This is a genomic window from Emticicia aquatica (genome assembly GCF_923079645.1).
Taxonomy (GTDB): domain Bacteria; phylum Bacteroidota; class Bacteroidia; order Cytophagales; family Spirosomataceae; genus Emticicia; species Emticicia aquatica.
Genome location: NZ_CAKLPY010000001.1, coordinates 1 through 461,373 on the forward strand (window position 1 = coordinate 1; position 461,373 = coordinate 461,373).

The following is a 461,373-nucleotide window of genomic DNA, read 5'->3' on the forward strand; positions in this document are numbered from 1 at the left end:
ATTCAGTAGTAATCACGACAGGTAGCAGTCCAGCAGCCCCAGTTATTAGCAGCAACAAGAACAGCTTGTGTAATGGCGAGACAGCGACCTTAAGTGCGACAGGATGTGCAGGTACAGTTAAGTGGAGCAACACCTCAACAGGTACAAGCATCACAGTAAGTACATCAGGCACATACACAGCAAGTTGTTTGAATAGTTGTGGCGAGAGTGGCAACAGCAATTCAGTAGTAATCACGACAGGTAGCAGTCCAGCAGCCCCAGTTATCAGCAGCAACAAGAATAGCTTGTGTAATGGCGAGATAGCGACATTAAGTGCTACAGGATGTGCAGGAACGGTTAAGTGGAGTAATACTTCAACAGGTACAAGCATCACAGTAAGTGTAGCAGGCACATATACAGCAAGTTGTATGAATAATTGTGGCGAGAGTGGCAACAGCAATTCAGTAGTGATCACGACAGGCAACAGCCCAGCAGCCCCAGTTATCAGCAGCAACAAGAACAGCTTGTGTAATGGCGAGACAGCGACGTTGAGTGCAACAGGTTGCAATGGCACAGTTAAGTGGAGCAATACTTCGACAGGTACAAGCATCACAGTAAGCACCGCAGGCACATACACAGCAAGTTGTATGAATAGTTGTGGCGAAAGTGGCAACAGCAATTCAGTAGTGATCACGACAGGCAACAGCCCAGCGGCCCCAGTTATCAGCAGCAACAAGAATAGCTTGTGTAATGGCGAGACAGCGACCTTGAGTGCAACAGGATGTGCAGGGACAGTTAAGTGGAGTAATACTTCAACAGGTACAAGCATCACAGTAAGTGTAGCAGGCACATACACAGCAAGTTGTATGAATAGTTGTGGCGAGAGTGGCAACAGCAATTCAGTAGTGATCACGACAGGTAGCAGTCCAGCAGCCCCAGTTATTAGCAGCAACAAGAATAGCTTGTGTAATGGCGAGACAGCGACCTTAAGTGCGACAGGATGTGCAGGTACAGTTAAGTGGAGCAACACCTCAACAGGTACAAGCATCACGGTAAGTACATCAGGCACATACACAGCAAGTTGTATGAATAGTTGTGGCGAAAGTGGCAACAGTAATTCAGTAGTGATCACGACAGGCAACAGTCCAGCAGCCCCAGTTATCAGCAGCAACAAGAATAGCTTGTGTAATGGAGAAAGTGCGACCTTGAGTGCAACAGGATGTGCAGGGACAGTTAAGTGGAGTAATACTTCGACAGGCACAAGCATCACGGTAAGCACCGCAGGCACATATACAGCAAGTTGTTTGAATAGTTGTGGCGAGAGTGGCAACAGCAATTCAGTAGTGATCACAACAGGTAGCAGTCCAGCGGCCCCAGTTATCAGCAGCAACAAGAATAGTTTGTGTAATGGAGAAAGTGCGACCTTGAGTGCAACAGGATGTGCAGGCACAGTTAAGTGGAGTAATACTTCAACAGGTACAAGCATCACAGTAAGTACATCAGGCACATACACAGCAAGTTGTATGAATAGTTGTGGCGAGAGTGGCAACAGCAATTCAGTAGTAATCACGACAGGCAGCAGTCCAGCGGCCCCAGTTATCAGCAGCAACAAGAACAGTTTGTGTAATGGCGAGACAGCGACCTTGAGTGCAACAGGATGTGCAGGGACAGTTAAGTGGAGTAATACTTCGACAGGCACAAGCATCACGGTAAGCACCGCAGGCACATACACAGCAAGTTGTATGAATAGTTGTGGCGAGAGTGGCAACAGCAATTCAGTAGTAATCACGACAGGCACTAGCTCAAATCCGCCATCAATTAGTACAAATAAAACTAGTTTGTGTGGAACAGAGACTGCGACATTAAGTGCAACAGGCTGTACAGGAATTATTGTTTGGAGCAATGCATCAACAGGAACAAGTATTACTGTAAACTCTGCGGGAACATATACTGCAAAATGTACAGGAGTTGGTTGTGGTGAAAGCGTTGCATCAAATCAAGTAATTATTACAATAGGTACACCGCCAACCGCACCAGTTATTAGTACAAACAAAGTTGACCTTTGTGGTTCAGAAATAGCAACATTAACCGCATCTGGCTGTGCAGGAACAATTAAATGGAGCAACACCTCAACAGGCACAAGTATCACAGTAAGTGTTGCAGGAACATATACTGCCAAATGTGTTAATAGTTGTGGCGAAAGTGGAAACAGCAATGCAGTAATTATTAAGAAAACAGAATTACCTTCAGTACCAACTGTAACAACTAATACTACAAGTATTTGTGGAACAGAAAAAGCTACTTTAACCGCTTCAGGCTGTTTAGGTACAGTCACTTGGAGTACTGGTTCAACAGGTACAAGTTTATTAGTAAGCACTGCAGGAACTTATTCAGTCACTTGTAAAAATGTTTGCGGCGAAAGTAATGCAAGCCAAGGTGTTGTAATCAAATCGGGAACTTTACCTGCTGCACCTATGATTTCATCAAATAAAATAGGTGTTTGCGGAACAGAAAAAGCAACATTGATTGCAACCGAATGTAGCGGAACAATTACTTGGAGTAATGCTGCAACAGGCACAAGTATTCAAGTAGGAGCAGGAACATATACCGCAAAATGTGTAAATAGTTGTGGTACAAGTGGCAACTCAAATGCACTTACAATTACGACAGGCGGTAATCCAACAGCACCAACTGTAGTTGCAGATAAAACAAGTTTATGTGGAACAGAAGCTGCAAAATTAACGGCATCGAATTGTTCAGGAACAATCACTTGGAGTACTGGAGCAACAGGTAGCACATTGTCAGTAACAACAGCAGGAACTTATTCAGCTATTTGTAAAAATGATTGTGGAACAAGTCTTTCATCTGAAAAAGTTACAATAACGACAGGAGGCAATCCATCAGCACCAACTGTAACAAGTAGTAAAACTGAAATTTGTACGAATGAATCAGCAATATTAACAGCAGCAGGTTGTTCAGGAATCATCACTTGGAGTACAGGAGCAACAGGCAGTACTCTAACTGTAACAACAGTAGGAACTTATACAGCAACTTGTAAAAATGATTGTGGAACAAGTACAACATCAACGCCTGTTATAATCAAAGCAAAAGCAGATTGTGGTTGTATAACTCCATCAGCACCAACGGTGGTTACCAACAAAACAAGTTTATGTGGAACAGAAACTGCAACATTGACAGCATCAAATTGTTCTGCAACCATCACATGGAGTACAGGAGCAACAGGTAGCACATTGTCAGTAACAACGGCAGGAACTTATACAGCAACATGTAAAAATGATTGCGGAACAAGTCCAGCATCGTCAGTGATAACAATTACGATAGGCGGTAACCCAACAGCACCAACTGTAGTTGCAGATAAAACAAGTTTATGTGGAACAGAAACGGCAAAATTAACGGCATCGAACTGTTCAGGAACCATCACATGGAGTACAGGAGCAACAGGTAGTACCTTGTCAGTAACAACAGCAGGAACTTACACAGCAATCTGTAAAAATGATTGTGGAACAAGTGGTAACTCAAATGCAGTCATAATAACGACAGGTGGTAATCCATCAGCACCAACTGTAACAAGTAGTAAAGCTGAAATTTGTACAAATGAATCAGCAGTATTGACAGCAGCAGGTTGTTCTGGAACCATCACATGGAGTACAGGAGCAACAGGTACTACTTTAGCTGTAACAACAGTCGGTACTTATACAGCAACATGTAAAAATGATTGTGGAACAAGTACAACATCAACGCCTGTTATAATCAAAGCAAAAGCAAATTGTGGAGATGATTGTAACGTAACAGCTCCAGTGATAACTGCTTCTAAAGCAATTATCTGTAAAGCAGAAAATGTGACATTAACAGCGACTGGTTGTATCACTGGCACAGTAGTTTGGTCAACTGGTCAAACGGGTACTTCTGTAACAGTAAAACCAACGGCAACATCAACCTACTCAGCAGTTTGTAATGTCTCAAGCACTTGTTCGAGTCCATTATCAAATCAAGTAGCTGTGAAAGTCGGAAGTGTTGAAACACCAATTCTTGCTTGTAGCACTGAATTAGTTTGTGCAGGAGAATCTGTAACAATCAAAGCTTCAGGATGTGAAGGCACAATCGTTTGGTCGAATGGAAGTACAGGTAGTACAATCACAGTTACACCAGACGGAACAAGCACTTATACTGCAAAATGTAAAATAGGTGATTGTGAAAGTCTAAATGCTGAACATATCGAAATAGCCGTTGGAACACCAAACAAACCATTCATTTCTTGTAAAAATAGTGTGATTTGTTACGGTGGTACAGCAACTTTAACAGCATCAGGTTGTACAGGAAAAATCGTTTGGTCGAATGGAGAAACAACAGCAGTAATCAATGTTTCACCTCAAATTGAAAAATCAACTTATACAGCCATTTGTAAATCTGTTGGAGGTAAATGCGAAAGCGAGAAATCGAACGAAATTGTGGTGACAGTTGGTAAGAAAGTAGATGCTCCGAAAGTAGTAGCCGAAATCAAGAATGTTTGTCCATTCAATACAGCCGACCTTAACACAGCAATTCTAAGCGAACCATCAACAGTTGGCGGTCAGTTTGAATTCCATACCACGAGTTCACCAAACTCGCCACTTGTAACTAACCCAGGAGCAGTTGGAGCAGGAACTTACTACGTATTTGAACGTAGCACAGTAGGTTGTTACTGCGATGGTGCATCTGTAAAAGTGGCAATCACGGTTTGTGAAGGCGGCGTAACACCATCAAATCCAGAAGTTGATATTGCAATCAAGAAAGTAGCTTCGGCAAAAATCGTTGCACTGAATGAATCGCTGGATTATAAAGTTGTGGTGAAAAACGTAGGAACAATTACCGCATCGGGTATCGAAGTAAGAGATATTCTTCCAAGTGGATTAACTTTTGAAAGTGTAAGTAACAACGGAACTTTCGCCAATGGTATTATTTCAATGAAAATTGATTCCTTGAAAAAAGGCGATAGTACAACATTTACTTACAAAACGAAAGTAACAAGCGTTGGTAAAATTGTAAACAAAGCAGAGTTATTCAGAGTAAAAGAAAGCGACACCGTATTGTCGAATAACTCAAGCGAAGCAATCATCAATGACCCAGCTTCTGGTAAGTTAATTGGTTTGAGCAAAGTAAGCGAAACACCTGTTTTAGTGAGCGACAAAATTTACAATGTACCATTCGTAATTTATGTCACAAACTTAGGTGGTGAAGATGTAAGCAAAATTCAAGTAAAAGATGACCTTAACCGTGCATTTGGTAATGGAGCAAAAATCCTAAACGATACAATCAAAGTTGTAGCAGATGCAGGATTAGTAGTAAATCCGAAATTTACAGGTCGTGGCTCAAATACTGAATTGCTTGTTGATTCATTGAGTAGCATTAAGAAAGGACAAAAATTAGCATTGAAATTTACAGTAAAAGTAGATTTGAAAGATGCCACAGTTACTAACTTCTTTAATATTGCTCAGGTTATATCGAACGGTAAAACAGACCAATCAACGGATGGCGTAATTGCTGACCCAGATGGTGACGGTGACCCAACAAACAACGATCAACCAACGCCAATTGAGTTTAAAATTGATATTACACCAAATACTCCAGCCATCGGTATCGCATTGTCAGTAGCTGATTCGGCAAAAATTGATGAAACATCTTACAATGTAACTTACCTAGCTTTAGTGAAAAACTTTGGTAATGCTAAGTTGACAAATGTTCAAGTTTCAGATAGTTTAACCAAAACATTTGCAGACAGCGTATCATACAAAGTTGTTGGTTCAACAATAGGAAGTAACAGTACCTTGAAATTGAATCCAAACTTTGATGGAAAAGATGATGTAAATCTCTTAATCGCAGATTCAACAAGTAAATTGGAAATAAATCAATTAGATTCATTATTCTTTACTGTAAAAGTTTATCACAATGGTTACAAAGGGCCATACAATAACAACGCTTATGCAAAAGCAATTGGCAGTGGCAAAATTGTAACTGATATATCAAATGCAGGCACTGAAATCAAAATTAACGAATCGACTCCAACGCCGATAACGTTACCTTTGACCGATGAACTTATCATTCCAGAAGCATTCTCGCCAAACGGTGATGGTAAAAATGATAACTTTATCATTAAACTACCAGCAGGTGCTAAATTGATTACTTGTGATATTTATAACAGATGGGGACACGTTGTCTTCAAAGATAAAGAAGGAATCTTGACCGATAAAGCCAAAGGTTGGGATGGAACCTCAAATCAAGGTATTCGATTCGGTTCGGATGGTGTGCCAGATGGTACTTACTATTATGCACTCGATTACGAATTAGACGGAAAACGAGTACATCTTGTTAATTATCTCACACTTGCGAGATAATTCTTAAAACAAAACGTTCACTAAGTGCCACTGCTCAAAGCGTTTAAAACGCAATGAAAAGTGGCACTTTTCTTATTAATAACCTTTTAAATAGCTCAATAATGTGAGTTCAAAGCTATCTTTTACTTAAAATCTATTCGCCCCGTACAATCTTAATCGTTAAAGGCATGATTTTTGTAAATCGTTCGTTATTATTTATATCAAGAAGCAGCTATTCAGTGAAAATGCTATTAAAGAGATTCATCATATTTATTTATCTCGCAACAGCTAATTTTGTTTTATTTGCCCAAAATCCCTCAAAAGTGTTTCAAAAAGCAAACACTCAGTTTGAGACTTTAGGGTACGCAAAAGCAATTGAGCTGTATGAATCTGCCTTGAAAAAAACGAAGGGAGCAACCGATGACGAAATAGTAAAAGCAAAAATTAATCTCGCTCTGAGTTATAAATTGGTGAAAGATTATGCTAATGCCGAAAGAGCTTTTCGAGATGTGTTGAGTGCAAACCCAATCTTAAAAGGTGATGATATTAAAGCTTATCGTCATTTTGCTCAAGTTTTATCAAGTAACGGAAAATACCCCGAAGCGAATATTTACTGGCAAAAATTTAACGAATTACAAGAACAAGATAAACGTGGGGTTGAATTTATAAAACTCAATAGTAACCGTGAAGCTTTAGAACGAAATGCAGGAAGTTATAAAATCGAATATGTTGGAATCAATTCGAGTAGTGCCGATTTTAGTCCCGTTTATTATAAAAAAGGTTTAGTTTTTGTTTCAGGAAGAAGTGCAAATTCGGCCATCAGAAGAGTTTTTAATTGGGATGCGTCTTCTTTTCTTGATTTATTTTATCTCGATGATTTAAAAGCACTTGGTACTGATAATGGCGGAGCTTCTGCCATTGGCTCTAGTTCGCAATCAGCAGCAAAAACGCCATCAACATCCAAAAAACTCGGCAATGACTATTATACACCGCCGACCGCCAACGATACCAAAACAGTCGGTCGTAAAGGCAATGAATATATCACAGGCAGTAAAGATTTAGACTACGAAGAAAATCCAACTATTCCGACCGAAAAATTTAGCAAATCAATCAATTCAAAATACCATGAAGGGCCATGTGCCTTTTTTCATGATGGGTCAAAAATTGTCTTTACTCGCAATAGTCAAAGTGGTGGTGGAGGAATTTTTGGAAAAAAAAATAATGCTGCAATCAATCGACTAAAACTTTATATCGCTGAATATGAAGACAATGATTGGCGAAAAATCAAAGAAATCCCTTTTAATAGCAATGATTATTCGTGCGGGCATCCGACGCTAACCATTGATGATAAAATAATGTATTTTGTGTCTGATATGCCAGGAGGATATGGCGGTACTGATATTTGGATGACTCGCTACAACAATGGGCAATGGACTAAACCACAAAATTTGGGCGGAACTGTTAATACACGTGGCAATGAAATGTTTCCATTTATCGATGAACGAGGAAATCTCTATTTTTCGTCCGATGGTCATCCTGGACTAGGAGATTTGGATATTTTCTTTATCCCTATGAATACCGCAACGGCTATGCCAAGTGGTAAAGTTCGTAATATTGGAGCTCCACTTAATTCAAACAAAGACGATTTTGGCATCATAACTGACAGCGAACGCCAAACAGGATTCATCAGTAGCAACAGAAAACGTGGTGGAACAGATGATGATATTTATAAATTCACTCGATTAGGTACGCTTTATGGTTGTCGAGAATTGGTGGTAAATATCTATGACAACGAAACCAAAAAACCTTTTGACCGCATTAGATTTGAATACGAAATCAAAGGAAATACATCTTCTCGTGAAAGTGCCATTACCAGTAATTTGGGAACAATAAAACTTTGTTTGGAAGCCGATAATGATTTTAATTTTTTGGTCAAACAAAATGGTTATCAACCTGAAACGGTGAATTTTTCAAACAAAGAAGCTTCAGATTATGAGTCCTCGAAATTAGATATTTACCTAAAAAAAGAAATAATTGTTGTTGATAAAAACAAGAAAAACAAAGTCGTCGAAACCCAGAAAGAAGCGGATGTTTTGGTCTCACGACGCAATGGAAATGCTGTTTCAACTATTTTTAGAGGTATCGTTACGGCAGGAAAAGACAGTACCCCAATTGCTGGCGTTCTAATCAAGTTTACTAACCAATGTACAGGAGTTACACAAGAAATGACTACGGGAGCAGATGGTTCGTATGAATTTAAACGTGAACTGAACTGTGACTATATCTTGGAATCATTCAAAGAAAATTTTGGAAAATCAACCGAATTAGTAGCCAAAGTTGAAGAAAAACGAAGCATAATTAATATTTTTCGCAAGAAAACGCCTGTCATCAACACTGGGTCATTGTTTGATACTAAGCTCTATAAAGTTGGTGATGTGGTTAAGTTGGATAATATTTACTATGATTCGGAAAGTTATAAGATAAGGAAAGATGCTGCAAGGGAGCTTGAAAAATTAGTGCTAACGATGCAGAAAAACCCCAATATGATTATCGAAATTCGTTCACACACCGATACAAGAGGCAACGCACTTGATAACCTAAGTTTATCGCAACGCCGAGCTAACGAAGTAGTAGATTTCTTGGCACAAAAAGGCGTAGCAAAAAACCGAATGAGGGGCGTTGGTAAAGGGGAATCAGAACCTGTAAATGGTTGTGGTGATGGGATGCAATGTACCGAAGCTGAGCATCAGCGTAACCGCCGAACCGAATTCAAAATTCTTTCGATTGAAAGAAAATAATGTAACTGTAGTATTTTTGATAGAAGCTATTTCGATAATTCGGAATGGTTTTTTTATTGTTTAAGGAAAAAAAAGATAGGATGAAAAAGCCATTCATCCTATACTATAATAGCCATGAAAACTAGTTTTACCTAGATTGTAACAAACTTACCAAATAATGGCATTGCCCAATTTTTTTTTCTACGAAATGTATTTATTAATCGTTGAATAGTCAAAAATTAGGTTTTATTGATTTTGATTATCGTAAAAAAAGGCTGGATGATAGCATCAACCAACCTTTAAACACACTTTACCCAATTCGAAATATTTATTTCAAACTCAGTAATTCAAAAACAACAGCTACTAGAACTTAGTTAGGGTTAGGGTTTATATTTTGTATAAAAGGATTCTGCACAATATTCGTCACGGCAAATTCTTTGTATAATTCTATCGCCTTTAAATCATAAACAACAGCGGCTTCTTCTTCGCTTTTAAATTGACCTAAATAATTCGTCAGTCCATCGTAAGTAATCTTTGAAACATAAAAACCATGCCTGATGTACACACCACGATATATCGAAGATTTGCTGGTTAAATGCCATTCATTAATATGACTTTTCGTGAAAAATGGAATTTGAACAAGGTTTTCACGTTTAAGATTAAGTGTATCTCCATCAAGAAACAAAATCGCATGGCCACGTTTGGGTTTGCCCATGATTAAATGATGCAAATATACATCGTGTTTTTTAGGGTGATAGATTGTAGTTCTGGCGTATTTTTTGCCTTTAGAATTACAAATATTCCACCTATAGCTTGAAACTAAATCAAAGTCTTCCTCATCAAATTGGATTTCCAAATTGTTTTTGGTATGAATTTTTGGCATTTTTACGTCATTTATTTTTGATAATCTAAGGTAAGAAGGATGTAGATTGGAGACAAAAAAACTCTATAAGTAGCACTCAATATTCGATGAATTGCATAGCCATTGAATAAAAGAAAATTCAATTTATTTGATTAAAATTAAGCATGCTTTTCACAGTTGATTTCAATATTTTTTTTGACTTTAAATACTTGTTATTAACTGATTATAAAAGATAAAAGACAGATAAAATCTGTCTTTTATACTAGAAATTATACTGTTATTTACTTAAAATTAATGCTTTACCATGGACTTTAGTTATTTTAGCAGTTTTTGAATTTTATTAATTTAGTGTAGTAATATAAATGTGCTAATACGTAAATACGCACGAGAACGCATCTTTTTTCTGACTTAAACGAGAATTATTTAGAATGAAAAACCTTAACATCAACGCTTCTACTAGCTCCATTATTTATAGCGATAAGTTTGTCAATTAGAGAAAAAAACGCTATAAGTAACACTCAATATTCGATTAATTGCTCAACAATGAAATAAAATTTGCTAGAGAATACTTTGCATGGTCAATTTTTAAAAGTTTTTGCTCATATTTTAACTGATTATAAAAGATAAAAGACAGATAAAACCTGTCTTTTATACCGAAATTTTTGCTGTGAATAATATATTTATGCTATAAAATTGCTTCTAAAAGTCTTCTTTATTTTCAAATAAATATGTTTTTAATTGATTTAAGTCAATAAAAATTAATATAACTATATTGTATATACGTATAAAAAATTTATAAGACCGACTGCATAAGTTTCTCAGATAAATTTTTTGTGTATTTAGAAATTACATCTTTCACTTGAAAAGTTTTGTATGGCTTTTCAACTACATCAGTAAAACCACTCATTCTAGGCGACTTAATGATTTTTTCAATAACTGATGCTGATTGTAAAATAATGGGTGTGTTTTTGTTGATACAATTTACACTTCTGATAGCCGTTGTTGCATCTAAACCATTAAGAATTGGCATCTCAAAATCCATAAAAATAAGGTCGTATTTTTCATAAGCCGAAAACTCAACTGCCTCTTGACCATTATTAGCAAAGAAAGAATTGAAACCCATAGAAGTAACAATAGCTGATAAAAACTTCTGATTCATAGGTAAATCATCAACAATCAAGATATTTCCTTTTACATGATAATCTTTTTTATTATTCGAAATAAGGTTAGTGATATTTGCTTTTTTTGTATCTAAAACCTGAAAGTCACATACCATATTTATGGCAAAATTATTTCCTTCTTTTGACTGCGATATAAATGAATTTTGACCCATCATGTTAGTTAAAATATCTATTAAAATTAAACTTGATTCCTGAATATTTGAAAGTGAATCTTTTCTTTCATCGAGAAAATTATCAATATTTTTGAACGAATCATTAAAGTATTGACTCGTACTAAATTGATTATTGGTCACGCAAAATCCGATTCTTACTGTATTTTCAACTGATGAAATCAACGAGAACTTTAGGAATAGCTCCGAGTTGATTTTTTGACTTTTACTAAAGATAAAATAATATAACGCATTCTTGATTGCAAACCTTAATAAATGAGCCTTCCCAACAAATTGCTTATCTGATAATGTGCCCAATGAAAAAACTACATTGAGCGGTTGACTATAATTAAGTTCTGCTCGTAAATCAGTTTGTAATTCATTAATAATATCTGTGAGTGTGAAAATTCGTTCTTTATTCGATTCCTCACATTTACAGAAATCTTTTAGCATAAATACATTAGTGAAATACTGCTCAATGGCACTAAAAGAATATTCTAATTTCTCAATATATTTACTCTGAAAGGTTGTTTGTTGTGAAAGTTTCAATGAATCAACACTACCTTTTAAGTTTGAATTGTATAGTTCAAACGTTTCTTTGAGCAATTCTGCAAAATTTAACTTCGACAAAGTCTCAGATTCGTTGGGTAAAATTTCAAATGGCCGTAAAGTGATAGGTTTCATGTTTTAGCGTCGTTAGAATAGAATTTACTTACTAACTAATAAATTAGTGATAATTTATTTTGTCGATATTCAAACTTACTAAAGAAACTTGTCGAGTGGTTGTGTTTTCAATCTGTTTTCTATGAATGGTATTCGATTATCTTTGAATGACATTGTTGGTGAAATAAATGTTTTTAAAATTTCTTCTTAAGAGGCTATTTTTTTAAAATTAATTAAAATGAAATGTTTAAAAGGGGAATTAATAAACGAGAACAAATGAACTAAGTCTTAAAAATAGACCGCCAAATAATAGGAAAGATTGATGTTCTAAAATGATAATTTTTTATGAGTATAATTGACTAGGTTTATGTTAAAATAGGTAATTATGATATAAATAAGGCAAATAAATTAGTCATTTTTTTAGGAAAGAAGAGCCATTATTTTAAGAAAAATACCATTCACCGATTATTGAATACTATTCGTAGATTTTGAAAGAGTTCCTTGAGATTTAGGTTCAAAAAACTACGTTAATCAATGTTACATTAGACAAATTTCAATTTTGTAGCTTTATTCAATCAATTTATTAATTATTATTAAACGGTTAAATTTAGTAATTATGGAGTGATTTTTTTCAAATGTATCCATTAAATAATTTTCTCTAAAATTTATGAAAAACTTTACAACAAGCTTACTCAATAATCGTGCCAAATTTATTAAAAAATTTAGTCTCCTAATCCATTGCTTAGGCATAAAATCAAGCAAAGATTTCATTACTGACTGTGAAACACTCAAGGCGAATGTTAAAGACCTTTTTATGGTGGTTGACACAAACGGAAACATTCTCTATGTGAAAGAGAATATCCAAAAATTGTTAGGACACAACATAAATGTGTTTTCTAAACTATATCTCTTTCGTACTTACTCAAGTTTTATTGCCGAAATATTTAGAAAAGCCATAAATGAGAACGAATGGACTTATCCATACATTGAGTTTCCCTTCAAAAATTCAAACGGACAATATATTTGGATTCGAGTAAGCTTTTCATTGACCAAAATTCATGATGCACTTTTCATTATTGCAACGGCAAAAGATGTAAGTATTAAGAGAAATACTTTTAATCAACTTGAATTAACGCATTCCTGGTCAAAGATTCTCATCGAAAACCTGAAAGAAGGGATTATTATGGAAGACCAAAATCGCCGATTACTCATAACGAATAAGGCCTTATTGGATATTTTTGATATGAATTTAGATCCAATAAATTTGGTTGGAGCGGATTGTGAAAATGTTGCACAGCAGCTGAAAAATGTTTTCATTTCTTCAGAAGAGTTTATTGAGAAAATTCATTTGAATATTGTGAATAAGACGAATGTAATTGCGGAAATTTTGAAAATGAAAAATGGAAAAATTCTCGAAAGAGATTATTATCCAATTTTAAACAGTAATGGCCAATATAGCCATATTTGGAAATATCGAGATATTACGCAAGAGTTTACAGTTACTGAAAGAATCATGCAAAGTGAAGAAAAGTATCGAGGTATCATTGAAAACATGGAGCTCGGTATTTTAGAAGTTGATAACAACGATACTATTGTTAATGCCTATGAAAAGTTTTGTAAAATGGTTGGTTACGAAAAAGAAGAATTGATAGGCCAAAAAGCACATGATGTATTTTTAAGTAAAGAATATTTTCATAGTTTCTCCGAAACTCAAAAAAAACGCGAAAGTGGTGAAAGTAGCACTTATGAACTGCCTTTATTGAAAAAAGATGGTTCTATCGTATGGATGTTAATTTCGGGTACGCCAGTAATTGAATTTAACGGCAAAAGTATTGGCTCAATAGGTATACATTATGATATTACAGAGAGAAAAAGATTAGAAGAAGATCTAAGATTGGCGAACAGAATAGCTATTGAAGCCAAAGAAAGTGAACAATTGTTTTTAGCCAATATGACCCACGAATTAAAAACACCAATCAATGCGATTGTCGGCATGGGAGATTTATTAAAATTGAGTAAACTTGATACCGAACAAAAAGATTATGTAGAGGTTTTGGATACTTCAACCAAATTTTTACAAAAATTGGTTTCAGATATTCTTGATACCTCAAAAATTGAGACAGGTAACGTTTATATTAAAAATGAAATATTTGACTTAAATAAGTTATTATATAATGTAACTCAGGTTTTTGAATATAGCCTTCTCAAGAAAAATGTAAAATTAGAATACGACTTTGATTGTCAAAAAGTTTTGTTGCTTTCAGGCGACAGTATGTTGATGCAGCAAATAATAACAAATCTATTGTCTAATGCAGAAAAATTTACAAACGAAGGAAAAGTAGTTCTAAGCGTAAAAACAACCGAATTAGATACGAAAAAAATTAAAGTTAAAATAAGCGTTCAAGATACAGGAATTGGCTTTGATAATTCTCAAAAAGAAATAATTTTTGATAAATTCAAACAACTTCCATCAGTTAACATGCACAAATCGCAAGGAACTGGTTTGGGACTTAGCATCGTCAAAAAACTTATTGAACTACAAGGAGGCGAAATACAAGTGGAAAGTTTGGTAGGAAAAGGTTCGACGTTTTCGTTTGAACTCATTTTTGAAAAAGTAATACCGTCTAAAAACCAAGTTGAAGTCTTCAATAAATTTTCAAATGCTGTAAGTTTACGAAATATCAAAATTTTGGTAATCGAAGACAACGAACTGAATCAACAATACATCGAAAGGGTACTTAATAAGTGGTCTGTTCAGTTCGAAATGGCGAAGTCAGGCGAAGAAGGCATAGTGAAATTTGCCAATAATCATTTTGATTTAGTTTTATTAGATTTACAATTACCAGGAATTGATGGTTTTCAGACTGCTACTAGACTAAGAATTGATAATCAAGAAAAGTTTTTTGTCATTATTGCCATGACAGCGGTAGTTTCGCCAAATATAGAACGAGATGTCCTAAAATTTGGTATGGATGATATTGTAAAGAAACCATTTACGATCAATGAACTTCATGATAAAATTACATATTATTTTCCAGAAGATAATAAAAGTGATGTCAGTCATGAAACCATTCCTTTTTTTGGTGAATTAGATGCTAGTTTCCTAGCAAAGTTTTATGGAAATGACAAAAACTATGCAATTGAAGTTTTTGATACTTTTCAACAACGATATTTTACTGATTTTAAAAAAATTCTGAAAACCATTGATGAAACCCCAATTATAGAAGCTAAAAAGAAACTACATTCCATAAAACCTTCTTTTAGAATGGTTGGTTTGACGATGGTTGAAGATGAAATTGACAAATTTCTGAAACAAAAAAAGAATGATACTGACAAATTTAAAAATCATTTCTCGGAAGAAGAACTTGATAATATGCAACGTAAAATAGCAATACAAATTAACATGCTGAAGTAATAAATTAGGCCTTTATCAACTATTTTAAAATAAATGAATCTTAAATAACTCAATTAGCATTAAAAATAGCAGCCACAAGAAACAATTATTGTTTTTTGTGGTTAACATATTTATGTAATAATTTTGAAACTCATTATACCTTAAATAGTGTTTACTTGAATCCTTTCAAAAACATTTTAATATAGTGTTTCTTCTCTCAAAAAGTAATTTATAAATTTTAATTATTGCTCAATTACTTATTTTTTATATTAAAAAAATAGGTGAGTAATATGTCTTTCATCGGGTTAGCTGCTCAACTGATAGATTTTTGCTTGCACTTCATCGACTTTAAATGTTTTTTTTTTATTAAATTATGATATTCGCTAAAATATTATTCAGAAAAAATGCTATCCTATAAACTTGTAACTTATGAATTGTATAATAATAGAAGATGATTATCTGTCACAGCAAACGATTCTGAAGTGTTGTCAATCATTTGGAAAGGAAATTAATGTTTTAAGAGTTTTTAATAATGTGGAGGATGCAGAAGAATATATCAAAAATAGTACAAAAAAAATTGATTTGATATTTTTGGATATAATTTTACCGGGCAAGAGTGGAATTGATTTTATTTCAGATTTACTGATAATGCCTTATATAATTATGACCACAGCCTATGAGAATTATGCAGTAAAAGCTTTTGATTTGAACGTTGTAGATTACTTAAAGAAACCAATTATTTTCCGTCGATTTGCACAATCAGTAGAAAAAGTAAAGAAATTAATCAAACTAGACGAAGAAAAGGGAGAAAGTGAAACAATTGTTCTTAAAAATAAAGGAACAATACTGAGATTTCATACCCATGATATAGATTATATTGAGTCTTATTCAGACTATATCAAGCTATTTATTAAGCAACAACCATTTCTACACCTTACTTCGCTAAAATCAATTAAGGAAAAACTTCATTCTGAAAAATTTATACAAATCCACCGACGGTTTATCGTAAATAGTGAAAAGATAAGTTATATCAATCAAAATAAAGTCTCAATCATTGGATATCCTAATTTAGAGCTACCAATAAGCAGAGCATTAAGAAAAGATTTTTATAAAAACTTTTTGGGCGATGAAGAAGCAATGAAAGAAAGTGTTTCGTAAGAAACTCTTTTGCGACAAAAACCTTAAAAAAATGGCATATCTCGAAAGGATGTGCCATTTTTGTTGTGTTTAAATACGAATATGAAAATACTACATACCGCCGATTGGCATTTGGGCAAAAAACTACATAAACACGACCTCTCGAAAGACCACCAAATGTTTTTGGATTGGTTGATAAATCTTATTCAAGAAAAAAGCATTGATTTATTACTCATTTCGGGCGATATTTTCGACTTGGCAAATCCACCCATCGAAGCTCGCACGATGTATTATTGGTTTTTACGCCAGATGATTCAACTCAAATGTAAAATCATTGTCACAGGCGGAAATCACGACTCGGCTTTGATGCTCGACGCTCCAAAAGAAATTCTTCAACTGCTTGATATAAAGGTAGTTGGCGGTGCAACAAACCCAATAGTAAACGAAATTGTAGCACTTGAAAACCTAGTGGTTTGTGCCGTTCCGTACCTACGTGATGCTGATTTAAGACAGGCAATTGAGGGCGAAAGTGGTACGTCAAGGATTGAAAATGTGCGTTTGGGAATTAAAAAACATTACGACGAATTGGCTGAAATTTGTCAAAAAAAGTACCTTAATGTTCCAATAATTGCAATGGGACATTTGTATGCGAATGGCTCAATAAGTTCGGAATCGGAACGAGAAATTCAGATTGGAAATTTGGCTTCGGTTGATGGCAATGATTTTTCAAAAACGTTCAATTATGTAGCTTTAGGGCATATTCATCGGCCACAAATCATTGGCGGAAACGAGCGAATTCGTTATTCTGGTTCACCAATCCCGTTGAGTTTTAGCGAGAAAAACGACCAAAAAATTGTAATAATTCTTGAAGTTTCAGAAAACAAAATCCAGCAAATAAGCGAAGTACAAGTGCCAAAATTTAGAGAATTAAAATTGATTTCGGGAACAATCGAAAACGTAAAATCAAAATTAATTGCTTTTCAAAACGAAGCTCCTTTAAAATCATTTCTGGAAGTTGAAGTAATTGAAGATAATTTTAATCCGTTGATTATCAAAGAATTAAATGATTTAATTGGTGTTTTTGATGATGAAAATGCCATCGTTTTAAAACATAAAATTAGTTTCAAAAATGAAGTAAAAAGTAGCGAAGAACTTTTCGTTGAAGGACAAAACCTAGAAGATATTTCAGAAAAAGAAATGCTACAAAAACGCTTAGAACGAGAAAATGCACTTTCAGAAATACACAAAGAAATGATGATGGAAGCCTTCACCGAATTATTACTTATGGTTGAACAAGACGATGAAAATTAATAAAATATACCTCAAAAATATCAATTCATTCAAAGGTGAACATCGGATTGATTTTACCGATAATCCGTTGGCTTCTGCAGGACTTTTTGCCATCGTTGGCCCAACAGGTGCTGGGAAATCCACACTTTTGGATGCCATTACACTGGCACTTTTTAACCAAATTCCAAGATTTGACAAAAAAATATCCAAAGATTTTGTCGCTTCGGCAGGGTCAATTCTAACCAAAGGTGAGCGAGAATGTGCCGTAGAAGTGGAATATTCGTGTAAATCAGGCAATTTTGTGTCAAAATGGTGGATTGAAATGAACCGCAATCAAAATCTCAATGATTACGGAATGGAAATTACTGACTTGCAATCTGGGCAACTATTGCCACTCAAAAAAAGCGAAGTCCCAAAGCGAAATGAAGATTTAATAGGGCTTTCGTATGACCAATTTATCAAGTCGATTTTGCTTTCTCAAGGTGAATTTGCTAAGTTTTTAAAATCAGGAAAGGACGAACGAGGAAAACTTCTTGAAGACATAACAGGCACACAAATTTACCGAAAATTAGGAAAAAAAGCCTTTGAAATTGCCAAAGAAAAAGGACAAATACTTAAAGATTTACGCACCAATATCGAAACTGAAAACCGAAAACTAAGTAGCCCCGAACAAGAGCAAACTTGGCTCAATCGTAAAACCGAAATTGAGCAGTTTCTGAAAGATTTGGACAGTCAATTACAGGTGTTAAAAACCAAAATTGAAATCAAAAATCAGATTCAAAGTATTCAGAAAAGTATTTTAGAGAAAAACGGAAAACTATTAAAAGAACGTCAAAATCTTCAAGAATTTGAAAGTTTTGACGCAAAAAAACTTCAAAATCACGAAAAAGCAGAACCTTTTCAAGCAAAAATATTCCAATTTGAAAGTCAACAAAAAGACCTAAAAAACCTTCAAGAGCGTTTCATAAATGAAGAAAAAAGTTTAGCCGATAATAATGCTTTACTAAACAGAATTCTGATTAAAATTGGTGTTTTGACGAAAGAGAATAATACGATTAATTTTGAAAATGCTTTAGAAATACTCCAAAATTTCAGAGAAAAACTGAGCGAACTCGAAAACCAAAGAAGTGGACAAGGTGCAACTAAAAAGGCTAATGAAAATCAAATTGGCGAATTACTTAATAAAATTTCTGAGACAACGTTGCGGTTTGATTACCAACAAATTACTGATGATATCATCGAAAATATCAAAAATGTTGGTGTTCGACACAAAACCATGCTGGATGAAAATTATGCATTAGCTAAAATTAATAATTTGGATGAAGTACAAGCCAAAAGAGAAAATTTAGCTACCGAAATCCGAAATTATAGTGATTTAAAACAGCTTGTATGGGAATATCTGAAAATTACTGATGATATAAAAAAGGAACAAGAACAAGAAAATCAACAAAATGCTTTTATTAAAAATCAGAAACCAGAACTTGGAAAAATACAAAATTTTGTTTTGGAAATTGGACTAAAAATCAAGCAATTTGAAGCTGAAAAAGAGATTTTAGGTAAATCATTTAATTTTGAAAAAGACCGCCAATCTTTACTGAAAAAAGATGAACCCTGTCCACTTTGTGGCTCATTGGAACATCCATTTCTGAGCCATTATGCCAATAATTATGTTGAAATTGATTTGAAATTAAACGAAGCCAAAAAGGAAGAAAAAGCCTTGGTTGAAGCCTTTCAAGAACTGAATTCAAAATTGGCTTCAGCAGAAATTTTACTAAAAAATGCTGTTGAAAAAACAAAGGTTTTTAATGAGCAAATCGTAACAATAAAAGATAAAATAGAAGAAAAAAAGCAAACTTTAAATCTAGAAAAAGTAGGAGGGAATACCGATATTATTGACGCTCAAATCAAAGCCATTGAAGTACAACAAAATGCACTCAACGGAATTGAAAACAAGGCCGAAAAACTCAAAGATTTGCAGCATTTATATCGACTTTGCGTAGCAACTAAAATTTTGCAAAATGAATGTAAATTGCTGCTCATCAAAGTAAAAGGCTTGTACAATGGAGTTAATTTTGAAAAAGAGTATAATGAAATTCAGACTTGGTTTGTGAAAACTCAAGCCAATATTCAGTCTTCTAAAAAAATCATTTCTGAACTTAAAGAGGAAATTTTACCTAAACAAAAAATACATGAAAACGAGAAAATTAATCTAGAAAATCAAATAAAAAATATTGGATTTGAAGACTTGAAAACTTGCCAATTAGCCATTTTAAGTAGCGAAAATGCCAAGATATTAAGAGATAAGAAACAAGCCCTACTTTTGGCGATTCAGACTTTAGTTGAACAAATAAAAGAACACCAAATAGAACTAAGTAAGGCTCAAGAAAATGACGATACCAACGTAGATTTGGATGTAATTATAGCCCAACAAAATGAAACCATCACAAAGCAAGAAGAGATTAAAAAAGAACAAGTTCAAATATCGGTTAATTTGGTAACTCAGACTAAAATAAAGGAAGCCATTAATGGACTGCAAATACAATTGGTAAGCTTAGAAAAAGACAATTTGAAATGGGAACTATTAGATAAATATATTGGCAATGCGGATGGTAAAAAATTCGCTACTTTTGCTCAAGGACTTACTTTATCTCGATTGATGGCTTTGGCAAATCGTCGATTAATCGATTTGTCGGACAGGTATTTATTAGACAAACCAAGCGAACAAGAGGAAGATGAATTGATGATTGTTGACCTTTATATGGGCAATGAACGACGGTCGGTAAAGACGCTTTCGGGTGGAGAAACTTTTATGATAAGTTTATCTTTGGCTTTGGCTTTGTCGGATTTGGCTTCTAAAAATATTAAACTTGATAGCTTATTTATTGATGAAGGTTTTGGTACGCTCGACCCAGAAACGCTAGATTTAGCACTGAATACGCTAGAAAAATTACAGCAAGAAGCTCAAAAAAATATTGGAATTATTTCACACGTTGAGTCGATTAAAGAGCGAATTGCAACGCAAATTCGTCTTGAAAGAAATAATCGAGGTTTTAGTCAAATTGTGATTTCGTAGATTTTTTCTATTAAAAAAAGCTTGTTTTGTAGTCGAAAGACTACAAAACGCTTCTGAAAGCTCTCAATACTTCAGGCACTGAAATAAGCCCAGTATGACGCCATAGTTGTTTGCTTTTTTGGAAAAGTATTAATGTTGGTACTGCTTCAATTTTATATTTTTTACGAAGGGCAGCATTTTTATCGACATCAATTTTCATTACTAAAACATCGTCGTCTAATTCTTCGACTAATTGATTAAGCATTGAATCAATTTTTCTACAAGGTTTGCACCATTCTGCTGTGAAATCTATTAAAACGGGTTCGTCAGACCCAACTAATTCTTCAAATGTACCTGTCATTTCGTTTTTTGTTTACTGAATTTATATTACATTTTTTTAGCTGTTTTGGTTCTATTATGAGGTTTAAAACCATTATCAACGCTCTTATGAAATCATTTTAACAGATTTTCTGCCTACCTTTGGGTAAATAATGGAGATTTTAAGCAAAATATTACTGTTGAAATGAGAGAAAATAATAATAGAACCAAACCCCAATCTACCAATCGTGTTACGAAACCAGAATCTACCCAATTTAAAGTGACATCAGAAACTGAACTTTTGGTGTTTTTGTTGGCCAAAATTACACAGAAAAGTAGAAATGATGTCAAGGTTTTGTTGAGAGACAAACAGATTTTTGTTGATGGAAAACCAATTACACAGTTCAACCATCCATTAAAACCTGAACAAATTGTTGAGGTAAAGTGGAAAAAAGGACCTGAAGAACAAAAATATCGGGGATTAAATATTGTTTTTGAAGACCAGTATATTATCGTTATCGAAAAGCAAGCAGGCGTTCTTTCGATTGCCACCGAAAAGCAAAAAGACAATACTGCTTATAGTATTTTGAGTGGTCATGTAAAAAAACAAAGCCCAAGTAATCGTATTTTTGTGGTGCATCGCCTTGACCGTGAAACATCGGGTTTGATGATGTTTGCAAAAAGTGAAAAAGTACAAAAATTATTACAAGAATCATGGAATGCAACCATCGAAGAACGTACTTATTTGGCTGTTGTAGAAGGTTATGTACAGAAAAAAGAAGATACAATTATTTCATATTTGGTTGAAAGTAAAGCTTTAATCGTTTATTCAAACAAAAATTCAGAAGTTGGACAAAAAGCAATTACGCATTATGAAGTCCTAAAAAGCAATAAAAACTACTCCTTATTGAAGGTAAATCTTGAAACGGGTCGAAAAAATCAGATTAGGGTTCACGCCAAAGATATTGGTCATCCAGTTGTTGGCGATAATAAATATGGAGCAACACAAGACCCAATAAAGCGTTTGGGGCTTCATGCTTGGATTTTGTCATTTAAGCATCCAATTACAGGAAAACAGTTAAGTTTTGAAACAGAAATGCCTACAAAGTTTGTCAATTTGTTTGGATGAAAATATATTTGGCGAACGTATTTTTCAAAAAATTACGCTCGCCAAATGAATATTCTTCTAGTTAGAACCAATAAGTCGAGTTTTGATTTTTGAGTAAAACTTCAGCTTTAAAGTGAATTTTACTGGAGCTTGATTGACTGTTCCGTTATAATAAACGGTTACTTTATTTGGAGCTTGAATCAAAAAATTTTCCAATTTTGATGCTGCATTTGAATCATAAACCAAATCGGTTTCTTTGTCCTCAATCGACGCAAGATTGATGTTACTAAAACTTCCAAGATTTACTTTATTACCACCATTGCTATCTGCAATATCGAATGTCGCATTGGCGATTTGAGTATTTGGCCCATCAAAGTTGCTAATCGTGTAAGTTACCCTTGAAATATTTATGTCGCTGAGTTTCTTCAAGTATTTATTGAATGTTTCATCTGTTGTTGGGTCTAATAATTTCGTGCCGCTATACTGAGTACCTGTTTTATTTACATCGATTGTCATTTCGTTTGATGTATTTACAGATAAGGTCGGAAAATCCTTACAAGATGCCAAAACTAGCATTGAGGCGATAAAAATGTACTTTTTCATGGTGTTTTGTTTAGTTTTATTGAAATCTACTTGTCTGTTAGGACAGCTATTTTATTGCTATCTTATATCATAAAAATAGATGACAATTATCTTCAAAAAAATGATAAATGAGCGGGTAGATTTATGATAGAAATCAGCTAAATGATTAAGATTAGCATAAAAGCAAAAGGTGTTTCTGACAAATTCAGAAACACCTTTTGCTTATTTTTACAAAAAATTAGATAATGGTCAATCGGGCAGGTTTCTCAAGAAAAAATCTCTGATATTTCCACCCATAATTTGTTCTATTTCTGATTTTGTAAAACCTTCTTTTTGTAAGGCAGTTACAATCAGCGGTAAACCTGTCACATCGAAGTGCGTACCAATTGCTCCGTCAAAATCTGAGCCTAAACCAACTTTATCAACGCCTATTTTATCAGCAACGTAACGAATACTTTTTGCTGTTGCGGCAGCGTCTGTGCCGCAAACGGCAGTTTCCCACAAGCCGATTCCGACTAAACCGTTGTGTTTGCCAATGGCAATTAATTGCTCATCGGTTAAGTTTCGATTATTGTCACAAACACCTTTTACCCTAGTATGTGAAACTAAAACAGGACCATTATGTAACCTCAAAACATCACTGATAGTCTTTTGGGAAGCGTGTGCAAGGTCAATTGTGATATGAAGGTCGGTCATTTTTTTTATCAATTGTTTGCCTTTTTCAGTCAAACCTTCTTTTTTCATGCCATGAGCCGAACCCGCCCATTCGTTATCAAAAAAATGGGTTAATCCAATATATCGAACGCCAGCTTTGCTAAATTCATCCAAATTATTTAACTCAGTTTCTAAGCAATGAGCACCTTCAATGCCCAACATTCCAGCAGCCAAATTATGGTTTTTTTGACGGTCATCAATGTATTGTTGTAGTTCCTTTTTGTTGGTAATTACTCTAAATTTTCCATTTGAATTTTGAGCAAAATCGTGTAAATCGTTACATTGATTCAAAGCACGGGTTTTAATGCTAAACCAGTTTGCAGGAGCTTTTAATTGGGCAAAATTCAGTAATGCAACTTGGTCGGTATGGTCATCGTTTTTTTCGATATTGATGCCTCTCGGCGTTTTGCTAACGATTGTGAAAACCTGAAATGCCAAATTTGCTTGTAACATCCTTGGCAAATCAACATGTCCATAATCGTGTTGATTCAAGAAGTTTCTATCCCAAAGTAAGGCATCACAATGTAAATCAGCAATAAAGGAAATAGAATTATAAAAACTGTTTTTCGGAAAAGTTTCTCTCAAAACCACTTTATTCATTGACTTGTCGAGGTATTGAGGAGCAAAGGAAAAAAATATAATGGCAATCAGAAGAACAATTGCTGAAGCAATTTTAATTAATTTTTTCATCGGTTGGTTTTTTAGAAGGTTGATTTAAAAGTAATTTTACAGAATTAATCTAAAACATCCAAGAGGCATAAAACAAAAGCCTTCTGCTCAACAGAAGGCTTTTGTTGAAAGCGTGCGTGTTGTTCTAAACTTCTTCGAGCAACGAACTAAACAATACGTATTTTCCTCTGAAAAGCATATTATGTCTGTCTAAAAGTTGTTCTTTATAGTTCATCTCAAAACTCATATAATCTTCCATTTCATCGAAATAAAATTGAAAGGTATAGGTATTTCCGCCATTTTCTACTTCGGTCAATAATTTTAAAATTTTGCAGCTCTTGGGAAGCTTTGTGGCAATAACGGCTGGCATAAAATTGGCCTTCATCCACTTTAGCCATTGGTCATGAATTCGACTTTCGATATTGAAAGTTATGTTAAAAAGGAGCATTACGACATCAGTTTTGTTGATATTAGCACAAAGTTCGTAAAGATTTTTGGTCTTGTTCCTACTTAAATTAATTTTCTTTGCGTTCTTTGTAATATAATTGTAGCACAATTTTGATAATTGTGTTGGCAAGTCGGAAACTTGCTATACAAAGTAAAAGATTATTATCCATCCTATTTTTTTAAACAATGTTCAAAAAATATTTCCCTCATCTCATCGCAGTTGTTGGTTTTGTGGTTGTCAGCTTTATGTATGCTTCTCCACTTTTGCAAGGAAAAAGACTTGCGATGCACGATACTCAAATGGCAGCTGCATCGGCAAAAGAATTAAATGATTTTCATAAGCAAACGGGCGAGTGGGCTTGGTGGACGAATTCAATGTTTGGAGGGATGCCAGGTTTCATGGTTGCTGGTGAATATGAGAATAGTTTGCCAACAAAAATAGGGTCTTTCTACATGAATAGCATTCCGTCGCCAGCCAATGTTTTGATACTGCTGATGCTCGGGTTTTTTGTTTTAATGCGAGTGCTTAAGGTAAACAATTGGCTTGGTTTTTTCGGGTCAATTGCCTACGCATTAAATACTTATAATCTATTATTTTTGGAAGCGGGTCATGTTTCTAAAATTATTGCCATTGCTTTCGCTCCTGCTGTTTTAGCATCATTTATTGCAGTTTTCAGAGGAAGATATTTGCTAGGATTAGCATTGACGACTTTTTTTATGTCAATGGAGTTTTACGGAAATCACCCACAAATAACTTATTATCTATTCTTTTTATTAGGAATTTACGTGCTTTTTGAAAGTTATTTGCATGTTAAAAAAGGCAATTTTGGCGGATTATTAAAGGCTTACGTTATTGTGTTTGTAGGCTCGTTAATTGGCATGAGTACGCATGGAATGCACCTTTGGAACAACTTCGTTTATTCAAAAGAAACCACTCGTGGTAAATCAGATTTGACTTTAGGAAATCTTAATCAATCAGCCGATGGCTTGGGTCGAGATTATGCTTTTTCATACAGTCCAGGCAAAATAGAAAGCTTAACTTTATTAGCTCCGAATTTTGTGGGAGGGGCGTCGAGAGAGAATTTAGGTGAAAAGTCTGAAACATATAAAATGCTCATCAATAAGGGTGTTGACCAAGCTGCGGCATCGCAATTTAGTTCTAATCTGCCCTTGTATTTTGGTCCGCAATCTTTCGTTTCAGGCTCTAATTATTCGGGAATAATCATTTTGTTTTTGTTTATTTTGGGAATGATTATCCTGCGAGATGGCCTTCGATATGTGTTATTATTGACTTCTATTTTATATTTATTTATCAGTTGGGGAGCTAGTTTTAGTGGTTTCAATTTCTTCATGTTCGACTATTTTCCTTATTTTAATAAATTTAGAGATAGTAAAATGGTTGTTACGCTCATGCATTTGTGTTTTGTTTTAGGAGCAATGCTTGGCATTAAAAAAATCATGGATGATAAAATGACATTTGCTGAATTGAAAAAGCCACTGATATACAGCTTAGGTGGACTCTTTTTGGCAATGATTGTTGGCTATTTATCGCTTGATTTTGTTGCAGCAGGTGATGCTGAAATGTTGAAAGGAATGGCTCAAGCAAATGGACAAGACTTTGCCAATTCGTTTTCAACTTCGCTCATTGCTGACCGTCAATCGATGGTAATGAGCGATCTGCTTCGCTCTATTTTTCTGTTAATTATTTCGGCTGGATTACTTTGGGCATTTACAACCGAAAAAATTAAAACTACGGTTTTTGTAGTTGTTTTGGGTGTTTTATTGGCATTAGACCTTGCTTTGGTTGATAAAAGATATTTTAATAATGATGATTTTCAACCAAAATCACGAATTGCTGAGGTGTTTAATCCTTCTCCTGCCGATGAACAAATTATGCAAGACAAAGACCCTGATTTTAGAGTGGTTGATATGGCCACAAATCAAGGCTTTTTTGCAGATGCAACAGCGTCATATTTTCATAAATCGGTGGGTGGGTATCATGGTGCAAAATTGAAGCGAATCCAAGAGTTATACGACAATGCCATTACAAAAGATGGTAAATATAATTTGTCGATTTTTGATATGCTCAACACAAAATATTTTATAACACCAGGGCAAGACGGAAATCCAGTGGCTCAACTTAATCCGAATGCTTTAGGAAATGCGTGGTTTGTAGGGGAAATTAAAATAGTTAAAAATGCAGATGAAGAAATCAAAGCAGTTGGTAATTTTAACCCTCGCTCAGTTGCTTTTGTAGATGAAAGATTTAAGCAATATCTTACTGAAAAAACTTTGAAACAAGATTCTACGGCAATAATTAAATTGACAGAATATAAACCCAATCATTTAACCTACGAATCAAACTCTGCTTCCAGCCAAGTAGCTATTTTCTCTGAAATTTATTATCGTGGCAATGAAGATTGGAAATCTTTCGTAGATGGTAAAGAAACGCCACATTTTAGAGCGAACTATGTGCTTCGTGCAATGGTTGTGCCTGCAGGAAAGCATAAGGTAGAGTTTAAGTTTCAGCCAAAATCGGTGGCTATTGGAGCTAAAATTGACTTAATTGCTTCAATTCTTATGGTTTTGTTGATTGTTGGGGCAGTAGTTATTGAAATTCGTTCAAAAAAAGAAGCTTGATTATTAATTTAAAAATGTGACCCAAATTGTGGTTACAAATAAAATAAAGATGAATTGTATCCTGTGCAATAGTAGCGATGTAAAGGTTTTAGAAGAAATAGAACCGTCTATTTTGAAAGAAATATATGAACAAAAAGGTATAAAAGTTAAGCAGTTTTTTACTTCCAAAGACTTAAATCTTTGCGAGTGTGGCTCGTGCCAATTACTTTATTTTACTCCACCCGCTGTCGGTGATGGAGCTTTTTATGGTGAATTACAACAGAAAATAAATGGTTATTATCTGAAAGAAAAAGAAGATTTCGTAATGGCCGCTCGACACATTAATAGTGGAGAAAGTGTGTTGGAGATTGGTTGTGGTGAAGGAAATTTTACGAATTATATTACAACTGATAATTATGTTGGACTTGAATTTAACGAAGATGCCATTGCCATTGCACAAAAGAAAGGCCTAAATGTCATCAATCAATCAATCGAGGATTTTGCCAAACAAAACCCCGAAAAATATGATGTAGCATGTTATTTTCAAGTGCTCGAACACGTACCTGAACCAAGCCAATTTATTACAGAATCGTTGAAATGCCTTAAAAAAGGAGGTAAATTGATATTTGCAGTTCCGAGTGAAGATACTTTTTTACGCTTCGGAGTAAATCTATTTTTGAATGCTCCACCGCATCATATTACTCGTTGGCGAGATGCAGTTTTCACTGAAATGCAAAAAAGTTTTCCAATAAAATTAAAGGCTGTTATTCACGAAAAATTACATAGAATTCACCATGTATTTTATTTGCAATGTACGATTTATGAATCTCTCCGTAAAATACTAGGGATACCCTTTAAAAATTTCGTGCGAAATGACGATAAATCTTATTCACTTTTCAAAATAAGTTTCTTATTGAGTAAAATTCTTTCACCAGTTTATTTCCTTTTCAAAAAAGATGCTATTGGGCAGTCGGTGATTGTAGTTTACGAAAAAGAGTAGGGTATGATTTAAAAAGTTCATCTAAAATGGATATTAGCTCCAAACGCCCATCTTATTTTTTATTGGTTTTGATTTTTGCTCAGTTTGCTGGAACAACACTTTGGCTTTCTGGAAATGCTGTTGTGGGGCAAATTGAGTCAGAATTAGGCGTAAAACTGGGCGGTTGGCTCACGTCGTCGGTACAATTAGGATTTATTATTGGTACGTTGATGAATGCTATTTTTGCCGTACCCGAACGAGTTTTAAGTTCAAGACTTTTCTTGGCTTCTGCTCTTTTAGGAGCGTTAGCGAATTTGAGTGTAACCGTTATTCCTCTCAATGTTTCTACGGTTTTATTGAGTCGCTTTTTGACAGGTCTTTTTCTCGCAGGAATTTATCCAATCGGAATGAAAATAGCGGCCGATTGGTACGGCAAAGATTTAGGTCGAGCGATGGGATATTTGGTAGGTGCTTTGGTTTTAGGAAAAGCTTTTCCGTATCTGTTGAAAGGTATTAGTTTTGAACTTCCATGGAAAGAGTTTTTATTTTGTATTAGTGTTATTTCATTCGTTGGTGGACTTTTACTTTGGACGCTTTTACCAGATAAATCATTGCCATCACAAAGAAATAAATTTTCTGTGAAAGCATTATCTGTGCTATTTAAAGTCCCCAAACTACGTGCTGCGGCTTTCGGTTATTTTGGTCACATGTGGGAATTATATACTTTTTGGACTTTTTTGCCCATAATTTGGAAAATTTATGCTGCATCCCATTCCGAGTATCAAATAAATATTCCAATGGCTACTTTCAGTATTATTGCCATAGGATTTTTGGGTTGTTGGCTTGGAGGATTACTTTCGCTCAAATTTGGCAGTGGAAAAATAGCGTTGATTCAACTGATACTTTCGGCAGTTTGTTGCGTTATATTACCATTTTGTATTGATTCTTCTTTTGTTTTGTTTACTATTTTGATGTTCATTTGGGGGGTAACCGTTGTGGGGGATTCTCCGCAGTTTTCTACGCTTGTTTCTCGATTTGCTTTGCCAGAGCGTCGTGGAAGTATCATTACTTTGGTTACTAGTATCGGCTTTGCTATAACGATAGTTTCGATTCAATTGATTGATTTTCTTTTGTCAAAATTTCCCTCTAACTTAAGTGTATTTTTTATTTTATGTCTTGGACCATTGGTTGGTTTTTGGGCAAGTGCGAAGCAAATTTATAAGGAATAAACAAACGAAATTAGTAGGTTATTTCAATAAGTAAAATATGCTTCCTATTTTTGAATAAAGTAAAAAATTACTATTCAGATAAAGAATAGTTTAATTTTTCATATTTTTATTAGCTCTACACAAAATTGACTATCAAAATACTCCACTAAACTTTGTGCTTGTTTTTTGACAAATCATTTTTTATGAAACTTTCCTAAATAAATCTCTATGAAAAATCTCATCATTTTTCTTCTACAAATCAGTTGTTGTTATAGCCAAATTCCTGCATTTCCAGGGGCGGAGGGTTTTGGAGCAAATGCCACAGGCGGTCGTGGCGGGAGCGTATATTATGTTACAAACCTAAATTGTTCGGGTGCAGGCTCGTTGCAATTTGGACTAAATCAGTCGGGAGCGAAGTATATTTTATTCAAAGTGAGCGGGGTGATTCCGTGTGCGGCGGAGGTTTTCAAGGGTGATGTAACGATTGCTGGACAGACGTCACCAGGTGGAATTATTGTTCGAGGGATAGTATTGGATGAAATTTATGAAGAAAACACCGTTTCTCGGAACGTAATCATTCGCCATTTACGTTCGAGACCAAAGCCAACCCAAGTTTTGCCCAATCAAGGATATGTTTTGGATGATGGTCTAAGGCTTGATGGTGCATCAAATGTCATTGTTGACCATTGTTCGTTTGCAAATGCGATTGATGAAAGTGTACAGATTTCAAATTCTCGTAATATTTCTGTTCAAAATTGTATGCTTGCTGAAACTTTGGGTGAGCATTTTTATTTGGGCGGAATGCTACTGAATTATTCAACGGCAACGCATCAACAAGATAATATCAGTATTCATCATAATGTTTGGAACAGAATAGGTGGGCGTTTTCCTGAGATTTCTTGCGAATCGCCTTTTTGTAGCTCAAATCCATTAAATATTGAGGTTTCTTCTAATCTTTTATGGGACCAACAGATTCAGACTTGGTATAATTCATGTACAACGGGTGGAAGTGATTGCCAAAATTTTCGTTTAAATATGAATTATACGAATAATTTTTCGGTTGCCAGAAACAACTATAATGGTCCTTTGGCAACCTCTGATTTTATAAATAACCCAAATAATAATCTGTTCGTTTCGGGAAATAAAATGAGAAATTATGCACAATATGCTGATTATCAGTTGTTTTATTGTTGCAATGATTTTAACGTAAATGCTCCTAATACTGATTTAGGTTCGGCAGTAAGATTGGGTACTAGAAATGCTTTTCCACTCATTTCAACAACTTTAGCGGCTGATTTGCAACAATATGTAATCAAAAATGTGGGAGCGTTCCCCCGTGACCCAATGGATAGACGTTTGATAAATCCAATTTCTCAAAACGTAATTGCTTCACAAATTATTGATGGAGTTGATTATTTCAACGATGCGTTTCAGCTAGATTTTATAACAGCACCAACGGCTCCAATTGATAGTGATAACGATGGAATGCCTAACGAATGGGAAACCGCTAATGGATTAAACCCAAATCTTGAAGACCATAATGGTACACAACTTTCTAAAAAGTTTACGGGAGTGAATGGTTACACGAATCTTGAATGTTATTTGAATGAACTTTCGGATAAAAAAATTGGGAATACAAGTATAATTATTAATCCACCAAGTACGACGATAACGAGTTTAGAATTAAATACGACCGAAAGAGTTTCTGCAACCATAAGTCCAAATCCGAGCGAAGTCGGTATTTTGATAAAAGTGAATGGGCAAGCAGGTAGTGCATGGCGATTTGAGATGATTGATACTTTGGGCAGAATATTAACCGAGGAAAGCAATATTGTAACGGCGGAAAAGACTTTTTTACTACCAAGGCTGATTCAAAACGGCACTTATTTTATTAAAATTTATTTAGATGGGTCAACGATTGAACAACGAATTGTTGTTTTAAAATGAGCTAAATATTACCATACAAGTATTTTGGAAATGTATAATTGCGTCTAATTTAGTTTGTTTTTACTAAATTTGACTAAAAATCACCATCTTTGTGGAAACAACGATATACTTTTCCTTGAAACGCATCATTAAATTTCTTCAAAGTATCTATCTGTGGGATACCACGGTTTCGCTTTATCATGTTCTTAAAATACTCTGGAAAAAAATTATAACATTCGATATTGACCAGCGTGCGGCATCTGTTTCGTATAGCTTTTTATTGGCTGTTTTTCCTGGGGTAATATTTTTATTTACGCTCATTCCGTACATTCCTATCGAGCATCTTGACCGCCTTATTATGGAGTTTTTGCGTGATGCAATGCCCCAAGGAATCTATGAAAATACATCGTTTACAATTCAAGACATTGTGAGCCGTCGTCGAAGCGATGTGTTATCATTTGGTTTCTTTTTTACTGTTTTTGCTGCAACCAACGGAATGATGGCCTTGATGAGAGCATTCAATATGGCTTTACAAGTACGAGAAAAAAGGTCTTATTTGAAAGCTCGAATGATGGCTTTATTTCTTACGGTCTTATTGATTGTTGTGTTGATTTGTGCAATTTTGGTATTGGTTGTTGGAACAATTGTGATTGATTTTTTATTCGATAAAGGTCTTCTCAATGAAGATTTTAACTTTTATTTGCTTCAAATTGTGCGTTATGGAGGGATTTTCCTGATTTTTTATCTGGGTATTTGTGCTATTTATTATTTTGCCCCAGCTGTGCATAAACGCCTTAGTTTTTTTAATTTTGGAGCGTTAATTTCTTCTGTTTTAGGTATTTTAGTAACTAATTTATTTTCATTTTATTTAGCTAATTTTAACTCTTACAACAAATTATATGGTTCAATCGGAACATTGATTGCTCTTATGGTTTGGATTTATTTGGTTGCCTTGATTTTGATTTTAGGCTTTGAAATTAACATTTCTGTGCGTGATGCTTTGATGGTTCACGGAATAAAAATAAAAAGTGAGGAAACCGAATAGTAAGTAACATTTTAGATACAAAAAAACCGTAAGTGTTGCTTACGGTTTTTTATATGAATAAGAAAAATATTATTTCCAGAAATTCTCAGCGTTCATTGCTTTGGTGAGTTTTGCACCTAATTCTTCGGAAGCTTTTACTAATGGCAAACGAACTTCAGAGCTACAAATTCCTTTTATTTCACAACATTTCTTGATTCCCACAGGATTAGATTCTGCATAAAGCAAAGTATCAAAATCTAAGAATCGGTGCTGAAGAGCGGCAGCTTCATCAAAATTGCCTTTTAATGCTGCCCAAGTCATTTCTCCAAATTCTTTTGGGAAAGCATTAGCAATTACAGAAATCACTCCACTAAAACCAATACTTACGGCTGCTGTTACCAAATTATCATCGCCCGATAATAAAAGAAAATCTTTTGGACATCGTTTGGCTAATTCAATGGCATTTTCAATACTACTGGCATCTTTTATTCCAATAATATTCGGATGTTTTGCTAACTCTAAAACAGTCGGAATCTGTAAATGCGTAACTGTTCGCCCTGGCACATTATATAATAAAACAGGAACTGGCGAAGCATCCGCAATGGCTGTGAAATGAGCAATCAGACCCGCTTGAGATGGTTTATTATAATAAGGACAAACGGATAAGATAGCCGAAACTCCGCTCAAATCGGTGTTCTTAATAGTTTCAAGAACTACTTTTGTATTATTTCCACCTAGGCCATATACGATTGGCAGATTCTTGGCATTATGTTCTTTCGTGAATTTCAATAAATCGGCTTTTTCTTGGGCAGTAGTAGTAGAGGTTTCGCCCGTAGTGCCTTGAACAACGAGGTAGTCAACGCCACCTTCACTCGTAAATTCGAGTAAGCGACGAAACCCATCGTAATCAATTTCATGATTTTGGTCAAATGGTGTAATTAGAGCAACACCGACGCCCATCAATGGATGTTCCATTATATTCGTATTGTTTTTTTCGAGCTGTAAAATAAGCCAGAAAATTGTATTAAAGAAAGATTTTTACTTGAAAAGTTTCTATAAAATATAAATTTAGCTATTTTAAAGCATTGCCTGATACGCCAAAATCCTGAATTTTCTTACGATGTCCGAATAATAAGCATATGGATGAACATTGGTGAAAACTAGCATTATTGTCTTCTCTTTTTGGTCAATTGTATATTCTGAGCAATACATCCCACCCCAAGTTAGCGAGCTAGGTGTTGCGTTATCACCATAACGAGATTCGGGCGTAATAATCTGTAAACCCAAACCAAATTTGTCTTGCCTGTCCCACACGAAACTTTCACCTATTTGGTTTCGTCCCATCATATCAACGGTTGAACGACTCAATAATCTTTTACCATTAAATTCGCCTTTGTTTAACAAAAATTGACAAAATTTTGCATAATCTTCAATGGTACTCAAAAGTCCAGCACCGCCAGATAAATAAGTTTTTGCTCCTGAAACAGCGAATTTTCGATAAGTATCATTGTCATGAACCGTCAAATCATCATTTCTATTTTCTTTTGAATAAAGTTCTACCAAACGAGGTGCTTTACTATTAGGAAGGTAAAAATAAGTGTCATTCATGCCTAAAGGTGTAAGCACTTTTTTACGTAAATATTCATCAAAAGGCATTCCTGAAAGTATTTCGATTAATCGACCGAGTACATCGGTATTGAGTCCGTAAACAAACTTTGTTCCAGGGTCAGCAACGAGCGGACGAGCAGCAATTTTATCGACAACATCTTTAAGCAATTCTTTTTCGGTTGAGCAATAGAAAGGAACTTTGAATTCGGGCAAATTTTGCAAAGCGTGTTCATAAGGAATGCCTGCCGAATGGCTTAATAATTGTCGAATGGTAATTTCTGATTTAGCTGGGCGAGTGATATATTTTTGAGGGTCTTTTTCGTCATAACTAACCAAAACTTTTGGGTTTTTGAATGCAGGAATATACTTTGAAATAGGTTCATCAAGAAAGAACTTTCCTTCTTCAAAAAGCATTAAAAGACCAACTGTTGTAATGGCTTTTGATTGTGAGGCAATTCGAAAAATATCGTCTTTTTTGAGAGCAGTTTTTGTTTCAAGATTACTGTATCCAAAAGCTTTAAAATGTACAATTTTACCTTTTTTTGCAATGAAAGTAACAATATTTGGGGCAATTCCTTTATCAATAACTTCTTGAAAGTGAGCATCTAATTTCTTTAAACCTTCGCTCGAAAAACCAGCTTCTTCAGGGTTTTTAGCAGCCGTTAGTGTTTGTGGTAATTGGGCATTTACGCCAGTTAAAAAGAATAAAAATAGGAAGGAAAAAAGAATAGAAAGGTTTTTCATAGCAATTTTAGTTTTTTTTCAAAAATAAGGAAAAACTATGAAAATCGAGATATTAGACACAAGATTATAAGATTGGAAAAACTTTTTTTTATTCCTAAAATCCTATATCTAATATCACGTTAATCAATCAATTAATTGGCTAATTTTAGCGACTGCCAAGTATTCAGTTGCCAGCCTTTTTTGCCATTTTTTGCATAGACAACTACATAGCGTAAATGAAGCAAAACTGTTTTTCCATCGGCAGAAGGTTGTTCAATCATGATTTTTCCATTCACAACGGCCATTTTACCGTAATCTCTTACGACGATTTCTTCTACATCAATTTTATTATAGACACTTTTACCTTCTTTTATTGAAGCAATATAAGTGGTTTTGTTATCTTGTTTTCCACTCGAATGCGTATATACTAGGTCGTCAGCAAAGATTTTTTCAAGAAAATCGTAGTCTTTCGATACCTGTGCTGCAAATCGTTGTCTTTCGAGTGCTTCTACATCGGCTTTGGTATTTTGTGCAAAAGCTGTTTGACCAAAGATTAGCAATAAAGCGATGATTAATGTTTTTTTCATAGTTAAAAAGAATATCAAAGCAGTAAGTTTTTTTACCTTACTGCTTTTTAGTTAAATATCGACTTTATTCATTTTCGGTACTAAAAGGTGCATAATGAGCCAAGCTAATAAATAAGCTCCTGCACAGATAGCAAACATAATATAATAAGCTGTTTCGATTTGATTGATGCTACGGTAATAAACAAACATATTTTTTTGTACAGCCCATGTGAGTAAAATACCACCTAAACCGCCTGCCATTCCACCAATACCAACAACAGAAGCAGTAGCTTTTTTAGGAAACATATCTGATACCGTAGTGAAAATATTGGCACTCCAAGCTTGGTGAGCCGCTGCTGCAATTCCTATCACGAGAACTGCCAACCACATATTTGTTTTTCCAGCTAATTGTGAAAAAATAACAGGAATAACAAATAGTGCAAAAATCAACATTGATGTTTTGCGAGCTTTGAAAACAGGCATATTTTTGTTGATAAAGGCCATTGGCAAATAGCCGCCACCAATACTTCCAATCGTAGAAATAATATATACAACCGCAACTGGAACAGAAATTTCAATCAAAGTGAGTTTGTATTCGCTTTGCAAAAAATCTGGTAACCAAAAAAGATAAAACCACCAAACGGGGTCAGTCAAAAATTTACCTAAAGCAAACGCCCAAGTTTGGCGAAACCCTAAAAGTTTAATCCAAGGTACTTTTTCTTCATTTTTGATATTTTCTTCCTCTTCTTTATCAGAATGAATATAGTCAAACTCGGCTTTGCTTAATTTTTTAGAATCCTTCGGTGAAGTGTAATAAATTTGCCATAAAACTAGCCAGATGAAGCCAATCAAACCTGTAATGATAAATGCCCATTGCCATCCCCAAACAACGGCAATCAACGGTACGGTCAGCGGTGCTACAATCGCTCCGATATTAGTGCCAGAGTTAAAAATACCTGTTGCTAAAGCTCTTTCTTTTTTAGGAAACCATTCGGCAGTTGATTTGATAGCCGCAGGAAAATTTCCCGCTTCAGTAAGGCCCAAAGCTGCTCGGGCAATCATAAAACCAAAGGCTGAGTTGGCAAATGCGTGTCCGATTGCTGCTAAACTCCAAAGTCCAGTAGCCCACCCATAGCCTTTTTTTGTGCCGAGTTTGTCAACAATGCTTCCAGCCACGAGCATACCGAACGAATAGAAAATTTTGAATGTAATTTCGATATTGGCGTAGTCGCCGTCGTCCCATTTTAGGTCTTGTGATAAAACCGATTTTAAAAGACTGATTACTTGTCTGTCAAGGTAGTTGACTGTGGTGGCAAAAAAGACCAGACTACAAATAGTCCAGCGGTACTTTCCGATTTTTTCCATATTTTTTTAGGGTTGAATATTTTTGCTGTTTACTATTGGCGACTCTCTTTGCGAAAGGTTGTTCTTTGAGCTAATCGCCAATAGTTTTTATCAAAATCCAAAATAATCTTTGGCGTTGTTGTAACAAATATTTTGTACGATTTGCCCCGTCCATTTAATATCGTTCGGAATTTCGCCATTTTCGATATCATTTCCTAGAATATTACACAAAATTCGGCGGAAATATTCATGTCGAGGGAACGACAAAAAGCTTCTTGAATCAGTCAACATTCCGATAAAACGGCTCAATAAACCCATATTTGAAAGGGCGTTGATTTGTTTTTCCATACCATCTTTTTGGTCGAGAAACCACCAGCCTGAGCCAAATTGTACTTTTCCTGCAATTGAACCATCATTGAAATTGCCAATCATGGTTGCAATGATTTCATTATCGGCAGGATTAAGGTTATAAATAATGGTTTTGGCTAATTGGTCATTTTCGTCTAATCGACCTAAAAATTTGGAAAGGGCTATCGCTTGAGAATAATCACCGATTGAATCCCAACCCGTATCAGGGCCTAAAACTCTCAAAGCACGGGTATTATTGTTACGCAAAGCACCTAAGTGAAATTGTTGCGTCCAACCCAAATCATGGTACATTACACCCAAAGCATGTAAGATGGCCGATTTAAAAACAAGGGCATCTTCTGCACTAAGTGTTTTTCCTGAAATTGCTTTTTGGAAAGCGGCATTGGCCAATTCTGGAGTAAAATCAGCGGCATATAATTGCTCTAAACCGTGGTCGCATATTTGACATCCAACACTAACAAAGAAATCTGCACGCATACGAAGAGCTTTCAATAAATCTTCATAAGTATTGATTTCAAAGTTGACGATTAAGCCTAATTTTTGAATGTATGTAGAAAAATTCGGGTTTTCAATCAAGATAAATTTATCAGGACGGAAAGCTGGTAACATTTTTACTCCTGCACCTTCAATTTTATGGTATTGTTGGTGAAATTCAAGCGAATCAAGCGGGTCATCGGTCGTACAAACGATTTCGACGTTCATTTTCCCCAAAAGATTTCTTACAGAATAATCGGGTGTTTGGATTTTTGCTGTACAATCGTCGTAAATTCTTTTCGAACTCGCTGGATTTAATACTTCATGCACATCAAAATAGCGTTGTAATTCCAAATGAGTCCAGTGATACAATGGATTACGAAGTGTATAAGGCACTGTTTCTGCCCATTTTTCAAACTTTTCGTAATCAGAAGCTGCACCTGTACAATATTTTTCATTGATGCCATTGGTTCGCATGGCTCTCCATTTATAATGGTCGCCATAGAGCCAAACTTGCGTGATATTATCAAAAACCTTATCGCCCAAAATTTGGTCTGGCGGAAGGTGATTGTGGTAATCAATGATGGGCATATTCTTCGCATACTCATGGTAAAGTGTGCGAGCAGTTTTGGTTTGTAGTAAAAAATCTTCGTCTAAAAACGGCTTCATATCTCTAAGTCTGTTAGCTTTTAGCGGTTAACTATTGGCTTTTTTTAATTGAATTTTATTCAGAAAACATCATTGTCTGATTAATTTAGCAAAACTATTGAGTTTATTTTATTTATTCTGCAATAATATTTCTTTTTTTAATACTATTTTGACAAAGAAACTTGTTGACTGTGCTGTTTTTGTTATTTCTCGTCAATTGTGAGGGTAAATATTCTATATTTACTATTAAAGAAATGGAAGCGTATATATTTTAAAATAATAAAATATGAAAAAGCTATTCGTATTTATACTTATTATTTCGAATCCAGTAATTGCACAAACAATCGTTCGTTTTACGGCGAATAAGTTACAAATTGATAGAAATAATCAAGAAATTGGTCAAATAGAACAAACGGGAGAGAATTTTATTGGAAAAGCAATTCTTCAATTTGATGATAAAAAAATCAACTTATCACTCACAAAAAGCCCAATAAAAAACTATAAAAGCCTAATTTATGTAGCGGGCGAAGCAGTAAGCGAGGTTGAAATATTTGTAGATTGTTCGCAAACAACTAAGTATTTTATTGCCACAATCAATAAACAATTTTATAGTTTATTGATGCTTGAAAATGGTAATCTGAGTAGGCTTGAAAGTGTAAAAAACGAAAATTATGTTTATAAAAAACACGCCATTATAGAGGAACAAATCAAAGAAATTATTGATATAGATTTATCTTCAAAATCAGATTTGACAAAGCTTAAACCTAACAATGTGAGTGGCTGCGTTGAGTTTCCAATTGCTTTCATTATAGATTTTGCTCAATATCAAAAATATGAAAATATAGAAAATGGTAGAGCCAAATTAGAAGCTGATAATCTGCTACAAATAGCTGCCGTACAAGAACTTTATGCTCCTTATGCGTTTAATGCTAGAATTAGTTTTAAGGTTATCGGGCAAATGATTTTTGATAAACCAGGAATAGCACCTTGGCCAGAAGATGACAAGAAAATTAATTTAGGACAATTGATAAGTTATGCAGCAACCGCTATAAAAAAACCAGTAGAATGGCAAAATAGTAAGCTACTTATCACAATCTTGATAACTGGTGTGGATTATGAATCACCTTATATTTATGGGAGAGGAGGAAGCAATCCAAAAGAACATGAGTTGGGTCAAGCTGTCGTTAAAGGCTTTCTGGATAAAGACAAGACTTTATGGATTACTGCTCATGAATTAGGTCATGTTTTTGGTGCATCGCATGATGATGGCTCTATAATGGCACCACTATATGAAGGTCGAGGGTATAATTTTAGTATAAAAAGCAAGGCTGAAATCAATGCAGTATTAAATATTTTGGATACTAATAAATGGCTGAAAGTATGTCCAGAAATATTATTAAGTTGGGATACTAAAAGTGATAGTTTATTGCTTTTTTGTCAAACAAATTATGATAAGCTGGGTGATATTTTTACGCTTGAATATAGTGAAGATAAAGCCCAAACTTGGACTAAAATAGTAGAAATTAAATCAAACGAAAAATTCAAATATCAATTTACTTTACCACAAAAGAAAGAATATATTTCTGGTTTGTATTACAGGGTTAGTCAGCGAGGAATAAATAATATTACTTCAGATAAAACCTATATTCTGTTGACTCCTACTGAAGAAAAAGAAACAATTGTAAAACCAGTTGTCTTTTTAGATAATATAAATAACAAGCTGATTATTAGGTCTTTACAAAATGAGGATGTGAAGTTATATGATATTTATGGAAGACAATTATTGTATGAAAATATGATGAACCATGAACAAACGATAGACGTAAGTATGCTAATTTCTGGAATTTATATCGTCAGATTAGAAGGAAAATCGGTGTTTACATACAAGATTTTCAAGATATTGTAAGCAATTCTTGTTTAGCTAAACTGATGATATTCTATCTTTTTAGAAAAGATAGAATATCATGAAATTTCATTAAGTTTTAAAAACTATTTAACTCCCAAAGCCCACTTAGCTAAATCTTTTGCGGCACTAAAATTCTCATAAATAACAGGTATTCTTCGTCCGTCTGTATATTCGTTATAAAGCCATGGGTCGCCAACCACGAAAACTGTTCCTTTTCCTACCTTTGCCGTTGCAATAATATTATCTCCACCTTCCTTAAGAATTGCTTTTGCAGGCGTTTTTACATGCAATGTAACCAACTCTTTTATATAAACTGTTTTGGTGTTTTTGAATACAGGATTGCCCGCAGGAATATCCAAACGTCCTTGTTCCCATTGTGTTCCTTGTACCATATTACGGCTTTTGTTGGTAAACTCAATGCCAAATGCTTTTGCTAATTCGTTGAAATGTGGAATTTCACAATTAGAGGTGTCATTGGCCATCAAAATTAATGTACCACCTGCTTTTACCCAATTGTTAATCGCTTGAATATCAGGTTTTTGCACGAAATTTGGACTTACAGTCTCTTTTTTTGTATCGGGGTCAACGATGATATATACATCCACTCCTTTAAGGTTTTGAGCAGTTGGAGCAGCCGAAATAGTTGTAGTTTTTGCTCCTAATTCATTGAAAATTTGCCCCCAAACCCAAAAACCAGAATGCTGACGGTCTTCCCAAGTATAATGAAAAGCTTCTTGATTTCCATTTAGATCTTTTCTGAATTCATGGTTGAAAAAATTATCAACGGCAACGCTTTTTCCTTTTCCCAAACTATTTTCAGCCGCAATTTCCATTTCTACGCTTGCAAAAATAAACGGGCCAACGCCTTTCAAATCATTTTTTCGGATTGGCTCACTCAAGTAATATTCGTAGCTGCCATCACGGTAAGGCGTTCCACCCAAACCACCAACACTCACTGTTTTATTGAGGCTTATTGAGCCATTTGCTTCTTTTTCAACAAATTCTTTCAAGATTCCTGCGTAGCCTTTCTTGGCAGCAGTCAAATAAATTTGAGATAAATAACCTTTACGGACACCTTTTGCGAGCGTGTAAACAAACATACATGAGCCAGAAGCTTCAAAATAATTTCCTTTGCGGGTGCCTTGTGTAGTCATTTGGTACCAAACACCCGATTTTGAATCTTGGTATTTGACCAATGCAGGTGCTAAACGTTGTAAATATTTGATAAGATTGGCTCTTTCAGGGTGATTTTCAGGAAAATAATCTAACACATCAACCAACGCCATGGCGTACCAACCAATGGCTCGACTCCAGAAATGTGGTGAAAGTCCAGTTTTTTTATCAGCCCATTTTTGTTCTTTTCTTTCATCATATCCGTGATAAACCAAGCCAGTTTTTGCATCAACGGCGTGTTTTTCAATCAAAGCAAATTGGTGAGCAATGTCATTGAAATGTTCTGGTTTATTAAAAATCTTGCTATATTCGGCTGCAAAAGGCTCACACATAAAAAGTCCATCAAGCCACATTTGGAATGGATAACGTTTTTTGTGCCAATAACCGCCTTCATTGGTTTTTGGTTGATTTTCTATTTGATTCCAAAGTAAATCTGCTGCTTTTTTGTACTTTTCTTTTTCTGGTTGCGACTGTTGAGCCAACATCAATAATGCTCGTCCCGTAGGTACATTATCTAAGTTAAAATCATCGTATTTGTAGGTACGAATGCTGCCATCTTTTTGAACATAACGGTCTAAATCTTTACGTATATATTCAAAATATTTTCCATCACCAGTGCGATACCAAACTTTTTCTAATGCTTTGTGCATCAATCCTTGTTCATAATCCCAGCCTGCGGGTTTGCCTTCTTTTACCGCAATCGAATCTTTGTGCCAAGTCATAAAAGACTCAGCCATTTGGATAGAATAAGGCTTCGTTTGGGCAAAACTTATTTGATTGATGAAAAATAAAAGGACAAGGAATATTTTTTTAGGGTTCATATTTGAATAGATTTTTTGGTAATAAATAGTGTGCTATTTCGCTAATAAAAATGTTATTTACTTAACATAATTGCACTGTCGTTAAGAGCAAATTTTTTATTTTTCAAGAGGTTAATGACTTCTGCCCCCGCAAATAATACAGGCCCATAACCATGAGCAGCATAAACATTAACTGGACGATAATAATAAAAAGCTGGTTCAAAACCCATGCCTGTACCTACGCAAACACCTTCAACTTGACCTTTTTCGGTTACTTTGGTAGCAACTGCATTCCAAGCTAATAAAGTCATTGGCCCATAAGTTGCAGCATCTAGCCATCCTTCGTTAATACCTTTGGCGATGCAATATGTATAAATTGCAGTTGCAGATGTTTCTAAATAAGAATCATTTTTATCGAGTAATTGATGCCAAAAACCCGTACCTGTTTGTTGAGCGGCTAATCCTTTGGCATGAGCCTTATACAACGCCAAAATTTCTGCACGTCCTTTATAGTCTTTTGGTAAAACATCCAATACTTCAACCATCGTCAAAATTGCCCAGCCGTTGGCTCTTCCCCAGTGAAATTCGGGATGTGTTTCCATACTTTCAACCCAACCGTGCATAAATAATCCTAAATCTTTGTTAAACATCCGTTTAGAAAATTGCAGGATTTGCTTGACAGCTTCATCGTAATATTTTTTATCACCTGTAAGTTTGCCCATTTGAGCCAAAGCAGGTACGCCCATAAACATATCATCAAGCCAAATGGTATTAGGCAATGGTCGATTACGAGCCAAAGTGCCATCTGTTAAGCGGTATTCTTTGGTGTAAATATAATTGATATAATTATCAATCAACGGACGAACGGAATTCTTTACGAGCCCATCACGAGAGGCTTTAATCATGGCTGTACAAACCGCACCGCAATCATCTAAGGCATGTGGAGATAAAACCTGACGCAAAGGCATTGTTGGAGCAATTTTGAATTTTGACTTGATAATTGGAGCTAAATCAGCCAAAAAATTCATTCGTTGCGTAGCATATTGCGTAAAAAGCGGATCGCCAGTTGCTTTTCCAGCAGCTAACATAGCGGCATAAGTTACACCCCATTCGTAACTTGTCAGACTAAAATCACCTCTATAAACGGTTGCGTTTGTATCAATTTTTGAGAAATCTGTGATTTCTTCTTGTGTAATTTTATTAATAACTTTTGTAGGTGTTACAGCATCTAAATAGCCACGAACTTTTCCTAAAACCTGTTTAACTTCTTCAATTTTTGGACTACCATAAGGTGTCGGATAATCAGGTTTGGCTGTATGCAATGATTCTGAATGCAAAGTTGAAGCAGGTGCCTGAACTTGGGAAAAGACTTGATTTGAAACACAAAAAGCTAGTAAAATGAGCGATTTTTTGAATAAATTAATCATTAAAGTAATATTTTAAGCTAAATAAAAAACATCTTTTAAATCCATACTTACAGGCGAATTATCGGAGTTTGTCTCCATGATATCTGCCATATATTCCCACCATCTTTTTATGACTGGATGCGATGGTATTTGGGCGAATTTATCTAAATCTTTGACCTTCAAAGTTGCGAAGAGAATATGTGTTTCTTCATCCAAAAAAATGGAATAATCGCTTACAGTCGAGTCTTTTAATAATTGTTTTACATCGTCCCATAATTCGTCGTGGCGACGTTTGTATTCTGCTGCTTTTCCAGCATGAAGCTTCATTTTTAGTGCTAATCGGTGCATATTTTTATGGTTGAAATTTATCCTAAAAAAACTTTTCTAAACCTTCCCATTTTACTTTCCAAGAGCCATCTTTCGGAAAACCAGGATTTGAGTTTTTACAATCGTCATAACCCGCACACATGAGTGCAACGGCAGTTAATAAACCACCATTTCCTGGTAAATAAATGCGTAATCTTGCATCTTGATAGTTATGACCATTATTCAAATAGGTATTGGTTCTGATTTTCATCATCAATCCATCAATGGCTTTTTCTGGTAAATCCAAGCGAGTGGCGGTCATAGCTACCATTGGGAAATCCCAACCCCATGTGTCTTGCCAATCCCAAACTTCCCAAACTTTCTCGAATGTTCGCTTCATGGTCGGTTTATCAAGCATTGAGGTTTCGGGTAGCATTCCGAGCGTACACAAAACCGCTGGATGGTCGGTCAAATAAACAGGGTTTAAGTACGAATCTTGTGCATTTTCAGTCGCTAAGTAAACACCATCTTTGATAGGTAGAGGCGAAAGATTATCAATTACTTTTTGCCAATTTTCATTAGGTTTTAAACCTAATCTTTTACGCCAGTTTTGGGCAATTGTAAGTGCTTGATACCAATAGTTTAACTCATAAGTTGGATTAAAAGTATCTTCAGGTTTGAAACGTTCTTGGGCTGAAATAATACCTTTTCCTAGAATATATTTGCCTTTTTGTTGGTCGAAATAAGCAAAAGAAGCCATAAAATCGGCAGTTTCAAAAACTACTTCTTTGTACTTTTCTAAGGTTTGTTTGGTTGGTTTTTGGCGGTAAACTAATTCTGAAAATGTAATTATATGCGGTTGTTGCCAGAGCAAATAAGAACCAACTGACGACGATGTTTCACCTCCTTCATTATCAGTCATTTTTGGCCACCTTGCCCCAGTGAAACCTTGTCTTTGTGCAATAATTCTGGCAGTTGGCAATGCTTTTTTATACCAACCTAAACTTTTTTCTAATAGCTCAACTCGTCCCCATAAGGCAAAATGTACCGCATGCCACCAGTGCATTTCGAGGTGGGGTTTACCAAACCAAGAGTTATATATCAAGCCCGTTTCTTGCGGAGGAGCAGAACCAGCACATTGTATTTTAGTAAGATACTCTGAAAGAATAATTTGTCGTTCAAGTTCGTTGGCTCGTGGGTCAGTGCTTCCTGCAAAATCAATCGCTCCGCCTGAATGCCAAAATTTTTGCCAATGTAAAATGCTACTGTTTTGAATAGCGACAAAAGTGTTTTTTGACGAAATATTTTGTGGCGAAAACTGACAATTAAAGGTCAAGTTTCCAGTAGAATTTGATGGTTCAAATAAGAAATAATGTGGTTCAATTTCTTTCAGTTTTCCGTTGTTGCTCCATGTTAAATGAATGAAATATTGGTCTTGGTCTAACGTGTGTTTGACAGTAGCTTGATTTGATGTTGACGTAATAATTTTCGACGAATGTCGCTCGATTTTTGACCAATTATTTCCTGCATCAATAAACTTATCGGTAGGGTAGGGAAGTCTTAATCTAATTTTTAAACGCCCACTTTTTATTAAATTAGATTGTACTTTTACTGCAATAATATCGTGCTGTTGATGGCAAAAAGTTTGTACATCAACTGTTTCTCCATCAAAAACAAAATGACTTTTTATTTCACCCGTATAAGGGTTAAGTGTTTGTTTAATATCTTGAATATCAGTTGTTTGTGTTTTAGATTGGTCTTTTTTGAATAACTCAAAACCAATATTTCCTAACTGCAAACGATGTGGGTTTTGGCGAACAAAATCCGATGCATCTTTCTTGCGTTTTGGTTCATTCCATTGAGCGGCATAAGGAACTTTTCGCCCGTGAGAATTAAGTTCTTTAAGTGTTTCTTCAATTTTGTAGTTTTCAATATTGGGAAAACTGTGCCAACCCCATTCTGACTGTGCTCCGAGCGGAACGCCATTGGCATAAAAGTCAGGAAATGTCTGTAAACCAGTTGCATCAACAGTAAAAGCAAAATGCCCATTTCCTACCGAAAGAGACGATAAAGTATCAATTTTAGTGACATTTACTTGATGTCGCTCGACTACGGTTTTACGGTCAATTTTCTGAGAAAAGACAGAAAATTGATAAAATAATAGTGTAAATATGAAAATATAATACTTAATCATCGGTTTGTTTTTTTCAAAAATAGGCCTTAAAAACAAAATAGCTATCATGTACTTACAGGCTATTTAACATCAAATTGTGCTATTTTACTGCCAGTTTTACCTTCTTTTGTAATTCCTTGAAGTATTATCACGAATTTTCCTGTTAAATCTGAACTATAAAAATTGACTTCTTGCTTTCCATTTTGGTCAGTTTTTAAAATTGGCGACCAATACAAAACATTTCTAAAGTCGGGCATTCGGCTGGCGACTTGTTGCTGATTTTGATAAATTGGTGAATAAAAATCTCGTTGTTTTTGCAAACCTTCATAGTCAATGACGGTTGTGTTTGGGTCAAGCTCAAAATTGGCTAGATTTCCTTGATAAGTTGTGAAATTTAGGATACCACTAAACGATTTTTTGCCCAAATAATATTGTCGAGAGACAATTTCTAACTTCTTGATTTTACTCGGATTATGGGTAATAAATTTATCAATATCGAAAATCGGAACGCCATCTAATAATACGAGTGGGTCATCTTCAAAAAACTTATTTTTCAATAAATCATAGACAAGAAAATGCGATTTACCATTTCTTTTTCTCACAATAACTGGTTTTACATATTCTCTTAAAACTTCGTCAACAGTTGCGAAACGTACATAATTATCTAGAAGGTAGGTTTCATCAGGTTTTGAATAAAAAGCTGACGTGTCAATGATTGGAGCGATAAATTGTTTGAGCTTATTATTAGCATAAACACTTTGAACTTGCACGCCCACATGATGATTGATTAATTCTCTAAGATTTATTTGATTTTGAGAAAAATTTGGAAGTAAATTAGTGGTGTATTTTTCAGAAAATGGGTTCATTATTTCCACATCATACAGACTATCTGTTTGCAAAATGATTTCGTTATTGGTATAAAAATCTTTGATTTCAAATTTCACAATACCATTAGTATCACTTTTGGCAGGGCGAAAGAGCGTTCGATTACTTGCTACTGAAAGAAAAGCTTCAATGTTTTGTGCAGGAATATCAGTTCGTGGGTGGGTGATTTTACCAGTAATTACATGACCGACATATTCTGGCATGAACTCAAAACTTGATTTTTTGATTGAAATGATGTTTTCCCATCGGAATCTTCGCCAGCCATGCGTCAGCATCAAATTATCAATGGCTTCATGCGTTCCGTTTTCAGCACTAAAATAATAGGTTGGAGACTCAATTTTTCCAACCAAATCAGAGGATAGCCAAAAATAACTATTTATATCTTCATCGCAAATTGTTTGTAAAGAGTCAATTTTATAAACCGACATTGATAAATTTGCCTGTATTGGTTTTTCATCTTGATTGGTTGCACGAATATTAAGCGAGATTTTTTTTCTCGTTTCGTATATTGATTTCTCAGAAGATAAAATCAAATTTAAAGGTTCGGGATATTTGAAATATAACCTCTCACAAAGTGGGTGTTTTTGGTCATTAAAAATTGTAAAATGTGAAATTCCATCACCAATTTTGGCTTTTTCAATCAAGAATGTAGCATTTCCATGTTGAATCTTAGCATTTTGCACCGATTTAATAATACCTCTTGTATGTACAAAAAGATAAACGTTTGATAGATTAGTGGTCTCTACTCTTACTTTTAATTGTTGGTTATTAGCTTCTTCAAGGTGCATGACAGTGCCATTGACATAGGCAATTGGCAGATTTTGTTTGATTTTTGTGCTGTCATTAAGCCAAATAATTGCCTGATAGGCTTGTCCAGATTCTGGTGTTAAAGTAAAATTTCCAATACCAAATTTATGGGTTGAAAATTTTACGACCGTATCAGATTTTGTGTTTATTATAACTCCATTACATGATTGTCCCGTATTGTTTTTTAGCACATGAAAAGCAATTTTACTTGAAAGTCCATTAACAAGATTGCCACCTTCAGGGAAAAAAGCGACTTCAATTTGGTTTTTTTGATGCAAAGAATCACCTTCATAAGCTTTTTTGGAATTAATAATGGTAAGTTTTTTCTCAAAAAAATAATTTGCATTAAAGTTTTTCATCCAATGCGTATAAGCTCGTATTTTATAATTGCCCGAACCGATAAAATGAGGCAATTGTAATGAACCATTGCCAAAACCATCTTTCAAAGCAAGCTTTGTTTTTAAAACAGATTTATTATTTTTATCAAGCAATTCTACATAAGCTACTTTGCTGATATTGAGCGGTTTATGAAAAAAAGCATCGACATTGTATATTTTAAACCATAAGATTTCATCGCACAGATAAAATTCTTTATTAGTATGCAGAAAGATTTTTTCTTGTAGATTGTTTTGATGATAAGCTGTAAACTGGTTTTGTAACGAATCTTGCAGCGAATTTTGAGCAAAACAAGCATTTGTCATCCATACAAAAGCAATGATGATAACTTTAATAAGCGTCTTTTGAGCTTGAATTATATTTAATAAATTGTTTTTTAGCATTATTTATATCAGTTGGGCCAAAAAGAAGGTTTAACATTCGTGCCACTTAATCGACAATCAACACATTCGGGCGGAGCTGCAAAAAATGAAACTATTGTTGGAAATGGAGCTAATAATGGAACAACATTGGTTGGCATAAATCCCAAAGATTTATCTCGAATGGTATTACTATTATTGCTAAACATCGTTTCTTTACAATTAGAATTATAATCCCAGTTTGGTACTTGTTTATGGTCAATAAAAATTCTTTTTTCTTGAATTGGGCAAATAGAAAGATAGCCAATGACGGGTTCGTTAGGGTCGGTTACACCATGAATATTGCCGTATAAAACAGCGGGTTGAGCATCAAAAATTGTTCCTGTCATTTCTGAGTTTTTTTTCATTATTTCCAAAAACTCAAAGGCTTCTTTGGTCAAACTTTTTTGTTTCACTTGAATGCTATAAAGGGCATTTAGTTTGGCTGAAGTGGAAGGAATAAATGTCAGTGGTAGATTGATTTCATCTTTACTTAATTTGACCGAAGTACCAATCAAGATTTGCGTAGAAACCTGCGATTGCCAACAAAAATACATGCTACTATCAAAATAATTGTTGTTGTTGGGGTCACGATAAACAACTTTATACGTATTTCCTCGCTGACCGCCAGTGATAACTTCGTATTTGAGGTATGACTTAAAATCCGCAGGATGCTCCCAGGTTTCAGTAAACTCCCAAAGATAATAACGTGTATTCCCTTCAGAATCGTGGGTGTTTACATATAATTGAACGCCGTTTGTTTCACGTTGCCAATAAATACTATCAATCGGTGGATTGTTTTTTATTGTCAGAAAATCTGATAGGTATTCTTTGCCTGCTTTGGTTTTGATGTTAAGTCGGTATTTTTTTTGCGTGTTCAAATTTAAATTATTGGCAATATAATGACCTGCTGTCTTTTCTGTCAATACATTAAAAGTATTGTCGTCTGCTTCAACTCTCACGCTTGCACCGAGTTCAAAAACAGTTTTTCGACTGTCTAATTTTGTAGTTCGACTTAACGTAATATCAGTAATTCCTTGACCGCTATTGATTGCTCCTTCGACCACCAAATAGCCAGTTTCGGGTGTGATAACAGGCGAGTCGTATTTTTCTTTACAACCCGTTATTATCCACAAAAAGATTAAGTAAAAATATATTTTATTCATTGAGCTAAAATCTGATATTAAAGTTGATAAATGGTATTGCACTACCAAAAATGGAAAGTTTATAACCATTGGTTTGTCCATTTTCCGAAATGTAATAGACCGAATACGGGTTTTTCCGCCCCGTAATATTATAGACGCCAAGTGTCCAAGAATTATGCGTTTTTTGAAAAACCTTATGATTACCCTCAATATTCATAGAAAAATCCGAGCGAAAATAATCTGGAATCCTATAACCGTTTCTTTCTAAATATAATGTACGCACCGAGCCACCATAGTTATATGCCCCCGACGGCAAAGTTATGGGGCGACCTGTGCTATATGTTACATTTAATGAAGTACTGAAACGATGACTAAAATGATAGTTTGTAATCACAGACACATCGTGTGGTTTGTCATAATTAGCAGGGTAAAACATGCCTTTATTGATGAGTTCGCCAGCCTGTGGGTCATCCATTTTCAAAAGAATTCGAGACCAAGTGTAGCTTACCCAGCCATTTAATTTGCCTTTAAGTTTTTTTACAAGAAACTCAACACCATAAGCTTTGCCCTTTGTTGCAATCACGTCTGTTTCGATGTGATGATTCATTATCAATTGAGCACCACTTTTATAATCTAAATAATTTTTGATGTTTTTATAATAAACCTCGACCGATGTTTCGATGCTATTTGATTTAAAATTATTATAAACACCCAAAGAAACTTGGCTACCATGTTGAGGTTTTATATTCGTATCGCTTAATTTCCATACATCAGTTGGGGCAATTGAAGCAGTATTTGAAATCGAATGAATGTATTGTTGTTGGGTATTATAGCCTGCTTTTAACGAAAAATTATCAGTAAAAGCATACCGTAAAGATGCTCTGTATTCGGGAGCGGCGTAGGTTTTGATAATACCATTTTGAGAAACACTATTGAGCATATTGTTCAATGTTTTCGGCAAATTTGCAGGGTAAATATTTACTTCGTGCGGCCCTAAATAGTTGAAAACAGAAAATCTAATCCCCGCATCGAGGGTAAATAAACTCGAAATTGTATAAGTATCACTAAAATAAATAGCACTTTCTAAGGCTTTTTCGGTAGCAATTTGGTCAGGCTTTACCAAAGATTCATTGCTCAATGGTAAATATGAGCCAGGATGTAATTGATAATGAAGCGTATTTATACCAAAATCGAATGTATGTTTTTTGTCTAAATAATAATTGAAATGTGCCTTGAAAAAAGCTTGATTGATGTCAAAACCCAATTGATAGGCTGTTGCTGGAAATTTTTGGCTAGAAATTTTATAATGATAATTTGTCAAACCACTTGTGAAAACACTTTGGAGTTTGTCATTGTAGAGATGTTTCCATTTTATCGAAACATTCTTGTTTCTGTAGCCAAAAAGGGTATCGCTATTGAGATTAAAATGGTCTTGACTTAAATAAGCAGTCAGATAAACATTGTTTTTCTTATTGATTTCGTGGCTAATATTGAGATTTAAGTCATAAAATGTGGCTTTACTTCCTTTATATGGCTCTGGTAAAAGATTCAAAAGCCAATTCGCATAAGTGGTACGCCCGCCAACAATAAATGAAGTTTTACTGTTGATTGGCCCTTCGATATTCAAACGGCTAGTGAGTAGGCCAATACCTGCTGAACCCGTAAATTTTTCTTTGTTTCCTTCGCGTGTATTAATATTTAAAACTGAGGATAAGCGTCCGCCATAACGTGCTGGAATGCTACTTTTGAAAAGTTCAACATCCTTAATAATTTCAGGATTAAAAGCCGAAAACATTCCAAAAAAATGTGAAGGATTATAGATTGGAGAATCATTGAATAAAATAAGGTTTTGGTCAGCCGAACCGCCCCTAACATTCAAACCTGTACTGGCTTCACCCGTTGTTTTTACCCCTGGCAAAGTGCTTATTACTTTCAAAATATCAGTTTCTCCAAATACAACTGGCACTTGTTTTATTGCCTTAATATCAACTTTCTGAACTCCCATTTGGGCGTTTTTGATGTTACTTTCTTTTTGAGCAGTGATGATAACATCGTTCAACGCAACAACGGTTTCTTTCAAATCAATATTAAATTTGCCATTATTATAAATATAAATTTGCCTTTTAGTATCTTTCATTCCTACGCTTCTGATGTGTAAAGTATGCCGACCTTTCGGTAACAAAAGCGAATAATAACCATTGGCATCGGTCGAAATTCCGACGCGAGGTTGCTCAATAAAAACCGAAGCACCTACTATTGCTTCGCCACTGATGGCGTCTTTTAAATATCCAGAAATACTAAAGTTTTTTTGTAAACTTTTGATTGATTTATCACCAATTTCGTAGAGCTTATTTTCCCAAACAGCTTTTTGTTCTGGTTCTTCAGCGTAATTAATGTTTGTTTGTGTTTTTCTTCTATTATTTTGATTGGAATTGGCAAAAAAATCTGTTGCAATAAACAAGTTTAAGGTTTTACCTTTTGTAAGAAAAACATGAAAATTATTGTCAAAAGCAAAGTTAAAATCGGTCTTATTGAATAGCTGATTAAGGGCATTTGCCAATGGTTGTTGTTTAATAGAAATTGTTACCAAAAGACTATCAAACTCAGACGCATCATAGTAAAAATGATAATTTGTTTGTTTTTCTAACTCAGTAATTATTTCGTTAATTTTTGCATTTTTTAAGTCTAAAGAAACAAATGACAGAGAATCCTGTTGCCCAAAAGCTTTTGAAAAAAACAAGAAACCCATTATAAAAAGTAAAAAAATAAAGCGTTGTTTCATGCTTATTTGGTTAGCTGGTCATGGAAATTACTCACATTTACGAGAAATATATCTCTGTCATTTTTGAAATTCAAAGAATTGTTTTTTAAGTATTTTTGAATATCTTTTTTATAGTCTTTATAAACCCGAAACACGTCTGTTTTTTGCCTTATTGGATAATAAATGTTGTTGTTTTTGATATAAAAAAACCTTTCAATTTTTATGTATCGAAGCACTCCTTCAACCGTCGAACCTAATGTTTCATTAACAGTTTTTGTTTCTCGCTTTAGTACATTTACTTTTCCATCGTAAAGGACTTGATAGAACCCTGAAGTCAAATTATTCAAACTGTCTTTTTGAATGCGAATAAAAAAAGCATTTTCAAGGGTAAACTGTGAAATTTTATCATTGATTAATTGGATAAAATGAGAAGAATCTTGAAAAATAATTACCTCGGCTACTTCATCATAAAGCAACTTAACGTTTGGATAAAGTACATTTTCGTACACAATTGAGCCTTTACAAAAGGTATTTTTATTAAAGTAAGGATGACCATTTTCTTGAAATACAAATTGATAAGTTGGATATTGACTTCCATTGTAAAGCCCCGATTGTTCTCCCATTTTTTGATGATACAAAGCCACCGAATTATCAATGGCTTTTTGATAAAAAACACTGTTACTGACCGATGTTTGTGCAACCGTTCTGTGGGTTTTACCAATGAAAATAATGAATAAAATTGATACTAAAAATGGTTTCATGCGTACATAAATAAATGAGTCAATTAGAGCAAAATTTGTACATCATTTGTTGTCTAAATAAAATTTTACCAATCTAATTTTAGTAAAGAAACGCCTTGTCGAGGTAAAGAAATGTTAAGTTTTAGCTCACCATTCGTAGTTTTTAAATAAATCGGTGATGTCAACAAGGTCAATTGTCCTGCTTTTTCTAACACAGCGATTTGCTCATTCGTTGGATTTTCGGGAGAACCCATTTTTTTCCAAACTTCGTACGCATTACTATTTTCATTATCAATGCGATAATGGAATAAATTGACTGTTTTTGCTGGTAAACCTTTCAAATTTAGGTCAATAATAGCATTTTTCGCCTGCACATCGTCGTCATGATAATGCCAAAGCATAATCGCTGCCGAGCGATTATCTTTGCTTGCAAGGGCATCAATGTCAGCATTTTTGCCTCGAACACTCGAATCTCGCACCATCGAAAAAGTATAATTTTGATTGCCTTTTACTTCTGCTCGTGAGCCACTCATCAGACCAAACATTCGGAAAACATTCAATACTGGTTTATCAATGCCATTGGTTGCCAAATCTCTAAAACCGTAGAAATAAGGTTGGTTTTCAAATTCAAAAGACCAGCTTACGGCTCCCAAAAGATTGGCGTTGAAATAATCTGCGAGGGCATATTTTCGAGCAAAAGATGCGGCTGTATAACTCGAATACATAGTGCCATTTCGGTAGGCGTTTTGTGGATTGGTTTTCATGCCACAAGCGGCACAGCCTTCGGGGTCAGACTCGCCAATAATGATGGGAAGCTTTTTTAGCGTTGGAAAAGAAGTAACTATTTTAAAGCCTTCCGAAATATCTCGCAGCTGAGTTCCCATATTCATTTGCACATGTCCATCAACTATTTTCGGTGAACCTTTGGCATGAAAGCTAATAAAATCAAGTGGAGAACCAATTTTCCCAGTTACATAATTGGTGTCAGCTACGCAATGTTTTAAAAATATTTTCAAAAACTCAGAAGCTTTGCTCCAACTTGGGCCTGTTGTTTCGGGGCCACCCATTTTGATTGTAGGCAAAGCTCGTTTGGCGGCATCAGCAGTATAATCGTATAATTTGCAGTATTCCTGCACAGTTCCGCTCCAATAGCCGATATTCGGCTCATTCCAAAGTTCCCAATACCAACTTTCCACTTCTGTTTTGCCGTATCTTGTTACTGAGTGTTTTACCCATTCATATACCAAATCAGCCCATTTTTTATAGTCTTTGGGCGGGTAAGTCCAGCCTGTATAAACTTTGTCGTAGGGCATTCCTGGCTGCCAATGATGTTCGTACGGCTGTGGTTTTGTAGAAAGTGCTTCTGGCATAAAGCTAAATTGAGCCAAAGGTTTTACGCCACGTTGCAGATAAGTATCAAAAATTTTATCTACAATTGTCCAATCATAAACAGGGTTTCCTTTTGCATCTTCGGTATAAACATTGGTCGAACCCCATTTTAAATTAAGTGTATCATGGCCAGAAGTCAATAAGTTATGAGCCCGAAAATAAACAGGAACTGGACTCATTGCCGACAACTCGGAAAGAAGTTTTTTCCCATCTTTCATGTACGCATAATTTGGTTCATCAGCACCAAAAAATGCCCAAAATGGATACATTTTTCCAATGTTTTTATTGAAATCTACGTCTATTTTTGTCGTTTCAATTGTTTGTTTTTGAGCAGAACTTAACAATGAAACCAACAATATGATAGCAGAAATGGAGATTTTTTTCAATATAAATTTAGTTAAATGGTGGTTTAAAATTTCTTTTTCAAATCGTTAAAAAATATTTCTGTAACCTTAAAAACTGTTCCGTGTCGTAAGCCTTTCGGGAAGTTTACTTGGCTAGAAATATCTTCCCAATTTTTGAAGTCATTTGAGCGAATGGCACCATATTGATGGTCAATATATTTATCAAAATAAACGTAAACATATTCACCAATACGAATAGAAGTTGGGCCTTCTGCCCAATAATTTCCAGTAATTGGCGGAGAAACTTCGGTAGAAAATGAATTGACTTGATTAGATTTTATAATACGAATGTTTTTTTGTGGAGGATTTGGGTTTTCATTTTTAACAAACATATAATAGCTTTTTCCATCATCGAGTATTGTGGCATCAATGGCACTGAAATTAGGATTAAAGAATATTTTTGTTGGACTAAAAGTTTTAAAATCAGTAGTTTCGGTGTAGTAAATTCGATGGTTCAACCCTTTTTCTTTTTCAGAATCGGCAATATCCGAATGCCTTCCTGGAATTGTTGTTGCCCAAAAAATGAGGTAGTTTTTCTTTTTTTCATCGTAAAAAACTTCAGGAGCCCAAGCGTTTTTGGCGGTTGGCTCGTGTTCCATTACAGGAATTGCTTTTTGTTCTGACCAATGTACTAAGTCATTTGAAGATGCATAACCAATGATTTGGTCGTGCCAACCCGAAGTCCAAACCATTTGAAAAGTACCTTCGGGAGATTGAATAATGCAGGGGTCTCGCATTAATTTATCTTTACCTATTTCGGGTTTCAAAAATGATTTTCCAGCGTTGAGTGTTTCCCAAGAAAGGCCATCCTTACTATAAGCTAAGTGTAAACCGTCTTGACCATTATCAGTGAAATATGAGAATAAATAAACGTCTTTTTGGGCGAATACGATGGTTGGAAGAAATAGTAAAATGAGTTTTACTAAAACTGGTATTTTCATTTTCGGTTGAATAGTTTAAGGTCTATTGACCTTAAATTTAACCTAATTATTGCAGTAAATCAATTAATAAAGAAGGTTATTTTACGCAAACGTTATCGGGAACGTTCCCGCCATTTGTTTTCAGAATAAAATTTTTGAAATAGCTGTGACCTACTTTGACAATCGAATAACAGATTGTCAAAGTAGGTCACAAAGTACTACCAATTAACCTCTATTTTTTGGCCAGCAGTGAGCGAAATTTGTTTAGTTTTTTTGCCAAAAATCAAAGTGGTTTTGCCACCCTTTTTTGAAGAAATAACTGTTTTTTTGAGGTTTTTATTTTGCCAATCTATCGCAATTTCAAAACCTCCTCTTGCACAAATACCTTTTGCTGAGCCACTTTCCCATGCATCAGGTAAAGCAGGAAGTAACCTTATTTCTTTCTCATCAGATTGTACGAGCATTTCGGCTACGGCCGCAGCTCCACCAAAATTTCCATCAATCTGGAAAGGTGGATGAGCATCAAATAAGTTTGGATAAGTGCCACCACCACGTGCATAATTGGTTTTTACTTCATCGGGTTCAACATAATGCAATAACTCACGGTACATTTTATACGCATGATTGCCGTCCCAAAGTCTTGCCCAAAGATTAATTCTCCAACCTTTGCTCCAACCTGTGGTTTCATCGCCTTTAATTTCAAGTGTTTTCCTGCAAGCATCGGCTAAAGCGGGCGATTTTATTGGTGTAATATGGTTTCCTGGGAAAAGCCCAAACAAATGCGATTGATGACGGTGTTGCGGTTCGGCATCTTCCCAATCGAAGTACCATTCTTGTAAATTACCTTTTTTCCCAATTTGATAGGGATATAATTTTGCTAAAGCATCTTCCAATTTTGCTCTGAATGCAGCATCTATATTTAATATTTTTGAAGCTTTAATTGTTTTGTCAAAACACTCACGAATCATGGCTAAATCGGCACTTCCACCATACATTGTTGCTCCTTTATATCCATCAGAGGCAATGTAAATATTCTCTGGAGAAGTTGATGGTGAGGTAATTAGCTTACCGTTTTTGTCTAATACTAACCATTCCAAACAAAACTGTGCAGCACCATGCATGATGTCGTATGCTTCATTTTTTAGGAAGTTTTTGTCTTGAGTGAAAACATAATGTTCCCATAAATGTGTACTTAACCAGGCTCCAGCCATGTTCCAGTTTGCCCAACATGGGTCGCCTTGACCAAATTCACCAACAGGATTACTCATCGCCCAAATATCAGAATTATGGGCTGCTGTCCAGCCGTTTACGCCATAAAAAGTTTTAGCTGTAATTTTACCAGTTTTTGATATATTTTTAATGAAACTGAGCATTGGCGAGTGCATTTCACTCAAATTGGTATTTTCAGCCAACCAATAATTTTCTTCAGCATTGATATTTGTGGTATAATTACTGCTCCAAGGTGGACGCATATAAGGGTTCCAAATTCCTTGTAAATTAGCAGGAACACCTTCAGTTCGTGAACTGCTAATGAGCAAATAACGTCCATATTGGAAATACAAAATTTCTAAATTTTTATCTTCTTCTCCTTTGGCATAACGTCGCAAGCGTTCGTCAGTTGGAAGATTTGGGGCAGTGGTTTTGCCTAAATTTAAACTTACACGATTGAAATAATTTTGGTAGTTTTTTAGGTGAGCGAGTTTAATTTGGGCGAAAGTTTTGGCAAAAGCTTTTTGTAAGTTTTGGTTCGCAATGGCATTATTATTCAAGCCTTCGGTTGCTGGATTTTTATCAAAACCGTTAAAACTACTTGCAATTGATACATAAATCAACGCTTCGCTAGCATTTTTTATACCTAACGTACTGTCTGTTGTTATGATTTTGCCATCCGTATTTTTGATTTTTGCCAAAGTTGTAAATCGTGTGCCTTGGTTTTCATCAAAAATGATTGGATTATCACTTTTTCTATAACTTGGCTCTGCATGAATAGGAGCGTAGCCGTTTATTTGTAGTGTATTTTTGGTAGTTATAGTTTTGTATTTTAACAAACTATTAAATTTCACATCGAAAGACAAAGCCCCTTTTTGACTACTCGTAAGTTTAATAACCATGATTTGGTCTGGATACGAAACAAAATATTCACGCGTAAATTTTACGCCTTTCACTTCATAACTTACCTTAGAAATAGCTTCTGAAATATTCAATTCACGGTAATAATTTGTATATTCTTTGGGTTCATCGGAGTTGATATACATTGTTCCGAGCGGAGCAAATGATTCCGAAAATTTCCCTTGCAATTTTTTGTTGAGTTTATCTGCCAGTTTATAATCTTCATTTTGCAAAGCCTCCCTAATTGCAGGAAGATTTTTGTATGCCTCTGGATTCATATTGGCATTTACAGGGCCACCTGACCAAAGAGTGGCATCATTGAGGTAAATTTTATCCGAATTTACGCCACCAAAAACTGTTGCTCCTATTTTTCCATTGCCCAAAACTAAGCTTTCTTCAAAATATTGGGCGGGTTGTTTGTACCAAAGCGTATTGGTCGATTGGCCAAAAACACCAATAAAAGTAAATAAAAGTAAAATAATGCTGAAGTTGTATTTTTTCATTGAATATGATAGGGAAGGGTTGAATTGATTTTACAAATATAAGAAACGATTTTCAAACAATGGACATGGCTTTGTTGATTTGATATTTAGTAGATTTCCAAAAAAAATGCTTGACATTTCCAACTTTTGAAGTCGAAATATCAAGCATTTTTTACGTTTTAATTGAATCAAGTAAAATTAAAACTTCAACGTACTTGGTAAATATTTGGCTACCAAATCTTCGTAATATGGTCGAAGTGCTTTTGCATCAGGCGGAACAGGCACTTTTGAATATAAATCATAAGGATTAAACTTATCTACCCATTTAAACATTTTGTAGTCGTGTGCCGACATCAAATGGCTATATGCGTCGTCACGGTGTTGTGGATAAAATGAGTGATAGCGAATCGGATATAACGCTTCTTCAGGCAAATAATTTTTCATCATTTGGTAAAGATATTCGTCATGTCCCCAAGACATTTTTACATTTTCAAGACCGCAATTAGGTGAATAAACACCATATTTTGTATTGTATCTTTCGTCTTTTGAATCAGGATTTGCCTCAAAGAATTCTGGATAAACAATTTTGTCGGAGTGTTTGCAACCAACAGGGAAAGTATCGCCTACAACTGCCCATTGAGGTTCGCCGAATAGACATAAAACTTTGCCCAAGTCGTGCATAAAACCCATTAATACAAACCAATCTGGATGACCATCAGCTCTGATTGCTTCCGAAGTTTGTAATAAATGTTGGAATTGGTCAAGATTTGTATCAGGGTCAGAATCATCAACTAATGTATTCAAGAAATCAATGGCATCCCAAACTGACATTTCTCGTTTGTCGAATTTCAAGAATTCTTTTTCTTTCTCCAACACAAAATCGTAAGTTTGGTAAGTATGATTCAAACGATAAAATTCTCTTACAGTATTTACTCGCTCAGAATCTACGTAATTACGGTATTCTTCTTTGGCTTTTTTCTCAGCATTTTTTGGCTCTGGGTATCTTTGAAGTAAATCATCTTCCCATTCATCCATGCTTGCCAAAGGCGAAATTTCTTTTTCGGTGAAGCTCATTTGTATTTTCTTTTGAATTTTCTAAAGATTTTGCTTAAAAACTAACAAATATTGTGCAATAAAGTTATAAAATCTATAATATTTCAAATAAAATTTACGCAAACGTTTGAAATCGTTGTAGAAGAGACGTTGCCAAACAACGCCTCTTCTATCGAAATTTTGAATAATATTAATACCCTTGGTTTTGTTTCAAATAACCAGGAAGATTTGATGCACCATCAATGGCAGTTTGTGGAATTGGGAAAATTCTCTTCAACTTATCGCTGTTAGTTTTTTCAGTCCAAGTTCCTTCATATTTACCAAAACGAATCATATCTGTACGTCTTTGGTGTTCCCAATAAAACTCAAATCCACGCTCTTTGAATAAAATATCCAACGACATTGATGTCAATGCAGGTGGTGCAGATGTTCTGGCAGCTCTAACAATATTTACGTCGGCTAAAGCACCTGCAGCATCATTACTTTTACGCAATTTTGCTTCGGCACGCATCATAAAAACATCAGCCAAACGAAGTATCACGATATCGGCTTCACCGAAGTTTCGTCCACTAACCGACTTCTTGCTAAATTCATATTTTTCAACTCTGTAACCCGAACTATAATCACTTCCTGCAGTAGTGAAGTCAACATTTTCAGTAAAAAATACCGGTGCGGTTGGGCGGTTACGTGTATCATTGAAAAGCTTACCTACTTTGAAGTTTTTACCATCTGGACACTTCAAGAAAACACCATTTTTTCTAATTAAGCCATATTGTTGGCCACGTAAAATACCACGATTGATATTGAAATCTGCTTCAGCAACACAAGAATCGGCTGGATTAGAATAAATAGACAAGTTTTGCTTGTGAAATCTTGGGTCAACTGCTGCTGGATCTTTTGGTGCGTATTCGTTTGCCCAAGTTCTATAAAAATCAGGGGTAATGGCTGGGCCATCAGTTCCGTTGGCATTCGGATAATTTGGAAGCGGAAATTGGTCACCCGATAACGAGAAATATGCCATACGGTTATGTCCATTCAATTCTGCTCTTTGGTCAATCGCAAAAATTAATTCTGGATTTGTGTGATTATCCGACCCAAAAATTGAGAAATAGTCAGCAGATAACTTGTATTGTCCTGAGTTAATAATTTTATCGCAATACTCTGTTACTTTGTCCATTTCTTCTGGTTTGAAATTAGGCGTACCATAAATATCACGGTAAACTGCGGCGTTTAAATACAAACGAGCGAGTAAACCCCAAACTGCACCTTTTGAAAGGCGACCAGGCCCGACGGTAGCATCTAAATTTGGCTCAATTGCAAGAAGTTCATTTTTGATGTATTGAAAAGCTTCTTCTCCACGAATAATTTTTGATGTTTCGCCGATGTCCTCTTTCACGAAAACCAAACCAAAAAGGTCTAAAGTTAACATTGAGTAGTAGGCACGCATACCTCTTGCTTCTGCAAGATACACTTTTGCACTTGGGTCATTGAGGGTTGGCAAAGTATTGATTGCCGTAATTGCTCTTGACATTCCTTGCAAAATAAAGTTCCAAGTATTACGCAAATTTGGGTCAGTACTTTGGTAGGTATGTTGGTGCATAGCCATATAAATTCCGTTATCGCCCCAATCGGTACCGCCACGATATGGTAAAATAGCTTCGTCGGTAGAGATTTCTTGAATGGCAAAATAGTTAGTATGCAAGAAAATATCGGGAAGACGAGCATAAACGGGAGCAATGATTCCGTCGGCTGCTTGTTTGTCGGTTAATTTAGCTGCAGAAAGCGTTTCATCCAAGATTTCTTCTTTCAAGTCGGTACAGCTTTCAAAAAATATGATACTAAAAAGCATCAGTACTGAATATATTTTCTTTTTCATTTGAGTAATATTTTTATGATTTCAACTATTTATGCCTTTTTTAGTTAGACATAATTTCTAAAAATTAGAATGAAACATTTAGTCCAAAAATGATTGATTTAGCTTTTGGATAACTTAAATAATCAATACCGTATGACGATATTCCGTTGATAGTTCGGTCAGTGTTAACTTCTGGGTCGTAACCGTTATATTTCGTGATAACGAAAAGGTTTTGGCCCGTTACTGACAGACGTAATGTTGGAATATATTTGTCAATTCCTAATGCTCTCGTATTGAAATTATAGCCTAAAGCCAAGTTGTTTAGACGAAGGAATGCACCATCTTTTAAGAATCTAGTCGAAACAGGAGCGGCATTATTTGTTGATTCATTGGCATTTTTTACGGCTTCAGGAGTTGTATTAATTCCTTTCGATAATCTCAATTTATAGAAATTCGAGTTGGCAGTATTATCATAAATTTTATTACCACGCACACCATTGAAATTGACAATCAAATCGAAACCTTTGTAACCGATATTTCCAAAAAAGTTATATTGCATGGTTGGCAATGCACTTCCTGCTGCAATTCTATCTTTGTCAGTCACAAGTCCGTCTCCATCAACATCTCGGTAAGTACTCAAACCTTTGTCGTCAAATCCTGTAAATTCTTTTAAGAAAAACGTACCGATTGGCTGACCGCTGATGTAACCATTAATTGTAGCCGAGGTTAAACCAGAACCTGATGCACTTCCTGAAGGAATAACCGAATAGGGTGAATTATTAACAACATTTTTGATGAAAGTAACATTTCCACCAATTCCATAGTTAAGTCCACTTTTAGTTTTTTGACGGTAAGCTAAATCAATTTCCAAACCTTTATTGACAATTTTCATGTCGTGAACATTTGTCCAGAAAGTACCCGCAGGCTGCACTGGGTCAGAAGGAATAACTTCCAATAAAATATCGTTTGAAACTTTATTGAAATAGTCAACCGAGCCCGATAACGCACCATTCAAAAAGCCAAAATCAACTCCAATATTACTTTGTGATGAAACTTCCCACTGAATATCAGGGTTTGCCAAGCGAGTGTAGGTAGTTCCTGCTGGATAAACATTTGATGAATTAAGAGGATAACTCGTTGAAGCCGCAACTTGTGAAGTAAACAAAGCTTGGGTAATTTTTGAAGGAATTTCTTGATTACCTGTTTGTCCCCAACCAGCTCTTAATTTTAGATTACTTACTGGCGAAGATTTCATGAATTCTTCTTCCGAAATTCTCCAACCTGCTGCAAATGAAGGGAAAATACCGTATTTATTGTTTGCACCGAATTTTGATGAACCATCAGCACGAACAGTTGCGGTTAATAAGTACTTATTTTTGTATTGATAATTTACTCTTGAAAAAAATGATTGAAGTTCATTTTTAAGAGCATAACCCGATGGTTTGTTGTTGGCAAGGGTTAATTCTTGACCTAAACCTGGGTTATAAATTGGCTCAATATCAGAAATTGGAAATTTATTGATACTAGATGAACGTCCTTGTAAGAAAAACTTTTGATAAGAATGACCTGCTAATGCCGTTAGGCTATGGTCTTTCCAATCGTGCGAATAAGTAAGGTAGTTTTCGATGAGACTGTTACTGTTCGTATTGTAAATGGTTTCGAGGCGACCGTCTTGTAAAGGCACTGCATTAGGCAAAGACTCTAAATCACGAACTGAGTTTGAATTATCAATGCCATAATTTAAACGGTATGTTAAATCTTTAGTAATTTTGAAAGATGGAGAAATGTTTCCAATCAAACGGTTTGTTTTAGTGATGTCTTTTTCCAACTTTAAACTAACCAAAGGATTCACTAAGTTTGGATAAACTGCTGGATTTCCATTAGAATCATACGCTGGGTATGTTGGGTTGGTAGAAATGGCATTTCCAAGCATGCTTCCAATTGGTGGACGAGCATTTGTTGTAGAAGTTACATTTAAGTTGGCATCAACTATTAAGCGGTCATCCCAAAACTTTTGGCTAACGTTGATTCTTCCTGTATATCGGTCTAAATCATTGTTTTTCAGAATACCTTCTTGTTTTTGAGCACCAAACGAAGCATAATAAGTCAATTTTCCTGCTCCGCCACCCAAAGTTAAGTTATGGTTTTGTGTGTATGCGGTTCGTGTAATTTCTTTTTGCCAGTCGGTATTTCCTTTCAAATCTTCTAAAACACCGCCTACACTTGGTACGGCTTTACGGTATTCGTCGGCCGTGTAAATAGGCAACGCACGTGCGATTTCTGAAATACCTAAACTTGCCGAATAGTTAAGCGATGAGCTGCCTGCTTTCCCTTTTTTTGTTGTAATCAAAATAACACCATTTGCTCCACGTGACCCATAAATGGCAGTTGCGGAAGCATCTTTCAATACATCAATTGTTTCAATATCTTGTGGATTCAAGAATGTTAGCGGATTCATTGCTCCGCCTGTTCCCGAATTATCTAAAGCTAAACCATCCACTACAAATAGTGGTGTACTTCCTGTACGAACACCACCAGGGCCTCTAATCGTAATTCCTTGTGCTGAACCTGGCTCTCCACTTGCCGACGTAACATTTACACCTGCAACTTTACCTTGTAATAATTGCTCAGGCGAGTTGATAATTCCTTTGTTAAATTCTTCACTTCTGACTGATTTCACCGCACCAGTAATATCAGTTTTTTTAGCTGTACCATAGCCAACCACCACTACTTCACTCAATGTTTTGCTATCAGATTTTAATTGAATATTCAACTGTGTTTGACTACCAATTACTACTTCTTGGGCAGTGTATCCTACGTAACTAAATACTAAAACAGATTTATTATCAGGAACAGCAATTGAAAAATCACCATTGACATCTGTAATAGCTCCTTTTGAGCTACCTTTGATGGTTACACTTACACCAGGAAGTCCATCGCCTGATTCTGAATCGCTTACTTTTCCTTTAATCGTAATATCTACAGGCTGGATGATTGTTTTTGTTTGAGATGGATTTATCTCTTTCGCAAAGCCAATATCAACACACAAAAATGTGAAGAATAACTGAATAGCGGCAATTCTCATAACTGAGGAGACATTGCTTGTTTGTAATTTTTGATTCATTGTCGTTGATTGGTTTCTTTAAATTTTGATGACTTAGGAGGAAGGATATTCTCAATGACGATAAAATTGTATTGTGAGAATACCATGAAACTTGTTTTGGTTTTACTATTTTGTCATTAGTTACGCTTTGTTTTAAATGGTTAAGAAAATTGATTAAACTCTTGTATTTTGCTACAATGTGACTGAAATAATGCGTTGATTTTTGATAGATGTTTCAAATTTCTTATCATAGAAAGCACAAAAATAGTGTCCTATGCCGAATGAAAAGTTAAGATAGTATTACCTTTAAGTTAGCTTATTAATTTTGTTTGGAGAAAAATGATTCGTATTGGTGTTTAAATGAAATTTTGTCGATAAACTTAATTTCTAGTGCATTTTAGCAATAAAAAATAAGACTTTTCTCATAAAAAGCCACGCAAACGTTTGAAATCGTTATGCAAACGTTTGAAATTGATACAAGGATGTCTGAAAGGAGTTTGAGTGAAGAATTCGAAGAAACAATGTATAAAACAATCAATGCTCTTCGAGAGAAGAGCATTGATGAGCAGCTTATAAAATCATTTTATCTCCAACAATGTAGGATTATTGACCATTTTCTTTAAATATCTGAATAATTTGCCACCATGAGAAGCGTCAATAACTCGGTGGTCGAGGGCGGCTCCAAGTGTCAAAATTGTTCGGGGAACAATCTCATCATTAACAACCCAAGGTTTTTTGTTAATACCTCCCAAGATCAATACAAATGAAATATTAGCTGACGGCATCAATGCTGGGTAGCCAATATCTAAGCCAATACTGCCAATATTGGACAAAATAAATGAACCAAAATTATTAGCAGAAAGCCCCAAAGGCGGAATCGAAATGCCTAATGTTGTGGTAATATATTTAATCGTTTGATAAACCCAACCTCGCAATGGCCAAGGAATACGAGCGAGTTTTTCTTTCATTTGCATGGTTGCATTTTCATCGCCTCGGTACGATTTGCTGATTTCGTCTCGCAATTTAATAGACGATTCTTGCAGAGTCAATGTATCAACATTTTGCATCTTTACCGAACCCATTTCACCATTTTGAAGCAATACACTTACGGTTGCGTCAATTTGTTGGTACGAATAAATGTTACCTCGTTTTACATAAGTATTGAGTTCGGGAACTTGCTCTTTGATGGCTCGAGCTGTTGCCAAAAGAAAAAAATGTGTAAGTGTAATTTTTATGCCTTTTTTTCGTTGTTCATTGATATATTTTTCTAAATCCGTAATATCAATTTCGACTGACCCGAAAATTTTAGAATCGACTGGTTTTTTATAAATAGTTGAGGCTGTTTTTCGCCAAGAAGTATTCAATAAATTGCTTGCTTTCATTCGCTCGTTTTTAGGTTCTTTCTCAAATTCTCAAATGTTTGAAAATGAGCTTTTGTCAAAATTGATGCAAAATAAGCAATTAATAAACCATTTCCTTTTAATTCGATTCGCTCGATAACATTAATAGGGCTTTCTGCATGGTTTTCAGGAAAAATAAAATTGATATTTAATCGCACTGCATTTTTGATAAAACTATAATATCGGATATGTTTTTGGGGTTCGAGTTCAATTATTTCGGCTTCATAATTTGGTTTTATTTTCAAGAAACCAAATAAAACAACCTCTTCATTTACTTGATATTTAATACAATTCGGTTCAATTTTAGAAAGTTCGGTTACATTTTTCATGTAGGGATGAAATTTGCCAAATTTTGTAAAATCCAAAATATGCTCATAAATTTCCTCAAATTTTCCATCGAAAGCGTGTGTTAAAAGGATTGTTTTATCCGCCATTTTATTTTTTTTCTAAAAGTTTCATCACTTCATTATTACCAATGACGGCATTACTAGGGCGAGAATGACGTTCATCAAAAACTTGTAATTCGGTACGTGTCAGTATTTTGTTGGAATCTTCGTCAATTTTACCATCAATCATTACTTTTTGGAGGTCTAGCTTTAAATATTTTGCCAAAAATGGATAAACGGCCAAGCGTTTAGAAATGCCATAATCGTGTTTTTCTGTGGCGAGATGAACGTTTTCTACCTTATTTGCCGCCCCATAAAAAGAATAAACATTTTTAATGTAAGGATATTCCATTGTTGGTGTATTTGCAGTCCAATCATCACCATCAGAAACCAAAATCATTGGTTTTGGAGCAAAAGTTGCGGCAATTTCTACATTGGTAGTTTGATGAGTTGGGCGTTTATGAATGGCCATTCCGCTTTCACAAACGCATCCGCCAAAAAAGTAGCCAGAAACCATGACAACTGGTGCAGAAACTTTGATTCGGTCGTCAATGGCTGATAAAATAAAAGTCTGTGTGCCACCACCAGACTCGCCCGTCATTGCGATGCGATTTTTATCAATATTAGGCAAATCTAGTAAAAAATCTAAAGCAGTTTTGCTATTTATAATTTGGAGTTTTAATGCTTTCTCAATCTTGTGGTCGCTTTGCTGCGAGTCGCCCATACCAATCATATCATAAGCAAAAACAACGGCTCCCATGCGGGCAAGAGTTGCACAACGTTGCTGGGTATAAGCTGCAAAACGAGGGTCTGTTCCGTGTCCATGCGGACAAAGAATGCCTGCCAATTTTCCTTCGGTTTTCAAAGGTCGATACAAATTTCCTGTAACATAAATACCCTCTAAACTTTGAAACGAAACATTTTCTACCGAGTATCCATTCAATTCTTTTTTGCTATGAATAGTAATATTTGTTGGTTTTTTGAATATAAAGTTACTTAATTCAGCTCCTTCCAAAATTCCTTGACGGATTTCTTGAGCGTGTTTTTCCCAACTTTTTTTGTTTGAGTATCGTTTGGCAAAATCATCATGAAGCGTTTTGGCATCTTCAACGGTGAAAAATTTACCTTGACAAAGGTCTGGTTTTTCAGGATTATACTGCCCGAAAACTATTTGGCATAGCAATGTTAAAGCTAAAATTAACGAGACGGTTTTCATAGAGTTTGATAAGTTAGGCTTTGATAAAATCTTCACGCATCGGATTAAAAACATCAATTAACACGCCATCAGCTATACAAACTGCTCCATGAAGCACATCTGACGGAACGAAATATACGTCGCCTTCCTTCAAAATTTTGGTTTCACCAGCAATCGTGATTTCAAAAATACCGCTGGCGATGTAGCTGATTTGTAAATGTGGATGTTTGTGCGTAGCTCCAACGCCACCTTCTTGAAAAGCTACTTTTACGAGCATCAAATCATTGTTATAGGACATGATTTTACGCTTGATTTTGGGTTCGACAACTTCCCAAGGAAGTTCATCATCAGTTACTAATGTTTTGTTGAATTGAATCATGGGTTTTGTATTAAATCTTAGCCAAAGATAAAGGTTCTCCAAATATCTTGCTATGAAAATATTAGAAGAACCTTCTTATTGTTGAGTTTCAAATTAAAATAGAAAAACACTGCTGTTTATCAGCAATGTTTTCTAGGGAAAAGTGTTATTTTACTACTTTCATAATTCCGTTCATGATACTCCAATGCCCTGGGAAAGTACACACAAATGGATAATCTCCAACTTGGGCTGGGGCAGTAAATTTCAAACGATAGGTTTCGCCAGGATTTACTAATGGTGTTGAAGCAATGATTTGTGGTATGGCAGGAACATAGTTTTTCTCAACTGCATCTTTTTGAGTAATCATTTTGTTAGCTGCATTCCCAATGATTTGTAACGATTTTGGTTTCCCAATGACCAAATTATGTTGCATTGCATCAGGGTTTTCGAGTACTATGATAATGGTTTTTCCTGCAGGAACTGAAAACTCTTTTTTATCAAATTTCATCGCTTCCGTAACAGTTTTGATGTTGATAATAATAGCATCTTTCTCGGCATCAGTCGTTGAGTTTTTCAAGTTCCAAGCTTGCATCAGTTTATTGATTCTTGTCAGGTTATCATCAGTCAATTTTTTGCTTAAACTCGCCATAAATTGCTCATTTGAAGCACTTATTATTGCTTTTTTACGAGGATTCCAACCGTTAGAAAGTCCTTTTAATAAAGCCGCATTTTCAGTATTTGGCAATTTATCCCACAATTTCAATAAAGCAACCACCGAGTCGGCTTGCGAAACTGACGCATAACTGCGAGCAGCTCTTTCAAGGGCAAACGTGCTTAGTTTCTGTGCTTGTTGGTAAGTGACTTTTTTAACGAATACATTATTTTTTTCGTTACCTTCTACTATTTTGTTTTCATCATCAACCAAAACCGTGAAAGTGTATTCTCCAGCCAAATCCGTCGAATAACCTAAATCTCCAGACCAAGGCCCATTGGTGTTTTTGCTAATCGTAACGGTTTCGTTTGGAGCAATTCCTGTTGTATGAACTTTGCTATAAACCGTTGATTTTTGCCCCATTCCAGTAATCTCAATTTTCAAAGAAGTTACGTTGCCATTTTTTAATGAATCTTTTCCAATATTTTTTACTTCAACAAAATATCTCATGCCTTCACGCACGAAAGGTGAAGCTGGTTCGATACGAATGTTTGAAATGATAAGGTCAGGAGCGTTTTGTGTGCTTTGGGTTTCGGCTACTTTTGGAGCAACAGCAACATCTTTTTTTACTTCTTTTGCATGTTGCATCGCCGAATGGTCGTGGTGCATATCCATTGCCCCTGATTTTGTTGTCAAGCTGTTCAAGTATTTTTTCAAAAGTACCGAATTATGACTCGTCAGAGCTGTGGCAAAAGCATCAGGCAACCAACGGTCGTTGCTTTCAGTTGCTTGTTCGAGGCGAGCAAGAATAGCTTTTTCAGCAGTAGGAGTTAATGGTAAATGATTCAAGGCCAAAACACTATTAAGTACAACCAAAGGTTCTTTGTCATTCAATAAATCATTTTGTAAAATGACATTTACCGAATTTTCGTTGTTTGGTAAAACCTGAATGGCATTTTTACGAACCGCCCAAGAAGGATGTTTCAAAGCACCAACAACAGCTTTTAAAGCATCAGCGTTTGTTTCGATTGCCCCCAAACCATGTAAAACCCAAAGTGAATGAATGGCCGCAGGGTTTAACCCAAGTTCATCAACCGATTCGTTTTTGATATAAGTAATTAATTGAGGAATCACGTCAGCTTTGCCACGCTCAACCAATAAACGTTGGGCATGATTTCTCCAAAACATATTATCGTTTGACAATGCTTGCAATAATTCATTAGGATGATTGATGCTAAGTTGAATTGGTTGATAATCGGGAGCATTTTTATATCCAACTCGATAAATACGACCGTGTGTAAAATCTCGCAAGTCGGTATCATAGGCATTTCCAAGTCCGTTTTTGAAACCTTGTGGCGTTGGATTATGCTGAATAATATAACTGTACCAGTCGGCAACCCAAACGGCTCCATCAGGGCCAACTTCCGCAAAAACTGGCGAAAACCATTCGTCAGCACCTGCCATTAAGTTAAATGATTCTTTATCTTCGTAGTTTGTGCCTTTTTTTACCATCATATTTTGGTGTAAAATATGGCCAGTTGGCTCGGCTACAAAAGCAATTTGATTCCAATAATTTTTCGGGAAAGCCCTTGCTGTATAAAAATTATGGCCCGCTGCTGCTGTAAAACCACCAAAAACATCAACTTGACGCACTTTTGGTGTAATCGGTTTCATATCTTTATGGGTATCTGTTCCACGACTTCCATTATCATTATTGAAACCAGGGTTCAAAAAATTACTGTGTGGAATGGCCATATACCAACCGTGTGAATTGTTGGCAGTTGAACCGAAAACATCACCTGCTTCGTTAAAGCCCATTCCCCATGTATTATTTGAAGTACTTGTAGTCCATTCAAGTTTCGAACCATCTGGTTTGAACCTAAAAAATGCTTGACCAAATTTCAAACTGTCGCCATTAATTTGTCCCGAAAAACCAGAGTAACCAACACAACCCCAAACCCAGTTATCAAAACCATAATGTAAGTTTGAAGGGCCAGCGTGTGTATCACCCGTTCCGAAACCTGTAAATAAAACTTGTTTTTGATCAGCTTTGTCATCACCATCAGTATCTTTCAAGAAAAGCATGTGCGGAGCTTGCGAAACGAGAAGTCCGCCATTAGCAAAAACCATTCCTGTCGGAATACTTAAACCATCTGCAAAATGGGTAAATTTATCAGCTTTGCCGTCTTTATCGGTATCTTCACAAATCAAAATATAATCGCTACCGCCAGTTTCTTTGCGTTCGTTTGGATAATCTTTGGTTATCAAAACGTACAATCTTCCACGTTCATCCCAAGAAATAGCAATCGGATGTTGCACATTTGGTTCAGCAGCAAAAAGGCTTAACGTAAAGTCGGCTGGCACTTGTATATGCTTCATCGATTCTTCTGGTGAAAGTGCTAATTGCTGCAATTGGTCGCCAGGGCGTTTTTCGTAGTTAGGCAATTTTGCTTGACGATATTCAAATGGTTTCGGGTTAAGTGCCGCATGAGCTGCTCTAGCTTCATCGTTTACAGCCCAAAGAATACCATTTTCGAGTAATTTCTGAAAATTCTCGTTCGTCCAAGTATTTTCATCATGTCCATAAGCTGTATAAAAAACTCGACCTTTTCCGTAGCTGCGTGTCCAAGTATAAGGTTCAGTTTTTGCTTCTGGACGGTCTTTTGTTTGGTCAGCTTTTATTTCACGCGTCATCAAAACATTATTATCAGCTTGTAATTGGCTGTGCAAATACGTTTCATCAAAAGTTTTAATCGTACCCAAATCCTTCATAATTATATGATTTGGTTGCACGATATTGGCTTGAATTGTATCCATTCGATGACGCCAAAACTGCCCACCAACGAGTTTTACGTATTCGGGCGAATTTCTGAAGCAATAAGAAGCACAGTGAATGGGCAAAATGCCTTTTCCTGCAGCAACATAATCAAGCAAGGCTTTTTCAGCTGTCGGCGTGATGTCGTCCCAATTGGCAAAAATCATCAAAGCATCATATTTTGCTAGATTTTGCGTGTTAATGTCTTCTAATTTATCAGTATAAGTAAAATTAATACCTTTACTACCTAAGGCCGCCATGATTGATGGCACTCGTTCGATGGGTTTATGATGTCCATTGTCGCCGAGGAAAAGTATTTCCAATCTTCGTCCTTTTTGGGCAAAAAGTGTGGAAAACGAGAGCATTAGGGTTAGAAATAAAATGAGTTTTTTCATTTGTTTTTTTTGTATAATGTTCAAAATGTTGCTTTTGAGTTAATCAGAATTTCAGTTCACACAAACACTGATATGTGTGCAAGAACTAGAAAACTAACATTTAGAACTCTGGTAAATAGATAATTTCTCCGCCTTTCATTGCTGATTCATGGGCTAAAATTCCAACAGATGTCCAATTGGCAGATTGAGCGGCATTCGGGAACGGGTCACGGTCTTCAATCAATGCTGAAATAAATTCGTGAGCCAAATGCGGGTGTGAGCCACCATGTCCGCCACCTTGGGCAAAACTCAAATGTGTATTTTCATCCGAATCATAAACGCCTTTTCCTGTAAAAGATTGAATCTCTTTTGGTAATAAATGTGCGTAGTCTGGGGTTTGTACTTTTTCTGGAATCTCATGTTCAGGCTTCTTCGCCGTATGAATTACGTTTGGCTCATTTTCAATCAAAGCCCATTCGAACGATTTTTTAGAACCATACACTTCAAAACTCTCACGGTATTGACGTGCTACATCAAATAATGAGCGATAAACATAAGCACTTAAATCGCTGTTTTTAAACTTAATATGAGCAGACTCAACTGCAAAAGGTGAATTATGGATTTTTACTAAATCTTCACTGATTCTTCCCGAACCAAAACATGAAACATATTCGGCATCTAATTTCAACAAACCTGCCACTGGACCAACGCAATGTGTTGCGTAGTGCATCGGTGGAAGCCCAGGCCAATAGTCTGGCCAACCTTCCATATCTTGTTGATGTGAAGCTTTCAAGAATTGTACTTTTCCGAGTTCTCCATTTTCATAAAGTTCTTTTACAAACAAAAATTCACGGGCGTAAACAACCGTTTCCATCATCATGTATTTTTTGCCAGTTTCTCTACAAGCATTCACTATTGCCTTGCAATCTTCAACCGAAGTAGCCATCGGAACGGTACAAGCCACGTGTTTTCCTGCATAAAGTGCTTTTAAGGTTTGCTCAGCGTGGTTCGGAATCGGCGAATTGATATGCACCGCGTCAATATTTGGGTCTTTAAGTAATTCGTCGTAATCTGAATAGCGAACTTCAACACCGAAAGTATCGCCAATAGCATTAAGTTTTTCAACATTTCTTTGGCAAATAGCATACATATTTGCTTGTGGATGACGTTGGTAAATTGGAATAAATTCTGCCCCGAAACCAAGTCCGACGATGGCGATGTTTATTTGTTTTGACATGATTATTTATACGTGAGTTTTTAAAAACAATAGACTTTCTTTCATTAATTGTTCTTCCGAATCGAACATTTTTCTCCAAATATTGGCAACTGCCAGTTTTTCACTGAATGCTTCGATTGACAACCAACCGTCGTAGTTGATGTCTTTCAATGCCTTGAAAACATCTTCCCAATTAACATTTCCTTTGCCAACAGTACTGCGGTCGTTTTCCGAAACTTGTACGTGAACTAAGTGCTTTGAGAGTTTACGAATGGCGTCACCTAAACTTTTTTCTTCAATATTGGCATGAAAAGTATCAAACATAATTTTACAAGCAGGATGATTGATGTCTTCTACCAATTTCAATAATTCGTCTGAACATGACACCAAATAACTTTCAAAACGATTGAGGTATTCAAGTCCAAGCGTAATTCCTAAATCGTCGGCGTATTGGGCCAATTCTTGCAAATTTTCAACTGCCCATTGCCATTCTTGTTGCGTAGCGGGTTTTCCTGTAAAATGGCAAAGTGCCGAATGGTATGGACCAGTGAGCAAATCTGCCCCTAAAACCATGGCACAATCAACTGCTCGTTTATTGCGTTCGAGGGTTGCTTTTCGCATAGATTCGTCAGGACTGATTTGGTTAAAATCTGCCCCACAAATTGTAACTGCGATGCGTTTTAGGTTTAATTCATCTAATTTTTTTCTCCACGCGTACCAATTTTCTGGGTTGGTATCAAAAATAGGTACTTCGACGCCATCAAAACCCATCGCTTTGATTTGCTCCAAAATAGGAAAAAGGTCTTCATTTATTTCCGTTCCCCATAAAAGGAGATTCATTCCGTAGGTCATACTTTTTATAAAACAGGAATTTTTATAGTTTTAATTAATATGCAATTTTATCATAAAAAAATTATATAAAATATGCTTTGTTTTACTATTTATGACTGTATTTTGATATTTATAAATATATTTACTGAAAAATAAGCAAAAATACGTATATACTTATTTTGCCAATGGAGGATTTTTATGAAATTATTAAAAAAGACATTAGAAAGTCAGGTTTATTCTTTTGAAGTGCAGGAATTGCGTGAATCACATTTTGATTCGAGTTGGCATTTTCATCCGCATTATCAATTGTTTACTGTTTTTGAGGGAAATGGAACTCGATTTATTGGAGATGATATTCAGCATTTTGAAGCGGGTGATACAGTTTTTTTAGGGCCAAATATTCCGCATCTTTGGCGGAATGATAAAGCCTATTTTGAACAAAATACAGATTTGAGAACACACGGAATTGTCGTTTATTTTACAGAGGATTTTCTCGGAAATAGTTTCTTTGAAAAATCAGAAATGTATCGACTTAAACAACTTTTGTTGAATGGTCAACGTGGAATGGATATTGTAGAATCAATGCGTGACAACATCAGGAATGGTTTACAAGAGTTGACTAAACTAGAAGGTTTTGACCGAGTTTTGAAATTATTATCAATGCTTCATGAGTTGTCTCAAACAGTTGATTATAAGTATATTACGAGTCTTGGTTATGTAAATATGCACAAAGTTTCTGAAACCGAACGTATGCAAAAAGTACATGATTATGTGATGAAACATTTCAAAGAAGAAGTTCGTTTGAGCGAATTAGCATCGTTGGTTAGTATGAGCGATGCTGCATTTTGTAGGTATTTTAAGAGCCGTACCAACAAATCATTTTTTGACTTTATTGCTGAGATTCGTATTGGTTATGCTTGTAAATTGCTGCACGAAGGTACGCTCAATGTCACTCAAATTGCTTATGAAAGTGGTTATAATACAATCTCAAATTTTAATCGCCAGTTTAAAACTTTAGTTGGGAAATCGCCGCTCGTTTATCAGAAAGAATACCGAAGAGGCTGAAAAGATAATTGATTATTTAAAAAAAATATTTTTAAATAGTTTAATTTTAAAAATATTTTTTTTAAATAGATTTGAAATTACCTGTCGCAAGGTTAATATTGTACTTTAATTCAACCCATTAATCAACAAAACTCTTCAATGAACTCTATGAAAAAAGTTCTTTTTTCGGTACTTAGTTTTGCTTTTTTGAACCTAAATGCCCAAAATACGCCATTAAATTTGATTCCACAACCTGTTGAAATACAGCAAACAAGTGGCATTTTTACGCTTACAAAAGCAACAACAATAACATATAACAAAGCCGAAGCAAGTGCAACTGCCGAAATGTTATTGCAAAAAATCAGCGTTCCAACAGGTTTAATCTTAAAAGCACAAGAAGGAAAAACAGGTATTATTCAACTAAATTTGAATGATTCACCTATTGCTGAGTTGGGCAGAGAAGGCTATACTTTTGAGGTAACACCGAAAACGATAATCATTTCGGCCAATCAAACGGCGGGTTTATTTTACGGTATTCAAACTTTATTGCAACTTTTACCAAAAGAGATTGAAAGTAAGATGCTCGCAAAGGCGGTTTGGTCGATCCCAGCAGTGAAAATCAAAGATTATCCCCGTTTTTCGTGGAGAGGAATCATGCTTGATGTAAGCCGTAATTTCTTTACAAAAGCTGAAGTGAAAAAGTATATTGACGACATCGCTCGCTTGAAATACAACACTTTTCACTGGCATTTAACTGATGACGAAGGTTGGAGAATCGAGATAAAATCTTTGCCAAAATTAACTGAAGTTGGTGCGTGGCGAGTGCCTAGAGCAGGTCATTTTGGTGACCGTGAAGTGCCAAAAGCAGGTGAAAAAGCAACTGTTGGTGGTTTTTATACACAAGAAGATATCAAAGAAATTGTGAAATATGCCCAAGAACGCAATGTTACGATTGTTCCCGAAATTGATGTTCCAGGTCATAGTATGGCTGCTATTGCGTCGTACCCTGAGTTGAGTACAAAAAAAGACCCTAATACGTTCGTAAATCCAGGGTCAAATATTGCTGATTGGTATGGTAATGGTACTTTCAAAATGCGTTTTGAAAATGCCTTGAATCCTTCTGATGAAAAGGTTTATGAATTTTTGGATAAAGTAATGACAGAAGTAGCAGCACTTTTCCCTAATCCATATATTCATGTTGGTGGCGATGAATGTTATAAAGGTTTTTGGGCGGCTGATGCGGGTTGTCAGGCTTTGATGAAACAACTAAATATTCGCCACGTAGAAGATTTACAAGGATATTTTATGAATCGTTTGGAGAAAATTTTGGAAGCAAAAGGAAAGAAATTAATCGGTTGGGATGAGATTTTGGAAGGTGGAATTTCACCCAAAGCAACCGTGATGAGCTGGAGAGGAGTGAAAGGTGGCATTGAAGCAGCACATTTAGGCCATGATGTAGTGATGACACCAACAACTTTTGCATACATTGATTATAATCAAGGTGATAATAGCATTGACCCACCAATTTATGCTGGGCTACGCGTGAGCAAATCGTATAGTTATGAGCCTATTCCTGATGGTGTTGACGCAAAATATATTTTGGGTGGACAAGGGAATCTTTGGAGTGAACAAACGCCAACATTACGTCATGCTGAATACATGACTTATCCACGTGCATGGGCTTTGTCAGAAGTTTTTTGGTCGCAAAAATCTGCTAAAAATTGGGATAATTTTAGCAAACGCATGGAAAATCATTTTGACCGTGCTGAGGTTGCTGAAATAGGCTTTTCAAAAGCTGTGTATGATGCTGTTATTTCACCAACCTATAAAAATGGTAAATTAATCCTTGAAATGAGCAGCGAAATAGCTGATTTAGATATTTTCTATTCAATTGATGACACTATGCCTGATAAATATTCAAGCAAATATTCACAGCCAATAGAGTTGCCAGATGGCCCAATTACACTCCGAGTAATTACCTATCGTGCTGGAAAACCAATCGGTCATTTAATTACACTTAAACGTGCCGAAATAGAGCGTAGGGCTGGGAAGTAAGCAATATCGAAACACAAATTTCGTTTATTATAACACAATAAATTTATAGCAATAGAACGCAGTTTTTATCAGCTGCGTTCTATTATTTTTTCTATCAAATGACACAAAACCCACCCACCAATCAAAACCCTGATGTTGTACTAATAGGAGCTGGAATTATGAGTGCAACGCTTGGGCTTATGCTCAAACAAATGCAACCAGACCTAACAATCGAGATTTTTGAACGACTCGATATGATTGCGGGAGAAAGTTCGGATGCGTGGAATAATGCAGGTACTGGACATTCGGCTTTATGTGAGCTAAATTATACGCCCGAACTCGAAGATGGCTCAATTGATTGCAAAAAAGCGATTACAATTGATGAATCTTTTGAAGTTTCAAGGCAATTTTGGGCATATTTGGTCGAACAAAAAATTATTGCTTCGCCCGAAAACTTCATCAGAAGTATTCCACACATGAGTTTTGTTTGGGGCGAAGAAAATGTAGAATATCTAAGAAAAAGATACGCTGCTTTGACTAAATATCACCCATTCAAAGATATGCAATATTCGGAAGAACATGCTCAATTGCGAGAATGGATGCCGATTGTAATGGAAGGACGAGAGATTAATCAAAAAGTGGCAGCTACTAAAATGGACATCGGAACAGATGTAAATTTTGGTGCTTTAACCCGTTCTTTACTTGATTATTTAGATACTTTGTCGGGAGTAAATATTCATTTACACCATGAGGTTGAAACGATAAATAGAAAAGATACTAAACTTTGGACAATTGGTGTAAAAAATCTGAATGACGAGCAAGAATTTGATGTAAATGCAAAGTTTGTATTTATTGGAGCAGGTGGAGGTTCGTTACATTTACTCGAAAAATCAGATATTCCTGAAGGAAAAGGTTTTGGTGGATTTCCCGTAAGTGGGCAATGGCTCAAATGTATCAATACAGCAGTAATTGAGCAACATCATGCAAAAGTATATGGAAAAGCTTCTGTTGGAGCTCCACCGATGTCAGTTCCACACCTTGATTCTCGTATGATTGATGGCAAAAAAGCTTTGTTATTTGGGCCTTACGCAGGTTTTTCGACTAAGTTTTTGAAAAATGGGTCTTATTTTGATTTGCCAGCGTCTATCAAATGGACAAACCTAATTCCGATGATTTCAGCAGGCTTAGATAATATTCCGCTTACAAAATATCTGATTCATGAAGTCATGCAATCAGAAGAAGCAAAATTAGAAGCATTACAAAACTTTATGCCTACTGCCAAAATGCAAGATTGGGAGCTAGAAATTGCGGGGCAGCGTGTGCAAGTAATCAAGAAAGATGAAGAACAAGGAGGTGTCTTAGAGTTTGGAACTGAAATTGTGAGTTCCGCTGATGGTTCATTAGCTGCTTTATTGGGTGCTTCGCCTGGGGCTTCAACATCGGTTTCGATAATGTTGAACGTGATTAAAAAGTGTTTTCCTGAAAAAATGAACTCGGAAAATTGGCAGAATAAAATCAAAGAAATGATTCCTTCTTTTGGACAACCTTTGGTAAATAATCCTGCTTTGTGCGATGAAGTTCGAGCTTGGACAAGCCGTGTTTTGGAACTAAAAGGTTGAGATTTGTAGAATAATAAAAAGCGATGCAATCAAGTATAATTTTGATTGCATCGCTTTTTTATGTTATTGATTACTTATTTACAAGATTGCTCAAAAAATGCTCTTTTTGCTCGCACCATTTTCAATAAATCAGTTATTTCTTTTACATCCGAACCAGTGGGAAATAAAATTCTGTAACTGTCTGAATCTTGCTTTATTTCAATGTATTCATAGCCAACATCACCTAATGCTGGGCCACTTGTTCCATTAAATGCAGGAAGAGATTTGAATTTTTCAAAATCAATTTTTGCTGAAATTTGATTCCAATCCGAAGCAGACTCTGAAGTACTACATTCTTTCAAAACTTTATCTTCTCGGTCTTGGATTTGATAATTCAAAGATGTTTCCGATAATGCCACCTCGTGCCGATAAGCACTCAGATTGATGTTCCCAATGACAGTTCCATTCTTTATCGAAATGGTTTGATTATTTGCTGTTAATTCAGTTTTTTCGCATGAAATAAGACTAAATAATAGCAGCGAGATTGTCGTTTTGAAAATAGTGTTCATTTGTTTTTATTGTTTTAATTAAATGTGAGTTAAACAAATGATTCAAACTAATGCTAAAAGGTTGTAATGTAATTGAAGTAAGTAACATTCAAGTCACTTATTTATGTTATATTTTAACCTATTTTCTAACTTTAATGATTGAAATAGGTGTGCATTGCAGACTTTTTTCAATGATATTGATTGCGTTACTTGATAAACTTATTCCACAAATTGTCTCACATTTTGCTGTATAAATACCACCGTTTGTCACTGTGATTTGACTTCCTGTTTTTGCATTGCTCCATGCAATATTTCCTAAGCAATTGCTTGCCGAAAGTGTCGAAGCTTCTTGATTACAAATCAATGTTTTGGTTGAAGTAATGTTTGGAATGGTTGGAGTATTTCCCATTTTTAAGATAATTTGGTTCGATTCAACGCTTTTTCCGCAAATATTTTGACAATTAGCGGTGTAAGTTCCTGCGAAAGATAACTGAATTGAACTTATCGTAGCTCCGTTACTCCATTGTAAAGTTCCGTTACAACCTGTTGCTGTTAAAGTTGCTTTTTCTCCATCACACATAATAATTTTATTTGTTGTAATTAGGGGTGTTGTTGGGATAATGGATGACCTAATAATAATTTGGTTGGAGGCATTGCTGCTTCCGCAAAGATTTTGACATAGAGCCGAATAAGTGCCTTGTAAAGAAATGACTATCGAATTGGTTGTCATTCCATTGTTCCAAACTAAAGTTCCGTTACAGCCTGTTGCTGTTAATGTGGCTGTTTCACCATTACAAATGATGGTTTTATTAGAATTAATTAGCGGTGTAGAAGGAAGGGGAGAAGTGGTAATAATAATAAGATTCGATTGCGGGCTACTACCGCATTGGTTATGACAAGTAGCCGAATAAGTACCAGATTGTGTTATTTGGATAGTACTTGATGTCATATTATTGTTCCAAATGAGGTTTCCTACACAGCCTGTTGCTGTTAATGTGGCTGCTTCACCATCGCAGAGTATCATTTTTGTTGAGCTTATTACTGGGCCCATTGGCACGCTTCCGGCTGCTGCAATAGTCATAACATTTGAAGGTAAACTTAGCCCACAAATATTTTGGCATTGAGCCGAATAAGTACCTGCTACTGCCACTTCAATTGAGGTGGCAGTAATGCCATTATTCCAAATAATTGTACCTTCATTACAACCTGACGCTAACAAAGTTACACTCGGATTTAAACATAGCTGACCATTTGAACTCGCAATTGTGGGCGGTAAAATATCAATACTTGAAATTATAATATTTTCAGAATTAAGACTTTGATGTCCATCGGCAGAACAATAAGCAGAATACGTTCCTGCAAAACTTACCTGAATAGAGCTGCCAGTCAAGCCACCAGTCCAGGTAATTGTGCCTGTACAGCCAGTTGCTGTTAGAATAGCAGATTCAGCAGAGCAGATTTGTGTTTTGTTAGTTGAAACTAGGGGCGTAGGAACTACATTTGTATTAAATGAGTTTGATGGTGGACTTTCGCACAATGTTCCTCTACAAAAGGCATAATAAACACCATTTTCGGTAACGGTTATAGATGTTCCAACCGAGCCATTATTCCAATAAATTTCACCACTACAAGGGCTTGCCGTAAGTACATTTTGAAAATCAACTACACTAAGGCTTACTGTTGGTTTTGGATGTGTTGGCTTTATCGTAACAGTAATTGCATTTGATGTTTCGTTGGTTGCTTCGCAAAAAGCTGTATAACTACCAGCTTGATTGACAAAATTGTAGTTGGTAGTTTCTCCATCACTCCAAACTATTCTACCCGCACATGGTGAGGCCGCTAAATACACCGAGTCGTTTCCACAAATAGTAGTGGGCGTATAAGCAATAATTGAAAATGTTGTGTCGGCAATAATATTATTACTGAAAGCAAAAAAAGAATGAGTAAACAGCAAAAGGCTCAATACAAAACGCATAGTTCAAAGTTTTTGGTTTTTAAGGAAAGATTACCCAAAAACCATTCCAATCTATTCAAAGAACAAAGGATGTATTCGGAAAATAATTATTATCTAGAAAATAGATAAAAGTGTATTCTTAAATTTTTTTATTAATTTCTTTTTAAAATGATATTTAATTGAAATTATAGGTTATTTTTATGGGTAGAAAGGCAATTGCCTTCAAATCAACCTCAATCTATAAAAACTTAATGTACAAAATCTTAACTTTTTTAAGCTTTTTGTTGGTAAATCTGTGCATAAATAATGCATCAGGACAAGCCAAAAAGCCACTTGTGGTGTTCGTAACAGGCGACCACGAATATAGCGGTGAATTTACGCTTCCATTGATTGCCGCGGAATTAGAAAAAAACTACGGTTTCCGAACCAAAGTTTTGAAAGCTTATCCGAATCAAAATGCTGAAAAGGATATTCCTGGTTTAGAGGTTTTGCAAGAAGCCGATTTAGTAGTTTTTTATCTTCGTTGGCGGCAGCTTCCCCCCGAACAGCTCGAACACATTGACAAATATTTAAAATCTGGTAAACCAGTAATGGGCTTTCGCACAACAACACATGCCTTTAATTTTCCAAAAGGTGATGTTTCAGAAAAATGGAATGCCTTTGGCGAATTTGCCCTCAACGCTCCTCCAGGTTGGGGTGGAAAAGCTGCACACACGCATTACGGACACGAAAGTAGCACTGATGTTTCCGTTATCGGAGCAGCAAAAAAACACCCAATTTTGATAGGCGTTGCCCCAAATTTTCATGTGCGTTCGTGGCTTTATCGCGTTTTACCTGATTATCCAACTAAAGGTTCAGAATGGTTATTGATGGGCAAATCGGTAAATCCAGATAAAGCTGCAATCGAAAATCCAGTTGCATGGACTGGTACAAATTCGTTTGGTGCGAAGATTTTTACTACAACGATGGGTCATCCAGAAGATTTTCAAGTGGAAGCTTTTCAACACCTTGTTATTAACGCTATTCATTGGGCATTAGGCAAAAAAGTACCTAAAAAATGGAAAGGTAAAATCGATATTAATGTACCTTATCGAGGAATGGTCAAATAAAACTAGACTGATAGGCTTCATTTAGTTACAAGCAAAAACTAACACTTATGAAAATAAATATCAAAATATTACTTACCATTTTTGTTCTTACAATATTTTTGGTTAGCTCATTTCAACCAATTCCGCCTGAAATAATTAAAATTAAAAAAGGAAGTCACATTTCTATGATTGGCGGAAATCTTGGCTCAAGAATGATAAACTACGATTATTTTGAAACCGAAATGCACGTACGTTACCCCGACAGTTCGCTATTTATTAGGAATATGTGTGACGGCGGCGACACGCCAGGTTTTAGACCGCATGCAAGTCGAAATCTACCTTGGGCATTTGCTGGAGCAGAGAAATTTCAAACCGAATATGCCACAAACTCTAATAGTGAAGGACATTTTGATTCGCCTGACCAATGGCTTTCAAGGTTGAAAACAGATGTAATTATAGCTTTTTTCGGTTATAGCGAATCATTTCGAGGCAAAACTGGCGTGGTAAATTTTAAGGCCGAATTAAATGCTTTTATCAAATATTCATTAAGTCAAAAATATAATGGTGTAAATGCTCCACAATTAGCAATCGTTTCTCCCATTGCATTTGAAGACTTGACCAGTAAGTATGATTTGCCAAATGGCGTAAAAGAAAATGCAAATCTACAGCTTTATACAAACGCCATGAGAGAAGTGGTTGCACAATACAATCGACATACCGAAACGGTTATTTTTGTTGATGCTTTCACTCCTTCAAAAAATTGGTATGAAACCACCAAAGAGTTTTTGACAATTGATGGCTCGCAACTCAATGAAGAAGGCTATAAAAAATTGGGTGTGTTGCTTTCAGATAAGATTTTTGGAAAAGCCGTCGCTAAAGCCGAAGCAAGAAAAAAGATGATTTTTGATGCGGTCATGGAAAAAAACTGGATGTGGCACAATGATTTCAAAGTTCCAAATGGCGTGCATGTTTATGGCCGCCGATACAACCCATTTGGACCTGATAATTATCCTGCTGAAATTGAGAAAATTCGACAAATGACTGACATCCGTGATAAAGCTATTTGGTTAGCTGCATCGAAAGGTGAAGTGTTTGACATAGCAGCGGCAGATAAAAATACCCGAACACTACCACCTGTAAAAACCAATTTTAATCCTGAAAAAAATGGTAGTTTGGAATATCTCTATGGACAAGATGCTTTGAGTAAATTGAAAGTGCCAACGGGTTATAAAATTGAGCTTTTTGCTTCCGAACAAGAGTTTCCAGACCTGTCAAAACCTGTACAAATGTCGTTTGATAATAAAGGGCGACTTTGGGTGGCGGTCATGCCAAGTTATCCTCATTACAAACCAGGTGAATCGAAACCAAATGATAAAATTTTGATTTTGGAAGATACCAATAATGACGGAAAAGCCGACAAACAAACCGTTTTTGTGGATGGGTTACACTTGCCACTAGGATTTGAAATTACGCACGAAGGTGTATTTGTTTCGCAAGGAACAAACCTTAAACTTTATACAGATACCAACGGCGATGATAAGGCAGACAAAGTAGAAATCATGTTGAGCGGATACGACGACCACGACACCCATCACAATAGTCATGCTTTTTGTGTTGACCCATCTGGTGCGATTTATTCGGGGGAAGGTGTGTTTTTACATACAAATGTTGAAACTTCTTATGGAACAGTCAGAGCAACCAATGGCGGATTTTATAGATATAGTCCACAATTACGTAAGTTAGAGCGTACTGCTCAATTATCTATTCCAAATCCATGGGGAATTGCATTTGATTATTGGGGACAACCATTTTTTGCAGAAACATCAAGCCCCGATGTACGTTGGATGATGCCAGGAACTGTTTTACCAAGATACGGCGAGGCTACGCACAAAGGGGTACAATTGATTGAAAAAGACCAAATGGTTCGTCCTACTTCGGGATTAGAATTTATTTCGAGCCGTCATTTTCCAGATGAAGTGCAAGGCGATATGCTCATCAATAACACAATTGGTTTTTTAGGAACAAAACAACACGCTGTAAGTGACGACGGCACAGGTTATAAAACCAAACATCGCCAAGATTTAGTGGTGAGTGAAGACCGAAATTTCCGTCCTGTAGATATGGAAATTGCTCCAGATGGCTCACTTTATATCATTGATTGGCACAATATTCTTATCGGCCACATGCAACACAACGCCCGTGACCCCTTGCGTGACCACTCGCATGGACGAGTTTACCGAGTAACATATCCGTCAAGACCATTGGTAATTCCTGCCAAAATAGCAGGTGCGAGCGTTGAAACCCTTTTGGATAATTTGAAATTACCCGAATACCGCACTCGTTACCGTACTCGTCGAGAGTTAAGAGGACGAAATGCAGCAGAGGTTTTGCCAAAAATCACTAAATGGGTTGCTAATTTAGATAAAACCGATCCAAATTATGAGCATCATGTTTTAGAGGCTCTTTGGGTAAGTTGGGGGCTGAATAAAGTTGACCAGAAACTTTTGCGTCAAATGCTGAGAGCCAAAGATTATCATGCAAGAGCAGCAGCCGTTGAAGTTTTGCGTTTTACGGGACATCAAGTGCCTGACCAAGCCGCTTTATTAATGCAAGCCGCCCGTGACGAAAATAGCCGAGTTCGACTTGATGCCATCGTTGCTGCTTCGTGGATTGGCAAAGAAAAAGGTTTACCGATTTTGGCAGAAGCTAAAAAGAAACCTTTAGACGATTGGATGATTTATGCTCACGAAACTGCTGTTGCTCATCTAAAAGGAGAATCCGTTAGAAAGGAAAAAGAGATAGCCGTAACTTCAACATTAAAAGGAGAAGAATTGACACTTTTTAAATTAGGAAAAACAATTTATGCCAAAGAAGGCTATTGTTCAACTTGCCACCAAGCAGATGGAAATGGACTTTCTGCGTCAGGTTTTCCTCCACTTGCTGGTACAAAATGGGTACAAGGAAATGAAGAACGAGCAATAAAAATTATTCTGAAAGGCTTAATGGGACAAATTGATGTAAACGGAAAAATTTATCCTGGACAAGTACCAATGACACCTTTTGAAGGATTGCTCAATGATAAAGAAGTAGCAGCGGTATTGACTTATGTAAGAAATTCATTTGGGAATAGAGCGTCAGCCATTTCACCAGAAAAGGTGAAAGTTGTACGAGCGTCGGTGGTTAATCAAAAAGACATATATAATGTGTCAAAACTTCTTTCAGAGCATCCGATGGAAAAGTAAGACTTGAACTACTCGACAAAAATTTTGGTTATTTAAACGCAATAATTAAACCTTTCAACCATGAAGAAAACAATTTTATGCCTATTTTTTGCCTTAATTGGCATGTCAAATGTCACTTTTGCCCAAGATAAAGACCAAATGCTTGCCGATTGGCAACGTGCAAAAGAATATACTAAAGAATATTTGGATGCGATGCCTGAAGATGGCTATGGTTTTAAACCTTCGCCCGAAATGCGTTCATTTGCCGAGCAAATGCTCCATTTGACTGATGCTAATTTTGGTTTTGCCTCTGCAGCAAGTGGTATTAAAAGTCCAATTGAAAGAGGTGCAGCCGAAAAATCGGCGGACAAATCAAAAGCTGCTACTGTAAAATTAGTAATGGAAAGTTATGATTTTGTGATTAGTGCTATTACGGCTATCAAACCAGAAGATTTAAGCGGAAAAGTTCCGTTTTTTAGGGGAGAAATGGCAAGAGGATTGATAATCAATAAATGCTTTGAGCATCAAACGCATCATCGAGGACAAACCACCGTTTATATTCGCTTGAAGGGTGCTAAACCACCACAAGAGAAACTGTTTTAACAAAAAAAGAAAGGCAAGCCCAATAAAGCTTGCCTTTCTTTTTTTAATTATTTTCCAAAAATCAAAGTTTTAGTACCACCATTGCCACCACTTGATTTGGTGAGTTTCATTGTAGTATCAGTTTTTTCGCTCATAATCCAGTCTTCACTGATTTCTGATATTGTATCGTCATTTGCTGCAATCACGATATTAAACTTTTGTTGACCGCTATCTGTAATAGTAGCGTAAGTTCCGTTGTATTTAAGACTGCTACTCGTCACAATTATTTCGCCAGTCGTTTTAAATTCAAAACTATAAGGAGCATAATTTGCTGTACGGTCACGGCTTTTATTATCAATAAATGATTTTACTTTCCAAATACCACTTACTTTTGTACTGTCTGTACTCACATCATCAGACGACGTACAGCTTGTAAATAAAACTACGAATGAAAAAAGAAGAAAGAAACTTTTCATGAATACTTAATTTGAGGTTAATAAATAATAGATACGGCCTAATAATCTAAGAGGTTGCGTTGCTATCAATTGCTACAATTTTGACACCAAATCAGTAAACGGTTTTTATTGGATTTATGATATTTATCAAAAAAGGATTTTTTTCAAGAAGTCATTGATTTTTTCCATTAATTCAGTTTTTGCATAAGCAGGGTCTGAGTGTCCTGCATTAGGAATAAATTCAATCTGAACCTTTAAATTATTGCTTTTGTAAACACTCATCAACTCAATAGATTGATTGATAGGAACTTGAATATCTTGCTCACCATGAACAATAAAAAGAGGAGGGTCAGCGGCATCAACTTGATAAACAGGACTCGCCAATTTTGCTAATTCGTTTGCTTGTTCTAAAGGTTTTCCGAGTAAAATTGCTAAAGCAGGTAAACGAACATTTAAGCCATGTGGAGTTGATTGATTGAGAATTGTTAAAAAATTGGTTGGCCCAAAAAAATCAATACAAACCTGCACCGAAGAAGAAGTATGAGTGAAATCTCCCAAATTGCCTTCTAAAGCCATGTTATTGTTAGTTGTAGCAACCAAAGCGGCTAAATGTCCGCCTGACGAACTTCCCCAAATAATAATTTTATCAGCGTTATAACCATATTTGTTGGCATTTGCTCTCAGAAAACGAATGGCGGCTTTGATGTCATGGATATTGGCAGGAAAAGGTTTTTCGGTGCTTGCTCGAAAATCGACACTTGCCAAAGCATATCCAAAAGGCAGTAACCCCAAAGGAGGGTTTTCTTTGCTGCCCGAATGCCACGCTCCACCATGTACCCAAACAATCAGATAAGGTTCTTTTTGAACTTTTGGTTGATAAATATCCAGTTTGAGTTTCTTGCCGTCGGCTTCTGCATAGACAATATCTTTTGAGATTTTAATGTCGTTTTGGGCATTTATTTGTAAAAAACAACATACAAATAGCGTAAAAAAAACAGTTGTTTTCATATTATTTTACTTTTTTAAAATCAATAAAATCATAGTTCATATTGCCTTTTTCGACGGTTTTGAGTGTTAGAATATGCTTGCCTTTAGTTAGTTTTAGCGAACTAAAAATCACTTGTTTATTCCAATGATGCCACTGTCTCCAAGCGATTGGGTCTTTTTCATTGAATGTTGATTTGATTAAAACAGGGTCAAGCCAAGGTTTTTCGTCAATATCAATTGCTATTTTTGCATCAGCATTGGCGGTGTACATGAGTGTTCCTTCGTACTCGCCAGTTTCATTTACCTCAATCGAATATTTAATCCACTCGCCAGCTTCTGTCCAACCCACGTATAATTGTTCCATTTGAGGTTCAACAAAATTATAGGGATTATTATCAATGTCTCGTGCTTTGGTGTACGAAATATCTACGCCTTCTTTAATACGAAAAGTATTGTAAAACGTGCCATCATTGGGGTTAAGTTTTCCGCTACCATTATTGAGGCTATCTTTATCATGATACGCAATATTTTCACCGCCTAAATCATATTTCTCACATTCCAATTTGCCAGGAATTATTTGAAAAGTATCATTCCAAGGTTTTCCTTTGTAATTGTTTTGAGCCAATAAATTAAGATTTATTAGGCAAATTGATAGAAAAAATAGCTTATTTTTCATGGAATATTTTTGTGCTTAATACTATTTCAATTTTACTTTTTTCACTCCTTCAAAAGTCATTTTTATATCTTTGATAGAATCATCTTCGTTGAAATACATTCGGTCGATGCACACCACACGATGGTCACGGTCGAGATTCGGAATTGGGCGACGGTGATAAACAATGTACCATTCATCAGTATTTGGAATATTAATCACCGAGTGATGCCCCGCACCAGTAGCCACCGCTTCGTCGGCCACCAAAATAGTAGATTTTTTCTCGAAAGGCCCAAAAACATTGTCCGAAACCCCGTAGGCAACTTTATACGTGCCATTTGTCCAACCACCTTCCGACCACATCAAATAGTATTTTCCTTTGCGAATAAACATCGTGGGGCCTTCTACGTAGCCTTTTGGCGTGATTTCTTTCACTAAATCGCCATTTTCGTAAGGTACTAAAGCCGTGAAATCTTTGTTGAGTTTGGCGATATTGCAGCGTCCCCAACCACCATACATGATATAATATTGCTTGTCTTTGTCTTGAAAAACGTATTGGTCAATCGGTTGGGCTTTGTTGTAAAACTGATTGATAAGCGGCTTGCCCAAATAATCTTTGTAAGGCCCTTCGGGACGAGATGCCACGCCAATACCGATGCCCCCGATTTTATCATCTTTGTCGGGATTATTCGCTCCGAAGCCTTTACGCTCAGAACTCTGAATATCATTGGCCGAGAAAAACAGAAAATATTTATTATCTTTTTTAACGATACTTGGAGCCCACATTGCCTTATTTGCCCATTTTACGGCCGAAGTATCAATGATTCGTGGGTATTTTGTCCAATTTACCATGTCTTTCGATGAAAAAGCATCTAAAAAAACTTGATCTTTGTATTTGGCCGAGAATGTCGGGAACACCCAAAATTCTTTGTTCAAAATCACACCTTCGGGGTCAGCGTACCAACCCTCAACAATCGGATTTCCTGATGTGGTTTTTGTGGTTTGGGCGGTCAGGGATTTTGAGAAAAGTAAGGAAATTAAGACAATTAACAATTTGGTGTTGGTTTGCATTTTTTAACTTGGCTGAGGATTGAAAATGAACACTAATTTATGGGATATTTCTGCCTAAACCTACAATGCTTCTAAAATATGATTTGGGTATTTGTAAGTATGTTTTTGTATTTGAGCATTTTTTGATAAATAAGTAAAGCAAAATTTTGAAATTCTATTTTTATTGACAATTTTTGTCCAAAATATAATCTCCAAAATTTATGGATGCCATAAAAAAGACGTTTGGCGAAGTAATACGGCAGCACCGTGAGCAGCAAAATCTACCTTTGCGAAAAGTAGCGGCTCAGTTAGATATTGATACCAGTACGCTTGCCAAATTTGAGAAAAACCTCCGCCATCCCAACCGTGAGCATATTACGAAATTGGCCGAGATGTTTGCCTTAGATGAGCAAGACCTCTTGGTGCTGTATCTCTCCGACCGAGTTGCCTACGACCTCGTTGGCGAAACCAACTCTGAGCAAGTGCTAAGAGTTGCCGAAGAAAAAATTAAATACATACGCTCTAAAAATACCGTGCAGGGAGTTTTAGGGTTTTAAAAAATAAGCTTATGTACACGGCTATTAATGGTATTTACGAAAACGGACAATTTGTTTTGACCGAAACTCCTCCAACCAGCAAAAAAACGAAAGTAGTAATTATGTTTATGGAGGAAGTAGAAACTTTGCCCAAAAAGAAGAAAAAAGGTGTAAAATTGGGAAGTTTAGCAGGAAAAGGCTACAATATACCCGATGATTTTAATGAGCCTATAGATGATTTAAAAGACTATATGTGATGGACTTTATTATTGATACTCAAATTCTCATTTGGTCGGTTATATCTCCAAATAAGTTATCTTCTAAAGTACGAGAGATTTTAGAAAACAATAATATTGGTGTTAGTCAGATAAGTCTTTACGAAATTGCCATTAAACAAAAAATTGGAAAACTTTCAGAATTAGATTTATCAATGAGTGATTTGATAAATCTAATTCTGAAAGATGGTTTTGAGATTTTAAGTTTGAAAAATGCTCATATTGAAGCTTATGAAAGAATACAATTAGTAGATACCCACCGAGACCCATTTGACCGTTTATTGCTCGCAACTTCATTGAGCGAGAATATCCCAATCATTTCTGCCGATGAAAAATTTAAAGAATATTCTTCTCAGGTTCAGTTGATTGAAAATTGATTATGTAACTTTTAACTAAATATTTAGACTCTAAAAATATGAAACATGTTTTAGAGGTTTAAATGAAAACTTATAATGAAACTTCGTTATCAATTATTCCCGAGGTCATTTGGGATTTCAGATAGAGTAAGAGATGTTATCACTTGTTTTGAGTTGAAACACTCTCTGATAGACTCTCATAAATTTAATTTGAGTAGTAATGAAGTATTAGAGATTGTAAGAGAAGATTTAGAAAAAATTAACTTTAAAATTGAAAAGAGTAAAAGTAGAGATGATAAAATCAAAGTCCCTGTGCTTTTTGGATTAAATAATAGAATTGATAAATTTTTTGATGCTGATGGAATAAGTGATGATTTTAAAATAATACTCGAAGTTGAAGCAGGAAGAGCATATCGAAATAATCAGTTTTTGAAAGATATTTTTCAAGCTTGTATGATGCCTACGGTAGAGTACCTTATTCTTGCAGTAAGAAATACGTATGCGGGTACAGATGATTTTGAGAGCATATTTGCATTTATAGAAACACTATATATCAATGGTAGATTACAGTTACCATTGAAGGGTATTGTATTAATTGGCTATTGAAAAAACTATACACTAAACTGTTTTAAAACTATGGTCGAAGAAGTAAAATTAAGTTTTAAAGGTCTGCCAAATCGTTTTATGATAGGTGGATTGGTTGAATTTATTATATCATACGATAATCTCTATCAGGCCTTATGTTACAAATCCAAAACAACTCAAATGAACGAGAGTTTTAATGAAGATGACTATTTTTGGTTTAAAGATACTTTGAAAAAACTTGATTATCATTTTCAAGGGTATAGCTTTACAAATTACTTATTTGAGTTAAATAGCATAGATAAAAATACTTATTCATGTGAAGTTGTATTACCATTTTCTAAGCTGAGTATTACGGATATAATGGTCAAAGATGTATCAAAATTACAGATTGAAAAAAATGATTTAAATGAGAATTGTCTTAAAATCCTAAATTGAACGGAACAACTGTGAGATATGTGAAATAAGTTAAGATAAAGAAATTGTGCCTCAGTTTTTGGCGATATTTTTCAGTGTTTAGATAGAGGTGATGAAGGGTATTCTGTCTATGAGAGTGAAGCCGATGCAGAATTGGGCAAGTATCTCGAATCGGTAGATTTAGCAAATAAAATCAAACTTCCACCTAATTTGCTTATCTACGCCACCATGAACACCTCCGACCAATCGCTTTTTCCGATGGATGCGGCTTTCAAACGTAGATGGGAGTGGGAATATGTGCCAATTGATATGAGCGATGCCGCACAAATAACCGTACAAATTGATGAAGAAATCAGCTTTCTTTGGAGCGATTTTATTTCAAAAATTAATAAGCAAATACACGAAGCCACAAAATCGGATGATAAAAAACTGGGGAATCGTTTTGTGAGTCCGAAAGATATGAGTCCTGAAAAAGATGGTAGTCAATTGATTATCAGCAAAGAGCAATTTGTAAACAAAGTACTATTTTATTTATGGACAGAGGTTTACAAAGATGAACACGAGTCGGGCAATACGATTTTCAAAAGCAAAGAAGGTGATGTGGATACTATTTTTTCATACAACGAACTTTTCATCAAGGCAGGCGAGTATGATTTAGTAAAACTGAAAGGCTTTTTGGAATTTAATGGCATCATTGCATGATAATACTTTTTGAAGAATATCATTACGAAATCTCACAACTTGAGCCGATTCTAAGCGAACGCTATTATTTGCCTTTGGCTGATGGTTTTCGTTGTAAAATCAATTATGTGGGCTATTATTTTGATGCCAGCCGCCAAGCACAGCCAGTAATGATTTTACCAAAAGTTTTTCTTGATGATTCGGGAAAAGTATTTGGTAATTTCGACCCTACCGATTTTTTAGATTTAGCATCTAATGAAAAAACACGTAATGCTCTAAAAGCAGAAAATAAACTGGGTTTTCTGTATGAAATGACTACTTGGCTGTTTTTATCAATCAAAAAATTTAAAGAACGCAATATACAGAGCAGCATCAGCGAAACCTCTGACCTCGCTCAAGTGGTTTCAAATATTGGTCAGCAGGCTATTTCCGAACTCGAAATCATGCGGAGTCTGATTCGCTTCAACCAAGAGCATCAACAACTTTTTACATTTATCAAGAAAACCAATAGTTCGCAAAACCACAAGACCGATTGGACGAAAACCATCAGTCGAAAAACAGCCTATTTTCAGAATGGTTCGCCCCACTATCTCGATACGCTCAATAAACAGAAAACGGTTCATTATGATGAAGAGTTGATTGTGCTTTTTATGAGTGTGCTTCAATCATTCAACCAAAAATATTTTCTAAAAATACCCATCAATTCGCTTTATAAAACCCTTTCGGTTGCTGAGTTTAAGCATTTTATCAATAATGGCACTCGTACCCTCAAACGCATCAAATACAAGTATTTTAATGATAAACTGCTGAAATTGTGGCATTTGTTATACGTTTTTTGTGAGCGAAACGAAAAAATTAAAGCTCAAAAATCGTTTAAAGAAGTCTTGCTAGTCAGAGATTTTAATATCGTGTTTGAAGACATGATTGATAGTCTTTTGGCAGAAGAAAACCTACCCAAAGGCTTGAAAAAACAAGACGATAGAAAGGTTTTAGACCATATTTATGAGTATCAAGATTTGCTGTCTAATCAAGATACAATTTATCATATAGCAGACAGTAAATATTACGGAGCAAATGCCAAATTGAGCAAATATGACCGTGAAAAGCAATATACGTATGCCAAAAACGTGATTCAGTATAATATCAATTGGCTCAATGCGGGTGAAAACACTATGCAAGTTCGTTACCGTGACGAACTCACCGAAGGCTATAATATCACACCTAATTTCTTCATTAGTGCCTTTGTGAATGATAATCTTGATTTTCGGAATAATGGTTTAGATTTTAAAGAAAATTTCAAGCGAAATAAACATTTTATCAACCGACTTTTTGATAGAGATACCTTGATACTGCAAGCCTATAATATCAATTTTTTGTTTGTAGTAGCGGCTTATATTCAGAGTGGTACAGCACAAAAAGAAATCTTTAAGAAAAACACAAGAACTATTTTTAGAAGCAAACTAATTTCTTATCTGAATAAGAATTTTGAATTCAAAAAAATCATTGTAGAATCTGATATTGAGCACTTTGTAGAGCAGAATTTCAGAAAACTGCAAGGAAAAATCTATCGCCCCTCGGGTTGGGAAAATGAACTGATTTTGGCAACTGAAAAAGGAACTTTTGCTTTTGAAGATTTACAAAATTGTGAGATTGAAGCTTATGATTTAAGTATTTGAATTATAGTTGAATGAGAGTAGTTAAGTTTATAGTATTTTTTCCTTAATTTTGGTCTCTTTATTTCAAAAACACCTAACACTAAAGGAAGCTTTATGTTTAAATTCAATTTATTTTTTGTAATTATAATTTCAATAATGATGGCAGCATGTCAAAAAGATGGCTTTTCTGGTACTGAAGATGAGCAAATAGAAAGTTATATCAAAAGTAAAAACTTGATTATTACCGAAAAAACCGCTTCGGGTTTACGTTTTATTCTTACTTCGCCTAATGCCAATGGTGCAGTATTGAAAACTCGCCAAACTGTTACGGTAAAGTATGCTGGCCGATTGCTAACTGATAAACAATTTGATGCAGGTACTTTCAGCTTCACTTTGGGTGTTGGTCAAGTTGTTGGTGGTTTCGACGAAGGTATTGCCAAATTGAAAGTAGGCGAAAAAGGTACAATTATTTTTCCTTCTTCGTTGGGTTATGGCTCGGCTGGTGCAGGTAGAGATATTCCAGGAAATTCTCCTTTGATTTTTGACATCGAAATCGTTTCGGCAAGATAAAAGAAGCTTTTTAATGCTAAAAACGGTCTGAACAAACATTTGTTCAGACCGTTTTTTTATTGCAAAGAAACCTATTTTTTATAAGTAATTCTATAAACAGTTCCACCTAAATCATCGCTTACGTACAAAGCACCGTCGGGGCCTTGTGCCAATCCACATGGGCGATGTTGTACTGGGCCAGTCGGTTTTACGAGGTCGATTCCTGCAAAATTATCAGCAAAAATCTCCCATTTCCCCGAAGGTTTATTATTAACAAAAGGTACAAATGCAACTAAATAGCCTTTTTTGAGTTCGGGCGATTGTCCATGAAAAGCAATAAATGCACCGTTGCGGTATTTGGCAGGAAACATTTTTCCTGTATAAAAAAGTAAGTCATTTGGGCCCAAATGAGCTGGGAAAGCTACAATTGGATTAATTGCTTTTTCGCCCCCAGTTTTTTTTCCATCACCACCATATTCGGGAGCAACGATTTTCTTTTTCTGAAATTGGTCATAATAAATATACGGCCAACCAGCATCATCACCTTGATGAAGTTCATACAATGTTTCGGCGGGCATTTCGGCACTTTGTTGTGGCGTATAATATTGCGGATAAAAATCATGAAATTGTCCACGACCATGTACAGTGGCAAAAAGCGTATTAGTTTTTGAGTTCCAAGCTGTACCGACTGCATTTTTTAAGCCAGTTGCATAGCGAATGCCATCCGAAAAAGTCTGATTCAATTTTTCGGCATTGAATTTCCAAATGCCGCCTGCCGAATCCAAAATTGAGCAAGGCATGATTCCTTTTCCAGTGCCTTTTTCTCGACATGGGTCATTGTAAGAGCCAACGGTTACATAGATTTGATTGTTGTTGTCAAGCACAAATGGTTTGGCATTGTCACGACCTTTATCAACCAAACCGTCAACAATTTTTTCGGGATTTTCGGTATCAATAATTTCTTCTTTTTCATTGAGTTTATAGCGAAGCACACCTGTATTTGAAGAAGCATACAAATAGCCATTTTTGATGGTAACGCCCGTTCCAGGATAATTTCCGAAGTATTTTGTTTCATCAATTACACCGTCTTTGTTGGTGTCACGCATGAGCAAAATGCCTTTTCCATCTTTTAATTTTGATAATTTGGCGTAAATATCACCGTTTTTTGAAACAGTAAGGTGTCGAGTTGCTCCTAAATCAGTACCGAGAATGGTTGCCGAAAAACCTGCTGGAAGCTTGATTGCTTCTGCAATCGTTGTTTTTTTTATAGGTGGTTTGTAGGCAAATAAACCTGCTGTTCCTACCAATGTAGCAAGAATGAAGGTTGAACGGATCAATGTTTTTTTCATGTAAATGATTGATTAGGTTGAATAAATGGCTTAAAACTGATTTTAAAATTGTATAAATACAAGAAAAATAAGTTTTTTTTGTAGAATAATTATATTTCCATCAAATATAATTATCTTTAATAAATTTTTTTAATAAAGATTGTTTTAATAAATTTTATTAAAAATCATCATTGATTCAACCAGCTATAACCCTATTAAAAAAAATGACAAGAAGTAAAGTTGTCGAAGCTAAACCTTATCTTTTTTTGCTGCTTACGAGCATAAGTTTGGCGACAATTTCGTGGAATTGTACGAGTTCTTCAGCCAAAACGGGTGCTATTCCCGATGAAGTTGATTACAATTTTCATATTCGCCCAATTTTATCTGACCGATGTTTCAAATGTCACGGGCCAGATGTCAGTAAACAAGAAGCCAATTTACGTTTGGATACGCCCGAAGGTGCGTATGCTGCTTTAAAAGAACACCCAAACAACCATGCAATTGTGCCAGGAGATTTGGATGCTTCGGAGGTTTATCGACGAATAATTTCTAAAGATTCGACATTACGAATGCCACCGCCTGAGTCGAATCTAAAATTGACTCAACATGAAATCGAACTCATTGGGAAATGGATAAAACAAGGGGCAAAATATAAACCTCATTGGGCTTTTATTGCTCCTAAAAAAGCAAAACTGCCCGAAGCAGACAATGACTGGGTGAAAAATGAAATTGATAATTTCGTTTACAGCAAAATGGACGAAAAAGGTCTGAAACCTAACGATGAAGCAGATAAAGAACATTTGTTAAAAAGAGTTAGTTTCGATCTAATTGGCTTACCACCAAGCATTGAAATGCAGGAGCGTTTCTTGAAAGATAATTCACCCAACGCTTATGAAAAAATTGTTGACGAACTCCTGAAAAACAAGCATTTTGGTGAAAAAATGGCAATTTCTTGGCTAGATGTTGCTCGTTATGCCGATTCACATGGTTATCAAGATGATGGTCTTCGTACGATGTGGCCATGGCGAGATTGGGTGATTCATGCCTTTAATGCTAATTATCCGTACAGCAAATTTCTGACTTGGCAATTGGCGGGAGATTTATTGCCGAATTCGTCGAAAGAAATGTTGTTGGCAACAGGCTTTAACCGAAACCATAAAATTACGCAGGAAGGTGGTGTAATTGATGAAGAATACCGTATCGAATACGTAACTGACCGCACTAATACTTTTGGGAAATCATTTTTGGCATTAACTTTTGAATGTGCCCATTGCCACGACCATAAGTATGACCCAATTTCACAAAAAGATTATTATCGAACCTTCGCTTTTTTTAATCAAGTGCCAGAAAAAGGGCTTTTTGGAACAATTGACGCTTCGTTTGCCGACCCTCCAAACATGAAAATCACAACTGAAGATGTAAAGTCTATCTTGAAATTTATCAATAAAAAGGATACGGCTAAAGTAATGGTAATGGTGATGAAAGATAGCTCAAAAGTACGTCCAACGTATGTGCTGAATCGAGGGAATTATGATTCGCATGGTGAAGTTGTTGGCGTTGGAATTCCGAAAAGTATCTTACCATTTGATACCACAAAACTAGAGAAAAACCGATTGGGTTTAGCAAAATGGATGCTAGATGAAAAAAATCCGTTGACAGCAAGAGTATATGTCAATCGAATTTGGGCGTCATTTTTTGGTAGAGGAATCGTAAAAACATTAGGCGATTTTGGTATGCAAGGAGATTTGCCTTCTCACCCTGAATTGCTCGATTGGTTAGCGGTAGATTTTCGTGAAAATGGATGGAATGTAAAGCGTTTGGTGAAGCAAATCGTTATGTCGGCAACTTACCGCCAATCATCAAACATAACGGATAAACACTTAAAAATCGACCCAGAAAATATATTTTTGGCTCGAGCAACTCGTTTGCGTTTTCCTGCTGAAAATGTACGTGACCATGTTTTGGCAAGTACTGGCGTTTTGAACGATGAAATTGGTGGCCCGAGCGTAAAACCATACCAGCCAAAAGGTCTTTGGGAAGTGGCTACGTCAGGGCGTGGAACTTTGGCAAGATATGTTCAAGACCATGATTCCGAACTCTACCGTAGAGGAATGTACGTATTCATTAAGCGAACTGTTCCACCTCCTTCAATGCTAATTTTTGATGCCAGTAATCGTGACCAATGCGAGGTTCAACGCAGCCGAACAAATACACCTTTACAGGCTTTGGTGATGATGAACGACCCCCAAACAATGGAAGGTTCGAGGGTTTTGGCTGAAAATCTGATGTTAGAAAATATTCCCTTGGAAAGTAAGCTAGAAAAAGCTTTCCGAAAAATCATTTGCCGAAAACCAAAAGCTAAAGAATTAGATATTTTGACACAGTATTTTGAATCAGAAAAAGAGTTTTTTGCCAAAAATACCAAAAAAACTGACAAAATGCTTAGCATTGGTGAGTATAAACGCAAAGAAGTAAAAGATAAAAATGCAACTGCGGCTCTGATGCAAACCATTCAAATGATTTTTAATATGGAAGAAGCGATTGTTAGGAGTTAAGAATGCGAATGAGTAGCCGATTATAAAGATTAATTTCAATTCATTGAATTATATGCAAAACGAATTTTTCAAAAATAGATTGAATATCACCCGAAGACACTTTTTGGGTAAAACCGCTGCTGGAATCGGTAGTATGGCTTTGGGTTCATTATTGATGCCAAGTTTATTTAAAGGTGAAGAAAACCTCGACGAATTGCCTTTAGGTTTGCCACATTTTGCCCCAAAAGCCAAGCGTGTTATTTACTTGTTTCAGAATGGAGCACCATCGCAACTTGAAACTTTTGATTATAAGCCAACGCTTACAAAAATGATGGGTCAAGATTTGCCTACTTCAATCAGAAATGGACAAAGATTGACAGGCATGACTTCCAATCAAACCAAATTTCCGTTGATGGGTTCAATTTTTGACTTTCATCAATATGGTCAATCTGGGGCTTGGGTGAGTGATTTATTTCCCAATATGGCAAAAATCGTTGACGACCTTTGTATCGTCAAAACAATGAATACCGATGCCATCAATCATGACCCCGCTCTGACTTTCTTGCAAACAGGAGCCCAAGTTGGTAACCGTCCAAGTATGGGTGCATGGGCAAGTTATGGTTTGGGAAGTGAAAACAAAAACCTTCCAGCTTTTTGCGTTTTACTTTCTCGTGGGCGTGGTAATGGCCAAGGCGTTTACTCAAAATTATGGACAAACGGTTTCTTGGATTCTACGCATCAAGGTGTGGTTTTTAGTAGTGGCGAAGACCCAATTTTGTATTTGAATGACCCTGAAGGCACTGATAAAATTGCTCGTCGCAGAATGCTAGATAAATTGGCCGAATTGAATCATTTGGGTTTTGAAGAAAACGGTGACCCAGAAGTGCAAGCGAAAGTGCAGCAGTATGAAATGGCGTACCGAATGCAAACAGCCGTACCAGAACTCACCGATTTATCAAAAGAACCTGACCATATTATAAAAATGTATGGCCCCGAATGTTTAGTGCCAGGAACTTACGCAGCTAATGCTCTTTTAGCTAGAAAATTGTCTGAATCTGGTGTAAGATTTGTACAATTGTACCACCAAGGTTGGGACCAACACGGAAATCTTCCTGGAGAAATGCCTCTACAAGCCCAAGATGTTGACCGTGCGTCGGCAGCTTTGATTACGGATTTAAAACAACGTGGACTTTTAGATGAAACTTTAGTGATTTGGGGTGGCGAATTTGGTCGAACTAATTATTGTCAAGGAACATTCACGAAAGATAATTATGGCCGAGACCATCATCCAAGAGCGTACAGTATTTGGATGGCAGGAGGCGGTGTAAAACCAGGAACAGTTTATGGCGAAACCGATGAATTTGGCTATAATATTGTGCGTGACCCTGTACATATTCACGATTTCCATGCAACGGTTATGCACCTCATGGGCCTCAACCACGAGCAATTGACGTTCAAGCATTTAGGTAGAAGATACCGATTGACTGATGTGGCGGGAAAAGTAATTTCGGGATTAATGGCGTAAATGTGTCAATGTTTTAGGCATTGATACATTAATTATTCATTATTTATAATTAATTAGATGGTTCGTTTTTATAAAATCTCATCCTACTTATTATTTTGTTTCAATCTATTATTGCTTTTCTTTTTGCTATTTGAAGCACAAGTTAGCCTACCTTTTTGGATGAGTCCAATTGGACGAATGCACCCTTTATTGCTGCATTTACCCATTGGTTTTTCAGTTATTTTGCTTGTTTTTCTATTATTGAAAAATGAATTTGAAGCAAAAACTTACGAGGTTATTGTAAAATTATTACTCACACTAACAGCACTTACTGCTTCAATTGTGGCATTAATGGGCTTTTTTCTGTCAAAAGAAGGTGGCTATGACGCAGATTCATTGCAAATTCATAAATGGACAGGAACAGCCGTGAGTATTTTGAGTTATGCTATTTCGCTTTTTTCTGAACAAATACAATTCACATCAAAAAATTATGGTGCTTGGGGTTTGCTGGCATCAATAGCTATTGCTGGGCATTTTGGAGCAGATATTACACATGGAGAAAACTATCTTTTTGAAGCTTTTCAAACCCAAAAAGAAATACCGCAGTTTTCCGAAAACAACACACTCTACGAAGCTGCAATTTTTCCGATTTTTGAAACAAAATGCCTAAACTGCCATAATGACCAAAAAGTAAAAGGTGAACTGAATATGAGCAGTATTCAAAAAATAATGAAAGGTGGTAAAAATGGAGCTATTTGGAAAGTTGGAGATGTCCTCAACAGTCATATAATACAGCGGGCAAATTTACCATTAGATGAAAAAGAACACATGCCTCCGAAAGGAAAACCACAACTGAGAACTGATGAAATTGATTTGTTGAAGGCATGGATAAATGAAGGGGCGGATGTTAAAAAGACCATTAAAGCGTATTTAGCAAGTTCGGAAACCAAAAAATTAGCCTTGAAATTTATTAACATGAAAGCTTCAAAAAGCGAAACCAAAGTTTATGCTTTTTCGATGCCATCAGAATCAAATTTAAAAGAAGTAAATACACCTTTTTGTTCTGTTTTTCAATTTTCAAATGGCTCGCCAGCTTTGCAAGCTGATTTTTTTGTGAGTAAAAAATACGACCGCAAAAATTTAGAAAATCTATCCAAAGTTAGCGAACAATTGGTGATTTTGAACCTTGCAAAAATGCCTGTTAAAGATGAAGACCTTGCGTTGATTGCCAATTTTCAGCATCTCGAAAGATTAAATTTGAATCAAACGGATATTACAGGAAAAACTTTAGAACAATTAAAAAAATGCAAAAACTTGGAATCAATTGCATTGGCTGGAACAAAAGTTTCTAAGGATAATCTTCAAACACTACTAGATTTACCAAATTTGAAAGAAGTTTTTGTATGGAATACAGCGATTGATGAAGCTGCTGTAATTGATTTATCTAAAAAATATACAAAAATTAGATTTGATAGGGGATGCCTTGATAACCCAAATGAGGTCTTAAAATTGAACCCGCCAATATTGGTAAATGAAGAGTTTATCATCAAAACTAATACTCCAATAACCTTAAAACACACACTCAAAAACGTCAAGATTCGATACACGCTTGACGGTTCTGAGCCAGATTCGACGACAGTAAATATTTATGAAAAACCCATCATTATTGACAATTATACGAAACTCAAAGCGATTGCTACCAAAGAAAACTGGTATGCTAGCAAAAAAATAGAGTATAGTTTTTTCAAATCAAATTTTGTACCTGATAGCGTTTATATGACTAATTTGCCTGACCCAAAATATTCGGGTAAAGGGGGCGTTTCACTGTATGATTTGAAAAAAGGGCCAATTGATAATTTTTCTGATAAAGCATGGCTTGGATTTAGGGAAAAAGAATTTGCTACTTTGTTTGAGTTCAAGAATGCAAAGCCAATGAAAGGTTTGATAATCAGTTGTTTACAGAAAATGGATTCATTTATTATGATTCCTGCGATGGTTGAAGTTTGGGGAGGAAATTCAAAAAAAGATTTAAAAATTATTCAAAAAATTGTATCAAAATTGCCTACTAAAATGGAAGGTAATGCCAATTTGGGGATTCAAATTCCTGTAAATAAAGGTACATTTAAAATGATAAAATTAGTGGTAAAACCGATTCAAAAGCTACCTTCTTGGCATCCTGGGAAAGGCCAAAAAGCATGGTTTTTTGTTGATGAAGTGTTTTTTTACTAATATTGACGAGTTGTAGCGTAGTTAATTATTCAATAGATTTAATGCCAAATAAATGTTTTTGTGGTTCAAATAATTCGTTTTCAGATTGTTGTGAACCAATTATTAAAAGAGAAAAATCAGCTATAACGGCTGAGCAATTGATGCGTTCGAGATATTCGGCTTATGTAGTTGTTGAAACTAAATATTTACTCGCAAGTACTTACCCGTCGCAACAAAAAAACTTTGATGAAGCTGATATAAAAGCTTGGGCAATTGCTAATAAATGGCAAAAATTAGAAATTATTTCGACTAAAAAAGGGCAAATCAATGATGAAGTTGGCGAAGTTGAATTCAAAGCATTTTACATTGATTCTGATGGAACACCACAAATGCATCACGAAAATTCTACATTTGTAAAAGAAGCTGGAAAATGGTTTTATTTAAGCGGAATTTTCAATCCAAAAAATACTGCACAGACACAAAACAGAAATGATTTTTGTGCCTGTGGAAGTGGTAAAAAATATAAAAAATGTTGTGGAAAGTAAACTTTGGAATGAAGGGATATTCAAAATTTAAACATTTCTTCAAGAGTTTTACAGACCTTTGCACAAGTCAATGTATCAAGTATACCTAATTTTTCTACTAATCTGATTGTTTTATCAACAGCCCGAATTTGGTCTAAAGCTACCTGACCATTTTGATTGTCAAATTGACAGTCTACACGAGTTGGAAAACCCTTTTGACTATGAGTCAGTGGAGCAACAAGTACAGTTTTTAGGTTTTTGTTGACCTCATTAGGTGAAATAACTAGGCAGGGGCGGGTTTTAGTGATTTCACCTCCTTGTGTTGGGTCAAGAGTAACACGCCAAACTTCAAAACGTTTAACTACAATGTTTGTAGCCTTCATAGAATCCATTCATTTTCAGCCTCATCTAATAATTTACTAGTGATGACATCAATTGGCTCTATTTCTTCAAATATATCTCCTTCTGGTTCATCGCCATTAGCAATAGCGTGTTTAAATGCTTCATCCCAGCCTTGTCGTGGTTTATTTTTAGTTGAGCGTAACAAAATAAAATCACCTAAAACTTCCACATCTACTTCGTCAGTAATACCACAGCTAGCTAATATGGCTTTAGGAATCAAAACCCCATTTGGATTTCCTATTTTTTTGACTGTATGAATCATATTATTTGTATTGATGTTGTAGCAAATGTAATAACATAGCTTAAAATTTCAAAGAGATATTTACAGTACCTTCAACAATCCAAAAGCATCGGGGCGATGGAATCGTGGGGTTGCTCCACTCATAGTTGGACTCCAACATAAATATGCACACGTATTGGGTGTACCTTTCCAATCGGAATTTGTATGCGATTTTAAAGAAATAATTCGGTAAAAATTGATGCGATAATTTTCACTTTTTCCTCCTAATAAATCCCAAGGAATTTGCATTTTTCCTGACCAACTGTCTTTAGTTTTCGTTATGGAATGAATAATTTTAGCTTCTTTGTGCGACACAAATTGACAACTTTTTGGAGCTTCTTTTGTTGGGTTTTCTATCCATCCTGCAAAAATAACATTATTCGGATTGATTTCTAATTCTAAATAACGCGTTGGAGTTTTGCTGCCTTCTGCCACGAAAAGTTCAAAAACCTCTTGGTTATACATTTCGCTATTGTGTTGATTATAAGTATTTTGATTCACAAATGGATTTTGTTTACAATCAAATTCAACCCATAAAAAATGCTCGTCGGCTTTTAGTTTTACTGTTGTTTCTTGTGTAGCTTCTTTTCCATCTGTTGCATTGCTGAAATGGTTTTCAGGAATTTTTTTCCATTCATTTTTTGATAAGTTTATGGTTGGTGTAATCATTGCAGAAAGAAAAAGGTATAAAAGTGTTAACATGTGTTTATTTATTTCAAATCATTAGGTATTTCTTGACAAAATTTATTGATGTTTGGCGAGAATAAAATTACCAAAACCCAAAAAGTTGGAATCAAAACTGTCCAAATATATTGGTATTCACTCACCATTAAATACGGATTTGTAGTCGAATTTCCATCATCTACGAGTAATTGCCGTTGTAAGCCTCTGTAAATCTGAATGAAAAGTGGAGCAACAATTCCCCATCTTACAGAAATATTATAATTAAGTTTTTTTCTGCTATAAATTAATGAAAAAATAAAATACAGCCCAAACATATAACCCATTGCAGGTAACCAACCTGTATATTTAATCGTTTTTGCCCAAGTATCTTTTGCTAATATTGTTGGTAAAAAATAACTCAAAAAAGTTGTTAGTAATGAAAAAATTGTAAAAGCCTTTAATTCAAAAGGTGCGAGGTCGAATTTTTTTAAAATCATTTGAGTGAAGTAAAAAAAATTTACCAAACATAAGTTGCTACCGAACCTGCATCAAGTTTGGTTGTAATTTGCTTATTATGGTAGCGAATATTAAATTCTTGTGGATTATTGCTTTCATTTTGTACAATCAAAACTGTTTTTCCATTAGGAGTTTTGAACGCAACATTGGGCAAAGACATTGTAATATTGGATGCAATTCTGGTGGAATTTGGGCGTACAAATTTTGATGCATGAGCAACAATATAATAAGCAGGATTACGAATAAAGTTTTCTCCAATCGTGATAGCTCCCAAACAAGCTGTACAACCGCCAATAGTATGTGGATTTTGCTGTGGGTCGGCTGCCAAATTCCATTCTAAAACTGTTTTGCACCAATTGCGAGATGCACCAATAATTAGGTTTTTGGTATGCCACGAAAAATCTCCTGCAAAGTCTCCAGGAGCTCCAATCCATTGTTCCGTAAAATACAAATTTTTATCGGGATGAGCCTCGTGTACGCTACGGATATTTTCTACATTTCCACCATATAAATGAAAGGCCGAACCATCAATATATTTGCGAGCTTCGGGGTCGTTCAGAACGCTGATTGGATAATCTGGACGGTCGGCGTTATGGTCATAAATAATGATTTTTGTCGTTATTTTTGCTTGCTGAAAAATTGGTCCAAGACTTTTCTTGATAAAATTTGCCTGCTCGTCTTGTGGCATTAATAAACTAGGATTATTACCTGGATGCAAAGGCTCATTTTGAATCGTAATCGCATCAATAGCGATACCTTCTTTTTTCATTGCCAAAATATATTTTACCAAATATCGGGCATAAACATCATAAAATGCTGGTTTTAAACTTCCTCCTTTTGAATTATTATTGGTTTTCATCCAAGCAGGTGGCGACCACGGTGAACCCAATATTTTGATTTTTGGATTAATTGTCAAAATTTGTTTTAAAACAGGAATTAAATGTTTTTGGTCTTCAGCCAAGCTAAATTTAGTGAGTTTTGGGTCAGTTTCGCCCGAAGGAAGGTCATCATAAGAAAACACATCGCCATCAAGGTCAGACGCACCAACGCTGATACGCAGGTAACTCACGCCAATATTATTGGCATCGGTGGCAAACAACTCTTGTAAAAGTTTGGCTCTTTGCTCTGGTTTCATTCTACTAATCAGCATGGTGCTTCCGCCAGTCAAAGTATATCCAAAACCATCCATTTTTTGAAAAGTCTTGCTATCATCAACGTAAATACTTGGAGCAGTATTTGTTATTTTTTCAAAAGTCAGCGTTTCATTTTGTTTCTGAAATAAAACAGATTTATCAGTTTTAGTAAGCCATTTTTCGACTACTTGAGCGTTGATTTGAATGGCTGAAAAACAAAAAAGCAGGGAAAATATTTTTTTCATTGTATTTTGGTTGAATAAAGTTTTGCAAGATACAAAACAGGGTCATTATTTTTTAGAATAATGACCCTGTTTTCTTGAAAAAATGATTTTACTATTTATTATTGCCGAATAGAAGCAACATACCTTCGAGGGAGCATATTTCGAGTACGTGTTTTTACTACTTTTACTTCCGTTGGTAAGGTTTTTTCTACTGGCTCAACTTTAAGATTTGAGGCTTCTTCAGTTTTTGTGTTTGCCACGGCTGGCTCAAGTGTTGTAGTTGGCGTTATTTCTACTTTGGGCTGAATATCAGTCAATTTAGGCAAATTTTCAACTATGCCACTTTCCATTTTTGAAGCCTCACATAGTTTAATTGCATCATCAATTTCTTTGTACTTCCAACCGTCAGTTTGCCCTTGTTGGTATAATGCAATGGCTTTTTCAAGCATCATGTTGGTTTCTATTGCCGAATTTTGTTTTAGAGCCAAGCGATGCCAATAAATTGCTTCTTCGATGGACATTTGCGGTAAAATCGGAGCATGAAAATCGTCAGGATTAATTTCGAGTAATTCCCGAAGTTTGGTTTTTGCATCATAATATTGTTTGGCCGCTCGAAGGTCTAAAAACTGTTTGGTAAGCACCATTGCTTGCTTGCATCGTTGAGCAAATTGGTTTTCGTTTAAATCTGTTCCATAAAGGTTTCGATACAAAAAGAATGCGTGGTAATAGTCTGCTTTTTTGAATAACTCATCGGCATAAGCACGATGGGTTTGTGCAAAACTAACAAACGGGATTAGTATTCCTGCAAGAAGAATACGATTCAAGGATTTAATAAATCTTTTCATTGTCTTTGATAATATGGGATAGTATTGACAAGTCAAGATGTAATCATGGTATTTCAGTTTTTAAGATTGAAGGAAAGTACACATATATTTAAAGTAAAAACGGCAAAAAAACAGGTTTATTGTTTTTTTGCCGTTTTTACAAAATGATTGTTTTAAGTAAAAGACCAAGTTTTTATTTTTTACTAACTACATTACTTTTTACGCCAATACCCAATTCGACAGCATTTTTTGCATTCTTCGTATCAGTATTTAGTAAACGTACGCCAGCCGATTTTTCACCCATAACTTTTAATAATACGTCTTTTTCAGTACCATATTTTATGTTTTCTAAAACCACATTTTTGCTGTTTTGTACTTGCAAAACGGTTTTATCTTTGGTGAAAAGCATTATATTTTTCAATGAAATATTTTCTGCCTCTACACAAATCAATCCTTTATTTGACTCAATCATCGCATTTTCGATATTGATGTTTTTGATTGACATTTCGGGTAAACCTCTTATCAAAATTGCGGTTTCTGCTCCTTTACACACAACATTTTTAATATAAAAACTATTAAATTGTGGCGTGCCTTCATTCAATGGTTCAGCTTTGATGACTGGCAATTCGTTCGATTCTCTATTGGCAGGAACAGGGTCTTTTGCGGCATAATACATATCAAAAAGTATTGCTTCGCCTGGAATTTCGGTCATATTGATATTATTCACGAAAATATTCTCTACTACGCCACCTCTTCCGCGAGCAGTTTTGAAGCGTAAACCTACATCAGAACCCATAAAAGTACAGTCTGAAATGAACATATTTTTAACTCCACCAGACATTTCAGACCCAATTACGAAACCACCATGTGCATGATAAACGATACAATCTTTGATAATAAAATTTTCGGTTGGAACGCCACGTTTTCTACCTTGCTCGTCTCGACCTGATTTTATCGTAATTCCGTCGTCTCCCGTATCGAAAGTACAGCCTTCAACAATGCCAACTCGGCAGGATTCTAAATCTAAGGCATCGCTATTTTGGGCATACCAATAATTTTTTACAGTTACATTTTTGATTGAAATATGCTCGCATAAAAGCGGGTGCATTGTCCACGCTGGAGAATTTTGTAAAGTAATTCCCTCAATAACAACGTTTTTACAACGAGTCAAACTTACCATATTTGGCCTTAAAAAGTCTTTATAAGAAGCCAATTCTTCAGGTGTAGGTTTTAGGCCATTTAATATTCGACCTGCATTTGGAATCATATTCCCTTTCAGAGATTTTTCGGATGGATACCAATTTGCTTGTTTTTCGTCTAAAACGCCACCTGATTTTATCAAACTTGACCATTGACCAGCCGTTTGTTTGTCTTTTTTTATTGCTCGCCAAACATCACCACCACCATCAATTACGCCTTCACCCGTAATAGCAATGTTTTCTAAATCAACTCCCCAAATCGGAGCTTGACAGCGGTAAGAATCTTGCCCTTCCCAAGTGGTCAAAACGATTGGATAATCGTCGTAATTTTTACTAAATTGCAATAAAGCTCCTTTTTCAAGGTGTAAATTTACGTTACTTTTAATCACGACTGGCCCAGTTATCCAAAGCCCTTTTGGGATGAAAACCGTGCCACCACCTGCTGCACTACAAAGTTCAATGGCTTGATTGATTGATTTTGTATTGACAGTCAAACCATCAGATTTTGCTCCATAGCGAACGATATTAAATGTGTCTTTTCTGAAATATGGACGATACGTAATTGGCAATTCGTAAGCATATTTATCGTTAAAATCAGTTTTTTTAAGAAAATTTCTCAAAGGATGACCAATATTTACGAGTCCATCAGCAACCAGATTTGCCATTAATCTTGCTCCATAAGGAGAAAAATGTGTATTATCTTCAATTCCTTTCGGGAATTTCGAGAAAATACCACCGCCATAATGCATAAATATTTTTTTAGAACCATCAACGCCGTGTTGCTCAATTACTTTTTGACTGCTTGCATGAATGTCAATCAAACTAATATTGTATTGTTTGGCAATTTCTCGCACAACCGAAGGATATTCTCCATGCTGGTCAATAAATTTCCCATTTTCATCAAACTTCCTACGCATGACGGGCGTGAACAAAACAGGCGTAGCCCCTTTAGCTTGGGTTTCTTCAATGAATCGAATAAGATTTTTGCGATAATCGGTTTGAGGTGCGGCATAGCGAGTAGAATCCGACTCTTTTTGGTCATTATGTCCAAATTGAATAAAAACATAATCGCCTTTATGTAATTGGTCGTGTACTTTTTTCCAATGCCCTAAAGTTCGGAAACTTTTAGTACTTCGTCCGTTGACAGCATGATTTTGAATTTCTACGGCATCAGTAAATAAGTCTGGAAAAACTTGTCCCCAGCCAGTTTCTGGAATGTCATAAGGGTTTTTATTGGCACAAGTCGAGTCTCCAATTAAGAAAATTCGAGGTTTTTCATCAGCAAAAAAATCAGTTATAAAGGCTGAATTTCCCCAAAAAAGGGACGTAAAAACTATTATTCTGTAAATGTTATTGGTTTTCATAAGTGATATTATTTTTACAGTTTTGGCTTCCATTTTTGAGCAAATGTCCAACCTACTGTAATCGATTTTGGGTCAATTTTGAGGTTATCAGCGTGCCAAATATAATCGCCTCCTTTGCGATGACAATTATAATAGTTTACTCGCTTGCCCCATTTGAGTTGCGTTGTTGAGGCTTGGTAAATATCGGCGTCGGCCATGTTTTCATCAAATTTACAATCAATCAAGTAAAATTGAGCTTCTCTGTGAAAACGCCCAAGTTTATATCCTTTATCGCCTTCAAAAGTACAATTCTTGATAACAGTTTTGGACGATTCGTTATTTGAACCATCATGCCAAATAGCAGCGTTGAGGTTGTGACAAATAAATCGACAGTTTTCCGCCCAAGCCGAACCTCTCGGACAATAAAAGTCAACATGGCCTTCCATTGTACAATTCTTGAAATAATACAAACCACCTTCAACGTCCCACGGACTGACAGTATCACCACCGCCCGCTTTGAAAGTACAATTATTGAAACTCAAGCGAGTTGCACCAGGCATCGACCGAAAAGCAAATTGATGCCCATCTTTCCGAACCATTTTAGTGCCAGCAATTTCATCTTTTTCTCTAGGCAAAGCATATCGGTCTTTTGATGTAGCATTGGCTTGTCCACCCGACTCGTTGGTACAAATGATGGTTGTGTCATTGTGAGCAACATAACCGTAATCATTGATAATGGTTAGGTTTTCAAAAGCTAAATCATGTCCTTTTACATTGATGGTAGCTGCTCCAAAATCATCAGGATTTTCACAACGCCAAACATCTCTTGGCAAAGTAATACTGATAATTACGCCTTTTTCTGATTCGCCTTTTAATTTTAAAAATGACTTAGTAATCATTAATTTTTCACGATAAATGCCATTTTTGATGAAAATAGTACGAAAAGCGTGTGTATTTTTCATGGCATTTGTATCCAAACTATTGATGGCTTCTTGAATCGTTTTGTAGTTACCTGAGCCATCTTGAGCGACGGTTATTTTTTGAGCAAATAGACCATTGCTTACCAATAAAATCAAGAATAAAAGTGCTTGTTTTTTCATGATTGAAATTATCTCAATTCGTTGATTGACACAAAATCCATGTCAGCAAAAGATTGATTTTCACCTGCCATTCCCCAAATAAATGAGTAATTAGTTGTGCCACAACCCGAATGAATAGACCAAGGTGGAGAAATAATAGCTTGGTGATTACTTACCCACAAATGACGTGTTTCTTGAGGTTGTCCCATCAGATGGAGAACACCTTGCCCTTGTTGAATATCAAAATAACAATATACTTCCATGCGGCGGTCGTGCGTGTGCGATGGCATGGTATTCCAAACACTACCGTTTTGGAGTACTGTAAGTCCCATGACCAATTGACAACTTTTGATGCCATCAAGGTGAATATATTTATAGATAGTTCGCTGATTAGCGGTTTCTACTGCACCCATTTGGGCAGGTGAAGCTGCTTCTTTGGTCATTAATTGTGTTGGATATTCTTTGTGAGCGGGAGCAGAAAGTACAAAATATTTTGCAGGATTTTCTGCATCTACGCTTTCAAAAGTAATGTTTTTAGCTCCTCTGCCGATGTACAAACAATCCAATTTATTGATAGAAAAAGGCTGCCCATCAACCATGATTTTACCATCGCCCGAAACGTTGATGATGCCCATTTCTCTTCTTTCAAGAAAATACGTTGACTTTAAATCTTCGTAAGTCGGAAGAGTTAAGACTTCATTGGTTGGCATGATTCCGCCTAAAATCATTCTGTCATAATGCGAGTAAGTCAGATGAATTTGATTGGTAGAAAATAGCGTTTCTACTAGAAAATTATTGCGTAATTCGGTGGTATTCATTCCCGCCGTTTCTTTTGGACTACTTTCGTATCGTGTTTGCATATTTCAAAATAATCGTAATTTTATTTAATATTTTTAACTTAGTACCTTAATCTATATTCTAATTATCTTCCCATCCATCCACCGTCAACGGTCAATATTGTGCCATGAACGTAGTCAGAAGCGGAAGATGCCAAAAACACAGCAGGACCTTTAAAATCTTGAGGTTGTCCCCATCGACCTGCTGGAATTCTACCCAAAATTGAGGCACTTCGTTCGGGGTCGTTTCTGAGAGCCTCGGTATTATCTGTGGCAATGTAGCCTGGTGCAATGGCATTTACGTTAACACCTTTTCCTGCCCACTCGTTGGCCAGAGCTTTAACTAAGCTACCAATTGCTCCTTTACTGGCAGCATAACTTGGCACGTTGATTCCACCCTGAAAAGTCAATAGCGAAGCAGTAAAAATGATTTTTCCTGAGCCTCGTGCTATCATTTCTCGTCCAATTTCTCTCGCTAAAATAAATTGAGAATCCAGATTGATGGCCATTACTCTGTCCCAATATTCATCAGGATGCTCAGCGGCGGGCATTCGCATGATAGTTCCTGCGTTATTTATTAAAATATCAATAACAGGAAAATCAACTTTTACTTGGGCAATAAATGAGTTTAGACTTGCCCTATCGCTAAAATCAGCTTGATAAGCTTTGAAGTTTTGGTTGAGAGCCAGCACTTCTTTTTCAACTTCACTACCAGTCAGCTCAATACTTGCCGAAACACCAATGATGTCGGCCCCCGCCTCGGCCAATCCAATGGCAATTCCTTTTCCGATTCCTTTATTACAGCCTGTGACGAGTGCTATTTTTCCCTTTAAACTAAACATGTGTTGTCAATTAAATTAATAAGCTTTTATAAACGAAAATGTAAAATTCCATGAAATGAAATCTTTAGCATTTAATAATGTTTCTATTTGATTTTTCTAAGATGCAACCTAAATATTTTAAGACCAAACATTTAGGTCATAATCTTTATGCAATCGTTATCGGTAACGTTGCCAAAAAGCGTTTTAAGGAAATGGGGTAAAATAAAATTTGTTCTTTTTTCTAAAAATACTACTTTTATAGTCGAACAATATTTTTTCTATCAACGAGAAAATTGTATTTTAACAAGATTGTAGATTGGAAACGGTAACGATAAAAGATATTGCAAAAGCCCTAAATATATCAACCTCGACGGTGTCGAGAGCTTTGAGGGGGAGTTATGAAATCAATGCAGAAACCAAAAGATTGGTGATGGAATATGCCGAAAAAGTGCATTATTCACCAAACCCGATTGCTTTGAGTTTGAAAGAAAATAAAAGCAGGGCAATTGGTGTAATTGTTCCTGAAATTGCCAATCATTTTTTCTCACAAGCTATCAATAGTATTGAAGAAGTTGCCAATTCGAGAGGCTATCATGTCGTGATTTTTCAAAGCCATGAATCTTACGAACGTGAAGTGACCAATATTCAACATATTATTGCTCGAAAAGTGGATGGCTTGCTGATTTCTTTGTCAGGACAAACCAGCGATGTTTCTCATTTGCACGAAATTCAACGAAAAAAACTCCCTTTAGTTCTTTTTGATAGAATTTCTCATAAGATTGACGCCCATAAAGTGGTAGCAGACAATTTTGATGGAGCATTCAAAGCAACCGAACATTTGATTCTTTCAGGACGAAAACGTATTGCTCATATTACAAGCCCATCTTTATTGTCTATCACGCAAGAACGTTTGGCGGGCTACCGAGCCGCACTTGAAAAACATGGATTTCAGTACGATGAATCATTGGTTAAATATTGTGGCTTTAGTGCCGAAGAACCAAAAAGGATAATTGAAGAACTGATTGAAAGCCAAAATCCTGATGCAATTTTTACAACGAGCGATAGACTCGCTTTGGATTGTTTTTCGGCATTGAGAGAAAAAAACATTTTGATGCCAAATGATGTGGCTTTTATTGGATTTACAAACCTAAAAGTAGCCCATTTGTTAGAGCCTTCGCTCAGTACAGTTGTGCAACCTGCATTTGAAATTGGTCAAGCCGCCGCCGAATTACTTTTAGATTCTATCGAAAGAAAAACGACAAATATTGAACAGTTTCGCACTATCAAAATTCCAACTGAAATGATTGTTAGAAAGAGTTCGGAGTCATAGAAAAATTAAGAAATTCAATAGCCATACCATTCCGCCCACCAAGATTGTAATTGTTTTCTGATTTCGTTCTCACGGGCATTATTGCTTGGTTCGTAAATTTTTGTGCCTTTCAATTCGTCGGGTAAAAAGTTTTGTTTCGCAAAATTTCCTTCATAATTATGCGAATATTGGTAGTTTTTACCATAACCAATTTGTTTCATCAATTTAGTCGGAGCATTGCGTAAAGCCAAAGGAACTTGTAGGTGAGAAGTTTTTTCAGCCAAAGCAATTGCGGCTTCAATCGCAACATAAGAAGCGTTTGATTTCGGAGAAGTTGCCAAATAAATAGCTGTTTGAGATAGAATAATTCGACATTCGGGGTAACCGATAACTTTCACCGCTTGCATACAATTATTGGCCATAATTACAGCCGTTGGATTGGCATTGCCGATGTCTTCTGAGGCAAGAATGAGCATTCTTCGGGCGATAAATTCGGGGTCTTCGCCAGCCACAATCATGCGTGCCATCCAATAAAGAGCGGCATTTGGGTCAGAACCACGAATAGATTTGATAAAGGCCGAAATAATATCATAATGTTGTTCGCCCGATTTATCATAACGAGCGATATTTCGTTGGGCCACTTCTTCCACCAAATCATCATTAATAATTATGGAGGCATCGGGTGGAAAAGAAAATGTAATCAATTCTAAAAGATTCAATAGTTTTCGACCATCACCGCCCGAAACTCTCATTAAAGCATCGTAAGATTCGATTTGTATATTCTTTTCTTTCAAAATTACGTCTTCACGTAAAGCTCTGTCGGTCAATTCTTTGAGTTCTTTTTCACCAAAGGCTTCTAAAATATACACTTGACAACGAGAAAGAACAGCACTGTTTAGCTCAAAAGATGGATTTTCAGTTGTTGCTCCAATAAGGGTAATTTGACCTTTTTCAACAGCTGCCAAAAGCGAATCTTGTTGCGATTTATTATAGCGATGAATTTCGTCAATAAAAACGATTGGCGGGAAAAGTCCTGAAGCTCGAGCAATCACTTCTCTTAATTCTTTTACCCCCGAACTCACCGCATTTAGTTGGTGAAATTGCCGTTTAGTAGCCTCAGCAATGAGCAATGCAAGTGTAGTTTTTCCTGTGCCAGGTGGCCCCCACAAAATCATTGACGGCACAAGATTCGCCTCAATTGCAGTACGAAGAGGCTTGTTTTTGCCCAAAATATGCTCTTGCCCGATGTATTCATCTAGTTTTTTAGGGCGTAATCTTTCGGCTAATGGGGCTGACATATTTTTTTGTTAGAATATTTGAGTAAAAGTATAATTTTGATACATTTGTTGTTAATAAAAGATTTGCAAAGATATACGTTTGTTATATATTTGACGTAGAGATATAAAGTTTTATGACGTTATCACTGAGTGGCTAGATTCAATTCTAAGCTCATTTATTTAATGAAATAAAACTGTATGTTCCCAATTAACCTTATTCTTCCAATACTTTAACCTATGGCAAAGAAAACAGTTTCCACTAAAAAGGAACAAACAGCGAGTACAGAACAACAAACAGTAAAAAATGAGGTGCAAGTAGTAAGCACAATTCCTACCTTCAAAAATGTTGAGCCTTTTAGTCTATTAACTGACTTCGATATTGCTCTTTTTCGCTCAGGAAAACATTATAGATTGTACGAAAAATTAGGCTCGCATGTTGTTGAAAATCAAGGAGTTACGGGAACACTTTTTGCAGTTTGGGCTCCCAATGCCAAGTATGTTTCTGTAATTGGTAGTTTTAATGGCTGGAATCGTGGTGACCACCCGCTGAACCCTCGTTGGGATGGCTCAGGTATTTGGGAAGGTTGGATTCCAAACATTGGCAATGGTGAAGTGTATAAATATTTTATTGCTTCAAACACAGGTGCTGACATCGAAAAAGGTGACCCTTATGCCCTTCGTTGGGAACATCCTCCAAAAACTGCTTCAATCGTTTGGGATACTTGGTACGAATGGAAAGACCAAGATTGGATGAAAACGCGTCGTGCAGCTAATAACTTAAACGCTCCAACTTCTGTGTATGAATTACACTTTGGCTCATGGAAACGTGACCCTTCAAATCCAGAAAGAGCTCTTAGTTATCGTGAGGTAGCCGAAACACTCGTGCCGTATGTGAAAGAACTCGGTTTTACGCACGTAGAATTCATGCCTATCATGGAGCATCCTTATGAGCCATCATGGGGTTATCAAATTACAGGATATTTTGCTGCAAGCAGCCGATTCGGTACGCCTCAAGATTTTATGTATTTGATTGAGCAATTACACATTAATGGTATCGGTGTGATTCTTGACTGGGTTCCGTCTCATTACCCTGGTGATGCTCATGGTATTTATAGATTTGATGGCACTGCTCTTTATGAACACGAAGACCCTCGTGAAGGCTATCATCCTGACTGGAAAAGTTATATTTTTAACTATGGCCGCTACGAAGTACGTTCATTTTTGATAAGTAATGCCATATTTTGGTTAGATAGATTCCATGCTGATGGCTTGCGGGTTGATGCAGTGGCTTCGATGCTTTATCGTGATTATTCTCGTAATGCAGGCGAATGGATTCCGAATGTTTTTGGTGGAAGAGAAAACCTTGAAGTAATTTCTTTATTCAAAGAATTAAATGAAGAAATCTACCGCAGTTTCCCTGATACACAAACCATTGCTGAAGAATCAACAGCATTTCCTGGCGTTTCTCGTCCAGTTTATACAGGTGGACTCGGCTTCGGTATGAAGTGGATGATGGGTTGGATGAATGATACACTTCGTTATTTTTCAAAAGACCCAATGTACCGTAAATGGCATCAAAATGACATCACTTTTAGCTTAGTTTATGCTTTTTCCGAAAACTTCATGTTGCCTTTTTCACACGATGAAGTTGTTTATGGAAAAGGCTCATTAATTGAGAAAATGCCTGGCGACGAATGGCGTAAGTTTGCCAATTTGCGTTTGATGTACACTTATATGTTTACGCATCCTGGTACGAAATTACTCTTTATGGGTGGCGAGTTTGCTCAATATGCTGAATGGAATTTTGAGAAAAGCCTCGACTGGCATTTGTTAAATTACGAGCCAAACAACGGCATGAAAGAGTGTGTAAAAGGTTTAAATAATCTTTATCGCTCGGAAGCTGCTCTTTTTGACAAGCAATTTAGCCCTGAAGGTTTTGAGTGGATTGACACCAGCGACCGTGAAAATGCAGTGATTGTGTATGCAAGAAAAGGATTCAACGAAAAAGAAAACCTTATTGTAGTGCTAAATTTTACACCTGTTCCTCGTTCAAATTATCGTATCGGTGTGCCTCATGCAGGTACATATACAGAGGTTTTCAATAGTGATAATCGTCAATATTGGGGAAGTGGAACATTGAATGGTGAAGTATATACGCAAGCAATTGCTTCTCATGGGAAAGATAATTCTATGGAATTAACACTTCCGCCTTTAGGTGCAATTATATTTAAGTTGAAGTAAGTAATAAATTCTTGAATACAAAAAGAGTGAATGATAACCCTATCATTCACTCTTTTTATTTTAATACCGAATTGCCCAATAAGGATTTCGTTGAGATTTGATGCTGTCTTTGATATGGTTGCGAAGTAAATTATCGTAATCTATATCTTTGATTTTCTTTCCTTTACTTTTTGGTAAAATAAGCTCTTTTTCCAGTTTTTTGAACTCAACTTTTGTTGCCGTAATCACCACGTCTCCATCATTAACATCCAATTCTAGAATTGCTCCTGGAAGACCAAAATAGCGTTCTGGCCCCGCCGAAACAGGAATATCTCCTGCAAACCAAGCTGTAATTTTTTGTTTTTTAATGGTATCTTCAGTTACTGCTTTCATGCAAATATAGCCAGCTACATCTTTTATTTGATTCATCACTTTCCAACTTGGGGTGTGTAATGAATCGTCCACGATATAAGTTTTGCCGAGCATTTCTATCACTTCAGTTTTCTTTTCTTTCTCAAAATCCCTTGTGATAATTAAGTCATCATTTCGCCAAGCCCATGTGCCGTCTTCGCTTTCACCTTGCTCGTTTAGGTAAGTATATAAACTTTTATTTGGACTAAAAGCAAGTTTCATTTTCTCTTTCCATTCATCGTCACTTCCCCATGTGAGTTTTACACGGTCTTTTTCTTCCTGACTCAAGTAAGGTAAGCGAGCAATAATTTTTGGATAATGCACCACTCGCTCAAAAGAAATAATTCCTTCGTCTTTTTGAGCAAATATTGGTAAAGTAATCAATGAGAAAATGATTGAATATATAAATTGGTATTTTTTCATGTTTTTAAAATTTAATTTCAGATACTTTTAAAATACTCACTGACTGGAATTAATCCCACGAATTTCGTTTACGCATTTGTGCTTTTACACCTCTCATATTATACGTAAAACTTAGCATGAAATACCGTGAAAGTGTCTGAATTTGTTCTTGTGAAACGTAGTTTTGACTAGCCGACTGAGTAACGCCAAGGTTACGTTTGAAAATGTCATACGCAGTAAAACGTATCTCAGCTTTTTGGGCTTTTCCAACAATTTTATAAACCGACATATTCATCAAAGGGATTTTTTGGTCGAAACCAAATCTGTCATTTTTATAAACTCGATAATTAAATTTAGTATTGAAATAAATTCCTTTCGGGAATTTCACGTTCATTTCTCCACCAAAGTTATTATTGAAAACTTGTTGATTCTGAGCCGTATTAATTGAATATTTCGTGTTGCTAATACCAAAACTTGCACTGCCATAAAATGTAAATACATCGCTCGGTGTTAAGTCTAATCGCATACTAATGTTATAATTGTCGTTGTTAGTATTATTCAATACGCTATTGATATATGTTAAATTTTTGCTAAAAAACATATTTCCGTTCAGATTCATGGTTGCTTTTGTCTTTTTCAACGGAAATCCGAAACCAAAATAAGGACCAGTTGACCAACCGCCTGTAATATTGACAGGCTTGGTGCGGGTAATTAAGTTTTCGTCAATAGTTTGATTATAAATCACTTGATTTTTGTAAGTATCGTACGAAAATCCTGTGTAAAGATTAATAAAAGTTGCTGGGTCAAATTTATTAAAACCAAAACTTACGCTATTTGTAACTTGTGGTAATAAATTGGGATTTCCTTCTGAAATATAGCGAGGATTGCTATTATCAACAATTGGCTGCAAATCTCTCACTGAAGGCTCTTGAATACTTACGTTGTATTCGCTATATAAATAACGATTATTTTTTAGGTCATAATTAAGCGAAACGTTTGGTGCAAATGCCGAAAAGTTTCTGCTCACGATTCCTTTTGCCTGCGTGAGTTTGTTGTTAATAAATTCGCCTTTTAAAAGATAATGTTGCCAAGCCAAACCTCCTGCTAAATTGAGGCCTTTATAGCTATATCGGAGACTTGTTCCGATACGATTATAACGGATTTCATTATTGTATGCTCGGCTTAATTCGTTCACAACTCCATAAGTTTCTTTTTCATCTTTCACAAAAATACTGTCCACATTACGATTTACGGTGCTGATTTGTAAACTAGTATTATAGAACGTTTCCAAGAAAAACTTTTTACTGAGTGGTTCTACAAACAAGGCACTGGCTTTGTATTGATTGGTTATGCTATTGGTGTTATTAAGTTGGCGGATGTTTTTAATAGCTTCATTTACGGTAGTAGAATTATAAAAATTATTTAAAGAAATCTGTCTTGCATTTGCATCAGCTTGGTTCATGTTATAACCTGCACTCAGAGCAAAACTTCTGCCTTTTTTCTTGAATTTATGTCGATAAATTGCTGAATTTACAGTTCCGAAAGAATTTTTAGCTCCATTATTATCAATATCTGTTGTGCTTGATAAAAGACTATTTCTTAGATAATTTTGTGTACTTCCATAACTATTGTTGGCATCAGTGAAGCGACTGTTACTAATAACGATTAAAGTATTGAGCGAATCAAGTTCTTTTTGGAATCGTAGATTTACTCGATGGTTGCCACTGAAATTCACTCTATTACTCGAATCACGGGTATCGAAAGACTCGTTATTTTGTAAGAATGTTTTCCGAAAAGCATAAGAATCAAGCACCGTACGAGACTGATTATAATAATAACTCGAAGTAAATTTAGTCTTTTTTGTGTCATAATTATAGTTAAGGCCAGCCGAACCATTAGTTGAAAAGCCTCGATTTCGATTACCGCCACCACTTGGAGAAATACTTACGCCTTCGTCTTCTTCGCCAAAATAAATAAATCTTCGTCCGCTACTAAAGCCAAAGTCGGCATCGTCGCCCCAGTTGAAGGCACTACTTCCTTTAAAATCTTGGTAATCATCCCACGAAATTCCTCCTTGATTGGTATTATTTAGGTTTCCGATGAAAGCAAATTGCTGTTTTGAGTCAAATTTATTATAATTTCCTTTAAACTCGCCACGTTGGTCGGTTCCGCCTGCAACGGTTACTTTCCCAAAACCTCCTTTTTTGAAACTTTCTTTCAGCTCCAAATTCATCGTTTTTTCTTTTTTTCCATCGTCAATTCCTGTTACTTTCGATTGCTCGGTTTTGTCATTGAAAACCTGAATTTTAGTGATTGCTTCTGCAGGAAGGTTTTTAGTAGCTAGTTTTGGGTCAGTTCCAAAAAACTGTTTGCCGTCAACGGTTACTTTTTTTACATCTTGTCCTTGAGCTTTGATATTTCCTTCTTGGTCAATTTGAACGCCTGGTAATTTACGTAATAAATCCTCCACAGTTGAGCCAGGCGGAACCTTAAATGAAGCAGCATTATATTCAATCGTGTCTCCTTTGATACTCAAGGGAGCTTTGGCAGTTCGGATTACAACTTCCATTAATTCTTGGGCAATTGGCTTGAGTTTCAAGTTTCCCAAATCATTGATTGCTTTATCAGAAGGTTTTACATCTTGTTGCAATGGTAAATAACCAACGGATGAAATTTTTAGTAAATAACCAATGTTTTTTACGTTTCTAAACTCGAAAGCACCTTTTTCATCGGTTCTTCCAAAATTGACAAGGGTAGAATCTTTCGGCGTGAGAAGCATAACCGTAGCAAAAGGCATGACGGAATTGCTTGAATCAATGGCTGTTCCTTTGATGTTAATACGGGTCGGGACTTGGGCAAAAACAACCCCGTAGCCAAGCAGGCATAAAAATAGTGTAATAGCTTTTTTCATAAAAGTATGTTAATTAGAAATTTTGGTGGTGGAAACAAATTATTGATAAGTCGTTTTTTATATTAAAATGTTGCAGGATTCACTAACCGAAATTGTTAACTCCTTGATTCAAATCAACGTTTTAGCATAATCATTTCATTAGAAAAGCAAAATTTGCAAATACAATAAAATCGTACTATTCGGTAAAACTAATCAGAAAAGAAAATCAAGAAACAAATTTGTTGTGAAAGGCTGAAAGTTTGTGCTGAAATGGTATTTAACAACCAAAAGCACTTTTTGAAAGGATAGGAGGTCGGTGGTTTACCGAGCGTAAATTTTTCGTGAATGAGTGTAAATGCTTTTTCATAAATGTGTTTGACGATTATAGATTGTGTAAAGGAAAAGTAACTAACTATTTAGTTGATAACGAGAGTGAAGGTATCAATATTTTAAATGTGAATATATTTTTTAAGAAAATTTAAGAAATAAGCCAATAAAACAAAAAAAGCAGGTAATGCCTGCTTTTTAAAATTTATAAAAGACATAATAACGCTTTATTCGCTTGCTTATCAGTATTTTATGAATGACTTATTTGATTCATTACTTTGTCTGTTCGGTTTTGGGCTGCTCAGTTTCGGATGAATTGGGTTGTTTAACCAATAGTAAAAAAAGACCAATGATAATTAAATTGACAATTGGTATGAGACTTACCTTAAACGCAAAATCATAATTTTGTCTAAAAAAAGCAATCCAAGAAATAATTTGACAAATAACTATGACGATAGGCAAAGCTATAATTGCCATAAATACACGCCAAATAGTTGGGTTTTCGCCCGCATCGAAAACCATAAATGAGCCAAGAACAGCATAAATTGCTGGAATTAGTCCAATCAGAAGTACAATGTTGAGAATAATAACGACTATTTTCATATAATTCAATTTATAGGGTTTAGGTGAATTCAAAGATAAAAAACTTTTTTCTAATTCAGTATTCTAAGTCCCAAATCTTGATAAGACTTTAATAAATCGGTCGCCTGATTGGTAACCAAAACATCAATAATTGTTAGTGGTGCAAACTTCAAATATTTATCTTTTCCAAGTTTACTTGAGTCACAAAGTAAATAAGTTGATTGTGCATTAGCCGCCATTGCAGTTGTAATTTCGGCTTCTTTTTCGCTGGCAGCACTTAACCCATTTTCGATTGAAATGCCATCAACTCCTAAAAAAGCTTTATCAACTTTATATCTTTCGATATGTTCGACAGCTATTTTTCCATGAATTGCTTGACGATTTCCATCCAATTCTCCACCAATTAAATTAATAGAAACTTCAGTATTTAATAGTTCGTAAACTACTGGTAGCGAATTAGTTATAACTTTTATGCGTTTGTTTTTGATAAATTGACAAAGCCTAAAAACTGTACTTCCACAGTCCATAAAAATAATATCGTTATCTAATATTTCTTGAGCAGCCAATCGGCAGATATAATCTTTTTGCTCAATATTTGTAGATGTTTTTTGTTGAAAACTTACAGGAATACTGGCTAAACTCATTTTCATTGCTCCACCATGTGTCCGAAAAATTAATCCATCAGCAGCCATAAGTGCTAAATCTCGCCTAATTGTTATTTCAGAAGTTTCGAGTTTTTGAGCTAGTTCTTTTACCTCAACTTCACCATGTTGTTCAACAATTTTTAATAATTTTTGCTTTCTATTTTGATAACTCATTGCTTTTATCTTAAATTTGTTCAAATATAATCATAAATAATCAAATATAATCATTATGAATCCAAATGTTAAAGTAATTGAAGAAAAAATACTTTCCAATAATTGGTATGTTTTGAAGAAAATAACATTCGATTACCGTAATAAAAATGGAGAATGGCAAACACAGTCGAGAGAGGCATACGACCGAGGAAATGGAGCTGTAATTTTGCTTTATAATACTGATAATAAGACGATTGTGTTAACAGAGCAATTTCGTATGCCTACATATATCAATGGTAACGACACAGGAATGTTGATTGAAGCCTGTGCGGGTTTACTCGATAAAGATAATGCAGAAGATTGTATTCGTCGAGAAACAGAAGAAGAAACAGGTTATCGAATCGGAGAAGTAAAAAAAGTGTTTGAAGCCTATATGTCGCCAGGTTCTGTAACTGAAATGCTTTATTTTTTTGTGGCTGAATACAGTAAAGCGATGAAAATAAATGAAGGTGGAGGAGCAGAAGATGAACAAGAAAATATTGATGTACTAGAAATACCATTTAAGAAAGCTTTAGAAATGGTAGCCAATGGTGAAATAAAAGATGGAAAAACAATTATGTTGTTACAATATGCTCAAATTAATGGTTTGCTTTAGGTAAGGCCAAGCCTTTAGCTATTTTTGGATGAGTAATTGAAAAAAATAATCTTTTCAATGTTGATAGATAAACGGTTGAAAAACAATGAGTTAGTGATGTTTAAGAAAAAAGTTTAATTTTTTTTTAGAAATTTTGGTATCAGAGTTGTAAAAAATTAAAAACAGTGTTTTATATTTGCACTCCCAAAGGGGAAAAGGAGAGATGACTGAGAGGCCGAAAGTAGCCGTTTGCTAAACTGCCGTACCTCATAAGGGTACCGAGGGTTCGAATCCCTCTCTCTCCGCAAAAAAAGTTTTGGTGTAAAGTTTTGAATTATAAAAATTAATTTCTACCTTTGCACTCCCAAATACAAAGTAACACCTCGGGGTGTAGCGTAGCCCGGTATCGCGTCTGCTTTGGGAGCAGAAGGTCGTCAGTTCGAATCTGGCCACCCCGACAAAAGCCTTAGAGAAATCTAAGGCTTTTTTGTTGATTAATATCGCTACTTTTAATATTAAAAGTTTAACTGATTGACCCCTTCTTTGAGTGCAATTGTTTTTCCATTCCAAATTAGGCTACCTGTAATGGTTTTGGGTAATTCAATTTGAATTTTCCATTTTCCATTTTCTAACTTATAGTTAGCAGATATATTACCTTTTGGATGTGGAATATTACCACCAATGTCAGTAAGTTGTCCAAGATAAGGTGTGATTTTTACTTTTGAAAAACCCAAACCGTCGCTGTCGATTCCGAGAATAGTGCGGTAAAACTCAATATTTGGACTTGAACCCCACGCATGACAATCGGAGCGGGTTTTATCTACATCCGAAATTTCTGCCCACGTTGTAAGACCTAGATTAATGTTTTCACGCCATTTATCCAGCCACTTTAAATAATCGTTTCCTAGTCCTGCCTTGATTAAAGCCTGATGTAAATAATATTTGAAATAAATAGAGGCAGGTGCTAAGTTTTTATTATTGATTAATTGCTGAGCAATTTCTTTGGATTCTATGGGTGAAGTGATTCCTGTAAGAATAGCCAAAGAATTGGTATGCTGAGAGAATGTATCTTTTTCTTCACGGTCAGCAAATAGCTTTTTAGTCGGGTCGTAATATTTGACTCTAATTGTTTTTTTGAGTTGTACTATGGCTTTTTGGTACTGTGTGGCAAAGGCCGTATTGCCTAGTTTCAACTCTAAGTCGGCCGCCACTTGATAAGCCCAAAGCAGTTGGAAGTCAAGCAATGCCGATGTGCCATTTGCACTCATTGGGCCAATACCCGCCCGCCATTCTTTTGTATTATCAACCCAATCAGTAAACATCCATTGAGGCACATTTTTCAAAGAACCATCTGCTTGTTGGTAGGTTTTGAAATAATCTAAAATTTGGCGAGTACCACCAACTTTTAACTTTACAAAATCAATATCGCTACCATATCGGCTATAATCGTGCAGCATACCAATATACCATAATGAAAATGTAGGTATAAATTGCGGTGTATAAGAGGGATGACGACTCAATGTAACACCTTCGGGTTGTCTTGAAAAATCCATAAGATTGAGTGCATTTTTTACTAATCGGTCATCTCCGCTATTATAAAGCGATACCAAAGCCTGAATTCGGCCATCACCAATGTATTGAAGTTGTTCATAATATGGGCAGTCCATATAAGTTTCTGTGGCACAAAGGCGAGCTGTTCGCCAACCGATGGTTAGAATATTACTAATTTCTTGGTCTTTGCTGGTAATATTTGCTTTTAGCTGAAAAGGATAACCTGTAAATGTTCCATAAAAATCATTCAGCACGAGTGGTTCATCTTTAGTGGTGATTTTTAATTGAACGTAACGGTAGGTTCTATAGGTAAGCGTTGTAAATTTTTGGAGATTACTACCATCTGAAATCAAGCTATCGGTTCGCCCTAAAAAGTCTTTACTTTGGGTTTCGTTTCGATTTCCCTTTGCGGGAAATTTGGTGTACATACTTTCAGCATACTTTATACTTATTGAAGCGTTTTTTCCGCCACTAAATATTGCATTCGGATAGGCGTTGGTCAAATAACTTTGGTCTAAAATAATCTTTGTAGAAGTATTTGCAGGAATGCTAATTTCTTTCTTTTCTGATGGAAAACCTGTTGGTATTGTTATTCTACCATCAAAAAACACCACTTTATTAAGGCGTTCGTCTTTCATTTCCATTTGTGGAATAACTGATGGCACGAGCATCCAACCGCTCATTGTTCCGAATGCTCCTAAAATATTTTTCGGAACACCCAAGTCGATTTGTTTTGCTTTCTGCCAGCCGCTGTCCTCAAATATTTCGCTTTGCCAATTTTTTATTTGGTTATTAAAATTCCGAATTTCACCAGCTCCAGCAACATAATAAGCTCGAACGTTAAATTGAATAGGGGCGAAACTATTATCTTTTTCGCATAGCCATGAGTTATTGGTATTTATGGTTGATTCGGCCGAAGTTGCTCCCTGTAAAATTAAGCCAGTTCTATAAGTAATCTGTGCTTCTGGCCTGAACTCGCCTTCATTCCAAACTTGAGCAGCTACGATATTTTTTCCTGCTTTTAAATACGGAGCAATATCAACTGTTTCATAATTCCAGTGTGTCAAATCGCCTCTTGCTGGCCCTAAAGAAACAAATTTCTCGTTGACAAAAAGTTTATACCGATTGTCGGCCGAAACGTGTATTACAAATTTATTAGGCTTAGTGGCTAAATTAATAGATTTTCTAAATAAATATACGCCATAACCATCGTTTGTTGCACTTGGTACAGTAATCCAGTAGGCGTGCCATCTTTTGTTAATTACGTCTGTTTCACTTGCAGAACTGCCAAACTGAGCCTTTGCAAAAATTGATGTTAGCATGAACATCAATAAGGCGATTATATTTATTTTTTTCATGTTTATTAAGGTTGAATAATTGTTTTATAAAGTAACATATATTTTACAATGTTTTATTCCAAAATAATATGAAAAAAACGTCATTACTCTACTGTACTCTACTGATTGAAATTCTCTTTTATATTACTCGCAGTTAAAGTAATAATGTTTTGAAGATGGCTCTTAGTTAAAATACGATTTGTTTTGAGCAGATTTAAGTTTTTCGCTAAAAAAATATAAGATTCAAACTGCTCAATGATTGGTATTTTCACGAGCAATAAACTGATGGACGTAGAAACGAGAATAATACTTCAAGAGTAATTTAAGATCTGTGTTTTTTCTATGACAGTCAATGTTTTGATTGATTTCTCTTTCTGATAAATGCAAAGAACAACCAATGAGGTTATTCCAATATTTGGAAAGAAATGGTTTGCAAAAACACAGCTCGCTAATTATACAAGTATTGTTTCTAATTGCAGGTATTAATAATGTTGGATTGGGCAAAAATCATTAGAATAGTTATATTTATTACGACGTTATTACTTCTTAATCCTGACAACGCTTGTGTATTGTCCTTTGATAAATATTTCATTGCCATCAACCACAAGTTTTACGGTTTTGTTAGCAGGGTTATGCCCCCAGTAAGCTGTGTAAAGAACGTCTTTACTGTTATCGTCTCGTTTTTTCATTACCAACGGAAACCCTCTAATGTATGCTTCAGTTGGTAGTTTATTATCGCCCGTTACGGTTCGGCCATCTGGCAAAATTACCTCAGGGTATTCGAGGGGCGTATCTGCTTCGAGAATATCTTTGTTCATACTCATTGCCCACACGCCAGCCATTAGCCAATCAATATTTTTTTGCGATTGAAAAGGATAACTCGTAAGCTTTTCTCCAAAGCGATTTTCTTTAAATTTATCACCTTCAAGTTCCATCGCTTTGCTTCCCCATAAATCAGGATTATCAATTTTTGTATTTGGGTCACTCCACAAATCTAAGCCGTCGAGCCACATACTCCATACACCCCAACTTTGCATCAAATCAGGTGGAACGATGGGTTTTACTTTAATTCTGAAAACTTCACCACTTGACGTTTTGTGCATTTGCTCGCCTAATTCCCAATCGAAAGTCTCTATTTCATGCCAAATATTGGCCAGTGCTTTTTTAGAAGGCTCGATTTTTTTAGAAATAAGTCCTTCGGTCATTAAATGATAAATTGTACCAACATTGCGTAGGTCATTGCAATAATTACCGACTTGAGAAATCGTTACAGCATCTCGTACATTTCCCCAAAGATTTCTTGTTCCCATCATCGGAAATGCTTGGTTATAGGCTTCAAAACCACTGCCTTGCCATTTTAAAACTTTGGTCATGCCTTGTGCGTCTCGTTCTCCTTCAAATTTTGCTCGACTCATGCCAAGTGGATTTAAACTCCAAATAGCAAATTCGCCTTCAGCTTTTTGTGTTTTTAATTCTTGTAGAGCAAATCCAATTTTACGCAAACTTTTACTGCCATTCCAAACGCCAATTGGCTCAAAATTTAAACTTAAATAACCAGTTTTGATGTTTGGCCCAACAACTTCAGAGAAATTTTTCTTCAAAACATTCGCATCAACAGCATCGAGCCACTTATTTACAACTTCTTCCGTAACAGAGTATGCTTTCGGGCAACCAGCGTTGTAGAGCCAACCGTCGTAATCCATCCAAGATTTTTGTGTAATATTTTTGGCATTATGTACAAAACTCACACCTCTTTTTGTGGCTTTTTCACCGCTAAAATCGCTTGTTGAAGCATACGAAAATTTAACTATTTTGCCTTTAGGAAGCGTAAATTCTGGAAAAGAATCATAGAAATCTGGTAGAATACTTTCGCTAACTTGTTTTCCTGGATTCCAGAAATAAACAGCTTTGTCAACCGTATCAGTAACCATTCTTTTCCCTGGAATCGTAATGTATTGTTGAATCCAATTATGAGCGTTCCAATATTTACCTTTTTCGGTATAAACTTCAATAACGCTCAAATCAAAACCAGCCATTGATGACACATCTACCTCTCTTAATGCAGCAGTATTGGACTTTTCTCCAAGCCCGATATAATACCCTTTTTCGTATTGATTATTGCTATTAAACGATTTGTCCCATTGTTCTTCACTCAGTTTTCCATTATCTAATTTTAGTTTTGAAAGAATTTCTTTCACCGAACCATCGGCTTTTAAATAACTGAATCCCTCACTTATTTTAGGATAACCCGAAAATTTCAAATCGATATTTTCGCCTCTTCTGACGGTTGACAATGGCTTTTCTTGGGAAATTATTGCTGTATTTGTTTGTGGCAAAACCGAAGGTTTAGGAGCGGAAGTTACTTCAATGGCTTTCTGACCACACAGAATAAACATAGAACCATCGGAAGATTTTTGTTGAATACAGCCGTTTGGAACTACAAAACTCTTTGGATTTTCTAAGCCATTATTGTTGGTGTTTTCTGTAAAATATTGATAATATCTTTTATAGTCACTTTCAACGTCGTTGCGGGTGAGCATATTTGCCCCACGGACGACAAAATTTTGCATATCGCCTTGAATGACAAATATTTTATTGCCATCAATCCAAGCCCTGAGCGGTTGGTTTGTTGGAATCCATCGACCAATAATCTGACCGTGTTTTGGTCGTAAAACTATTTTTCGGAATTGAGCAGCACCATCCAAAAAAATTAAACAAAGGACAAACACTACAAATATTTTTCTCATGTAATATGAAGTTTAAGGCTCTAATTTAGCTTGTTTTAATTAAAAAATGACTTTATAAAACAACAGCTTTCTTGAAACATTATTTTGATAAAATTGAAAATTGACTTTGAAAACCCGATGTGAAGTATATTTATTCATTTTTGAGTATCTTTGAAGTCCCATTTAACTATTCAACCAAAATGAAAAAAATCTTCTTATTTGTATTTCTATTCGTCGAAATTAACAAAATAAATGCCCAAAGAATCACAATTCCGATTGAAACAAGCCAAAATGCCTTAGTGCTTCAAACGGATAAAGATAACCGTTTAGGAACAATTCATTTTGGAAAAAAATTGAGCCAAACATCCGAATATTCAGCCATTGGAAAAGCCTATAAATATGACGATAACAATGCGGGAATTTATAATTCAATTTATACACCAAGTGGTTCTTGGAATTTGGTTGAACCTGCATTTGAAGTACTGCATACCGATGGAAATACTTCTTCTGAATTGAAATATATAAGTCACCAAACGCAGAAAATTGATGAAAATGTAACTCAAACAAGCATTTTATTGAAAGATCCACTTTATCCTGTTGAAGTTACTTTGTATTTTAAAACTTACGCCAAAGAAAATGTTATGGAGCAATGGAGCGTAATAAAAAACCAAGAAAAAGGAAATCTGATTTTGAAAAAATATGCTTCTGCAAATCTTTATTTTATTGCAAAAGACTATTATTTGCATCATTATCATGGTGGATGGGCCAAAGAAATGAAGCCCGAAGACACTAAATTGACGGCAGGAATCAAGACACTTGACTCGAAACTTGGCACACGAGCCAATTTGTTTCAACCACCAACTTTTATGTTGTCATTCGACCGCCAAGCAACCGAAGATGATGGAAAAGTGCTACTCGGAACTTTGGCTTGGTCAGGCAACTTCAAAATTGATTTTGAGAAGGATTCTTATCAAAACCTTCGCTTAATTGCGGGAATCAATCCGTTTGCTTCTGAATATATTTTAGCTACCAACGAGGAGTTTAAAACACCGTCTTTTATTCAAACGTATTCTGAAAATGGTAAAGGTGAGGCGAGCCGAAATATGCACAATTGGGCAAGAAAATACCGAATATTAGATGGAGAAGGCACACGTTTGACACTTTTAAATAATTGGGAAGCGACGTATTTTGATTTTGACGAAAACAAATTGACGAGTCTTTTTAAAGGTGCAAAAGAATTGGGCGTTGATATGTTTTTGTTGGATGATGGTTGGTTTGCCAACAAATATCCTCGAAATGGTGATGTTGCTGGTTTAGGAGATTGGCAAGAAAACAAGAAAAAATTGCCCAATGGAATCGGTTATTTAGTGAAGGAAGCAACCAAAGCAGGCGTAAAATTTGGTATTTGGGTTGAGCCAGAAATGGTCAATCCGAAATCAGAATTGTACGAAAAACACCTTGATTGGGTTATTCGTGAACCAAATCGCCCCGAAACATATTTCAGAAATCAATTACCTTTAGATTTATCAAATCCTGAAGTTCAAGATTTTGTTTATGGTGTTTTGGATAATTTATTTACCAAAAATCCTGAAATCGCTTTTATCAAATGGGATTGTAACGCTGTCACTTATAATGCACATTCGATGTATTTGGAACGAACAAAAAAGCCACAAACGCAACTGTATGTTGATTATGTGAAAGGATTGTACAAAGTTTTGGAGCGAATTCGTGCCAAATATCCAAAAGTACCGATGATGCTTTGTTCGGGCGGAGGCGGTCGAGTAGATTATGAAGCTTTGAAATATTTTACAGAATTTTGGGTTTCAGACAATACTGACCCGCTCGAAAGAATTTTCATGCAATGGGAATATTCATACTATTATCCTGCCATCGCTCAATGTAATCATATTACTGACTGGAGCAATGTCGGTATAAAATTTCGTACTGACGTAGCCATGATGGGGAAAATGGGTTACGACATTGTTGTAGGAAAATTAGATGAAAAAGAACTAGCTTTTAGTCAAAATGCCCTGAAAAACTACGCAAACCTGAAAGGAACAATCTGGCACGGAGATATGTATCGTTTGGTAAATCCTTTTGAAAATCAAATGGCTTCAGCACAATATGTTAATGCTCAAAAAGACCAAGCGGTGATGTTTAATTATTTAACAGACAATCGTTATGACTTAAATTCATTACTTGGTCCAATTCAATTGAAAGGTTTAGATGCAACGAAAAAATATAAGTTGAAAGAAATCAATGTTTATCCAGGAACAAAAGGTGCTTTCAACGAAGAAGTTGCTTATTCTGGCGAATATTTAATGACGATTGGTGTGAATCCACATGTTTCAAATAATCGCAAAAGTGTAGTGATAGAAATCAACGAAGTAAAGTAGAAAACAGAACTTTAATCGAATTATAACGTTTTTCTTAAAAATTTGGTTATATTTTTGTTGTTCTAAGAATAAAATATTCAGCATGAAAAAATACCTTCTTGTAAGTTTAATTTCTATTTCAAATTTCGTTTATGCACAAACGATTTTGGAAGACCAATTTCATTTTAATTTTTTGGCATTAAATCCAGCTTTTGCAGGAGCAAGAGAAACATTTTCGATGAATGCCATGCTTGGAAATCAGTTTAATGGAACGCTTAAACCGCAGCAAATTTACCAGCTTTTTTCTACGGACGGAGCAATTCAACAAGGAAATGGCGGGTTAGCACTTCAAGCATACAATAGTAATATTACGGGTTTCAATAATTCGGGTGTGAAAGTGGCTTATGCTTATCGTAAAAAATTTGGTGATTTATTTTCGGTCGGTCTCGGAGCCGACGCAGGATTTATTTATCAACCAACCATTCTTGCAGGTTTGGGCGTTAAACAAATGTATCCTTATGCAGGTTTGGGGGGGCTTATTAACGCCGAAAGATTTTATTTAAGTTTATCAAAACCAGTTCTTTTTATTAGCGATGAAGGGCTTTTCAATAGTAAAAAGCCTTTTTATACCATGTTTGGGGTTTCGCTTGGCGACTACGATGGCACCATGTTAAACGTAAGTACTTTATTAGAAACCAATAAATCGACTGGCAGTAATTTTTCGGTGAATGCAAAGGCTTGGTTTGGCCTTAAATTTGGCTTGGGAGTTTCGTTTCGTTCGCAGGAAATCAATGGAGCAAGAACCAACAAAATTATTCCAATGGCTGAAGTTCAATTATCAGATGCGATTCGTTTGGGAGCTTCTTATGATGCAAAACCACCAACGTATCGAACGGCTAATTCGCAGAGTAACTATCAACAAAATGGCATTTTGCAGATATATTTTCGCTATGAAGGGCGAGGCGACGAACGCAGTACTAACCGCTTAAAATACTACTAAAAAGTAGGTTAAACCATTAATAAGTAATAATAACTAGGATGTGTAAAGTAAAAATTGAACAATTCTAATTATTAATTTACTATTAACAATTTTACACTAATTTATCTATTTGAATTTTGCAAAAAAAATGTTACTTTATAGAATACGTACTGTAACTTTGCAAGGATTATAAAGTTTATTCATTTTCGACATTTACCATAGTTCAATGGACCAATTTTCATACATAGCCAATGCCGACGTTGTTGCATTGGACGCACTTTATCAACAGTACAAGGAAAATCCAACATCAGTTGACGAAAGCTGGCAGAATTTTTTCAAAGGTTTTGAATTCAACCAAACTTTTAATGGCTCTTCAAATGGTGCTAACACAACGGCAAAACCAGCGGCGGGTGTTCCATTAAGTGCCGAACATACTCGTAAAGAAATGGAGGTAGTTCACTTGATACGTGGTTATCGCTCACGTGGACATTTACTTTCAAAAACAAATCCAATCGGTGGTAGAAAAGACCGCCAACCAATGCTCGAATTATCAGATTTTAACCTTTCTGAAGCAGATTTAGAGACCGTTTTTGAGGCAGGAATTGAGTTATTTGGTGAAGCCGCAACGCTTCGTAAAATTGTGGATGCTCTCAAAAAAGTATATCTTGGCAAAATCGGTTTTGAATATCTTTATATCAGAGACCGTAAAGCAAAAAACTGGTTACGCAAGAAAATTGAAAATGAATACCTATATTTTGACCCTTCACGCGAACAAAAGTTACGTATTTTCGAGAAATTAAACGAAGCGGTAAATTTTGAAAATTTCATCCATACAAAGTTTTTAGGTAAAAAACGTTTCTCTCTCGAAGGTGGAGAATCAACCATTCCTGCACTAGATATTGCAATCAATCGTGGTGCAGAATTGGGTGTTGAGGAAGTTGTAATCGGAATGGCTCATCGTGGGCGTTTGAATGTTTTAACAAACATCATGCAAAAGCCTTATGAGCAAGTTTTTAACGAATTTGAAGAAAACGTACAGTTAGAATCATACAGCGATGGCGACGTGAAATATCACATGGGATATTCGAGCCAAGTAGAAACACCAGCAGGTAAAAGAGTAAGTTTGAAACTAATGGCTAACCCTTCGCACTTAGAAGCGGTAAATCCAGTAGTTGTTGGTTATGCTCGTGCAAGAGCCGATGCTCACTTCGAGAAAGCTGCTATCAAACCAAACGACCGTGATGATATTTATGACAAAGTTTTGCCAATTTTGATTCATGGTGATGCGGCTGTTGCTGGACAAGGAATTGTATATGAAGTAACTCAAATGTCAAACCTTCCTGCGTATTACACAGGCGGAACTTTGCATTTTGTGATAAACAACCAAGTTGGATTTACTACTGACTTTGATGATGCTCGTTCGTCAATTTACTGTTCTGACATTGCAAAAATTATTGATGCACCAATTTTTCACGTCAATGGCGATGACCCAGAAGCGGTAGTTTATGCGATGAAATTGGCGACTGAGTTTCGTCAAGAATTTAATCGTGATGTATTTGTTGACATGGTTTGCTATCGTAAATATGGTCATAACGAATCAGACGAGCCTCGCATGACTCAGCCTACAATGTATAAAACCATTGATGCACACGCTAATCCACGTGAGATTTATTTAAAAGAATTAATGACTCGTGGAGAAGCTGATACGAAATTTGCTGAAGAAATGAAAAAGGGTTTTGAAGGCGAATTGCAAGATTTATTAGCGAAAGTAAAACAAAAACAGCTTCCTTACCAAAAACCGAAATTAGAAGAGGCTTGGGCTAAACTTCGTCGTTCAGTTCCTGAAGATTTTGAAAAATCACCAGCCACAGGTATTTCCCAAGACGTGATTGATAAAGTTGGAAAAGCTTTATCGAATGTGCCAGAAGGATTCAAACCAATCAAGCAAATCGAAAAGATTTTGGAAGAAAGAAAAGCGATTTTTGCTAAAGATAAACCGTTCAATTGGTCGGTCGGCGAATTAATGGCTTATGGCTCTATTCTTAATGAAGGGAAATTTGTTCGTTTTACTGGTCAAGACGTACAGCGTGGAACATTTACGCACCGTCATGCAGTATTACACGATTCAGAAACGAATCAAAACTATAATAATCTAGCTCATTTGGGTGAAGGTCAAGGCAAATTTGAAATCTATAATTCACTCCTTTCTGAGTATGGCGTTATGGGCTTCGAGTATGGTTATGCTATGGCAAATCCTGATGCTTTAGTTATTTGGGAAGCTCAATTTGGTGATTTCGTTAATGGAGCCCAAACAATGATTGACCAATTCATTTCAGCAACCGAATCAAAGTGGAATACAATGAATGGTTTGGTTCTTTTGTTGCCACATGGTTATGAAGGTCAAGGCCCAGAGCATTCAAATGCTCGTCCAGAACGATTCTTGCAATTGGCTGCTGAGTATAATATGTACGTATGTGTTTGTACAACTCCTGCCAATATTTTCCACATGATGCGTCGTCAATTGGCATTACCTTTCCGTAAGCCATGTATTCATATGTCGCCAAAATCAATGTTACGTCATCCTTTAGCTGTTTCACCAATGAGTGATTTTGCAGAAGGAACGCATTTTCAAGAAGTGATTGGTGATAAACAAGCTGACCCCAAGAAAGTAAAACGTGTATTACTTTGCAGTGGAAAAGTATATTATGATTTACTTGACAAACAGCAAAAAGAAAATCGTACTGATACTGCTATTGTGCGAGTGGAGCAATTGCATCCATTCCCTAAAACACAAGTAGAAGCAGAATTAGCGAAATATAAAGGAGCGGCCAACCGTAAACCAGAAGTTATATGGGTACAAGAAGAGCCAGAAAACATGGGTTGTTGGTCATTTGTATTGCGTGAATTCCCAGAAATTGGTTTAGGAAATGTAGTTGCTCGTAAAGCAAGTGCTTCTCCAGCAACTGGTTTTACAAAAGTACATGCCAAAGAACAAGCCGATATTGTAGAAAGAGCTTATGCTGCAAAGTAATATTGTTAAATAGAACTAGGTTTATCTTAGTTTCATAGATATAAAAAAGAAGAAAAACAGTAGTAGAAAAATAGAATCATCATGGCAATAGAAATGAAAGTCCCTTCGGTGGGCGAATCAGTAAGCGAAGTAACCATCGCTTCATGGACAAAAAAAGACGGTGATTTAGTTAAAATGGATGAGGTTATCTGTGAATTAGAATCAGATAAAGCCACTTTTGAGCTACCCGCCGAAGCCGACGGAATTTTAAGAATTGTAGCCCCTGAAGGTACTACACTACCCATTGGAGCATTGATATGCAAAATAGAAGCTGCGGGAGCTGTTTCAACTCCAGCCGCTGCACCAGCCGTAGTAGCAGCTCCAACTGAGCCTGTGGTAACTCCTGCCGCAAAAATTATTGATGTAGTTGTGCCAGCAGTAGGCGAATCTATTTCTGAAGTAACAATTGCCGCTTGGAGTAAAAAAGAAGGAGATAACGTGAAAATGGACGAAGTTATCTGTGAATTAGAATCAGATAAAGCTACTTTTGAATTGCCTTCACCTGAAAATGGTGTTTTGACAATTGTTGCTCAAGCAGGACAAGTTGTATCAATTGGTGGAATCGTTGCTAGAATTGCTGTTGGAGCATCAGCGGCTGTTAGCCAGCCACAAGCATCGCCAGTTCAGCCAGCAAATACTACACCAGTAGCTTCTGACTCAAGTTACGCTGCGGGTCATCCATCGCCAGTTGCTGCGAAAGTTTTAGCCGAAAAAGGTATCGATGCAGCATCTGTTCAAGGAACAGGCATTGGTGGTCGTATTACAAAAGATGATGCAATTAAAGCTGAAAAACCAGCGGCAGCACCTCAGCCAGTAAGTAAGCCAGTTGCAGTTCCACAAGTTGTAGCTCCGCAAGAAGGTAGAGTTTCTCGTCGTGAAAAAATGTCTTCATTGCGTAAAACTATTGCAAAACGTTTGGTTGCAGTTAAACAAGAAACTGCAATGTTGACGACTTTCAACGAAGTTGACATGAAGCCAATCATGGATTTGCGAGCAAAATATAAAGATAAATTTAAAGAAGTTCATGGCGTTGGCTTAGGCTTCATGTCGTTTTTTACGAAAGCTTGTGCCATAGCTTTACAAGATTTTCCAGTAGTAAATGCTTACATCGATGGCGATGAAGTTGTTTACAATGATTATTCTGATATTGCCATTGCAGTTTCTGCTCCACGTGGTTTGGTTGTGCCAGTTATTCGTAGTGCAGAGAAAATGAATTTTGCTCAAATCGAAGCTGAAGTAGTGCGTTTGGCAGGAAAAGCAAGAGAAAATAAATTGACAATTGAAGAAATGACGGGTGGAACTTTCACCATCACAAATGGCGGAATTTTTGGTTCTATGCTTTCTACACCAATTATCAATGCACCTCAATCAGCTATATTAGGTATGCACAATATTGTAGAGCGAGCAGTCGTAATTAATGGAGAAATAGTTGTTCGTCCGATTATGTATGTGGCACTTAGTTATGACCACCGCACCATCGATGGAAAAGATTCTGTTAGTTTCTTGGTAAGAGTAAAGCAACTCTTAGAAGACCCAACCCGAATGTTGTTGGGTGTTTAAGAAAATCAGTTTAAAATATGACTAAATGGGAATACCAAACAATCAAAATTCCTGCTTACGAGTCTGATTTGTTTTCTTCAACAAAATTCAGAATGACAGAATTAGATGACATCTTGAAAGATTATGGCAATGATGGTTGGGAACTGGCTAGTCAATCTTTTACAGGTGATATCCGTTGGGGAACTGGCGATATGGTTTTGATTTTCAAAAGGCCTAAAGAATAAATTTGGTAAAAATAAAATCATCTCAGTCAATGAGATAAGCAAATAAAATGCAATACGACGTAGTAGTTATCGGCTCAGGCCCTGGAGGATATGTGGCGGCGATTCGCTCGGCACAATTAGGCAAAAAAGTTGCCATTATCGAAAAATACAAAGTTTTGGGCGGTACTTGTCTCAATGTTGGTTGTATTCCGTCAAAAGCTTTGCTAGATTCTTCAGAGCATTTTTATAATGCTGCTCATCATTTTGCCGAGCATGGTATCGAGATTGCCGCTCCAGTAGCAAATCTTTCTACGATGATTGGTCGTAAAAATGGTGTAGTTGAGAAAATGAACGCAGGTATCAATTTCTTGATGAAAAAAAATAAAATTACAGTTTTTAATGGTTTAGGCTCGTTTGTAGATAAAAATACCATTAAAATTGTAAAAAATGATGGTTCAGAAGAAAGCATCACTACTCAGCAAGTGATTATTGCAACTGGTTCAAAACCAACCATTTTGCCTTTTATGAATTATGATAAAAAGCGAATCATCACGAGTACAGAAGCATTGAATTTGCCTGAAATACCAAAGCATTTAATAGTTATTGGTGCGGGCGTAATTGGTGCGGAATTAGGTTCAGTTTATGCTCGTTTAGGAGCTAAAGTTACTTTTGTAGAGTTTGCCGATTCAATGATTCCAACAATGGATAAGACAATGGGCAAAGAATTGCAAAAATCAGTTAAGAAACTCGGAACAGATTTCTTTTTCAATACGAAAGTAACGAAAATTGAAAATTCAGGCGAAGAAGTAACTGTGTTTGCTGATGGTGCTGACGGAAAACCAGTTGAAATAAAAGGAGATTATTGCTTGGTTTGTATCGGTCGTCGTGCTTATGTTGATGGCTTAAACTTAGAAGCAGTTGGTGTAGCAACCGACCGTGGCAAAGTAGTTGTTGACGAACATACATTAGAAACAAACGTTAAAGGAATTTATGCAATCGGCGATGTGGTTCGTGGAGCAATGCTCGCCCACAAAGCTGAAGAAGAAGGTGTTTTTGTGGCAGAAGTAATGGCTGGACAAAAACCACATATCAATTATAATTTGATTCCTGGTGTAGTTTATACATGGCCAGAAGTGGCCTCAGTAGGAGCAACAGAAGAAGAGTTAAAAACAAAAGGTGTTGCGTATAAAGCTGGAAGTTTTCCATTCAAAGCTCTTGGCCGTGCAACCGCAAGTGGCGATACCGATGGTTTAGTGAAAGTTTTGGCTGATAAAACTACGGATGAGATTTTGGGAGTTCATATCATTGGAGCGAGAGCTGCCGATATGATTGCTGAAGCCGTAACGGCAATGGAATTTAGAGCAAGTGCCGAAGATATTGCTCGTATTTCACACGCTCACCCAACTTACATGGAAGCGTTGAAAGAAGCGGCTTTGGCAGCAACTGATAATCGTGCGATTCATTCGTAAGAATTTTAAAGAAAATCTACTAGAAAGCCTTCCATTGATTTGGGAGGCTTTTATATTTTAGGCTAATTCCATTTCTCAAACTCAATTTTATTAAATTTGCGACTTCATAACTACTCAAGAATGCAAAAAATCCTAGAAAATCTGCCAATCAAATGGCATCATTTGCTTTTTTATACTTTATTAGTTGCTATTATTCCGCATACAGGTTTTTGGTTTGACCTCAATAATGATTGGCCTCGTTGGTCAACTTATGCTTTTGAACATGGTTTGAGTCAAATTTATAATTCTGATACGAATTATATGCCTTTTTACTTACACGGACTTTATTGGTTTGGCAAATTGCAAGGAAGCAAAGAATTGATTTATGCAAATAGCTATCAACTTAAGTATTTTTTCCTGTTATTTGATTTTGCTGGAGCGATTGCCATTGCATTTTCACTCAAAAAATACTACACAAGGCAATTTGCAGAGTATATGTTACTTTTCAATATTGGCTATTTGTATTGTACAGTTATTTGGGGGCAACTTGATAGCGTGCCAACATCCATCGTAATTTTGGCAATTATTTGTCTTTTTGAACGTAAACTGCTTTGGGCAGCATTTTTCTGTACATTATCCATTTATGCCAAACTACAAGCAATCGTTTTTTTGCCGTTTTTTGGAATTTTGCTGATTTATCAATTAAGTTTAAAATTTGATAAATGGCTGATAATAAAGATGTTATTGGTCTCATTGATAACTCAATTTGTACTTTTAAGTCCATTTATTTTTGGCGGAACATTTTTTAATTTTTTGAAAGTTGTACGAGAATCTGTCGGCTTCTTTCCTCGTGTCTCAGTCAATGCTTATAATATTTGGTATTTATTGTTGAAATCTGACCCATCAACTATCAATGATACCATACATTTTTTTGGTCTTACTTATAAAAAATGGGGCTTTATATTATTTTTTAGTTTATCAATTATAGCCTTTATTCCTTTGATTATCAATACATTAAAAAGAATTTTAAATAAAAAAGAGCTTGATAAAGATTATTACACATTGATTTGGCTTACCACAGGCACGATTGCAATTTTATTCTTTTTCGTAAATACTCAAATGCACGAACGGTATTCGTATCCTGCTATTGCTCTTTATTTTGCTTATGCGTTGCTCACAAATCGTTACTCAATTTTTGCACTAACATCGGTTGCCCACTTAATGAATGTTGATGGCATGAATAAAACTTTTGGTTTAAATCCGTTTAAACCAGAATATACAGCTCTAATATTTGCTATTATTTTGGTGCTTTCATTGATTAGAATTTATGAAAAATTTTCATTTAAAATTAAATAATTTGTATGTACAGTTTAAGTTAAATAAATTATATGTATAATAAAGATTATTAAAATAGTTATTTCAGAATAAATTGAAAATTTTATAATTGTGTTTTAAATGAAAAAACTTTAAGATGTTGATAATCAAAAGATTGCTTCTTTTTTGTTTAAGTATAAATTTGTTCTTATTATCTTGTTCACCTAAGATGACGCTAGAAAAATACACAAAAAAACAAATTATTTTTGGGAGTGGGGGAGGTTTTACTAATTTAGTAAACGAGTATCATTTATTAGAAAATGGCCAACTTTTTCATAAGAAAAGTACTGATTCGGTATTTGGGGAGCTAAAAAAACAGAAAAAAGATTCAGTAAAGCTACTTTTTGATAAAACTAAAGTCTTATTTGACGAAGTAAAAGATTTTCAAGAACCTGGGAATACTTATTATTTTATAAAATGGGAGAATGAGACTTCTCAGAGTAAAATAATTTGGGGAGCATCCAAAGAAAATACACCAATAGCCGCCAAAGAATTATACAAAGAATTAATGAATTTAGTAAATTTGAAGTAATAAACATTGAGTGAAAAATTGATATAATTGCCATTAAACGACCTAAAAACGCCATAAACAAATGAAATTAACCTTTATCTTCATTCTTCCTTTTTTTGCTGTAACTGTTGCTTTTTCCCAGAAAGGGTTTGATAAAAAACACAAATCTTTGGCAACCAAGAATGATGTTCCACAAGGGACATTTATTGAGGTTGTTCCTCAAAAAAGTGATAAAAGTATTCGTCAATCAGGCTTGTCGAGTCTTTCCACAAAATTTATCAGTAAACTTAAAGTAACACATGATACCGAAAATGGTGGCGTATTGATGATTGAAAATCTTTCAAAGAATCCTGCCCAAAGTGCAAGAAAAGGAATGCAAATGATGGCGATTGATTTTTTGGGTGATGTAAAAACTGCCTTGAAAATAGAAGACCCCAATCAGGAGCTTGAGATGATAAATATGGAATCCGACGAACTCGGAATGACGCATATTCAACTACAACAAAAGTATAAAAATTTACCTGTTTATGGAGGAGAAATTTGGCTACATACGAAAGGTGAAAAGATTGATGTTTTGAATGGCCGTAACTTTCCAACGCCAAAACTTGCTTCTGTAACACCAATTCTTTCGGAAGATAAAGCCATTGGTTTTGCAATGACTGATGTAGCTAAAAAATCAATTGTGCAACAAGCTGGCGTTGCAGGTAAATTATTAGGCAAGCAACAAAATACAAGTGAATTGATTATTTATCATAAAGATGGCAAATTTGATGAAGAAAGATTGGCTTATAACCTGACGATTCGTCCAAATTTGTTAGAACGTTGGACTTATTTTGTTGATGCAAATACTGGTGAAGTATTGAAAAAATTTAATAATACTTGTTCGCTCGATGGTCCTTTTACAGCAACAGCTAAAGATTTGAACGGTATTTCGCAAAAACTTAATATTCAACAAGTTGGAGGTACTTATTATTTGTTGGATACTCAGCGACCGATGTTTAACAAAACCAGTTCAAAATTGCCAAACGACCCAGTTGGTGGAATTTGGACGATTGATGCTCTTAATTCTACTTCAGATAACATGAAATATAACCAAATAACGTCAACTACAGGAAATGGTTGGTCGGCTTCGGCGGTATCGGCTCATGTAAATGCAGGTTTATGCTATGATTATTACCGCACGAAATTTGGCAGAAATTCATTAGATGGAAAAGGAAGTAGCGTGATTTCGGTTATCAATATTGCAGATGATGATGGGTTAGGAATGGATAATGCTTACTGGAATGGCGAATTTATGGGTTACGGCAACGGGCGGGACGCTTTTAAGCCATTAGCAGGAGCGTTGGATGTTGGAGGTCATGAAATGACGCATGGCGTAGTTGAAGCAACGGCTCGTTTGGAATATCAAAACCAATCTGGAGCATTGAATGAATCGTTTGCTGATATTTTTGGAGCAATGATTGACCGTGACGATTGGACGTTAGGAGAGGATGTTATTAAAGGAAAAGCATTTCCTTCGGGAGCTTTACGTAGTTTATCGAATCCTAATCAAGGTGGAAAAAATGACCCAGGTTATCAACCGAAAACAATGTCGCAATATGCTTATTTAGCTAATACTGAAGACGAAGATAATGGAGGTGTGCATGTCAATAGTGGTATTCCGAATTATGCTTTTTACCTATTTGCAGTGGATGGAAATGTAGGGAAGGATAAAGCTGAGCAGGTTTATTATCGTGCCTTAACCAAATATTTGACTCGTACATCAAAATTTGTGGATGCTCGTATCGCAGTTATCAGAGCCGCCGCTGATTTGTATGGAGATGCTTCTTCTGTTGTGGCGGCTGCCAAAAAAGCTTTCGATAATGTTGGAATTACCGACCCGAACGGAAGTACCACAACTCCGCCACCACCAACACCTACTCAGCAAACAATTCCTGTTAATAATGGCGGTGATTTTATCTTAGTTTTTGAACCATCAACTGGAAAACTTTATACAGGAAAAGCAACTGATACAAATTTTAAAGTAATTTCATCGAGTGGTTGTTTGAGTAAACCGAGTGTTACGGATGATGGTTTATTTGCTTATTTTGTAGGAAAAGATAAAGTAATTCGTAAAATAGGATTGACTGGTGCATACACCGAAACCAAAGTTTCTTCGGATGCAATTTGGGGAAATGTTGCAGTGTCGAAAGATGGAAAAAGGTTAGCGGCACTGACCGATGCGGGCGATAAATTTATGTATGTTTTTAACCTTGAAGATGGAAAAGGCTATAAATTACCTCTATATAACCCCACCTATTCATCTGGTGTAAGTACTGGAGAAGTACAATATGCCGATTCATTTGAGTGGGATTATTCGGGCGAAGTGGTTATTTATGATGCTTTTAATAGCATAAAAAGTGTATCAGGCGAAATTGAATTTTGGGATGTTGGAATGATAAAAGCTTGGGATTTAACCAAAAAAACTGTCGGAAGCGGTAAAATTGAAAAACTTTTTACTGATTTAGAAGAAGGAGAAAGTATTGGAAATCCTTCTTTCTCGAAAAATACACAAAACATTATTGCCTTCGATTATTTTACTGAAGACGAACCTGATACTTATTATCAAATTGGTGTTGATATTGAAAATAATGATATTGATGCAATTAACACAAACAACGATGTTGGTTATCCTGGGTATTCTCGTTTGGACGATAAATTGCTTTTTAATACGCTCAACGGCAAACATCAAAACGTCAATATCATTAATTTAGATAAAAATAAAATTTCACCATCGGGTTCTGCAACAGAGTTATTTACAGATGCTTCGTGGGCAGTTTGGTATTCGCAAGGAGTAAGAGCATTACCAACAAAATCTGACCAAACGATTACTTTCGGAACAATTTCGGATAAAAATATTGGCGAAAGCTTTACAATTTCGGCTACTTCAAGTTCAAAATTGGCTGTTCAGTTTGTAGTTGATGGTGGCGATATTGCATTAAATGGAAATAGAGTTACAGTCGGCACAACTGCTGGAAAAGCAAAAATTAAAGCTTTTCAAATTGGTAATTCTCAGTTCAATTCAATTAGTTTATCGCAATCATTTTGTGTCATTCCTGCAACACCTAAAATTACTTCAAGCGGGGGAAATTTGGTTGTTTCTGGGGGCAAAAACTTTCAATGGTACTTAGGCGGAAATCCAATTGGTGGACAAACGACCGCAACTTCACTAAAGCCTGATCAAAATGGCGTTTATACAGTAAAAGCCGTTACTGATGATGGCTGTGTAAGTGCTGCTTCAAATGGTATTGAAAATAAAATTCCTGTGTTAGGAACTGAACTTGACGAGAATATCAAAGTTGTTATTTATCCAAATCCGACCGCAGATGAACTCCGAATCGACTTGCCAGCAGGTATTATGTTTAAGGAAGCTAATTTTTATTCAACTTCTGGTAGTAATGTGATAAATTATGACAAACTTTCGGGTAGCAATACATTAAATATCAGTCAATTACCTAAAGGCTTATATTCAATAAAAATTCAAACATCGCATGGGAGTGCCGTAAAAAAAATCGTTCGGGAGTAATTTTTTGACATAACTTTTTAATATTGTAAACCCTATCAATCATAATTGATGGGGTTTATTCATCATAAATATTGATAAATAAAATGGACAGTAATGAAATTGATAAGATACTCAATCGTGAAAAAGAACACTTGAGTAAACTTCAGAAAATTGTGGATGATACCATCAGGGAAGAGCAGCTGATTGTTAATAATTTACTCAATCCACCGAAAGAGGTATTGTCTCGTGGTCAAGAAATTTCAGATAAAGTTGCTCTTTTTGGAGGAAGTTGGAAGTTTATTATATTATTTGCTGTGATACTAACGGTCTGGATAATTATCAACGCAACATTGCCAGAAAAAGACAGGTTTGACCCGTATCCATTTATTTTGATGAACTTGATTCTATCGACAATTGCCGCTTTACAGGCTCCGATAATTATGATGAGCCAAAATAGACAAGAAGAAAAAGACCGAATGCGAAGCGAAAATGATTATTTAATCAATCTAAAAGCCGAGATGGAAATTAGAAGTTTACATCAAAAAATCGACTTACTTTTAGAAGACCAAATAAAAACATTGTTTGACACGCAAGCAAAACAATTTACTTTATTGGAAGAAATCAATAGTAAATTGGAGAATCATTTAAAAAAACAAGCGTAAATTTGTGCCAAAAATTTGTCGATTTTATATTTTAATTTTACTTAATGTCCATTTATTCACTTTATGTCAACCTCAACAAACCCTATAAAAGTACTCGTAGTCGGCTGCGGAAATATGGGAGCGTCGCATGCTCAAGCCTACAAATTATTAGATGGATTTGACATCTGTGGCATTGTTTCAACGGGAAAAAGCAAGGAAGTTTTAAACGAAAAATTAGGCGGTGGTTATGCTTTATTTTCTGATTATGAAACCGCTCTCGAAACCACCAAACCAGATGCCGTTTGCATTTCAACTTATCCTGACACACATGAAGCATTTGCTATAAAAGCCCTCGAAAGTGGTTGTCATGTTTTCATCGAAAAGCCTTTAGCTGATACTGTTGAAGGGGCTGAACGTGTAGCCGCTGCTGCTCAAAAATCAGGCAAAAAGGTAGTTGTTGGCTATATTTTACGCCATCATCCATCTTGGGAAAAATTTGTCGAATTGTCGCATGAATTAGGTAAACCTTTGGTTATGCGAATGAATCTTAACCAACAAAGCCATGGTGTAATGTGGGACGTACATCGTAATTTGATGAAAAGTCTTAGTCCAATCGTTGATTGTGGTGTACATTACATTGATGTGATGTGTCAAATGACTCGCTCAAAACCGCTTCAAGTAACAGCAATTGGGGCGAGATTAAGTAACGATATTGCCGAAAATAATTATAATTATGGACAGTTGCAGATTCGATTTGAAGATGGTTCTGTGGGTTGGTACGAAGCAGGCTGGGGGCCAATGATGAGCGAAACAGCTTTTTTTATTAAAGATGTAATTGGCCCAAAGGGATGTGTTTCGATTGTTGCTAAAGAAGCAGGTGGCAGCGGTAAATCAGATAATGTTGATGCTCACACAAAAACCGAATCACTGCGTTTTCACCATGCTGATATTGATGAAAATAACCAATTTATTAAGCAAGATACATGGTATAATTTGAGCGATGAACCTGACCATCAGGAACTTTGTAACCGTGAACAACGCTATTTTTTGAAGGCTATTCAAGAAAATATTGATTTAACTGACCATGTACAAGATGCCGTAAATAGCCTTAAAATTGCTTTTGCATGCGATGAGTCTGTTCGTACAGGACAGGTTGTTTATTTATAAGTATTATAGATAAAAAAGCTTTCTAAATACATTTTAGAAAGCTTTTTTATCTTGAAAGATTAATATTCTCTAGAGAAATTTATTTATTGACAAATATTTGGGTAAAAAATAAATAACCATCTTTTCTTCGTACAATGCCTACACCTGTAAGTGTGTATTTTCCTTCAATATTTTTACGATGTCCAGCACTTTGAATCCAACGGTTTACAACTTCTTGGGCGGTAAATTTACCATAAGCCACATTTTCAGCAATGGCATTCGAAAATTTTATCTGATTCATCACTCTTGTAGCTCGCTCTTCAAAACCATCATGCCCAAAAGGCACTTTGCCATCGGCAATATTTTTACTATGTCTCAAAGCTTCCGAAGAAATGATAGAAACCATTTGTAAAGGAGGTAAATTCTTCTCTTTTCGGTATTGATTTACGAAATCTAAAACAGATTGTTGTAAAAATTCTTCTTCGCTAATTTGACCAGATGTTTGGTTACAAGATAAAATACTAATAAAGAAAGCAAGAATAAGGCTAATAATGGACGTTTTTTTCATCAAAATTTATAAAGATAATCCTCTAAACTAAACGTAATTACTACAGGTTTCTATTGCCTAATCTATTAATTATAAATAAAGAGCAAGTTGTGCGTTTAGCATAACTCGCTCTTTATAAGGTTTTTAGTAAAATTATTTAGGTAAAACTACGGTATCAATTACATGAATAACGCCGTTGCTTTGGTTTACGTCAGCAATGGTTACGGTCGACATTCCTCCTTTTTCGTCAGTTAATACTACATTTTTTCCCTTCAACGAAACTTTCAAAGTGCCGCCCTGAACTGTCGTCAAAGTTGCACTTCCTTTTCCCTCTTTGATTTTTGCCAAGATGTCGGAAGCATTTAGTTTTCCAGCGACAACATGATAAGTTAAAATTGACGTTAAAGTTGCTTTATTAGCTGGTTTAACCAAAGTCTCTACAGTTCCTGCTGGTAGTTTTCCAAAAGCGGCATTGGTTGGAGCAAACACCGTAAATGGCCCCGCACTTTGAAGCGTTTCTACCAAACCTGCTGCTTGTACGGCTGCAACCAAAGTAGTATGGTCTTTTGAATTGACTGCATTTTCAACGATGTTTTTTGAGGGATACATGGCTGCCCCACCAACCATTACCGTTTTTTCCATTTGTGCAAATGTACTAACTGAAATAAGTGCTGAAACGAATACTAATGCTATTTTTTTCATTGTTTTATGTTGCGGAACGCCGCATCGTTTTGTTGAAAATTATTTGGTTTTTACGATTGTTGTTTGTTGACGTAATTAACGGTATTAAACAAATATTGGATTTGCTTGAGAGTAAAATATTTTATAAACAATTGATTATAAATATTTTATGTGTAAATGTTTTTTATGATATTGCTTTTTATGACATTGCTTTTTATTCATTGTTTGTCATGAATATTATTTTTTTTGTTTAAAAAAATAAGTAAAAAGTTAAACAAAACTATTTGGCTGTTTTAGAAGAAAATAATGTTTTTAAAGGGAAGTTTCTGATTTTTATTTATCTTGTGAAGACATTTTTTAAGCAAATTCTATCAAAATTCAAATATGACAAACGGAAACAGCATGGTTATTGTCTCGAAAACAGAAATGCAAAGTACATTTGAGCGAATTTTATTGAGCAATGGATTGAATGAAGAAAAAGCAAAAATATGTGCAGATATTTTTACAACTAATAGCCTTGATGGCATTTACACGCACGGCGTAAATAGATTTCCAAGATTTATAAAATACATCAAAAGTGGGTTTGTAAAAATCGATGCCGAACCAAGCTTGGTTTCTAAGTTTGGAGGAATTGAACAATGGAATGGAAATATTGGACCAGGCCCTTTAAATGCCATTCATGCCACCGAAACCGCTATGAAATTGGCAAATAAACATGGAATTGGCTGTGTTGGAATGTCGAACACAAACCACTGGATGCGAGGAGGAACTTACGGTTGGCAGGCCGCAAAAGCAGGTTTTGTGTTTATCGGTTGGACAAATACAATGATTAATATGCCAACTTGGGGAGCTACTGATGCAAAATTGGGCAATAATCCTTTGGTTTTAGCTCTTCCTTTCCAAAATGAAGCGATCGTTTTGGATATGGCTATGTCACAATTTTCATTTGGAGCAATGGAAATGGCCGCTTTAAAAGGTGAGAAATTATCAGTTGTGGGCGGTTATGATAGAGATGGTCATTTGTCAAACGACCCAAAAGCTATTTTGGAATCTCGTCGTTCTATGCCAGTTGGTTATTGGAAAGGGGCTGGACTTTCATTATTGCTTGATATTTTAGCAGTTATTTTATCTGGAGGACTTTCGACGCATGAAATAAGCAAAGAAGAAGCTGAATACCGAGTTTCTCAGGTCTTTATTGCCATTGATATGTCAAAATTAGGTAATTATTCAGCTATTTCGGGAGCTATCGAAAATATTATTAATGATTATCATCAATCAAATCCGATTAATGAATCGACACAAATAACTTTTCCTGGTGAGCGAGTTTTAAATACAAGAAATAAAAATCTTTTAAATGGAATTCCTGTTTTAAGAAGTATTTGGGATGAAATTATTGGATTTACAAATGAGTAACTTTCAAGGTTAAGTTTTTCTTTTTTTCTTTTTGGCCGAAGGAAATAAAACATTGTTCAAAATAAGTCGATAGCCAGGCGAATGGGGAAATAGATTTAAATCAGTAGGAGTGCGATGGAAACCTCGGCGACCTTCGGGGTCATGGCCACCATAAAATACCCATTGACCAAGCCCTAATTCGCCATACATATAACGATTTGATTCTTTACTTTCACCCATTACCAAAACGCTTGATTTTACCGTATTTTTATTAAATGCAGTAGTTTGGCCCATAAATTCTCTAATTAAGTGTTCATGGTTTTGTACCAACATTGCAGGAATAAAATCCCATTTTGCCGAAAAATCAAATAAATTAAAGTAACTATTTATTTCTTCGTCGAACCTACCAGAGGAAACATTAATATCTGAAAACGACATCGAATTATAGCCGTAACCGTCGCCATCGTTGAGAAATAAAGTGAAATTTTCAAAGGCAAAGGTCTTGTTAAAATTCAATTTTGATTGTGCATCGACATCGACATTATCCCCATCGAAACGACTACTGACAATATCAATTCCATCAGCCGAAAGTGCAATATCAAGGGTTTCTGCACCCGAACACATCGCAAATAAAAAACCACCACCCATGCAATAGGCTTTGATTGTTTTCGCAACGTCGAGTTTAAGGCTTGAAATTTTATTATATTTCAATCGTTGAGCAATTTCTTCTTGAGCTTTCATGTCTTTGTAACTCATTCTACGCATATTTCGACCAAATTGCCCCGTAAAATCCTCATGGTGTAGATGCAACCAATCATATTTGTTCAAATCGCCTCGTATAATTTCCTCATCATAAACAACATCAAACGGAATTTCGGCATATTTTAAAACCAAAAGTACCGCGTCTGTATCTTCAAATGATGATAAACTTATTTTGGAAGGAGAATAAACAGCAATTCGAGCAGCTTTATGAAGTCGCATGATTTCCATATTTACATCAGGATTTGCAATTTCCTGCCGCAGGTTTTGCACATCTGCATCTGAAACTATCTCAAAAGAAACACCTCGAACTAGGCATTCTTTATGAATATTTGGCGAATAATTTATCAAAAAACTTCCACCACGGTAGTTTAAAAGCCAGTCAATTTCAGTATTGTTTTTTAGGGTGAAATACGCAATTCCGTACGCTTTAAGATGATTAGTTTGGCTATCATCCATCGGAATCAAGAGGGCATTGGCGTAACTTTGCCCTGAAAACAAGAGCAATAACAGAAGGAGAAATCTATTAGACATGGCTCAAGAATTAAGAATTTAATCAAATATAATAAATTGATTTCTTAAAATAGGCTTGGCTTATAAATTTATTGTCTGATTTCAGCAGGTTTTGTAGAAATATTGGTTGAATCTTTTTATTTACGCCAATAATTTATGTGCTGCATTTTTTCCTGAAATGTAAGCACCTTCAATACTTCCAATACCAAAGCCATCACCTGCAAAAATGGTAGGAAAAGAAATGGAGTCTGCTATTAAAAATTCATTTGGATTTCTCTCAAAAGCCAAGCTATATCGCCAGCGATGCACTTGGAAACCTTCAATCGAATCGGCGGGAATCCATTCTTTCATTTCCTCAAGTAATTGTTTTCCGATTAAATTCAAATCATCATCAAAATGAGTTATGCTGAATGCTGGATTCGCATGAATAGTAGCAGAAAATATTGGAGAAATACCTTTTTGAAAATTATCTGCTATCCAAGAAATATTACCCGTTTCAAAACTCAATCCACCTGGTTTCGGTAAATTAGTTTTTTGGTTTAAAGTTGCCATAACAGCAATACAAGGGTGATATTGAATATTTTGCAAAATTTCTAAGGTAGATTTTGAGCAAGAAATAGTACTTTTTTCGAGTAATTCCAATACTTGTGGAGCAGGAATCGTGATAATTAATGCATTTGCTTGATAAAAATTTCCAGACTCTGTTTCGACTTGGCAGCCATTTTCGGTATCCGAAATACTAATTACTTTTTCGTTTGTTTTGATTGATAACCCTTCTGCCAAAAACTTCGGAATACTACTCATTCCATTAATACCAATCATTCTTGGGTGGGAAAATGCTTTATCACCTGCTTCCAAATGCCATTCTTTTGCAACATTGGCATTGATTATGGTTTGGGTAAAATCCCGAAAATCAGGTGTTTTGGTGGAAAAATATTGAGCTCCATGGTCGAAACGTGCTTCACCAGCTCGGCGAGTTGCCATTCGGCCACCCACACCTTTTCCTTTATCCAAAACGGTAACTTTCCAGTCATTTTTTATTAATTCGTGGGCTGCTACTAAACCCGAAATTCCTGCACCGATAACAATACAATTTTTTTTCAATGATTTATTTTGATTGATTTTTTAGTATAACGTATATCGTAAACAACCAAAAAAAATTAGAAAGGTTTATTTTTTTCTTTGCAACCAACGATTAGCTTTATAACTCAACCATGCCGAACCCGCTCCAATGGCTGCTCCAGCCAAAATATCGCTTGGATAATGAACACCTAAATGCAAACGAGAGTATGCAACTGTGCTGGCCCACGCATAAGAAGGCACAACTACATACCATTTTTTGAAGGCTAAACTCAAGGAAGTTGCAGTAGAAAATGCAGCCGTTGTGTGTCCAGAAGGAAATGATGGGTCTTTTTCTATGATTGATGTTTGAATAAAAGAATAAGTAATGGCGGGTCTTTCTCGATTAACGATTTTCTTTAATAGATAAGTTGTTCCCATCGAAACTGTCAGCGAAGCCAAAGAAGTTAATCCTTGTCGTTGTAGATTTTTGTCTTTTTTTACTAACCCAATTCCGAATAATCCAATTGGTGTAGCCAAACTGATTGGGTAGGTTGATTTACTGAAATTTTCAAAAGTTTTATCAAGTTTTTGGTTTCGATTTTGATTAATATTTTTGAGAATATCAATGTCAATGTTTTGAGCTGAAATTGGGAGATTCAGCAATAAAGTGAACGCGAGAAAAAGTATTTTTTTCACAAAGATAAATTTATAATGGCAAAAATTATTGAGTAATATTTTGGATAACTCGTTCATTATTAAGTAGATGAATTTCGCCATTGAGGTGCAGCAAAGATTTTTCATTATCAAAATCATCTTTATAGGCTTCTTTTAGTTGCTTTCTTTTAATGGCTTCTAGGCATCTACGAACGTCATTTTTATCTTCCAGAATAAGCATCGGTACTTCCGTTGGTTTTCCATTATCGTCTTTGGCAACCATAGTAAAATAGGAAGTATTTGTGTGCTTTTGTTCGCCAGTTTTTACATTTTCGGTAACTACTCTAATACCAATAACCATTGAACTACGCCCCACGTAATTGACCGACGCATGCAGTGAAAGCAATTCTCCAACCTCAATTGGCTGTAAAAAATTTACGCCATCAACAGAAACCGTTACAACGTATGCTCCAGCGTGCTTTGAAGCACAAGCATAGGCAACTTTATCCATGAGAGAAAGCAATATTCCACCATGTATTTTCCCGCCAAAATTGGCATAAGAAGGAATCATCAATTCGGTAATCGTTGTACGAGAGTAAGAAACAGGTTTTGATTTTTGCATTGATTCAAATAAAATATTGAATCGTAAAGATAGAGCAGATTTAAAATAAAACAAAAACGCCACCGCAATCTTGTGCAGTGGCGTTTAAAATAAACCCTAACCCATAAAAATCAATATTATATTCTTATTATTGATATTGCATTATTTTTATAAATAGCATTGCAATCATTGTGCCATGTTATTATTTATTTAGCCTATTTTTTATAAATATTTTAAATAAATTGGCAATTTTGTGATAAATTTAAAGTAAATTATTGCAATCAACTCTAAGTTTATAGTATTTGAAAAATGAACTATTTTTGTGTTTTTTCAAGATTATCAACTTTTCTTTCTAAGGCCTCAATTTGTTTGTTAGCTTTGATTAGATAGAGTGTAAGTTCTTCTATTTTTTCCATCAATTTTGCACTTGTTTCCATCACATCTAAGCCATCTTTAGCCATTTCTTTTGCAGATGGTACATTCGGCAAATGATGGTAATGATTGATAAATTTTTCAACCTCATGTAGTGACCTTAATCGGTATCCTTTTTTGAATACATAGTCGGCCCAACGGTCAGAATTAGCAACTGCAACTCTTACTCTTTCAGTTAATATACCGCCTTTTACAAAAAGTTGGTATCCATCAGGAAAAGAGCTAATTCCTGTGCCAATGACAACTTTTCCGTTGTTTGAGTTATGAAGGCGACCATCAACGATAGTCCATCCATTACTTGAAGAACCGCCACCTCCTGAACCAACGGCATCATTCACTAAAATTACATTTCCAAAATCGTCAACCGAAAGTACTTTTCCGTAGCTGTTACCTGCTGCTGATGCCGCTCGAAGGTTAAGCAATTGTAAGCCACTTTTGCCATCTTGGCTACTCGTGATAAATATTCCGCCTGTATTGGTATTTGTTACTTCTCCTTTGGTGTTAACTCGCCAAAGCTCAATGCCAGAAGGAGTAATTGAAGGAGTATTAACCAAAATTACATTTCCATTGGCATCAACCGAAAGTACTTTTTGACTAGTAACAGTTGGTGTATTATTACTGCTAAGTCTTGATAATGTCAGATTACTATTGATAAAGACAGTTCCTGAGTTATTATTAGCGATATTATTGCCGCTGATATTCCATGATGAAACTCCAGTAATACTACCTGTCGTTACGGAGTCTCTTACTAAAATCACATTACCGTTTTCATCAACCGAAAGCACTTTACCTGACGGTCTTGATGCTGGAAAAGATAATTTTAATTGATTCAAAACTAAACCACTTCGGTTTGTAACAGAACCATTAGTTACTAAATTGCCTGATTCGACGGTAAGTCCACCTTTTGAAGATAAACCATTATTGATATACACTTTGCCAATATTAGAGTTAACAATGTCATTGCCACTGATTGTCCAAGGGCTAGAAATTGAAGTGGTAGTGGATACTCCGACTGAATCTTTCACTAAAATTACATTTCCAAAATCGTCAACCGAAAGTACTTTTCCATAGGCTCTTCCTGCTGTACTTGCTGCTTTTAATTGTGAAAATTGAATGCCGCTTTTGTTATCAACTGAACCACTGAGTTCTAAAATTCCTGATTGCAAACGAAGACCATTTTTTGTCCAAAGGCCATTGTTTATATAAACTCCTCCCGAATTATTGTTACCTATGTTACTTCCATCAGTACTCCATTGAGAAGGACCTGAAACTGGAGGACTAGGGGAGTTAGCCATAATGACATTTCCTGCATTATCAACTGTTAAGAATTTTTGTGCAGTAACACTTGTCGAATTATTAATGCTGAATTTAGATAGTATAAGTTCATTGTTAATGAATACAGCACCTAAATTGCTATTGGCAATATTGTTACCATTGATATTCCAAGGAGAGGTTGGAATTGAACTTGCAACCGAGTCTCTTACTAAAATCAGATTTCCTGAATCATCAACTGTTAAGACCTTACCGTAAGGTCTAAAAGCCTTATTAGCAGCTTTAATATCATTGAATTGTAAAGAACCATTAACGATTAATTTCCCAGTATTACTGTTTGAAATATTGTTTCCACTAAGTTTCCAATAATTTGTTGAATTGTTGCCAGTTGAATCTTTCGCTAGAACAATTAAACCATCGTCATCAACAGTCAACACTTTTCCATTTGACTTAATTGCTGGAGAAATGGTTCGCAGACTTTTAAAACGTAAATTACTCACAATTACATCGCCTGCATTATTATTATCGATGGCACTTCCTTTTAGCGTCCAATAATTTGGAATAACGGGCGGGGTTACGCCAACTGAATCTCTTACTAATATTACTTGGCCTTTATCATTCAAAGAAAGTACTTTTAGGTTTGAATGCACAGCACTTGAATTGCTGGTCAATTGCTTAAATTCCAAACCACTTATATTTGCTACTTTACTATCAATCGACAAGGCACTTTCAGGTTGTTTTGTGTTAATACCAACCCTTGCATTTTCAAAATCTCCATAAATAAGAGGTATATTCCGAAAGCCATTTTCAATGTATAACCTATTACTTCCGATCTCGTTAATACCTGCATTATGCCCAATAAAAATATTCCCGTCACCTGTTGAGCGTTGCCCTGCTTGTGTTCCGATACTGATATTTTGCGAACCAGTGGTATTATTAATCAACGAATTAGCACCTAATGCGATATTATCACTACCAGTTTTATTACTAAGTAATGACTGATAACCAATCGCAATATTGTTCAAACCATAATTTGTGTCATAAAGAGCATACGCACCAATTGCAATCGAATTTAATCCTTGACTTCGATAACCCGCTCGATAACCAAAATAGGTATTTCCAAAACGATAATCAATTAAACCCGAACGATAATTATTTACTTTAAAAACCAAAGAAGTCGTATCTAATGTTCCAATGAAATTTGATTCGGAATTTAACCCTGTATTACCGTCAATGTTCCAACCATTGCCAGAGTTATTATTATTACTACTAAAGTTTTCTCCCGCTAATGCCGCTCCGTCGTTGCTTCGAGCGTACAAACCTTTCCAGTTGACGCCATCGAAAAAATAAAATCCCGTAAAAAAGTCTAGTTGGTAAACAATTAGACCGGTAGCTGGATTTTTAATTCCCGCCCGTTGAGCCAATGTCATACGAGGAATAAGTAGTCCTCTCGAATTAGATGTCAAATCTAACAAGGCTGAGTTATCGGGCTTTGTGGTTCCGATACCGACATTTTCTGTTTGTGCAGCTGAGGTTAAAACACTCAAAAACAACACTATGAATGCACCGGCTCTAAGTCGGAGTTCTTTGAAAGGTAAAATTATTCCTGACATCTTGTAAAATTTAATCGTGAGTTAGCAATTTATCCCAACGGGTTATAGAGATATTCTGGCTATCGTTCCGAAAAAGTAGTTTCAAATAGTATGCCAAAAAAATAAAATCATAAGTTATCTATAAAAGAAATTTGAGTTTCAATGTTTAGTTTTAAAAAATAGCTTATAAATGGTGAGAAAATTGGAGAAGAAAATATAAAATTTATTGTTTTTGAATCAAATAATTGGGTTTTTGATAGGTCTATTTGGAATCAAGCTTTTTTTCAAATTAAAATTAACTTAATATTCAATAATGATTGATAACAGTTAAGCGTCGATTTTTGAAATATTATTGATTGAATGGATTGAACAAAAATTGAAATTATTTAATCTTTATTTTTAAACGATTCTAATATGCCACAAAACAACAATATGCAAAAGATTCTAAAAAAAATCATATAAAAGAATATAATTTTGGCAAAATGGAATTTTACAGAACAATATTATCAATGATTAATAATGAAAGTTTGGGAGAAATAAAGAAAACTAATTACTTTTGTGCCTAAGCAGTATCAGTTGATTGAGAAAAGTGTTCGACTAAAATACTAAGCAAAATTAAGAAAATATTAAGATGAAACGAATAGCAGTTTTTACTTCTGGTGGAGATGCCCCTGGCATGAATGCTTGTATTAGAGCAGCAGTTAGAGGTGCAATCTATCATGGTTTAGAAGTTTATGGAATAAGAAGAGGCTACAATGGAATGATTTCGGGAGATATATTTCCGATGAATTCTCAGTCAGTGAGTAATATAGTGCAGCGAGGTGGTACGATGTTGAAATCGGCGAGAAGTAAAGAGTTTATGACTCCTGAAGGTAGAAAAAAAGCCTACGAAAACCTTATGAACGCAGGTATCGAAGGATTGGTAGCCATTGGTGGTAACGGTACTTTCACGGGAGCAGAAGTATTTTTTAATGAATATGAAATTCCAACAGTAGGTTGTCCTGGTACAATTGATAATGACCTTTACGGTACTGATTATACAATCGGATTTGATACGGCCGTAAATACAGCTCTCGAAGCAATTGATAAAATTAGAGATACGGCCGATTCGCATGACCGTGTGTTTTTCATCGAAGTAATGGGTCGTGACTCTGGATATATTGCCATTCAATCAGGTATCGGTGGTGGTGCTGAAATCGTGATGGTTCCAGAAACCCATACGCCACTCAAAAAAGTTGTAAGTACACTTAAAGATGGTTGGTCTCGTTCAAAATCTTCTTCAATCGTAGTTGTTGCCGAAGGTGACGAAGAAGGACACGCAACAGATATCGCCGAAAAGATAAAAAACCAAGTTGCCGATAAATTAGATATTCGTGTGACAACCCTCGGTCATATACAACGTGGTGGAACACCAACCGCTTATGACCGTATTTTGGCAAGCCGTTTAGGTCTTGGAGCAGTTGAAGGCCTTATCAAAGGATATAAAAATGTAATGGCTGGTGTAGTAAATAATGAAATGGTTTATACGCCATTTATTGATACAATCAAAAAACCAAAGCCAATTCACGATGATTTATTAAGAATGGTGCATATTTTGAGTATGTAATTTATATTTACGATTTACGAAGTACGATTTACGAATGATGCTAATATCTCGTAATTGTAACGCGTAAATCGTAATTTTTTATACCCATCCCATTAGTTTGTAGCTCCAATAACCAATTATTTCTCTGTATAATAACTGAGAAAAAGCAAAATTATCTTCCCTCGGTAATAAGTAAAAAAAGTAAAACTTTCGCTCGTGTGAAAGATAGTTTGCTCCATAGGGAGTTACCGAAATACCTACTTTTTCAAAGCATTTAGAAGCTCTTCTCAAATGATAACCCGATGTAATTAACAAGTATTTTTGATGACTAAATTGCTTCTTTAAAATTTTGGAGCAATTGAGTGCATTTTCCCTTGTGTTCATGGCGTGCGTTTCTAGAAAAATCTTATTTTTGGGTATTCCACTGATAATCAGGTATTTAGCTATCTCTTCAATTTCTTTTTTCTGGGTCTGCCCTAAAATTGGAATATCACCACCGCTTATTAAAATTTTCTTGATTTTGCCTTTTTTGTACAAATCTACCGCTTGCCAAATTCGGTCGCTTGAAATGCCTAAATAGATATTTTCGTTCGGTAATTTATCGTTGTTGGTTGTTCCACCAGTCAAAACAATGCCAATATCATGTGGTTTTAAGCTTGAAATTGCTGTTGGAGGAATTTCCCACCAAAGGAAAATCTCGTTTACGAGAAAAGGGTTTGCAAACGAGTACAAAAAAATAAACGCCAAAAAGACGATTTTTTTCGATTTGGTACGATTTTTTATACAAATGGCATATATCAATAATGTACACAAAATACCAATTGGCATCAGAATGAAAGTCAGAAATTTAGAAACAATAAAAAACATTAGATTTCGTTAGTTTTTAGAAAAATTTTAACCCTCTCATTTACTAATCGACCAAATTAACAAGTCTTTAACAACAATCACTCATTTAAGCAATTATCTTTGTAAAATAATATAAAATGAATAAAACCTGTAAAAATATGCGTATTAACTACCAAAAAAGTTTTTTACTGATTTTCTCTCTTATTTTTTCTGCTAATATATTTGCCCAAGAAATTGGACATTCTATAAAAGTAAGAATGAGAGGCGTGACCGAAGGAAAAACCTGTCATTTAGCCCATTTTTTTGGTTATAATCAATATATTAAAGTTGATTCGGCAAAAGTTGAAAACGGAGAATTGGCCTTCCAAGGCAAAGAACCATTGAAAGGAGGAATTTATTTGATTGTTCTTTCACCATCAAAATATTATGATTTTGCAATCAATGGTAAAGAACAATTTATGGAAATAGAAGGTGATACCGTTGACTTTGTAGGAACCGTAAAATTTAAAGGCTCAAAGGAAAACGAAATTTTATTCGGTTATCGTAAGTTTTTGCAAGATAAAAGCAAAGAAGCTGAGGTTTTGAACTTAATGTCGAAAGGAAATATTGATGCTGCAACAAAAGAAGCAAATCGAAAAAAACTAGAAGGCATTCAGAAAGAAGTGGAAGCTTACATGAAAAATCTGGTAAAAACGAATGATGGTTCGTTTGCATCAAAGGTGATAAAAGCTAATATTGAACCCGAATTGCCTACCGAATTGCCAAAAAAAGCTAATGGGCGTCCTGATTCAACATATTTATTTAATTATTATAAAGGCCATTTTTTCGATAATATTGATTTTACTGATGACAGATTGTTACGTTCGCCTTTTATACATAGCCGAATGGAGCGTTATTTCAAAGATTTAGTTTATCAAACAACCGACTCCGTAAATCGTGATGCCGACCGTGTGCTAAAATTGACGAAGACTAACCAAGAAGTTTATCGTTTTGCTCTATGGTGGGTCACAAATAAATATGAAAACAGCGAAATCGTCGGTCTTGACGGCGTATTTATTCATTTAGCCGAAAATTATTACTTGAAAGATGCCGATTGGCTCGATTCAACTCAAAGAGCGAAATTCAAAGAAAGAGTAAGTGTTTTAAAACCTTTACAAACTGGCTTTGTGTTTCCTTCCTTAATTGTAGCGGATTCGCTTGGACGTGAACATTCGCCATTGCAAAGTAAAAGCAAATATACAATTGTTCATTTTTATGACCCAGATTGCGGACATTGTAAGGAATCAGCTCCGAAATTAATGGAGTTTTACACCGCAAATAAAGCGAAAGTAACTATTTATAATGTGAGTGTGGCTTATGATATCAAAAAGATGAACAATTTTGTACATACTTATAAAATGCAGTCATTGCTCAATCTTTGGGACTCGAAGAATAAGTATTATTTCCGAAATAACTTTGATGTGTATTCTACGCCAACTAATTATATTTTGGATAAAGACAAAAAAATTATTGCTCGACGAATCCCTGTTGATAAATTAGAAGATTATATCAATTTCTATGAACGTCAACAAATGCAGAAACAAGCAACGCCAACTGGGAAGTAAGATTTTTGTTTGATACTTAAAAACCATTACTGATTCATTTCGGTAATGGTTTTTTATTTATTAAACTTTTGTAAAAATGTTAAAGCAAATCGTTCACCCATCATCCTTTGTCCTTCCGAATTAAAATGAATATCATCGCCTTTATGCTTAAAATCTTGCGTTTGGATAATTGCCGAATGTTGGTCAATAGAGGTGTATTCTTTTAGTTTTTGATTGATTTTCTGCCAATCTTCATTCGTTTTTGAGTAAGAACCAAGCTCTCCAATCATTATTGGCAAAGTTAGATTCCCAGTGATTTTTCTGAAATTGCTGAATAAATCGACTAAGTTTTTGTCATGATTTGGTATTCTTGAAGCAATCGCATCGCTTTCTCCTTGATGCCATAAAATACCTTTGATTATACCATATTTTTGGGCAATTGCTGCTTTTTCTTTAAAATTTGATAATAATTTAACTTCCCGATATAATGAATCTCCGAGCCATTGAGTAATCGAACTACCGCCAATTGCTGTTGGAATGATAAGGATAGAGATATTTTTCGGGATATTTTCTAGTAAAATCTTGCTAAAAGCCATTCCACAATCAAGCCCTGTACGAGTAGGCTCATAGAGATGTAAAGGTTCTTTGGCGTAAACGATTTCTCCAAGCGGATTAATCGTTAAAATACGATTATTTGGAATGGTATCAGAAGGCTCAACTTGACCTCTACCCGCCATATTCGACTGTCCTGCCATGATAAAAGCCCAAATGTTTTCTTTTTTGGGAATATCCCTTACTTTTTCGATGGTTTTTGGGAAATCTTTTGTTCGTTCAAAATCAATATTTTCTTGAGAAAAACTATTTTCTTGCAGTACAAATAAGAAAAAGACTAAGAAAAAATATTTCATGGATAAGATTATTGAATAAATAAAATGAGTTTTTAAACAATGAAATTTATTGAAAGATAGATAATTGAGACGAAAAATAAAAAACGATTCAATAAAAAAGGTCTGAAACAATAATGCTTCAGACCTTTTTTGAATCAATATATTTATATTATCCTCTTAAAACAACCCGATTTCTACGCCATTGACTGGTTTGTGCAGTGGCTGGCGTGCTTGAAGATAAACTATTATTTTGTTTCTTTTTAAACAATTCACTTGCCAAAACTGCTGCAATTTCAAATTCAACAGTTGGTGTTTCTTGCTGCAAAACTTCTGGAGTAAAGTATAAACCTACGAAGCGAGTATCAAATTTGCCACTCACAAATGCTTCATGTTGAAGAGCAAATTTACAGAATGGTAGCGTTGTTGCTACGCCCGTTATCTTAAATTCATCAATGGCACGAATCATTTTTTCAATCGCTTCGGTTCGGTCTTTTCCGTAGGCAATTAGCTTCGCAATCATTGGGTCATAGTGAATCGGAATCTCCATGCCTTCTTCTATGCCATCATCTACTCGCACTCCATTGCCTTGTGGACGAACATAACTTTGTAAAACACCCACATCAGGCAAGAAATTATTGGCAGGGTCTTCGGCACAGACCCTTACCTCGATGGCGTGACCGTTAATCTTCAAATCTTCTTGTTTGATACTCAATTCACGCCCTTCGGCTACGTAAATCATTTCTTTTACTAAGTCGATGCCTGTAATCATTTCAGTTACAGGATGTTCAACTTGCAAACGAGTGTTCATTTCTAAGAAATAGAAGTTCAAATCTTCGTCAACAATAAACTCAACTGTTCCTGCACCATAATAATTACAAGCTTTTGCCACCAAAACAGCACATTTTCCCATTTCTTCTCTAATTTCTGGCGTAAGAACTGCCGACGGAGCTTCTTCTACAACTTTTTGGTGACGACGTTGAATCGAACATTCTCGCTCAAAAAAATGTACCACGTTTCCGTGTTTATCACCCATTATTTGTATTTCGATATGTTTTGGCTTAGTAATATATTTTTCGATAAAACAAGCACCATTACCAAACGACGAAATAGCTTCGCCTACGGCCCTGTCCATTTGTTCATCAAATTCGGCTTCGTTTTCCACTACTCTCATTCCTTTTCCACCACCACCTGCACTGGCTTTAATCAAAACAGGATAACCAATTTCAGCAGATTTTTGCTTTGCAGCTACTCGGTCTGTAATTGCATCAGGCGTGCCAGGAACCATCGGTATATTGTATTTGGCAACAGCGTGTTTCGATGATAATTTATCACCCATCACTTCGATTGACTCAGGCGATGGCCCAATAAAAATTAAGCCTGCTTCTTGTACTTTTCGGGAGAAATCAGCATTTTCTGATAAAAAACCATAACCAGGATGAATGGCATCAACACCAAGTTTTTTGGCAACATCAATAATTTTATCTCCTCTTAAATAAGATTCTTTCGATGCGGCTGGCCCAATGCAAACGGCTTCGTCAGCATATTTAACATGCGGAAAATTTCGGTCTGCTTCCGAAAAAACGGCTACCGTTTTGATGCCCATTTCTCGTGCAGTTCGCATTACTCGAACAGCAATTTCACCTCGATTGGCAATAAGAATTTTTTTTATAGATTTTATCACTTTTGTTTATTGATTTAGTTTTGTTGTACCTTGATATTTTAGAATATAGATGATGGTCAATTATTATAGTACTAAATAACAGCAAAATCAAATGAGTTTTTTGAAATTTGCCGTAAAAATGTTGCACATTTTGTATAGATACGAATTTAGCTATTAATCGCTGTTTGTTTTCCTACTAAAAAACCATTATTTTTGCATAAAATTTTAGGTGATGAAACTATTCATCATTAATAAATATCATTATAAAAATGGCACAAGATATTTTTGATAAAGCTCTCAACAATTTAGGTCCAATCGGAACACAAGCAAAATTGCTTAATTCTCACCATTATTATTCTTTTCCTAAACTTTCGGGAGAACTTGGTCCTCACATGGTTTTTAATGGAAAAAGAATGCTTAACTGGTCGCTAAACAATTATTTAGGTTTAGCAAATCATCCAGAAGTTCGCCAAGCTGACGCAGAAGCGGCGGCCGAATATGGTTTGGCTTATCCAATGGGAGCGAGAATGATGACTGGCAATACCGAATTGCACGAGCAGTTTGAAAAGCAATTGGCAGAATACGTTGGTAAAAAAGATTCATTTTTATTGAATTATGGTTACCAAGGAGTGATGTCGGTTATCGAGTGTATTGTAGATAGAAAAGATGTAATTGTGTTTGATGCAGAAAGCCATGCTTGTTTGATTGACGGTATTCGCTTACACAAAGCAAAAGGTGGTCAATATTACCAATTTGCTCACAATGACATGGAGAGTTTGGAGAAAAACCTCGTAAGAGCAACCAAATTAGCGGAAGAACAAGGCGGTGGAATTTTGGTGATTACGGAAGGAGTATTTGGTATGTCGGGTAAAGTTGGTAGCTTAGATAAAATTGTTGAATTAAAGAAAAAATTCAACTTCCGTTTGTTGGTTGATGATGCTCATGGTTTTGGTACGATGGGGCCAACTGGTGCGGGTGTTCCTGAACATTTTGGTGTTCAAGACCAAGTAGATTTACACTTCTGTACTTTTGCAAAGTCAATGGCAGCGATTGGTGCATTTATCGCCGCTGACCCCGATGTTGTAATGTATTTAAAATATAATATGCGTTCGCAAACTTATGCAAAAGCATTACCAATGCCTTTTGTTTTAGGAGGAATGAAACGTTTGGAATTGATTAAGAATAACCCAGAATTAAAAGAAAACCTTTGGACAATCGTTAGAGCTTTGCAAGATGGTTTCCGTAAACGTGGTTTTGATATTGGCGATACGACTTCTCCAGTGACACCAGTTTTCTTGCATGGAAGTTATGATTTACCAACTGTTACGAATCTGATTCGTGATATGCGTGAAAATATGGGTATTTTCTGCTCAGTAATTATTTATCCAGTAGTTCCAAAAGGAGTAATTATGCTCAGAATCATTCCAACGGCTTCTCACACAATCGAAGACGTAGAATATACAATGGATTGTTTTGAGAAAGTACAAGCCAAATTAAAAGCAGGTGAATACGCTCCAATGGCGGTTGCCTAAACAATATTTATATTTAATCTTGAAAAGCCTGAAGAAATTCAGGCTTTTTGCTTTTTGACAGAAATAAGGGTTTTTTATTGTATTTTTTGGTGAAAAATTTGTAAAAATTTGTATTTTACCTAACTTGCAAGTACTTGCATCTTTTCAAAAATTATACAAACCTATTTATTCACTAAAAAACTCCTTTTCACATCATGGACAAGTACAAAGAATTGACCGATTTGGTAGCCTCTTTGGCCGTAGATTTCGACAAATTTTATGACAAAGGTAACAATGCCGCTGGTACTCGTGTAAGAGCAGGTATGGCAACATTGGCCAAATGGGCAAAAGACACCAGAACGGAAGTACAAGCTAAAAAAAATGCTGCAAAAGCATAATTAGCGAAGTATTAGTCAAGTAGTTTGTATGTCGATAAGTAAATTGGTCATGGTATTTTTTAGTCAATCACAATGACACCATAATTTTGAGTACATATACTACTATTAAACCAAGAAGTCTCGAAATTATTTCGAGACTTCTTGGTTATAGGCTATTTTAGAATCATTAGATTTTTGTCAAGTGCATCAATGTAGCTAAACCTCTGATGGTTCTGCGTGAAGTTCCTTTGATAAAAACCTCGCCCGTAATTTCGGCAATATGTTTTTCTCTATCTATGCTCATTACCGTAAAAATAACTTCATAATCGGTATCAACAAACATTGGGAACAAATATTCGGTTTCTTGTTTCATATAAATAGAGCCTTCCCCCGGGAATTCCATCCCTAAAATACGAGTAAAAACACTACTGCTCAAATGCCCGTGAATAATTGGACGTTTGAAACGAGTGGTTGCTGCGTATTCAGCATCCAAATGTAAAGGATTTTTATCGCCAGTTACTTCGGCAAACTTTATTACGTCTTCTTGCGAAAAACGAAATTCGTGGCGGTGCGTATCACCTATTTCTAAAAGCATAATTTTTTGTTTTAAAAAAATAATTGAAGCAAAAATAGATAAATTCCCTAACTTAGCAAAGTAAAAACTATTCAATAATAACCTACAAAACTATCATGACAAACCTCAAACGGCTTGGCTTAATGCTACTCTGTTTGCTTATTTTTAAGCAATCTTTTTCACAAGAAAACATTCCACTTCCAGAACACCCAAGACCAGATTTTGAGCGGGAGGCGTGGCTCAATCTCAACGGAAATTGGGCTTTTGAATTCGATAAAAATGATGCAGGATTAACCGAAAAATGGTTTTCTGGCAATAAATCATTTACCAAAACGATTAGTGTTCCGTTTCCGTGGGGTTCGTCATTATCAGGTGTAAATGATGAAGCGGATATTGCATGGTACAGCAGAAATATCAATATCAAACCTGAATGGAAAAACAAACGAGTTTTTGTGACAATTGGTGCATCAGATTGGCAAACAACGGTTTGGCTTGATGGAAAAGAACTAGGCAGCCATCAAGGTGGATATACTCCTTTTTCGTTTGAATTAACCAATTTGAAATATGGTACTAACCAAAATTTGGTTATAAGAGTAGATGATAAACGCCGTGATTTTACACTTTATGGAAAACAAGGCTATGGGAATGCTCGTGGACTTTGGCAAACAATTTATGTTGAAGCTCGTGGACAGAATTTCTTAGAAAACCTTCATTTTACGCCAGATATTGATAAAAAAAATGTAAAAGTAACAGCATATTTAGCCAATGCTTCAACAAAAGACCTTGAGTTAAAGGTTGAAATTGGCGGAAATAAGAAAATTTCAGTGCGTCAAACATTCCCGAAAAACAAGACAGAATATTCATTTGTGATTCCGATTACAACAACTCATTTGTGGACACTCGAAGACCCTTATTTGTACGAGGTAAAAGCTAAATTAGGCGATGATGAAGTGAAATCTTATTTCGGGATGCGTAAAATTTCAACCGTTTATTTGCCCAATACAAATTATATGTACGTGGCTCTCAATAACAAACCAATTTATCTTCAACTCGCCCTCGACCAATCGTATCATCCAACGGGTTTCTATACTTTCCCGACCGATGAATTTATGAAAAATGAGATTTTATTGGCTCGAAATATCGGTTTGAATGGTATTCGTACGCATATCAAAGTTGATGTTCCTCGAAAACTTTATTGGGCTGATAAATTGGGTGTTTTGGTAATGTCAGATTTGCCAAATTTCTGGGGTGAACCAGATAAAAATGCCCAACAAGAATCAGAATATACGCTGAAAGAAATGATAAAAAGAGATTATAATCACCCTGCTATTTTTTCTTGGATAACATTCAATGAGACTTGGGGTTTGCGTTCAAAACAAGAAATAAATGGTAAAAAAGAAAGCATTTATTTGCCAGAAACCCAAAAATGGGTAGCCTCGGTATATCGTTTGGCAAAATCGTTGGATGCTACTCGTTTGGTTGAAGATAATTCGATTTGTTGTGGTGCAGGACATACCGAAACTGATATTAATTCGTGGCATGAGTATTTACCTGGCGAAGGTTGGGAGAAACATTTAAAAACCATTGATGAAAAAACCTTCGTTGGGAGTAATTTTCATTATGAAAAAGGATATTTACAAACCGATGTACCAAATATCAACTCCGAATGCGGCAATGTTTGGGGCTATGAAGGTAGCACAGGAGATGTAGATTGGAGTTGGGATTACCATCGAATGATGAATACTTTTAGAAAATATCCAAAAATTGCGGGGTGGCTTTATACCGAACATCACGATGTAATTAACGAATGGAATGGCTATTTTAGATTCGACCGTAGCGAAAAAGAAACAGGTGTAAGCGAGTTAGTGGATGGAATGGGTATCAAAGATTTTCATTCGGATATTTATTTGTCAACAGGCAACGAAATTAGTCGCAGTGTGAAGCCAAAAGAAGAGATTTCTGTTCCGTTATATTTGTCCGTAATGACCGATAAAAATTTAGGAAAAAGTTTAAATCTAAAAATCCAAATGTACGGTTATGATGCTCTTGGACAGAAAAAAACTTGGGGTTCAATATCCAAAACTATACCTTATCAAGCATGGATACAAAAAGAACTTGAACCATTAAAACTGACGATGCCCGATGAGAAATCAGTCGTAATTGTTGCTTTAATTGTAGAAGATAATACAGGAAAAACTGTACATAGAAATTTTGCAACGTTTATAGTTGAGGGCAATTCTCCGACAGAAATGACACTTTTGAACGGAAAAAAAGCTAAATTATTAAGTTTTGAAGCAAAAAACTTTAGCGATTCACAATGGAGTAAAAAACAGTGGAATGTACTAGATGGTGCCAAAGTCAATGGAGCAGGAGCGGGTTATTTTGAGTATAAAATCAAAGTGCCAACTGATGCCAACTTAGATAAGGTAATGAGTGCTTCATTTGTGGCTGAAGTGTCATCCAAACAATTGTTTGCGAAAGACATGGATAAAACATTGGCAGGAAATGAAAATTATATGTTAGGAGCAAAAGCCGAACCAAGCCAAAATAAAAATGCCTATCCGATGACCGATACTTCAAGGTATCCAAGTGCCGTTTCGGTAAAAGTTAATGGTATTTTTGCAGGAAAATTTGATTTGACGAATGACCCCGCCGACCATCGTGGAATTTTATCTTGGCATTATCAAATACAAGACCGCAAATTGAGAGAAGCGGGTTCTTATGGCTATCGTTTAGACATTAATATCCCACAAAAAGCAATTGAAGTAGCTCAAAGCTCAGGCGAATTAATAATTAGGCTTGAAGTTGATGAAAAATTGGCTGGTGGGCTAGCCATTTATGGCGACAAATTTGGTCGTTATCCAATGAATCCTACAGTTGTTTTAGTTTATTAGAATTTGAATATATAAAAAAATCCCGCTTTATTACCAAGCGGGATTTTTTAGGGAAATTATATATTAATTCACTTTTGGAGCAGGAATAATAACAACGTTCGGTGCGGGTTTTCTTGGATTAGCAATAGTCGGAACTGTTGGTGTGGTGTTTGGCAGAATCGTTTCAACGCTTGGTTGTGGCGAGTTATTCTCTTCTTGAGGCACTTTTGTGTCTTTCAAAGACGCTTCACATTGCTTAATTGCGGTGATAGATTCATCCATTAACCCTTCTTTTGCTGCTTGATAATAAAAAGCCATTGCTCTTTTAAGCATATCGGCTGTGGCAGATGGCGTGCGTTGTCGCCAAGCCAAACGTTGTAATTCAGCACCTTGTGCCAGTGTTATATGAGCTAGTTGCCCTCGATTTGGGTCGTTAGCATTGAGACTTATGAGTTCTAATAAATTTTCCTTAGCAGGCTGAAGTCTTTGTAAAGCAAAGTAATCTTTAAATTTTTGGGTAAGATAAAGAGCGTGCGAACTATTTTTTATTTGTTCAGTAACTTGGCTTGCAGACTCAAATTCTGGTAACTTTGCACATTCACGGTATCGAAAGAAGGCATCCCAATAACGACCAGCTTTAAAATAGGTATCGGCTTCATCAAGCAGATAAGCACGGGATACTTGAGCATTACCTGGAAATGCCAATAAAATAACCCAAGAATTCAGCAGAATAAGACGTACGAGTTTCATAACTTTACAATAATTTAAGCTACATTATAAACAAAAAAATAAATGTAAAAGTTTGATTGTCAATAAATTATGAAGTTTACTTGAAGGTTTCTGATGTTAGTACATTTTCTATAACGTTCAATAATGCAAAATTATTGAATAATTGCAATTAAAAACAATTAACCTTTGCATAAATTAGCTGCGGAAATAACAAGTTTTATCACTGAAAATTGTGAAACTATCATTCTAAGGAATCCCGATGATTTCCCTAAATCTCCATTTATTTATTTGTTTCTTCCCGAAAAAAACTTGGTTTTACATTGCATCGACCAAGAAATAATGGTGGATAAATCTACTTTTTTTCAAGAACTGACGAATCAATTTGCTGCTCAGAACATCAAAATTATTCACCTTTGGGTTGATGTATGGCACGCAAAACAAGATATTGTGAAATCAAGATTATTGTCTGTTTTGGGTAAAAGTGAAACAATTCCCGCTCGACTCACGCAGGTTCGCCGTATTGACAAAGTTTTATTAGATAATTTCCTAACAATCAATCATTTACAAGGAAGTGTCAATGCCAAACTGAAATATGCTTTATTTTTACCTAAACGCTATTTTAGGGTTATCAAGAATGAAAAAATAGTGTCAGAATTGAAAGACTCAGAAGAGATGTTGGTTGCAGTTGCTTCGTTTAGTAATTCAAAAAAAATACTAAGAGAAGGGAATGTTTTTCGTTCTTTTGAACTGATTCGCTTTGCTAATTTAAAAGGTTTTACTGTAGTTGGAGGGTTAAATAAATTACTTAAAAACTTTATTCGTGAGCAATCACCCGATGATATTATGACCTACGCCGATTGTGATTGGTCGGATGGAACAAATTACGAAAAGCTTGGTTTTGAGAGAATAATACAAACGTCTCCTTTATCTTTTGAGGTTGATAATCAGCTATTTACAAGAAAATTAATCGACCAAAATTCAGAAAAAAACAAAATTTACAATGCAGGAAATTGGAAATTTTTGATGAAAATAAATCATGAATAATACAGAAAATGAAATTCCATTGGTTGTGATTCTTGGACCAACGGCTTCTGGAAAAACCAAGTTAGCGGTAAATTTAGCAACTAAAATTAATGGCGAAATTATAAGTGCTGATAGCCGACAAGTATATCAAGGTATGACAATCGGCACAGGAAAAGATTATGATGAATATTTGCCTTTTTTTAAAAAAGATAATCGTTTTCCAGCAGGAATCGCTGGACTTCACTTAGTTGATGTGGTGGCAGCAGGCGATAGCTATAATGTAGCTTGTTTTCAGAAGGATTTTCAAAAGGCGTATCAGTCAATAATTTCTCAAAGAAAACCGACAATCCTTTGTGGCGGAACAGGAATGTATATTGAAGCGGTGTTACGTAATTATGAAGATACGCAAGTGCCTGTTAATCAAGACTTTAGGAATGATTTAGAGCGGAAAACAGACAATGAATTACTTTTATTATTTGAAGATAATTATAAAAATATTCATCCAAATGCCGATATTTCTACCCGAAAAAGATTGATTCGTGCGATTGAAATTGGTTTTTTTAAGATGCAAGATATAAGATTTGAGATGCTGGAAATGAAAAATAAAGATGTTAACGCATTGATTTTTGGCATCAATATTCCTGTGGAAATACGACGAGAGCGAATTACAAAACGGCTACATGAACGCCTTGAAAACGGCATGATTGAAGAAGTAAAAATGTTACTTGAAAAGGGTATTTCTGCCGAAAAATTAATATTTTATGGACTTGAATATAAGTTCATTACAGAATATTTATTGGGTGAATTGGCATATAACGAAATGACAAAAAGGTTAGAAATCGCCATTCATCAATTTGCAAAACGGCAAATGACATTTTTTAGAAGTATGGAGCGTAAAGGATTAATAATCAATTGGTTAGATGGAATGAAGACAGTCGAACAGATGACTGAAGATATATTGATTTTGATTAAAAATCGCTCAAATGCAGTATAATATTCATACAGAACTTATATTTGTGATTGAAGTAAATTTTGTTGTTCATATTTTATTGCTTAGTTAATTCCAAAGAATGAAAAAAACATTACTCATAATTTGTGCTTTTTTGATGTCTTGCATTGCTTTTGGACAAACTAAAACATTGGTTTTTTATCAAGCGTCATATACTGATGAAGCAAAGATTTTGTGGGATAACGCCCATGCAACTAAGCGTTTGCTTGATACTACGTCAAATCCTACGAAAATTAGTGAATCAAATCTAAAAAATTATAACGCAATTGTCTTTTTGAATGTTTCTGTGAATGCGTTGAATTTTCAGCAATCGGCTGAATTACAACGTTTTATGCAAGCAGGTGGCGGTTTTGTTGGAATCAATTTGGCAATCGAAAAGAGCTATAAATGGCTTTGGTATAACAAAATGATTGGTGGTACTTTGACCGAAAACCAATTGAACGATAAAATACAACTGAGTATCATTACTAACGCTTCCATCGGTAAAAATGATTTGCCACCTTTATGGAAAATTGAAGATAAACCATTGATTATTAGTCCTTTGCCAGTGCGTTGTAAGCCTGTTTTGCTTGATGTTATGGGTAAAACTTGGGCATGGTATTATACAACTGAAGAAGGTGGAAAGATGTTTTACACTGCCTTAGGAGGTGATTTATCTGCTTATCAAAATACAGTTTTTATATCTCATATTTGGGCAGGAATTGAGGAAGTATCTTCTAAAAATTTGCCTGATTATGAAAAAATTGCTGATACAGCTTTGCCATTAGAACAAAATTTTCTGAAAGTAACTTTATCCGATAAATTAGATAATCCGTTAGTTTTGGCTACAACTCCCAGCCGAAACGTTGTTTTAGTTGAACAAAGCGGAAAAATAAAAATATATAATTCACAGAAAAGAACAACAAATTTTGTTGGTAACCTTGATGCAACAAAGCTAAAAGCAATCAAACTTGACCCTGAATTTACTGAAAATGGCTATATTTATACTTTTTCAGAAACAAATCCGAATGAATATAAAATTGGACGAGTAGAAATAATGGGTGATAGTTTAGCGATTGTGACTGATTTTTCAAGTCAATCAATAACACCGATTCAAAGAAATATTGTTTACGATTTTGATAAAAACCCCAATGAAGCTTATCGTTTACCTAAATATTTTGATGGTAAATCGTTTAAGTTTGATAACGAACAAGGATTTATTTTGGAAACACTCGACGAAGATGGAAATATCAAGAATATAGAGCCATTTTTACCAATTTTTCGTTTTAATTTTATTAAAGATATGACTTTTGGGTTTGATGGTGGGTTGTATTTTTTAGAAGATAATTCGTTGATGCGGATTGATTATTCAGAGAAGAATCGAAAGCCGATTGCGAGTGCTTCAGCCGACGTTTTATCAGGAAATGTTCCTTTGAAAGTTAAGTTTTCGTCGTCAGGTTCTATTGATTATGATGCAAAAGATATTTTGAGTTTTGAATGGAATTTTGGCGGTACAAATATTTCTCGAGAGCCTAATCCTGAATTTGTTTTCTCAAAAATTGGTACTTACGATATAAAACTTAAAGTAACTGATAGTCAAGGTGATAGCTCAGATTCTGTACTGAAAATTCAAGTAAATAAAGGCACTGTTAAAAGAAAATAATGAAAGGTTTTCATGGCTATAAAGCTTTCATTTGAGGTCAATCATATTGTTTTGTTGGAATTTCAATAATAAAATTGGTACTTAAATAATCATTTTCGATTCTGCAATTGAGCTTTTCACCTACTTTTTTAATGATAAAATGAAGTTTTAGCTGATTATTTTGTTTTTGCATTAATTCTTCAACTTGTTTGAAAGCAAAAAGTGGTTTCACTTGAATTGACTCAGTTTTGAGATTAGATTCTATTTCTTGAAAAAATACAAATTTATCGCCAATTCTCTTTTTTTCGAGTTCGAGATATAATAGAATAGTCTCTATTTCTTGGGCAAGTGAGATGTTTTTTTGTTTCGAACTATTTGAAAGCGTTTTTAAAAGATTGGTAAATTCGGTTAAATATTGTGCCGCCTCCATTGGGCTATGAAGCAAAATATATTGCTTTATAGAATTCAGGTTTCCATATAAAAACTGCTGATTGCCCATAATTCCTTCTAACTCTTGAATCTTTTCTAGAAGTCCAGATTCAGTTTTTTTTTTATAATAATTCAACAGACTTAACCATAAACCAACTATGACCAATACCAACACTATTGTGTACCACAAAACGTCGGAGAAAGACAATAAAATAGTGAGATAATTATTCGTTATCATCAAGCAGTTTTAAGGGTTAGTAATAGCTTAATCAAATTTAGATAAATTGATTTTTGAAGTGAAGCTACATTTATTATTTGGTAGGTTTTATCGGAAATTTGGTAGATTTGGGTAGAAATTTGGATTTAAGATTCTCTGTAAATTATAATGATTGAAGAATATCCTGTGTATCTTCTCCTAATTCAGGAGCTATCCAAGATGGTTTAGCTGGCGTTTCCGAAAACTTGAGTGGTACGCCAATACTTATAAATTTACCTGTTTTTGGATGTTCCTCTTCAATTAACATTTCACGAGCCTGTAAATGTGGGTCATCGCAAAGTTCATCAAGTTCATTGACAGCAGAAATTAATAAGTCATTTTTGGAACCAAAATCTATCCAATAACTTCTTGATTGTGAGCGGATTAACTCTGATATTTTGTTTTTGTATTCAGCTAATTTTTGTTCATTTTCGGGAATTATAAAAGCCATCCAATCGGGTTTGTTGAGAAGAGTGCAGAATTTTTGCCAAAATTTTGGTTCAAGTGTCCCCAAAGCAATAAATTTTTGGTCTGAAGTTTTGTAAACACCGTAATTTGGTAAACCTCCCGACAAAGCAAAATTTCCACGAGTAGCATTTTCTTGCATTGGCGTTAGGTAATCACCTTTGATAATTAAGGGTGTGAGTAAGGGCATAACGGCATCCGTCATCGAAACATCGACTTGTTGTCCTTTGCCAGTTTGGTTGCGGGCATGAATGGCTGATAAAGTCGCAATGACACACATATATGAACCACCCGCAATATCTGCAAGTTGTACACCTGTGGGAATCGGCTCGTCTGTTTTACCTGTTACACCCAAAACGCCTGCAACCGACGTATAGTTAAGGTCGTGACCTGCCAAATGTGCATAAGGCCCCGTTTGACCATAGCCAGTGATACTTATATAAATTATTTTTTCGTTGATTTTCTTAGCATCTTCGTAGCCAATGCCATATTTATCCAAAAATTTGGGGCGAAATTGTTCAACTACTACATCAGCAGTTTTTACTAATGTCAAGAAGGTATTTTTACCTTCTTCTGTTGTAAAGTCGAGCGAAAAACTAAGTTTTGATCTGTTGAATGCCATATAATTCATCGAAACGCCATTTTTGTAAGGCGGAAAATTTCGGACGAAATCGGGTTGTTTAGGGTCTTCAATTTTGATTACTTCGGCACCCATATCGGCCATTAGCATCGTACCTAATGGGCCTGGTAATAATCTGGTAAGGTCTAAAATTCGGATTCCTTGAAGTGGTCCTTGACTTGGTTTTCGCATGATAGATTCGCTATTTTGATGAGCGAATGTAGTAAAAACTATTTCATTCTTTGCAAGATTTCTTTCATTTCCGTTTCATCCATTTCTCCAACTCCTCGCCAAACTTGTCGCCCTTTCTTGATGATTACATAAGTCGGAATTTCTTCAACTTTGAAAGCTGTTGCGATATTATCGCTTTTTTCAGCATCAATTTTGAGGAGTTTGATACTTTTATTTTGGTCGGCAATTCGGTTTAAAATGGGAGTCATTTTTTTACAAGGAGCACACCAATCGGCATAAAAATCTATCAAAACGAGGTCATTTGTTTTGACAATTTGGTCAAGATTATCCATTGTAAATGCTGCAATTGGCTGTGTAGTTGTGTTATCTGAAACATAAGGTTTGCTCGAAGAAGTCCATTTTGCAAATCCTCCAGCCATGTCATAGACTTCTTTATATCCTAAATCTCGAAGAAAAGCTGCAGCATCGGTGCTTCTTCTTCCTGAAAAACAGTAAATAAATACAGGACGATTTTTATCTAATTTGATTTTAATAATTTCTTCAAAATTATCGTCATTGAAGTTCATGTTGACGGCTCTTTTTAAATGTCCACGCATAAATTCTTCGGGAGTTCTGACATCAACCAACTGAGCAATCTCTGGATTTTCTTTGAGTTTTGTATCAAATTCATTGATTGACAACAAAAATTTATCTTTGGTTTGAGAGAAAGAATTTGAAGCAATAAATAGGAGCGAAATAAAAAGAAAACGTTTCATGATGGGTATTGGATAAAGATGTTTATTGATAAAAATATAGCAAATTTCAAGCCAATTAACAATTCGAAATGAAAGCTCTTCGGGTAAAAAACAAATATAACGACTAAAGGTAAAATAGGACAATCTTCATCTACAGAATCTTGTTTTTACTATTTGTAGGCACTAAATACCCTTTTTCGGAGTTATAATAATACAGAGATAAATATTTTCAAGACTTTTTGGTTCGCATTTGTTGCAAACCAATGCTTTGCTATTTTAGTCTCAAACAACTTTTTATAACATTTTCCATAAAACTTAACATAGAAGCTATGAATTCATTTCTGACCAAATTAATCATTGAAACTATTCTCAAAAATAAGAGAAGAAGGCAAGCTCTTGGCAAAAAAACTTATACCAGATTTGAGCTTGCCAAAGGTTTTAGAGAGTTAAAAATATTAATAATTAGACAATTCAAAGATGCTATACTTATTTCTCTTGGCATCGCTTCGGCAGCATTCGGATTGGAAAGCTTTTTGTTGCCGAGTAAGTTTATTGACGGTGGAGCAACGGGTATTTCATTGTTAATCACCGAATTGACGTCATTTCCATTGTGGGGTTTATTGATTGTTATTAATATTCCTTTCGTAATTCTTGCGTATAATATTCTCGGAAAAGAATTTGCTATCAAAACGGCGGCAGCTATTAGTTTATTGGCAATTTGTATCGCTACGGTTCATTTTCAAGAAGTTACGCATGATAAACTATTAGTAGCTGTTTTTGGCGGATTTTTCCTTGGGGCTGGTATAGGGCTTTCGGTTCGAGGAGGAGCAGTTATTGATGGAACGGAAGTTTTAGCGATTTTTTTAAGCAGAAAATTAGGAACTACACTTGGTGATATCATTATCGGAATCAATGTTATTATCTTTTCTGCAGCTGCGTATTTTCTTTCTGTGGAGTCGGCACTTTATTCCATGATAACCTATTTGGTTGCCTCAAAAACACTCGATTTCTTTATTGAAGGTATTGAAGAATATACAGGTGTTACGATAATATCCCCACACAGTGATGAAATTCGACAAATGATTATTGATACAATTGGTAGAGGTGTAACCGTTTATTCGGGTAAAAGAGGGTTTGGAAGAGGAGGAGAAACCAAAGAAATAGATATTGTTTATACGGTTATTACACGATTGGAATTGAATAAACTTAAAACTGAAATTGAGAAAATAGACCCAAATTCGTTTGTAGTAATGAGTAGCGTAAAAGATACCAAAGGAGGAATGATAAAAAAACGCCCACTCGAACATTGATTTTGGAATACTCAAGGATATGGAAAATACCAAATAATAGTTTTTTCGTTGTTTATTCCGTCGTATTTTTGCGAAGATATTTTCAAATAAAGCATTACAAATATGTCACTTGACTTAAAAATAAAGCAATTAGCCAAAGACTACGCATCAGAAGTAGTCGCTAATCGCCGCCATTTACACACTAATCCAGAGTTATCTTTTCAGGAATATAATACAGCAAAATTTGTTGCCCAAAAATTAAAAGATATTGGCTTGACTCCACAAGAAGGTATTGCCAATACGGGCGTTGTAGCACTAATCGAAGGGCGAAACCCAGCTAGTAAAGTAATCGGGCTACGTGCCGATATGGATGCACTTCCTATTTTTGAGAAAAATGAAGTGTCTTATAAATCGCAAAATGAAGGTGTTATGCACGCTTGCGGTCATGATGCTCATACGTCTTCTTTGCTCGGAACTGCCAAGATTCTACATCAACTGCGAGACGAATTTGAAGGAACAATTAAATTAGTTTTTCAGCCAGCAGAAGAAAAAGCACCAGGTGGAGCTTCAATTATGATAAAAGAAGGTGTGTTGGAAAACCCAGCTCCAGCAAGTATGCTCGGCCAGCATGTTGCTCCTAATATTCCAGTTGGTAAAATAGGTTTTCGTGAAGGAATGTACATGGCCAGCACCGATGAATTATATTTAACGGTTAAAGGAAAAGGAGGTCACGGAGCAATGCCTGACCAACTCATTGACCCCGTTTTGATTGCTTCGCACGTGATTGTTGCTCTACAACAAGTCATTTCAAGAAACCGTAAACCCGCTAATCCATCGGTGCTTTCATTTGGCCGGTTTATTGCTGATGGCGTAACCAATGTTATCCCAAATGAAGTGACGATTCAAGGTACTTTCCGTTGTATGGATGAAGAATGGCGAGAAGATGGATTACGTCGAATGAAAAAAATGGCAGAAGGTATTACCGAAGCGATGGGAGGCGTGTGTGATTTTGAAGTAGTGAAAGGTTATCCTTTTTTGAAAAACCATCCTGAACTTACGCGTCGAATCCGAACTGAAGCAACTACCTACATGGGACGAGAAAATATTATCGACCTTGATTTATGGATGGCAGGTGAAGATTTTGCTTTTTATTCACAAGTTGTTGATTCATGTTTTTATAGACTTGGAACAAGAAATGAGGCACGAGGAATTATTTCTGGTGTTCATACACCAACATTTGATATTGATGAGACTGCTCTCGAAATTGGACCTGGATTAATGTCTTGGTTAGCAATTCGTGAATTAGCTAAGTAAACGTTTATTAAGTACAATTACCAATAAGACCAATTTTCCTCCACTTACTGCTAAATACCTACCAGTTATTGGATTTGGTTTTTTTAATGATACAATGGCATTTTTTTTGCGTTAGAACCATTAGATAAGAATTACTTCAAACCTTTGTTTTTGGCAAATTCTTGAATGAATTTTGATAAAAAAAGCTATTAGATGCGTACCTTAGTAATTGTTCTACAAATTTTAGGCGGATTAACTTTTATCCCTTGGTTTACGGTTGCTGGCCTTTCTTTCATTTCACTAAATTCGAGTGAATCAATTAAAAAGATAGGTCCTTGGTTATTTATCATTTCAATTTTCATCTATCCCTTTATTGTTGGAGGATGTTATTGGTGGGCTTGGTCAATTGTTTTAACTGGCGACTTATTTACTGCTGCTCTTTGGAGTTGTCTTCCATTAATTTGTTTTGGAGTGGCTTATCTCATTATTTCGCAAACATCAGATTACCTTAAAAGGTATTAAAAAAAAATAATAAATAAGGAAGTCCCAGTAAATTTTTACTGGGACTTCCTTATTTATACGCAATTAAATATGAAAAAAGGCATGGTTGTAAAACAAAAAAAGCTAGTCATAAGACCAGCTTTCTTGCATTCATTATAAAAAGGTTACTCATTCTTTGCTGATGCTTTGGTGTCGTCTTTCTGCACTTCAACCGTCGAAATATTTGTTGACGAACATCCATTTTTTGTTACTTTTAAAACATAAATATATTTTCCCGCATTCAAATCACTTAGGGTTGCTATTTTATCATTGATTGTGTCAATAAAAGGGCCTTTCCAAACGTATAAAGCTTCCGTTCCTGCATCGTGGGCTTCTAATTTTGCAACTTGACCAACCTTTATATTTGCATTGTTAGCAATGGCGACGGGGATATTTCGTACTTCAACTTTTGCTGTATCAACTGATTTACATCCATTTTTTGACACACTCAAATAGTATGTATAATGCCCAATTGCCAAATCCTGAACAATTACCTCCGAATTATATGCCGAAAAGTCAGTGGGAGGGAGTGTCCAACGATAATTCACGCCAATACCAGCATCGGCTGCACTCAATTTTATTGGGTCGCCATAACAGAACTGGCCACCAATAGCAATCGCTCTTGGTCGTTCTTTCACCATTAATTTAATCTTTCCAATAGTTGTTGAACCATTCTTTTTAATAGTGAAATTATAAAATCCAGCCTGAAAAGGAGTTATTTTTTCGAGCCTAATTTGTTGTGAAATGGATGAAAAACCAGCAGGCCCTTTCCAAGAATAAATAGCATCTTCGCCAAAATCGGGTGTTGACAAAACAATACTATTGTTTTCACACACATAAACCGTTGAAGTTTTAGAATCTTCTGTATTCACAATTTTTTTATGATAAGGCACTGCTCTACTTTCATCAAATGAAAAGAAAAATAGTTCTGAAGTGTCCTGTAACATTGGTTGTGAATTGTATGCTAAAAGTTCGGTCGGTTTTTCAATTTCTCTATCAATTGATTCGGGCTTATTCTGTGCTTTTAAAGGTGTTTCACGCAGCACAATCGTAAAGGTTATCATATATACACAAAAAATTTTCTTGATAGCCATGACTAAATTTAGGGTTTTTGAGAAATTGACAATTGCCCGCTGTATTTGAAAACTCATCGCCAAAAAAGGCATTCCAAAGTAGCTACTTTGGGTAATATAAATTACAGGAATTTACTGATACAATCGAATATGAATTGTCTTATCCAAAAACCATGCTAAAAATTGTATTTACCAACAAGATTTAGATATAAGTTTGTTTTTTTTTGTAAAATATTGTTTATCAGTCTTTTATGAATACAAAAAAAACACTCGTTTTTTGCGAGTGTTTTCTGATAAAGATTTTTATAGATTATCTTCCACGTTTTACTAAAAAAGCAGATAAAATTGGGTCAAATCCTTGGGCTATATCGGCCTCAATAAAATCAATTTTATATTGACCACATTTCAATTTTAAATCATGGTAAAATTCTTTGATTGATGCTTGATATTGTTCTTTCACTTGAGACGGCTGGGCTCTTACTTTTTCACCAGATTCTAAGTCAATAAACTCATAAGGGCGTTCTTCAAAATTAAAATCTTCTTCGGTATTTTTATCCGTCACATGGAAAAGCAAAACTTCGTGCATATTATGTCGCAAGTGCTGCATGGCCGAAAACAAGCGTTCTGAATTGTTAATATCTTCAAACATATCACTGAAAATCACTACTAACGAACGTTTATGGATTTTTTCGGCAATTTCGTGAAGTGTATCTACAACCGATGTTCTTCTTTGAGGTTTAGGCTTTTGCAAAAGCGATTCTAAATCCATAAAAATTTTATGAATGTGCGAAGGCGTCGATTTAATGGGTGTTTGAATCTCAATTCCGTCCGAAAAAGTCAGTAAACTTACCGCATCACGCTGTTTTTGCAGCATATAAGCTACTGCTCCCGCTGCCATCGTACTAAAAGTTATTTTGCCATTAGTTTTCTCAGGATAATACATCGAAGAAGAAGTATCAATCAAAATATGGCAGCGAAGATTGGTTTCCTCTTCATACCGTTTTACGTAAAGACGGTCGGTTTTTGCAAATACTTTCCAATCAATATATCGAGTACTTTCCCCAGTATTGTAGAGTCGATGTTCGGCAAATTCAACCGAAAAACCATGAAAAGGTGATTTATGAAGCCCAGTTATGAATCCTTCTACAAGTTGTTTGGCAAGAAATTCGACATTGCCGTATTCACGTATTTTTGCTACATCTAACATAAATTTCTTTGGAAAACAATCAGTAGTTTTATTATCTAAACAACGACAAATTACTTCTTTTTCTTATTATTTGTTGTCTTTTTCTTGGTTACAGCTTTTTTCTTACTATTTTTTTTCTTGCTTTTGGCTTTCGGTTTGGAAGAAGGAACGAATATTTTAATTTTATCTTCTTCTTCACTTTTATTCAACTCAATTGAATTTTCTAGAATAACGTCAGGTTTTGAAATAATTACCGTATTGTGTTCTCCAACAATCGTAACTTTCACTTTTGCTAGTCCAGACTTAAACATGCCCAAACGAGCGGCCGCAGCGTGCGAAACGTCTAATATTCTTTTTTTAGTATAGGGACCTCTATCATTGACTCTTACAATACACCATTTTTTGTTGGCCAAATTTGTTACTTCAAGCATCGTACCAAAAGGTAACTTCGGGTGGGCACAAGTTAAATCGCCTTTTACTAAAATTTCGCCATTGGCAGTTTTGTGTCCATAAAGTTTACTACTATAATACGAGGCTATACCAAATGATTCGGCTCCTAAAATGGGCGTTTGGCTGTATAAAAATAGTGGTTTTACTAAGAAAAAGAGGAAAAAAAAACGTATTTTCTTCAATATCATTATTGGATAGAATTGGTTTCTAAGTGCATAGTTACGAATTTTTTTGCAATGACCGAAACAATTGGAGATTTCGTAGTCGAATCAAAATGTTGGTTTTATTTTATTTCAAATGAAAATAATATTATTTTTAACTAAAAAACGTTATAAAATATTTTTCATAAAATAATAAAATCATATATTTGGAATTCATTCTAAACCTCTAAAACCTAAAAGGATTGTGGAAAGAGAAGACAGAGACAAAATTTACTCCAAGCGTGTAAGAGCGGGAAAGCGTACCTATTTCTTCGATGTAAGAAGCACCCGCTCAAGTGATTACTACCTAACTATCACCGAAAGCCGTCGTTTTCAAAAAGATGGGGGATTTGTGTTCGAAAAGAGCAAAATGTTTGTTTACAAAGAGGATTTTAACAAATTTCTCGAAGCTCTTCAAGAAACTGTCGACCACATCAAAAACGAATTAATGCCAGATTATGATTTCGACCAGTTTAAGCATGACGAGCAGCAATTGCCAAACGACGAAGTAATTAATGTGGAAAATGACGATTATGCTAGCAGTGGCTCAGATTTAAAATGGGAGTAGTACGTCAATAAATGATTATTAGTGAACCCTTATCAAGTTAATTTTAAAGATTATTTGTGTAAATAAGTTTACTTATAGTTGTTAATTGCCATTTGCACACCGAAAAGCCTTTGAGAATTTCTCGAAGGCTTTGCTGTTTTGAGGGTTTTATGTTACTTTTGCACCCTAATTTAATAAATAAACTAAACAAGGCTTGTCAAACAGGAAGTTTCCCTCAATAAGCAATCCGAAATAAAAATATGGCTTTACAAGTCGGTATCGTGGGTTTACCCAATGTTGGAAAATCAACATTATTTAACGCAGTATCAAACAGTGCTAAAGCTCAAGCGAGCAACTATCGTTTCTGTACAATTGACCCAAACGTTGGGCTTGTTGATGTACCTGACGAGCGTTTGAATAAATTGTCGGAATTAGTAAAACCTAATCGAATTGTGCCAACACAAATTGAAATCGTTGATATTGCTGGTTTGGTTCGTGGTGCAAGTAAAGGTGAAGGTTTAGGAAATAAATTCTTAGGAAATATTCGTGAAGTTGATGCCATCATTCATGTTGTAAGATGTTTTGAAGATGAAAATATTTTGCGTGAAGAAGGAGCAATCAATCCTGTAAGTGATAAAGAAATTATTGATACAGAACTCCAATTAAAAGATTTGGAAAGTGTCGAAAAGAAAATACAAAAAACCGAAAAACAAGCAAAAGTTGGCGGTGATGCAAAAGCTAAAGCCGAATTTGATGTCTTGAAACGTTGCCAAGAATGGCTTTTACAAGGAAAAAGCATCAGAGAATTGGGCTTGACAAAAGAAGAGATTCCTGCAATTGCCGATTTATGTCTGTTGTCAATTAAACCTGTACTTTACGTTGCTAATGTTGATGAAGCGTCAATGCACTCAGGTAATAAATATTCGGAAGTTTTGCAGAAAGCAGCCGATGCTGAAAAAGCCCAAATGATTGTTTTGAATAATTCAGTTGAAGCTCAAATTACGGAGTTAGAAGACCTTGACGACAAATTAATGTTTTTGGAAGAATATGGTTTGACCGAACCAGGCTTAAATCGTTTGATTCGTTCGGCTTATAAATTATTGGAGTTACGCACGTATTTTACTGCGGGTGTACAAGAAGTAAGAGCTTGGACAATTCAACAAGGTTGGAAAGCACCGCAAGCCGCAAGTGTTATCCATACTGACTTTGAAAAAGGATTTATCAAAGCGGAAGTAATTGCGTATGCCGACTTCGTTAAATATGGTTCAGAAGCCGCTTGTAGAGAAGCAGGACGATTGCGAATCGAAGGAAAAGAATATGTAGTTGCCGACGGCGATGTTATGCACTTCAGATTTAATGTATAAATAAATATTAGAAAGATATACAGTCCCTTTCCCGCAAGAGAAAGGGATTTATTTTTTGTCTGCAATTTTCAACATGGCTGGCAAAGGAATCAAATAATTGGAGGTTCCCCAGAAACGTTCTTCATATTTTCCACCTCTCGGAAAATTTTCGGTCGTTAGTAATTCTTCTCCCATTTGTATGGCCGAACGATGACCTAATTTTAGGCTTTCATTAGCCATAAACTGAACTGTCATGGTAGCTTCAGTCGTAAATCTTTTTTCGAGTTTATCCTCAAATTTGGCCGCAAAAATAAGTTTACAATCCTGCAATTGCCAAAGTCCATTCAAAGGCAAATATTGATTATATCCTTTCACGAGTTTCCCTTCTTTTTTTGTATTGTTAGTAAAATTGCCTTTAATAACGTCTTTTACGCCCTCAGGAGTCATTTCATATTCTATTCTTACAATTGCTTGAGAGTTTTGAGTAAGATAAATTTTACCATTTCTTGCTGCTTTCACTCGCTTATTAATTGGCGTAAAACTAATTGAATAAACGAGGCTATCGCCAAAATAAGTCATTGTTGAATCAATTTTAAAATCATAATCATTGATACTTCCTTTATCTAAATAATCAGGCACACTATTTTCGAGCGAACGCGTTACGATGGCAGCTCCATTCATAAATCCCCAACCATCAAGTTTGGCTGTTTGCCCTGTCCATTCATATTTTCGAGCTTTCATAAGTTTCATTTTTTCTGGTTCAAGGTCTTTCTCTTTGTGCGTTCGTTCAACTCGGATGAGAGCTTCTTTTATTTTCACAAAACCTAATTTTTCCATCTCAATGGTTTCTAAATAATAGCCGAATTGATAATTTGGATAAGTCGGAAAATTCTTCTTAACTGCCGCTAATGCATCTTTGATAATGAGTTTGGCATCGCCTCCTTGAATCGAAGCCAATGTTTGGGCTGGTTCAAGCTCAATCACACTGCTAGAATCGAAAGAAGATGCTTTTTTAATAACACTTTTATAACCAATTGTTGTAATAACAACCATCGAATCGAGGTCAATTTTCGGAAAATAAAACTTAAATTCTCCAAGTGCATTGGCTTCACTCGAAAAACCTTTGCTTGGAATACTCAAATAAGCATTTGGGATTTCTTTTTGAGTAGTTTTGTCTATAATTTTTCCAGAAATAGAAGAGTAGCCTTGACAAAAAACAATGGTTGGAAGTAATAATAAGATTAAAAAGTAGTTAAATTTCATATATTTTGTTACAAATCTTTCAATATTAACGTTTAAAAATAAAAATATGCTTAAAACTATTGCATCTTTTTTTATAGTTTACTTACATTTGGCAAATTTATGGCTGAATTAAGATTAAACGTCCAATCGCTAGCATGTAATTCCAGTTATTTATTTTAAAATTTACGAGTATTTCACTAAAAATCAAAACCAATTAACAAAATGAAAAATTTATTTTCGCTATTATTTATGTGTTTTTTGAGCTTGGCCGTTCTGACTTCAACAGCTCAAGAAGGCAAAAAAGGCTCTAAAGGAAAGGCTAAAACCGACAAAACAGAAAAAGCTGATAAAAAAGACAAAGCAGCAGACAAAAAAGAGAAGGCCGATAAAAAAGAAAAGGCTGATAAAAAAGACAAAGCAGCAGACAAAAAAGAAAAATCTGATAAAAAAGAAAAAGTCGATAAAGTAGATAAAAAAGAGAAAACTGATAAGAAAGAAAAAGCAGTCGACAAAAAAGAGAAAACAGAAAAAGTAGATAAGAAAGAGAAAAAATCAAACGATAAAGACAACACAATCAAACCTGCTCCGAAACCAAATACAAAGGATGATGGAAAAGAGGCTGACCAATCTACTCGTAAAAAAGTAGCGGGCGGTGACAAACAAATTGGTAAAGATGAAAAAGGCCGTACTATTTTTGAAGGCTCACGTGGAGGTCAATATTATATCAACTCAAATGGCAACAAAACCTATTTGAAAGCGGATAAGAAATTGTAATTGCCTTAAACGATTTCGATAGAAATAAAAAGTCCCGATTCTTTTGAGTCGGGACTTTTTTGTAATTATATAAATTATGATTTTGGTCTAAATTCTTTCATAACTTCCTGATTACAAACCAAATATGGACCTTCAATCAAATCAATGCAATACGGAATTGCTGGAAAAACTGCATCCAAACATTGGCGAATCGCTTTTGGTTTTCCAGGGAGATTAAGTATCAAAGTATGGTTACGAATACCAGCTGTTTGACGAGATAAAATCGCAGTTGGGACATATTTAAGGCTTTCTTGACGCATCAATTCACCAAAACCAGGCATCATTTTTTGACAAACAGCCTCGGTTGCTTCGGGTGTAACATCACGCAAAGCTGGCCCAGTTCCACCTGTTGTCACAACTAAACAACAAGCGTGTATGTCAGCCATTTCGATGAGTGTTTGTGAAATTAACTCTTGTTCATCAGGAATAACTCTGTAAACAGTCTCAAACTCCGAAATCAAATATTCTTTTAATGTTTCCACAACTGCTTTTCCAGGAATATCTTCATAAATTCCAGCACTTGCACGGTCAGAAACATTTATTACACCAATTTTTATTGTCATTTGCCTTCAAATTAAACACCTTCTGCTACAACTTCTTTTACTTCAGGAACCATTGTTTTTAATAGGCGTTCGATACCATCTTTCAACGTAACTGTTGAAGAAGGGCAACCGCTGCACGAACCTTGTAAATATACTTTCACTTGCCCTGAAATTTCGTCAAATGAAGCAAAATTGATTGCTCCGCCGTCAGATTCTACTGCAGGACGAACATATTGGTCGAGTGTTGATTTTATTTTTGCAATAATTGCCGAATCGTTGGCATCAATAATTAAAGTATTTTTATCGATTGTTTTTTGAGCAAAAACCAAATTGTTTTGTTCAAAAAATATCTTCATAAACTTCTTTATATCATAAACAATATCTTCCCATTCGGTTTCGTCATCCTTTGTGATAGTGATAAAGTTTGAAGCAATAAAAATTCTTCTTACAAATGGAAATTGAAATAAATCACCAGCTAAAGGCGATGCTTTTGATTCTTCAAAAGTAGCAGCTAATGATGGGTAATCGAATGTAAGTCCTTCGGGAGCAAGTTCAAAATTCAATACAAATTTCATTGAATTTGGGTTTGGACTTAGCTCAGTATAAATCATTGTTTGGCGTTGCAACATGAGTTTTGAATTGGTAATGTAGCGTTAAGAATTAAGAATAGCCCTTATATTGGCTCATTTACTCTTTATTTTTAACAAATATATAGCTAAATAAGTTTGGTATAGCATAAAAAAACCTGTTACGAATAACAGGTTTTTTTATTGACTTTTACATAATTACAATTCTCTAAACACTACTGATATAATACCAGTAAAGTTTTTTTGATTTATAACTTATGATTGTCTTACGCTTCCGCAGAAACGCTAACGAATGATTTTCCGTCACGTCCTTTTTTGAACTCAACAATACCAGCTGTTAAAGCAAACAAAGTATGGTCACGACCAATACCTACGTTTACACCTGGATTGTGTTTTGTACCACGTTGACGTACAATGATGTTACCAGCGATAGCTGTTTGACCACCAAACAATTTTACGCCTAAGCGTTTGCTTTCTGATTCACGTCCGTTTCTCGACGAACCAACACCTTTCTTGTGTGCCATAATTTTTTAAAATATTGACCAAATGCTTGTTTGGCAGTTTGGTACGATTGATAAATGAGAGAATGAAATGGTCATTCGGTTTTATCAAAATTGTGATTTATTGCCCTAATGACTTTCTAAAATTAATAATTGGTTAAACCAATTTACGCAATTTCGTCGATTTGGATTTTCGTCAAATACTGACGGTGTCCATTTTTCTTTACGTAACCTTTACGACGCTTTTTCTTGAAAACGATTACTTTTTCGCCTTTCAAATGTTCTAAGATGGTTGCTTTTACTGAAGCACCACTAACGACTGGCGTACCTACTGATACTGTTCCGTCGTTGTCAACAAGGAGAACCTTGTCGAATACAAGTGCAGCGTTCACATCTCCTTCTAACCTGTTGGTATAAAGTGTGCGACCCTTTTCAACTTTAAATTGCTGCCCTGCGATTTCTACGATTGCGTACATGTTTTTGAATTATAATTGACAATTATCTAATTTGAACTTCCCGAAAATCGTTTTTCGACTTGAAAGAACACTATTTCGGGCTGCAAAGATAAGTATATAATTTTATTTTTCAAACTATTGCTTTATTTGATTTTATTTATCAAATTGTATTCAAATTATTATTCGTTATCTTATTTAACTCCTAACATTTATGAAAATCCGTCAAATTATTCAAGGAAAAAAGATTAACGCCCTTTTTTCGGTCACATCCGATACAACAGTTTACAATGCTTTGGTCGAAATGGCTAACAAAAATATTGGGGCGGTATTGGTCATTGATGAAGGAAAACTTTCAGGGATTTTTTCAGAGCGTGATTATGCTCGTAAAATTGTATTGAAGGGCTTACATTCAGAAGAAACATTGGTAAAAGATGTAATGACAGCGAATGTAATTACGATTGAAATGGAGGATAAATTGGAATTAGCGATGCAAATAATGTCAGAAAGACATATTCGCCATTTACCTGTATTGGAAAATGGTGTTTTATCCGGTATTATTTCGATTAATGATGTAGTTTCATCAATTATAAAAGAACAAAAGGCTCAAATCGAATCTTTACAAGGCTACATTTCAGGAAATTATGCTTGATGAAAAAATTGAAGATTTTTAAGCTGTATGATATTTTATCATACAGCTTTTTTTCTGCCCAAAAGTACTCCTTCCACAATCAAATATTGAGCTAAAATGTATGTTGCCATTATCAAAATATCAGGAAAAGGAATGGCAAATGCAAACTTATTAATGGCAATGAGTGAGTCTGAAATGATAAACGAAATAGCCCCAATAAGTACAAATTGATAACTTTTTGTGTTGGTTTGTCTTTCCATGGCCTTAATTCCCATCAATGTAATTGCTAGAGAATAAACTAAAATTGGAATCTTAAAATCGGCAGGTATTTTACTTATAAGTATATTCAATAAAACTACTGTGTAGAGTAAAAAGGGTAAACGCTTTAAATATTGTACTTTGTTTTCTTTTTGAAAAATAATGGTATAAGTAACCTGAGCTACTAAAAATGAACCTAATCCTAATAAAAAGAAATTTGGATTTTGTCTTTGAAACATCAAAAATGTATCTCCAAAACACGAAAAAAGCAAGGCTGCTAACATCAATTTATCAACGAGAATGAGGTCATTTTTAGCTTTTAGAAAATAAAAAATACCCAAAGAAATCATCAATATTGGTTTAGTAAAATAGTTTAGCCAATCAATGTTGGTAAAACCCGCCACAATATTGATTGTGCCAAGTACGAAATAAAAAATAGTTTGATTACGAGTCATGTTTTTCCGAATTAAGGTTGATTCCAATATTTTCTGCTAAAATAATTGCTGTTTCCATTGGCTTAAAATCTACATTTTGGAGCGTATCAGTTGGTCGGTGAATATTGGGCATTCTGCCATTTTTATCGAGTGCAGCCAACGTTACTGAAGGTATTCCAGCTCGCTGAAACCAAACCGAATCGAAGTCGGCTGTATGCCAAGCTCCTGTGCTAACATCTTTTAAATCAACTCTTTGTGAGGTTGTTTTTTTTGCTATTTTAACCAAATCATTATCATACACAATGTTTGACCAGCTTCCTGTTTGAGTAATGATTTTTAAATCTCCACTACCAAGTGTATCAAAATTTATTAGATAAGTTTGCTTTGTAAATTCTTGGTAATGTTTTTTCATATAAGCTCTTGCTCCAATCATCCCGACTTCTTCGGCTCCAGTAATAACCAATTCAACATCAAGGTTTTGTAGGTTTTTTGACCAAAGTTTTTGAGCCGTTTCAATGGCTGCTGCAACGCCTGTTGCATTGTCGGATGCTCCATTAGAATAACCAAATCTGAAAAAATCTATTGATGCAGTAATGCCCTGTAAAATAAAATAAAAAGCCAAAATATTAGCTACTAAAAGCAAAAAGTTGTTTGGTATAATAAACTGAGAAATAGCCAAAAACTGAGCTAATAACATCAAAATTAAACTCATTTTTAGGGATTTTCTAAAATTTCCAACCATTTCTGGGCGGTAAAGCAACGAAATCGGTGCTGTGTCCCAATGAGCCATTAATATAAGTTTTTTAGCTTTGGGAGTCAGGTTTTTAGACTTTATAACAAGATTATTAGATTTCACTAAGGGTGGAAAACTCGTTACAGGCGAAGCATACCAATTGAAATAAAGTAGTGCCATCGTCACGAAAATTAATGTGATAATTAACCCTACAATCGCAGAAAAATTTAACGCAATCAACCCAGCCGATAAACCCAAAATAAGCCACCAAACAACAGAAATATATGTTTTTGGCGTGCGAAATGATTCTCTACTAACAGACTGATTAATAAATAGTTGACTCAAAAAATCAAGTACAGGAGCTTCATTTTTTGTCGCTACGCCTCGATTTGGAAAAGTAGTCAGTTTTTCAACAATTTGTTGAGGTGTCATTATAGTGATAGGTTTTAGGGATTTTGAAGTTAGGTTTTATTCTTTAGGATTTGCTAGAAAAATTAACCTACCTAAAGCCGTAATTTGAAACCTAATTATTTTATTCTCCGTCGAAAAAAGTATCAATTTCTCGCCAAGACTTGAAGCGTTGGTATCCTTCAATTTTTTGATTATGAATGGCATCAAACATAAGTGTTTTTCCTTTGAAAGTACTTAGGTTTTTTTCGTGGTCATCAATTAAATAATCAGCCGAAATAATGCTTTTATCGCCACAAAGAACAATGTTTTTCCATGAAATAAATGGAAAATGCTCTTCTAACCACTCAATTTTTTCTTTTAATGAATTAGGAAACTCTGTTGCCGCCGAAACGATAAAAATATCAAATCTTTCATGTAATTTCTTGATTACCTCAACTGCATCGGGCATCACCTCGAGTGTTCGAAAAAAGCCTGGTTTAAAAATTTCTTCTCTAACTACATGATAATGTTCTTCTTTTAAAACATCATAATAAGCTTTTCCTTGAAAATGATGGTCTTTAAAATTAGTGCCAATAATTGTATTATAAGTGTGTAAAATCTTTTTTCCTGCGGCCGCCATTACGTCGTCCATGTCAATTGCAATTCTCTTTTTTGTCATAGTTTCCTTAAAAAAATATTTTTACGAAGGTAATTATTTAATGGATAATGTAAAATGTAGAATTGAAAATTATTGTATTTGCACAAAAAAGCCACAAGTTTATGACTTGTGGCACTGAATCAATCGTTTAAATAACCGAATTCTATTGAATCGAAATATTAAAATCAATATTTACATCATCGCTTCCTGGAGTTGCTGTTCCGTCTTTGCTTGGCTTTCCGTTGATTGGTGGTTGATGGCGTAGTTGTACTTTCAATTTGCCTGTTGCTGCTGCACCTGTTTTTACGTTTCCTGTTAAGCCTACGTTAAAGTTTCGTGAATCCTTATCTCCGTAAGTATATGTCAATAAACTGCTCGGTGAAGGCGTATAAATAAATAAATGTTCGTCTTTTTCGGTCGCTACTTCATCGGTGATGTTATTTATTGGAGTCTTCGATTCGTCTAAAATTCCAATCGTTAAAGTGTAGTCTGTATTAGCTTTTAAGTTGATTGTTTCTACAATTGGAGCGGCACCACCGTCTCCATCGGGGTCGGCAAACTTGAATGTTTGCGTTGTTCCGCCACTCGAAAAATTTAACTTTACGCTCGTAACAAGTTCATTTTCTTCGACCGAATCAACCGAATCTTTTTTACAACTCGAAATGAAAAGCAAAAGGCTAATCATCAAATAGGTGAGTGGAATGAGGCTTCTTTTCATTGTTTTGTTAAATGGTTTATGAAATAATTTTGCAATTGCATTAATGTTGCAAATATATAAAACAAAACTCTCTTTTGCAGTATTGTTGCAAAAATTAAAATGAATATTTTGCCCGTAAAGCAATATTTCTGCCAATTTCGTCAGAAAAATAGCGGAAACGATTCAAATAGTCACGATAAACAGAATTGAATAAATTACTTACAGTCACAGAAATTCCTAAAGTTTGTTTGTTGCCAATAACAAATTGCTGGCTAATGGCTGCATTCCAAAGAGAATAAGCAGGCGGGGGAGGAGCGAAATCGCCTCCAAACTCGGAAAATATAATTTCTGAAGCAGGTATGTCTTTAAAGATAATCTTATTTGGTACTCGATTTTGTTTAAACACATAAATATTTGTGAGGGAAATGGTAGTTTTTTGCCATTCATATCGAAGTGTATTTTCCCAACGATTGGCAGGAATCAAAATTAATGGCTGATTATTGGTCAAATCTTGAGCTTCGAGGTAAGAAAATTTAGAATTTAATGAAATGTTTTTCAGAATTTGAAAATTAGCACTTAAATCAATCCCTCGAAAACGAGCATTGGTTTGTGTATAAAAAAACTCAGGAAATGCTCCTCGAATGGTTAAAGCTGGGCGGCCAGTTGGTGACAAAAAGATAAAATTATTGATAAAGTTATTGTATAAATGAATTTCAGATTGAACTCTTTTTGAAATATAATTGGCTGTTAATGAAAGGTTTAAAGCTACTTCTGGCACAAGATTTTCGTTGCCTCGCTCAAAACTTGCTGCCCCATGATGCACGCCATCGCTGTAAAGTTCGTTGACAGTTGCTGCACGCCAAGCAGAACTAATATTTGTCAAGAAATTCCATCGAGCATTGGGCCGAAAACTCGCTCCTAAAGTGCCTGTAACGTTTTCATTATTCAACTTATCAAGTTCAACACTTTGCGTTCCACGAGGGATACGATAAACATTCAAATGACGAAAATCATAGCGAAAACCTCCTTCTATTTCCCATTGTTTTTTTACGATTCGTTCAATGATAAATAACCCTGCCGTAAAATTCTTGAAATTTGGAATCAAAACTGTCGAAGTTCGAGGTTGAGTGAGTGTTCCAGTTGTGAGATTTTCCTGATAAAGTCCTGTAATTCCAGCCGAACCAGTCAATAATTTGAATAATGGTTTATGTTCAAAAAGTAATTCGCTGGTATAAGTAGTAAGTTTAAAAAGTTGAACAAGGTTTTTATCACCTCTCAAAATATCAATTTCTTTGCGAAAATCATATTGTCGTCCCAATGTAAGTGATAAATTTCCATTAGGATTTTTGTGTGTATTCTTGATTTTTAACAAATTATGCTGCACATCCTGATAAGGTCGTCCAATTGTGTAAGTAAAATTTTCTGGCGTGTAAATAGCTAATGGCGTACCCCGTTTAAGTGCTTCAGTCAGGTCGGATACATTTCCGATATGTGAGCCAGCAAAAATGCCAATTTTTGTATTAAATTGACTAAAGAAAATATCAGAAACCCAGTTTTTTATTTTATAATCAGCTGATAATGAGTAGTTTAATTCTGAAATTCCTGTATTTGCTAATCTATAATTTGGTGTCGAAATATCACCACCTCGTTTGATTGTTCCTTGTAAACGAAAACCAAAAGAGCAAGGATTTTTAGTTGAAAAGATTTTCCTCAAACCGCCTTCTAATATGCCCGAAGTGATGATTTGATGGCCATTTGAAAAGTAAATACTATTTATTTCGCCATTTATTTTGGTAGAATCGGGTAAAGCTTCTGGTTCGAGCATAATTACCCCAGCAATTGCATCCGAGCCGTAACGAACGCCTGCTGCTCCTTTTAAAACAGTGATTTTTTTTGCCACAAATGGGTCAATTTCAGGAGCATGTTCACTGCCCCATTGTTGGCCTTCTTGTCGGACTCCATTATTTAAAATTAAAACTCGATTTGAGTGCATTCCATGAATGACTGGTTTGGCAATCGAGCTGCCTGTTTGTAGTGTAGTTACCCCCGAAATTTGTTTTAAAGCTTCTCCAAGTGATTGTCCACGGGTTTGGTCGAGAGCAGCGTTTTCAAGCGTACTTTTGGTTTGAGTTAGATTTTCAATTTTTTGAGCTTTGATATCGATATTTGCTAAGTGTAGTTCACTTTCTGAAAGTTTTATATTTTGTTCCGCTCCATGTTCTAAATTTAGTGTGTAGGATTTTTCTTCATAACCAACAATTCGACCGATAACGGTATATTTTCCCTGACATATATTGGTGATTTTGTAAAAACCTTTTGCATCTGTGCTTACTCCTTTATTCAACTCTTTGATTAATACTACTGCTCCAACAATAGGTAGTTTAGAAACATCATCCAATACAATTCCTTGAATAAAGCAATCACATTCTCGATGAACTTCAGACTTAGTTTGTCCAAAAAGCACTTTAGTTCCCAGTTGAGGAATTAAATGAAGAATAATTATAAAAATGAAGTGTTTTTTTCTCATGTTATTGGTTTACCCAGTTTTTGAAACCACATAAAAGTAAATGCAACTATATTGCAAATATAATAAAAAATCCCCGCTGAACTATTCAACGAGGATTTTTTAAGGACATTCGTAAGAAAAAACTTTTATTGACTTACTCTTGCGTAGTATTTATTATAAAGTTCTTCGTAACGTTTTGCGGCAACTTCTTGGTTGTTTCTGCTACAAATGTTAGCAATTACCTGAAGATTACGTAGGTTGATTTGAAGATAATCTTGTACATTATCTGGCATCCATTCAGCACTTGAATATTTGCTTTTTTCAGTGAAATAAGCTAAGTTCCCATCGGCACGTTTGGTGATAGTTTCAGCAATTTCCATTGCTCTCTTTGTATCGCCTACTTCAAAATAATACATTACATAATTGGTGCAAAGTTGGTCGTAAGGAACAGCTTTATCAGGTAATACTTTATTAGCATAGTCTAAAACTTCTTTCGCTTTCGCTTTTTTGTATTCTCTTACCAATTGGTCTGCCAAACGCAAAAATGCTAAACGAGCAGTAATGATTGGTACTTTTAAATAGGTCTCAGAATCGTAATACACGTTTGGATTATCCATTCCTCTCCATGACATTTTCTTCAACATATTATTATACATCACATCAGTATTTGCAAAACCATCATCACCTTGACTTACTTTAATTGGCAATAATCGGTAAGCATAACCTTCCAATTGCATGTAATCTTTGAGGTTGAGGTAATTGTCATTGGCCAAAGTTCCTGCAAAATAAATCGGACGTTTCCAGTTGTTTTGAGCAATCATTTCGAGTTGCATCAAATCATTTTTCAACAAATCACGTTTGCCAATATTCCAAGTAATTTGACCAGTCAAATAAGGTTCAAATTGTTTTGGAACGAAACCTAATTTTTTTACATCTTCGATATTATAATTCAAGAAAAGACTATCAGAAGGCAACGAGTTGATGCTTTCTCCAGTAGTCAAAGGAATTTGAATTGCTGGGTCGTTTTTCTTTACTAATTCTAAATAATCTTTCAAGTTGATTGGGTCGTTCAGACGTTCAACGAAAGGAATTTGGTCATTTACTCCGCTCAATAATTGGTCGGTGGTAAAAGTAATCGGTAAGGCTTCTGACTCATAAGTTTTGCGTTTCATTTGCTCGCAATACCAATCTGTACCTAGCAAACTAAGGTTACACACACGCACGTCAGTTCGGAAGCCTTCAACTTCTTGTACGTACCAAAGTGGGAAAGTATCATTATCGCCACCAGTGAATAAAATAGCGTTTTTGGCACAAGAATTTAATAAGTTTTTGGCAAAATCAACTTGGTGGTAGCGGCCTGAACGGTCGTGACCTTTCCAAGTTTGTGGAGCCATAATTAACGGTACAGCTAAGCCCAAAGCTGTTGCAGAAATAGCCCTAGTTTGAGTGTTTTTGATAAATTTAAGGGCATAATCAAATAAACCCATAACACCTAGTCCAACCCAAATTGCCCAAATATAGAACGAACCAACATAGATATAATCACGCTCACGTGGCTCAACAGGCGGAGAATTTAGATAAACTACAAGGCCAATTCCTGTAAATAAGAACAAAAGGAACATAATTAAGGCATCTCTTTCACGACGGAAGTAGTGATAAAGTAGGCCTAAAATGCCCAAAAGTACAGGAATTCCAAAGAAGTTGGTGCGACCACGATTTTCTTTAATGGCAGGTGGTAAATTATTTTTTGTTTCAGTAATATTGGTTGGTCCAGCCCCTTCAATATCACTTGAGCGTCCCCAAAAATTCCATGCAAAATATCGCCAATACATATAACCCATCTGACGCTTAAACATATAGCCAATATTTGTGATAAGTGTTGGTTTTTGGTCGGGAGAAAGCCCCATTTCTTGGCGATAAATTTGTTGATGACCCGCATCCGAACTCCACATACGAGGCAATAGACTTTCACTATTTGGCCCCCAAACATAAGTTGGTTTGTAATCATAGATTTCATATTTATCCTTGCTCATTTTGTAAACAGGCTCACCATTTTCGATTGACTCTAGTTTTCCTGTGAAAACTGGGCCATAAAGTAATGGGCGGCTGCCATATTGCTCACGTTTTAAGTATGAAACGTAGTTCAAAACATTACTCGGATTGTTTTCGTTGATTGGCGGATTGTAATTTGAACGAATCAAAGCGATTGTGTAAGACGAATAGCCAATCAAAACAAAAGCAAATGAAAGTAAAGCTGTATTGGCAATAACCATTCCTTTCTTTTGCGTGTAGAAAATACCGTAAGCCAACGAGCCTATGAGTAAGATTACAAAGAAAATAATGCCTGAACTAAATGGCATTCCGAATGTATTAACAAATAGTTTTTCAAATGTAAAACCTAAAGATGGAAAGCCAGTAATCACCCCAACGTTTACTACGCCTAACACCACCATTCCGATTAAAAAAGCTATTATGCCGCCTTTCCAAGTGATTTTTTTGGCTTTTTTATAATAATATACCAATCCTAATGCGGGAATCGTAACGAGATTTAATAAGTGAACGCCAATCGAAAGACCTACTAAATAAGCAGTGAAAATCAAGAAACGGTTGGCAGTTGCTTCATCTTCGATGATTTCCCAACGGAAAGCCGCCCAAATAACGATTGCTGTGAAGAAAGATGACATTCCGTAAACCTCAGCTTCGACTGCTGAAAACCAGAATGAATCTGAAAAAGTATAAACTAATGAGCCAACTGCACTTGCCCCAATAACCAAAATTGTTTCGGTTGTGTTTAGTTCTTCGCCTTTTTTACCGAATACTTTACGTGCCAAAAGTGAGATTGTCCAAAACATAAACAAGATTGTAAAAGCTGATGCTATTACTGAAACCATGTTTACCATTAAAGCTACTTTTGTAACGTCGCTACCCGCAAGCAATGAAGCCATACGACCAATGAGTAGGAAAAGAGGAGCTCCAGCAGGGTGTGGGACTTGTAGTTTGTAAGAACAAGCGATGAACTCACCACAGTCCCAAAAACTGGCGGTTGGCTCAACGGTGAGTGTGTAAGTAAGGAGTGCAACGGCAAAAATCGCCCATCCGACGATATTATTGAGCCTAGTGAAATTGTTCATTTTTTGAGATTAGTGAATGAATATTCTCTTGATGGTTCAAAATTAGGGAATTTGCAGGATAATTAGGCAGAAAAGAAACTTAAATTATCTTAAAATACGGAAAATTCACAAAATTGAAAACAAGAATTAAAATAAAAAATCTTCTTATTGGGCAATATCATTAGAAGATTGTTTACGATTTTGGTTGTTTCATAAATTTACTGATGCCAACGATTAGTAATAATCCAACAATTAAATAGAGAACAGATGTGGCACTAATTGAAGCACTCATGCCATATTTTGTGCTGGCATAAGCAATGGCAATAGGGGCAATTCCGCCACCAAACCAGCCAATTGAATTCATAAATCCTACGGCAGTTGCTCGATTTTTCGGTTTCACAACATCATGCAACGATGCCCAAATATTGGCATCGTACAAACCTTTAAAATAACCAAAACCGATAAGTGCTACAATCAAAATGGGTATTGAAAGTGTCCAGCCTGCTAAAAATATGAAAGGAACACCCATCAACAATCCAATACTTTGAGTTATCATACGGCCGCCAAAATAACGTTTTGCTAATTTATCTGCTAAAAATCCACCTGAAATAACTCCAAGAACAGATGCCATTTGTAGATAAAAAGTAGCATTCAAACCTGCCATTGAAAGGCTCATATTGAATTTTTTATAAAGAAAAGAGGGCATCCATGTTAAGAAAATACTTGCCACAAAATTAGCTCCAACAAAAACGGTTACTAAAATCCAAACTATTGGTTTACTGAAAACCTGCTTGATATTATCTGAAATATTTCTTTGTTTCAAATCAAATAAAACGTGTGTATTCTCTTCAATTTCGGCTTGTCCTCGAACGGGTTCTTTCAAAAATCCAAGCAAAATGACTCCAAGTAAAACGCCAAGTCCACCAAAAAGATAAAAGCTTGTGTGCCAACCATAATACTGACCCATAAAACCAGCTACCGTTCCACCAGCAATCGTACCAGCATAAACACTCGATTGATGAAATGACATAGCTTTCGAGCGTGTTTCTTTGCTATGATAATCACTTAAAAGCGACATTGATGCAGGAAAATAAAAAGCTTCACCAAAACCTTCTAAAGCCCGACAAATGACAAGATGAACATAGTTTGTGGAAAGGGCCGTTCCGATTGTAACTAAAGACCAAAAAATAAGCCCACCAATAATAAGGGTTTTACGTGGAAATTTATCACCAACGATGCCTGCAATTGCTCCAAATCCTGCATAAACCCACATAAAAGCAGCACCAACAATACCAAGTTGAATATCGCTTAAACTCATTTCTTGTTTCAAAAGTGGAAATACAGAAAAGATAGCCTGACGGTCTGCGTAGTTAAAGAAACAAACAAACCACAACATAAAAACGACCCACCATTTGTAATTTTTGCTCATTTTTTGCTTTATGAGATTTTTGAAACTAATCGAATATTAATTAATTCTGCAAAATAGTTTGAAATATTTAATGCTGAAAATTTTTGTGCTTTTTTAATATTTATTATAAAAAATTCATTGTTTTATTCCTTTTTGGATAAATAAAAAACGGTTTGAACCAATAGATTCAAACCGTTTTTTATCGAATAATCTTTTAATCTTAATGAAAGAAATCTTTCATTTTATCAAAAATACTTCTTTCATTCTTATCAGTTTTTGGCTGAAAATTTGGCAGTGTTCTCATTTTTTCAAGAATCACTCTATCTTCTGCACTAATTGTTGTTGGCGTGAAGAGACTTACATGTACCAATTGGTCACCTACACCATAACTATTGAGTTCTTTTAAACCTTTGCCTTTCAATCGTAAAATTTCACCCGATTGAGTACCAGGCTTAATCACGATTTTTACTTTTCCACCAACAGTCGGAATTTCAACATCTTTCCCCAAAGCGGCATCAGCAAAATTTAGACGTAAATCGTAAATAATGTTGCTTCCGTCACGCTTGAGTTCGGGGTGTTCTTCTTCTTCAATTACAATCAATAAATCACCAGCAATACCACCACGAGTTGGCACGTTTCCTTTGCCAGTCATTGATAACTGCATTCCTTCGCCTACTCCAGCTGGAATTTTGATGCTCAATAAATCTTCGTTTAATTGTCTTCCTTCACCAAAACAAACATCGCAGCGTTCAGTAACAACTTTTCCTTCTCCTTGGCAAGTAGGGCATGGGCTAGTTGAAACCATCTGTCCGAGCATAGTATTGACTACCTTACGTACTTGTCCTTGCCCGTTACAGGTAGTACAAGATTTAAGAGACGTGCCATTTTTGGAGCCGTTTCCACTACAAGTATTACATGAAACGTAACGTTTTACTTTTATTTTTTTCTCAACGCCGTTAGCAATTTCTTCTAAGTCGAGCTTGAGTTTAATTCTCAAATCCGAACCTTTTCTCATGGCTTGTCCTCCACGGCGTCCGCCGCCACCACCACCGCCAAAGAAACTACCAAATGGACTGTCATCTCCGAAAACACTACCAAAAATATCTTCCATATTGACGCCTTGTCCACCTCCAAAACCGCCTGAACCACCCACACCTTGGTGGCCGAATTGGTCATAACGTTGGCGTTTTTCGGGATCCGAAAGAACACTATATGCTTCAGCTATTTCCTTAAATTTTTCTTCGGCAACTTTATCGCCTGGATTTTTATCTGGATGATACTGAATCGCTAATTTTCGGTAAGCTTTCTTTAAATCGTCGTCCGAAGCGTTTTTTGCAACGCCCAGTAATTCATAATAATCTTTTTTCTGTGCCATGTTTTTGTAAGATATGAGAAATGAGATATAAGAATTTTATAAAAGCTGATTTAATTCAGTGTTTAAATTAACTCATAATTGAATCTCATAACTCATCATTTTTTTAGTTTCCGACTACAACTTTTGCGTAGCGGATAACTTTATCGTTTAGGTAATAACCTTTTTCTACTTCATCAATGACTTTGCCTTTTTGGTCTTCTCCAGCGGCAAATTGTGTGATACATTCATGGAGTTCAACATCAAAGTCTTGTCCTTTTGAATCGATGGCTTTTACGCCTTTACTCGCCAAAGTTTTTTGCAATTTACTGAAAATCAGAGCAATACCTTCTTTTAATGGCTCGATTTCGGTAACAGTTTCAAACGATTTATTAGCTCGCTCGAAATCATCAATGACGGGAATCAGTTCTTTGATTAAGCTTTCAGAAGCATTTTGAATCATCTCAATTTTTTCTTTAGATGTTCTGCGACGGAAGTTCTCAAAGTCGGCATATAGTCGTAAATATTTATCTTTGGCTTCTGCAAGTTGGTTTTCTAGTGCCGAAATTGGGTCAACTTCTATTTCTGTTTCTGCATCTGTATCTCCGTTTTCTCCTTCTAGTTGTTCGTTATTTGTAGCGGAATCGTCGTTAGTATCTGTTGCTTGTTGATTATTAACTTGTTCCTGTTCTTCTTTATTCTCTGCCATTTTGTAATCTATTTTATTTTGTGCAAATTTCGACAATTATTTTGCCAATAGGAAGTTTACTGACAAGATGTCAGAAAAATAGTGGAATTATAGACTTTTTTTAACTACCTAAAAGACAAAATGCAAGTATTGTAAACCCAATTTTAATCAAAGTATAAAAAAAACAAAAACAATGGAAAGAGTAAATGTATCGACAGGAGCAAAATGGGAAGACATCATTGGGTATTCACGTGCAGTGAAAATGGGAAATATCATCGAAGTAACGGGTACTGTTGCTACTGATGGAAGTGGCGAGATTGTTGGGAAAAATGACCCATACATTCAAACAAAATTTATCATTTTGAAAGTAGAAAAAGTGCTAGAACAACTCGGTGCGAAACTTTCAGACGTAGTGCGTACCCGAATTTTCACGACTGATATTTCAAAATGGGAAGATATTGGTAAAGCTCATGGAGAGCTTTTTAGAGACATAAAACCTTGTACAACAATGGTTGAAGTGAATGCCCTAATTGGAGCAGATTATTTGGTAGAAATTGAATTTTCGGCTATTTTGAGTGAATAGTTGTGTTATGTTTTAGGAAGTACGTTGAAGAGATTTTAACTGCTTCCTAAATATACATTTACACCAAATGATTTCTTATCGCAAAAGCTACAAGACCTGCAGTATTTTTTAGTCCAAGTTTTTCCATCATTCGCAATCTATGACCTTCTACGGTTCGTGGACTTAACGAAACAAGTTCACCGATTTCGGCGGTTGTAAGTCCTTCGCAAATGTATTTTAAAACCTGTATTTCTCGTTCTGAAAGGTCGGTTTTATAATTGAAAATTTTATTTTCTTGTTGAGTTTTACGATTCATTTTACGAAGCATAATTTTACTCACAAAATCGCTAAAATAAATATCGGTTTCGTTGACTTTTCGTATAGCTTTTTCAACTTCTTCGGGGTCCGTGTCTTTCAATAAATAGCCATTTGCTCCAATTTCCATCAAATGAAGTACAAATTGGTCTTCATCATGCATTGAAAGAATCAAAACCTTTGTATCTGGAAATAGTTGTCTCACTGCTTCTGTGGTTTTAATGCCATCCAATACGGGCATTTGCAAATCCATCAAAACAACATCAATTGAATGATTTGGGAGTTTATCTAAGAATTCTTGACCATTAGTTGCTTCAAATATTACCTCAAAATCTGGTACTTGTTGCAGAATAGAAATCATTCCTTTCCGAAATAAACTATGGTCATCAACGACAGCTAACTGAATTTTTGACATGATTTTATTGAGATATGAGATACGAGAGATGAGATACAAGTATTTTTTACTTTCACTCAATTGGCTTTAAACCTTTTCTCTTATTCAATTTTAAATAGGTATTTCAATGATGGTTTTGGTGCCTTTCCCAATTTGTGATTTTATATCTAACGTTCCATCAATTACACTCAATCGACTTTCCATGTTTCGCATGCCTAAGCCTGATTTTGGGTCTTTGCGGGTATTTTCAAAATCGAAACCTTTGCCATCATCAGTAAAGGTAAAAATTATTTTATTGTTTTCAGTGGTAAGTCTCAACGAAATTTCTTTTGCATCGGCGTGTTTGAGTGCATTATTGACTAATTCTTGAATAAGACGATAAATAGTTAGCTCAATTTTTTTATCAAAACGTTGTTTAATATCAATTCCTTCGTGACTAAAAATAAATGATGTAGCCGAAGCTAAATGTACTTTTTGGATAAACTCATCAATCGAAGAAATGAGTCCAAATTCCTCTAATGTACTGGGAACTAGTTCTTTAGAAATCCTGCGTACCTGACTGATTGATTGTTCAAGTAATTCACGCGTTTGTTTGCCCATTGTAGCTAGGTCTTGGGCGTTATCTAATTTTCGGAGTAGTTGATTAAAACTCATCTTTGTAACCGAAAGCATTGCTCCAACTTCATCATGTAGATCTTTGGCTATTCGTACTCGCTCTACTTCTTGTACTTCTAAGGCCGACTCTAGGAGTTGGCGTTGCATTTCTGTTCTTAGTTCTTGTATTTGTTTTTGCTGATTAAGGTCTTTTCTGAGTTGTTTTTGTTGATAATAAGCTACAAATACAATCAAAACAACGCCCATTAAAAGTAGAATGGTCGTTCCGATAATTATTAAAGAATATGGATTTTCACTATCAAACATACAATGATTTTTGGTGATTTATTGACATAATTTCAATAAATATAGGGTTATTTTTTTTCATATTTACTTACAAAAAATGAAACACAAATGAGTAACCTAAAAAAAATATTGATGATTGAAATAATTGAATAGAAAAAGACAAATTTTTCATGTGGAGCGTCTGATGCAAGGATTTGCTTGCCAAATAAAAAAATGATTACGCTACCCGTTGAGTAAACAATCAGACCTGCACAGAGCCAAAATGGTGGATGTGTTAAAATGTTTTTTACAGAAGTTTCGGAAAGTAAAGTATTAAAATAAATAAATACAACAATTACATAACTTAGCCTATTCAATACATAAGGTACAAAGGCAAATTCAGCGAAATCGAATTTCCATATTCCTACAAAAACACAGGTGAATAATAAAAAAGCAATCAACCATTTTTTGAAATATTGGCTATTGAGTTGTAAAAAGACTAAACAAATAATTGTGACTTCTAATAATTCTGTAAAATTAAAAATATTTAAGTTGTTCTGGTTTTTAACTGAAATCCAGACTGATTGCAAATCCAAAAGAAAATGAACTATTATAAAATAGAACAATAGTTTATTTTCTTTTGACAGATATTTATAACTGATGATTCCAATTAGGAGAGGACAAAGAGTAATAACATCTGAAACTGCAATAAAGGGGTACTTATTTATTAAATAAATGTATCGCTCCCACATATTAAGTTTTGAGTTTATTCATTACACGCTTGAGGACAAGGCAAACCACCACCTACTGCATTTCCGTTTGGTTCGCCTTTTAGTGCAGAGGCATCAAATGGAATATCTTTGCCATTTTCATCAACTGGAACTAAAAATAGGCGAGGGCGTAGTTTTCCTCCTTCTTTGATATTGCCGTCTTTATCTTCTGGAGCGTGACCATAATAAATACGAATACCAAATACTTCTTTTCCACCACTGTTATTGAGCAATTTTGTAATAACTTCTTTGCCGAAAAGCTCGGCTCTTCTTATTTGCCCATCTTCATCATGGAATACATCTGATGATGCTTTTTTGCCTTTTATGTGTTCTACATGTTTTCCTACATGTTTTTCAACTTCCTTCTGTACGAAGAACGAACCAGCAGTGCGTATCTTTTCTTTCATTTTATTGGGTTGTTTATAAGGTTTTAATAATTTTTGCAGAAACTATAGTTTTATATTCACTTGAATTCAAAAATATGAATAAATTATATGTTTGCAAAAGTAAAATTATCTAATCAAATTTATAAAAACCTGATTATTAGTGTTTTATAAATTTGATTGGATGTTTGTTACGTAAAAAGACCTAATGAAATGCGTAAAAATACGTAGTGATTTTGTATTACATTCTATCGTAATTCTAGAGGAAGCTATATTTTTTGAACATTGACTGAATGTGTGCCTTTGAGACCATTAGCAACTTCAAAATCAATATGGTTGTTTTTACTGATATTTCTACCAACAAGACCTATTTAAAACAGCAAATAAATAATTAGCAATTTAAGGATATGTTTAAAAACTTGTAGTTTTTAAACATAATATATTCGTAGTGGATTTACAAAAATAAAAACCCTCACTATACGTATGTAATAGAGAGGGTTTTGTACTGAAGTCAATCGTAATTCAAGAAAAAAAACTATATTTTTTTCACGTTGACTGCATTCAAACCTTTGCGACCTTCAACAACATCATATTGAATGTGGTCGTTTTCACGAATTTTTATGCCGTTAAGACCTGTCACGTGAACGAAGATTTCTTGCCCTGAAGCATCATCAACGACAAAACCAAAGCCTTTAGTCTCGTTGAAGAATTTTACTACGCCTGTTTGCATTACAATAAAATAAATTAAAGAAGTAAATAAATGAATTGCAATTTACATATTTTTAAAGAAAAAACAATTTTTGATAAAATTTTTTTTTGTACTAAACCAATAATTGATTGTACAAAATCATAGCTTAGTTTATTATTTTTCTGTTAAAGTCTTGACAAATCTATTTTTTTTACTAATTTCGTTTTCAATTACACAAAAGCAATGCTAAAAACAGGACGATTTAGGTACTTAGTAGAGAATCAACTCTTCGGAGTTTGCTCTCGACTTGGCGAAAAGTTAAACTTTTCGGCTGGAAGCGTTCGGATATATTTTATCTACGCTTCGTTCTTTACTTTCGGTTCTCCAATTATCATTTATTTGATATTAGCTTTTTGGTTGGAAGTCCGAAAACATCTTCGCCGCCATAAAAACCCAACTGTTTGGGAGTTTTAATTATATTTTGATTATTAACTAATTCGCTAAGTGAAAACTTAGTGATTTTTGTTGTTTCCTTATAGAAAAAGCCCTGTTTATTATATCTTAAATAAATAAACAGGGCTTTTGAAGTTCCTTAATTAGACTTAAAATAAAGCTAATTGTTTGTCGCCATCTTCTTGGTTATCAGTGTCTTCTGAGTCATTTTCGGCAATATCATCTATTACTTGTACTATTTCTGGAACAATCACTTCTTCTGGTTTTGGCTCAAGCATTTTTACTTCTACTATTTCATAAGTATTGATTTTCTGACCAATAGCTTTCCATCCACGTACTTCCACAAATTCGTCAACGTTGATGTGTTGAGTTTCGATAGCAGCTTTTTTATCCGCTTTAGTTTTGATTTCCATTCGTGGATATTTATCCAAACTAGCGGCAAGCAAACGAGAATTTTTTGTATCAGCAATAAACAAAAACTTCTTGTCCATTGTAGTGGTTTCTATCTTGAAACGCTTGATATAATATATTTTGTTTTCGCCTTCGTAATGTAAGCACGAAATCGGTCTTTCTGCTTCGTATTTGACTACTTTTAAAATATCTTTCTGCTCATAACGATTGGTTAATTCAAAGTTAGTGAACTCATATTGACCATCTTTATAAATTACCAAAATCTTATCTTCCGAACCAAAATTACCTAAATACTGTCCATGTTCGTCACGATTGAGTTTCCCGATAACAGAATCAAACCAAATATCAACGCCACCAAGTGTTGATTTTCCAGCAGATTTCAGTATGATTTTTCGTACAGGGAATTTGGTCAAAACATTTCCCATCGAACTACGATTTTTGATAGCAAGCGTCGAAAAATCCCAGTCAAATTGTTTCTTTTTGGCGGTTGAGTTTGCCGTTAAATTTACTGCTACAACTTCTGCTTCGCCATTATCATTGGCTGTAAAATATAATATTTTTGATTTAGGGTTGCCTAATGAAACGTCATATTCTTTGTCACGAGTGATACCCGTTACGAAGAAACGTTTGGCATAAGAAGTGCCTGATTTGCCGTCAATATAAACGGCATTATAAATTTTACGTTCGTCGTTTTTGCGAAATACCGAGCAGTAAATGATGTCTTTTCCGACGAAAACTTTTTCTTGAATTTTCGTAATTACATATTTTCCATCACGTTTGAACGCAATAATATCGTCAATATCGGAGCAATCCATTACGTATTCATCCTTTTTCAAGCCATATCCAATAAATCCACCTTCACGGTCAACGTATAGTTTTTGGTTGTTGGCAGCCACAACGGTTGCTTGCACGGCTTCAAATTGACGAATCTCGGTTTTACGTTCACGACCTTTGCCGTATTTTTTTAGCAAATCTTTGTAAAAAGCTATCGTATAACGAACAAGGTTTGCCAAATTGTCTTCAACTTCGGCCAATTCATCGAGCAAACGCTTCATTAATTCGTCTGCCTTGAAAGAGTCATATTTAGAAATACGTTTGATTTTTATTTCTAATAACCTTAACAGGTCTTCTTCGATTATTTCTCGATAAAAATCTTTTTTATAAGGCTCTAATCCTTTATCGACTGTTTCAACAACGGCTTCAAAAGTGAGGCATTCTTCAATATCGCGATAGATTTTATTTTCGATGAAAATCTTTTCAAGCGAACTATAAAGTAATTTCTCTTTCAGTTCGTGTTTTCTGATTTCTAGTTCACGTTGTAGCAAATGTTTGGTTTGCTCCGTACAATCTTTCAGAATATCGCTTACCGAAACAAAATGCGGTTTATTATCAATGATAATACAGGCATTGGGTGAAATCGAGTTTTCACATTCGGTAAAAGCATAAAGGGCATCAATTGTGATATCGGGTGAAGTATTTGGGGCTAAATGAATGATAATTGAAACATCTTTAGCTGTATTATCTTCAACCTTTTTGATTTTTATTTTTCCTGCGTCATTCGCTTTAATGATAGAATCAATCAGCGTAGCTGTGGTAGTACTGAAGGGAATTTCTTGAATTTCAAGTGTTTTTTTATCAAGTTCGGCAATTTTTGCTCGTACCTTGATTTTTCCACCTCTGGCACCATCATTATAATTGCCAACGTCAACGAGTCCACCTGTCAAGAAGTCAGGAAAAAGCTGGAAAGGCTCTTTCTTCAAATGAGCAATCGAAGCTTCACATAATTCAATGAAATTATGTGGCATTACTTTGGTTGAAAGTCCAACCGCAATACCTTCAACGCCTTGAGCAAGTAATAATGGAAATTTGGCAGGCAGATTTACAGGTTCACGTTTACGACCATCGTACGACATTTGCCATTCGGTGGTGTCTTCATTGAAAAGTACATCATTGGCAAATTTTGACAGACGAACTTCTATATAACGGGGAGCAGCAGCACCGTCACCCGTACGAACATCACCCCAGTTGCCTTGTGTATCAAGCAATAAATTTTTTTGTCCCATAGACACGATTGCATCACCAATCGACGCATCGCCATGAGGGTGATACTGCATACTCGAACCGATAACATTGGCTACTTTATTGAAACGTCCGTCGTCCATTTCCTTGAGTGCGTGCATGATGCGTCGTTGCACAGGTTTCAATCCATCTTCAATGGCAGGAACGGCTCGCTCAAGTATCACATAAGATGCGTAATCAAGAAACCATGTCTCAAACATGTCGTCAATTACTTCTTTTTGTTGTAGAGGGTCGTATTTTGATTTTTCTTCACTCATGTTTAAGTCGGATAGCGAAAGCGTAATATTATGGCAAATATAGTAAAAAATGGCATTATTTTTTGGAAATATGTTCTTTCAAAAAGCTTATTTAAAATCAGTCTAAATTATTTTTACTTTTATTTGGAATGATTCTAAATGGCTATTACATTTGTGATATTATTTAAAATTAGTCTAAATAAAAATTAATTAAGCCAAATAATATATACAACTATGAAAAATTTAATCTACATTTTTTTGCTAATGACGAGCTGTTTTGCTTTTGGACAAACGTCGAATGCTAGTTTTGGTCAATTAAGAGGAAATGTAACCAACGGAGAAGAGCAAGCTGTGGAATTTGTTTCGATTCGATTGAAGGAAATTAATAAAGGCACAGCGACCAATGAAAAAGGTGAATTTATAATAAACAACATCAAGCCCAATACATATACATTGGTTGCTTCATTTATAGGATTCAAGACTTTAGAAAAAAAGATTAAAATTGAAGCAGATAAAATGACAATTATTAGCTTAGAGCTTTTTGAAAATAGCGAATTATTGAAGGAAATAGTGGTAAAAGGCTATATAAATGCCAATGAAAAAGTGGCATCCGTTGGAAAAATAGCTATTAAACCAATGGATTTGCCTCAAAGTATTGCCGTTGTCGATAGGCAAATTCTTGATAATCAGCAAGTTAGAAATATGAGTGATGTGCTGGTAAACACGAATGGCATATATATTATGGGAACAACGGGCGGTTATCAAGAAGAAATTGCAGGGCGTGGATTTTCGTTTGGTAGCTCAAATACTTTCAAAAATGGCGTACGTTATTTCAATGGTATGCTAAGCGATTTGAGCAATGTTGAGAAAGTGGAAGTAATGAAAGGGAGTTCGGCGATATTGTTTGGTAATGTGGCAGCAGGTGGAATAATTAATTTGGTAACGAAAAAACCTAAATTTGAATTTGGTGGTGAAATCAGCATGAGATTAGGAAGTTTTGGACTTTTGAAGCCCACAGTTGATATTTTTGGAGGTATTGGCAAAAAACAAAAAGTGGCGTATCGATTAAATGCTTCTTACGAAAAAGCCAATAGTTTTAGAGTAGGAGTAAGTTCAGAGCGTTTTTATGTAAATCCTTCATTATTATTTAAAATTGGCAAAAAAACCGAAGTTTTACTTGAAGCAGATTATTCAAACGACGAACGAACACCTGATTTTGGAGCAGGAATTATCAATTATGAAGTGGTTGAACTTCCACGCGAACGTTTTCTAGGTGTGGCTTGGAGTAACTATAAAGCACAACAACTTTCTACTTCGGCAACTGTTACACACAATTTTTCGGAAAATTGGAAACTAACATTTACAGGAGCTTATCGTAATTATTCGACAGATTTATTTGCCAATACTCGACCAAATACTGGAACTTTTATATCGAAAGATGGAATGTGGATTCGTAATATTCAACGTAACCAAGTGGCAGATAATTATTATTTAGCTCAGCTCGATTTGACAGGTAAATTTAATACAGGAAATATCAATCACCAATTGCTTTTTGGAATGGATACAGACCAATTTGAAACCAAAACTACAGGTTATACGCAATTGTCTCGCTACGATACAGTTAATATTTTTGGCACAAAAACGTATAAAATCAGAACCGATATTCCGACACTCTCGGCAGCAACATTGACAACTTCGCCAGTCAGTAGAGTTGGCGTTTATGTACAAGATTTAATTGGTTTGACTAAAAATATCAAGTTTTTGGCGGGTGTAAGATATAGTTATCAACAGACAGGAAGTAATGTTTTGACATATTCAACTAAAATAACAACCAACAGCGTGGCTTTCGATGGAGCTTTTTCTCCAAGATTAGGTTTGGTTATTCAACCAAATAAAAATATTTCGTTGTTTGGTAGTTATTCAAATTCATTTACACTTAATACAGGTGTTGATATCAACGGAAATGCCTTGAAACCATCGTTGATTGACCAATTTGAAATAGGTATTAAAAATCAATTAATTGATAGTAAACTCTCGTTGAATGTAACGGCTTATCAAATAATAAATAGTAATCTGGCTCAGATTTCTTTAGCAAATGGCAATACTAATGCAAATATTAAAGAATTAGTTGGAGAAGTAACGAGCAAAGGAGTTGAAGTAGATTTTATTGCTCGTCCGATTAAAAATTTGTCTGTAATTGCAGGATACAGCTACAACGAAACCAGATACACAAAATCAAATACGTATATCGTTGGAAGTTTGTTGAAATATAACCCTAATCACACAGCAAATTTAAGTGCTAATTATACCGTTTCGGAAGGAAAACTAAAAGGTTTAAATGTTGGCTTAACGAGTTTATATTTTGGAAATCGTCAAGCTGGACGTAGCACAAGAGTGCAAGTTGCCAATGACAGCTATAAATTAATCCATATTGACGCATACACCCAAATTGATGCAACTGTGGGCTATACTTATAAAAATATCTCACTTCGAGGAAAATTGGCTAATATTTTTAATGTTTATAGCTATAATGTTCATGACGACAATAGCGTAAATCCGATTGCACCACGAAATTTTTTAGCAACTTTATCATTAAAATTTTAATTAACCATGCAATTTAATATTAGAAGTTTGCATCGAGATTTTGGGTATTTTTTTATTGGTTTAATTGTTTCTTTTTCAATTTCTGGAATTCTCCAAAATCATCGTCAAACTTGGCATCCTGAAAAATATACAGTCGAAATTAGACCGATTCATGTAAAGTTGCCTCAAAATGAGCAAGAGATTACTGAAGATTTCGCCAAGAATCTAACAAAAGAATTGGGTTTCAAAGATAAATTTCGTCGCAATTCGATTAAAAAAGGAGAACTCAAAATCTCTTATGAAAAACACGACGTAGAGATTGATATTAAATCAGGAAAGGGCGAAGTTGTCACTTTCAAGAAAACGCCATTGATTGCTCAAATGAACCAATTGCACAAAGACACATCCATTTGGTGGATTTATTATTCGGATATTTTTGCTTTAGGATTAATATTTATTGCCATTACAGGAGCGATGATGTTTCCGAGAGGGAAGTTTAGTTTCAAATCAAGAGGATGGAAATTGGCGATTGCAGGCATTGTTTTTCCATTGATTTTCTTATTTGTTTTAGCATAAAATTCTAGTAAAAAAGGCTCATTTCTACATGAAATGAGCCTTTTTTACCATTTATTTAAAGCATCTATTATTTCATTGCAGCTTCAAAATTTTCGTTTACTTTGCTCCAATTTACCACATTCCAGAAAGCAGCTACATAATCGGCACGTTTGTTTTGATATTTCAAATAATAAGCGTGTTCCCATACATCAAGAGCCAAGACAGGCGTTCCTTTGTCGGCAGCTATATCCATCAATGGATTATCTTGATTAGCGGTAGAAACGATTTTCAATTTTTTGTCTGGTGTAACCATCAACCAAGCCCAACCCGAACCAAAACGAGTAGTTGCTGCTTTGGTAAACTCAGTTTTTAAATTATCGAAACTACCAAAAGTGGCCGTAATTGCTTCTGCAAGTTTGCCTGATGGTACTCCACCAGCATTTGGCCCCATTATTTGCCAGAAAAATGTGTGATTCCAATGCCCACCACCATTGTTTCTAACTGCCGTTGGATATTTGCTGATGTCTTTTAATAATTGGTCAATGGAAAGTTTTTCCATGTCAGTTCCCGCAATAACTTTGTTTAGGTTATCAACGTAAGCTTTGTGATGGCGGTCATGATGAATTTCCATTGTCAATTTGTCAATGTGCGGTTCGAGGGCATCATTGGCATAAGGGAGCGGAGCAAGCGTGTGCATTCCTTCAAAAAAAGGGGCTTTGCTTGCAAAAGTATCGCTCAATTTAAAAGCGAAGGCACTTCCTATAAAGGCTTTGATAAAATCTTTTCTGTTCATGGGTTTGTATGAAAAAGTATGTTATTTCTAAACTTTACAAATCTACTATTTTAAACAGGTCTAATGCTATAAAAATTGAATTTAGATAAAAATTTAATCTAATTTATAACTTAAACCCGATTAACTTCATTAAAAAACGCTTCTAATTTATAAGGGTCTAATTTGCCATCGGTACGAACACCGCTACACAAGTCCAAACCATAAGGTTGAACGGCATCAATCGCGGCTCTTACGTTTTCGGCCTTTAATCCACCTGCTAAAAAAACAGGTATTTTTGATTGTTCGACTATTTGTCGGCTAATGGCCCAATTATGTACTCTCCCTGTGCCTCCGAGTTCTTTTATTGCCAAATTTGGATTGCCTGAGTCGAGCAAAAGAGCATCAACTTTTTCTGCAATTTCTAGAGCCTCATCGAGTGTTTTTTCGTCAATTACATGAATTACTTGGACAATTTTTATTGTTGGAATAGCTATTCTGAAATCCTCATAATTGCCTGATTTTAAGGCATCAACAATTTGTATAACATTAGAATGAACCGATTTCTGATGCTCAATTATTTCATGTGTATCGGTGCGGCTAGTGAGTAAAAACGAAGCGATTGGTGGAGGTATTGTTCGGATAATTTCATTAATTAACTCATCCGAAATAGGGCCAGGGCCACTTGGCATTTTGGCAACTAAACCTAATGCCGACGCTCCGTAGCTAATGGCTTGTTTTGCTTCTAAAGGCGAACTAATACAGCAAATTTTTACACGAGGGGTTGTCATTATATTATCTTGAAAATTATCCTTAATTTTATTTTAAAGAAAATTGAAGGCTTTACTCGTATGCAATTCTACTCAAAATACTACGACCAAGCGTAACTTCGTCGGCATATTCTAAGTCGCCACCAATTGGTATTCCACGAGCAATTGTGCTGATTTTTTTATTGAATGGTTTGAGTTTTTTCTGTAAATAAAAAGCAGTAGTATCGCCTTCCATTGTTGGGCTGAGTGCCAAAATAACCTCTTGGATTTCTGGCTCTTGTTCCATTCGATTTATTAACGATTCTATATTCAAATCATTTGGGCCAATTCCCATTAAAGGTGAGATTATTCCACCTAAAATATGGTAAAGTCCACGATATTGAGCAGTATTTTCGATAGCTAGCACATCACGCGTATCTTCCACAATACAAAGTACTGAGGCATCTCGTCGAGGTGAGGTGCAAATCAAACAAAGTTCAGCATCGGATATATTGTGGCATTTGCGACAAAAGGTAGTTTTTGTTCGCATCGTTATCAAAGCATCGGCCAGTAGCTGAGTTTGAGTTTCATCTCTTTTGAGTAAATGCAAAGCTAATCGCAAAGCCGATTTTTTGCCAATTCCTGGTAGCTTTGATATTTCTATTACTGCTTCTTCTATTAATTTTGAAGGAAAATTCATTCTTTTTAGGTACTATCCACAGACGATGGATGATAGTTTTTTTCTATGATTGATTATCACTGTGGAGACGCAGGGACTCGAATCCTGGCCCTAAATTGTAACAAAATATTAATTATTTGAGCATAATTTCAGCAGAAATCTCTCGACGACAAATTTCATTTCGCATAGCGGCTAACTCTTCAAAATCGCCAGATTTTACTCCGCATTTGCCTTTATAATGGATAATTAGGGTACATTGCTCGGCTTGTTCGGGTGAATGTTGGCAAACATCAATCAAAGTAGAAATGACGTGGTCGAATGTGTTTACCTCATCATTGAAAACGACTAATTCCCATAATTTAATATTGGCGAGGTCTTCTACAATCTCTTCAATAACCTCAATTTCTGGACTTGGTAACGTTGTCATTTGTCTGAATTTTTGCACAAATTTTCGTAGTTAGTTTTTATTAAAAATCTGATAATAAGGTACTTAATGAATTATTTTTGTCAGTTAAAAAATCTTAAAAGTCAAATTTTCATGCTAAGATAATTCATTCTTGTGAAAGTGTAGTTTTGTTATCGAAAAAAAAGTTTTGATATTTGGACAAGATTTTAAACCTTAAACATTTATGACATCAACCCTTGCCTTAACAATTTTAGTAATTTACTTTTTAGTGCTGATTGCCATTTCGTTTTACACAGCCAAAGGGGCTGATACTAATACTTTTTTTACGGCCAATCGCCAATCGCCTTGGTATTTAGTGGCTTTCGGTATGATTGGAACATCAATTTCGGGCGTTACGTTCGTTTCTGTGCCAGGTGCAGTCGGCAAAATTCAATTTTCTTATTTTCAAGTGGTGCTCGGATACGCCGTTGGCTACTGGGTTATTGCTACCATTTTGATGCCATTGTATTATCGTTTAAACTTAATTTCGATTTATGGTTATTTAGAAAAACGTTTTGGTTTTTGGTCTTATAAAACTGGCTCGGCTTTTTTCTTGCTTTCTCGTACAATTGGTTCAGCCGTAAGAATGTATGTAGCCGTTCAAGTATTACAATTGGCTATTTTTGACTCACTAGGCGTGCCTTTTGAAATAACTGTTTTTATTGCAATGGGTTTGATTTTTGTCTATACTTTCAAAGGTGGTGTTAAAACGATTATTATTACAGATACGCTACAAACATTTTTTTTATTAACGGCTCTCGTTTTAACTATATACTTGATTAGTAAACAATTAGGTCTTGGTGCGGGCGATTTGTTTACAACCGTTCGAGATAGCCAATATTCAAAAATATTCGTTTGGGACTGGGCAAATAAACATCATTTCGTGAAAGATTTCTTGTCTGGAGCATTTATTGCAATCGTTATGACGGGTCTTGACCAAGATTTGATGCAAAAAAACCTGACTTGCAAAAGTATCGGCGAAGCTCAAAAAAATATGTTTTGGTTTTATGTTGTTCTGGTTTTTGTCAATTTGCTTTTTCTGAGTTTAGGTGTGCTTTTGTATATTTATTCAGAAAAAATGGGTTTGCCAATTCCAGCAAAAACCGATGACTTGTACCCATCATTGGCTCTCGGAAATCAGTTTGGAACATTGGCTGCGGTAACGTTTTTGCTTGGAATTACAGCTGCTACTTACGCTAGTTCAGATTCGGCATTGACTGCTCTTACAACATCTTTTTGTGTTGATTTTTTGAATATCGAAAACTACGAAGAAACCAAAAGACAACGCCTGAAACACTATGTTCATATTGGGTTTACGGTCGTATTTATTGTCGTAATCATTATTTTTAGGGCATTAAATAGTCAAGAAGTCATTTCAGCGGTATTTAGTATTGCAGGATATACTTATGGGCCATTGCTTGGACTTTTCGCTTTTGGCCTTTATTTGAAACGGCCGTTAGTAGATAAATTTGTGCCTTTTGTATGTGTTGCATCGCCTTTTCTTACTTATGCAATTGAAGAATTTACGAAAGCTAATCTCGATTTTGAATTTGGTTTCTCGAAATTAATGCTCAATGGTTTTATTACTTTTGTAGGTCTTTGGATGCTATCAAAGAAAGCAGCGTAATAGTTAATAAATCATAGAAGAAGCCTGTTTTTGCACTAAAACAGGCTTCTTTTGTTTTTTATCCCAACCAAACCATTAAATTTTGTAACCAAAACATAAACTTTAGGGCATATTTTGTAAAGACTAATGATGACGGCTCAATGGTTTGACTATTGTTATTGAGGTTTAAATCGAGTAAAATTTTATTATTAGGGTCAATAATTACTGAATGAATAGGCTTCTCAAATTCGTAGGTTTTTGCCTTATTCTTGCCATTCCAATTGATTAATTTTTCTTTCCCATCGGAAAATTTTATTAATATCTCAGTTGGTAAAATCATTTCTCCCAATCTTTCAATTTTGCAGTTATTGCCTTTAATTTCGGTCACAGCATAATCGCAATCTGGAGCTTTGTAAAGCGTTTGCTCAAAATACCAATTTAGGTTTGTTCCATATTTATTATTGGTGCGTTTTGGAGCGATTTCATTCACAATAGTAATAAAATCTGTAACCGCAGGATGCTTAAAACGCCAACGAATAAAATAAGTTTGCATTATTTCGTCCATAATATCTCTTCCGAGAAGGTTTTCCAAAGTTTTTAGCATTATGGCAGTTTTTGTGTAAGTCAACACACTATAAGCACCTTTTGGATATTTCCACGATTCACGAAAAATCTCTGAAATTTTTATATTATCCATGCCAACGTACGATGCTCTCGAAGACTCAATATCATTCATTTTATAGCCAAAAATGTTCATAATTGAGCCTTTTCCGTAGCTTTCGTCCATAATTCTGCCTTCATAATATTGGTTAAATCCTTCATCAAGAAACGATTCTTCAAACTCATTTGAAGCCAACATTCCTTGAAAATATTGATGCCCAAATTCATGAATCGTAACAACTTCAGGAAGCCTTAAGCCCGTTGGAATTCCCCAAAAAGTTTCTCCGCAAGTGATAAAGGTCGGATATTCCATTCCTGACGAACCTGCTCCTGCCAAAGGCGGGTCAACCAAAGTCAGAACCGAATGTGGATATTTTCCTAAATGTTTCTGAAAATATTCTAATGCAACAATGGCCGACTGAAAATAACGTTCGGTAGAACTACTGTGTTCGGGCTGCATAACTGCCTTGATTTTGACATGTTTCCACTGACGTTCGGTTACAATAAATTTAGGCGAAACCGTCCATGCAAAATCATGCACATCTTCGGCTTTATAACTGATGGTTTTGGTATTATCTTGATTGATTTTTTCATTTTGAAAAACACCAGTTGCGGCCAAAATAAAGTTTTTTGGAATGGTCATATCAATTTTATAATTACCAAAATCGGCATAAAACTCGCTATGAGCGTGAAACTGATGACAATTCCACTGACCTTGTTGGGCATAACGCATACCCGTCGATTCATAAACTCCGATTTTTGGAAACCATTGTCCAACCAAATGATAATCGCCTGCAAAACCTGTTCGGGCAAATATCTTGGGTAATTTTGCCTTGAAATTAATATCAAGCGTAATCGTTTCGTTAGGTTTGAGCGGTTTACTCAAAGCAACACTAATGACGGTTTGGTCTTTTTCATTCAAATCATCGGGTTGGATAAATGTTATTTTTTTTGACAGATTTTCACCGCCACGTAAACGCATTGAAAGGATATTGATTGAACCAAAATTTTCTTTGGCGGTTTTATCCATTTTATCCCCTCGCAAACGCCCACTCGATTCCTTCATAAATGTCGAATTATTGTCCTTGAAGGCATTCAGATACAAATGAAATTGCAACTCAGAAATATTATCAGGCGAAGTGTTTTTCCAAACGAGGGTTTCTTTTCCTTCGAGCGTATGTTTGACTGCATCAAGCTTCACTGAAATATCATAATTAGCTATGTGGTTGCTCAAAGGCAGCTTTTGAGCCTTACTTACGAGCAGAAAAAGCGTTGAAATTGTTAAAAAAAAATATTTTTTCATCATATTTTTAAACACAAAAAATGTCAGTTTGTAATTGGCATAAATAGTTGATAGACCTCATTTATTTTTTGCAATTTATGAATAAATGTTAGTTTTTGAGTAAAATTTCGGACTTTTACAGAAAAATCATTTTCTATGTTTTTGCACAAAACCAACTTCGTGATGCGAACTTTGTATCCAAATTTTGTTTGGAGAAAATCGCCGCATGAAAAGAAGATTTATCTCACTTTTGACGATGGCCCAATTCCAGAAATTACTGAATTTGTGCTTGAAACATTAGCAAAATATGAAGCAAAAGCCACTTTTTTTTGCATTGGTGACAATATAAGTAAACATCCTGCTATTTTTCAAAAGTTGATTGATGAAGGGCATTCTATCGGAAATCATACATTTAATCATTTGAAAGGCTGGGCAAACGAAGATGAAGTTTATCTCAAAAATGTTGCTAAATGTGCTGATGAAATATTAAGGAGGAACCATAAAACGCAACTTTTTCGACCACCTTACGGCCGAATCAAACGAAGTCAAGCTCAAATTTTGCGGCCTAATTATGACATAATTATGTGGGATGTCTTAAGTGGGGATTTCTCGCAAAATCTTTCGCCAGAACGAGTTTTAAAGAAAACAATACAATATACAGAAGCGGGTTCAATTGTACTTTTCCATGACAGTATTAAGGCAAATACAAATATGTCTTATGCTTTACCGAGATTTTTAGAGCATTTTTTGGCTGAAGGATTTCAGTTTTCTAAACTATAAAAATATGTTTTATCCAAGCGTAAGTATTTTGATTGCGGCTCGAAATGAAGAGAACAATATCTTTGATTTACTTCGATCTTTAAACCAATTGACTTATCCGAAAGATAAACTGCAAATTTTGATTGGGAATGATGCTTCGAGCGATAAAACTGCTGCGATTATTCAAGATTTTGTTGTCGAAAATCCATATATTCAACTCATAAATATTGAAGAAAAAGTTGCTGAATTACAAGGAAAATCTAATGTTTTGGCTCAATTGGCTCATCTTGCAAAAGGTGAATATTTCTTTTTTACTGATGCTGATATTGAAGTTCCCAAACGATGGATTGAAGAAATGTTGGATGCAACAAAAGATGCAGGCGTTGTGGTTGGAATTACGCTTGTCAAAAACAAAAATTGGTTTGAGGCTTGCCAAGCTATCGAGTGGTTTTTTGCCTTATATTTAATGAAAAGAATGACTGAATTTAAGATTCCTTCGACGGGGATGGGAAATAATATGATGGTTTTGGCAGAAGCGTATCGTGCAACGGGTGGTTATGAGAAGATAGGTTTTTCGATTGTAGAAGATTATGCTTTATATAAAGCTGTAATTGATTGTAAATATGGTTTTTATCAAGTTTTCAAACCTTCGGTGATGACAGTTACAAAGCCGCCAGAAAATTATTTTGAACAACGCAAACGTTGGGTGTCGGGCGGCATTTCAACGAGGTCAATTCTGATAATTCCAGCTCTGATTCAAGGTTTTTTATTACCTATTTTGTTGATTATCAGCTTTTATTCTTGGAAAATACCTCTTTCTATTTTCATGATTAATCTGATAGCAAATCTTTTTTTAGGTAATCAAATTTTTAAAGTTTTAGAGCAAAAAAGCTTGTTAAAATACATTCCAGCATATACACTTTATATGTATGTTTTTTGGTTTTTGCAGTTAATTGCGTATATTTTACCAACAAAATTAGTTTGGAAAGGCAGATATTATTGAGTTTAAACGTATTTTTTCCACTTAAAATAAACCCAAAAAACAATGCCAATAATTACCATGCTTCCGAGTGTATAGAAGTAGCCATGAGGGTTGCGAAGCTCGGGCATATTTTCAAAGTTCATACCATAAACTCCTGCAATAAAAGTCAAAGGCATAAAAATAGCTGTAAAAACGGTCAATGTTTTCATCACCGAATTCATTTTATTGCTCAAACTGGTTAAATAAATATTCTGTATATTTTCAATCATTTCACGGTAAGATTCAATGGTTTCGAGTGTTTGTAAAACATGGTCGTAAACATCTCGCAAATAGATATTTGTACTCGGTTGAATCAATTGTGAATCTTCTCTGGTGAGAGCTCCAAAAATATCACGCAGTGGTAAAATTGCTTTACGAATTTGCATTAAACTACGTCGCAATTCATACAATAAAGTTTGATCATTTGGGTGTGGGTTTTCGATGATTTTTATTTCTAATTCTTCAAGCTTTTCACTAAATTTTTCAATTACAACGTAATAATTATCAATAACTAAATCGCATAGCGAATAAAATAAATAGTCAGCTTTGCCTTTGCGAGTTTTACCGACCGATGCCTTTAAACGTTCAAATATTGCTCCAAAAACATCAGATTTATGTACTTCTTGGAAAGAAATAACATAGTTTTTCCCTAAAACCAAGCCTACGTGCTCGGATTCTATTTCGTTAATTAACTCATTATATTGAAGCATTTTCATTATCACAAAAATATTATGTTCGCCAAAATGCTCGAGTTTAGGCTTTTGTTCGGTATTCAATACATCTTCAAGTAAAAGCGGATGAAGATGGTAATGTTTCCCAATGGACTCAATAATTGAAACTTCATGTACGCCATCAACATCTAACCAATTTGTATGGTTTTCGTTAAAATCTGGGTGGCATTCGCTCATCACTCGCACTATTTTTTGCTGATACATTTCTTCGTTAAATTCAACCAATTTTACGACCGTATCAATAGGTACTTCTTTCCCAACGTACGCAAGTGTTCCTGGAGAAGTAAATGCTTTTTTTTGAACGTATTTTTTTACTTTTCGATGATGTTTCGGCATGGTTTTAATCTTTGTTTTCCAAAAATTGTTTGTTGAAATTTAGTAAAAAAACTTCTTTTACCCCACGAGTAATTGCTGTATAAAGCCATCGGATAAAATCACTATCTATCTGAGCATCAGGTAAATATCCTTGGTCAACAAATACAGCATCCCATTGACCACCTTGCGATTTATGACAAGTGAGGGCATAAGCAAATTTTACTTGAAGGGCATTTAGGTAGCTATCTTTTCGGAGCAAATCTTGGCGTTCTTTTTTGGATTTTACCCAAAAATAATCTTTCACAACGCTTTCGTAAAGCAGCTTGTTTTCTTCGCTCGAAAGGGTAGGAGCGTTAGAATAAAGTGTATTTAAAATGATTTTTGTGTCGAATTCGGGTTCGTCTGGATAATCGACTAATTTTAGTGTTACGTTGGCAAAACGAAGTCCGTGCATTTCTTCTTCTCGACGAATTTTGATGACTTCCACAAAATCGCCATTGGCAATAAAACCTGCTTTCGATTCTTCACCTAAAACCGTATAATTGTTTCGAACAACCATCAGCATATCACCTGAATCAAGCTCATTTTCGGAGTAATTAATGGCAGTACGAATGAAACGATTGTACTGTACCGCATTTTTATTGGAGCGAGTAATGATTGTCGTATTTTCACGGCCGTATTTATCGTAAGCATACCGAATCCCGTCTTCAAGTCTATCGCCAGTCATGCGATAAAAATCTTTGTATTTACTCGTAACTAATTGAATATTAGGTTCTTCTTCGGTTAACTGCTTTCTTAAATCGGTTGCATTTGTCAAAATACCAGAGCCTTCTCCTTGTCGCATTACTTCAGTTAGCACGTGTTCAGTAATGGTGGCGTGGTATCTATTTTGTAAATGTTCGGCACTGAGGGCTGGACTCACAATCATGCCAACTGGCGGAAGTTGGGCTTCGTCGCCTATCAAAATGAGTTTGTTAGTTTCTTGTTCAAATACAAAATCTAGTAAATCATGAAGTAAACTATTGGTGCCAAATTCACGTTCGTCCGAAATCATCGAGGCTTCATCAACAATATAAACCGTGCCTTCTTGGGTATTTTTCATGCGTTCAAAAACCAATGCACCTGTATAAGCATTTTCAACTTGACGATAGATTTTTTTGTGAATCGTCAATGCCATTCGTTTTGAATAGCCCGACATCACTTTTGCCGCCCGACCAGTCGGGGCGAGTAGCACAGCTTTGTAGCCAAATTCTTTTAAAACTTTTATCAGCGTGCTTACAAAGGTAGTTTTTCCTGTTCCTGCGTATCCTTTCAATATAAATGTATCTCGAAACCGCTCTTCATCAAGAATGAAATCGTCCATCAACGTAAAAAGTTTTGCTTGCCCGAAAGTTGGCGTAAACGGAAACTTTTTAAGGAATCGCTCTGAAGGTTTTATATTTTCGTCTAATGCCATTTTTTGAAAGATTTGAGATGCTCGATGCAAGATTTTGGTGGAAGAAAAGCTTTGAGAAAGCATTTTCTAGTGATTTGTACTTATACATTTAGAAGGTAAATCTTTAATCTATCATTCTAAATTAGGGTTTTTCAATCTTGAATCTGAGTGCAAAATAAACCTTTAAATTTTAAAAACATTCACACAATCGTTAAATCACTCGTTTTCGATTCATTATCTTTGCAAACTATTTTTAATTATTCCCAATAAAATGTCCCAAAATAATGTTCAAATAAATGCTCAGCAATTTTATGGTAATCGGATTAGGGTGCGAGCGTGTGGCATTTGTATTGAAAATAATCGTATTTTGATGATTGCCCACCGAGCTATTTTAGGGAAAAATAGTTTTTGGAGTCCACCTGGAGGTGGTGTTGAAATAGGAGAAACTGTGGAAGAAGCCCTCAAAAGAGAGTTTTTGGAAGAAACAGGTTTGGAAATTGAAGTTGGCAAATTATTGTTAATGAATGAATTTGTGGCATTGCCATTGCATGGAGTCGAACTTTTTTTTGCAGTAAAAATAGTAGCAGGAAAGCTAATTTTAGGGCAGGACCCAGAAATGAATTTGGATGAACAATTGATTCAAAAAGTTGATTGGTTGTCATTTGATGAAATAAAAAGCTTAAATTTGAGCGAAAAACACCAGTTTTGGCAAAAAATTAGTGATTTTTCAGGTTTAGAGAGCCTTTAGGTATTAATAATTAGCTTTTTATTATTTACCTTGTACAATTAAACGTAGTTTATGAATCCCAAAGCTTTTAGCTAATAAATAAAATTTTATAGATTGGAGAACTCAGTTTCAAATATATCACCAAGTTTCGAGATAAAAGACGACCGCTTTGATACTAATCAGATTGCTGACTGCCATCTATTAATCGAAGTAAGCCGTGACCGCTTTCGCTTTACCGTTCACAATACTTTGCATGATGTAATTATGTGGTTGGAAGATTACCATATTTTTTCTTTAATCAACGAAAATCAATTACTCAAGACGCTCAAAACGATTTATCAACAACACCCATTTTTAGCGGCAAATTATTGGAAAACAATTCGATTATCGGTCAATGCCAATCATTTTACTTTGATTCCTGACGAATATTATGAAGCCAACGAAGCCACCAAATATCTTAATTTTGCGGCTGGTAAATATGTGTCCGAGCGAGAACAAATCTTCGATTTTAAACATAGTAGATTTGGCGTTGTTTGTATTTTTGGAATAGAAAAAGATACGATTGCGTGGTTTAAAGAAATGTATCCAGCTAGAAAAATAGAACCTGTACCTGTGCTTGGTTCGCTCATTGAAGGCATTGTTCAGGATAGAAATAACAACGGGCTACATCTTTATTTTGAAGATTATTACATCACAATTATCTATTTTAAAGATGCAAAACTGCATTTTTGTAATCGTTTTCAGTTTCGTACTTCGCAAGACATGGTTTATCATGTACTTTTTGTGATGAATGAACTGGGCTTACAAACAGATATGCCAGTGTTTTTTTATGGCGAAATTACGTCATTTTCAGAAAGATACGTTCAACTGAGTCAGTCGCTGACGAATATAAAATTTGCACTAAATCCGACAAAATTACGTTTTAGTCAATATTTTGATGATTTACCTGAGCATCGCTATTATACGTTGTTTAGTTCTTATTATTTGTACTAATTAGTCGATTTGGACTTAGCTAAAAACATAATGAAAAAAGTTGCTCTTTTTCCTGGTTCATTCGACCCTTTTACAAAGGGACACGCCGATATAGTTATGCGTGGATTAAAACTTTTTGACGAAGTAATTATCGGAATTGGTACTAATTCAGCTAAAAAAAGGTATTTTTCGTTGGAAGAAATGACTGATAAAATCAACGAAACTTTTAAAGGAAATCCGAATGTAAAAGTGGTTTCTTACGATGATTTGACGGCAAATGCAGCCATTCATTATGGGGCTAATTTCCTTTTAAGAGGCTTGCGAAATACAACAGATTTTGAGTACGAAAATACAATTTCTCAAGTAAATAGACACTTAGTAGGTGGTTTAGAAACCGTTTTCTTGATTACATCACCCGAATTCGCTCCAATAAGTTCAACAATTGTTCGTGAATTACACAAATATGGAGCAAAAGTTGACGATTATCTGCCTTATGATTTGGTAGAGAAAAAATAATTTCAATATTAAACATTCAATCAATTCAATGAAAAATATACTGTTTCTTGCAATATTATTTTTTGCTTTTAGCTGTAAAAAAAGCGAAACTGTAACTGAACCCACAAAGATTATTTCAGCAAATTTTTGGAAACTTGACCGTTTCTCGGATTTGGATGGAAAAACATTGAGCCAAAATCAATTGAATTCTCAAGCTCAAGCACTTTTTGGTTTAGATTATGAATTTCGTGAGGATAACGTAACCCGAGCGAAAGACCGAATTACCAAGCAAATTTTGAATGCAGGAACTTGGTATTTGACCGATGAAAACAGTGTTAAGAATTTAGATATTGATATTTTGGGCTTTAAAGGTAAATTCAAAGTGATTGAATTATCGAAAAGTAAAATGGTTTTACAAGCCGAAAATAATAAAATGATTAGTGCTGGGCAGTTCGTTAATATGGAATTTTTGCCAGCTTTATAAAATCTCACGCCAATCTAATCGTCGAACCTCTTCCTTGATTGGGCAGAGGCCTTAATTTTTTACTATCAAGTGAAATTTCTTTCCGAACCTATTATTACTGAGGCAACCGTCTTATTGACCGATAGCCGTTTTGTTTCACAACCAGCACAGAGCATTTTCTTTGCTATCAAAGGCGAGCACCATGATGGACATCAATTTATTGACGACCTTTACCAAAAAGGTGTTAGAGAGTTTGTTGTCGAGAAAAAGGCCGCTACAAATGATTTTCAAAATCACTTATCAAAGCTTGTTGGAGCAAAATTTTGGTTAGTCGAAAACGCTATTCGTGCTTTACAAAATTTGTCTGCCGAGCATCGTCAAAAATTTGATATTCCAGTGATTGGCGTTACTGGAAGCAATGGAAAAACAATTGTAAAAGAATGGTTAGGAGCATTGTTGAAAGATGACAGCGTTGTAAAAAGCCCTAGAAGTTATAATTCGCAATTGGGTGTACCGCTTTCAGTCTGGGAAATGAATGAAAATCATACACTCGGAATTTTCGAAGCTGGTATTTCAAAATCGGGCGAGATGGAATATCTTGAGCCAATTATTCGGCCTTCAATCGGTATTTTTACGAATATTGGTTCAGCTCACGATGAGGGTTTTAGAAGTCGAAAACAAAAAGCTACCGAAAAACTCCGTCTGTTTCAAAGAAGTAAAACACTGATTTATTGCAAAGATTATGAAGACATTGATGACGAAATCAGGATTCTTTTAAAAGCTGTAAATCCATCAATTGAGCTTATTGGCTGGTCAAGAAAAGCTGGAGCGAAAATCTACGTAAATGCCACCAAACTAAATTCTTACAGTACATTACAAATTTTGTGGAACAGTAAAATCTACGATTTTAAGATTCCGTTTGTTGATGATGCGTCAATCGAAAATGCTACACACTGTATATTTTTGATGCTTCATCAAACAATTAACGTAAACGTGATTCAAAACCGATTAGATGCTCTCAAACCAATTGCAATGCGTTTGGAGTTGAAACAAGGAATCAACGATTGTTATTTGATTGACGATACGTATAATAATGATTATGCAGGACTTTCAGTGGCATTGAATTTTATGAGTCAGCAACATACAAAACGAAGCAAAGTGTTGATAATAAGTGACTTACTGCAATCTGGTTTAGAGGAAACAGAGCTTTATGAAAGCATTGGCGATTTAATAAAAGGAAAAGAAATTGACCAAATTATTGGTATTGGAGAAGTCATTTCTCGCAATCAAAAATATTTTAAAAATGGTGTTTTTTATCATTCTACCGAAGAGTTTCTTGAAAAATACCCAATTAATCAACTTCAAAGCTCATTAATTTTAGTAAAAGGTGCGAGAAAATTTGAGTTTGAAAAAATCATCAATCGCCTCATTCATAAAGTTCATGGAACTGTTTTTGAAGTAAATTTGGATGCTCTGACTAATAACCTAAATTTTTATCGAAATAAAGTTGGTTCAGGAACAAAAATAATGGTGATGGTAAAAGCATTTGCTTATGGAAGTGGCAGTGCTGAAGTGGCAAGTTTGCTCGAATACCATCGAGTAGATTATTTGGGGGTTGCCTACACAGATGAAGGAGTTGTACTTCGTCAAAATGGTATTAAATTACCTATTATGGTGCTAAATCCGCAGCCAGAATCTTTTTCTAAACTCGTCGAATATAAGTTAGAACCCGAAATTTATAGTTTTAAATTACTTAATCAATACCTCGATTTTATTAGTTCGACTGAAACAACTTTTAAGATACATTTAAAACTTGATACAGGAATGCACCGTTTGGGCTTTGAAGAACAAGACATTGAAGCCCTGATTGGTTTGTTGAAAGAAAATCCACAAATAGAAATTGCCTCAATTTTTAGTCATTTGGTTGGAGCTGATGAAAGTGAACACAACGCGTTCTCAAAAACTCAGATTGAAAAATTTGACCGAATGTCAAAGCAAATTATTACTTCACTTAATAGCCAAAAAACGCTTAGACATATTTGTAATTCGGCAGGAATTATTCGTTTTCCCGATGCAAAATTCGATATGGTTCGTCTTGGAATTGGGCTTTATGGCGTAGAAGTGACTGGTTCGGAACAAAAATCATTACAAACGGTAGGTACTTTGAAAACGGTTATTTCGCAAATCAAAAACTTAAAAGCGGGTGAAACGATTGGTTATAGCAGAAAAGGAATTTTAGAAAAAGATTCACGCATTGCGACTATTGCGATTGGTTACGCAGATGGTTTTGACAGAGGTTTTAGCAAAGGAGTTGGAAAAGTTTTAGTCAATGGAGTAGCTTGCCCAGTTGTAGGTAATGTGTGCATGGATATGACTATGATTGATATAACTGATGCTATTTGCGAAGAAGGAGATGAAGTGATAATATTTGGTAAAGACTTGTCAATCAGAGATTTAGCTGATTCAATTGGTACAATTACGTATGAAATTTTGACGGGTGTAAGCGAGCGTGTGAAGCGGGTTTTTTATAAAGAATAATAAATAAAATTGCTTCAAATGAGTTTTAAATTAATTTATAAATAAGATTGAGATAAGTAGAAAACAAAACTTATAGAAGAAAAAGTAGTTAATGATTTTTCTTCTACAAATAAACGTTACTTTTACCCAATTTTTAATCAACAAAAAAATCATATCATGGCAAAGAGTCAAGACGCAAAGAAAGCTGTTAAAAAAGAACCGTTAAAAACAGCAAAAGAGAAAAAAGAAGAAAAAAGAGAGAAGAAAGCCAAAAGAGATTAAATATTTATTGAGTACAAATACTTATAAATAATTGCGTTAGATTTATTTCATTGATAATTTTGATATGTTTTTAAAAGAAACGTAAACAAAAATTATTCGAAAAAATGAAAAATAAACTTAACGCCTTCGTGGTGTTATCGGCTTTTGCGATAACTACCACTGCATTTGCACAGAAAAAAACGCCTGATTTTGCCAATTATAAGCAGCAAAATATGCTTTTGGCAAAAAAAAACCTTTCTAGTAAACCTGCTCGCATCACTTTTTCTAATGATTATTCTACAAATCCATTAGTCAATCATCGTAATTATAAAGTTCAATTAAGCGAACCACAATCAAAAGTGCTAATTGTTGGGGTTAATTCTGATGATAAATTCAAGAATTACAAGCAAAAAAATCTGCTCACAAAAAATGGATATGAAGTTAAGTTCGGTTCAAAACCGAAACTTGATACAACCACAATGATTGGAGAATAGATAATTGGGTATTCTAAAGCTGACGTTAATCATTTATTTTGCTATTTTATGACATAAAATAACTATTGACTGAACGCTATATTTGATAAAATTAATTTTATCATGAAAAGGCAATTTCTTATCGGTTTTTTGGTCGTAATGGCGTTTGGTTGTACACGAAAGTTACACGTTGAACGTGAACCAAATGTAGCAATAGAAAAGTATCAATCTTATGCTTGGAATAAGCTAGAGGCAACGAAGGCTTCTCATCCTTTTTATCATTCTATTGAACTTAATCAGTTGATAGTTAGGGAAATAGACGTAAGTTTAGCTAAAAAAGGTTTTAGAAGAAATATGATTAATCCTGATTTTTTGGTTGATTTCCATATTTATGTGGAAGAGCAAAAGTTTCAAAATTTAGTCTGTGGAGCAGGTTTTTATCGAGGTGAACGTTTTTTGCCAGAATTAGGACAAAATACTTATTGTGAGAGTCCAGAAATTGTAAACTATGACGATGGAACTCTCATTATTGATGTTGTTGATGCTAGTACTGGTCAATTGGTTTGGCGAGCTTCAATGAGCGATATTATTGATAATCCGAGTTTTGCTGGAGCAATTTTTAGCAAAAAAGTAAAACGCATTTTGAAGAGATTTCCAACACAAAATAAAACTAGAACTCAAGCAAATCAAAGTGACTTTGAAAAGGTGATTTCGATAAAATAGAAGTGTGAAATTTGTGGATTTTAATGATTAAAAAAACAGTCTCGCTTGAGACTGTTTTTTTGTGAAATATAGAAAGATTTCTAGAAAACTATATTTTCATAAACGGAATTCCTAAAAAAGCTTGAATCATGGTAAAGCAAACATAGGCTAAATAAAGAATTGAAAATACCCAAATAGCTTTAATTGAAAAATTAGTAGTATATTTTTTTGAGATTAAAAAACCGAAAAGTGGGATGATTTGCAAAGCATGAATCCCAAAAAAGTGAGCCACTCTCAAATCACCAAAAAGCGTACTCCAGTTTAAAAATAATAAGCCACTTCCACCATCTTCTGCACCAACAGTATGCCTATTTACGCTACTAATGTAACCACCAAAAAAACTAAAAATAACGAAATAAATGAGTCCGATTTTGATACTTAGAGCCAAAGGCATAGGGATTGAATACTCTTTTTGGCGAATAAATGTGATGGCAATTCGCAAGGTTTGAATCGTCAGAACGACAATGAAAATTCCCATTAGAGCATAAATAATTCCACCATAAACAGAAGTGTTATTAAAATGAGAAAGTTGGCCTCTAATGGCTTGAGAAATGATGGCAAATTGTTCAAAACCCAATGAAATGACTGCTAGCCAAGCATATTTTTTTACCTTAATTTGGTCATTTACATAAAAAAGTAAAATTGCCATCGTCCAACTGTAACTCCAAATACTTAGGGCAAATTTGATTGGTTTTATCATTGAATTGACTCCTAAAACAACTTCTTTATTATAGAATGAGTACAAAAATAGGAGCAAAGCAGCTAATAAATTGATAGTGCCGAAGTTGGCTAATAGCTTATTTCTGCGATAAATTTCATTGATTATTTGCATTACTATTGAGCGTTTTAATGGTTTTTATGATTACAAAAATTAAATAACCCATTGGGCCAAACATAAAAGTAAACGGTAAAGCGAGCGTTGCCCACCAACGAGAAATGTTTAATTCTTTGGCTTTTCTAACAATATAAGTTCCAACAAACAAATCAAAGGTTAAGTAATGAAACCAACCAGCTGCAACTGCATTATCATTCTGAAAAAGCTGCTTAACGTTAGCGAGCGTACTAAAACTATCCATTTTAAAATCTCCGATGTCTTTTAAAATCAAATAGCTATAAATGACCGAAAACAATATTAAAATACCATTCAAGATAATGGTTTGGGTAAGCTTCCAGTTGGGAGCAAAAATCAGTAAAATCCAACCTAATAAAATAAAAGAATTACCGAATTGAAAGATTGAAGATGCGTTCATGTTAGTCGATTAGTTTAATAATAAAACTTGTATTATTGGCATTATAAGAAATTTTACATTCGTCATAATCAGGTGCAGAGAATTTTGGACGTACGTTTTGGCTAAAGCCGAATGGCTCTTTTGGAAAACCAATAATATTGGTATCTAGCTGTTTATTGCCATTCAAATCTTGATAAACAGCCAAGGCGTATTCGCCAGTAGGAATGTCTGTCAATGAAAGTGTTGCTTCCCCAATTTTGTTTGGTTTAAATTCTTTGGCAAAGGCAAATTTCTTTTCATCGGGAAACTGATTTTCTTTTTTATAAAAAGCAATTCTTATGACAGAAGTACTTTTTAAGTTGGAGATTTTTAGGTTAAATGCTGTTGCAGATTGAGCATTTGTTTCGTTCAAGCAAAATAAAAATAATAACGAAAAGAATAAATTGGGTTTCATAATTTTGAATGTTAATGTTTCTTTTGCAAAATTCTAAAACCCTCAACACATTTAGCTGTCACATTTGTTACAAAATTATTTTATGGAAATCATTTTCCGTATTCTGCTTAATGATTGCCTTTCGATTCCTAAATATGATGAAAGATACGTAAGTGATATTCGATTAAAAAGGTCGGGACTTCTTTTTAGAAAATTTAGGTAGCGTTCTTCAGCTTTTTCAAAGAGAAAACTTTCTAAACGGGTTTGCTGCATCACTAAAACTTCTTCTGTAACTAAGCGTCCGTATCTTTCGATATTTTTATACAAATCATATCCAGCCTGCATCTCCGAGTATGGTAAATTGACAATTTCGGTTGGTTCGAGGCACTGAAAATAATATTTACTTGGTTTTTGTCTAATAAATGCACCATAATCGGTTGCGTACTCATTTTCTTTGATAAATGAAATCGTGATTTCGTTGCCTTTTTCATCGACATAAAACGAACGTAAAAGTCCTTTAATAACAAAGCCAATGGCAGTTTGAGTTTGTCCTGCACTTAGATAATATTGCTTTGGTTTAAAAACCGAAATAGTTAACTTTTTGCTTACATAGAGCAACTCTTCCTCAGTAATTTCATTACAAATTTGCTTGTAAGATTCAAGATATGTTTTAATTGCTGTTTCCAAATTTACTATTGATTTAACTAAGTTTTTTGATAAAGATATAAAATTTCTTTTATTAGTCTAATTAGCTTCTAAATACACTGGTCAGAAATTTCTTATAAATCTTTTTATTCTAAGGGCATTCTTAGGTTATATTTGTAAAAAACTCTTTCAACCTTGAAAAAACTAACAATAGCCCTTCTTTCTTTTAGCTTTATTGCTTTTCGCAATGATGATTTTAAACCATATACCGAGCATATTCCAGGTTTGCAGCATGGTATTGAAATGCAGTCGATTCCTGCTGGAGAATTTATAATGGGAAGTGCTGAGACCGAAAAAGACCGTAAATCTGATGAAGGACCACAGCATAAGGTAAAAATTGATGCTTTTTGGATGGCAAAATATGAAACTACGTGGGAGCTTTATGAAACATTTTTTAATAAAGAATTAGAGGTAAAAGATGAAAAGAACACTGCCGAAGTTACAAATCGAGTAAATATTGTTGCTCGCCCGACACAACCTTATGTTGAAATGTCGTTTGGGCAAGGCAAAGAAAGTGGTTTTCCTGTTTGCAATGTTACCCAATTTGCTGCTCGTGCATTTTGTAAATGGCTTTATGCCAAAACAGGTAATTTTTATCGTCTTCCTACCGAAGCTGAGTGGGAATATGCGGCTCGTGCTGGTTCAAAAACTACTTTTTATTTTGGGGATGATGCTTCAAAGTTGAAAGAATATGCTTGGTTTTTTGATAATTCAGATGGAGCTTACAAAAAAATTGGGCAATTAAAACCAAATGCTTGGGGGCTTTATGATATGTATGGCAATGTAGCCGAATGGACTTCTGACCTTTATGTTGCAGATTTTTATAATAAACCCGAAGCAGGTAATAATCCTTACGTTAAACCTGCAAACCATTATCCTCATGTGATTCGTGGTGGGCATTGGGACGATGATGCGGATAAATTGCGAAGTGCTTCTCGCCGAACTTCAACCCCTGATTTGAAACAACGTGACCCTCAGATTCCGAAATCAGATTGGTGGTTGACTGACGCACCATTTCTTGGCTTTAGAGTGATAAGACCAGTAAAACAGCCTTCAAAAGAAGAAATTGAAGCCTATTTTGCTCGTCCACCAAAAGATATTCCTTGATATTCAAAGGGTTTAATCATGAAAAAGGGGGTCAAAATTTTGAACCCAATTTTTATTTTTTCCTCAAAATCAATGCACTAATCAACGATACCACGAGTCCAACGGGCATAATTTCCATATAAGTTAAGAAAATTACTCCAAGTGGATTTTTGTACATTTCTTTATAACCTGTCATTTCTGTCTCTTTTGCGGTTAGTTCTGCTTGATTTGCACCAGCAGATTTGGCATTTTGAAGCATTTGGCTAGAATATTTTTCCATGAAATCAGGAATGAAAAAATAGTAATCTATCAGCCAAGCAAGTACATAGATTGAAGACGAAATAAGGGTTATGTAAATGCCAATTTTGAAGGCTATACCGAAAGTAATAAGACCGTTATTGTCTTTATCTCGAAAATTTTTTATACCAACAAAAATTAGAGAAAAAGCCAAAATCATGGCAGTATAACCCAGCAACATATTGCCGTTAAAATTACCAGAGGTATAGCAATAGGCTATCGAACACACCGTGAAGACTGAAATAATTGTACCTGAAATAAGGCCGTTAGTAAGTATGATTTTTTTCATGTTTATGATTTATTTAGAGGACAAAACTGAAAATTTTACCATAATTTTAACTCATACTTTTGAGTGATTTTATCTTCAGAGCTAATTTTCGTCTAAAAAGATTAGTCAATTTATTCAATTAAACTCAACCTTTTGGCTTTTTCAATGGCTTGTGTTCGACGTTTGACATCTAGTTTTTCAAATAGATTCGACGCGTGAGTTTTAATTGTATTTAAGGATACAAATAGTTTTTCGGCAATTTCTTGGTTGCTCAATCCTGTGGACATTAAATGTAAAACTTCCAACTCTCTTTTACTCAAACCAAGTTTTTGAACTTCAATTTCGTTGAGTTTAAATCCTTTTTTGTTCGTGAAAATCTCTTTTTCTATGATTGTAGGTTTGTTAAGTTTGAGAGCAAGCCAGATGCCGAGTGCAGTAAAAAAGAGGGCAATTAAACCAACATAAATTTCAAAACTATGATTGATAATAACGAAATGTAGTTCAATCCATTTCAACAAAAATAACAGAATAGCCAGAGAAAAGCCGTACAAAATAAGGTCTTTATGTTTAGTTAGAAAATTCAATTTTTTTGTTTCAAAAGAATAAAAAAACACAACTTCTTACCAAAGATAAAAAAGTTGTGCAATAAAATCTATTTAATAAACATCAAAAATAACGTCCAATTTTTGGGTGGTCAACTATCATTCTTTTGATTTTTTGATTGTCAATGCTTCCTTGAATGCCATAAACTACTTTTCCTCCTGGTTCGACTAAAAGTGTGTATGGCAAAGCTCCATTCCATTTTGGGTCAATTGCTTCGATGAGTTTGTAAATATCTTCATCTTTAAAAATATAGTTTTTTACGCCAGAATGTTTCTCTTTTAAGAATTTTAAAGCTTTTTCTTTTTTCTCTAATTTATCGGCCGAAACAGATACAAACTCAAAGTCTCTCGCTCCATACATACGATGAATGTCTAGAAAATCAGGGTATTCCATCACACATGGACCGCACCAAGTAGCCCAAACATTAATCAGGCGTAGTTTATCAGAATCATCATTTTTGACGAGCTTTTTAATGCCTTCGGTATCAATTTCTTGGAGTGTTACTGGGCGAGATTGCCAGTTTTTCTCGTTTTTTTCGTTGTATTCTGTTTTCCACGCCCATTTAATTGAACAACCAAATGTTTTAGTTACAGGAGTGGTTACTTCTTTTGCCGCTAAAACTTCATCTAAAGCCCTGCGAAGGTCTTCTGCATTTGCTCCTTTACTTGGGTTTTCAATGGCATCGAGACGGCCATTATATCGCAAAATACGCTGACTATCAAATACAAAAGCGTGTGGTGTGGCTACTGGTCCATATTTAATGGAGGCCGCCTCGGTGTCACCATCGTAGAGATAAGGAAAATTAAATTGCTTTTCTTTGACTCGAACTTTCATGTTGTCAAAATCATCATTGAGGTCAGTATAACCCAATTCTTCTAATAATAATCCATTTGGACTGTTAGGCGAAATGGCAACCACAGCTACTCCTTTGCTTTTATAATCGGTCACAATTTTCTTGATTCTATCTTCGTAAGCTTGTGCCGTTGGACAGTGAGTACAAGTAAAGACAATCAATAAAACTTTTGCTGAAGCAAAATCTTTGAGTGAATAAAATTTGCCGTCATAGTTAGGTAATCTAAAATCTGGAGCTTTTGAGCCAATCGTTAAAGTTGGCGTTTCTTGATGGGGAATCGCTTGAGGGCGAGCTGTAAATTTGGTTTGAGCTTGACAAAATGCACCGACCAAAATCATTATTATTGAAAAAAGAGTTTTCATTATTTGTAAGGTTGAATAGAGAAAAAATAGATTATTGTTTGCCAAAATTATATAAAAATTTAATTAAATAGTGATACTTTTTTAACAATACATAGCAATAAATTGAAGATTTATGATAAATTTGTTTTTTTAATCTTTCAACTCAATAATCTTTTAAATAATGAACTCAAATTTTTCTCGTCGTGATTTTGTGAAAGCATCAGCGGCGGCAGTTGGTGGTATTTCAATGGCTTCGCTACCCATTGAAACCTTTGCTAATTCATCGGTTGACGATACATTAAAAGTTGCCCTTATTGGTTGTGGTGGTCGTGGTACTGGTGCGGCAATGCAAGCATTATCAGTGAAACAAAACGTAAAGCTTGTTGCGATGGCCGATGCGTTTCGTGACCGAATTGATTCTTGCTATCAAAATCTTACGACTGAAAAAGAAGCAGGAAAAGGAGTTAAAAGTCGAGTAGATGTAACAGAAGAACGCAAGTTTGTAGGTTTTGATGGTTACAAACAAGCCATTGCTTTAGCCGATGTTGTTATTTTAACAACGCCTCCAGGTTTTCGTCCAATTCATTTTGAAGAGGCGGTACGTCAGGGAAAACATGTTTTCATGGAAAAACCAGTAGCTACCGATGCTCCAGGTATTCGTAGAGTATTGGCTGCGGCTGAAGAGTCAAAAAAGAAAAATTTGAAAGTTGTGGTTGGTTTACAACGCCATTATCAAAAATCATATTTAGAGACCTACAAAAAAGTTATTGATGAAGGCGTAATTGGCGATATTGTAGCAGCACGCTGCTATTGGAATAATGATGGAGTTTGGGTAAACGAACGCCAAGCCAGCCAAACCGAAATGGAATATCAAATGCGTAACTGGTATTATTTCGTATGGCTTTGTGGTGACCATATTAATGAACAACATATTCATAATATTGATGTAATTAACTGGTTTAAAGGAGGATATCCAACGGAAGCAAGTGGAATGGGCGGCCGTCAGGTGCGTACAGATAAAAAATTTGGGGAAATTTATGACCATCATTATGTTGAATTCAAATATGCCGATGGTATGATTTTATCAAGTTCTTGTCGCCATCAACCTGGTACTGTTTCGGATGTTTCTGAACATTTGATTGGAACAAAAGGTAAAGCAACAGAGGGAAGAATATTTGATTTAAAAGGTAATACAATTTGGCGACACAAAGGCGAAGGTGACGGAAATCCTTATCAAGTTGAGCATGATGTATTATTTGATTGCATCGTGAACAATAAGCCTATTAATGATGCTGAAAGAGGAGCGAAGAGTACAATGACCGCAATTATGGGTCGTATGGCTACTTATTCTGGTAAAAAAGTGAAGTGGGAAGAAGCTTTAAATTCGGATATTAATTTGATGCCTGATACTTATACTTGGGATACACTTCCTAAAACTTTGCCTGATAAAGATGGTTGGTATCAAATTCCGATGCCAGGAAAGACAAGAGCGGTTTAACTAAAAAAGAGGCGAATTGATAATATGAATCATTATATTACCAATTCGCCTCTTTTTTATTGATTATTTTAACAATTCTCCGCTCAAACGCATCAATTGTAGTTCTGAGATTTTAATATTATAACGAGCATTTGTCAAACGATTCAATGAAGTATTAAGGCTTCTTTGTGCTTCGTTTAATTCTAAGATTGTTGAGCCGCCTAACTTAAATTTCTCCAAAGATATTTTTAAATTTTCTTCTGCAACTTCGTTATTTTCTACTTCCAATTTCAGTAATTCTTTATCAGTTTGGTATTGATTGTAAGCACGTACTAAGTCTGACTCCAATTGAACCCATAAATCCTCTTCTTGTTTTCTTAAGATTTCAGTATTTATTTTTGAAACTTGAATCTGACGGCGAGTAATTTCTCCATTGAAGATATTCCAAGTTGCAGCCAAACCGACGTTTAAACCAACGTTCTGGTTATAAAGAAATAAACCTGCATTGGTTTTACTTAATGAATAACCAAATGAACTATTGAGCGAAACTCTTGGTAATTTTAGTGCAGCAACTTCTTTTTGTGTTATCAAACTGATGTCGGTCGCTTTTCTTAAATATTGAAGGTTTCGATTGGCCGTTCTTGCTTGACTTTTGAGAGCATCAGTATTTGGGTCAAACATAATTCCAATCAACTCTTGTACATCAAAATCAAGGTCAGGTTGTCTTACAAGTACATTATTAAGACTGATTTTTGCATTTTTTAATGCATTTTTAGCTTGTACTAATTGCGTAATTTGGGTGTTTAGTTCAGTTTTCGATTGTAAATAATCAAGTTTTGAGCCTTTACCAAATTCCCAACGTTGTTCAGTGATGGTTAATCTTTCTTCATAATATTTGATAACCGTTTGCAAAAAAGCTACTGTTTGCTTTTGTCGCATGACTTCGTAATATGCTTGCATAACGCTAATAATGGTATTTTCCATCATTTGTTGCGTTTGTAATTGACTCAATTGACTTTGACTTTTCAGGCGGTCTAATGTTGCGTACATTTTTTTTCCGTCATATAATGTCCAAGTCATTGCTACGTTTGTAGTTGGCGTATAGCTTTTTCCAAAACGATTGGTTTCATTACCGTTTGATAGCTTTTGATTTACTTCATTGAAAGCTGTACCCATGTTGGCATTCAAATCAACTTTTGGCATCATGCCAGCGTTTCCTTTAAATACTTGAATATCAGCCACTTCTTGTTGCATTTTGGCAACTTTTATATCATAACTTCTTTCAAGGGCAGTTCCTATGGCATTTTCTAAAGTCAAAATTTCTTGAGCTTTTACAACAACAGGAGATAACAATAGCAATAAAAAATATTTTTTCATAAACAAATGATAATTATTGAGCAATCGGCTGATAGCCATTTATTTATACTAATTCAGCTTCATTGGCAATTTCTTCGATTTTTTTCATACGTTCAAAATCTTTATTACGAGACAAGAAAGTATAAATCGCAGGAATTACATATAAAGTAAGCACTAAAGAGAATAGTAAACCGCCCATAATAACGATACCCATTGCCATTCTACTTTTCCCAGCCGAACCCAATGCAAATGCAATTGGCGATGCCCCCAAAACGGTTGCAAAACTTGTCATCAAGATTGGACGGAAACGCATGGATGCTGCTTCAATGGCAGCTTCTCTGATTTCCATGCCTTTTTCACGTAATTGATTGGCAAATTCAACAATTAAGATACCATTTTTGGTAACAAGCCCAATGAGCATAATCATACCGATTTGGCTAAAAATATTGAGTGTTTGATTGAAATACCACAATGAAAATACAGCACCCGCAATTGCCAATGGAACTGTAAGCATGATAATGAATGGGTCAACAAAACTTTCAAATTGAGCAGAAAGAATTAGATAAACTAATACCAAAGCCAAAAGGAACATATAAAGCGTATTAGATGAACTTTCAGAAAAATCTCTTGATGAACCAGATAATGCAGTTCTGATAACATCGTCGGCCATTTTATCACGAATTTTGTCCATCGCTTTAATACCGTCGCCAATGGTTTTTCCAGGAGCTAAACCTGCCGAAACCGTAGCACTCATATAACGGTTGAAGTGATATAGCTGTGGCGGACTACTTTCTTCATTGATTTTAACAATATTGTCTAATTGAATGATTTCGCCGCGATTATTTTTTACATAAGAATTCTTTAAGTCTAAAGGTTCATCACGATTTGCACGGTCAAATTGACCAATAACTTGGTATTGACGGCCATTCATTGTGAAATATCCGAAGCGTTGTCCTGCAAAAGCTAGTTGCATGGTTTGAGCAACGTCGGTTACCGAAACGCCCATACTTTTTGCTTTTTCACGGTCAATACTAACTTCGAGTTCGGGTTTATTAAATTTAAGGTTCAAATCCGAAACCATAAAAGTAGGGTCTTTGGCCACTTCTTCCATAAACTTTGGTACGTATTGTCGAAGACGCTCAAAATCAGGAGCTTGAATAACATATTGTACAGGCAATCCACCTCTTCTATCTAAAGAAATAGTTTCTTGTTGAAGTACAAAAGCCCTTGCATCAGGCATTTTTTTAGTGATTTTGGTAACTTGGTCAGCAATTTGCTGTTGTGTACGTTTTCTGTCTTGTGGGTCGTTTAGAACCAACCTTGTAAAACCTGTGTTGGCCGCTCCCGAACCTGAAAAACCAGGTGCTGTCATTGTTACGATAACGTTCGCTTCAGGAACAGAATCTCGGATGGTTTTACCAAGTTTCTGAATATAATTATCGGTAAACTCAAATGAAGAGCCTTCTGGAGCAGTAATTTGCAAACGCATTGCACTTCTGTCATCGAGTGGAGCTAGTTCTTGTTGAAGGTCTTTGCCAAAATACCAAGTTATAACGAAAGTAACCAAAACTAGCGGTATTGCCACCCAACGAATATTCATAAAACTTGTCAAACGGATTTTATAGCCATCAATCATACTTACAAAGAAAGGCTCAGTCATTTCGTAGAAGCGGCTATGTTTTTGGTCTTTTCTAACCAAATAAGCATTCAACATTGGGGTTAAAGTCAATGAAACGAAAGCTGAAATCAAAACGGCGGCGGCTAAAACAATACCAAATTCTCTGAAAAGTTTTCCAACAAAACCTTCCATAAATATAACTGGCAAGAACACAGAGGCTAAGGTAATCGAAGTAGAAAGTACGGCAAACATGATTTCATTTGAGCCTTTAATTGCGGCCTCAATTGGTTTCATGCCTTCTTCAATTTTCTTGTAAATATTTTCGGTTACTACAATACCGTCATCAACCACAAGACCTGTTGCTAAAACAATGGCGAGTAGGGTTAATACATTCACCGAAAAACCAAACAAATACATAAAGAAGAATGTACCAATAAGAGAAACGGGAATGTCAATCAAAGGACGAACTGCAATAATCCAATCACGGAAAAACAAGAAAATAATGATAACAACCAATCCAATGGCAATCAAAAGAGTTTCGCCGACTTCTTCAACCGAACGTTTGATAAAAATAGTATTATCAGACATTAATTCCATTCGGTAATCTTTTGGAAGTTCTTTTTTGATTTCAGCCAAACGGTTTTGTACTTGTTTTGAAATCTCTAAATAGTTAGCTCCAGGCTGAGGAACAATGGCCAAACCTATGGATGGCGTACCATTGATACGCATCACAGTTTCTTCATTTTCGGCACCAAGCTCTGCACTACCAATATCTTTAAAACGAATAATTTTTTCGCCTACAGTTTTTACAATTAGGTTATTAAAATCGTCTTCTCCCTTAAATCTACCTATTGTTTTTACAGTTAATTCGGTATTATCTCCAGCCAGTTTCCCACTTGGAAGTTCTACATTTTCACGGTCAAGGGCTAGTTTTACGTCTTGGGTTGTTACACCTTGGGCTGCCAATTTATTTGGATCCATCCATAATCTCATTGAAAACTTTTTCTGTCCCCAAATCATTACTTGGCTAATTCCTTGAATCGTTTGTAAGCGTTGAGCAACAACGTTTTCTGCATAGTCACTAATTTCCATGTGGCTTCTAATATCCGACTGCAACATCATACTCATGATTGGGTCTGAGTTGGCATCAGCTTTAGAAACAGTTGGAGGGCCGTCAATATCTTGTGGTAATTGACGAACGGCACTAGAAACTTTATCACGAACGTCGTTGGCGGCGGTTTCCATATCCACGCCAATTTCAAATTCGATGGTAATTTGACTTGAACCGTTATTAGAAGAAGAATTTATTGATTTGATACCCTCAATTGCATTAAGTGCTTTTTCGAGTGGCTCAGTAATTTGTGATTCGATGATGTCGGAATTTGCACCAACATAATTGGTACGAACCGAAACTACAGGCGGGTCAATGGATGGATACTCTCGTACACCCAAAAATGTATAGCCAATTGCCCCAAACAAAATGATGAGTAGGTTCATCACGATGGCTAATACAGGTCGTTTGATAGAAATAGTTGAGATTGACATTTTAGTCGATGGTCAATGGTCGATAGACCGTAAGTTTATTCGGTTTTGAACTGGCAATCAATTACTTATTTGAAGCTCCTTTTATTTTCACTGGGGAATCTTTCTTTAGAGCCATAATTCCACTTACAATGAGAGAATCGCCCACCGAAAGTCCGCTCGAAACTTGGATTTTCTTGTCGGTGCGTAAGCCTGTTTCTACCATTATTTCGCTGGCTTTTCCATCTTTTACTACATATACTTTCTTTCCTTTCAAAATTGGAACAATAGCTTCTGTAGGAATCATAATAGCCTTAGAAATATCCAAATCAACAGTTACTCTCACAAACATCCCTGGTACAAGTCTATCTGCTGGATTTTTGGCTAATGCACGAAGTTTTAATGTACGTAAATTTGGGTCAATTTTTGGGTCGATTGCTACCACATTTGCATAAAATGCACCTGGTTGTCCTTCAACTTCAAATTTCACGCCTCGACCTACTTTTATAAGAGTAGAATATTTTTCGGGAACAGTAAAATCAATTTTAACAGGATTAGTCTGTACGAGTGTAGCAAGGCTAGTTGTTGGTGTAACATAAGCACCTTGACTTACATTTTTCAAGCCAATTTTACCTGCAAATGGAGCTTTCAATACAGTTTTTTCGAGATTTGCCTGAATCAATTCTTTGTCTGCGTTGAGGGTATTGATTTTATTAGCTGTAATTTCATATTCTTCTTTACTGATGGCATTGATGTCCAATAATTTTTTCTGACGAGCTTCCGTTTGCTTTGCCAATTCAATCTCAAAATTTAATTTCTTGAGTTGAGCCTGTAAATCAGTATCTTTAATTTGAGCAATTATTTGTCCTGCTGCTACTCGGCTTCCTTCTTTGATGTTGAGCACTGTGATTCTACCAGAAGCTTCTGCTCGTAATTCTATCTCCTCATTTGGAAAAATTGTTCCAGAAGAAGTAATAACGTTGTCAAGATTTTCAAGTTTTACAACAAAAACATTGACAGCAACTGGTGGGGCGAAAGGTTTCGTATCTTTGCCATCTTTACCTTTTTCGCCACCTTTGGGTGCAGAAGCAGCAGCACCGCCTCCTCCTTGTGGACCTTCTGTAGGTTTTTTAAATAAAAATATTTTGCCAAGTACTAAGACCGCAACAACAGCAATGATTATCAGAATTGTACGCATATTGAACCTTGATTTGGGGATTTTCTAAATAATGAATAGGATAAATATAGTATTTAAACACAAAAATAACCTTAACGGTTACGATAATAAAAGATTTTGTTATCTATTAAAAAAATAAGCGACATAAAAGTAATTTTTGCCGACTATTTAAGAGAAATGTGGGGTTGTTGGAAACATCAAAATGCCAAATATAAGCCCTAAATTGAGAAAGGTTTTTATGAAAACGAAATATTTTATTATAAATTTGTTTTTTATAAAATTCCAAACTTTACATAATGAAACAACTTTACCTTTTACTTTTGCTGAATCTTACTTCTTTAAGCCTTTTTGCACAACAAACTACTATGCCTGCGATTTGTAAAAATCCTCCTGAGGGCTATTCCTTAGGTGGTAGCTTTACTGTTTCTCTTCAATTTGCTTGTTTAGATTTTACAGATAATAAGGCTACTTTTTTTGCTTTAAATCCTTTATCCCCAAGTGGTGATAAACTAAGTAACCTTGGTTATATTTTCAACTTTAAAGATGGAGATAATCTTATTTTACCCATTTCATTACAAACCTCCACTACCGTTTCAGAACCTGGTACTTATTGGATATTACAATATGGTAATGAAAAAGGAAATGCTTATATTACTTGTAAATCAGTTGAAGTGATTAAAACCGAACAGCCTGATTTTGATTTAATAGTTTGTGGAGAAAATAGCGTAACGGTTACTTTTTTGGATACCCCCAAAAACAAAACTCATGGTAGATACAGTATAGTATGGGGAGACGGAATACAAAACGTTTCACCGGTAAATATTAGCCTCCCTTATTCTATGACTCATACTTATCCAAGTGTTCCAATCATACACCCCTATATTGTAACAGAATATACCCGAGGTTCTACAAATTTTACAGTTTGCCAGAGTTCTCCTATTGAATTTAATTATCAAAATACCTTAACGCCTAAGATAACTAAATTTGAGACGAATAACTCCGTTAGTCAAATAAAAATGGAACATCTTGGTATGAAATCATATAAGTTATTAGCACAGAAAAAAGGGGAAACATCTTGGAGTTTGGTTGGAGATACTGATGGTTTTACTAATACCTTCATGGGCTTAGATTTATCAAAAATCTATTATTTTAAATTAAGCAGAAAAGATGATATTTGCCAACGTGCTATTGAGTCAGATACTGTTAGCAATATAAATCTTGCTTTTGAATATCCCAACAAAATTTCTTGGAATAGCATAGATGATATTTCATCTCTAAAAGAGAAAATAGAATATAGACTTCAACGATATTACCCGAATGTCAGCCCAACAATAAAAACGCTTGATTTTAAACAAACAAATTATTTATTTTCAGAGAATGAATTTGAGGGTTTCTATAATAACTCCTTTAGAATTGCAGTTAAAACCAGCAATGTAGAAATCCTTTCAAATATTTTCACTCTACCTCCACTAAGTATTGAAAATGATACCTATAATAGTGTCAGTATCTACCCAAATCCAATTGAAGAAATCATTCAATTTAATAGCATATTTCAACTAAAAACTGCTGAAATTGTAGATTTACAAGGTAAAGTTGTTGAAAATCAAGCAATTGAAGAAAATCATATTTCGGTAAAAAACTTGCCCAAAGGCAAATATATCTTGCGTTTGTATAACCAAGAAAAGAAACTAATTGTCAATAAAACGATTGTGAAAATGTGAGGTATTACAAAAAATACCTTATGCCAAACTCATAACCTTTTACTCCGAGACCTGTAATCATTCCTTTGCAGACCCTTGTTAGGTATGAATGATGGCGGAATTCCTCACGGGTATGAATATTTGAAATGTGAACCTCAACTGCAGGCGTTTTTACTGCTGAAAGTGCATCGGCAATTGCAATAGAAGTATGAGTATAAGCTCCTGCATTAATCACAATTCCTGCGAATTCGGTTTCTCCGTAGCCAATTTCATGGATTTTATCAATAATTGCTCCTTCGTGGTTCGATTGAAAATAATGGAGCAATATGTCAGGGAAAAGAGCTTTTAATTCTTCAAAATAAGCCTCAAAAGTTAAACTTCCATAAATATGTGGTTCACGTTTTCCTAATAAATTAAGATTTGGCCCGTTGATTATGATGATATTTTTTGACATAAAATGAAAGTATAGAGATAAAACACTTATTTTGTCATAAAATTAGTGTTTTCTTTTATGAATTGGGAAATCTACATTCAACATTTTAAAAACTTCCTTCGTTTGGAGCGTTCGATGTCCGAAAACTCTATTGAAGCGTATATCCATGATGTTGAAAAATTGAGCCAATTTTCCGAAATTTCGCAGCATCAGCCTACTCCTGAAAGTATAAGCGAACGAGATATTATGGATTTTTTGGAATATTTGGGAGAATTCGGAATATCAGCAACTTCACAGGCCAGAATTCTTTCTGGAATAAAGTCTTTTTATAAATATTTGGCTATCGAAAATTTGATTCAAATTGACCCCACGCAATTGATTGAATCGCCAAAAATTGGTCGAAAATTGCCTGATACTTTATCATTTCCCGAAATTGAATCGATGTTAGATATGATTGACCTCTCAACGCCTGAAGGTACGAGGAATAGAGCAATTTTGGAGGTTTTGTATAGTTGTGGAATGCGGGTATCTGAACTGATTGAATTGAAAATGACTAATTGTTATTTTGATATTGGATTCGTAAGAGTTGTTGGAAAAGGACAAAAAGTTAGGCTCATCCCGATTGGTCGAGATGCGATTAAATACACAAAAATTTACTTAGAAAGTATCAGAAATCACCAAGATGTAAACCCCGAATCAGAAGACATTGTATTCTTGAATCGTCGAGGAAAACAACTTTCCAGAGTAATGATTTTCTTGATAATCAAAGCATTAGCCGAACGAGCGGGCATTCAAAAGAATATTTCTCCGCATACATTTAGGCATTCGTTTGCCACACACCTCATTGAAGGTGGAGCTGACTTGCGAGCTGTTCAAGAAATGCTTGGGCACGAATCAATCACAACAACTGAGATTTATACGCACCTCGACCGAGTATTTTTACAAGAAACAATGGCAAGTTATCATCCAAGAGAAAGTAGTAAAAATCATTATCATCGAAAACAAAATTAATTGACCAAAGCGATTCGAAAATTTATGGCAGATAAAATAGTTACACTTACCGTCAATCCAGCAATTGATAAAAGTACGAAGTTTTCGGGTTTGGTAGCCGAACAGAAAATTCGTTGTGAAAATCCGCACTTCGATGCGGGTGGGGGAGGAGTCAATGTCTCGAAAGCGATTGCTCGTTTGGGAGGAAAATCAGAAGCGATTTTTACCGCTGGTGGGCCTTCTGGAGAGCTTTTACAAGATTTGTTAAAAAAAGAAGCAATTGATTATCAGGTAATTAAGACTAAAAACTGGACAAGAGAAAATTTTATAGCTGTAGATTCATTAACCAATGCTCAATATCGTTTTGGAATGCCAGGAGCGGTGATTTTGCCAGAAGAAGCTAACGGAATTTTGAAACTGATTGAGCAATTAAGTCCAACTTATTTGGTGGCGAGTGGTAGCCTTTCAGAAGGATTAGGAGATGATTTCTACGAAAAAGTAGCGGCAGTTTCTCGTAAAATTGGTTCAAAATTAATCATTGATACATCTGGCGAGCCTCTCCAAAAAGCCATTGATGAAGGCGTTTATTTGTTAAAACCAAATCTAGGAGAATTGGCAAAATTGGTTGGTAGCAATGTTCTCGAAATCGACCAAGTTGATGAAGCAGCTCGTGAAATAATAGCCAAAGGTGGTTGTGAAATCGTGGTTGTTTCGCTCGGGCCACAAGGAGCGGTTTTGGTTTCAAAAGATATTTGTGAGCACATTCCCGCACCTTCTGTACAGAAAAAAAGTACTGTTGGAGCGGGCGATAGTATGGTTGGCGGCATGGTTTGGGCTTTATCACAAGGGAAAAGTTTGCAAGAAATGTTGCGATGGGGAGTGGCGTGTGGCTCGGCAGCGACAATGAATGAAGGGACACAATTGTTCAAAAAAGAAGATGCAGAAAGACTCTTCGGATGGCTTAATAGTTACGGAGAAAAGTATGGAAAAAAGGCTTGATTTTTCGAGAAATTGTCAATTTTATAAAACTTTAGTTTAATTTAAAGATGAAAAACATCCCTTTTTTCTTTGTATTCTTCATTTCTTTTTTCCTTTTGGGTAAATCAATTTCGGCACAAATCATTCATTCTCACAACGATTATGAACAAAAACAGCCATTTTTTGCAGCTTATAACTTAGGTTTTGATTCGATTGAAGCCGATTTGTATTTGAAAGATGGGGAACTTTGTGTAGCCCATGACCAAAAAGACGTTTCGACCGACCGAACTTTAAAAAAGCTTTATATTGAGCCATTATTGACCAAAATTAAAGAAAACGGTGGTTATCCATATTCCAATAAAAAATCTTTGCAGTTATTGTTAGATTTGAAAAAAGACGGAAAAGATATTTTGAAAGTTTTATACAAAGAACTTAAACCTTATCAAAAAGAACTTCGTCATGTAACGATTAGCATTAGCGGCGATATGCCTCCGCCCGATGAATTTGAAAATTATGATAAAATGTTCTTTTTTGATGGCAGAAAAAACCTGATTTATTCCAAAAAAGCCTTTAAAAAAGTGTCGTTGGTGAGTGCAAGTTTCTTGGATTTTGGCAAATATTGGACAGGAAAAATGCCTTTGTCGGATGATGTTTCTGAGAAAATCCGTATTTTTGTTGAGGAGATGCACGCTAAAAATAAAAAAGTAAGAATTTGGGGAACCCCCAATACGACTTTGGCTTATGAAACTTTGCAGAAGCTAAAAGTAGATATTATTGGTACGGATGATTTGGCATTGCTAAGAAATTTTATAGATAATCCGAAATGATTTTAACTATTCAAAACATGAAAAAAGTAAGTATTATATTGGCTTTATTGGTGGTTTCATTGATAACTTTTGCACATGAGTTTTGGCTTGAACCACAAAAGTTTCTTTTATCAATTGGTGAAAAAATCAATTTTAGGGTTTTTGTTGGTGAAAATTTTACGGGCGAAGAAGTTGATTTTTCAAAGTTTGAGGTTGCCAAATTTTCAATATATTCTAGCAAAGGCGAGGAGTCAATAAAAGGTAAATTAACCGAACAAAATCTAAGCGATTTTCTGAAATTTGATGCAGAAGGAAATCATTTGATTGCTTTCAATAATACCAATAAACACATCGAATTGGAAGCGGATAAATTTAATGAATACTTAAAAGATGATGGCTTGGATAATGTTTTGTTGTTCAGAAAAACAAATAAACAATTAAAAAAACGAGGTACTGAAGAATACCAACGATGCGTAAAAACGTTACTCCAAGTTGAGAATGTTCATGATGAAACTTACCGAATTAATACAGGAATGAAGCTTGAAATTATTCCTGAACAAAACCCGTATTTGAGCGATAAATCATTGACATTCAAGGTTTTGTTTGATAATAAACCACTTAAAAATGCTTTGGTAGTTGTTTGGCAAAAAGGTATTGAAAAGTCCAATAAACGCAATTTTAGAAGTGATGCTGATGGCAAAATTACGTTTGTATTTGAGCCAAAAGGTATTTGGATGGTGAGTGCAGTAAACATGGTACCACACTCAAATCCGAAAGAAGCTGATTGGCAAAGCTACTGGGGTAGCTATACTTTTGGGTTCAATTAAAGGCTAATTTTTTTCACCTAAATCCCAAGTAATTCCACTAGAACTGCCAACATGAACAGGTGTAGCGGCTCTTAAATCTGGCAGAGCAAAAGTTGTTCTACCGTCGCCACCATAAGTTGTTCCTAAAAGGCTGAATAATGCAACATTATCACCTATTAATAGCAGTTGCCCATTACAAAGAGCCCAACCTCTAGGAGCAAAATTACCAGCAAACATTGTTATTTCGCCAATAAATGGGTCTAAACCTGTCACTCCATCAATTGATTTTACCCTTGATGACATTAAATCTCTTGATGGAAATATACCTTGTAATGCAATGATATAATTAATACCTACTCGATTATTGCCTTTGGTGAAACCAACATTACCATTTACATCGTTTTTAACTAAAAAGTCTCTCGAACTACCCCCATTCGCAATTTGGAGATTATTGGTTTTAGTCAAGCCGTTTACCTCCACAATACGATTGTATAAATCAATCGAACAAGCATTTTGCCCTGCACCAACAAAATAAAACTTATCTTCCACATCATTGTATTGTAATCCATAATTAGTGTAAGCAGGTGAATGAGCAATTACCATTCTTGTTGAATTTTGAGTGCCACCGGCAAACATGTACATCATTGGCACATTGGCAGCATATTGTTCGGGGAATTTAATGCTTTGTTGAGCGTCTGACAGAGAAATACCGTCTATCGGTAGGATGGTTATTGATTGAGATTTTCCGAAAAGGAAAGATAAACTCAAAATTGTAGTAAAGAAGAAAGTTTTCATAACTAAGAATCGTTTATTAGATTAATAGCCAAATTTATACAATTTTTGAATTCAGTGTTTTGTTTTGAAAATAATTTACTGAATGGTAGATTATTGAAAAAAAAATGCTGCCTCAAAGGCTAAATGCTTGAAAACATAAAGCTTTTGAGACAGCATTTTACAATTAATATGCTACTGTGAAACGTTGCTGAATAAACTGATTTTTCTCCAACTCATCAACCAAAGCTACGGCAAGGTCTTGTACCGAAATTTTGCTTTCACCTTTTTCATCGGTTAATAATTGGTCTCCACCCAAACGGAAATTTGCAGTGCGTTCGCCTGGTTCGAGCATGATTGCAGGGCTTAAAAATGTCCAATCAAGGGCTTTTTCTCCACGCAAATAAGTTAAATAATCACGAGCAGACGTAGCACCCGCTTTCCATTCTGCTGGAAATTGTGGCGTATCAACCAATTGAAGGGTTGGCGTAACTTGCAAGCTTCCTGCACCACCAACCACCAATAAACGCTTGATTCCTGCTTTTTTTGTGCCTTCTTGTATTGCTTTTGAGCCAGCCAAGAAATCATCATACAAATTTGGGTTTGCCCAACCTGCATTATACGCACTCAAAACGGCCTCATTTCCTGCAACTAAAGCAGCTACTGAATCACTATCTGACGCATCGCGTTGTTTGATTGTTAAATTTGGATTTTGTATTGTAATTTTTTCAGGATTACGCACAATCGCTGTTACTTCGTGTCCACGAGTGAGGGCTTCTTTTAATAATTCTGAGCCAACAAAGCCTGATGCTCCTATAATTGCTACTTTCATGTTGTTTGTTTTTATTGTTTCAAAAATAACTGTATTAAAAAATATTACAGTTTACGGTAAAAAAAATTATTCAAATTGGTTACTAAATTCGGCTAGACTAATCTTACCGAGACTTTCCAAAATAGCATCATCTGCAATTTGAAAAATCCCTTCAATATGCTGGTTGATTTGTCTGCCAACTGGACAAGCAGGATTAGGCGTATTTTTGCTTTTACCAAACACCGTTGCATCTTGTCGAACGGCTTTATAGACTTCAGAAAGCAAGATATTTTGGGCGTTTTTGGCCAGAAAACAACCGCCATTTTTGCCTTCTTTGCTTTGCACCATTCCTGCTTTGCGTAAAATCGTAATTTCTTTTCGCACCAAAACAGGATTAATGTTAATGCTTGCCGCTATTATTTCCGACGACATAGGTTTTCCATCTGCCTTTGCAAGCAGCGTAAGAATATGTACCGATATTTGAAATCTTGCGTTGTTCATTCTGTAATTATTAATATTACAGTTTTGTTAATTGATTAGTTCCACAAAGCTGAATTATTTTTTGCCATGTTTGCGGAATGCGGCAATTAATTGATAAATACCGTAACCAATAAATATTCTACCAAAAAAATCCCAAAAACTACTCCAAAAACTTAAAGTTATTTCTTGGTCACGAATAAAATCAAATTTATGTGTAGGGTTAAAAAACTCAAAAAAGTACATTTTCTTATTTATAAATGGCTTATAGTCAAGCAAAAAAGAGTAACCATTTTTCTTAAAAAAATAATTAGAATCAAACATGTAGTATAAACTCCATGTGTAGAAAAGAAAGAAAATTAATGAAGAGATTACTGTAAATTTAAAAGCTCTTTGCCAACTTTGCCCATGGTTATTTGTCCATTTATTTAGAAAAACATTAACCTTTTCCCAATTTTTGGGCAAAGTTTGTAAATAAACGTTCATTTCTTCTGCTTGATATTTACCTGCTTCAACTAAATCTCCTCTATTTTCATAAATTTTCTTTATTTGGCTTAATGCAAGGCGTTTTTGCTGTTTATCTTTTGAAATGATATTTTTTGAAAGAGGCATTTCAGTTCCTGCCAAGAAAACTTCACTAATTTTTGAAGATTGAAATTCAAGATTAAAACCTGTTAAATCACAGTTTATAAAAGTAGTTTTGCCCATGTCACTGTTTTTGAAGGCGATTTTGGGCGTAATTTGAGTATTACTTTTTGTTTTAGATGCAAGATTTAGAACGTAAGACATAGTATAATTTTCTTCCGTTTTTATATTTACAAAGTATAAATTCCCAAAATTGGTAAAATTATCAAATATTACTTCATTAAAATGGGCTTGATTAAATTGAATAAAATTGTCTTTTGTTGAAATAGCTTTGCCGAATACGAGTGAATTAATATGGGTTTCATTAATGAAAAAATTGGAACTACCCTTTAAAGCGGAGAATAAAAAGTTTTCAATAAATACATCTTTTGAGATTGAAAATTTATTGATTTTATCAATATTTTCAATTTGTAAATATTGAATTTCTGAATTTGAAATAGAAAATTCATTTTCAAATTTCCCTCCAATAAAATTAAGGACACGATAATTTCCTGACACTTTAAAATTCTGATACTCTCCACCCAAAATGTAGATAGAGCAGTTAATAGAGTGTTCGCATGTAATATTTTTTATTTTACACTCATTAGAAAATTCAATGTAACAATCGTTTCTCAGGTTGTCAAAATGTAATGAATTGCAAGTTGCTCTAATCCACAATTGTTCATTGAAATAACATTTATTTATGAATTGAATGGATTTATTTGAAGAAGCTTTTAGACTAAATGGATGAAAAAAATCACACTCATCAAATATTAAATCATAAGGTATTTCAATTGGAATTAATGTAACAAAAAAGTATACTCTATAATTTTTTATCAAGATTGTTATATTTCCATATCCATCATCGATGATAAAAGAGGGTATTTTACCACTCAATACATCCTCAAGTTTATGAACCATTTCCTTTTTTGCCATAATATATAATATTTATGATTCTCAATACCCCCTAATCAACTCAATTGCACCAAAAACGCCTGCACTATCGCCTAGTTTTGGCTTTAAGAAAAGTGTTTCTACTTTGCGGTTGTTGAAAATCCAGTTTTTGAGTTCTTCGGGGAAAGCCGTATAAATCATGTCAATATTACCAACGCCGCCACCAATCACAATGGCATCAGGGTCAAGCACATTGACGATTGACGAAATAGCTCGCCCAAAAGATTTTACTAAATGCTGAAGTGTAGCTGTTGCATGTGGGTCAGTTCCTGCTTGATGAAGTTCGTAGATTTCCTTCATTGTTAGGTCGTAACCGCTCAGTTTTTTATAATATTGCTGCAAAGCAGGCCCCGAAAATACATTTTCGTTGCAGCCAGTTTTGCCACAATAACACATTACGCCATCTTCTTCAAAGAAATTATGTCCCCATTCGCCACCAATTCCATGTCGGCCTTGAATCAGTTGTCCATTTACAACTACTCCGCCACCAACGCCTGTGCCTAAAATTACACCAAAAACCACTTTAGCATCAGGCAAAACATCTTTTACAATTCCCATTGTAGCTTCAGCCAAGGCAAAGCAATTAGCATCATTGGCGAGTTCAACAGGCACACCGAGGGCGTTCTCAATATCAGCCTTCATCGGTCGCCCATTCATCGAGGTGGTGTTACAGTTTTTCATGGTTTGCGTAGTCGGGTCGGTTGTGCCTGGTGTACTAAAACCAACTGCGGTGGGTTGTATTTGCGTTTCGGTTTTCACCATATCAATCAATTTTACAATTTGACTGATGATATGTTCGTAGCCTTTGCTGGCTTCGGTAGGTATTCTTTTTCTTGATAAAATCTCGTTATTTTCGGCATTCATTACCACGCACTCGATTTTTGTGCCGCCTAAATCTACGCCCCAAAGTGTTTTCATTTTGTTGTCTCTTCGTTTAAAATTAGTGATAGATTGAGTGTTAATTGTGTTTTTTTGTTGTTGCAAATAATTAAGTTAATAAAATGCACTGAAAAACAACAGCTCATTATTGATAACTTTTTTGCCTTAATCTGCAACTTCAGCGTGAGGGGAAAAAGCCGTTAACTTGTCATTAACAAATCAACGAGCAACGCCTCGCAAACTTATAGCATCTTACCATCAAAGACAACAATTTTTAGAAAAAGCTAAATATATTCAAAACCATGAAACGTTCATTCGTCGTAATTTTTACAATCCTTTTGGGAGTATTCGGATTGTCATCATGTAATACTTATAATTTTATTGAAGGCAGCGGCATTGTTCAAACCGAATATCGTCGTACGGCTTATTTCAACCGTATTGAGTTATATTTTCCTGCCGAAGTTATTGTTCGTCAAGGGCCAGCCAAAGATATTGAGATTGTTGCAGAAAGTAATATCATCAATTATGTAATCAGTCGAGTGAGTGGAAATACCTTGATTTTGGATGATTATGGTCGCCTTCGTAGCATCAATAATGTGAAAGTTTACATTCAAGTACCCGATATTAACGCAGTTTATGTTTCAGGAAGTGGTAAAGTTATCAGCGATAACAAAATTTTCTCGAAAAACATGAGTTTACGTTTGTCGGGAAGTGGGTTGATTGATATGGCACTTGATGTGACAAACGATTTGGTTGCCAATTTGAGCGGTTCAGGACTGATTTTTATGGAAGGAGATACTTATAATGGCATTTACGATGTTTCGGGAAGTGGAAAGATTGAATCATTTGATATGCACGCCGACAATTCTGATGTTGTAATCAGCGGCTCAGGGCGTTGTGAAACGACGGCTTTAAGCAACCTCGATGTTAGCATTTCAGGAAGTGGAAGTGTTTGGTTTAGAGGAAATCCTCGTATCAGTAAGTCAATTTCTGGCTCTGGAAAGGTTTTTAATGCAAATTGATTAATTTATTCTCTAAAACTAAAACCTGTAAGGTTTGGCGACCCCGCTAAAAGAATCCTTACAGGTTTTTTTATGCCCTAAAATTCCGTATTTTTGCATTATCATAAACAAAAACCGTCGTCCGTTGTCAATCAACTATGGACTTTTCAAGATAATGGCAGAAATCAGCAAAACTTACAATCCGAAAGAGATAGAAGACAAATGGTATAAGTATTGGATTGATAATCAGTACTTTAAGTCGAAACCAAATCCCGATAAAGAACCTTACACAATCGTGATTCCGCCACCAAACGTTACAGGCGTCTTGCACATGGGTCACATGCTCAATAATACGATTCAAGATGTTTTGACTCGTAAAGCACGTATGGAAGGGAAAGAAGCTTGTTGGGTGCCAGGAACTGACCATGCTTCTATTGCAACCGAAGCAAAAGTTGTGGCGATGCTGAAAGAACAAGGAATCAATAAAGCTGACCTTTCTCGTGATGAATTCTTGAAATATTGTTGGGAATGGACTGAAAAATATGGCGGAATTATCTTACAACAATTGCGTAAACTCGGAGCATCATGCGATTGGGACAGAACTCGATTCACAATGGAGCCAAGTTTATACGATGCCGTAATTGATGTATTCGTTGATTTACATAATAAAGGAGATATTTATCGTGGACACCGCATGGTAAACTGGGACCCCCAAGCCAAAACAACGGTTTCGGACGAAGAAGTTATCATGAAGGATGTACAGCAAAAATTGTATTATATCAGATATGATGGAGCGGAGGGAAGCGTAACAATTGCTACTACTCGCCCAGAAACTATCATGGCTGATGCTGCAATCTGTGTGAACCCAGCCGATGAACGTTTCCAAGATTTGATTGGTAAAAAAGTAAAAATTCCTTTAATCAATCGTGAAATTACGATTATTGCTGATGAATACGTAACGATGGAATTCGGAACGGGTTGTTTGAAAGTAACACCTGCTCACGACCAAAATGATTATGCTCTCGGACAAAAACATGGTTTAGAAATCATAGATATTCTGACTGATGAAGGTAAGTTGAACGAAAAAGCCTTGATTTTGATAGGCGAAGATAGATTTGTAGCTCGCAAGAAGGTTGCAAAATTATTGGCAGAATCGGGCAATTTAGTGAAAGAAGAAGACTACAAATCGACGGTTGGAACTTCGGAGCGTACAGGTGCGATTATCGAACCGAAGATTTCGTTACAATGGTTCTTGAAAATGAAGCGAGTATCGGAGCCTGCATTGGAAAATGTAATGAATGACACGATTCAGTTGATTCCACCAAAATTCAAGAATACATATAATCATTGGATGGCAAATGTGCGTGATTGGTGTATCAGTCGCCAACTTTGGTGGGGACATCGTATTCCTGCGTTTTATATGCCAGATGGCACTTGTATCGTAGCAAAAACGAAACAAGAGGCATTAAAAATTGCTAGAGAAAAATACCAATTATTTGCTTTAAGTGAACAAGATTTAACCCAAGACGAGGACGTTTTGGATACTTGGTTCAGTTCGTGGTTGTGGCCAATTTCGGTTTTTGATGGTTTCAAAGACCCTGATAATGAAGACATTAACTATTATTATCCGACCAACGATTTAGTGACTGCCCCTGAGATTTTGTTTTTCTGGGTAGCACGTATGATTATTGCGGGATATGAATATAAAGGAACTTATCCATTCAAAAATGTTTATTTGACAGGTATCGTAAGAGACAAACAAGGCCGTAAAATGTCAAAATCGTTGGGTAATTCACCTGACCCAATTGAGTTGATTGAAAAATACGGTGCTGACGGTGTTCGCACAGGAATGTTGTTTAGTTCTCCAGCAGGAAATGACTTGCCTTTTGATGAAAAATTATGCGAACAAGGACGAAATTTTAGTAATAAAATTTGGAATGCTTTCCGCCTGATTCAAGGTTGGGAAACAAGCACCGAAGTAGCTTCAGCAAGTAATAAACTGGCTGTGTCATGGTTCAAGACAAAAATGAATAAAGTAGTTGCCGAGACACTCGACCACTATAATAAATTCAGAATGTCGGATGCCTTGATGAGTACTTATAATTTAATCTGGGATGATTTCTGTTCGTTGTATTTGGAAATGATTAAGCCAGCTTACGTTGACGGAAAAGGCTTGCCAATCGACCAAGAAACGTACGATGCAACGCTTGAAATCTTTGATGAATTGATGCGTTTGATTCACCCTTGGATGCCATTTATTTCGGAAGAATTGTGGCAGTCGATTAAGGAAAGAAGTAGCAACGATTCAATTTGTTTGGCTGAATTTCCGAAAGGTGGTGAAGTGAATGAGAGCCTTTTAGCTGATTTTGAATTGTTATTTGAAATCGTTTCGACAGTTCGTAACACACGTAATTCTAAGCAAATTTCGCCGAAAGAAGCATTGCCATTGGCTGTGAAAACAGAGAATCAGGCACGCTACGAAACTTTATCGGGCTTAATCAAAAAAATGGCAAATATTTCAGATATTCAATATGTTAGCGATAAAACTGACGGCATGAGTTTTGTTATCAAAGGTGATGAATTGACCATTGATTTAGGCAAAAATCTTGATATTGAAGAAGAAAAAGCGGCTTTACAAAAAGACTTAGATTATATTCTTGGTTTCAAGAAATCGACGGAAGCAAAGCTCTCGAATGAGCGATTTGTACAAAATGCAAAACCAGATATTATTGAAAAAGAACGTCAAAAACTCATTGATGCCGAAACAAAAATAAAAGCTTTGGAAGAAGCTTTGGCGAAGTTAGGTTGAGATTTTGGAAATAACTTTACAAGGCAGTTTTGAAATTCAAAACTGCCTTTTTGTTTGGGCTAAAGCCCAGTTTTGATGTATTTTCTGTTATCGTCAGTTAAAACTGACGGCAATGAAAATAGAATTGAGTAGAATAGTTTCATTGCCGTTTGCTTTAGCTGACGGATGCTAAAATAAAATTTCCTATTTTTAACTTTAATCAAACAATACTATTTTACCAAAACAACAATGCTCTAAAATGTCTTATGTGAAAATTTGGGTTCATGTAGTGTTTTCTACAAAGAACCGATTTCCTTTTCTTACTAAAGATATTAGATATGAGGTTTTTAACCATATCATCGAAAACTGCCGAGAGAAAGATATTTTTCTACAAGCAATCAATGTCTATACTGAGCATATTCATTGCTTGATTTCTTCGGGAAAAGACCAATCCATTGCTGCTATTGCAAAACTCATCAAAGGCGAATCTTCATTTTGGATAAATAAACAACAGTTAACGTCTCAAAAATTTACGTGACAAGATGATTATTTTGTAGTTTCAGCGAGTGAGTCACAAGTTGAGAAAGTTGTAAGCTATATTAAAAATCAGGAGATTCACCACGCTAAGAAATCTTTCGATGAAGAAGTCGAAGAGTTTATGAAAAAATAAGGCTGGGAAGTTATTAAAGATGAGTAATAACAAAAAGGGCAAATCTAAATCAAGATTTGCCCTTTTTCATTATGAATTATTCAAAATTCTTATCTAAAATCATCCTCTTCATCATCACCGAAATTCATCTTATTTGGGTCAAACATACTATCCAATAAATCTTTGAATTGCAGACCTGTGTCCAAATTTTGCTTGCTAATTAATGAATATTCAGCCAAACCATGAAGAGCAAATTCCATCATAAAAAGTTTATCATCTTCGCCCAAACGCTCGTGGTAGCCTTCAACTAATTCTTCCAAACCTTCAATCGTTTTTAATCTTGCACGATATTCTCTGTCGGTGAGGTCATTGGTGAAATCAATGACATTTCCTTCACCAAACCAATTTGATACTTGTTGGAATGGGTTTTTACCTGATTTCTTTTTCTTTACTGCTTCTGGATTCGGGAAATATTTCAAAAACTCAGTTCGCATTGCTTTTCCGATAAGGCTTTGAGCCACATAAACTGGCCCTTCAACTTCACCTTCATAAACCAATTCGATTTTTCCATTGATGGCTGCAATTGCACCATAAATATCTGATACTCTTGCATTTACATTTTTCTCACTATTGATTAACGAACGTCTTTCAGCTGAACTCAAAAGGTTTTCATAAGCCGAAATCGTCATACGGGCAGAAACACCACTTTTTGCATCAACATATTCGCTTTGACGAGCTTCAACAGCAATTTGTTCAACCAAATCTTTCAAAATATCATTGACAACAATTTTCTTTTGACCGTCTTTGATAATAGCTTCTTGCTCCGTAATCTTACGCCCAATTTCGATAGATTTAGGGTAATGTGTTACAATTTGGCTATCAATACGGTCTTTAAGCGGTGTTACGATACTACCACGGTTGGTATAATCTTCAGGGTTTGCAGTAAAAACAAACTGAATATCAAGTGGCATTCGGAGTTTGAAACCACGAATTTGTATATCTCCTTCCTGCAAAATATTGAATAACGAAACTTGAATACGAGCCTGTAAATCAGGCAATTCGTTTATCACAAAAATACAACGATGCGAACGAGGAATCATACCGAAATGAATCACACGTTCGTCAGAATAAGGCAATCTCAAAGTTGCTGCCTTGATTGGGTCAACATCACCGATTAAGTCGGCAATCGAAACATCGGGCGTTGCCAATTTTTCGTTATAACGCTCTTCACGAGCCAACCATGCTATTGGTGTGGCATCACCGTGTTCGACAATTAAATCTTTGGCAAAACGTGAAAGTGGTTCGAGTGGGTCATCGTTTAGTTCAGAACCATCCACTATTGGCACATATTCATCTAAAAGATTAACCATCAAACGAGCAATACGCGTTTTTGCTTGTCCACGCAAACCTAGTAAATTAATGTGGTGCATCGAAAGAATGGCTTTTTCAACATCTGGAATGACAGTATCTTCATAACCCCAAATACCTGGAAAAACGGATTCTTTATTTTTAAGTTTTTCAACCAAATTATCACGAAGCTCTTGTTTAATAGATTTGGGGCGATAACCGCTGGCTTTTAATTCGCCAAGTGTTTTGATTTTTAAAATATTCTTATCGAAAGGCATGAATTTAAAGTAAAATGTATAATAGAGAATGCTTAATTTTTAGACACTTAACATGTCTTCTTTGAATAACGGATTTGTTATAGAAATGGTTTTAGTAGTTGTGGAACAATTTTTTATTTTGAAAGTATCTTAAAAAATTGTTTTACAAAACTAAAGGTTTAAAATCAGTTAAGTTTTTATCAAAAATGACAAATTTTGCTGGAAATCCTGCTGCAATTTGTCCAATTTTATCATCAATGCCTAATGCTTTCGCTGGGCGAATGGTTGCCATTTTTATGGCTTCCTCCAGCGAAATTCCTACTTGTTGTACTGCATTTCTTACGCAATCAGCCATTGAAACGGCAGCCCCAGCTAAGTTACCTTCTGAGTTTCGGTATTGTCCATTTTCTAAATAAGCATCAAATTCTTCCCATTGGAATTGTTTTACTTTTTCGCCCACAAAAAGTGCATCAGAAATTAAGAAAAGATGGTCTTTTTTGATTTTATAAGCAATACGAGCCGCGGCATAATCACAATGAAAACCATCTAAAATTATTGGAGCGTAAACATCTGGACTGTCAAATGTAGCTCCTACCACACCTGGTTCACGATGCCCCATTTGGGTCATGGCATTATAAAGATGTGTGCAGAGGTTAATGCCTTGATTATAAGCGTTTTTGGCTTGTTTATAAGTAGCATTTGAATGCCCGAGTGAAATGTTTATGCCACTTTCGAGCAACATTTCTATTTGTTCTTCATTGAAGTTTTCAGCGGCAATGGTCATTAGTTTGATAATTCCTTTGCCATATTTAATGATTTCTTCAAGTTCATTATTACTTGGTTTTCTGATGTAAGCCGCCAAATGAGCTCCTCGTTTTGCGAGGTTCAAAAATGGCCCTTCGAGGTGCATTCCGAGAACGCCAGAAGTAGGGTTTTTCTCTAAAAAAGCACGGGTAGCTTCAATTCCCTTTAAAATATTGTCGAGAGGAGAAGTAATTAACGTGGGTAATACGTGTGTTGTCCCTAATTTTAGGCTTGATTCATAAATGTCTTGAATGGTTTCTTCAGTGGCGTTTTGAGTGAAATAATATTTTTCTCCGCCGTTGATGTGAATATCTACAAATCCAGCAGAAATATGTTTATTTTGAAGGTCTATAATCTTCGCATCAGCTTTTTGTTCTGAATTGGTAATTAGCCCATTTTCAATGATAATAGTTTGATTTTCTAGGATTTGAGTACCTGTATGAATGGTAGCGTTACTGATGATTGTTTGCATAAAAAAACTTGCTCAAAGATGATTGAGCAAGTTAAGAAAAATGTTTAATATTTTATTTTGAACTGAGTTACAACTTTGATATTACAGCTTGAAACTTGGCTCAGATTTTCAATCTTTTAGGTGGTAATAATTTTTTACTGCTTCATAATTAGTCATATCAACAGGCGTATTACGGCCTTGAATACTACCATAAACAACGACAACTCGATATTTAACAATATCCTTAACGAGTTCATTGTAAAAACCAAAACCTTTACCATTGGCAAATTCGGGGAGAATGGTATAATTGTTATAGTTAATAATGCCATTTTCACGTGGATAACCTTTTCTTCCTACGTATCCTGTAAGTTTTAGATAATTTACACCAATCATTTCTTCAGCATAAGGTCTGAAATATTGAAAATCGTAGTAATCATTGGTTGTTCGACCAGGAATTTTAAAATAGATAGAATGAGAATTAATACTTATTCGTTCGATTAATTCATATTCACGCTTGTCTTCATTGTAAACCAGAGCATTACCTTTCCAGTAAACATAAACTAATCCTTTATCAATGGCTTCTTTGGTCAATAATGCATTGGCAGTACTTTTTTGATTGAGGTAATATTCAGTAGTTCCTTCTCCATTTGAAATCCAAACGGGTGTAAGCCATGCAGAATATACCACATTGGCATTACCATCTTTTCCGTTAGTGCCGTTAATTCCTGCTGCACCAGCAGGGCCAATTGCCCCATCTTTACCAGCAGGTCCTTTACACGAAAATAATAATGTTGAAGCGATTAGTAACGCTAAAACGGTTTTTGTAGAAATTTGCATTTGTTTTTTACGTGAAGTCGCCACTTTTGTTTTAAAATTTATTAATCTTTACTACGGGTCATATTGATAAAAGAAGATGTGTAGATAGGCTTAGGTATTCATGAAAAAGTGATACTTTCAGATACAGATTTAACTATTCAATTTTTAGTAAAAGAAACGGCTATTTTATAGCAGTAATCACTATGCAATTTCGCATGGTTTTTACTAATAAATTAACTCAAAAAGTTAAACGATTAACATAAAGATGTTGTACTAAATACACATTTATGATTTGCAAATAACACTTGGCTGGAAGATTGAAAATAATAGACTATTAAAAGGGAAGTAGAAATAAAAAAAACTTGCTCAATAGTAGTTGAGCAAGTTTAGGAAAAAGTTGTATGAACGAATGAGTAGTATGCTAAATCTATGAGATAACCACTTGATTAACAGTAATGTGATTTTTAATCAAACTTATTTTACGACGTGAAACCGCTAGTTTCTTTCCATTTGATAAATGAATTGTAGCTTTTTTGCCATGTTGTTCATAATTTTTGATAAATTCAGGGTTTAATAAAAATGATTTATGAATACGTAAAAAACCAGCAAGTCTAGTATCTGTTTCATGCTTTTTTAGCGTAGCTGATGAAACGATTTTTTTACCACTATTTAGATGAAAAATAGTGTAATTAATGTCCGCTTCGAGATAAGTAATCTCTTGATTTTGAGGTGTTTTAAATGGAGTCATAGCAAGTTGTTTCGGTTCAATCGGGTTACCTTATTTTAGACAAAGGTCGTGTTCAGTTTTAAAGAAATCTATGGGGAAAAGACTGTATTGACTGGGTGTTTTTACGGTTTTTATCGAAATGAATGTATAATTAGACAAATTGTGTCAAGTGTCAAACTAAATTATTGCTAGTTTTTCATCCATAAAGAAGGGAAATTATCATAAACACGGCACTTAGACGGTGTTTTTCACATACACAATAGGGAAAAATACCGTATTTTTAAATGTAAGTGATTAATAATAAGTGATTTATGTGAAAGTAGACAAGTTAATCTTGCACCAATGCTTTTAGAAGTGTACTTTTCAGTAAAATTATTGTTTGACCTTTTAAAATATTGAACCAATATGAAAAAAACATTTTCATTCGTATTTATTTTAATTGCTTTGATATCTTGTAATAAAGAAGCTAAACCCTGGAAAAAACTAACCAAAGAAGAAATTAATGAAATATTGAACCATGATAGAAGTACGTTAATAGACGCAACGCTATACGATTCAATCTCACGAACACAAAGAGGACCATTTCCGATGAGTCTTGAAGAAGCAAAAAGCTCAATAAGGAGTTTTTATGGTACTTTAGCTTTACACCCCGAAGAAGCGAAAAAATTGCCTCAGAGTAGTTATGTATTTAATTATGAAACGATTGATAAAATAGCAAAAAAATACAAAGATAGCCTCAGCCTTGAACCTAAAGATTTAAGCATTCGGGTGTATCCTGCATTGGCAAAAGGAGGAAACATGACTTTTATTATTGTATTTGAAAACAAAAGAGACTCTACTTTAATTATCAATAGAAATGTGAGTGAATCTATTCCACAAATGGAGATAGAAGATAACATTGGTCCTTGTCCGCCAAAAACAAATTGTCCACAAAAAGATTCAGATTTATTTAAAATTGATGAATGGAAAGATTTGTATAAACTCATTCAGAGAGAAGACGAATGGTTATTTAAAGATACCAAAACAAAAATTAAAAAGTAAATGTCTAAATACTATATTGTCTATTTTGTAATTATTTTACTCGGCGTCATAGTTGGAATATTTAATTTTTTGAAGCTAAACAAGAGCAATAAAATTTTTTTATCGCTCTTGTTTATGACCTTATTATCAGAGCTAATGGCATTGAACATTGATAAATTCAATTTGCCTTCAAACTACATTGTTTATCATATTTTTAATCCGATACAATACATCATTGTGGCTTGGGCTTATTATCAAGAATTTCGGAAGAAACTGATACTCATATCAATGCCAATAATGGTAATATGGTCATTGATATTGAGTGTTTTTATTCAGCCGATTACTGAATTTAACTCTTATTATATTTCATTCGAGCTACTGATTTTTACAGCCTTTTCTGTTTATTATTTTTTGCTTCTTTTGAGAATTGAAACCGATAACAAATTGAAGGATTATCCGCTATTTTGGATAAGTTGCGGATGGTTACTTTTTAGTGTAGCAAATTTGTTTGTATTTGGCACTTATAATTCATTTTTTAAAGAAAATAGCTATATCGAAAGAGTGTTTGCATATATTCGTGTTTTCAGTAATTATATTTTGTATTCTTTATTTATAGTAGCTTTTTTGGTGAAACAACATACTTTGTTAGGTGATGAAAGGAAATGAGGAGATTGTACTTACGTTTGTGATTGGAACTATTATTTTAATAATTTTAGTTACTTTTATTATCTCTTTTGCTTTGATTTTTCAACGTCGTCAGTTAAAACATCGCCAAGAAAAAATTGCGTTAAAAGCTCAATACGACCAAGAAATTCTGACTTCCCAAATTGAAGTTCAAAATACTACTTTACAATATATTGGCCGAGAACTACATGACAATATTGGTCAGTTGCTTTCTGTAGCAAAAATAAATCTTAATGTACTTGAAGAAACAATACAAGATGTTGATAATGAGGAATTTGTAAAGCAAACAAATGAACTTGTTGACCATGCCATTCAAGATTTGCGAGCTTTGTCTAAAAGTCTTGATGGTGACTTTGTGCATGATTTTGGCTTGCAAGAAAGTATCGCCCATGAATTACTGCGTATTAGGAAAACAAAGAAATTTGAAACCGAACTGACGCTTCGAGGGGAGAAATATACGTTGGGTTATGAACGTGAAATTGTACTTTTTCGTATTGTTCAAGAAATTTTAAATAACGCATTGAAGCACTCGCAAGCAAAAAATCTGGAAGTCAATATCAATTATTTACCTGAAACTTTTACGCTACATATAAGTGACAATGGCAGAGGTTTTGACTACGAAAGTGCTAAGAAAAATGAACTTGCTGAATCAGGTTCGGGTCTAAGAAATATTAAAAGAAGGGCCAATTTGATAAATTTTGATTGTAACATTGAATCGCAAATAGGAAAAGGAACTAAATATATTTTGACATCAACAAAAAAACTCTTGTAGCAGGTTGTTGAATAATTTTGGTGGTTTATGATTAAAGTAGCCATTGTAGATGACCATCATTTGGTGGCAAAAGCGATTTCGGGTTTGATCCAAAAACTCGAAAATTATGAAGTGATGTACGAAGTTGAAAATGGCAAAGAGCTGTTGCGTCATTTTAAACTTAAAATGATTCCTGACATCGTTTTGTTAGACATCAATATGCCCGAAATGGATGGTTATGAAACGGCTCTTTGGGTCAAAAATAATTATCCAGAGGTAAAGGTTTTAGCATTATCAATGTACGACAAGGAAGAAGCCATTATCGGAATGCTACGCAATGGAGCGAGAGGATATTTGTTGAAAGGTTGCCGCCCTTCTGAATTGAAAAATGCTTTAGATGCCATTGTTGAAAAAGGATTTTACTATACAGAATACGTAACTGACAAGTTAATAAAAGGGCTGAATCCCGAAAAGATAATTAATCCGATTGAAAAACTTGGACTGAATGAACGCGAAACAGAGTTTATAAAACTGGCTTGTAGTGAACTTACTTATAATGAAATAGCCGATAAAATGTGTGTAAGCCCACGAACTGTTGATGGTTACCGTGAGCAAGTTTTTTCAAAACTTAATGCAAAAACACGTGTTGGAGTAGTTATGGAAGCCATCAAGTTAGGTTTAGTGGTGGTTTAATAACTATTTTGAGTCAAAATTGTCTTTATTATTGAAATCAATAAGCTATATAATCTTTCGCTTGTTTTTTCAAATTCCTTTATTATCTTTGGTCTTCTTCATTAAAAACCAAAGAAAATTATGTTGAGTCGTGTCGCCAATTCTATTTATTGGATTAATCGCTATATTGAGCGAGCCGAAAATTACGCCCGTTTTGTGAGTGTAAACCTTAATCTAACTCTTGATGCCCCTGGTATTTTAACCGAACAATGGGAGCCTTTGCTTATTGCTACTGCTGATAATTACGGATTCTTTGAGCATCACACCGTTGCAGACCGAGACACAGTAATCGACTACATGACTTTCGATAAACGAAACCCTAATTCAATTTATAGTTGCCTCGCTTATGCTCGTGAAAATGCCCGCACGATTCGTGAAAGCATTACCAAAGAAATGTGGGAGCATATCAATATGTTTTATCTGAAAATATCAGAAACACAGTCTACAAAAAACTGGGAAGTTGAGCAACTACAACAGTTTTTTGAAGAAATAAAAGATGGCTGTCAGCTATTTTTTGGTATTATTGATTCGACTGTTACTCGAAACGAAGGGTTTCATTTTGGCCGTTTAGGACGTTTTTTGGAACGAGCAGATAAAACATCAAGATTTCTTGATGTGCGGTATTTTACACTTTTGCCAGACGACCAAGCTATTGGCTCACCACAAGAATTATTGATTTGGACTTCAGTGCTGAAATCGGTAAGTGCTTTCAATATGTATCGTCAGCAATATCGTGTTATTAATCCATCTCACATTGTTGAGTTTTTGGTATTAGATAAAAGTTTTCCTCGCTCTATTTTTTATTGTATTCGTCAAGCAGAATTGTCATTATACCAAATTTCGGGTCGAGAACTAACCAATGGATATTCAAATTTGGCCGAAAAAGAAATTACTCGCCTTCGTCATGAAATTGAGTTTACTGAAGTTGGAGATATTTTCAAGAAAGCTTTACATCCTTACTTGGACGAGTTTCAAATTAAAAATAATGTAGCCGCTAAAGAAATTTTTAATACTTATTTTGACTTAAAATTGGTTGAAGCGTAAATGAATCAAGAATTGGGAATTAGGAATGCTAGTTTTTCTTTATTTTTACCTCAATTTTTAGCCAATACCATATTTTATTCATCATTCTTAATTTAAAAAATGACTTTCTGCCTAGGAGTAAAAGTAGCCAAAGGAATTGTTGCCATTGCCGACACCCGAATTACATCGGGAAGTGAAGTTTCGAGCAATAAAAAAATATTTGTTCATCAATCACCTCATCATTCATTGTTTATCATGACTGCTGGGCTGCGTTCGGTGCGAGATAAAGCCATTACTTATTTTAAGGAAGTTTTAGAAGAACAAGACACTAAGTTTGATAAACTTTATAAAGCGGTCAATGCTTTTGGAGAAATGGTAAAACGTGTGGCCGTTGAAGACAAAGCGTCACTTCGTGAAGCAGGTTTATCGTTTAATTTGTCGGCCGTTATCGGAGGACAGCTCGAAAAAGACGAAGAACATAAGTTATATATGTTGTATCCAGAAGGAAATTGGATTGAGGTTACTGAAGGTTCGCCATTTATTATTATTGGTCAGCCAAATTATGGAAAACCGATATTATATAGAAATCTAAAATACAATACTTCATTACAAGAAGTATTGAAACTTGGTTTTTTGGCGTTTGATTCTACGCGTGTAAGTGCCAATGATGTTGATTTTCCGATTGATGTAATTTTGTGCGAAAAAGATAGTTTCAAAATAGCTGAACAACGCTACGAAAAAACAGATTTGGAACAAATTTCGTATCAATGGAATGCACTTTTGAATGCTTCAGTACAAAAATTACCAACCGATTGGATGGAGCCGATTTTTACGAAATCATTAGAAATATAAAAACAACTTGTAGCACACCGATTTTAATAAGTGTAAAATCAGTGTGCTATTTGATTGAAAATTCACGCTTTAATTAGGAAGAAATAAAATGGTTTTAAGCGTAGAACATACTTTGCATTACATTTATTCAAATCCTGTTTTGCTGACGCCTCACACGATTTATCTAACTCCGAAAGCATCTCCAAATCAAGAAATAAATACTTATTTGCTTGATATTCAGCCAGTTCCAAATCTGTTATTTAAGAATATTGACGTAGAAGGGAATGCCCAATTTGTAGCTTTTTTTAACTCATCTTGCGATAAATTGAGTTTTAAGGCAACATTTGAAATTGTATCAGAGACTTTTAATCCTTATCACTTCATTTATTTTCCATTTGAATCCGAAAAACTGCCTTTCAAATATCCCGAAAAAGAACGTTCTTCTTTGAGTTCGTATCTAACGCAAGAAGGAGTAACCACACTTATTGACCAATTTGCTCGACAAATTGCTTCAGAAGCAGATTGGAAAACGACTGATTTTTTGGTAAATATTTCAAGATATATTCGAGCAAATTTTATCTATGAAAAACGTCTTGAAGGTGTAGCAAATTCGCCAGAAAGAACGCTAATTACCCGAAAAGGCACTTGCCGAGATTATGCAGTTTTGATGATTGCAGCTTGTAAATCACTCGGTATTGCGGCTCGATTTGTGAGTGGTTATTGCTTTGGAAGTGCGTTACAAGAACACGAATTACATGCGTGGGTGGAAGTTTATCTGCCTGGTGCTGGTTGGCGTGGATTTGACCCAACCGAAGGTAAAATAGTTGACAATCAGTATATTACATTGGCTTCTTCAGCGGAAGCTGAACTCATAAATCCTGTACGTGGAGGTTTTAGAGGAAATACAAGTTCAGTACTTAATGCTTTTGTAAACATTCAACAAAAGTAGTTTTTTAGATTTTTAGTTTTTTTTATTTACCTTCGCACACAATTGATTTGATACTGTATTCTAATTTATTATTATCATCAAACACTAAAAACTTACCTAAATAAACAATTAATCAATGGAACGCTTCACAGGACTCATCGGTATTGCCCTCATTTTGGGCATCGCTTATTTTATGTCGAACAACCGAAAAGCAATTAATTACAGAACTGTCGGAGTGGGGCTTTTACTTCAGAGCGGACTGGCCGTATTTATTCTCAAAACATCGCTTGGACAGGCAATTTTTGAATGGCTTGGAAAAAGAATCCAGACTGTTTTGGGTTTGGCCGATAAAGGTGCTGATTTTGTGTTTGGTCCTTTAGTTAGCCCGTTAATGCTCGGAAAAGTATTTGGTCAAGAAACGATTTTTTTCTTTAAAATTATCCCGACAATTATTTTTGTGGCTGTATTGGTAAATATTCTTTATCATTTGGGCATTATGCAAAGAGTGGTAGCGGTTTTGGCGAAAGGCGTAAAATGGCTTATGGGCGTAAGCGGAGCTGAGGCTTTATCAAACGTTGCGAGTGCATTTGTGGGGCAAGTTGAAGCTCAAATCATGATTAAGCCTTACCTCAAAAATATGACTCAAAGTGAGTTGATGTCGTCAATGGCAGGAAGTTTTGCTTGTATTGCAGGCGGTGTAATGGCTCTTTATATTTCGTTTGGTGTACCTGCTCCGTACCTTTTAGCAGCGAGTATTATGGCTGCTCCTGGAGCTTTGGTTATTGCAAAAATCATTTATCCAGAAACACAAGAATCTGAAACAAAAGGAACTGTAAGTGTAGAAATCAAAAAAGCACATGCCAATCTACTTGATGCCATTGCGGCAGGTGCGAGCGAAGGATTGAAAGTTGGTTTCAACGTGATTGCGATGTTGATTGGTTTTATTGCTTTGATTGCTTTGGTTGACCTTATTTTACATAAAACGGGTATGGTTTGGGGACAAGACAACTTGAGTATGAATTTTATTCTTGGAAAAATATTCTCAGTTTTTGCTTGGGCAATGGGTGTTCCTTCAAAAGATATTGAAGTGGCTGGTTCGTTGATGGGAACAAAAATGGTTGTTAACGAATTCGTGGCTTACCTCGAATTATTGAAAATCAAAGGTACACTTGACCCTAAAACGTTGGCAATTACAAGTTTTGCTTTGTGTGGATTTGCTAATTTTAGTTCAATTGCTATTCAAATTGGTGGCATTGGAGAATTAGCACCAACTCGCCGTCAAGACTTAGCTAAATTGGGCTTCAAAGCATTAATTGCAGGAACTTTAGCAAGTTATTTGTCAGCAACAATTGCGGGTTTACTGATTTAGTTTTGAACGAATAAAAACAAAAAGGGTGAATAAAATATTTTATTCACCCTTTTTGTTTTTATCAAATTATTTCTCCGCTCTATAATACATTGTAGAACTATTTTCTTTTCTCAAAATCTGTTTTGCCATTTTTTGCAAACTTTCTGGTGTTACGGAAGCTATTTTTTGAGCATCATCGTTACACCAATCAACATTTCCAGCATTTGCTGCAAAAGCCAAATTCATAGCACGATTCAATAATTCCACTTCTGAAAAAGCCATTGTTGATTCTGATTGATTCTTTACCTTTTGCAATTCACTTTCTTCCAAAGCATTATTGACTAAATCAGCAACAATTTCTTCAATGGCAGCATCGGCTGTTTCTAGGCTCACACCTTCGTTTAAGTTGCCTTGTATCATCAATAAACCTGGGTCGAGCGAAGCAGTTACATAGCCTGAAACGTTATTAAAAAGTTGTTTTTCTTTGACCAATTTTGTGTAAAGTCTCGAAGATTTACCACGACCCAACACATCACTTAATAAGTCAGCATTATAGAAATTTTCATCAAATCGGCCTGGCATATGATATGCTTTATAAATAGCATTGAGAGGCACTTTTGCTGATGTTTCTAAGAATTTAGGTGCAGTTTGCGGTTTTTCTTTAGGTAAATTTCTAACGTATTTTTCACTCGCAGGAATTGGCTCAAACCATTTTGTGCAAAGTTCTTTTATTTGTTCCAAAGTTATATCACCAGCAACAACCAAAATGGCATTGTTAGGCAAGTAATATTTGTAAAAAAAGCTTTTTACATCATCCATTGTAGCTTCTTCAATATGGCTAATTTCTTTGCCAATAGTTGCCCAACGATAAGGATGTTGTTCATATATCAACGGTCGGAGTTTCAACCAAACATCGCCATAAGGTTGATTGAGATAACGTTGTTTAAATTCTTCAATTACTACTTTTCGCTGTACTTCCAATACTTTTGGGTCGAATGAAAGACTCATCATGCGGTCAGATTCGAGCCAAAAAGCAGTTTCGATATTTTGAGCAGGAAGCGTGATGTAATAATTTGTAATATCGGGCGAGGTAAAAGCATTATTTTCACCACCAACCTTTTGTAACGGTTCGTCATAAGACGGAATATTTTTCGAGCCACCAAACATCAAATGCTCAAAAAGGTGAGCAAAGCCAGTTTTGTTTTCATTTTCATCACGAGAGCCAACATTATAAAGAATATTAAATGCTGCCATTGGCGTTGTATGGTCTTCGTGAACGTAAACTTCTAAGCCGTTTTGTAATGTAAAGTGTTGGTAATTAATCATTAGAACGCAAAGTGCAAAAGCACAATTAAGAATTTAGAATTAAGAATGACAAACGAATTTTTAACAATTAACCTTTTAAGTCTCACAAATCTTATTAATTGAGTCAAATTAATATATTGCAAAGTTAAAACATCTTTTGGAAAGCAAAAGTTTTAATCTAAAATAGCTACTTTTGCCCAAACGAAAATAAATTTATGAATATCAGAATAGGACAAGGATACGATGTACATCAATTAGGCGAAGGCTACGATTTATGGTTAGGTGGCGTAAAAATACCACATACCGTTGGTTCGGTAGGGCATTCGGATGCTGACGTATTGCTTCATGCGATGTGTGATGCACTTTTGGGTGCGGCTGCAATGGGCGATATCGGCAAGCATTTTAAAAATACTGACCCTCGTTGGAAAGGCATCGATAGCAAAATTTTATTGAAAATAGTTGTTGAAATGCTTCAAAAAGAAGGCTATAAAATCGGGAATATTGATTCAACAGTTTGTTTGCAAGAACCCAAAATTGGCAAATATATTCCAGAAATGATTCAGGCAATTGCAAGTGTTACTGGTTTGCCCGATAATTGTATCTCAATTAAAGCAACAACAACGGAAGAAATGGGTTTTGTAGGACGAAAAGAAGGTTTAGAAGCCCACGCCGTAGCGTTAATTTATAAAGATTTGAATTAAGAAAATAGCATTTTTGCATTTCTGAATAAAATTAGACAAGCGTGTCGCAGAAATAAGACTGTGACACGCTTTTTTAGTAAAGGAGATACATTAACTCAGTTTTCATCGCCATTTTTGTCCATATTGTCGAAATATGATTTTTCGTTATTTGGAATTATCTCATTTTCATTAAATTGCAGAATACATTTTAAAATTTGCCTATTTAATGAAAAAACTTGTACTAACCGTTAGCATCATGCTGACTATCAATTATTTACAAGCTCAACAAATCAAGATTGGTGACAACGCTGGAGCTGTAACTTTTGAAGAATACGAACCTAAATCTACCCTTGTAGTTCCAGGAAAAGTCATTACAAGAGCTAAATTTCCATTCATTGATGTGCATAATCATCAATGGGAAATGAAAAGTAAAGAAGATTTGACCAAGCTCATTACAGAGATGGATAAAATGAACATGGGTTTGATGTGCAATTTAAGTGGACGAGGATTTGGGCAAGACGAAGCTAAAAGTACGGCTGGTTTGGTTGGTATGATTGAGGCTGTGAAAGAAAACTATCCTACTCGTTTTGCGATTTTTACAAACATTGATTTCTCGAAAATAAATGAACCAGATTGGACAGCCAAAGCTGTAAAAATGCTGGAGGAAGACGTTAAGCTTCGTGGAGCAAAAGGCTTAAAAATTTATAAAAGTTTAGGGTTTAGTGTTAAAGATAATGGCAAGTTGGTTGCCGTTGATGATGCACGTATTGACCCAATTTGGGCTAAAGCAGGTGAACTAGGTATTCCAGTATTGATTCATACGGCTGACCCTGCTTCTTTTTGGGACCCGCTCAATGCCCAAAACGAACGTTGGCTCGAGCTTAAAACGCACCCTGGCCGTAAGCGTGAAGCCGCAGCAGGCAAAGATTTTTCTTGGGAAGAACTCATTGAGCAGCAACATAATGTATTCAGAAAACACCCAAAAACCACATTTATTAATGCACACATGGGGTGGTATCCTAATAATTTATCGAAATTAGATAGCTTGATGGAGGCATTTCCTAATATGTATGCCGAAATCGGGGCCGTTATTGCCGAATTGGGTCGTCAACCTCGTATGGCAAAGAAATTTTTTGAGAAACGTCAAGACAGAATTTTATTTGGAAAAGATTCATGGGTTCCAGACGAATATCAAACTTATTTTAGAGTGTTGGAAAGTGAAGACGAGTATTTTCCTTACCACAAAAAATACCATGCTTATTGGCGTATGTATGGCATGGGATTATCTGACGAAGTTTTGAAAAAAGTGTATTATAAAAATGCTTTAAAAATAATTCCAGGCTTGGATAAAAGTAAGTTTCCAAAATAAAAATTAAAGAAAATGACGAATGGTTTAATTAATAAACTGTTCGTCATTTTTATTACCTAAACTAAACCAAAATCATGAAAAAAAGTTGCATCTTCATCGCTACAATCTTGATTGTGAGTAACTTAGCTTTTTCTCAAAAGAAAAAAACTATTGTCGCTCCAGTGCCTGACAAACTCGAATTATTGAAACAAGAAGTTATCAAGAAAATTGATGACCGACAAAAATTTACTCAAGAAGTAAATGACCAAATTTTTAGTTTTGGCGAATTAGGTTTTCAAGAATACGAAACTTCAAAGTATATTACCAATCTACTCGAAAAAAACGGTTTTACGGTCGAACGTGGGGTTGCTGGAATGCCAACAGCATGGATTGCCAAATGGGGTTCGGGTAAACCAGTTATTGCTATTGGTAGTGATATTGACTGTATTCCGAAAGCATCTCAAAAACCTGGTGTTGCTTACAAAGAGCCAATTGTTGAAGGAGCTCCAGGGCATGGTGAAGGCCATAATTCTGGTCAAGCTCTTAATATTACTGCAGTGCTTGCTTTGAAAGAAATCATGGAACGTGAGAAAATTGCAGGAACGCTAATGCTGTGGCCAGGTGTGGCTGAAGAGCAAGTAGGAGCGAAGGCAATTTATGTGCGTGATGGTTATTTTAAGGATGTTGATGCGTGTATTTTTACGCACGTTGGTGATAATTTGGGGGTATCGTGGGGAGATGCAGGAAATACGGGCTTGGTATCAGTGAAATTCCACTTTGAAGGCGTTGCGGCTCATGCTGCTGGAAATCCATGGTTAGGAAGAAGTGCATTGGATGCCGTAGAATTAATGGATATTGGTTGGAATTTTAAGCGTGAACACTTGGAAACTACTCAACGCTCTCACTATGTAATTTCGGACGGTGGAGACCAGCCAAATGTTGTTCCGTCAAAAGCAACGGTTTGGTACTATTTACGTGAACGAACCTATCCTAGAATCAAGAAATTGTTTGATAATGCGATAAAAATTGCTGAAGGAGCTGCTTTAATGACCGATACTAAATTTACTTACGAAATTTTGGGAAGTGCTTGGCCAGGTCATTTTAATAAACCAATTGCCGAAACAATGTATAATAATATCAAGCGAGTAGGCTTACCACAATGGTCGGAAGAAGATCAAATTTTAGCAAAAGCTAGTCAAAAGGAATTGAAATCATTGAAAATGGATGGTTTAGCAACAAAACTTGACACAATGAGCGAGCCTGTTTATTCACCAAATATTATCCGTCAAGGAGGCTCAGATGATATTGCAGATATTTCTTGGTCTTTGCCAACGGTAGTTTTGCGTTATCCTTCAAATATGCCTGGAATGCCAGGTCATCATTGGGCGAATGCTATTACGATGGCTACTCCAATTGCTCACAAAGGCTGTACTGCTGGGGCAAAAGCTGAAGCTTTAACGTTGTTAGATATGCTTTTTAAACCAGAAATTATCAAAAATGCTTGGGAATATTATAACAAAGAGCAAACGAAGGAAATTAAATATACACCTCTAATCTCGAAAGATGATAAACCTGCGATTCAGTTGAACAAAGAAATTATGGAGAAATTTCGCCCAGAAATGAGTAAATATTATTATGATTCAACTAAATACAAAACGTATTTGGAACAATTAGGAATTAAATATCCAACTTTAAGAGAAGACCAATTGAAAGGATTAAATAAATGATCTTAGTAAAAGCGATGGTCGAAAACAAAATTTTCGACCATCGCTTTTTCAGTCTTCGGGAAAAGGGATGAATACAAATCCTGCAAATTCGGCTTCGATTACAAATAAGCAACAATATTCGTCGGCATTTTTAAAGTTTTCCTTGAAAAGCTCGACAGATTCTTCCCCAATCAATTTTCTCTGTACAAATTCATCTAAAAAAGAGGCTTTATAATCAAATTGGGTTTCAAAATCAAGTCTGGTAAAGAGCATTTGACCAACCTCAACCATTGTACGAGCGACCACAAAAATCGGATTTTCGGAGAAACCTCTTTTCCTGATTTGGTACGATGCTTCTTTCAAATGGTCAGCTACTTTAATGAAATCTCCTGCCACTTGACTCATTATTTTTTGGTCAAGTTCGGGTGAATTAACATCATCTAAAATTGTATTTTCGTTTGAATGCGAAGTCATTTTTTTAATAATTAATTGTAAATGTTTCTAAGAACAAAAAAATTACATCCGAGCAGCAATTAAAAGACCTAAATCTCGGTAACGTAAATTGAATCTTTGTGCAATTGTTAGGTTTGTTAAACTGCCTTTGAAACAATAAACTCCTTTGGTAAACCATTGTTTTGCAAAAATCATTTCCTCAATACCACCAACATTGCCAGTTTTCAATAAAAAAGGTGTAAAAACATTGCTCAAAGCGATACTTGCAGTGTGTGCTACCCTCGAAGCAATATTTGGAACACAATAATGAGTAATACCATATTTTTGAAAAGTTGGATGTTTATGCGTTGTCATTTCGGAGGTTTCAAAGCAGCCTCCTTGGTCGATAGAAACATCAATAATAATGGCATTAGGGTTCATTTTTGAAACCATTTCCTCCGTAACCAACATGGGCGAAAGTCCATCTTCAGCACGCATCGCACCGATAACAACATCGGCACGTGCAAGAGCATCTGTCAATGTTTCAGAATCAATTATTGATGTATAAATATGTTGTCCAACCGCATATTTAAGGCGTTGAAGTCGGTAAATATGTTGGTCGAAAACTTTGATTTCTGCACCTAAACCAAGGGCGGTACGTGCAGCGTACTCGCCAACTGTTCCAGCTCCAATAATGACAATTTTTGTTGGAGGAACTCCCGTTATTCCGCCTAAAATCATTCCTCTTCCATCATGGACACTACTTAAATATTCGGCTGCAATGAGCATGACAGTACTTCCTGCAATTTCGCTCATCGTTCGGATGATTGGAAAATTGCCAACTTTATCTTGAATCAGTTCAAAACCAATGCCTGTTACTCGTTTTTCGTTGAGTTTTTCAAAATAGGAGCGAGTAAGATTCGGTACATTTAACGTGGAAATTACCGTTTGCCCTGATTTCAAAAAATCCATTTCACTGTCAACCAAAGGTTCGATTTTTAGAATCAAATCGGCCTCAAAAACCTCTTTTGGACTATAAACTATTTTTGCTCCAGCTTCACTATAATCATTGTCCAAAAATTTAGCACCTTCACCTGCACCTTTTTCAATCAATACTTTGTGTCCATTTCTGACCAATAACGTTACTGATTCTGGCGTAAGAGCAATGCGGTTTTCTTGTAGCGAAACCTCACGAGGTAAACCAATAAAAAGGTTTTTTTTGCCTTTTTTTATCATTTCTGGCGATTCCTGTGGGTAAAGCGTAGATTGTCTTGCTAATTCTGAAATAGATTGTCCTGTCATAATATATTAAGTTCTGACCACTGTTCTGACGTTTTTATGCAATACCAAATGCTATATTTCGAGTCAAATCTTCTTCCAAATTAATTGTTATTTTGAAAAAATCATCAGGTAAAATGGACTCAATTTTTCCGGCCCATTCTAGCAAACAAATATTTCCTGAATCGAAATACTCTTCAACGCCAAAATCAAGGGCTTCTTCTTCTTTTTTAAGTCTATAAAAATCAAAATGATAAATAGTTTTGCCTTTATCGGTCAAATATTCATTAACGATTGAAAAAGTAGGGCTTTGAATATTTCCTTTTACGCCTAATTCTCTACAAATCGCTTTTATTAAAGTAGTTTTTCCAGCACCCATTTCGCCTTCAAAAATCCAAATATTTTTTGTTCCTGCGGCTGCAATTACTTGGCGAGCCACTTCAGATAATTGTTCGATTTTATAAATCATTGTACCTACTTTAAGTATAAATATCCTGCAAAAATCGCATAAATACTCAAAATAATTTCAATCTTATTTATGAAATTTACTTTTCGTAAAAAAAACAAATTTTCTTAGGCAATATATGCAGAAATCTGTTGATTTTTCGAGAACTTTGTTGAACAAAAAGGAAAAAGTCAGTTTATCAGTTGATATTCGTCACAAAAAAAATCGAAAAATATCATCATTAAGAAGGTATTTATCTTTTATTTTTTCTAGAAAAACGCAACTTGATTAACTCGTTTTTATTTTGATTAAACCCATATATAAGTTCTTATAATGTTCCAAGACCGAAAGCAAATCATTCTTAGTTTTTTCTTTTTAGTTTGCGGTATTTACTTGTTGAGATTACTATATCTTCAAGTAATTGATGACCAATATCACACAATTGGTTCGACAGGAGCTTTGAAAAAAGAAGTGCAGATTCCTTTACGTGGGCAAATTTATGACCGTAATGGAAAACTGCTCGTGGCAAATGTTGATGTTTATGATATGTATGTAACGCCTTATAAAGTTAAACAAATGGACACATCAATGTTCTGTCGTTTGTTTAATATTTCTCGTACTTATTTTGATAGTACGATGGCGGTTGCTAAAAGCTATTCACGTAACCGTGAGACACTTTTTCTACGACAATTATCGAAAGAAGATTATGCTCGTGTAGCTGATGCAATGGTGAGTTTTCCAGGATTTAGATTTGAGTTGTCATTTTTTAGGACATATCCTGCACACACCATGTCTAATGCACTTGGTTATATTGGTGAAATCAGTAAAAAAGCTTATGAAGACCAAGAAGTTGAATATTACAGAAGTGGAGATTATGTCGGAATTACTGGATTAGAAAAACAGTACGAAATGGAATTGCGGGGAAGGCGAGGAGTCAAGTTTACGATGATGAATGTTCACGGTGAAAATAAAGGGTCATATTCGGATGGAGAATTTGATACTTTAGCAGTAATTGGGAAAAATTTATATACAACCGTTGATGTTGAAATACAACAATTGGCTGATAGCCTTTTTCAGGGAAAAACTGGTTGTGCAGTTGCCATTGAACCCGCAACTGGCGAGGTATTGGCAATTGGCTCTTATCCATATTATGACCCAAATATTCTTTCGGGAAAACAGTTTGCTAAAAACTTTAAAGAACTTTATCGAAATCCAGATAAACCACTGAATGACCGAGTAGCAACTGGTTTTTTTAGACCAGGCTCAACTTTTAAGTTGGTTCAAGCGTTGGTTGCTCTACAATTAGGTGCAATTGCTCCTTCAACGGCGTTTCCTCTGGGCGGAGCTCCTGTAAAATGTCATAATCACCCTGGTTCACCAAACGACTTACATAATGCGGTGCGTTTTTCTTGTAACCCATATTTTTACAATGTTTTTCGTAAAACTATGTCGGAAACAAGCGAAACAAATCCATTCAAAGCAGCTCCAATTATGCTTTCAAAGTGGCACGAAATGGTGGAGAAATTTGGTTATGGTCAAAAATTAGGTATAGATTTACCCTCAGAGTCTTCTGGTTTGTTGCCAAGTGTAAAATATTATGACAAACGTTATGGGGCTTTTCAATGGAAATTTTCAAATATATATTCATTAAGTATCGGTGAAGGAGAGGTTTCGGTCAATATGCTTAAAATGGCAAATTTGGCCGCAACAATTGCTAATCGAGGATATTGGGTAACACCACATTTAGTTAGAGGTATTGGACAAAATGGTAGAGGCCTCAAACCCGACCAAAAACAAATTCATCGTACAGAAATTGATTCGAGACATTTCGAGGCAATTATTGGTGGAATGCAAGATGCAGTAGAAAGAGGTACAGTTGGTGGTGGTGCTGGTATTGTAGAAGGAATTGCAATTTGTGGAAAAACAGGCACTTCTCAAAACAAAAAAGGAAAAGATAATTCAGTTTTTATAGCTTTTGCTCCACGTTATAATCCTAAAATTGCGATTGCAGTGATGGTTCAAAATGCAGGTTTTGGGGGGTCAGTAGCTGCTCCAATAGCAACTTTGATGATTGAGAAATATCTGAATCGAGTAATTAAACGTACTGCTATCAAAGAACGAATGCTTAATTTGAGCATACGAACCGTTGAATCAATGGCGGCTGGCGGAGCTTCAAAAGATTTGAGAAGTTTATCACCACAATCCAACAAACCAACAATTTCGGAACCAACTGCTCCGAAATCCAAACCACAAAGTGAACCTGTAAAGGTGATAAAAACAACATTTGTAAAACCCAAAGAGACAAACCTAAATTCAACAAAATAGTATGGCACGTGATATTGATATTAGAGAAGGGATTGATTGGACAACCGTATGGCTTTATGCGGCATTAGTTATTTTTGGATGGTTGAATATTTATGCAGCAATTTATAATCCAGAAAACCCAATAACTATATTTTCGACATCTCATAATGCAGGAAAACAACTACTTTTTATTTGTTTATCGTTTATTTTGATACTTATAATTTTATTTGTTGACTACAAAGTCTATGATTCGTTTGCTTATATCTTTTACGGATTTATTATCCTACTTTTGGTTGCAACTATTTTTTTAGCAACCGAAATCAAAGGCTCTCGCTCTTGGATAAAACTAGGAAGTACGTTTTCATTTCAACCTGCCGAGTTTTCAAAAGTCTTAACAGCTTTAGCTTTATCTCGGTTTTTAAGTACTCAAGGTGTAAGTTTTACAAAAATTCGTGATGCAATCGTAGCGGGATTAATCGTCTTTGTGCCACCAATTATTATTATTTTACAAAAGGAAACAGGTTCAGCTTTGACTTTTGCGGCATTTATTGCCGTTTTCTACCGTGAAGGTTTGCCTGGGATTTATCCAGCTTTGGGAATTGCACTTGCAATATTATTTGTGTTAGTATTATTTTTCGATAAACTATATGTTGTTGCAGGACTGGCAGTTGCATGTGCAATGTTTTGGTATATTTTCTTGAAACGCTACGAACGTTCCAGACAAAACTTTACACGATTAGTTGGTGTGTTTTTAATGGCATCTATTTTTGTGTTTGGCGTAAAGTTTTTTACTACAAATATTTTACAACCTCACCAACAAAAACGTATTCAAGTTTTAGTAAATCCTGATTCTGACCCACTCGGTGCTGGTTGGAACGTTACTCAGTCGAGAATTGCCATTAGTTCAGGTGGCGTTATTGGGAAGGGATATTTACAGGGTACACAAACAAAATTTGACTTTGTTCCCGAACAATCAACCGATTTTATTTTTTGTACAGTTGGAGAAGAATGGGGCTTTTTTGGGAGTTTAATTGTGATTCTGATTTTTGCAGCTTTGCTAAATAGACTCATTAATTTGGCTGAAAAACAACGGAGCAAATTTTCACGAATCTACGGTTATTGCGTTGCGTCAATTCTGTTTTTTCATTTATTAGTAAATATTGGCATGACAATCGGACTGATGCCCGTAATTGGCATTCCTTTACCTTTTCTAAGTTATGGTGGTTCATCTCTTTGGTCATTTACCATTTTGTTGTTTATTTTCTTGAAATTGGATGCCCACAGAAGTTATAAGGTGTAAGCTTTTGAGACATTATGAAAATGATTACTCTTTGATTTATTCAAAATAATTATTTAATTGCTTCATCTATTTACTACTAAACCTTATATTATTTATGGCAAATCCAGCATTTTCAGAAAAAACATTCACCAAAATTGACTTTTCGTACGACAAAAGTGACATAATGACTGTTGAAAGTACTTTAACTAAAGTCGGTATTTTACTTTTTATTCTTGCTGCTTCTTCTGCGGTATCTTGGGTTGCATTAATACAAGGTTGGAGCATCGCTCCAATGCTTATTCCTGCGGGTTGTATTGGTGGCTTGCTTTGTGCAGTAATCTTAGTTTTCAAAAAAGAATGGTCTCCTCAATTAGCTCCAACTTATGCTTTGCTTGAAGGTTTGGCAATTGGAGCAATTTCTGCTATTTTTCAAGAATTTGCTTTAATCGCAGCAGGCCTAACTTTTGGGATAGTCTTTGTGATGTGGTTTTTATACAAAACTCGTATTTTACAAGCAACTCAAGGTTTTATTTTTGGAGTTACGGCTGCAACAGGAGCAGTTTTTTTGCTTTATATGCTCACTTGGATTTTGGGAATGTTTGGTGTGAATGTGCCTTATATCCATGAGGGTGGCATAATTGGAATTATTTTCTCTCTAGTGGTAATTACAATTGCTGCCATGAATCTTATTATTGATTTTCATTTAATTGAACAAGGAGCTGAAATGCAAGCCCCCAAATTTATGGAGTGGTATGCCGCTTTTGGTTTGATGGTGACAATTGTTTGGTTATATCTCGAAATATTGAAGCTTTTATCAAAATTATCACGCAAATAATACAATTAAAAAAGGCTTCAATATTAATTTTGAAGCCTTTTTTAATAAAATGGATAAAACTACAACTGTTTTTCGCCTTCCATCGTAGAACCTTGAATCGTCAGCTTTACTTTAACAACGGCTTTCGTTTCATTTCTAACAAATTCAACAGTACCGCCATAACCAACTACTTCAAAAATATCTATTTGTGGTGTAGGTGCAAGTTCTGCTGAACCTTGACCAACGGCTTCACCCATTAGCTTTCCATTAGCAATCGTGATAATTAGCTCTTCAATAGGAGCATCTTTTACTTTGTATTTACCAACTAATTCTTTCAAAGCTACAGTATCAACTGCAATAGGAGCAGGTGTAGCAGCAGTTTGAGCTAAAACAGTTAGATTTAAGGCGAAAATGCCCAAGAGAAAGAAGAAAATAGTTTTTTTCATTAGAAATGTATTTTGTGGTTTGAATAATTACGATTTTTAAACGTCTATAAATATAAATTAGTTTTCTTATTTCAAATATAATTTTTTAAAGATTTTTTTTTAATATATATCCAAATAATTGTTCCTTCTGATTTTACGAAATAAAGATTGATAAAAAGTGCGTTTTTATATGACTATTGTCATTAAAGCTGTACTCAAAAAAGTTTCTTTTTGCACAAAAAAATCTCAAACTATCATGCTTATTACCACAGCCGAAGAGGCTTTAAAATTAGTAAAGTCAGCCGATAAAATTTTTGTTCATAGTGTAGCCGCAGTACCGCACCATTTGATAAATACGCTTGTAAAAAGAGCGGATTCACTAAAAAATATCGAAATATATCACCTTCATACCGAAGGTGAAGCTCCATATACAAAGCCCGAATATGCGGGTGTTTTTCATACGAATGCTTTCTTTATTGCTAGTAATACAAGAAAAGCAATTGCCGAAGGCAGAGGAAGTTATATTCCCATTTTTTTGTCGGAAATTCCAAAGCTTTTTAGCCAAAATATTATAAAGCTTAACGTAGCATTGATTTCAGTTTCAACGCCCGATAAAAGTGGTTTTTGCTCACTCGGAACTTCAGTCGATGCTACTTTAGCTGCCATTGATTCGGCTGATATCGTGATTGCCCAAATCAATAAATACGTGCCTCGAACCCTAGGAGATAGTCAAGTCCATACGAGTAGAATCAATTATTTTGTGCCTTTTGATGAACCTCTCCACGAAGTTTCATGGGGCGAACCCACTTTAGAGCATCAACAAATCGGCAATCATGTGGCTTCATTGGTTGAAGATGGGGCAACTTTGCAAATGGGAATTGGCAGTATTCCGAATGCTGTTTTGGCTGCTTTAGAGCATCATAAAGATTTAGGAATTCACACCGAAATGTTTTCTGATGGAATTATTCCTTTGGTTGAGAAGGGAGTAATTACAGGAAAATATAAGAAACGTAATCGAGGGAAAATTATTTCAACATTTCTTTGTGGATCGAGAAAACTATATGACTTTGTAGATGATAACCCATTAGTAACCATGATGCGGGTTGATTATGTGAATGATACGTCTATTATTCGCCAAAATCCCAAAGTGACGGCAATAAATAGTGCTATCGAAATTGATATTACAGGTCAAGTTTGTGCAGATAGCATTGGTTATAATATGTATTCGGGTGTTGGTGGACAAATGGATTTTATTAGAGGAGCGGCCCTTTCTGAAGGTGGAAAACCAATTATTGCACTCAATGCAACAACTGGTAAAGGGCTGTCGAAAATTGTTTCTCATCTAAAAGAAGGGGCGGGTGTTGTAACAACCCGTGCGAATGTTCATTATGTGGTAACCGAATTTGGAATTGCCTATTTATTTGGTAAAACCCTCGTTGAACGAGCGAAAGAATTAATTAAAGTGGCTCATCCTGACCACCAAGAAGAATTGGCAAAAGCTGCTTATGAACGATTAAAACATCAATATTCATCAATTATTTAGGTTTTGATAAGTTTTCAAGGAAAATAATATAACTGTTTAATGTGTTTATTTTAGATAAAAAAACTACAAAAATTTGTTTTAATAAATAATATATCTATTTTTGCTAAAAAATAAGGATAAAATAATTTTCTAGAAAAATACAAATTCGTTCTTAAATTTGTAATGACCAAATTTAAGAACGAAAACAAATTTTTGTAAAATGGCAAAAGTAACAGAACATCTTAAAAGTAATAACGGAAAACCAATATTTTCAATTGAAATTATTCCGCCAACTAAAGGGTCAAATCTTAATGATTTATTGAATGCCATTGAACCAATGATGGAACTAAAACCGCCATTTATTGATGTTACTTTTCATCGTGAAGAATATTTTACGAAGCAATTGCCTGATGGAACTACCAAAGAAGTGAGAACCCGTAAACGCCCTGGTACTGTTGGAATTTGTTCGTCAATCATGCACAGATTTAAAATTGACCCAGTTCCTCACGTACTTTGTGGTGGTTTTACCAAAGATGATACCGAAGATTTATTGATTGATCTCAACTATTTAGGTATCGATAATGTATTGGCATTGCGAGGTGATTTTGCTAAACCTTATGATACTTTCAAGGCTAAAAAAGATGGTCATTTGTATGCAAACGAGCTTGTTTCACAAATAAAAGAGATGAATCAAGGCAAATATTTGCATGAAGATGCTGAATATCTTAATGCCAGCAATTTTTGTATTGGTGTAGCTGCTTATCCAGAAAAACATTTTGAAGCTCAAGATTTGGACCAAGATATGGAAAATCTAAAGCGAAAAATTGCTGCAGGAGCAGATTATATTGTCACTCAAATGTTTTTTGATAACCAAAAATATTTTGATTTTGTCAATAAATGTCGTGCTGAAGGAATTAATGTGCCAATAATTCCTGGTTTGAAAGTTTTGGCAACCAAAAAGCAACTAGATATTTTGCCAAGATTATTTTATTTGGATATGCCAGAAGCTTTCAGAAAAGAAGTTTTAGCTTGCGAAAACGACAAACAGGCCAAACAAATAGGGATAGAATGGAGTATTCAGCAATGCAAAGAATTGATTGATTTTGGTGTTCCCGCATTACATTTTTATACAATGAGCAAGTCAGATACCACAATGGCTGTGGCTAGGGAGGTTTTCTAAGTTGAATACAAATTGTAGAGACATTTATGCAATGTCTCTACAATTTTTTATAATCTATGGTAAAATCAACGCATAACCCATGTTTTGAAAAGTCGAAAACGTAATCAATGCAGATTGAGCAACTTTAATGTTTTCATTTCGAGGGTCATCAACCATTTTTCTAGCTCGAAGCGATTGTCCACATACATAAAAACGCACCCCATTTTTAGCTAATTCATTGATTAGTTGAGTGTTAGGATTTGCAATACCAAATTTTTTCTTGTAAGTCTCGTCATCTAAAATATAAGGTGTTCCTAAAAAATGAAACACCCCTACAACTGATAAATTCTCTTTTGGAATGCCTGCTTCAAGGTGTAAATTGACCAATCGAGCGAGTTTATCCAAAGAAGCATTAACAGAATCAGGTTTGTCCGAAGATTTTGAAAGGTCAACAATAATTTTATACTTCAATTTTTTGTCGGCTACAGGTGTGGCTTCTGGCACTTCAAACATTCCGCCGCCACTTTTTATGACAGGAAATTTTTTCTGTTGAGCGAAAACGATATTTCCAGAAAGGAAAATGATGCAAATAATCAGTATTTTTTTCATTATGATGAAGGTTTTAGATTGAAAAAAGGCAGTTATCAAAAACATGTGCTGTTTAAGATAACTGCCTAAAGTACTATAATTTATCGACTAATTAAATATCAATCTTAGCATATTTTGCATTACGCTCGATGAAATCACGACGTGGGCCAACTTCATCGCCCATCAACATGGCGAAAAGATGGTCAGCTTCTGCTGCTGACTCAACAGTTACTTGTTTCAAGGTACGTTTGTCAGGACGCATCGTCGTTTCCCAAAGTTGTTCTGGGTTCATTTCACCCAAACCTTTATAACGTTGAATACCCACATTCTCTTCTTTTCCACCACCTGCTAAACGTTTTACAGCAATTTCACGCTGTTCTTCTGTCCAACAGTATTCCTCTTCTTTTCCTTTCTTTACCAAATATAATGGCGGTTGAGCGATGTAAATAAATCCTCTATCAATCAGTTCTTTCATATAACGATAGAAGAATGTCAGAATCAAAGTTCTAATATGACTACCATCAATATCAGCATCGGTCATGATAATAATTTTATGATAACGAAGTTTATCAGTATTCAATGCACGTTCATCGCCCTCTCTACCGATTTGTACACCCAATGCGGTGAACATATTTTTTATTTCTTCGTTCTCATAAATTTTAAATTCTTGAGCTTTTTCTACGTTTAAAATTTTACCACGTAAAGGCAAAATCGCTTGAAAAGCACGGTTTCGTCCTTGTTTAGCCGAGCCGCCTGCCGAGTCACCTTCTACTAAATAAACTTCACAAATCGTAGGGTCAGATTCTGAGCAGTCAGCCAATTTTCCGGGTAAGCCGCTTCCCACTAAAACATTTTTACGCTGTACCATTTCACGTGCCTTTTTAGCGGCGATACGTGCTTTGGCAGCCAAAATAACTTTGTCAACAATGATTCGGGCTTCTCTTGGGTGTTCTTCCAAATAGTTTTCAAGCATTTGAGAAACACACGAACTCACAGCGGTTGTTACTTCGCTATTACCAAGTTTGGTTTTAGTTTGTCCTTCAAATTGTGGTTCTTGAACTTTTACAGAAATAACCGCTGTTAATCCTTCACGGAAATCATCGCCACTAATTTCGATTTTTTCTTTGGCTAAAATTCCAGATTTTTCAGCATAACCTTTCAAAGTACGAGTCAACGCCATACGAAAACCTGAAACGTGAGTACCGCCTTCGTGTGTATTGATATTGTTTACAAACGAAGATACGTTTTCGCTATAACTTGTGTTGTAAAGCATAGCAACATCAACAGGCACACCGTCTTTGATTCCTTCCATATACATTGGTTCGGGAATCAAACGCTCACGACCTGCATCAATATAAGACACGAATTCAGCCAAACCACCTTCCGAATGGAAAGTATCGGTTAAAGCTTCTCCTTTTTCGTCGATTTCACGCAAATCTTTTAAAATAATCGTGATTCCTTTGTTCAAGAAAGATAATTCACGCAAACGATTGGCAACAGTTTCGTACTTGTATTCAGTTACTGTAAAAATTGTATCATCAGGCTTGAAAGTCACTTGTGTACCAGTATCGTTTGCCGTTCCGATTTCACGTACTGGATAAAGTGGTTTACCGATGTTGTATTCTTGCTCAAAAGCTTTGCCTTCTCTGTGAACTTCTACTCTAAGATGGGTCGAAAGTGCATTAACGCAGGAAACCCCTACACCATGCAAACCACCCGAAACTTTATATGTGTCTTTATCAAATTTACCACCAGCGTGAAGTACAGTCATTACAACTTCCAAGGCTGATTTTTTTTCTTTAGAGTGCATTCCCGTCGGAATTCCACGCCCATTATCTTTTACTGTTACCGAATTATCTTCATTAATTGTTACATTAATTGTGTCACAATGTCCAGCAAGAGCTTCATCAATTGAGTTGTCAACTACCTCCCAAATGAGATGGTGAAGACCTTTCGCACTAATATCGCCAATGTACATGGCTGGACGTTTCCTTACTGCCTCTAACCCTTCGAGTACCTGAATATTCTCGGCACCATAATCTGCTCTTGAATTCTTTGGCTCGACGCCATCTTGATTTTCTGCCATAATTTATTTTTTATGAAAATTTAACTAACAGATTTTATCTGTTTTTTTTCCTTAACTTTGAAACTCACAGTTTTAAGTGTTATTTAGTTGTAAAGATACACATTTTAATCGAATTTTGAAAATTTATCATCGAACGATAAGTTCAATAAATATAGTCTTTCGGAGCTTATTTGGTTAAAAATTTATTTCACAGTTTTATCTAATTGACTATCACCTAAAAACAATATTATGAGAAAATTTATTTGTCTTATTTTTTTGCTAACATCTTGTAAGTCAACATTTTATGTTGTTCGTCATGCCGAAAAAGTTGATAACTCTAGCAATCCAACATTGAGTACATTAGGGTTTGAAAGAGCTGAATATTTGAAAAATGAATTGGCTAATAAAGGAATTTCAACGATTTATTCAACCAACTATTTACGTACCAAGAATACTGCAAAACCACTTGGCGATTTTAAAGGAATTTCGACTCAAATTTATGCCGCATCGCCAGCCGATTCAATGCGGGTTTTTATTGAAAAATTGAAGCAAATGAAAGGCAAAAATGTCTTAGTGGTTGGACATAGTAATACCGTTAAATACGTTGTCAATGGCTTGTATGAGCGTGATACGTTGCGAACCGATATTGCCGATAATGATTTTGATAATTTGTACATTGTAGAAAGAGTTTTTTTTCCAGTCAAAAAAAAGCGTTTCTTTGCAAAAACTTATGGAAAACCATCTCCACAATAGGTCTTTCTAATCAAAATGATATTTTTGGTTAAGTTTTTGCGTTAATTGAAGAATATGCTTTGCTCATTTTTTTGCCATCATTCAAAAACACAATTCTGATAATTGTGATACACATAAATATTGAATATTTTATAGTATGAAAAACCTTCGTAGATTTACTTTAATTGCTCTAGCCGTTGTTACGATTCCTTTCGTAGCCTTTAAATATGACGACCGCTATTTTGAAATAGCCAAAAACTTAGACATTTTCGCAACCATGTTTAAGGAATTAAATGCTTATTATGTGGATGAAATAAATCCAAATAAAGCCATGCGATTGAGCATCGAATCAATGCTTAAACAACTTGACCCTTACACCAACTTTTTCCCTGAAGATGATATTGAGGATTATATGACCATGACAACAGGGAAATATAACGGCATTGGAGCAACAGTTTCGCACCGAGATAACAAGCATGTAGTAGTGATGATTTATGAAGGTTCGCCTGCGGATAAAGCTGGAATGAAAATTGGCGACGAAATTGTGAAAGTAGATGGTGTGGACGTGGTTTCTCGTAAAGGTGTTGATATTGGTCGATTAATGAAAGGACAAACAGGTACAACTGTCAAGATGTCAGTAAAACGCTTTGGCCAAAATTCTCCTTTGGATTTAGTGGTTGGACGAGACATTGTGAAAACATTAAACGTGCCTCATTCGGGTATGATTAATGAGGAAGTTGGTTATATTCAACTCAATGATTTTACAGCAACGGCTGCCAAAGAAGTAAAATCAGCCTTCAATGATTTGAAAGGGCAGGGGATGAAAAAACTTATTTTGGATTTGCGTGGAAACCCAGGTGGTTTGCTCAATATGTCGGTCGAAATCTGTAATGCTTTTTTGCCGAAAGACCAAATGATTGTAGAAACTCGTGGAAAAGTGGCCGAATGGAATCATAAATACATGGCTCTTGAAACGCCACTTGATACCGAGATGCCAATTGTGGCTCTAATCAATAGTCAAAGTGCTTCGGCGGCTGAAATTGTAAGTGGAACGCTTCAAGATTACGACCGAGCAGTTTTGATTGGACAAAGGTCGTTTGGAAAAGGTTTGGTGCAAACAACCCGTGATTTGAGTTATAATACCAAAATGAAAATTACAACAGCAAAATACTATATTCCTAGCGGGCGTTGCATTCAGGCTTTAGATTACAGCCATCGGAATCCTGATGGAAGCGTAGGACGAGTGCCAGATTCATTAAAAACTGCTTTTAAAACAAAAAATGGACGCACAGTTTATGATGGTGGAGGTGTTGACCCTGACATCAAAACAGAAGTACCAATAATGGCTGCCGTAACTGCTAATTTGATCCAGAAAAACTACATTTTTGATTACGCAACCAAATACTATTTTGAACATGTCAATCAAAAACCAAAAGATAAATTTTCAATACAAGAAGCTGATTTTCAAGAGTTTATATCTTGGCTAAAAAGTAAAGATTTTACTTATACAACCACTATGGAAAAAAACCTAGATAACTTGGAAGCATCGGCAAAAAAAGAAAACTCTTTGGATTTGGTACAAGAACAAATCAAATCATTGCGAGACAAAATTAACCAAGGAAAACAACAAGATTTAATCAAAAACAAGGAAGATATTAAAGAGCAGTTAGAAGCTGAAATTTTGAGCCGATATTATTACCAAAAAGCGATGAAGTTTGTGGCTTTCGACCGAGATAAAGAAGTGCAGGAAGCCTTGAAATTATTTAAAGATATGCCTCGTTATAATGCAATTTTGAAGGGTAGTAAGTAGATTATTGAATTGTAAGTGAATAGTGAAAGCTTTTTCTTGACAGTTTTGTAAATTTTTATGAAAAAGACTATAATCTTTTTCATTTTGTTGTATTTTTGCGGGGTCAATAATTTAAACAATACGATTATGTTCGGTTATCAATATCCTACTTGGTATGCAATTGCATTTTTTGCAATTTTAATGCTCTCAGCTTTTGCTGTTGGTAAATGGTTAGTAAAAAAAGATAGAGACTACGACGGATTCTAATAATATTCTGAACCACGAGAGATTAATTTCCAAAAATTAGTATCTCGTGGTTTTGAATTAAAAAACACCTTCTTCTAAGTGGAAAATCGCTTTTTCAGGTAGTTTTTTTGTTAAAAGCCTTGCCACAATACTACTTCGAGTACCATTTGAACAAGCTACAACAATTTTTGTGTAGTTTTGTAGTTCACCTAATCGCTCCATAATTTCATGCGGAGGAATATTAATACCACCGATATTAAAATCTGCAAATTCGGTTATTTCTCTTACATCCAACAAAATACTGTTTGACTCTGAAAGGATATTTTCTAAGTCGTTTTGGGATATTTCAGTAAAATTTTGCATAAGTTTTATTAGAAAAAAACGTACCATAATTAAGCAATATTTTACTTAAAATATGGTACGTTCAAATATGATTGTAGTGAAATTTACAATCAAACTACTTTATTTATAAAGTGCATCACGTTGAGCTTTAATTCGCTCGTCGGTCAAATACCCATCAAAATCTATTAATTTATCAAGGCAACCTTTTGGCGTCAATTCGATTACACGAGTAGCAACTGTTTGTGTCAATTGATGGTCATGGCAAGTAAATAAAATATTGCTAGGAAAGTCTTCCATGCCTTTATTTAGGGCCTGAATCGACTCCAAATCTAAGTGATTGGTTGGTTCGTCGAAAAGTAAAACATTTGCTCCAGAAAGCATCATTCTTGAAAACATACAACGCTGTTTTTCTCCACCTGATAAAACTGTACATTTTTTCAGAGCTTCTTCACCCGAAAACAACATTCTGCCTAAAAATCCACGAATAAAAGTTTCATCTTTTTCGGTCGAATATTGTCTGAGCCAATCAACTAAATCAAGGCTACCATCAGAGAAATATTTTGCATTTTCGTTGGGTAAATAAGTGTTAGTAATCGTAATTCCCCATTTGAAAGTACCGCTTGCTTGTTGTTTTTCTCCAGAAAGAATGTCAAATAAAGCTGAAACAGCCAATCCATCTTTACTTAAAAAGGCAATTTTTTCGCCACGAGCCACTTGGAAACTTAAATCTTTAAATAAGTAAGAACCGTCATCTAATTTGTAGCTCAAATTTTCAACTAACAAAATTTGGTCTCCAACTTCACGTTCTGGTTTAAACCCAATGTAAGGATATTTACGAGAAGAAGGTTGAATTTGCTCAATATTCAACTTTTCAATCATTTTTTGACGAGCAGTGGCTTGCTTAGATTTTGCAACGTTTGCCGAGAATCGACGAATAAAATCTTCTAATTCTTTCTTTTTTTCTTCAGCTTTTTTGTTTTGGTCAGATTTTTGGCGAGCCGCTAATTGACTAGATTCGTACCAGAAAGAATAATTACCACCGTACAACGAAATTTTCTTATAATCAAGATCGGCAATATATGTACAAACGTTATCCAAGAAATGTCTATCGTGAGAAACAACAATAACCGTATTTTTAAAATTCATTAAAAAGCCTTCAAGCCACAAAATAGATTCAATGTCTAAGTTATTGGTAGGCTCATCAAGTAATAAAATATCAGGATTTCCAAAAAGAGCTTGAGCCAACAAAACCTTTACTTTGTCCGCAGGATTCATGTCGGCCATAAGTGTGTAATGTGAATCTTCTTTAACGCCCAAGCCAGAAAGCAACGAAGCTGCATCCGATTCTGCATCCCAGCCATTCATATCAGCAAATTCTGCTTCAAGTTCTGCTGCACGATTACCATCTTCTTCTGAAAAATCTTCTTTGGCATAAATGGCGTCTTTTTCAGCTATGATTTGAGATAAACGCTCATTTCCGCGAACAACTGTATTTAAAACTGTATCGTCATCGAAAGCATTTTGATTTTGTTTCAAAACGGACATTCTTTCGCCTGGGTCCATACTGACATTTCCAGAGGTTGGGTCAATTTCACCTGAAAGAATTTTAACAAAAGTTGATTTTCCAGCTCCATTTGCTCCAATAAGACCATAAACGTTGCCTGGAGTAAACTTTAGATTTACCTCTTCAAAAAGAGTTCTTTTACCAAAACTTAGCGAGATATTTGAAACTGTAAGCATTTTAATGAATGAAGAATGTAGAATTAAGAATATGTGAATGAATTCTATCTTCTACTGTTTTTGTAAATATTTTGTATTGTAACTGCTTAAAATATGCCCTCGTCAGCGAAGCTAAAATAGCCGTTATCACTAAAAATGAGGTGGTCAAGTACAGGAATATCAAGCATACGACCTGATTCTTTCACTTTTTTCGTTAAATCTTTATCCGCTTGGCTCGGAGTCAAATTGCCCGAAGGATGATTATGCACCAATATTATTGCAGAAGCTAAATGTTCAATTGCAGCCTTAAAAATCATTTTTGGGTCGGCTACCGTTCCTGCAACTCCTCCGATACTTATTTGCTGTGGACGAATAATTTCATTGGCTCTGTTAAGTAACAAAACCCAAAATTGTTCGTGTGTTAAATCCATCAAATAGGGTCGAATTGCTTCGTACGCATCGGCAGATGAACCAACTTTTGGTTTCTTGATAACTTCACTTTCCTTTCTTCGTCGTCCGAGTTCTAAAGCTGAGGCAATCGAAATGGCTTTTGCTTCGCCAATTCCTTTGAACTTAATTAAATCATTGATACTTAATTTGGCAAGCTCATTAAGGTTATTGTTGACACTCTGCAAAATTAATTTTGATAAATCTACTGCTGATAATTCTCGTGAACCCGAGCCAATCAATATTGCAATTAGTTCGGCGTCAGTTAGGGCTGCTTTGCCTTTCATCAAGAGTTTTTCTCTTGGACGGTCTTCTTCAGCCCACGAAAGAATATTATTTATCATGCTTTGTCATTGTGTTTTTAGCTTGAAATAATCATTACTTAAAAATATTTAATTTCATGGCTAAAAACTGCTGACTATTTTTTATCAAAACTGAAACAAAAAATGCTCACGGAGAACATATTCCATGAGCAAAATATTGAATTTCTTTGGGGTTACACTCCGCTGGGCGGCATTCCGCGAAATTACGCTAATGTAGCGATGTGCTTAGCCAAACCTGATTTCAAGTTTGCTGCTTTGTTTTTATGAATAACGTTCTTACGAGCTAATTTATCCAAAGCAGAAGCTGCAGTTTTGAACAATTCTGTAGCGGCTAATTTATCGTTAAGACCACGTAACTTTCTAACCAAAGTACGAGTTGTTTTGTGTTGGTAACGATTTCTCAAACGCTTAGTTTCGTTTGCTCTGATACGCTTTAATGCTGACTTATGATTTGCCATTGTATTTTATATAATAATTGTCTTACTCTGAAATTGGACTGCAAAATTAAGGAAATAATATTAAATAAAAAACTTAAACTAAAATATTTTCATAAAAAAAGCGGTACTGTATGTTACAAACAGTACCGCTTTTGTTTTTAAACTATTGAACGAACTACCTCGAACAGAAGTTTTTACTTAATCTCTGAATTGATAACTAAAACTTTTTCCCAATTCTCACCATTTGCTTTTTCAAATGATTGGTATTGAACACTTTCACGGAATTTCTCCACCTCAGCATCAGTTCTGAAAGTAAGGTAGTGCATTACGTCGTATTCAGCTTTTGTATTTTCTTCGTTAAAAGTTTTACCTGCTGAATAACTAGCTATTTCTGGTAATTCACGTTTCAAATCTTGAAAACCATCCATGTGTTTTTTGATTGCTTCTGCTGAAGTACCTTGTTTGAATTTAAAACAAACAATGCGTTGCTTTTGTGCTTTTGGAGGCGTGTATGCCGAACCATAAGCTACCATTAAAAAAGCGAACAATCCAAGTGCCAATGCTGGCATTAAATATCTTAATAACGATTTTTTCTGTGTCTGACTCATTTCTGTATATCCGAATAATATTTTGTAATATGATGCAAATATAACAGAAATTATTTGAATATGTTGCATTATTTCAAGAAAATATTTTATTGTTTCCGTAAAAATAATGTTTTACCAAATATTATTTGGTTTCGAGCGTATTTTACAAAACTGATATTTGTCAATAAAAATTAAAATAATTTAGATTTAGGTTTTATTTTTTAGTGTTTTTCTAAGAAAAATATTATTTATTTAGAAAGTAGGTTTTAAATTTAATGCTTATGCTTTTAAAAATGATATTTTTCTGAAATGTAAGTGTAAGTATGAAGTTTTTTAGAAAATACAAGAAAAAATATTTTATTTTGGGAATAAAAATCCACAAAAATGGCAAAAAAGAGTGAGTGCAACGATTGTTTTCGGGAAATAGTACATTTGAGTTTGGCAAAAGGGAAGATTTTAGTTTTTTGTAGTGCTATCATTGTATTAAAATCTACGGGCTGGCAAACCAAAAAAGAATTTCCAATGGTTTGGGGATTTTTTGGTCATCAAAAGATAAACCGTTTGGCCGTTTTTACGCTTCCGCCCGAAATGTTTGGATTTTATAAAAAGAATATTGATTTCATTACAGAAAATGCCGTTAATCCTGACCAAAGGCGTTATGCTGTGAAAGAAGAAGCTCCCCGACACTTTATTGATTTAGATATTTATAAAGATTCCTTGAAGTTGCTTTTACCTACTTTTTCTTGGCGGGAAGCAGCAGAAAAACTTTCGGAAGATACCTTAAATCGACATGGAATTGTGCCTTGGCATATCAATTTTATGAAATTTCAATTAACCGAAGCTTTTCGAAAAAAAGATGCTCGACGAATTTTGATGCTTTCGGCTGATATTGGGCATTATATTGCCGATGCCAATGTACCGCTGCACACAACAAAAAATTATAACGGACAATTGACTAACCAAATTGGAATTCATGGTTTTTGGGAAAGCCGATTACCTGAGTTGTTTTCTGAGGAATATGATTTTTTTGTTGGTCAAGCCGAATATGTTCAGATTCCTCAAAAGCGTGCGTGGCAGGCCGTGATGAATGCTCATGCTGCACTGGATTCAGTTTTAATTTTTGAACGCAAATTAACTAATCAATTTTCAGATGATAAAAAATTTGGTTTTGATGAGCGAAATGGCGTTACGATGAAAAATTATTCTAAAGAGTTTTCAATGCGTTACCATGAAATGCTCAAAAATCAAGTTGAACGCCAAATGCGTGCGTCAATTAAAATGGTTGGTGATTTTTGGTTGACTTGTTGGATTGATGCGGGACAGCCAGATTTGACTCAATTACTTAATTATCAGTTAAGTAAAGATGAAAAAGAAGCCGATGATTTGGAGAAAAAATCTTGGCTACAAAAGGTTTTTGATGTGAGAAAAGAGGGTGATAATTGACAATTATTTCCGCAGAGAAATACCAATAGTACTTCTCTGCGGAATAATAGAGATTAAATATTAATTGTTTTCTTTTTCTCAAGATACCTCTTTACAATGCTATTTAATTGCTTTATCCTTCTTCTTGAAATATTCACTTTCATATTATTAAGTAGCAATAATTCGCCTAATTGATAGTTATTAATAAATTGAAGATTGATAAGATAAGCTCTATTTGGACGAATAAAGCCACATTCTTCCCCTATACGCTTGTGAATCTGCCCTATGGTTGTTGCAACGATTTTATTTCTACCTTTATAGTAATGAATTATCGTATAGTTTATGTTGGCTTCAAAATATGCCACATCTTCGGAGAATAATTTGGTTCTACCTCCAACTTCTATTGCTGTTTTCATTTGGCATCATATTTAATCAATAGGAAAAAAGCTCATTTAGCATATTTGCTATTGAATGAAAGTGCTATTGGATGCGAGTGATGACTAGATTTGCTGTAACAGCACGAGTTCCACCTGCAGTTGGATTGATTGTAAGAGCAATTGGATTGCCACTCGGATTGACAACTTGAAGTAACGAATTTGGTAATGTTGTTGTAATCATTGTGTGGCCACTTATTTGGCTTGTGCCTGTTGCACGCCCCACCACGCTTGTTGGAATATCAGTGCCGTTTAGTTGCAAAATTAGTTGTCCAGCTTCGGCAATACTTACCTGCCAATCAACCAAATAAATCCCTACTGAAGGGATAGAAAACTGGCTGGTATTTATACGTGTGATAATTCCATTAGATATGCCATTTTGTGGAAATTGAACTGCTGCACCTGCTGCAATGGTAGCGGTATTATCGCCAGGCATAAGGGCATAAAATTCAGCAAATGTTAAGATATTCCCTAAAACACCCCATTTGCTGCCATTCCAATAATAAAAACCAGGAGAAACATTATTTGGGGGAATACCCACAGTAGCGGTGTTATACACAAATAATGAAGTAGCAGGCGAAATGATAGTACTGACATCGGTCGGTGATGTTAAACTGACACGAGGAATTAGTACTCCTTTATTGTTAGCTGCTACTTCAAACATTGCGGAGGGATTATTTTGGGCAAATGTAGCCGCATTAAAACTAAAAGTAATGAGCCAAACGATAGAAGTGATTTTTGCGGCACTCCGTAAATTACCTGAAATAGAGATGGATGTGCGAATAAGTTTTTTCATTTTTAATAATGTTTTCATGTTAAAAGAGAGTAAAAAATGTAAATTGTTGAAGAAGGATTTCAATACCGTTAACATATTTCTTGGGATGTAGGCTTGACTTACCAAGCAAATATTATACTTGTGAAATACCTTTTACTCTGCAAAGTTGAACCGAATATTCGTAGTAAGTATTACATAATTATATCTATTATTTACTTAATTCACACATTTATGAACAAAATAAGAGAAGTAATAATTATAAATAAATTAAGGTGATTGGGCGGTAGCAAACTAAAGTTGACATTGAAAATATTTATCTGAGAAAATTGTAATCTTTGAGTATAAAAAAACTCAATCTAAGAAAGGAGGTTTAGATTGAGTTTTAAAACTTGGTGTATCTTTATGCTGAAATATTAAAATTCTTAGATTCTAATAAATATTTTTTTCTTAAATAGCCAATTTAAAATTAACCAATAAAGTAATAGCATTAATCCCCCATGAACGAGTGATTGGTAAGGAATTCCGAAAATTGCTCCATAGTTTTCTCCCAAGTGAATTTTGAGTGATTTTGAAATATAAACACCCAACGCATCAGCAATACAATAGGCCGCAATCGAATTCATTCCGATTACTTTCAAGAAATAAAACCAATCTTGTTTTTGCTTTAAATCAACAATCCAGTAAAAAAAAGCTAAGAATAGAAAGCACCATCCTCCGCTAAAAAGTACCCAAGTTGGTGTCCAGATTCGTTTCACATTTGGACAAATGCCTGATAAATTTAAAATTAATCCTATTGAAAGACCAGAAATGCCCAAAATGACAAATGTTTTTAGTTTTTCGTTTGCTAAAGAATCAGATTTTAAGATATTTCCTGCAAGAAGTCCCAAAATCATTGTGCCGAGAGTTGGAATAAAACTCAAAGTTGCATAACCGCCCCCATTGAAAAGAAAAGGTTTTTCTCTTGGAAATAGATTCAAAAACCATTGGTCAAATGCCCAAGCAAGGTTTGTGTTTTTGTTCCAATGAGCTGCAAATCCCGTTAGATTATGTTCCCAATTTGGTGAAACACCTGTATTAGCATAGTTGAAATTCGCATCTGGTAGCGGATAAAGTGCAAAAGCTAGCCAATAACCAACAAGAATAATGACAAGTGCCGAAATCTGAACTTTCTGCGAACGAAAGCCTAACAAAAATAAGATTGGATAACCTAAACCGATTTGGCTGAGGGTATCTTCAAAAGTAAAATAAGTTTGAGTTTTGTATTGTGAACGAAGAAAAATTCCAAGCAAAATAAGTATCAAAGAACGTTTGAGTGCATGTACAAAAACGGTGCTAAAACTACTTTCTTGTGTTAATCTATTAGCGATTGAATAGGGCAGAACCACGCCAACTAAAAACGAAAACGACGGCTGTATCAAATCATGTAATGAGCAGCCAATCCATTCGACGTGGTCTTGGTGAAAGGCTAAAAAAGCCCAAAATGAGCTTTCTGGCAAGGCGTCAGCAACTTTATGAAAGCTGAGTACTTCGCCCATCATGAGCAGCATAACAAACCCACGATAGACATCGGCCGATGTGAGTCTTACAGGTAAAGAAGGCATAGTTTTAGGGGTTAAATATGCCTTAAAGATAATAAAATTATACTATTATAAAATCAAATGATTGAGAGACATTATGCCTCTCAATCGTTTAATTAATTATAATCGAACAACTACACGGCCAATTTGCTTTCCTGCTAATATTTTTTTGATTTCCTTCGTTAAGTTTTTTAAGGTAATTGTTTTAGTGATTTCTCGTAAATCTGATGGTTTCCAGTTTTTTGCGAGGTTTTTCCAAAGCTTTTTACGCCATTCAATATCACATTCTGACGAATCAATACCAAACATAGAAACGCCACGTAATATGAAAGGAAACACGCTCGTCGGTAATTCTGGAGAATTTACTAAACCACAAATAGCCACTACGCCATTGTATTGCATAGATTTCAGAATAGTTGCTAACATATTTCCGCCCACAGTATCAACACAGCCAGCATAAATTCCTTTCAAAAGTGGGCGATTAGATTTATCATCTATTTCTTCTCGTGAAATAACCTCTTTTGCACCGATTTTTAACAGAAATTCTCTGCCTTCGGGTTTGCCTGTTACACCTACAACATGAAATCCTAATTTTGACAAAATCATTACTGCCATCGTACCAACGCCACCTGTTGCACCTGTTACAATTACTTTTCCGTTTGCTGGTTTTAGCCCGTTTTGTAGTAGTTTGTCGATACATAAGGCGGCTGTCAAACCTGCCGTTCCGAAAATCATACTTTCTTTGGGTTTTAGTCCACGAGGAAGTTTGACAACCCATTTTGCAGGAACACGAATGTACTGCCCGAAACCTCCCGATGTATTCATTCCGAGGTCGAAGCCTGTTACTAAAACTTTGTCTCCTTTTTGAAAATCCGTAGAAATACTTTCTTCTACCACACCTGCTGCGTCAATTCCAGGCGTATGAGGATAAGAGCGAGTAACACCACGATTACCTATTGAAGAAAGAGCATCTTTATAATTTAAGGAAGAATAATTTACTTTAATTAACACTTCGCCAGTGGGTAAATCTTCGATTTTTCGCTCAATAATTGCTTGTGCAAATGTTTTATCTTCTTTTTCTGTGACGTAAAATGCTTGAAATGTTGACATTTGTATGATTTTAGATTGAAATGTTGTACTCGTTTTAATTTGAAAGACATTAAAAATACTTTTTTTGTTCAAGAAATGATTATTTTTAATGCGTTTAACTAAGTTTTTTAAGCATTAAATTTTGCTTGAAAAAATTGCTTAAAATTTATTAATAGAAGAAAATGATAGATATTGGCCGAAAAATTACCGTTGTATTGCTAATAATTTGGTGGGGGGCATTTACATTTTACGCAGGAATTGTTGTTCCGATTGGAATGCGAGTTTTGGGTAGCCACACCAAAATGGGTTTTATTACGCAGGCCGTAACAAACTATCTTAATTATTTTAGTATCATCATTTTTGTAGGCACTGCTTTTCAGTATCGAACACAAAAAAAGCTTTTTGGATTAAGTATTTTATTGATTTTTCTTCAAATAACACTTTTTATACTTCACTTTAAATTGAATTTATTTCTTGATTTTCAGTTGTTTATCGTAAAATCTAAAGCTAGTTTTTATCTCTTTCATCGAATATATTTACTTATTTCTACACTTATTTGGTTGCTTTTGAGTACTATAATTTTGGTTGAAGTGAAAAATAATAATTGATAGGAATGAAATTTTACTCAACAATCTGCCAACTTGGCGGAGATGTTTCAAATCCAGATTGTGGACGAAAATAAGAATAACGGTTACTTTTTCCGAAAATTTGTATTTCTGTTAAAATCGTTTTATTACCAATTTCAATAAAATCAGGGAGTGTATTGGTCGGATAGACAACCGCTGAACTTTCACTATAATTTGTAAAAACGAAAGCAATCGGTAAAATATATTCACCTTCGTAACCCAAACCTAAAAGTGGGAGTTTTTTTAGCCCTTTTTTTATATTTCCACCAAAATTGAGATTTTGTTCAAATTGAGGTGTCATTAAAGGATAGAAAACTTCTATATCCTCGATTTTTCCAACACGATTAACAAAAAATTTGACATAAATTCTTCCATAGAGGCTTGATAAAATAGCATTTTTGGGATAGCTGATGTGTTTTTTTGCCAACTCAAAAAATACTGGATTTCTGTCTAAATCTTTTTGTGCAACGCAATGAGCAGAGATAAATATTCCGATGTAAACAAAATGAAGTTTAATATTTTGAGTGAATTGAGCGTACATAATTCCTAATGAAATAATGTGAAATTTTGATGCGATTATTTACAAATTTGATTAATTATTAAAAGAAAAACAAATTTTAAAATTCATACAAATAACAAAAAAGGTCTTAAGATTTCTCCTAAGACCTTTTTTGTTAAATTTTGGTGTTTATTACATCATTCCACCCATTCCGCCACCATGTGAGTGACCCATGTCTGGAGCTTTATCTTCTGGAATATCAGAAACAACCGCTTCAGTTGTCAATAATAAACCAGCGATTGATGCTGCATTTTCAAGAGCCAAACGAGTTACTTTCGTAGGGTCAATGATACCTGCTGCCAACATATATTCAAATTTATCTTCACGAGCGTTATAACCGTAATCGTCTTTTCCGTTTTTCACTTCTTGAACAATTACCGAACCTTCGCCACCAGCATTAGCAACGATTGTACGCAATGGAGATTCGATAGCCGAACGGATGATAGCGATACCAGTAGTTTCGTCACCATTTAAGCCTTCAAGACCAGCTAAAGCTGATTGAGCACGAATCAAGGCTACACCACCACCAGCTACGATACCTTCTTCAACGGCAGCACGAGTTGCATGAAGTGCATCATCAACACGGTCTTTTTTCTCTTTCATTTCAACCTCAGTTGCAGCACCGATGTAGATAATTGCTACACCACCTGACAATTTAGCCAAACGCTCTTGTAATTTTTCACGGTCATAGTCAGAAGTAGTTGATTCCATCTGAGCTTTGATTTGGTTAACACGACCAGCAATTTGTTCTTGGTCACCAGCACCGTTTACGATAGTAGTATTATCTTTATCGATGATGATTTTATCGCAATGTCCTAAGTAAGAAATATCAGCATTTTCTAATTTGAAACCTCTTTCTTCAGCAATTACAGTACCGCCAGTCAAGATTGCGATGTCTTCTAACATTGCTTTACGACGGTCGCCAAAACCTGGAGCTTTTACAGCACACACTTTCAAAGCACCACGGATTTTGTTTACAACTAAAGTAGCCAAAGCTTCACCATCAACATCTTCAGCGATGATTAACAACGGACGACCAGTTTGTGCAACGCCTTCTAACACTGGAAGAAGTTCTTTCATTGAAGAAACTTTTTTCTCAGAAATCAAGATGAATGGTTTTTCCATTTCAACTTCCATTTTCTCAGCGTTTGTTACAAAATATGGAGATAAATAACCTCTGTCAAACTGCATACCTTCTACAGTTTTAACTTCAGTTTCTGTTCCACGAGCTTCTTCAACTGTGATAACACCTTCTTTACCAACTTTCTCCATTGCGTGAGCAATCATTTGACCGATTTCATGGTCGTTGTTGGCAGAGATTGTTGCAACTTGCTCAATTTCTTTTGAAGTTGAGATTGCTTTAGATTGAGCTTTCAAAGCCGATACAACTGCTGTTACTGCTTTTTCGATACCACGTTTCAAATCCATCGGATTTGCACCAGCCGCTACGTTTTTCGCACCGATAGTGTAGATAGATTGTGCTAATACTGTTGCAGTTGTAGTTCCGTCACCTGCTTGGTCAGCAGTTTTAGAAGCTACTTCTTTAACTAATTGAGCACCCATATTTTCGATTGAATCTTTCAACTCAATCTCTTTAGCTACCGTTACACCATCTTTAGTGATTGCAGGTGAACCAAATTTCTTGTCAATGATTACGTTACGACCTTTTGGTCCTAATGTTACTTTTACTGCATTTGCAAGAGTATCAACGCCACGTTTCAACTTCTCTCTTGCGTCTGTATCAAATATAATTTGCTTTGCCATTTTTTCTTTGAATAATGAATTTTAAATGATTGTAATGAGTGATTTTGCTGTTTAATTTTTTAGCTAATAGCCAATTAAACTATTGCGTAGATATCAGACTCACGCATGATAAGATATTCTTTTCCATCAACTGTGATTTCAGTTCCAGCATATTTTCCATAAAGTACGCTATCACCTACTTTTACGATTGTTGGCTCATCTTTTTTGCCTGGTCCTGCTGCAACTACAATACCTTTTTGTGGTTTTTCTTTTGCAGTATCAGGTATGATGATACCAAATGCTGTTTTTTCTTCTGCCGGAGCAGCTTCTACCAATACTCTGTCTGCTAAAGGCTTAATGTTTACTGACATTTTATTCTGAATTTTTAGAGTTTAAAAAAATTAGATTGAGATAATAAATTTGGATATTAAAATAGAGATACCTATGTTTCAACTTTATTGCAGATGATTATTGTATCTCAAATCTTATACCTCAAATCTAGCATCTGAATTATTGACGTGCTGACAGTTCCACAAAAGTTTTGCCAACGGACGGCAAAGGTACGGTTTTCTGACAAAATTTCAGTTTTGACTGCCAAAAATGTTTAAAAGTCTGTCATATAAATTTGAAAATGACAAATTTCAAGACTAACACGACAAAAATTGCATTTAAAAATTATATCTAAGAGCCATGCCTAATGAGTTTTCATCGGTTTTTATTTGCCAAAAACCTAAAGTGTCTTTACCAATGGCTTGGTTATATTTGATAGCAGCTTTCTTGATATGCGATTTTCCGATAAAAGTACAGGCTAGTGAACCACCAAGTGACGCGAGAATAATACCCAAATAAGTGCCTGTATAATAGCCGCTTTGTTGGCGACGTGTATTGTTAAGATTGGCAAGAATATATATTGTAGGAATGAAACTAATCGCTTGTCCGATTGCTGTGAATGTTTTGAATTTTTTATAGTGAAAGTTTACTTCGGCATCATTTAATTCAAAAAAAGGCACTTCCAAAGAATAATAGCTATTCAACTTTCGCTCCCCATAATAATAAATACTGTTTACTTTTTGTAAGGGTTTTAAGGAAAATAGCTTTCGAGTAATATTTGGATTGTAATAAGATGAATCTTTTTGGGCAAAACAACTTAATGCAATACAAATAAATAAGAAGGTGGTAAGTTTTTTCATTGAAACAAATATTTTGATTGAGCCTTTTGTGAGATTTTGCTGGAATTTATGCTAAAATTGGTTTAATAACTTTTCCCGCAACATCTGTCAGGCGATAAGAGCGTCCTTGAAAAGGGTAGGTGAGTTTTTCGTGGTCAAAACCCATCAAATGCAAAATTGTTGCTTGCAAATCATGCACGTGCGTACGGTCTTTTACTCCGTAATATCCCAAATCGTCTGTTTCTCCAAAAGACATCCCTTTTTGCAAACCTCCTCCTGCCATAAAGACAGTGAAAGCATCCAAATGATGATCACGACCTTTGAATGGTAGCGTTTGACCGTCACGGTTTTCCTGCATGGGAGTTCTGCCAAATTCGCCACCCCAAACAACCAATGTTTCGTCAAGTAATCCACGCATTTTAAGGTCTTTCAATAAACCTGTTACCGCTCTGTCGGTAACTTGACATAAATCTTTGAAACCTCCATCGAGAGATAGTCTTTGGTCAGTTCCATGACAATCCCATCCCCAATGAAAAAGTTGTACAAACCTTACACCATTTTCAACTAAACGTCTTGCGAGCAAACAATTATTGGCAAAAGAACCTTCACCTGGTACTGCACCATACATATTCCTTACCCACTCTGGTTCTTGGCTTGTGTCCATTACTTCGGGAACTGAAACTTGCATTCGGAAAGCCATTTCATATTGTGAAATTCGAGTTAAAATCTCAGGGTCTTGTACCGCTTCGTATTGTTGTTTATTGATTTCATTTATAGCTTCGATTGTTTGTTTTCTAATATCTCGGCTCATGCCATGCGGGTCAGAAACATACAAAACTGGGTCACCGCCAGTGCGGCATTGCACACCTTGATAAATAGATGGTAAGAACCCATTTCCCCAAACGCTTTTGCCCGCATCAGGGCTACGTCCGCCCGAAGCTAAAACTATATAACCAGGCAGGTTTTGATTTTCTGAGCCTAATCCATAAACTGACCAAGCTCCCATACTTGGGCGACCTAAACGAGGGCTGCCTGTGTGCATCAATAACTGAGCAGGAGCATGGTTAAATTGGTCGGTGTACATGGCTTTCAAGAAAGTCAAGTCATCGGCAACTTCGGGTAAATAAGGAAGAAAATCAGAAATTAATGCTCCAGAATTTCCATGCTGACTGAATTTTCCGATTGACCCGAGCATTTTAGGTACACCTCGGATAAATGCAAATTTTTTGCCTTCCAAAAATTCTTGTGGACAATCTTGTCCATCAAACTTTTGTAGAGCTGGCTTATAATCAAATAACTCTAATTGTGAAGGAGCTCCTGCCATGTGAATATAAATTACCTGCTTTACTTTTGGGGCAAAGTGAGGTGTTTTAGGCAACATTGGGTCATTTAAAGCTTTATTACTTGTGTCTTTTCCTAAACAACCGCCTAACATTGAGCCAAATGCCATTGCACCCAAACCTGTTGTACAAGTTTGTAGAAAGTGCCGACGAGTTTGGTATTCTGCTTCAGTTTGAAGAAATTCTTTGATTAATTTTTGCATTTATAAGGTTGAATTTAACTACTAAGTTACAAAAGATTTTGTATTGATAAACCAAGAAGTCAATTATTTGGTATGCATTAATTGACTAAAGTAGCACTTTTAAATAAACTTCGAGTAAATACTCTTACTTTTGTGGTATGACTATATTGTCTTAGTATATTTTGTTACACCTTAAATGTCTAAACTTGCCGCTCAGGATAAATTTGTTGATTTGTCCGATTATGGAAGACCGCTTGCTACACTATTCGCCAATCAATTAAAAACCACGCGATTTACACCCATTCATGTGACGTTTCTCTTTGGCATTTCTGGATTGATTGCCATTTATTGCATCTTGAATGCTCATTATTTTTTTGCAGGATTTTTTATTATTCTCAAATCAATCATTGATGCAGCCGATGGTGAATTATCAAGGGTGAAAAACACACCATCCTACACTGGAAGATACCTTGATAGCGTATTTGATATTATCTTAAACTTTATGTTTTTGATGAGTATTTGTTATGTTTCTGAAGCTACTTTTTTATGGACTTTGTTTGCTTTTGCTGCGATTCAATTACAAGGAACGTTGTACAATTATTACTATGTAATTTTGAGAAATAATTTGGCTGGAGGAGATTCAACAAGTCAGATTTTTGAAAGAAAAACACCGATTGCCTTTCCGAATGAAAATCAGAAATCGGTTAATACATTATTTAAATTATACTTAATTTTGTATGGAATTTTTGACAGAATTATTTATTCATTGGACAAAGAAGCTTTCCGTGCAAAATCTTTTCCAAATTGGTTCATGACTTTTCTTTCTATTTATGGATTAGGATTTCAACTACTCATCATTGCCATTATGCTTTCAATGCACTTAATAGAGTATATTGTGCCTTTTTTTGTGTTTTATAGCATATTTATCGTTGTTTTGATTGGTATCAGAAAAATCAACTTGAGTTTAGAATAGCTCAAATATTGGTATTGTTTAACTTCGGCATACTTTGAAAATAATCTTCAAAGTATGCCGAAGTTTTACTTTATACCGTAATTTTTTCTTGCATGATAGCTCCATAAACACCATCCCAAAGCTGGATACGTTTTTGTAGCGATTGAATGGTCGCTTCTTCCACTTCTTGCCAAAATTGCTTGTTATTACCACAAAGATTAGCAGTCATTTGTAAAGCAAGATGACTGTGGTGGTCGCCATCAACTTCGATGTGTCTTTCGAGGTAATACTTGAAAATTGAAATTTTTTCGGGAATATTCAAATGAATGTCATTAATGATTGAAAGAAACATTCCAGGAATTAAATCTTCTCGACCAAATGTAAAAATAGCTGCTTGCAAATATGCTTTATTGCTATTGATTATATCAAAAGTAAACTGCACGAAATCACGAGCTTCTTGTGGTGTTTCAGAAAGTAAAAATGCTGCATTGAAATCGCCTGTTTCACTTAAAATATGCGTAAATTTTTCAATTTGTGCAGTATTTGCTTCTAACTGATTCATGGCTTCAAGGTAAAGTTCAAAATGACTTTTTCTGCTTCCATTCATATCTATATCAGATTCTTCTCCAACCACAATTTCATTGATTAAATAACGGGTATCGGCTGTTCCCTTTGGAAACCAAGGAACGGAAGTACAAGTTAGGTTATTTTGGAGAGCTTTAAGTAGCGACATAAAATCCCAAACTGCATATACATGATATTGCATGAAAAGTTTGAGGTCGTCTATATCATTGATTACGGAATAAACCTTGTGATGGATAATTTGCTGTCTAAGCGGTTCGATTGTTTGCTGGATTCTGTTAATATTTTCGTTCATATTTGTTTTATAAATCTTGTTTTTATTTAAACTCAAAAGAATGTTTTTTGTTAACACCAACAGTATTTTTTTATGAAGAAACAGCTTTGAATTTCTGATGTTTCCAAAAAAAGATTTCAATAAAAACTAAAAAGAACCATCGATTAGATTTAAAAATAATTACTTAATTTGTGTTGTTTCAATCCTAACCTAAGTTTTTTATGCTAAAACTCGCTTTCATTGTTCATGGTAAATCTAAAAGGAAAAAGCACTTACTAAAAGAAATTCAAATGCTTTTTAGCGAAGATAAATTTCAAACAAAAGTTTTTGAAACAAGCTATTTTCAGCACGCTATCTTTTTGGCTGAACGTATCGCTAATGAGGGTTTTACGCATATTATTGCTTGCGGAGGAGATGGTACATTAAATGAAGTGCTGAATGGAATAATTAAATCGGGGAATAAAAATATCAAATTGGGTTTATTGCCAAGAGGTTCAGGAAATGATTTTATAAAAACCATTCAATCTCCTAAATTATTAAGCGAGATTAAAATGTTGATTACTCAAAATACATCGAAAAAAATAGATATTGGATTTGCCGAATTTGTATCAAAAGAAGGGCAGGAACAATACCAATTTTTTATCAATATTACGGATGTAGGTATTGGCGGGGTGATTGCTCAACAACTTTTTGAGTCGAAAAAAATATTTGGTTCAACCATTACTTATCAATATTTTATCATCAAAAACTTATTGAGTTACAAGCCGAAAGTTATAAAAGTTAAAGGTGATAACTTTACTTATTCGGGTAAAATTATGAATTTTTGTGCTGCTAATGCCAAATATTTTGGGAGTGGTTTGGGAGTGGCACCCGATGCCAATGTGAGCGATGGTGTACTTAATGCGATTGCTCTTGGCGATGTAGGTTTGATTGATTATTTCAAAAATTTCTTGAATTTAAAGCGATGTAAACGCTTGAATCATCCTGCTATTGAGTATTTTACTACGAAAGAACTATATTTTGAATCTGAAACTCCGAATATGCCAATTGATATGGATGGAGAATTTATTGGTTTTCTGCCGATGAAAATTTCGGTAAAGCCCCATTTTATTGATTTTATTGCATAAAATTTTTATTCAAAATACTAGATATGAAACCTTTGCTCATATCTAGTATTTCGATATTGATAGATTACTCCAAAATTCTAACTTTTAATGAACTAGCGTTTTTCTTTTCGTGATACACTTTATGTGTAGCCGATTGAAAATCAGAAGATTCTGCAAAGAAAATATTCGGCACAAATTTTTGTGGATTTCGGTCGATAATAGGGAAAAATGTACTTTGTACTTGTACCATTATTCGATGCCCTTTTTGGAAAGTATGCAGTATATCTTGCAATTCAAAATTTACTTCTTCTACTTTATTTGGCTTAAAAGGAACTGGATTTTCAATGCTTTTACGAAATTTACCACGCATGGCTTCACTTCTTACCATTTGTTGATATCCTGCCATTTTTATGTGTTTAGCCGTATTTGCATTGTCTTTAGCATCGTCTGGATAAACATCAATGACTTTTACGATAAAATCAGCGTCTGTTCCAGTTGTCGAAACTTTCAAATTGGCTAAAATATTTCCTGCCAAAGTTATATCATTTTCCAAAATATCGGTTTGAAAAGTCAATACATCAGGTCTTCTACTTGCAAAACGTTGGTCATCAACCATATACTCACGTGGCATTCCTGAAGTTATATAATCAGAAGATGGAACAGGTTTATTTGGGTCAGAAATGTACTCGCTGAAACTCTTTTTATCACTAGGAGCATCAAACGAAAGTTTACCATTTGGTAGTAAAAATAAGTCTTTCTCTTTGGCTGCTTTAGGTGGCCATTCAGTAAAATTCCGCCATTTATTTGTACCAGTTTCATACATCAAGGCCTCTGCAAAAACATTGTCTCCTTCTCCTTTTAAATAGTAATTAAAAAATTTACGTTCTATATTTTCACGGTAGTAAATGGCTGTTTTCTGTCCGAAATTTACATTTCCAAGTGTTTCTCCATCACCTCTTGCCCAGCCGCCGTGTACCCAAGGGCCAACGACAAACGTATTTGAAATACCTGGATTTTTTGCTTCCACAGACTGATAAGTCTTGAAAGTGCCGTATAAATCTTCGGCATCGTACCAACCGCCAACAATCATTACGGCGTGTTTTATTTTATTGTGGTGATTCAAAATATTGTGAGCTTTCCAAAATTCATCATAATTTGGATGTTCTAAATTAGCTTTCCAATAAGGGTCTTTTCCGTGATAATCAGCGAAATTCAATGAGTTTTTCAATGGTCCTAAATTCAAATAATATTTATAACCATCTGGCGTGCCAAAACTAAAGGGTTTGTTATAGCTCTGTGTTGGTTTTCCGTCGGTTCGGTTAGTAAAAGACGGGTAAAAACCAAAATTATGAGGTAACATAAACGCCCCATTATGAAAGCTATCATCACGCCATAAATCAGCCATTGGAGCTTGCGGAGAAGAGGCTACTAAAGCTGGATGTCCAGCCATTAAGCCCGCAGAAGCGTAAAATCCTGGATAGCTGATTCCCCACATCCCCAATTTTCCAGTATTGTAGGATAAGCTCTTAACCAACCATTCGATTGTGTCATAAGTATCGGTTGATTCATCAATGTCACCAGCCTTTTTTTCATCAATGTGAGGTCTCATTTCAGCAAAAATTCCTTCCGACATCCAACGACCACGTACATCTTGATAAACAAAAATATAACCATCTCGCATTAATTCAGCACTTGGCCCAAGGGAGTTACGGTATTTGCCATCGCCATAAGGTGCAACTGAGTAGGGGGTACGCTGCATCAAGATTGGGTATTTTTTGGTAGAATCTTTAGGCAAATAAATTGAGGTAAAGAGTTTGACGCCATCACGCATGGAAACGTAAATTTCTTTTTTAATATAGTTTTTTCGTGCATAATCTGCATCATTTGTTTGCGAAAAGCCGACAAATGAACAAAAAATAAGCACTAAGCTTACAAAGTTTTTCATGAGTTTGTTGAGATTTAATTGGAAGAAATGTTTAAAAACAAAAATAGCAGAAATCTTTTACTATTTTAAAACAACAACGCTAAAGGCTGGTATTTGGATAATATTTTTATTGAGTGAAGCTGCTGAGGTTTTGAAAATAATTTTCTTGAAAAATTGATTTTTCGTGTCTAAAGTTATATTTTTAGCTTCGCTATTAATGTTATGGATAACCAATAAATCACCTGAAGGATGAGGTCGAATAAAGGCTATAATTCCTTCTTGTTTAATGGAGCTTTCTTTCAAATTTGCTGGAGAAACTTGTCGCATTGCTACCTGACTTTTGCGAAAAGAAATGAGTTTTTTGTAATGATTATAAATAGAATTTATATCAGTTTTTTGAATCGACAAAGGTTTCACTGTCGATTCTGTTGTAAAAGTCGGTTTTATCCAAGAAGTACGGTATTTATCGGCCGATTTCACATCCCATAAAAATGGTTCTCTGATATTTTCATCAGGTTTTTGTCCGAACATACCAATTTCTTCGCCGTAATAAATGTAAGGTTCGCCAGGCAAAGTGAGTAATAAATTAGCAGCAACTTTCATTTTATCAATATTGCCTTCCAATGTATTACCGATACGATTTTGGTCGTGATTATCAATAATTGTAGCATTAATAAAATCAGGATTTGCTTGGCTAAATGTCTGATAATTAGCTAATAACGTTTTGATGAAGTCTTGTTCTTTGCCCGTTTTTATTATTTCCCATAGTTTCAAACAAGCATCAATATCAAAGTTGGCATTGAGTCCTTTAAAAAATGGTGCAACAATTTTGGCATCAGCCCAAACTTCTCCAACCAAATAAACATTGGGTTTTGCTGTGGTCATTTCTTGCTTAAATTCTTGCCAAAAAGCATGACATTTTTGAGCTTCCCATTCGGGATAAAGATGTTTTGCTGCATCAAGTCGGAAACCATCAACGCCAATGTCTTTCAACCAAAATTTACCAATATCGTAAATTTCTCTCCTAACTTTTGGATTATCAAAATTCAAATCGGGCATCCCACTCCAAAATAATCCGTAGTATTTTTCATCATCATTTTTATTGACAAAATGCCATGGTTTCAATTCCCACGAGCCACCCGATGCTTCTCTTGTGGCAACGCCCATTGAGTCAATTTTCTGCGGTGTCATCCAATTATAATACGCCCGATATGGATTGTTTTTTCCTTTCTTGGCTTCCAAAAACCAAGGATGTTGGTCGCTGGTATGATTAATCACAAAATCTTTGATAATCAGTATCTTACGTTTGTGTGCTTCTGCAATTAAATGCTTGAAATCGTCCATCGTACCGTATTCTGGGTCTATTTTCTTGTAATCAACTACATCATATTTGTGATAAGATGGCGATTGGCAAAATGGCGTTATCCAAATGGCATCAACGCCCAAATTTTTCAAATAATCAAGTTTAGAAGTAATGCCATTGATGTCACCAATACCATCGCCGTTTGAATCAGCAAAGGAGCGAATAAATATTTCGTAACAAATTTGTGGAGGCTGATTTTGTGCTATTGTTTGGAATGAAAGTAACAATAAAAAGAATATTTTTTTCATAGGTTTTAGTATTTTTATGAAACCTCTTGATAGATTTTTATATGCTCATCTACAAATTTTTCCCAAGAAAACTTTTCGGCTTGTTCGATTGCCTTTTTACTTAATTTATGTCTTAAATTTTCGTTTTGATAAAATTGTAACATTGCTTGCGAAATAGCATTTTCATCGGTTGGTTCAACCAAAATACCAGCGTCGCCAACTACTTCTGGAATTGAACTTTTTGTAGATGAAATTACTGGAGTGCCGCATTGCAATGCTTCCAGAGGTGGCAAGCCAAAACCCTCATAAAGTGATGGGTAAACAAAGCCAATGGCTGAAGAATATAAAGCTGCCAAATCTTCATCTGCCACAAAACCAGTACAAATGATTCTGTCTTTTAGCGTCGAATTTGACTTTATTTCTTCAAAAATTGCATCAAATTGCCAGCCTTTTGCTCCAACCAAAACCAAGTTTAAGTCATTGATTTTTTCTTGTTGTACTAGATGCAAAAATGCCCTGATGGTTCGTTCAATATTTTTTCTTGGTTCAAGTGTTGATACCGAAAGTAAGTATTTTTTTTCGCTCGGAATATTGTACTTTTCTAATGTTTTCTCTATAATAATTTTGTCGTTTTCAGGATGAAATATTTCTTTTGATGCTGCCAAATGAACTACCGAAATCCTATCAGCAGAAATACCCGTTGCTTCGCATAAATCATTTTTTGTTGCTTCCGAAACACATACAGGAAAAGTGTTTTCATCAATACTTTCCAAGATTTTACGCATCATCATCTTGTTCCATTCGCCAAAATACTGAGGAAATAAATGTGGAATTAAATCATGAATCGTAATGATTTTTTTTGGTTTCGTCATACCTTTTAATTCCTTAGGAATCGGCAGAAAAGGAGAATGATAAATATCGTAAGCAGAAAGCGATTTTGGGTTAAAGGAAAATTGTGGTTTTATATAACCTCGTGTGCGAACAAATGCTTCACGAATGGCTTTTTGAGGAAAAGATTTTATTGGGAAAATTGAAATAATGGCACTTTCAAATTTAGCTCGGAACTTATCTGATTTTTTATTGACTAAATCAAACTGTGATTCGGGAAAATACTTTTTTAGATAACTCATCATTTCGGGCAAATTTTCGATGTTTGCCAATGATAATTCTATTTCATCGTTTTTGTGTAAACCTTTGAAAAGTTCTTCGGCAACTCTGAAAATACCCGTGCGTGACTGTTCGTGAAAATAGCCCAATCCCAAAACGGATGTATCTAAAATGACTTTATTCATGTAAAAGTGAGCTTATTTTGGTCAAAACCAGCGTTTGAACGCCATCAGTTTCCACATTTTCATGATACAACGCTTCAACATTTGTACGGTCAAAATGCTGCCCAATGCTCGGTTTATGGTTATGAATCAAATAAACTGGGAAATTGGCTAATGGGAAAAATGGATAGCCTGTTCCTTTAAAAATAGTAATTGTTGGACAGAAAATACAGCATAAATGTTCGGGAAACGAATCAAGTGTGAGAGCAAATGCCGCATTTTTTGATAGAATGGCTATTTCCTGAATATTTATTTTGGTCGATGTATCAATGATTCTGTTTTTATAAGTATCTGTTACCAAATCTAAAATTTGGTTCGACATTTGTGTTTGACCACATAATAAAACCGAAATCTCGTTTTGCTCTAAAATAAGCTCGATTGTTTTTGCCCAAAAATTTACTGAAAGTTGCTTGTGCTCACCACCAGATTCGGGGAAAAGCATGAAAAAACGATTATTTTTTAAAGCTAATTTTTGCTGAATATTTTCTAAAGTAACATTCGCAGGAATCGGGAAATAAGGTGTTATTTCTTCAAAATTTGCCTTCACTCCAATTTCCTGTAACAGTATGAAGTACATATCAAAATGATGGAATTCGTGCGAAGGAACATCAAACTCTTTGTCTAAAAGTCCGCCCAAACCACGTCTTGAAAAGCCAAAAGCTTTTTTTACACTGATGAAAGGCAACACAAAATGTGCAACCGCATCGCTGTAACGAATATCAATGTAATAATCGTAATTTTCTTGTCGAAGAATCGGTAAAGCTTGTCTAAAAGTATGATAAAAATCTTTAATTTTCTCCCAACGTGAAATTTTACGGCGATTGGTTTGAAAATGATTAATGTAAATGGTTTTGTCGATGTACGGATTATGTTGATTTACTGGTTCGCACCATTTTGCAGAAAGTAAGTCAATTTTAGCATTTGGATACGTTTTTTTAATGAGCGGAAACATATAAGTTACCGTCAAAGCATCGCCTAAATGACCTAAAGAAGCAATCAAAATTCGAGGTGAATCAGTATTGATTGGCGTTAGGTTTCTTCTTTTATAAAAAAGTTTTGCATAAATATCCACAAAAAAATCCATGATTTTGAATGGAATTGTCTCTCGTGGTGTTCCGCAATATTTTCTCATAAAATGCTTATTATCAGTTTTTTATAAATTTTTTTAGTCGTGTTTTTTAGTATTTGTAGCCAAATTTTTCAATCTCTTTTTTCCAAAAATCAGTTTCGTAAATATCCCAAGCGTGGCAACCAAAAGGTAAGCCGCCGTTAAGTTGATAGGCTTTTTTGGGCAAATGTTCAACGCCGAATTTTAAGGCAGTTTTCCAATTAGGAATTTTGAGTTGAGGTACATAACGATTCAATTCAATTCCCCAAAACATATCTTCGTTATAAGCAGGATGAGTTTTGACTTTCTCTAAATATTCGTCAATTTTTTTCTGATTTTTAGGAATCAAACTTAGCAACTTTTGTGTTCGTCTCAGCGAAAAGCCACCATTACCAACCGAACGTTTCATAATGATTTCTTTAGGACCGAATTTACCGTAAAGTTCCTCTTTAAGGTCGAACCAAATAGCTAGTTTTTTCTTCACATTCCAGATAAATTCTTTGATTTTTGAATCGAAATCTATTTCAATCCGCCAAGGAGCTCCAATATAATCGTAGCCTTTTTCACACCAATATGTTAATTCATCCCGAAAAACAAATGCATCTAACTGATAAATGAGCATATAGTCGTATTTTAAAAACCTACCATAAAACTCCTCCGAAAGCATAAGTTTGTTGTATGAAAGTGTGCTTTTAAAATACGAATCATCAAATGATTCAAATTGTATTTGTGAATATTGTTGTTGTAAATGATTGATATTCAAAGACTTGGGTTTGATTACGATAATTGGATAATGACCCAAAACACGTATTCCTTGAGCAAGAGAAATCTTCTCTGTTTTGCTCAGTTTTTCTTGATAAATCGGAATTATTACACAAACACTCACTTTATAGTTTTTAGCTGTTGGGAATTCGTTTTTTTATAAAAATAGTTTTTATTTAGTACTGTGAATCAATAAAATCAAATTATTGTTCCACCATCAATCGAAAATAATCCACCAGTAGTATAGCCTGATGCCGCTGAAGCCAAATACAATGCCATTGGTGAAATTTCTTCTACCGTTCCCATGCGTGCGATTGGCAAATTTTTTGTAAAATGGGCTAAAGTTTTATCATTGTCCCAAAGTGCTTGGCTGAACTTAGTTTTTATCAAACCAGGGCAAATGGCATTGACTCTGATCTTGTCTTCGCCCCATTCTTTGGCCAAAACTTTTGTTAGCATATTTAACGATGCTTTACTGACGCTGTACATTCCCAAACCTGGGTCAGGTGTATGGCCAGCAATACTACTAATATTGATTACGCTACCACCTCCACGAGATTTCATAATTGGATGAACCATCTTAGCTAATTCAAAAGGGGCTTTTACATTGACTTGCATTATTTTGTCAAAAGCACTTTCCGAACACTCTAGTGAAGGCCCATAAACGGGGTTTGTTGCAGCATTATTGACCAAAATGTCAATTCCGCCATAAATTTCCACAGTTTTTTCAACCAAGTTTTTTAATTGAGCCATTTCGCCAGTGTGAGCCGCAATGCCAATACATTCGCCACCTTCAGCACATATTTCTTTTGCCAATTCGTCTAAATCGGCTTGTTTTCTACTACTAATAACAACTTTTGCTCCATAAGCTGCAAAAATACGGGCAATTGCTTCTCCAATACCTTTACTTGCACCCGTAATTACGGCTACTTTTCCTGTTAAATCGAATACGTTTTTCATAAATTATATACCTTCAAAAGGATATTTTTTTAATAATTAGAAATAGGAGTAAGGTTATTGCAAAATCAACCCACCGTCCAAAATTACACTTTGACCAGTGATAAAAGATGCTTCATCTGCCGCCAAATATAAGATTGCACTCGCAATTTCTTCGGGTTTTCCAAAACGTTTCATTGGTGTTGCGTGTTGAAGAGCTTCCATGTAGGCATCGTCAGTATCAGCTCCTTCAAGCATTGGCGTTTGAGTAAAACCTGGACAAACCGCATTGATGCGAATGCCATATTTTGCGTACTCAATACCAGCAGTTTTGGTCATGCCAACAACCGCATGTTTACTAGCCGAATAAGCAATATGACCAACCATTCCTAAATGACCTGCAACAGATGCAATATTAACGATATTTCCGCTGCGTTGGGTGATGAAATGTTTCAAGGCCACTTTCATGCAGTTCCATAATCCTTTAACATTAACATTGATTACTTTATCAAAGTCTTCTTCTGGATATTTGTCGGTTCGTATGCGTGGCCCAAGAATTCCCGCAGAATTCACCAAAATATCAAATCGCCCTAAACGAGTAATTGTTTGTTCAATCATTCGTTCAACATCGTCGAGGTCGGTAACATTTACTCGTATAAAAGTTGCTTCTCCGCCAGTTTTCTCAATTTCCTCAACGAGGTCGTCGCCCATTTTTTCAGATAAGTCGGCAATCATCACTTTTGCACCTTCTTTGGCAAACATAATTGCGGCCGCTTTGCCGATACCAGAGTTTCCACCAGTAATTATTACTACTTTGTCTTTAAATCTCATAGGTTGAATATTATTTGGTTTTTAGAATTTTATAGATGAAGAATAGAGGATAAATCATTAAAAAAAGGTTAGGAAGCCACCATGTTATGTCGAAATCTTTCCGAATAATCCAAAAAGAAATAGCTTGTAACCCTGAGCAAAATGTTAGTACTAAAGAAATTAAAGCTATTTTCTCCCACGAACTATTTTGTTTTTTCCATAAATATAAACTTAAAATACCTGTAATTGAAACAAAAATATCAAGCCAAAAAAAACTCCAATTCCATGCTACTAAAAGCTGATTGGTGTAATCTTGATAAAGATATTCGTCAGGGATTAACCCTAGTAAGGTAATTAACCAATAAATTATGAAACCAATATCTGTAATTAAGAAAAAATACTTTAGCGTTTTCATTATTTCTTCTCACAAAAATATACGATTTCTTCACTTGGTAATGAATATCGTTTTACTAATTCTTTTGGCATTTTCATTACAAAATCATCTTCCGTAACTTTAAAACCAGCTTTTTCTAACTCACGCCCATAATCTCTGCCGAAAAGACGAAGGTGGTCATTTTGCCAAAAAATTCTTTCACGTTCACGTGGGTCAGTGATGCTTGGGTCTTCAAAAGTATGTGCTTTTGTCCAATCTTGCGGCGATTGAATAATTGCCCAACCGTTTGGTTTCAAAACTCGGTAAAGTTCTGACATCGCTCGGTGATAATCGTCAACGTGTTCCATTACGTGGTTACAAATGGCAACGTCAAACGTATTGGCTTCAAATGGAATATCATGAATATCCATTTTTACTTTTGCCAACGGCGATTCGATATCGGCAGTTATATATTCTAGATTTTTCATTCCCTCAAAACGGTCAATGAAACAATATTCTGGTGCAACATGCAAGACTTTTAGATTTGTTGCTGTAAAAAAATTGGTTCTTTCCTTTAAATACAGAGCCATTAATCGGTGGCGTTCGAGAGCTAAACAATTAGGACAAAGTGCATTCGGGCGAGAAATCAAACGCCCATAAGGCATAAATTTAGTCAATTTTGCATCACAAACTGGACATTCAACATTGTTTCCTTTCAAGAAAAAAGTATAGATTTTTAGCGGTATATGGCTAAAGAGTTGCAAATATTTTCTAGGAATAAATCGGAGTAAAAAACTAATAATTTTGCCCATTTTGGTAAGTGCTGAGTTACGAGTGTTGAGTTATGAGTGTTGTACGATGCCCATAATTCTTTACTGATAATTGATAATTGTTGAAACTTTGCTCCAAAATTAGTTATTTTTGTTGTTAGATTTAACACCAATAACAATAAAGATTCAAGAACATGGAAGTTAAAAAACAAAAACCACCTGGAAAAAAGATGTTAAAAAGAATGAGTCTTTACACAAAATGGTTACTTTCTGCTGTTGGAGGCTTGGCTTTAATAGGTTTTGGGCTAAGCGTTTTTAGTGAAGCTGCCAACTTGAAACACACTAATGCTCCATTTTTAAGATGGTTTCTGCTCGGAAGCTATAGCCTAATTATGATTAATGGCGGATTGTGTGTATTCGGTCAAGCAATTATTTTCAAAGTAAGAATGGAACACAAAAAACTTATCAAGAAAGCTTTGAAAGAACGTGACAAAAAAAGAACACGAAAATTGACAATAACCAAACTTGATAGCACTAAATCAGAAGAAAACTGACCAAATTAAATGTTTTTTTATCAGTAATTTTGGTCAGTTTTCTTTAGTGATTTTACTAAGTATTTTTTACTATCGTATATTTAAAGCATATGATATTGTAAAAGATTGATTATCAAGATCTTTCAATGTAAATTTTTCTGCGTGTACACTTGCAAAAAAATGCAATATTTTTAATATGTTTGCATAAACTTGCAACTCGATAAAATAATTTAAATGACGACTGCTATTAATGATGAATCCAGGAAAGATGGTGTTCATAAACCAAGAAAAATATTAATCTGTATTGATTTAGGTAAATATTCGGAAAATATATTGGCCTATTCTTTTTTGGTAACTCAAGCAATTTACTGTGAATATGACGTTTTATATTGTTTAGGAAAAAATGAATCTGAAGAAAGTATTGCTGGTAGGGTGGAAGATTTGCATGAAATAATCAAAAATAAATATGCTAATTTATCCAATGAACAAATAAAATTTATTTTTTCTAAAGAGTTGCCAATTGATGCAATTCGCCAATTGAATCAAGATAATGCGTATAATTGTATAATGGTTGGAGCTTCAAATCAGGAAAAATCTTGGCAATTAGGAAGCACTTCTCAAGAAATTTTACTCAATATTTCGTCTAGCATACTGATGGTTCCTCCAACCGTAGAATTGGTAATGCCAAGTAATGTAAGTATTTTGATTGAAAGCCAAGAACAATCTGAAACTGAGAAACTTACCGCTTTTTATAGATATGCTTCTAATTTGAATATTTTTATCAATTTTATTTTGTTTGCAGCCAACCCCGATGAGTTGATTTCTAACAAAAAAACTATTGAACAATTTCAATCCTTTTTTGACTCTAATTTTACTTTTTCTTACATCGTACAAGCTCCCAAAACCTTTTTTAATTTCTTTCAATTCCTAATCGAAACCTATTGCAATGCGGCTGTGGTAATTTGGAACGAACAATCTAGCTTTTATCAAGCATTTTTAGAAGAAAAACCATTGCAATTTCCTTGCAATCCCAATATTCCAATCTTTTTTTCTAAACTAAGTGAGCCAATTGAAAATGCCGATAAATCATTAATACCATTATTATAACAAAAAAGAGACACTTTATCGGTGTCTCTTTTTTGTTACTTATTTGCAGAAATTATTTAGCAAATTCAGCTTTTAATTCTTCGATATCAACTCGCTTAACATCTAATTTTCTTGACAAACGCTTGATTGTCGCAATTCTATTTTTAGCTATTGCTTGGTTTCTTTTCGCTTTACGCTTTAACTGTGTTACTGCCATTGTTTTATGTATTTTAAACCCCAAAACCCATTAACCAATGGAGGATTAGAGCATAGTAAAAAATTTTTTGGAATAATGAAACCCTGTTTTTTGAGGGCTTGGGGCAAAATTAGGGTGCAAACTTACGAAAATCAATTAACATTTAATAATTAACAATGACTTTTTTACGCTAATTTTGTAGCAAATCTAATAGTAATACTTAAAAGCAACGTTTTTTGAGTGAAGATGACCAAAAAACAGAATAAAATACGATGAGTAAACCAAGTTTAGCAAGAGGAACACGAGATTTTGGTCCGTCAGTGATGGTCAAACGCAATTATATTTTTGATACAATCAAACGTACTTTCCAAAAATTCGGCTTTCAGCCAATCGAAACACCAACAATTGAAAACCTTTCGGTTTTGATGGGGAAATATGGTGATGAAGGAGACCAACTTCTTTTTAAAATCTTAAATTCGGGTGATTTCTCTAAAGATTTAACTCAAAAAGACCTCGATGAAGGAGCAAAAAAGCTGACACACAAAATTTCCGAAAAAGGCCTTCGCTATGACTTAACTGTTCCTTTTGCACGTTTTGTGGTAATGAATCGCAATGACTTGGTGATGCCATTCAAGCGTTATCAAATTCAACCAGTTTGGCGTGCCGACCGTCCGCAAAAAGGGCGTTATCGTGAATTTTATCAATGCGATGCCGATGTAGTAGGTACAGACTCTTTGATTTGTGAGGCCGAAATTGTGTTGATGTTACAAGAAATTTTACAAAATTTAGGCATTCAAAATTTTACGATTAAAATAAATAATAGAAAGATTTTATCAGGAATTGCCGAAGTAATCGGTGTGAAAGGTAGCGAAGTACCACTTACAGTTGCTATCGATAAATTAGATAAAATTGGGAAAGATAAAGTTGAAGATGAATTGCGTGAACGTGGTTTTTCGGAAGAATCAATTGAAAAATTACAGCCAATTTTTGAAATACAAGGAGCTGATAATCAGGTATTTGAGAAATTAAAAGCATGGTTGAAAGAATCAGAAACAGGTTTGAAAGGAATTGAAGAATTAGAGAAAGTTTGGTCTTTAGTAGAAAGTTTTGGATTAGATAATTCCAAGATACAACTTGATATTACACTCGCTCGTGGTCTTAGCTATTACACAGGAGCAATTTTTGAAGTAAAAGCCAATGGTGTTCAAATTGGCAGTATTTCGGGTGGTGGACGCTACGATAATTTGACAGGAACTTTCGGAATGCCAGGTCTTTCAGGAGTTGGTATTTCATTAGGAGTTGACCGAATTTTTGATGTGATGGATGAACTAGGTTTATTTGTTGATAATCAATCTGTTACAACCAAAGTTTTACTTACAAATTTTGATGAAGAAGCTGAAAAATATTCTTTGCCGATTCTAAAAAAATTGCGTGATGCAGGCATCAATGCCGAAATTTACCCTGAGTCGGGCAAAATAAAAAAACAGTTTGATTATGCCAATCGCAAGAATATTCCATTCGTAGTCGTTGTTGGTTCGGAAGAAATTCAAACGGGTAAACTTACTTTCAAGGATATGGCTTTAGGCGAACAAGAAAAATTAAATTTGGAACAAATTATTGAAAAGCTAAAATAAAAATTCATGTTAAAAAATCGAAAATTTATCGCCTACGCATTGGTCATTACGACTACTGTTGCCGCAACGTTATCATTCTATTTTTGGCAAGTTGCCAACAGTGCTAATTTGAATGTTGAAGGCAAAAAAGACTTTGTTTTGTACATTCCAACGGGTGGAACTTATAAAAATGTGGTTGATTCTTTGCATAAATACAAAGTTATTAATGATGAAATTTCTTTCCAATTTTTATCAAAATGGATGAATTACCCCGAAAAAGTGAGAGCAGGTCGTTACTTAATCAAACCAAATTCGGGTAATCGTGAAGTGATTTCTCGGTTGCGTCGTGGCGAACAAGATGAAGTGCGTTTGACATTTAATAATGTTCGTTTAAAATCAGACTTGATTAAGAAAATGGGAGGAAGGTTTGAATTTAAAACCGAAGAGCTCGTTGAACTTTTGCGTAATGCAGAAGCTTGCCAAAAATATGGTTTCGATACTACAACAATTATGTGCATGTTTTTGCCAAATACATATTTTATCAGATGGACAACCACTCCTGAAAAATTTATGGCAAGAATGAATGACGAATATAAAAAATATTGGACTGCCGAACGTTTACAACAAGCACAAGCTATTAGCATGACGCCTGTTCAGGTGGCAGTTTTGGCTTCAATTGTGCAGTCTGAAACGAATAAAGTTGACGAAATGCCACGCATAGCAGGTGCTTATATCAATCGTTTGGCTGTAAATATGCCACTTGGAGCAGACCCAACCGTGAAATTTGCAGTTGGTGATTTTAGCCTTCGACGCATACTTTATAAGCATTTAAGTGTAAATTCACCGTATAATACTTATAAAAATACGGGACTTCCACCTGGCCCAATTGCCTTACCTGAGCCAAATGCCTTGAATGCAGTTTTGAATTATGAACACCACAAATATTTGTATTTCTGTGCAAAAGAAGATTTTTCGGGTTACCATAATTTTGCTGAAACATTCCAAGAACATACCAATAATGCCCGTATTTTTCAGGAGGCTTTAGATAAAGCTAACATAAAATAATACATGCTAAAAGACAACAAAAAAGCGGAGTAAACGAAAGATTACTTCGCTTTTTTGTTAATTTGCACCAACAAACTATAAAAACCTAACGTATGAAATTTGCCTTTAAATACCTCTCTTTGTGTTGTTTTTCGTTGATGTCTTTTGCTGGTTTTTCTCAAAAACAATCGGCCGACCTTATCGTTTATAATGCCGTGGTTTATACAGTTGATAACCAATTTGCTACGACAGAAGCTTTTGCAGTGAAAAATGGGAAGTTCTTGCAAACAGGCTCAACAAAAGATATTCTGACAAAATTTAGTGCCAAACAACAAGTTGATGCGAAAGGAAAAGCTGTTTTTCCTGGATTTTATGACCCACACAGCCACTTTATGGGGCTTGGACAAATGTTAAGTCAATGTGATTTAGTTGAAACGGAATCTTACGAAGAAATTGTTGAGCGTTTAAAGAAGTTTGCAATTGAACATCCTGATAATCAGTGGATTATCGGGCGTGGATGGGACCAAAATGATTGGAAAAACAAAGAATTTCCGACCAAAGATTTATTAGATAAAGCGTTTCCGAATAAGCCTGTTTTGCTCATGCGTATTGATGGACATGCTATTTTGGTTAATTCTAAAGCAATTAATTTAGCTAAAATATCGCCTTCCAGTAAAGTTGATGGTGGTTTAGTTGAAGTGAAAAATGGTGCATTGACAGGCATTTTGGTAGATAATGCAATGGGTTTAGTAAGAAGAGTATTGCCAAGACCAACTGAAGCTGATAATCGCAAAATGCTTTTGGCGGCTCAAAAGGAGTGTTTTAAATTAGGTCTAACCACGGTTTCCGATGCAGGTCTTAACCAAGATGACATTGATTTGATCGACAAAATGAACAAAGAAGGCTCAATGAAAATTCGTAATTATGTGATGGTTTCGTTGGGAATCCGAAATTTAGATTATTTCATCAAAAAAGGAATTTATAAAACTGACCGCTTGAATGTACGTTCATTTAAATTATATGCAGATGGAGCTTTAGGTTCACGTGGGGCGTGTTTGCTGAAACCATATAGCGATGAAACTACCAAAACTGGATTTCTGTTGCTCAGTGCGGCCGAATTAGAGCGAAGTTTAACACAAATTTATAATTCAGGTTTTCAAGCAAATACGCATTGTATAGGAGATTCGGCCAATCGTTTAATTTTAGATATTTATGGTAAATTATTACAAACCAAAAATGACCGTCGTTGGAGAATCGAACATGCACAAGTAGTTGATATACAAGATGTTCCGAAGTTTGGCAAATATTCAATTATCCCTTCAATTCAAGCTACACATGCTACATCGGATATGTATTGGGCGGATGAAAGATTGGGTGATGTGCGAGTAAAAACGGCTTATGCGTTCCAAGATTTATTGAAGCAAAATGGCTTGATTGCCAACGGCAGTGATTTTCCAGTAGAATTTGTCAATCCGTTATACGGTTTTCATTCGGCGGTTGCTCGTCAAGACGCCAAGAATTTTCCTGAAGGAGGTTTTCAAATGGAAAATGCCTTGACTCGTGAACAAGCCATGCGTGCCATGACAATTTGGAGTGCCTACGCCAATTTCGAGGAAAAAGAACGAGGCAGCATTGAAGTTGGTAAAATGGCTGATTTCGTAATTTTAGAAGAAGATTTAATGAAGATTCCGAATGAAAAACTCAGAAATGTGAAGGTTTTGAATACTTTTGTTGGTGGTGAGAAGGTGTTTTAATAAATAAAGGTTCACATTGCTATCTTTTAAAATCATTCTCTTGGTTAAGATGTTTCACAGGATTCTTTACAAAGGATAAAAGTACAAATGTTAACTTTTTGTTTAGTGAAAACAATTATTTAGTAAAAGTTTAAGCCGTCCATAAAATTATGATAAACATCCTTTTCGTGTGCCTCGGTAATATTTGTCGTTCGCCAATTGCTGAAGGCACTTTCAGAGAATTAATAAAAAAACGGGGTTTGCAAGACAAAATTTCTTGTGATTCGGCTGGAACGGCTGGCTATCATATTGGTCAATTGCCCGACCAACGTACCATCAAAAATGCCGAAAAACATGGTATCAAATTGACGCATCGAGGACGGAAACTTTCGACAACCGATTTGGATGCTTACGACCATATTGTGGTTATGGACGAAGCGAATTTCAAAGATGTCAATGAATTTTATTACAAAACTAAACATAAAACGCCATCTGCCGATAAACTTTTCTTGCTCCGTGACCATGACCCAGAAACACGAGGAATAAAAGAAGTACCAGACCCTTATTATGAATCTGAACCTTTTTTTGAAGAGGTATTTCAAATTGTGTGGCGAAGCAATGCTACACTTTTAGATTATTTAATCGAAAAACACCAATTATAGAAACCGATGTGAGTGATGAATCTCAACAATGAAATACTGAGAGAATATTCTAGGACAAACGTAGAAAACATAACAAATTATATTGGAGCTGACAAAGAGCGTTTTGCTGAATTAATGCAAATATTTCTCGATGGTGGTTATGTAAAAACGCAACGTTCATCTTGGATTGTAAGCGAATGTGCTAAAAAAAATCCAAGTTTAATTACGCCGTATTTTAAAAATTTTATTGATAAACTCCACGAACCAAATATCCATGATTCTTCCAGACGCAATATTGTTAGAATTTGGCAATTTGTTGAAATTCCTGAACAATTTATTGGCGAAATTTATGATATTTGTTTTCGCTATTTAGCTAGTAATGAGGCAATTGCAGTGATAGCTTTCTCAATAACTGTGTGTTATAATATTTCCAAAAAGATTCCAGAATTAAAACCTGAGCTACGTTTAATGATAGAAGATTTATTGCTAAAACACCAAAGTGGTTCGCCTGCAATCAAAAGTAGAGCAAAGAAAGTTTTAGCTGATTTGAAGAAAAAATGAGTAAATTTGAAAATTATTTAACCAAAGGAATTAACAAAATATTTGTATGCTTCAATAAAGCCTCTTCATACAAATTATTTCAATAAAATTCCCTTCAAGGGGCGAGGGGTCAAACTTATGAGCAAAAAAGTAATCTTAATCATCCTTGATGGATGGGGAATTCCGAAAAAAGGTGAAGAATGGCGTTCGGCAATCGAAGCAGCCAATGTTCCATATTTTAGAAAATTGATGAATGAATACCCAAATAGCACGCTTGAGGCTTGCGGACGTGCGGTAGGTTTACCAAACGGTCAAATGGGTAACTCGGAAGTTGGTCACATGAATTTGGGAGCAGGGCGAGTGGTTTATCAAGAATTAGAAAAAATCAACATTGCCGTTGAAGAAGGTAAATTGGCGAAAGAACCAGTACTTGTTGAAGCTTTTGAATATGCAAAAACCAATAATAAAAAAGTTCATTTTATTGGCTTAGTGTCTGATGGTGGCGTTCACTCGCACATTGACCACGTAAAAGGTCTTTGCACAGCTGCCGCTGATTATGGTTTGAAAGATGTTTTCGTTCATGCATTTACTGATGGCCGTGACTGTGACCCAAAAAGTGGCAAAGGCTTTTTAGCGGATTTACAAGAAACGTTAGATAATACAGGGGGCAAGATTGCTTCGGTAACTGGTCGATATTATGCAATGGATCGTGACAAGCGTTGGGAACGTGTAAAAATGACTTACGATGCTATGGTCAATGGCATTGCAGCAGTTGACGAGAATGTTGAAGGTTTAGAAGTAAAAATTCAGATTGAAGAGCTGCCAGAAGTGATTCAAGATTTTTATGATGAAGGTATTACTGATGAATTCTTGAAGCCAATCGTAATCGTTGAAGACGAAAAACCAGTGGCAGTTATTGAAGAAGGAGATGTAGTGATGTGCTTCAATTTCCGTACTGACCGTGGACGTGAAATTACGGAGGTGCTTACGCAAAAAGATTTTCCAGATTTTGGCATGAAAGCCTTAAATCTGTATTATATAACAATGACAAATTATGATGAAACTTACAAAAATGTCAAGGTTATTTATGAAAAAGATAATCTGAATAATACTTTAGGCGAAGTTTTAGAGCGTGCAGGAAAGAAACAGATTCGTATCGCTGAAACCGAAAAATATCCTCATGTAACATTCTTCTTTTCGGGAGGCCATGAGCAGCCATTTGCTGGTGAAAGCCGCTTGATGTGTCCTTCCCCAAAAGATGTGGCTACTTACGATTTAAAACCACAAATGGCCGCATTTGATATTGATAATGCCATTATTCCAGAATTGAAAAAAGGGGAAGTTGATTTCGTTTGTCTAAATTTTGCAAACCCTGATATGGTCGGTCATACAGGCGTTTTCTCGGCAGTAGTTTCAGCGGTTGAAGCTGTAGATAAATGTTTAGAACAAGTAGTAGAAACAGCGTTAGTAAACGGTTATACATCAATTGTAATTGCCGACCACGGTAATGCCGATTACATGATAAACGATGATAAATCGCCAAATACGCAGCATTCACTTAATCTTGTGCCTTGTATTGTGGTTGACAAAGACAAACGTTTTGAAGTAAAAAGTGGAAAATTAGGAGATATTGCTCCAACAATTTTAACTTTGATGGGTGTAGAAATTCCAAAAGAAATGACAGGAGATGTTCTCATCTAATAACGAAGATAATATAAAAAAATCCCCCAAGAGTTTGCTCAAGGGGGATTTTTTTGTATGTTTCAATGAACTGAATTCGGTCATTCAAAATTGCATCTTATGCGTAAACCGTTTCTGCAATTTTGTTAAATTCTTCAACGTTGATTGATTTCGTTTCTACTTTAACATTTGATTTCAAAAACTCACGTACTTTCTTGCCAAAAGCACGGTCAGTATAACGACGAACGGCATTATCTTTGTTTTCTTTCAAAGTTTTACGAGCCATTTGGTCAATCATATCGTCCAAACCTTCGTAAGCATATCCTCCAAAATAATTACGCATTTCTGCTTTTACCTCTTCAACGATGTCATTATATTCTAGTTTAACATCGTTATTTGAAGCAACTTCATTACGAATTAAATCCATGCGAAGGCCTTTTGCAAAAGCGTCGAAATCTTTCTCAATATCTTCAGCCGTAAATTTGCCTTCATTGATGTTGAATAACCATGTTTTCAAAAAATCATTCGGCAATTCAATAGAAATATTGTCTAAAAGAGCTTTTTCTACTTCAAAATCCAATAAAAAAGCACTTTCACGAGCATAATTTTCAGCAATGATTTTTGAAATTTCAGCTCTAAATTCTTCTTCATTGCTAACTTTTCCTTGTCCAAGAGCTTTATCGAATAATTCTTGGTCTAATTCAGAAGCTGCAACACGAGTTATTTTCTCAACAGTTAATTCAAATTCTCCGCTCAATGCAGCCGCTTCTTCTTCGGTTTTACCAGTAGCAAAACCTAGGTCTTTTGTATTTGAAAAAATTGATTGAATATCAAATTTTACGCTACTACCTTTTTCTAAACCTTTGAAAATATGGAAAGAATCCTCAATCACACGGTCAGTTGGAACAGTGGCATCTTTAACCTCAAATTCAGTTGATTCTTGTTTCAATGTTCCAAAAATCAAGTCGCCTTTTTCAACTTCTTCAACTTCTGCATCTTTACCAAAACGTTTACGAACATCTTCAATGGCTTCATTGATTTTCTCTTCAGAAGGCTCGATGTTATAAGTTGTGATGGCAGGAATGCTCGATAAATCTACCGTAAAATCAGAAGCTGTACCTAATTGGTATTCAAAAGTAAATTCTTTTTGAGTATCCCAATCAATATTTTGAGCCGCTTCATTGTCTGGTAATGGGTCTCCAACAACGCGTAATTTATTGTTAGCGATATAATCATTTACAGACTTAGACACCATATTGATCACTTCATCAACTAAGATACTTTTGCCGTGTAATTTCTGAATATATTCTTTCGGAACCATTCCTGGACGAAATCCTTTTATTTGAGCGGTTTTGCTGTATTGTTTGATTTTTTTATCAACTTCTGGCTTGTAGTCCGCCTCTGTGAGTGTTACTTTAAGTCTGCCTTCGGTAGAAGAAATTCTATCTAATGTAGTTTCCATTTAGGATAATTTGATTTTAAAGCTTTTAGCAGTTAGCTGTGAGCTTTTAGCTTAAAAAAAACGAGAATTTTACTTGATTTTACTAATAAAATATACCTACAAAGAAATTTATTGTGTGTAGGTAAAATGCTAATAGCACTATTATAATTTAAAAAACCCCCTGACCAAGCAAGGTTCAGAGGGTTAAGTCGTACGGGCGAAGGGACTCGAACCCCCACACCTTGCGGCACCAGATCCTAAGTCTGGCACGTCTACCAATTTCGCCACGCCCGCATTTTCCTTCAGACAATTACCAACGAAGAAAATTGCTGATAAGTGTTATTCGGGCTGCAAAGGTAATGAGTTTTTTTTATCGTGTCAACCTAAAAATCAAAAATATTTTTAAAACTTTACTTTTTGGGTTTGAATGTACGCTTTTTATAATTTTGGATAGAATACTTTCGATTTAATTTATACTATTCATTGAAAATAATTTGTTCCTTTAGGTCTTAATATTAACTTAGTGTTACTAAAATACAACAAAACGAAATTAGAAAGGAGGGAGATTGTGATAGAACAAGAAGCAAGTAATTCGGGGGAAATGAGTCAGCAGCTACCAATGATTGATTTAGATAAAGAAAGAGACGAAATCTTAGCGAAGTATCGCCGATTATTACGTGCAGCAAAACCTGTGCTGAAAGACGAAGACGCCAAGCAAATCAAGAAAGCGTTTACGATTTCGATGGAAGCTCATAAAGATATGCGGCGGAAGTCGGGTGAACCTTATATTTTTCATCCGCTCGAAGTGGCTCAGATTTGTGTGGAAGAAATAGGCTTAGGAGCAACATCAATTATTTGTGCTTTGTTGCATGATGTGGTAGAAGATACCGACATGACACTCAAAGATATTGAGCGAGAATTTGGTCCAAAAGTAGCACGAATTATTGATGGGTTGACCAAAATCGGAGGGAATTTTGAACAAGGAACTTCTGCTCAAGCCGAAAACTTCCGTAAAATGTTATTGACACTTTCGGAAGATGTAAGGGTGATTTTAATAAAACTCGCCGACCGCACCCACAATATGCGTACTTTGGGTAGCATGGCTAGAAATTCACAGCTCAAAATTGCCCATGAAACCATATTTATCTATGCTCCACTTGCCCATCGTTTGGGTTTGTATAAAATAAAATCTGAACTCGAAGATTTATATCTGAAATATGCCGAGCCAGAAATTTATAAAGATATTGCCAATAAACTCAAAACTACCAAAGCTACGCGTGACCGCTTCATTGATAATTTTATAAAGCCTCTCCAAAAGAAACTTAATGACGCGGGAATCAACTTTGTTATTAAAGGTCGCCCAAAACATATTTATTCGATTTGGAACAAAGTTAAAACACAACATACCGCTTTTGAAGATATTTTTGATTTGTTTGCCATCAGAATAATCTTGCAAGATGTACCAGCCGAAAAAGAAAAATCTGCTTGTTGGCAGGCGTATTCAATCGTAACCGACGAATATAAACCTAATCCTGACCGCCTGAAAGATTGGATTTCGATTCCAAAAGCTAATGGTTATGAGTCGTTGCACACCACTGTTATGAGCCAGACTGGCCAGTGGGTGGAAGTACAGATTCGGACTGAACGAATGGATGAAATATCGGAGCGGGGTTATGCCGCACATTTCAAATATAAAGGAAATGACACTTCGATGGATGCTCCGCTCGACCGTTGGATAAATCAAGTGCGTGAAACGCTCGAATCTGGCGATAAGTCTGCAATTGAGTTTTTGGAAGATTTTAGAGGGAATTTTTATAACGAAGAAGTCTTTGTTTTTACGCCCAAAGGCGATTTGAAAGTATTGCGTAAAGGAGCAACGGTGCTCGATTTTGCTTTTGAAATTCATACCGATATTGGTAAAAAATGTACAGCAGGAAAAGTCAATAATCAACTGGTTCCGATTAGCTATGTCATGCAAAATGGTGACCAAATTGAAATTTTGACCACCAAAAATCAAAAACCATCAGAAGATTGGTTACGATTTGTAACTACTACAAAAGCAAAGGCTCGTATAAAAGACTTGCTAAAAGAGGAAAATAAAGTTTATTTTAGTGATGGAAAAGAAGTTATTACCAAGAAATTAAAGACTTTAGGCATTGATAATACGCTTGAAACCCTCAATCAGTTGAGAGCATATTTCAATAAAAAAGATTACAATGACCTTTATTATAGTTTCGGAAAAGGGTACATTCATGTTGATGAAATCAAAAAATTCAAGTCTGACCGTGATGCCCGTATTAATAAGCAAGCCAAGATTGAAATTGATAATAAAGCATTTATTGACGCCAAAAGTTTTGAGAAAGAAATTAAAAAAGTAAAAGGTGTCGATACACTTTTTATTGGAGATGATTTGCAAGAAATTGATTTTACACTTTCTCGTTGTTGTAGCCCTATTCCAGGTGATGATGTTTTTGGCTTTTTGACTGTTAATGAAGGTATCAAAATTCACCGAAACTCTTGTCCAAACGCACAGCAATTACTCTCTCAATATGGCAATCGAGTCATTAAGGCTCGTTGGTCTTCTCAGGTTGCAAAGGCTTTTGTGGCAAGTATTCATCTTGATGGGCTTGACCGAATGGGAATGATTCAAGATATTTCAAAGGTTATTTCGAGTGAATTACACATAAATATGCGTTCTTTGGCAGTTGATACGAATGATGGTATATTTACAGGCGATATTAAACTTTATGTGCAAGATACCCGCCATTTGGAGACCTTAATGTTACAATTAGGCGAAATTGAGGGCATGAACCAAGTAACTCGTGTTGATGCAGAAAGATAAATAATAATTAAATTAGTGTATAACCTAATAAAATGTAAATACAGATGAAGAGATTTTTCTTGATAGTTAGTGTCGCTCTTTTTAGCTTTTTTAATGCTTTTACCCAAAATACCGACTCACTACGAGCAAAAAGAATATTTCTTTCAACGTATGTTTACAGCGATTCAGCAAGGTTATCAAAATCGAATATAATTAATCTCTTAAAAGAAAACCCAAAAGCAAAAGTAAAGTATAAATGGGCAAATATTTTAAAACCAATTGGGCCAGTTGTGGCTTTAGGCGGAATTAGTTTAGCATTTATTGCACTCAAAGGAGTTGATGCTTCTGCTGAAATTGATGGAAAAATGGTTGATTACAAAATAAGAAGTTTAACAAAGTTGTTGGCTGGTTTAGGGCTTTTAGCAGGCGGCGTTTGTATGATAGAATCGTCTAATGAACTGGTTCAGCATTCGGTTGATATTTATAATTCAACCAAAAAAAATCGGAATACTTTCAACAATATTGATAAAATAAAATTTGGAATCACGGAAAGTAACGCAGTTGGTTTTTCGATTTCATTAAAATAAAAAATACCTTATATAAATAGCGATATTTACTCAAAAGCACAGATGAAAATCAGTGCTTTTGGTATTTATTGAAGAATATATTAGAATAAATCTAGCTAATTGTTTCAATAATTTTATAAATGATGGTAGTTCTACATTTTATTAGTAATTTTATCCTAAAATTACAGTCAAACTCATTGCGATAAAATGGTTTCTACTCCTTCAAATTTTGAATCGGCAAAAAGTATTTTTACGGCTTATTTAGAGACAAAACAACTCCGAAAAACACCCGAAAGATATGCTATTTTGGACGAGATTTATTCAAGAAATGACCATTTCGAGGTCGAAGATTTGTATATTTCTATGAAAAACAAGAAATATCAAGTGAGTAGAGCAACAGTTTATAATACGCTTGATTTGTTGGTTGAGTGTGATTTGGTAAAGAAACATCAGTTTGGCAAAAACTTGGCTCAATACGAAAAAGCTTATGGTTCTAAGCAACACGACCACTTAATTTGTGTTGATTGCCATAAAGTGATGGAGTTTTGTGACCCACGAATACAAAATATTCAGACGATGGTAGGAGATATGCTGAAATTTAAAGTAATGCACCATTCGCTGATTTTTTATGGAAATTGTGAACGTGAAAATTGTGAAAATAAAGTAGCTTCTTGATTAAATATTTTGAAGATTTAACGATATAAATAGAGTTTTTACCATGAGTTTTATGTCTATCGACAGTTGTCAGCAGACATTGACTAAACAATAATAATTAGATGATTGACATTCTTTTAGGCTTACAATGGGGCGATGAAGGCAAAGGCAAAATTGTTGATGTGCTTGCTCCTGATTATCAAGTAGTTGCACGTTTTCAAGGAGGGCCAAATGCTGGTCATACACTTGAGTTTAATGGCAATAAGCACGTTCTGCATCAAATTCCATCAGGTATTTTTCGCTCAGATTGCTTAAATATTATCGGAAATGGTGTAGTTCTTGACCCAATTATTTTTAGAAAGGAGATTGATGCTTTAGGTAAATATAACCTTGATTTAAAGAAAAACTTGGTTATTTCTAAGAAAACAGCAATCATTATCCCAACACATCGTTTGCTTGATGCAGCTTATGAAAAAGCCAAAGGTGATGCCAAAATAGGCTCGACTTTGAAAGGAATTGGGCCAGCTTATTCAGACAAAGTTTCTCGTCAGGGATTGCGTTTAGGAGATATTCTTTCGCCAAATTTCAAGCAAAAATATGAAGCTTTAGTAGCAAAACATACACAAATATTAGACTTTTATAGTTTTGAGTACGATTTGACTGACGCTGAAAAAGAATTTTTCTCTGCTGTTGAATTCATCAAAGAATTTGATTTAAGAGACACCGAATATATTGTAAACGATTCTCTAAAAAGTGGCCAAAGAGTATTGGCAGAAGGAGCTCAAGGGTCATTGTTAGACATTGATTTTGGTTCGTATCCGTTTGTAACAAGCTCAAACACCACGGCTGCGGGTGTTTGTTCAGGCTTAGGTGTTGCTCCAAATACAGTTGGAGAAGTTTTTGGTATTTTCAAAGCTTACTGCACACGTGTTGGAAGCGGACCATTCCCAACTGAATTGAATGATGATTTAGGTGAAAAAATCCGTCAAGAAGGACGTGAGTTTGGAGCAACTACTGGACGTCCACGCAGAACAGGTTGGTTAGATTTACCTGCATTAAAATACAGCATCATGCTCAACGGTGTAACGCAGTTGATAATGATGAAAGTTGATGTGTTGAACTTCTTGGATGAAGTCAAAATTTGTACGCATTATCGTTTACCAGATGGAACTGTTACAGAACAAATGCCTTTTGATTTGACAGATACCGACGTAGAACCAATCTACAAATCGTTTAAAGGATGGAAATGCTCGCTTGAAGGAATGCGTTCTTTCGACCAAATACCTGCTGAATTAGCAGATTATGTTAATTATTTAGAAGAAGTTCTTGAAGTACCAATTAGTTTTATCTCAACTGGGCCAGACCGTGAAGCTGTTATTTTACGTGAAGCGGTAGAAGCTTAATAACTAAAACCTCACAGGCTTTTAAACCTGTGAGGTTTTCTAGAACTTCCAAAAATTAACTACATTAGCGAATGACTCCCCATCTTGCCAGCTATCTTTTCAACAAAGAAACACTTTATCGAAAGGCTTTCATCGAAATAAAATCGATGGAGGAACTGGAAACAGTTGTTGAAAAAACAGTTGTTAAGCAAGTAACGGCACCCATTTCAACGCCAAATATAGAAGTTAAAAAACCTTTGCTACCGTCTTATGTTTTTAAACATCAAGTAGCTATTTTAACGGATTCAATTTCTGACAATGAAAAACTACTTTTATCGAAAATTCTTGGAGCGATAGGTTTATCAATCGAGCAAGTTGATTTGATCGAATTAAATAAAGTGCAATCAATTGATTATCAGTCATTTATTTCTCAGAATACTACAAAAAAGTTTATAAGTTTTGGTATTGGTTTGGGGAAAATAAATTGGGATATTCTGCTAAATATTTATCAACCCAAAAATATTTCTGGCGTAGATTTTCTGCTTTCAGATGAATTGAGGGTTTTAGATACAAATATTGAATTGAAGAAAACACTCTGGAATGCCCTTAAAGTAATGTTTACCAACTAAAATTGACACAATTCAATAAAGTTACCGTCGGGGTCATTTAAAAAAAGTTGCAAAACACCATCTGGACGAGATTTTATAGGCAAATATTTTATTCCCTTCTGAATTAAATACCTTTCTACAAATTTTATATCTGACACCGCCATCGCAAAATGATTGCTCCTAATTGGCGTAAATTCTTTTTCTGGTTTTCGAGCAATTAAATGTAACTCTTTTCCTTCTCCCAAATCAAACCAAATAACAGGATAATCAAAATCAGGTGTTCTAATCTCCTGTAAATTAAGTATTTGTGAATAAAAAAGTCGACTTACTTCAATATCGGAGATTTGTAATGCAACGTGATTTAACGCCTTGATTGTTAGTTTGTTATTCATTTTGAAGCTGTCTTTTTTTACTACAAAAGTAAATATTTCAAACGATTCTGCTGGATAAAACCTCTGAAAATTCCTTTTTTTTTGTAACTTGCATCATGGAAAAATTTGTTGTTTCAGCCCGTAAATACCGCCCGATAACTTTTGATACAGTTGTTGGTCAGTCGCACATTACAACGACTTTGCAAAATGCCATTCGTACAAATCATTTGGCTCAAGCATTTTTGTTTTGTGGCCCTCGTGGAGTAGGAAAAACAACATGTGCAAGGATTTTGGCCAAAACAATTAATTGTCAGAATCTTACAGAGGATATTTCACCTTGTAATGAATGCGAATCGTGCAGGAGTTTTAATAATAATGCTTCATTTAATATTCACGAACTTGATGCAGCTTCAAATAATTCGGTAGAAGATATTCGTAATTTAACCGACCAAGTACGTTTTCCTCCGCAAACAGGTAAATATAAAATTTATATCATTGATGAGGTTCACATGCTTTCGCAGGCGGCTTTTAATGCTTTTTTGAAAACCCTCGAAGAGCCACCGAGCTATGCAATTTTTATTTTGGCAACAACGGAAAAGTACAAAATTTTACCTACAATTTTAAGCCGTTGCCAAATATTCGATTTTAACCGAATTCAGATAAAAGATATTGCCGACCATTTAGCAAATGTGGCTGAAAAAGAAAATATAACGGCTGATTATCAGGCACTTGAACTTATTGCTCAAAAAGCAGATGGTGGTTTGCGTGACGCACTTTCAATGTTTGATTTGAATGTTACATTTTCTTCAGGAAATGGATTGACTTATCAGACAGTCTTAGAAAATTTACATATTCTTGATTATGATTACTATTTCCGAATGACGGCTGCGTTATTGTCAGGAAGTGTTACTGAAGCTTTTTTATTGTACAATGAGATTTTAGAAAAAGGTTTTGATGGACACCAATTTGTGGTGGGATTGAATGAACATTTCCGAAATTTGATGGTAAGTAAAGACCCTCAAACTGTCAAATTACTCCAAGTTGCCGATTCTATTCAGCAGCGATATTTGGAACAATCAGCAAAACTTTCTTTGCCATATATATTTTCTTCGATGAGTGTTGGAAGCCAGTTAGATATTAATTACAAATCTGCAAAAAATCAGCGTCTGCACGTAGAAATAGGCCTAATGAAACTCTCTCAAATTGAACAAGTTTTGAATTTGAATGAGCTACCCAACATAGGGGACGAAAAAAAAAATCCTAACGCGGTAGAAGTAGCAAAAGTTGAGGTGAAAAAGCCAACTTCAGAGCCAATTCAACCAGCTTTGAATGAGCCAAATAACATTAAAACTTCTTCTTCAATTGAAGAAAATGTAATTATAAATACAGTAGCAAAACCGCTTCCAGTTACGCGTCCTTCGTTGGCTTCTTCTAAACTAAGGTCAACTGTTGATTTAGAAACCTCAGTATTAAATACGAAGTCAAATTCTTTTCAACGTGCTGATAATGAGCTTTCTACGTCTATTCTTAATGAAGCTTTTACTTTTGAGACAATGCAGAAAGAATTATATTTTTTTGCAGATGAGCGTGACAATGAAACGCTGAAAGTGATGTTGAAACGAGCGTTTGAACTAGAAGGAACAACACTAAAATTACAATTAGATAACCAAATTCAATTGGATGCTTTAATGCAATTGAAACAAGATTTGGCTACTTATCTTCGACAAAAATTACGTAATTCATCCATTCAGATTTTGGCAGAAATTGTTGAATCTACAACCGAACGTCGTCCATATACGGCTCAAGAAAAGTTTGAATATTTAGCCAATAAAAATCCTGCTTTATTACAATTGAGAGATAAACTAGGTTTGGAATTAGTATTTTAAACAATTCCTCAAATGTTTTTTAATTTGAGGAATTGTTTAAATAGTTAAAAAGTAATCTTTAAAATTACTTTTTCAGCACCACGTTTTACTTCAGCATCAATGGTTTGCCCTTTTTCAAACTTTCCTAGAGCTTTCATATACTCTTGTACATCACTTGTTGAGTTTTCGCCTAATTTCAAAATAACGTCTCCCGCTTGAAGACCCGCTTTTTCGGCTGGCCTACCTTTAGTTACACCATCGATTCGGACGCCTCCTTTGTCATAAGCATAATCGGGAATAATGCCCATCGTTACTTTGAAACTACTACGAGCGTTTCCAGCGTGTGGATTATTTGCAACTTGGATAAAATCAAGTTTTGGAGATTCCTCAATTTTTTTAATAACACTTTTCGCTAGTTCCAAAACCTTCACTTCTCCTTCATAATTAATCAAATTAGCATCATCGCTCGGCTTGTGGTACTCTTGATGAGCTCCAGTAAAGAAAAATAGTACAGGCAGGTTTTTTAAATAAAAGGAGGTATGGTCTGACGGCCCAATTCCAGCCGAATCTACGTTATACTTAACTGATTGATTGATAGCTAATTGAGGAATATTTTTACCCCAAAAACTACTTGTTCCCCAACCACCGATTGTCAGACCTTTATCGTCACGATAGCGACCAATCATATCCATATTTATCATACAATTAACGGTTTTTAAGTCAATTGTAGCATTGTCAGCGTAGTATTTTGAGCCAATTAATCCGAGTTCTTCACCCGAAAATCCAATAAACAAGAAATTGTGTTTTTCCTTGATTTTGTTTTTTGCATAGAATTTCGCCATTTCAATTAAACCCGCTGTTCCAGAAGCATTATCATCAGCACCGTTGTGAATACTTCCAACCGAATTCGCTTCGAGCGAACTGCCTTGGTCACCTTTGCCAAGATGGTCATAATGAGCTCCAATAACGATAGTTTTGTCCGAACCATTATCCAAAAAACCTACAACATTAGTTGCTTGAACATAGCTAATATTTGGTGGTAAACCTTTTTTTGCAGGAAATTCTTGTAAAAAAGTTTCTTTATCGCCATAAGGTTTCAAACCGATTTTTTTGAATTGTTTTTCTAAATATTTGGCGGCAGTTTTTCCTCCTTCTGTACCAGTTCCACGCCCCTCAAGTTTGTCTGAAGCTAAATATTCGATATGTTTTTGTACATTTTTTACTTCAATTTTAGGCGTTTGTGCAAAGGAAATACTTTTAAAAAGTAATAATAAAGCGATTGTTTTTTTCATTGAAAATATTGTGGTTAAAAATGAAGTGTAAAATATTTCAAAAATTGACAGCTAATATACTCATAAATTAGTTTTAGCAATAAAATCATTTCTCTTGGGTTTGAAAAAATGGAAGCAGTCTGTCCAAAATCTCTTTTGGACAAAAAGTAATTCGATTATTAGCTGTTTTCAAGAAAACCAAAGTGGTTTCGCCCGTGTGTAGAAGCGTATCTTCTTCATTATAAATTTCGTAATTAAATACAATTCTGACTTTTGGTAATTCTTTGATAATGACCCGAATCGTGACCAAATCGTCGTATTTTGCAGGAACAATAAAACGAGAACGATTTTCATAAACTGGCATAATTACACCCGTATCTTCTAAATCTCGGTAGCGTAAACCCAATGAACGCAATGCTTCTACACGACCAATTTCATAAAGTCGAGCGTAATTTCCGTAGTACATATAACCCATTTGGTCAATATCAGCATAACGAATGCGGTAATTATAATCGAATTGATACATTTTCTGACGATAAATGATGAATGAAAAACAGTGTTTTATTATTCGCAAAAGTAGCTAAGTCTTGACAGAAATCTGGTTTTTTGATTTTTTCTATTAGATGATTTTTAAGTTGACTAGCCCTTCTTCGTTTCTAACTACTTGTAAATCAATTAGTTGTAAGTATTCATTTAATAAATCAAAAAGAGATTCTTTCCCCAAAATACATTTTTCAAAATACCAATCTAATGGTTCGCCTGCAATTTGTTCACAAATATTTTTATAATCTTGCATTGTGTAGCCTAATAATGGCGTTCCGTTAGTAGATTTTCCGAAAACTTTCCACATTAACTTCATCACATCATCGAGTGAACGGGTTTTATTTGAAACTTTTTGAATATGAAGGTCTAAAATTTGGGCAGAAATAGCTCCTTTATGGTAAACTGAAACTTTCCGATTTGGGATACTTTGTGAATAACCATCAAGCCATAAATCCCAAGATGATTCAACCAACGATTGTGCCGCCGAATCAGCATGGTCAAAATGTCGTTTATAACAAGCTTCTAGTTCTTTTAAATACTGATTTCTGTCGAAAACACCCGAACGATAAAGCATCAAATCACCATAATAGGTTGTTACACCTTCCGCAACAAAGCAAGTTTGAAAATAATTTTCTTTAGTAAAATCGTAAGGAAGCAGCTCGATGGGACGAATTTTGCAAATATTCCATGTATGAAAAAGTTCGTGTGAGGCTAATCCGAGCAAATCTGTGTACAATTCTTCAAAGTTTTGACTGTCAGGCCCTAGAATTTGCATGGTAGAGTTGCGATGTTCGACACCGTGATAATAAGGAACAGGCAGTACCCAAGTAATGAAATGATAATCCTTTTCGGGGAAGTTGCCAAAAACTTTGATTTGTTCTTGTGAAAACTTCTTGAAATCGGTTTTGATTTGTTTCAAATATTCTCTCGAAAAGTTACCTTGAAACCAAAGATTAAATTTAACTTTTCCAATATTATAAAAATCATGTTTGAGATTCACACTGATAATAAAAGGAGTGTCAGCCAAGTGAAAGAAATCATGGAAATGAATAGTGTTAACATCGCTTTTAGCTGCATTCTGAAAAGAGGCACCCGCAATTTGTTCATTATCAGCTATTTGCAAATACAAATTACAAGATTCATTGATTCGACCTTCGGCATAAATGCATAAATTTACTGGATTGACGTAGAAAACATTTTCATCCACGAAACTGCTTCCTGCATTGATTGTATTGGCGTAATAATTGTATTTCGCAGTGATTGTAGTTGCTCCGTTACAACTTACTTCCCAGCGGTCTTTGCTCACTTTTTTTGTACTTAGTAAATTATTTTTTTCGTCAAAAACGTCAAGATTTTGAATGTTTTTGGCAAAATTTTGTAGCTCATAACGTCCTGGACGCCAAGCAGGTAGCTGTAATTCGATGGTGTTAGTATTGATATTTTCGATTTCACATTCAACATCAATAAAATGAGAAACTTTGTTTTTTGAATATATTTTGTAGTTCATACAAGATTTTTTTGTAAGGATTTTGTCTTTTTAAAAAATAGTCGTACTTTTGCACTCCCGAATTAAGATTCCAAGAACAAAAATAACAAAAATATAATGAAAAGGACATTCCAACCATCAAATAGAAAGCGTCGTAACAAACACGGATTCCGTGAGCGTATGGAAACAGCCAACGGAAGAAGAGTTTTGGCAGCACGTCGTGCAAGAGGCAGAAAGAGATTGACTGTTTCTGATGAGAAAAAGCATAAATAATACTTTTTCAGCAAATAGAAATTTTATCAATTATGCTTTTTGACTAATTTGATAATAAAGATATTGGAGCCGCCTTTTGGTGGCTTTTTTTTTGAATTTCTTCTATGTTTTTTCTGCGAACAATATTTTCGCAACCTATTTTGAAAAAAACATTTAAAAAAGACGAGCGTCTATGTAGTGTAAAGGTTATTGAAGGCCTTTTTGACAGAAAGAATTCTGCCAATGGCGGTGTTTTTTCTTATCCACTTAGAATTGTTTTTCAACCACTTCTCGAAACCCCATCTTCTGAAAGTATTGCTACTATTTGCCCCCAAAAAACACAAGTATTGTTTTCTGTACCTAAGCGTCAATTCAAACACGCAGTTGACCGAAATCTAATTCGCCGACGAATAAAAGAGGCTTATCGACTAAATAAAAACCTACTTTCTAAGAAATATAGTATTGCATTTATTTATATTGGTAAAGAAATTGAAGATTTTAAAGCGATAGAAAAAGGTATGAAAGGGGCTTTTCGTAAAATGAATTCCATTTAATAAATATTGGCATATTTATGTGATAAAAGGCTCATAAATTTATATATATTTGTTGTTTAGATTTCACTCCAAAATATTTTACTATGAAAAAAAATATACTTCTTGTATTTTTTATACTCTTCTCACAAATGGTAATCGCTCAAATTGAAAATAAAGATTTTCCAAGAGAGAGAATGGAACACGAAATTAGTGTTACGATTGACCCAAAACTTGGTCGTGTTCCTTTTGAAAGACTTGTAAATGAGCGAGAAAAACTTAATCAAGGATTAAAAAATCATACAATAAATACTGCAATTTCGGGGCTTACATGGTACGAAAGAGGCCCGAATAATATTGGAGGTCGTACAAGAGCATTGATGATTGACCCAAATGATGCTACAAAAAAACGTGTTTTTGCTGGTGGTGTGGGTGGTGGACTTTGGTATAATAATGATATAACCTCTGCGGTTTCTGGATGGACAAAAATTGATGATTTTTGGGCAAATATCACGATTGGTTGTATTGCGTATAATCCAGTTAATACACAAATATTTTATGTTGGCACTGGTGAAGGTTGGGGAAGCTTAGATGCCTTACAAGGAGCGGGTGTTTATAAGTCAACGGACGGTGGAACAACTTGGTCATTGCTCACATCAACTTCAACGGGTATTTATTCAAATAATTTTAAATTTACTCAAAAAATTGTCGTCAATAATGCTGGCGATGTGTTTGCAGGTACTCAAAGTGGGGTACTGAAATCTACTGATGGAGGAACAACATGGGCGGTGTCTCTTGCAGGAACTGGTTTTGTTTCTGACTTAGAAATTGCATCTGATGGGGTGCTTTACGCTGCTTTTAGTAATGGAAGTAAAATTTATAAATCAACTGACAGTGGTGCATCATGGACAGAGATCACACCAGACCCAAATCAGTCAAGAGTGGAGTTAGCCTTAGCCCAATCAACGTCTGGTGCTAGTCAAGTAATTTATGCAATGGCTGATAATGGAGGCAATTCTCCTGCATGGATAAAAAAATCTGTTAATGCAGGTTCTACTTGGACGACTCTAACAAATGCAAGTTTATTGGGCGGGCAAGGATGGTATGACATGATTATGGCAGTTCATCCTACGAATCCTGATTTAGTGATTGCAGGAGGAAACGTACTTGGTAGAACAACCGACGGCGGAGCAACTTGGACATTGCAAGGATATGGATACCCACACCCCGACCAACATGCGATTGTATTTAGACCAAATGCCGGAAGCTATAATGAAGTAATCGTTGGAAATGATGGGGGAGTAATTTATTCACCAGATTATGGTAATTCGGCTGATGCTTCTCCGATTTTTGAAGCTCATAATACTGGCTATAATGTTACCCAATTTTATGGAATTTCGATGAAAAATATTGCTGGAGATGGATATATTCTAGGTGGAACACAAGATAATAATACACTTAAAGTTACTTCTGCTGAAAATGTAGTTGGAGGCGGAACAAATGTTAATGGTGGCGATGGAATTGCTTCATTTATTGACCAAAATGAACCCAATATTGCCTTGGTTTCAGCTCAATATGGAGGATATTATTACATGAATACCGCAACTGATGCGAAAACCTATTTAGGTGTTGGTAGTAGTCAATTTATAACAACGGGTGATTATGATAGTCAAAATAATATTTTTTATGTTGATAGAACTAATGGTTCTACCATTTGGAAAGTAAGAAATGTTGGTGGTGCATTTACTTCAAATTATTATAGTACAAACGTTCCAACGGCAGTTTCTTTCATAAGAGCAGGGCTTACACAACACACCATTTTTGTTGGAACTGGTTATTATTATTATGCAGGAAGTTGGTTTGGGGGACAAATTTATAAAATCACAAACTTTGGTGAGCCAGGACAAGTTACTACGCTTATCGGCACATTAAATACTGGGGGTGTTTCCTCCATTTCAATTGGTGCTACTGAGAATGAATTACTTGTTACTTTGGCCAATTACGGAGTAAAATCAGTGTATTATACGAATGATGGAGGAGCAAATTGGACAAGTAAAGATGAAGTTGCACATGGTTTGCCAGATATTCCAGTGAGATATGGAATTTTCAACCCCAATAACAGAAAACAAGTACTACTAGCAACTGATTTAGGGGTTTGGTCTTCTACTGATATTACAGCAGCCAATCCTGGTTGGGGAGTTACAAATACTGGATTAGCCAACGTTAGCTGCTTTCAATTATTTTATCGTTCTTCGGATAATACAGTAGCCGTTGCGACACACGGAAGAGGTATTTTTACGACAAAATTAACTGCATGCCCTACAAACATAGTTAAAACAGGTAATATGTCAGGCACAGAAACTGTTCTTTCGGGTACCTATATTAAAGGAAATACAGCAAATGTGATTCAAACTGGGGCAAAAAGTACTTATAGTGCTAAAAATTACGTTTTACTAGAGCCGAAGTTTGAAACCCAAAGCAATAGTGTATTTACTGCAATTATTGCTGGTTGTAATTAAAATAACAGGATTCCAACCTTTTCTTTAAAAGTAGAATCATAGATATAAATTAGGAGTTAAATATTAACTACAATGAAAAATCTAATGTTAATTATCAGTTTTTTGATACTACTTTTTGCTTGTGAAAACACATCGGTAGAACTCAATGATGTAGCAACCATTGAAGGCAAAGTTACGATTGGACCACTTTGCGGAAATGTGCCTATTATAGCAAATAATTCTAATCCGTGTGGTTTCAGTGATGACCAAATGAATCTGGTTTATAGTAAATACAAAGTTGATTTATCTGGGCAGGTCGATGGAAAAACTATTACCAAAGAAGTAGTTCTGAATAAAACAGGCGTTTTTACGTTTGAAGTCCCTGTTGGAACTTATAAAGTAGAGGTAATTTTACCAGAAGGAGGAAGTTCTAATCAATTTAACGCCCAAGGGTCTCTTACTAAACAAGTAAGTCTTGTGAAAAATCAAACGTCAAAAGTTGAAATAAATGTAGATACTGGCATACGTTAAAACCCTATTTTTTCTCTAATTTCCATTAATTTATTTTCGTAAGAAGCTCCAATGGTTATCTCATTACCCGCCACCCATACCGACTGGCGGGTAATTTTTTGGATTTTATTCAACGCTACAATATACGAACGATGAATTCTAATAAATTGATTATCAGGAAGTTGAGAGACTGCTTCGCTAATATTTTGACGGCATAAAAGTTTTTTATTTGCTAAAATATATGCCATATAATTTCCTTCGGCTTCAATATATTGAATTTCATCAAAAAAGACTTTTTCTTCATCGTAGCCAGTTTTTAAAAAGATATAATTTAACGTATCTTCTTTTCTTGAATGCTTGATTTCGAGGGCCTTATTACAACCTTTTGTAAATCTTGCTAACGAAAATGGCTTCATCAAATAATCAATGGCATCTAATTCAAAACCATTGACAGCATACTCTGAATAGGCCGTCGTGAAGATTATCATTGGAGGTTTTTGAAGAATTTGTACAAACTCAATGCCTGAAATATCAGGCATTTTAATATCTAAAAAAATCAAATCAATTTTATTTTTTTGCAAATAAGCAATTGCCTCGAAAGCATCTGTAAAAGTTGCTTTAAGTTCAAGAAAAGGTACTTTCGTGCTGTGCATTTGTATGACTTCCAAAGCTCGTGGCTCGTCATCAATGGCGATTGCTGATAAAACTATCATCGAAATATTTTAATAAATTCCTAAAACCAAAGATACAAAATAATCATTGTTGGAGGCTTGAATATCAAGTGTATGGCGGTTTGGGTAAATTAGGTCGAGCCGTTTTTTTACGTTTTCGAGGCCAATTCCGTTGCTTTCACTTTCTAAATCAACTTCATTTTTAAGATGTAAGCTATTATGAACCTTGAAGTATAATTTTTGAGCGTCGTGAGTTAACGTAATGTATATCCAAGAAGGGCTTCTGAAACTGATTCCATGTTTAAAGGCATTTTCTACAAAAGGATTGAGTAACATTGGAGCAATGAAAACTTCTCGTTCGGAATCTTGAATATTTACTTTAATTTCAATGTTGTGACTTTCATCAATTCTCATGCGTTGAATGTCAATATAATTATTCAAATATTCAATTTCTTTACTCAATGGAATACGGTCTTGGTGATTCTCATTCAACATAAATCGCATCATATCTCCTAGTTTTTGGATGCCATCGGAGGTTTTTTCTGCATTTTCTTTCAACGAAACCGAATATAATGTGTTCAAGGCATTGAATAAAAAATGTGGATTTATTTGTGAACGGAGATTAGAGAGCTCGGCAACCTTTGAAACGATTTGAGTTTGAAGTTGATTTTTTTCTTTGGTCAAAACTTTTCTAAGAAAAGCAATAATTATGGAAGGGAAAAAGAATAAAGCAAACATCTGAAAAATCCACTCACCGTGAAATCCGAAAATTATGTTGCCGTAAGTTAGCCAACTTATATATTGAATAAAATATGCTGCAAATGCTCCAATAAAATTGATTATAAAAAAACGAATAGCCCTATTATAAAATTCTTTCGACTGAATTAAAGAAAAATAAGGTAGCACTTTCTTATAAAAGTAGTCTTGGGCAAAATAGATTGTGGTCATGCCAATTCCGAGTAATGATAAATCTCGAATTGCACCATGCCAATAGTCTTTTCGTGGAATATTGCCAAATAAAGCTACAAAAAGAATAAAAATACTGATAGTTCCAATCAAAAAATAATCTAAATATTGATAATTTTCTTCTTGCTCATCTTTTAGTTTAGCGTGAATAAAATAATAAAACTGAGCAAAAGCTTCATAGAATAGAATAACAATCAATATAGCGATTGTGTCAGTAACCAAGTGTAATTTACGGAAAATGGAATAGACTTTTGTCCCAATAATATATTCATTTCTATCATATTTGAATCTAAAGTAGAGCTTAAAATAATCAAAAAGGAAAACACAAACGAAAGCAAGAATGATAGTAATCAATACAGAAAAGTACAGTTTAGAGTCAATTTTCTTCTGATTGAATTGTGGATAAACCCAAAAATGAAAAATATACCAAGCAGCAAAGAGAAATATTGCTCCAGCGATAGTCGGAAAAATAGTGTTATAGAAGTGGTTATAAGTACTCAATCCTTGCCAAATTGTATTGTGAGGAACATGATTGAGTTCGGCAATCGTAACTGTTCTATCGAAACTATTTGCTTCTTGAAACAGCCGACGCACAACATAAATTGTTATTGAAATTAAAATTAGGAAAAATTCATTTCGTCTAAGTTTTTGTAGTGTTTGCATTTTTGTTCTGATTTTTGAACAAAACTATGCTTTCAAATGAATCAAAAGACAAAAATGTTGTAGGACATTTAAAAAATGTGATGAATTTCCTTAAAAACCAATTTTCCTACGTTCAGGCTCTTCCGAAAGAACCCTCAACACATTACCAACGAAACGGTTTTCGTATTTTTCTCGCCAATATGCGGCCGTTATTTCCCATTTTTCGACTTCAGCTTTTAGTTTTTCATTTTCCAAATGTAGCTTTTCCATCGAAAAATCAATAGGTTGTAGCTCAATATCAAGTAAATCTACGATACCAATGTTCAAAATTTTGGCTACTTCTGTGGCTCTTACAATTGTTAGTTCAGTTTTATTTCGTTCAATATCACCGTATGCAGTTGTTGAAATACCTAACATATCAGCCAAGTTTTCTTGAGAATAACCTTTTGCAAGACGGATTTGTCTAATTTTTTCGCCGATATTCATAATTATTTTAATTTATTTGACATTTGTACCTAAAATCAGTTTTTCTGAGAAAATATCTGAAATTCTGACTACAAATTTCTAAAAGAATTAACATCTTTGTATCGAACAATGTGGCTTTATAGAAAGTTCTTATTTTGAACTTAGAAAGTAAACGTTATGTTTTAAATCTAAATAACCAAATCAATAAAAATCGGCATAAAACCGTTGAATATTGAAAATTGATAACTGTTAATTGAAAAACTATGCATTTTGGAGAAGAATTTCGTAAGTACGCCGTACATCATCACGGCATGAGTGGTTTAGGAATTGATGATTATATGAAACACAACGTTCAGAATATGACTCCAAATATCATCGAAGAGCGTCCGATGCGTTTTGCCGCAATCGACGTATTCTCTCGTTTGATTATGGACAGAATTATATTCTTGGGAACAGGTGTTGATGATTATGTAGCCAATGTTGTGGTTGCTCAATTACTTTTCTTGGAATCAGTTGATGCAAAAAAAGATGTTTTAATGTACATTAACAGTCCAGGCGGCTCGGTTTACGCAGGTTTAGGTATGTACGATACGATGCAGTATGTACGTCCAGATGTAGCAACTATTTGTACATCATTAGCAGCGTCAATGGGTGCTGTATTATTGGCAGGAGGAGCAGCTGGTAAACGTTCAGCATTGCCACATGCACGTGTGATGATTCATCAACCAAGTGGTGGAGCTCAAGGACAGTCACGTGATATGGAAATTACAGTGAAAGAAATCATTAAATTACGTCACGAATTGTATGAAATCTTAGGCAATCATACAGGAAAAACGATTGAACAGATTGAAGCTGATTCAGACCGTGATTATTGGATGAAAGCCGAAGAAGCAAAAACTTACGGCTTAATTGACGAAGTTTTATACAGAGATAAGTAAATCTTGAATATGTCTTTTTGAATTTAGAAAAGTAAAAAATGCCTGTGTATCTGATACATAGGCATTTTTTGTTTTATCCTGCCTAATAAAGCTTTAACTTTGTCAAAAAATAAACAAATATGAGTTCTCTTTCAAGCGGAGCGATGATTGCTCCTTCAGTTTTAGCAGCCGATTTTGCAAATCTTCAACGAGATTGTGAAATGCTCAATGTATCTCAAGCCGATTGGTTTCATATTGATATCATGGATGGGGTTTTTGTTCCAAATATATCATTCGGAATGCCAGTTTTGGAGGCGATTCAACGTCATGCCCAAAAACCACTCGATGTGCATTTGATGATTGTTCAACCAGAAAGATATTTGGAAACGTTCAAAAAATTAGGAGCTGAAGTGATAACTGTACATTATGAGGCATGTCCACACTTGCATCGAACGATTCAACAAATTAAAGATTTGGGTTGCAAAGCAGGTGTTGCATTGAATCCACACACACCAGTAAATGTTCTTGAAGACATCATACAAGATATTGACATGGTTCTGATAATGTCAGTGAATCCAGGTTTTGGTGGACAAAAATTTATCGAACATACCTACCAAAAAGTTCAAAAAACTCGCCAAATGTGTGACATGCAAGGATTGAATACTTTGATAGAAATTGATGGAGGTGTTAACCAAAAAAATGCTAAAAAGTTGATTGATGCTGGAGCAAACGTGCTTGTTGCTGGAAACTTTGTGTTTAGCTCGGAAAATCCAATTCAAACCATCCAAGAATTAAAAAACATATAATTAATGGAATTTCGACAGTTTATAAAAGCTAATACGAAACTGATTTTGTTCGGTTTTTTGATAATTGCTTTTGGGTTGAGATTTTATAAAATTGGTGAACATGGATTAGCAGGCGATGAAAAATATTCTTTGTTTGTGAGTCAATTTGTTACCTACGAAGGTAATAACCAGCATGATTCTGTTCGTAAACCAAGCGACCAATATTTTACTCCAAAAGAATTTTGGTCAAAAAAATCACTACCCGATTTTTTTGATTCAATTGCCCGTTTAGACACTGGTAATGGGGCATTATATACTTATTTTTTACATTATTGGACTCAACTTTTTGGTGTAAGTGATGGTAATTTAAGAATGCTTTCTCTTTTATTTAACTTATTGACTATAAGTTTATTATATGTTTTTGTGAAAGAACATTTTCGTTCTGAAAATCTAGCTTTATTAGTTGTTTTTTTAGCAACAATTTCCCCCTTTTATATTACCTATTCACAAGTTGCTCGTAATTATAGCATCAATATGTTTTTTGCATTGATGTCCACGCACCTTTTACTAAAAATATTGATGAGTGAAGAGATAAAAGAAAAACCATTTTGGAATTACTTTTATTATGGATGTTGCGTTTTAGCTTGTGAAATGTGCCATTTTGCTACATTTCCATTGTTTTTGACTCATGCACTTTTTGCAACCATTTTTTTTCGAAAAAAACGAGTTTATGTTGGCTTTGGATTAGCTATGTTAATTCCCGCAATAGGTGTTGGACTTTGGCTTAATTGTGAAGGAGGAAAATGGGTTGTTGATTATGTGACCAATAGTGTGAAAGTTTATAATGAAATGGCTCTGTTACATCCTGATGAATATTTGAATGTAGCAACCTTGAAAAATATTCTAAAGCAACTTAGACACGTCATTTCAGCAATGTTTATTGTTATTGACGGTTATCCTGCTTTATATATTGTGCATAAAAAAGCATATGTTTTGATTCTTACCACGTCAATAGCTACTTTATTACTATTGATACAAAGTTCATGGCGGATTCAAAATAAGAGTCAAAGGCGGCTGAGGTTTTTTATTATTTTATTGTCTTTTTTACCGCTTCTTTCGTTGGTATTATTTGCTTTTCAAGACGGTAATACATTTAGAATAATGCCCCGATATGTGGCTTATTCCTATGGGTTTAATTTGATTGTTATTTCACTAATTATTAAGGATTTATGGTTAAGAAAAAATTGGATTAAATATCCGATTTATTTTATATTCGGGATTCAGTTTTTAGCAATAAATAAGTTGATTGTTAGTATTTGGGATGATAATCCGCCAAGATATTTTATGGGTTTTTCACAACCACGAAAACCCAATCCATATCATTTTTCTGCTCAGAAAATTATACAAGAATATGCTAAAGGTGATACAGTACTTTACCCGTCTGTTGTTATTGAGAAAAGAGGAGGAATCGGAATGCCACGTTATTCAGTAGTTGATGCCCAATTAACTAATTTTTATTTGCCAAAAGATGCAGAAATAATTCAGAGAGTTGATGTTAAAGAAACAAATAAGATTTTCATCAAAAAAGTTAACGGAGATAAGAAGCTAATTTTTGATTTTGAAGATACAAAATATAGGTATTAAAAGTTTCAACCTTATCGACAAAGAGATTATATAAAATTTTCACTTGGGAGTTCCAATAAAAAAGAGGCGTCGCAATTGCAACGCCTCTTTTGTTTTACCCAATATTGAAATTAGAATTTATACACACGCTTTGTAATTTGTTGCGTTGCTGTACGAAGACTAATAGTATATGTTCCTTCTGAATAATTACTCAAATCAACGTTGTATTCTGATTGAGTTGTATTCAAGAGAGTTTTTGAAATTACTCGATTCATTTTGTCAGTAACCATAATGACGCCTGACTCTTTTAGCATATTATCAGAAACCGAAACCTTAATACCATCAGTAGTAGGATTAGGATATACTTGGAAAATATCAGCATCTGCTAATTGAATAGCTGCCGAAGTTTTTGCCAAAGTTGTAATTGCTAAAACGTTAGTATAATCAGAACCACCTTTGATGTTGGTCGCTTTAACTCTATAGTAATATTTAGTGTTATCACTAACTGTATTATCAATGTAAGTTACTTCATTACGACCTGTTGTTCCGATTGATGCAAACGTTGTTCCGTCAGTTGAGCGTTCTACATCGAAAGTACTTTCTTTATTGGAATCATCACCCCATTTTAAAGAAACTGATGCAGATGTTGCTGTTCCTTTTAAATCATAAGGTGCATTTGGAATAGCAGTTACAATTGTTTCAATTTGTGCAACTTCTGAGTATTTTGAATCACCGTAAATATTTGAAGCTTTAATTCTGAAGAAGTAAGTCACACCTTCCTCGAAAGGAATACTTGTTGCTTCAACAGTATTTTCAATTAAGTCTGCTTTTACGATGTTTGTAAATGAGTTATCTAAAGACCTTTCAAGTGCAAATCCCCATTCATCATCTGAGTTATCTTTCCAAGATGCTTTGATAATGGTATTTCCAAGAGCATCATTTGCAAGTACTGCTTTTAGATCAGAAGGAGCATAAGGTGGCCCTAAAGTAGTCGCACTTGCTACATTTGAAAAAGGAGATTGTCCTTGATAGTTCGCTGCTAAAACTTTATACCAGTACTTTGTTTTTGGCAAACCTGTTTTGTCAGAATAACTAGATTCATAATCACCAATGGTTGCAATTCTAGAGAAGCCATCAGTAGCACTAGTTGATGAGCGATAAATTTCTTGAGCCACTCTGTTATTTGTTACACCATCTTGTGTTCCAAGATTCCATGCTAAATCAATTTGAGTAGTAGAAACTGTTTGTGCAGTAAGGTTGAATGAAGGATTTGGAGCAACTCTTTTCAGTGTTGTATAAACTGCCGTGTTTGAGTATCCACTACTACCACCCGAATTAGTTGCTTTTACGCGGAAGAAATATTTTCTACCTTCTTCTAAATTATAAACAGTAAAGCCTGTAACATAAGGAGGATTAGTTCCAGCAACAACCCAACTATTATTATCAACTGAATATTCTATTACGAAAGCTTCTGCATTACTAGCTCCATTGATCCAATATAAACTTACAGAATTTAACCCAATCCCAAATGACCCCAAGCTATTTGGAGCAACTGGAGGGTCTGGCGGTGTTGGGAAAATAGCGGTAGTTGTATTACTTGTGCTGTAACCTGTGCCATTGATAGCCCAAACACGGTAAGAATATTTGCTATTAGGGAAAAGACCATTGTCAACATAAGTACGATTTCCTGTACCAGAAATCCCAGGAATTGTAGCAATAGTTGTATATGTTACACCATCATCTCCAGAACGTAAAATTTCAAATGATGTTTCTGTGGTTGAATTATCAGTCCAATTCAAAGTAGCTGTTCTTTGTGAAATTGGAGCTACATAAGCACCAGTTGGAGATTCAGGTGTATTAACATTGGTAGAAATCAATAGTTGATTGCTCCAGCAAGATACACTTTTACCAACGGGAGCTGCATTAGTTGGCATATTGGGAACAGACACACAAGAAGGAACATCTACACCATTTTTAACAGCTCTTACCCAAACATAATACTGGGTTCCAGGTAATAAACTTGTTAATTGAAAACTACCTGTTGGAGAACTATTTGGTGAGCCAGTAAGAACTGTTTGGTAGCCGGTTGGAAGTGTTGAATAAGCAATTTCAAACTCTGTTTCATCTGAAGAGTTATCATTCCAAGTGAGGTTGATTTTTGTGCTATTTCCACCAACTGCTAAACCAGTTAAAAGGGTTGGATTTCCTGGTGCTGCTAGCATTAAAGTCTCGACTTCACGAGCAGGATTTGTTGATTTATTTCCATCTGTTGCTTCTACATGCCAAAATGCGGTCATCAACAAAAATAGGGATAAAAAATAATTTTTTCTCATAGCTAAACTATCAGTTTTAGTTATTAATATTGGGAGGGAACTTTGTTTTCTGTAAATATATATGTTTTTATTTATTATAGACACATTCTGCCCTATGAAAATTATTTTACGGTAAATTTTATTTGTTTAATTCAAATTTAGCCCTAAAATACACTACTTTACAATAAACCGAATGCCTTAAATAGAAACAATTTGACAATTCTGTTTTGATTACTTAACTGCAATAACAGAGATTTCAACATTGACATCTTTTGGTAATCGTGCTACTTGTACAGTTTCTCGAGCGGGTGGTAATGAAGTAAAAAAACTACCATAAACTTCATTAATTAGAGCAAAATCATCCATGTTTTTAAGAAAAATACTTGATTTTACGATATTTTCGTAAGACATCCCCGCTTCTGAGAGTATATTGCCGAGGTTTTCCATGACTTTTTTAGCCTCTGCTTTTAAATCACTACTATTTGCCAATTCAGCAGCGATTTGCCCTGATACATAAAGCGTGTTTCCTGCTAAAACGGCTTGACTATAAGGCCCGATTGGAGCAGGGGCATTTTCGGTAAAGATAATTTGTTTCATGTATGAATTTTAGAGTAAAAAAATAATTTTCGTGCGATATTTATCAAGACTTGTTATTTAAAATATCAAACATAAATGTTGATTATTTCGTATGTTTGAAAAACAAAAATCCGAATAAATCAAACAAGAAACAATTTTAAAAGCATAATTATTAGCAATTGACAACGATTTTTAAAGTGCAGAATCATACAGAACACAAATATTTGAATAAAAACGGGATCATTATTTTCATAAAAAATCCTCAATTAGGAAAGGTCAAAACTCGTTTGGCCGCAACGGTCGGTAATGAGCGTGCATTGGAAATATATCAAGTTTTATTAAATCATACACAAAAAATAACCTCATCATTAAAGGTTGAGAAATTTTTGTTTTACTCTGATTTTATTGATGAAAATGATATTTGGAGAAATGAATTTTATCATAAATCGTTACAAAATCCAGTTGAAGACCTTGGATTTAAAATGGCCGATGCCTTTACTCAATTATTGGATGATGGATTTGAAAAAGCACTCATTATTGGAAGTGATTGCTTGGAATTAACTACTGATATTTTAATTACTGCGTTTGATGAACTTGCTGATAATGAGGTAGTTATTGGCCCCGCACTTGATGGCGGATATTACTTGATTGGTTTTAACTTCAATAAAATTGGAGAGCGTAGTAATGAGGTTTTGACTAATATTTTTTTAAATAAACAATGGAGTCACAATGAAGTTTATAAGGAGGCGATGCACTCTTTTGAAGTACTTAATTTGAAATATGCCCAACTCACAATACTAACTGACATTGATGAAGAAAAAGATTTTTTGAAAATGAGGTCCATATTAGATAATCAAGCTAATAACGATTGATGAATGGCTAAAATCTGAGGCATTAATAGTTGTTTTTCATCATTAATGATTTGATAATCAGCTATTTTTTGAAATTCTTCTTCAGATCTTTGCCTAGAAATAATAGCTTCGATTTCTTTTTGTGTACGTTGTGGGTCACGCTTTTTTATTCTATTAATGCGTAAATCCAATGGAGCTGAAACCACAATAACTTTATCCAAATCATTCCCATTTCCAGCTGCTTTGGTTAAGGCGGCTTCTCTTAAAAGATAGGGTTGATTACTTTGAGCCTTTACCCACTGTTTGGTGTCTTCAAAAACTCGTGGATGAATGAGCATATTGAGCATTTGCAAAAGCTGCGGATTGTCAAAAACTAACTTGGCAACCCACTTTCTATTATACTGATTATGAGCGTCGTAAGCTTCTCGGCCTAATAGCTCCTTGATTTCTTTTTTTAATTGTAAGTCGTTATTAGTAAGCCATTTAGCTCGTTCGTCAGCATAATACACAGGAATACCAAAAGTTTCAAAAACCTTGCAAATGGTACTTTTTCCCGAACCTATGCCTCCTGTAATGCCAATACATTTAACGCGTTTTTTCGATAAATCAATGTTTTCAACGAAATGATTTGGCTGACTTTCTATTGACATGATTTTCAAATTTTAGGTTTTTCTTTTTTTACAAAATGTTCCCAAACAATGCTTTTTTGATAGATTTGACTTACTGTTTTGGGAGACTGTCTTTTCAGTTTTGGAATTAAACCATAGAAAGCAAAATGAGCTTTTATAATTGCTAAAAAGTCTGATAATGAGCCACTTAATAATAGTTTTATTCCAGAAATGCCATCTAAAACCAGCCTAAATAATAAGGTAATAAATAGCTTATTTGATGGTAAGTTTTTGTAAAGCATCGCTAAGCCATTTCGATAGTTAAGAAAGGTTTTACGTGGATTTGATTTGTGTAAAGTTCCGCCTCCAACATGAAAAACGGTTGAATCTGAACAATAAAAAACTTTGTTTCCTGCATTTTTCATTCGCCAACACAAGTCAATTTCTTCCATGTGTGCAAAAAAATGAGCATCGAAACCACCAAGTTTATGAAATATTTCAGCTCTTACAAACATACAAGCCCCAGTTGCCCAAAAAACTTCTTTCGTGTCATTATATTGACCTAAATCTTCTTCGTAAGCATCAAAAACTCTACCTCTACAAAATGGATAACCTAGCCAATCAATGTAGCCGCCCGCAGCCCCTGCATATTCAAAATGTGTTTTTTGATGATAACTCCTTATCTTTGGTTGACAAGCAGCAATCGTTTTATCACTGTCCATCAAATCAATAATTGGCTGAATCCAATTGTGAGTAACTTCAACATCTGAGTTTAACAAAACATAATATTCTGCTTCAATCTGATTTAAAGCACTGTTATATCCGCCTGCAAAACCTTCATTCTGAGGTAGTTGAACGAGCTTAATTTGTGGATAAGTGTTTGCTAAAAAAACAATAGAATTATCCGTTGAAGCATTATCTGCAACAATTATCTTACAATTTTCACTATAATTAACGACCGACTGCAAAAATGTTTCAAGAAATTTTTGCCCATTATAATTTAAAATAACAACAGCTACTTTTGTCATGAATTTTTTACTTAAATAATTTATCCAAATCCATTCCAGGGATATTTGGTATCATTCCTTCTGTTGATTTTTGCAGCTCTGCTTTGGCTTTTTCTTCTACTTTTTCTAAGGCCTTATTTGTTGCTGCTACAATTAAGTCTTGTAAAATTTCACGGTCGCTGGCTTTCATCAAATCTTCATCAATTTCGATGCTTACCAATTGCTTTTTGCCATTAGCTGTTGCTTTTACCATACCAGCACCAGCTTCACCTGTTTCTATTATTTTTACTAAATTTTCTTGTGCTTCTTGCATTCGGGTTTGCATTTCTTTCATTTTGCTTGCCATCCCGAAAAGGTCTCCCATATTCATATCCTTATGATTTAAGTTTGAAGTGCAAATATACACAAAAAGGCAGTCGCTTTCGGGACTGCCTTTTTGTAATTTTATAAATAATAATAATATGATTGAATGTTTTATTTTTTGGAAAAAATTTGCCACAATTACCTTACCAAGGTGATTGAACCAACTTTCTCAAACTTTTGTCCTGCAGGGTCTAATCCGAAGATTTTAAAACCATAATTTCCTGGTGGAGCAGGTGTAACGCCGTCAGTTCCTGTGCCATTCCAGCCTGTATCAATATCGTTACTTTCAAAAATTACATTTCCCCAGCGGTCATAAATTTCTAAATTATAAGTAACAATAAATCTTCCTTTCGCTGAAAAAGTATCATTGTTGCCATCATCATTCGGTGAAAAAGCCACTGGGACATAAATCTGTGCTGGAGTAATGAAGGTATAAATATTAGAGTTACAAGTAAATGGCCATGATATAATACTACCATTGACATTTAGTGGTACTCGTTGGACAGCCTTAATCATGAATTTTGCTTTTCCAAGAGCATTCGGATTGTTTAAAATATTATCAATTTGTGCTTTTACACCCAATGTAATATCAGTTGTAAGGTCAACGCTCTGTGTATTTCCATTTTCATCAACTATTTCAACATAATATTCGACTGGAGAAGTATTAGGACTCGGAATCACAAATGGGGTCCAATTAAGTGTATTCGGTTGATTTGATGTCAAAAATACACTACAAAAAACAGGGGATGGCTCTGACGAATTACCACATTGGTCTTGGTATTCTACTTTATAGCAATATTGCTGTTTTTCGGGTTCTACATTTTGGTCGTTATAAAAGTTTTCAGTCGTTTCCTTTACTTTTGTAAAGTTAGTAGAACCACCTTCCGAACGGTAAAATATATATTTAGCCTCTCTGGCATTTGGCTCAAAAACATTAAAAGAAATTAAAGTAGGACTACTAACCGAAACAGTTGCAATTACTTTTGGTTCAAATTTTGGCGTTGTTGCAGGGTCAACTAGTACAAAAGGAGACTTAATTAAAACCCTGTCGGCTGGTGTTGTCCCCAAATATGCAGTAAGTCCGAAATTATATTTTTTTGTACAATCTAAGGCGTCAAATGTGTAACTTGTTTCGGTTGGAGTATTTGGAGCTCCTGTATTTGGGTTTGCTCCACTTGGTGACTCACTGTAATTAATCGCATATCTAGTCACATTTGGGTCAGGAGAGTTCCAGTTAAGTTTAGCAATTTTTGAACTAACAATTGTGGCCTTTGGTACAATCGTGCATACTTCGTTAGAAGTTGATACATTATTACAAGCATCGACTGTTTTTAATCGGAAGCAATATTCTTTTGTACCGTCAAGCCCTGTTATCGTTTCATTGGCTGAAGTACTACTATTAGCACGATTTATTTTTTTGCCAGTATCAACCCAACTGCCATTTTTAGGTTTTTGTTCAATAATATAATCACTTCCTGCCAAACCATCTACCATAGTGATTTTACTACTCGTTCCACCGCTAAGTCCTTCGAGTTCACTGATACGTGGTTCACTATTAAAACCATTCAGAAAAACAGGGCTTGTACTTGTACAAGCCACAAAATTTGTACTACCTCTTGTATATAATGCTTCAATTTGAGGAGGGGATGCCGGAGCAGCAGCATAAGTATGAGCCATTTCATGTGGCCAAACAGTTACTTGTGCTGAAAATGATTGGTCGCCATCACCCCAAACAATTCTGTATTTTCCATGTTTTCTGTTTTTGGGAGTATCCAAAAATTTGACAGTAATGCTAGTTGCTCCACATTGACTAATAGTAAAATCTGGTGCTTCTGTCTGAATTATTTCTACGGCTTTACAAGTAACATAGGCAATACTATTTTCATTTCCACCTTGTAATATCCAATAAACGCCTGGGCTGCTAACAGTCCAGGTAGTTTGACTTGTAGTTGGAAATACAATATCATCACCTTCTTTGAAATCAAAAATATAACCTAAATTAGTCAATGCCCCTCCAGTGTTACCAACAGCACCTGAAACTGATATAGTTGATGAACTACTTGTATAATCAAGACAAGCTTGCTGAGGGGTTACATTGAAAGTTCCTCCTAAAGAAATACCTCCTCCAGGGTTTGTGCATTTTGAAGGTTGACCAAAAGAAAGGGTAGTTATGCAAATAACTAATAACCCCAATAAAATAAATCTGATACGGGACATAAGATATAATCATTTCATGTGTTCACTCACTCAGTGGTTAAAAGCAAAAATCATGCCCGACAAGGGGAAGTCAGTATTATAACGAAAGGAAAGTATAGATTATTAAGTAAAATTTATAAAATGTAGCGAGAAATGCAAGGGAGGAGGAATAATATTTTTTTTATATATTGTTGATAGTCAGTTAATTATCAGCTTATTTGAGCTAAATTTAAAAATTGGCTTAATATTTGTTCAATAATTTATCGACTAATTGAAAGGAAAAGGATTGACTCCTTTCACTGTGCCAAATGTTTTAAACGGTACAAAACGAGCAAATAATTCTTCTGAATACCAGCCTTCTGAATGTGTTTTCTTAATAATTTCAGCGTGTTCTCGCTGGCGATAAGCAAATTTTTTAACGTCGTCTAAACTATTCCAAACTGAAAATGTGGCTTGCCGTAAAAAAGGCATTTCCCCAATTCCAACTGAAGTAATGAAGCCTTGAGCATTTCCCATTGAAGCAGCAACCTTCGGAACATTTTTCCAAAATCCCGCTAATTTAGTTAATCGAATGGTAGCACGAGTCAGAACTGCAATTGGCCCATTATACATTTTATCGGGCGTCGGATTACCAAAAGGTTCTTTGTTATCCCATTTTCCGTGAGATTCATAAGGTAAGCAAAGTATTGTCCACTGTTCTTTCGTGAAAAAACGCCACCAAAACCAAACAAATGAGTCATTTTGAAACTTTATGAAATCACTTTCTTTATCCCAAACGGCCATCATTCCCCATTGTTGATAATCTGGATGTATATCAAACGTGCCATTTTTTCCGCAGCCTAATAATTTCCAAAATTTTAGATTTGCTCTAAAAAAAAGAGGAATATGCAGAATCGCCATCGAAATAAATGCAAACGGAATAAAGTATTTTGGGTAGCGTACAATGGTAAGTGAAACAAGCATTTCTTTTGAGGGAGTAAGAATGAATACCTTCAGTCCTATCTATAAACAGATATTTTGCTCAAAATGTTAAATAATTATTTCAATAATTACTTAGTTTCTACTAAAATCAGCCATCGGAAGGCCCATTTCCATTGTATTTTGTATTGTTCAATGCCTGCTTCTTTTAGTAAAATCTCCCATTCCTTTCGGCTGAAACCTCTTAAAACAGATAATGGAGCATCATTTTTGACTAAATATGATTTTGAAAATAAATGTGTGAGCCATTTAATAGAATAATAGGCGAGTGGATGTCGGTGCAAATCTGCAATTACGAAGCCAGTTTGTGCATTTTGGTGCATCCAACGGAGCATTTTTATGAGTTCTGCATCTTGAAAATGATGACAAAACAATGAATTAAAAATGATGTGAGATTTTCCTTCTGGAAATGTAGCAAGTTGATAATCAGCAATTTGATATTTTATAATTGACGTTTTTGAGTTGAATTTTTCTGCAAACCGTACGCAATCTTCCTTTAAATCGACGCCGCCTAGCTGCGATGTAATTTGTTTTTTTCTTAGATATTTATCAATCGCTCTTAGATTATCTCCACCACCGCTGCCAATTTCAAATATATTTATTTTTTCAGAAATACTTGAAAATTTAGAATTAATAAAATATTTAATTCCATCTAAAATAATTGAATGTCCGCCAAGTGTTCGATTAATAAAATCTAATTCATGCAGATTTTGATAAAGATCTTCGGTTGGAATATCTTCATTATCAAGAAGTTCGGCTTGGTATGAGCGAGTATTGAATGTCATTTTTCTAAAATTACACTTTCCATCGTGATTCCTGGTCCAAAAGCAACAGCGAATATGTTTCTTTGCTTTGATTGGTCGAAATCAGTTGCGAAAATTTCGTTCATCATTTCTTTTATCACAAATAAAATAGTTGGCGATGACATATTTCCATACTTTTTTAAAACTTCGTAAGATTTTGACAAATTATTTCGATTCAAATCAAGAGAAGTTTCAACCGCTTCTAAAATATTTTTTCCACCAGGATGAATTGCCCAATCCGTGATATTTTCTGCTGAAAGATTAAGTTTTTGTAGGGAATTATCTAATAATTGCTTGATTTCTTGTTTAATCAACTTAGGAACATGATTGGAAAGCGTCATCAAAAAACCTGTACTCGAAAGTTGCCAAGCCATATCAGCTTGTCCACTTAGGGCAAGTTGCGAATAAAATTGCTTGATTTCCAAGCCTTTTACATTTTTTTCAGAAGAAATCAAACAAGCAGCCGACCCATCAGCAAAAAGTGTGGAAGATAAAACTGCATCAACATCGTTTGATTGTTGGAAATGCAGCGTACATAATTCCGTACAAACGACTAAAACCTTCGCAGAAGCATCAGCTCGACAAAATGCATCAGCAATTTTGAGTGCGTGAATAGCCGCATAGCAACCCATAAAGTTGATTGAAGTACGCACAATATTTGGCGAAAGTCCTAGTTTCTGAACCAAAAAAATATCTATTCCTGGTGCCGAAATACCTGTGCAGGTAACTGTTATTAGATGTGTAATTTCTTTAATATCAGTATTTTGAAGGCAATTATTAATAGCTTCGATTGATAAATTGGTGGCTGCTTCATTATAAAGAGCCATTCTTTTTTCAAGTGTAGGAATTGAAGAATGATTACCGAAAAAATTCCATTGCTCAGGTGGTAAAGAGAAATCTGGAAAAACAGAATAACGGGTATCAATACCACTTCGGTGGTATAAAATTGGTAATAGTTTTTTTGTCTTTTCATCAGGGTTGTTGGCTTCAAGCATAAAGTGCATGATGTCAGTTTGCTGATGACAAAAAGGTGGATTAGCAGTACCTATGGCTATGATTTTTGACATGCAAAAAATTACGGTAAATTATTAAGCTTGATTAAACAGGCTCATAATGGAAGTTACGAAAAACACTCCATAAAAACTCTATATACGAAGTTTTTATCTTTTTGGAGGTCTTGATAGCGAACAACGAAGTTTTCGTCATCAAGGCTAAATTGAGTAACACTTAATGTTTTCAATTTGTTTTCTCGATTCATTCTAATGTCATTTCTAGTATCTCCTTTTCCACCGAAATGATGAAATTTTAGGATTGCTTCCTCATTACAATTAGGGTTTTTGGTAAGAAAATCGCTAAACCATTGTTCTCGTTCTCGAATTATTTCTGGTGTATAAAGCGTTACAGAAGACCAAATTTTGGGCTTGTTTGCATCGATTTCTTGGTGATGAATCTTTGAGCCAGTCCAACGTAACTCATTGATTGATAATGTGTTTTCACGGTCAATTATAACTAATGTGAACGGTTCAATACCATTAAAGGTATAGTTATGAATGAAAGATTCAACGTTTAGAAATTGATAAAAATCTAAAATTACTTGTCCTCTACTATGTCGATAAGGTGGTGCAGAAATATGTTTTTCTAAACCGCCGTTGAGTAAGCACAGCGTAAATTGATTGCATCCGCCAATCCATGTTCCGCTGCTAACGGGATCTTTTGGAAAGAAGATGTATCTACCATTTATTTCATATTTTCTCGGTGGAATTGCCGCTTCTCGTACCACACTTTCATCACGATTAGAAGTGAAATAATAACCGTTTTTCCCAGTTGGGATATATGTTAATACGCACATTTTTAGATAAATTATTATTAGTGATGAAAATGTATTTTAAATTTCAACGACCATTTCTTGACGATGCTTTACGGTTGAATACGCTACACCAAAATTTTTCGGTATATCAATTTTATCAAAATTTTCCTGTAACCCAATGCGTATCAAGGCGTAATGATGAATAGAATGCTCGACTAAATAAACCATTTCACGTATGAAATTTGTTTCTATAAAATGCTGACTGTCAGAGTTATAGTTAACAGAAAGCAACAATGGCTCGTTCAGGTTTTTGATATTTTCAATTTGAGTCTCAATCAATTTCAAGATTGAAAGTGTGTAGTTCAAATCATTTTCGAGCATTAAATTTCGTTCGCGGGCATCATAATCAACAATACCACCTAATATTCCTTTGAGTAAACATTGATAAAATTCAACTATGTGACGCGTATGCTGACCAATACTACTTCCGTTGAGTACGTCAAGAGATTTTGAATAATCATTAGGTTTGAGTTGCTTGAGCAAATTAGATAGTTGCTTCACAACTTCTGTAAAAATGACACTTTTCATTGCTGTGTATTGATTGTAATGTTTATTGTTGCGACGTCGCCGAGTAATGCACTTTTTTCTCCGATGCCAAATTCGATTCGGTTAATGGCAAAAGAACTTTTAAAAATACCTTGATTATTATCGTTTTGCGTAAAGGTGAACGGGATTTTTATTGCTTTAGTAATATTTTTAATGGTTAGATTAAAATAGCCATTGTATTCAGTTTCTTTGCTTGATTTTTCAATTTTAGTCGAGACAATTGAAATTTTCGGGTACTTTTCAACATCGAAATAATCATCACTTCTCATCGTATTATCTCGTAAATTAATGCCAGTATTTATGGTTTTTACATCAATACTTGCTTTGATAGAAGCTGATGCTAAATGCTGAGGGTCAAAAGCAAATGAACCAATAAAACCTTTAAATGAGCCATCGGCTGTTGCTCCTAAAGAGTGTTTAATTTTAAAGGTGATTGATGCCGTAATTGGCTTCCATATTTGTGCTTGAGTATTAATTTGAAAATTTAGAATGCTGATTATCAATGAAATATAGAAAATGATTTTTTTGTTCATCGCTGGTCAATTTAGAATTTATATGAAAATGCAATCATTGGCAAAAGTACTTTTGTCCGAAATCTATCGTTTTCAAAAGTTAGTTTTTTATCTGTTGAATATTCAACAAATTGAAAACTTAAACCAGCTCTCAAACCAATCTTATCATTAACCCAATATCGTGCATAAAGTTCTGAATTAAGGCTGCCCAAATCGTTATCACTCACCAAAAGCAAGTTAAATGTGGTTGGTTTTGCAGATTGTGAACTTTTATGAAGGCTTTTCGATTCGCTTGCATAGAATGTTCCATTTTGTTTGCTGCCAAAACTCAAGCCGATGGCGTCAATGTTGAAGCCAATTTCAAATTTATTGCTAAAACTATACTGTAAATGAATTGGAATATTGAGATAACCAACACCAATTTTAGCAATTTTAAGCGTATCAAAATTGCTAAAAATATTTTCGGTAAAAAGAACTTGTGGCCCTTTTTGACCTGATGTAAGTGATGCTGGAGCGGTAATTAAATCCATGTTTTTTCCTGAAAAATAAGTAAATCTAATTCCAGAACCGACTTTGAATTTGCCAGTTTTGCCAATTCCCAAAAGATATTGATAAGAAAATGCAGGTGAAAAACCGTTTCCTGCAGCAATTGAAAAGTCTAAAACTCGTTGATTTTTACTCTGAGAAAAAGCAAATTGACCAATAATTAGAGAAATAAATAATAAAAATGAGGTTTTTTTCATGTGTTTAGTAAAAATGTTAAATCTATTTTAATGAAGCACTACCAAATAAAACCGAAAATGACCGACACCAAATAATAACGGTTGTTTGTTTTTTCAAATCGACATTTGCTGGAATCGGTAACATATAATTACCACTTGTATTTGCTTTATCTGTGATTTGAATAAAATTTGTGAGGACTTTATCTTCGGCCATATAGATTCGTAAATCAGGGCCTGAATCGGTTTTGAAATTTTCAAAAACAAGACTTCGATTGAGATTTTTATCTTCGTAAATCTTTACAGTTCCAGAAGTTGCATGCACTCCTGAAACGAATGTTCCTTGCAAAATCAATGTCTGATTTTGTAAGTCAGTTTCGTTAATGTTAGTCGAATTTGGAGTTGAAGAATTTGAGTTGTCCGCTATTGCTGTTGAAGACTTGATCGGCCCATTTTCACACGCCGATAAACTCAAAAGTAATATTGAAAGAGACACAAATATTTTAATCATACTTTCTTATTTTGATGATACAAATGTAGAAAGTACTTGAAAAAGTAAATGTCGGCTAAATGACCAAATGGAAGAGGAAGTTATTAAGTACTTGATAGTGAGTTGTTTATTAGGTTAGTAAGGTCATGTTTTTGATAATGATTTCGGAGCGAGAATAATCTAATGCACCTTTTTCTTTTAAGTCATTGAAAAGTGCTGTGACAGTCTGGCGAGTGCTACAAATCAGACTGGCAATATCTTGATGAGTGAGATAATTTTTTAGAATAATTTCATTGTTATTATTTGAACCTTCTTTTGTTGCCCAGTCTTTCAAAAAACTAATTAATCTTGAACGCACATCTTTGAAAACTAAATTTGCGTATCGGTTTTCGAGGCGTTTGAGGCGAAAACCCATCCATTTGGTATATCGAAGAGCAAGAGCAGGGTTTCGCTCAATAACTTTTTCAAAATCATCAAGACGAAAACTACAACAAGTGATATAATCTGACATCGCCACTGCATATTCATCGAGCGTTTCATCGGTGAGTGTAAATTGTCCAAATAAATCGCCTTCTTGGAGAATATCTTTAACTATTTCATTGCCTTTGGCATCAATTTCAACAATTTTAATTGTTCCTCTTTTTAAGGTATAAACTCGACTTGATTCGTCGTGAGAAAAATAGATGATTTCTCCTTTTTTAGCAGTTTTGAAATTTGTAATTAAGCAAATTTCTTTTAGCTCAGCCGAACTCAAAACATTCATCAATTTATGATTATGAAGATGCCAATATTTAGTTTCGAGATTCATGTTTGTGAATATGGTTAGCAAAAAAATGTTACATAAAAAATGAAAAATAGATGAGAGAGTTTTACAAACTAATGTTAATGTAATTTTTGCTGTTTTGAGTAAAATTACATAAATGTAGATAATTATTGAGGAATTAAACTTAAATCCCAACCTCTTTGTAGTTGATAATGTAACTTTCCATCTTTCACAACCAACGGACTTTCAATATTATTGTGGTACAAAGCACCAGTTCCAAGTCCTTGAGGAAGTGTGTTTTTGTATTCGGCAGAAAACTGAGCAATGGCATTGAGACCAATGTTTGATTCGAGTGCAGAAGTAAGCCACCAACCAATATGTAATCGAGAAGCAATTTCAATCCATTCACGGCAATGTTGTAATCCACCTAGCAAAGTTGGTTTCAAAATAATATAAGCAGGCTTGATTTTTTTGAGCAATTGCATTTTCTGAACATAATCGGTCACTCCAATCAATTCTTCGTCTAACGCAATCGGAATTGGTGGATTTTGACACAAAGAAATCATAGCCTCGGTTTGGTGTTGTCTAATGGGTTGTTCGATGCTATGAATTTGATAGTCAGCTAGTTGTAATAACTTTTCATGGGCATTTTCGGGCAGAAAAGCACCATTTGCATCGACTCGGAGTGTAATTTTTTCAGAAGAAAATTGTTGACGAATATCGGCTAAAATCCCTAATTCTTCTTCAAAATTTATCGCACCGACTTTCATTTTGATTGTATCAAAGCCTGCAGCAAGTTTTTCGTTGACTTGAGCCGCCATAAACTCTTTATTTCCCATCCAAACCAAGCCATTAATGCTAATTGCTTTTCTAGCTTTAACAAAATCATTATCGAAAATGATTCTTTTTCCACAATGCATGATGTCGAGAAGAGCCGTTTCGAAGCCAAATTTGATTGAAGGCAGTCTATCATCAATGAGTTGAGAAAGAATAATATTAATGTTCCACTCGAAGACTTCTAAATCTAAACTATTAAAACTATCGCAGATATCTTGTAAAATTGTGTCAAAATTGGGCAAATCATCAATACTTAGGTCTTTCAATGGAGCGGCCTCACCTAACCCAAAAATTGAAGGGTTTTCAGAATCGAAGATTTTTATGAAAAAAGTATCTTTCTCGGTATAAACTCCACGTGAAGTTCCTGCTTCAAACCTGAACTTTAATGTATGCTTAGACCATTTGACTTTCAGACCCATTGAAAATTGCTTAATTTTGGCAAAAGTACAGAAACTTTTGTTTTTTATGACACAAATAGATGATTTATATGATTTCAGGGCTTTTTACTGAAAATACAAAGGTCAATATACAAAATTAAACCAAATGAAGTTTGTTTTTTTTACGCTAAAAGTGATTTTATATCCTTTAATGCTATTGATAAATATTATTATATATAGTAGAAATTGGCTATATGATAACGGATTTTTTAAATCCGTTCGGACAAATATTTTTACAATTAATGTTGGAAATCTTAATTTAGGTGGAACTGGCAAAACTCCGCATGTAGAATATTTAGTGCGTTTACTGCTTGATAAACAGCCAGTTAGTATTTTGAGTAGGGGCTATAAACGTAAAACAAAGGGATTTATTTTGGCCGATGAAAACGCAACAGCAGAGAGCATTGGAGATGAACCGATGCAGTATTTCTCGAAATTTAATGGTAAAGTAAACGTAGTAGTTTGTGAAGATAGGGTGGCAGGCGTAAATAAAATTGAGTCATTAACGAATAGTAATCAAGTAGTTATTCTTGATGATGCTTTTCAACATCGGAAAATTGCTCCGCACCTAAATTTATTGCTTTGTGATTATAATAGACCTTTTTATGAAGATTTTTTGGTGCCAATCGGACGCCTGCGTGATGTAAGAACCAGTGCCAAAAGAGCAGATGCCGTAATCGTAACTAAATGTCCGAACGAGATTTCTAGTCAAAATTATAAACAAATTAAATCAGGTATCAGTAAATATATTTTAAGTGAAACGCCAATCTTTTTTTCAAGAATTCTGTATAAACCTATACGTGGATATTCTGAGAAAAGTGTCTTTAATCCTATAAATAGTACTTCAATAATAACGGGTATTGCTAAGCCAGAGATTTTTGTTGATTATATTTTGAGCCAAAACATCGAAGTAAAAAAAGTACATAACTTTGCTGACCATTATGCTTTTTCAAGAAAAGACATTGACAAAATTATTGTAGAAAATACTTATTCAGACATAATTACACAAATGATTACAACCGAAAAAGACATGGTAAAACTCAAGCCTTTATTGTCTGAAAAGGAGTTAAACCTATTTTTTTATGTTCCAATTGAAATAGAAATTGAAGATAAAAAAGTTTTTGACGACTTTATTTTAGGGAAATTGAAATAATTTTTTCCTTTTCAAAATGCTAATATCTAGTACACTTACTTCATGCAAAACGCTCTTCACCAAAAATATTCCCAAATAATCAAAGCTAAAGCCACCGACTTGGGTTTTGATGCTTGTGGTATTTCTAAAGCAGATTTTTTGGAAGAAGAAGCTCCTCGTTTGGAAGCGTGGCTCAACCAAAATTATCATGGAAAAATGAGTTATATGGCTAATCATTTTGATAAAAGACTTGACCCAAGAAAATTAGTCGATGGAGCAAAATCAGTTATTACTGTTATTTTAAACTATTTTCCAGAGCAACAACTTCCAACAAACGATGATAATTACAAACTTTCAAAATATGCATACGGCACTGATTATCACTTTGTGTTGAAAGATAAATTGAAGGATTTGATGGCGTATATTTCGGAAGAAATAGGTGAGGTCAATGGACGAATCTTTGTAGACTCAGCTCCCGTAATGGACAAAGTTTGGGCAAAAAAAAGTGGCATTGGTTGGGTCGGGAAACACACAAACCTGATTACAAGAGAAATTGGAAGCTTCTTTTTTATTGGTGAAATTATCTGTGATTTAGTTCTCCAACCTGACGGAGCAATTAAAGATTATTGTGGAACTTGTACTCGTTGTGTTGATGCTTGTCCGACGGATGCAATTACTGAACCTTACGTGGTTGATGGCTCAAAATGTATCAGTTATTTTACAATTGAGTTGAAAGAAGCTATATCAGAAGATGTAAAAGGAAAATTTGAAAACTGGATTTTTGGATGTGATATTTGCCAAGACGTTTGCCCATGGAATCGTTTTTCTAAACCTCATTCTACTCCAGAATTTACTCAAAATACTGATTTACAGCAGTTTACTAAAAATGATTGGGAAGAGATTACAGAAGAGATTTTTCAAGAGATATTCAAACGAAGTGCTGTAAAACGGACGAAATTAGAAGGATTAAGGAGGAATATTGCGTTTGTGAAGAACTGAAATTAAACAAATCTAAAAAGATAAATTAAGGCAATTCATCGAAATCATCAAAATCAATGGCAAAAGATAATTTTTCTAATCAAGCAAGTACTTATGCAAAGTTTCGCCCGACGTACCCAAAAGAAGTTTTTGAATACTTAAAAGAAGTTGTAAAAAATAAAAATTGTGCATGGGATTGTGCTACTGGAAATGGACAAATGGCGAGAGAATTGGCTCTTTTTTTTGAAAATGTTTGTGCAACTGATATTAGTCAAAAGCAATTGGAAAATGCTTTTTTGGTCAAAAATATTGAATATTCACTAGCAAAAGCAGAATCTACTTTTTTTAAAGATAATACCTTTGATTTGATAACTGTTGCCCAAGCCATTCATTGGTTTGATTTTGAAAAATTTTATTCTGAAGCAAAACGAGTGGCTAAAAATGGAGCAATTTTGTTTGTGATTGGTTATTCAATGCCACGATTTGAAGGTAAAATTGATGAAATTTTACAAGATTTTTACTGGAATGTTACAGGCCCTTACTGGGATGCCGAGCGAAAACACCTCGATAATCAACTAGAGAGTATTCCTTTCCCATTCAGACAAGTTCCTTGTCCAATTTTCAAAAATGAATACCGCTGGACGCTCGAAATGGCAGAAGGTTATTTCAATTCATGGTCTTCAGTGCAGCATTATATTAAAAAACATAGCGAAAATCCAGTAAATTCAGTAATAAATGAACTTAAAAGCTTTTGGAAAGATAATGAAAAAGTTAGTTTTCCATTATTTACTAAGGTTGGAATTATTGAAAAAGATTGATTTTTTGGAAAATATCAATTATTTAAAATCCCGAATATCGATAATATTCTTACAAAAAGAATATTCCGCTGGCTGATTAGAACAGATAATAAGTAGCCGATTAGTCGTATGTTTTTTGATGTGTTCTAAATACCAAGCTAAACCTTGAGCATCGAGGTTTGAGGTTGGTTCGTCGAGTAGAATAATTGGAGCTTCAGAATAAAATGCCAAACCTAATTTGAGTCGTTGTTTCATTCCTGAAGAAAAATTCTTAATTGTTTTTTCTTTATGAGAAGTAAGTTGAAGCAAATCAATGAGTTGATTTGGTGTAAGATTATCTTTAAAACGTTTGAATTTCTGATGAAACTCTACTGATTCAAATAATGTAAATTCTTCTACTAACTCAAGATAAGGTGCAGCAATGACTATTTTTTTATAAATATCGTCAATTTCAACTATTTCATTATTAAATAAGTAAGTAACTTTCCCTTCTGAATGGGGCATTGTACCCATCAAAACTTGCAAAAGAGTCGATTTTCCGCTGCCATTTGGACCAACGAAAGTGTAACTATTTCCTGCGTCAAATCTTAGATTGACATTTCGGAAAATCCATTCTTTGCGAAACTTCTTACCTAAATTTTCTAGTTGAATTACCATTCGTCATCGTTACTATTCTTCCGAAACCTTTTTGACTGGACTTTTGATAATTCCACGCTCAGAATTTGAAATAAAATTCAAAATTTCATCTCTTTCAGGCGTTGCTGGAAATTCTAATTCAACCTGTGTAATTGCATCAGTATTATTTAGGCCACGAAGGTAAATATATCGATAAATAGCTTGAATTTCTGCAATTTTTTCGTCAGAATTACCTCTTCTACGCAATCCAACAGAGTTGATACCAGCATAAGAAAGTGGTTCACGAGCAGCTTTAATGTAAGGAGGAACGTCTTTTCTAATTTGAGAACAACCTCCGATATAAGTATGTTTCCCGATTTTTACAAATTGTTGAACTGCAGACATCCCGCCAATATTTGCGTAATCTCCAACTGTAATATGGCCAGCTAATTGCACAGCATTTGCCAAAATTACATTATTTCCAAGAATACAATCATGTGCAATATGTGCATAAGCCATGATAAGGCAATTTGAGCCAATTTCGGTACGGTGTTTATCAATTGTACCTCGATTGACAGTTACACATTCACGAATAGTTGTATTATCGCCAATAATTGTAACAGTATTTTCACCTTTAAACTTTAAATCTTGTGGAACGGCTGAAATAACAGCACCTGGAAAGATTTTACAATTTTTTCCAATTCTAGCACCTTCCATAATGATAGCGTGTGAACCTATCCAAGTACCTTCGCCAATTTCTACGTCTTTATGGATTACTGCAAATGGCTCAATTACTACATTTTGTGCAACTTTTGCGTCGGGGTGTATGTAAGCTAGCGGTTGATTCATTTTTCTTATTAAAAGCCGATGATTAGAATCAAAACCAACAAAAGCGTTGCTTTGTTAATTTTTAATAAAAATCTTTTAGCTTAATGATTATTTTGCTTTTTTAACTAATCTAGCGGTCATGTTAACATCACAAACGAGATTCTTTCCAACCCAAGCTTCGCCGTGCATTTTGGCTACACCTAGTCTGATTGGAGCGAGAAGATTACATCTGATAATTAACGTATCACCGGGTAAAACATTGCGATAGAATCTACAATTGTCGATTCCAACTAAATATGGCCAATAGGCTTCTGGGTCACCAGTTGAGGTAAGAACCAAAACACCACCTGTTTGTGCAATCGCCTCAATTTGTAACACTCCTGGCATGACAGGGTTGTCAGGGAAGTGACCTGTAAATTGTGGCTCATTCATTGTAATATTTTTAATACCAACAACCGTTTGTCCATCGAGATACACAATCTTATCTACGAGAGCAAATGGATAACGGTGGGGTAGAAGTCGAGCAATTTCACTAACATTAAATACTGGAGGGGTATTTGGGTCGTATTGCGGCGTACTTTTTGCCGCGTCAGTCATTTGTTTTTTTATTTTTTTCGCTAATGCTACATTTGGCGTATGACCAGGGCGAGCGGCCAAAATATGGGCTTTTAATGGGCGGCCAATCAATGCTAAATCTCCCATAACATCGAGCAGTTTATGTCGAGCAGGTTCATTCGCAAATCTTAGCGGCATATCATTCAAAATGCCTGTTTTACCCACGTGAATTTTTTCTTTGTTGAGTAACTTTGCAAGATTTTCAACTTCTTCTTCTGAAATATCTCTATCAACTATTACTACGGCATTATCAATATTTCCACCTTTGATTAGTCCAGCATTAAAAAGTGCTTCTAACTCATGTAAAAAAACGAAAGTACGACAAGAAGAAATTTCTTGTTTGTACAGATTAATATCATGTAATTGGGCGTGTTGGCTATGAAGTACAGAAGAATTATAGTCAACCATTACTGTTAGGCGGTAATCATTGAGTGGCAAAGCCGCTAATTCGATACTTTGGTCATCGTTACGAAAATGAATTGCTTCTTCGATTTCATAATAATTACGTAAAGCGTGTTGTTCTTCGATACCAGCTTCTTCAATTAATTCTACAAATTGAATCGCACTGCCATCTGCAATCGGAATTTCGGGACCATCTAATTGTATCAAAACATTGTCGATTTGTAAACCAACCAATGCCGATAAAATATGCTCAGTAGTATGTATTCTTACACCATCTTTTTCTAGAACTGTGCCTCTTGAAGTATCAACTACGTAGTCAACGTCAGCTTCAACAATAGGTTTTGCTGGTAAGTCGATTCTTTGGAATTTATATCCATGATTGATAGCAGCAGGTTGCAATAACATGGTTACTTTTTCGCCAGTATGCAAGCCTACGCCTGTAATAGAAACTAATTTTTTGAGGGTCTGTTGCTTAACGTTCATTGTTAATGTTACTTTTTTTCTTAGGCAAATGTAATATGAATGACGGTTAACCGTCGGATTGAATAGCTATAATTATAATTCAATTATACAATCGAATTCATGAGTAAATTAAACCAAAACCCCTTGTTGATTGAGTTCTAGTAGATGTTCTTCCAAAGCTTTTACTTGTTTTTCTAAGGCGGGAAGTTTTCGTAAAACTGACATTGCTCTCAAATAATCATTCAAATCAAAAGCTGGTGTTCCGTTGATGGCTGTTCCTGATTTCTTTACACTTTTTGTTACGCCTGCTTGGCCACCAATGCGAGTACCATCAGCAATCGTGATATGTCCATTTACTCCCACTTGTCCACCAATCATACAATTATTACCTACTTTGGTAGAACCTGCCACGCCTGTTTGTGCTGCAATAACTGTATTTTTTCCAATTTCAACATTATGAGCAATCTGCACCAAATTGTCAATTTTAGCACCTTCACGAATAATTGTTGAACCCATCGTAGCACAATCAATCGTCGAATTTGAGCCAATGCTCACATTGTTTTCAATGATTACATTACCCAACTGTGGAATTGTTTTATAAGTTCCGTCGGCTTGTGGAGCGAAACCAAAACCATCACTACCAATTACAACTCCTGAATGAATAACGCAGTAGTTACCAATGATACAATTTTCGTAAACTTTTGCTCCAGCGTATAAAATGGTATTATCGCCAATACTTACATTATCGCTGATATATACTTGGGGGTAAATTTTTACATTTTTCCCAATTTTACAGTTTTTCCCGATGTAAGAAAATGCTCCTTGATAAATATCTTCGCCAATGGTGGTATTCTCACCAACGAATACAGGTTGTTCTATTCCTTTCTTGGAAAAATCTAAAATCTTTTGATACTCTTCTAATAATTGTGTGAATGCGATATAGGCATTTTCAACAATGATAAGTGTGGCTGTAAAATCTTTTTTGGGTTCAAAATCACGCCCCACAATCACCGCACTTGCTTTTGTAGTATAAAGAAAAGGCTCATATTTATCATTAGCAAGAAAAGAAATATCACCCGTAGTGCCTTCCTCAATTTTTGCTAATTGACTGATTGTGAGAGAGTCATCGCCTCGAACCTCACCATTTAGTAGATATGCTATTTGCTTAACCGTGAATTTCATATTTTTCGTGCCATGCAAGTGCTTTCTTGCGTAGGTTTTTGCGTTAGTGTTTAGCTATTCGCTCGAATACGGTGATTGACGTTATTGACGATCGAATGGTTTTGTAAAATATAATCTTAAAATAATACAAAAAACTTTCCTTGCACTGCAAAATCAATGCAAAGATACATTTTTGCCCCAACATACATAGTATTTTTTCACGATGTTAATTAAAGCCTTAATTGTTGGCAAGTCGGAAGCATCGGCTATATCAATAATATTTTTATTTTTTGTGAGAATATTAATTGTTTCATCGCCCGAAATGTAACCTTTATTACTAACATCGCCTTCAGTAATGAAATATTTTAATTCATCTTCCTGCACCCCTTTTTCAAGAAGAGCGGCTTTCAAATGATTGATGAATGAATCTTCAATAGGAAAATTAGAAATTTTGACCTTATAAAGTTTTCGGTTGAGTAAATCTTTGCAAATAGTTGCAAGGATTTTGTCCGAATGATGTTGCCAAGTTTTTACGCAAGCCCAAATATCATAATCATCAATTTCGGTGAATGCTTGTAAATATTTTTCGTTGGTTTGAAATGCTTCTAAACTAATTTGTTCTTCCAAAAACAACGAAAAGGAAGGAGTTACAAATAATTTTTGACCATTCTTAATAATTTCTCTTGCTCTACTAATAATCTGAATGAGCATTACTTCGGTACAAATCGAAGTTTTGTGCAAATAAACTTGCCAATACATTAAACGCCGAGCATTCAAAAAGTTTTCTACACTCAATACACCTTTTTCTTCAACAACTAATTGATTATCAACAACATTGAGCATTTTTATAATTCTGTCAACACCAATTGTACCTTCGGCCACACCAGTGAAAAAGCAATCTCGGTTGAGATAATCCATTCTATCCATGTCAAGCTGACTCGAAATTAGTTGGTGGAAAAACTCACGTTGATATGTACCATTAAACATTTCGATTGCTAAATTGAGTTGACCACCAAATTGCTGATTCAGTTTTTCCATCAATAGAGCCGAAATATGTTCGTGATGAACATCATTCAAGATGGTATATTCCAATACATGCGAAAAAGGGCCATGACCAATATCGTGCAGCAGAATAGCAATTTGAGCAGCTTCGATTTCTGCGTCTGACAAATGATGTCCTTTAGACTGTAAAACCTGCAAAGCTTGTCCCATCAAGTGCATTGCACCAAGGGCATGATGAAAACGTGTATGCAAAGCACCTGGATAAACGTATTCGGCCATACCCAATTGTTTGATACGACGTAAACGCTGGAAAAAAGGATGCTCGATTAGGTCATAAATTAAATCGGAAGGCACACTTACAAATCCATAAACGGGGTCATTGAATATTTTACGTTTGTTGGTCATGCTTATAAAAGTGTTTTTAGCAGGTGTGCAAAGGTAGTATTTTATTTTTTAGGGCTACTTAGCAACAACACAAAGAAGAAAATTTTAGTTGTGAATGGGAGAAAAATGGAGATAAAATTTTGTAGTAAGGGAAGAAATGTCTAATTTTGCGTCACAAAACCAAAAAGTGGTTTTAGGGCCTATAGCTCATTCGGTTAGAGCAACTGACTCATAATCAGTAGGTGCTTGGTTCGATTCCAAGTGGGCCCACCTGATAATCAAGGAGTTACGATGAAAGTTGTAACTCCTTATTTTTTTGATACATACAAGATACATACAAATTGAGTTATATTCAGAAAGTATCGGTAAATAAAAACAAACCTTTCTTTTCCGACTTCGCTTTTAAACTAAGCATCTGATATTTTGGTAAATCATCACAATATACTTTAGAATATGGCTTGGCAAATCCATTTTCTATTAATACTTCTCCTACTGATTTACTATCCTCCAAAATAACATAAGCTAAGGTTCTGCCGTAACTATCAACCATGTTTCGTGTTTCTTGAACCAGAGTAACTTTGTCGTCTGGTCGAACTACTTGGAGCATAAAGTTCAAAGATTTGTTTCCAAGTTCAATTAAAAATTGTGCAGGAAGGTTTAACTCTCTTTCGTCTTTCAGCAATTTATTTGATAGTTTTAACTCAGGTGCATCTATGCCGTAGATGCGAACTTCTTCTTGTTCTTTTGTAGAAATATTTTCCACAATTAAGCCGTCACCATCTACGATTTGAACCACTTTAAAGTGGGGTCTTATGAGTTTTGATTCGTTAGCTTCCATTTACGCCTCTATGCTTTTATTTGAATAATTGATGTGGTTTTACGACTATCTAACTTTGCAAGTATAGTAAAACAATCGTAAAACTTAAATAATTAGCATCATGGCAAGGCAAAAAGGAGTAATGAAATATGTCGGAACTATCGGCGATGTTCGACATTTTAAAATCAAAGGTAATCAGGGTTACTTCGCTGGAATGATTGGCGGACCAACTGGTGAACAAATCGCCACAGCACCAGAGTTTGCTCGTACTCGTGAAAATATGAACGAGTTTGCAGGTTGTGCAATGGTTGGTAAATCGCTTAGAGTTTATCTCGCAAGTTTATTGAAGTCAATGGCTGACAATCAAGTAACTGGTCGTTTAACTGCCATTATGAAAAAAATCAACTTGGAAGATGGTTCTGAAGCAAGGGGACAAAGAGCGGTTTTGATTTCAACTGTTCCGCAATATTTGGAAGGTTTTGAATTTAATCGTTTTGTTTCATTTGGTGGAACAATTACTGCTCCGTTTACTATAACCCCAACAGTTGAACGAGATAGCTCTACAGTAGTATTTCAGCCTTTCAATCCGTTAAGTTATTTGAACATCCCATCAGGTGCAACGCATTTTAGATTGGTGAATGCAATTTCGGCAATTTCTGATTTTCAATTCAATGCAACAACTGGTGGCTACGAGCCAAAAGAGCCTGTTTTGAATGAGTTAGTAGATATTAAGTATTCTGCTTTCATTCCTGTTAATGCGGTAACTCCTGCCATTACAATCACAAGTGCATTTGCTGGCAGTCCTACATTAACGAGTGATGTTTCAGTTTTGAATGTCATTGGCATTGAGTTTTTCCAAGATGTGAATGGAAACAAGTATTTGTTCTCGCAAGGAAACTGCATGAAAATCTGTAAGATATTCTAAGATTTTTGATTTATAGGTGAATAAAACAAAGCCTTCTCATTTGAGAGGGCTTTTGTTTTTTTACCTATTGCTAAAAATTCCTTTAAATGGTGCTGATATGTATAACTTATGTATGAAATAAGTATGGGTTAATCATGTGTGAATTATGAAGTACCGAATAATAAAAATGGATACTTTATCATTGATAATCCTTGAAATAAAACTTAATTTTAATTGTACATTAAAAATTTCAACAACATGAAAACAAGAAGATATTTACTTTTGCTAAGCTGTCTCTTACTGGGTTCAAGCTTTATATTATTACCAGATTGGCCAAATCTTGATATACTTAAAGACTACCCTAAAGTTGGAGAAACTTGTTCGATTGATGGAAAGAGTAATGCAACTGCAAATAAAAAAGCACAAAATAGACTTAAGAATAGATACAGAATGCCTGTAAATAATGTATTTGAAGAAATGACTATTCAAGATATTATTGACCTGCCTTCTGGAACTAAAGTCATAAAACCGCCTTTAAATAGTCCAAATCATAGTAGAGCAGTTTCTGTTATAGGGTTTGTGAAGGATGTTAATTTTGGAGGAACGAAAGGGGAATCTTGTAATTGTGGAGCAACAGATAGAGGGATGGTCGATACACATATTGATTTAGTTTTGGATGGAAATGATACTGATGAAACAGGAAAAAACTTAATTGTGGCAGAGGTAACATTTAGAACGCAAATTTTGGCTCAAAATGGGTTGCTTGCAAGTAACATAGGTAATAAATGGACCAAGAAAAATCTAAGGGATAGATTGTTAGGTCGTAGAGTAAAATTTAGTGGTTGGCTTTTTTATGATTATGACCATCATGGAGAAACATGGGTTGTTGACCCAGATAATACTTTTGATAGGAATAATTGGAGAGCTACGGCTTGGGAAATTCATCCTGTAATGGCGATAGAAGTACTTAATTAATTCCCCCTCTAAAAGATGAAACTAAATAAGTGAGTGGCAGTTGCAATCGTGGAGTCGAGAAATGCGGCAGCATTTCGAAGCGACCCATTGCAACAACGAACGTCCACAAACAATTATATTCCTTTTAAAAAGCGATGAATAAAAAAAAAGGGGCGTAGCCCCTCTCTTATATTTTCTTTCTTCGCTTTGCTTCTTTTCGATAACGCACATTTGCCATTTGGTAGATTTGTAATTTCACGGAATCAGTGAAGTAATTGGCAAAGCCGAGCCATAATTGCACATTTGTATTATCAGAAAATGTAAATCTTTTGGTTTCCCAAAAGTGCTTAAATTCAAAGTTTTCGCATAAGACTTGAATATCATTTTGTGAATAGTTCCAAAAGAATAAAGCTAAAACTTCAATATCTATGATAATATTTTTCATGATTAAAGGAATTTAAGAGTGAGAAATGAATAAAAAAGTTCCCCCCTTAGTAAGGGAGAACTCTATCTAAAAAGCCTTCTTTGATTTGGCCAATGCCTTTTCTTAATTGGCTTATCTCAAACAAATCTTTTTCCCAATGGCCTTTCATGCTTTGGTCTGCAACACGCTTTGATTTTAACTTTTTCTTTAATTCTTTGATTTCTGCCTCGATTATATTTTCGACAGTTTTGTACATTTCAAAAGCATCCATAATGATTATGATTTAAAGGTGAATTATTATTTTTTCTTTTCGGGAAACGAAATCAAAACGACACCCCCTTGTGGGGCTTGGTAGCAAGTTTTTTTGAAAGAAATTTTCTGGCGTAGCCGAAAAATTGTTTCAAAAACCCGTAGGGCTTGAACTTGCTACTGTGGGTTTGACTTTCGTAGCTTTGGAAAAAATGATAAAGCACCAGACCGACGAGCCGTGCGAGCTACCCCCCAGCGAGGGGGGACAGGGGGGAGAAAAAGCCGCTGAGTTCCAGTCAACCCCCACCAAAAACTGTTTGAAGGCTGTGGGAGTGGTGGCGATAGCCACCTGCCCACAGACAAGTTCTTTTGGTGGGATGGCGAAGGGAAAACCAAATTGAAAATCCAACATACTGTCAATCAAACCGATAAATGAGCGTAGGATAAACAGGCTTAGGGCTGAGTGGTTGGGCTTTGATTTCGTGCAAAAAGCAAGCAATCGCCGAGCCTTGTGTTTTGCCTTGCTTGATTTATGTAAACGAAATAAAGCGAAGTGTCAGCCAAAAGCCCTGTGCCTGTGTGCCAATGTAAGCGGTGCCGTTTTTCACGGCACGGCTGAAATGGTGGAAACAAAGGCAGTCGAAATCCATAGTTTTTTGAAAAATTCCAGAAAACTATGCGTGTAGGTGCGGCTGGGTAAAAAGCCTGTGGCTATTTTTCATAATGTTTCAATTATATAGGGCTTGCCCCCTTGACCAAAGGTTATATAATTCAACATTATGAAACTTAGCTTTGGTTGTGCGGCTGGAGCTTTTTACGAAGAATAGCAAACGCACCGAAAACGTGAGGGGCAAAAGGACTGTCGAACTTAGCAAACTTTGAGTTTCCCCAAAACACCAAACGCCACACGAGCCGCCGCCCCAAACGTGGGGTGAGTGGCTTGGGTGGCATGAAATCGGGGAATAAATCCCCTTTTTTAGTTAATGAAAACATGCCCATCATGCTCGACAAATGAACTCGAAAACAAATCTCTTGCATAAGCTTCGTAATCAAAATATCTCGATAATTCATCAGGACAATTATTTAAAAAGCCAGCTTGCTCAACGTATTCATAAGCATATTCAACTTCGGCAGTATCGCTTTTACCACCGTAATATCCTTGATAAGAATCTTCAAACTGCTGCAATAAATCTGAAACTGAAATTTGGTAATGCTTACCCAAAATATTATCTCGGTAAATTTCTAAGGCTTCAATTTTATCATCATCCATACCCGCAATGGCTTCAAAATATTCAAAAGCATCATCATCTAAACTACATTCTGAAATTAAGAAATCAGGAATATTTTCCCAATCTTGAAACATAAACTCAGCATCTTCTTCATCAGAATGAAGCTCTTTACAAGCTTCATAAAACTCTTCTTTTGATGAATATTCTGTTAAATTAAGCCACCTGCCAGCAATTGAGCCACAGTTATATTTGTGATAAGTGCCAACATAGATAGAAGGAATATTTTGCATTTTAGTAAAGATTTTAGATTATAAAACCATGCACTTGCACGGCAATCGCCGAAGGCAACACGAGTAAAAAATGTCGGGGCTTAGCCCTTAATTTTCAAGTCCATTTGGCGGTTTACGGTGCGTTTGCCTTGTGCGTAGCTAAATAGCCAAATGACGTAGTGAAGACTTGAAAACGTCATTTTATCACTCGTAAATTTGATTGAACCGTGTAAGTAAATACTATGCGTGCTGACCAACCCAAATCAAAAACTAAAATAAGACCTTATTAATAATCAAATGTAGCAAAGGAAATGCAGCTTAATTACTGCCGTGAAACTGGTAGAAATTGGGCTGCTGTGCTAATGGAGGCGGTGCTTTTTTTGCACTGCTGAAATGAAGCAAAAGAAAATCAGACCTTATTTGGCTTAGGGATAGAAGCGTAAAGCCCGAAGTGTGTTTGCCATGTGCTTTTGGCGGACTTGAAGCGAATAGCCCGACCGAAGGAAAGCTCATAAAAGTATGAGAACTTTATATATATTTGTAACTTATAAGTTGTGTGGAATAACTAAAACAGCCCCGAACAATTTTTGTCGGGGCTGTTTATATTTTGTTTTGTTCAATTTGTAAGTTTAAAAGTATTGCTACTTAGTTATACGAATGAAATATTTATCTATATAGATTATCAAAAACTTATATTCTAACTACTAATATTTTAACCATATCTTCTTTGTTTATCACTGTTTTTGTATAATCAACAGTTCTTGCGTCTACTTGGTCAAAGATATTGATTCCTGTTAGTAGCAATAGGATTGTAATTATATTTTCATTTTTTAATCGTATTTAAACATTCATACACAGACTCTCCTATTTTCATTGCCATTAATGGAGGCACTGCATTTCCAACTTGTACATAAGTATCTTGTTGATTACCGATAAATTCAAAATCGTCTGGAAATGATTGAATTCTTGCTGCTTCTCTAACAGATAATGTTCTGTCTTCGGTTGGATGAATGTACATATAACCATCCATACCGATATGAGCCAATACTGTCCATGATGGATTTTCATTAACTAATCTCTTTAATCTATCTTTAAAAATATCCTCTCTAAAAGGCAAAATCTGTCTAATTTCGGGGGCTAAATCCATATAAATATCTCCTTGTTTCATATGAGAAAAGACCTCTTTAGCTCTCTTATTTGACATCCTGCAAATATTATTTTTAACACTTATTCCAGTATCTTTTCTCATTAATTTTTGAAATGAATTTAGTTCTTCATGCCTTGAATATTCGACCTCTGAAATTCTCCAATTGTCCGTTATCTGTGGTAAATCTGAAATAGCATCTTCAACAGATATATGTTTTTTTAATTTTGACGTATCGGGATTATCATTGTTCGGGTCAATATTGAACTTACCATTTTTAAACCAATTAGTTATTTCTGGATATTTAAATTTATATCCCTTCTGATAACCTACTAATATCATTCGTCTCCTATTCTGTGGAACGCCATAGTTTACACTATTTAAAACTTTTACTTTTTCTACAATTTCATATTCTGGTAAATCCCTTTCAATTATAGCTTTAACAGCTTCAAAAGTAGCACCATTATATTTAGTGAGGAATTGAGGTACATTCTCCATCACAAATATTTTTGGTCTAAAAAAATCAACATAATTTAAAAAATCTAAAAACAAATCATTTCTGGGGTCATTTGTAATATCTTTCTCTTCTTGATTTTTATAAACCGATTGAATTTTCGCATGACCAATAGTGCTGAACGTAGGACATGGTGGGCCACCAATAACCACATCTACTTTTTGTCCATTAAGTAAAACATTAAAATCTTCTGGTGGCACATTCCTTATATCATCACAAATTGAAATGGAGTTTTTAAAATTTAACTTATGGGTTTGAATAGCACTTTCTTTATTATCTATACCACCTATACACTTAAATTTACCCGTCATTTCAAACCCTTTGGCAAATCCACCTGCACCACAAAACAAATCAATAAAATTTAGCATTTTTAATCTATTAGTCTTTTTAAATAATTATACTCTTTTTTTGTATTAGTAAATATTCCCTTTGAACTCAAAGAAATATCAACATTTATGAATTGATTTATCAAATCGAAAATAGCACTTTGTTCTGTTGTTGCTTTAAAATTATCAATATTAAGTACAAAAGCACCAACCGAAGGAAAGTAAACATTCGCAGTTACTGAGTCCATTTCTTCTTGTAAGTAACTTTTTGATTTTGTCCCAGGATACAAAACATAAGCACCTATTGTACCTAATATTGCATCTTTATATGTATGCATTTTATCAATATCTTCTATTTTAAAAGTCCTAAGGCTCTCTAATTTATATTTAGCATCAAAATGAATAATAGAAACTAATCTATCATCAATAAATAATTCAAGAGAAATGTCTGGGTCTAAACTGTGAGAATATGACCGACCTTTATAAATGATATTATCAACTGAATATGATTTTTGATAGTACAATACTACTTTTTTATCATTGCCTATCTTATATGTCATTCCACTTCTTGTTGGGCATATTGTATAGGATAAATTTGTTTGATTGTATTTAATAAAGTTATTAATGCCTAAATCACTTTCACCAAAATTTTTATTCAAAACTTCAAATACTGTTAAAAAACACCAATATTCGTATAATTCAGGCAAGTTTTTAAGTGGGGTACTCATTGATGCAGATAGTCTTTCATCATCTATTTCAACCTCATAGAATAGCATCATATAAATTGAAAAAATATCTCTGTATGGATACTTTACTTGCAATGTATTTGACTTAGTAGGAAAATATTTAAGTCTCGAAATAGACTTGAATATGGGGTCCATTTTTATATTATTACATCTTTGTAAACATTCTTCTAATTCAAAATTTAAAATTTTCAAATTTAAATGATTGGCTTTTCTTTTAAATTCCTCTAACAATTGTATAACAAATTCTAATACATATTTTATAAATTGATTTTCAATAGTATTTATTTCATCATCATAATAATCAGCATTTATTTTCAATGGAATAATTCCATTTTGTGTTGAAACACTTTCTTTAAATAAACCATCTATGTAATTACTTATATCTAAATTATCCACTTCCCAAGAAAACTTTTCCTCTGTTAAAGACTTGATTCTTTTTATTGGTTTTCGTAAAAAGGCGTTATATAGGTTTTCAAAATCACCTGATAATATTTTTGATTTTAAAAAAGCTAATTTAGTATTTAATAGATTATCATTTTGCGTGATTTCATTCCCTACTCTTGATGATGCTTCAAAAATTGAACTCGCTCTTGTAATTAAATCAGTATCTAATTCTGTAATTTTCAATAACAGATTATTGTATTCATCTTGGTAATTAATTTTACGAGATTCTATTTCTATTGGATTTATAAAAATTGTTAGAAAACTTAAATTAAGTATGCCAACATAGTTTAAAGAGTTAAATTTTAAAATGTATGTAGTATCATTTTTACTGTCTATAACTTCAAAAGATTCATGTTTTTCAATTTTACGAGAATTATTGAACTGTACTTTAAAAATGTAATCCTTGTTTTCAAAAAGGATTATTGGACACCTTTTATATAAATCAAAAACCAAATCTGAATCTTTTTGAACTGTAACTAATGTGTATGAAATGTTATCCAACAGACTATTTTCACTACCAAGCTCTAATGCAACAGTATTGGGCGAAATAACTGACATTTCTAATTCTTCTGTTTTAAAAGATATTTCCTTACAATTTATCATGCAGTAACAAAAGAAGTAAAACCTGTAGTTTTAATTTGATTAATCATTGATGCTATTTTTGTCTTTGAATAAACAGAAGTAAATTCAGGTTTGTCAAATATTTCTTTTAATTTTTCCAATTTAACTAATAACTCTCCTCTTGTACCATGCAGTTTTGGTAATAGTTTTTGATAAACCTGTTCATCTAAAAAAACAATAAAATCATTACTTGTTAAGTCGGTATTAATCAAAATGTAACTTGTAATTTCATCAATAACCCTAAAACCAAATTTCCCATCGAAAGCATTATATATTTCATCTAATAGTATTATGTAGTTATCCTTCCATGTTTTTGTATTTAAGTTTTTAGTTTTTATATCATTCCTTAAAATCAAATCTTCAATATACTTACTTGGTTTTATACCATTCATCTCTATTAAATTTGCTCTATCTATGACTTTTGGGGATAGTGTATGAGTTGTTTCATCTTCATTTATAGTTCCTATAATTTTAAGATTTTCAGACCATTTAACATTACTTCCCTTTCCATCTGGCAGTGTGATTTCCTTACTTATACTCTCTAAAGCAGACAAAAAATCTGAAAAATACCTTTCAGTATAAGACAGATTCATTTCATCTAATAGAATTATATATAATCGAGTTGGATTACTGTTTGCTTCCTGAATAAACTTAACTACGTCTGTCTCATTATAATTACCACTACTAATGATAGGATTATAGTATCCAAGCAAGTTTTTATTATCATTCCAATTACTTCCTACTGCTTTTAATAAGAATGCTCCTTTAGAATTTTTAAGTAAAAACTCACCATAAAGTTCTGCTATCTTTGATTTACCAGTGCCACTAATACCTGTAAGTAACAAAAAAGGCTTAGTTGTTAAAGAAGTTAAAAAACGTCTAATTAAACTTTCGTCAAAATAGAAGCCTTTATTTATGCAATATTGTAAGAATGCTCCTTTATCTTGTAGCATATTTTTTTGATTTATATAATTAAAAAAATCATTGACATTATGTAAATAATTAGCCCATCCGTTTTTAGAATCATTATTATTTGTTGAGTAAACAAAAAAACCGTCGCAATAGTGATTACAAATAAACTGAACAAAAGAAATATCCTTATTGGGGTATAATCCTATAAAAAAATCTTTAGCTTTTGGATAGTAATTAGAATTTGATGATAAAATACAACTATTTGAAAAGAATGCTTTATCATATGAAATTATACCACTCAGATTATTGACATTTGCTTTTTTTACTCCAGAAACCCTATCAGCTAATATTTGATTTATTAATAAATTATTCACCCTACTTAATGAAGTTATATTATTATCAAATAAATAATAAAATTCTTCTTGAGTAAAGTATGCTTCGTTAGGATTTATTTTATATAACTCTATTAAAATTGATAATATTAAAAAATATGGTTTTGAGTAATTATTGGTACTACCTATATGAGGTCTCGGATATTGAAATTTTAGAAGAACATAATCAAGAAATGAATTAGCTAATTTATTATCATTAAAAATCATGTTAGCAATTTTAGAGACATTAAATGTGCCATTATCATTTAATGTAAATAAACCTAAAATATTCATTTGAGTAACAATTTGACCAAAATAGGCTGGATTTGATTGTTTCCCATAATGTATAATAGCATTTTGTGTTAGGTCTGAATATTTGCCACCATCATATTTTTTTAAAAATGTAATTAAATCTATGAGATTTGTTGTATTTACATTCTTAACTCTATCTGTTTTCCAATATGGTGCCGCCATTTATATAAATTTTTTAATTGCTTTTGCTATTTGTTGAGCCATTAATGGTGGTACTGCATTTCCAACTTGTTTAAATTGGTTTGTTCGAGAACCTTTAAAAATGAAGTCATCAGGAAAAGATTGAATTCTTGCAGCCTCTCTTACAGTAAAAGTTCTTTCTTGCTTACTGTCGGGATGAATAAATAAGTTACCATCTTTATACAAATGAGCAACTACCGTAGTTCCTGGTGAATTGTATTTTTGTACTGTATATCGGTTTCCAAAATGCTTTGGGTCATGATGAACTAAATCAGGATTTACTTCTGCTAAATCTTTAAGCTGCCATTCATTTTCACTTAATATTTTGTACCTTTTTCTATCTTCACTATTATGATTTCTTGCTTCATGATTATATAACAAATCGAAGTTTTCTTGTCTAATTTGATTTACATATGTGTTTACTTCAGAAGGTTTGAATGATATTTGTTCTTGTCCTTCTCCTGGCAAAATTTTTGGTAAATCCAAGATAGCATCTTTCACTGTCCTATATTTTAATAAACTTCCTATTTCCCCCTTCTTTTCCATTTCTGGGCTGAAATATTCTTTTTTAACACTTTCATAAACATCCTTAGAAGTAAAATTTAAATCTTTTCTTACTCCAATTATTATGACTCTTTTCCTTATTTGAGGGACACCATAATGAACGGAATTTAATAAAATGGTCTTCTTGTCATCGCAAACATCATAAAATCTTGACATTTCCTCTATAATTTGTGGAAAAATAAAGTTCCCATTAGGCTTAGCCGTTAACAAGCCTGACACATTTTCAAAAACAAATACCTTCGGCTTATATTTTTCTAAAATATTAATATAATTCAAAAACAAATAGTTTCTTGGGTCATTTGCCATAGCATTAGGGTCTTGAGCTCTACCAACAGATGAAAAACTCTGACATGGAGGACCACCAACTAAAACATCAATCTGCTTATCTTCAAGAACTTTATCAATTTGTAAGTTGACGTCTTCTTTTGTTAAATCACCACAAATAACTGCTTTGTCTATTTCCTTTTGAGAATAATTATAATACTTCATTCTTTCTCTCAATGTCAAACAAGCTGCTTCATCAAAATCAACATGGACTAAAGATCTAAATCCTTCTTTATAAAAACCTTCACTAAAGCCGCCACAACCGGCAAATAAATCTATAAATGTTAAATTACTCATTAATTTTATTTTACAATTCAATAATATTTAAAATAAAAAACTAAAACTGATGAGACCAAATAATATTTGGTCTGCTCGTTCATAGCTTATTAGCTTCCTCTTTTATCATGTCTGATAACGTGAGCAAACCACTTCCGTGTCACTAGCGTTAATGTCCTACTCAAGCCACGTATATCGTACCTGTGTAGCTTCTACGTAAAGCGAGCTGGCGAAATTCCTATACATATGCGTGAAAGGTTTAATCTTAATAAGCTGGAAGATGTCTCTGTTCATCGTCGGAAACTTTTAAAGTTTAAAAGTATGCATAATACAATTATCATACAAGAACACTTCTTGACATAATGTATTTTGAATACAAATATTCAATTAAAGGGTAGATACAACCATGTGGGATAACGTTTATAAGAGCATTCGGTGGTATTGATTTAATAAAATAATTATATTTTTTGTGTTGGAAATACAGTTGAAATCTGTGTAAGCTTTAATTTTAAAGATTGTTTTTATAAATCAGATACCAAAGACAGTAAATTATTTTTTATGAGTGGCCACTCTTGGTTGAGGTTAATGGCCTGTATGCCGATTCGGTGCTTATGGTAATACATTTCGTGCTTAAAAGTGCTGTATGTGGCAGGGTAAAGCAACATACCGCCACAAGTTTGGCTCATTTCTGTATCAGTTTGTTGGTTGATGAGATACGCAAAAAGTTGGTAAAGGTTTGGTGTTCGGAACTTCTCGGTATCGAATCTTTTTACAAATGCTTCCTTATAATACTTGGCATCAATGATTAGTTTTTGAGTTTTGCGATAAAGCGAAATATCGGTTTGCATGATGGGTATCATGCTTTGGGCTTCGGGGCTTACCTTATCAAACTGCCATTTTATTTGCTCCGAACGCACTTGAAGTGAGGTTTCGTTTCGATAAAAATTACGGATAAAAGCCTCGAAAAGACGAGCCATTGCTTTTTCGTCTCTCAAAAAATCTTTGAATTGGTAATGCCCATTAGATTCATCAATGAGGAGGTTTTGATGTATGATTTCACAGATTTTAAGCAAAAAATCATAGTGGTAATTGTTTCGGTGAATAACTACCCGCTGAAAATCGGCCACACGGAGTTTGATTTCATCGATTGGCGGAAAACTCAACCATTTAGAGTGGCGGTAAGAGTCTTCTTTATCAACAAAACTATCGTTATACTTAAAGTTTTTGTTGCCCGTATTCTACGGAAGGTCAATGTAAATGACATCAATTTTGTTTTCGTGCGTAACAGTCAGAGCCTTAAGGGCATGGAGGTTATCGCCTTCAATGAGGGTGTGGATTACAGCCCTATTGTCTGAACTATGATTATCAGGATTGTTTTGATTGGTAGGATTAGTTTCTTCTCTAACTTCATCAAAGAGCAAAGTTTGCTGGGGTTTGGTATTTTCAGCATCTTGCTCACTTTTTACGGCTGTTAGTCTTGGCTCAGAAATGATTCTTTTCTCCACCACTTCTTGCAGCACTGGCAGGTGTTGGCGGAGGATTTCTTCTACATCTTCGGGTTTGTCTTCCCAGACGAGTCCGTATTTTTTCTTGGTATTAATGAGGTCAATGAGGTAGGCACGTTCGTCTTGGCTGATGCCGTCGAGGGCTTTTACTTTTTGTATGAGGTCGTGTTTGTTCATGTACAGTTTAATGACGAATCTAAGATTATTTATACAATTTTAATCAAGAAAAAGCAGAATAGCAAAAGTGTAGCGAGTATAAAAGCGATTTCGGCAATAACTTTAGGCTTGATTGCATTTTGTCAATTGTACAAGTACCGAAAAATAAAAGTGTGTTGCAAAACATAAAAAGTGAAAGTATATTTCGATAAAAATTAAACCAAAGCACTATGAAAAAAACAATTTTACTTCTCGTCTTTGTCCTTATTGCTCAGAATCTAGTTTTGGGACAAAAAATAACCAAGAACGTTTTAAAAGAATACGGAACTTACAATCGTGGATTAATGCCACCAAAGATTAATTCTTTAGAGCCAGAAGCATCGCAAGCCACAGAAGTAATCAGATTAGACTCGGAAGGTCGAAGAATTATAGAAAATGCTGTGAGACCGACAGTTGAAATAGACCCACTGCTTAGTATTACACGCCCATCATTCAAGAAAATTTTTAAATCGGATTTTTCTTCAGTGATTGGTATTAATGATTTACCTGTCAATCAGATAGTTGTGGGTGTAAACAAACCAGAAATTAAAATTGGAAACCAATTATTATTGTATAAAGACAGTAGCAAAAGTTTACCTTGGGGTGGCTTGTTTCCTTATGTAAAAGGTAAACAAAATGAAGATGGAGAATATAAGATTTTTAGTAAAGGCAAATTTGACCCTACGATTAATTATGGGGTTCAGATAATATTGTTTCCTTTAAATTTTAGAAATAACCCATTCTATAAGTTTACAGATTATAGGAAAGCAAAAGCAGTGAAAGCCAGTAGTGAACTTCTTCTTTCAAAAGTTTCTAATGAAGTTAGTGGCAAAGAAATTGGTAATAAAATTAAGAAATTGGATAGTATTATTAGCAACTGTGACAGTTTGCTATTACATGATACTAACTTAACCAGACTAAAGAGAAACTTGTTGGAGGTGCAAATAGACTCTGCTTATAATAAATTGGACGAGTTGAAAGATATTTTAAAAGACCCTATTGCCTATGTAGAGAAAGCCATGTATGAAAAGGAAAAGGAAATCGTTTTTGACCAAAAACGATTCTTTTGGCTTGCCCTTGACTTGAACACAGAGCGAATAAAGACTAATCTCTTCCAAAATCAGAAAATCATTGAAGACGAAATTTTCAATAAAAATGTTTTTGGTTTATCGGTTAATCACTCAATATTTAAGAAAAATTCAGTATTTAATGCCTTTATAAAGCTGGATTTTAGTAGAAAAAATGCTTTTTTGAGCGATAAAAAAGTCAATTTTGTAAGAGACTCTCTTATTTCTAATAGTTCTTATGTGGCAGAGAAGGAGTCTATTGAAGCGTATGATACGTCAGTTCCAAATTTTGATAGAGATAAAAAAGGCACAGAGAAAATTTTGAAGCTATCAGCAACCTACTTGTGGGGAAAAGAAAAAAAGCAAGGTATAACTATTTTTAATGAAAATAATTTGGGAACAAAAATCTCTAATCTAAAATTGGGGTATATCATTCCAGTCATTTTAGATAATGACAAAGCCGAACAATCAAATATTATTCTTGAATGGGCACTCCCTGATTTAGGTACTTTCAAGGGCTTGTTTGATAGGTCTTATGTCAATATCAAAGTTGGGATACCAATAAATATTCTTTGATTAATTGGGATTCTAAATGTACTTTCTATTAAGTCTAAGCTCTAATTCAACAATTAGTACATCTATTTTCTCTTTAGCTAACTGATTGACCTCACTAAAAGTTGTGATTCGTTGTTCTTGATTTTAGAAAAATCCTTTGCGTGGGATTGAAGGTAGGTAAGTTGTTCGTTCATTTAATTGAGTGTTGGCTGTGTTTAGATGTATGTTTATTGGAGGTATTTGTAAATATTAGGTAAAATTATAAAAACCATAAACTCTTACGCCCAAATTCTGGAATAATATCAGAATCGAAGTGCGGAAACATTTCGGCTACCATTTCGGGGTATTTGATGGTTACAGGTAAGTTTTGCTGCGAAACTGATTTCCAGTACATTCGGCTGAATTGATACACTTGGTCGATAAGCTCGGTTATGGTTGAGAAATCTTTGAGTAGTTCGGGGTTGGAACAACTGAAAGAAAGCTTGATTGGGAACGGATAGCCTCCATTGACTTTTGGTTCTTCGGAATATCGGGTATTGTTGAAAAGCAAGAACTGCCGATAAGAAGTTTGAATGATTGTACCACTTATTGGCATTAGGAAATTGGGTACGAGTGTATCGAATGCTGTTAAGTCTTTTGATTCGGTTTTGTTGATGGTAATGATAAAAACTGGAATATTGATATTGAGTTTGTAAAGGATAGCGAGAATGGGTTGTAGTTCTTCATGGCTCATTGTTTTATAAAAATGAATGATTAGCCTTTGAGCATCTTTGTATGTGTCGAGATAGGTTAATACTGCTGTGCGGATTGAATGAGCCAAAAGGTTGGTGTTTTCGGCTGGGAATGAGTCAAAATTTAAGAAGTCTCCTTCGTTATTAAAACAAAATGCACTGCCGACAAAGCGGCATTTGGCTGTATGTGAATAAAATGCTCCTATGCCAACGATAAGTTCGTTTTTTGGTGGGCGGTTTAATCTCCACGGAACTCCGTTGAGTTTTGCCAATAAGGCAATGGCAATGTTTGGTAAATAGTATTGGAAAGATTTGCTGTTGATATTTTCGTTATAAATAACTTGTGAAGTGATGTTTTCTTTGAGTAATAGTTCTTTGACTTTGTAATAAAGTTCGTGCTTTGCCACATCAGTATTGTTTTTTGCTACAGAGCTGATATAAATGGCTACGTACTGGGTGTTTTTGTCAGGGTTTCTATCGTGTAGATATTTTCTTAAATCTTTGATTAAGGTTTCGGTTGATTGAAATTCTAAACGTGAGCCTTTGTCGATATTGAATGGCTGTTTAATAAATTTACTGAGTGGAGGAAATGTTTCTTTCGTTCCTTCACCATATTTGTTTGGAATTGAATACCCCGTTGTGAAATAGTTATAGAGTTTTCTAGCAAGTTCTTGATTGCTTTTTGATTCTTGATAAATAAAAAAGAATTTAACGTTAGAGAATGAAGATGGCTTGTAAACTCCTTTTTGATAAATACCAGTGTAGGGACTTGTATCGGTACCAGTACCAAAAAGTAAATTATTGGAGTCTGATTTTGTGCTGAGGATTTTATCGTTTGGCAATTGATAAAACCCTTGAACATCAATATTTATGACACTGCGAAAGTTATCATTATCAAGGTAGGTTTTATAAAAATCATTTATTTCAGATAAGTAACTGATATATGTATTTTTTCGGGGATTGGTTCTTGGAGAAACTTTACCCAAATAATATTTCATTGGGTTGTTGAGTAATGGGTATAGTTCATGGAGGTAGTTTTTGAATGCTGGAGGCATTTCTTCGTATTTGTAGATACGATTTTGATAAACTACTTTATGATATAATTTACTTGGAAACTCGGTTAGTTCTTCGATTGATTTATTATATACTTCTGAAATACCATCATAGGACAATATTAGTTCGGGCTGGTCAGTTACTTTTTCGATTTGAACTTTGATAGTAAACCTTTGGTATTGAGAGATTTCAGCATTTGTTTTTTGTGGAATTTTCATCCAAACTACTATGCTTTTAACAAAGTCAGGATACATAATAGCTGCTTTGTCGAGAAAGTATTCATACAGCAAAAATGTATAGTAATGCTTGGCGAATTTATAACTTTCAGACAAATTTAGCTCATAAACATATTCGCAATCTTCAGTGGTTTTGAAATCAGTATAGAGTGTTTTGATGTTTTTTTCGAGTAATTCATCATAAGTTTCCTGCGTAAAAAATGGAAATTCAGCTTTTGTTAGTGGATAATATCCTTCTCGATTTTTGGTAATAAAGCCAAAGGTTTTTGAACTTTGTATAGGGGTAAACGGAATTAAGTTGAGTGTGAGATTCATGCAAAAGTTAGTTATATTGGATTTATAGCTTATCGTAGAAACCAAAGTTAGTTTGTCTGAAATACTTTTCTAAATTGGAACTTAAAAAGTTATCCACACTTCTTGTACTCATGCTAAAGGTTTTGGCAATTTCAACGGCATCTTTTCGCTGAAAACTTTGTGGTAATGCTTTTAAAAATTGTTCCTTCACGTTTCCAGACTTAAAAATGAGGTTGCCTTCGTTTTTGGGTAGGTTGTGAAACATGAGTAAACTATGCTCTAAATAGGTGGAGGTAACTTTTACGGCAACTTCAAAATCATTGTCTGAACAAACGTAAACGGTGGAGGTATCTCCATTTTCAAATTTTCGGAGTGCCGTAAATATCATACATATTCGGTATAGGATTAGCCCTAAGCGTTTTACCACGCTACCAGCATTTTCACCCGAAAATACAATGACATCTTGTAGCCGAGCGTTACAAGTATTATTAAAAATTTGCCATTGTGTTTTTGATAAGTTGATAGTTGTTTGGCTTAGTTCGAGGAAGTTTATCAGCGAATAAACCTCCTCAGATAGTTCTTTAAAGAATTTACTGAAATTGATAGGTTGGGCATAAGGCGAAACGTCTTTCCAAGTTTGTTCGACTTTGAAGGCGTAGAAAATGAATCTGCTGAAAAGTCCATCTTCGGCTGAGGAAATAAGTTTTGAAACTTGCCCAGGTGTTCCTGCCAATGCAATTGAAATTCGGGGTTCTTGGATGTCGATGTACTCGTTATTGGTTTTTCGAGAAACTGATATTTTTTCGTGGTGAAAGGCTTTGCGGAGTAAGTCGCTGTAGCCTCCCCATTCTTTGTTCATGACGTTTCCCATTGTGTCGGCTTCAGTTTCGCAAATGATACCTTGGTCGCCGTTTTGTTTGATGTGCGATAAAATCTTGGCATAACTCGAATTGGCAGGAATATAAAGTACCTTGAAATCGGGCTGAGTTGGCTCGTCGGTTGGTAGTTTTTCGCCTTTTTTAATGGTGCGAAGGTTGTTTTTATAGTTTTCTAGGTCTTTTTTATACTCATCGTTTTTGAGGTTGCTGGCATCTAATAATGATGTGTGGTATTTATCGCCCAAAGTTTTGGCAAACTTTAATGCTCCTTTACCACTGGCGGCAGGTGCAATGATGAAAGTAAAAAGGTTTGGATAGACGTTTTCATTGGCATAAATACCCGAAACATTTGGTAAGCAACCACTCAAAATGCCTAACGCACCTGTAAAGAAGACATCTCGTTCTCGTGGCTCGGTGAATACTTCGGCAGCTCTTTTGAGTAGGTCGGGCATGGCACGATAAAGGTCTTCGCTGATGCAAGGTGTTTGTTTCAGGAAGTCTTCGGTAGATTCGTTTGGTGAATTTTGCAACTTTGCAAAGTTTGCAAACTTTGCAAATTGGTCGTTGTGGTGCTGGTATGCACTTTTGACGGTCGCATGGATTTCGTTGGCATTTAAGTCAAAATGCTGTTGAATAAAAGTATTAACCAATTCAAAGGAAAGTCCTTGACGGTTACAATTATTAGCCAAAAGATAAATATAATTGTTGCGATTGCCATCGCCATAACCTGCTTTATTATTTGTAAAATCAATGCAATTAAGAAATTTTTGATATGCTTCTTCATTATTATTGTCTGTTTGGATGAGCGTTTCAGCTATGTTATTTGGGTTTACTATTGTACTTTGATTGTTGGTTTTTACAGGAGTTTCGTAAATACTACTATGAAAAACTGCTGACTCTTGATTGAAATAGGCTTCGGGGTCATGAGAAATAAAGCAAAGCCTTGTGATGTCTTTGCATTTTTCGTCAGCTTTAAAAGTCAGTAGCTCTTCGTAATAAGATTTTATCTGATTATAGATTTGTTCGTGGGTTTCCGCTGTGGCATTGACTTTTATAAATACTTTGATACCATTATTGCTTGGGCTACGGAAATACGCATGAGTGAAAGCATCTTTCTCGATTTTGGTCGTAGCAAAAAGTAGTTGCTGGTCGGCTAACTTATCGAAATCTAAATGAATTAGCCCTGAATGCTGTTGCACAAACTCTTGCTTTCTGCCGTCTTTGAAAGTGGCGGAGGGTGTAAAAGCTGGCAGACGTTTTTTTGCTTCTTCGGCACGTTCTTTTTGCCCTTGTGCGAGTACATCACGATAAAACCGAACTTTATTGAGGTGTTTCTCTGATTTTATATCTTTGATTATGTTTTCAAAAGCGAGGTCTTCAACTGGTTTATTGAAGCTCTCAAAAATTGTTACTGTATTCATTTTGATTTATTGCTTTGCTGCTGGTTTGTAATTGTCTTCTAAGAGGGCTAAAATGTCGGGCAGTCGGTAATAGATTTTTGAACCTATCTGGCAGAAACCAATTAGCCCATTGTCTCGCCACTGCTGTGCGGTTCGCTTACTGATATTCATTACATGGAGAAATTCTTGATTGTCAAAGAAAACCTCTTCGGGGTTTGTACGCTGGCGTTCTCGGAGTATGCCGATAATGAGTTTGAGTTTTTGGTCGAACTCGCCAATTTTTTCTTCTAATTCAAATACATTCATCTTATTTTACAGTTATTAAGGTGAAGCGATTTCGTGCGTAGTCTTCGATTTCGGCGGTAGTTATCTGGCGATTTGACAAAAGCCATTCGTTCAACTCTTCTCGGCGGAAGTAGAGTTTTTTGCCTTGTGGACAGAAATGCGGTATTTTTTTCTGACTTGTTAGTTTGTAAAGGTGTGAAGAACTGATGTCGAGGTAACGACTGGCTTCTTCTAAATTTAGGATGTCTTTTTTGAGCAATGTTTGCTCTTGGAGGTGTTGCTCAATCTTGTTGAGTCTTTCGAGAATTAATGATTCTTGTGACATATACATCAAATTTTAAATGAAAAAATCTTGATGCAAATGTCATGTAGGGGCAAAAAAATAAGAGTGAGATGGTTATATCTCACTCTTATATCTCACTAATCTCACTGTTTCTATTTATAAATGTTTGATTATGTTGTCAATCTCTTCCATCTTTTTCGGCTCGTCAATAAGATTTTTGTATAGGTTTTGTCGTTTTATTAGGTTTCCTTTCTTTGAATAAAATAACTTTGTGTTACCAATTTCAGTTGGGTTAAAAGAAATAAAGTGTTGCTCAAGTTTAGAAACCATATGACTAAATTGTGTGGTTTCGCAATTTATGTAAACGAGTGGAGTACCTAAAGCGAGGTTTGGTGATGTTAATATTTCGAGTAACTGCTCAACTTTTGTTTTATCTTCATTTAATAGGTTGATTTGAAATTGAAGCTGCTTTAAAACTGAATCAAGTTTCTTTTTATCACCTTTATAGCCAAATGATACTCTGTCAGATTTAGGGAATTTGAAATTATCTTCTTTTTCTCCAAACTTAATTAAGTCTTGAAAATGTGATAATTTGTCTGATTTTTTATAAAAAATATCTTCTGGAATATCTTGATTGAGGTAATCGCCAAAGATTTGGTATTTGTCTGAAATTTCTTGTTCGAGAAGATGTTCGTATAAATGTTCGGTTTCGAGTAAAAGCCTAATTGTTTGAAGTTTTAGGGTTTCGATTACAAAAATTGAAAGTGTATCTGTTGGCTCAATTAGGACTTGAGTTTTAGGAATATCTTTTAATAAATCAACGATTCTTGTATGAAAGTGATACGGGAGTGCTTTTTTATGAGATTCGTCCATGTCTTTTGTCAAGACTTGAAATAGGGTGTTTGTCAATCGAGTTGCTTCATTTTTAATTAAATAATAGAAGAACCTGGCAATTACATTTGTAGGCTGGATTTCTACCAATATTATTAATGGCAAATCTATTTCAGCTAAAGAGTCTTGTTGAGCATTATCAAAATAAAACTGAAAGTTTTCGGCTTTGGAAATATTGAATTTATGTTCGTGGGCTATTTCATTCAGTTCTTTTTCAAATTGAGTAACTCCTCCTTTCAATGATGAAAAGGAAGAGTTACTTACCATTTTGCTGTAATATTTTGTATTTGATTTGTCTAATTTCCAAGGTCGAAGCGACCCATGTAAAATACTACTGAATAAACTTAATTCTATCATGTTCTAATATTGTGTAGATTTATAGGTGCTTAATCAATCAAAATTAAGCAATTTTCTTTGATATGATTCTTTTACATCATCTTCAAAGCTATCAAGATAGTTTTCAGTAGTGCGGAGGTCTTTATGGCCGAGGCTTTCAGAAATAAATTCGGTGGCAACGCCCGAACGTTTTAAGACCGTAGCATAAGAATGTCTAGCTGAATAGGTTGTTAGATTCAACTCAAACTCCAATTCATTCCCGATACGCTTCATATAGCCATTGACATTTTTAATAAACTGACGAATTTTGGCTAATGCTCTTTCTGGATTATCATCTTTGTCGATGATTTTAAAAATATAATCTTCGGGAGTATTTGATTTAAAACCCCATTTGTCAATTATAGCCTTGATTTCGGGCATTAACATGACGATTATCGGCTTCACATCTTGTTTGGTTGTACGGGCTGTTTTTGCTCTTACAAACACGATTCTTTTAGAATCAATGTCTTTCCACTTCAACAGTGCAACGTCTTTCATGTTTGCCCCATTGCAAAGGTAGCTAAATAGCCAAATGTCTTTGGCTTTCTCTTCGGGTTGAGTCTTTGGTTGATAATCAATGATTTTTTTGATGTCTCTGATTGTCAAAGCCTTTTTGATATTTCGTCCTGCTGGTACAACATATTTTCGTTTTCCGAAAGGATAAAACTCTTTGCTCAACGTGCCGTCTTCGATTGCTACGTTTACGATTGTACGAAGATTTCTAAGGTAAATACCTGTACTGGTTAGACTTTTGCCGTTTTCTTTCATCCAATTTTCATAGGCTTGCAGCCATTCAGATGTAACATCGGCAAAGTGGAGGTTTTTCCTGTTGTTAGATTTTAGGAAGTTTTTAAAGCTATTATAGGAACATTTATGACTGTCTGCTGTGCCAACTCTTCCTTCGGCTTTTAGACGAGCCATGTATGTTTCTATGTAAAAGAAAACATCTTTACTGCGGTCGGTTTTTTGGTTAAATTTTTTCTCGAAGATTTGAAAAGAAAATGGGTCTATCTCTCTGATAATTTCTAAGGCTTTCTGTTCAACCTTATTAAAGAAAGTTTGATGGTCTTTGTACTCTCCACGAGGTTTTTGGGCTTGTGTTTTTTCCCAATCTTCGGGTGTTAAAGACACATTTAATGGGTAATATTTTTGTTCACGATTGAAAGTTAATCTTAGCTTTACAGAATAGGTGCCGTCTTTTTTCTGGATTCTTTTGTCGTGTATAATGGAAGTAGTAACTCCTAACATATTGATTTATAGTTAATTATAGTTGTATGTATGCTTTGATTTATACATACAAGATACATACAAATGCCGAAATTAACAACAACTATTAGAAGAAAAAAGAAAGAAAATGGCTGTTTTTGCTATAAATAACAACTAAAAATGAACAAAAGTAGATAAAAGTAAGAATAGAAATTGACTCATAATCAGTAGGTGCTTGGTTCGATTCCAAGTGGGCCCACAACAAAAAAGCCTGATAATCAAACAATTATCAGGCTTTTTTATTTTTATGCTTATTTGAATTTTATTTAAAAGTATATTTAATTTACAGCTTTGATAATTCTCTTTAACTCACTTAACCTTTCATTGTCATTTTAGTTTCTGGATTGATTAAATATTTGGTGTAAGATTTGTATGTCGAGCAATTAGTTAGTTAAATTTGAATTCTTCATAATCTTAATAAATCCATGCCTCGTAAAAAAATAACAGGAATTGTTGCCTTAAAAAATAGCTTTGCTTCGGCATATATTTCTCAAATATTAGTAAATTCAAATATTTCTTTGATTGCTCAAATCCAAGATTATAAATCGCTGTTACAACTTGTAAAACTTCATAAGCCAGTGATTGTAATATGCGATGAAAAAATGGAAGATGCAAATAGCTTTATCCTTGAATTTAATAAAGTTTCTATTGGAACTTCATTAATATTAATCAGTGAAACAACTAAAATTGAAAGTGTGATGGAATATTTACATTTAGGATTTATGGGTGTATTGAAATATGACTCAGAGGTGTCGGAGTTGAATCAAGGTATAAGCACGGTTTTGCAGGGAAATAAGTTTTTGAGTCAAGAGTATTTAAAAATGGTTGAGCCTGATAAAATGCCTCAAAAATCAATTTTAGAGAAACTTTCAATACGTGAAAAAGAAGTGATGAATTTGATTGGTCAAGGTAAAAATAATTATGAAATAGCCAGTGCATTAAAAATAAGTCACCAAACCGTAAATAATCACAGAGCAAAAATTCGACGTAAAATGCAAATACAAGGAGGGAAGTCGGCATTGCTTCAATTGGCTATTTCTGCACAAAAGTACGTATAACTACGTATGTTAAAAAAAACACTCAGTAGGTAATCTACTATTTTGAGGGCAATAAAGTATATAATCTGCTATTGTTTCGCACAATGAAATTATAGTAACTTTACAGCATTAAAATTAACATATTATTTTATGTTGCCCGAAATTCCATACACTTATAAATAATAATAATAATGAGACAAACTTTACACAACTACTTATCTTCTTTAACTATTTTTATTAAAACTACCAACCAGTTTTATTAAAACTACCAACCAGTTAAAACATATCATTTTGTACGTAATCATCAATCAACTGTATTTGATGATTCTTAGTGATTGAGATGATTTCTACAAAAACAATTCTTTCTCCATCGCTTATTTAAGATATTTAGGATTTATCTGATTTTTCTTCAACACTACTTTATTTTGAAGAAAATATTTCCTGTACATTTTATACTCTTTAAGATACATTATTCTATTTTTTATAAAAGACTAAAGGTTTAATTTTTCAAAACCAATTTAATTAAAATAAGTGTGATTAAATCTCATTTATGTCTGAATAAGGTATTTGAAACCTGCACTAAAATGCGGAGGAAATAGAGCTTAGTTTCAAAATAAAGATAATTGTGTATGCAAAGAGAGAAGTTTTAATTCAAACTAATTAGAAACTATAAAGTAAAATAAAAATGAGAAAAATTTATCTGTTAATATTTTTTATATATTCATCACTTCCTCTTTTTGGACAAAGCACCGATGCTTATCCCTCAAATTTAAACATCTCAACTCTTGAAAAAAACGCACTTTTTTATGCAAATAAACGGTATAGCGTGTCTCAAACAGGCATTGCGAGGTTAGATTCGAATATAATTTTTGATGGAGGTTTTTCTCCTTCCTACACAAGTGTAGCTCCATCAGAGACGAATCCAACTATAGTGCTGATTGAAAATTTTCCCAATGTCCATGTGCAGTCTGGTGCTTGGATAGGTTGGTCAACAAGAACTTGGGGGGCGACCAAATTCAAAATAGAAGTTTATAATACGTTTGCTAATGCAAATATATGGGTAACAGTTGCAGACATAAGCAATTATATTAAAAATGACTTTGCTGTAAAACTAAATAATGTTCAACCCAGTAAAATTCGATTTACATTTTATACAGCGTCAGGAACAACAGGCAGGTTAGGCATATCAGAATTATTTTATATACATCCAGAAGCAGCACAAGCTTATGATGGCTTAATGTTTAAATATGATGATTTAGGAGAAGTTAAAATAAATTCATTCAAAAATATAAAATTAGGTAATGTTGCTTTTTTACAAGAACAGAATGCCATTGAAAATGGCAATGACCGAGCAATGTTTGCTCAAGGAGCGACATGGGATAATACAAATAAGAGGTATGATTTGAATTCAAATAAAGTATTTAATCGAAATGGGGTTATTTTAGGAAATGATGGAGTGAAGTTTTTTGGACATTCAGGAAATGTTACCACAACACCTTACTGGTCTAATACTGAAATGGGGGCAAATACTAGAATGATTGTACATAATAATGGTAATGTGGGAATAGGAGTATCTGTACCCAATAAAAAATTGGTTGTGCAGGGTGAAATAGGATTAGGTAATAGTGATGGTCTATCTTATAATGGAATAAGAAGGACAGGTGTGGCAACAGAGTATTTTAATACGTTATCTGGAGTAGCGACAAATATAATACACAATTTCACAAATAATGTTGGTGGAAGTTTATTATCTATTACCAACGGAGGTAATATTGGCATTGGCACAATAACTCCAACAACAAAATTTGAGATATTGGATGCTACGGGGATAACACTACGACATAGCCAAACGGTTAACACAGCTGGTACATTTAGAATATTTGGCGGAGCTTACAGCAGTAATAAATTAAATGGATTAGTTTTTAATACAGCAGCTACTTATAATCAAATCTCAGTAGGAGGAGGCACTGCATTAGGAGAAACAGCTACTTTAATCAATTTTTATACTACTCCAACTGTTGGGACACCTAATGTAGGTGAGGAGAGAATGAGAATAAATAATTTGGGACAAGTAGGTATTGGAACAACTACAATTCCTACAGATTATAGACTTGCAGTAGCAGGAAACGTAATAGCCGAGAAAATAAAAGTAAAAAAACAGTCAAGTGGTTGGCCTGATTTTGTATTCTCCCCAAACTACAAACTCCCAAGCCTAACCGAAGTAGAAGCATTTGTAATACAAAACAGCCATTTGTCAGAAATACCTTCGGCAAATGAAATAGAAAAAGATGGACAAGATTTAGGCGAAATGAACAGACTGCTTTTGAAGAAGGTGGAAGAATTGACTTTGTATTTGATTGAACAAAGCAAAGAAATAAAATTGCTAAAATCGAAAGTAGAGCAGTTAGAAAAAAAATAGGCACTTTTTGAGTAGCCCGAGCAGGCTGAAGGCATTATCCATAGAAATCATGAAACACAACAACCACAAAACTGTTTTCGTATCATTATTGACATTATTGTTATTGGTAAGTTTTAGTCCTCCTTTGAAGAAAACAAAGAAAGTAAAAGCAAAGCCTATGGTTACTTATTTGCCAAAGGAAGTAGGTGCAATTAAGTCCGTAACCTCGCAGCCAGTCTCTCTTGATAGAGAATTGGTAAGTAGAGTTGTTGATAACACTCCTATGAATCAAAATTTACAAAGTAGTGGTAGGATTGATTCAGTTGTTAAAGTAGGACGAACAATTGAACATAGTATTAGGTTAAATGAAATTAAAATTATTCAACCAATACCGCCACTTCCAGTAAAACTCTTACGTCTTGATTCAAAGAGTGGTCTTTTTAAGCTTTCAGAAAAATTAAACTCAAATGTGCAAGAAGAAACGGCAAGCTCTCTAAGAGAGTACTATAAATATGACTCAACCTCAAGGGAATTTGAGAAAACAATTAACAAAAAACTTAATACAACTTTAGAACTTGGTGGCTTTGACCCAGTTCGTTTCACACTCAGCTCGAATAAAGATTCGGTTAATATTGGTGAAGAGATTGAAATAAAAATAACTGTCGATTATTTAGATGTTAGCCCATCATTGATGTTTCAGTTTGAGGGTTCAAATGCTTTTACATTAAAAATGCTTTTTCCTGATGGTTTTATAAAAACAGGCGGCACTTACTATGATTACATGCAAGGTAAAGTAGATAAGGCGAACCCTAAACAAGAGTTTACGATTAAAGGTGTGTTTGAAGCTCAAAGTAAAGAACCTTGTTTTTCGTTACTAAGAAGCTTTGCTGGGGCTGGGGTGAATGATATTTGGGAAAAGAAAGAGGAAAAGTGTATCTATTATATTGTTAAGGCTATAAACAAAACTAATTCGTTACGAAATGATTACACTATCAATACAATTCCAACGCTTACTACTTCTGCACCAAGTACATGTGGGAGTAACACATTTTCAATCTCCATTGGCAATTGTTTAGTACCAAGTAATATTACAACTATAAATGACACAACGTCTTATAAAAATGCTGTAACAATTGAAGCATGGAATATTTATGAAGATGGATCATATTCTTCCTCACTTTCGGTCAATTATGCTACTCTTCTTAGGAATTCAACCCCAATAATTAATAATAATTTATTAAGTGTCACTCATAGTTCGATATATTTTGGGTGTTCTTGTATGCCATCAAATACAATTAAAAGAAAAGTAAAAATCACTTGTAAGGGTAATAATAGTACACAAGAACATACAAGTGGTTCAATAAGTGGATTTTCCCTAATTCCATCACCCCCTACTATCACTCCAGAATCATTACTAAATGGGGGAGTTAAATTAACAGTTACTGGTTGTGTAGGTGGGCTAATAACTTGGGAAGATGGGAGCGTTTTTTTAAATAATAACAACCCAACCCCCGCTGAAAGAATAGTTAATCCTTCTCAAACAACTACCTATAGTGCCATTTGTACATTGGCTTGCCAAAGCACCCCCTCTTATTATACAATAATAATCAATCCATGTGGAGCTGCCACCCCAACAATCACAGCCAGCGGATTAGAATTGACTGCTAATGGCACCTGCACGGGAGGAGAATATAAATGGTATAAAAATTACAATACTGAGATAACACCATCTTCGCAAATTATCACAGGTGAACTGGGCAATACCTACCAAGTTAGATGTTTCATCAGTGAATCATGTAAAAGTAGCTTATCAGATGAAATAACATTGAGTAGTTGTAATGTTGCTATACCTACAATTAATGAGGCTGCTACAATTACAATTCCTACCGACCAAACCACAACTTTGTCAACATCATCGTCTTGCTTATTTGAAGGTATCAATGGTACTTTTGAATGGTATAAAGATGACACATTTTACAGTGACCAAAGTCATATTTCGGCAGGTGTCGGCTGTTATAAACTTAGATGTAGAATCAATGATGATTGTTATTCTACGTTCACATCGGCCGTTTGCGTAAAAAATAATAATTGTGGTGATTTCACACTTTTTGCATACTCAAATGCAACTGCTCGCCAATGCGGTGTATCGGTGGGCGAACCGCTCATACTTTATGGAGGAATAGAAAATGGAATTACTCCTGATGAAATTCAATGGTGGTTTGCTGGTAGTCTTATTCCGAATAGTAATTCGGGAACCTTCACAGTTAAACAATTGACAACTTTGAATGATTCAGGAGAATATACTCTAAAAGTAAAAAAGAATGGTATTTGGTGTGAAACAAAGTTTACCTTATCAATTTGTCCTTGTAACTTTTCAGCATCACCTATGTACTCCTTCACAGGTAATGTTCAAAGTGGCACGACAACACTATATTCAAGTAATAATTGTCCAACTTGTACGCATATTTGGACACTACCTAATGGAACAACTCGCAATGTGTCAGGTTTTAGCCTCTTAAATAATGAGCGGATGAATGGTGTATTTACTTTATCTGTGACCAAAAATGGCTGTGTATCTGGTGGAAATGTAGATGTCAGGACACCTTTACCACCATCATATAATAGTGTTGTTTCCAATGCTTTTTGTGATAATGTAAGTGGTTCTTTGCGTGACACTAATAATCCAGGTTTAACACTTGGCTCAGTGACATTGGAGTATAAAAATATGACAACGAATGTTACAACTATTAAAAATATTCAGCCAACGAATTATGGATATTTTTATTTTCCTTGGACTTTGCCACCCAATATTACCTATCAAGTAAAAGTAAAAGACCCGAGTGGGAATTATATCGGGCCATATCAAAATGCACCAGCAATAATTCTGTGTTGTACATTGGCAATTGACCCTATCTTAAAAACTGAGACAGTTTGTAACACCACCATAAGAAAAGGACGGTATGTTATATATCTAAAAGGTCATTCAACCGCAGTGCAATTACAATATCGTTTACTCAAAAAGACATATAATTCTAATAATGAAAGTGTATATCAGCCAACAACTCCCAACTGGAGTATAATTCCAGTCGGAACTGCTATTTCATTTTTACAGTTTACAGATTTGGAACGGGGTTTTTATCAATTAGAGATAGTGGAAGGAACCAATCCAAATAATCAAGGGTGTAAAATTAATACCAACTTTGTAATAGATTGTGTGGGAACAAATAGCACTGCTTGCGGAACGCCACCATTAATTACGGCTATTCCTGATAAAATTTTGATTGAAGGTGGTACAATCACTCCGACACTTATTGCCGAACCAATGGCGACTAGTAATAATACTTCGGCTGGTTTAGGAAATGTAGCTGTATTATCAGGTGCAAATAGTATTCAATTGGGTAGTCAAGACGGAACACAATCAAATACATTTGAAGCGTGGATTAAAGCTGAGAATAATTCAGATATAACGGTAGGTTATATAGGTGCAGGAGAAAAACACAGAAAATTAATGCAGTATTGGGGGAAACAAAATCCTTTTTATAATACATTATCAGTTGGCTCTAATGGAGTTACGTTAATTGAAGATATCCCAACAAAAGAAAATGCAAGACGAGTGGCAATATCCTTTACCAAAATTTTGACAGGCTGGAATCATATTGCACTAGTTTATAGAAATCATATTCCAGAAATTTATATAAATGGCAAATTAGAAGGGAAAGCAACACAGAGCATTTATACTATTCAAAATGTTCAAGTGTCTGATACATATGATACACAGATAGGTTATACTCAAAACTTAGGTTTTATTGGTTCCGTTGATGAGATTCGTCTTTGGTATGGTACTTTGGGTAATACATCAGATTTAACCGCTGCAACTATTTCACAAAACCTCAAGAGCCGTGATAACGTGCCTGTAATTGGTACAGGGAAATATTGGGCGTTTGAAGAAATAGACCCGCTTAAAAATGTAAGTGGAAGTAATTATGATAAACTTAAATTTGAAGAGAATGTTCAGATTAGAGCAACTAATACTTCCGATGATAAACTCCCACAAAGTCAAGACTATAAGTGGTATTTAAATGGCGTAAATTTAGCCACAAAATCATTTTATACGACACTAATTGACCAATTAAAACCAGATAGTCAGACTTATGTGTTGCATTATACGGGTGATAATGGGGTTGATTGTCAGACTTCAAAAACGATAAAAATACGTCGTTGTCTAAGTATTTCTCCCAATACTACTCAAATTGTATGTGAAGGAACACCTGTTACTTTGACAGCAACAGGAAATGTAGGTAGCACTTTTACATGGTATAAAGTAGGAAAAACTACGGCTCTCGCTACGACTGCTACATTTGCAGTGCCAACAAATGCTGAAGGTAATGGTATATACTATGCAAAAAGCTCAACATGTAATTCAGAAAGTGATAAAGTAGAAGTAAAACACGTAGTGATTGCCAAACCAACTGTATTAGCCATTCCAAACCCTGCTACAGCGGGCAGAAGTGCGATATTTAAAGGCAATTACATTGGTGATACAGGTACACCTCCAAGTTATCTTTGGACTGGACCAAATAATTTTGTTTCATCATTCCAAAATCCTGAGTTGACCAATCTTTCACAAACCACCAATGCAGGTATTTATACTTTAACAATTACTCAAACTGCTAATAATTTAACTTGTAATAGTACAGCTACTACCAAGCTACTCATCAATGCCGCTAGTTGTGGATTGACTGTTGGTACTGATATAGACTGTGTGAATAATTTAGGCAAAATTTCAGTTGTAGTAATTGGAAACACAACAGGGCGAACCATACAGTACAGTATAAATAATGGTGAGATATGGCAATCATCGAATATATTCACTAATCTATTAAATGGAGATTATGACATAGCCGTGCGTTCAAATCAATCTACTATTGCTGCTGACCAGATAACCGATTCCGATTATTGCTATGTAACTCCCCAGCAAGTAATTATTAGTTGTGCTACAGTTTGTAGCGTGCAGAAAAAACTAAATTATGATAGATGGGATAATATTGAAGGAACTGAAATTGGCGATTTTACTTCAACTCAATTAGGTGTAATATTTAATCAACCTAAAACTGTATCTGCTTTTGCACCAAATAGAGCTGGAAATGAACCTAATTTTGATATTCGAAATGGTACAACACCCAACTTCATTGCTCGTATGCGTGGGTTTATTTGTCCTCCAGTAAGTGGTACATATACTTTCTATATGAAAGCAGATAATAGTGCCAAGTTGTTTATCAATGGTTCTCCAATTATTTGGGTACATGATAACCCCAATAACCATGACCAAGAAGTTTCAGGTACTGTTACTTTGATTGCCAATACTCAAGCAACGATTGAAGTTCATCACAAACAAGGTATAAGTGCGAGTTTTGTGATATTATCCTGGCAAGCTGGTAGCAGTCCGAAAGTATTGGTTTCGGCGGATTATCTGAGTCCTACAATTACAACGGTTAATCCATGTCAAGATTTTAATTTTACACTCACGACCACACCAAACCGTATATCTGAAAAAATAGTTGAAGGTACTGAAATAAAAGCAATTGCAACGGCTACAAACGGTAATTCAAGTGGCTTTGTTTGGACAGCAACTGATAATGCTCTTACAATTTTCGATGCCCCTAAAGGTATTACGGGTGCTGTTACAAGAACTGTGGAGACTAATATTCCAGTTTATTTAAGACCAGCTCTAATAAGTAGCGAAACGGGACAAGGACCTTTTGAGAGAAAATATAAAGTTGCTTTTGGAAATGCCCCAGCAGGATGTTACCAGGAGGTTACACTCAATGTAATCAAACAAACGTGTGACTGCCCAACCAACGATTGTGATAATGTAGAAATCCTAAATCCTTCATTAGTTACAAACTTTGGCACATCTCAAAACTTTGTGGCTGAAACGGTTTATTTAGATGAATCTGCTTCAACTGGCTTTCAGACGGTGACGTATTTTGATGGACTTGGCCGACCAAAGCAAAAGATAAACATCCATGCTGGCCCTGAGCAGCAAGATATGGTGCAGCCAATAGAATATGATGCGTTTGGAAGAATGCCAAAAAACTTTTTGCCATATCCAGTTATTGGAAATAATGGTAATTTGGTTGCTAATGCTACAACAAATGTTGTTAATTGGTATCAAACGGCAGTAGGAAAAGAAGGTAGTAATACGCCCTTTACACAAACTACTTTTGAAGCCTCTCCGCTTAGCCGCCCAACTGAACAAGTTGCAATCGGGAATGATAAGTTAGCCAATAAAACGGAGATCGTTTACGGTACAAATGCTGCGGACATAAAAATGTTTACCGTTTCAGGTTCAAGTGTGGCTGTTGGCACTTACCCTGTTAATACACTCTATAAAACCCAAAACAAAGAAGTTGCCGTTGGTACGACTGGAAACCTCATTACGGTTGAATATAAAGACAAAGAAGGGAGAGTTGTATGCAAAGATGTAGGCGGACTACGTACTTATTATGTTTATAATGACCTTGGACAGTTGGTTTGTGTAGTACCACCAAAGGCGATAGGAGCAATAATTGATAATGCCTTTACGTTGTTTGCCACTACATCTGCCGCTATTAATGAACTTATTTTTGCCTATGAATATAACGACCGAGGGCTGATGGTTCGAAAAAAAATCCCTTCGAGCAAAGCAGTGATGATTGAGTATTACACAACGGGCATACATACTGACATGCTCATGAAAACTACAGAGACACGAAATGATTTGCCTCTCATTACAAGAATTGAATACGACGATTTAAATCGCCCTTTGAACACGTATGTATCAATAAATAATCAACCCGAAGTTTTGGTAATGCACCATGATTATGATGAATACCCAGACGGACACCCAGAATTCCAGCCATCAAAATTCTATAGTCCTACTGGAAATGTACCTGCAATCCAGACTGATGTAGTTAAACTAAAAGGCTTAGAAGTCAGTTCGTGGTCATTGGTAACAAATGCTGATGGGAATTATGATGAGGGGAAAAAATTAATTACAACTACTTATTTTGATACCAAAAACCGCCCAGTACAAGTTATTAAGAAAAATTATGGTGGAGGAAATGACATTAACTCATCAGACCTTGATTTTGTAGGTAGGGTTCGGGGTGCAATGACGAGTATTAATTTGCATGGTACACTTGAAACCAAAACCCGTAATGGCTACGATTACGGCGGCCGTAATGCTACTATCTGCCAAAAAATAGACAATGGTTCTTACAGCGAAAAATGGCAACCAATTGCCCGTTACAATTACAATGATATTGGCGAAATGGTACAGAAAACCCTAGGTTGCCGCATGCAAGTGGTTGATTATGAGTATAATATAAGTGGATGGCTATCAAAAATAAATAACCCAGATGGATTGAAAGTTACCGCAACTAAAGAGTTTGATTTCTTTGGAATGAAACTTGGCTATACTGGCGACGGTAATATAAACCAGCAAATATATGCCAACGGACAAAGGAAGTATCTGACCAATAATAATAATGACCCTTATGATATTGACCAGAAAAAATATACCTATACTTTTGGCTACGATACACAAAAACGCTTGCTAACGGCCAACATGGCAGGCGAAGGAAAATCATTTAATTTGTTGATGGGAGCTTATGATGTTAATGGTAATATAACAACACTCAATAGAACGGTTAATGGCACTCCTGTTGATAATTTGGGCTATAATTATGCCAATAATACCAATTTGTTGACAAATGTTACAGAAGGCGTAGCGGGTGCAAATGGAGAAAAATACTTTAAAGGAACAGCCAATTATGCCTATTACCTTGATGGCAGTTTAAAGAATGATGACAAAAAAGGAGCAACTTTTACTTACTCAGCCAGTACATTACCAGCCAAGATTACGGGTAGTTCCAAAACCTATGAGTATATTTATGATGCCGCAGGAGGAAAACTACAAACAAAAGTAGGAGCCAACACCTACGAATATGCAGGAAATGCTGTATATTTGAATAATATTTTAGAGTTTGTAGGCACACCCGAAGGCCGTTGGCTACCCAAAGAACAACTATATGCTTATGTAGCCGATAGAACCGACCCAATAGCCAACGAGAGTAGTAAAACAGCTGCCAAATATGGCCGCTTTGAATACATACTAAAAGACCATTTGAGTAATAGCCGAGTAGCGTGCCGATGCGTAGAAAAGCCAACAGCCACCACTACCACCGATGCAGCCTATCTGCCAGCCGAAACCCTAACCGAGCATTATGAACCTTGGGGAGCAAGTATAGCAGCCGACATTTTGACCAACCCTTTACAGAGCATAAATACCCCACAAAACCGCTTTACCTATAACGGCAAAGAGCTACAAACTGACATTGGATTGTTTGAGTATGGTTTTAGATGGTACGACCCTATGAACGCAAGGTTTACGAGCGTTGACCCGTTATCAAATGATTATGCTTATAAAACACCTTATGATTATGCAGAGAATGAGCCAATTGCAGGTATTGATTTAGATGGTGCTGAAAGGGCACAAAGTACTACGAGTATGGGTTCTTCTAGCATTCAAACTTCAGCAGTACCCAAAGAACAACAATACATTTACACTGAAACTAATCAACTTGATGGTTTTGCAGGGGTGAATGGTGAAGTGAAGATGGGAGTTACTCACGCTTTTTATGATAAAACATTGGGTATTGGTTTAGGATTAATAGTAAACGTATATAGCGTGAGTGTGGCAAAAGCTCAATTAGGTATCCCATCGTCAGAAGGGGAACTATTTACAGAAAAAAATAACATAATTACTAGTCAAGAAATTAAAGGCGAGCTTTTGGGTTTCGGTGCGGGATTAAAGTCAGAAACCACGTATCAGGGATATAACAAGAAGGTAGAAAGCAAAGAGAGAGTAATTTCAATTCCTTTTGTTGAATTTTCTTTCAAAGAAGCTACTAATTATGTTAAAGAAAAAGGTCAGTATGTGCAAAAAGGGAAGTCACAGAGTGATTATTATCTCTCTTTTTTTAAAAGTCAGACAGTGGAAGGGGCTGGAGTGACCTTTGAAGGTAAGGCAGAGGTTAAAATAAATTCTACCTTTTTTTCAGGTGGGGGTAAAGGATATATAGATTTGAACAAAAATTTTGTTATGCATCAAGATAATACAAAAACTAAACTTCCTAACTTAATAATACAAAAAAAATGAAAATGATTTTGTTTACAGATATCTACAGTAAAACTCTTATAGCTATTTATTTCATATGTTTCTTTTCTAAAGGTATTTTAGTTATAAGAAATTTTAAAAATGAAATAAAAACTAATGTTTTCGCCCCTCAACTAATTTTTTTTGATGTAGATGAAAATAAAAAGGTAGTTAAACGCATCATTAATAGTATAGTTATTTTACAGTACATACTTGTATTTACTGTAATACTAATAAACTGGTTTTAGTTTTCCCCCAGTTCGCCTTAATGTTGGCAAAGGATAGGCGGCGGTTCGGCTGATTTTAATTTATTCCCAGTTAGTCCTCATCTGTGGTGCTGGGCTTGTAGAGAATGAGCATTTGTAATGCGACCTAATAAACAATAAAGTTCTTTGAAATAAAGGTGAGTCCATTTGGGTAATAGCCGAGTAGCGTGCCGATGCGTAGAGAAGCCAACAGCTACCACTACCACGGATGCCGCCTATTTGCCAGCTGAAACCCTAACCGAGCATTATGAACCTTGGGGAGCAAGTATAGCAGCTGATATTTTGCCAGTACCATTGCCAACATTACCCAATGCATTACCAAGTATAAATACCCCTCAAAACCGCTTTACCTACAACGGCAAGGAATTACAAACCGACATTGGTTTGTTTGAGTATGGTTTTAGATGGTATGACCCAATGAACGCAAGGTTTACGAGTGTTGACCCGCTGGCGAATGATTATGCATATAAAACACCTTATGATTATGCAGAGAATAAACCAGTTATTGCAGTGGATTTAGATGGATTAGAAGCCTTTTTCGTGCATGGGACTCAAAGTAATAATAAAAGGTGGCTTGACAAATCTAATAATCTCAATGAAGGGACAAAAGCCTTATTTAGATTATCTAATAATCGAACTTTTGATGCCTCTTTTAATTGGGGTGGTAAATTAACAAATTGGGGAAATGGCGTTTTTAACACCGAAAGTGATAGAAACGATGCTGCTAAAAATTTGGCGACACATATCCGAGCAACAATGACTGGAAATGAAGACATTACGATGATTGGGCATAGCCATGGAGGTAATGTTTCAATTCAAGCAATACCTATCCTTAGACAAATGCTTGACGATGAAGGATTTGAAAATATTAAAATTAATATAATTACTATATCCACACCAGCAGACAATCACTTTGGCTCACCAGAAAACCCAGATACTTATGGAGCAGAGTTGAATAAACATATACATATTTATAATGAGATAGATGGTGTTCAAACAGGAGGAGCTAATATTATGGATTTTCTAAATATCTCATCTTTCTTACCAAAAGAATTCAGAAGAGTTTATAATAATGATAAAACAATAAATTATCGAATAGATGTCGACTCACAATATTCGCATGAGTATCAATTTCCCAAGTCTACTGTTTTAGACAAAATGAGGGCTCATAGTGCTGATGTTGAAAGTGATTTGATTAAAAAGAAAATAGAAGATGGAACTATAAAACGTTAAGGTTTATCATTATGAAAAAGTTATCAATGCATATATTTATCATTTTAAATTCTGTATTATTAATAATATATGGTTTAAATCTGTATGAAATTTATTATGATTTAGAAAATTCTTATCATGATGGATGGGTATATTTGACATACATCATTGTTTATAACATTTGCTTAATAATTTATTACTTCAGTTTAAAGGAATATATTACTCAAAAAAAACTATTATTATTTATAATCCTATTTCAAAATTTAATTGCGTTCATTTTCAAACCACTTTTAATTCCAATTGTTGGTTTTTTATTTAATGCTATATTGATAATTTGCTTAATTAGATTGTTGTATTTGGGAAACCAGAATCAAAAATAGATAATCCCCAGTTCGCCTTAATGTTGACAGGCGGTTCGACTAAATGTAAATTTAGTCGTGGTGTCACCCGTTCAATATCCATTGCTGGTTTCAACGGCATCTGAGAATAGATTTTTCGTTTTAAAAACGCTATTTCCTCAGTTCGCCTTAATGTTGGCAAAAGATAGGTGGCGGTTCGGCTGATTTTAATTTAGTCCCCGTTAGTCATCATCTTTGATGCTGGACTTGTAGAGAATGAGCATTTGTAATGCGACCTAATAAACAATAAAGTTCTTTGAAATAAAGGTGAGTCCATTTGAGTAATAGCCGAGTAGCGTGCCGATGCGTAGAGAAGCCAACAGCTACCACTACCACGGATGCCGCCTATCTGCCAGTTGAAAGCCTAACCGAGCATTATGAACCTTGGGGAGCAAGCATAGCAGCCGATATTTTGCCAGTACCATTGCCAACATTACCCAATGCATTACCAAGTATAAATACCCCTCAAAACCGCTTTACCTACAACGGCAAAGAACTACAAACCGACATTGGTTTGTTTGAGTATGGTTTTAGATGGTATGACCCAATGAACGCAAGGTTTACGAGTGTTGACCCAATGACTGAGAAAATGCCTAGTTGGAGTTCATACATTTATGCTTTTGATAACCCAATAAAGTACATTGATTACAATGGCTTAATACCTATTCCAGTTAATAAACTATTTAAGGGAATGGCTCATAGAATAGACTCTTGGTTTGGTCCAAGAAATACAGGGTTAAGTTATGCCAGTAAATTTCATAAAGGTCTTGATATTAATTTTGGGGGCGGTAGAGCAGATTACGGAGCACCTGTATTAGGAACACATGATGGTTCTGTATCTATAAAAGATAACTTAAATGGTAATGAAGGTAGGATGGTAACAGTAACAAGCCCAGACGGAAAATTTAGAACACGCTACTTACATTTGAGTGCAATAAATGTTGAAGATGGTCAGGAAATAACTGAAGCAATTCAGGTGGGTGAAATTGGTGGAAGTAGAAAAGGGAAAGAATTTGGCGGGCAAGTTCATTTGCATTATCAAATTGAGAAAGTCAATGAAGAAACGGGTGAATTTGAACCTTATAATCCAACAGAGGGGAAAGAAAAAAAGAAAGTAATGTTGTAGACCCTCAAACATGGATTAAAAAGAAAGATGAAACTTTCGAAATACCACAACTGTCAACCATGATGGGTCCAGATGCTACAAGGGTGGAAAGAAGGTTATTTTTGATGGTTTACAAAATTTAAAAGCAGGAAATTATAAAGTTGTGGATGGTAAAATAGTACCAAATTAAACGAGATTATGTTAAAAATATTAATAATTGCAATTGTTTCATTGGGGTGTGGGAGTACGCCTCAAAATCAGCCAAAAGTACCTGTGCAAAATACTATCAATGAAGATTTTAATTCATTTATTGTCAAATTTTCAAGTGATAGAGCATTTCAAATAGGTAGAATTTCATTTCCTCTTCCGCTTTACACTGAAAATGAGCAAGGTAAATCAATAGTAAAAAAAATATTGCAAAAAGAATGGAAATATACTGACTTCATTGGGATAGAGAAGAAAAATAAAAAAAATGTGATTGAGATAGAAATAGCTTCAAATTCCAATGCAAAATTAATTTATTCAATGGAAGATAATGGTGTCTATGTTATTCATCATTTTATAAAAAAAGCAGGAAAATGGTATTTGAATAAAATATCTGATGAATCAGATTAAACCTGTCTTGTCCTAAAATAGGTTTCCTGTTAGTCTGCATCTGCGATGCTGGACTTGTAGAGAATGAGCATTTGTAATGCGACCTAATAAACAATAAAGTTCTTTGAAATAAAGGTGAGTCCATTTGGGCAATAGCCGAGTAGCGTGCCGATGCGTAGAGAAACCAACAGCTACCACTACCACCGATGCCGCCTATTTGCCAGCCGAAACCCTAACCGAGCATTATGAACCTTGGGGAGCAAGCATAGCAGCCGACATTTTGCCAGTACCATTGCCAACATTACCCAATGCATTACCAAGTATAAATACCCCTCAAAACCGCTTTACCTACAACGGCAAAGAGCTACAAACCGACATTGGTTTGTTTGAGTACGGCTTTAGATGGTACGACCCAATGAATGTAAGGTTTACGAGTGTTGACCCGTTGGCGAATGATTATACTTATAAAACACCTTATGATTATGCGGAGAATGAACCGATTGCAGGAGTTGATTTAGATGGTGCTGAGCGGAAAGATTCAAAAAAAGAAGAATCAATTTTTGCGAAATTCTCTGATTACATTGAAAAAGCAACTCGTGGAATAAACATTACTTCTACACTTACATTTGGCCCTCAAGTAGGTGTAGAACTCGAAGCAAAAGGAAGTGGTTTAGGAATAGATTTTAGTCCAGCAAGTGTTAAACTAATGGAACATTCATTAGGAAGAACTAATGATGGCAAATATTCCGAAACATCAACAATATTGAATACTACTAAAACAGAGACAGAAAATTCAAAAAGTATAATACAAAAGAAAGTTGAAAAAGATATTAAGGGCGTAGAAGTTGAAAATAAAATTGGAGGAACGGTTTCTCTTGGAAGTACTGGCGTGGGTATAGAAATAGGACAAAAACAGAAAATTAATTTTTGTGATGGATGTTCTTCAGATGTAATTCAATATACCAAAACAGAGAAAGGGTTTAGAGGATTTGCTCTTGAAACTACTAATGAATTTTCCAGAGGAACCCCTTTACCAGCAAAAACAGAAATTATTTATTATAAAGCTGCTTTTAAATTTATTGTTGGATTTGAAATAAAAATATCAGCGAAACCCGAATAATCAATAACTGAAGTATGAAACTAAAAATTATTTTAAAAGCTGTATTATTCATTGTTTTTTTTGCAATCATAATGCATATAATTAGGTTGTTCTTCTTTAAAAGAACACCTGAAATAACGGTGAATTTAATTGAATTGATAGAAGAAAAAGATAATGTAAGGCAAAGCTTTGGAGATTTTCGAGGAAGTGAAATTCAATATACCCCAATAATCGAAAAAGATGACTCGAAGTATAAGTTTGAAGCCATTATGAAAGGAAGTAATGGAAATGTGAAAATAGAAGGACAAATAGAATTAGAAAAAAATACTGTTTTTACTAATTGGATTATAACCAAATACAAAATCATTCCAGTTCCATCAGTGTCCACCCGTTAGGCGGAGTTTTCTATAAGTTCGGCTAATGTAAATTTAGTCGGTGTGTCAACCGTTCAATATCCATTGCCGGTTTCAACGGCATCAAAGAATAGGTTTTTCATTCACATTAGCTAAATTGATATTCAGCCAAACAACGAATACAAAATTAATTCAGAAGAATTATGTATAAAATTCTCTGTTCCCTTAGAGTCTCCCGAAAGCAGGTAGAGGTATTTTTGGCGAGTGCATCAGACAAACCAAATGAAGTAAAATTGGAGATAAAAACCAAGAAGTTAAAAAGTGGATAGGTCAAAGCCTAAGCGTCAATGTTTTTCATAGGACCTTGAAGGAATGAATTTTTTATTTAAAAAAAGTACGATGATTATGAAAAATTATTACCTCATGAGGTAAAGTATATTCTTGAAAGCGATGATTTTCAAAGACCAATTATTCAATATTATAAAAAATAATACATTAGTTATGCAAAAAACACCACACACACTCATTCTATTTTTGTTTATTTCTACATTTTGTAATGCTCAAAGTAACTTTGTAAAAGGGGTATTAATAAATAATCAAAAGGACACGCTAAGTGGCTATATAGATTATCGAGAATGGATTAAAAGCCCTTCTGAAATATCTTTTAAAAAAGAGACTAATCAAGCAAGTTCCATCTATAATGTAAATGATTTGAGAGGTTTTGTAATAGATTATAATAAAGAAACTTATGAGGCATTAAGTTTTGAATTTGAGAAACTTCCAAGACACTTGACTAAACATCAATTTTCAAGTCTTGGCATCTATGCTAATCGAAAAAAAGAGATAGTTGACAAAAAAAAGTTTGTTAGATTAATTTCTAAAGGAAGAATTAATTTGTATCAGTTTGTTGATAGTGATTTAGATATTCAATTTTTAGTAAAAGAGACTGATAAAATTGTGCCTTTAGTTTATCATATCATAAGAATAGACAATGAAATAGCTAAATTGAGGGAGTATCAAATACAATTAACCAATTTACTTTCGGATGCGTGTAAAAAACTTCCAATAGAAAAGACAGAATATTCATTGAATGAAATGAAAGATTTAGTTGACAATTATAATACTTGCTTTACCAAAAATGTAAAATTGCAAATAACGCCAAAAGATAAAGGAAAATTTGAATATGGTTTGTTAGGTGGTGTTTCCTATTCGACCTTAAATTATATTTACCCATCACCATACACAAATTCGGTAATAATATTAAAAGGAAAAGGCAATTTAATGCCTATTGGAGGTATTTATCTAAACTATGTACTTGCACGAGGAAGGGGTAAAATAGCTGTTGTTAATGAATTTATCACTTATTCTATAAAAAGTACGGTTAAAGGCATTGATTATTCTCATTTTAATATTCGATACTTGGGTCTGCAAAACTTGATACGGTATAAAGTTTATTTGGGAAACCCATCCATTTACCTATTGTTAGGCTTATCTAATGGACTGTTAATTAATAATAATAGCTTTGTTGAAATATCAAGTACAGGCTCTACAAGGGCTGATTCTCGTGAATTTAGGAAGCATGAAGAAGGAATTGTTGGTGGTATCGGGACAAGTTTTAATAAGCTTATGATAGAATCTCGATACACCAGAGGTAATGGTTTTGCAGTTGAACAATATACTAATACCCCTACAAATAGGTTAGAGATAGTAATAAAATATAACCTTGGAAAGTAAAACAGTACAATCTTTGGTAACAAAATAAATCCATTATTACAAAATAAGTTAAAAAAAATATTATGAAATCCTGCAATTTTACATTTAAACAAAACTCACTCAATTGTGAGAATAAACAGCATATAGATATGAAAAAAAACATTGTTTATATGCTACTGCTTTTTTTAAGCGTTGGTATAAATACTTTTGGGCAGAAGTATTTACCACAATATATAAAAACACCTTTTGCTCCTCCAATAAGTAATTCTCCTTCAAACAATTCAACAAATGCCGTAAGTACAAGCAACTTAACAGTACCTAAGCTTATTCCACCCGCTCCAAATGCAGCAAGTTTAGGGAGCTTTGGCGATATAAATGTCAATCCAAACTCAGGACAACTGAGCCCCGCAATTCCAATTTATGAAATAAAACTCAATGATTTTTCTTACCCCATAGCACTTACTTACTCAAGCAATGGTCTAAAGATGAGCGATGTACCTGGTTGGGTTGGTATGGGTTGGTCTTTAAATGCCTTTGGTGTCATAAACAGACAAATGAGAGGTATTCCTGATGAACAGAAGTATGGCTATAATGGTATTAATGCCACTGGAGCAGTAATTAAAGATTTTTCAAATGGTATATATACAACATTTGAAGGTTTATCAAAAGAAGCCTTTGCAAAAAAATGCTACGAATTTGACTTTGATTCTGAACCTGATTTATTCACTTTCAACGCAGGTAGTGTAGGTGGTAAATTTTATTTTGGACATGAACAAATAGCCTCACCAACAAAAAATGGCACGCTTATCCCTTATAGTGACGTAAAAGTTCTGGCTACATTTAATACATCTACACCTAATATTTTTAATCAATTAAATCAAAGAGGCGTAATTGATGAATTTAAAGTTACCGATTCAAATGGGGCAGTATATACTTTCAATATAAAGGATGGAACAATTTTCGGTAATTCGGATGATGAATTTCCATTTGCAAATCGCTATAATGCTTGGTATCTTTCAAATATTACTACTCCAAATGGAAATACAATTGATTTTTACTATAAAGACCGAAAAATTACAAATCCAGCTAACTTTTCACAAAATGCTTTAATACCCTTATATGCAGAATCTGGCTGGAATGTTGGCTCGCATGTAAAACTACCAAAATCATATCAAGAACAAGTGATTGATATGAATCTTGAGAGGATTGAGGTGAATCAAGGAAAAGATGGGATTATTAGGTTTATTGAACAAAGTAATGATAGAGACGATTGGACTTTTACTGACACGAAAGGAAGCGGAAAGAAGCCACGTGCTTTGTCAAAAATTAGTATTGAAAATGGTCTTGCCGAAATCATAAAAGAGTTCGAGTTTAAATATATTGAGGGAGTAAATCGTTTGATGCTTAGGTCTTTAACTGAGAAAAATGGTTCTTCAGCGATGCCGCCGCATATTTTTAACTATTATCAGGAAACATTAGTGCCAAGATATGTTGATTTCGGAGCAACAACATTTGAAGAAGATTATTGGGGATATAAAAATGGGATTGTCAGTGAAAAACTTATTCCAGAATTTACGATAACAAACTTAGCTTCCAATAACAAATTAGTAAGTATTGTAGGAACAAACAAACAGCCAGATGCCAATAATGCAAAATTTGGGCAACTCGAAAAAATTACATTTCCAACCCAAGGAACCACCATTTTTGATTATGAAGGCAATAATTTTCTGAGCCGAGTAGTTCCAAATGATATTTGTGTTGGGCCATTTACAACCTTACTTGGTGAAGTAGAAGCAGTAATGTCTAATTATGATTATTCCTTGGGTGGAGTAGTTACACAGCAAATAGTTACAGTACCAAGTGGTGTACCAACTGATAAAATATGTATGCAAATAGCCTATCATATTAGCATCGGAGGAGCTAGTAGTACAGATGAAGTAACTGGAAGTGTTAGTATTTATGATGAACAAAATAACATGGTTGATACAAGGACGATAGTTGCAAAAAGAGGGCAAAGTCAGGTATTAAATGAAACGGTTATTGAAAGATATGAATATTTATTCTCAAGAAATTCAACACCTGGGCGAACTTTTAGGATTGTGGCAGAACTATACACTGAAAATGGTATAAGTGTCATTTCAAACAATAGAGCAAGAATAACGGTAAATATTAATCCATATTCAACCACTAATCCTACTTTTGTACAAAAGAATGCAGGAGGGCTTAGAATAAAGAAAGTAATAAGTTGCCCCGATAATACTATTACTGGTTGTATAATAAAAGAATATGAATATTTAGATACAGATAATTTATCAAGTGGTAAATTATTAACAAATCCATTTTATACTTATAATTCTTACAAAGATATTGGAACTGGTAGAGTTGGTGATACTGGTGGTGAGATAACTATTGGTGTTCTTCATCGTGGCATAACATCCGCAAGTCAAATACCAATTACCTCATCAGGGGGAAATCACATATATTATGAGAGAATTAAAGTAAAGAATGGAGGGTTTAATGCAAGTGGTTTACCTGTATTTTCAGGCTACACAGTTTCTACTTTTGTGCCTGTCAGCGAACAACAAGATGAGTTTTTGGCAACATATTATGGTTATCCAATCTATTCACCAGTAATTTCAAAAGATTGGAGAAGAGGGAAACCTAAAAATACACGAACCTTTAATGAAGGAAATGTGATTTTACAAGAAACGACCAATATTTATGGAATTAAAAATGAAAATAATACCACTCCAATTGCCGTAAAATGGGGTGTAGTAAGATATGATAAAGATGATAGAGCATCTGTTTATGGCAGTTTTTCTTATGGAACTTATTTGGGTTTTGATTTTCATAAAACATCATCATCAATAGCTTATTTTTATGATGTGAATTATACGCCTTCAAGCCAAACAAGTGTTAATCAAACTTTAGACAATAATTATGATGGTGCAAATATTGTCAACCCAACATTGAGACATTATAATATTACTAAAACAACAACCCAAAGTAGTAAGGGTGAAACTCTGATAAACGAACTTAGTTATCCAAATGATTTAATCAGTGACGCAGAGTTTGGGATGTCAGCAGTAAATCTTAGGAGTAAGTCAATGATTGGTAAGGTTTTAAAATCAGTAAACAAACGGAATGGAAACATCATCAATATAAATGCTTATTATTACAGTGTTTTTGATGGAAGAGTTTTAATGAGTAAAACTAAATCATTTATCGGTAGTAATTCAAATCCTGAAATAATTGATTTTTTAGTGTACGATAAAAAGGGAAACTTGAATGAGTTTAAACTTAATGAAGGGATCTCAACAAGCTTGGTATGGGCATATAATTCTACCTACCCAATCGTGGAAGCTAAGAACGCTACTAAAGCACAGATAGCTTCAATTATTAATTTTGATAATGTCGGAGATAATAACAGTGATAGTGATATTTTAAATATTGGAAATCAGATACGTTCTTCTCTAAATCGTGCTTTGGTTACCTCATACACATACAAAAAAGGAGTAGGGATTTCTACAACTACAGACCCATCTGGTCTAAGAAATACATATAAATATGATAAATTAAATAGATTAGAATATATTAAAGATATTAATGAAAACCTTATCAAGTCTTATCATTATAACTACGCAACGCCAACTGCCGCAGGCACAGCACAAGCGATGGCTTTCTCTGCCCAGTTAGACGCTCGTAACGAACAAATAAATTTGTCGTTTGCTTATCCTGCTACTGAGGTAGTAAAATATGAAATCCAACGAGGGCAAGGTAATGAGCCACTAAAGTTGTGGGTAACTGTTGATGGTAATAATAACACCAAAATAGACCCAAATTATACGCCCAACCAGAATATTTATAAATATGAAATCAGGGCAATATTGAGCAACGGTACTGTTACCGAATGGAAACCACTCAACCTTAATTTGCCGAATAACTGTACTGGTAAACTTCAACTAATGAAAAATGGAGCTATACTGGCCACCAAGCCAATTGTTGATAAAGCTTGCTACGAGCTTATTTTAGATGAAGGCTTTGAGACCCAGGACAACGCAGATTACACAGGTGAGACAGAAAATTAATGAAAAGTCCATACAACTTTTATTTTAAACTATATTTATTACGCAATTGGCAATGGTTGGGTGATAAATATTTGTTTTTATTTGTATATTTTTTCTACTCGATTCCGACGTTTGCTTCATATATAGTAGGGGGTACAATCGGGCTTGAGCAGATTAATAATATACCAGGTAGATATAATATCGATTTAACGCTTATCATCGACCTAAATGCTACAACTACTAATACCCAAAATAGGCTTCAAACCAATAGCTTTATTTTTGCTCGCATTTTCAGGAAAAGCGATAATATTAAAATGGCTGATTTTACGCTACCATACTCCAATCAATTTGATGTAGCTTTTACGGATTATCCAACTTGTTCAAAACTACGAGATGTAAAACAAAGAGCTTATAACTATAAATTACTCACTACACTTGACCCAAACATTTATGATGACCCACAAGGCTATTATTTAGTTTGGGAACGCTGCTGTCGCAATGATGATATTGATAATATTCAGTCTGCACCTGAAGCCAGTATGGTACTTTACGCCGAGTTTCCCTCTTTAAAACAACATCCGCAGTATTCATCTCCAGTATTTTCATTGACCAAAAACGAGTATATATGTCTCAATAAATCATTCAATTTTAAAATAAATTCAACTGATGCTGATAATGACCAACTAAAATTTAAACTTGTAACACCTATCAATGGAAACAATAAAAATCAAGTTGGTTTAGCTGATATTATAGTAGTTGCTGGGCCATATCCGCTTATTACTTGGCTTGCTGGGCTTTCCGCAACAAACAGTATTCCTGGAGAAATACCATTAAAAATAGATGAAACCACAGGTGTTTTAGAGGTAAAGCCAAATAAAACGGGTTTGTATCTGTTTGCTGTTGAGTGTGCCGAGTTTAGAAATGGCGTACAGATAGGCTTTTCAAGACTTGAGTTTCAATTTCCAGTAGTAGATTGCTCTAAAAACACCCCTTCTATTCCTATTATAACGAATGAGGGTATTGCCGCAAAAGACCTAGAAGTTTGTAATGGGAAAACAGTCGGTCTGGAGACAGCAGCCAATTCAGCATGGTTTTTTCAGTGGCAAAAAGATGGTGTTAATTTACCGAGTGCAACTTCAAACAAATTGGATACTAAAGAAGCTGGCGTATATAAAGTCATAAAAAGCTTAAAAAATGTATGTGCCAATGATACTGTTTCGTCAGAAGTGACGCTAGCACTTTGTGATAGTGGCCTTCAAATCTATGTCCCGACTGCCTTTTCACCTAATCAGGATGGTCTAAACGACGAATTGGTTGTAATCGGAAGAAGTCTTGATACATTTCATTTATTGGTTTATAATAAATGGGGTGAGGTAGTCTTTGAGTCAGATGATATTAACAAAACATGGAATGGCGGTTGGCGAAATGACATTAACCAACCAGTTCCAGTTGGACAATATGTATTGAAAATAAAGGCTGTTTTTACAAATACCGAAAAGGTTGATAGACAGACAAGCGTGATCGTTTTGAGGTAGAAAGGATAATAAATAGCCCACCATAGATAATACTTTCAGCAGTAAAGTTAAAGAGTTTGAAATTTATAAAGTAGAGTATTTGACTACTGATGCATCAAGCAATGTGAACGAGTTTTTATTGAAAGTAATACCGTATTATCCTACTTCTTCAACCACAACATCAATTCAAATACTTTATAATGATGAATTTCCAGAAAAAATAAGGTAAATATAAAATTAGATCAATATTAATAGGTGGTACGATTTCCGATTGGAAGGATACAACCATAAATTATTAATAATATGAAGATAGGGTAATTAATATTTAATGTAATGCAGTAAAATAAAGAGAATATATTTACAAGTAACTCAGTGAATTATATCAAATAGTTTACTGTAGCGATATTTTTTAATCTAGAAAAGCCAAATCTTTACCATATTCTTCTTTAATTTTAGAAATACCCCAAATAGCCAATGAAAACACAATACAGTCTAGAAATAAAACACTATGAAGGAAATCATCAAAAAAGATATTGATTATCGGAATAAGTAAGGAAAATAAAAAAACTGATGCTCTGCCTATTCCAAAAACAATCGTTGTAGCTAAAGCTCTAAGATTTGTGCCAAACTGCTCGATTGTAAGTGCCAGTAATTCAAATTGGTAAGCGATAAATAAACCAAATAGAAAATTTAACAGTAAAAATGCGTGTTGAATAGCGGGTTTTATAAAGGCATAAATTAGAGAAAGCAAGACTAAAGAGAATATACAAAAAGTTATTGTTTTTTTTCGACTGCGAATTTTGTACCCTATAATGGCAAGTAGTACAAACCCGATTCCTCCTCCAATCGCAAAAAACATCATGCTTTGCCCCATAGTTATCTTTAATTCTTTAAAATAAGTAACCCCAACAAAAATAGAAGATGCTGTAATTAGGTAGCTTGGCAAAATACTCAAAATTAAATAATAAATTTTTTGGGTTTTGAGTAGTGAAAAGATAGTTTTTCGAGCAGAAGATTCATTTTGACTTGCTTTTAAAAAAATATCAGATTCAAAGGTTGAAAAACGCAACAACATAATTATGAAACCAAGTAAACCACCTGCAATATATAAGGTTCGCCAATAAACAACATTTGCAAAAATACTAACTAAAAACATGCCAATAAACCCACAAATTGCAATGAAGATGACGGCGTAAATACGTTTTCCTTTAGGGAATATTTCGCAAACCAAAACTAAACCGATTCCTAGTTCTGCCGCTAATCCTAGTCCAACTATAAAGCGTAGCACTACAAATAGATAATAATTATGAACAAGGCCACTCAAAAGAGTGCCTATTGAGTAGGTAAAAACAGATATAAAAAGCATTGCCATCCGACCTTTTTTGTCTGCTAAAACTCCAAAAATTAATACTCCGAGTAAAATTCCAATATGCTGAACGATAAGTAAATTGGTATTAGCGGATACTAATTGATGTTCATTAAGACCAAATTCAACAAATGCTTCTTTCTTGAAAACATAGGTTAAATTGACGCAAAATACATTAGCAAGGTATGCTAACCCAGCAGTAAGTAATGTCAAATGACAAGATTGTATCTTTATTTTTATAAAGTTCACAGTGTTTTTATTATTTTTTATATAAAAACGTTCAATATTATTACTAATCGAATGCAAATCATAAAACCTAAAATAGCAATAAATTTGACTGGAAAAAGATAATTTAGTCACAAAAACCATCATTAATTTATGAAGTTTTTTGTAACTAAAATAGTAGTATATAAAGAAAATAGTTTGTGTAGATTACAAAAGTAATAGCGTGGGTATTCGTTTAATGAACTTGGAGTTTACTTCTTCAACCCTAAAAATGTCACAACAAAAAATAGTAATAAACCAATAATAACCCCAATACTATCAGCCAAAATATCGTGCCATTCAAAGCTACGTTGAAATGCAATGAGTACATAACCTTGTACAATTTCTAAAAGAAGTCCATAAGTAATACCTGAAATTAATGTTTTTTGATAGTTTTTGAAAGCAAATTGCCAGCAAAATGCCCAACCCAAAAACATGATTATGTGGATTACTTTATCATTGAGGTAAGTATTTGGTACATTATCACCTGGCATTGTGCATATCATCAAAATGATAAGTGTAATGGCGTAAGCCAAAAGTTTACTTTCTAGAAACTTGATTATAAATATTTTCAACTTCATCTAAAAGAGCGTTTAAATCGGTTTCGGTCGTTAAAGGATTCATTAAAGAAACACGAAGATATACTTTTTCTTGTAAAGTTGTTTGAACGATATAGAATTTGCCTTCTTGTAATAGTTGTTGTCTAGTCAAAGTATTAATTTCATTGGTGTCGTTAAATGTTGAATTAATTATTCTGAAGCAAACGATGTTACTTTCTGGTTCAATCGCCAATTCAAAATTGGGCCTTGATTGAATCAACTTGGCGAAAATTCGTCCTAAGTCATATAGATAATCTACATTTTCACCAAAAATATGTTCTCCATGAGCTTTCAAAATTGAATATATTTTTACACTCATCATTAATTTTGTACATTCAAATGTACGTTTGCCTGAGTTAAACCAATCTTTTGAATGCTGATTTGCCCACAAATACTGAGCTTTTTGTTGGAAGGTTTTGAAAGCATCTTCATCACTTTTAAAAATCAAAGCCGTTGCTAAGGCAGGTGTCATCAACATTTTGTGCCAATCAATTACAACCGAATCTGCTTGATTTATTCCTTTAACTTTATGTTTGTATTTTTCAGAGAAAATAACAGCTCCACCATGAGCACCATCTACATGAAACCAAAGCTTATGTTTTTCTGCAAAAAGGGCGATTTCTTCTAAATTATCATAGCTACCACTTGAAGTTGAGCAAGCACTTCCTACAATACAGATAACTTTTAAACCTTTTTTTATTGCTTCTTGATAGTACTTTTCTAATAAATCGGTTCTTATTTGTAGTTTTTCATTGGCAGGTATTTTTATTATTCCATCACTACCCATTCCCATGATTCTTGCCGCACGGTCAATACAATAATGAGCTTCTTCCGAAACCATTACAGCCAATTTTTCTTGATTACCCTCTTCCCAAACTTCAGTTTTTGAAGCACGAGCCGCTAATAAAGCAGTAAGATTAGCCAAAGTTCCGCCAGAAGTAAGTAAACCACTTGCATTTTTATCAAAACCGATACGCTTTGCCAATAAATCAGACAAAATTCTTTCTAAAGGATTTGATACCAAACCCATTTCATAAACAGCCATACCGTTATTTAACATTCCTGTCAACATTCCTGCCATTGCTGTAATTGGCAATGGAGGCGTAACCTGATGCCCCATATAACGTGGATGATGCAAATGCATTGATTTTTCGATTGTTTGCTTGAAAAACTCATTAATATCACCTTTACCTTTTTCAAAATCGGCTTTCCAAAAAGCCAAAGTTTCTTCAGGTTCTTGGTAAGGAATAACGCTTGAAATAGATTGATCTTGCGATTTTTCTAAATAATCAGCTAATAAATCTACCAAATTATGTGCATTTTGACGAAAGTTTTCAGGTGAAAAAGCTTCTTGCAGGTTTGTCATATTAATGTTTTCTAAAGTCAAAACTTAATTCAATTATAATTACTTTTAAGCATTACTCATTTATCAATTATACATTTTTCAAAACATAAATAAATGTTTTTTTCTATGAAAAACTACAATTAAATTAGTGGAAATAGCTAAAATATATGTTATTTATTGATAAAAACTATAAATTTCTTTTTAAGATTTCCAGTAGAAATAATGATTTTCTTCCCGTTTCCAGCCAATATTTTCGTAAAGCTTTTGAGCTTTAATATTTTCTGGCGTTGTTTCTAAAAGTAAACCTTTGTGTCCTAATTGTCTGGTAAAATTTTGTGCTGTTTCGAGAATAGCTTTCCCAACACCCTTGTTACGAGCTTTTTCATCAACAAAAAGATCATTGAGCACCCACTGCCTTTCCATAGAAACTGACGAAAATGTTGGGTACAATTGTGTAAAACCAAGTGGTTTATCGTCTTCCAAAGCTAAAAAAATGACAGATTCATTGAGTAAAAGTCGTTCCGAAAGAAAGCGTTTTGCTGCTACTAAATCGGCTTTTTGACCATAATATTGGCGGTAAGCATCAAATAAAATGGCAGCTAAGTCTAAATGTTCTTTTTGTACTTGAATGATTTTCATAGTTAAATTTTATTTTACAAAGCAATGATTAATTTTTGATAACAAAAAATACTTAATTTTGATTATTTGATGCCCAAAATGAATCAATCATGGATTTAAGAACGATTGAAAATTTCTTGAAACTTGCAGAGACACTTAATTTCAGAAAAACTGCCGAAGAGATTTATATTGCCCAGCCTGCTTTGAGTCGGCAAATAATGGGTTTGGAAGAAGAACTCAAAGTGATGCTATTAAAACGGAATAAAAGAAATGTAGCTCTGACGGAAGCAGGTGAGTATTTTCGGGAGGAATGTCAACGAATTTTGGAGGATTTTGAGAGAGTTAGACAAAGAACAAATCAAATTTATAATGGTGAAGGTGGTGAAATAAAAATTGCTCATTCTAGTTCATCGATGCAATTTTTATTGCCTAATATTTTGGCGAAAATTCAATCTAAAATGCCTTCATTAAAAACTATTTTGAATGAATCGACAAATATTTTTGGCATTAATGCTCTCATAAATCGTACAATTGATGTTTGTTTTGGACCAAACATGATTGTTCCAAAAGAACTCAACGCAAGAACACTTTATGCCGAGAATTTTGTTATTCTTTTGCCCCAAAAACATTGGCTTTTAGAAGAAAATTTCACTTCGTTGGCCCAGTTATCAGATGAAAGTTTTATTTTACCTCCCCGAAGCGAAAGTTCTGGCTACGTAGAAAGTATTGAGGCGATGTGTCAAAATAATGGATTTATCCCAAAAGTTGCATATCAATCTGGCAATTCAAATACGGTTTTACGCTTGGTTGAGGCAGGAGTTGGGGTCTCAATAGAGCCAAAATCAGCTTTAAGCGGACAAAATATGAATGTTCGCCACATTGAAATGCGAGATAATGTATCGAAATCAGAAATGCGGATGGTTTGGTTGCGTGGCAGAGAGAAAGAATTAGCACGTTTTTTTGAGATTGTGGAGGAAGTGGTGAATCAGTATGAATTCACCACTTTTATCACTTAAAATCACTGGCAACCAACAATATTTGCCTTGAAAACACTTTGGCTATCAGCAAAAAAACCATTGGTTAAAACGATTGACTTACCAGAACGGTACTCAATTTGGCTGGTTTGAGATATTTTTTGAGTACTGTTTATTTGACTCGAATTGTATACTTGAACCGTACCATTTGGTACAACTCCACTCAAAGTTATTGCAGGGTTTTGTACGTTTAGGGTAACAATATTTGACTGTGTATTACTGCAAGCACCAGTAATTAAACATTTATATTTGTATCCATTAAGGGTACTATTTGATAATACCTTGAGAGTGTCGCTTGTTGCACCTGCATAAGTTGCCGAATTTAATAAATCAGAAAATGTTGAGCCATTATTGGTACTTACTTGCCACTGATAAGTTAATCCTAAACCTGTAACTACCACAGGAAAAATGATTTGAGTTGCATCGCAAGTACTTTGACTAGTGGGTTGGGATGTTATAATTGGGCCAGAAATAATATTTATACTTAAAGTAGCTGTTGAGACTTTGTTAAAATTATCAGTCACAGAAACCGAAAATGTTGCGTTTGTAGCCGAGCAAATGGCCGATACGTCAGCCATGATATTTCCATCTGGATTGATTGTTAAGTTTGAAATACTAACACCATTTACGATAGCCGAATTGCCACTATTTATTTGGGGAATCAATGTATTTGCCGCTTGATTTCCATCAAATGCTGTTGAAATTTTGATATTACTTGAAACCCCAATGCCGTGATTCAGTGAAAAATTTGTGGCAATTGGCGGACAATTATTAAGAATTACCGACAAACTTCCAGTATTTCCATCATTACCAATATTAGCGGAAATAAAATCTAATGAACCGTCTTGATTAAAATCTCCTGAAACAAGTGAGCCAGGTTGCAAACCAACCGAAAAGAAATCAGTGCCTAAAGTTGTTGGTGTTGCGAAATTTCCATTGCCATCATTGTAAAGTAAATAAACGAAAGATGAATTATTGGTTGGTGGCACAATCAGTTGTGAACTTGTAAGAATATCACAGAAACCGTCGCCATTAAAGTCATTTACTAAAACACCATTCATTTTTGAACTAACAGTTTTGAATGAAACGGTAAAATTCCCACTACCATTATTGGTCAAGATTGAAATGGTACTTTCGCCATAATTGGCCGTCACTAAATCAAAATCTCCATCGTTGTCAAAATCTCCAGTGGCAATATCACGGCAATTTAATCCAACAGTAAAAGTTGAAGCAAGTGAAAACCCGCCCAATCCATCACCAAACGAAACGCTCACAGTATTATCGGTGTAGTCGGCAGTGGCAAAATCTAAGTTTTCATCCGCATTAAAATGTCCAACTACAATGCTTCTTGGTAAAATTCCTGTATTTATTGCAGGTGTCAAATTACTAAAACTTATTTGACCGACAAGGCTTGTATTTAAGAAAACCTGAACTCGTTTATTATCTGCATTGGTTATGACAAAATCTGGTTTCCCATCTTGATTAAAATCTCCTGAAGCAGCGGCTAAAGCAGTGCCAATACCACCACCACCTGTACCCGTGGGGGTAGTCGTTTGAGTAAATGAGCCAAGACCATCGTTGGTTAATATAACTATTTCACTAAAATTTGCTTCGCCGAAAACAATGTCTTTATCACCATCATTATCAAAATCAGCCACTACAATGGCTATATTATTCCCTAAAGTATTGCGTGTTGGAATTGGCGTTCCTCCCGAAAATCCACCACTGCCATTGCCTAAATATAAACTATATGCAGCCCGATTTGACACATTTTTTGAAGGCATAATAATATCTAAAATACCATCATTATTAAAATCATCTGTTGCTAAATGATAATCGCCAGGAAGTGAGGTGGGTAATAAAGGTGAATACGCAAAAGGAACAGCACCTGTAATTATTGGTGAACTATTGGCTGTTTCAAAATATCTGTTTGCACAATTGTTACCCAATATTTTTAGGTTGTATGCTTTACTTTTTGAACAAAAAATGCCATTTTTTGCAACAATAGTAAAACTAAAAAAACCAGATTCAGCTGGTGTTCCACTAATTTGTCCAGTAACTGAATTTAAAGTTAGACCTCGTGGTAAATGACCAATTGGTATTGAAAAGGTGTAAGAATCTGAAGGAGTTACACTGATGGTTTGATTGAATGGAACATTAATTATCCCATTGGCAAGATTTCCAATAGTTATAATTGGACAAACTGTTGTTGAAATAGTTGAAGAAATACTACTTAGTTGATTATCACTTCCGCTGAAACTAGCAAATACAGTATGTACTCCAATGCCAAAGTCTGGAATAGTTATACTTGCAACGCCTAAATTATTAAGAATGATTGGACTTTGAGCAACTCCATCTACTGTGAAAGTCAATGTTCCTGTAGGAATACAAGTTTTATTTTGGGAAACAGTGGCAGTGTATGTAACAGATTCGCCAATAATAATACTCGAATTGGATTGTACAAGACTGATTGCCGACGGTGACTTATCAACAATAAGCGTGTTATTGATGTAATTTATTGTATAATTTGGATTTGCTAAAGTACTTGCCGTAATATCGTTGGTATAAGTTCCAGCAGGGGCGGGTGCGGTTACCCCATAATTACAAATCAAAGAACCCGTTAGTGAACCAAGATTATCAAGGTTTTGAAAACCTGAATAATTAGCAGTACAAGTAGGAAAAGGGTCGCAATAAGTAATCGTTTTAGCCGCCGCCGTTACCGTAAGAATAGCTTTATTGACAGTTAATGTAAACGAAGCATCTGTAGATCCAGTGTTATCGGTTGCTCGAACCGTAATCGTATAAATGCCAGCAGGTGCGGTTGATTCTAAGAAAACTCGGTCATCATTTGCTATAATGGAGATATGCCCAACTAATCCACTTGGAATATTTTGTAATGAATAAACTGAATTATTACTCTTAGCAGTAGCTCTCACATTTACATTTTGCCCATAAGTTATTGTTGTATTTGGGTAACTCAATGAAGGTAAATTCGCAAAAGAGGTTATCGGTAAAAATAGAAGTATTATAAAATAATAGGTCAGTATATGTCTCATAAATATGTGAGATGTAAAAAATAATGTAAATATAAATGGATACGGAATAAAAGCTGCAATGGTTGTTTTTTTGACCCAACAAATTCTTCCGTATATTCGTAGTATGATAGAGTGTACTAACCAAATTTTTCTCTTGTGATTCCAAACCAAGCAGATATAATAAAACGATGCCTAAAAGGTGATGAAAAAGCCTTTCGAAAGCTGTATGATACTTTTTCCTCGCGAATGTTAGGTGTATGTAAAAGATATGCTCGAGAAACTGCTGAAGCAGAAGATTTATTGCAAGAAGGTTTTATGAAAGTGTATGAACAATTATCTGGGTTTAAAAATGATGGTTCACTGGAAGGATGGATTTATCGTATTATTGTAAATAATGCAATTGACAGTTTCCGTAAGAATCAGAGGATGCAAACAGTCGAAATTTCAGAAATTCATGACGATAATTTGCCCTTTGTTAGTTCGAATGACATTTTAAGTGCCATTAATACGCAAGAATTATTAGAAAGTGTTAGACAATTGCCTCGTCAATATGGTATCATTTTTAATTTATACGTTTTTGAAGGATATAAATACTACGAAATTGCAGAACAATTGAAAATTTCTGAAGGAACTGTAAAATCAAATTTATTTGATGCACGCAGGTTATTAAAGGAAAAAGTTACGAAACTATTCGATATGAAAGATACTATTACTAGTCAAACAAAATGAAAGAAGAACAAGCAAATGAGATTGACAATGCCTTTCGAGATGGGCTTGACAATATCTCGGAAACCCCTCCACCAAAAATTTGGAATGGACTTAGATTGGGCTTGGTTGAACGTAGATTGGTAGTGATTGAAAAACAAAATTATTGGCTAAAAATTGGAAGTGGACTACTATCAGCAGCTGTTATTGTATTACTTGGAATACTCTATAAAGGTAATGCAACGAATATTGCAGATAGAACACCAACTGAAAAGATAGTTTTTAGGAACAAGCTACTGCATGATACCATTTATGTGTCAAAAATTGAAAAGGTGTATTTCCCAGTAAAAGAAATTGTTTATATCAACCAAAATCAAATAGCGACAACCGATAGCGTTGTTTTAACTTCAAAACCTATTGTGAATGATAAGATTATTACTTTAAACCGAGTGGAAAACCAAATTACACCAACGAATCAATTAAACGTAGTTAATAAAGAGGATATTTTTGAAGTAAAATCTAATAATTCAGATGATGAAAAAATAGTCAAAAAAGGTTTAGAAGAATTGAAATTTAGCTTTATCTCGCTCGATTTTAAAAAATTTGATTCCTTGAATGTATTTCTTCAACTACCTAATATTAATTATCAAAATCGTATGATTTATCGCCGTGTAATAAAGCAAGATAATACAATTTCATTTAAAAATCCGTCGATAAAAATATTTTATGCCCCCGAATCAGCTTACGTTTCAACGATAAAAGATGGTTCGTTAATTGCAGAAACAATAGGTACAGAGAAAAATCATCATGTTTATTCTTATGGAGCAAATCTTAGTTTTGACTTAACAGATAAATGGAGTTTAGAGACGGGTTTGAATTTCTCGTATTCGCAGTTTTATACTGTTGATGCGGTTAAAAAGCGTCCCCTTGTTGCTGAAATGTATAAAGGGTCTCCTCAATATCTCTATAGAACGGCACTCGGCTTGGCTATTATACCATCTGATCAATTAAATACAAAGCCAGTTGTTGGAAATGCAATTATTGTGGAGTCAGAAGATACGCACGTATTAAAACAGTTTAAGATTCCGTTACTAGTAAAATATAAGCTTTATGAAGGCAACAAATTGCTTGGAGCTTATACGAATAGATATAGCTTGTACTCAATTATGGGAGCTGAATTACGCTATAATCGTTCACAAATGCTTAATGCCGAAATTTATGAAGCTGATGGTACTGATTTTTATACAGCTTTCACAGACTTTAAAGAGGTAAAACCATATAATGTTGGTTTAGTTTTTGGAACTGGATTTGATTATAATTTAGCAAAAAAAATAAGTTTTTATGTTGAACCAACAATTCGTTTATCAACTGCGTCATACTCTCAAAGTACAATAGTTAAAAGTTTTCCACGATGGTGGAGCTTTGCTTTTGGGTTTAAGTATAATTTAAAATAAAATTAATTGAACGTATGTCGAACGAACAAATCACAAACAAACAAGAAATTATTTCACGAAATGCTTTTTTACGTAAAATGGGCTTCGGTAGTGCTGCAATGTTAGCTTTACTTTGTACAGGCGAGCTAACGTCATGTACAAATGCAACTGTTGCACCCGCAAGTGGAAGTGTAGATTTTACAATTGACTTAACAAATGCAGCCAATATTGCCTTAACTAAAAATGGTGGGTATATTATCCAAAATAATATTGTGATTGCTAAAACAAGTTTAGGTACCTATGCTGCTGTTACATTAGTTTGTAGCCACGAGCAAAGAAAAGAAGTAATGTATCGTACAGACCGTTTTTATTGTTCAGCTCACGGAGCAGAGTTTGATAATACAGGAAAAGGACTTAACAGTAATGGGAAAAAAGGTATCGCAGCCTATAAAACTGAACTTACTGGCACTACTCTAAGAGTTTACGCCTAATTTATTTCAATATGGTAATAAGTGGAAGCATTTTTTTGAATCATTCCACAATTCTTTTAAAACTTATGAAATTACTTTTTAGCATCATATTCGTTTTTTGTACATACATCGCATTTTCTCAAGATGATTTAATGGATGTTCTAAACAAAGAATTGCCTAAGCAAACGACTTATGCAACCGCTACTTTCAAATCAACCAGAGTAATTAATGGTCAGTCGATTGAAACTGTAGCAAAAAATCATTTAGACTTCAGAATTTCACATCGATTCGGTACAATTAATTCGGGTTATAAAGAACTTTGGGGGCTTGACCAATCTCGTATTCGTTTGGGTTTAGAATACGGTATTACAGATAATCTGATGGTGGGAGTAGGGCGTAGTTCTTACCAAAAAACGTATGATTATTTTATGAAATGGAAAGTGGTTAAACAATCATCGGGTGCAAGAAAAATGCCAATATCAGTGGCAGTTTTTTTTAGTGATGCTACCAATACAATGGATACATCAACGGATTTGCCATTTTATAATAACCTTGAAAGACAAAGTTATACGACACAAATTTTGATTGCTAGAAAGTTTAATGATAGATTGTCTTTGCAGCTTTCACCAACAATTATTCATAATAACAAAACAGAAAGTTTTCTTGACCAAAACACAATTTATGCTTTAGGTGCAGGTGGGCGTATTAAACTCAATAAACGAACGTCATTTAATATAGAATATTTTTACGTACCAACTTCAATTATGCAAGGGAAAACGCAATTAGACCCGCTCAAAACTAATAATCTTTCGGTTGGGTTTGACATCGAAACAGGTGGTCACGTTTTTCAATTACACGTTTCTAATTCTAGAGGAATGATTGAAAAGCAATTCATTACCGCAACAGCCGATTCTTGGGCAAATGGTGGCATTTATTACGGTTTCAATATCTCACGTATATTCAGCTTTGACAAAAAAGAAAAAGCTAAAAAACACTAAGAAAATAATATAATAATTTCAAAAAATAAACCCCAAACTGATATGAAGAAAATTCAGTTAATGCTATTGCTATGCCTTTTTTCGAGTATTGTGACCCACGCTCAATACTATATGACTCAAAAAGGAGAAACAAGCTTTTTCTCCGAAACACCGATGGAAAATATCTCGGCAATCAACAGCATGGTAGGTGCGGTAATCAATCCGATTACAAATGATGTGGTAGTCAAGATGAATATCGCCCAATTTAAATTCCAAAATAAATTAATGGAAGAGCATTTTAATGAAAACTACATGGAAACCGAAAAGTTTCCAACGGCAACATTTAAAGGTAAAATTTTTGAAAAAATTGATTTTTCAAAAGATGGAACTTACGATATTTCTATCAAAGGAATAGTAACAATCCATGGTGTAAGCAAAGATAAAACCGTGATTGGCAAACTTTCTATTGCTAAAGAACAAGTAATGTTTACTGGTAATTTTGATGTAAAATTAGTTGATTATAATATAGAAGTACCCACTTTGGTATTTGCAAAAATTGCCGAGTCAATTGCTGTCAAAAATAAATTAGTATTGACAATCAAGAAGTAACTTAATCAATCTAAAATTATGAAGAGAATACAAAAAATCATATTGGTCTTTTCGGTGTTTATTTTTATTTTGAGTGCTTGTTTAGATAGTAAAAATAATGCACCAAGCCCCATTTCAAGTGCTGAAGTGAAAACTGGTACTATAGTAAATACTGACCCAACAACAACCAATACTGGTGGAACTTCCACAACAGCAACAAATGTAACTGGAGCTATTTTTACGAATGAAATCATGCCTCTATTAAAACGAGAATGTCTAGCTTGTCATCAAGCTCCAACTAACTCTGGAGGAATAAATCTAGAAACCTATACTCAAGTCAAAAAATATGTCGATAATGGCAAACTTTATGGGAGTATAAGTGGAGCAAAAGGCTTTTCAAAAATGCCTCCAAGTGGTACTTTAACAAATGCTGATATTGCAAAAGTTAAAACTTGGATTGATGCTGGTGCAACGAATGATACTCCGATAATTACGCCACCAGTTGTTGTTACGCCGCCTGTTGTTTCACCTCCAATTGTAACGCCAAGTGGTTCAAGTATTACAATTGATTGCCCGAATGGAAGTGTGAGAATTGCTACAAATGCTATAGCAACAGGTGAAAGTCAAGAAGGTAGTAAAAATAATACAAGTAGTTCAGCAACTGCCACAGTTTGTTTTGATACGCAGGTTTTGCCTTTTTTTCAATCAAGTTGTGCATTTAGTGGGTGCCATAATTCTCAATCTAAAAAAGAAGGGTATGACTTGTCAAATTATGCTTCAATCATATCAAGAGGCATTAAATCTGGAAAACCAACCGAGAGTGAAATCTATAAAGTAATGATAGCTACCGGAAAAGATAGAATGCCTCCAGCACCATATCCCGCTATTGCTAAAGATAAATTAGACATGATTGCAAAATGGATTCAAGAAGGGGGACAAAATAAAGTTTGTGGTACAACTGGCAATGGAGCTACAACTGCAGGAACGTCAAGAACTGTAGTGGTGAATTTTACAGCTGTTAATGCCATTCTACAAACAAACTGCGTGAGTTGTCATAAAGCAGGTTTTGCATCGGCTGGTATCAGTCTTGATAATTATGCTGACATAAAAAAGCATAGTGCCAATGGCAGCCTTTATGGTAGTATAACGGGAGCCTCTGGATACAAAAAAATGCCTCCTGGTGGACAATTGACTACTTGCGATGTAATGATAATCAAGAAATGGATTGATTTAGGAATGCCTAATAATTAAAGTTTTTATAGAACGAGAAGTAGCCATTGGTTACTTCTCGTTTTTATTAGAATTGTAAAATCTTTAATATTTTTTTAAAGCTTTTAAGAGCGTATCATTTTCTTTTTGCGTACCAATCGAAATACGGATACAATCTTCGCACAAAATCACATTTGAGCGATTACGAGTAATTACTTTTTGTTCAATTAAAAAATGGAATAAAGCATTTGCATCAGTAAATTTTACTAATAATTGGTTAGAATCTGAAGGATAAATGTGCTTCACAATGCTCAGTTCTGAGAGTTTTTTGTGCAGTCGTTTACGTTCTTTCAAAATCTGCTTTACATATTTATCTTTTTTGTTTTCTTTACCCAATGCCGCATAAAGCAATTTTTGTGTTACACCATTAAGGTTGTAAGGATATTTAATTTTGTTCAAAATTTTGATAAATTCATCTGAAGCAAAGGCCATTCCCAAACGCAATGCTGCCAAACCCCATGCTTTTGAGAATGTCTGCAAAACCACTAAATTGGGGTAAGTATCAAGCAACTTCGTGAAAGAATCTTCTGTTGCGAAATCAATATAGGCCTCATCAACTACTACCAATCCCGTTTTGAAATTATCCAAAATATGCAAGATAGCATTTCTTTCAATTATATTTCCCGAAGGATTATTAGGCGAACAAATCCAAATTATTTTTGTATGCTTGTCGGCCGTTTCTAATACTTTTTTCGTATCTACTTGAAAATCTGGGGTTAATGGCACTTGTTTTACTTCGATATTTTGAACATCAGCACAAACTTTATACATACCATAAGTTGGCGGTAAAATCAAAATATTGTCTTTTTGAGGTTCACAAGTTGCTCGAATCACTAAATCAATGGCTTCATCCGAACCATTGCCTAAGAAAATTTGAGCGGGACGAACACCTTTTATTTCGCCCAATTTTTCTTTAACTGCCGCCTGATATGGGTCTGGATATCGGTTATAATTTCCCGAAATAACCGAACCATAAGGGTTTTCGTTGGCATCTAAAAAAGTGCCTTCTTTACCTGAGTATTCATCACGAGCCGAAGCATAAGGAGTGAGTGTAAGAATATGTGGACGAATGACATTGCTTAATGAGAACATGGAAGTATTTACAGTTTATGAAAAATGATTGATGTCGGAGCTATCCAAAGGATAGTAAACTTTCATCATTACGATTATTTATTTTAATATAAAATATTGATAGAGAGTTATTGATGTGGTTTGCAATTCGTTATTCATCATTTGGAATGAGAATATTTTTGCAAAACTCTTCAATCTTAGTCTAACTTTGCACAAAATTTCAAAAGAATATTATGTTATCCAAAGAAAATATTGCCGAATACTTCAAAACATTACAAGATAATATCTGTCAAGCTTTAGAATTGACTGATGGAAAAGCCAAATTTCAAGAGGATAATTGGCAACATCATAGCGGTGGAGGCGGTCGAACCCGTGTTTTGGTCAATGGAAATATCATCGAAAAAGGAGGCGTGAATTTTTCTGTCGTAACTGGCGAAACCTCTGATGCACTACAAAAACAGTTAAAACTGACCGAAAAAGCCGATTATTTTGCTACTGGTGTAAGTATTGTGCAGCATCCAATTAGCCCAATGGTTCCAATTATTCACATGAATGTACGGTATTTTGAAATGTCAAATGGTATTTCTTGGTTTGGTGGTGGTATTGATTTAACACCTCATTATGTGGTTGATGAAGATGCTCGTTGGTTTCATGAACAACTAAAAAAAGCGTGTGATAAACATGACTCAGAAGCCTATGCCAAATACAAAGAATGGGCAGATAACTATTTTTATATTCCTCACCGTCATGAAACTCGTGGGGTAGGGGGCATTTTCTTTGATTATTTAAAACCACAAGATTCGACAGAAAAAGAAAAAATATTTGATTTTGTGAAATCTGTCGGCGAATCATTTGCTCCGATTTACACTCATTTAATGGCAAAAAATAGCCAGATTTCTTTTGGTGAAGAAGAAAAAAAATGGCAAATGCTCCGTCGTGGACGTTATGTTGAATTTAATTTAGTTTGGGATAGAGGTACAAAATTTGGACTAGAAACTAACGGTCGCACCGAGTCGATTTTGATGAGTTTACCACCTGTGGCTAATTGGGTTTATGATTATCAACCACAACCCAACAGTCCAGAAGAACGCACATTGAGTCTATTGAAAAAAGGAATAGATTGGATATAAAACCAAGGCTAAGAATGGTTGAATTCAATTCAACCATTCTTAGAAAAATTATTTTCCGCCCAAATATGGGTTTTCTAACAGCTTTTTTAAGCCCTCAAATTTTACAGGCGTTTTTTGGTATTGATAAGTTGTTCGTAATGACTGCGTACGGTTATTGTCGCCCATTGCCACATCTACATCATCCATCATAAATTGGCTTGGATGCTCGTATCCGCAAGCATGACAAATATCAAGAATTTCTTTCGTCAACGTTTTTACGTAATTATAAAAACGTTCGCTTTTGAGCGTTGGGTCAATTCCACCTTGTAGCCATTTATTTTGAGTAGCTACTCCACTTGGACAACGATTTGTATGGCAAACTTGTGCCTGAATACAACCAATCGACATCATTGATTCTCTAGCGACATTGATTACATCAACGCCCATCGAAAATGCCATAATTGCTGTATCGGGCAAACCTAATTTCCCTGAACCAATAAATGTTATTTTATCGTTCAATTCTCGTTTTTGAAATATTCGATAAACTGATGAAAAAGCATATACAAATGGCAATGAAACGTGGTCAGCAAAACTTGGAGGGGCAGCTCCAGTTCCGCCTTCACCACCATCTATTGTAATAAAATCAGGGCCTTTGTTTGTTTTTTTCATCAAATCGGCCAATTCTTCCCACATTTCTAATTTTCCAACCGCCGATTTTATGCCAACTGGCAAGCCCGTTGCTTTGGCCATCAATTCAATAAAATCGACCATTTCTTTGATGTTAGAAAAAGCACTATGATAAGCAGGAGAAATGACATCTTTTCCCATAGGAACATGACGGATTTCTGCTAATTCTTTTGTCAATTTTGAGGCAGGTAACACGCCACCTTTGCCTGGTTTGGCTCCTTGCGAAAGCTTCAATTCAATCATTTTTATGCAAGGATTTTCTTGGCAAAGTTTCACGAGTTTTTCCAAAACAAAATTTCCGTCATCATCTCTAATGCCGAAATAGGCGGTTCCGATATTTAGCACAACATCTGCTCCATTTTTATGGTACGGCGAAAGTCCACCTTCGCCAGTATTGTGGTAGCAGCCAAATTTTGCTGCTCCTTTATTCATCGAATCAATGGCCGTAGCTGAAAGTGACCCGTAGCTCATTCCCGAAATATTAACGACTGATTTTGGTAAAAAAGGTTTTTGACGTTGATGAAATTCGCCAATCACTTTTGCTGATGGACAAATATATGGATTGCCAATATTTGGGTGGTCTTTAGGCAATTTATAAGGCAACATGGCAGGTTTTATAAAATTATATCCTGCACTATACAAATCTTGGTCAGTGCCAAAACCTTGAAAATTATTCTCTTTTTTGGAAGAAGCATATATCCATGAGCGTTGACGGCGATTAAAAGGAAGCTCTTCTCGATTGTTTGCTACAATGTATTGACGAAGTTCTGGCCCAACGCTCTCAATAAAATAACGGAGATGTCCAACAATTGGAAAATTATGTTGTACCGTGTGGGATTTTTGGAAAATATCACGAATAGCAATAATTAAAAGAAATAGCAGTAGATAGCCCCACCAAGCAATATTTTCAAAGAATTGTAAAATGGATTCCATTAGGTTTTATGATTGAATGTTGATGGAGCGAAGTTAAATGATATTTTGGTTCAAACAAAAATGTTTTAAAACTAGGAGGAATCATGTTTGTAAAGGCCTAATATTTTCAATTTTCATTTACCGCTCAATTCCTTCCAAAAATAGGTTGATTTGTGCAGTTTATCGAAAATGAGGAATAAAATATGTTTTTAATATAGATTTTTACAGAGTCTTAAATGAAAAAAAACTTTATAAGAATAAATAATAATCTATTGAGTGACCAAATCGAGTAATTATAGTCAAAGTTACGAGAGGATGTAAAAGAAAAATGGAGTCGAATCCAACCCCATTTTTACTGAACAATTGCTATTGAGTGAATATTTTTAATTAAGAATAATTGCTATTGAATATATAAAAGTTTCGTTTTAGAATAAAAAAACAACATTGAGTGTACCTTTAAAATGAACATTCGGTGTCCCAATTTAAGCCTTACTGGCAATTGCTATTGAATTGTATTTTTTTAAGAATTGTTAATGAGCAGAAGTAAAATTAAAGAAAATTGATTCTTTAATTAAATTGGAAGTGAATTTCGCTCAATAATATTAAAGTAACCCGAAAAATCACTTCCAACACCCCCCACAAAGGAGATTCACCTAGTTATTAGGAAGGCAAAAATGCTCATTTATGGAGGGGTTGGAGTGACCATTACGATGTCCCATATTTCTAATCGAAATAATCGTACCAATCGCAACCAAAGTGTAACCACTGATACCTAAATGCTGATTTTTGGACACTGTGATTTTAGGGTTTTTCCCTTTTTCTTTTAAGAAAAAAAAACATTCAATTAAAAAAGATTACTTTGACACCATTGGATAATTTTTTAGGAAAATTCAAAATAATCGTCAAATTAAATCCTTGAAAATTTGTAAATTTATCAATGAAAATAAATAAATTATTCAGCGGTAGCAATGTAAAATGCCAATCAAATTGGCATAGATTTTGATAAAACTGACCAATTTATGTGCAATCAAATTGTACTATTCTAATAAAAAGTAAAAAATGAAAACGGCTGCAAAAACAACCCTCAATTCAATGGAAGAAGTATTGCTCGAAATCAATACTTTAATTGAACAACAGGAAAAAGAAGATTATGCAAAAATTTTTATGGTTAGAAGAAACCTAAGCCTTACTTATGAGTCGAATTATTACTTAGAAATAATGAACGTTACGACAACAATTGGCTCAAGAACAAATGTTTGGAACGCCGAAGTTACGCTTTAAGGCAGCCGAAGCTCCATTTCGTCACTTGTAGAACGAAATCCAAATTTTTCGTAAACGGGTCTTCCGTCGTCAGAAGCATGAAGTGAAATGCGTTTATATCCCCGACTGATTGCTTCTTGTAAAATACAATTAAATATTTGCTTCCCGATTCCTTTTCCTCTCCACTTTGGAAGCGTGTAAATATTCAGAATATAAGCAATTTTTCCATCAATTAGCGTGAAACCAGGTGTAATTTGAAAAAAACACAAGCCGCTCGTTGCTACAATTTCGTTATTATTGACCGCCAACCACGCCACAAATTCATCATTTTGCATACTTTTATACAAATATTCACGAAGAGAAGTTTTCAACTCCTCTTCGCTATATTGTCGTGTTTCTGCTGCTTGAACTTCTTTCAAAAAATCAATTCTAAGTCGAACCAATTCGTCAAGGTCATTTAAATAGGCTTTACGGAAAGATGTGGTCATATTAATAATTAATAAAGTCCAGCGTTTGATAATTTTTGTAAAGCTTCCATAACCGTTGGTTTATCTTCGGGATAAGTAACGCCAAACCATTCGGATTCATTTGAGAATACCTTACATTTGCCCAAACCATTTTGGATTAAATGTGTCATTACATTCGGAATATAAAATTCGGCTTTCGGCGAATCAATATTTTTTGATGAATATTCCTTAAACATTTCGTTGATTACTGGAAAAACATTCGGCATAAATCCCCAAAAATTCATCGAAACTGGTGTGTTTTCAGCTAATTCTGTTAATTTATCTCCTTCTTCAAATACAATGGTATTATCGGCTTGACGATAGATTTTTGTTCGCTCGGTAACAACTTTCAAAAAACCATTTTCATCCAATTCACATACGCCTCTCGATACAGAACCATTTTCTGATAAGGTATTTTTGATTTGATAACCCACCATCGCATGACAAGTTTCGTCGGCGTTGTTTGAAAGAAAATCAGCCATAATCTTGAATCCTTCGTAGCCATAAAAGTCATCTGCATTGATAACCGCAAACGGTGTGTTGGTTTGTTCCCATGCACACAAAACAGCGTGTCCTGTTCCCCAAGGTTTAGTTCTTTCAACCGCTCCTAATTCGCTCGGAACATATCTCTGAACACCTTGAATGGCAAAATCGTAGTCAATTTTTCCATCTAGCTTAGGCCCAAATATTTCTTGAAAATCATTTTTTAATTCTTCTCTAATGATAAATACGATTTTCCCAAAACCAGCTTTTATAGCGTCATAAAGAGAATAATCAATGATAGTTTCGCCATTTGGACCAAATTTGTCCAATTGTTTGATGCCACCGTATCGGCTACCCATCCCTGCGGCTAAAATAAGAAGTGTTGGTTTTGACATGTATTCTTCGATTTGATATTATTTTTTCGCAAATTTACAAAACACTTTTTGGACTGTTAGAAAAACTTTGATTAATAATAATTGTATAATCGACACTTAATCTATAATTTTGCTTAACATCTAATCAATTCGGACTATGTATCTACGTTTTTTAGCATATTTTATGCTGTTTTGTGCTTCTTTGCAAAGCTATGCACAAGGTTTTTCGATGAACAAATTACCACTTGATAATTGGGATTTGGGCAATTGGAAACAAGTTGAATCTGTAAGTAATCCTTTTTCAAAAAAAGCGGCTGTTATTGCAGGAAACAATTTTTTGTTTGCTAATACGACAGGTAAAATGACGTCAAAACTGACTACTGCAGATGCAAAAGTGAGGTTTGATTTCATGCTTGGCAATAATAGCGAGGCAATTTTTTATGTACAAGGAAAACATGCCATACTTTTGAGTAATATTCGTCCGAGCGGAGCAATTATCACTAAAGATGGTGGGTTAAAATTGCCCAATCAAAATGCTAACAGAACGGCTGGACTTTGGCAAACATTGGAGTTGACTTTCTCGGAAGCGGCATTTGGAAATGCTCTTATTCTCGAAAAAGTTACTTTAAATGATGTTTTGATTCATCAAGGTTATGTTTTACCTTCAGAAGGAAAAAACGAAGGGCCAATTGTGTTTGAAAATAAAGCAGGAAGCGTAGCAATTAAAGACTTTGAATACCTGAAATATAGCAAAGAAACGCCTTTGAAATTGAGTGGACTAAGCTACAAACTATACGAAACTTACGATTGGGACAAGCAATTTGCAAAAAAGAAAACAATGCCGAATGATTCAGGAGTTGCCGAAGAATTAACTAAAGATTTTGGTGTTGGATTAAGCCGTTTTTTGTTGGTTTTTAAAGGAACTTTGGAAGTTGAAAAAGATGGAAGTTATTCATTAATAGCTGATTACGCAGGAAAAGGAGCAGTAAGTGTTGATGGAAAAGAATTATTGCCAATGATTGATGAAAGCTACCGCAAACCAAGAATTTCGTATGTAAATTTGACAAAAGGCAAGCACGCCATAGAAATTCAGTATATAAAAGTTTGGTGGAAACCTGAATTAGGATTATTTGCAGCTGGCCCCGAAATCAGACCTTATGCACTTCATTCAGAAACTTCATTGCCAACACCTCAAGCAGTTGGTGAAATTTCCATAACGCCAAAAAATGACATCGAAATGGTACGTTCATTTGTGATGTTTGATGGAAAAAAACGTACTCATGCCATTTCAATTGGTAGCTCTAAAGGGGCTCATTTTTCTTATGATTTAGACCAAGCCGCTTTACTTTACGCTTGGCGAGGTGATTTTGCAGATGTAACCGAAATGTTTCATGAACGCGGCGAACCACAACTTTTAGAGTCAAAAGGAGTTCGAACTAAGTTTTCTGGAAAACCTTCGATAGCCGTTTTACCCGATTTGAATACTGCAATGCCAGATGAATTGGATGCTTACAAAGATTTAATTTTCAAAGGCTACTCTCTTGATAATGAAGGTTTACCAACTTTTAAATATCAGTACAGTGGCTCAGAAATTTCGCAAAAAATATCACCAAATGCAGCAGGTATTTCAGTTGTAATTGCAGCCAATGGCGGTTCAAATTTATATTACAAATTAGCTGAAGGAAAAACCATTTCATTGATTGAAAAAGGTAGATATTTGGTTGATAATCAGTATATTATATTGGATGCAAAAGCAAAGCCAATTATTAGAAATTCAAAAAATGGGCAAGAAATTATTCTTCCATTAGTTGGTACAATTTCTTATGCAGTTTCTTGGTAAAATTCAAATTAATTTATCGTTGACAATAAAACGAAGTTGACGATAGACTATTTACAAAATATTCAATCAAAATAGAAAGATGAAAAAAATATTCAGTCAAGCGGTTTTTCGTAGAGCGGCATTCCTCTTGTTTTTAATCGTTGGTTTATTGGGAGCCAATGCCCAAAATAGACCTTTAGTAGAAGAAGATTTCTATCGAATTGTTACATTGCCTGTTCCCGAAGGAGTGCAGCTCGAAGTGGGTGGTTTGGCCGTTATGCCCGATGGCCGTTTGGGCGTTTCTACTCGACGTGGCGATGTTTGGTTGGTCTCAAATCCTTATATGAAGAATGGTACACCGCCAACCTATAAGCGTTTTGCTTCTGGTTTGCATGAGTCATTAGGCTTGGCTTATATTAAAGGAAATTTGTGGGCAACTCAGCGTGGTGAAGTTACAATTTTGAAAGATAATAATGCCGATGAAGTAGCTGACGAATATGAAGCTTTTTATAAATTTCCATTGTCAGGGAATTACCATGAATATTCATATGGCCCAGTTGTTTTACCTGATAATGACATGATTTATACATTAAATCTAGGCTGGGAAGGAAAAGGGGTGAGTTTGTCAAAATGGCGTGGATGGATGTTGAAAATTTCTCCTGACGGTAAAATGACTCCTTGGGCAACTGGATTACGTTCTCCAGCGGGTTTTGGAGCTTTGAAAAATGGTGATATTTTTTATACCGAAAATCAAGGCGATTGGGTTGGCTCAGGCCGAATGACTCACCTTGAAAAAGGTGATTTCGCAGGAAATCCTTCGGGTTTACGTTGGACTTCGGAAGAAGGGTCGCCTTTGAGCATTAAACCAACCGATGTGCCAGATACTGGCGAGCCACTATATGAGGTTGCGAAGCGTTTTCCGAGTATCAAAATTCCTGCGGTTTGGTTTCCCCATACTTTAATGGGTATTTCGACAGCAGATATTATTGAAGATACTTTTGGTGGAAAATTTGGCCCATTTGAAGGACAATTATTTGTTGGCGACCAAGGTCACAGCAAAATTATGCGAGTTTATTTAGAGAAAATCAATGGTAAATATCAAGGAATTTGTTTTCCATTTCGTGAAGGTTTTCAATCTGGAATTTTGCGAATGCGTTGGGGACTTGACGCTTCAATGTTTGTAGGAATGACCAGTCGAGGTTGGTCTTCAACAGGCAAAGATGAGTTTGGTTTACAGCGTTTAGAATGGACTGGAAAGATGCCTTTTGAGATGAAAACTGTCAAATCGATGACCGATGGTTTTTTGATTGAATTTACGCAACCTGTCAGCAAAGCAACCGCAAAAGCTCTTGAATCATACCAAGTAAATAGTTTTACCTATAAATACCATCATAATTATGGTAGCCCAATTATAAATGCTAAAAAGCTGAAAATCAAAGGGATACAAGTTTCAGAAGATAGTATGAGTGTACGTTTGGCTGTTGATTCTTTACGTTTGGGTTATATCCATGAACTTCGTTTAGAAGGTGTCAAAAGTTCTACTAATCGACCACTTTTGCACACTTTTGGCTATTATACTTTAAATAATATCAATTCTGAAGCAGCCCCAATGGATTTAACAAAATATGCTGTGGTGGAGAAAAAAGAAGTTGAAAACGCTCATGATGTACATAAAATGTCAGGAATGTCGAAGGGTACAAATGTAGCATCTGCCAAAAGAGTCAATGAAATGCCTGCCGATTGGAATGGTAAAGTTGACCAAACGCTTTCGGTCGGAACAAAGCCTGGTTTAAAGTTTGATGTGACTAAGTTTCAGGTAAAAGCTGGTAGCAAAATTCGTTTGATATTCAATAATAATGATGATATGCTGCATAATTTGGTAATTGTAAAGCCAAAAACTGTTACCAAGGTTGGCGAAGCAGCATTTTTGATGGGTCTTGAAGGCGAGGCAAAAGCGTACGTTCCAGCCCTCGATGAAGTACTTTTTCATACAGGTTTGATGCAGCCTGAAAGTCAAGAAATTATTTATTTTGAAGCTCCAAGCACACCTGGAGATTATACGTTTGTTTGTACTTATCCTGGTCATTATACGCTTATGCAAGGGATAATAAAAGTGGTTAAATAATACTTTTATATTTCATAAAATGCCACAAACAATTTCCGAATTTGGAATCATCAAAAAAGCAAGTGATTATGATTTGCCCGATGATACATTTTCGGAAATTTTTGTTTCTGATAAAACCTTTTTAAGCCTTAAATCGTTGGCTTTCTCTGGTGCTAATGATTTGATATTTAGTTATTTAACTCAAAAAGGAAAAGAACAGATTAGGGTTAAAAACTATGTTGGTCTGATTCAAACTTCCAATGGAAAACAAATTGAAATTTTGCCTAAATCTACGGCAAATTCGCCCAAAGAAGCCCGCAAAATCTTGCTCAAAATGCTGCGAGTTTTGCCTAATTCTCCTTATCAATCTTTATCAAATACTTTTCTGGAAGTTTGTCATTTACCACTTTTCGAGATTTTCGTAAATGTGTTTTTGCAAGAGTTAGAAAAACTATTGTCACAAGGTTTAGGTAGAAATTTTGAACAGCAAGAATTAGATGAAGTTTTTGTAAAAGGAAAGATTTTAATAGCAGAAAACATTCGGCGAAATGTCATTAATAAAGAACGATTTTATATCGCTTATGATGAATTTAAAGCTGATATTCCTGCAAACAGAATCCTCAAATATTGTTTACAAATACTTTATAGTCAGTATTTTAATAGTAAAACTCAGCAACGAATATCAAAAAATATGAGTGTATTTGAAGAAGTGAGTTTGCCAACAAATATTGACCAAGATTTAAAACAATCAATGCTGAAAAATCCACTTTTTGTTAGGTATGAAAAATTACTTAATTGGGCAAATGTATTTATAAAAGGCCATTCGTTTTTGCCTTTTGCAGGAAATAATCTTCAATTAGGTTTGTTATTTCCGATGGAGATTTTATTTGAAAATTACGTTGGAAAACTATTTAAAAAAAACTTTGCAGACAGTTTTCAAATTACATTGCAAGATAAAGCTAAGTACTTGATTGATAGTCATTTAGAGAAACCTAAATTTCGATTAATTCCTGATATTGTACTTCAAAATGACAAACAAACTTTTGTGTTCGATACAAAATGGAAACTGATTAATGCCACAAAACCTAAGCAAAATTATGGTATCGAACAATCTGATTTATACCAAATATATGCTTACGGCAAAAAGTACAAGGCTAAACAACTTTTTTTGATTTATCCAGCCAACGAAAACTTCAAAACGCCACTACAAGTATTTGATTATGAAGCTGATATGAGCCTACAAATTTTACCTTTCGATTTAAGCGGTGAAGTTAAGATTGAAATAGAGAAGATTAAGCAAATTTTTAAGGCTTCATAGGTTTTATATTGATTGAACAATAGTTGATGAAAATTATTATCTTGCATCATCATATTCAACCCTTCTATAAAAAATGCCGATTTTACTTACCTTTTTGGCTATCTTGGCACTTGTTGTGCTGGTGGCTTATGTCAAACTTGACACTTTTATCTCTTTCATTTTAGTTGCTATTGGTTTAGGAATTGCTACAGGAATGGACGTCACTGCCATCGGAAAATCCATTCAAACTGGTATTGGTGGTACTCTCGGAGATTTAATTTTAATCATTGGTTTTGGAGCAATGCTCGGTAAATTAGTAGCCGAAAGTGGTGCTGCTCAACGCATTACAGATGCTTTAATCAATGTTTTTGGTGAAAAATACTTGCAGTGGGGACTAGCTTTAGCAGGATTTATTATCGGTATTCCGCTGTTTTATAATGCAGGTTTTATCATAGTTGTTCCACTTATTTTTTCAATTGCTGCTTCAACAAAATTACCCATTCTTTATGTTGGAATGCCCATGCTGACTGCTCTTTCGGTGGCTCATGGATATTTACCGCCGCATCCTTCGCCTGCTGCCATTGCAACCCAGCTAAAGGCTGATGTTGGTCAAACTTTGCTCTACGGAATTATTGTTGCAATTCCTGCAATCGCGATAGCAGGGCCAATATTTGGACGTACTTTAAAGAAATATAAACCTCAAATTGATGGAAATTTGTTTGTAATTAAAGCTATTCCAAAAGAAAAACAACCAAGTTTAGCCATAAGCTTATTAGTTGCTTTAATGCCTGTTTTCTTACTGACTTTTACATCGTTTATTAAAAAGTTCTTCCCTGATAATCAGTTAATTAAACTCATTTCGGAGCCTTATATTGGGATGTTGCTTTCGCTATTGTTGGCCATGTACTTGCTCGGAATCCGTCAAGGCGAAAACATCAAAACCGTTAGTAAACAACTCGAGGAAGCCTTTAAAAGTAGTGCCGTAATTTTATTGATTATTGCAGGAGCAGGGGCTTTGAAACAAATTTTGAAAGATAGCGGAACAAGTGATTTTATCGGACTGCAATTACAAGGTTTAGCTATTAATCCGCTAATTTTAGGTTGGGCGATGGCTGGCGTTTTACGTATTTGTGTTGGTTCGGCAACTATTGCAGGTTTGACAGCCGTTGGAATTTTGGCTCCGTTAATTCAACACCAAACAGGTATAAAGCCAGAGCTAATGGTTTTGTCAATTGGTGCAGGTAGCTTGATGTTTTCACACTTGAATGATGGAGGATTTTGGCTTTTCAAAGAATATTTCAATTTGTCAATAAAAGATACACTCAAAACTTGGACAGTTATGGAAACGATTGTTTCTGTGGTTGGACTGGTTGGGGTACTGATTTTGAATTTATTTGTGTAGAATTTTATCAAAAAATCGTTATTAATAGAATTTACAATATATTTCTCAACAAAACTTATGACAGCAGAAGAAAATTTCGCAAATCTAAATCTTGAATTACCTCCCGCACCAACTCCAATGGGTGTTTATAAACCTTGCTTAATCGTTGATAATTTTATCTATGTTTCAGGACATGGAACAGTACAAATGGATGGTTCTCGTATTATCGGTCGTATCGGTGAAGATATGGATATTGAAGCAGGAAAATTGGCTGCACGACAAGTTGGACTAGCTATTTTATCGACATTGAAAGCTAATCTTGGTAGCCTCGACCGAATCAAAAGAGTAATAAAAGTACTAGGAATGGTCAATTGTACGGCTGATTTTGAGCGTCATCCTTATGTAATTAATGGTTGTAGCGAGTTATTTGCTGCGGTTTGGGGAACTGAAAATGGTATCGGTGTTCGTTCGGCGGTTGGTTTTGGTTCTTTGCCCGAAAATATTCCTGTTGAAATAGAAGCAATGTTTGAATTAGCTTAAATGATTTTCTGAAAAATATGCTTAAAATTAACAAGGTTCATCATGTAGCAATTATTGCTTCAAACTACGAAAAATCAAAGCACTTTTATACACAAATACTTGGTTTACAGGTAATTAGAGAAGTATATCGTGAAGCACGAGATTCATATAAACTAGATTTGGCTATTGGAGAAAACTACGTCATTGAACTTTTTTCTTTTCCAAATCCACCTGCTCGACCTTCTCGTCCAGAATCTTGTGGTTTGAGGCATTTGGCTTTTGAGGTTGAAGACGTGGCTAAAGCTAAATCTACGATTGAAGCAAAAGGAATAGAGGTAGAAGCTATTAGAATTGACGAATTTACAGGTAAAAAATTTACGTTTTTTGCAGACCCAGATGATTTGCCAATCGAATTTTATGAACAGTAATTGCTTCATTATTTAGTAGCTCATTCAAATATTTATGTTTATTCAAGATTTTAAAAATGTGGTATAAAATCAACAACGAGAATTTATTAGATTCTCCTTCTTTGGTTATTTATAAGGCAAGAGTTGAGCAAAATATCAACAAAATGATAACTATTGCTGGTTCAGCCGAACGTTTGCTCACACATGTGAAGACTAACAAAATGCCCGAAGTCGTAAAAATGATGCTCAATGCGGGAATCACTAAGTTTAAATGTGCAACCATTGCTGAAGCTGAAATGACGGCTATGGCTGGGGGAAAATATATCTTGATTTCGCACCAATTAGTTGGTCCAAAAATTGAACGTTTGGTTAAACTTCGTCAGAAATACCCCGATATTTTCTTTGCATCGCTCATTGATTCGACTGAAATTGCAGATGCTCATAATGATGTTTTTGAGCAAAATAACCTCATTTCCGATGTTTTCTTAGATGTAAACAACGGAATGAATAGGTCTGGTCACGAATTAAACGACCAGATTTTAGATTTATACAAAAAACTGAGTAACTCTTCACACCTTAAAATACACGGCTTGCATGTGTATGATGGGCATTTACGAGCGAGTGATTTCGACGAACGAAAAAAAGAATGTGATGCAGGTTTTGTCGATGTAAAACATTTCCTCGAAGCCATCGAAGCAGAGGGCTTATCGAAGCCAATGGTTATTGCGGGAGGCACTCCTGCTTTTACCTCACATGCCTTACGAGACGAAACATTTTGCAGCCCTGGCACATGTGTTTTATGGGATTGGGGCTACGGAGATAAACTTTCCGAACAAAATTTTGAGTATGCTGCTTTGATTCTGACGCGTGTTATTTCAAAACCAAAGCAAGGTATTATCACGGTTGATATGGGGCATAAATCCGTAGCGGCTGAAAACCTAATTGATAAACGAATTAGGTTCTTGAATTTAGAAAACTATGAACTTATTGGACAAAGCGAAGAACATGGCGTTTTGGCCGTAAAAGATTGGGATGCTGTAAAAGTTGGTGACGTTTTGTATGGAATTCCATACCACGTTTGTCCAACCGTAAATTTATACGACGAAGCATATGTTGTTGATAATCAATATGTTAATGAAGTTTGGAGCGTGCTTGGACGAAAAAGAAGAATTATACTTTAGTTTAAAAATAAACCGTAAAAGTATAGCTAGCATTTTAAATTAAATGATGCCTAATGTTTCTTTAAAAATAACCTTGAAATGTTTGGAAAAGATAAGATTTTATTTAAAATTTACAAAAAAATCATTCATTCCATTAACATCCAAAATCATTAAAATTATGAGTAAATTAGCAGAAGCAATAGAAACTTATGTAGCACAATCAAACGAGTTAGGTTTAGGTTTAAGTGAAGAATTAATAACTGCTGTTGCAAAAGGTCTTGGACCATCTATCTATAACGCAGATTCTTCAAAAGTATCTGGTTCAGACCCAGATGAGTTAGCTCGTGTAAAAAACAATTATTTAATTGGAAAATTAGGTTTATCTGATGGACCAGAACTTGATGCAGCAATCGCTGAAGTGATGGAACAAATGGGTACATCAAATCGTAATAAATATCGTGCAAACGTATATGCACTTCTTTGCAAAAAATTCGGTAAAGAAGGTATCTATGCTTAATTAATAATATTAAATTCTAGGAAGCGACATAAAGTAATTTATGTCGCTTTTTTTATACAAAAATCATACTTCCAATTCCGAATAGCATAATGATTTTACAAACTCGGCTCAAAAACGAAAAATCCTTTCTTTTATCTGCCCAATAAAGTTTATTAATCAGCCATGAAAAAGGTAAAATTCCGAGACTAAATAAGATAATTAGATATTGGTTTTGAAGCGAATATGCCATCGAAATCAAAATAATGACAAATGAAACGATGAATGAATAAAGTAATATTTTGGTACGCCTGATTCCCCATATAATGGGTAGCGTTCGGCAGCCGTAACGAGCATCGCCTCTGATATCTTCCATGTCTTTTATGATTTCTCGAATCAACGAAATGAAGAAAGCAAACAAAGCATAAATATTGACCAAAAGAATGTTTTTTTGATAGTAAATAGACAAAATACTGAGCGAGAATGCAGTAAGAAATGCCACCAAAAAATTACCAATAAATGCTTTTCTTTTAAACCTTTCGGAATAAAACCAAAGTGCTGCAATAGCTAAAAAATTAACTAGAAAAACTTTTAAACTCAACAGAAAACCAATAGCTAAACCCATAAAATTAAATATTTGGTGAATAAACATAGCTTTTCGTCGCTTGAAATATTTACCTATAATTACTTCCTGAGGTTTGTTTATTAAATCAATTTTTACATCAAAATAGTCGTTGATGATGTAGCCAGCCGCAGCGATACTAATGGTAGCTAAAACAATCATAAATTGCTTATAGTCAAGCAGATAATCGAGCCAATTTTCTTTTGGCCCAATCAGAAAAATCCTGACCATGTATTGGTTCAATACCACAATCAAAATATTTCGAGACCGTATTAGTCTGAAAAATGCCTTGAGAGTTTCTATGGAGTCGTAGTTCATTGATTAAAGATATGAAAATTAACGACCATTTGCAAGTGATATTTAACTAGGTCAGAAAGTGTTTTTCATCGAAATGATTAGTTTTTATCAGATTTATGAAGAAAAATTAGAAGTATAATGCTGTTTTTTATTAGAAATCAACGAAAGTTTTTGCAGTGAAAAAGAATAATAATTTGATAATTTTTTTTTTTGGGACTTTTTCTGAAAAATTTTGTTGTATTAAAAAGCAAAGAATTATTTATCATAATATGCTTATATACAGTAAAATAAAGCATATAAAAAGCACCTATGAAAATCGGAATCGTATGTTATCCTACCTTTGGTGGAAGTGGCGTTGTGGCTACTGAACTCGGAAAAGGTCTTGCAAAAAATGGTCATCAAGTACATTTTATTACTTATACCCAACCTGCTCGCTTAGATTTTTTTAACGAAAATATTTTCTATCACGAAGTAAATATTGCCAGTTATCCACTTTTTCAATACCCGCCTTACGAATCTGCATTGGCTGGTAAAATGGTAGATGTAGTAAAATATGAAAAATTAGATGTTCTGCACGTTCATTATGCAATTCCGCACGCAACTTCGGCCTTTTTAGCAAAGCAAATTTTAAAATGTCATGGAATAAATATTCCTGTGGTTACGACTTTGCACGGAACAGATATTACGATTGTTGGTAAAGATGCGTCGTTAGCTCCCGTTGTGACTTTCAGTATTAACGAATCTGATGGTGTAACTACGGTTTCTGCCGATTTAAGAAAAGATACTTACGAAGCATTTGACATAAAGAAAGAAATTGAAGTGATTCCAAACTTTGTTGATTTGGAACGTTTCAAAAAGCAGCGGAAAGAACATTTCAAACGAATTATTTGTCCGAATGACGAAAAATTATTGGTTCATACGTCCAACTTTCGTCGGGTAAAAAGAATTGAAGATATTATTCAAATATTTGCCAAACTAAAAAAACAAATTCCTAGTAAATTGCTACTCGTTGGAGATGGCCCCGAACGTGGGCCAATGGAACAATTAAGCCGTGACTTGAATTTAGGCGAAGATGTACGTTTTGTTGGGAAATTGGATGCAATCGAAGAGGTTTTATCAGTAGCAGATTTGTTTTTGATGCCTTCCGAAAAAGAAAGTTTTGGTTTGGCTGCTTTGGAAGCAATGGCCTGCGAAGTACCTGTAATCTCGTCTAATACTGGTGGTTTACCCGAATTAAATGTTCAAGGCGTAACTGGTTTTTTGAGTAATGTAGGCGATGTAGATGACATGGTGAAAAATGCCATTTATATTTTGCAAGATGAAAATTTGCCAACTTTCAAAGCAAACGCACTTGCACGTGCGAGAGAATTTGATATTACGAATATAGTACCGATGTACGAAAGATATTATGAGAAAGTTTTGAGAGGCGAATCGTGATAAATTTTAATGCTAAAAAGAAGCCCTTACCTGTTTATCAAGTAAGGGCTTCTTTTTTTGTTTTGGTATGTTTACAAGCCAGCAACTGTTCGTTCTACAAATTTTGTCAAATCAGCACCAGTAAGCATTCCTTGTGCCAATAATCCCAAATCGTAGAGTTGTTTTGTAAGTGCTTTTTGGGCTTCGGTATCTTCGGTTTTCAATAATTTGCTTATCAAACTATGATTCGCATTTACTACCACATTATTTCCCATCGGCATCATACCAAACATATCTCCCTGACCACTGATGCGTTGCATATCTTTCCAACGACGCATAAATTCGGGCTGAACAATGCTAATAGGCATTTCGTCGGCAGGAAGAGATTCTAATTGAATGGTATTATTGCCAGCTACTTCTTTGAATAATTCTTCAACTTTCTTTTTCTCGTCATCGCTCAAAACACTTTCTAGGTTTAGGCCTTTGTCAATCAACTTGTCTATACTATCCGAGTCAACTCTTTTGAAAGTAGTTTTTTCTAATTTAGATTCCAGAGCGTTAATAAAATGAGCATCCAACGGCGAATCCATCACCAAAACATCGTATTCACGTTTTCTAGCTGAAGTTATAAACGCATCTTGCTGATTAACGTCATTGGCATACAAACAAACCACTTGGTCTTCTTTATTGGTCTGATTTGTCTGTACTTTTTCACGGTATTCGTCAAGCGTAAAGTGCTTTCCATCAGTGTTTTTCAATAGAATAAATTCTTTTGCACGGTCGTAAAATTTGTCATCCGAAACAATTCCGTATTTAACAAAAACACCCACACTTTCCCATTTCTCCTCAAAACCAGTACGGTCATTACGGAAGATTTCTTGTAATTTATCGGCAACTTTTTTAGTGATATGCGAATTAATTTTCTTCACATTACCATCTGCCTGTAAATAGCTACGAGAAACATTTAAAGGAATATCTGGCGAATCAATTACGCCATGTAGCATTTGCAGGAATTCGGGTACAACATCTTTTACATCGTCTGTTATGAAAACTTGACGGCTATATAATTGTACTTTATCACGATTGAGTTGAAAATCTTTTTTGATTTTCGGGAAATACAAAACACCCGTTAGGTTAAATGGATAATCAACGTTAAGGTGAATCCAAAAAAGTGGTTCTTCACCGAATGGATAAAGCTCTTTGTAGAAAGCTTTATAATCTTCATCGGTTAAATCTGAAGGTGATTTTGTCCAAATTGGATTTGGATTATTAATTACTTTTCCGTCAAATTCGATTTCAATTGGCAAGAATTTGGCATATTTTTCAAGTATTCCGCTAATTCTGAAATTATCCAAGAATTCTTCTGAGTCAGCACCAACATGTAGAATAATATCTGTTCCACGGTCAGTTTTTTCAACTTCGGTAATTTCAAATTCGGTGCTACCATCGCAAATCCAACGAGCAGGTGTTTCATCACGGAATGATTTTGTGATGATTTCTACGTTTTCTGCAACCATAAATGCCGAATAGAATCCTAAACCGAATTGCCCAATTATTTGATTGGTATCTGGTGTATCTTTGTATTTTTCTAAGAACTCTTTCGCTCCAGAAAAAGCAATTTGATTAATATATTTTTTGATGTCTTCAGCATTCATCCCAATTCCTTTGTCAGAAATAGTGATGGTTTTTGCTTCTTTATCGACCGAAACTTTAATGGTTAACTCGCCTAACTCGCCATCGAACTCACCCATTGAAGCTAGTTTTTTTAGCTTTTGAGTGGCATCAACTGCATTGGAAACCAACTCACGCAAGAAGATTTCGTGGTCGGAATAAAGAAATTTTTTGATGATTGGAAAAATATTTTCCGTGTTAATCGAAATTGTACCTTTTTCAGCTACCATAATTTATTGACATTTTTACATGAATACAAATCTTTGAGGCTATGAAACCCACCGAATCCTAACTATCAAAGGCTGTTCCAAAGCATCAAAAACTGACAGATTGGCAGAAATGGAAAATTTATGAATAGTAATATATACTAATCTTACCTTAAATTATGTTTATTCGGATATTAAGTTTAACGTAATTTTGGCTTTGATTAACAATGCTGAAAACTAACCACTAAATACAACCGTGAAAAAACTCCTCATTATTTGTTCTTTTTTTGCTATTTCATCACAAACTTTCGCTCAAGCAGAATTCCATACACCATTTCGTTGGGATATCGGGATGCACTATGCTCGACCGAGTAATTATGGAGTTGGCATTGGTATTTTTACCGAACCAAAATATTTAGTTACGGATAATGTATCGGTTGGTTTGAGAGCTGAAGCAACTGTTCTTGGGCGATTAAAAACAAATGCGTCCCCCGATGCTGGCGGTTCGTTAGGTTGGGTAACATCATTGCTCGCAATTTCTGATTATCATTTTGGTGATACAAAAATTCGTCCTACTATCGGTTTTGGAATGGGACTCTATCGTCCGACGGCCGCATCATACAGCAAAGGCGATATGTATCCTGAACTGGCTCGTGGTAGCAAATTTGGTATCTCTCCAAGATTTGGGTTAGACATTTGGCACTTTAGATTATCGGCTGATTATAATTTTATTTTCGGACAAAGAAATCTTATTGATGGACAAAGCATTGACCTCAACCAAAATCATTTAAGTATAAAATTGGGCATTTTCTTTGGAGGTGGGCTAAGGGAGGAGTAAGCTAAGTAGATATTTTCAATGAAATTTACAAGAAATCAATCAATCCAATCTCGTGGTTTGATTGGTGTACGATTTGGACCTTCGATGCACGCAAATGTAGAATTAAACAAATTTGGGTTTGTTTTTCTACCAAGTAAACCAACTGGGCTAGCTTTTCCTTTGGCATTTTCACGGTTGAGCCAATATTTTATAGTATTGGCACTGCCAACCATAAAAAATCCAGCAATTAATTCTTTCGGATTCGTAAAATTTCTAATATTTCCAATAATAGCAGCTGGTGGCGTATCAACCAACGTTCCAGTCTTTTCGGTTTGTTCAGATAAAATCTTTAAAAAACGATAGCCTTCAGCAGGAATGGCTATTTGTTTAACTTCAATTAATGAACCAGACGCCTGATAATAAGGAATTTGAGCTATTAATTTCCCAAAAACTGGTTTACCATTTGAATAAATATCGCTAAAAATATTTAGGTTTTCGTTGTGTAAAATCTCCCAACAATTTTGGGAACAATAATAATCAACCGAATATTCGGTGTGACAAACAAACTGACGTTCCCACAAAGTCCACGTCCAAGTGTAATAATTTTGTTCGTCAGCGGAGTCTTTAAAATCAATGTATAAATAATTTGCGGGAATTTTAGTGAGACCTTTTTGAATACCATTTGGCTGAAATTCGTCATATATTTTATCAATTGAAGGCGTATTTGGTATTACTTGTTCATTCGATTGGTATTTTGTACCATCTTTTTTTTGAAAAAATAATTGATAAGAATTACCTGCTTTTGCTCGAAATGTTGGTGGGAATGAATAAACCCCTTCGCCATTATCGGTTAATGAAATACTTTCTTTGCCATTGACCAAAACCGCTACTTTCAGATTTGGAATGGCTTCATTATATGCCGTTTCACTTTTGGTAGAAGAAGTCAGAATACTGATTTTTTGTGGAATATCTTCATCTGTGAGCATCGCATCAACCACAATTGTATGCAAAGAACTTTCTGTAATCGTCTCAAAAGGTTCAACACAAGAGCTGAACCAAAGCACTAAAACGAACATGAATATTTTCCTGCTTTTAAACATTTTGAATTGAAAATGAGATATTGAAGAATATAAGAGTTTACAGTAAATCTTTGATTATCAGTTTATTGTAAATAATAGGGGAGGAAAGTTATACGTACTTTCAAACAAAGATAAGTATTGAAAGAGATTATATAGCTCCTTGTTTAATTTAATTTTTTATGCTCAATGAATGAAAAAATAAAGAAATATCAATCAAAAATATATCTTTGTGAATAGTACAAATTGTCAAACAAACATCAGTGAAAGAGAATACGCAAATAATCACCATTAAAGATATAGCTCGAAAGTTTAAATGTTCGCCTTCAACGGTTTCGAGAGCATTGAACGATAATCATGTGATTAACGAAGAAACTCGTAAAACGATTCAAGAATATGCCGAGAAAATGGGTTATCAACGAAACATCATTTCGTTGAGCTTACTCAATAAATCGTCTAAAACTTTGGGAGTTATTTTGCCCAATATTAATCATTTTCATGAATCTTCGATGCTTGAAGGGCTTCAATCTACATTTCAGCCTTTGGGTTATTTGCTTCATATTTGTGTGACAAATGAAAGCTACGAATTAGAAAAACAATATATTGAACGGTTATTGGCTAATCGAGTTGATGGTATTTTTCTTTCAATTTCTCAAGAAACGTTTGATGAAGAGCATTACGAGCATATTGAAAAAGCGATTAAACGAGATATTCCATTGATTTATATTGACCGAAAATTTGAAGGAGCATCAACCAATGGAGTCGTAATTGATGATTATAATGGAGCATTTTTGGCAACTCAACATTTAATCGAAATTGGATGTAGGCGAATTGCCCATTTGCGTGGGCCAAAAGGGTTGACGGTTTCAGAATACCGATTCAATGGTTATCGAGATTGTTTGCTCAAAAATAATTTCACGATTGACGAATCTTTGATTTGTACGACCAATTTTGAAGTAGAAAGTGCCATTGAACCGACCAACTATCTGCTAGATTTACCACAAAAACCCGATGCCATTTTTGGTGTCAATGACCATGTTTGTATTGGAGCAATGCACGTTATTAGGCAGCGTTGTATTCAAATTCCTCAGCAGATTGCCCTTGTTGGTTTCGATGATTCGCCCATTGCACAATATTTTTATCCACCATTGAGTTCTGTTTTACGGCAAAGTCGGCAAATAGGTTTGGAAGCTTCTACACTATTTCTGAATCAGTTAAAGACGAATAAAGAAATGCGTTCATCTCAAAATATTGTATTGCCTTCAAAACTCATTATTCGAGATTCTTCTAGAAAATAACAATAATTACTAGAAAAGAATAGATTTTTATCAGAAAACAATGTTTTTAAATATTCAACCTAAAAAAATATCCAATGCAAAGACAAATTTTATTGCTATCGCTTTCACTTGTTTTATTGATTTATGTAGCTTGCCGAAAGCAAAACCCTACGCATTCTTTAATGAAGATTGTATCTAACTCTTATCAAATTGATAAATCAAATCCAGTTTGGCAAGATGAATTTAATTATAACGGTTTGCCCGATTCAAAGAAATGGGGCTATGATATTGGCGGGCATGGTTGGGGAAATCAGGAAAAACAATACTATACAAAAGAGCTTAAAAATGCTCGTGTTGAAAATGGAAAATTGATTATTGAGGCTCATAAAGAAAAATTCGAGAATAATGAATATACGTCGGCTCGTTTGGTAAGTAAAGGCAAAGGTGATTTTTTATACGGAAGATTTGAAATCAAAGCGAAATTGCCAAAAGGTGTTGGCACTTGGCCAGCCGCTTGGATGTTAGCAACTGAGCAATCATACGGTAATCAATATTGGCCTGATAATGGTGAAATTGATATTATCGAACATGTTGGCTTTGACCAAAATAGAATTCACGGCAATATTCACACAAAGGCTTTTAATCATACAATTGGAACGAATAAAGGTAATAATATTATTGCAACAAATGTTTCTGACGAGTTTCATGTGTACGCTTGCGAGTGGTTGCCTGATAAAATTAGTATCGAAATTGATGGAAAATCATATTTTACCTTCAATCGAAGTGGTAGTTGGGAACAATGGCCATTCGATAAAAAGTTTCATTTATTGCTCAATATTGCGATTGGTGGCGGTTGGGGAGGACAAAAAGGAATTGATGATTCTATTTTTCCACAAAAAATGGAGATTGACTATGTAAGAGTTTATCAAGCTACAAAGTAATTTTCTGCATATAACTATACAAATTAGGCTGTCCCATAATTATGAGACAGCCTGTTTTTTTATGGGTTACGAGCAAAAACTTATATTTTGGAAATAAAGATGGCTAAAGAAAAATAGAAAAGCAAGAATCAAATCGCTCTTGCTTTTACTCTCGTCAAACTGCTGTTGATTATTAAAACCATCAATTTTGTCAATTGATGGTTTTAACTTTATGCTTTACACGAATTTATTGCAACAATGACAATAAATATTGATACAAATAAGAGTTCGTCAAGGTGTTCGTAAAATATCTTTTTCATTTAACTTCGCTTTTTATACTAATGATTCAGATTATCATAAAAAGGTTGAAAGCGTTATGAAATTTATTTTCTATTTTTTCGATAAATAAAGAACACTTTGCAATTTTAACTTTTATTTTGAATGTGTTAATTGTGAGTTTTAGTAAATAGAATGTTCTTATTTCATGGCTATAATTATTACGCTTTTTGATGATACAAATGTCGTAATACGCATGATTACTTACAATACCCCAATATTGGTATTTTTCAGAATTTATATATCCGTGCTAGTACGCATATTTGTCTTTTTCTAATTTTTTATTAGATTAATCTGCGTTCGACGGCGTATTTAATTAGTCCAACGATTGTTTTGGTATTGGTTTTTCGGTAGATATTTTTGCGATGAGTTTCGACTGTTCGCTCAGATATGCAGAGTTTTTTTGCGATTACGCTATTTGAAAATTCTTGTGCGATAAGTTTTACAATTTCAATTTCACGCTCAGTAAGATGATAATTTTCTTCTTCACTTTCGTTACGTGTTGATAAGCTTCTCAAAATCTCGTTAGAAACTTCTCGACTAAAGTAGATATTTCCTTTGGCTATTTGTTGAATTGCTTCGATAAGTTCTTCTCTTCCAATTGTTTTGATAATAAATCCAGAAATGCCCGCATCCATCAAATCATGTACAATTGAAACATCATAAGAAACAGATAAAGCCAAAATCTTTACTTCAGGAAAACGTTTTTTAACTTTCTGTGTGAGTTCGATGCCCGTCATTTTGGGCATATAAAGGTCAGTTAACAATACATCAACTTGGTTGTTATTCAAAAAATCTAGGGCAGAATTTCCATCCGAGCATTTTCCAACTACGATGAAATCTCCGACGCCTTGAAGCATAGACTCAATGCCATCAAGAAGGATTTGATGGTCATCAACAATCAGAATGTGTAATTTTTTAACAGACATTTAGTTTTATAGCAAAGGGACTTCAACAACTACGCTTGTTCCTCGCCCAATTGTTGAATCAAAATTAACACTTCCATTTAGATATTCTACACGGGTTGCAATGTTTTTTAGCCCAATTCCATTACTTCCCGAATTTATGGTATCAAAACCTTTTCCATCGTCTTCAATAATAAGTATTAATTCATGCTCATGCTTAACAAGTTCGATGCTTACTTTTTGGGCTTCTGCATGTTTAATTATGTTACTAATTATTTCCTGCACGATGCGGTATAACATCATCTCTGTTTTTTCATCGAAACGCTCTTTAACTCCAACAATTTGTAAATCTATTTCTAAATTACCTAGAGCATTTATTTTGTTGGAGAATTGTTTTAGGGCAGATGTTAAGCCAAATTTGGTCAATGAATTTGGCATCATATTATGTGATATTTCACGTACTTCTTTGATACTTTCTTCAAGCAAATCAAGTGAGTTTTGCATGCCAGTATCTTTTATTTTTTTTTGCGAAATATAATTTCCGAGCGTCATTCGAGCGGCAGCGAGGGTTTGACCGATTCCATCATGCAGGTCACGGGCGATTCGTATTCGTTCACGTTCTTCGGCTTCAAGAACTGCCTGCGTACGTTGTTGTTGAATAAAGTTTTTCTCAATTAAAAGTTTTTCACTGGTATTTTGAATCATTTTTACACGATAAGCCAAAAGACCGCTCAATGCCATTATTTCTATCAAAAAAGCTATAACAAAATAGTCGATTCCTGCTATAAAACTTCCTGGAACAAATTCATAAGTACTTAAACCTGAATAAAAAGCAATAAAAAACACAGGTAAATTGGCTAATAAATAATAAGAAGCGTCTTTCTGAAAATGTTTGATAACGATGCAATAAATGGTTGTTCCAAAAACAAAAAAAGGAGGAATACAAATCGCTAAACTAACAAGAAATGTAATTGAAACCGTAAATGTGTCGAATAAATAGTCATTTAGAGCCAAATGATCTAAAAAACTCATACTAATGAGAATACAGAAAAGTATGATAAAAAAATTACTATACCATTGAAATAGTGGATTTTTGAGTAAATCCCAACGTAAATAACTGCGAACAAAGAAGATATTAGTAATCAATAAAATCATTGCGGCGATATATCTTACTTTATCACCTTCGATACCCAATGCACCATCTCCATAAAATCGTATAAAATAACCTTGCATGGTGTATATAAAACTTAATGCAGCTAATACATATATGCCATAGTACATATAAAGTTTTTCGTTGAAAACCAATGATAGAAGCAAGGAAATAAAAAACACAAAAGCGAAAATGCCTGAAATAAAACCCCAATTGTAATGGTCATTTGTTGGATAAAAATAATCGAAGTTGTTCTTTTCCCAAATTGTCAGTGGAAACGAAATAGAACCGAATTTTTTACGTACTTTCAGATAGTAAACAACTTGTTGACGAGGCTGAATGGTTGTCGGAAAAATAAAATCACGGTGTTTGATAATTCTATTTTGTTGAGGAGTTTTCCAGCTAAGTGTTTGTTTATCAATTACTTTCTTGTTTTCGGTTACATAAAATGCAATTTCATCATACAATGAAAGATGCAAATGAATCAGCAAGTTTTGGATTAAATTGGTTGAGTTTTTTAGTTCAAATCGAAACCAATATGCACGTCCGCCAGCCCAATAAGTAGGCACACTACCACGTGCTTTTTGAAATTTATAAACTTGTGGAAAAGCCGCTAATTTTTCGATGGGAAAATTTTCATTCAATTCTGGTAGAAAATAAATTTCTTCAGGCGAATCTAATTTTTTCCAAGAACCATCATAATCAATGATATCATCCTTCGTTTTATCTTGGGCAAAAAGATAAAACGAAGGGAATAAAATCAATATAATTAACAACTTTTTTATCATTGAAAAAGATATATTTCAAGTTTTTATGCTCAATGGAAGAAAATATAAGAAACTACAATTGCCGTAATGACACCAGCCAAATCGGCTAAAAGGCCTGCAACAAGTGTATAACGTGTGTTTTTGATATTTACCGAACCAAAATAAAGGGCAAGCACGTATAATATCGTATCAGAGCATGCTTGAAAAACACACGAAAGCCGACCTACAAACGAATCTGCTCCAAATGTTTTCATTGAATCTATCATCATTGCCCGAGACCCACTGCCACTTAAAGGGTGCATTAGAGCGGTGGGAAGTGCATCTGTAAAATCAGTATTCATGCCTGTAATACTAAAAATCCATTTTAAACCTTCAACAATGTAAGTCAAAGCTCCCGAATTTCTAAATGCTCCAATCGCAACCAACAAGCCTACTAAATACGGAATAACTTTGATAGAAGTTTCAAAACCTAATTTTGCACCTTCAATAAATACTGGAAAAATATCTACTTTTTTGTAAATCGCACCACCAATAAAGCCAACTATAAAAATCATCAAAATCATATTACTGACCACTTTTGATGTAATTTCAATTTCTTCTTTTGGTAATCTCGAAAAATACCAAAGTACAAATCCGATAAAGCCTGTCAATCCTAAAAGCCATGAAAGTAAAGTTTTATCGAAAAAATTGATTCGCTGTTTGATACCAACAAAGAGCATTCCAGTAAGTGTAGCCACATAAACCGAAATTAGAGCAGGAATAAAAATATCGGCTGGGTCAGCTGCATTATAAATTGCCCGTTGTGCCATAATACTGAGCGGAATAAGCACTGGCCCAGCACTGTGCAGCACCATAAACATGATTTGGGCATTTGAAGCAGTATCTTTACTCGGATTTAGCTCTTGTAAACTTTGCATTGCCTTCAACCCAAATGGTGTGGCAGCATTGTCGAGGCCAAGCATATTGGCCGAAAAGTTCATAATCATTTGTCCATTGGCAGGATGGTCTTTTGGAACTTCAGGGAATAATTTACTGAAAAATGGACCAATTATTTTAGCCATTCGTCTAATTACGCCAGCTTCTTCACCAATTTTCAAGATTCCTAGAAAGAACGTCATCACACCAGCAAGAGGTAAGGCAATATCCATTACAGCCATTTTTGACGAATCGAACATCCCTTCAATGATTATTTTAAAAATCTCGGTATCGCCTGTGAAAATGAGTTTTAGTAATGCCACCACAAAAGCAATCAGAAAAAAAGCTACCCAAATATAGTTTAATGCCATAAATTTGAAGGTTTAAGTTTAGATTTGTGGCTAATTTAAGGATAAACCACGATATTTATACGAATATTGATAGAATGATGTTGAAATTATTGCCACAAATGCCACTTAAAAAGCAATTTTTACTGCCAAATACTATATTATTATTGATGCTTTTTGCTTCAGCATGTCAAAATAAAATTCAAAATGAACTAAAAAAAGTTGATTCAGTAGTAAGTAAAAAAGATACCGTTGTTGCGAAAAAAGAAACAATTATTCCAGAAATTGAGCAGCGGATGATTGCACAAGGATTAGTTAATATTCAATCACTTGATTCGACGATTATGGTTGAATTGAAATATTCTACGACCGATAACTTTGTACATACTGATGTTTATGGAGCATTGGAAAGAGCATATTTACAACAAAAACCAGCCGAAATGTTGGTAAAAGCGAGTAATATCTTACAAAAAAAATACCCAAATTATCGTTTGTTGGTTTATGATGCCGCTCGTCCATTAACGGTTCAACATACTTTTTGGAATTTGCTAGATAGTATTCCGCCTAATAAACGAGAAGATTTTGTTGCAAATCCAGTCATCGCTTCAATTCATAATTTTGGTTCGGCCGTTGACCTAACAGTTTATGATATAATGACAAAAAAGCCTTTGGATATGGGAACAAAATATGATTTTTTTGGCGATTTAGCTTATCCAAGATTGGAAAAAGTAATGCTGAAATCTGGTCAGCTTTCGCAAGAGCAACTTACAAATAGACTTGTTTTACGTGAAGCAATGGAAAAAACAGGATATATGAAGATTGAAAGCGAATGGTGGCATTTCAATGCTATGGCTCGAGTCAAAGCCAAAAAGTTGTATAAAATTGTGGACTAATTATGCAAAAAGCAACCACCCAAATGGACGGTTGCTTTATTGATCACCTAACCACTAAAAAGTATTATGAAAAAAATATAATACCAGTAATCTTTATCAAAAATGCTATTGAAAGCATTCATTAAGCTTTATTATAAACTTCAAATTTCTCAACAACTTCTTTTACCTTTCGGCGAGATATTTCAATATTTTTACCTTCATCAAAAGCAATCTCACTACTATTTGCTTGAATATCAACACCCTTCACAAAACGAATATTAACAATGTGAGATTTATGAACCCTTATAAAAAAATTTTCATCCAAAATGCCTTGGTAATGTTTAAGCGTACGGGCCGAAACATATTTTTTGTTTTGCGTATATACAACTGTATAATTACAATCGCCTTCCAGTCTAATAATTTTTTCAATAGGAATCCTGACTAAACTATTTGAAAAATGTAATTTAATTTGTCTTTTGTTAAAATTAACTTTTTCAATAGCATTACAATTGGATGTATTAGTTATTGCTTTCATATTTCTTTGGAATGTTTGATTAAACAAACATAACCCCAAAAATATAACTTAGCAAATAATGTGTAAAACAGAAATAGTGTATAAGTAGTTGATTATAAGTTATTTGTGTTTTATTCCTTCATTATTAACAGTAAAAACACCTTACAAAATGCGTAAAAATACGTATTAGCAAATACCCTAGTTTTGGTATAGTTTTTACTTATTTACGAAGTAAATTTATGGCAGATTCTGACATTATTTATATCTTTGTGCCAAAATTTATTAAACGGTATTACTGTGTTAGACAAGATACAAGCATTATTTGACGAAGTAAACTCAGTTGCAGTTAGCAGCAAAGATGACTTAGAAAAGTTTCGGATAAAATATATTAGCCGAAAAGGAATTTTAAATGACCTTTTTGAGGAATTTAAAACAGTAGCTAATGATCAAAAAAGAGCGGTTGGACAAGAGCTTAATAAATTAAAAAACTTAGCTGAACTACAACTAAAAAGTTTTACTGAAGCATTAGAGCAAGGAGCAGATGAGTCAAATAATAGTCGTGGACTTGATTTGACTTTACCTGTTGCACCAAATTTTGCTGGAACGATTCACCCACTTACATTGACTCGTCAACGAGTGCTAGAAATTTTTGCTCGCATGGGTTTTAGTCATGAAGATGGTCCAGAAGTAGAAACTGATTGGTACAATTTCACCGCTTTGAATTTTCCTGAAGATCATCCAGCACGTGAAATGCAAGACACTTTTTTTGTTGAAAAGAAAGATGTACAAAAAGACGATGTACTTTTGCGTACGCATACCTCAAATGTGCAAGTTCGGTTGATGGAGCATAAAAAACCGCCAATCCGCTCATTAATGATTGGGAGAGTTTATAGAAATGAAGCTATATCGGCGAGAGCCCACTGCCAATTTCATCAAATTGAAGGTCTTTATGTTGATAAAAAAGTAAGTTTTAAAGATTTAAAAGATACATTATATCATTTTGCGAAGGAGATGTTCGACAAAGACACAAAGATTCGTCTTCGTCCGAGTTATTTTCCATTTACCGAACCAAGTGCTGAAATTGATATTTCGTGCTTTATTTGTAAAGGTTCAGGGTGTAATATTTGTAAACATTCGGGTTGGGTAGAAATTGCAGGTTCGGGAATGGTTGACCCAAATGTTTTAATAAATAGTGGTATTGACCCAGAAGAATATACAGGTTTTGCCTTTGGAATGGGCATTGAGCGTATCACAATGCTTCGATATGGAATCAAAGATTTACGCCTTTTCTTTGAAAATGATGTTAGATTTTTGAGACAATTTGAAGGAGCTTAATTATCGTTTTTTAAAATCAGTAAGCAGTTTGAAATTTTCTTGACTGTTTACTGATTTTGTGTTTTTACTTTGTTTTTAATTGCTTGCTAACAAAATCCCAACAAATAATTCCGACCGTTACAGAGATATTCAATGAGTGTTTTGTGCCAAATTGAGGTACTTCTAAGCAATTATTAGCCATTTCTACTATTGTCTGATTGACTCCAAAAACCTCATTTCCGAATATAAAAGCATACTTTTGATTTGTTTCTGGCATAAAATCATTTAGCTTTAAACTGTTTTCTACTTGCTCGACCGCCAAAACTACATAGCCTTCAGCCTGTAATTGGTTGACCAATTCAATGATGTTTTCACGATATTCCCACGCAACTGATTCTGTCGAACCAAGGGCAGTTTTTTCAATTTCACGGTGGGGAGGGCTAGCCGTTATACCACATAAGTAAATTTTTTCTACCAAAAACGCATCAGCAGTTCTGAAAGCAGAACCTACATTATTCATACTTCTAACATCGTCGAGAATAAGGCAAAAATTATGTTTGTTGGTTTCCTTAAAATCTTCTACTGAGAGGCGGTTTAAATCCTCCATTTGCAATTTTTTCATTCTTTATAATTTTTGGCAAAGGTATTTAAAATAAAGAAGTTTTTGTCAAAATATGTCGGCAAACAGACTTTTTAATTAATAAAACCAAGCTTACTTTGTGAAAATAAAATAATAATAACGAATGG

General features: G+C 34.9%; 384 protein-coding genes, 4 tRNA genes and 1 pseudogene. 172 read left to right on the forward strand and 217 right to left on the reverse strand.

The features are described from left to right. Together MJQ71_RS00005 and MJQ71_RS00010 are read left to right on the forward strand one after the other, a co-directional pair. Window positions 1–6,371: T9SS type B sorting domain-containing protein (locus MJQ71_RS00005; RefSeq protein ID WP_238803660.1), on the forward strand; the 6,371-nt coding region annotated here is incomplete at its 5' end. Window positions 6,372–6,673: 302 nt separating this feature from the next. Beyond that, window positions 6,674–9,148, forward strand: a complete 2,475-nt coding sequence (locus tag MJQ71_RS00010) for an OmpA family protein (RefSeq protein WP_238803661.1) — start codon at window positions 6,674–6,676, stop codon at window positions 9,146–9,148. Between the two features lie 349 nt (window positions 9,149–9,497). On the opposite strand, the gene MJQ71_RS00015 is transcribed toward MJQ71_RS00010, so the two are convergent. Further along, entirely contained in the window at window positions 9,498–10,010 is a 513-nt protein-coding gene (locus tag MJQ71_RS00015) for an AP2/ERF family transcription factor (protein WP_238803662.1), read from the reverse strand. A 772-nt stretch (window positions 10,011–10,782) separates the two neighbouring features. Continuing rightward, on the reverse strand, window positions 10,783–12,003 hold the full coding sequence (locus tag MJQ71_RS00020; protein ID WP_238803663.1) for a response regulator: 1,221 nt from the start codon (window positions 12,001–12,003) through the stop codon (window positions 10,783–10,785). A gap of 646 nt (window positions 12,004–12,649) precedes the next feature. Between MJQ71_RS00020 and MJQ71_RS00025 the strand changes: the two genes are divergently transcribed. The 4 genes from MJQ71_RS00025 to MJQ71_RS00040 all read left to right on the forward strand — a co-directional run bounded on the left by MJQ71_RS00025 (window position 12,650) and on the right by MJQ71_RS00040 (window position 20,876). Further along, window positions 12,650–15,397 carry a PAS domain S-box protein gene (locus MJQ71_RS00025; RefSeq protein ID WP_238803664.1) on the forward strand — a complete coding sequence of 916 codons (2,748 nt, stop codon included), beginning with the start codon at window positions 12,650–12,652 and terminating at the stop codon, window positions 15,395–15,397. A 408-nt stretch (window positions 15,398–15,805) separates the two neighbouring features. Beyond that, the gene (locus MJQ71_RS00030) at window positions 15,806–16,534 is read left to right on the forward strand and encodes a LytR/AlgR family response regulator transcription factor (RefSeq protein ID WP_238803665.1); all 729 of its coding nucleotides are present in this window, start codon (window positions 15,806–15,808) and stop codon (window positions 16,532–16,534) included. A gap of 81 nt (window positions 16,535–16,615) precedes the next feature. Beyond that, window positions 16,616–17,824 (forward strand): exonuclease subunit SbcD, encoded by a 1,209-nt coding sequence (gene sbcD, locus MJQ71_RS00035; protein ID WP_238803666.1) that lies wholly within the window; start codon window positions 16,616–16,618, stop codon window positions 17,822–17,824. Beyond that, window positions 17,814–20,876 (forward strand): AAA family ATPase, encoded by a 3,063-nt coding sequence (locus MJQ71_RS00040; RefSeq protein WP_238803667.1) that lies wholly within the window; start codon window positions 17,814–17,816, stop codon window positions 20,874–20,876. Before sbcD ends, MJQ71_RS00040 begins: the two co-directional genes overlap by 11 nt. A gap of 40 nt (window positions 20,877–20,916) precedes the next feature. On the opposite strand, the gene MJQ71_RS00045 is transcribed toward MJQ71_RS00040, so the two are convergent. Then, window positions 20,917–21,216: a thioredoxin family protein gene (locus MJQ71_RS00045; protein ID WP_238803668.1), complete on the reverse strand. Its 300-nt coding sequence runs from the start codon at window positions 21,214–21,216 to the stop codon at window positions 20,917–20,919. 162 nt (window positions 21,217–21,378) lie between these two features. On the opposite strand from MJQ71_RS00045, the gene MJQ71_RS00050 reads away from it, so the two are divergent. Then, a complete protein-coding gene (locus tag MJQ71_RS00050; protein ID WP_238803669.1) occupies window positions 21,379–22,302 on the forward strand; it encodes an RluA family pseudouridine synthase in 924 nt (307 codons plus the stop codon). 57 nt (window positions 22,303–22,359) lie between these two features. Here the strand turns inward: MJQ71_RS00050 and MJQ71_RS00055 are convergent, their stop codons facing one another. From MJQ71_RS00055 to MJQ71_RS00065, 3 genes are all read right to left on the reverse strand, one after another. Next, entirely contained in the window at window positions 22,360–22,884 is a 525-nt protein-coding gene (locus MJQ71_RS00055) for a hypothetical protein (RefSeq protein WP_238803670.1), read from the reverse strand. A gap of 228 nt (window positions 22,885–23,112) precedes the next feature. Then, window positions 23,113–24,267: a dipeptidase gene (locus MJQ71_RS00060; protein WP_238803671.1), complete on the reverse strand. Its 1,155-nt coding sequence runs from the start codon at window positions 24,265–24,267 to the stop codon at window positions 23,113–23,115. Between the two features lie 124 nt (window positions 24,268–24,391). Then, window positions 24,392–24,694, reverse strand: coding sequence for a DUF4286 family protein (locus MJQ71_RS00065; protein WP_238803672.1), 303 nt, complete (start codon window positions 24,692–24,694; stop codon window positions 24,392–24,394). A 185-nt stretch (window positions 24,695–24,879) separates the two neighbouring features. Between MJQ71_RS00065 and MJQ71_RS00070 the strand changes: the two genes are divergently transcribed. The 5 genes from MJQ71_RS00070 (at window position 24,880) to MJQ71_RS00090 (ending at window position 32,470) form a co-directional block, all read left to right on the forward strand. Then, on the forward strand, window positions 24,880–27,333 hold the full coding sequence (locus tag MJQ71_RS00070; protein WP_238803673.1) for a YfhO family protein: 2,454 nt from the start codon (window positions 24,880–24,882) through the stop codon (window positions 27,331–27,333). A 49-nt stretch (window positions 27,334–27,382) separates the two neighbouring features. Then, window positions 27,383–28,312 (forward strand): class I SAM-dependent methyltransferase, encoded by a 930-nt coding sequence (locus MJQ71_RS00075; protein ID WP_238803674.1) that lies wholly within the window; start codon window positions 27,383–27,385, stop codon window positions 28,310–28,312. 26 nt (window positions 28,313–28,338) lie between these two features. Beyond that, window positions 28,339–29,520 (forward strand): MFS transporter, encoded by a 1,182-nt coding sequence (locus MJQ71_RS00080; RefSeq protein WP_238803675.1) that lies wholly within the window; start codon window positions 28,339–28,341, stop codon window positions 29,518–29,520. A 207-nt stretch (window positions 29,521–29,727) separates the two neighbouring features. After that, the gene (locus MJQ71_RS00085; protein ID WP_238803676.1) at window positions 29,728–31,446 is read left to right on the forward strand and encodes a T9SS type A sorting domain-containing protein; all 1,719 of its coding nucleotides are present in this window, start codon (window positions 29,728–29,730) and stop codon (window positions 31,444–31,446) included. 91 nt (window positions 31,447–31,537) lie between these two features. After that, a complete protein-coding gene (locus MJQ71_RS00090; protein ID WP_238803677.1) occupies window positions 31,538–32,470 on the forward strand; it encodes a YihY/virulence factor BrkB family protein in 933 nt (310 codons plus the stop codon). 69 nt (window positions 32,471–32,539) lie between these two features. Here MJQ71_RS00090 and dapA read toward each other — a convergent pair whose 3' ends face one another. The 5 genes from dapA to uxaC form a co-directional block, all read right to left on the reverse strand. Next, the gene (gene dapA, locus MJQ71_RS00095; RefSeq protein WP_238803678.1) at window positions 32,540–33,424 is read right to left on the reverse strand and encodes a 4-hydroxy-tetrahydrodipicolinate synthase; all 885 of its coding nucleotides are present in this window, start codon (window positions 33,422–33,424) and stop codon (window positions 32,540–32,542) included. A 102-nt stretch (window positions 33,425–33,526) separates the two neighbouring features. Further along, the gene (locus tag MJQ71_RS00100) at window positions 33,527–34,801 is read right to left on the reverse strand and encodes a serine hydrolase domain-containing protein (protein ID WP_238803679.1); all 1,275 of its coding nucleotides are present in this window, start codon (window positions 34,799–34,801) and stop codon (window positions 33,527–33,529) included. A gap of 131 nt (window positions 34,802–34,932) precedes the next feature. Further along, window positions 34,933–35,367, reverse strand: coding sequence for a nuclear transport factor 2 family protein (locus tag MJQ71_RS00105; protein ID WP_238803680.1), 435 nt, complete (start codon window positions 35,365–35,367; stop codon window positions 34,933–34,935). 51 nt (window positions 35,368–35,418) lie between these two features. Beyond that, a complete protein-coding gene (locus MJQ71_RS00110; RefSeq protein WP_238803681.1) occupies window positions 35,419–36,711 on the reverse strand; it encodes an MFS transporter in 1,293 nt (430 codons plus the stop codon). A gap of 90 nt (window positions 36,712–36,801) precedes the next feature. Next, window positions 36,802–38,202 carry a glucuronate isomerase gene (uxaC, locus tag MJQ71_RS00115; protein ID WP_238803682.1) on the reverse strand — a complete coding sequence of 467 codons (1,401 nt, stop codon included), beginning with the start codon at window positions 38,200–38,202 and terminating at the stop codon, window positions 36,802–36,804. A 265-nt stretch (window positions 38,203–38,467) separates the two neighbouring features. On the opposite strand from uxaC, the gene MJQ71_RS00120 reads away from it, so the two are divergent. Further along, window positions 38,468–40,087: a zinc-dependent metalloprotease gene (locus tag MJQ71_RS00120; RefSeq protein WP_238803683.1), complete on the forward strand. Its 1,620-nt coding sequence runs from the start codon at window positions 38,468–38,470 to the stop codon at window positions 40,085–40,087. An 83-nt stretch (window positions 40,088–40,170) separates the two neighbouring features. Here the strand turns inward: MJQ71_RS00120 and MJQ71_RS00125 are convergent, their stop codons facing one another. The 21 genes from MJQ71_RS00125 to MJQ71_RS00225 all read right to left on the reverse strand — a co-directional run bounded on the left by MJQ71_RS00125 (window position 40,171) and on the right by MJQ71_RS00225 (window position 73,628). Beyond that, on the reverse strand, window positions 40,171–42,081 hold the full coding sequence (locus MJQ71_RS00125) for a DUF4350 domain-containing protein (protein ID WP_238803684.1): 1,911 nt from the start codon (window positions 42,079–42,081) through the stop codon (window positions 40,171–40,173). Window positions 42,082–42,134: 53 nt separating this feature from the next. Beyond that, window positions 42,135–43,487, reverse strand: a complete 1,353-nt coding sequence (locus tag MJQ71_RS00130; protein ID WP_238803685.1) for a glycoside hydrolase family 88/105 protein — start codon at window positions 43,485–43,487, stop codon at window positions 42,135–42,137. A gap of 12 nt (window positions 43,488–43,499) precedes the next feature. Beyond that, window positions 43,500–43,814, reverse strand: a complete 315-nt coding sequence (rhaM, locus tag MJQ71_RS00135; protein WP_238803686.1) for an L-rhamnose mutarotase — start codon at window positions 43,812–43,814, stop codon at window positions 43,500–43,502. Between the two features lie 22 nt (window positions 43,815–43,836). Then, a complete protein-coding gene (locus MJQ71_RS00140; RefSeq protein WP_238803687.1) occupies window positions 43,837–45,966 on the reverse strand; it encodes a hypothetical protein in 2,130 nt (709 codons plus the stop codon). Window positions 45,967–46,025: 59 nt separating this feature from the next. After that, window positions 46,026–48,416 (reverse strand): hypothetical protein, encoded by a 2,391-nt coding sequence (locus MJQ71_RS00145; protein WP_238803688.1) that lies wholly within the window; start codon window positions 48,414–48,416, stop codon window positions 46,026–46,028. A gap of 8 nt (window positions 48,417–48,424) precedes the next feature. Continuing rightward, on the reverse strand, window positions 48,425–49,597 hold the full coding sequence (locus tag MJQ71_RS00150) for a DUF4249 domain-containing protein (RefSeq protein ID WP_238803689.1): 1,173 nt from the start codon (window positions 49,595–49,597) through the stop codon (window positions 48,425–48,427). Between the two features lie 4 nt (window positions 49,598–49,601). Next, complete coding sequence (locus MJQ71_RS00155) at window positions 49,602–52,358, reverse strand: TonB-dependent receptor (RefSeq protein WP_238803690.1); 2,757 nt, start codon at window positions 52,356–52,358, stop codon at window positions 49,602–49,604. Window positions 52,359–52,360: 2 nt separating this feature from the next. Further along, window positions 52,361–53,098: a hypothetical protein gene (locus MJQ71_RS00160; protein ID WP_238803691.1), complete on the reverse strand. Its 738-nt coding sequence runs from the start codon at window positions 53,096–53,098 to the stop codon at window positions 52,361–52,363. A gap of 65 nt (window positions 53,099–53,163) precedes the next feature. Then, window positions 53,164–54,852 carry a GH39 family glycosyl hydrolase gene (locus tag MJQ71_RS00165; RefSeq protein WP_238803692.1) on the reverse strand — a complete coding sequence of 563 codons (1,689 nt, stop codon included), beginning with the start codon at window positions 54,850–54,852 and terminating at the stop codon, window positions 53,164–53,166. 23 nt (window positions 54,853–54,875) lie between these two features. Next, on the reverse strand, window positions 54,876–55,811 hold the full coding sequence (locus MJQ71_RS00170; protein WP_238803693.1) for a glycoside hydrolase family 43 protein: 936 nt from the start codon (window positions 55,809–55,811) through the stop codon (window positions 54,876–54,878). 197 nt (window positions 55,812–56,008) lie between these two features. Next, window positions 56,009–58,402, reverse strand: a complete 2,394-nt coding sequence (locus tag MJQ71_RS00175) for a glycoside hydrolase family 95 protein (RefSeq protein ID WP_238803694.1) — start codon at window positions 58,400–58,402, stop codon at window positions 56,009–56,011. 177 nt (window positions 58,403–58,579) lie between these two features. Next, the gene (locus MJQ71_RS00180; protein ID WP_238803695.1) at window positions 58,580–59,455 is read right to left on the reverse strand and encodes an inositol oxygenase family protein; all 876 of its coding nucleotides are present in this window, start codon (window positions 59,453–59,455) and stop codon (window positions 58,580–58,582) included. Between the two features lie 169 nt (window positions 59,456–59,624). Further along, complete coding sequence (locus tag MJQ71_RS00185) at window positions 59,625–61,310, reverse strand: RagB/SusD family nutrient uptake outer membrane protein (protein WP_238803696.1); 1,686 nt, start codon at window positions 61,308–61,310, stop codon at window positions 59,625–59,627. A gap of 64 nt (window positions 61,311–61,374) precedes the next feature. Then, a complete protein-coding gene (locus MJQ71_RS00190; protein WP_238803697.1) occupies window positions 61,375–64,413 on the reverse strand; it encodes a SusC/RagA family TonB-linked outer membrane protein in 3,039 nt (1,012 codons plus the stop codon). Window positions 64,414–64,970: 557 nt separating this feature from the next. Further along, on the reverse strand, window positions 64,971–65,774 hold the full coding sequence (locus tag MJQ71_RS00195; RefSeq protein WP_238803698.1) for a 2-oxo acid dehydrogenase subunit E2: 804 nt from the start codon (window positions 65,772–65,774) through the stop codon (window positions 64,971–64,973). Continuing rightward, window positions 65,771–66,226: a hypothetical protein gene (locus tag MJQ71_RS00200; protein ID WP_238803699.1), complete on the reverse strand. Its 456-nt coding sequence runs from the start codon at window positions 66,224–66,226 to the stop codon at window positions 65,771–65,773. Before MJQ71_RS00200 ends, MJQ71_RS00195 begins: the two co-directional genes overlap by 4 nt. Before the next feature lies 1 nt (window position 66,227). Continuing rightward, entirely contained in the window at window positions 66,228–67,394 is a 1,167-nt protein-coding gene (locus MJQ71_RS00205; protein WP_238803700.1) for an alpha/beta hydrolase family protein, read from the reverse strand. Window positions 67,395–67,407: 13 nt separating this feature from the next. Beyond that, window positions 67,408–67,752 (reverse strand): cupin domain-containing protein, encoded by a 345-nt coding sequence (locus tag MJQ71_RS00210; RefSeq protein ID WP_238803701.1) that lies wholly within the window; start codon window positions 67,750–67,752, stop codon window positions 67,408–67,410. A gap of 145 nt (window positions 67,753–67,897) precedes the next feature. Continuing rightward, window positions 67,898–71,593, reverse strand: a complete 3,696-nt coding sequence (locus MJQ71_RS00215; protein WP_238803702.1) for a PVC-type heme-binding CxxCH protein — start codon at window positions 71,591–71,593, stop codon at window positions 67,898–67,900. Between the two features lie 100 nt (window positions 71,594–71,693). Beyond that, window positions 71,694–72,809: a Gfo/Idh/MocA family protein gene (locus MJQ71_RS00220; protein ID WP_238803703.1), complete on the reverse strand. Its 1,116-nt coding sequence runs from the start codon at window positions 72,807–72,809 to the stop codon at window positions 71,694–71,696. Between the two features lie 6 nt (window positions 72,810–72,815). Further along, window positions 72,816–73,628 carry a sugar phosphate isomerase/epimerase family protein gene (locus MJQ71_RS00225; protein ID WP_238803704.1) on the reverse strand — a complete coding sequence of 271 codons (813 nt, stop codon included), beginning with the start codon at window positions 73,626–73,628 and terminating at the stop codon, window positions 72,816–72,818. 189 nt (window positions 73,629–73,817) lie between these two features. Between MJQ71_RS00225 and MJQ71_RS00230 the strand changes: the two genes are divergently transcribed. The 3 genes from MJQ71_RS00230 (at window position 73,818) to MJQ71_RS00240 (ending at window position 78,316) form a co-directional block, all read left to right on the forward strand. Next, window positions 73,818–74,684, forward strand: coding sequence for an AraC family transcriptional regulator (locus MJQ71_RS00230; RefSeq protein ID WP_238803705.1), 867 nt, complete (start codon window positions 73,818–73,820; stop codon window positions 74,682–74,684). A gap of 147 nt (window positions 74,685–74,831) precedes the next feature. Continuing rightward, window positions 74,832–76,718 (forward strand): beta-N-acetylhexosaminidase, encoded by a 1,887-nt coding sequence (locus MJQ71_RS00235; RefSeq protein WP_238803706.1) that lies wholly within the window; start codon window positions 74,832–74,834, stop codon window positions 76,716–76,718. Between the two features lie 98 nt (window positions 76,719–76,816). After that, window positions 76,817–78,316, forward strand: coding sequence for a malate:quinone oxidoreductase (locus tag MJQ71_RS00240; protein ID WP_238803707.1), 1,500 nt, complete (start codon window positions 76,817–76,819; stop codon window positions 78,314–78,316). 74 nt (window positions 78,317–78,390) lie between these two features. Here the strand turns inward: MJQ71_RS00240 and MJQ71_RS00245 are convergent, their stop codons facing one another. Further along, a complete protein-coding gene (locus MJQ71_RS00245; protein ID WP_238803708.1) occupies window positions 78,391–78,864 on the reverse strand; it encodes a hypothetical protein in 474 nt (157 codons plus the stop codon). A 118-nt stretch (window positions 78,865–78,982) separates the two neighbouring features. Further along, window positions 78,983–80,818 carry a hypothetical protein gene (locus MJQ71_RS00250; RefSeq protein ID WP_238803709.1) on the reverse strand — a complete coding sequence of 612 codons (1,836 nt, stop codon included), beginning with the start codon at window positions 80,816–80,818 and terminating at the stop codon, window positions 78,983–78,985. Between the two features lie 230 nt (window positions 80,819–81,048). Between MJQ71_RS00250 and MJQ71_RS00255 the strand changes: the two genes are divergently transcribed. From MJQ71_RS00255 to MJQ71_RS00265, 3 genes are read left to right on the forward strand one after another with little or no spacing between them, the layout of a single operon-like run. Beyond that, entirely contained in the window at window positions 81,049–81,906 is an 858-nt protein-coding gene (locus MJQ71_RS00255; RefSeq protein ID WP_238803710.1) for a ThuA domain-containing protein, read from the forward strand. A gap of 47 nt (window positions 81,907–81,953) precedes the next feature. Then, on the forward strand, window positions 81,954–85,127 hold the full coding sequence (locus MJQ71_RS00260; protein ID WP_238803711.1) for a PVC-type heme-binding CxxCH protein: 3,174 nt from the start codon (window positions 81,954–81,956) through the stop codon (window positions 85,125–85,127). A 60-nt stretch (window positions 85,128–85,187) separates the two neighbouring features. Further along, window positions 85,188–85,709 carry a DinB family protein gene (locus tag MJQ71_RS00265; RefSeq protein WP_238803712.1) on the forward strand — a complete coding sequence of 174 codons (522 nt, stop codon included), beginning with the start codon at window positions 85,188–85,190 and terminating at the stop codon, window positions 85,707–85,709. Between the two features lie 47 nt (window positions 85,710–85,756). Here MJQ71_RS00265 and MJQ71_RS00270 read toward each other — a convergent pair whose 3' ends face one another. The 4 genes from MJQ71_RS00270 to MJQ71_RS00285 all read right to left on the reverse strand — a co-directional run bounded on the left by MJQ71_RS00270 (window position 85,757) and on the right by MJQ71_RS00285 (window position 88,853). Then, a complete protein-coding gene (locus MJQ71_RS00270) occupies window positions 85,757–86,164 on the reverse strand; it encodes a hypothetical protein (RefSeq protein ID WP_238803713.1) in 408 nt (135 codons plus the stop codon). Window positions 86,165–86,290: 126 nt separating this feature from the next. Further along, on the reverse strand, window positions 86,291–87,151 hold the full coding sequence (locus tag MJQ71_RS00275) for an alpha/beta hydrolase (RefSeq protein WP_238803714.1): 861 nt from the start codon (window positions 87,149–87,151) through the stop codon (window positions 86,291–86,293). A gap of 1 nt (window position 87,152) precedes the next feature. Continuing rightward, on the reverse strand, window positions 87,153–87,806 hold the full coding sequence (locus MJQ71_RS00280) for a carbohydrate-binding protein (RefSeq protein ID WP_238803715.1): 654 nt from the start codon (window positions 87,804–87,806) through the stop codon (window positions 87,153–87,155). 21 nt (window positions 87,807–87,827) lie between these two features. Continuing rightward, complete coding sequence (locus tag MJQ71_RS00285; RefSeq protein ID WP_238803716.1) at window positions 87,828–88,853, reverse strand: glycoside hydrolase family 43 protein; 1,026 nt, start codon at window positions 88,851–88,853, stop codon at window positions 87,828–87,830. Window positions 88,854–89,053: 200 nt separating this feature from the next. Between MJQ71_RS00285 and MJQ71_RS00290 the strand changes: the two genes are divergently transcribed. The 8 genes from MJQ71_RS00290 to MJQ71_RS00325 all read left to right on the forward strand — a co-directional run bounded on the left by MJQ71_RS00290 (window position 89,054) and on the right by MJQ71_RS00325 (window position 93,904). After that, entirely contained in the window at window positions 89,054–89,389 is a 336-nt protein-coding gene (locus MJQ71_RS00290) for a helix-turn-helix domain-containing protein (protein ID WP_374759603.1), read from the forward strand. 11 nt (window positions 89,390–89,400) lie between these two features. Beyond that, window positions 89,401–89,625 carry a DUF2281 domain-containing protein gene (locus tag MJQ71_RS00295; RefSeq protein WP_238803718.1) on the forward strand — a complete coding sequence of 75 codons (225 nt, stop codon included), beginning with the start codon at window positions 89,401–89,403 and terminating at the stop codon, window positions 89,623–89,625. Next, a complete protein-coding gene (locus MJQ71_RS00300; protein ID WP_238803719.1) occupies window positions 89,625–90,020 on the forward strand; it encodes a type II toxin-antitoxin system VapC family toxin in 396 nt (131 codons plus the stop codon). The genes MJQ71_RS00295 and MJQ71_RS00300 overlap by 1 nt, the downstream gene beginning before the upstream one ends. 75 nt (window positions 90,021–90,095) lie before the next feature. After that, window positions 90,096–90,605: a hypothetical protein gene (locus tag MJQ71_RS00305; RefSeq protein WP_238803720.1), complete on the forward strand. Its 510-nt coding sequence runs from the start codon at window positions 90,096–90,098 to the stop codon at window positions 90,603–90,605. A gap of 30 nt (window positions 90,606–90,635) precedes the next feature. Then, a complete protein-coding gene (locus MJQ71_RS00310; protein ID WP_238803721.1) occupies window positions 90,636–91,019 on the forward strand; it encodes a hypothetical protein in 384 nt (127 codons plus the stop codon). A gap of 132 nt (window positions 91,020–91,151) precedes the next feature. Next, window positions 91,152–91,700 carry a hypothetical protein gene (locus tag MJQ71_RS00315; RefSeq protein ID WP_238803722.1) on the forward strand — a complete coding sequence of 183 codons (549 nt, stop codon included), beginning with the start codon at window positions 91,152–91,154 and terminating at the stop codon, window positions 91,698–91,700. Beyond that, the gene (locus MJQ71_RS00320) at window positions 91,697–93,355 is read left to right on the forward strand and encodes an LlaJI family restriction endonuclease (protein ID WP_238803723.1); all 1,659 of its coding nucleotides are present in this window, start codon (window positions 91,697–91,699) and stop codon (window positions 93,353–93,355) included. Before MJQ71_RS00315 ends, MJQ71_RS00320 begins: the two co-directional genes overlap by 4 nt. Window positions 93,356–93,493: 138 nt before the next feature. Further along, the gene (locus tag MJQ71_RS00325) at window positions 93,494–93,904 is read left to right on the forward strand and encodes an FKBP-type peptidyl-prolyl cis-trans isomerase (RefSeq protein ID WP_238803724.1); all 411 of its coding nucleotides are present in this window, start codon (window positions 93,494–93,496) and stop codon (window positions 93,902–93,904) included. Between the two features lie 71 nt (window positions 93,905–93,975). Here MJQ71_RS00325 and MJQ71_RS00330 read toward each other — a convergent pair whose 3' ends face one another. After that, the gene (locus MJQ71_RS00330) at window positions 93,976–95,232 is read right to left on the reverse strand and encodes a PQQ-dependent sugar dehydrogenase (protein WP_238803725.1); all 1,257 of its coding nucleotides are present in this window, start codon (window positions 95,230–95,232) and stop codon (window positions 93,976–93,978) included. Between the two features lie 203 nt (window positions 95,233–95,435). Here MJQ71_RS00330 and MJQ71_RS00335 point away from each other — a divergent pair, with 203 nt between their 5' ends. The 4 genes from MJQ71_RS00335 (at window position 95,436) to MJQ71_RS00350 (ending at window position 102,002) form a co-directional block, all read left to right on the forward strand. After that, complete coding sequence (locus MJQ71_RS00335) at window positions 95,436–97,766, forward strand: PSD1 and planctomycete cytochrome C domain-containing protein (RefSeq protein ID WP_238803726.1); 2,331 nt, start codon at window positions 95,436–95,438, stop codon at window positions 97,764–97,766. Between the two features lie 52 nt (window positions 97,767–97,818). Beyond that, window positions 97,819–99,270 carry a DUF1501 domain-containing protein gene (locus MJQ71_RS00340; protein ID WP_238803727.1) on the forward strand — a complete coding sequence of 484 codons (1,452 nt, stop codon included), beginning with the start codon at window positions 97,819–97,821 and terminating at the stop codon, window positions 99,268–99,270. A gap of 159 nt (window positions 99,271–99,429) precedes the next feature. Continuing rightward, complete coding sequence (locus MJQ71_RS00345) at window positions 99,430–101,478, forward strand: chitobiase/beta-hexosaminidase C-terminal domain-containing protein (protein WP_238803728.1); 2,049 nt, start codon at window positions 99,430–99,432, stop codon at window positions 101,476–101,478. A gap of 41 nt (window positions 101,479–101,519) precedes the next feature. Then, the gene (locus MJQ71_RS00350) at window positions 101,520–102,002 is read left to right on the forward strand and encodes a YchJ family protein (RefSeq protein ID WP_238803729.1); all 483 of its coding nucleotides are present in this window, start codon (window positions 101,520–101,522) and stop codon (window positions 102,000–102,002) included. Between the two features lie 20 nt (window positions 102,003–102,022). On the opposite strand, the gene MJQ71_RS00355 is transcribed toward MJQ71_RS00350, so the two are convergent. From MJQ71_RS00355 to MJQ71_RS00400, 10 genes are all read right to left on the reverse strand, one after another. After that, window positions 102,023–102,364: a type II toxin-antitoxin system PemK/MazF family toxin gene (locus tag MJQ71_RS00355; protein ID WP_238803730.1), complete on the reverse strand. Its 342-nt coding sequence runs from the start codon at window positions 102,362–102,364 to the stop codon at window positions 102,023–102,025. Next, window positions 102,361–102,645 (reverse strand): AbrB/MazE/SpoVT family DNA-binding domain-containing protein, encoded by a 285-nt coding sequence (locus MJQ71_RS00360; protein WP_238803731.1) that lies wholly within the window; start codon window positions 102,643–102,645, stop codon window positions 102,361–102,363. Before MJQ71_RS00360 ends, MJQ71_RS00355 begins: the two co-directional genes overlap by 4 nt. Window positions 102,646–102,705: 60 nt before the next feature. Next, window positions 102,706–103,365, reverse strand: a complete 660-nt coding sequence (locus tag MJQ71_RS00365; RefSeq protein WP_238803732.1) for a carbohydrate-binding family 9-like protein — start codon at window positions 103,363–103,365, stop codon at window positions 102,706–102,708. Between the two features lie 8 nt (window positions 103,366–103,373). After that, a complete protein-coding gene (locus MJQ71_RS00370) occupies window positions 103,374–103,823 on the reverse strand; it encodes a hypothetical protein (RefSeq protein WP_238803733.1) in 450 nt (149 codons plus the stop codon). Between the two features lie 20 nt (window positions 103,824–103,843). Beyond that, entirely contained in the window at window positions 103,844–105,220 is a 1,377-nt protein-coding gene (locus MJQ71_RS00375; RefSeq protein ID WP_238803734.1) for a glycoside hydrolase family 30 protein, read from the reverse strand. Window positions 105,221–105,318: 98 nt separating this feature from the next. Beyond that, the gene (locus MJQ71_RS00380) at window positions 105,319–106,044 is read right to left on the reverse strand and encodes a hypothetical protein (protein WP_238803735.1); all 726 of its coding nucleotides are present in this window, start codon (window positions 106,042–106,044) and stop codon (window positions 105,319–105,321) included. Window positions 106,045–106,216: 172 nt separating this feature from the next. Continuing rightward, window positions 106,217–108,586: a glycosyl hydrolase family 28 protein gene (locus tag MJQ71_RS00385; protein WP_238803736.1), complete on the reverse strand. Its 2,370-nt coding sequence runs from the start codon at window positions 108,584–108,586 to the stop codon at window positions 106,217–106,219. A gap of 14 nt (window positions 108,587–108,600) precedes the next feature. Next, window positions 108,601–109,665 carry a pectinesterase family protein gene (locus MJQ71_RS00390; RefSeq protein WP_238803737.1) on the reverse strand — a complete coding sequence of 355 codons (1,065 nt, stop codon included), beginning with the start codon at window positions 109,663–109,665 and terminating at the stop codon, window positions 108,601–108,603. Window positions 109,666–109,673: 8 nt separating this feature from the next. Further along, complete coding sequence (kduI, locus tag MJQ71_RS00395; RefSeq protein ID WP_238803738.1) at window positions 109,674–110,504, reverse strand: 5-dehydro-4-deoxy-D-glucuronate isomerase; 831 nt, start codon at window positions 110,502–110,504, stop codon at window positions 109,674–109,676. A 62-nt stretch (window positions 110,505–110,566) separates the two neighbouring features. Further along, the gene (locus MJQ71_RS00400; RefSeq protein ID WP_238803739.1) at window positions 110,567–111,322 is read right to left on the reverse strand and encodes an SDR family oxidoreductase; all 756 of its coding nucleotides are present in this window, start codon (window positions 111,320–111,322) and stop codon (window positions 110,567–110,569) included. Between the two features lie 295 nt (window positions 111,323–111,617). On the opposite strand from MJQ71_RS00400, the gene MJQ71_RS00405 reads away from it, so the two are divergent. After that, the gene (locus tag MJQ71_RS00405) at window positions 111,618–112,631 is read left to right on the forward strand and encodes a LacI family DNA-binding transcriptional regulator (protein WP_238803740.1); all 1,014 of its coding nucleotides are present in this window, start codon (window positions 111,618–111,620) and stop codon (window positions 112,629–112,631) included. A 14-nt stretch (window positions 112,632–112,645) separates the two neighbouring features. Here the strand turns inward: MJQ71_RS00405 and MJQ71_RS00410 are convergent, their stop codons facing one another. Beyond that, entirely contained in the window at window positions 112,646–113,908 is a 1,263-nt protein-coding gene (locus MJQ71_RS00410) for a replication-associated recombination protein A (RefSeq protein ID WP_238803741.1), read from the reverse strand. Window positions 113,909–114,124: 216 nt separating this feature from the next. On the opposite strand from MJQ71_RS00410, the gene glgB reads away from it, so the two are divergent. Beyond that, a complete protein-coding gene (gene glgB / locus MJQ71_RS00415; protein WP_238803742.1) occupies window positions 114,125–116,128 on the forward strand; it encodes a 1,4-alpha-glucan branching protein GlgB in 2,004 nt (667 codons plus the stop codon). Window positions 116,129–116,188: 60 nt separating this feature from the next. Here glgB and MJQ71_RS00420 read toward each other — a convergent pair whose 3' ends face one another. The 4 genes from MJQ71_RS00420 to MJQ71_RS00435 form a co-directional block, all read right to left on the reverse strand. Next, window positions 116,189–116,941: a GLPGLI family protein gene (locus MJQ71_RS00420; RefSeq protein WP_238803743.1), complete on the reverse strand. Its 753-nt coding sequence runs from the start codon at window positions 116,939–116,941 to the stop codon at window positions 116,189–116,191. A gap of 49 nt (window positions 116,942–116,990) precedes the next feature. Next, window positions 116,991–119,831, reverse strand: a complete 2,841-nt coding sequence (locus MJQ71_RS00425; RefSeq protein ID WP_238803744.1) for an outer membrane beta-barrel protein — start codon at window positions 119,829–119,831, stop codon at window positions 116,991–116,993. A 579-nt stretch (window positions 119,832–120,410) separates the two neighbouring features. Beyond that, entirely contained in the window at window positions 120,411–120,740 is a 330-nt protein-coding gene (locus MJQ71_RS00430) for a hypothetical protein (protein ID WP_238803745.1), read from the reverse strand. 50 nt (window positions 120,741–120,790) lie between these two features. Beyond that, the gene (locus MJQ71_RS00435) at window positions 120,791–121,537 is read right to left on the reverse strand and encodes a DeoR/GlpR family DNA-binding transcription regulator (RefSeq protein WP_238803746.1); all 747 of its coding nucleotides are present in this window, start codon (window positions 121,535–121,537) and stop codon (window positions 120,791–120,793) included. Window positions 121,538–121,592: 55 nt separating this feature from the next. On the opposite strand from MJQ71_RS00435, the gene nudK reads away from it, so the two are divergent. From nudK to MJQ71_RS00450, 3 genes are all read left to right on the forward strand, one after another. Beyond that, window positions 121,593–122,171: a GDP-mannose pyrophosphatase NudK gene (nudK, locus tag MJQ71_RS00440; RefSeq protein ID WP_238803747.1), complete on the forward strand. Its 579-nt coding sequence runs from the start codon at window positions 121,593–121,595 to the stop codon at window positions 122,169–122,171. Window positions 122,172–122,367: 196 nt separating this feature from the next. Continuing rightward, window positions 122,368–122,455: transfer RNA gene (locus tag MJQ71_RS00445), tRNA-Ser, on the forward strand. A 79-nt stretch (window positions 122,456–122,534) separates the two neighbouring features. After that, a tRNA-Pro gene (locus MJQ71_RS00450) sits at window positions 122,535–122,608 on the forward strand. Between the two features lie 57 nt (window positions 122,609–122,665). On the opposite strand, the gene MJQ71_RS00455 is transcribed toward MJQ71_RS00450, so the two are convergent. Beyond that, entirely contained in the window at window positions 122,666–125,059 is a 2,394-nt protein-coding gene (locus MJQ71_RS00455) for an alpha-L-rhamnosidase-related protein (protein ID WP_238803748.1), read from the reverse strand. A gap of 518 nt (window positions 125,060–125,577) precedes the next feature. Beyond that, window positions 125,578–127,785 (reverse strand): hypothetical protein, encoded by a 2,208-nt coding sequence (locus MJQ71_RS00460; RefSeq protein ID WP_238803749.1) that lies wholly within the window; start codon window positions 127,783–127,785, stop codon window positions 125,578–125,580. 179 nt (window positions 127,786–127,964) lie between these two features. On the opposite strand from MJQ71_RS00460, the gene MJQ71_RS00465 reads away from it, so the two are divergent. From MJQ71_RS00465 to MJQ71_RS00515, 11 genes are all read left to right on the forward strand, one after another. Then, the gene (locus MJQ71_RS00465; RefSeq protein ID WP_238803750.1) at window positions 127,965–130,160 is read left to right on the forward strand and encodes an alpha-galactosidase; all 2,196 of its coding nucleotides are present in this window, start codon (window positions 127,965–127,967) and stop codon (window positions 130,158–130,160) included. Between the two features lie 82 nt (window positions 130,161–130,242). Beyond that, window positions 130,243–131,139: a PorP/SprF family type IX secretion system membrane protein gene (locus MJQ71_RS00470; RefSeq protein ID WP_238803751.1), complete on the forward strand. Its 897-nt coding sequence runs from the start codon at window positions 130,243–130,245 to the stop codon at window positions 131,137–131,139. 205 nt (window positions 131,140–131,344) lie between these two features. Then, entirely contained in the window at window positions 131,345–134,149 is a 2,805-nt protein-coding gene (locus MJQ71_RS00475; protein WP_238803752.1) for a 2-oxoglutarate dehydrogenase E1 component, read from the forward strand. An 81-nt stretch (window positions 134,150–134,230) separates the two neighbouring features. Beyond that, the gene (gene odhB, locus MJQ71_RS00480; RefSeq protein WP_238803753.1) at window positions 134,231–135,748 is read left to right on the forward strand and encodes a 2-oxoglutarate dehydrogenase complex dihydrolipoyllysine-residue succinyltransferase; all 1,518 of its coding nucleotides are present in this window, start codon (window positions 134,231–134,233) and stop codon (window positions 135,746–135,748) included. Window positions 135,749–135,765: 17 nt separating this feature from the next. Next, window positions 135,766–135,972, forward strand: a complete 207-nt coding sequence (locus MJQ71_RS00485; RefSeq protein WP_238803754.1) for a DUF4177 domain-containing protein — start codon at window positions 135,766–135,768, stop codon at window positions 135,970–135,972. Window positions 135,973–136,019: 47 nt separating this feature from the next. Next, entirely contained in the window at window positions 136,020–137,420 is a 1,401-nt protein-coding gene (gene lpdA, locus MJQ71_RS00490; protein ID WP_238803755.1) for a dihydrolipoyl dehydrogenase, read from the forward strand. 120 nt (window positions 137,421–137,540) lie between these two features. Next, window positions 137,541–138,755, forward strand: a complete 1,215-nt coding sequence (locus MJQ71_RS00495) for a putative hexosyltransferase (RefSeq protein WP_238803756.1) — start codon at window positions 137,541–137,543, stop codon at window positions 138,753–138,755. A gap of 187 nt (window positions 138,756–138,942) precedes the next feature. Next, window positions 138,943–139,305: a hypothetical protein gene (locus MJQ71_RS00500; protein WP_238803757.1), complete on the forward strand. Its 363-nt coding sequence runs from the start codon at window positions 138,943–138,945 to the stop codon at window positions 139,303–139,305. Between the two features lie 61 nt (window positions 139,306–139,366). Further along, window positions 139,367–142,849 (forward strand): M4 family metallopeptidase, encoded by a 3,483-nt coding sequence (locus MJQ71_RS00505; RefSeq protein WP_238803758.1) that lies wholly within the window; start codon window positions 139,367–139,369, stop codon window positions 142,847–142,849. Between the two features lie 83 nt (window positions 142,850–142,932). Further along, complete coding sequence (locus MJQ71_RS00510) at window positions 142,933–143,490, forward strand: DUF1003 domain-containing protein (RefSeq protein WP_238803759.1); 558 nt, start codon at window positions 142,933–142,935, stop codon at window positions 143,488–143,490. 63 nt (window positions 143,491–143,553) lie between these two features. Next, a complete protein-coding gene (locus MJQ71_RS00515; protein WP_238803760.1) occupies window positions 143,554–144,636 on the forward strand; it encodes a Gfo/Idh/MocA family protein in 1,083 nt (360 codons plus the stop codon). A 79-nt stretch (window positions 144,637–144,715) separates the two neighbouring features. Here the strand turns inward: MJQ71_RS00515 and MJQ71_RS00520 are convergent, their stop codons facing one another. Beyond that, on the reverse strand, window positions 144,716–145,183 hold the full coding sequence (locus tag MJQ71_RS00520) for a CAP domain-containing protein (protein ID WP_238803761.1): 468 nt from the start codon (window positions 145,181–145,183) through the stop codon (window positions 144,716–144,718). Window positions 145,184–145,315: 132 nt separating this feature from the next. Beyond that, entirely contained in the window at window positions 145,316–145,864 is a 549-nt protein-coding gene (locus tag MJQ71_RS00525; protein ID WP_238803762.1) for a fasciclin domain-containing protein, read from the reverse strand. A gap of 363 nt (window positions 145,865–146,227) precedes the next feature. On the opposite strand from MJQ71_RS00525, the gene yiaK reads away from it, so the two are divergent. Then, window positions 146,228–147,256 carry a 3-dehydro-L-gulonate 2-dehydrogenase gene (gene yiaK / locus MJQ71_RS00530; protein WP_238803763.1) on the forward strand — a complete coding sequence of 343 codons (1,029 nt, stop codon included), beginning with the start codon at window positions 146,228–146,230 and terminating at the stop codon, window positions 147,254–147,256. Between the two features lie 9 nt (window positions 147,257–147,265). Here yiaK and MJQ71_RS00535 read toward each other — a convergent pair whose 3' ends face one another. The 5 genes from MJQ71_RS00535 to MJQ71_RS00555 form a co-directional block, all read right to left on the reverse strand. Further along, on the reverse strand, window positions 147,266–148,528 hold the full coding sequence (locus tag MJQ71_RS00535; protein WP_238803764.1) for an asparagine synthetase B: 1,263 nt from the start codon (window positions 148,526–148,528) through the stop codon (window positions 147,266–147,268). A gap of 120 nt (window positions 148,529–148,648) precedes the next feature. After that, entirely contained in the window at window positions 148,649–149,611 is a 963-nt protein-coding gene (locus MJQ71_RS00540; protein ID WP_238803765.1) for an NAD(P)/FAD-dependent oxidoreductase, read from the reverse strand. Between the two features lie 66 nt (window positions 149,612–149,677). Next, entirely contained in the window at window positions 149,678–150,265 is a 588-nt protein-coding gene (locus tag MJQ71_RS00545; protein ID WP_238803766.1) for a phosphatase PAP2 family protein, read from the reverse strand. Between the two features lie 25 nt (window positions 150,266–150,290). Further along, entirely contained in the window at window positions 150,291–150,845 is a 555-nt protein-coding gene (locus MJQ71_RS00550; protein WP_238803767.1) for an acyl-CoA thioesterase, read from the reverse strand. A gap of 293 nt (window positions 150,846–151,138) precedes the next feature. After that, complete coding sequence (locus tag MJQ71_RS00555; RefSeq protein ID WP_238803768.1) at window positions 151,139–154,141, reverse strand: phage tail-like protein; 3,003 nt, start codon at window positions 154,139–154,141, stop codon at window positions 151,139–151,141. A 610-nt stretch (window positions 154,142–154,751) separates the two neighbouring features. Here MJQ71_RS00555 and pfkA point away from each other — a divergent pair. Continuing rightward, window positions 154,752–155,726: a 6-phosphofructokinase gene (gene pfkA, locus MJQ71_RS00560; protein WP_238803769.1), complete on the forward strand. Its 975-nt coding sequence runs from the start codon at window positions 154,752–154,754 to the stop codon at window positions 155,724–155,726. A gap of 78 nt (window positions 155,727–155,804) precedes the next feature. Here pfkA and MJQ71_RS00565 read toward each other — a convergent pair whose 3' ends face one another. After that, entirely contained in the window at window positions 155,805–156,572 is a 768-nt protein-coding gene (locus MJQ71_RS00565) for a YdcF family protein (protein ID WP_238803770.1), read from the reverse strand. Window positions 156,573–156,709: 137 nt separating this feature from the next. On the opposite strand from MJQ71_RS00565, the gene MJQ71_RS00570 reads away from it, so the two are divergent. Further along, window positions 156,710–158,155 (forward strand): DUF5106 domain-containing protein, encoded by a 1,446-nt coding sequence (locus MJQ71_RS00570; protein ID WP_238803771.1) that lies wholly within the window; start codon window positions 156,710–156,712, stop codon window positions 158,153–158,155. A 53-nt stretch (window positions 158,156–158,208) separates the two neighbouring features. On the opposite strand, the gene MJQ71_RS00575 is transcribed toward MJQ71_RS00570, so the two are convergent. After that, window positions 158,209–159,042, reverse strand: a complete 834-nt coding sequence (locus tag MJQ71_RS00575) for a sialate O-acetylesterase (RefSeq protein ID WP_238803772.1) — start codon at window positions 159,040–159,042, stop codon at window positions 158,209–158,211. Between the two features lie 148 nt (window positions 159,043–159,190). Next, on the reverse strand, window positions 159,191–160,699 hold the full coding sequence (locus MJQ71_RS00580; RefSeq protein WP_238806389.1) for an acetyl-CoA carboxylase biotin carboxylase subunit: 1,509 nt from the start codon (window positions 160,697–160,699) through the stop codon (window positions 159,191–159,193). A 251-nt stretch (window positions 160,700–160,950) separates the two neighbouring features. Between MJQ71_RS00580 and MJQ71_RS00585 the strand changes: the two genes are divergently transcribed. Continuing rightward, window positions 160,951–162,213, forward strand: coding sequence for an aminotransferase class I/II-fold pyridoxal phosphate-dependent enzyme (locus tag MJQ71_RS00585; RefSeq protein ID WP_238803773.1), 1,263 nt, complete (start codon window positions 160,951–160,953; stop codon window positions 162,211–162,213). A gap of 194 nt (window positions 162,214–162,407) precedes the next feature. After that, window positions 162,408–162,590 (forward strand): BF3379 family histone-like protein, encoded by a 183-nt coding sequence (locus MJQ71_RS00590; RefSeq protein ID WP_238803774.1) that lies wholly within the window; start codon window positions 162,408–162,410, stop codon window positions 162,588–162,590. Between the two features lie 166 nt (window positions 162,591–162,756). Here the strand turns inward: MJQ71_RS00590 and MJQ71_RS00595 are convergent, their stop codons facing one another. Next, window positions 162,757–163,164 carry a MaoC family dehydratase gene (locus tag MJQ71_RS00595; protein ID WP_238803775.1) on the reverse strand — a complete coding sequence of 136 codons (408 nt, stop codon included), beginning with the start codon at window positions 163,162–163,164 and terminating at the stop codon, window positions 162,757–162,759. 95 nt (window positions 163,165–163,259) lie between these two features. On the opposite strand from MJQ71_RS00595, the gene MJQ71_RS00600 reads away from it, so the two are divergent. Next, window positions 163,260–166,037: a glycoside hydrolase family 2 protein gene (locus MJQ71_RS00600; RefSeq protein ID WP_238803776.1), complete on the forward strand. Its 2,778-nt coding sequence runs from the start codon at window positions 163,260–163,262 to the stop codon at window positions 166,035–166,037. A 63-nt stretch (window positions 166,038–166,100) separates the two neighbouring features. On the opposite strand, the gene MJQ71_RS00605 is transcribed toward MJQ71_RS00600, so the two are convergent. After that, on the reverse strand, window positions 166,101–166,766 hold the full coding sequence (locus MJQ71_RS00605; protein WP_238803777.1) for a hypothetical protein: 666 nt from the start codon (window positions 166,764–166,766) through the stop codon (window positions 166,101–166,103). A gap of 165 nt (window positions 166,767–166,931) precedes the next feature. Between MJQ71_RS00605 and MJQ71_RS00610 the strand changes: the two genes are divergently transcribed. From MJQ71_RS00610 to MJQ71_RS00620, 3 genes are all read left to right on the forward strand, one after another. After that, a complete protein-coding gene (locus MJQ71_RS00610; protein WP_238803778.1) occupies window positions 166,932–167,789 on the forward strand; it encodes a PDDEXK family nuclease in 858 nt (285 codons plus the stop codon). Further along, on the forward strand, window positions 167,782–168,762 hold the full coding sequence (gene miaA, locus MJQ71_RS00615; RefSeq protein ID WP_238803779.1) for a tRNA (adenosine(37)-N6)-dimethylallyltransferase MiaA: 981 nt from the start codon (window positions 167,782–167,784) through the stop codon (window positions 168,760–168,762). The genes MJQ71_RS00610 and miaA overlap by 8 nt, the downstream gene beginning before the upstream one ends. A 76-nt stretch (window positions 168,763–168,838) precedes the next feature. Continuing rightward, window positions 168,839–170,419: a ThuA domain-containing protein gene (locus MJQ71_RS00620; RefSeq protein ID WP_238803780.1), complete on the forward strand. Its 1,581-nt coding sequence runs from the start codon at window positions 168,839–168,841 to the stop codon at window positions 170,417–170,419. A gap of 37 nt (window positions 170,420–170,456) precedes the next feature. On the opposite strand, the gene MJQ71_RS00625 is transcribed toward MJQ71_RS00620, so the two are convergent. From MJQ71_RS00625 to MJQ71_RS00635, 3 genes are all read right to left on the reverse strand, one after another. Then, window positions 170,457–171,065 carry a histidine kinase gene (locus MJQ71_RS00625; protein ID WP_238803781.1) on the reverse strand — a complete coding sequence of 203 codons (609 nt, stop codon included), beginning with the start codon at window positions 171,063–171,065 and terminating at the stop codon, window positions 170,457–170,459. 142 nt (window positions 171,066–171,207) lie between these two features. After that, on the reverse strand, window positions 171,208–172,359 hold the full coding sequence (locus MJQ71_RS00630; protein ID WP_238803782.1) for a CaiB/BaiF CoA transferase family protein: 1,152 nt from the start codon (window positions 172,357–172,359) through the stop codon (window positions 171,208–171,210). 38 nt (window positions 172,360–172,397) lie between these two features. Then, a complete protein-coding gene (locus tag MJQ71_RS00635; protein ID WP_238803783.1) occupies window positions 172,398–173,114 on the reverse strand; it encodes a thioredoxin domain-containing protein in 717 nt (238 codons plus the stop codon). A 308-nt stretch (window positions 173,115–173,422) separates the two neighbouring features. On the opposite strand from MJQ71_RS00635, the gene MJQ71_RS00640 reads away from it, so the two are divergent. The 3 genes from MJQ71_RS00640 to MJQ71_RS00650 all read left to right on the forward strand — a co-directional run bounded on the left by MJQ71_RS00640 (window position 173,423) and on the right by MJQ71_RS00650 (window position 176,197). Further along, entirely contained in the window at window positions 173,423–174,403 is a 981-nt protein-coding gene (locus tag MJQ71_RS00640; protein ID WP_238803784.1) for a YitT family protein, read from the forward strand. 102 nt (window positions 174,404–174,505) lie between these two features. Continuing rightward, complete coding sequence (locus tag MJQ71_RS00645) at window positions 174,506–175,696, forward strand: M20 metallopeptidase family protein (protein WP_238803785.1); 1,191 nt, start codon at window positions 174,506–174,508, stop codon at window positions 175,694–175,696. Window positions 175,697–175,888: 192 nt separating this feature from the next. After that, complete coding sequence (locus MJQ71_RS00650) at window positions 175,889–176,197, forward strand: hypothetical protein (RefSeq protein WP_238803786.1); 309 nt, start codon at window positions 175,889–175,891, stop codon at window positions 176,195–176,197. Between the two features lie 143 nt (window positions 176,198–176,340). Here MJQ71_RS00650 and MJQ71_RS00655 read toward each other — a convergent pair whose 3' ends face one another. From MJQ71_RS00655 to MJQ71_RS00665, 3 genes are all read right to left on the reverse strand, one after another. Continuing rightward, complete coding sequence (locus MJQ71_RS00655; RefSeq protein ID WP_238803787.1) at window positions 176,341–177,279, reverse strand: hypothetical protein; 939 nt, start codon at window positions 177,277–177,279, stop codon at window positions 176,341–176,343. Window positions 177,280–177,598: 319 nt separating this feature from the next. Further along, window positions 177,599–178,495, reverse strand: a complete 897-nt coding sequence (locus MJQ71_RS00660) for a DUF58 domain-containing protein (RefSeq protein ID WP_238803788.1) — start codon at window positions 178,493–178,495, stop codon at window positions 177,599–177,601. Window positions 178,496–178,545: 50 nt separating this feature from the next. After that, the gene (locus MJQ71_RS00665; RefSeq protein ID WP_238803789.1) at window positions 178,546–179,106 is read right to left on the reverse strand and encodes a septal ring lytic transglycosylase RlpA family protein; all 561 of its coding nucleotides are present in this window, start codon (window positions 179,104–179,106) and stop codon (window positions 178,546–178,548) included. A 223-nt stretch (window positions 179,107–179,329) separates the two neighbouring features. Here MJQ71_RS00665 and MJQ71_RS00670 point away from each other — a divergent pair, with 223 nt between their 5' ends. Beyond that, window positions 179,330–179,692, forward strand: coding sequence for a DUF3276 family protein (locus MJQ71_RS00670; protein ID WP_238803790.1), 363 nt, complete (start codon window positions 179,330–179,332; stop codon window positions 179,690–179,692). 239 nt (window positions 179,693–179,931) lie between these two features. Next, complete coding sequence (gene ychF, locus MJQ71_RS00675) at window positions 179,932–181,035, forward strand: redox-regulated ATPase YchF (protein ID WP_238803791.1); 1,104 nt, start codon at window positions 179,932–179,934, stop codon at window positions 181,033–181,035. Window positions 181,036–181,083: 48 nt separating this feature from the next. Here ychF and MJQ71_RS00680 read toward each other — a convergent pair whose 3' ends face one another. Beyond that, window positions 181,084–182,277, reverse strand: a complete 1,194-nt coding sequence (locus MJQ71_RS00680; RefSeq protein WP_238803792.1) for a peptidase associated/transthyretin-like domain-containing protein — start codon at window positions 182,275–182,277, stop codon at window positions 181,084–181,086. A 201-nt stretch (window positions 182,278–182,478) separates the two neighbouring features. Between MJQ71_RS00680 and MJQ71_RS00685 the strand changes: the two genes are divergently transcribed. Continuing rightward, window positions 182,479–183,030, forward strand: a complete 552-nt coding sequence (locus tag MJQ71_RS00685) for a hypothetical protein (RefSeq protein ID WP_238803793.1) — start codon at window positions 182,479–182,481, stop codon at window positions 183,028–183,030. A gap of 74 nt (window positions 183,031–183,104) precedes the next feature. On the opposite strand, the gene mog is transcribed toward MJQ71_RS00685, so the two are convergent. From mog to rplU, 4 genes are all read right to left on the reverse strand, one after another. Continuing rightward, a complete protein-coding gene (gene mog / locus MJQ71_RS00690) occupies window positions 183,105–183,632 on the reverse strand; it encodes a molybdopterin adenylyltransferase (RefSeq protein ID WP_238803794.1) in 528 nt (175 codons plus the stop codon). A gap of 11 nt (window positions 183,633–183,643) precedes the next feature. Continuing rightward, the gene (locus tag MJQ71_RS00695; protein WP_238803795.1) at window positions 183,644–184,240 is read right to left on the reverse strand and encodes a NifU family protein; all 597 of its coding nucleotides are present in this window, start codon (window positions 184,238–184,240) and stop codon (window positions 183,644–183,646) included. Between the two features lie 224 nt (window positions 184,241–184,464). Next, the gene (rpmA, locus tag MJQ71_RS00700; protein ID WP_238803796.1) at window positions 184,465–184,722 is read right to left on the reverse strand and encodes a 50S ribosomal protein L27; all 258 of its coding nucleotides are present in this window, start codon (window positions 184,720–184,722) and stop codon (window positions 184,465–184,467) included. A 143-nt stretch (window positions 184,723–184,865) separates the two neighbouring features. Continuing rightward, window positions 184,866–185,174 (reverse strand): 50S ribosomal protein L21, encoded by a 309-nt coding sequence (gene rplU / locus MJQ71_RS00705; protein WP_238803797.1) that lies wholly within the window; start codon window positions 185,172–185,174, stop codon window positions 184,866–184,868. Between the two features lie 190 nt (window positions 185,175–185,364). Here rplU and MJQ71_RS00710 point away from each other — a divergent pair, with 190 nt between their 5' ends. After that, window positions 185,365–185,802: a CBS domain-containing protein gene (locus tag MJQ71_RS00710; protein WP_238803798.1), complete on the forward strand. Its 438-nt coding sequence runs from the start codon at window positions 185,365–185,367 to the stop codon at window positions 185,800–185,802. A 38-nt stretch (window positions 185,803–185,840) separates the two neighbouring features. Here the strand turns inward: MJQ71_RS00710 and MJQ71_RS00715 are convergent, their stop codons facing one another. The 9 genes from MJQ71_RS00715 to MJQ71_RS00755 form a co-directional block, all read right to left on the reverse strand. Next, window positions 185,841–186,494, reverse strand: coding sequence for a lysoplasmalogenase (locus tag MJQ71_RS00715; RefSeq protein WP_238803799.1), 654 nt, complete (start codon window positions 186,492–186,494; stop codon window positions 185,841–185,843). Next, window positions 186,484–187,638, reverse strand: coding sequence for a M28 family metallopeptidase (locus tag MJQ71_RS00720; protein WP_238803800.1), 1,155 nt, complete (start codon window positions 187,636–187,638; stop codon window positions 186,484–186,486). The genes MJQ71_RS00715 and MJQ71_RS00720 overlap by 11 nt, the downstream gene beginning before the upstream one ends. A 100-nt stretch (window positions 187,639–187,738) precedes the next feature. Then, complete coding sequence (locus MJQ71_RS00725) at window positions 187,739–188,275, reverse strand: 5' nucleotidase, NT5C type (protein WP_238803801.1); 537 nt, start codon at window positions 188,273–188,275, stop codon at window positions 187,739–187,741. Window positions 188,276–188,417: 142 nt separating this feature from the next. Next, complete coding sequence (locus MJQ71_RS00730; RefSeq protein WP_238803802.1) at window positions 188,418–188,972, reverse strand: hypothetical protein; 555 nt, start codon at window positions 188,970–188,972, stop codon at window positions 188,418–188,420. A 94-nt stretch (window positions 188,973–189,066) separates the two neighbouring features. Then, window positions 189,067–191,478 carry a TonB-dependent receptor gene (locus tag MJQ71_RS00735; protein WP_238803803.1) on the reverse strand — a complete coding sequence of 804 codons (2,412 nt, stop codon included), beginning with the start codon at window positions 191,476–191,478 and terminating at the stop codon, window positions 189,067–189,069. 125 nt (window positions 191,479–191,603) lie between these two features. Continuing rightward, the gene (locus tag MJQ71_RS00740) at window positions 191,604–194,588 is read right to left on the reverse strand and encodes a glycosyltransferase family 117 protein (protein ID WP_238803804.1); all 2,985 of its coding nucleotides are present in this window, start codon (window positions 194,586–194,588) and stop codon (window positions 191,604–191,606) included. Window positions 194,589–194,760: 172 nt separating this feature from the next. Beyond that, window positions 194,761–195,996 (reverse strand): MFS transporter, encoded by a 1,236-nt coding sequence (locus MJQ71_RS00745; protein ID WP_238803805.1) that lies wholly within the window; start codon window positions 195,994–195,996, stop codon window positions 194,761–194,763. A gap of 199 nt (window positions 195,997–196,195) precedes the next feature. Then, window positions 196,196–197,350, reverse strand: coding sequence for a molecular chaperone DnaJ (gene dnaJ, locus MJQ71_RS00750; RefSeq protein WP_238803806.1), 1,155 nt, complete (start codon window positions 197,348–197,350; stop codon window positions 196,196–196,198). A gap of 103 nt (window positions 197,351–197,453) precedes the next feature. After that, window positions 197,454–198,035 (reverse strand): nucleotide exchange factor GrpE, encoded by a 582-nt coding sequence (locus tag MJQ71_RS00755; protein WP_238803807.1) that lies wholly within the window; start codon window positions 198,033–198,035, stop codon window positions 197,454–197,456. Between the two features lie 172 nt (window positions 198,036–198,207). Here MJQ71_RS00755 and MJQ71_RS00760 point away from each other — a divergent pair, with 172 nt between their 5' ends. After that, on the forward strand, window positions 198,208–198,597 hold the full coding sequence (locus MJQ71_RS00760) for a RidA family protein (RefSeq protein WP_238803808.1): 390 nt from the start codon (window positions 198,208–198,210) through the stop codon (window positions 198,595–198,597). Between the two features lie 58 nt (window positions 198,598–198,655). Here the strand turns inward: MJQ71_RS00760 and MJQ71_RS00765 are convergent, their stop codons facing one another. From MJQ71_RS00765 to MJQ71_RS00780, 4 genes are all read right to left on the reverse strand, one after another. After that, window positions 198,656–199,306: a response regulator transcription factor gene (locus MJQ71_RS00765; protein ID WP_238803809.1), complete on the reverse strand. Its 651-nt coding sequence runs from the start codon at window positions 199,304–199,306 to the stop codon at window positions 198,656–198,658. A 90-nt stretch (window positions 199,307–199,396) separates the two neighbouring features. Continuing rightward, window positions 199,397–200,206, reverse strand: a complete 810-nt coding sequence (locus MJQ71_RS00770; RefSeq protein WP_238803810.1) for a sensor histidine kinase — start codon at window positions 200,204–200,206, stop codon at window positions 199,397–199,399. 724 nt (window positions 200,207–200,930) lie between these two features. Then, window positions 200,931–201,341, reverse strand: a complete 411-nt coding sequence (locus tag MJQ71_RS00775; RefSeq protein WP_238803811.1) for a hypothetical protein — start codon at window positions 201,339–201,341, stop codon at window positions 200,931–200,933. A gap of 511 nt (window positions 201,342–201,852) precedes the next feature. After that, window positions 201,853–202,047, reverse strand: a complete 195-nt coding sequence (locus tag MJQ71_RS00780; protein WP_238803812.1) for a cold-shock protein — start codon at window positions 202,045–202,047, stop codon at window positions 201,853–201,855. Window positions 202,048–202,248: 201 nt separating this feature from the next. On the opposite strand from MJQ71_RS00780, the gene MJQ71_RS00785 reads away from it, so the two are divergent. Beyond that, window positions 202,249–202,479: a PspC domain-containing protein gene (locus MJQ71_RS00785; RefSeq protein WP_238803813.1), complete on the forward strand. Its 231-nt coding sequence runs from the start codon at window positions 202,249–202,251 to the stop codon at window positions 202,477–202,479. A 128-nt stretch (window positions 202,480–202,607) separates the two neighbouring features. Here the strand turns inward: MJQ71_RS00785 and MJQ71_RS00790 are convergent, their stop codons facing one another. Beyond that, window positions 202,608–205,205 (reverse strand): DNA gyrase/topoisomerase IV subunit A, encoded by a 2,598-nt coding sequence (locus MJQ71_RS00790; protein WP_238803814.1) that lies wholly within the window; start codon window positions 205,203–205,205, stop codon window positions 202,608–202,610. A gap of 213 nt (window positions 205,206–205,418) precedes the next feature. Here MJQ71_RS00790 and MJQ71_RS00795 point away from each other — a divergent pair, with 213 nt between their 5' ends. Both MJQ71_RS00795 and MJQ71_RS00800 read left to right on the forward strand, forming a co-directional pair. Beyond that, on the forward strand, window positions 205,419–207,788 hold the full coding sequence (locus tag MJQ71_RS00795; protein ID WP_238803815.1) for a TonB-dependent receptor: 2,370 nt from the start codon (window positions 205,419–205,421) through the stop codon (window positions 207,786–207,788). A 6-nt stretch (window positions 207,789–207,794) separates the two neighbouring features. Further along, window positions 207,795–208,343 carry a PepSY-associated TM helix domain-containing protein gene (locus MJQ71_RS00800; RefSeq protein ID WP_238803816.1) on the forward strand — a complete coding sequence of 183 codons (549 nt, stop codon included), beginning with the start codon at window positions 207,795–207,797 and terminating at the stop codon, window positions 208,341–208,343. A gap of 67 nt (window positions 208,344–208,410) precedes the next feature. Here MJQ71_RS00800 and MJQ71_RS00805 read toward each other — a convergent pair whose 3' ends face one another. From MJQ71_RS00805 to MJQ71_RS00820, 4 genes are all read right to left on the reverse strand, one after another. Next, window positions 208,411–209,115 (reverse strand): superoxide dismutase, encoded by a 705-nt coding sequence (locus tag MJQ71_RS00805; RefSeq protein ID WP_290370152.1) that lies wholly within the window; start codon window positions 209,113–209,115, stop codon window positions 208,411–208,413. A gap of 110 nt (window positions 209,116–209,225) precedes the next feature. Next, window positions 209,226–209,882: a phosphoribosylanthranilate isomerase gene (locus tag MJQ71_RS00810; protein ID WP_238803817.1), complete on the reverse strand. Its 657-nt coding sequence runs from the start codon at window positions 209,880–209,882 to the stop codon at window positions 209,226–209,228. Window positions 209,883–209,934: 52 nt separating this feature from the next. Beyond that, window positions 209,935–210,540 (reverse strand): recombination mediator RecR, encoded by a 606-nt coding sequence (recR, locus tag MJQ71_RS00815; RefSeq protein ID WP_238803818.1) that lies wholly within the window; start codon window positions 210,538–210,540, stop codon window positions 209,935–209,937. Window positions 210,541–210,652: 112 nt separating this feature from the next. Beyond that, the gene (locus tag MJQ71_RS00820) at window positions 210,653–210,946 is read right to left on the reverse strand and encodes an ATP-dependent Clp protease adaptor ClpS (protein WP_238803819.1); all 294 of its coding nucleotides are present in this window, start codon (window positions 210,944–210,946) and stop codon (window positions 210,653–210,655) included. 202 nt (window positions 210,947–211,148) lie between these two features. On the opposite strand from MJQ71_RS00820, the gene MJQ71_RS00825 reads away from it, so the two are divergent. Then, complete coding sequence (locus tag MJQ71_RS00825; protein WP_238803820.1) at window positions 211,149–212,591, forward strand: sodium:solute symporter; 1,443 nt, start codon at window positions 211,149–211,151, stop codon at window positions 212,589–212,591. 58 nt (window positions 212,592–212,649) lie between these two features. Here the strand turns inward: MJQ71_RS00825 and MJQ71_RS00830 are convergent, their stop codons facing one another. After that, complete coding sequence (locus MJQ71_RS00830; RefSeq protein WP_238803821.1) at window positions 212,650–214,533, reverse strand: M1 family metallopeptidase; 1,884 nt, start codon at window positions 214,531–214,533, stop codon at window positions 212,650–212,652. 135 nt (window positions 214,534–214,668) lie between these two features. Between MJQ71_RS00830 and MJQ71_RS00835 the strand changes: the two genes are divergently transcribed. Next, on the forward strand, window positions 214,669–215,292 hold the full coding sequence (locus MJQ71_RS00835; protein WP_238803822.1) for a polysaccharide deacetylase family protein: 624 nt from the start codon (window positions 214,669–214,671) through the stop codon (window positions 215,290–215,292). Window positions 215,293–215,296: 4 nt separating this feature from the next. Then, the gene (locus tag MJQ71_RS00840) at window positions 215,297–216,274 is read left to right on the forward strand and encodes a glycosyltransferase (RefSeq protein WP_238803823.1); all 978 of its coding nucleotides are present in this window, start codon (window positions 215,297–215,299) and stop codon (window positions 216,272–216,274) included. A 2-nt stretch (window positions 216,275–216,276) separates the two neighbouring features. Here the strand turns inward: MJQ71_RS00840 and corA are convergent, their stop codons facing one another. Together corA and MJQ71_RS00850 are read right to left on the reverse strand one after the other, a co-directional pair. Beyond that, window positions 216,277–217,359, reverse strand: a complete 1,083-nt coding sequence (corA, locus tag MJQ71_RS00845; protein WP_238803824.1) for a magnesium/cobalt transporter CorA — start codon at window positions 217,357–217,359, stop codon at window positions 216,277–216,279. 4 nt (window positions 217,360–217,363) lie between these two features. After that, window positions 217,364–218,794: an ATP-dependent DNA helicase gene (locus MJQ71_RS00850; protein ID WP_238803825.1), complete on the reverse strand. Its 1,431-nt coding sequence runs from the start codon at window positions 218,792–218,794 to the stop codon at window positions 217,364–217,366. Window positions 218,795–219,044: 250 nt separating this feature from the next. On the opposite strand from MJQ71_RS00850, the gene MJQ71_RS00855 reads away from it, so the two are divergent. From MJQ71_RS00855 to MJQ71_RS00885, 7 genes are all read left to right on the forward strand, one after another. Next, on the forward strand, window positions 219,045–219,521 hold the full coding sequence (locus MJQ71_RS00855) for an NUDIX domain-containing protein (RefSeq protein WP_238803826.1): 477 nt from the start codon (window positions 219,045–219,047) through the stop codon (window positions 219,519–219,521). A 93-nt stretch (window positions 219,522–219,614) separates the two neighbouring features. Next, window positions 219,615–220,493 carry a DUF3822 family protein gene (locus MJQ71_RS00860; RefSeq protein ID WP_238803827.1) on the forward strand — a complete coding sequence of 293 codons (879 nt, stop codon included), beginning with the start codon at window positions 219,615–219,617 and terminating at the stop codon, window positions 220,491–220,493. Between the two features lie 30 nt (window positions 220,494–220,523). Next, window positions 220,524–220,988: a pantetheine-phosphate adenylyltransferase gene (gene coaD, locus MJQ71_RS00865; RefSeq protein ID WP_238803828.1), complete on the forward strand. Its 465-nt coding sequence runs from the start codon at window positions 220,524–220,526 to the stop codon at window positions 220,986–220,988. Window positions 220,989–221,016: 28 nt separating this feature from the next. Beyond that, the gene (locus MJQ71_RS00870; protein WP_238803829.1) at window positions 221,017–221,451 is read left to right on the forward strand and encodes a hypothetical protein; all 435 of its coding nucleotides are present in this window, start codon (window positions 221,017–221,019) and stop codon (window positions 221,449–221,451) included. Between the two features lie 69 nt (window positions 221,452–221,520). Then, on the forward strand, window positions 221,521–223,968 hold the full coding sequence (locus MJQ71_RS00875; protein ID WP_238803830.1) for a bifunctional UDP-N-acetylmuramoyl-tripeptide:D-alanyl-D-alanine ligase/alanine racemase: 2,448 nt from the start codon (window positions 221,521–221,523) through the stop codon (window positions 223,966–223,968). A 365-nt stretch (window positions 223,969–224,333) separates the two neighbouring features. After that, window positions 224,334–224,702 (forward strand): hypothetical protein, encoded by a 369-nt coding sequence (locus MJQ71_RS00880; protein ID WP_238803831.1) that lies wholly within the window; start codon window positions 224,334–224,336, stop codon window positions 224,700–224,702. A 102-nt stretch (window positions 224,703–224,804) separates the two neighbouring features. Then, window positions 224,805–225,404, forward strand: a complete 600-nt coding sequence (locus MJQ71_RS00885; RefSeq protein ID WP_238803832.1) for a DUF4136 domain-containing protein — start codon at window positions 224,805–224,807, stop codon at window positions 225,402–225,404. An 88-nt stretch (window positions 225,405–225,492) separates the two neighbouring features. On the opposite strand, the gene MJQ71_RS00890 is transcribed toward MJQ71_RS00885, so the two are convergent. The 4 genes from MJQ71_RS00890 to MJQ71_RS00905 form a co-directional block, all read right to left on the reverse strand. Further along, the gene (locus tag MJQ71_RS00890; RefSeq protein WP_238803833.1) at window positions 225,493–226,275 is read right to left on the reverse strand and encodes a hypothetical protein; all 783 of its coding nucleotides are present in this window, start codon (window positions 226,273–226,275) and stop codon (window positions 225,493–225,495) included. Next, window positions 226,259–226,693, reverse strand: a complete 435-nt coding sequence (locus tag MJQ71_RS00895) for an ABA4-like family protein (RefSeq protein WP_238803834.1) — start codon at window positions 226,691–226,693, stop codon at window positions 226,259–226,261. The genes MJQ71_RS00890 and MJQ71_RS00895 overlap by 17 nt, the downstream gene beginning before the upstream one ends. Before the next feature lies 1 nt (window position 226,694). Then, complete coding sequence (locus MJQ71_RS00900) at window positions 226,695–227,126, reverse strand: DUF2141 domain-containing protein (RefSeq protein WP_238803835.1); 432 nt, start codon at window positions 227,124–227,126, stop codon at window positions 226,695–226,697. Between the two features lie 75 nt (window positions 227,127–227,201). Next, window positions 227,202–227,792 carry a Crp/Fnr family transcriptional regulator gene (locus MJQ71_RS00905; protein WP_238803836.1) on the reverse strand — a complete coding sequence of 197 codons (591 nt, stop codon included), beginning with the start codon at window positions 227,790–227,792 and terminating at the stop codon, window positions 227,202–227,204. A gap of 153 nt (window positions 227,793–227,945) precedes the next feature. On the opposite strand from MJQ71_RS00905, the gene MJQ71_RS00910 reads away from it, so the two are divergent. Continuing rightward, complete coding sequence (locus MJQ71_RS00910; protein WP_238803837.1) at window positions 227,946–228,917, forward strand: formylglycine-generating enzyme family protein; 972 nt, start codon at window positions 227,946–227,948, stop codon at window positions 228,915–228,917. A gap of 52 nt (window positions 228,918–228,969) precedes the next feature. On the opposite strand, the gene MJQ71_RS00915 is transcribed toward MJQ71_RS00910, so the two are convergent. From MJQ71_RS00915 to MJQ71_RS00925, 3 genes are all read right to left on the reverse strand, one after another. Then, window positions 228,970–229,482, reverse strand: coding sequence for a DUF4199 domain-containing protein (locus MJQ71_RS00915; protein ID WP_238803838.1), 513 nt, complete (start codon window positions 229,480–229,482; stop codon window positions 228,970–228,972). Between the two features lie 110 nt (window positions 229,483–229,592). Further along, window positions 229,593–230,045, reverse strand: a complete 453-nt coding sequence (locus MJQ71_RS00920) for a response regulator transcription factor (RefSeq protein WP_238803839.1) — start codon at window positions 230,043–230,045, stop codon at window positions 229,593–229,595. 82 nt (window positions 230,046–230,127) lie between these two features. Continuing rightward, window positions 230,128–231,279, reverse strand: a complete 1,152-nt coding sequence (locus MJQ71_RS00925) for a redoxin domain-containing protein (RefSeq protein WP_238803840.1) — start codon at window positions 231,277–231,279, stop codon at window positions 230,128–230,130. Between the two features lie 160 nt (window positions 231,280–231,439). Here MJQ71_RS00925 and MJQ71_RS00930 point away from each other — a divergent pair, with 160 nt between their 5' ends. After that, the gene (locus MJQ71_RS00930; protein ID WP_238803841.1) at window positions 231,440–232,756 is read left to right on the forward strand and encodes a Gfo/Idh/MocA family oxidoreductase; all 1,317 of its coding nucleotides are present in this window, start codon (window positions 231,440–231,442) and stop codon (window positions 232,754–232,756) included. Between the two features lie 63 nt (window positions 232,757–232,819). Here the strand turns inward: MJQ71_RS00930 and MJQ71_RS00935 are convergent, their stop codons facing one another. The 3 genes from MJQ71_RS00935 to MJQ71_RS00945 all read right to left on the reverse strand — a co-directional run bounded on the left by MJQ71_RS00935 (window position 232,820) and on the right by MJQ71_RS00945 (window position 238,428). Further along, window positions 232,820–234,112, reverse strand: coding sequence for a TolC family protein (locus MJQ71_RS00935; RefSeq protein ID WP_238803842.1), 1,293 nt, complete (start codon window positions 234,110–234,112; stop codon window positions 232,820–232,822). 43 nt (window positions 234,113–234,155) lie between these two features. Continuing rightward, the gene (locus tag MJQ71_RS00940; protein ID WP_238803843.1) at window positions 234,156–237,254 is read right to left on the reverse strand and encodes an efflux RND transporter permease subunit; all 3,099 of its coding nucleotides are present in this window, start codon (window positions 237,252–237,254) and stop codon (window positions 234,156–234,158) included. A 61-nt stretch (window positions 237,255–237,315) separates the two neighbouring features. Continuing rightward, window positions 237,316–238,428, reverse strand: coding sequence for an efflux RND transporter periplasmic adaptor subunit (locus MJQ71_RS00945; protein ID WP_238803844.1), 1,113 nt, complete (start codon window positions 238,426–238,428; stop codon window positions 237,316–237,318). Window positions 238,429–238,703: 275 nt separating this feature from the next. On the opposite strand from MJQ71_RS00945, the gene MJQ71_RS00950 reads away from it, so the two are divergent. Next, window positions 238,704–240,128 carry a T9SS type A sorting domain-containing protein gene (locus MJQ71_RS00950; RefSeq protein WP_238803845.1) on the forward strand — a complete coding sequence of 475 codons (1,425 nt, stop codon included), beginning with the start codon at window positions 238,704–238,706 and terminating at the stop codon, window positions 240,126–240,128. Window positions 240,129–240,132: 4 nt separating this feature from the next. Here the strand turns inward: MJQ71_RS00950 and aroQ are convergent, their stop codons facing one another. Further along, window positions 240,133–240,561, reverse strand: coding sequence for a type II 3-dehydroquinate dehydratase (aroQ, locus tag MJQ71_RS00955; protein WP_238803846.1), 429 nt, complete (start codon window positions 240,559–240,561; stop codon window positions 240,133–240,135). 57 nt (window positions 240,562–240,618) lie between these two features. Here aroQ and xerD point away from each other — a divergent pair, with 57 nt between their 5' ends. Genes xerD through MJQ71_RS00975 form a run of 4 tightly spaced genes read left to right on the forward strand, consistent with a single transcriptional unit; the run spans window position 240,619 to window position 244,141 of the window. Next, window positions 240,619–241,551, forward strand: coding sequence for a site-specific tyrosine recombinase XerD (gene xerD / locus MJQ71_RS00960; RefSeq protein WP_238803847.1), 933 nt, complete (start codon window positions 240,619–240,621; stop codon window positions 241,549–241,551). Window positions 241,552–241,575: 24 nt separating this feature from the next. Next, window positions 241,576–242,529 carry a 1-phosphofructokinase family hexose kinase gene (locus tag MJQ71_RS00965; protein ID WP_238803848.1) on the forward strand — a complete coding sequence of 318 codons (954 nt, stop codon included), beginning with the start codon at window positions 241,576–241,578 and terminating at the stop codon, window positions 242,527–242,529. A 47-nt stretch (window positions 242,530–242,576) separates the two neighbouring features. After that, window positions 242,577–243,335: a PI-PLC domain-containing protein gene (locus tag MJQ71_RS00970; RefSeq protein ID WP_238803849.1), complete on the forward strand. Its 759-nt coding sequence runs from the start codon at window positions 242,577–242,579 to the stop codon at window positions 243,333–243,335. A gap of 17 nt (window positions 243,336–243,352) precedes the next feature. Next, complete coding sequence (locus MJQ71_RS00975) at window positions 243,353–244,141, forward strand: DUF4198 domain-containing protein (RefSeq protein ID WP_238803850.1); 789 nt, start codon at window positions 243,353–243,355, stop codon at window positions 244,139–244,141. Window positions 244,142–244,144: 3 nt separating this feature from the next. Here the strand turns inward: MJQ71_RS00975 and MJQ71_RS20945 are convergent, their stop codons facing one another. The 5 genes from MJQ71_RS20945 to MJQ71_RS01000 form a co-directional block, all read right to left on the reverse strand. After that, the gene (locus MJQ71_RS20945; RefSeq protein ID WP_310587508.1) at window positions 244,145–244,915 is read right to left on the reverse strand and encodes a tail fiber protein; all 771 of its coding nucleotides are present in this window, start codon (window positions 244,913–244,915) and stop codon (window positions 244,145–244,147) included. 163 nt (window positions 244,916–245,078) lie between these two features. Beyond that, window positions 245,079–245,723 (reverse strand): NAD(P)-dependent oxidoreductase, encoded by a 645-nt coding sequence (locus tag MJQ71_RS00985; RefSeq protein ID WP_238803851.1) that lies wholly within the window; start codon window positions 245,721–245,723, stop codon window positions 245,079–245,081. Between the two features lie 66 nt (window positions 245,724–245,789). Further along, the gene (locus MJQ71_RS00990) at window positions 245,790–246,203 is read right to left on the reverse strand and encodes an RrF2 family transcriptional regulator (RefSeq protein WP_238803852.1); all 414 of its coding nucleotides are present in this window, start codon (window positions 246,201–246,203) and stop codon (window positions 245,790–245,792) included. 54 nt (window positions 246,204–246,257) lie between these two features. Beyond that, complete coding sequence (locus MJQ71_RS00995) at window positions 246,258–247,739, reverse strand: hypothetical protein (RefSeq protein WP_238803853.1); 1,482 nt, start codon at window positions 247,737–247,739, stop codon at window positions 246,258–246,260. A 21-nt stretch (window positions 247,740–247,760) separates the two neighbouring features. After that, a complete protein-coding gene (locus MJQ71_RS01000; RefSeq protein ID WP_238803854.1) occupies window positions 247,761–248,675 on the reverse strand; it encodes an ROK family protein in 915 nt (304 codons plus the stop codon). Window positions 248,676–248,938: 263 nt separating this feature from the next. Here MJQ71_RS01000 and MJQ71_RS01005 point away from each other — a divergent pair, with 263 nt between their 5' ends. From MJQ71_RS01005 to tnpA, 3 genes and pseudogenes are all read left to right on the forward strand, one after another. Then, entirely contained in the window at window positions 248,939–249,658 is a 720-nt protein-coding gene (locus MJQ71_RS01005) for a head GIN domain-containing protein (protein WP_238803855.1), read from the forward strand. 154 nt (window positions 249,659–249,812) lie between these two features. Continuing rightward, on the forward strand, window positions 249,813–252,446 hold the full coding sequence (locus tag MJQ71_RS01010; protein WP_238806391.1) for a valine--tRNA ligase: 2,634 nt from the start codon (window positions 249,813–249,815) through the stop codon (window positions 252,444–252,446). Window positions 252,447–252,684: 238 nt separating this feature from the next. Further along, window positions 252,685–253,095 (forward strand): annotated as a pseudogene (gene tnpA, locus MJQ71_RS01015) (IS200/IS605 family transposase). Between the two features lie 89 nt (window positions 253,096–253,184). Here tnpA and MJQ71_RS01020 read toward each other — a convergent pair. The 4 genes from MJQ71_RS01020 to MJQ71_RS01035 all read right to left on the reverse strand — a co-directional run bounded on the left by MJQ71_RS01020 (window position 253,185) and on the right by MJQ71_RS01035 (window position 257,497). After that, window positions 253,185–254,699, reverse strand: a complete 1,515-nt coding sequence (locus tag MJQ71_RS01020; protein WP_238803857.1) for a P-loop NTPase family protein — start codon at window positions 254,697–254,699, stop codon at window positions 253,185–253,187. 142 nt (window positions 254,700–254,841) lie between these two features. Further along, entirely contained in the window at window positions 254,842–255,954 is a 1,113-nt protein-coding gene (nagA, locus tag MJQ71_RS01025; protein WP_238803858.1) for an N-acetylglucosamine-6-phosphate deacetylase, read from the reverse strand. Between the two features lie 108 nt (window positions 255,955–256,062). Continuing rightward, a complete protein-coding gene (locus MJQ71_RS01030; protein WP_238803859.1) occupies window positions 256,063–256,770 on the reverse strand; it encodes a hypothetical protein in 708 nt (235 codons plus the stop codon). A 406-nt stretch (window positions 256,771–257,176) separates the two neighbouring features. Continuing rightward, on the reverse strand, window positions 257,177–257,497 hold the full coding sequence (locus tag MJQ71_RS01035; RefSeq protein WP_238803860.1) for a LytR/AlgR family response regulator transcription factor: 321 nt from the start codon (window positions 257,495–257,497) through the stop codon (window positions 257,177–257,179). 384 nt (window positions 257,498–257,881) lie between these two features. Here MJQ71_RS01035 and MJQ71_RS01040 point away from each other — a divergent pair, with 384 nt between their 5' ends. The 8 genes from MJQ71_RS01040 to MJQ71_RS01075 all read left to right on the forward strand — a co-directional run bounded on the left by MJQ71_RS01040 (window position 257,882) and on the right by MJQ71_RS01075 (window position 264,814). Next, the gene (locus MJQ71_RS01040) at window positions 257,882–258,517 is read left to right on the forward strand and encodes a hypothetical protein (RefSeq protein WP_238803861.1); all 636 of its coding nucleotides are present in this window, start codon (window positions 257,882–257,884) and stop codon (window positions 258,515–258,517) included. 135 nt (window positions 258,518–258,652) lie between these two features. Continuing rightward, a complete protein-coding gene (locus MJQ71_RS01045) occupies window positions 258,653–259,162 on the forward strand; it encodes a hypothetical protein (protein ID WP_238803862.1) in 510 nt (169 codons plus the stop codon). Next, window positions 259,149–259,952 carry a sensor histidine kinase gene (locus MJQ71_RS01050; RefSeq protein ID WP_238806392.1) on the forward strand — a complete coding sequence of 268 codons (804 nt, stop codon included), beginning with the start codon at window positions 259,149–259,151 and terminating at the stop codon, window positions 259,950–259,952. Before MJQ71_RS01045 ends, MJQ71_RS01050 begins: the two co-directional genes overlap by 14 nt. A 27-nt stretch (window positions 259,953–259,979) precedes the next feature. Continuing rightward, window positions 259,980–260,624, forward strand: coding sequence for a response regulator transcription factor (locus MJQ71_RS01055; RefSeq protein ID WP_238803863.1), 645 nt, complete (start codon window positions 259,980–259,982; stop codon window positions 260,622–260,624). Between the two features lie 120 nt (window positions 260,625–260,744). Continuing rightward, on the forward strand, window positions 260,745–261,707 hold the full coding sequence (locus MJQ71_RS01060; RefSeq protein WP_238803864.1) for an alpha-E domain-containing protein: 963 nt from the start codon (window positions 260,745–260,747) through the stop codon (window positions 261,705–261,707). Window positions 261,708–261,806: 99 nt separating this feature from the next. Next, window positions 261,807–262,538 carry a proteasome-type protease gene (locus MJQ71_RS01065; RefSeq protein ID WP_238803865.1) on the forward strand — a complete coding sequence of 244 codons (732 nt, stop codon included), beginning with the start codon at window positions 261,807–261,809 and terminating at the stop codon, window positions 262,536–262,538. An 88-nt stretch (window positions 262,539–262,626) separates the two neighbouring features. Continuing rightward, entirely contained in the window at window positions 262,627–263,466 is an 840-nt protein-coding gene (locus tag MJQ71_RS01070) for a transglutaminase family protein (RefSeq protein ID WP_238803866.1), read from the forward strand. A 115-nt stretch (window positions 263,467–263,581) separates the two neighbouring features. Next, entirely contained in the window at window positions 263,582–264,814 is a 1,233-nt protein-coding gene (locus MJQ71_RS01075; protein ID WP_238803867.1) for a NupC/NupG family nucleoside CNT transporter, read from the forward strand. 66 nt (window positions 264,815–264,880) lie between these two features. Here MJQ71_RS01075 and MJQ71_RS01080 read toward each other — a convergent pair whose 3' ends face one another. Further along, complete coding sequence (locus MJQ71_RS01080; protein WP_238803868.1) at window positions 264,881–266,119, reverse strand: M16 family metallopeptidase; 1,239 nt, start codon at window positions 266,117–266,119, stop codon at window positions 264,881–264,883. A gap of 194 nt (window positions 266,120–266,313) precedes the next feature. Here MJQ71_RS01080 and ispF point away from each other — a divergent pair, with 194 nt between their 5' ends. From ispF to MJQ71_RS01095, 3 genes are all read left to right on the forward strand, one after another. Next, window positions 266,314–266,799 carry a 2-C-methyl-D-erythritol 2,4-cyclodiphosphate synthase gene (gene ispF, locus MJQ71_RS01085; protein ID WP_238803869.1) on the forward strand — a complete coding sequence of 162 codons (486 nt, stop codon included), beginning with the start codon at window positions 266,314–266,316 and terminating at the stop codon, window positions 266,797–266,799. A 205-nt stretch (window positions 266,800–267,004) separates the two neighbouring features. Next, a complete protein-coding gene (locus tag MJQ71_RS01090; protein ID WP_238803870.1) occupies window positions 267,005–268,147 on the forward strand; it encodes an amidohydrolase family protein in 1,143 nt (380 codons plus the stop codon). Window positions 268,148–268,221: 74 nt separating this feature from the next. Continuing rightward, window positions 268,222–269,853, forward strand: a complete 1,632-nt coding sequence (locus MJQ71_RS01095; RefSeq protein WP_238803871.1) for an amidohydrolase — start codon at window positions 268,222–268,224, stop codon at window positions 269,851–269,853. A gap of 48 nt (window positions 269,854–269,901) precedes the next feature. Here the strand turns inward: MJQ71_RS01095 and MJQ71_RS01100 are convergent, their stop codons facing one another. The 3 genes from MJQ71_RS01100 to tsaE are packed head-to-tail and all read right to left on the reverse strand — an operon-like array spanning window position 269,902 to window position 272,011. Next, on the reverse strand, window positions 269,902–270,306 hold the full coding sequence (locus MJQ71_RS01100; protein WP_238803872.1) for a hypothetical protein: 405 nt from the start codon (window positions 270,304–270,306) through the stop codon (window positions 269,902–269,904). 42 nt (window positions 270,307–270,348) lie between these two features. Next, window positions 270,349–271,566, reverse strand: a complete 1,218-nt coding sequence (locus tag MJQ71_RS01105; RefSeq protein ID WP_238803873.1) for an alanine dehydrogenase — start codon at window positions 271,564–271,566, stop codon at window positions 270,349–270,351. Between the two features lie 34 nt (window positions 271,567–271,600). Beyond that, a complete protein-coding gene (gene tsaE / locus MJQ71_RS01110; RefSeq protein WP_238803874.1) occupies window positions 271,601–272,011 on the reverse strand; it encodes a tRNA (adenosine(37)-N6)-threonylcarbamoyltransferase complex ATPase subunit type 1 TsaE in 411 nt (136 codons plus the stop codon). A gap of 309 nt (window positions 272,012–272,320) precedes the next feature. Between tsaE and MJQ71_RS01115 the strand changes: the two genes are divergently transcribed. The 3 genes from MJQ71_RS01115 to MJQ71_RS01125 all read left to right on the forward strand — a co-directional run bounded on the left by MJQ71_RS01115 (window position 272,321) and on the right by MJQ71_RS01125 (window position 276,405). Continuing rightward, complete coding sequence (locus tag MJQ71_RS01115; protein WP_238803875.1) at window positions 272,321–274,312, forward strand: penicillin-binding transpeptidase domain-containing protein; 1,992 nt, start codon at window positions 272,321–272,323, stop codon at window positions 274,310–274,312. 1 nt (window position 274,313) lies between these two features. Next, window positions 274,314–275,591, forward strand: coding sequence for a rod shape-determining protein RodA (gene rodA, locus MJQ71_RS01120; protein WP_238803876.1), 1,278 nt, complete (start codon window positions 274,314–274,316; stop codon window positions 275,589–275,591). 94 nt (window positions 275,592–275,685) lie between these two features. After that, the gene (locus MJQ71_RS01125) at window positions 275,686–276,405 is read left to right on the forward strand and encodes a Bax inhibitor-1/YccA family protein (RefSeq protein WP_238803877.1); all 720 of its coding nucleotides are present in this window, start codon (window positions 275,686–275,688) and stop codon (window positions 276,403–276,405) included. Window positions 276,406–276,464: 59 nt separating this feature from the next. Here MJQ71_RS01125 and MJQ71_RS01130 read toward each other — a convergent pair whose 3' ends face one another. Further along, a complete protein-coding gene (locus tag MJQ71_RS01130; protein ID WP_238803878.1) occupies window positions 276,465–276,830 on the reverse strand; it encodes a hypothetical protein in 366 nt (121 codons plus the stop codon). A 235-nt stretch (window positions 276,831–277,065) separates the two neighbouring features. On the opposite strand from MJQ71_RS01130, the gene MJQ71_RS01135 reads away from it, so the two are divergent. Together MJQ71_RS01135 and metF are read left to right on the forward strand one after the other, a co-directional pair. Continuing rightward, window positions 277,066–278,352 (forward strand): acetyl-CoA hydrolase/transferase family protein, encoded by a 1,287-nt coding sequence (locus tag MJQ71_RS01135; protein ID WP_238803879.1) that lies wholly within the window; start codon window positions 277,066–277,068, stop codon window positions 278,350–278,352. Window positions 278,353–278,551: 199 nt separating this feature from the next. Then, complete coding sequence (metF, locus tag MJQ71_RS01140; RefSeq protein ID WP_238803880.1) at window positions 278,552–279,511, forward strand: methylenetetrahydrofolate reductase [NAD(P)H]; 960 nt, start codon at window positions 278,552–278,554, stop codon at window positions 279,509–279,511. A 54-nt stretch (window positions 279,512–279,565) separates the two neighbouring features. Here the strand turns inward: metF and MJQ71_RS01145 are convergent, their stop codons facing one another. Further along, the gene (locus tag MJQ71_RS01145) at window positions 279,566–280,099 is read right to left on the reverse strand and encodes a DsrE family protein (RefSeq protein ID WP_238803881.1); all 534 of its coding nucleotides are present in this window, start codon (window positions 280,097–280,099) and stop codon (window positions 279,566–279,568) included. 91 nt (window positions 280,100–280,190) lie between these two features. Next, on the reverse strand, window positions 280,191–282,164 hold the full coding sequence (gyrB, locus tag MJQ71_RS01150; RefSeq protein WP_238803882.1) for a DNA topoisomerase (ATP-hydrolyzing) subunit B: 1,974 nt from the start codon (window positions 282,162–282,164) through the stop codon (window positions 280,191–280,193). A gap of 228 nt (window positions 282,165–282,392) precedes the next feature. Here gyrB and MJQ71_RS01155 point away from each other — a divergent pair, with 228 nt between their 5' ends. Further along, entirely contained in the window at window positions 282,393–282,896 is a 504-nt protein-coding gene (locus MJQ71_RS01155; RefSeq protein ID WP_238803883.1) for a SixA phosphatase family protein, read from the forward strand. Window positions 282,897–283,032: 136 nt separating this feature from the next. Beyond that, on the forward strand, window positions 283,033–284,685 hold the full coding sequence (locus MJQ71_RS01160) for a S41 family peptidase (protein ID WP_238803884.1): 1,653 nt from the start codon (window positions 283,033–283,035) through the stop codon (window positions 284,683–284,685). Window positions 284,686–284,988: 303 nt separating this feature from the next. On the opposite strand, the gene MJQ71_RS01165 is transcribed toward MJQ71_RS01160, so the two are convergent. The 5 genes from MJQ71_RS01165 to MJQ71_RS01185 all read right to left on the reverse strand — a co-directional run bounded on the left by MJQ71_RS01165 (window position 284,989) and on the right by MJQ71_RS01185 (window position 288,786). Next, complete coding sequence (locus tag MJQ71_RS01165; protein WP_238803885.1) at window positions 284,989–285,273, reverse strand: rhodanese-like domain-containing protein; 285 nt, start codon at window positions 285,271–285,273, stop codon at window positions 284,989–284,991. A 99-nt stretch (window positions 285,274–285,372) separates the two neighbouring features. Further along, the gene (locus tag MJQ71_RS01170) at window positions 285,373–286,992 is read right to left on the reverse strand and encodes an ABC-F family ATP-binding cassette domain-containing protein (protein ID WP_238803886.1); all 1,620 of its coding nucleotides are present in this window, start codon (window positions 286,990–286,992) and stop codon (window positions 285,373–285,375) included. Window positions 286,993–287,078: 86 nt separating this feature from the next. Further along, window positions 287,079–287,762: a RadC family protein gene (radC, locus tag MJQ71_RS01175; RefSeq protein WP_238803887.1), complete on the reverse strand. Its 684-nt coding sequence runs from the start codon at window positions 287,760–287,762 to the stop codon at window positions 287,079–287,081. A gap of 182 nt (window positions 287,763–287,944) precedes the next feature. Further along, window positions 287,945–288,199, reverse strand: coding sequence for a 30S ribosomal protein S20 (gene rpsT / locus MJQ71_RS01180; protein ID WP_238803888.1), 255 nt, complete (start codon window positions 288,197–288,199; stop codon window positions 287,945–287,947). A gap of 173 nt (window positions 288,200–288,372) precedes the next feature. Next, a complete protein-coding gene (locus tag MJQ71_RS01185) occupies window positions 288,373–288,786 on the reverse strand; it encodes a Dabb family protein (protein WP_238803889.1) in 414 nt (137 codons plus the stop codon). 363 nt (window positions 288,787–289,149) lie between these two features. On the opposite strand from MJQ71_RS01185, the gene MJQ71_RS01190 reads away from it, so the two are divergent. Then, window positions 289,150–290,208 carry a zinc dependent phospholipase C family protein gene (locus MJQ71_RS01190; RefSeq protein WP_374759606.1) on the forward strand — a complete coding sequence of 353 codons (1,059 nt, stop codon included), beginning with the start codon at window positions 289,150–289,152 and terminating at the stop codon, window positions 290,206–290,208. A gap of 53 nt (window positions 290,209–290,261) precedes the next feature. On the opposite strand, the gene MJQ71_RS01195 is transcribed toward MJQ71_RS01190, so the two are convergent. The 4 genes from MJQ71_RS01195 to MJQ71_RS01210 all read right to left on the reverse strand — a co-directional run bounded on the left by MJQ71_RS01195 (window position 290,262) and on the right by MJQ71_RS01210 (window position 294,083). Then, window positions 290,262–290,603 (reverse strand): LytTR family DNA-binding domain-containing protein, encoded by a 342-nt coding sequence (locus MJQ71_RS01195; RefSeq protein ID WP_238803890.1) that lies wholly within the window; start codon window positions 290,601–290,603, stop codon window positions 290,262–290,264. Between the two features lie 64 nt (window positions 290,604–290,667). Further along, a complete protein-coding gene (locus MJQ71_RS01200) occupies window positions 290,668–291,417 on the reverse strand; it encodes a phage tail-like protein (protein ID WP_238803891.1) in 750 nt (249 codons plus the stop codon). Window positions 291,418–291,818: 401 nt separating this feature from the next. Next, a complete protein-coding gene (locus tag MJQ71_RS01205; protein ID WP_238803892.1) occupies window positions 291,819–292,997 on the reverse strand; it encodes an acyltransferase family protein in 1,179 nt (392 codons plus the stop codon). A 96-nt stretch (window positions 292,998–293,093) separates the two neighbouring features. Continuing rightward, entirely contained in the window at window positions 293,094–294,083 is a 990-nt protein-coding gene (locus tag MJQ71_RS01210) for a YhdH/YhfP family quinone oxidoreductase (protein WP_238803893.1), read from the reverse strand. Window positions 294,084–294,244: 161 nt separating this feature from the next. Here MJQ71_RS01210 and MJQ71_RS01215 point away from each other — a divergent pair, with 161 nt between their 5' ends. After that, window positions 294,245–294,670, forward strand: coding sequence for a hypothetical protein (locus tag MJQ71_RS01215; protein WP_238803894.1), 426 nt, complete (start codon window positions 294,245–294,247; stop codon window positions 294,668–294,670). A 13-nt stretch (window positions 294,671–294,683) separates the two neighbouring features. On the opposite strand, the gene MJQ71_RS01220 is transcribed toward MJQ71_RS01215, so the two are convergent. From MJQ71_RS01220 to MJQ71_RS01240, 5 genes are all read right to left on the reverse strand, one after another. Continuing rightward, a complete protein-coding gene (locus MJQ71_RS01220) occupies window positions 294,684–295,229 on the reverse strand; it encodes a hypothetical protein (protein WP_238803895.1) in 546 nt (181 codons plus the stop codon). 150 nt (window positions 295,230–295,379) lie between these two features. Beyond that, on the reverse strand, window positions 295,380–297,011 hold the full coding sequence (groL, locus tag MJQ71_RS01225) for a chaperonin GroEL (protein WP_238803896.1): 1,632 nt from the start codon (window positions 297,009–297,011) through the stop codon (window positions 295,380–295,382). A 74-nt stretch (window positions 297,012–297,085) separates the two neighbouring features. Continuing rightward, the gene (locus tag MJQ71_RS01230; protein ID WP_238803897.1) at window positions 297,086–297,361 is read right to left on the reverse strand and encodes a co-chaperone GroES; all 276 of its coding nucleotides are present in this window, start codon (window positions 297,359–297,361) and stop codon (window positions 297,086–297,088) included. A gap of 297 nt (window positions 297,362–297,658) precedes the next feature. Next, complete coding sequence (locus MJQ71_RS01235; RefSeq protein WP_238803898.1) at window positions 297,659–298,180, reverse strand: hypothetical protein; 522 nt, start codon at window positions 298,178–298,180, stop codon at window positions 297,659–297,661. Window positions 298,181–298,226: 46 nt separating this feature from the next. Continuing rightward, window positions 298,227–299,702, reverse strand: a complete 1,476-nt coding sequence (locus tag MJQ71_RS01240) for a DUF1501 domain-containing protein (RefSeq protein WP_238803899.1) — start codon at window positions 299,700–299,702, stop codon at window positions 298,227–298,229. Window positions 299,703–299,877: 175 nt separating this feature from the next. Between MJQ71_RS01240 and MJQ71_RS01245 the strand changes: the two genes are divergently transcribed. Further along, on the forward strand, window positions 299,878–300,654 hold the full coding sequence (locus MJQ71_RS01245; RefSeq protein WP_238803900.1) for a CDP-alcohol phosphatidyltransferase family protein: 777 nt from the start codon (window positions 299,878–299,880) through the stop codon (window positions 300,652–300,654). 70 nt (window positions 300,655–300,724) lie between these two features. Here the strand turns inward: MJQ71_RS01245 and MJQ71_RS01250 are convergent, their stop codons facing one another. Next, entirely contained in the window at window positions 300,725–301,510 is a 786-nt protein-coding gene (locus MJQ71_RS01250) for a DUF3050 domain-containing protein (protein ID WP_238803901.1), read from the reverse strand. A gap of 200 nt (window positions 301,511–301,710) precedes the next feature. Between MJQ71_RS01250 and MJQ71_RS01255 the strand changes: the two genes are divergently transcribed. After that, the gene (locus tag MJQ71_RS01255; RefSeq protein WP_238803902.1) at window positions 301,711–302,616 is read left to right on the forward strand and encodes a diacylglycerol/lipid kinase family protein; all 906 of its coding nucleotides are present in this window, start codon (window positions 301,711–301,713) and stop codon (window positions 302,614–302,616) included. A 64-nt stretch (window positions 302,617–302,680) separates the two neighbouring features. Here MJQ71_RS01255 and MJQ71_RS01260 read toward each other — a convergent pair whose 3' ends face one another. From MJQ71_RS01260 to MJQ71_RS01300, 9 genes are all read right to left on the reverse strand, one after another. Next, on the reverse strand, window positions 302,681–304,540 hold the full coding sequence (locus MJQ71_RS01260) for a CocE/NonD family hydrolase (RefSeq protein ID WP_238803903.1): 1,860 nt from the start codon (window positions 304,538–304,540) through the stop codon (window positions 302,681–302,683). A 60-nt stretch (window positions 304,541–304,600) separates the two neighbouring features. Next, window positions 304,601–306,130: an alpha-amylase family glycosyl hydrolase gene (locus tag MJQ71_RS01265; protein ID WP_238803904.1), complete on the reverse strand. Its 1,530-nt coding sequence runs from the start codon at window positions 306,128–306,130 to the stop codon at window positions 304,601–304,603. 14 nt (window positions 306,131–306,144) lie between these two features. After that, a complete protein-coding gene (locus MJQ71_RS01270; protein WP_238803905.1) occupies window positions 306,145–307,401 on the reverse strand; it encodes a glycosyltransferase family 4 protein in 1,257 nt (418 codons plus the stop codon). Further along, complete coding sequence (locus tag MJQ71_RS01275) at window positions 307,394–308,569, reverse strand: glycosyltransferase family 9 protein (RefSeq protein WP_238803906.1); 1,176 nt, start codon at window positions 308,567–308,569, stop codon at window positions 307,394–307,396. Before MJQ71_RS01275 ends, MJQ71_RS01270 begins: the two co-directional genes overlap by 8 nt. Window positions 308,570–308,615: 46 nt before the next feature. Further along, a complete protein-coding gene (locus tag MJQ71_RS01280) occupies window positions 308,616–309,431 on the reverse strand; it encodes a DUF5672 family protein (protein ID WP_238803907.1) in 816 nt (271 codons plus the stop codon). A 74-nt stretch (window positions 309,432–309,505) separates the two neighbouring features. After that, window positions 309,506–310,267, reverse strand: coding sequence for an SDR family NAD(P)-dependent oxidoreductase (locus MJQ71_RS01285; RefSeq protein WP_238803908.1), 762 nt, complete (start codon window positions 310,265–310,267; stop codon window positions 309,506–309,508). A 54-nt stretch (window positions 310,268–310,321) separates the two neighbouring features. Then, window positions 310,322–311,074, reverse strand: coding sequence for an SDR family NAD(P)-dependent oxidoreductase (locus MJQ71_RS01290; protein ID WP_238803909.1), 753 nt, complete (start codon window positions 311,072–311,074; stop codon window positions 310,322–310,324). A gap of 10 nt (window positions 311,075–311,084) precedes the next feature. Beyond that, complete coding sequence (locus MJQ71_RS01295; RefSeq protein ID WP_238803910.1) at window positions 311,085–311,468, reverse strand: DUF5360 family protein; 384 nt, start codon at window positions 311,466–311,468, stop codon at window positions 311,085–311,087. Beyond that, window positions 311,468–312,238, reverse strand: coding sequence for a class I SAM-dependent methyltransferase (locus tag MJQ71_RS01300; protein WP_238803911.1), 771 nt, complete (start codon window positions 312,236–312,238; stop codon window positions 311,468–311,470). The genes MJQ71_RS01295 and MJQ71_RS01300 overlap by 1 nt, the downstream gene beginning before the upstream one ends. Before the next feature lie 152 nt (window positions 312,239–312,390). On the opposite strand from MJQ71_RS01300, the gene MJQ71_RS01305 reads away from it, so the two are divergent. Together MJQ71_RS01305 and MJQ71_RS01310 are read left to right on the forward strand one after the other, a co-directional pair. Beyond that, window positions 312,391–312,750: a hypothetical protein gene (locus MJQ71_RS01305; protein WP_238803912.1), complete on the forward strand. Its 360-nt coding sequence runs from the start codon at window positions 312,391–312,393 to the stop codon at window positions 312,748–312,750. A 213-nt stretch (window positions 312,751–312,963) separates the two neighbouring features. Next, window positions 312,964–313,836 carry a putative universal stress family protein gene (locus MJQ71_RS01310; RefSeq protein ID WP_238803913.1) on the forward strand — a complete coding sequence of 291 codons (873 nt, stop codon included), beginning with the start codon at window positions 312,964–312,966 and terminating at the stop codon, window positions 313,834–313,836. Window positions 313,837–313,888: 52 nt separating this feature from the next. Here MJQ71_RS01310 and MJQ71_RS01315 read toward each other — a convergent pair whose 3' ends face one another. After that, window positions 313,889–314,032 carry a hypothetical protein gene (locus MJQ71_RS01315; RefSeq protein WP_238803914.1) on the reverse strand — a complete coding sequence of 48 codons (144 nt, stop codon included), beginning with the start codon at window positions 314,030–314,032 and terminating at the stop codon, window positions 313,889–313,891. A gap of 251 nt (window positions 314,033–314,283) precedes the next feature. Here MJQ71_RS01315 and hisS point away from each other — a divergent pair, with 251 nt between their 5' ends. The 6 genes from hisS to gpmI all read left to right on the forward strand — a co-directional run bounded on the left by hisS (window position 314,284) and on the right by gpmI (window position 321,283). Continuing rightward, window positions 314,284–315,645 (forward strand): histidine--tRNA ligase, encoded by a 1,362-nt coding sequence (hisS, locus tag MJQ71_RS01320; protein WP_238803915.1) that lies wholly within the window; start codon window positions 314,284–314,286, stop codon window positions 315,643–315,645. 6 nt (window positions 315,646–315,651) lie between these two features. Further along, entirely contained in the window at window positions 315,652–316,689 is a 1,038-nt protein-coding gene (mltG, locus tag MJQ71_RS01325; RefSeq protein WP_238803916.1) for an endolytic transglycosylase MltG, read from the forward strand. Between the two features lie 92 nt (window positions 316,690–316,781). Beyond that, window positions 316,782–318,422, forward strand: a complete 1,641-nt coding sequence (locus MJQ71_RS01330) for an amidohydrolase (protein WP_238803917.1) — start codon at window positions 316,782–316,784, stop codon at window positions 318,420–318,422. 149 nt (window positions 318,423–318,571) lie between these two features. Continuing rightward, the gene (locus MJQ71_RS01335; protein WP_238803918.1) at window positions 318,572–319,063 is read left to right on the forward strand and encodes a low molecular weight protein-tyrosine-phosphatase; all 492 of its coding nucleotides are present in this window, start codon (window positions 318,572–318,574) and stop codon (window positions 319,061–319,063) included. Between the two features lie 15 nt (window positions 319,064–319,078). Beyond that, complete coding sequence (locus MJQ71_RS01340) at window positions 319,079–319,603, forward strand: HEAT-like fold family protein (RefSeq protein ID WP_238803919.1); 525 nt, start codon at window positions 319,079–319,081, stop codon at window positions 319,601–319,603. A 117-nt stretch (window positions 319,604–319,720) separates the two neighbouring features. After that, on the forward strand, window positions 319,721–321,283 hold the full coding sequence (gene gpmI / locus MJQ71_RS01345; protein WP_238803920.1) for a 2,3-bisphosphoglycerate-independent phosphoglycerate mutase: 1,563 nt from the start codon (window positions 319,721–319,723) through the stop codon (window positions 321,281–321,283). Between the two features lie 97 nt (window positions 321,284–321,380). On the opposite strand, the gene MJQ71_RS01350 is transcribed toward gpmI, so the two are convergent. Beyond that, window positions 321,381–322,724, reverse strand: coding sequence for a trigger factor (locus tag MJQ71_RS01350; protein ID WP_238803921.1), 1,344 nt, complete (start codon window positions 322,722–322,724; stop codon window positions 321,381–321,383). 191 nt (window positions 322,725–322,915) lie between these two features. Beyond that, window positions 322,916–322,997, reverse strand: a tRNA-Leu gene (locus MJQ71_RS01355). Between the two features lie 307 nt (window positions 322,998–323,304). Between MJQ71_RS01355 and MJQ71_RS01360 the strand changes: the two genes are divergently transcribed. The 5 genes from MJQ71_RS01360 to MJQ71_RS01380 all read left to right on the forward strand — a co-directional run bounded on the left by MJQ71_RS01360 (window position 323,305) and on the right by MJQ71_RS01380 (window position 328,755). Continuing rightward, window positions 323,305–325,545 (forward strand): RelA/SpoT family protein, encoded by a 2,241-nt coding sequence (locus MJQ71_RS01360; RefSeq protein WP_238806394.1) that lies wholly within the window; start codon window positions 323,305–323,307, stop codon window positions 325,543–325,545. Window positions 325,546–325,589: 44 nt separating this feature from the next. Next, window positions 325,590–326,111 carry a hypothetical protein gene (locus tag MJQ71_RS01365; protein ID WP_238803922.1) on the forward strand — a complete coding sequence of 174 codons (522 nt, stop codon included), beginning with the start codon at window positions 325,590–325,592 and terminating at the stop codon, window positions 326,109–326,111. Between the two features lie 186 nt (window positions 326,112–326,297). Then, window positions 326,298–326,765 (forward strand): Fur family transcriptional regulator, encoded by a 468-nt coding sequence (locus tag MJQ71_RS01370; protein WP_238803923.1) that lies wholly within the window; start codon window positions 326,298–326,300, stop codon window positions 326,763–326,765. A 101-nt stretch (window positions 326,766–326,866) separates the two neighbouring features. Continuing rightward, window positions 326,867–328,147 (forward strand): adenylosuccinate synthase, encoded by a 1,281-nt coding sequence (locus MJQ71_RS01375; RefSeq protein ID WP_238803924.1) that lies wholly within the window; start codon window positions 326,867–326,869, stop codon window positions 328,145–328,147. A gap of 71 nt (window positions 328,148–328,218) precedes the next feature. Further along, window positions 328,219–328,755 carry a hypothetical protein gene (locus MJQ71_RS01380; RefSeq protein ID WP_238803925.1) on the forward strand — a complete coding sequence of 179 codons (537 nt, stop codon included), beginning with the start codon at window positions 328,219–328,221 and terminating at the stop codon, window positions 328,753–328,755. On the opposite strand, the gene MJQ71_RS01385 is transcribed toward MJQ71_RS01380, so the two are convergent. Further along, window positions 328,752–329,126 carry a VOC family protein gene (locus tag MJQ71_RS01385; protein ID WP_238803926.1) on the reverse strand — a complete coding sequence of 125 codons (375 nt, stop codon included), beginning with the start codon at window positions 329,124–329,126 and terminating at the stop codon, window positions 328,752–328,754. The genes MJQ71_RS01380 and MJQ71_RS01385 overlap by 4 nt on opposite strands. A gap of 95 nt (window positions 329,127–329,221) precedes the next feature. On the opposite strand from MJQ71_RS01385, the gene MJQ71_RS01390 reads away from it, so the two are divergent. After that, window positions 329,222–330,991 (forward strand): DNA polymerase III subunit gamma/tau, encoded by a 1,770-nt coding sequence (locus MJQ71_RS01390; RefSeq protein ID WP_238803927.1) that lies wholly within the window; start codon window positions 329,222–329,224, stop codon window positions 330,989–330,991. 44 nt (window positions 330,992–331,035) lie between these two features. Here MJQ71_RS01390 and MJQ71_RS01395 read toward each other — a convergent pair whose 3' ends face one another. The 3 genes from MJQ71_RS01395 to MJQ71_RS01405 all read right to left on the reverse strand — a co-directional run bounded on the left by MJQ71_RS01395 (window position 331,036) and on the right by MJQ71_RS01405 (window position 334,291). After that, window positions 331,036–332,262 carry a M20/M25/M40 family metallo-hydrolase gene (locus MJQ71_RS01395; RefSeq protein WP_238803928.1) on the reverse strand — a complete coding sequence of 409 codons (1,227 nt, stop codon included), beginning with the start codon at window positions 332,260–332,262 and terminating at the stop codon, window positions 331,036–331,038. Between the two features lie 85 nt (window positions 332,263–332,347). Then, window positions 332,348–332,767: an acyl-CoA thioesterase gene (locus tag MJQ71_RS01400; RefSeq protein ID WP_238803929.1), complete on the reverse strand. Its 420-nt coding sequence runs from the start codon at window positions 332,765–332,767 to the stop codon at window positions 332,348–332,350. A gap of 93 nt (window positions 332,768–332,860) precedes the next feature. Beyond that, window positions 332,861–334,291, reverse strand: a complete 1,431-nt coding sequence (locus MJQ71_RS01405) for a M61 family metallopeptidase (RefSeq protein ID WP_238803930.1) — start codon at window positions 334,289–334,291, stop codon at window positions 332,861–332,863. Window positions 334,292–334,387: 96 nt separating this feature from the next. On the opposite strand from MJQ71_RS01405, the gene rpmH reads away from it, so the two are divergent. From rpmH to MJQ71_RS01425, 4 genes are all read left to right on the forward strand, one after another. After that, window positions 334,388–334,543, forward strand: a complete 156-nt coding sequence (rpmH, locus tag MJQ71_RS01410; protein ID WP_015029776.1) for a 50S ribosomal protein L34 — start codon at window positions 334,388–334,390, stop codon at window positions 334,541–334,543. A gap of 140 nt (window positions 334,544–334,683) precedes the next feature. After that, on the forward strand, window positions 334,684–335,076 hold the full coding sequence (locus MJQ71_RS01415) for a ribonuclease P protein component (RefSeq protein WP_238803931.1): 393 nt from the start codon (window positions 334,684–334,686) through the stop codon (window positions 335,074–335,076). Window positions 335,077–335,159: 83 nt separating this feature from the next. Beyond that, window positions 335,160–337,571, forward strand: a complete 2,412-nt coding sequence (locus tag MJQ71_RS01420) for a WD40/YVTN/BNR-like repeat-containing protein (protein ID WP_238803932.1) — start codon at window positions 335,160–335,162, stop codon at window positions 337,569–337,571. 72 nt (window positions 337,572–337,643) lie between these two features. Then, window positions 337,644–338,081 carry a hypothetical protein gene (locus MJQ71_RS01425; protein WP_238803933.1) on the forward strand — a complete coding sequence of 146 codons (438 nt, stop codon included), beginning with the start codon at window positions 337,644–337,646 and terminating at the stop codon, window positions 338,079–338,081. Here MJQ71_RS01425 and MJQ71_RS01430 read toward each other — a convergent pair. The 3 genes from MJQ71_RS01430 to MJQ71_RS01440 form a co-directional block, all read right to left on the reverse strand. Continuing rightward, on the reverse strand, window positions 338,078–338,770 hold the full coding sequence (locus tag MJQ71_RS01430; RefSeq protein ID WP_238806395.1) for a LytR/AlgR family response regulator transcription factor: 693 nt from the start codon (window positions 338,768–338,770) through the stop codon (window positions 338,078–338,080). The two genes, MJQ71_RS01425 and MJQ71_RS01430, sit on opposite strands and share 4 nt — an antisense overlap. Before the next feature lie 12 nt (window positions 338,771–338,782). Then, window positions 338,783–340,360 carry a sensor histidine kinase gene (locus MJQ71_RS01435; protein ID WP_238803934.1) on the reverse strand — a complete coding sequence of 526 codons (1,578 nt, stop codon included), beginning with the start codon at window positions 340,358–340,360 and terminating at the stop codon, window positions 338,783–338,785. 90 nt (window positions 340,361–340,450) lie between these two features. After that, the gene (locus MJQ71_RS01440) at window positions 340,451–340,825 is read right to left on the reverse strand and encodes a helix-turn-helix transcriptional regulator (RefSeq protein ID WP_238803935.1); all 375 of its coding nucleotides are present in this window, start codon (window positions 340,823–340,825) and stop codon (window positions 340,451–340,453) included. A 242-nt stretch (window positions 340,826–341,067) separates the two neighbouring features. On the opposite strand from MJQ71_RS01440, the gene MJQ71_RS01445 reads away from it, so the two are divergent. The 3 genes from MJQ71_RS01445 to MJQ71_RS01455 all read left to right on the forward strand — a co-directional run bounded on the left by MJQ71_RS01445 (window position 341,068) and on the right by MJQ71_RS01455 (window position 344,150). Next, entirely contained in the window at window positions 341,068–341,742 is a 675-nt protein-coding gene (locus tag MJQ71_RS01445; RefSeq protein ID WP_238803936.1) for a ClpP family protease, read from the forward strand. A gap of 119 nt (window positions 341,743–341,861) precedes the next feature. Further along, window positions 341,862–342,527, forward strand: a complete 666-nt coding sequence (gene rpe / locus MJQ71_RS01450; RefSeq protein WP_238803937.1) for a ribulose-phosphate 3-epimerase — start codon at window positions 341,862–341,864, stop codon at window positions 342,525–342,527. 3 nt (window positions 342,528–342,530) lie between these two features. After that, entirely contained in the window at window positions 342,531–344,150 is a 1,620-nt protein-coding gene (locus MJQ71_RS01455; RefSeq protein ID WP_238803938.1) for a glycosyltransferase family 39 protein, read from the forward strand. Window positions 344,151–344,260: 110 nt separating this feature from the next. Here the strand turns inward: MJQ71_RS01455 and MJQ71_RS01460 are convergent, their stop codons facing one another. Both MJQ71_RS01460 and MJQ71_RS01465 read right to left on the reverse strand, forming a co-directional pair. Beyond that, entirely contained in the window at window positions 344,261–346,462 is a 2,202-nt protein-coding gene (locus MJQ71_RS01460) for a fibronectin type III domain-containing protein (RefSeq protein WP_238803939.1), read from the reverse strand. A 210-nt stretch (window positions 346,463–346,672) separates the two neighbouring features. Then, window positions 346,673–347,038 (reverse strand): Rid family detoxifying hydrolase, encoded by a 366-nt coding sequence (locus MJQ71_RS01465; protein ID WP_238803940.1) that lies wholly within the window; start codon window positions 347,036–347,038, stop codon window positions 346,673–346,675. Between the two features lie 203 nt (window positions 347,039–347,241). Between MJQ71_RS01465 and MJQ71_RS01470 the strand changes: the two genes are divergently transcribed. After that, window positions 347,242–347,889: a TIGR04282 family arsenosugar biosynthesis glycosyltransferase gene (locus MJQ71_RS01470; protein ID WP_238803941.1), complete on the forward strand. Its 648-nt coding sequence runs from the start codon at window positions 347,242–347,244 to the stop codon at window positions 347,887–347,889. Here MJQ71_RS01470 and coaE read toward each other — a convergent pair. The 14 genes from coaE to MJQ71_RS01540 form a co-directional block, all read right to left on the reverse strand. Beyond that, the gene (gene coaE / locus MJQ71_RS01475) at window positions 347,871–348,518 is read right to left on the reverse strand and encodes a dephospho-CoA kinase (protein WP_238803942.1); all 648 of its coding nucleotides are present in this window, start codon (window positions 348,516–348,518) and stop codon (window positions 347,871–347,873) included. The two genes, MJQ71_RS01470 and coaE, sit on opposite strands and share 19 nt — an antisense overlap. 5 nt (window positions 348,519–348,523) lie before the next feature. Further along, the gene (locus MJQ71_RS01480) at window positions 348,524–349,504 is read right to left on the reverse strand and encodes a glycosyltransferase family 2 protein (RefSeq protein ID WP_238803943.1); all 981 of its coding nucleotides are present in this window, start codon (window positions 349,502–349,504) and stop codon (window positions 348,524–348,526) included. Window positions 349,505–349,511: 7 nt separating this feature from the next. Next, window positions 349,512–349,853: a YbaB/EbfC family nucleoid-associated protein gene (locus MJQ71_RS01485; RefSeq protein ID WP_238803944.1), complete on the reverse strand. Its 342-nt coding sequence runs from the start codon at window positions 349,851–349,853 to the stop codon at window positions 349,512–349,514. A gap of 131 nt (window positions 349,854–349,984) precedes the next feature. Beyond that, entirely contained in the window at window positions 349,985–352,063 is a 2,079-nt protein-coding gene (locus MJQ71_RS01490) for a T9SS type B sorting domain-containing protein (RefSeq protein WP_238803945.1), read from the reverse strand. A gap of 246 nt (window positions 352,064–352,309) precedes the next feature. Beyond that, window positions 352,310–353,005, reverse strand: coding sequence for a DUF3291 domain-containing protein (locus tag MJQ71_RS01495; protein WP_238803946.1), 696 nt, complete (start codon window positions 353,003–353,005; stop codon window positions 352,310–352,312). 86 nt (window positions 353,006–353,091) lie between these two features. Further along, entirely contained in the window at window positions 353,092–353,805 is a 714-nt protein-coding gene (locus MJQ71_RS01500) for a methyltransferase domain-containing protein (protein ID WP_238803947.1), read from the reverse strand. Further along, on the reverse strand, window positions 353,802–354,890 hold the full coding sequence (locus tag MJQ71_RS01505) for a type III polyketide synthase (RefSeq protein WP_238803948.1): 1,089 nt from the start codon (window positions 354,888–354,890) through the stop codon (window positions 353,802–353,804). Before MJQ71_RS01505 ends, MJQ71_RS01500 begins: the two co-directional genes overlap by 4 nt. 53 nt (window positions 354,891–354,943) lie before the next feature. Then, on the reverse strand, window positions 354,944–355,672 hold the full coding sequence (locus MJQ71_RS01510; protein WP_238803949.1) for an NRDE family protein: 729 nt from the start codon (window positions 355,670–355,672) through the stop codon (window positions 354,944–354,946). 36 nt (window positions 355,673–355,708) lie between these two features. Further along, window positions 355,709–356,218, reverse strand: coding sequence for a hypothetical protein (locus tag MJQ71_RS01515; RefSeq protein WP_238803950.1), 510 nt, complete (start codon window positions 356,216–356,218; stop codon window positions 355,709–355,711). After that, a complete protein-coding gene (locus tag MJQ71_RS01520) occupies window positions 356,215–356,769 on the reverse strand; it encodes a YceI family protein (protein WP_238803951.1) in 555 nt (184 codons plus the stop codon). Before MJQ71_RS01520 ends, MJQ71_RS01515 begins: the two co-directional genes overlap by 4 nt. 11 nt (window positions 356,770–356,780) lie before the next feature. After that, window positions 356,781–357,491, reverse strand: a complete 711-nt coding sequence (locus tag MJQ71_RS01525; RefSeq protein ID WP_238803952.1) for a hypothetical protein — start codon at window positions 357,489–357,491, stop codon at window positions 356,781–356,783. Between the two features lie 22 nt (window positions 357,492–357,513). After that, window positions 357,514–357,978, reverse strand: a complete 465-nt coding sequence (locus MJQ71_RS01530) for a DM13 domain-containing protein (RefSeq protein ID WP_238803953.1) — start codon at window positions 357,976–357,978, stop codon at window positions 357,514–357,516. A 109-nt stretch (window positions 357,979–358,087) separates the two neighbouring features. Then, window positions 358,088–358,765 (reverse strand): Crp/Fnr family transcriptional regulator, encoded by a 678-nt coding sequence (locus MJQ71_RS01535; protein ID WP_238803954.1) that lies wholly within the window; start codon window positions 358,763–358,765, stop codon window positions 358,088–358,090. A 122-nt stretch (window positions 358,766–358,887) separates the two neighbouring features. Beyond that, window positions 358,888–359,976, reverse strand: coding sequence for an o-succinylbenzoate synthase (locus MJQ71_RS01540; protein ID WP_238803955.1), 1,089 nt, complete (start codon window positions 359,974–359,976; stop codon window positions 358,888–358,890). A 124-nt stretch (window positions 359,977–360,100) separates the two neighbouring features. Here MJQ71_RS01540 and lpxK point away from each other — a divergent pair, with 124 nt between their 5' ends. From lpxK to MJQ71_RS01555, 3 genes are read left to right on the forward strand one after another with little or no spacing between them, the layout of a single operon-like run. Beyond that, window positions 360,101–361,147, forward strand: a complete 1,047-nt coding sequence (gene lpxK, locus MJQ71_RS01545; protein ID WP_238803956.1) for a tetraacyldisaccharide 4'-kinase — start codon at window positions 360,101–360,103, stop codon at window positions 361,145–361,147. A gap of 42 nt (window positions 361,148–361,189) precedes the next feature. Next, window positions 361,190–362,125 carry a tRNA epoxyqueuosine(34) reductase QueG gene (queG, locus tag MJQ71_RS01550; protein WP_238803957.1) on the forward strand — a complete coding sequence of 312 codons (936 nt, stop codon included), beginning with the start codon at window positions 361,190–361,192 and terminating at the stop codon, window positions 362,123–362,125. 56 nt (window positions 362,126–362,181) lie between these two features. Continuing rightward, window positions 362,182–362,922 (forward strand): class I SAM-dependent methyltransferase, encoded by a 741-nt coding sequence (locus MJQ71_RS01555; RefSeq protein WP_238803958.1) that lies wholly within the window; start codon window positions 362,182–362,184, stop codon window positions 362,920–362,922. A gap of 18 nt (window positions 362,923–362,940) precedes the next feature. Here MJQ71_RS01555 and MJQ71_RS01560 read toward each other — a convergent pair whose 3' ends face one another. The 5 genes from MJQ71_RS01560 to MJQ71_RS01580 form a co-directional block, all read right to left on the reverse strand. Then, window positions 362,941–363,558 (reverse strand): ABC transporter ATP-binding protein, encoded by a 618-nt coding sequence (locus tag MJQ71_RS01560; protein ID WP_238803959.1) that lies wholly within the window; start codon window positions 363,556–363,558, stop codon window positions 362,941–362,943. 12 nt (window positions 363,559–363,570) lie between these two features. After that, window positions 363,571–364,365 (reverse strand): acyl-ACP--UDP-N-acetylglucosamine O-acyltransferase, encoded by a 795-nt coding sequence (gene lpxA / locus MJQ71_RS01565; RefSeq protein WP_238803960.1) that lies wholly within the window; start codon window positions 364,363–364,365, stop codon window positions 363,571–363,573. Between the two features lie 87 nt (window positions 364,366–364,452). Then, window positions 364,453–365,844, reverse strand: a complete 1,392-nt coding sequence (locus tag MJQ71_RS01570) for a bifunctional UDP-3-O-[3-hydroxymyristoyl] N-acetylglucosamine deacetylase/3-hydroxyacyl-ACP dehydratase (RefSeq protein ID WP_238803961.1) — start codon at window positions 365,842–365,844, stop codon at window positions 364,453–364,455. 108 nt (window positions 365,845–365,952) lie between these two features. Beyond that, window positions 365,953–367,005 (reverse strand): UDP-3-O-(3-hydroxymyristoyl)glucosamine N-acyltransferase, encoded by a 1,053-nt coding sequence (lpxD, locus tag MJQ71_RS01575; protein WP_238803962.1) that lies wholly within the window; start codon window positions 367,003–367,005, stop codon window positions 365,953–365,955. 153 nt (window positions 367,006–367,158) lie between these two features. Beyond that, window positions 367,159–368,391, reverse strand: coding sequence for an HD domain-containing protein (locus MJQ71_RS01580; protein ID WP_238803963.1), 1,233 nt, complete (start codon window positions 368,389–368,391; stop codon window positions 367,159–367,161). A 175-nt stretch (window positions 368,392–368,566) separates the two neighbouring features. Here MJQ71_RS01580 and MJQ71_RS01585 point away from each other — a divergent pair. Continuing rightward, window positions 368,567–368,640, forward strand: a tRNA-Ile gene (locus MJQ71_RS01585). A gap of 82 nt (window positions 368,641–368,722) precedes the next feature. Here the strand turns inward: MJQ71_RS01585 and MJQ71_RS01590 are convergent. After that, entirely contained in the window at window positions 368,723–369,208 is a 486-nt protein-coding gene (locus tag MJQ71_RS01590; protein ID WP_238803964.1) for a thermonuclease family protein, read from the reverse strand. Between the two features lie 100 nt (window positions 369,209–369,308). On the opposite strand from MJQ71_RS01590, the gene MJQ71_RS01595 reads away from it, so the two are divergent. Further along, complete coding sequence (locus MJQ71_RS01595; protein ID WP_238803965.1) at window positions 369,309–370,112, forward strand: hypothetical protein; 804 nt, start codon at window positions 369,309–369,311, stop codon at window positions 370,110–370,112. A 237-nt stretch (window positions 370,113–370,349) separates the two neighbouring features. Next, complete coding sequence (locus MJQ71_RS01600) at window positions 370,350–371,066, forward strand: hypothetical protein (RefSeq protein ID WP_238803966.1); 717 nt, start codon at window positions 370,350–370,352, stop codon at window positions 371,064–371,066. 166 nt (window positions 371,067–371,232) lie between these two features. Here the strand turns inward: MJQ71_RS01600 and MJQ71_RS01605 are convergent, their stop codons facing one another. The 9 genes from MJQ71_RS01605 to MJQ71_RS01645 all read right to left on the reverse strand — a co-directional run bounded on the left by MJQ71_RS01605 (window position 371,233) and on the right by MJQ71_RS01645 (window position 381,632). Continuing rightward, the gene (locus tag MJQ71_RS01605) at window positions 371,233–371,490 is read right to left on the reverse strand and encodes a hypothetical protein (protein WP_238803967.1); all 258 of its coding nucleotides are present in this window, start codon (window positions 371,488–371,490) and stop codon (window positions 371,233–371,235) included. A gap of 46 nt (window positions 371,491–371,536) precedes the next feature. Continuing rightward, the gene (locus tag MJQ71_RS01610; protein WP_238803968.1) at window positions 371,537–371,740 is read right to left on the reverse strand and encodes a hypothetical protein; all 204 of its coding nucleotides are present in this window, start codon (window positions 371,738–371,740) and stop codon (window positions 371,537–371,539) included. Window positions 371,741–372,694: 954 nt separating this feature from the next. Continuing rightward, window positions 372,695–373,237: an antirestriction protein ArdA gene (locus MJQ71_RS01615; protein ID WP_238803969.1), complete on the reverse strand. Its 543-nt coding sequence runs from the start codon at window positions 373,235–373,237 to the stop codon at window positions 372,695–372,697. An 802-nt stretch (window positions 373,238–374,039) separates the two neighbouring features. After that, window positions 374,040–375,242 (reverse strand): DNA cytosine methyltransferase, encoded by a 1,203-nt coding sequence (locus tag MJQ71_RS01620; RefSeq protein WP_238803970.1) that lies wholly within the window; start codon window positions 375,240–375,242, stop codon window positions 374,040–374,042. 2 nt (window positions 375,243–375,244) lie between these two features. Beyond that, window positions 375,245–376,948 (reverse strand): DUF2357 domain-containing protein, encoded by a 1,704-nt coding sequence (locus MJQ71_RS01625; protein WP_238803971.1) that lies wholly within the window; start codon window positions 376,946–376,948, stop codon window positions 375,245–375,247. Window positions 376,949–376,989: 41 nt separating this feature from the next. Beyond that, complete coding sequence (locus MJQ71_RS01630; RefSeq protein WP_238803972.1) at window positions 376,990–378,768, reverse strand: McrB family protein; 1,779 nt, start codon at window positions 378,766–378,768, stop codon at window positions 376,990–376,992. After that, entirely contained in the window at window positions 378,769–379,971 is a 1,203-nt protein-coding gene (locus tag MJQ71_RS01635) for a DNA cytosine methyltransferase (protein ID WP_238803973.1), read from the reverse strand. 500 nt (window positions 379,972–380,471) lie between these two features. Beyond that, on the reverse strand, window positions 380,472–381,113 hold the full coding sequence (locus MJQ71_RS01640) for a 5-methylcytosine restriction system specificity protein McrC (RefSeq protein WP_238803974.1): 642 nt from the start codon (window positions 381,111–381,113) through the stop codon (window positions 380,472–380,474). 75 nt (window positions 381,114–381,188) lie between these two features. Continuing rightward, window positions 381,189–381,632: a hypothetical protein gene (locus MJQ71_RS01645; RefSeq protein WP_238803975.1), complete on the reverse strand. Its 444-nt coding sequence runs from the start codon at window positions 381,630–381,632 to the stop codon at window positions 381,189–381,191. Between the two features lie 209 nt (window positions 381,633–381,841). Between MJQ71_RS01645 and MJQ71_RS01650 the strand changes: the two genes are divergently transcribed. Then, on the forward strand, window positions 381,842–383,293 hold the full coding sequence (locus tag MJQ71_RS01650; RefSeq protein WP_238803976.1) for a hypothetical protein: 1,452 nt from the start codon (window positions 381,842–381,844) through the stop codon (window positions 383,291–383,293). Between the two features lie 238 nt (window positions 383,294–383,531). Here MJQ71_RS01650 and MJQ71_RS01655 read toward each other — a convergent pair whose 3' ends face one another. The 6 genes from MJQ71_RS01655 to MJQ71_RS01680 form a co-directional block, all read right to left on the reverse strand. Continuing rightward, on the reverse strand, window positions 383,532–385,607 hold the full coding sequence (locus MJQ71_RS01655; RefSeq protein ID WP_238803977.1) for a Piwi domain-containing protein: 2,076 nt from the start codon (window positions 385,605–385,607) through the stop codon (window positions 383,532–383,534). Window positions 385,608–385,629: 22 nt separating this feature from the next. Then, entirely contained in the window at window positions 385,630–387,885 is a 2,256-nt protein-coding gene (locus MJQ71_RS01660; protein ID WP_238803978.1) for a DUF3987 domain-containing protein, read from the reverse strand. 6 nt (window positions 387,886–387,891) lie between these two features. Further along, window positions 387,892–388,170, reverse strand: a complete 279-nt coding sequence (locus MJQ71_RS01665) for a helix-turn-helix domain-containing protein (protein ID WP_238803979.1) — start codon at window positions 388,168–388,170, stop codon at window positions 387,892–387,894. A 1-nt stretch (window position 388,171) separates the two neighbouring features. Then, entirely contained in the window at window positions 388,172–388,474 is a 303-nt protein-coding gene (locus MJQ71_RS01670) for a helix-turn-helix domain-containing protein (RefSeq protein WP_238803980.1), read from the reverse strand. 114 nt (window positions 388,475–388,588) lie between these two features. Then, window positions 388,589–389,680 carry a DUF6617 family protein gene (locus MJQ71_RS01675; RefSeq protein ID WP_238803981.1) on the reverse strand — a complete coding sequence of 364 codons (1,092 nt, stop codon included), beginning with the start codon at window positions 389,678–389,680 and terminating at the stop codon, window positions 388,589–388,591. A gap of 33 nt (window positions 389,681–389,713) precedes the next feature. Further along, window positions 389,714–390,946, reverse strand: coding sequence for a site-specific integrase (locus MJQ71_RS01680; RefSeq protein ID WP_238803982.1), 1,233 nt, complete (start codon window positions 390,944–390,946; stop codon window positions 389,714–389,716). A 443-nt stretch (window positions 390,947–391,389) separates the two neighbouring features. On the opposite strand from MJQ71_RS01680, the gene MJQ71_RS01685 reads away from it, so the two are divergent. The 4 genes from MJQ71_RS01685 to MJQ71_RS01700 all read left to right on the forward strand — a co-directional run bounded on the left by MJQ71_RS01685 (window position 391,390) and on the right by MJQ71_RS01700 (window position 405,097). Next, window positions 391,390–392,022: a response regulator transcription factor gene (locus MJQ71_RS01685; RefSeq protein WP_238803983.1), complete on the forward strand. Its 633-nt coding sequence runs from the start codon at window positions 391,390–391,392 to the stop codon at window positions 392,020–392,022. A 664-nt stretch (window positions 392,023–392,686) separates the two neighbouring features. Further along, entirely contained in the window at window positions 392,687–394,420 is a 1,734-nt protein-coding gene (locus MJQ71_RS01690; RefSeq protein WP_238803984.1) for a hypothetical protein, read from the forward strand. A 49-nt stretch (window positions 394,421–394,469) separates the two neighbouring features. After that, complete coding sequence (locus MJQ71_RS01695; RefSeq protein WP_238803985.1) at window positions 394,470–403,601, forward strand: DUF6443 domain-containing protein; 9,132 nt, start codon at window positions 394,470–394,472, stop codon at window positions 403,599–403,601. Window positions 403,602–404,011: 410 nt separating this feature from the next. Then, window positions 404,012–405,097: an RHS repeat-associated core domain-containing protein gene (locus MJQ71_RS01700; protein WP_238803986.1), complete on the forward strand. Its 1,086-nt coding sequence runs from the start codon at window positions 404,012–404,014 to the stop codon at window positions 405,095–405,097. A gap of 321 nt (window positions 405,098–405,418) precedes the next feature. Here MJQ71_RS01700 and MJQ71_RS01705 read toward each other — a convergent pair whose 3' ends face one another. Continuing rightward, window positions 405,419–405,556, reverse strand: coding sequence for a hypothetical protein (locus MJQ71_RS01705; RefSeq protein ID WP_238803987.1), 138 nt, complete (start codon window positions 405,554–405,556; stop codon window positions 405,419–405,421). Window positions 405,557–405,751: 195 nt separating this feature from the next. Here MJQ71_RS01705 and MJQ71_RS01710 point away from each other — a divergent pair, with 195 nt between their 5' ends. The 7 genes from MJQ71_RS01710 to MJQ71_RS01740 all read left to right on the forward strand — a co-directional run bounded on the left by MJQ71_RS01710 (window position 405,752) and on the right by MJQ71_RS01740 (window position 415,940). Next, on the forward strand, window positions 405,752–406,600 hold the full coding sequence (locus MJQ71_RS01710; RefSeq protein ID WP_238803988.1) for an RHS repeat-associated core domain-containing protein: 849 nt from the start codon (window positions 405,752–405,754) through the stop codon (window positions 406,598–406,600). A 177-nt stretch (window positions 406,601–406,777) separates the two neighbouring features. Continuing rightward, entirely contained in the window at window positions 406,778–407,194 is a 417-nt protein-coding gene (locus MJQ71_RS01715; RefSeq protein ID WP_238803989.1) for a DUF4348 domain-containing protein, read from the forward strand. A 124-nt stretch (window positions 407,195–407,318) separates the two neighbouring features. Further along, window positions 407,319–408,293, forward strand: coding sequence for an RHS repeat domain-containing protein (locus tag MJQ71_RS01720; protein ID WP_238803990.1), 975 nt, complete (start codon window positions 407,319–407,321; stop codon window positions 408,291–408,293). A gap of 119 nt (window positions 408,294–408,412) precedes the next feature. After that, window positions 408,413–408,667: a hypothetical protein gene (locus tag MJQ71_RS01725; protein WP_238803991.1), complete on the forward strand. Its 255-nt coding sequence runs from the start codon at window positions 408,413–408,415 to the stop codon at window positions 408,665–408,667. Window positions 408,668–409,126: 459 nt separating this feature from the next. Next, a complete protein-coding gene (locus MJQ71_RS01730; protein WP_238803992.1) occupies window positions 409,127–410,359 on the forward strand; it encodes a hypothetical protein in 1,233 nt (410 codons plus the stop codon). A gap of 128 nt (window positions 410,360–410,487) precedes the next feature. After that, window positions 410,488–414,426: a hypothetical protein gene (locus tag MJQ71_RS01735; protein WP_238803993.1), complete on the forward strand. Its 3,939-nt coding sequence runs from the start codon at window positions 410,488–410,490 to the stop codon at window positions 414,424–414,426. Beyond that, window positions 414,426–415,940 (forward strand): T9SS type B sorting domain-containing protein, encoded by a 1,515-nt coding sequence (locus MJQ71_RS01740; RefSeq protein WP_238803994.1) that lies wholly within the window; start codon window positions 414,426–414,428, stop codon window positions 415,938–415,940. Before MJQ71_RS01735 ends, MJQ71_RS01740 begins: the two co-directional genes overlap by 1 nt. A gap of 388 nt (window positions 415,941–416,328) precedes the next feature. Here MJQ71_RS01740 and MJQ71_RS01745 read toward each other — a convergent pair whose 3' ends face one another. The 4 genes from MJQ71_RS01745 to MJQ71_RS01760 all read right to left on the reverse strand — a co-directional run bounded on the left by MJQ71_RS01745 (window position 416,329) and on the right by MJQ71_RS01760 (window position 420,132). Further along, a complete protein-coding gene (locus MJQ71_RS01745; RefSeq protein ID WP_238803995.1) occupies window positions 416,329–417,657 on the reverse strand; it encodes an MFS transporter in 1,329 nt (442 codons plus the stop codon). Between the two features lie 104 nt (window positions 417,658–417,761). After that, window positions 417,762–418,130, reverse strand: a complete 369-nt coding sequence (locus MJQ71_RS01750) for a VanZ family protein (protein WP_238803996.1) — start codon at window positions 418,128–418,130, stop codon at window positions 417,762–417,764. Next, window positions 418,090–419,514, reverse strand: a complete 1,425-nt coding sequence (locus MJQ71_RS01755) for a pyridoxal phosphate-dependent decarboxylase family protein (protein ID WP_238803997.1) — start codon at window positions 419,512–419,514, stop codon at window positions 418,090–418,092. Before MJQ71_RS01755 ends, MJQ71_RS01750 begins: the two co-directional genes overlap by 41 nt. 180 nt (window positions 419,515–419,694) lie before the next feature. Continuing rightward, on the reverse strand, window positions 419,695–420,132 hold the full coding sequence (locus MJQ71_RS01760) for a GNAT family N-acetyltransferase (RefSeq protein ID WP_238803998.1): 438 nt from the start codon (window positions 420,130–420,132) through the stop codon (window positions 419,695–419,697). An 89-nt stretch (window positions 420,133–420,221) separates the two neighbouring features. Between MJQ71_RS01760 and MJQ71_RS01765 the strand changes: the two genes are divergently transcribed. Beyond that, entirely contained in the window at window positions 420,222–421,127 is a 906-nt protein-coding gene (locus tag MJQ71_RS01765; protein ID WP_238803999.1) for a LysR family transcriptional regulator, read from the forward strand. A 2-nt stretch (window positions 421,128–421,129) separates the two neighbouring features. Here MJQ71_RS01765 and MJQ71_RS01770 read toward each other — a convergent pair whose 3' ends face one another. Then, window positions 421,130–424,201: an FG-GAP-like repeat-containing protein gene (locus tag MJQ71_RS01770; protein WP_238804000.1), complete on the reverse strand. Its 3,072-nt coding sequence runs from the start codon at window positions 424,199–424,201 to the stop codon at window positions 421,130–421,132. A 135-nt stretch (window positions 424,202–424,336) separates the two neighbouring features. On the opposite strand from MJQ71_RS01770, the gene MJQ71_RS01775 reads away from it, so the two are divergent. From MJQ71_RS01775 to MJQ71_RS01800, 6 genes are all read left to right on the forward strand, one after another. Then, window positions 424,337–424,909 (forward strand): RNA polymerase sigma factor, encoded by a 573-nt coding sequence (locus tag MJQ71_RS01775; protein WP_238804001.1) that lies wholly within the window; start codon window positions 424,337–424,339, stop codon window positions 424,907–424,909. Beyond that, a complete protein-coding gene (locus MJQ71_RS01780; protein ID WP_238804002.1) occupies window positions 424,906–426,339 on the forward strand; it encodes a hypothetical protein in 1,434 nt (477 codons plus the stop codon). The genes MJQ71_RS01775 and MJQ71_RS01780 overlap by 4 nt, the downstream gene beginning before the upstream one ends. A gap of 14 nt (window positions 426,340–426,353) precedes the next feature. Next, window positions 426,354–426,809 carry a Rieske (2Fe-2S) protein gene (locus MJQ71_RS01785; RefSeq protein ID WP_238804003.1) on the forward strand — a complete coding sequence of 152 codons (456 nt, stop codon included), beginning with the start codon at window positions 426,354–426,356 and terminating at the stop codon, window positions 426,807–426,809. Window positions 426,810–426,874: 65 nt separating this feature from the next. Continuing rightward, on the forward strand, window positions 426,875–427,786 hold the full coding sequence (locus tag MJQ71_RS01790) for a DUF5777 family beta-barrel protein (protein WP_238804004.1): 912 nt from the start codon (window positions 426,875–426,877) through the stop codon (window positions 427,784–427,786). Between the two features lie 42 nt (window positions 427,787–427,828). Then, window positions 427,829–428,374, forward strand: coding sequence for a YceI family protein (locus MJQ71_RS01795; protein ID WP_238804005.1), 546 nt, complete (start codon window positions 427,829–427,831; stop codon window positions 428,372–428,374). Window positions 428,375–428,392: 18 nt separating this feature from the next. Then, window positions 428,393–429,604 carry a cytochrome c family protein gene (locus tag MJQ71_RS01800; RefSeq protein ID WP_238804006.1) on the forward strand — a complete coding sequence of 404 codons (1,212 nt, stop codon included), beginning with the start codon at window positions 428,393–428,395 and terminating at the stop codon, window positions 429,602–429,604. Between the two features lie 63 nt (window positions 429,605–429,667). Here the strand turns inward: MJQ71_RS01800 and hisC are convergent, their stop codons facing one another. Next, window positions 429,668–430,714 (reverse strand): histidinol-phosphate transaminase, encoded by a 1,047-nt coding sequence (gene hisC, locus MJQ71_RS01805; RefSeq protein ID WP_238804007.1) that lies wholly within the window; start codon window positions 430,712–430,714, stop codon window positions 429,668–429,670. A gap of 212 nt (window positions 430,715–430,926) precedes the next feature. On the opposite strand from hisC, the gene hemF reads away from it, so the two are divergent. Beyond that, window positions 430,927–431,823 carry an oxygen-dependent coproporphyrinogen oxidase gene (hemF, locus tag MJQ71_RS01810; protein ID WP_238804008.1) on the forward strand — a complete coding sequence of 299 codons (897 nt, stop codon included), beginning with the start codon at window positions 430,927–430,929 and terminating at the stop codon, window positions 431,821–431,823. A 48-nt stretch (window positions 431,824–431,871) separates the two neighbouring features. Here the strand turns inward: hemF and MJQ71_RS01815 are convergent, their stop codons facing one another. Beyond that, entirely contained in the window at window positions 431,872–433,422 is a 1,551-nt protein-coding gene (locus MJQ71_RS01815) for an FMN-binding glutamate synthase family protein (protein WP_238804009.1), read from the reverse strand. 632 nt (window positions 433,423–434,054) lie between these two features. Continuing rightward, window positions 434,055–434,195, reverse strand: coding sequence for a hypothetical protein (locus MJQ71_RS01820; RefSeq protein ID WP_238804010.1), 141 nt, complete (start codon window positions 434,193–434,195; stop codon window positions 434,055–434,057). A 265-nt stretch (window positions 434,196–434,460) separates the two neighbouring features. Here MJQ71_RS01820 and MJQ71_RS01825 point away from each other — a divergent pair, with 265 nt between their 5' ends. Continuing rightward, on the forward strand, window positions 434,461–434,682 hold the full coding sequence (locus tag MJQ71_RS01825) for a hypothetical protein (protein WP_238804011.1): 222 nt from the start codon (window positions 434,461–434,463) through the stop codon (window positions 434,680–434,682). Here MJQ71_RS01825 and MJQ71_RS01830 read toward each other — a convergent pair. Together MJQ71_RS01830 and MJQ71_RS01835 are read right to left on the reverse strand one after the other, a co-directional pair. Beyond that, window positions 434,679–435,149: a GNAT family N-acetyltransferase gene (locus MJQ71_RS01830; RefSeq protein WP_238804012.1), complete on the reverse strand. Its 471-nt coding sequence runs from the start codon at window positions 435,147–435,149 to the stop codon at window positions 434,679–434,681. The genes MJQ71_RS01825 and MJQ71_RS01830 overlap by 4 nt on opposite strands. Before the next feature lie 8 nt (window positions 435,150–435,157). After that, complete coding sequence (locus MJQ71_RS01835; RefSeq protein ID WP_238804013.1) at window positions 435,158–436,045, reverse strand: nucleotidyltransferase family protein; 888 nt, start codon at window positions 436,043–436,045, stop codon at window positions 435,158–435,160. A 136-nt stretch (window positions 436,046–436,181) separates the two neighbouring features. Between MJQ71_RS01835 and MJQ71_RS01840 the strand changes: the two genes are divergently transcribed. The 8 genes from MJQ71_RS01840 to MJQ71_RS01875 all read left to right on the forward strand — a co-directional run bounded on the left by MJQ71_RS01840 (window position 436,182) and on the right by MJQ71_RS01875 (window position 445,228). After that, window positions 436,182–437,864, forward strand: a complete 1,683-nt coding sequence (locus MJQ71_RS01840) for a hypothetical protein (protein ID WP_238804014.1) — start codon at window positions 436,182–436,184, stop codon at window positions 437,862–437,864. 79 nt (window positions 437,865–437,943) lie between these two features. Next, complete coding sequence (locus MJQ71_RS01845; protein WP_238804015.1) at window positions 437,944–439,968, forward strand: plastocyanin/azurin family copper-binding protein; 2,025 nt, start codon at window positions 437,944–437,946, stop codon at window positions 439,966–439,968. Window positions 439,969–439,987: 19 nt separating this feature from the next. Then, window positions 439,988–441,265, forward strand: coding sequence for an McrC family protein (locus MJQ71_RS01850; RefSeq protein WP_238804016.1), 1,278 nt, complete (start codon window positions 439,988–439,990; stop codon window positions 441,263–441,265). 73 nt (window positions 441,266–441,338) lie between these two features. Continuing rightward, window positions 441,339–442,646, forward strand: coding sequence for a GntT/GntP/DsdX family permease (locus MJQ71_RS01855; protein ID WP_238804017.1), 1,308 nt, complete (start codon window positions 441,339–441,341; stop codon window positions 442,644–442,646). Window positions 442,647–442,703: 57 nt separating this feature from the next. After that, window positions 442,704–443,165, forward strand: coding sequence for a RidA family protein (locus MJQ71_RS01860; protein WP_238804018.1), 462 nt, complete (start codon window positions 442,704–442,706; stop codon window positions 443,163–443,165). A gap of 17 nt (window positions 443,166–443,182) precedes the next feature. After that, window positions 443,183–443,572, forward strand: coding sequence for an SMU1112c/YaeR family gloxylase I-like metalloprotein (gene gloA2, locus MJQ71_RS01865; protein ID WP_238804019.1), 390 nt, complete (start codon window positions 443,183–443,185; stop codon window positions 443,570–443,572). A gap of 56 nt (window positions 443,573–443,628) precedes the next feature. Beyond that, entirely contained in the window at window positions 443,629–444,732 is a 1,104-nt protein-coding gene (locus MJQ71_RS01870) for a D-TA family PLP-dependent enzyme (RefSeq protein WP_238804020.1), read from the forward strand. A gap of 157 nt (window positions 444,733–444,889) precedes the next feature. Then, a complete protein-coding gene (locus MJQ71_RS01875; protein WP_238804021.1) occupies window positions 444,890–445,228 on the forward strand; it encodes a DUF2853 family protein in 339 nt (112 codons plus the stop codon). 52 nt (window positions 445,229–445,280) lie between these two features. On the opposite strand, the gene MJQ71_RS01880 is transcribed toward MJQ71_RS01875, so the two are convergent. Next, window positions 445,281–446,144, reverse strand: coding sequence for a geranylgeranylglycerol-phosphate geranylgeranyltransferase (locus MJQ71_RS01880; protein WP_238804022.1), 864 nt, complete (start codon window positions 446,142–446,144; stop codon window positions 445,281–445,283). Window positions 446,145–446,432: 288 nt separating this feature from the next. On the opposite strand from MJQ71_RS01880, the gene bshA reads away from it, so the two are divergent. Next, window positions 446,433–447,560, forward strand: coding sequence for an N-acetyl-alpha-D-glucosaminyl L-malate synthase BshA (gene bshA, locus MJQ71_RS01885; protein WP_238804023.1), 1,128 nt, complete (start codon window positions 446,433–446,435; stop codon window positions 447,558–447,560). Between the two features lie 71 nt (window positions 447,561–447,631). On the opposite strand, the gene htpG is transcribed toward bshA, so the two are convergent. After that, window positions 447,632–449,440 (reverse strand): molecular chaperone HtpG, encoded by a 1,809-nt coding sequence (gene htpG / locus MJQ71_RS01890; RefSeq protein WP_238804024.1) that lies wholly within the window; start codon window positions 449,438–449,440, stop codon window positions 447,632–447,634. 232 nt (window positions 449,441–449,672) lie between these two features. Here htpG and MJQ71_RS01895 point away from each other — a divergent pair, with 232 nt between their 5' ends. Next, on the forward strand, window positions 449,673–450,254 hold the full coding sequence (locus MJQ71_RS01895; protein ID WP_238804025.1) for a hypothetical protein: 582 nt from the start codon (window positions 449,673–449,675) through the stop codon (window positions 450,252–450,254). 35 nt (window positions 450,255–450,289) lie between these two features. On the opposite strand, the gene MJQ71_RS01900 is transcribed toward MJQ71_RS01895, so the two are convergent. After that, a complete protein-coding gene (locus MJQ71_RS01900; protein ID WP_238804026.1) occupies window positions 450,290–451,309 on the reverse strand; it encodes a DUF4249 domain-containing protein in 1,020 nt (339 codons plus the stop codon). 263 nt (window positions 451,310–451,572) lie between these two features. Here MJQ71_RS01900 and MJQ71_RS01905 point away from each other — a divergent pair, with 263 nt between their 5' ends. Both MJQ71_RS01905 and MJQ71_RS01910 read left to right on the forward strand, forming a co-directional pair. Next, the gene (locus MJQ71_RS01905; RefSeq protein ID WP_238804027.1) at window positions 451,573–452,607 is read left to right on the forward strand and encodes a LacI family DNA-binding transcriptional regulator; all 1,035 of its coding nucleotides are present in this window, start codon (window positions 451,573–451,575) and stop codon (window positions 452,605–452,607) included. Window positions 452,608–452,681: 74 nt separating this feature from the next. Then, the gene (locus MJQ71_RS01910) at window positions 452,682–453,527 is read left to right on the forward strand and encodes a glycoside hydrolase family 16 protein (RefSeq protein WP_238804028.1); all 846 of its coding nucleotides are present in this window, start codon (window positions 452,682–452,684) and stop codon (window positions 453,525–453,527) included. 599 nt (window positions 453,528–454,126) lie between these two features. Here the strand turns inward: MJQ71_RS01910 and MJQ71_RS01915 are convergent. Genes MJQ71_RS01915 through MJQ71_RS01925 form a run of 3 tightly spaced genes read right to left on the reverse strand, consistent with a single transcriptional unit; the run spans window position 454,127 to window position 457,950 of the window. Next, window positions 454,127–454,771 (reverse strand): response regulator, encoded by a 645-nt coding sequence (locus tag MJQ71_RS01915; protein WP_238804029.1) that lies wholly within the window; start codon window positions 454,769–454,771, stop codon window positions 454,127–454,129. Window positions 454,772–454,777: 6 nt separating this feature from the next. Next, complete coding sequence (locus MJQ71_RS01920; protein WP_238804030.1) at window positions 454,778–456,685, reverse strand: sensor histidine kinase; 1,908 nt, start codon at window positions 456,683–456,685, stop codon at window positions 454,778–454,780. A 29-nt stretch (window positions 456,686–456,714) separates the two neighbouring features. Beyond that, window positions 456,715–457,950, reverse strand: a complete 1,236-nt coding sequence (locus MJQ71_RS01925) for a spore maturation protein (RefSeq protein ID WP_238804031.1) — start codon at window positions 457,948–457,950, stop codon at window positions 456,715–456,717. A 26-nt stretch (window positions 457,951–457,976) separates the two neighbouring features. Between MJQ71_RS01925 and MJQ71_RS01930 the strand changes: the two genes are divergently transcribed. After that, complete coding sequence (locus MJQ71_RS01930) at window positions 457,977–458,819, forward strand: M15 family metallopeptidase (RefSeq protein WP_238804032.1); 843 nt, start codon at window positions 457,977–457,979, stop codon at window positions 458,817–458,819. Between the two features lie 121 nt (window positions 458,820–458,940). Here the strand turns inward: MJQ71_RS01930 and MJQ71_RS01935 are convergent, their stop codons facing one another. Further along, on the reverse strand, window positions 458,941–459,333 hold the full coding sequence (locus tag MJQ71_RS01935; protein ID WP_238804033.1) for a LytR/AlgR family response regulator transcription factor: 393 nt from the start codon (window positions 459,331–459,333) through the stop codon (window positions 458,941–458,943). 276 nt (window positions 459,334–459,609) lie between these two features. On the opposite strand from MJQ71_RS01935, the gene pheS reads away from it, so the two are divergent. Next, complete coding sequence (gene pheS / locus MJQ71_RS01940) at window positions 459,610–460,647, forward strand: phenylalanine--tRNA ligase subunit alpha (RefSeq protein ID WP_238804034.1); 1,038 nt, start codon at window positions 459,610–459,612, stop codon at window positions 460,645–460,647. A 64-nt stretch (window positions 460,648–460,711) separates the two neighbouring features. Here pheS and MJQ71_RS01945 read toward each other — a convergent pair whose 3' ends face one another. Beyond that, window positions 460,712–461,248 carry an RNA methyltransferase gene (locus MJQ71_RS01945; protein WP_238804035.1) on the reverse strand — a complete coding sequence of 179 codons (537 nt, stop codon included), beginning with the start codon at window positions 461,246–461,248 and terminating at the stop codon, window positions 460,712–460,714. Window positions 461,249–461,373 lie beyond the last annotated feature (125 nt).

What these genes read in the sequence shown, in the direction of transcription:
- MJQ71_RS00015 (WP_238803662.1), bottom strand. Translation starts at nt 10,010, where the DNA reads ATGCCAAAAATTCATACCAAAAACAATTTGGAAATCCAATTTGATGAG.
- MJQ71_RS00020 (WP_238803663.1), bottom strand. Translation starts at nt 12,003, where the DNA reads ATGAAACCTATCACTTTACGGCCATTTGAAATTTTACCCAACGAATCT.
- MJQ71_RS00025 (WP_238803664.1), top strand. Translation starts at nt 12,650, where the DNA reads ATGAAAAACTTTACAACAAGCTTACTCAATAATCGTGCCAAATTTATT.
- MJQ71_RS00030 (WP_238803665.1), top strand. Translation starts at nt 15,806, where the DNA reads ATGAATTGTATAATAATAGAAGATGATTATCTGTCACAGCAAACGATT.
- sbcD (WP_238803666.1), top strand. Translation starts at nt 16,616, where the DNA reads ATGAAAATACTACATACCGCCGATTGGCATTTGGGCAAAAAACTACAT.
- MJQ71_RS00040 (WP_238803667.1), top strand. Translation starts at nt 17,814, where the DNA reads ATGAAAATTAATAAAATATACCTCAAAAATATCAATTCATTCAAAGGT.
- MJQ71_RS00045 (WP_238803668.1), bottom strand. Translation starts at nt 21,216, where the DNA reads ATGACAGGTACATTTGAAGAATTAGTTGGGTCTGACGAACCCGTTTTA.
- MJQ71_RS00050 (WP_238803669.1), top strand. Translation starts at nt 21,379, where the DNA reads ATGAGAGAAAATAATAATAGAACCAAACCCCAATCTACCAATCGTGTT.
- MJQ71_RS00055 (WP_238803670.1), bottom strand. Translation starts at nt 22,884, where the DNA reads ATGAAAAAGTACATTTTTATCGCCTCAATGCTAGTTTTGGCATCTTGT.
- MJQ71_RS00060 (WP_238803671.1), bottom strand. Translation starts at nt 24,267, where the DNA reads ATGAAAAAATTAATTAAAATTGCTTCAGCAATTGTTCTTCTGATTGCC.
- MJQ71_RS00065 (WP_238803672.1), bottom strand. Translation starts at nt 24,694, where the DNA reads ATGCTCCTTTTTAACATAACTTTCAATATCGAAAGTCGAATTCATGAC.
- MJQ71_RS00070 (WP_238803673.1), top strand. Translation starts at nt 24,880, where the DNA reads ATGTTCAAAAAATATTTCCCTCATCTCATCGCAGTTGTTGGTTTTGTG.
- MJQ71_RS00075 (WP_238803674.1), top strand. Translation starts at nt 27,383, where the DNA reads ATGAATTGTATCCTGTGCAATAGTAGCGATGTAAAGGTTTTAGAAGAA.
- MJQ71_RS00080 (WP_238803675.1), top strand. Translation starts at nt 28,339, where the DNA reads ATGGATATTAGCTCCAAACGCCCATCTTATTTTTTATTGGTTTTGATT.
- MJQ71_RS00085 (WP_238803676.1), top strand. Translation starts at nt 29,728, where the DNA reads ATGAAAAATCTCATCATTTTTCTTCTACAAATCAGTTGTTGTTATAGC.
- dapA (WP_238803678.1), bottom strand. Translation starts at nt 33,424, where the DNA reads ATGGAACATCCATTGATGGGCGTCGGTGTTGCTCTAATTACACCATTT.
- MJQ71_RS00100 (WP_238803679.1), bottom strand. Translation starts at nt 34,801, where the DNA reads ATGAAAAACCTTTCTATTCTTTTTTCCTTCCTATTTTTATTCTTTTTA.
- MJQ71_RS00105 (WP_238803680.1), bottom strand. Translation starts at nt 35,367, where the DNA reads ATGAAAAAAACATTAATCATCGCTTTATTGCTAATCTTTGGTCAAACA.
- MJQ71_RS00110 (WP_238803681.1), bottom strand. Translation starts at nt 36,711, where the DNA reads ATGGAAAAAATCGGAAAGTACCGCTGGACTATTTGTAGTCTGGTCTTT.
- uxaC (WP_238803682.1), bottom strand. Translation starts at nt 38,202, where the DNA reads ATGAAGCCGTTTTTAGACGAAGATTTTTTACTACAAACCAAAACTGCT.
- MJQ71_RS00120 (WP_238803683.1), top strand. Translation starts at nt 38,468, where the DNA reads ATGAAAAAGCTATTCGTATTTATACTTATTATTTCGAATCCAGTAATT.
- MJQ71_RS00125 (WP_238803684.1), bottom strand. Translation starts at nt 42,081, where the DNA reads ATGAACCCTAAAAAAATATTCCTTGTCCTTTTATTTTTCATCAATCAA.
- MJQ71_RS00130 (WP_238803685.1), bottom strand. Translation starts at nt 43,487, where the DNA reads ATGATTAATTTATTCAAAAAATCGCTCATTTTACTAGCTTTTTGTGTT.
- rhaM (WP_238803686.1), bottom strand. Translation starts at nt 43,814, where the DNA reads ATGCACCGATTAGCACTAAAAATGAAGCTTCATGCTGGAAAAGCAGCA.
- MJQ71_RS00140 (WP_238803687.1), bottom strand. Translation starts at nt 45,966, where the DNA reads ATGATTAAGTATTATATTTTCATATTTACACTATTATTTTATCAATTT.
- MJQ71_RS00145 (WP_238803688.1), bottom strand. Translation starts at nt 48,416, where the DNA reads ATGCTAAAAAACAATTTATTAAATATAATTCAAGCTCAAAAGACGCTT.
- MJQ71_RS00150 (WP_238803689.1), bottom strand. Translation starts at nt 49,597, where the DNA reads ATGAATAAAATATATTTTTACTTAATCTTTTTGTGGATAATAACGGGT.
- MJQ71_RS00155 (WP_238803690.1), bottom strand. Translation starts at nt 52,358, where the DNA reads ATGAAACAACGCTTTATTTTTTTACTTTTTATAATGGGTTTCTTGTTT.
- MJQ71_RS00160 (WP_238803691.1), bottom strand. Translation starts at nt 53,098, where the DNA reads ATGAAACCATTTTTAGTATCAATTTTATTCATTATTTTCATTGGTAAA.
- MJQ71_RS00170 (WP_238803693.1), bottom strand. Translation starts at nt 55,811, where the DNA reads ATGAAAATACCAGTTTTAGTAAAACTCATTTTACTATTTCTTCCAACC.
- MJQ71_RS00175 (WP_238803694.1), bottom strand. Translation starts at nt 58,402, where the DNA reads ATGAAAAAATACAACTTCAGCATTATTTTACTTTTATTTACTTTTATT.
- MJQ71_RS00180 (WP_238803695.1), bottom strand. Translation starts at nt 59,455, where the DNA reads ATGAGCTTCACCGAAAAAGAAATTTCGCCTTTGGCAAGCATGGATGAA.
- MJQ71_RS00185 (WP_238803696.1), bottom strand. Translation starts at nt 61,310, where the DNA reads ATGAAAAAGAAAATATATTCAGTACTGATGCTTTTTAGTATCATATTT.
- MJQ71_RS00190 (WP_238803697.1), bottom strand. Translation starts at nt 64,413, where the DNA reads ATGAATCAAAAATTACAAACAAGCAATGTCTCCTCAGTTATGAGAATT.
- MJQ71_RS00195 (WP_238803698.1), bottom strand. Translation starts at nt 65,774, where the DNA reads ATGAAAGCAAGCAATTTATTGAATACTTCTTGGCGAAAAACAGCCTCA.
- MJQ71_RS00200 (WP_238803699.1), bottom strand. Translation starts at nt 66,226, where the DNA reads ATGGCGGATAAAACAATCCTTTTAACACACGCTTTCGATGGAAAATTT.
- MJQ71_RS00205 (WP_238803700.1), bottom strand. Translation starts at nt 67,394, where the DNA reads ATGAAAACCGTCTCGTTAATTTTAGCTTTAACATTGCTATGCCAAATA.
- MJQ71_RS00210 (WP_238803701.1), bottom strand. Translation starts at nt 67,752, where the DNA reads ATGATTCAATTCAACAAAACATTAGTAACTGATGATGAACTTCCTTGG.
- MJQ71_RS00215 (WP_238803702.1), bottom strand. Translation starts at nt 71,593, where the DNA reads ATGAAAAAACTCATTTTATTTCTAACCCTAATGCTCTCGTTTTCCACA.
- MJQ71_RS00220 (WP_238803703.1), bottom strand. Translation starts at nt 72,809, where the DNA reads ATGTCAAAACAAATAAACATCGCCATCGTCGGACTTGGTTTCGGGGCA.
- MJQ71_RS00225 (WP_238803704.1), bottom strand. Translation starts at nt 73,628, where the DNA reads ATGAATCTCCTTTTATGGGGAACGGAAATAAATGAAGACCTTTTTCCT.
- MJQ71_RS00230 (WP_238803705.1), top strand. Translation starts at nt 73,818, where the DNA reads ATGAAATTATTAAAAAAGACATTAGAAAGTCAGGTTTATTCTTTTGAA.
- MJQ71_RS00235 (WP_238803706.1), top strand. Translation starts at nt 74,832, where the DNA reads ATGAAAAAAGTTCTTTTTTCGGTACTTAGTTTTGCTTTTTTGAACCTA.
- MJQ71_RS00240 (WP_238803707.1), top strand. Translation starts at nt 76,817, where the DNA reads ATGACACAAAACCCACCCACCAATCAAAACCCTGATGTTGTACTAATA.
- MJQ71_RS00245 (WP_238803708.1), bottom strand. Translation starts at nt 78,864, where the DNA reads ATGAACACTATTTTCAAAACGACAATCTCGCTGCTATTATTTAGTCTT.
- MJQ71_RS00250 (WP_238803709.1), bottom strand. Translation starts at nt 80,818, where the DNA reads ATGCGTTTTGTATTGAGCCTTTTGCTGTTTACTCATTCTTTTTTTGCT.
- MJQ71_RS00255 (WP_238803710.1), top strand. Translation starts at nt 81,049, where the DNA reads ATGTACAAAATCTTAACTTTTTTAAGCTTTTTGTTGGTAAATCTGTGC.
- MJQ71_RS00260 (WP_238803711.1), top strand. Translation starts at nt 81,954, where the DNA reads ATGAAAATAAATATCAAAATATTACTTACCATTTTTGTTCTTACAATA.
- MJQ71_RS00265 (WP_238803712.1), top strand. Translation starts at nt 85,188, where the DNA reads ATGAAGAAAACAATTTTATGCCTATTTTTTGCCTTAATTGGCATGTCA.
- MJQ71_RS00270 (WP_238803713.1), bottom strand. Translation starts at nt 86,164, where the DNA reads ATGAAAAGTTTCTTTCTTCTTTTTTCATTCGTAGTTTTATTTACAAGC.
- MJQ71_RS00275 (WP_238803714.1), bottom strand. Translation starts at nt 87,151, where the DNA reads ATGAAAACAACTGTTTTTTTTACGCTATTTGTATGTTGTTTTTTACAA.
- MJQ71_RS00280 (WP_238803715.1), bottom strand. Translation starts at nt 87,806, where the DNA reads ATGAAAAATAAGCTATTTTTTCTATCAATTTGCCTAATAAATCTTAAT.
- MJQ71_RS00285 (WP_238803716.1), bottom strand. Translation starts at nt 88,853, where the DNA reads ATGCAAACCAACACCAAATTGTTAATTGTCTTAATTTCCTTACTTTTC.
- MJQ71_RS00290 (WP_374759603.1), top strand. Translation starts at nt 89,054, where the DNA reads ATGGATGCCATAAAAAAGACGTTTGGCGAAGTAATACGGCAGCACCGT.
- MJQ71_RS00295 (WP_238803718.1), top strand. Translation starts at nt 89,401, where the DNA reads ATGTACACGGCTATTAATGGTATTTACGAAAACGGACAATTTGTTTTG.
- MJQ71_RS00300 (WP_238803719.1), top strand. Translation starts at nt 89,625, where the DNA reads ATGGACTTTATTATTGATACTCAAATTCTCATTTGGTCGGTTATATCT.
- MJQ71_RS00305 (WP_238803720.1), top strand. Translation starts at nt 90,096, where the DNA reads ATGAAACTTCGTTATCAATTATTCCCGAGGTCATTTGGGATTTCAGAT.
- MJQ71_RS00310 (WP_238803721.1), top strand. Translation starts at nt 90,636, where the DNA reads ATGGTCGAAGAAGTAAAATTAAGTTTTAAAGGTCTGCCAAATCGTTTT.
- MJQ71_RS00320 (WP_238803723.1), top strand. Translation starts at nt 91,697, where the DNA reads ATGATAATACTTTTTGAAGAATATCATTACGAAATCTCACAACTTGAG.
- MJQ71_RS00325 (WP_238803724.1), top strand. Translation starts at nt 93,494, where the DNA reads ATGGCAGCATGTCAAAAAGATGGCTTTTCTGGTACTGAAGATGAGCAA.
- MJQ71_RS00330 (WP_238803725.1), bottom strand. Translation starts at nt 95,232, where the DNA reads ATGAAAAAAACATTGATCCGTTCAACCTTCATTCTTGCTACATTGGTA.
- MJQ71_RS00335 (WP_238803726.1), top strand. Translation starts at nt 95,436, where the DNA reads ATGACAAGAAGTAAAGTTGTCGAAGCTAAACCTTATCTTTTTTTGCTG.
- MJQ71_RS00340 (WP_238803727.1), top strand. Translation starts at nt 97,819, where the DNA reads ATGCAAAACGAATTTTTCAAAAATAGATTGAATATCACCCGAAGACAC.
- MJQ71_RS00345 (WP_238803728.1), top strand. Translation starts at nt 99,430, where the DNA reads ATGAGTCCAATTGGACGAATGCACCCTTTATTGCTGCATTTACCCATT.
- MJQ71_RS00350 (WP_238803729.1), top strand. Translation starts at nt 101,520, where the DNA reads ATGCCAAATAAATGTTTTTGTGGTTCAAATAATTCGTTTTCAGATTGT.
- MJQ71_RS00355 (WP_238803730.1), bottom strand. Translation starts at nt 102,364, where the DNA reads ATGAAGGCTACAAACATTGTAGTTAAACGTTTTGAAGTTTGGCGTGTT.
- MJQ71_RS00360 (WP_238803731.1), bottom strand. Translation starts at nt 102,645, where the DNA reads ATGATTCATACAGTCAAAAAAATAGGAAATCCAAATGGGGTTTTGATT.
- MJQ71_RS00365 (WP_238803732.1), bottom strand. Translation starts at nt 103,365, where the DNA reads ATGTTAACACTTTTATACCTTTTTCTTTCTGCAATGATTACACCAACC.
- MJQ71_RS00370 (WP_238803733.1), bottom strand. Translation starts at nt 103,823, where the DNA reads ATGATTTTAAAAAAATTCGACCTCGCACCTTTTGAATTAAAGGCTTTT.
- MJQ71_RS00375 (WP_238803734.1), bottom strand. Translation starts at nt 105,220, where the DNA reads ATGAAAAAAATATTTTCCCTGCTTTTTTGTTTTTCAGCCATTCAAATC.
- MJQ71_RS00380 (WP_238803735.1), bottom strand. Translation starts at nt 106,044, where the DNA reads ATGAAAAGATTTATTAAATCCTTGAATCGTATTCTTCTTGCAGGAATA.
- MJQ71_RS00385 (WP_238803736.1), bottom strand. Translation starts at nt 108,586, where the DNA reads ATGAAAACCAATAACATTTACAGAATAATAGTTTTTACGTCCCTTTTT.
- MJQ71_RS00390 (WP_238803737.1), bottom strand. Translation starts at nt 109,665, where the DNA reads ATGAAAAAACAAGCACTTTTATTCTTGATTTTATTGGTAAGCAATGGT.
- kduI (WP_238803738.1), bottom strand. Translation starts at nt 110,504, where the DNA reads ATGCAAACACGATACGAAAGTAGTCCAAAAGAAACGGCGGGAATGAAT.
- MJQ71_RS00400 (WP_238803739.1), bottom strand. Translation starts at nt 111,322, where the DNA reads ATGTTTAGTTTAAAGGGAAAAATAGCACTCGTCACAGGCTGTAATAAA.
- MJQ71_RS00410 (WP_238803741.1), bottom strand. Translation starts at nt 113,908, where the DNA reads ATGTCAGCCCCATTAGCCGAAAGATTACGCCCTAAAAAACTAGATGAA.
- glgB (WP_238803742.1), top strand. Translation starts at nt 114,125, where the DNA reads ATGGCAAAGAAAACAGTTTCCACTAAAAAGGAACAAACAGCGAGTACA.
- MJQ71_RS00420 (WP_238803743.1), bottom strand. Translation starts at nt 116,941, where the DNA reads ATGAAAAAATACCAATTTATATATTCAATCATTTTCTCATTGATTACT.
- MJQ71_RS00425 (WP_238803744.1), bottom strand. Translation starts at nt 119,831, where the DNA reads ATGAAAAAAGCTATTACACTATTTTTATGCCTGCTTGGCTACGGGGTT.
- MJQ71_RS00430 (WP_238803745.1), bottom strand. Translation starts at nt 120,740, where the DNA reads ATGAAAATAGTCGTTATTATTCTCAACATTGTACTTCTGATTGGACTA.
- MJQ71_RS00435 (WP_238803746.1), bottom strand. Translation starts at nt 121,537, where the DNA reads ATGAGTTATCAAAATAGAAAGCAAAAATTATTAAAAATTGTTGAACAA.
- nudK (WP_238803747.1), top strand. Translation starts at nt 121,593, where the DNA reads ATGAATCCAAATGTTAAAGTAATTGAAGAAAAAATACTTTCCAATAAT.
- MJQ71_RS00455 (WP_238803748.1), bottom strand. Translation starts at nt 125,059, where the DNA reads ATGAAAAAAATAAATATAATCGCCTTATTGATGTTCATGCTAACATCA.
- MJQ71_RS00460 (WP_238803749.1), bottom strand. Translation starts at nt 127,785, where the DNA reads ATGAGAAAAATATTTGTAGTGTTTGTCCTTTGTTTAATTTTTTTGGAT.
- MJQ71_RS00465 (WP_238803750.1), top strand. Translation starts at nt 127,965, where the DNA reads ATGAAAAAAATCTTCTTATTTGTATTTCTATTCGTCGAAATTAACAAA.
- MJQ71_RS00470 (WP_238803751.1), top strand. Translation starts at nt 130,243, where the DNA reads ATGAAAAAATACCTTCTTGTAAGTTTAATTTCTATTTCAAATTTCGTT.
- MJQ71_RS00475 (WP_238803752.1), top strand. Translation starts at nt 131,345, where the DNA reads ATGGACCAATTTTCATACATAGCCAATGCCGACGTTGTTGCATTGGAC.
- odhB (WP_238803753.1), top strand. Translation starts at nt 134,231, where the DNA reads ATGGCAATAGAAATGAAAGTCCCTTCGGTGGGCGAATCAGTAAGCGAA.
- MJQ71_RS00485 (WP_238803754.1), top strand. Translation starts at nt 135,766, where the DNA reads ATGACTAAATGGGAATACCAAACAATCAAAATTCCTGCTTACGAGTCT.
- lpdA (WP_238803755.1), top strand. Translation starts at nt 136,020, where the DNA reads ATGCAATACGACGTAGTAGTTATCGGCTCAGGCCCTGGAGGATATGTG.
- MJQ71_RS00495 (WP_238803756.1), top strand. Translation starts at nt 137,541, where the DNA reads ATGCAAAAAATCCTAGAAAATCTGCCAATCAAATGGCATCATTTGCTT.
- MJQ71_RS00500 (WP_238803757.1), top strand. Translation starts at nt 138,943, where the DNA reads ATGACGCTAGAAAAATACACAAAAAAACAAATTATTTTTGGGAGTGGG.
- MJQ71_RS00505 (WP_238803758.1), top strand. Translation starts at nt 139,367, where the DNA reads ATGAAATTAACCTTTATCTTCATTCTTCCTTTTTTTGCTGTAACTGTT.
- MJQ71_RS00510 (WP_238803759.1), top strand. Translation starts at nt 142,933, where the DNA reads ATGGACAGTAATGAAATTGATAAGATACTCAATCGTGAAAAAGAACAC.
- MJQ71_RS00515 (WP_238803760.1), top strand. Translation starts at nt 143,554, where the DNA reads ATGTCAACCTCAACAAACCCTATAAAAGTACTCGTAGTCGGCTGCGGA.
- MJQ71_RS00520 (WP_238803761.1), bottom strand. Translation starts at nt 145,183, where the DNA reads ATGAAAAAAACGTCCATTATTAGCCTTATTCTTGCTTTCTTTATTAGT.
- MJQ71_RS00525 (WP_238803762.1), bottom strand. Translation starts at nt 145,864, where the DNA reads ATGAAAAAAATAGCATTAGTATTCGTTTCAGCACTTATTTCAGTTAGT.
- yiaK (WP_238803763.1), top strand. Translation starts at nt 146,228, where the DNA reads ATGACAAACGGAAACAGCATGGTTATTGTCTCGAAAACAGAAATGCAA.
- MJQ71_RS00535 (WP_238803764.1), bottom strand. Translation starts at nt 148,528, where the DNA reads ATGTCTAATAGATTTCTCCTTCTGTTATTGCTCTTGTTTTCAGGGCAA.
- MJQ71_RS00550 (WP_238803767.1), bottom strand. Translation starts at nt 150,845, where the DNA reads ATGCAAAAATCAAAACCTGTTTCTTACTCTCGTACAACGATTACCGAA.
- MJQ71_RS00555 (WP_238803768.1), bottom strand. Translation starts at nt 154,141, where the DNA reads ATGTCAGGAATAATTTTACCTTTCAAAGAACTCCGACTTAGAGCCGGT.
- pfkA (WP_238803769.1), top strand. Translation starts at nt 154,752, where the DNA reads ATGAAACGAATAGCAGTTTTTACTTCTGGTGGAGATGCCCCTGGCATG.
- MJQ71_RS00565 (WP_238803770.1), bottom strand. Translation starts at nt 156,572, where the DNA reads ATGTTTTTTATTGTTTCTAAATTTCTGACTTTCATTCTGATGCCAATT.
- MJQ71_RS00570 (WP_238803771.1), top strand. Translation starts at nt 156,710, where the DNA reads ATGCGTATTAACTACCAAAAAAGTTTTTTACTGATTTTCTCTCTTATT.
- MJQ71_RS00575 (WP_238803772.1), bottom strand. Translation starts at nt 159,042, where the DNA reads ATGAAATATTTTTTCTTAGTCTTTTTCTTATTTGTACTGCAAGAAAAT.
- MJQ71_RS00585 (WP_238803773.1), top strand. Translation starts at nt 160,951, where the DNA reads ATGGCACAAGATATTTTTGATAAAGCTCTCAACAATTTAGGTCCAATC.
- MJQ71_RS00590 (WP_238803774.1), top strand. Translation starts at nt 162,408, where the DNA reads ATGGACAAGTACAAAGAATTGACCGATTTGGTAGCCTCTTTGGCCGTA.
- MJQ71_RS00595 (WP_238803775.1), bottom strand. Translation starts at nt 163,164, where the DNA reads ATGCTTTTAGAAATAGGTGATACGCACCGCCACGAATTTCGTTTTTCG.
- MJQ71_RS00600 (WP_238803776.1), top strand. Translation starts at nt 163,260, where the DNA reads ATGACAAACCTCAAACGGCTTGGCTTAATGCTACTCTGTTTGCTTATT.
- MJQ71_RS00605 (WP_238803777.1), bottom strand. Translation starts at nt 166,766, where the DNA reads ATGAAACTCGTACGTCTTATTCTGCTGAATTCTTGGGTTATTTTATTG.
- miaA (WP_238803779.1), top strand. Translation starts at nt 167,782, where the DNA reads ATGAATAATACAGAAAATGAAATTCCATTGGTTGTGATTCTTGGACCA.
- MJQ71_RS00620 (WP_238803780.1), top strand. Translation starts at nt 168,839, where the DNA reads ATGAAAAAAACATTACTCATAATTTGTGCTTTTTTGATGTCTTGCATT.
- MJQ71_RS00625 (WP_238803781.1), bottom strand. Translation starts at nt 171,065, where the DNA reads ATGATAACGAATAATTATCTCACTATTTTATTGTCTTTCTCCGACGTT.
- MJQ71_RS00630 (WP_238803782.1), bottom strand. Translation starts at nt 172,359, where the DNA reads ATGCGAAAACCAAGTCAAGGACCACTTCAAGGAATCCGAATTTTAGAC.
- MJQ71_RS00635 (WP_238803783.1), bottom strand. Translation starts at nt 173,114, where the DNA reads ATGAAACGTTTTCTTTTTATTTCGCTCCTATTTATTGCTTCAAATTCT.
- MJQ71_RS00640 (WP_238803784.1), top strand. Translation starts at nt 173,423, where the DNA reads ATGAATTCATTTCTGACCAAATTAATCATTGAAACTATTCTCAAAAAT.
- MJQ71_RS00645 (WP_238803785.1), top strand. Translation starts at nt 174,506, where the DNA reads ATGTCACTTGACTTAAAAATAAAGCAATTAGCCAAAGACTACGCATCA.
- MJQ71_RS00650 (WP_238803786.1), top strand. Translation starts at nt 175,889, where the DNA reads ATGCGTACCTTAGTAATTGTTCTACAAATTTTAGGCGGATTAACTTTT.
- MJQ71_RS00655 (WP_238803787.1), bottom strand. Translation starts at nt 177,279, where the DNA reads ATGATAACCTTTACGATTGTGCTGCGTGAAACACCTTTAAAAGCACAG.
- MJQ71_RS00660 (WP_238803788.1), bottom strand. Translation starts at nt 178,495, where the DNA reads ATGTTAGATGTAGCAAAAATACGTGAATACGGCAATGTCGAATTTCTT.
- ychF (WP_238803791.1), top strand. Translation starts at nt 179,932, where the DNA reads ATGGCTTTACAAGTCGGTATCGTGGGTTTACCCAATGTTGGAAAATCA.
- MJQ71_RS00680 (WP_238803792.1), bottom strand. Translation starts at nt 182,277, where the DNA reads ATGAAATTTAACTACTTTTTAATCTTATTATTACTTCCAACCATTGTT.
- MJQ71_RS00685 (WP_238803793.1), top strand. Translation starts at nt 182,479, where the DNA reads ATGAAAAATTTATTTTCGCTATTATTTATGTGTTTTTTGAGCTTGGCC.
- mog (WP_238803794.1), bottom strand. Translation starts at nt 183,632, where the DNA reads ATGACAATAAAAATTGGTGTAATAAATGTTTCTGACCGTGCAAGTGCT.
- MJQ71_RS00695 (WP_238803795.1), bottom strand. Translation starts at nt 184,240, where the DNA reads ATGTTGCAACGCCAAACAATGATTTATACTGAGCTAAGTCCAAACCCA.
- rpmA (WP_238803796.1), bottom strand. Translation starts at nt 184,722, where the DNA reads ATGGCACACAAGAAAGGTGTTGGTTCGTCGAGAAACGGACGTGAATCA.
- rplU (WP_238803797.1), bottom strand. Translation starts at nt 185,174, where the DNA reads ATGTACGCAATCGTAGAAATCGCAGGGCAGCAATTTAAAGTTGAAAAG.
- MJQ71_RS00710 (WP_238803798.1), top strand. Translation starts at nt 185,365, where the DNA reads ATGAAAATCCGTCAAATTATTCAAGGAAAAAAGATTAACGCCCTTTTT.
- MJQ71_RS00715 (WP_238803799.1), bottom strand. Translation starts at nt 186,494, where the DNA reads ATGACTCGTAATCAAACTATTTTTTATTTCGTACTTGGCACAATCAAT.
- MJQ71_RS00720 (WP_238803800.1), bottom strand. Translation starts at nt 187,638, where the DNA reads ATGACACCTCAACAAATTGTTGAAAAACTGACTACTTTTCCAAATCGA.
- MJQ71_RS00725 (WP_238803801.1), bottom strand. Translation starts at nt 188,275, where the DNA reads ATGACAAAAAAGAGAATTGCAATTGACATGGACGACGTAATGGCGGCC.
- MJQ71_RS00730 (WP_238803802.1), bottom strand. Translation starts at nt 188,972, where the DNA reads ATGAAAAGAAGCCTCATTCCACTCACCTATTTGATGATTAGCCTTTTG.
- MJQ71_RS00735 (WP_238803803.1), bottom strand. Translation starts at nt 191,478, where the DNA reads ATGAGAAAAAAACACTTCATTTTTATAATTATTCTTCATTTAATTCCT.
- MJQ71_RS00740 (WP_238803804.1), bottom strand. Translation starts at nt 194,588, where the DNA reads ATGAACAATTTCACTAGGCTCAATAATATCGTCGGATGGGCGATTTTT.
- MJQ71_RS00745 (WP_238803805.1), bottom strand. Translation starts at nt 195,996, where the DNA reads ATGAGCAAAAATTACAAATGGTGGGTCGTTTTTATGTTGTGGTTTGTT.
- dnaJ (WP_238803806.1), bottom strand. Translation starts at nt 197,350, where the DNA reads ATGGCACAGAAAAAAGATTATTATGAATTACTGGGCGTTGCAAAAAAC.
- MJQ71_RS00755 (WP_238803807.1), bottom strand. Translation starts at nt 198,035, where the DNA reads ATGGCAGAGAATAAAGAAGAACAGGAACAAGTTAATAATCAACAAGCA.
- MJQ71_RS00760 (WP_238803808.1), top strand. Translation starts at nt 198,208, where the DNA reads ATGGAAAGAGTAAATGTATCGACAGGAGCAAAATGGGAAGACATCATT.
- MJQ71_RS00765 (WP_238803809.1), bottom strand. Translation starts at nt 199,306, where the DNA reads ATGTCAAAAATTCAGTTAGCTGTCGTTGATGACCATAGTTTATTTCGG.
- MJQ71_RS00770 (WP_238803810.1), bottom strand. Translation starts at nt 200,206, where the DNA reads ATGTTTGATAGTGAAAATCCATATTCTTTAATAATTATCGGAACGACC.
- MJQ71_RS00775 (WP_238803811.1), bottom strand. Translation starts at nt 201,341, where the DNA reads ATGAAAGAAAAGATACGCACTGCTGGTTCGTTCTTCGTACAGAAGGAA.
- MJQ71_RS00780 (WP_238803812.1), bottom strand. Translation starts at nt 202,047, where the DNA reads ATGCAAACAGGCGTAGTAAAATTCTTCAACGAGACTAAAGGCTTTGGT.
- MJQ71_RS00785 (WP_238803813.1), top strand. Translation starts at nt 202,249, where the DNA reads ATGCTAAAAACAGGACGATTTAGGTACTTAGTAGAGAATCAACTCTTC.
- MJQ71_RS00790 (WP_238803814.1), bottom strand. Translation starts at nt 205,205, where the DNA reads ATGAGTGAAGAAAAATCAAAATACGACCCTCTACAACAAAAAGAAGTA.
- MJQ71_RS00795 (WP_238803815.1), top strand. Translation starts at nt 205,419, where the DNA reads ATGAAAAATTTAATCTACATTTTTTTGCTAATGACGAGCTGTTTTGCT.
- MJQ71_RS00800 (WP_238803816.1), top strand. Translation starts at nt 207,795, where the DNA reads ATGCAATTTAATATTAGAAGTTTGCATCGAGATTTTGGGTATTTTTTT.
- MJQ71_RS00805 (WP_290370152.1), bottom strand. Translation starts at nt 209,115, where the DNA reads ATGAACAGAAAAGATTTTATCAAAGCCTTTATAGGAAGTGCCTTCGCT.
- MJQ71_RS00810 (WP_238803817.1), bottom strand. Translation starts at nt 209,882, where the DNA reads ATGACAACCCCTCGTGTAAAAATTTGCTGTATTAGTTCGCCTTTAGAA.
- recR (WP_238803818.1), bottom strand. Translation starts at nt 210,540, where the DNA reads ATGAATTTTCCTTCAAAATTAATAGAAGAAGCAGTAATAGAAATATCA.
- MJQ71_RS00820 (WP_238803819.1), bottom strand. Translation starts at nt 210,946, where the DNA reads ATGACAACGTTACCAAGTCCAGAAATTGAGGTTATTGAAGAGATTGTA.
- MJQ71_RS00825 (WP_238803820.1), top strand. Translation starts at nt 211,149, where the DNA reads ATGACATCAACCCTTGCCTTAACAATTTTAGTAATTTACTTTTTAGTG.
- MJQ71_RS00830 (WP_238803821.1), bottom strand. Translation starts at nt 214,533, where the DNA reads ATGAAAAAATATTTTTTTTTAACAATTTCAACGCTTTTTCTGCTCGTA.
- MJQ71_RS00835 (WP_238803822.1), top strand. Translation starts at nt 214,669, where the DNA reads ATGTTTTTGCACAAAACCAACTTCGTGATGCGAACTTTGTATCCAAAT.
- MJQ71_RS00840 (WP_238803823.1), top strand. Translation starts at nt 215,297, where the DNA reads ATGTTTTATCCAAGCGTAAGTATTTTGATTGCGGCTCGAAATGAAGAG.
- corA (WP_238803824.1), bottom strand. Translation starts at nt 217,359, where the DNA reads ATGCCGAAACATCATCGAAAAGTAAAAAAATACGTTCAAAAAAAAGCA.
- MJQ71_RS00850 (WP_238803825.1), bottom strand. Translation starts at nt 218,794, where the DNA reads ATGGCATTAGACGAAAATATAAAACCTTCAGAGCGATTCCTTAAAAAG.
- MJQ71_RS00855 (WP_238803826.1), top strand. Translation starts at nt 219,045, where the DNA reads ATGTCCCAAAATAATGTTCAAATAAATGCTCAGCAATTTTATGGTAAT.
- coaD (WP_238803828.1), top strand. Translation starts at nt 220,524, where the DNA reads ATGAAAAAAGTTGCTCTTTTTCCTGGTTCATTCGACCCTTTTACAAAG.
- MJQ71_RS00870 (WP_238803829.1), top strand. Translation starts at nt 221,017, where the DNA reads ATGAAAAATATACTGTTTCTTGCAATATTATTTTTTGCTTTTAGCTGT.
- MJQ71_RS00880 (WP_238803831.1), top strand. Translation starts at nt 224,334, where the DNA reads ATGAAAAATAAACTTAACGCCTTCGTGGTGTTATCGGCTTTTGCGATA.
- MJQ71_RS00885 (WP_238803832.1), top strand. Translation starts at nt 224,805, where the DNA reads ATGAAAAGGCAATTTCTTATCGGTTTTTTGGTCGTAATGGCGTTTGGT.
- MJQ71_RS00890 (WP_238803833.1), bottom strand. Translation starts at nt 226,275, where the DNA reads ATGCAAATAATCAATGAAATTTATCGCAGAAATAAGCTATTAGCCAAC.
- MJQ71_RS00895 (WP_238803834.1), bottom strand. Translation starts at nt 226,693, where the DNA reads ATGAACGCATCTTCAATCTTTCAATTCGGTAATTCTTTTATTTTATTA.
- MJQ71_RS00900 (WP_238803835.1), bottom strand. Translation starts at nt 227,126, where the DNA reads ATGAAACCCAATTTATTCTTTTCGTTATTATTTTTATTTTGCTTGAAC.
- MJQ71_RS00915 (WP_238803838.1), bottom strand. Translation starts at nt 229,482, where the DNA reads ATGAAAAAAATCATACTTACTAACGGCCTTATTTCAGGTACAATTATT.
- MJQ71_RS00925 (WP_238803840.1), bottom strand. Translation starts at nt 231,279, where the DNA reads ATGAAAACTCTTTTTTCAATAATAATGATTTTGGTCGGTGCATTTTGT.
- MJQ71_RS00930 (WP_238803841.1), top strand. Translation starts at nt 231,440, where the DNA reads ATGAACTCAAATTTTTCTCGTCGTGATTTTGTGAAAGCATCAGCGGCG.
- MJQ71_RS00935 (WP_238803842.1), bottom strand. Translation starts at nt 234,112, where the DNA reads ATGAAAAAATATTTTTTATTGCTATTGTTATCTCCTGTTGTTGTAAAA.
- MJQ71_RS00940 (WP_238803843.1), bottom strand. Translation starts at nt 237,254, where the DNA reads ATGTCAATCTCAACTATTTCTATCAAACGACCTGTATTAGCCATCGTG.
- MJQ71_RS00945 (WP_238803844.1), bottom strand. Translation starts at nt 238,428, where the DNA reads ATGCGTACAATTCTGATAATCATTGCTGTTGTTGCGGTCTTAGTACTT.
- MJQ71_RS00950 (WP_238803845.1), top strand. Translation starts at nt 238,704, where the DNA reads ATGAAACAACTTTACCTTTTACTTTTGCTGAATCTTACTTCTTTAAGC.
- aroQ (WP_238803846.1), bottom strand. Translation starts at nt 240,561, where the DNA reads ATGTCAAAAAATATCATCATAATCAACGGGCCAAATCTTAATTTATTA.
- xerD (WP_238803847.1), top strand. Translation starts at nt 240,619, where the DNA reads ATGAATTGGGAAATCTACATTCAACATTTTAAAAACTTCCTTCGTTTG.
- MJQ71_RS00965 (WP_238803848.1), top strand. Translation starts at nt 241,576, where the DNA reads ATGGCAGATAAAATAGTTACACTTACCGTCAATCCAGCAATTGATAAA.
- MJQ71_RS00970 (WP_238803849.1), top strand. Translation starts at nt 242,577, where the DNA reads ATGAAAAACATCCCTTTTTTCTTTGTATTCTTCATTTCTTTTTTCCTT.
- MJQ71_RS00975 (WP_238803850.1), top strand. Translation starts at nt 243,353, where the DNA reads ATGAAAAAAGTAAGTATTATATTGGCTTTATTGGTGGTTTCATTGATA.
- MJQ71_RS20945 (WP_310587508.1), bottom strand. Translation starts at nt 244,915, where the DNA reads ATGAAAACTTTCTTCTTTACTACAATTTTGAGTTTATCTTTCCTTTTC.
- MJQ71_RS00985 (WP_238803851.1), bottom strand. Translation starts at nt 245,723, where the DNA reads ATGAAAGTAGCAATTATAGGAGCATCAGGCTTTGTTGGCTCAGAATTA.
- MJQ71_RS00990 (WP_238803852.1), bottom strand. Translation starts at nt 246,203, where the DNA reads ATGAACAACGCAAGATTTCAAATATCGGTACATATTCTTACGCTGCTT.
- MJQ71_RS00995 (WP_238803853.1), bottom strand. Translation starts at nt 247,739, where the DNA reads ATGGCAAAAAAGGAAATGGTTCATAAACTTGAGGATGTATTGAGTGGT.
- MJQ71_RS01000 (WP_238803854.1), bottom strand. Translation starts at nt 248,675, where the DNA reads ATGAAAACACTTTGGGGCGTAGATTTAGGCGGCACAAAAATCGAGTGC.
- MJQ71_RS01005 (WP_238803855.1), top strand. Translation starts at nt 248,939, where the DNA reads ATGAAACGTTCATTCGTCGTAATTTTTACAATCCTTTTGGGAGTATTC.
- MJQ71_RS01010 (WP_238806391.1), top strand. Translation starts at nt 249,813, where the DNA reads ATGGCAGAAATCAGCAAAACTTACAATCCGAAAGAGATAGAAGACAAA.
- MJQ71_RS01020 (WP_238803857.1), bottom strand. Translation starts at nt 254,699, where the DNA reads ATGCCTTTCGATAAGAATATTTTAAAAATCAAAACACTTGGCGAATTA.
- nagA (WP_238803858.1), bottom strand. Translation starts at nt 255,954, where the DNA reads ATGCAAACAATCATCAGTAACGCTACCATTCATACAGGTACTCAAATC.
- MJQ71_RS01030 (WP_238803859.1), bottom strand. Translation starts at nt 256,770, where the DNA reads ATGCAAATTTCTACAAAAACCGTTTTAGCGTTACTAATCGCTTCAACA.
- MJQ71_RS01035 (WP_238803860.1), bottom strand. Translation starts at nt 257,497, where the DNA reads ATGACTCCATTTAAAACACCTCAAAATCAAGAGATTACTTATCTCGAA.
- MJQ71_RS01040 (WP_238803861.1), top strand. Translation starts at nt 257,882, where the DNA reads ATGAAAAAAACATTTTCATTCGTATTTATTTTAATTGCTTTGATATCT.
- MJQ71_RS01045 (WP_238803862.1), top strand. Translation starts at nt 258,653, where the DNA reads ATGGCATTGAACATTGATAAATTCAATTTGCCTTCAAACTACATTGTT.
- MJQ71_RS01050 (WP_238806392.1), top strand. Translation starts at nt 259,149, where the DNA reads ATGAAAGGAAATGAGGAGATTGTACTTACGTTTGTGATTGGAACTATT.
- MJQ71_RS01055 (WP_238803863.1), top strand. Translation starts at nt 259,980, where the DNA reads ATGATTAAAGTAGCCATTGTAGATGACCATCATTTGGTGGCAAAAGCG.
- MJQ71_RS01060 (WP_238803864.1), top strand. Translation starts at nt 260,745, where the DNA reads ATGTTGAGTCGTGTCGCCAATTCTATTTATTGGATTAATCGCTATATT.
- MJQ71_RS01065 (WP_238803865.1), top strand. Translation starts at nt 261,807, where the DNA reads ATGACTTTCTGCCTAGGAGTAAAAGTAGCCAAAGGAATTGTTGCCATT.
- MJQ71_RS01070 (WP_238803866.1), top strand. Translation starts at nt 262,627, where the DNA reads ATGGTTTTAAGCGTAGAACATACTTTGCATTACATTTATTCAAATCCT.
- MJQ71_RS01075 (WP_238803867.1), top strand. Translation starts at nt 263,582, where the DNA reads ATGGAACGCTTCACAGGACTCATCGGTATTGCCCTCATTTTGGGCATC.
- MJQ71_RS01080 (WP_238803868.1), bottom strand. Translation starts at nt 266,119, where the DNA reads ATGATTAATTACCAACACTTTACATTACAAAACGGCTTAGAAGTTTAC.
- ispF (WP_238803869.1), top strand. Translation starts at nt 266,314, where the DNA reads ATGAATATCAGAATAGGACAAGGATACGATGTACATCAATTAGGCGAA.
- MJQ71_RS01090 (WP_238803870.1), top strand. Translation starts at nt 267,005, where the DNA reads ATGAAAAAACTTGTACTAACCGTTAGCATCATGCTGACTATCAATTAT.
- MJQ71_RS01095 (WP_238803871.1), top strand. Translation starts at nt 268,222, where the DNA reads ATGAAAAAAAGTTGCATCTTCATCGCTACAATCTTGATTGTGAGTAAC.
- MJQ71_RS01100 (WP_238803872.1), bottom strand. Translation starts at nt 270,306, where the DNA reads ATGACTTCGCATTCAAACGAAAATACAATTTTAGATGATGTTAATTCA.
- MJQ71_RS01105 (WP_238803873.1), bottom strand. Translation starts at nt 271,566, where the DNA reads ATGACAGGACAATCTATTTCAGAATTAGCAAGACAATCTACGCTTTAC.
- tsaE (WP_238803874.1), bottom strand. Translation starts at nt 272,011, where the DNA reads ATGATTTATAAAATCGAACAATTATCTGAAGTGGCTCGCCAAGTAATT.
- MJQ71_RS01115 (WP_238803875.1), top strand. Translation starts at nt 272,321, where the DNA reads ATGTTCCAAGACCGAAAGCAAATCATTCTTAGTTTTTTCTTTTTAGTT.
- rodA (WP_238803876.1), top strand. Translation starts at nt 274,314, where the DNA reads ATGGCACGTGATATTGATATTAGAGAAGGGATTGATTGGACAACCGTA.
- MJQ71_RS01125 (WP_238803877.1), top strand. Translation starts at nt 275,686, where the DNA reads ATGGCAAATCCAGCATTTTCAGAAAAAACATTCACCAAAATTGACTTT.
- MJQ71_RS01130 (WP_238803878.1), bottom strand. Translation starts at nt 276,830, where the DNA reads ATGAAAAAAACTATTTTCTTCTTTCTCTTGGGCATTTTCGCCTTAAAT.
- MJQ71_RS01135 (WP_238803879.1), top strand. Translation starts at nt 277,066, where the DNA reads ATGCTTATTACCACAGCCGAAGAGGCTTTAAAATTAGTAAAGTCAGCC.
- metF (WP_238803880.1), top strand. Translation starts at nt 278,552, where the DNA reads ATGGCAAAAGTAACAGAACATCTTAAAAGTAATAACGGAAAACCAATA.
- MJQ71_RS01145 (WP_238803881.1), bottom strand. Translation starts at nt 280,099, where the DNA reads ATGAAAAAAATACTGATTATTTGCATCATTTTCCTTTCTGGAAATATC.
- gyrB (WP_238803882.1), bottom strand. Translation starts at nt 282,164, where the DNA reads ATGGCAGAAAATCAAGATGGCGTCGAGCCAAAGAATTCAAGAGCAGAT.
- MJQ71_RS01155 (WP_238803883.1), top strand. Translation starts at nt 282,393, where the DNA reads ATGAGAAAATTTATTTGTCTTATTTTTTTGCTAACATCTTGTAAGTCA.
- MJQ71_RS01160 (WP_238803884.1), top strand. Translation starts at nt 283,033, where the DNA reads ATGAAAAACCTTCGTAGATTTACTTTAATTGCTCTAGCCGTTGTTACG.
- MJQ71_RS01165 (WP_238803885.1), bottom strand. Translation starts at nt 285,273, where the DNA reads ATGCAAAATTTTACTGAAATATCCCAAAACGACTTAGAAAATATCCTT.
- MJQ71_RS01170 (WP_238803886.1), bottom strand. Translation starts at nt 286,992, where the DNA reads ATGCTTACAGTTTCAAATATCTCGCTAAGTTTTGGTAAAAGAACTCTT.
- radC (WP_238803887.1), bottom strand. Translation starts at nt 287,762, where the DNA reads ATGATAAATAATATTCTTTCGTGGGCTGAAGAAGACCGTCCAAGAGAA.
- rpsT (WP_238803888.1), bottom strand. Translation starts at nt 288,199, where the DNA reads ATGGCAAATCATAAGTCAGCATTAAAGCGTATCAGAGCAAACGAAACT.
- MJQ71_RS01185 (WP_238803889.1), bottom strand. Translation starts at nt 288,786, where the DNA reads ATGAGTCAGACACAGAAAAAATCGTTATTAAGATATTTAATGCCAGCA.
- MJQ71_RS01190 (WP_374759606.1), top strand. Translation starts at nt 289,150, where the DNA reads ATGGCAAAAAAGAGTGAGTGCAACGATTGTTTTCGGGAAATAGTACAT.
- MJQ71_RS01195 (WP_238803890.1), bottom strand. Translation starts at nt 290,603, where the DNA reads ATGAAAACAGCAATAGAAGTTGGAGGTAGAACCAAATTATTCTCCGAA.
- MJQ71_RS01200 (WP_238803891.1), bottom strand. Translation starts at nt 291,417, where the DNA reads ATGAAAAAACTTATTCGCACATCCATCTCTATTTCAGGTAATTTACGG.
- MJQ71_RS01205 (WP_238803892.1), bottom strand. Translation starts at nt 292,997, where the DNA reads ATGCCTTCTTTACCTGTAAGACTCACATCGGCCGATGTCTATCGTGGG.
- MJQ71_RS01210 (WP_238803893.1), bottom strand. Translation starts at nt 294,083, where the DNA reads ATGTCAACATTTCAAGCATTTTACGTCACAGAAAAAGAAGATAAAACA.
- MJQ71_RS01215 (WP_238803894.1), top strand. Translation starts at nt 294,245, where the DNA reads ATGATAGATATTGGCCGAAAAATTACCGTTGTATTGCTAATAATTTGG.
- MJQ71_RS01220 (WP_238803895.1), bottom strand. Translation starts at nt 295,229, where the DNA reads ATGTACGCTCAATTCACTCAAAATATTAAACTTCATTTTGTTTACATC.
- groL (WP_238803896.1), bottom strand. Translation starts at nt 297,011, where the DNA reads ATGGCAAAGCAAATTATATTTGATACAGACGCAAGAGAGAAGTTGAAA.
- MJQ71_RS01230 (WP_238803897.1), bottom strand. Translation starts at nt 297,361, where the DNA reads ATGTCAGTAAACATTAAGCCTTTAGCAGACAGAGTATTGGTAGAAGCT.
- MJQ71_RS01235 (WP_238803898.1), bottom strand. Translation starts at nt 298,180, where the DNA reads ATGAAAAAACTTACCACCTTCTTATTTATTTGTATTGCATTAAGTTGT.
- MJQ71_RS01240 (WP_238803899.1), bottom strand. Translation starts at nt 299,702, where the DNA reads ATGCAAAAATTAATCAAAGAATTTCTTCAAACTGAAGCAGAATACCAA.
- MJQ71_RS01245 (WP_238803900.1), top strand. Translation starts at nt 299,878, where the DNA reads ATGTCTAAACTTGCCGCTCAGGATAAATTTGTTGATTTGTCCGATTAT.
- MJQ71_RS01250 (WP_238803901.1), bottom strand. Translation starts at nt 301,510, where the DNA reads ATGAACGAAAATATTAACAGAATCCAGCAAACAATCGAACCGCTTAGA.
- MJQ71_RS01255 (WP_238803902.1), top strand. Translation starts at nt 301,711, where the DNA reads ATGCTAAAACTCGCTTTCATTGTTCATGGTAAATCTAAAAGGAAAAAG.
- MJQ71_RS01260 (WP_238803903.1), bottom strand. Translation starts at nt 304,540, where the DNA reads ATGAAAAACTTTGTAAGCTTAGTGCTTATTTTTTGTTCATTTGTCGGC.
- MJQ71_RS01265 (WP_238803904.1), bottom strand. Translation starts at nt 306,130, where the DNA reads ATGAAAAAAATATTCTTTTTATTGTTACTTTCATTCCAAACAATAGCA.
- MJQ71_RS01270 (WP_238803905.1), bottom strand. Translation starts at nt 307,401, where the DNA reads ATGAATAAAGTCATTTTAGATACATCCGTTTTGGGATTGGGCTATTTT.
- MJQ71_RS01275 (WP_238803906.1), bottom strand. Translation starts at nt 308,569, where the DNA reads ATGAGAAAATATTGCGGAACACCACGAGAGACAATTCCATTCAAAATC.
- MJQ71_RS01285 (WP_238803908.1), bottom strand. Translation starts at nt 310,267, where the DNA reads ATGAAAAACGTATTCGATTTAACAGGAAAAGTAGCCGTAATTACGGGT.
- MJQ71_RS01290 (WP_238803909.1), bottom strand. Translation starts at nt 311,074, where the DNA reads ATGAGATTTAAAGACAAAGTAGTAATAATTACTGGTGGAAACTCTGGT.
- MJQ71_RS01295 (WP_238803910.1), bottom strand. Translation starts at nt 311,468, where the DNA reads ATGAAAACGCTAAAGTATTTTTTCTTAATTACAGATATTGGTTTCATA.
- MJQ71_RS01300 (WP_238803911.1), bottom strand. Translation starts at nt 312,238, where the DNA reads ATGGGCAAAATTATTAGTTTTTTACTCCGATTTATTCCTAGAAAATAT.
- MJQ71_RS01305 (WP_238803912.1), top strand. Translation starts at nt 312,391, where the DNA reads ATGGAAGTTAAAAAACAAAAACCACCTGGAAAAAAGATGTTAAAAAGA.
- MJQ71_RS01310 (WP_238803913.1), top strand. Translation starts at nt 312,964, where the DNA reads ATGACGACTGCTATTAATGATGAATCCAGGAAAGATGGTGTTCATAAA.
- MJQ71_RS01315 (WP_238803914.1), bottom strand. Translation starts at nt 314,032, where the DNA reads ATGGCAGTAACACAGTTAAAGCGTAAAGCGAAAAGAAACCAAGCAATA.
- hisS (WP_238803915.1), top strand. Translation starts at nt 314,284, where the DNA reads ATGAGTAAACCAAGTTTAGCAAGAGGAACACGAGATTTTGGTCCGTCA.
- mltG (WP_238803916.1), top strand. Translation starts at nt 315,652, where the DNA reads ATGTTAAAAAATCGAAAATTTATCGCCTACGCATTGGTCATTACGACT.
- MJQ71_RS01330 (WP_238803917.1), top strand. Translation starts at nt 316,782, where the DNA reads ATGAAATTTGCCTTTAAATACCTCTCTTTGTGTTGTTTTTCGTTGATG.
- MJQ71_RS01335 (WP_238803918.1), top strand. Translation starts at nt 318,572, where the DNA reads ATGATAAACATCCTTTTCGTGTGCCTCGGTAATATTTGTCGTTCGCCA.
- MJQ71_RS01340 (WP_238803919.1), top strand. Translation starts at nt 319,079, where the DNA reads ATGAATCTCAACAATGAAATACTGAGAGAATATTCTAGGACAAACGTA.
- gpmI (WP_238803920.1), top strand. Translation starts at nt 319,721, where the DNA reads ATGAGCAAAAAAGTAATCTTAATCATCCTTGATGGATGGGGAATTCCG.
- MJQ71_RS01350 (WP_238803921.1), bottom strand. Translation starts at nt 322,724, where the DNA reads ATGGAAACTACATTAGATAGAATTTCTTCTACCGAAGGCAGACTTAAA.
- MJQ71_RS01360 (WP_238806394.1), top strand. Translation starts at nt 323,305, where the DNA reads ATGAGTCAGCAGCTACCAATGATTGATTTAGATAAAGAAAGAGACGAA.
- MJQ71_RS01365 (WP_238803922.1), top strand. Translation starts at nt 325,590, where the DNA reads ATGAAGAGATTTTTCTTGATAGTTAGTGTCGCTCTTTTTAGCTTTTTT.
- MJQ71_RS01370 (WP_238803923.1), top strand. Translation starts at nt 326,298, where the DNA reads ATGGTTTCTACTCCTTCAAATTTTGAATCGGCAAAAAGTATTTTTACG.
- MJQ71_RS01375 (WP_238803924.1), top strand. Translation starts at nt 326,867, where the DNA reads ATGATTGACATTCTTTTAGGCTTACAATGGGGCGATGAAGGCAAAGGC.
- MJQ71_RS01380 (WP_238803925.1), top strand. Translation starts at nt 328,219, where the DNA reads ATGACTCCCCATCTTGCCAGCTATCTTTTCAACAAAGAAACACTTTAT.
- MJQ71_RS01385 (WP_238803926.1), bottom strand. Translation starts at nt 329,126, where the DNA reads ATGAATAACAAACTAACAATCAAGGCGTTAAATCACGTTGCATTACAA.
- MJQ71_RS01390 (WP_238803927.1), top strand. Translation starts at nt 329,222, where the DNA reads ATGGAAAAATTTGTTGTTTCAGCCCGTAAATACCGCCCGATAACTTTT.
- MJQ71_RS01395 (WP_238803928.1), bottom strand. Translation starts at nt 332,262, where the DNA reads ATGAAAAAAACAATCGCTTTATTATTACTTTTTAAAAGTATTTCCTTT.
- MJQ71_RS01400 (WP_238803929.1), bottom strand. Translation starts at nt 332,767, where the DNA reads ATGTATCAATTCGATTATAATTACCGCATTCGTTATGCTGATATTGAC.
- MJQ71_RS01405 (WP_238803930.1), bottom strand. Translation starts at nt 334,291, where the DNA reads ATGAACTACAAAATATATTCAAAAAACAAAGTTTCTCATTTTATTGAT.
- rpmH (WP_015029776.1), top strand. Translation starts at nt 334,388, where the DNA reads ATGAAAAGGACATTCCAACCATCAAATAGAAAGCGTCGTAACAAACAC.
- MJQ71_RS01420 (WP_238803932.1), top strand. Translation starts at nt 335,160, where the DNA reads ATGAAAAAAAATATACTTCTTGTATTTTTTATACTCTTCTCACAAATG.
- MJQ71_RS01425 (WP_238803933.1), top strand. Translation starts at nt 337,644, where the DNA reads ATGAAAAATCTAATGTTAATTATCAGTTTTTTGATACTACTTTTTGCT.
- MJQ71_RS01435 (WP_238803934.1), bottom strand. Translation starts at nt 340,360, where the DNA reads ATGCAAACACTACAAAAACTTAGACGAAATGAATTTTTCCTAATTTTA.
- MJQ71_RS01440 (WP_238803935.1), bottom strand. Translation starts at nt 340,825, where the DNA reads ATGAATATCGGCGAAAAAATTAGACAAATCCGTCTTGCAAAAGGTTAT.
- MJQ71_RS01445 (WP_238803936.1), top strand. Translation starts at nt 341,068, where the DNA reads ATGCATTTTGGAGAAGAATTTCGTAAGTACGCCGTACATCATCACGGC.
- rpe (WP_238803937.1), top strand. Translation starts at nt 341,862, where the DNA reads ATGAGTTCTCTTTCAAGCGGAGCGATGATTGCTCCTTCAGTTTTAGCA.
- MJQ71_RS01455 (WP_238803938.1), top strand. Translation starts at nt 342,531, where the DNA reads ATGGAATTTCGACAGTTTATAAAAGCTAATACGAAACTGATTTTGTTC.
- MJQ71_RS01460 (WP_238803939.1), bottom strand. Translation starts at nt 346,462, where the DNA reads ATGAGAAAAAATTATTTTTTATCCCTATTTTTGTTGATGACCGCATTT.
- MJQ71_RS01465 (WP_238803940.1), bottom strand. Translation starts at nt 347,038, where the DNA reads ATGAAACAAATTATCTTTACCGAAAATGCCCCTGCTCCAATCGGGCCT.
- coaE (WP_238803942.1), bottom strand. Translation starts at nt 348,518, where the DNA reads ATGTCAATAGAAAGTCAGCCAAATCATTTCGTTGAAAACATTGATTTA.
- MJQ71_RS01480 (WP_238803943.1), bottom strand. Translation starts at nt 349,504, where the DNA reads ATGACAAAAGTAGCTGTTGTTATTTTAAATTATAATGGGCAAAAATTT.
- MJQ71_RS01485 (WP_238803944.1), bottom strand. Translation starts at nt 349,853, where the DNA reads ATGAATATGGGAGACCTTTTCGGGATGGCAAGCAAAATGAAAGAAATG.
- MJQ71_RS01490 (WP_238803945.1), bottom strand. Translation starts at nt 352,063, where the DNA reads ATGTCCCGTATCAGATTTATTTTATTGGGGTTATTAGTTATTTGCATA.
- MJQ71_RS01495 (WP_238803946.1), bottom strand. Translation starts at nt 353,005, where the DNA reads ATGCTTGTTTCACTTACCATTGTACGCTACCCAAAATACTTTATTCCG.
- MJQ71_RS01500 (WP_238803947.1), bottom strand. Translation starts at nt 353,805, where the DNA reads ATGACATTCAATACTCGCTCATACCAAGCCGAACTTCTTGATAATGAA.
- MJQ71_RS01505 (WP_238803948.1), bottom strand. Translation starts at nt 354,890, where the DNA reads ATGTCAAAAATCATAGCCATAGGTACTGCTAATCCACCTTTTTGTCAT.
- MJQ71_RS01510 (WP_238803949.1), bottom strand. Translation starts at nt 355,672, where the DNA reads ATGTGCGTATTAACATATATCCCAACTGGGAAAAACGGTTATTATTTC.
- MJQ71_RS01515 (WP_238803950.1), bottom strand. Translation starts at nt 356,218, where the DNA reads ATGAAAAGTGTCATTTTTACAGAAGTTGTGAAGCAACTATCTAATTTG.
- MJQ71_RS01520 (WP_238803951.1), bottom strand. Translation starts at nt 356,769, where the DNA reads ATGAACAAAAAAATCATTTTCTATATTTCATTGATAATCAGCATTCTA.
- MJQ71_RS01525 (WP_238803952.1), bottom strand. Translation starts at nt 357,491, where the DNA reads ATGAAAAAAACCTCATTTTTATTATTTATTTCTCTAATTATTGGTCAA.
- MJQ71_RS01530 (WP_238803953.1), bottom strand. Translation starts at nt 357,978, where the DNA reads ATGATTAAAATATTTGTGTCTCTTTCAATATTACTTTTGAGTTTATCG.
- MJQ71_RS01535 (WP_238803954.1), bottom strand. Translation starts at nt 358,765, where the DNA reads ATGAATCTCGAAACTAAATATTGGCATCTTCATAATCATAAATTGATG.
- MJQ71_RS01540 (WP_238803955.1), bottom strand. Translation starts at nt 359,976, where the DNA reads ATGGGTCTGAAAGTCAAATGGTCTAAGCATACATTAAAGTTCAGGTTT.
- lpxK (WP_238803956.1), top strand. Translation starts at nt 360,101, where the DNA reads ATGAAGTTTGTTTTTTTTACGCTAAAAGTGATTTTATATCCTTTAATG.
- queG (WP_238803957.1), top strand. Translation starts at nt 361,190, where the DNA reads ATGCAAAACGCTCTTCACCAAAAATATTCCCAAATAATCAAAGCTAAA.
- MJQ71_RS01555 (WP_238803958.1), top strand. Translation starts at nt 362,182, where the DNA reads ATGGCAAAAGATAATTTTTCTAATCAAGCAAGTACTTATGCAAAGTTT.
- MJQ71_RS01560 (WP_238803959.1), bottom strand. Translation starts at nt 363,558, where the DNA reads ATGGTAATTCAACTAGAAAATTTAGGTAAGAAGTTTCGCAAAGAATGG.
- lpxA (WP_238803960.1), bottom strand. Translation starts at nt 364,365, where the DNA reads ATGAATCAACCGCTAGCTTACATACACCCCGACGCAAAAGTTGCACAA.
- MJQ71_RS01570 (WP_238803961.1), bottom strand. Translation starts at nt 365,844, where the DNA reads ATGAACGTTAAGCAACAGACCCTCAAAAAATTAGTTTCTATTACAGGC.
- lpxD (WP_238803962.1), bottom strand. Translation starts at nt 367,005, where the DNA reads ATGAAATTCACGGTTAAGCAAATAGCATATCTACTAAATGGTGAGGTT.
- MJQ71_RS01580 (WP_238803963.1), bottom strand. Translation starts at nt 368,391, where the DNA reads ATGACCAACAAACGTAAAATATTCAATGACCCCGTTTATGGATTTGTA.
- MJQ71_RS01590 (WP_238803964.1), bottom strand. Translation starts at nt 369,208, where the DNA reads ATGGAAGCTAACGAATCAAAACTCATAAGACCCCACTTTAAAGTGGTT.
- MJQ71_RS01595 (WP_238803965.1), top strand. Translation starts at nt 369,309, where the DNA reads ATGGCAAGGCAAAAAGGAGTAATGAAATATGTCGGAACTATCGGCGAT.
- MJQ71_RS01600 (WP_238803966.1), top strand. Translation starts at nt 370,350, where the DNA reads ATGAAAACAAGAAGATATTTACTTTTGCTAAGCTGTCTCTTACTGGGT.
- MJQ71_RS01605 (WP_238803967.1), bottom strand. Translation starts at nt 371,490, where the DNA reads ATGAAAAATATTATCATAGATATTGAAGTTTTAGCTTTATTCTTTTGG.
- MJQ71_RS01610 (WP_238803968.1), bottom strand. Translation starts at nt 371,740, where the DNA reads ATGGATGCTTTTGAAATGTACAAAACTGTCGAAAATATAATCGAGGCA.
- MJQ71_RS01615 (WP_238803969.1), bottom strand. Translation starts at nt 373,237, where the DNA reads ATGCAAAATATTCCTTCTATCTATGTTGGCACTTATCACAAATATAAC.
- MJQ71_RS01620 (WP_238803970.1), bottom strand. Translation starts at nt 375,242, where the DNA reads ATGCTAAATTTTATTGATTTGTTTTGTGGTGCAGGTGGATTTGCCAAA.
- MJQ71_RS01625 (WP_238803971.1), bottom strand. Translation starts at nt 376,948, where the DNA reads ATGTCAGTTATTTCGCCCAATACTGTTGCATTAGAGCTTGGTAGTGAA.
- MJQ71_RS01630 (WP_238803972.1), bottom strand. Translation starts at nt 378,768, where the DNA reads ATGGCGGCACCATATTGGAAAACAGATAGAGTTAAGAATGTAAATACA.
- MJQ71_RS01635 (WP_238803973.1), bottom strand. Translation starts at nt 379,971, where the DNA reads ATGAGTAATTTAACATTTATAGATTTATTTGCCGGTTGTGGCGGCTTT.
- MJQ71_RS01645 (WP_238803975.1), bottom strand. Translation starts at nt 381,632, where the DNA reads ATGAACAAACACGACCTCATACAAAAAGTAAAAGCCCTCGACGGCATC.
- MJQ71_RS01650 (WP_238803976.1), top strand. Translation starts at nt 381,842, where the DNA reads ATGAAAAAAACAATTTTACTTCTCGTCTTTGTCCTTATTGCTCAGAAT.
- MJQ71_RS01655 (WP_238803977.1), bottom strand. Translation starts at nt 385,607, where the DNA reads ATGAATCTCACACTCAACTTAATTCCGTTTACCCCTATACAAAGTTCA.
- MJQ71_RS01660 (WP_238803978.1), bottom strand. Translation starts at nt 387,885, where the DNA reads ATGAATACAGTAACAATTTTTGAGAGCTTCAATAAACCAGTTGAAGAC.
- MJQ71_RS01665 (WP_238803979.1), bottom strand. Translation starts at nt 388,170, where the DNA reads ATGAATGTATTTGAATTAGAAGAAAAAATTGGCGAGTTCGACCAAAAA.
- MJQ71_RS01670 (WP_238803980.1), bottom strand. Translation starts at nt 388,474, where the DNA reads ATGTCACAAGAATCATTAATTCTCGAAAGACTCAACAAGATTGAGCAA.
- MJQ71_RS01675 (WP_238803981.1), bottom strand. Translation starts at nt 389,680, where the DNA reads ATGATAGAATTAAGTTTATTCAGTAGTATTTTACATGGGTCGCTTCGA.
- MJQ71_RS01680 (WP_238803982.1), bottom strand. Translation starts at nt 390,946, where the DNA reads ATGTTAGGAGTTACTACTTCCATTATACACGACAAAAGAATCCAGAAA.
- MJQ71_RS01685 (WP_238803983.1), top strand. Translation starts at nt 391,390, where the DNA reads ATGCCTCGTAAAAAAATAACAGGAATTGTTGCCTTAAAAAATAGCTTT.
- MJQ71_RS01690 (WP_238803984.1), top strand. Translation starts at nt 392,687, where the DNA reads ATGAGAAAAATTTATCTGTTAATATTTTTTATATATTCATCACTTCCT.
- MJQ71_RS01695 (WP_238803985.1), top strand. Translation starts at nt 394,470, where the DNA reads ATGAAACACAACAACCACAAAACTGTTTTCGTATCATTATTGACATTA.
- MJQ71_RS01705 (WP_238803987.1), bottom strand. Translation starts at nt 405,556, where the DNA reads ATGCCGTTGAAACCAGCAATGGATATTGAACGGGTGACACCACGACTA.
- MJQ71_RS01715 (WP_238803989.1), top strand. Translation starts at nt 406,778, where the DNA reads ATGTTAAAAATATTAATAATTGCAATTGTTTCATTGGGGTGTGGGAGT.
- MJQ71_RS01730 (WP_238803992.1), top strand. Translation starts at nt 409,127, where the DNA reads ATGCAAAAAACACCACACACACTCATTCTATTTTTGTTTATTTCTACA.
- MJQ71_RS01735 (WP_238803993.1), top strand. Translation starts at nt 410,488, where the DNA reads ATGAAAAAAAACATTGTTTATATGCTACTGCTTTTTTTAAGCGTTGGT.
- MJQ71_RS01740 (WP_238803994.1), top strand. Translation starts at nt 414,426, where the DNA reads ATGAAAAGTCCATACAACTTTTATTTTAAACTATATTTATTACGCAAT.
- MJQ71_RS01745 (WP_238803995.1), bottom strand. Translation starts at nt 417,657, where the DNA reads ATGATGGTTTTTGTGACTAAATTATCTTTTTCCAGTCAAATTTATTGC.
- MJQ71_RS01750 (WP_238803996.1), bottom strand. Translation starts at nt 418,130, where the DNA reads ATGAAGTTGAAAATATTTATAATCAAGTTTCTAGAAAGTAAACTTTTG.
- MJQ71_RS01755 (WP_238803997.1), bottom strand. Translation starts at nt 419,514, where the DNA reads ATGACAAACCTGCAAGAAGCTTTTTCACCTGAAAACTTTCGTCAAAAT.
- MJQ71_RS01760 (WP_238803998.1), bottom strand. Translation starts at nt 420,132, where the DNA reads ATGAAAATCATTCAAGTACAAAAAGAACATTTAGACTTAGCTGCCATT.
- MJQ71_RS01765 (WP_238803999.1), top strand. Translation starts at nt 420,222, where the DNA reads ATGGATTTAAGAACGATTGAAAATTTCTTGAAACTTGCAGAGACACTT.
- MJQ71_RS01770 (WP_238804000.1), bottom strand. Translation starts at nt 424,201, where the DNA reads ATGAGACATATACTGACCTATTATTTTATAATACTTCTATTTTTACCG.
- MJQ71_RS01780 (WP_238804002.1), top strand. Translation starts at nt 424,906, where the DNA reads ATGAAAGAAGAACAAGCAAATGAGATTGACAATGCCTTTCGAGATGGG.
- MJQ71_RS01785 (WP_238804003.1), top strand. Translation starts at nt 426,354, where the DNA reads ATGTCGAACGAACAAATCACAAACAAACAAGAAATTATTTCACGAAAT.
- MJQ71_RS01790 (WP_238804004.1), top strand. Translation starts at nt 426,875, where the DNA reads ATGAAATTACTTTTTAGCATCATATTCGTTTTTTGTACATACATCGCA.
- MJQ71_RS01795 (WP_238804005.1), top strand. Translation starts at nt 427,829, where the DNA reads ATGAAGAAAATTCAGTTAATGCTATTGCTATGCCTTTTTTCGAGTATT.
- MJQ71_RS01800 (WP_238804006.1), top strand. Translation starts at nt 428,393, where the DNA reads ATGAAGAGAATACAAAAAATCATATTGGTCTTTTCGGTGTTTATTTTT.
- hisC (WP_238804007.1), bottom strand. Translation starts at nt 430,714, where the DNA reads ATGTTCTCATTAAGCAATGTCATTCGTCCACATATTCTTACACTCACT.
- hemF (WP_238804008.1), top strand. Translation starts at nt 430,927, where the DNA reads ATGTTATCCAAAGAAAATATTGCCGAATACTTCAAAACATTACAAGAT.
- MJQ71_RS01815 (WP_238804009.1), bottom strand. Translation starts at nt 433,422, where the DNA reads ATGGAATCCATTTTACAATTCTTTGAAAATATTGCTTGGTGGGGCTAT.
- MJQ71_RS01825 (WP_238804011.1), top strand. Translation starts at nt 434,461, where the DNA reads ATGAAAACGGCTGCAAAAACAACCCTCAATTCAATGGAAGAAGTATTG.
- MJQ71_RS01830 (WP_238804012.1), bottom strand. Translation starts at nt 435,149, where the DNA reads ATGACCACATCTTTCCGTAAAGCCTATTTAAATGACCTTGACGAATTG.
- MJQ71_RS01835 (WP_238804013.1), bottom strand. Translation starts at nt 436,045, where the DNA reads ATGTCAAAACCAACACTTCTTATTTTAGCCGCAGGGATGGGTAGCCGA.
- MJQ71_RS01840 (WP_238804014.1), top strand. Translation starts at nt 436,182, where the DNA reads ATGTATCTACGTTTTTTAGCATATTTTATGCTGTTTTGTGCTTCTTTG.
- MJQ71_RS01845 (WP_238804015.1), top strand. Translation starts at nt 437,944, where the DNA reads ATGAAAAAAATATTCAGTCAAGCGGTTTTTCGTAGAGCGGCATTCCTC.
- MJQ71_RS01850 (WP_238804016.1), top strand. Translation starts at nt 439,988, where the DNA reads ATGCCACAAACAATTTCCGAATTTGGAATCATCAAAAAAGCAAGTGAT.
- MJQ71_RS01855 (WP_238804017.1), top strand. Translation starts at nt 441,339, where the DNA reads ATGCCGATTTTACTTACCTTTTTGGCTATCTTGGCACTTGTTGTGCTG.
- MJQ71_RS01860 (WP_238804018.1), top strand. Translation starts at nt 442,704, where the DNA reads ATGACAGCAGAAGAAAATTTCGCAAATCTAAATCTTGAATTACCTCCC.
- gloA2 (WP_238804019.1), top strand. Translation starts at nt 443,183, where the DNA reads ATGCTTAAAATTAACAAGGTTCATCATGTAGCAATTATTGCTTCAAAC.
- MJQ71_RS01870 (WP_238804020.1), top strand. Translation starts at nt 443,629, where the DNA reads ATGTGGTATAAAATCAACAACGAGAATTTATTAGATTCTCCTTCTTTG.
- MJQ71_RS01875 (WP_238804021.1), top strand. Translation starts at nt 444,890, where the DNA reads ATGAGTAAATTAGCAGAAGCAATAGAAACTTATGTAGCACAATCAAAC.
- MJQ71_RS01880 (WP_238804022.1), bottom strand. Translation starts at nt 446,144, where the DNA reads ATGAACTACGACTCCATAGAAACTCTCAAGGCATTTTTCAGACTAATA.
- bshA (WP_238804023.1), top strand. Translation starts at nt 446,433, where the DNA reads ATGAAAATCGGAATCGTATGTTATCCTACCTTTGGTGGAAGTGGCGTT.
- htpG (WP_238804024.1), bottom strand. Translation starts at nt 449,440, where the DNA reads ATGGTAGCTGAAAAAGGTACAATTTCGATTAACACGGAAAATATTTTT.
- MJQ71_RS01900 (WP_238804026.1), bottom strand. Translation starts at nt 451,309, where the DNA reads ATGTTCGTTTTAGTGCTTTGGTTCAGCTCTTGTGTTGAACCTTTTGAG.
- MJQ71_RS01910 (WP_238804028.1), top strand. Translation starts at nt 452,682, where the DNA reads ATGCAAAGACAAATTTTATTGCTATCGCTTTCACTTGTTTTATTGATT.
- MJQ71_RS01915 (WP_238804029.1), bottom strand. Translation starts at nt 454,771, where the DNA reads ATGTCTGTTAAAAAATTACACATTCTGATTGTTGATGACCATCAAATC.
- MJQ71_RS01920 (WP_238804030.1), bottom strand. Translation starts at nt 456,685, where the DNA reads ATGATAAAAAAGTTGTTAATTATATTGATTTTATTCCCTTCGTTTTAT.
- MJQ71_RS01925 (WP_238804031.1), bottom strand. Translation starts at nt 457,950, where the DNA reads ATGGCATTAAACTATATTTGGGTAGCTTTTTTTCTGATTGCTTTTGTG.
- MJQ71_RS01935 (WP_238804033.1), bottom strand. Translation starts at nt 459,333, where the DNA reads ATGAAAGCAATAACTAATACATCCAATTGTAATGCTATTGAAAAAGTT.
- MJQ71_RS01945 (WP_238804035.1), bottom strand. Translation starts at nt 461,248, where the DNA reads ATGAAAAAATTGCAAATGGAGGATTTAAACCGCCTCTCAGTAGAAGAT.